Consider the following 452937-nt stretch of genomic DNA (forward strand, 5'->3'; position numbering starts at 1 on the left):
CCCGACGGTGATCCTGCTGGGCCGCCTGTCGGACCCGCAGGTCCTGCCGGATGAGTCGGTCATCAGTGCCGTGACGCTCGCCGAACTCTCCCTCGGTCCGCACGTGGCGCGATCAGAGCGGGAGCGGGTCGCGCGTCAGGCGCACCTCCAGCAGGCGGAGGCGGACTTCGATCCGATCGCCTTCGACGCCACCGCTGCCCGGGCGTTCGGGCGGGTGGCTGCCTCGCTGCGATCGGCTGGTCGGAAACCGGCGGCACGGGCGTACGACGCGCTGATCGCCGCAGCGGCCATCGCCGAGGGCCTTCCGCTCTACACCTGCGACCCGGACGACATCACCGCGATCGACGACCTCGATGTCCGTCCGGTGCCACACCCCGACCGTTCGTCGTCGATGGCCGGGCGGCCCGGCGCACAGCACGGCTCGGATGTCGGTGGTCGGGTCTAGCGTCGGCCCCCACCGCACCAGCCGCTGACCAGCAGGGAGACCGCCGTGAGCACGCTGCTGGACCGTCCGGAGTCCGCCCTCCTCGTCGTCGACGTGCAGAACGGCGTGGTGGACGGCGCACCTCGCCGCGACGAGGTGGTGGCAGCCATCGGCGGGCTCGTCGGCCGGGCCCGGCGCGCGGGCGTGCCGGTCGTCTGGGTGCAGCACTCCGACGACGAGCTGGCGCAGGGGAGTGACGCCTGGCAGCTCGTCCCAGAGCTGTCCCGCCGGGAGTCCGAGCCACTGGTGCACAAGAGCCACGGCGACTCGTTCGAAGGCACCGACCTCGAAGGTGTGCTGGCAGCCCTGGCCGTCGGGCACCTGGTGGTCACCGGCGCCGAGACCGACGCCTGCATCCGGTCGACCATTCACGGCGCGTTCACCCGCGGCTACGACGTCACGCTGGTCGCCGACGCGCACACCGCCGGTGACAAGACCGCGTGGGGAGCGCCGCCGGTCGACCAGGTCATCGCGCACACCAACCTGTACTGGGGCTTCCAGTCGGCGCCAGGACGCACCGCGGACGTCGTGCCCGGCGCGGAGGTGTCGTTCAGCTCCTGAGAGCGGGTCCGCCGTCCACTACTTGACATAATGTCGATTATCGGCGCGACGTTGACCTGGGCGGAGAGGGGTTGCCGACCCGTCGAGACCTGGCACGTCCGCCGACGTCGATCGAGTCGTCCACCCGGCGCCGACCCGTCTCGTCGGGTCGACCGGCCTGGCCGGTCCTCGCGGTCCGACGCCACCCGGCGGCCTGGCGTGTCGGTCCAGCCGTGCCGGTCCAGCTGTGGTGCCGTCCGGCGGACCGGCTGTCGTCATCCGTCGCGAGCCGATCACGATCGCCGGAGTCTCGACCGCTCGGTGATGATCGACATGGGCTCCTCGGCGTCCAACGGCCCCCTGGGGCCACTCCCCTCTGGTCCAGGGCACCACCCGTCATTACGTCAGAGTGACGTAATGACGGGTGGTGCCTCCCGTTCGACGGGCGGTGTGCCGGGTGCGTCCTTAGGCTCGCGTCATGAAGACCCCACGTCCGGTGACCGCACTGTTCCTCGCGTTGACCCTCGCGGCCGGGCCGGCGGTACTGACCGCCTGTGGCAGCAGCGAGGAAGGCGTCCTGGAGACCGGCACGATCGACGACAGCGAGGTGCAGAACACCTCGGGCGCGGACGAGGGCGACGTCGAGCGGGGCGGCGTGCCCGACGTGGACGACTCGGGGACAGGCGAGGGCGACGACTCCGACGACTGATCCTGCGGGGGTGTACCGCTCCCCCGGCGGTGCACTCGGGCGCAGTGAATTACGTCACGGTGACGCTTTCTGACGTGCTGCCGGGGTCGGCCTGGCTCAACCAGCGTTGCGCCCGTTGAGCCAGAGCCGGTCCAGCCGGCCGGTCGAACGGACCAGCTCGGCGAAGGAGCGCTCCATCTCCGCCTTGGTGGGCTTCTCCGTCAGCATCGTCTGCACGTCCTCGATCGCGCAGCGCAGCTGGTACAGCCGATCCTGGAGGGCGTCGAGCTCGGCGCGGGTCACCAGGACCACGTCGTCGGACAGGCCGGCCTTGGCGCTGGCGGAGCGCTGCTCGTAGGCGCGCTGTCGACACGCCTGGCCGCAGTACAACCGGGGCCGCCCGACGGACTCCTGGGTGGGCAGCGGAGTGCGGCACCACCCACAGCGGCGCTCCTCGCCCTCGCGCTGCCGCCGGCGCACCGGACGGCTGCCGACCTGCTGCTCGACCTCCACGACGGCGACGGTAGACGGACGGTCCGACAGCTCCGGGCGGACACGCCCGCCGCCGTGCACCAGTTGGTCGTCCACGAACCGGTCGACCAGCACGCCTCGTCGGGCACCCTGCGCGGAGCCGGCGGGCGACGCCGCTAGCGTGTTGGGGTGCCCGGCCCGCGCTTCGCCTTCCTCGACGGGCCCACTCCCCTCGCGATGGCCCACCGCGGGGGCGCCATCGAGCACGTGGAGAACACCGCCGGGGCCTTCGAGGCCTGCGTGGCGCTGGGTTACCGGTACCTGGAGACCGACGTCCGCGTCACCTCCGACGGCGTCCCCGTCGTCTTCCACGACGCCACCCTGGACCGGGTCACCGACCGCACCGGCCGGGTGGACGCCCTGCGCTGGAGCGAGCTGCGCACGGCGCTGATCGGCGGCCGGGAACCGATCATGGCGCTGGAGGACCTGCTGGGCGCCTGGCCGGACGTCCGCTTCAACCTCGACGTCAAGGCTGCCGGGGTCCTCGCCCCGCTGGTGCGCACCGTGCGCCGGCTGGCCATCGAGGACCGGATCTGCCTCGGCTCCTTCTCCGACGCGCGGATCGCGGCCGCCCGCAGGATGTTCGGGCCCGAGGTGTGCACCTCCCTGGGGCCCAAGGGGGTGGCCGCGCTGCGGCTGTCCTCCTACTCACCGCGCGCCGCGGGGCTCGTGCGCATCGAGGCCGGCTGCGCCCAGGTGCCACTGGCACTGGGTGGGCGGCCGCTGGTCGACGAGCGGTTCATCGAGGCGGCGCACGCCCGGAGCCTCCAGGTGCACGTGTGGACCGTCGACGACGAGGGCGACGCGGCGAAGATGCTCGACCTCGGGGTCGACGGGGTGATGACCGACCGGCCGGCGATGCTCCGGGACGTGCTGGTGAACCGCGGTCAGTGGACCGGCGCGTGATCGGCCGGCTGGGCGCCCGCATCCGTGACTGGCGTCCTGCCCCACCACCGCTGCCGCCGGAGCTCGCCGGGCTGGCCGGCCCGGACGACCCGGACTGGTTCGCCCGGGAGCTGGCCATCGCCGCCGCGCCGCCGTGGTGGTTCTGGTGCGGGCTGCTGCGCACCCTGCACCGGGTCCCGGGCCTGTTCGGCCGTCTGGAGGTCACCGGGGGCATCCCCGAGGAGTGGCTGGACGGTCCGCTGCTGCTGGCGGTCAACCACATCGGCGACTTCGACACCTTCGTCGTCGCCGCCGCGCTGCACCGGGCCGGGGTGACCCCGCGCTTCATGGCGACCCGCGGCATCATGACCGCGCCGGTCGCCGGCGCGCTGCTGGAGCGATCCGGCGGCATCCGGGTCGACCGCGGTACCGACGTCGCCGCGCACGCGCTGCGGGTCACCCGGGTGGCGCTGGCCGCCGGCGGGCACGTCGTCGCCTACCCCGAGGGGCGGGTCGGGCTGACCGCCGACGGCTGGCCGGAGCGCGGGCGCACCGGGCTGGCCCGGATGGCGCTGGCCGCCGACGTGCCGGTGATCCCGGTCAGCCAGTGGGGCGCCCACGAGGTGCTGCAGTACGCCAACGACTGGGGCAAGCTGCGCACCGCGCTACGGGCGCTCTGGCGGCAGCCGGCGCTCCGGGTGCACATCGGTGCCCCGGTGTACTTCGAGGACCTGGCGCCGGGCCGGGTGGGTGACGCCAACCGGGCCCGGGTGCGGATCGCCGCGGCGCTGACCCGGGGTCTGGCCCCGCTCCGGGCCGGGGAGCCGGCCGACCGGATCGCGTTCGCCGACCCCACCCGACCCACCAGCGCGGTGGCCGCCTTCCCGGGCGGCGTCGTGCCGGAGGACATCCCGTGACCGGACATCCCGTGACCGGTCGGTGCTGGACCCGCCCCCCGGCGGCTGACACCCTGCGCCCGTGACCGACGCACCCCCGGCCCCCACCGGGTCCGCCGTCCCCCGTGCCGACCGTGCGCTGCGCCGGGAGCGGGGCGGCTGGTACTCCTACGACTGGGCGATGTCGGTCTTCAACACCTCGGTGACGACCGTCTTCCTCGCCCCGTACTTGACCTCCATCGCCGAGGCGGCCGCCGACGCCGATGGGCGGATCCACCCGCTGGGCATCAGCGTCCCGCCGGGGAGCTGGTTCGGCTACGTGCTGTCGCTGTCGGTGGTGCTGCAGGTGCTGGTGCTGCCGATCACCGGCGCGATCGCCGACCGCAGCGGGCACAAGCGCCAGCTGTTGGCCGGGTTCGCCACCGTCGGGTCGGTGGCCACGATGGCGATGTTCTTCGTCGCTGGTGAGCGCTACCTGCTGGGGGCGGCGCTGTTCGTCGTCGCCAACCTCTGCTTCGGGGCGGCGACCGTCGTCTACTACTCCTGGCTGCCCGACCTGGCCGGCCCCGACGAGCGGGACGCCGTCTCCAGCCGGGGCTGGGCCTTCGGCTACCTCGGCGGGGCGCTGCTGCTGGCGGCGAACCTGGCGCTGTTCACCCAGTACGAGTCCCTGGGGCTCACCGAGGGCGAGGCGGTGCGGATCTGCCTGGCCTCGGCCGGGATCTGGTGGGCCGGGTTCACCGTCGTCAGCGTCTCCTTGCTGCGGAACCGGCCACCGCGGGAGTCCGCCGTCGTCCCGGGCGGCGGGGCGCTGTCGGGGGGCTTCCGGCAGCTGGCCGCCACGCTGCGGGACATGCGCCGCTACCGGCTGACGCTGTGGTTCCTCGGCGCCTACCTGCTCTTCAACGACGGCGTGCAGACCATCATCGGCGTCTCGGCCCAGTACGGCGCGGAGGAGCTGGAGCTCTCCCAGACGACGCTGGTCTCCACCATCCTGCTGGTCCAGGTGGTCGCCTTCTTCGGGGCGATGGGGATGGGCCGCATCGCCGCGGTGATCGGCGCCAAGCGCACCGTGCTCGGCGGCCTGGTCGTCTGGACCGGGGTGCTGGTGGCCGCCTACTTCGTCCAGGCCGGCGCGGCCGTGCAGTTCTACCTGCTCGCCGTCGTCATCGGGTTCGTGCTCGGGGGCACCCAGGCGCTGTCCCGGTCGCTGTTCAGCCAGCTGATCCCGCCGGGCAAGGAGGCGGAGTACTTCGGCTTCTACGAGCTCAGCGACCGCGGTACGAGCTGGCTGGGTCCCTTCCTGTTCGCCCTGACCTACCAGCTGACCGACTCCTACCGGTACGCGATCTTCAGCCTCGTCCTCTTCTTCGTCCTCGGCGGGTTCCTGCTGGCCCGGCTGGACATGCGCCGCGCCATCGTCGAGGCCGGCAACACACCACCGGAGCGCCTGTGACACCCGCCCCCCTGGCCGGCCCCACCGACCTGCTGGAGGTGGTGCCCGTCGCCGGTGACCGGCGTCGGCACCCGGCTCCGGCGCACCTGACGTTCTTCCACGGCCCGATGGACTGCGGGAAGTCGACCCTGGCGCTGCAGGTCGACCACAACCAGAGCCGGCAGGGCCGCCACGGGCTGCTGCTCACCCAGGGCGACCGCTCGGGTGCCGCGCAGATCAGCTCCCGGGTCGGGCTGCGCCAGGCCGCGGTGGAGGTCGACGCCGGCACCGACGTCCGGCTGCTCGTCCGCGACCGGTGGGCGGCCGGTCAGCGGGTCGACTACCTGATCGTGGACGAGGCGCAGTTCCTCACCGGCGAGCAGGTCGAGCAGCTGGCCGAGCTGGTCGACGAGTCGCACGTCGACGTCTTCGCCTTCGGGCTGACCACCGACTTCCGGGCGCGCCTCTTCCCGGGCACGCAGCGGTTGTTCGAGCTCGCCGACGACGTCCAGCGGGTGCAGGTCATGGTGCTGTGCTGGTGCGGGCTGCCGGGGCTGCTCAACGCCCGGGTGGTCGACGGCGAGATGGTCCGCGAGGGCGCCACCGTCGTGGTCGCCGACACCGAGCCCGCCCTCCCGCCGGATGGCGCCGGGAGTGAGCCGGCCGTGCGGTACCAGGTGCTGTGCCGCCGGCACCACGCCAACGGCCAGCTCGGCCCGACGCCGACCGGGCCGGGGCAGCTGGCCCTCCGCTGACCGGCGCCACTCCCCCCGTGGGGGTGGTTGATCGCTGGTTCATCACCCCATGCGATGATGAGCAGTCGAACGACACGGAATCTCTTTCCGTCATCTGTCGTTGACCTCTGCGACACCCCGAGCCGGATGCGTGAGCAGTCGGCCGTCCGGGCAGTCTCAGACCAGACCGAGATCAGCACGAGAGGACGGTGTGCCATGGGCGAGCGTTCCCTGCGCGGAAGCCGACTGGGCAGCGTGAGCTACGAGACCGAGCGCAACACCGCGCCCATCGAGCGGCAGTACGCCGAGTACAAGTGCGCCCAGGGTCACCTGGTCACTGTGCCCTTCGCCGACGACGCGGAGCTCCCCGACACGTGGGAGTGCAAGTACGACGGCTCGGCCGCCAAGCTGGTCGGTGGCTCCGAGCCCGCCCCCAAGAAGGTCAAGCCCCCGCGCACGCACTGGGACATGCTCCTGGAGCGTCGTTCGGTGGACGACCTCGAGGAGGTGCTCGCCGAGCGCCTCGAGGTGCTCCGCGGGCGGCGCACCCGCGCCAGCTGACGCAGCAGCACGACAGCGAACGGCCCCGGTGGGAGATCTCCCACCGGGGCCGTTCGGCGTCCGGGCCCGGTCAGCGCCCGGACGGGCCGTCCTCGACCTCACCCTCGACCACGCGTCCTTCGACCACGCGCCCCTCGATCACCCGGTGCGCCGGGCCCGCGCGGTACACGTCGGTCCCCCGCACGTCGGACGGGGCGTCGGCCACGGTGCCGTCGACGGTGCGGGTGGCCTGCACGCGCACCGGGCCGAGCCAGCGGGCGGGCAGCCGGTGGGCGATCCCCCGGGCGATGAGCGCGCGCGGCAGCGCCCGGGTGCCCGGCAGCAGGCACATCAGGCCCAGGACGTCGCCGATGAAGCCGGGCAGCACCATCAGCAGCCCGCCGAGGGCGACCAGTCCGGCGTCCCCCAGGGCGCGGCCCGGCGCCCGGTGCTCCTCGGCCCGCAGCCGCAGCTCGGTGAGCGCCCGGGTGCCCTGGCGGGCCAGCAGCAGCCCGCCCAGCGCGCTGGTCGCCAGCGCCAGCAGCAGCGTCCAGCCGACGCCGATCCAGCTGGCGACGAGCACGAAGACGACGACCTCGGCCAGTGCGCCCAGTCCCACCGCCGTCCGCCAGCGCGAGGACGCCCGCCGCCGCGGGGTGTGCCCGCCGATCGCGGAGCCCATGGCCATGTGTCTCTCCTCTCCGGCCGCGGAACGGGTGGCCGGCGCTCCTACTGGAGCGCCTGTGTCCGCCCGTCGCGGCTGCGCGCGGGCACCGGACGGGGCACCCGCCCGGGCAGCCGGTCGGCCAGCCGGTCGAGCACGCCCCACCAGGTGACCCGTGCCAACGCCTCTCCAACGATCGAACCGCTCATCTTGCTCCGGCCGACCGTGCGTTCGGTGAACGTGATCGGCACCTCCACCACCCGGGCGCCGGACCGTACCGCCCGCCAGGCCCAGTCGACCTGGAAGCAGTAGCCCTGGCTGGCGACCTGGTCGAAGGGCAGCCGGGCCAGCAGGTCGGCGCGGGCGGCCCGGAAGCCGCCGGTGGCATCGGCCAGCGGCAGCCGCAGGGCCCAGCGGGTGTAGACGTTGCCGATCCGGGAGATGGCCTGCCGCCGGCGGGGCCAGTCGCGCACCTGGCCGCCCGGCACCCACCGCGACCCGAGCGCCAGGTCGGCGTCGGCCAGCGCGGCCAGCAGGGCGGGCAGCCGCTCGGGTGGGTGCGACCCGTCGGCGTCCATCTCCACCACCACGGCGCAGCCGTGCTCGGCGGCCCAGCGGAATCCGGCGACGTAGGCCGGCCCCAGCCCCTGCTTGCCGGCCCGGTGCAGCACGTGCACCCGGTGGTCGGCGGCGGCCCGGGCGTCGGCCAGCTCGCCGGTGCCGTCGGGTGAGGCGTCGTCGACGACCAGCACGTGGGCCGCGGGCACCGCGGCGTGCAGCCGGTCGAGCACCGCGCCGAGGCTCCCCACCTCCTCGTAGGTGGGGATGACCACCAGCACGGAGCCCTCCGGCCCGGCTCCGTCGGTCACCGGGCCCTCCGGCGGGCCCGGCCCGTCGTCAGGGCGGCGAGCACCGCACCGACGCCGATCGCGGTCAGCAGCCACTCGGGCGCGGCGCCGAGCCGCTCGGCCACGGTGCGCTGGTCGCGCTGGGCGATCGGCTCCACGAAGGAGTCGGCGGTGAACAGCTCCGAGCGGTGCACCAGCGTGCCGTCGGGGGCGACGATCGCGCTCACCCCGCTGGTCGCGGCGACCACGACCGTCCGGCCGAACTCGACCGCCCGCAGCCGGCTCATCGCCAGCTGCTGCTCGGTCTCGTCGGTGTAGCCGAACGTGGCGTTGTTGGTCTGCACGACGATCATCCCCGCGCCGTCGTCGACGACGTCGGACACCAGTCCGTCGTAGGCGATCTCGAAGCAGATGACGTCGCCGACCCGCGCTCCCCCGATGTCCAGCGTGCCGACCTCGGTGCCGTGGGCGAAGTCGGTGACCCGGTCGACCAGCGGGCTGAAGAACCGGAAGAACGGCCGCGCCGGCACGTACTCGGCGAGCGGGACCGGGTGCCGCTTGACGTAGGTCTCCCCCGGCCCGGTGACCGGGTCCCACACGATGCCGGTGTTGGAGATGAGCTCGCCGGGCCCCTGGACGACGGCGCCGACCAGGATCGGCGCGTCGATGGCCGCGGCCGCGCGGCTGATCACCCGGGCGGCGTCGGCGTTGGTGTACGGGTCGATGTCGGAGCTGTTCTCCGGCCAGATCACCAGGTCCGGCTGCGCGGCGTCCCCGGCGGCGACGGCGTCGGCCAGCCGGATCGTCTCCGCGGCGTGGTTGTCCAGCACCGCCCGGCGCTGGGCGTTGAAGTCCAGGCCGGCCCGCGGCACGTTGCCCTGGATGACGGCGACGGTCCGGGTCGGGCCGCCCTCGGTGAGCGAGGAGCCGGCCAGTGGCAGCCAGGCCAGCCCACCGACGGCCGGGACGGCGAGGGCGGCGACGAGCGGTACGGCGGCGGCGCGCAGCACGGGCCGGGCGCCCCTCCCCTCCCCCACTGCCCGGGCGCGGACGACGGCCGCGGCCAGCAGCGTCCCGGTCAGCGCCACGGCGAAGCCGACCAGCGGCACGCCGCCGTAGGCGGCGAACGCGGTGAAGGGCCCCTCGGCCTGGCTGAAGCCGAGCCGGCCCCAGGGGAAGCCGCCCAGGGGCCAGCGGCCGCGGAGCGCCTCCTGGGCCACCCACAGCGCGGCGGCCCACACCGGCCACCCCGGCAGCCGGGAGGTGAGCGCCGTCGCGCCGCCGAGGAGGGCGAAGTAGAGCGCCTCGGTCACCGCGAGCGCCAGCCACGGGAAGGACCCGACGTACACCCCGCTCCACGACAGCAGCGGCACCATGGTGACCAGCCCGAGCACCAGGCCCAGCCACAGACCGGCGCGCACCCGCTGACCGCGGACGGCGAGCGCCAAGGCGGCCGGGCCGGCCACCGCGAGGGCGGACAGGTCGTGGGCCGGGAACGCCAGGTAGACCGCCAGTCCGCCGAGGGCGGCGAGCGCGGTGCGCCAGGGCCACCGGACCTGCCGCGCGGGCGTCGGGCGTCCGACCGGGAGCCGGGCCGGGTCGGCCGTTGCCGTGCCGCTCACCGTCACTGCCGGCACCGCCGCCCTCCGCGCAGCCCGGGACGGGAGCCCGGGAGGTCGCCGACCGCGTGGGAACCGGGCCGGGGCCGCCGCACGGGGTGCGGCGGCCGCCCACCAGCATCCCATCCCGGGACGCCGGCTGGTCCGACCCGGCTGGGTCGACCCGGCCGGTCCCCCTGGGGGCTCCGCGCCTTCGGGCCGGTGCAGCGGCGGCTGGGTGCGGCCGTTGCGCCGTTGTCTGGTGACGCGGAGCCCCGGAGGGCGGGACCGGAGTGAGAGCCGGTCTGCCCAGATGGACCGCGCCGAGACTAGGGACCGGCGACGGGCGAGGGAACCACCGGGGGCCCTCCGGTGACGAACGGGTCAGACCGTTACCCGACCGTTACCCGGCTGCGGGCGTGCCGGGTCGACATGGCGACCCGGCGGCGTCGACGAGGCGACATGTCGACACGGGATCAGCTGTCCGCACCCGGCACCACCAGCGTCGCGACCGCTTCGACGACCCGCAGCGGCGGGTCGAGCACCCGCGCCGCCGAGGCGCCGCGGGACGGCTCCGCGCGGGCCACGACATCGGCCCAGCAGCGCAGCTCACGGCTGCGCCGGCCCACCCGCACCACCTCGCAGGAGGCCTCCAGCACGTCCCCGGCCTGCACCGCAGCGAGGAACCGGACCTCCGAGTAGCCGGCCAGCAGGCCCTCGTCGCCGTCGGCCCGGATCGCCACCTCGGTGGCGACGTCGCCGAACAGACCGAGGGTGTACGCGCCGTCGACGAGGTCACCGCCGTAGTGCGCGTGCGCGTGCGGCACGTACCGGCGGTGGGTCACGGTCAGGCCCAGACGTGGGTCGGTCGAGCGTGGGTCGGTCACGACGTCTCCTCCGGGGGTACGAGTGCGTGCACGAGGTAGCTGGCGACCTCGCCGGGCGTCGTCCCCCGGCCGAAGACCTTGTCCACGCCCAGCTCGGCGGCCATCGCCGGGTCGAAGCGCGGGCCGCCCACCACCAGCAGCGGACTGGACTCCCCCATCGCCTCCCGGAACGCCCCGGCGAGCTCGCGGGTGTTGCGCAGGTGGGCGTCCTTCTGGGTGACCACCTGGGAGACCAGGACGGCGTCGGCCTTGCGGGCGCGGGCCGCGCGGACCAGCTCCGGGACGCTGACCTGGGCGCCGAGGTTGGCCACCTGCAGCTCCCGGTAGTACTCCAGCCCCTTCTCCCCCGCGAAGCCCTTGAGGTTGAGGATCGCGTCGATGCCGACGGTGTGCGCGTCGGTGCCGATGCACGCCCCCAGGACGACGAGGCTGCGCCGCAGCCGGGTCTTCACCGCCGCGTTGACCTCGCTGGGCGACAGCAGCGGGTAGGCCCGCTCCTCGACCTCGACGGCGTCGAGGTCGACCAGGTGACGCACGCTGCCGTAGACCACGAAGAAGGTGAAGGCGGCGTCCGCACCTCCCGCCCCGCCCCCGCCACCGATCCCGGTGCTGTGCACCACCATGGCCGGCTCGATGCCCATCTTGGCCGCCAGCTGCAGCGCCGCCCCGTCGGCCCGCGGCCCGGGCGGCACGGGCAGGGTGAACGACGTCTGCACCATCCCGTCGCCGGTGGTGTCCCCGTAGGGCCGGACGATGCCCTCAGGCATGGACGCGCTCCAGCAGCTCGGTGGCCGGGTCGTAGTGGTCGGCGGCCTTGACGACGACGCCGTCCAGGCCCTTGCCGCCGTCCGGGGACCGCCGGGTGATCCCGAACGTGCCGTCGGCGATCGCCTGGATCAGCCCCTGCGGGTGGTCGGCGATCCGCTCCAGCAGGTCGACGGCCTCGGTGAGCACCGTGTGCGCGCGGCGGTCGATGAACCCGCCGGGCTGGGGGTGGAAGTCCTCGTGCAGGTTGCCGGCGGCCTCGAGCACGTAGCGCACGTTGCGCAGCGCGAGGTCGCGGTCGGACAACCAGGGGGTGACCACCGCCTCGGTCATCATCCCGACCAGCAGGATCCCCTGGCCGGTGAGCGCCCCGGCCAGGTTGAAGAAGCCGTCGAGCAGGTAGCCGCGGAAGACGTCGCCGGTCATGTGCTTCGTCGGCGGCATCCACTTCAGCGGCGCGTCGGGGAACAGCTCCCGGGCCAGCAGCGCGTGCGCCAGCTCCAGCCGGAAGGACTCCGGGACCGCCGGGTCGATCTCGAACGCGTGGCCGAGACCCAGCTGCCAGTCGGCGAGCCCGGCCTCCTTCGCCAGCGTCTCGTTGAGCAGCTGGCTGACGGTGACGGTGTGCGCCTCGTCGACGGCGTCGGCGGTGGTGAGGTAGTTGTCCTCGCCGGTGTTGATGACGATCCCGGCGCGGGCGTGCACCATCCGGCTGAACCGCTGGTCGACGAAGGTGCGGCGGGGGTTGATGTCGCGGAAGAGGATCCCGTACATCGCGTCGTTGAGCATCATGTCCAGCCGCTCCAGCCCGGCCAGCACGGCGATCTCCGGCATGCACAGCCCGGACGCGTAGTTGGTCAGCCGGACGTAGCGACCCAGCTCCGCGCTGACGTCGTCCAGCGCGGCGCGCATCAGCCGGAAGTTCTCCTGGGTGGCGTACGTGCCGGCGTAGCCGGTGCGGGTGGCGCCCTCGGGCACGTAGTCCAGCAGCGACTGCCCGGTGGAGCGGATGACGGCGATGACGTCGGCGCCCGCCCGGGCGGCAGCCTGCGCCTGCGGGATGTCCTCGTGGATGTCGCCGGTGGCCACGATCAGGTAGATCCACGGGCGGCGCGGCGGGTCGCCGTGGGTGCCCACCAGCTCGTCGCGGCGGGCCCGGTTGGCGTCGATCCGGGCGATCCCGGCGCCGACGGCCGCGCGGGCGGCCTCGCGGGCACGCTCGGCGGCCGCCCCCTCGGGCACGGTGAACCGGGCGGTCCCGGCGCCCACCTGCTCGGCGAGGGCCTGCAGGTCGCCGTCCCCGGTGGCCAGCGCGTGCCAGACCGGCAGCGCGACGCCGTGCTCGAGGCCCACCTGGTCGCGGACGGCGTCCACCACGCGGTTCACCCACGGCACCCGGTCCTGCTGCTCGGTCCCACCCCCGGTCACCGGGTCGGTCCCGGTCAGCCCGGCAAGCCGCAGCACCGCCCGCTCCACCGAGACCGTGGTGTGCGCCGTGGCCAGGTCGACCACCGGGGCGGCGGCCCGCGCGGCCAGCTCCCGGGCCCGGACGACCAGCGCCGGGTCCAGCGTGAGCTTCCCGCTCATCGGACGATCCGGCTCTCGGCGCCGGGGTGGTGGGTCACGGGGCAGCTCCGATCGGGTGGCCGGCGACGACCAGCTGCCGGCAGGCGGGACGGACGCGGCCGGCGAGCACCGCGGACAGGGTCAGCTCGGTCGCCCACAGCGCCAGGTCCGCCGGCGCGCCCACCGCCAGCGGGCCCTCCGGGTGCTCGGCGCGCGCGGCCACCCAGCCCCCGTGGGTGGCGGCGTCGAAGGCGTCGAAGGGGCGCATCCCCGAGCCCGGGGTGGTGTGGTCGACCGCGGCGTACACCCCACCCCACGGGTCCATCGGGGTCACCGGGGCGTCGCTGCCCAGCGCGACCGGGACGTCGGCGTCGACGAGGTCGGCCAGCGGGTTGGTGGCCACCGCCCGGGCGACCCCGAGCCGCTCGGCGTACATCCCCTCCGCGCCACCCCACAGCGCGTCGAACGCCGACTGCACGCTGGCGACCATGCCCCAGCGGCGCAGCTGGTCGATCGCCTCGGCGTCGACCATCTCCACGTGCTCCAGCCGGTGCCGGCAGGCCCGGACGGCGTCGCGGCCGAGCTCGTCGACGACGGCGCCCACGGCGGTGAGCACCTGGGCCACCGCGGCGTCGCCGATGACGTGGAAACCGGCCTGGACGCCGGCGAGGGTGCAGGCGCGCAGGTGTTCCACGAGCTGACCGGTCTCGAACCGCAGCGCGCCGGTGGTCTCCGGCCGGTCGGTGTACGGGCTGCTCAGCGCGGCGGTGTGCGAGCCGAACGCGCCGTCGCAGAACAGGTCGCCGCCGGCGCCGGCCAGGCCCAGCTCGGTGACGACGTCGAGTCCGCCCCGCTCGAACAGCTCGCCCCAGTACCCGAGCACCCGCAGCCCGGGCTGCTCGGCCGCCAGCTCCAGCAGCCCGGCCAGGTCGTCGGCGCCGGAGACCTCCGGGCCGGCCATCTCGTGCACCGTGCCGATGCCGAGCGCCGCGGCGGCGTCGAGGGTGGCGCGCTGGGCGGTGCGCCGCTGCACCGGGTCGACCGAACCGTAGGCGAGCACCCGGGCGGCGTGGTGGGCGTCCAGACGCAGCCGGCCGTCGGCGGAGAAGCCGGGCAGCTCGGTGACGTCGCGGAGGCGGTCGAGCAGGGCGGTGGAGACGGTGGCCGAGTGCACGTCGATCCGGGCCAGGTACGCCGGCCGGTCCCCCACCGCGGCGTCCAGGTCGTGCCGGGTCAGCCCGCGCCCCTCCGGCCAGGCGGTCTCGTCCCACCCGGTGCCCAGCAGCACGCCGGTCGGCGTCGCCGTGGCGTGCCCGGCGACGCGGGCCAGCGCCGAGCGCAAGCTGTCGGCACCGGCCAGGTCCAGCCCGGTCAGCGCCAGCCCGGTCGCCGTGGCGTGCACGTGGGCGTCGACGAACGCCGGGGTGAGCAGCGCTCCCCCACCGTCCACGACCAGGTCGGCCCGCGGTGCGTCGGCGGCGTCGCCCAGCCAGGCGATCCGGCCGTCGACGACGTGCACCGCCCGGCCGGGGCGGTCGCCCACCGTGACGCCGGTGACCAGCAGGCTCACCGGGCCACCCGCGGGTCGATCAGTGCCCGGACCCCCGGCGTCCGCCGGTACAGGTCCAGTGCCAGGGCTGCGTGCCCCGGCGTGTAGCCGTTGCCGACCAGCATCGTCACGTCCGCCGCCATCCCCTCAGCTCCCAGGGCCGCCGCCGAGAAGGACGTGGCCATGGAGAAGAAGACCACGGTGCCGCCCTCGGCCGTCGCGAGGACCGCCCCGTGCTCGGCGCCGGGCACGTCGACGCAGACCACCGTGACGTCGACCGGCTCCCCGACCGCGGCCGCCACGGCCAGCGGGTCGGTGGCGTCGGCGACGACCACGTCGTCGGCCAGCCCGGCCGCGCGCAGCGCCGTCGCCTCGGTGGCGTCCCGGACGACGCCCACCAGCCGGCCGGCCCGGGCGTCGCGGGCCGCGGCCAGGCTCAGGCAGCCGGACTTGCCCGCCGCGCCCAGGACGGCGACCGACGGGCGGTGCCCGGCCCGGTGCACCACCCGTTCGGTGGCCGCCGGCGCCCCGCAGACGTCGAGGACCGCGAGCGCCACCTGCTGGGGCACGTCATCGGGCAGGACGGCGGCGATGGAGCGGGCGAACAGGATCGCGGTGCCGGAGGTCGGCACCTGCTCACCGCGCCCGTCCCAGCGGGCCAGCCCGTCGGTGATCCGCAGCGGGGTCAGGGTGAGCGACACCAGGGTGGCCACCGGGTCGCCGGGCACCAGGCCCAGCGGCGAGCGGGGGCCGACCTCCTCGACGACGCCGACCAGCATGCCGCCGGAGCCGGTGACCGGGTTGTGCATCTTCCCGCGGCTCTCGACGATGCCGAGCACGGCGGCCCGGACGGCGTCCCCGTCGCCGCCGTGGGCCTCGGACAGCTGGCGGAAGGACGCGGCGTCGAGGTTCAGCCGGGAGACCGCGATGCGGACCTCGTCCGGGCCGATCCGCGGGTCCGGGTCGAGCCGGGTGGCCGCCTGGGGCAGCACGCCGGGCGGTTCGAGCACCCGGTGCACCCCCAGGGTTCGGTGCAGCGCGTCGATCGCCACGGACGCTCGTCCCTCCACTGGTCGGCGCTGACAGGCGGAGAACCTATCGGCAATGTCATCAAAACCCGAAGAACTTCCCGTATGGTCGCCGCACGGTGTCGCCCGGCCGCCCGCCACGGGTGGCCACGGAGGACGGAGCAGCGGTGCTGGAACAGCCCTACGAGTACCTCGCCCGGGAGCTCGTCGAACCGGACTGGCGCCGGCTGCCGGGGTTCGCCGACGTGACCGAGGCCGAGTGGCGCAGCGCCCAGTGGCAGCGCGCGCACTGCGTGAAGAACCTGCGGCAGCTGCGCGGCGTGTACGGGGACCGGCTCGCGGAGTCCTTCTACGCCGACGTCGAGGCCGACCAGGCCGGGCGGGCGACCATGTCGCTGCTGCTGCCGCCGCAGATGCTCAACACCATGGTGCCGGCGGCGGTGCCCACCACCGCCGCGATGCTCGCCGACCCGGTGCGGCGCTACATGCTCCCCGTCGCCTCCGACCGGCTGCCCGGTGACCTGGCCAGCCACCCGCACGCCGCGCGCGACTCGCTGCACGAGCACGAGATGTGGGCGGTCGAGGGGCTGACCCACCGCTACCCCACCAAGGTGCTCGCCGAGCTGCTGTCGACCTGCCCGCAGTACTGCGGCCACTGCACCCGGATGGACCTGGTCGGCAATTCCACCCCCGCCGTCCCCAAGCTCAAGTTCGAGCTCAAGCCGGTCGACCGGCAGGCAGAGATGCTGGCCTACCTGCGCCGCACCCCCGGCGTGCGCGACGTCGTCGTCTCCGGCGGTGACGTGGCGAACCTGCCGTTCAAGAACCTGGAGGCGTTCGTCGCCGGGCTGCTGGAGATCGACTCGGTGCGCGACGTCCGGCTGGCGTCCAAGGCGCTGATGGGGCTGCCGCAGCACTGGCTGGCCGATGACGTCCTCGCCGGCATGACCCGGCTGGCCACCACCGCCCGCGAGCGCGGGGTGGCGCTGGCGGTGCACACGCACGTGAACGCGGCGCAGTCGGTGACCCCGCTGGTCGCCGAGGCGTCCCGGGCACTGCTGGCCGCCGGGGTGCGCGACGTGCGCAACCAGGGCGTGCTGCTCGCCGGGGTCAACGACACCGCGGGGCAGCTGCTGGACCTGTGCTTCGCCCTGCTCGACGGCGCCGGCATCACGCCCTACTACTTCTACATGTGCGACATGATCCCCAGCGCCGAGCACTGGCGGGTCTCCCTCGCGCACGCCCAGACGCTGCAGCACGACCTGATGGGCTACCTGCCCGGCTTCGCCACCCCGCGGATCGTCTGCGACGTGCCCTACGTCGGGAAGCGCTGGGTGCACCAGTTCGCCGAGTACGACCGCGAGCGCGGCGTCAGCTGGTGGACGAAGAACTACCGCACCGGCATCGAGCGCACCGACGCCGGGGCGCTGGACCGGCGGCACGTCTACTACGACCCGGTGCACACCCTGCCGGCGTCCGGGCAGGCGTGGTGGTCCGAGCAGCGCGCCGGGGCCCTGACCCCCGTCGGCTGCTGAAGGACCCCACTGCCCCCCACCACTCGCGGGCTCGCGGCGGGCCCCTGCTGCGGGGCCGGAGGCTGGCGTTTCCGCGGTGGCGGACAGCGGTAGCCAGGACCGGTGGAACTGCTGTGCACCGACCGGCTGCGGCTGCGCGCCTGGACGACGGACGCCGTCGACCTGGCCCGGCTGGCCGACCTGTACAGCCGCGAGGAGGTGACCTGCTGGCTCGGCGGCCCGCCCACGGTGCCACCGGCGGAGCTGGTCGCCCGCTGGGAACTCGTCCACCGGCTGGACGCCCGGCACGGGTGCTGGGCGATCGAGCCCCGGGACGGCGGACCGGTGGCCGGCACCCTGCTGCTCAAGCCGCTGCCCAACGGCGTCGGCGAGGTGGAGGTCGGCTGGCACCTGCACCCGGACAGCTGGGGCGCCGGGTACGCCACCGAGGCCGCCCACGCCGTCGTCGACCGCGCGTTCACCGAGGGGCTGGCCGAGGTGTACGCCGTGGTGCGGCCGGACAACACCCGCTCGCTGGCCGTCTGCGCCCGGCTGGGCATGGCGCCGCTGGGCCGCACCCGCCGCTGGTACGGCACCGAGGTGGAGGCGTTCCGGCTCAGCGCGCCGGAGGAGTGAGCGACGGGTGGACTGGTTCAGCGACCCCGGCGCCTGGCTCAGCCGGCTGGTGCTCACCCGGGGCGTGGCGGTGGTCTACCTGCTCGCCTTCGTCGCGGCGCTCCGGCAGGGGCCGGCGTTGCTGGGCTCCGCCGGGCTGACCCCGGTCCCCCGCTTCCTGCGGCACAGCTCGTTCCGCCGGGCGCCCAGCCTGTTCCACTGGCGCTGGTCGGACCGGCTGTTCGCCGGGGTCTGCTGGACGGGCACCGCGCTCTCGCTCGCCACGCTGGCCGGGCTGGCCGACCGGCTGCCGGTGGCCGGCTGGATGGTGCTGTGGCTCGGCCTCTGGGCGCTGTACCTGTCGATCGTCAACGTCGGCCAGATCTGGTACGGCTTCGGCTGGGAGACGCTGCTGCTGGAAGCGGGCTTCCTGATGGTCTTCCTCGGCCCCGCGCACGTCGCACCCCCGACGCTGGTGCTGTGGCTGGTGGCCTGGCTGCTGTTCCGGCTGGAGTTCGGCGCCGGGCTGATCAAGCTGCGCGGTGACCGGTGCTGGCGGGACCTGACCTGCCTGGACTTCCACCACGAGACCCAGCCGATGCCCGGCCCGCTGAGCTGGTGGTTCCACCGGCTGCCGCGCCGGCTGCACCGGGTGGAGACGGTGGCCAACCACGTCACCCAGCTGGTCGTCGTGTTCGGCCTGCTCGCCCCGCAGCCGGTCGCCGGCGTCGCCGCACTGGTCGTCGTCGTCACCCAGGGCTACCTGGTGGTCAGCGGCAACTTCGCCTGGCTCAACTGGCTGACCCTGGTGCTCGCGCTCGGCGTCGTCGACGGTGGCTGGTACGCCGCCGTGCTACCGGTCGACCCGCCGGCGCAGCTCGACTCCCCCGCCTGGTTCACCGCCGTCTCCATCGGCCTGGCGGTGCTGGTCGCGGTGCTCAGCGTGGCGCCGGTGCGCAACCTGCTCTCCCGGCAGCAGCGGATGAACACCAGCTTCGACCCGCTGCGGCTGGTCAACAGCTACGGCGCCTTCGGCTCGGTCACCCGGGTGCGCCGGGAGCTGGTGGTCGAGGCGACCGACCGGCCCGACCCGGACGCGGTCTGGCGGGAGTACGAGTTCCGCGGCAAGCCCGGCGACGTGCGCCGCCGTCCGCCGCAGTGGGCGCCCTACCACCTGCGGCTGGACTGGCTCATGTGGTTCGTCGCGCTCTCCCCCGCCTACGGCCGCACCTGGCTCAGCGCGTTCCTGGGCAGGCTGCTGGACGCCGACCCGGCCACGCTGCGGCTGCTCCGGTCGGCCCCGTTCGGGGACCGGCCGCCGGCCGCCGTCCGCGTGCTGCTCTACCGGTACCGGTTCACCACCCGCGCGGAGCGGCGGGCGTCCGGTGCCTTCTGGCACCGGACGTTCGAGCGGGAGCTCGTGCCACCGGTCACCCGGGAGGAGCTGGGGTCGATCCGCTGAGTCAGCGGCCGCGGCGGGCGAACCGCCGGCGCAGGCGGGCCACCGGGTGCGGCGTCTCCGGCTCGCCCTTGTGGCCCGTGGCGTGCCCGGTGTCCAGCGCCGTGGCCTGCTCCGGCGTGGGGGCCGTGCCGCCGAGGTGGGCCGGCAGCCACCAGCGGTCGTCGTCGCCGGCGGGCTGGTCGGGGTAGGTGCGCTGCGCCTCGGCCAGCAGCTCCTCCATCGCGGCCCGCGTGCGCCGCAACAGCGCCTGCGCCTTCTCCCCCGGCTCGGGGACGATGGGTTCGCCGACGACCACCGTCACCGCCACCCCGCGCTTGAGCACCACCGGGTGCCCCTTGGTGGCGATCCGCTGCCCGCCCCACACGGCGGCCGGGAGGATCGGCACCCCGGCGTCCAGGGCCATCCGCGCCGCGCCGGCCTTCAGGTCCTTGACGGTGAACGAGCTGCTGATGGTCGCCTCGGGGAAGACGCCGACGACCTGGCCGTCCTTGAGCGAGCGGACCGCGGCGTCGAAGGCGGCAGCGCCGGCCTTGCGGTCGACCGGGATGTGCTGCATGGCCCGCATGAACGGCCCGGCGAACCAGTGGTCGAAGACCGACGCCTTCGCCATGAAGCGGACCAGGCGGTGCTGCGGCAGCGCCGCGAGGCCCAGGAAGGTGAAGTCGAAGTAGCTGACGTGGTTGCTGCACACGATCGCGCCGCCGGAGGTGGGCACGTGCTCGCCCCCGCGGACGTCGAATCGGAAGCCGAAGAGCCGGAACACGACCAGCGCCATCCGGATGACGAACCGGTAGGGCCGGTCACGCTTGTCCGGGCGGGGCCCGAAGAGGTCGCGACGGACGATGTCGCCCCAGCTGGCGGTGTACATGAGCGGACCCTAACCAACGGTTCCGGACGTCGACCCGCTCACCCGACGTGGGACGCGGCGACCGCCTCCCGGACGACGGCGCCGAGGTCCCCGGACCGGGCGAACGCGGCCCGCTGCAACCGGGCCCCGGTGCCACGCCGCCGGATCTCGGCGAGGCCGTCCTCGACCCGCTCGAGGTCGCCGGCGTCGGCCAGCGCCGGCCGGACGTGTCCGAGCAGGGCGTCCAGCACCTCACCGGCCGGCGCGGATCGGCCCGACCGCGGGTCCACGAGGACGTCGTCCAGGCCGGAGCGGCCGGCCCGCCAGGCGGCGACGCGGACCAGTTCGGTCGGCACGTCGGGGGCGGGCACCCCGGCGCGCCAGTCACGGGCGGCGGTCTCGACCAGTGCCCGGACGAGCCCAGCGTGCACGACGGCGTCGCTCACCCGCAGCACGACGTCGGCGACCCGCACCTCGACCGTGGGCCAGGAGGCCGACAGGCGGGCGTCGAAGTAGACCATCCCCTCGTCGAGCACCGTGCCGGTGGCGGTGAAGTCGGAGATCAGCCGGTGGTAGGCCTCGGGTGTGCCGAACCGGCCGGTGGGGCCGGCCGAGGGCCAGCGGTTCCACACCTGGGAGCGGAAGCTGGCATAGCCGGAGTCCCGGCCACCCCAGAACGGGGAGTTGCTGGTCAGCGCGGTCAGCACGGGCAGCCAGACCCGGATGCGGTCGAGGACGGCCACGCCCTCCTCGTCGTCGGCGACCGAGACGTGCACGTGGCAGCCGCAGGTCAGCACTTCCTCGGCCGTGAGGCCGAACGCCTCCGCCATCCGGGCGTACCGGCGCCCCGGGGTGGCGACCGGCTGCACCGGCACCGGTGAGGTGGCGAGGGCCGCCACGCGAGCGCCCACCGATGCGGCGGCGGCATCGGCCCGGGAGCGCCACCAGATCAGCTCCGCGGTCACCTCGTCGAGGTCGCGGCAGACCCGGGTGCCGAGCTCGATCTGCTGCTCCTTCAGCTCCGGCACCAGGTGGGCTCCCGGATCGGGGTCGTCCTCCCCCTCCTCGATGCGGTCGTGCTCCTCGACCGTCTCCCCCTCCCCGCGGCGTGCGGCGGCCTCCAGTGCCTCGGGCCCCAGCGGTACCGGGGTGCCCGACTCGGCCACGACCAGCAGTTCTTCCTCGACTCCCACGGTGCGCACCCCGCCATGATCACCGGTGCGGTCGCCGTTCTGGCGGGTGCGCGGCGGCTGTTCACCGGGTGGGGTCACTGCGCCTGCGGCGCCCGGAGGGTGGCGCGTCGCCTTGTCTGGCAGGTGACCACGAAATGTGTCCGGACTTTTGTTGGGGATAACGGTAGTGTCCGGTCATGTCCGGTCGGTGGCAGCCTCCGCTGCCGCACATGCCTGCCCCACCACCCGAGCGCGCCTGGCAACGGCTGGCGGTGCCCCGGGGGTACGAGGTGCAGTGGCGCCGCCTGGTCGATGCGGCGCTGGAGCTCGACCTGGGGCCCGACGACCTCGCGGCCGGGGGGTTCGCGGAGCTGGCCGCGGCGCGGGAGTGGAAGCCGGCGACCGTGACGCTCTACAGCAAGGTTGGCCGGTACGGCGGGCTGGACCTGCCCCTGCCGCACACGCCCGAGCCGGATCCGCCGGTGCTGGACCTGCGGCCACTCACCGAGATCCGCAGCGACGACCCCGAGCACCTGCGCACGGTGGCGTGGTGCTCACTGGCGCTGCAGTGGCCGGCGACGGTCGGGCAGTTCCGGTCGCTGCGCCGGGACCAGGTCGACGTCTCCGGGGACGCGTTGCGGATCAGCACCGAGGACGGCGCGTGGACGGTTCGCGGCGCCACCGCGGCGTGGAGTGCCTGGGAGGCGACCCGGGACCGGTTCCCGGCGCTGGCCGCCAGCTCCTGGGTGCTGCCGGCGTTGCGCCGGGGTCCGGGCGTGGACAGCCGGATCGGTGGGCGGCTGTCGACCCAGGCGCTGCAGACCACGTTCGCGAAGCACGCGGCCAACACGGGGCGCCACCTGCAGGCGACGGCGCTCCCCCGCCACCGGGAGGCCGCCGACGCCCTGGCCGCGGTGTACCTGACCCTGTCCTACGACTCCTACCGCCGCCTGGCGCTGGCCACCGGCGCTCCGCCGGTCGCCGTCCGGGGCACCGTGCGGGCGCTGCGCAGCGTGCACCGGACGTCCCGGCTGGCCGGCTGACCCGGGGCGGCCCGGCCCGGGTCAGCAGAGCGCCAGCTGTTCGGGCTCCTCGGCCGGCGCCCGAACAGCTGGCGCGCGCACCGGCAGGCTGCCGGCGGGGAAACCGGCCGACTCGTCACCGGGCAGGCCGGTGTCGGAAGCGCCGTCGACGCCGCGGGCGAGGCCGCCGCTCTGCCGGTCCAGGCCGTGGCGGGCGAGCAGCGGGGCGACCCGCTTGGTGAGCCAGGTGCGGTAGTCGGCGGGCACGTAGGCACCCCGGCCGTAGAGGTTGCGGTAGCGCGGCACCAGGGTCGGGTGCTCGCGGGCGAGCCAGGCGGTGAACCACTCCCGCGCGCCGGGGCGCAGGTGCAGCGGCAGGACGGTGACCCCGGTGGCACCCGCGTCGGCGATCGCCCCGATCGCGGCGTCGAGGTGGTCGAGCTGGTCGGTGAGCCCGGGGAGCACCGGGGCGAGGAACACCCCGCACGGCAGCCCGGCATCGGTGATCGCCCGCACCAGGTCCAGCCGCGCCCGCGGGGTGGGGACGCCGGGCTCGAGCGCCTGGTGCAGCTCGTCGTCCCAGATCGCCATCGACACGCCCATCCCGATCGGCACGTCCCGCGCGGCGGCGGCGAGCAGCGGGACGTCGCGGCGGGCCAGTGTGCCCTTGGTGAGCACCGAGAACGGGGTGCCCGAGGTCGCCAGCGCGCTGATGATCCCTGGCATCAGCCGGTAGCGGCCTTCGGCCCGCTGGTAGGGATCCGTGTTGGTGCCCAGCGCGACGTGTTCTCGCCGCCAGGAGGGCCGGGCCAGCTCCCGGCGTAGCACCTCGGCGATGTTGGTCTTGACCACGATCTGCTGGTCGAAGTCGTCGCCGCTGTCCAGCTCCAGCCACTCGTGCGTGCCCCGGGCGAAGCAGTTGTGGCTGACCACGCCGTTGGCGATGAAGTCCCCGGTGCCCGTGGTGATGTCGTACATCGGCATCTCGAGACCGAGGTCCTCGATCCCGGTGACCTGCAGGTCGGCGTTGCTCTTGATGGCGATGCCCTGGACCGAGCACTTGCGGCGGATCGCCGGGTCGACGAGATGGATGAACCGCAGGTGTTCCGACAGCCCACCCCGCAGCCGCACCGTGCGGACGTGGTTCGCCAGGCCGGGGTCTTCGAGCACGCTGTCGAAACCGAGGGCGGTGAATGCCTCCGACGTGCGCGTCAACATCCCGTCGTCCGCGTTGCTGATCCGCAGGACGTGCTGGCTGCGTCCGCCCTCCGCGTCGAAGATCCCTGCGAGGAAACCCCGCCGCCAGGGGTCTGACGGCGTCTCCGGCCACTCGACCAGCTCCATGATCCGGGCGACCGCCGCTGCCGCCGAGGTGCGTATCGCGCTGATCGCCCGCCGCTGCGGTGTGGCCTCGGAGAACTCGAACCAATCCGTCCGGACGCCGGCCAGGGCGAGGTACTGCTGTGTCCGCTGGAGCCCTTCGGCGTCCGCCAGCGCCAACCGGAACCGGTGGAGGTCACCGTGGGCCCGGCCGACCCGTGAGTAGCGGTACGTCTTGAGGTGGCCGTCACCGCGGACCATGCCGGTGAGGTAGCCCCGCCGGTAGTCACCGCACGCCACGGTCGACGGGGCCGTCCGTCCGAAGCCGAGCAGGGAATCGTTCAAGGTGAGATGCGGGCGCTGCTCCCCGCGGCAGCCGGACTCCCGGACGTGCTTCCAGCCGCGGCCGGTCAGGAAGCGGTGGTCGGCACTGGCGACGATCGACGTCCCGTCGGCCAGGGTCACCCGGTGTGCCGGTTTGACGGTCGACCAGTGCGCTCGCACCTCGGTCTGGATGTAGAAGCGGTAGCTGCCGCGCTTCTCCGTGCCGACCACCCGGTCACCGACCTGCACGTCCGCGATGCGCTTCTGCCGCCCGTCGGCCATGAGAACGAGGGTGTTCGGTCCTACGCAGTACACACACGCATGGGAGCAGCCGCGGTAGGGGTTGATGGTGTGGCCGAACGGCATGGCCGACCCCGCCGGGACGGCGTTCAGCGCGCTCTTCGCCCGCACCTCGTGGAAGGTGAGCCCGGGGAACTCCGGCACCTGCACCCGGCGGAGCAGCCCACGCACGGTCGGCAGCCCGGGCAGTGTCGTCGGCTCGTCGAGGTCGAGCTTCTGGGCGTCCCACCGCATGCCGCCCATCCGAACACACGTTCGAAGGACTGTCCAGCGGCGCCCCGGTGTCAGATGGGCGGGCGCTTCTCGTAGGCGGTGGAGAGCACGACCGTCGTCCGGGTGGTCACGTTGGCCACCGCGCGGATCTGCTGCAGCAGCGCCTCCAGCGCGTCGGGTGAGGCCACCCGCACCTTGAGGATGTAGCTCTCCACCCCGGCGACCGAGTGGCACTCCTCGATCGCGTCGAGGTGCGCCAGCCGGGCCGGGGCGTCGTCGGGCTGCGCCGCCTCGATCGGGGTGATCGACACGAACGCGGTCAGCGGCAACCCGAGCAGCTTGGCGTCCAGGTGCGCGCCGTAGCCGGTGATCAGCCCGCGCTGCTCCAGCCGCCGCACCCGCTGATGCACCGCGGAGACCGACAACCCCACCCGCTCGGCCAGGTCGGTGTAGCTGGCCCGCCCGTCCCGGGCCAGCGCCGACAGCAGCGCCCGGTCGACGTCGGGCGCGGGGTCAGCCGGGGAGTTCGACGAGCTCACGGGGGCCCTCGTTCAGCGTGCGGACGCCGTCGTCGGTGCAGACCACGATGTCCTCGATCCGGGCGCCGCAGCGCCCGGCCAGGTAGATGCCGGGCTCGACGGAGAAGGCCATCCCCGGCTCCAGCGGCAGGTCGTTGCCGGCGACGACGTAGGGCGCCTCGTGGGTGTCCAGCCCGATGCCGTGCCCGGTGCGGTGGATGAACTGCTCGCCCCAGCCGGCCTCGGTGATCACCTCGCGCGCCACGGCGTCGATCTGCTCGCAGGTGACACCGGGCCGCACCGCCGCCGTCGCGGCCTCCTGCGCCCGCTGCAGCACGGCGTACCACTCGGCGGTCTCGGCGTCGGCCGAGCCGCCCACGACGTAGGTGCGGGTGCAGTCGGACCGGTAGCCGGTCGCGGTCTCCCCGCCGATGTCGACGACCACCAGGTCACCGGCGGCCACCACCCGGTCGGAGAGCTCGTGGTGGGGGCTGGCGCCGTTCGGGCCCGACCCGACGATCGTGAAGTCGACCCCCACGTGCCCCTCGGCCAGGATCGCCGCGGCGATGTCGGCGCCCACCTCGGCCTCGGTGCGCCCGACCCGCAGCCACTCCCCCATGCGGGCGTGCACCCGGTCGATCGCGGCGCCGGCCAGCGCCAGCTCCTCGACCTCCGCCGGGGTCTTGACCATCCGCAGCCGGTCGACGACCGGGGCGGCGAGCTCCAGCGTCGAACCCGGCAGCGCCCGCTGGATGCCCAGTGCGTGCTCGGCCCAGGTGCGGTTGCCCACCGCCACTCGCTGCGGCGCCGACCCCAGCCGGGCGGTGAGGGCGTCGGCCAGCCGGGCGAACGGGTCGTCGGTCTCGTCCCAGGCCAGCACCTCCAGACCGAGCGCGCCGGCCGGGGACGCCTCGACCATCGGCGCCTCCAGCCGCGGCACGACGAGCAGCGGCTCACCCCGGCGGGGCACGGCCAGCGCGGTCAGCCGCTCCATGGCGTGCGCGTCGTAGCCGCAGAGGTAGCGCAGGTCCGACCCCGGGGTGACCACGACGACGTCGACCCCGACCTCGTCGGCGACCGCGCGGGCGGCGCGCACCCGGTCGATGGACACCAGCGGGGACGAGGGAGCTGCTCCGGACACCACGGCAGCCTAACCACGGGTTCCGACGTGGCCCCCCGTCGTCACCAGGCCGTTACCGTCGCGCCCGTGACGACCATGCTGCTGGACGCCGCCAGCCTCTACTTCCGCGCGTTCTACGGCGTCCCCACGTCGGTGACCTCCCCCGACGGGCGCCCGGTGAACGCGGTGCGCGGGTTCCTGGACATGACCGCGCGGCTGGTGGTGGCCCACCGGCCCCAGCGCCTGGTCGCCTGCTGGGACGACGACTGGCGGCCGGCGTTCCGGGTGGCCGCCGTCCCGTCGTACAAGGCGCACCGGGTGGCCCCCGAGGGCGGGGAGGAGACCCCGGACGAGCTGGCCCCGCAGGTGCCGGTGCTGGTCGAGGTGCTCGCGGCCACCGGCCTGGCCCGGGTGGGCGCGCCCGGCTACGAGGCCGACGACGTCATCGGCACGCTGGCCACCCGCGCCCGCGGCCCGGTCGACGTGGTCACCGGCGACCGGGACCTCTTCCAGCTGGTCGACGACGCCCGCGGGGTGCGGGTGCTATACACCAACCGCGGGATCACCGACCTGGAGTTCGTCGACGAGGCGGCCGTGGCGGCGAGGTACGGCATCCCGGGCCGTGCCTACGCGGACTTCGCGGTGCTCCGCGGCGACCCCAGCGACGGGCTCCCCGGCGTCGTCGGCGTGGGTGAGAAGACCGCCGCCGCGCTGATCAACGAGTTCGGGTCGCTCGCCGGCATCCGGGCGGCCGCCGCCCGCACGGCCGTGCCGAAGGCGCCGCTGACCAAGGGGGTGCTGGCGAAGCTGGCCGCGTCCGCGGACTACCTGGACGCCGCGCCCGAGGTCGTCGCCGTCGTCACCTCGATCGACCTGCCCCCGGTCGACGGCGACCTGCCGGCCCGCCCGGCCGACCCCGAGGCACTGGCGCTGCTCGCCGAACGGCACGGGCTGGAGTCCTCGGTCCGCCGGCTGGGCGCCGCGCTGGGCTGGCCGGACGACGCGCTGGGCTGATCCGCGGTCGGGCTCACTCGTCGGACCAGGTGTAGGCGCCGTCGGCGCTGGTGACCTCGATGGTGACCGTGACCGGGCCCCCGTCGCCGGTGGTGCCCTCGCAGCGGTAGCTGCCGCCCGCCTCGACCGGCATCGGCTCCGCGCAGCGCAGCTCCAGCGGCACGCCACGCAGGTCCTGGTACTGCGCGGCGACGTCCCGCTCGACGGCGTCGGGGTCCAGCCGGGTCGGGCCGAACCCGGGGGTCAGCAGCACCACCAGCGCGAGCAGGACGACGGCCAGGAGCATCAGGCCCACGGCCGGTCCCCGCCGACGGCGGCGGGGAGGCTGGGGCGGGGCCGCCCAGCCGGGCGGGCCGTTCCAGCCGGGACCGGGACGCCACCCGGGCGGTGGCAGCGGCAGGGGTGCCGGCTGCCCCGACGGCGGCCCCCAGCCACCCTGCCCATTCCACGGCTGCCCATCCCACGGCTGCCCACCCCACGGCTGCCCACCCCACGGCTGACCGCCCCAGCCGGGTGCCGGTGGGCGCGGCTGCGGCCCGGACGGGCCCTGCGGGGGGTTGGTCATCGGGCTCCTCGTGGGGACGGCGGGCGGTGCCATTCTGTCCCAGGCCCAGGGCTCAGCCGGTGACGGCGACCGCCACCACGCCCCGCCGCACCCGGCCGACGGCGGAGCGGGCCACCCCGGCCAGCGGCTCGTCGGCGACCTTGGCCAGCTGGTCGAGCAGGTCGACCAGCTGGCGGGCCCAGCGGACGAAGTCCCCGCCGGAGAGCTCGGTGCCGGCCTGCTCGGCGCCGGCGAGCACCCGGTCCAGGGACTGCCCGTCGGCCCACCGGTAGGCGGCCCAGACGAAGCCCAGGTCCAGGTCACGGGTGGTGGGCACGCCGTGCTCGGTCTCCACGTCGAACAGCCGGGTGCGCACCCGGCGCATCTCGGCCAGCGCCCCGGCGACCTTGCCGGCCGGCACCGACGGCGTCGCCGGGCTCTCCCGCCGGGCCTCGAACACCAGCGCCGAGACGCAGGCGGCGAGCTCGGCGGGGGTCAGCCCGCGGAACGCCCCGGCCCGCAGGCACTCGGCGGTGAGCAGGTCGGTCTCGGTCCACAGCCGGGCCAGCTGCCGGCCGGCGTCGGTCACCCGCTCCGCGGCGACGGCGCCTTCCCCTGGGGCCCCGCTGTCCTCGGGCACCAGGTACCCCTGCTCGGTGAGGACGTCGCAGGTCCGGTCGAACTGCCGGATCAGCGAGCCGGTGCGCTCGGCCATCTGCCGGCGCAGCCGCTCGGCGTCGCGCAGCTCGCGCAGCCACCGGTCCGCGGCGCGCACCCGCTCCTCCCGGTCGGGCAGGCCGTGCACGGGGTGCGCGCGCAGCGCGTGCCGCAGGTCGGCGAGCACCGGGTCGTCGTCGGCGGCCGACCGGCCCTTGGTGCGCCGCGCGCCCAGCCCGTTCTCCGCGCGAGCGTTGCGCAGGGTGGAGGCGAGGTCGCGGCGGGCGTGCGGGCTGCGGTGGTTGAAGTTCTTCGGCACCTTGACCCGGGCCAGCGCGCTGACCGGGCTGGGGAAGTCGACCGCGGCGAGCCGGCCGGCCCAGCGGTCCTCGGTGAGCACCAGCGGCCGCGGGTCGGCGAGCTCGGTGATGCCCGGGTCGAGCACCACGGCCAGGCCCTGGCGGCGCCCCGACGGCACCCGGATGACGTCGCCGGTCCGCAGCGCCTCCAGCGACTCTGCGGCTGCCAGCCTGCGGCGCGCCTGGGTGTCGCGGGACAGCGCCTTCTCCCGCTCGGAGATCTCCAGCCGCAGCTTCGCGTAGCCGGCGACGTCGAGGGCGGCGTCGGTGAGCCCGCCGGTCATCTCCTTGCGCAGCCGCGCGGCGTCCTCCTCGTGCCGGGCGGCGGAGCGCGCCAGCCCGACCACCGACCGGTCGGCCTGGAACTGGGCGAAGGAGGAGCCGAGCAGCTCCCGGGCCCGCTCCCGGCCGAGCGTGCCGACCAGGTTGACCGCCATGTTGTAGCTGGGCCGGAACGACGACTTCAGCGGGTAGGTGCGGGTGCTGGCCAGGCCGGCCACCGCCGCCGGGTCGACCCCGGGGGCCCAGACGACGACGGCGTGACCCTCGATGTCGATGCCGCGCCGACCGGCCCGGCCGGTGAGCTGGGTGTACTCCCCCGGCGTGACGTCGACGTGCGCCTCACCGTTCCACTTGACCAACCGCTCGAGGACGACGGTGCGAGCCGGCATGTTGATGCCCAGCGCCAGGGTCTCGGTGGCGAACACCGCCTTCACCAGGCCACGGACGAAGCACTCCTCGATGGTCTCCTTGAACACCGGCACCAGTCCGGCGTGGTGCGCGGCGAAGCCGGCCAGCAGCCCCTCGCGCCACTCCCAGAAGCCGAGGACGTGCAGGTCCTCCTCGGGCAGCGACCCGGTGCGCCGGTCGATGACCTCGGCGATCGCGGCCCGCTCGGTCTCGTCGGTCAGCCGCATCCCCGACGCCAGGCACTGGTGCACGGCGGCGTCGCAGCCGTTGCGACTGAACACGAAGGTGATCGCCGGCAGCAGGCCGGCCCGGTCGAGGCGAGCGACGACGTCGGGCCGCGACGGCGGGCGGAACCGCGGCTTGTGGCTGAACCCGCCCCGGGAGCCGCCGCCACCGCCGGACCAGCTGTCGAAGCGGCGTTCCTGCTCGTGCACGAACCGCACCAGCTCCGGGTCGACGACGGCCCGGCCCCGCTCCCGGGTCGACCGCCCGCGCGGGGTCTGCTCCCACTCCCCCGCGTGCGCGGCGGGGCGCAGCGCGAACAGGTCGAAGACCCGGCCACCGACGAGCATGTGCTGCCACAGCGGGATCGGCCGCACCTCGCTGACCACCACCGCGGTGTCACCCCGGACGCTGACCAGCCAGTCGGCGAACTCCTCCGCGTTGCTCACCGTCGCAGACAGCGACACCAGCCGGACGTGCTCGGGGAGGTGGATGATCACCTCTTCCCACACCGCACCGCGGAACCGGTCGGCGAGGTAGTGCACCTCGTCCATGACCACGTAACCGAGGTCGGTGAGCGCCGGGGAGTCGACGTAGAGCATGTTGCGCAGCACCTCGGTGGTCATCACCACGATCGGTGCATCGCCGTTGACGGCGTTGTCGCCGGTCAGCAGGCCGACCCTGGCGGCGCCGTAGCGGTCGCAGAGGTCGTGGTACTTCTGGTTGGACAGCGCCTTGATCGGCGTCGTGTAGAAGGCCTTGCGGCCCTCCTGCAGCGCCTTGTGGACGGCGAACTCCCCCACCACCGTCTTGCCGGCGCCGGTGGGCGCGCAGACCAGCACGCCGGAGCCGCGCTCGAGGGCCTCGCAGGCCTCCACCTGGAACGGGTCGAGGCTGAAGCCGAGCTCGGCGGTGAAGTCGGCGAGGGTGGGGTGCGCGTTACGCCGGCGCGCAGCCGCGTACCGCTCAGCCGGGCTGGACATGTCCCCACAGTAAGGACCTGCTCGCCCCCCGCCACTCGCACGCGCGCGTCGGGTCCCTGCGGGCAGTCCGCCGGGTCAGCGGCGGTCGAGCGGGTCCGGGTCGTCGAGGCGGCTGGGCTTGGTGTCCAGCGGGTTCGGTGTGGTGTCCAGCGGGTCCGATGCGGTGTCCAGACCGGTGGCCGTGCTGCCCAGGCGACTGGGCGCGGTGTCCAGCGACGACGGGCCGCCGACGAACGGGGACGCCTCGTCGTCGTCCAGCCCGGCCAGTCCGGCCGCGGCCGCCTTCTTCGCCCGGCGCCGGTCGACGAAGCGGGCGATCTGGATGGCGATCTCGAACAGCACGATCATCGGCCCGGCCATCAGCAGCATGGTGAACGGGTCCTGCGTGGGCGTGATGAACGCGGCGAAGACGATCGTCAGGAAGAAGATCCACCGCCGGCCCTTGGACAGCGTCTCGTGGCTCAGGACGCCGACCAGGTTCAGCGCCACGGCCAGCAGCGGCACCTCGAAGCTGACCCCGAAGGCGATGAGCAGCGAGAGCACGAACCCGATGTAGTCCTGCGCGGTCAGCGCGACCACCGTGCCGTCACCGGCCAGGCTGAGCAGCAGCTCGAGTCCCGCGGACAGCGAGATGTAGGCCAGCACGGCACCGAGGGCGAAGAGCGTGGAGGACACGGCCACGAAGCCGACGCCGTAGCGCTTCTCGTTGCGCTTGAGACCGGGGGTGACGAACGCCCACAGCTGGTACAGCCAGACCGGGGCGGCGAGTACGGCTCCGCAGAGGAAGCTGACCTTCAGGCGGATGAAGACGCCGCCGAAGACGTCGGTGATCAGCAGGCCGCACTCACCGGGGCCGTCGCCGAAGCGGAGCTCGGGGTCGAGGCCGCAGTACGGCGCCCGGATGAAGTCGCCGAGCCCGTGGTCGTACCACCAGAACGCCACGGCGGTGCCGATCAGCAGCGCCAGCAGCGCCTTGGCGACCCGGTTGCGGAACTCACGGAGGTGGCCGATCAGGGACATCGTCGCCGCGGCGTCCCGAGGGGGACGCCGCGGGCGGCGGTCACGCGTTCGCCCTGCCAGGGTCACGGGCGGCTGCTCCGGACGTGCGGTGGATCAGCGACCGTCGGCGGCAGCCGACGCGCCGGCCTGCTGGGCGCGGGCCTGCTCGGCGCGGGCGCGCGCCTCGGCGGCGCGGGCGTCGGCGGCGCGGAGCTCGGCCTCGTAGTCGACGGGGGCAGGAGAGGGGGTGACCGGCGCCGGGGGGACGATCTCGCCGCGCACCGGGGTGGTCTTCGCCTCGTCCTTGGTGCGGACGTCGTCGTCCTTCATGCCCTTCATCTCGCTCTTGAAGATGCGCATCGAGCGCCCCATCGAGCGGGAGGCCTCCGGCAGCTTCTTGTAGCCGAAGAGCAGCAGGACGGCCAGGATGATCAGGCCGATCTCCATCGGGCCGAGGTTCATCGGGTCCTCCGAGTCGTCGTGGGTGGGCCGAACTCTACGCCCGGTACTCCGCCGCGTGGACCTTCGCCGAGGGTGTGCAGCCGCCGTCCACCTGTTGTTCAGCGAGCCGTCGGGGCCGGCTCCGGCGTGCCCGCGGCGCGCTGCGCGGCCGCCCGGTCGAGGGTGGCCTGCACCTCGGCGAGGACCGGCCGGACCTCGCCGTCGAGCCGGCGCAGCTCGCCGGTCAGCCGGCCCAGCGCCCCGACCAGGGTGTAGGTGATGCTGCCGAGCACCACGACGGCCAGCACGGCGACGACGATCCAGACGACGAGCAGCACGCGACGACCCTAACGTCCCCGGGGTCGACCGGTCAGTCCGCCGTCGGCCGGTGGTCGTACCGGGCCAGCGCGGCCCGGGCCTCGGCGGCCACCTGGGCGGCCAGCCCGGCCGGTGCGTCGACGACGGCGGCGCCGCCCAGGGAGGCCACCAGGCGCCGGGCCCAGCCCAGGTCCGCCGTCCGCACCGCGATCGCCAGCCCGCCGGGCGGGTCGTCGACCTCGGCCTGCTCCTCCACCGGGTAGTAGTCGGCCACCCAGCGCGCGGCGCGGGCCAGGCGCAGGCGCACCAGCGGCTCGTCGCTGCTGGGCTGGTAGAGACCGGACTCGAGGTCACGCGCCTGCGCCTGCGGCGGCGGGGCGGCCGGGGAGTCGAGCACGGTGACGTCGTCGATGCGGTCCAGCCGGAACAGCCGCACCCCTTCGACGTTGCGGCACCAGGCCTCCAGGTACCAGTGGCCGTCGACCAGCAGCAGGCGCATCGGGTCGACCACCCGGTCGGTGCGCTCGTCGCGGCTGGGCACGTAGTAGCGCAGGTGAAGGGCGCGCCGGCGCTCCAGGCCCTCCCGGACGACGGGCAGTGACTCCTCCCCCGCCCCGACGCTGACCGCGACCGGTGCGGCGACCTCCGCGGGCTGCCCGGCGGCGGTGGCGACCTTGGCCAACGCGCGGCTGACCGCCTCCCCCTCGGCCAGGCCGGGCAGCTCCAGCAGGGTCCGCAGCGCCACGATCAGCGCGACCGCCTCGTCGGTGGTCAGCCGCAGCGGGCGGACCATGCCTGCGGTGAAGGTGACCCGCACCCGGTCGCCCTCGAACGCCAGGTCGATCAGGTCGCCGGGGCCGTGGCCGGGCAGCCCGCAGACCCAGAGCAGGTCCAGGTCCCGGCGCAGCTGGGCCTCCGGGACCCCGAAGTCGGCGGCGGCGTCGGCCAGCCGGACGCCGTCCGGGCGCGACTGCAGGTAGGGCACCAGGGCCAGCAGGCGGGTCATCCGCTCCGCGGTGCTCGGCGCGGTCATGCCCCCTCCGCCAGGCCGGCGAGCCGGGTGAGGCGTTCGACCACCGCGTCGCGCATCCGGGGCGGGGACTCGACGAGCACGTCGGCACCGTAGGCGGCGAGCTCGTCGGCCAGCGCCCACGGCGAGGTCGTGCGCAGCTCCAGCCGGTCGTCCCCGTCGTCGCTCCTACCCAGGACGGTGGCGTGCCGGCGCAGGCCGATCGCCGTCCCCGGGCGGGCCCGGACGACGACGACCTGCTCCTCGCGCTGCTCGGAACGGGCCACCACCGACGCCAGGTCGAGGTCGGCCGGCGGCGCGAAGGCACCGGCCGGGCCGCTGGCCTTCGGGGCGCCGACCACGCGGGAGAGCCGGAAGACCCGCGGGGCCGCCCGGTCCAGGTCGTGGCCCACCAGGTACCAGCGGCCGTGCCAGGCGACCACGCCCCACGGCTGCACCCGGCGGCGGGCGGGCCGCTGCTCGTCGGGCCGGCGGTAGTCGAAGGTCAGCACCCGGCGGTCGCGGGCGGCGGCGTAGCAGGCCTCGAACGCGGGCTCCCCGGCGTCCAGGCGGGGCTGGATCGGCAGCACCCGGCCCGGATCGACGTCCACCCCGGCCGCGCGCAGCTTGACCAGGGCGCTCTGGGCGGCGCCGGCCAGCTGGGCGGACTGCCACAGCCGCAGCGCCAGCCCCAGCGCGGCGGCCTCCTCACCGGTGAGGGTGATGTCGGGCAGCTCGTAGTCGGCGCGGGCGATCCGGTAGCCGTCCTCGGTGTCGAAGACGCTGGTGCGGCCGGTCTCCAGCGGCACGCCGATCTCGCGGAGCTCCGCCTTGTCCCGCTCGAACATCCGCTTGAAGGCCTCGTCGGCGCGATCCGTGCCGTCGTCGGGCTCGTAGCCGGGCACCGTGGCGCGGATCTTGGCCGCCGAGACGTACTGCCGGGTGCCCAGCAGGGCGATGACCAGGTTCACCAGTCGTTCCGCCCGCTTGGCTGCCACGCCGCACAGGTTACGGCTCCGGCTGCCCGCCGCCCGCCCGCTGGTTAGCCTGCGACGGTGACTTCCTCCCCCTCCTCCCCCGCCCCGGCCTCGCGGATCCGCTGGCGTCGTGGGCGGGTCACCGAGCTGGGCCGGTCGTGGCGCGACGCGCAGGAGATGACCGTCAAGGTCTTCGACGACGAGATCCGCGCGCTCGCGCACCCGTCCCTCGTCGGCACGCCCGAGATCGGTGACGAGGTCCTGCTCAACACCACCGCGTGGGCGCAGAAGCTGGGCACCGGCGGGTACGCCCTCGTCGTCGCCGTCCCCGACCGGCTGCCGGCCGACCCGGAAGGGCTGGGCACACCAGGAGCGGGTCACCTGGTCAAGGGGCGGTACACGCCGCTGCAGGTGACGGTGCAGGGCGTCGACGAGCAGGACACCGAGCACCACGAGGCCATCGCCGCCGCCGAGGACCTCGGCGGCATGCCGGTCGTGGTGGCCGACCTGCACTCGGCGCTGCCGGCGGTGCTCGCCGGCGTGCACGTCACCGACCCGGCGCTGCGGGTGGCCTACGTGATGACCGACGGCGGGGCGCTGCCCGCCGCGTTCTCCCGGACGCTGGACGCACTGGACGGGTCGCTGGCCGGGGTGGTCACCGTGGGGCAGGCGTTCGGCGGCGACCTGGAGGCGGTCACCGTGCACACCGGGCTGCTCGCCGCCCGGCACGTGCTGCGCGCCGACGTGACGATCGTGACCCAGGGGCCGGGCAACCTGGGCACCGGGACGCCGTGGGGCTTCTCCGGGGTCGCCGCCGGGGAGGCGTGCAACGCGGTGCACGTGCTCGGCGGGCAGACCATCGGGGCGCTGCGCATCTCCGACGCCGACCCGCGGCCCCGGCACCGCGGCGTCTCGCACCACTCGCTGACCGCGTTCGGGCGGGTGGCGATGGGCGGGGTGACCCTGGTGGCGCCGCGCGGCATCGGGTCGGAGCTGGGCAAGCAGGTCGAGGAGGACCTCGCCGGGCAGCCCGAGCGGAACCTGATCGAGTGGGTGGACACCGAGGGGCTCGACGACGCGCTGGCCGGCTCACCGGTCACGATGTCCACGATGGGCCGGAGCGTCGCCGAGGACCGCGCCTACTTCCTGGCCGCGGCCGCCGCCGGCCGGTTCGCCGCGCAGCTGGCCCTGTTCGGCGCCCTGCCGGCCTGACGGGGCCCCTCCCCCGAGGTCAGCGCCAGCGTCGGAAGCCGCCCTCGGCGTCGATGGTCTGCCCGGTCACCGAGGTGGCGTCCGGGCCGGTGAGCCAGGAGACGACGGCGGCCGCCTCCTCCGGGGTGTTCCAGCGGCCGCGGGGCATGGCCCGGGCGACCGCGTCGGCCAGCTCGGGACCGGCCCACCCGGTGTCGGTGGGCCCGGGGTTCACGCAGGTGACGGTGATCCCGGCGTCGGCGAGCTCGTCGGCCAGCGACAGCGTCATCTGCTGGACCGCCCCCTTGCTCACCGCGTAGGGCAGTTCGTCGGCCATCGGGCCGCGGTGCTGGCCGGAGGTGAACAGCACCACCGAGCCGGGCCCGGCCACGGGCTCGTACTGCGCGGCGAACGCCTGGACCAGCAGCAGGGTGGCGCGGGTGTTCACCGCGAAGGAGAGGTCGAGCTCGGCGGCGGTGACGTCGGCCAGCCGGCCCCGGGCGCTGCGGGCGTGGTTGGCCACGAGGGTGGTGAGCGGCCCGACCGCCTCGCGGGCCGCGGCGACCAGCCGGGCCGGCGCCGCCGGGTCGGCGAGGTCCGCGGGGACGTGCGGCGGGTCGCCCAGCTCGGCCAGGACGGCAGCCAGGTCGTCGGCGCCCCACGGCTGCCCGGCGTCGTGCGGTGCCCACGAGGAGACGACGACCCGGTCGCCCCGGTCGAGGAACCGCCGGGCGAGGGCGAAGCCGATGCCGGCGCGACGGCTGACCCCGGTGACGAGTGCGGTGGACATCCGCGCAGTCTGCGGTCCGGTCGGCCCGCCGTCGACGGGTTTCCCGGATCTCACATGCTGGAGATGAGCTTCTCCACGCGTTCGTCGACGGACTTGAACGGGTCCTTGCACAGCACGGTGCGCTGCGCCTGGTCGTTGAGCTTGAGGTGCACCCAGTCGACGGTGAAGTCGCGGCGCTTCTCCTGCGCCCGCCGGATGAACTCACCGCGCAGCTTGGCGCGGGTGGTCTGCGGCGGCACGTTCTTGGCCTCGAAGATCAGCGGGTCGTGCGCCACCCGCTCGACCTGGCCGGCCCTCTCCAGCAGGTAGTACAGACCGCGGCCGCGCCGGATGTCGTGGTAGGCGAGGTCGAGCTGGGACACCCGCGGGCTGGACAGCGGCAGGTCGTGCTTGGCCCGGTAGCGCTCGATGAGCCGGTACTTGCTGGCCCAGTCGATCTCCCGGTCGATGAGGCCGAGGTCGCCGGTGTCGACCGCCTTGAGGGTGCGCCCCCACAGCTCCAGCATCTGCCGGTGCACGGGGCCGAGGCCCTCCCGGTCGACGAACTCCGCGGCCCGGTCGTGGTACTCGGTCTGGATCTCCAGCGCCGACATCTCGCGGCCGTTGGCCAGCCGGACCTTGCGCCGTCCGGTCATGTCGTGGCTGATCTCGCGGATGGCCCGGATCGGGTTCTCCAGGGTCATGTCCCGAACGACGACGCCCTGCTCGATCATCTTCAGCACCAGGTCGGTGATGGCGACCTTGAGCAGCGTCGTGGTCTCGTTCATGTTCGAGTCGCCGACGATGACGTGCAGCCGGCGGTACTTCTCGGCGTCGGCGTGCGGCTCGTCGCGGGTGTTGATGATCGGCCGGGAGCGGGTGGTGGCGCTGGAGACGCCTTCCCAGATGTGCTCGGCGCGCTGGCTCACGCAGTAGACGGCGCCGCGCGGGGTGTGCAGCACCTTGCCCGCACCGACCACCATCTGCCGGCTGACCAGGAACGGGATGAGGACGTCGGCGAGCCGGCCGAACTCGCCCTGCCGGCCGACCAGGTAGTTCTCGTGGCAGCCGTAGCTGTTGCCCGCGGAGTCGGTGTTGTTCTTGAACAGGTAGATGTCGCCGGTGACGCCCTCTTCCTTGAGGCGCTGCTCGGCGTCGACCATCAGCCCTTCGAGGATCCGCTCGCCGGCCTTGTCGTGGACGACGAGCTCGGTGAGGTCGTCGCACTCGGCGGTGGCGTACTCGGGGTGGCTGCCCACGTCCAGGTAGAGCCGGGACCCGTTGCGCAGGAAGACGTTGGAGCTGCGCCCCCAGGAGACCACCCGGCGGAACAGGTACCGGGCGACCTCGTCCGGGGAGAGGCGGCGCTGCCCCCGGAAGGTGCAGGTGACGCCGTACTCGGTCTCGATGCCGAAGATCCGTCGTTCCACCTCACCGAGCCTATGCCGCCGCGGCGCGCTCGGCTCGTGTGCCGAGCGCGCCGCGCCGCTCACTGCCCGGTCGTGTCGCCGGAGGCCTCGTCCGGCGCGGGCCCGTCGGTGCCGCCGCCGACACCGTCGGTGGTCGCCGGCTGGGCCGACGCCTGCTCGGTGCCGCCGGCCGTGTCGACCGCCGCCGGGTCGCCGAGGCCCGCCGGGGTGCCCGGCGCCGGGGCGCTGGGCGCGTGCACGTGGCCGGCTGCCTCCGCAGGCGCGGCCGGCTCGGGTGCCGGCTCGTTGCTCAGCAGCGCCCGCAGCGCGGCGCCGGTCACCCGGCGGAACGTCCGCTTGGGGCGGCGGCGGTCGAGCACGGCCACCTCCAGCTGCTCGGCGGGCAGCTGGTCGTGGCCCCCGCCGTTGGCGCTGGTGGCCGGGCTGACCGCGGACAGCGCCTGGACGCCGACCCGCAGGGCCTCGGCCAGCCCCAGGCCGGCGGTGAAGTGCTGGCGGAGGTTGGCGGTGACCGCCTCGGCCTGGCCGCCCATCACCACGAAGTCGGGTTCGTCGACGACCGAGCCGTCGAAGGTGAGCCGGTACAGCTGGTCGCTGTCGGCGGTGTCGCCGACCTCGGCGACGCAGAGCTCCACCTCGTAGGGCTTCATCTGCTCGGTGAAGATCGCCCCGAGGGTCTGCGCGTACGCGTTGGCGACGATCCGGCCGGTGACGTCGCGCCGGTTGTAGGAGTAGCCGCGCACGTCGGCCAGCCGGACGCCGGCGACCCGCAGGCTCTCGAACTCCGAGTACCGGCCGACCGCGGCGAACCCGATCCGGTCGTAGATCTCGCCCACCTTGTGCAGCGTGGAGCTGGGGTTCTCGGCGATGAACAGCACGCCGTCGTCGTAGGTGAGGACGGCGACGCTGCGGCCGCGGGAGATGCCCTTGCGGGCGTACTCCGAGCGGTCGCGCATGACCTGCTCGGCGGAGGCGTAGTACGGCATCGTCATGGGTCAGCCCTGCCCGTCCGTGGCCGAGCGCTCCGCGACGAGAGCGGAGGCGACGCTGGAGACCTCGTCGTCGGTGAGCCGGACCGCACCCTCGGCGTCGACCCGGTAGACGATCGGGAACAGCTTGCGGACCATGTCCGGGCCGCCGGTTGCGGAGTCGTCGTCGGCGGCGTCGTAGAGCGCCTCGACGACGGTGCGGGTGGCGGCCTCGGCCGACAGGCCTGGGCGCCAGGTCTTCTTCAGGGAGCTGCGGGCGAACAGCGAGCCGGAGCCCACGGCCGTGTAGCCGTTCTCCTCGTAGTTGCCGCCGGTGACGTCGTAGCTGAAGATCCGGCCCGGGCTCGCGCCCTCGGCGGCGTCGAGGTCGTAGCCGGCGAACAGCGGGACGACGGCGAGGCCCTGGAGCGCGGCGCCGAGGTTGCCGCGGATCATCGCGGCCAGCCGGTTCGCCTTGCCGTCGAGGGACATCGTGACGCCCTCGATCTTCTCGTAGTGCTCCAGCTCCACCTGGTAGAGCCGGACCATCTCGATCGCGATCCCGGCGGCGCCGGCGATGCCGATCACCGACCAGGAGTCGGCCGGGTAGACCTTCTCGATGTCGCGGCTGGAGATGAGGTTGCCCATGGTGGCCCGGCGGTCGCCGCCCATCAGCACGCCGCCGTCGAAGGTGGCCGCCACGATGGTCGTGCCGTGCGGTGCGAGGTCACCCACCGGCGTGCTGGGGAGCGTGCGCCGGCCGGGCAGCAGGTCGGGCGCGGTGCTGCCGAGGAAGTCGGTGAAGGAGGACCCGACCCGGTCCAGGTACGCGGGTGGGAACCCGCTCCGACCGGTTGCGAACTCGCTCACCCATCCGCCTCTCCTGCCGCCGTCCGGCGGCCGTCCGTGCTGGTCCGGCGCGTCTGCCGACCGGCGGTCGAGCCGCGCGGTGGACGCTGCGACGACCCTACCGGCGGGCTCTCGGGGCGGCTGAGCGCTCCGAGGGCACGTCCGTCCGCCGCCTGACCGGCCCGGTGGGCCTCGACGTACCGGGCGGCGGCGCGCAGCAGGGCCGGGTCGTCCCGGAACTGCCCCAGGCCGCCGTTGCAGTTGAAGCAGAGCAGGTCGCGGACGGCGCCGGTCGCGTGGTCGTGATCGACGTGCGCCGCCGGTGCCATCCGGCAGAGCCCGCACAGGCCGCCCTGGTCGGCCAGCATCACGTCAGCCACCTCGGCCGTGATCCCGTACCGCCTCTTCAAATGATAAGTCCGCGAACCGCCAACCCTCTCCTTCGAAGGCTTGCCGCGGATGTTGTGGCACGGTTTGCAGTAGGTGTAGCGCGCCTGGCCCCGGCGCGTGAGTGGAAACTCCTCCACCGGCTTCACGGTGCTGCAGTCAGGACACCACTTGTGACCATCGGGAACGAACACTTGCCTCGGATGTCGGCGCTGTGGGGCACCCCTGCGTGCGTCCTTGGACGCGAGCAAGCGACGGCGCGCGTGGAGCTTGCAGTAGAAGCTGAGGCCATCCACGCGGCGGCGGTCGGAACTGAACTCCGTGACCGGCCTCAACTCACCACAGTCTCTGCAGTACTTGTGAGAATTCATCTACGCCATTCCTCAGAATGGCCCTATTGGCCCCCTTTTTGTACATATGCCCTAACGAATTCCTCTGCATTTTCTTCCAGCACGCCGTCGATCTCGTCGAGAAGAGAATCGACGTCGTCGGTCACTTCCTTGGTGCGCTCGCTCGCCTCGGTGTCGACCGAGGCCTCGACCTCGTCGGTCTCCTCACGCGAACGCGTGGACCGCTGCTGCCCGCCGGTGTCCCTGGTGGCCATGTCACCCTCCCTGAGCTGGTGTGGTGCGCTGCCGCAGAAGCTACCCGCGGCGTGTGACAGTTCGCCGCCGTCGCTACGCCGGACCGAGCGCGTCCGGGTCGGTGCTCGTCCGTGAACGTGGCGGTCTTGCGCGGCTGACCCACCTGACCGTGTGGTCGAGTAGTTGGGGATAACGGTCGTAACGGTGCGAGGGGTCAGGGCTCGGCGGGCCGAGCCGGTCGGCGGGGTCAGCCGCCGGTGATGGTGTCCACGAGCTCCGCGGCGGTCGAGGTCGACTCGAACAGCGCGCCCACGTGCTCGCGGGTGCCCCGCAGCGGCTCCATGGTGGGGATCCGCACGAGGTTGTCCCGGCCCACGTCGAAGACGACCGAGTCCCAGGACGCGGCCGACACCTGGCCCGGGTAGCGGCGCAGGCACTCGCCGCGGAAGTACGCCCGGGTGTCCTCCGGCGGGGTCGTCATCGCCCGGGTGACCTCCTCGTCGGTCACCAGCCGCTGCATCGAGCCCCGGGCCACCAGCCGGTGGTACAGCCCCTTGTCCGGCCGCACGTCGGAGTACTGCAGGTCGACCAGCTTCAGCCGCGCGTCACCCCAGGCCAGGCCGTCGCGCTGGCGGTACCCCTCCAGCAGCCGCAGCTTGGCCGGCCAGTCCAGCTGGTCGGCCAGCCGCATCGGGTCCGCCTCCAGGTCGTCGAGCACCGCCGCCCAGCGGCGCAGCACGTCGGCGGTCTGGGCGTCGTCCGCGCCCTGCGCCCCTCCACCGCCCTGCGCGGCCACGTAGCGCTCCGCCATCGCCAGGTACTCGCGCTGCACCTCGATCGCGGTGAGCCGCCGGCCGTCGCGCATCCGCACCCGGTGGGTCAGCGACGGGTCGTGGCTGATCGCCTGCAGCGCCTCGACCGGCTCGTCGATGGTCAGGTCACGGTCCAGGGCGCGCGCCTCGATCATCGCGAGCACCAGCGCCGCCGTCCCGACCTTGAGGTAGGTGGACAGCTCGGCGAGGTTGGCATCGCCGATGATCACGTGCAGCCGGCGGTACTCGTCGGGGTTGGCGTGCGGCTCGTCGCGGGTGTTGATGATCGGCCGCTTGAGCGTGGTCTCCAGGCCGACCTCGACCTCGAAGAAGTCCGCCCGCTGGGACAGCTGGAAGCCGTCGGTGCGCCCCTCGGTGCCGATGCCGACCCGGCCGGCGCCGGCGAACACCTGGCGGGTGACGAAGAACGGGATGAGGCCCTTGATGATGTCGATGAACGGCGTCCGGCGGTCCATCAGGTAGTTCTCGTGCGCGCCGTAGGAGGCGCCCTTGCCGTCGGTGTTGTTCTTGTACAGCTGGATGGGCTGGGTGCCGGGCACCCGCGCGGCCCGGCGGGCCGCCTCGGCCATGATCCGCTCCCCCGCCTTGTCCCAGAGGACGACGTCACGCGGGTTGGTCACCTCGGGCGTGGAGTACTCGGGGTGGGCGTGGTCGACGTAGAGCCGGGCTCCGTTGGTGAGGATGACGTTGGCCATCCCGGAGTCCTCGTCGGGGTCGTTGTGGTCCAGTGCGGTCGCCGGCGAGAGGTCGAACCCGCGGGCGTCGCGCAGCGGCGACTCCTCCTCGAAGTCCCAGCGCGGCCGCCTCGGCGTCGGGGCCTCGGCGACCGCCCACGCGTTGACCACCTGGCTGGACAGCGTGGTCGGGTTCGCCCCCGGCTGCCCGGGCACCGAGATGCCGTACTCCAGCTCGGTCCCCATGACCCGTCGCACGCTCATGCGACTCAGGTTAGGCGGGCCCTGCCGTCCTCCCGCACCGACGCCGGTGCAGGAGGACGGCGGCCTGGTCAGAGGTACTGGCCGGTGTTGGTCGCGGTGTCGATCGCGCGGCCGCTCTCGGCGCCCTTGCCGGAGATCAGCGTGCGGATGTAGACGATCCGCTCGCCCTTCTTGCCCGAGATCCGTGCCCAGTCGTCGGGGTTGGTCGTGTTCGGGAGGTCCTCGTTCTCCTTGAACTCGTCGACGCAGGCGGCCATCAGGTGACCGACCCGCAGGCCCCCGGTGCCGGTCTCCAGGCGGTCCTTGATCGCCATCTTCTTCGCCCGGTCGACGATGTTCTGCAGCATCGCCCCGGAGTTGAAGTCCTTGAAGTACAGGACCTCCTTGTCACCGTTGGCGTAGGTGACCTCCAGGAAGCGGTTGTCCTCGGTCTCGGAGTACATCCGCTCGACGGTGGACTGGATCATCCCGGCGATGGTCGCCTCGCGGCTGCCGCCGTGCTCGGCCAGGTCGTCGGTGTGGATCGGCAGCGTCGTCGTCAGGTACTTGCTGAAGATGTCCCGGGCGGCCTCGGCGTCCGGCCGCTCGATCTTGATCTTCACGTCGAGCCGGCCGGGTCGCAGGATCGCCGGGTCGATCATGTCCTCGCGGTTGGAGGCACCGATGACGATGACGTTCTCCAGGCCCTCGACGCCGTCGATCTCGCTGAGCAGCTGCGGCACGATCGTCGACTCGACGTCGGAGGAGACGCCCGACCCGCGGGTGCGGAAGATCGAGTCCATCTCGTCGAAGAACACGATCACCGGCGTGCCCTCGCTGGCCTTCTCCCGGGCGCGCTGGAACACCAGCCGGATGTGCCGCTCGGTCTCCCCGACGTACTTGTTCAGCAGCTCGGGGCCCTTGATGTTCAGGAAGAAGGACCGGCCCTGGCTGCGGTCGGCGTCGCCCCGCACCTCGGCGACCTTCTTGGCCAGGGAGTTGGCCACCGCCTTGGCGATCAGCGTCTTCCCGCAGCCGGGCGGGCCGTACAGCAGGATGCCCTTGGGCGGGCGCAGCTCGTACTCGCGGAACAGGTCGGCGTGCAGGAACGGCAGCTCGACGGCGTCCCGGATCTGCTCGATCTGCCGGCTCAGCCCACCGATGTCGGTGTAGTCGATGTCGGGGACCTCTTCGAGGATGAGCTCCTCGACCTCGCTCTTGGGGATCCGCTCGTAGACGTAGCCGGAGCGGTTCTCCAGCAGCAGCGAGTCGCCGCTGCGCAGCGGCTGACCCTCCAGCGAGTCGGCCAGGCGCACCACCCGCTCGTCGTCGGTGTGCCCGATGACCAGCGCCCGCCGCGGCTCGCCGGCCACCGGCTCGAGCAGCTCCTTGAGCGTCACGACGTCACCGGCGCGCTCGAACCCGCGTGCGGCGACGACGTTCATCGCCTCGTTGAGCATGACCTCCTGGCCGTGCAGCAGCTCGCCGACGACGACGTCCGGGGAGACCGACACCCGCAGCTTCCGGCCGCCGGTGAACACGTCGACCGTACCGTCGTCGAACCGCTCCAGGAACACGCCGTACCCCGACGGCGGCTGCCCGAGGCGCTCGATCTCCTCCTTGAGCGTGACCAGCTGCTCGCGCGCCTCGCGCAGCGTGCCGGCCAGCTTGTCGTTGCGCTCGGAGAGGAAGGCCGCGCGGCCCTCCGCCTCGGCGAGCCGCTCCTCCAGCGCACGCACCTGGCGTGGGCTGTCGGTCACCTTCCGGCGCAGGAGGGAGATCTCCTCCTCGAGGTAGGAGATCTGGTTCACCAGGGAGGCGACGTCACGCTCACGCCGCGCTCGGAACTCGTCAGGACCAACGCCCATCGCGCACCTCCGCACACATCTGGGGGAGCCAGGACGCCAATCTATACACGCGGGAGGTGACGGCGCCGCAGCCTCGCGACGGGCGCGCACGGTGGGCCGGGACGTCATCCTCCCGACACGGTCCGCGCCCGCGCCGGCGCCGTCAGGCGAGCTTCTTGCGCCGCTGCCGCATCGGCGCGACGGCTCCCTCGGCGAGCCGGCGGGCGGTGACCAGGAACGCGGTGTGGGCGACCATCCGGTGCTCGGGGCGCACCGCCAGGCCCTCGGCGTGCCAGGGGCGCAGCATGGTCTCCCAGGCGTAGGGCTCGGTCCACAGCCCCTGCGCCCGCAGCGCCTCCACGTAGGTGGACAGCTGGGTGGTGGTGGCGACGTAGCCGATCAGCACGCCCCCGGGGCGCAGCGCCGCGGCGACGGTGGGCAGCACCGCCCACGGCTCGAGCATGTCCAGCACGACGCGGTCGACGGTCTCCTCGGCCGGGTGGTCGGCCAGGTCGCCCAGCCGCAGCGACCAGTTGGCCGGCACCTCGCCGAAGAAGGCCCCGACGTTGCCGCGGGCGACGTCGGCGAAGTCCTCCCGCCGCTCGTAGCTGGTGAGGCTGCCGGTCGAGCCGACGGCCCGGAGCAGCGAGCAGGACAGCGCGCCGGACCCGGCACCGGCCTCCAGCACGCGCATGCCCGGGCCGACGTCGCCGAAGCCGACGATCTGCGCGGCGTCCTTGGGGTAGATGACCTGCGCCCCGCGGGGCATGGAGAGGACGAAGTCGGCCAGCAGCGGCCGCAGCGCCAGGTAGCCGGTGTTCGCCGTCGAGTGCACGACCGAGCCCTCCGGCGCGCCGATGAGGTCGTCGTGGCTGATCGCGCCGCGGTGGGTGTGGAACTGCTTGCCCGGCTCCAGGACGACGGTGTGGTGCCGGCCCTTGGGGTCGGTGAGCTGCACCCGGTCCCCCACCTCGAAGGCGCCCTCCACCGGCTCGGCCGGCCCGGCCGTCTCCGCGACGACCGGCTCCAGCGGGGCCTCGGCGAGCACCTCGCCCACCGCGGAGGCCGCCGGCGGCGCCTCCACCGGGATCTGCGGGGCTGCGTCCTGCGGGTGCTCCTGCTCTGCGCTCACGGGAGGCGAGGGTACGGACGGCGATCGGTGTGACCTGCGGCGCGGACACTCGGAACTGTCGGAGCGGCGACCTAGCCTCGCTGCCATGACCGTGACGGTGGAGACGGACCAGTCCGCGACCGGGCCGGGGCTCGAGGCCCCGGCGGAGCGGACGACGGCGGCCGACGCCACGCCCCGGCGTCCGTCGCTGTCCCCCTCGCGCGCCGCCGACTTCAAGTCCTGCCCGCTGCTCTACCGGTTCCGCACCATCGACCGGCTGCCGGAGAAGAAGTCGAAGGCCGCGGTCCGCGGCACGCTGGTGCACACCGTGCTGGAGCGGCTCTACGACCTGCCGCCCGCGCAGCGCACCCTGGACGCCGCCCGCGAGCTGGTCGCCCCGGCGTGGGACGAGCTGCGCCAGGAGGACGGCATCGCCGAGCTCTTCGCCCCCCATGCCGAGAGCGCCGAGCCGACCGGGGAGGACGGCGTCGAGGCCTGGCTGCGCTCGGCCGGCGCGCTGGTGGAGACCTACTTCTCCCTGGAGGACCCGACCCGCATCCAGCCCGACGGCCGGGAGGAGCTGGTCGAGGTCACCCTGCCCGACGGGCTGCTGCTGCGCGGGTACGTCGACCGGCTGGACGTCGCCCCGACCGGCGCGCTGCGGGTGGTCGACTACAAGACCGGCGGCGTCCCCCGCGAGGCCTTCGAGGCGAAGGCGCTGTTCCAGATGAAGTTCTACGCGCTCGTGCTGTGGCGCACCCGCGGCGTGGTCGCCGCCCAGCTGAAGCTGCTGTACCTCAAGGACGGCGACGCCCTCACCTACGCCCCCGACGAGGCCGAGCTGGTCCGGTTCGAACGCACCCTGCAGGCGATCTGGGCGGCGATCGAGCGGGCGGTGGCCACCGGCGACTTCCGGGCCAACAAGAGCCGGCTCTGCGGCTGGTGCGACCACCAGGCGCTGTGCCCGGCGTTCGGTGGCACTCCCCCGCCGTTTCCCGCCGAGGCCGCAGCGGCCGCCGGCTGGCGCACCACGCTGCCGGTCGCGCCCGTCTGAGCCACCCGGCGACATCGCAGCGGCGACGCCTCGGCACCTCGGGCGCCTGCGTCACGTCCCGTCGGTCTGCGCCAGCAGTCGGCCCACAGCGGCCCGGAGCACCGGGAGGTCGTTCGTCACCGTGCTCGCCACGATCGCGTGGGTGGTGTCGAAGTAGCGGTGTGCCAGGTGATCGCGCATCCGGGCGATCTCGGACCAGGGCAGGTCCGGCTCGGTGGCCAGCAACCGTGGTGGCAGCGCCTTCACCGCCTCGCCGACCTCGATCAGCCGGACCCGGACGGCGTCGAAGACCAGCCCGTCGGCCAGGTCGCCCCGGCTCATGTGCCCCGAGATGGCATCGAGCGCCGCCAGGACGTCCAGCAGCCGCTGACGGTCGTGCCGGCTCACAGCTCGACCAGGTCGGCGGCGATCGCTGACCGCACGCCGGCCTTCAACCCGCTGGCCGGGACGAGGTCGACCGGGACGCCAAGAAGCTCCTCCACGTCCGCACGCACCCGTCCGAGTTCGAAGAGACCAGCAGTAGGCGGGAGGTCGACGAGCAGGTCCACGTCACTGTCCGGGCCGTCCGTGCCCCGGGCGACGCTCCCGAAGACGCCGATCAGCCGGACCCCGCGGGCGGCGAGGGTCGCATGCACCTGCTCCCGGTGCTGCGAGACGCGACGGCCGAGCGGCCCGGCCAAGGGCTGCGGGGACGCAGGGCCGGTGACCTCGCGCGCAGCCGAGACCAGTGTCACGTCGATCAGGTGGCCACTGGCCGCGATCAGGTCGACGAGCACGGGCAGGGAAGGCTGGCGCCGCCCGGACTCGTAGACGCTGATCACGCTCTGCGTCACCCCGGCTCGCTCGGCGATCTCGGCCTGGGTCAGGCCCGCCCGACGCCGGGCGTCCTTGAGCAGGTCACCGGCAGACGCGAGCAGGGGCATGGTCGGCAATATAGCGGATCGTCAATACCGCGGCGACGCACGGGAGGACCACTCACTCGATCGCCTCGCACCGGCCCAGCTCAGACCCGGGCGAGGACCAGCTCGGTCAGGTCCGCGACGGTCAGCCCGGCCAGCGTCTCCCGGACCACCAGCCCGTCCTGTGGTTCCAGTGGCTGCAACGTGGGGACGCCGAGCACGGTGGCGCCCGCGGCCAGGCCGGCGGCGGCACCCGTCCGGGAGTCCTCCACGACGAGGCAGCGCGTCGGGCGGACGCCCAGCGCGGCGGCCGCCTGGAGGTAGGGGGCGGGGTCGGGCTTGGTGGCCGGCACCTCGTCGCCGCACACGGTGACGTCGAACAGGTGGGCCCCGACGTGCCCCAGCACCACATCGGTCAACGACCGCTCGGTGGAGGTGACCAGTGCCGTGGCCAGGCCGGCGGCGCGCGCCGCGGTGAGCAGCTCCCGGGCGCCGGGCCGGTACCGCACGCCGGCCTCGACCTGCGCCCGGGTGGTGGCCACCAGGTACCGCTCGTCGGCCACGTTCTCGGAGTCCGTCCGGGAGACGCCGAGGTCGGCGTACAGCAGCTGCAGCGACGCGGCGACCGAGACGCCGACCATGGCCGGGCGGACGTCGTCGGACATCCGGCCCCCCAGCTGCTCGGCGAGCAGCTCGAGCGAGCGGTCCCACAGGTGCTCGGTCTCCACCAGCGTGCCGTCCATGTCGAACAGCACTGCTTCCAGCGGCTGTAACGAACCGTTCCCCGAGGTCATCAGCACGCCGAACAGCCTAGTGAGCGGCGCGGACGGTCCCGGTCAGGCCGGTTCGGTGCGCACCAGGCTGGCGAAGGCGATGACGTTGTCCTCGTAGCTGCGGGCGGACGAGTCGAAGTCGCCACCGCAGGTGATCAGCCGCAGCTGCGCGTCGTCGGTGTTGCCGTAGACCTCGATGGTCGGGAAGTCGTCCTTGGGGTGGCGCTCGACCCGGTCCACGGCGAACACCGCCACCGATCCGTCGGCGCGGGCCACCTCGACCTCGTCGCCGGGCTGCAGCGCGCCGAGCTCGAAGAAGACCCCGGGGCCGTGCGCGGCCGAGTCCACGTGCCCGAGCAACGCAGCCGGGCCCACGGCGCCGGGAGCCGGTCCCCGCTCGTACCAGCCGGCCTGGTCGTCGGGGCCGAGCGGTGGCACCTCCACGGTGCCGTCGTCGTTGAGCCCCAGCCGCATCAGCTCACTGGTCACGCCGATGGCCGGGATGCTGAGCGAGACCGGCTCGGCCACCGGAGCCGCGGACGGCTCGGGTGCCGGAGAACTCGCCCCCGACGGCGGGGCCGGGACGGCCGGCGAACTGGTGGAGGACGGCGCCCGCTCGGCCGCCGCCGCGGGCTGTGGAGCTCGCTGCTGCCCGGTCACCGCCACGACCACGGCCACGACCGCGACGACGGCGAGCGCGATGGCCAGCGCGATCCAGGTGCGGGGGCCGGGGCGCCGGCTGCTCTGCTCGGTCACGGGAGTCCTTCCGGGGAGGTGCGGAGCGAGGGCCGGGCCGCGCGGGAGGGGGCGTCCCTCCCGCGCGGCCCGGAGGTGGATCAGACCTTCAGGCCGGATCAGACCTGCAGGCCGGATCAGGCCTGGGCGGCCTGACGACGGCGGTAGGCGACCGCACCGGCACCGACGGCACCGGCCGCGGCCAGCGCGCCGACGCCGATGGCGGCGGTGTTCTCGGTGCCGGTCGTGCTGCCGGCACCGGTCTCGGCGCCACCGGCGGGAGCGGCACCCATCTGCGCCACCTCGAGGGCGCCACAGGCGGCCGGGGCGGTGGCCTCCATGGGCAGGCTCGGGTCGAGGTCGCTCATGACGTCGCCGTCGTAGGCGCCCGAGCCGTCCTTGTCGATGCCGTGCACGACCAGGACGGCGGTGCCGTCCTCGAACGCCTGGTGCACGTCGTCGCTGACCTCGAAGGTGCGCTCGTAGCTGATCGAGCCGCCCTCGGCGGTCGGGAAGCGGTCGATCGCCAGGCCGCTGTCCGGGCTGGTGTCGCCGGTGGTGGTCAGCGACGTGCCGATGGCGCCGTAGTACTTGGCCGCCTCGGTGACGCTCACGAAGCCGTCGCCGTCCGCGTCGTCGGACAGGTCGTTGCTCGGGCACTCGCCCAGGGCGCCGATGTGGAAGTGCTGGGCGTGCGGCGAGCCGGCGAGCAGCCCGGTGGCCTCGATCATCACGGTGGCGGTGTTGCCGTCCAGCGTGACCATGCCGGTGCCGGTGACCCCGGACATGTTCACCGAGCCGAGGTCGGCCTGGTAGCTGTGCGCGCCCTCGTGTGCGGAGGCGGCGGAGACGGTCAGCAGCGGGAAGGCCGCGGCGGCGATGGCGACGGCCGGGACTGCGAGTGCCTTGCGCATGGTGTGCTCCTCGTTGTCGGGATGCGGACCCTGGAGGGCCCGCAGGACGGCGGCTGGGAGCCGGTCGCCCGGTGTGCCGGCGGGTGCGTCGGTGCGCCCGCCGTCGAGCAGGTCTGGGTGACCCGGCCGGCGGCGGTTCCCCCCAGCGGGAGGACTCCCCCGCTGCCGCGTCGACCACCTGGGGTTCGGGGCGGGGTGCCGGATCGGTTCACCGGCGGCGGACATCTCTCCCTGAAACGCCGCACAGAACCGGCAGGGCGGTTCCGGACGAACGCCCGGCATGACTCCGTTCGCAGGTCCGCCGTCCGGACGACGCCGCGCCGGCGCACCGTGGGGCCGGCCGGTGCTGCTCGGCCTGCTGACCGTGCTCGCGCTCGGGATGGGGGCCTCTCCCGCGCTCGCCCACGACGGGCTGACCGGCAGCACCCCGGCGGCATCGGCCGCACTCACCGCGGTGCCGTCGGAGGTGCAGCTCGAGTTCAGCGGCGCACCGCAGCAGCTGGGCACCCGGGTGGTGGTGACCGGACCCGGCGGGACGGTGTCCACCGGCGAGCCGGAGATCCGGGGCACCACCGTCGTGCAGGCACTCTCCGCGGACCTGCCGGCGGGCGCCTACCGCGTCCAGTGGCGCGCCACGTCGTCCGACGGGCACCCGATCGAGGGCAACTACGAGTTCTCGGTGTCCCCGGACGCCGCCCCCGCGGCTCCGGTGACGCCGCAGCCGGCCGCGGCCTCGACCGGGACGGGCACGCCGGGCGTGTGGTGGGCCGCGGGGGCGCTGGTGCTGGTCGCCCTCGGCACGGTGGTCGCCGGCCGGCTGCGCAGGCGGGCATGACCCGCGCGGCGCTGGTCGCCCCGGTCGAGTCCGGCCGCCCGTCCGAGCCGGTCCGCCCGCCATGGCTCGTCCCTGCGGTGCTCGGCACCGGGATCGGCGCCGTGGTCCTGCTGCTCGCCGGCCTCGCCGTCGGCGGCGGCAGCACCGGGCCGTCCGCGGGCGGCCCGGTGGTCGCGTGGGGCGAGCCGGTGCTCACCCTCGCCAGCCGGGTGGCGGCGGTCGGCACGGTCGGCACCGCACTGTTCGCCGCCGCCCTCCTGCCCGGGCGGGCGGGAGCTCTGGCCCCGGCCGCCCGGCGGGCGGTGCTCGCGGCGTCGGGCTGGGCCGCGGTGTGGGCGGCGGCCACCGCCCTCGGCGGGCTCCTCACCCTCAGCCGTCTGGTGGACGTGGCGCCGTGGGCGCTGCCCTGGAGCTCGGTGCCGCTGTTCCTGGGCACCACCGGCGCCGGGCAGGCCGTCCTGCTGGGCACCGCCGCCGCCGGCCTGCTGACGGTCACCGCGCGACGCTGCACCCGGGTGGCCGGCGCTCGGCTGCTGCTGGCCGGGGCGCTGGCGGTGCTCCTGCTCCCGGTGCTGCTCACCGGTCACTCGTCGGCCGCTGACGACCACCTGCTCACCGTGGCCACGCTCGGCGTCCACGTCGTCGCGGCGGCCCTCTGGATCGGTGGTCTGCTCGCGCTGCTGGTGCACGGCCGCGCGCCCGGCGCTGCCGCCCCGGCCGTGGCCCGGTTCAGCCGGCTCGCCCTGGTGTGCGCCGTGGTCACCGGCGGGTCGGGGCTGCTCGCCGCCGGCCTGCTGCTGGGCGACGTCCCGGCGGTGCCGGCCGCGCTCGGCACCGGCTACGGGTGGCTGCTGATCGGCAAGACCGCCGGCCTGGCCGCGCTGGTGGTCCTCGGCCACCAGCACCGGCGGCGGACGCTGCCGCGGCTGCGGGAGGGCCGGCCCGGGGCCTTCCGCCGGTTCGCCGCCGTGGAGCTGGTGGTCATGGTCGCCACCGTCGCGCTGGCGGTCGCCCTGGCGGCCTCCCCTCCCCCGGCGACCGCATCGTCGCAACCGGCCGGCACGGCGGCGCCGGCCGCTCCGGTGGCCGGCGCCGACCCGATGGCCGGCCACGACCACGGCGAGCTCTCGGTCGGCGTGCTCGTCGACGCCGAGCGCTTCCACGTCGCCGGGCCGGTCGCTGCGGGGTCACGGGTGACCGTGTCCAACGGCAGCGACCAGCCGGTGACGATCACCGCGGCCGAGGGCGCCTTCGACGTCGACGTGCCCGCCCGCACGCTGCTGACCTTCCTGGCGCCGGAGCAGGCCGGCGAGTACCCGTTCAGCAGCCGTCACTCGTCGGCGTTCACCGACGTCCTGGTGGTCGAGTGACGCCTCATTCGTCCTGGGTGCGGTAGCCGAGGTTCGGGGACAGCCACTTCTCCGCCTCGGCGACCGTCCAGCCCTTGCGCCGGGCATAGTCCTCGACCTGGTCGCGACCGACCCGGCCCAGCACGAAGTACCGCGACTCCGGGTGGGAGAAGTAGAGCCCGCTGACTGAGGCTCCCGGCCACATGGCCATGCTCTCGGTCAGCTGGAGGCCGGTGGTCGCCTCGACGTCGAGCAGCTCCCAGATGGTCTGCTTCTCGGTGTGCTCCGGGCAGGCCGGGTAGCCCGGCGCCGGCCGGATGCCCCGGTACTTCTCGGCGATCAGCGACTCGTTGTCCAGGCCCTCGTCGGGCGCGTAGCCCCAGAACTCGGTGCGCACCCGCTGGTGCAGCCGTTCGGCGAACGCCTCGGCGAGCCGGTCGGCCAGCGCCTCCAGCATGATCGCGTCGTAGTCGTCGTTGGCCGCCTTGAACGCCGCGACCCGGTCCGCCGAGCCCAGCCCGGCGGTGACGGCGAACGCCCCGACGTGGTCGCGCAGCCCGGTGCCGGCGGGTGCGACGAAGTCGGCCAGCGACCGGCGCGGAGCGCCGTCCCGGCCCTCGGTCTGCTGCCGCAGCTGGTGCAGGGTGGCCCGGACGGCGGTACGCGTGTCGTCGGTGTAGACCTCGATGTCCTCGCCGTCGACCTGGTTGGCCGGGAACAGGCCGAACACCCCGCTGGCCCGCAGCCAGCGCTCGGCGACGATCCGGTCGAGCATCTCCTGCGCGTCGGCGTACAGCCGCCGGGCGGCCTCCCCGGTCGTGGGGTTGTGCAGGACGTCGGGGAACCGGCCGCGCATCTCCCAGGCGTTGAAGAACGGCTGCCAGTCGATGTACGGGCGCAGCTCCGCGAGCGGGTAGTCGGCGAAGTGGCGCACGAACTGGGTGGCGTGCCCGGCGGGGTGGTCGCAGGTCGGCCCCGAGCAGACGTCCTTGGCCTGCTGCAGCAGCATCCGCGGCCGGGGCGGCTGGTAGTCGCTCCAGTCGATGGCCGGCGCCTGGGCGCGGGCGGTCGCCAGCGGCAGCAGCGACCGGGTGTCGTTGCGGGCGGCGTGGCGCTCGCGCAGCGCGGCGTAGTCGGCATCGGTCTCGGCCAGCAGCGCGGGACGCTGCTCGTCGGAGAGCAGGGCGGCGACCACCGGCACCGACCGGGAGGCGTCCTTCACCCAGATGACCGGGCCGTGGTAGCGCTCGGCCACCTTGACCGCGGTGTGCGCGCGGGAGGTGGTGGCCCCGCCGATGAGCAGCGGGATCTCGAACCCCTGCCGCTCCATCTCGGTGGCCAGGTTCACCATCTCGTCCAGCGAGGGGGTGATCAGCCCGGAGACGCCGATGACGTCGGCCCCGTGCTCCTTGGCCGCGTCCAGCACCTTCTGCCCGGGCACCATCACCCCGAGGTCGACGACGTCGTAGTTGTTGCACTGCAGGACGACGCCGACGATGTTCTTGCCGATGTCGTGCACGTCGCCCTTCACGGTGGCCATGACGACCTTGCCGTTGCTCCGCTGGACGTCGCCGGGCTGCTTCTCGGCCTCGATGAACGGGACGAGGTGGGCGACGGCCTTCTTCATCACCCGGGCGGACTTCACCACCTGCGGCAGGAACATCTTCCCCTGCCCGAACAGGTCACCGACGACGTTCATGCCGTCCATCAGCGGGCCCTCGATCACCTCGATCGGCCGGCCGCCGCGAGCGGCGATCTCCTGCCGCAGCTCCTCGGTGTCGTCCTCGACGAAGGCGTCGATGCCCTTGACCAGCGCGTGCGTGATCCGCTCGGCGACCGGCAGCGACCGCCACTCCTCCGACGCCACCTCCTTGACCGAGCCGTCGCCGGCGAAGTCCCCGGCGATCTCCAGCAGCCGCTCGGTGCTGTCCGGCCGGCGGTTGAGGACGACGTCCTCGATCCGCTCCCGCAGCACCTCGGGCACCTCGTCGTAGACCTCCAGCTGGCCCGCGTTGACGATCGCCATGTCCAGGCCGGCCCGGATCGCGTGGTAGAGGAAGACGGCGTGGATCGCCTCGCGGACCTTGTTGTTGCCGCGGAAGGAGAACGACACGTTGGAGATCCCGCCGGAGACGAGCGCGCCGGGCAGGTTCTGCTTGATCCAGCGGGTCGCCTCGATGAAGGCCAGCCCGTAGTCGGCGTGCTCCTCGATGCCGGTGGCGACGGCGAAGACGTTCGGGTCGAAGATGACGTCCTCGGCCGGGAAGCCGACCTCGTGCACCAGCAGGTCGTACGCGCGCCGGCAGATCTGCTTGCGGCGCTCCAGGGTGTCGGCCTGGCCGGCCTCGTCGAAGGCCATCACGACGACGGCGGCGCCGTACTTGCGGCACAGCCGGGCCTCGCGGACGAACTCCGCCTCGCCGTTCTTCATCGAGATGGAGTTGACGATCGCCTTGCCCTGGACGTTCTTCAGGCCGGCCTCGATGACCTCCCACTTCGAGGAGTCGATCATCACCGGCACCCGGCAGATGTCCGGCTCGGCGGCGATCAGCTTGGTGAAGCGGTCCATCGCCGCGACCCCGTCGATCATCCCCTCGTCCATGTTCACGTCGATGACCTGTGCACCGGCCTCGACCTGCTGGCGGGCGACGGTGAGCGCGGCCGGGTAGTCGCCGGCCTTGATCAGGTTCCGGAAACGCGCCGAGCCGGTGATGTTGGTGCGCTCGCCGACGTTGACGAACAGCGAGTCCTCGTCGACGGTGACCGGCTCCAGGCCGGACAGCCGCAGCGCGGGGCGGACCTCGACCGGGGTGCGCGGGGCCCGGCCCTCGACGGCCCGGGCGATCGCCGCGATGTGCGCGGGGGTGGTGCCGCAGCAGCCGCCGACCAGGTTCACGAACCCGGCGGTGGCGAACTCCTCGAGGATCGCGGCGGTCTCCTCCGGCGCCTCGTCGTACTCGCCGAAGGCGTTGGGCAGCCCGGCGTTCGGGTAGCAGGAGACGAACGTGTCGGCGACCCGGGCCACCTCGGCGATGTAGGGCCGCATCTCCTTGGCCCCCAGGGCGCAGTTGAGACCGACCAGCAGCGGGTCGACGTGCCGCACCGAGTGCCAGAACGCCTCGGTGACCTGACCGGACAGCGTCCGGCCGGAGGCGTCGGTGATCGTGCCGGACACCATCACCGGCCAGCGGCGGCCGTGCCGCTCGAACAGCGTCTCCAGTGCGAAGACCGCTGCCTTGGCGTTCAGCGTGTCGAAGATCGTCTCGATCAGCAGCACGTCGGAGCCGCCGTCGACCAGTCCCTCGGCCTGCTCCAGGTAGGCCTCGACCAGCTCGTCGTAGGTGACGTTGCGGGCACCCGGGTCGTTCACGTCCGGCGAGATGGACGCCGTCCGGCTGGTCGGGCCGATGGCGCCGACGACGTAGCGGGGCCGGTCCGGCGTCCGCGCCGTCATCTCGTCGCAGACGCCGCGGGCCAGCCGCGCCGACGCGAGGTTCAGCTCGTAGGCGAGGTCGGACATGCCGTAGTCGCCGAGCGAGATGCGGGTCGCGTTGAAGGTGTTGGTCTCGATCAGGTCCGCGCCGGCCTCGAGGTACTCGCGGTGGATACCGGCGATGATCTCCGGTGCGGTGATGCTGAGCAGGTCGTTGTTGCCCTGCACGTCGGTCGGCCAGTCCGCGAACCGCTCGCCGCGGTACCCGGCCTCGTCGGGCCGGTCGCGCTGGATCGCCGTCCCCATCGCGCCGTCCAGGACGACGATGCGCCGCCGCAGGAGCTCGGTGAGCTCGGCGGTGGCGTCGGGGCGGTGCGCGGGCGCGGACAGGGGTGGCTGGAGCACGGGCGGTCCTCGGGGAGCTCGTTCGGTCACGGTCACGAACGCGTCCGGCGCCAGGGCCCTGGCAACTCCGACGGGCGGCGGTGCCTCGTCGTCCTCGAACAGCGCCTCCATGATGACACCTCCGGGCGCCCAGGCGGTGATGTGGGCCACGTGCCGTGTCCTGGGCCCCGCGCCGGTCACCGGGCGGGGCGGCCGCACCGACGTAGGCTGGTCCGAGTGATCGATCCGAAGTCCACCGCAGACGACCTGCCCGAGCTGGACGACCCCGTGGTGGTCGTCGCCTTCGAGGGGTGGAACGACGCCGGGGACGCCGCCACCGGGGCGGTGGAGCACCTGGAGCTGATCTGGGACGCCGATCCGCTGGCCGCCCTGGACCCCGAGGAGTACTACGACTTCCAGGTCAACCGCCCGACCGTCTCCCTCGTCGACGGCGTGAGCCGCCGCCTCGAGTGGCCGACGACCCGCATCTCGGTCGCCAAGCCCGAGGGCAGCGACCGGCACGTGGTGCTCATCCGCGGCATCGAGCCGAACATGCGCTGGCGCAGCTTCTGCGAGGAGCTCATCGAGCTCTGCCACGAGCTGGGCGCACACACCGTGGTCGGACTGGGTGCCCTGCTGGCCGACACGCCGCACACCCGTCCGACGCCGGTGAGCGGGTCGGCCTACGACGCGGAGTCGGCGGAGAAGTGGGGCCTGGAGACCTCCCGGTACGAGGGGCCCACGGGCATCCTCGGGGTGTTCCAGGACGCCTGCGTGCAGGCCGGTCTGCCGGCGATCAGCTTCTGGGCCGCGGTCCCGCACTACGTGTCCCAGCCCCCGTCGCCGCAGGCGACCGTCGCGCTGCTCCGGCGCGTCGAGGAGGTCCTGGAGCTCACCATCCCGCTCGGCACGCTGCCCCAGCAGGCCGAGGAGTGGGTCACCACCGTCTCGGAGATGGCCAGCGAGGACGACGAGGTCGTGGAGTACGTGCGCTCGCTGGAGGAGCGGCAGACCGCGACCGACCTCTCCCAGGCCAACGGCGACCAGATCGCCCGCGAGTTCGAGCGGTACCTGCGCCGGCGGGGCTCCTCGGGCGCCGGCTGAGTACCGAGGAGCGGGGCCCGAAGGGTCCCCGACGAGGTGCTCGACCTCCTGCCCACCGACCGGAGGGCCGAGGAACGAGCGCCCTCCGTGAGGCGGGCGCAGACACGCTCCCTCCGGCAGGGGGACGGCAGGTGGCCGCGATGCGACGCGGCGCGTCGCGGTGTCAGAGCAGCGGGCGCATCCGCAGACCGGCGGTGTCGTCGAAGAGCCGGTCGTGGGTGGCCAGGGCGTACCGGTCGGTCATGCCGGTGACGTAGTCGACGACCTGGGTGAGCACGTCGGCCTCGGTGTCGCGGTAGCTGGCCGGGATGAGCCCGGGGTGGGCCAGGTGGTGGTCGACCAGCCGGCGGATGACGTCGACGGCCAGGTGCTTCTGGCCGGCGGCGGTGTCGGAGCCGTACACCCGCTCGAACATGAAGGTGCGCAGCTCGTGCATCGCCTCGAGCGCGTCGGGGGCCATGACCACGGCCCCGCCGGTGTTCGCCGCGGAGAGGCTGCCCTCGACCACGGCGTCGATCATCGACCCGACCATGGCGCTGCCCGGGTCGCCGAAGACGGCGCGGGCGCGGGCGGGCAGGTCGGTCACCCGGAGCACCCCGGCCCGGACGGCGTCCAGCGCGTCGTGGGAGAGGTAGCCGATCCGGTCGGCGTAGCGCACGCACTCGCCCTCGCGGGTGGCCGGTGGCGGGCTGATCTTCCAGCTGTGCGCCCGGACGCCGTCGCGGACCTCCCAGGTGAGGTTGAGGTCCTCGAGCACCTCGACGATGCGCACGCCCTGGGCGGCGTGGTGCCAGCCGCCCGCGACGTAGGGGTCGAGCGCGTCCTCGCCGATGTGCCCGAACGGTGAGTGGCCGACGTCGTGGGCCAGCGCGATCGCCTCGGCGAGGGTCTCGTTCAGCGACAGCGCCGCCGCCAGGGAGCGGGCCACCTGGGTGACCTGCAGGGTGTGCGTCAGGCGGGTGACGAAGTGGTCGCCGTCCGGGTGCAGGAAGACCTGCGTCTTGTGCTTGAGCCGGCGGAACGCCTTGGCGTGCAGGATCCGGTCGCGGTCCCGCTCGTAGGCGGTGCGCAGCGGGTCCTCCGGCTCGGGGCGCGCCCGGCCGCGGGTGGCCGCCGCGCGGGCTGCGGCCGGCGCGAGCAGCTCCTCGGCGCGCTCCCGCGTCCCCCGGTCGGCCAGCCGGAACGGCGCTCCCCCGGCGTCCGGCAGCGGCTGGCCCACGGTCGTCAGAGCTCGATGCCCAGCAGGGCGTCGACGACGTCGGCGACGACGGCCGGTGCGCCGTCCTCGCCGGCGGCGCGGTCGCTGTCCAGGGTGGCCTCGGCCCAGCGGTCGACGACGGCGATCGCGCCGGGGCTGTCCAGGTCGTCGGTGAGCCGTTCGCGCACCGCCCGGATCACCGGCCCGGCGGGGGCGCCGGTGGACTGGGTGACGGCCCGGCGCCAGGTGACCAGCCGCTCCTCGGCGCGGGTCAGCAGCTCCGCCGTCCACGCGCGGTCGGTGCGGTAGTGGCCGGAGAGCAGCGCGAGCCGGATCGCCATCGGGTCGACGCCCTCGCCGCGCAGCCGGGAGACGAAGACCAGGTTGCCCCGGCTCTTGCTCATCTTCTCGCCGTCCAGGCCGATCATCGCCGCGTGCACGTAGGCCTGGGCGAAGGGCTTGGCGCCGGTGAGCGCCTCGGCGTGCACGGCGGAGTACTCGTGGTGCGGGAACACCAGGTCGCTGCCGCCGCCCTGGACGTCGAAGCCCATGCCGAGGGTGTCCAGGGCGATGGCGGCGCACTCGACGTGCCACCCGGGCCGCCCGGCGACGCCGCGCGGGCCGGGCCAGGACGGCTCGCCCTCGCGGGCGCCGCGCCACAGCAGCGGGTCCAGCGGGGAGCGCTTGCCCGGGCGCTCGGGGTCGCCGCCGCGCTCGGCGGACAGCCGGAGCATCGTCGCCTCGTCGTAGTTCGACTCCGCGCCGAACCCGGGCGCCTGGGAGACGTCGTGGTAGACGTCGCCGGTGCCGTCGTCGAGGGAGTAGGCCAGCCCCGCGTCCCACAGCTCCTCGACCTTGGTGACGATCTGCGGGATCGCCTCGACCGCGCCGACGTAGTCCTCGGGCGGCAGCACGCGCAGGGCGGTCATGTCCTCCCGGAACAGGGCCGTCTCGCGCATGCCGAGCACGATCCAGTCCTCGCCGTCGCGGTCGGCCCGCTCGAACAGCGGGTCGTCGACGTCGGTGACGTTCTGCACGTAGTGGACCCCGTGCCGGGCGTCGCGCCAGACCCGGTTGACCAGGTCGAAGGCGAGGTAGGTGGCGGCGTGGCCGAGGTGGGTGGCGTCGTAGGGGGTGATGCCGCAGACGTACATCCGCGCGACCCGGTCCGGCTGGGTCGTGACGACGTCACCGCGCGCGGTGTCGTAGAGGCGCAGGGCGGGACCGGACCCGGGCAGGGGGGGGAGGAGCGGAGCGGGCCAGGAGAGCACGTCAGGAGGGTAAGACCGGCCACCGACACCGGCGCAGGCCGCCCGGTCCACCGTGGGTCAGGGCCAGGTGGTGGCGTGCCGCTCGAACTCCTCGCCGGTCTGCACGCCGACGACGCAGAACAGCAGGCCGGCGGGGTCCTTCAGCTGCCAGAAACCGCCCATGTCGGCGATCCGGACCGCGCCCAGCGCCTCCAGCCGGGCCATCTCGGCCGGGACGTCGTCGGTCTCGATGTCGACGTGCCAGCGGGGTGCGGTGCCCGGCCCGGTCCGCTGGACCTCGAGGTGGAAGCCGTCGGCGAAGGAGCCGAGGGAGGACCAGACGTCGTCGATCGCGTCGGGCTCGACCGGGTGGCCGGTCGCCGCGGACCAGAACTGCTGCCCCCGGGCGTGCAGCTCCGGGGGCAGGTCGATGAGCAGGACCGCCAGTCGACTCCGATGCGCCACGCACGGCACCCTGCCAGGCAGCGGCACGAGGCGGAAGCAGAAGGTGACCGAGGCAGGGATCAGGACCACCAGGTACGGACACGCCCGCGCAGCGGGCTCGGGTCGCCGAGTGGGGGCCGGAGGCCTCCGCGCAGGCGGGCCGGAAACGGCTCAGCGCAGCAGGGGCACGGCCGTTGGCCGCGGTGTCATCCGGAGGATGACGATCAGCACGGCCGCGGGGTCATCCGGAGGATGACGATGTGCTCAGAACGGCGGCCAGGGCAGCGCGGGCCAGTCGCCGGAGGGCTGCGGGTGCAGCCCGGTGCGCAGCAGCTGGGCGACCCGCTGCTGGGTGCGGTGCACCTCGCGCCGGGTGAGGTGCTGGTGCAGCTGCTCGCCCAGGTCGCCGCGCAGGTCCTCGGCCAACCGCTCCAGCACCTCGAGCAGGGCGATCGGGATGGGCCGGCCGGCCCACTGCCACAGCAGGGTGCGCAGCTTGGGGTCCACGGAGAAGCAGATGCCGTGGTCGACGCCGTACACGTGCCCGTCGGGCATGGGGATGATGTGCCCGCCCTTGCGGTCGGCGTTGTTCACGACCGCGTCGAAGACGGCCATCCGGCGCAGCGCGGGGTCGTCGCGGCGGACGAACTCGGCCAGGTCGATGCCAGGGTCGCCGTCCATCCAGAGCTGGACCATGCCGGTGCCGAACGGGCCGTCGCGCAGCACGGTGGGGGGCACGATCGACCAGCCGGTGGCCTCGCTGACCAGGTGGGCGCTGATCTCCCGGCCGGCCAGGGTGCCGTCGGGGAAGTCCCAGAGCGGGCGCTCCCCGGCGACCGGTTTGTAGACGCAGGTCGCGGCCAGGGTGTCGGTGCGGATGGCGCCGACGAGGGTGACGTTGCTGGCGTCGAGGAGGCGGCCCTCCATGTCCAGCACGCCCTCGCGGAGCAGCACGTCGACCTCGGCCGGCCCGTCGGGGGCGCGTCGGTCGCCGTGGTCGAAGGCGGTGGGGTCCAGGGTCCGGACGTCGCCGTCGTCCCCGTCGCCGTCGTCCCCGTCGAAGTCGTCCCCGCCGAAGTCGTCCCCGCCGAAGTCGTCCCCGTCGTCGTCCTCGAGGTCGGCCTCGACCCACTCGACGACGACGTCGTCGTCGGGCTCGTCCGCGGGGCGCGTCACCGGGGGGACCGCCTGCCGGTCAGCGGCGGTAGCCGTTCTGGCGGGGGCACACGTGCCCGGCCGGGTCCAGCGGCATCGAGCACAGCGGGCAGGAGGGCCGGCCGGCGGCGACCACCCGGCGGGCCCGGGCGACGAACGCCCGGGCGGCGGCGGGGGTGATGGTGACCCGCAGCGCGTCGGGGCCCTCGTCGCTGTCGGAGAGGATCACGTCCTCCTCGACCGGCTCCTCGCCGGCGGCGACCGCCTCGACGACGACGGCCGCGGCCTCGCCGTCCCAGGCCAGGCCCATCGCGGCGACCCGGAACTCCTCGTCGACCGGCGCGGTGAGCGGCTCCAGGTCGTCGACGTCGGCGTCGGGCGGGACGACGACGGTGGCCCGGCTGGAGATCTCGTCGAGCAGCTCGCTCATCCGGTCGGCGAGCACCTGGACCTGCGTCTTCTCCAGCGCCACGCTGACGGTGCGGCCGGCCTCGTCGGAGGCCTGCAGGTAGAAGGTGCGGTCACCGGGCTGGCCCACCGTGCCGGCGACGAACCGGGTGGGACGGTCGAAGAGGAAGACCTGACGTGGCACGGGCATCAGGTTACGCGGCCCGCTCAGGCGGGGGCGCTGCCCGCGCCGCCGCCGACGACCGCGTCGGAGGACGGCTTCCGCCGGCCGCGCTTCTTCTTGGGCGGGATGAGCGCGGAGACGTCGCCGCCGGTGTCGTTGACCCGGGCGACGAACGGCCGGGTGTCGGTGTAGGTGACCACCGAGATCGACGCGGGGTCGACGACGATGCGCTGGAAGGAGTCCAGGTGCATGCCGAAGGCGTCGGCGAGCACGGCCTTGATCACGTCACCGTGGCTGCAGGCCAGCCACACGGCGTCGGGGCCGAGCTTCGCGTTCCACTCCCGGACGGCGGCCACGGCGCGGGCCTGGGTCTGCGCCAGCCCCTCCCCCTCAGGGCCCGGGAAGACCGCGGCCGAGGGGTGCTGCTGGACGACCTTCCACAGCGGGTCCTTGGCGAGCTCCTTGATCGGCCGGCCGGTCCAGTCGCCGTAGCGGGCCTCGCCGAACCGGTCGTCGGTCTGCAGCTCGAGCTCGCGGCCCTCGACGACGGCGCCGGCGGTCTGCTGGCACCGTTCCAGCGGGCTGCTGACGACGGCGGCCAGCGGCACGCCGGTGAGCCGCTCGGCGACCGCCCGGACCTGGGCCTCGCCGGACTCGTCGAGCCGCACGCCGGGGGTCCACCCGGCCAGCACCCCCGAGGCGTTCGCCGTCGTCCGTCCGTGGCGCAGCAGGATGAGGGTGGTCACCGGGCCGAGCGTAGGCGCCGGCGCCGAGCTCAGGTCGGGTCGAGCACCCCGGCGCCGACGAGCGCGAGCACCAGCAGGCCCAGCACGATGCGGTAGACGACGAACGGGGTGAAGCTGCCCCGGTCCAGGTAGCGCAGCAGCCAGGCGATGACCGTCAGCCCCACCCCGAAGGCGATCACGGTGGCCAGGATCGTCGGCCCCCAGGCCACGGCCTCGCCCTCGGTGCCGCCGGTGAGCGCCTCGTAGGTCTGGTAGAAGCCGGCACCCAGCACGGCGGGCACGGCCAGCAGGAACGAGTAGCGCGCCGCGGCCTGCCGGGAGTAGCCGAGGAAGCGCCCGGCGGTGATGGTGCCGCCGGACCGCGAGACGCCGGGGATCAGCGCCATCGCCTGGGCGAACCCGTAGACCAGCCCGTGCTTGACGGTCAGGTCGGTCATCTCCCGCTCGGTGCTGCCGATCCGGTCGGCCACGTACAGCACCAGGGAGAAGGCGACGAGGGCGATCGCGACGATCCGCAGGTCGCGGAAGGTGGTCTCGATCGAGTCCTGGAACAGCAGGCCGAGCACCACGATCGGGATGCTGCCGACGATGATCAGCCAGCCCATCCGGGCGTCGTGGTCACCGCGTGCCTCGCGGTCGTGCAGCGCCCGCACCCAGGCCTTGGTGATCCGCCAGATGTCGTGGCGGAAGTAGAGCAGCACCGCGATCTCGGTGCCGATCTGGGTGATCGCGGTGAAGGCGGCGCCGGGGTCGCCCCAGCCGAAGGCCTCGCCGACCACGCGCAGGTGGGCGCTGGAGGAGATGGGGAGGAACTCGGTGAGCCCCTGCACCAGCCCCAGGACGACGGCCTCGATCCAGCCCACGGTCAGGAACCCCGGGCCGGGCGGGCGGGACGGGGGAAGACGGTCGGGTGCACGGGGGCACACCCTAGGGGCCCCGGCTGTGCCGCCCCGGCCGACCTCCCGGTCTCCCGTCGATCTCGGGCGGCCGGCCGGGGCAACGGTAGGTTGACCGGTCGTGGAACAGCGGGCGCTCGGACGAAGCGGGCTGGTCGTCTCCCGGCTGGGCCTGGGCACCATGACGTGGGGTCGGGACACCGACGAGGACGAGGCGGCGATGCAGCTCACCGCCTTCGTGGACGCCGGCGGCACCCTGGTCGACACCGCCGACGTCTACGCGCAGGGCGACAGCGAGCGCACCCTCGGCCGGCTGCTCGCCGACGTCGTCCCCCGGCACGACGTGCTGGTCGCGACGAAGGCCGTGGGCCGCACCGGCGCCGGCCCGATGGGCCGCGGGGCCTCGCGCGGGCACCTGCTCGCGGCCCTGGACGCCTCGCTGGAGCGGCTCGGGCTGGACCACGTCGACCTGTGGCAGCTGCACGCCTGGGACGACGCCACCCCGCTGGAGGAGACGCTGGCCGCCTGCGACGCCGCGGTGGCCTCCGGGCGCGCCCGCTACGTGGGTGTCAGCAACTTCACCGGCTGGCAGACCGCGCAGGCGGCCACCTGGCAGCGCGCCTGGCCCGGTCGCACCCCGATCGTGAGCACCCAGGTCGAGTACTCGCTGCTGCAGCGGGGCATCGAGCGCGAGGTCGCCCCGGCGGCCGAGGCGCTCGGCCTGGGCATCCTGCCCTGGTCGCCGATGGGCCGTGGCCTGCTGACCGGCAAGTACCGGCACGCCACGCCGGAGGACTCCCGGGGCGCGTCCCCGCAGTGGCAGGGCTTCATCGACCAGCTGCGGTCGGCGCACACCGACCGGGTCGTGGAGGCGGTGATCACCGCGGCCGGCGGGCTCGGCACCACCCCGCTGGGCGTGGCGCTGGCCTGGCTGCGCGACCGCCCCGGCGTCGTCGCCCCGATCGTGGGGGCTCGCACCGCGGCGCAGCTGCAGGAGGTCCTGGACGCCGACGGCGTCCGGCTGCCCCCGGCGATCGTCACGGCGCTGGACGACGTCTCCTCGCCGCACTTCTCCTACCCCGAGCGCCGGCTGGAGCACTGACCGACGTGAGCACCCCCACCTCCACCGCCGGTGACCCGGTCTTCTCGGCCTTCTGCGCCGCCGGGCTGTGGCCCGGACTGGGCAAGCGGACCGCCGCCGAGCTGCCGGCCGCCGGGATCACCCGGCCCGACGACGTCAGCGCCGACCGGCTGCTGAAGCTGCCCCGGGTGGGCCGCCAGCGTGCCGAGCGGCTGTTCTCCTCCTTCCTCGCCTCCGCCCCCACCTACGAGGTGGTGCAGCTGCTGGTCGGCGCCGGGCTGGAGGCGAAGCTCGCCGCAGGTGTCGCCGACACCCTCGGCCCGGACGCCGCCCGGCGGCTGCGGGACGACCCCTGGGCGCTGCTGTCCCTGTCCGGGGTGTCGCTCGGGGACGCCGACCGGCTGGCGATCGCGGTGCTGAAGGGCGCCGACCGGCAGGACGCCCGCCGCGGCCGGGCGATCGTCGGGCTCACCCTGCGCACCGCCACCCGGGACGGGCACACCGTGCTGCCGGCCGACCTGGTGGTCGCCGCGCTGCGCGCCGAGGGCATCGGCGACCCGGCCGCGGCGATCGTCGCGGCGGTGGAGTCCGGCGAGGTGCTCGAGCACGAGCCCCCGGAGCCGGAGCTCCCCGACGACCTGCCCGACGACGCCGAGCTGCCCGAGCCGGACCCGGCGCTGCGCACCCTGTCCCTGGCCCGGTTCGGGATGGCCGAGGAGGCGGTGGCGGAGAACGTGCACCGGCTGATGGCCACCGCCGAGCGGATCGCCGACCCGGCGTCGGTGCGGTCGGTGGCCAAGGGACTGGACCCGGCCCAGCAGGCCGCGGTGGCCCAGGTGCTGGGCGCCGGCTTCTCGCTGCTGACCGGCGGGCCGGGTACCGGCAAGAGCCGCACGGTCGCCTCCCTCGTGCAGCTGCTGCAGGCCAAGGGCACCGAGGTGGCGCTCGCCGCGCCCACCGGCCGGGCGGCGAAGCGGCTGGAGGAGCTCACCGACCACCCGGCGGTGACCGTGCACCGGCTGCTGGGTGCCCAGGGCATGACCGGTGGCTTCTCCCGCAACGAGGAGTGGCCGCTGGACGCCGACGTGGTGGTGGTCGACGAGGCCTCCATGCTCGACGTCGAGCTGACGGCCGCGCTGCTGGAGGCCTGCGCCGACGGCACCCACCTGCTGCTGGTGGGCGACCCGGCGCAGCTGCCCTCGATCGGCCCGGGGCACGTGCTGGGCGACCTGATCGACTCCGGCGTGGTGCCGGTGACCGAGCTGACGACGCTGCACCGGCAGGCCGCCGGTGGCGCGATCGCCCGGCTGGCCACCGGCGTGCGGGCCGGGGAGCTGCCGCAGGTCGACTCCCCCGACCGCGAGGTCGTCATCGTGCCGGCGGTGGGCAGCGCGGAGGCCGCCCGCCGGGTGGTGCAGCTGGTGACCGACTCCATCCCCCGGGCGCTGGGCATCGACCCGGCGACGGTGCAGGTGGTCACCCCGGTGCACCGGGGCCCGGCCGGGACGATCGAGCTGAACAAGGCGCTGAAGGCGCAGCTCAACCCGGGCGACGGCACGGTGTGGGGGTTCGACGTCGGTGACCGGGTGGTGGCCACCGCCAACCACCTGGACCTGGAGCCGATCGGCTTCGCCAACGGCGAGGTGGGCGTGGTCACCGGCACCGGCGAGGGGTCGCTGAACGTCGACTTCAGCTCCGGCCCGGTCACCGTCACCGGCAACGCGCTGCCCGACCTCCGGCACGGGTGGGCGATCACCGTGCACCGGGCGCAGGGGTCGGAGTGGCCCGGCGTCGTCGTCGTGCTGCCGCCGGAGGCCGGCGGGATGTTGTCCCGGCCGCTGGTCTACACCGCGCTCACCCGGGCGCAGAAGCACCTGTCGATCGTGCACGCCAGCGGCGCGGCGCTGGCCCGGGCGGTGCGGGAGGTCGACGTCCGGCCCCGGCGCACCCGGCTGGCGCGGCTCATTGCGGAACTGGGGAGTTGATCACAGCCAGTTTGTCGAGGTGATCCCGAGGGCAACGCAGCGCCCATGATCGGATTCCTCGTCGCCGGCCTCGTCATCGGGGCCCTGGCGCGCCTCATCAAGCCGGGCAAGCAGAACCTCGGCATCCTCGCGACCCTGCTGCTGGGCCTCGTCGGCTCGCTGATCGGCGGCCTCATCGCGCAGCTCTTCGGCACCGGCAGCATCTGGGAGCTCAACGTCCTGGGCTTCATCCTCGCCGTCGTGGCCGCGGTGCTGCTCATCGGCGTCGCCGAGAGCCTCAGCGGCCGCCGCTCCGTCCGGAGCTGACGCCCGGTCCGGGGCGCGGACCGCTGGTCAGTGCCCCGGGCAGCCGCCCCGCGCGGCACACATCAGCCGGTGGATCGCCGGTGCGAGCTCCTCGGCCGAGCCGACCGGCCCGGCGAACGGGATGCGCACGTCCCGGCAGCAGCCGCGGGACCGCTCGATCCGCAGCCGGAAGCCCCAGCGGTCCAGGCCCAGTGGCCGGACGACGTCGCCCCTGCCGAGCCACCGTGCCGGGATGCGCGAGCGCAGCAGCGCCAGCTCCTCGGGGTGCGCTTCGTCCAGGTGCACGAGCGCCTGCTCCTCGACCTCGACCAGTGGGTCGGGCGCGGCGGCCAGGAAGTGCTCCGGTTCGATCTCCGAGACCGCGCCGCTCTCCCCCAGCACCACCTCGGCCAGCTCGAGCACCAGCAGCGTGTTGCCCCGGCCGACGTCCAGCAGCGCCGCGACCGGCTCGACCTCCGCGAAGGCGAGCGCCGCCTCGTGCGCGTCCTCACCGGCCAGTGCGGTCAGCCAGCCGGAGAGCCAGACCTGGGCCCGCACCGGGTCGCGCAGCGGCACCGGCGCATGGTCGGTGACCAGCAGCAGCGCCGCCAGGTCGCCGTCCGCGCAGTGCCGGACCGCGGTGCACACCTCCCCGTCGGTGGGCACGACGAGCAGCACCCGACCGTCGGCGGTGACGGTGTGCGCGAGCACACGGCTGCCGTCGATGCCGGCGGCGCAGACCGCGGCGGCGGGGCGGGCCACCACGGTGCGGGCCCGCTCGGCGGCGGAGGGCCGGACCGGCTCCGCGGCGGGCACCGGGGCGGCAGGGCGGGTGGAACGCGTCATCGGTCACTCCGGGCTCGACCCGATCCGCCGTCGGGGTAAGGTGAGCCTAACCGAACCCGGAGGTCCGTGTGAACCAGTCTCGCCCCAAGGTCCGGCGCAGCCGTGCGCTGGGCATCCCGCTCACCCCCAAGGACGTGCGTTACTTCGAGCGGCGGCCCTACCCGCCGGGTGAGCACGGGCGGAAGCGCAAGAACACCAGCGACTACAAGACCCGGCTGCTGGAGAAGCAGCGGCTGCGCGCCCAGTACGACATCAGCGAGACGCAGCTGCGCCGCGCCTTCGACCGGGCCAAGCGCACCGGCGGCAAGACCGGTGAGGAGCTGATCATCGACCTGGAGTCGCGGCTGGACGCCACCGTGCTCCGGGCCGGCTTCGCCCGCACCATCTACCAGGCCCGCCAGGTGGTCAGCCACCAGCACGTGACGGTCAACGGCCGGCGCGTCGACCGGCCGAGCTACCAGGTCAAGCCCTACGACGTGGTGGAGATCGCCGAGCGCAGCCGGGAGAAGGCGCCGTTCCAGGTGGCTGCGTCCGGCGCGCACGCGGAGGCGCCGAAGTACCTCGAGGTGTCGCTGAGCCGGCTGCGGTGCGTGGTCGCCCGCCGCCCGCAGCGCGCCGAGGTGCCGGTGATCTGCGAGGAGCAGCTGGTCGTGGAGTACTACTCCCGCTGACCGGTCGACGGCGGGCCGCTGTTGCGCTCCAGCGCGCGCTGCGGCCCGCTGCGCGACCGCCAGCCGAACACCGCCCAGCCCACCCAGGCCGCCGCGGTCAGCCAGTTGACGTCGCCCCAGCGCCCTTCGGCGACGGCGAAGACGACGTGGGCCACGACGCCGGCGCCCCAGGCGATGAGCAGCACCGGCAGCCACCGGCCCTCGATCCACCGGGGCTGCGTCGCGCGGGCGTCGAGCCGGTACCGGGCCCACTCGACGGTCGCGGCGCGCAGTCGCGGATCGTCCACCGCCCGGCCCGCATCGACCGCGCTCTCCATCTCGCCGGTCTCCCGGGGGCTGAGCTCGTGCCGGCGGGCGATGTCCCGGCGCACCCGCCACTCCGAGGTGTCCGGCGCGGGAGACGGTCGGAGCCGGGACCACATGCGTCGCCGGCTCACCCACCAGGCCAGCAGCGGCAGCCCGAGGAGGATGACCACCAACGCGACCCAGGCGCTCATCGTTGCGGCACCGACCCGCTGGACGCCGGGCCGCTGTTGAGCCTGATGGCCCGACGAGGTCCGTTGACGGCGCGGGTGAGCGGGACGGACAGGACGACCGGCCAGAAGAGGATGACGGCCAGCTGACCCCAGTCCTGGTCTGCCGCGATCCGGACGAGGCCGCCGATCGCGATGACGAGCCAGACGAGCAGCATGACCCGGCCGACCCACGGCCGACGAGCCGCCCGCGCCCGGGCGCCGGCCTGGAGGGACGTCGCCCAGTCGACGACGGCGACGCGCAGCCGCGGGTCCTGGAGCTCCCGCCCCCAGGTCACCGCCCCCTCGACCTGGGCCGCCTCGGCCGGCCGCAGCGCGTGCCGACGGACCAGCTCCCGGTAGAGGTCCGGCTCGCTGGCGGCCCGCGACCGGCTCCAGAACTGGCGACCGCCCACCCACCAGGCGAGCAGCGGCAGCCCGGCCAGGATCAGCACGATGATCACAGCGGCGGCCACGGTCGATGATCATGGGCCATCGCACCCGCCGACGCACGGCGAGCGGTCGACCGGCGGCTCCTGCACGGCGGAGTCGACGGCGGTCGCGCACCATCGAGTCGTGTCACACCATCGCGTCACCGCCGTCCTGCTCACCGCGATGGTCATCGGGCTGGCCGGCTGCTCCGGTGGCGCCGACTCCTCCGAGGAAGCGCCCGGTGCCGCTGAGCCGGCGGACTCTCCTGTTCTGACCACCGACCCGGCCGGCACCGTCGTCCCGCTCGACCCGGACGCCGAGGGCATGGTGTTCGACCCGGTCACCGGGCTGCTCGCCGTCGCCGTCCGGAACCCGACCAGGCTGGTGCTGACCGACCGCGCCGGCGTCCCGGTGCGGGAGATCCCCCTGCCCGGCCACGCCCGGCACCTGCAGCTGGCTGCACCCGGCGGGCCGCTGCTGGTGCCGGCCGAGGACAGCAACACCCTCGTCGAGGTCGCGCTGCCGGGCGGGGAGACCGTCGCGACGCCGGTCGGTGAGTACCCGCACGACGCCACCCGGCTGGCCGGCGGCCAGGTGCTGGTCGCCGACGAGCTGGGCGGCACGCTGTCGGTGGTCACCGACGGCGAGGTCACCGGGCAGTTCGACAGCCAGACCCAGCCGGGCGGCCTCGCGGGGGTCGGCGGCACGGCCGGCGTCGTCGACGTCGCCGACTTCACGCTGACCACCTACGACGTCCCGGGCGGCGAGCTGGTCGATGTCGTGGACGCCGGTGCGGGCCCGACGCACCTGGTCGCCGACGCCCGGGGCCGGTTCCTGGTGGCCGACACCCGCGGCGACGCCGTCCGCACGTTCACCGCCGAGCCGCTGGAGCTGAGCAGCTCCTTCCCACTGCCGGGCACGCCCTACGGGCTGGCGTTCGACGCCACCGCCGAGGTGCTGTGGGTGACGCTGACGGCGACCAACGAGGTCGTGGGCCTGTCTACGACCGGCGACGAGCTGACCGAGGTGGCCCGGTTCCCCACCGTCCGCCAGCCGAACACCGTGGCGGTGGACCCGGGCAGCGGCCGGGTGTTCGTCGGCAGCCGGGCCACCGGCGAGCTGCAGCTCATCGACCCCTGACGGGGGTCAGCCGCGGATCTCGTCCTCGTCGTCGGGCACCGACTCCTGCTGCTCGAGGACGTCGTACTCGTCGGCCTCGACGGCGCTGCCCCGGTAGGTGGTGCGTCCGCCGGGGACCGCGGCCAGGCGCTGCTCGATCGCGTCGGCCTCCGGGACGCCGTCGCCCACGGGGCCCACCTCGTCGGCGAGCTCGGGGCCACCGGCCCCCACGGTCTGCTCCTGCTCCTGGCGGTCGGCCTCGGTCGCGTTCGGCTCGGTCACGGCCGTCTCCTTCCCGTTCAGGGGAGCCCGGCGCGGTGCCGGGACCCGGGCTCTCCCCTGCCCCCGGCTGCGGGGACTCACACGCGCTCCGGTGGCGCCCACATGACCGCGAGGCGAACGGCAGGCACAATCGGGCGGGTGTCAGCACCCGGCGAGTACGAGTACGCCCCGCTGCGCATCCCGCCGGGCACCTCGCGCTCGGCCGCCGCGCAGCTGATGAGCCTCCAGGCCGACACCGGTGGGTGGGAGCTGGCCAGGCTGCAGCTGCACGCCGACGGCACGCGGAAGATCATCATGCGCCGGCGGATGCGGCTGTCCTACCTCCCCCGCCCCATGGTCTGACAGTGAGGATGCTGTCGGCGTCATCGGGTGCGGCCTGACCCTGGGTTCTGACCGACGCCTGGCTGTCTTGGCTGAGATCTGTCGGCCGTGCCCGGTGGCGCCGTTTCGCACGTCCGGACGGGTGGCCGTGACCTCATAGGAGCCTGTGCGAGAGGCGCCCATCACTGTCTTGTCCGACCGGCCCGCCCGGACGCGCGTCGCCATCACCGGTGCGAGCGGGAGACGACATGACGAGCATGACCAGCACGCGGCGGGTTGTCACCGTCGGCGTGGACACCCACAGCGACACCCATCACGCGGCGGTGATCGACGACGTCGGCAGGCCGCTGGCCGACGCTGGCTTCCCGACGACCCCGGCGGGCTACCGGCAGTTGCTGGCCTGGGCGGGCGAGCACGGGGACGTCGCCGCGTTCGGGGTGGAGGGCACCGGCGCCTACGGTGCGGCCCTGGCCCGGCATCTGCGGGCGGCCGGGCAGACGGTCATCGAGGTCGACCGGCCCGACCGCAGAACCCGCCGCCAGCGGGGCAAGAGCGACCCGATCGACGCTTCCGCTGCCGCGGCCGCCGTGCTCTCCGGTGCCGCGGCCGGTACTCCGAAGACCCGCGACGGGAGGGTCGAGGCCATCCGCACCCTGCGAGTCGCCCGGCGCAGCGCGATAAAGGGCCGCACCCAGGCGATCAACCAGCTCAAGGCAGTGGTGCTCACCGGCCCGGCCGAACTCCGTCAGACGCTGGGCGGGCAGTCCACTCGCCAACTCCTGGCCACCTGCCGGCGGTTGAGGGTGACCGAATGCCTGGTCGAGGCCGCCGATCCGGTCACCGCCGCCACCAAGCTCACTTTGCGCCGGCTGGCCCGGCGCATCGCCGCCCTGACCGAGGAGATCGACGAGCTCGACGCCGACCTGCAGCCGCTGGTCACGGCTACCGCGCCGGCGCTGATGGCCGTCTACGGCGTGGGCACCGAGGTTGCCGCCCAGCTGCTGGTCACCGCCGGGGACAACCCCGACCGACTGCGCTCCGAAGCGGCCTTCGCCCAGCTCTGCGGCACCGCACCACTACCGGCAAGCAGCGGCCGCACCACCCGACACCGGCTCAACCGCGGCGGCGACCGGCACGCCAACTACGCCTTGCACATCATTGCGCTGGTCCGGCTCTCATCTCATCAACCGACACAGGCCTACGCCGCCCGCCGCCGAGCCGAAGGCCTCAGCAACCTCGAGATCATTCGCTGCCTCAAGCGCTACATCGCCCGCGAGATCCACCACGTCATGACCGCTTGACGAGGCATAGGAGCATCTCAGGGCTTCAGCACGACCTTGCCGACGGTGGCGCGGTCGGCGATCGCGGCCATCGCCTGCGGCAGCTCGGCCAGCGGGCGCACGTCGCCGACCAGCGGGGCGATCTCCCCAGCGGTGAACAGCCGGCACAGCTCCTCGTGCACGCTGCCGATCAGCGCGGGGTCGTGCCGGCGGTAGAGGCCCCAGTGCAGCCCGACCACGCTGTAGTTCTTCACCAGCACGTGGCTGGCCGGCACCTCCGGGATGCGGCCGCTGGTGAACCCGACGACCACGATCCGCCCCTCGAAGGCCACGCACCTGCGCGACGCGTCGAAGACGTCGCCGCCCACCGGGTCGTAGACGACGTCGGCGCCGTGACCGCCGGTGATCTCCTTCACCCGGGCGACGACGTCCTCGCTGGTGTAGTCGATGACGTGGTCGGCGCCCAGCCCGCGGCAGACCTCGGTCTTGCGCGCCCCACCGGCGGTGGCGATCACCCGTGCCCCGGCGGCCTTGCCCAGCTGGATCGCCGCGGAGCCGACCCCGCCCGCCCCGGCGTGCACCAGCAGCCACTCCCCCGCCTGCAGGCGCGCCCGGCGGTGCAGCCCGACGTGCCCGGTCTGGTACGTCAGGTGCAGCGCCGCGGCCTGCTCGTCGGACATGCCGTCGGGCACCGGCCAGGCGGCCGCGGCGTCCATCAGGGCGTACTCGGCGAAGGCCCCCGGCCCGCCGGCCGGTCCACCCAGCACCCGCTGCCCGGTGCCCACCACCTCCCCGCACAGCTCGACGCCGGGGACGAAGGGCAGCGGGGGCCGCTCCTGGTACTCCCCCCGGGCCATCAGCACGTCGGGGAAGTTGAGGCCGGCCGCGCGCACCCGGACGAGGAGCTGGCCCTCGCCGGGCACGGGCTGGTCGACGTCGTCGAGGGAGAGGACCTCGGCCGGATCGCCGAGGGTGTGGACTCGCCAGGCACGCATGCCCTGACCTTGCCAGGTGGACAGTGACCGGGGTCACCCGGGTGCCCTGGCTACAGTGCACACCGTTCGCCCCAGATCACGCTGCGTGGCCGCAGATCCCCACGACGAGAGGCACGCCCCGGTGAACCGGCGACCGACGAGACGGCACCTGCTGCCGCTGGGCATCCTGGCGTTCTTCACGCTCGCCCAGTTCGCGCTGGGCCAGGGGCAGATCATCCTCGGACTGGTCTGCATAGCGCCGCTCACCGCGGCCACGATCGTCAGCCGCCGGGCCACCGCGGCCTACGGGGGCGCCGCTCTCGCCGTCGCGCTGCTGCTGGGTCTGCACGAGGACCAGTACCGGCCCGACACGCTGCCCTCGATGCTGGTCCGGCTGGCGGCGGTGGTGGCGTGCAGCCTCCTCGCGATGGGCACCGTGGCCCTGCGGCTGCGCCGTGAGGCGCTGCTCACCCGGCTCAGCGCCGAGGCGGCCGAGTCACGGGCGGCGGTGGAGCTCGCCGAGTCGCTGCAGCGGGCGCTGCTCACCGACCCGCCCCCGGTACCGGGCCTGCAGATCGCCGTCCGGTACCTCCCTGCGGTGAAGAACGCCCAGGTCGGTGGCGACTGGTACGACGCCTTCCCGCTCCCCGACGGTGCGACCATGCTGGTCATCGGCGACGTCGCGGGGCACGACGTGGCGGCGGCGGCCACGATGGCGCAGGCGCGGGGCGTGCTGCGGGGCATTGCGCTCACCGTCCCGAGCGGATCGGGGGACGTCTCCCCCGCCGCGGTGCTGCGCGCCCTGGACGGCGCCCTCGGCCGGCTGGAGCTCGACTCGCTGGTCACGGGCGTGACCGCCACGGCCAGCCCGTCGCCCGGCTCGGCCGGCGCCCTGCTGCGCTGGTCCAACGCCGGCCACCCGGCGCCGGTGCACGTGACCGCGGCTGGGCGCGCCGAGCTGCTGGACCGCCCCGCCGAGCTGCTGCTCGGCATCTCCCCCGCCGCACCCCGTACCGACCACGAGCTGGTGCTGGCACCGGGCGACACCCTCGTCCTCTACACCGACGGCCTCATCGAGCGGCGCGATGCAGCGCTCGACGCGGGCACCGCCTGGCTGGTCGAGCAGCTCGGCCGCCTCGCCGACCAGCCGCTCGAGCAGCTCTGCGACGCCCTGGTCGCCGGCATGTCCGGCCGGCTGGACGACGACGTCGCGGTGCTCGCCGTGCGCGTCAACGGCTGATCCGGGACCTCAGGACCGGGCGGGCGGGCGCAGGCGCCCGGGCAGGGTGGCCGTGCGCCCGTCGGCGGTCTTCGCGCTGGGCACGCCCGGGAAGCGGAACGGGACGGCGCCGACGCCGGGCTGGACGACGTACGCCGCTCCCGGCTGCCGGGCGGTCCAGGCGCCGAGCAGCGCCTGGGCCACCTCATCGGCGCTCAGCACCGGGAAGTCCACGGCCGCGAAAGCCTCCCGGAGCGGGTCGATGATCGCCGTGTCGGCGAAGCCCGGGCAGACCGCGGAGACGGTGATCCCGTCGTCCACCAGGCGGGGTGCCAGCGAGCGGACAAACGCGATCGCCCCGGCCTTGGCGATGCTGTAGCCGGGCTCGGTGGCGTGCGGCGCGAGCCCGGCGAGCGAGGCGGTGACCACGATCGACCCGCCGCCGGCACGGCGGAGCGCGGGCAGGGCCGCCTCGGCGCCGTACACGACGCCGAACAGGTCGACGTCGACGACGTGCAGCAGCTCGTCGACGTCCAGCGCCTGCTGCCCGCTGCCGGCGATGCCGGCGTTGAGGAAGGCGACGTCCAGCCGGCCGTGGTCGGCCTCCACCTGGGCGACGACGGCGGCGTTCGCCGCGCGGTCGGTGACGTCCAGCGGCAGGAAGGCAGCCCCCAGGTCGGCGGCGGTCTGCCGGGCGCGCAGGCTGTCGAGGTCGGCGAGGACGACGGTCACCCCCTGCCGGCGCAGCAGGGCGGCCAGGGCACGGCCCAGGCCGCCCGTCCCGCCGGTGATCAGGGCGACGCTGCCGGGGGTGATCGCGGTCATCCCGGCATCATGCCCGGGCCGGTCAGGCCCCGCGCAGGAACCGGTCGAGCACCCGGATGCCGAACTGCATCGAGTCGATCGAGATCCGCTCGTCGATGCCGTGGAACAGGGCGGCGAAGTCCAGGTCGGCGGGGAGCTTGAGCGGGGAGAAGCCGAAGCAGCGCATGCCGAGGGTCTCGAAGCTCTTGGCGTCGGTGCCGCCGCTCATGGTGAAGGGGACGGCGCGGGCGCCGGGGTCCTCGGCCTGCAGCGCCTGGACCATCAGGTCGACGCTCGGCCCGTCGAAGGTGGTCTCGACCGCCTGGTCGTAGGTGATCCACTCGCGGGTGACGCCCTCGCCGATCAGCTCGTCGAGCTGGGCCTCGAACTCGGCCTCCTGGCCGTAGAGGAAGCGGCCGTCGATGGTGGCGCTCGCGGTGCCGGGGATGACGTTGGTCTTGTAGCCGGCGTCGAGCATCGTGGGGTTGGCGGTGTTGCGCAGCGCCGCGCCGATCATGCGGCTGATGCTGCCCAGCCGGGCGAGGGCGTCGTCCGGGTCGTCCGGGTCGATCTCGATGCCGTAGGCGTCGCCGACCTCGGCGAGGAACTGCTTCATCGGTGGGGTGACCACGGTGGGCAGCCGGCTGGAGCCGATCCGGCTGACGGCCTGGGCGAGCCGGGTGACGGCGTTGTCGTCGTGCACGAAGGAGCCGTGGCCGGGGCGGCCCTGCGCGGTCAGCTTCATCCACGCCAGGCCCTTCTCGGCGGTCTGGACCAGGTACAGGCGCAGGTCGTCGCGGACGGTGATGCTGAACCCGCCGACCTCGCTGATCGCCTCGGTGCAGCCCTCGAAGAGGTCGGCGTGGTGGTCGACCATGTAGTGCGCGCCGTGCTTGCCGCCGGCCTCCTCGTCGGCGACGAAGGCCAGCACGATGTCGCGGTCGGGCTTCACCCCGGTGCGGGCCCAGTCGCGCACCAGGGCGAGGGTCATCGCGTCCATGTCCTTCATGTCGACCGCGCCGCGGCCCCACACGTAGCCGTCGCGCTGCTCGCCGCTGAACGGGTGCACGCTCCACTCGGCCGGGTCGGCGGGGACGACGTCGAGGTGGCCGTGCACCAGCAGCGCCGGGCGGTCGCGGTTGGTGCCCTCGATCCGGGCGACCAGGCTGGCCCGGCCCGGCTCGGACTCGTGGATGACGCTGTCGATGCCGACCTCGTCGAGCTTGCCGGCCACCCACTCGGCGGCCTTCCGCTCCCCCGCACTGGTGGCGGTGGAGCCGGTGTTCGTGGTGTCGATCCGGATGAGGTCGGACAGCAGGTCCGCGACCTCGGCCTGGGCGGTGGCGAGCGGCTGCGGCGTGGTCTCGGACATGCCGACGATGGTGCCACCGGGGCCTGTCCCGGGTCGCTCCCGGGCTCGGTTATGCTTGCCCACGGCGCCCGAGAGGGTGGCCCACCTGTCCGGGTGGCGGAATGGCAGACGCGCTAGCTTGAGGTGCTAGTGCCCTTTGCGGGGCGTGGGGGTTCAAGTCCCCCCTCGGACACCCATCCCGGGGCAATCGCCCCGGTCAGTACGACGGATCATGCGCTGCGTTCACTCAGCGTGCCCGTCCAGGGCAGCACGGGCCTGGCAGTCACTCCCCTACCGGCTTCACGCGATCCGCTCCCGGCTCGGCCGTGCACGTCGAGACGCCTCCGACGGAGGTGGCCGGCACGCAACAGGCTGCCGTACCAGCATCTACCGGGGTCGGTCAGGATCCACGCGGGACCGCGCCGGAACGGATCACCGTGGCGCTGACCGTTCCCCCGGGACGTCGCATGGTCGTCGAGGTGCTGCCTACCGCAACCACAGGTGACGTGGGCCGGACCGACACCTCGACGCTCGATGAGCCAGCCAGCGGCACGGACGCGAGCGGTTGCGCCTGCTCTCTCCGCCCGCCGCGCACCTGCCGGGCGCGGCGAGCGGGCTGGTCGCCGGGGCAGGTACGGCGAGGAAAGCCGTTGCCCGCCCGGAGTCGCCCGATGAGTCCCCGGAGGCCGGCGCGGTCGCCCGGGCCGCCGGAGGCGACGCTGGCGCCGGCAGCCGCACGGCTGGTGTACCTGACTGGGGGCGGTCCAGGGTTGAGTCGATGTCAGCGGCGGAGGCACTCCGAGCCGCCTCCGCGGGCATGCCGCCGCCTGTCGACCTGGTGGTGCAGCCGGTCGTGGACGCGACGTCACCCGCCGTGGCTCCGCGGGGAGAGGTGGGTCTGCGCGCCGGATTCGGGGCAGGTGCGGGGCGGGTGACCGTTCTGACGACGTTCCGGTCGGCCAGCGCACCGGTGGCAGAGGGTCTGGGCACCGCAGCGCTGCAGCTGACGCGTCCTCGCGGCTGCGACAGCCCACCGTCGCGGTACTCGCCGGTGACGACGTGGAGATGCGTGCCCCTGGGATGCCGCGGCAGCCGTTCACCGCGTCCACCGAGCAAGCGACAGCGGGTGCTCCGCCTGCTCTCCCCTGCCTGGACGGGTTGGCTCCCGGCCAGACACATCTCTTCGACGTCCATGTCGAGTCGCACGAGGAGGTCCGGACCGGCAAGCAACGCGTCGGCGTGATGGTGACCGGTGGGCGCGGCGTCCCTGGGGACGGAGCCGGGCCCGCCACCGATGAACTCCCACCGTTCACGGTCATCAGCACGGCGGACGTGGAGCTCAGCGTCTTCGGTCTGGAGGCGTTGTCCCGACTGGGGTTCGGCCACGGGGAGTCGGGCGAGCAGGTCGACCACCCGCTCAGGTACGGCGGCTCACGCGTCAGTGCGCCACGGCCCGGGGCCCCGCCACCGGCGGCGGAGGGCGGAGGCCGCCGCCTTCGGCCTGCGGTCCCTGGTGAAGACGCCCTTCTTGTTGCCGTCGACCCGGATGATCCCGGCCTTGGTGGCGAAGTCGGCGAAGTTCCACACCTGCTCACCGACGACCGCGTCGATCTCGTCGAAGACCCGGTGGTACATCTCCAGGAACTCGACCTGGTACTCCTCGGTCCACGGCTGGGCCAGCGTGGAGTGCAGGCCGGCCAGGGTGTCCGCGCCGTACTCGGTGACGATGATCGGCTTGCCCCGCTTCGCCCACTCCTGCAGTTCCGCCCTCAGCTCCGGCTCCGCCGCGTCGAGCTCACCCGTCTGCCGGTACCACCCGTAGTAGCGGTTGATCATCAGCACATCGGCGTACTGGTCCACCTGGTCCTTGTCCGGCGGGGCCAGCATCTGGTTCACGTACCCGACGGGGCGGGTGGGGTCGAGTTCCCGGGTGAGGGCGAACAGCGGCTCGAAGAACTCGCGAGCGGAGTCGGTGTGGGCCTCGGGCTCGTTCGAGATGCTCCACAGCACGACGCTGGGATGGTTCTTGTCGCGAGCGACGAGCTCCCGGATGGCCTGGGCGTGCACCTCGCGGCCGGTGTCGTCGATCGCCTCGGACGAGAACGTGGGCGGGTAGTCGCGGCCCGTCAGGCCACCGATCATGCCGAGGTTCTGCCCCACCGCGGCGGTCTCGTCGATGACGACGATCCCGTGCCGGTCGGCGTAGTCGAGCACCTCCTCGGCGTACGGGTAGTGGGACGTGCGGAACGAGTTGGCTCCGATCCACTCCAGCAGAGCGAAGTCGTGGACGAGGAAGACGTCGTCGTGCCCCTTCCCGCGCACGGGCAGGTCCTCGTGCTTGCCGAACCCGGTGAAGTAGAAGGGGTTGCCGTTGATCAGGAACTCCGTGCCCCGCACCTCGACGGTGCGGATGCCGACTGCGAGGGTGTAGGCATCCACGACGTCGTCCCCGTCGACCAGTTCCACGAGGAGGTCGTACAGGTACCCCTCCCCGGGCCGCCAGGGGTGCACCTCGGGGACGGAGAGCACGCCCACAGCCCCCGATGCCCGGGCGACCTCGCTGCCCTCGGCATCGATCAGGGCCACTCGCACGTCCGCTCCGTCGGCGCCCGCCGTCTCCACCTGGTAGTCGACGCTGCCGGAGGTCCCGGACAGGCCGGTGACGACGGTGATGTCGCTCAGGTGCGACGGCGGGGTGCTGTACAGCCAGACCGACCGGTGCAGGCCGGCGTAGTTGAAGAAGTCGTGGAAGTAGTTCTGCCGCGGGCCCGCGGCGGTCTCCTCCACGATGCCCGGCGGGACGGAGTGCCAGGTCAGCCGGTTGTCGACGACGGCGGTGATCCGGACCTCCTCGCCCGCCCGCACGTGCGCGGTGACGTCGGCCTCGAAGGGTGTGTAGCCCCCCTCGTGCCGCACGACCTCGATGTCGTCGACCCACACGACGGCGCGGTGGGTGGCCGCATCGAACCGGAGCACGACGCGCTCGCCGTCCCAGCCGCGCGGCACGCGGACGGTCGTCTGGTACCAGACGTCGCCGACGTGGTCGCGCACCGCCGCGTCGACCGGGACATCGTTGTAGCTGGCCGGGACGGGCATGTCGCGGGCCTCCCGCAGCGGCTGCCGCCACCACCCGGCGTCCCTGCCTTCGCTCGCGGGATCGAGTGTGAAGCGCCAGAGCCCGTTCAGGCTCTTGCGCTCGCGGGTGGGTCCATCCTGGGGACGCAGCACTGGGTTCCTCCTCCGACCGGGGTGGTCGTCGTCGATCGGGCAAGCTGGTCGGGCAACGGGCGGGTCGGGCGGAGACGTCGCGGGGGTGGTTCCGCGAGCGGCGCCCCTGGTGCGGTTCAGGCCGCGTGCGACTCGTTGGTCTCGACGCCGGCCAGCTGCTGCCGCACCGCACGTCGCTCGGCCTGCCGGTCCGGGTCGGGTACCGGGCTCGCGAGCAACAGCCGCTGGGTGTACGGGTGATCGGGCACCTCGGTCACGTGCCGGGCGTCGCCCTGCTCCACGATCTCCCCGCGGTGCATCACCGCGACCTGGTGGCTCAGATGCCGCACGACGTCGAGGTCGTGCGAGACGAACAGGTAGGAGACACCGGTGCCCTGCTGGATCCCGAGAAGAAGGTCCAGGACCCGCGCTTGGGTGGTGAGGTCCAGGGCGCTGACGGGCTCGTCGCAGACGATCAGCCGCGGGCGCAGCGCGAGGGCGCGGGCGATGGCGATCCGCTGACGCTGGCCGCCGCTGAACTCCCGCGGCAACCGGCGGAGGACGTCCTGGGGCAGGTGGACGCGGTCCAGGAGCTCCGCGACCCGAGCTCGCGCATCACCGACCGGGACGCCTTGGACCGACAGCGGTTCGGCCAGGATGTCACCCACGGTCATCGCCGGGTTCAGTGAGCTGTAGGGGTCCTGGAAGACCACCTGGAGGTGCCGGCTGAGCGCCTTCCGCTCCCGGCGCGACGCCCGGCTGATGTCGCGACCGTCGAACGTGATGGTCCCGGCCGTGACCGGCGCCAGACCGAGCACCGCCCGCCCCAGGGTCGTCTTGCCCGAGCCGGACTCGCCCACGAGTCCGAGCGTCCGGCCGGGAGGGATCCTGACCGACACCCCCGTGAGGGCCCGGAACGGCTTGGCGAACAGCCCTCGGCCCGGGTACTCCACGACCAGGTCGTCGACCCGGAGGAGGTCGGTCTGCTCCCCGTCCTCGCCGGGCGCGTGTCCCAGGTCGAGCCCGGCGGTCACCGGGAGACCCGCGCGGACGGCGTGGCAGTGAGCAGCGGTGTCATGGGTGTCTTGCCCTCCAGCGTCGAGTCCAGGAGCTCGCGGGTGTAGTCATGGGCCGGCTCCCGCAGGATGGTGCGCACAGGCCCCTCCTCGACCAGTCGGCCGTTGCGCATGACCACGACCCGGTCGCAGATGTCGGCCACGACGCCGAAGTTGTGCGTGACGAGGACGATCCCCAGCTGCAGCCGGTGCTGGAGGTCCCGCAGCACGTCCAGCACCTCCGCCTGCACCGTGACGTCGAGTGCGGTCGTCGGCTCGTCCGCGATGACGAGGTCGGGCTCGCAGCTGATGGCACCGGCGATCAGCACGCGCTGTGCCATACCTCCGGACAGGTGGTGGGGATGGGTCTTGAACGTGCGCGCGGGGTCCGGGATGCCCACGCTGGCGAGCAGGTCGAGAGCGCGTCGGCGGGCCTCGTCCTTGGAGATGCCGAGCAGCTTCACCATGGGCCGGGTGAGCTGGTGGCCCACGGTGAAAGCCGGGTCCAGGTTGCTCATGGGCTCCTGCGGGATGTACCCGATACGCCGCCCCCGAAGGTCACGCAGGCGGGACTGCTCGACCGTCTCGTCGCCCGGTGCCACGGTGTGGGAACCGTCGAACTGGATGGTCCCGCCCGTGATGACTGCGTTGTCCGGCAGCAGGCCGAGGACGGCGAAGGCCGTCTGGGTCTTACCGGACCCCGACTCCCCCACGAGCCCGAGCACCTCGCCGCGGTCCACGTGCAGGGTGACGTCGTCCACGACCTTCTTGATCGAGCCGTCGGACTGGGGGTAGCCGAGTCCCAGACCGGTCACCTTGAGCAGGTGGTGCTCGGTGCCCAGCTCCACCGGCACCGGCTCCTGCGTGCGTCGACGGCGCACCGTCGTCCGCGCCTCCCCGTCACGGCGCCGTCGCTGGGCCGTCACCTTCTCCGCGTCCTCCAGGGAGTCGCGGAGCGCGTTGCCCAGCAGCACGAGGGAGACGACGGTGATGGCGATGGCCAGTGCGGGCCAGAGGAGGTTGAGGGAGTTCTGGTACACGCTCCGGAAGCCGTCGCTGAGCATCGACCCCCAGCTCGGGACGGTGGGATCGCCGAGACCGAGGAAGTCGAGTCCGGACTGGACCGCGATCGCCACTGCGCAGATCAGCGCCGTCTGGATGATGACCGGAGCCCGGACGACGGAGAGGATGTGCCGGGCGATGATGCGGCCGTCACCGAGGCCGGACACCTGGGCGGCGTCGACGTAGAGCTCGTTGCGCACCGACTGGACCGCCGTGCGGGTGAGCCGGTAGTAGCTGGGGCTGATCAGGACGCCGAAGGCGACCATGGCGAGCCAGACGGACGGACCCACCGCAGCGCGCAGGCCCAGCAGCATGACGATGCCCGGCAGGGCCATGACCATGTTGCTGACCCAGTTGGCTGCGGCGTCGAACCGCCCTCCGTAGTAGCCGGCGACCAGGCCCGCGGGCAGACCGAGGGAGATGGCCACTGCGGCGCACAGCACGGCCGAGAGCAGCGTGGTCCGGGCGCCGTACAGGAGCCGGCTCAGGACGTCCCGGCCACCGCTGTCCGTACCGAGCAGGTTGCTCCCGTCCGGTGAGGCGAGGACCTTGCTGATGGTGGAGAAGTTGGGGTCGAACGGCGCCAGCACGGGCGCGAGCACGCCGGCCAGTGCGATGGTGATCAGCACGCCCAGCGCCACCACGCCCAGCGGGTTCCTCAGCAGCTTGCGGAACAGCGAAGCGCGCACGACCGTGCCGCGCCGACGACGCTGGGCAGCGCGCCCTCCATCCCGGCCACCACCACGACCACGTCGGCTTCGTCGAGGACCGGCCGGGTGGCCAGGACGCGGTGCAGCCCGGCCACCCCGACGTCGGTCACGCGGACGACCCCCGCACCGTGCACCCGCAAGGTCATCGCCGCCTCGGTCGCCACCGGCTCGTCAGAGGTCCCGGCGCTGACCACCGCCACGCGCCCGGCCGGGGCTGGCAGCGGACCGACCGCGACGGTGCTGCGCTCCACCAGCAGGTCCGGCCACCGGTCCGCGAGGGCGGACACGGTGTCCGTGGTGGCCCGGGTGACCAGCGCCGGCCGCTCGGGCGCCGCCCCGCGCAGCGTCGCCACGATGGCGACCACCTCGTCGGCGGTCTTGCCGGCGGCGTAGACGACCTCCGGGTCACCGGTGCGAGCGAGCCGGTCGGTGTCGACCCGGGCGAAGCCGAGGTCGACGTACCCGGGGTCGCTCATCGGACCACCGGCGTCAGCGTGAAGGCACGACCGGGCCGGTATGCCTGCTCGTCGAGCGCCGCGGCCCGGATTGCGGGGTCGACGGCACGCATCGCGGCGAGGACGTCGGCGACGACGGCCGGCGTCACGGACTCCCGGTCGCCGTCGCGAACCTCGATGCTCACCTCGTCCTCGCGCAGCCGGCACCGCACGACGGCCGCGCCGGTGTGCGCAACCAGCAGCGCCTCGCCGATCTCGACCGCGTGCAGCCGGGCCGGGGTGACCGGGGTGCCGGTGTAGAGCCGGCTGGCCAGGCACGGCGAGGCAGGCAGGTCGGCGACGTCCAGGTCCAGCTCACGAGCCAGTGCCCGGACGTCGACCTTGCGGGCACCGATCTCGACGTAGGGGTGCCGGACCCCGGCCTCCGCCGCGGCCCGAAGACCCGGCCGGTACTCCCCCAGGTCGTCCACGTTGGCACCGCTGAGCAGCGTGTGCGTCCCCCCGACGGCCCCGACCACGTCGTGCATGGCCTCGTAGAGATGGGACTTGCACACGTAGCAGCGGTCCCGCGGGTTGGCGAGGTACCGCTCGTCCTCGAACTCGCGCGAACGGACCGTCCGCAGGTCCCAGCGCTGCTCCGCAGCCATCCGGAGCACCCGGGCGGTTGCCGCCGCGGGAACGGCCGGGGTGATGCTGTGCACGACGAGCGTCGTGGCGGGTGACGCGCGGTGCGCGAGCGCTGCGAGGGTGAGGCTGTCGACGCCGCCGCTGCAGGCGATCGCCCGGGCAGGTGCACGGGCGAGCCAGTCGAGCAGATGCGACCTCATCTCGGTGCCTCCCCCGGCCCGCCGACGCTGGTGGCCATGCCCCGCATCCCATCTCGGGAACGGTGGACGGGCAATCGATTGCCGGATGTTGCCGAGGCCGCACCGGCCGTCGTGGGTCTGCGTCGAACGGGTGGGCGGGCGGGTGCGTGACACCGATCGCGGCCTTCTCGAGTACGTGGCCGACGGTGAGGCGTCCGGAGTGGCCGCGCAGCGCAGCCAGCGCCCCGCAGGCCGCTACCGGGAACCTGGCGGCTCGGCATGAGATCGCACGCACTGGTCGGTTCTGACCGTCCACCCACGTCCAGCTGGAGCAGTTCCCGCAGCCATGGCTGCGGGAACTGCGGAAGGCACGATGCGCACCACCGGAGTCCACCCAGGAGCCGCGCGACGAGCCGCCGCAGCCAGGGCCCGGTTGACCACGCCGCCCTTCCGGGCGACGACCCGGTTCGGCACGCCGTCGGGCCACTCCACGAGCCGCCGCCGCATGGCATCCCTGGCCCAGGAGGCCGACACGGCTGTCGGCTGCCTCTGATCACAACGGTGGTGCCTGCGCGGCTGACCGCCCCCGCCCGTTGCCGCCACTCGGGGAACGACGTGCCGCAGTCGGCTCACCCCCAGGCGCTGGGGTCCGCCGGGCCGGGCGGCGACATCCGGGCCTTCAGCCGGACGGTGGGCAACGGTGGCGCCGGCAACCGCTGCACCTCCCCGCGGTAGCCCTCGACCTGGCCGAAGCGGTCCGAACCGGCCTCCCACTCGTCGCGGTAGGCGGCGATCTCCTCGTGGCTGCGACCGATGAAGTTCCACCACATCACCACCGGCTCGCCGAACGGCTCCCCGCCCAGCAGCATGACGCGGGCCGGCCGGTCACCGGGGTTGGTCAGGTGCAGCCGTGCCACGCCGGGCGCCACGTAGCCCAGCTCCGCGGGGGCCAGCTCGGTGCCCTGCACCACGACCGGCTCCTGGTCCACGAGCACACCGTGCTCGAAACCCGGGTCGACGTCGAGCGCCAGCTCCCTGCCCGGCTCGAGCACCAGCTCAGCGCCGAGCAGCGGGCTGTGCGTGGGCACCGGCGAGGTGTGCCCGGCGAGCGTGCCGACCAGCACCCGGGCGGTGGCGCCGCCCAGCGGCAACGGCTCGGGGACGTGGTGCACGAACGACCGCGGCAGGTGCCGCGCCGACTCCGGCAGAGCCGTCCACAGCTGGACACCGTGCAGCGTGTCGCACTCGGTGGTGGACACCTCCGAGTGGGCGACCCCGGACCCGCCGGTCATCAGGTTCAGCTCACCGGGTCGGACGACGGCGTGGGCCCCGGTGGTGTCCCGGTGCTCGATCGCGCCGCTGAACAGCCAGCTCACCGTCTGCAGCCCGGTGTGCGGGTGCGGCGGCACGTCCATGCCACCGGTGCGGGACACGTCGTCGGGTCCGTAGTGGTCGGCGAAGCACCAGGCGCCGATCAGCGACCGCGCCCGCTGCGGGAGGGTGCGGCGCACCGTCATCGCGCGCGGGCCGCCGAGCGGCACCTCCCGGCTGGTGATCACCTCGACGTCGCCCACCACACGAGCCTGGCACACGGGCCCGCGCCCCGGGAGCACGGCGCCGCGGGCCCGGCGTCCAGCGATCGAGTGAGCGACGACCCGGCCGGGCGACGAGTGCCCGGGTCAGCCGAGCACGCGACGGGCCGTCACGAGCGGCTGCCGCACGCACCACCGGGCGAGCCGGAGGCCGATGTGCCAGAGGTCGGGCCACTCCGGCGGCCGGGTGGCCCCCGCCGGGGACGGCCGGGGCGCCGGCTCGACGACCTCGTCCGGCCCGGACACCAGGATGTCGACCGCGGACCGCTGCCGCGGGGCCCGCAACGAGGCGAAGGACGGGATCGACGGCGCGGACGGCGACTCCTGGTCGTCGGCAACGATCGACGGGCCGCGGCCGACCGACCCCGGTCCCGTTCCTCCCGCGTCCTGTGCCATGCCCCGCGACGCTAGTCGCCCGGGAACGCCCCGGCCTCCCGGGTGTCCTGGCCCGGGCGGCCGGAACACCGGGAGCGTCGAGCGGTTGAGAGAAGGTGAACGCTCAACTGCACGCCGTCCGGGAGGGCTCGTCCATGACCACGCACACCGACCGGGGCGCACACCGCCGTCCCGACTCCCCCGTCGCCACGCGGGAGGTGGGGGCATGACCACGCTGGGCATCCTCGGCGCCGGCAAGGTGGGCACCGTGCTGGCCCGACTGGCGGTGGCGGCCGGGTACGACGTCCGCATCGCCGGGTCGGGTGATCCGGCGAAGATCGCCCTGACCGTCGAGGTGCTCGTGCCGGGCGCGACCGCCACGACAGCGGCTGCTGCCGCTCGTGAGAGCGATGTCGTCGTCCTCGCCCTGCCGCTGGGCAAGCACCGCGCGCTGCCCGTCGACGCCCTGGCCGGGAAGCTGGTCATCGACGCGATGAACTACTGGTGGGAGGTCGACGGGGTCCGCGACGACCTGACCGATCCACGCACCTCGACCAGTGAGGTGGTGCAGGCGTTCCTGCCGAGCGCCCGGGTGGTGAAGGCGTTCAACCACATGGGCTACCACGACCTCGAGGGCGGCGCCCTCCCCGCCGGGACGCCCGGCCGGAAGGCGATCGCCATCGCCGGGGACGACGCGGCCGACCTCGACGTGGTCACCCGGATCGTCTCCGACCTGGGTTTCGACCCGGTCGTCGCCGGACCGCTCGCGCAGGGCGTTCGCCTGGAACCGGGCACCGAGCCCTTCGGCGCCGACGTCGACGCCGAGCAGCTGCGCGCCATGATCGACCGCTTCGCCAACTCCGACCGCGGCCGGGAGGTCATCGCCGCCCGGCGGTGACGGTCCTCTCCGAGCCGGTCAGGGCGAAGGGGGCCCAGTCCACGGGCCGTCGGAGAGCCGGCGCAGCATGTCGACGAAGGCCGGCCACTGGTCCCTGGGCGCGGCATGACCACGCTCGACGACCTGGTCGCCGCCGCCGAGGCGGGCCGCTCCGCCTGGATAGACGGCGGCCGGCACGTCGTCGACGTCATCCACGTCGACGACCTGGCCGATGCGATCGCGCTGACGCTCACCCGCGGCGAGCCGGGCGGCACCTACTACGTGACCGACGGCGCCCCCTGCCGATCCGCGTGTTCTTCACGCCGCTGCTGGCCAACCGCGGAGTCGATCTGAGCGGCAGCCCCAGCTTCCCGCGGGCGGTCGCCGCACCGCTCGCCGCCGTCATGGACCGCAGCGCGCGCATCCTCCGCCGCCGGACCGCTCCCCCACTGACCAACTGGCTGGTCAGCTTCACCGGACGTGACCGCTCGTACGACAACAGCGCTGCCCGCACCCAGCTCGGCTACCGGCCCCGGGTCGCCCTCGCCGAGGGGCTGGCCGAGCTGCGCGCGCTCCAGGCACCCCGGCCCTCCCGCCGCTGACGTCCCGAGCCTGCCGGGGACGGGCTCGCGTCCCTCGTGCGCACGCTTCGGCCGGCGCTACCGTTCGGGTCGTGACGTCCGAGCCGAGCCCGCCCCGCGGGCGGCTGGCGCGCGGCGCCCGGCTCGCCGCCCTGCCCGCAGCGCTCGCGGGACGCACGGCCGTCGGCCTCGGCAAGCGCGTGGCCGGCCACTCCGCCGAGGCGGTCGCCGCCCAGGTCCAGCAGCGCACCGCCGAGCAGCTGTTCGCCACCCTCGGCCGGCTCAAGGGCGGCGCGATGAAGGTCGGCCAGGCGATGTCGGCCATGGAGGCCGCCCTGCCCGAGCAGCTGGCCGGACCCTACCGGGAGTCGCTGGCACGGCTGCAGGAGTCCGCACCGCCCATGCCCGCGACGCTGGTGCACCAGCGGCTCGACCGCGCCTTCCCCGGCGGCTGGCGGGACGTGCTCCGAGACCTCGACGACCGGCCGGTCGCCGCGGCCAGCGTCGGCCAGGTGCACCGCGCCACCTGGACCGACGGCACCGCGGTGGCGGTCAAGGTCCAGTACCCCGGCGCGGCCGAGGCGCTGCTCACCGACGTCGGCACCCTGTCCGCCCTGGTGCCGGTCATGCGGGCCGCCGCGCCGGGTCTCGACGCCCGGCAACTGGTCACCGAGCTCCGCGACCGGCTGGTCGCCGAGGTCGACTACGAACAGGAGGCCCGGGCGCAGAGCGCCTTCGCCGCGGCCTACCGGGACGACCCGGACATCGCCGTCCCCGACGTGCTCGCCGTCGCGCGGCCCGCGCTGGTCAGCCGGTGGGTCGACGGGACACCGCTGTCGCAGGTCATCGCCGCCGGTCGCGCGGACGAGCGGGACCGCGCCGGCCTGCTGCTGGTCCGCCTGCTCGCCTCCGCCCCGGAGCGCGCTCGCCTCCTGCACGGTGACCCACACCCGGGCAACTTCCGGCTGCTGCCCGACGGCCGGCTCGCCGTCCTCGACTTCGGCGCCACCGAGGCCCTGCCGGGCGGCTGGCCGGCGGGCCTGGGGCCGCTGCTCGCCGCCGGACGGGACGGCGATGCCGCCCGCCTGCACCGGACCGCCGCCGCAGCCGGGCTCCTGCAGGACGGCGTGACGCCGGCCGCCCTCCTCGACCTGCTGGACGACTACTTCGCGCCGCTGCGCAGCCCGGTGTACACCTTCGACCGGGCCTGGTTGCGCGCGCAGACCCAGCGGGTGTCCGACCCGCTGGGCGCCCCCGCGCGCACCCAGCGCCGTCTCTCGGTGCCACCGCGCCACCTGATGCTGCAGCGGGTCGTCGCCGGACTGGTCGGCGTGCTGTGCTCGCTCGGCGCGAGCGTCGCCGTCGACGCAGAGGTCCGGCGCTGGGTCCCGGGGTACCGGCCACTCCCGTCCTAGCCAGCGGTCACCCGACCACGCCGCACCGGCCCGCCGCATCGACGGTCGGCGCCGTGGTGTGAAGCCCGAACTGGTGCGGTGCCTCCCCGGAGATCTCGAACCTGGTCACCGACACCGGTCACCGTCGTGTCCGCGGCGGCCGAGCGCAGCGTCGGACACGACCTCCGGTCCTCGCCACGGCGGTGGAACGGATCGACCACGAGGGTCGACGTGCACCCGGTCGTCCCGACCAGCGCCTCGCAGGCGGCGATCGCACTCGGTGCCGGCCGCGCTACACGGTCCCTCGGGGCAGGACCCACCGGTGCTCGAAGTCGAGCACCTCCGCAGCGGTCTCGAAATCGGTGTCGTAGTGCAGGACCGTCAACCCGTGCTCGGCCGCGAGCACGGCGGTCAGCAGATCCGCGATCCCCACCGATCGGTGCCGCCCGCTGCGAGACAGGACGCGCTGGGCGTCGAACGCACCCGCCCAGTGGATGTCGTCCGTCGGCAGGTACTCGTAGGCAGCGCGCCGATCGGCCCGGACCTGCTCGTACTCAGCGGGGCTCCGAGCGCTGTACAGGGCCTCGGCGTCCAGCGGGGCGCAGGTCGCCACGAGCCCACCCGTGATGAGTGGCTCCAGCCGGTCGGCGACTGCGTCCAGTCCCATCCGGGCGGCCGCGCTGGTGTCGACCAGGTACCGGGCGATCACCGCCACACGTCAGCTCGCTGATCAGGATCCGTCATCGTCTCGAGCCCGCCGTCGCGGAGCCAGGCCACCTGCCGTGCGCGTGCGGCAGCGTTCGCGGCCTGCCGCAAGGCGGCGCGCACCGTGTCCGACACCCCAGTGGTGTTCAGCTCGCGTTGGGCGAGCGCCAACAACTCGTCGTCGAGGTCGATCAAACGCTTCGTCATCAGCATGCCCCTGTCGGCAGATATATGCACTGGACGGCCGGAGTATATACCGCGTGGCCGGCCGGGGCCTTCGTCGTCTCTCTTCCCCCGCCGAGGGGCTGGCCGAGATGTGCGACGTCGGACCACGCCGCTGACGCCCCGCCCCCGTCGGCACGTCTCATCCACCGTCGGAGGCGGCCGGCGTGTCGGGCGGGTCGGCACGTGCGCGGTGCGGGTCGCGCCGCCCGCACCGCCGTCCCGGTCGATGCCGGGGCGGCGGTGCGGCGCGGGCTCAGGGGGCGCCGGCCACCGCAGGCAGCACCACGGGCGGCTCGTGCTCGACGATGCCCGCGTCGTCCGCTGGTTCGAGGTCCTCCCCGTCCAGGTCGAGGTGCGGCAGGACCCGGTCCAGCCAGGCCGGCAGCCACCAGTTCCAGTGGCCCAGCAGCGCCATCGTCGCCGGCACCAGCACCATCCGGACGACGGTGGCGTCGACCAGGATCGCCACCGCCAGGCCGGCGCCGATCTGCGTGAGCACCAGCTCGCCCTCGGTCGCGAAACCGAGGAAGACCGCGACCATGATCGCCGCGGCCGCGGTGATCAGCCGCCCGGTCGTCGCCAGCCCGGAGACGACGCTCGTGCGGGCGTCGCCGGTGCGTCGCCACTCCTCGCGGACCCGGCCCAGCAGGAACACCTCGTAGTCCATCGACAACCCGAACGCGACCGCGAACATCAGGATCGGCAGCCAGCTGGAAACGGGCACGTCCTGGTCCAGGCCGAACAGCTGCCGGCCCCACCCCCAGGAGAAGACTGCCACGACGACGCCGTACGCGGCGCCGATGCTCAGCAGGTTCATCGCGGCCGCCTTGAGCGCCACGATCGGCGCGCGGAACGCCACGGTCAGCACCAGCACCGACACCCCGACGACGAAGCCGATGACCAGCCACAGTCGCCCGGTGAGCAGTGCGTTGATGTCGGCGAACACCGCGGTCTGGCCGGTCACCGACGCCCCGGCCGGGAGCACGTCGGCCCGCAGCCGCTCGAGCAGCTCGGTGGTGCGCGCGTCGGCCGGCGCCGTGGTCGGCTCGACCACCACCAGCGCGGCTCCGCCACCCGGGGCGAGCACCGGGTCGGCGACGGTGGCCACACCGGGCTGCCCGGCCAACCGGTCCCGCAGCGCACCGAGGTCCGCGGCCGGGACCTGGTCGAGGTCCACGGCGACCAGGAACGGCCCGTTGGCCCCCGGCCCGAAGGCGTCGCCGATGAGGTCGTAGGCCTGCCGGGTGGTGCTGTCCTCCGGCTGCGCGCCCACGTCCGCAGGCCAGATCCGCATGTCGAACGCGGGCAGGGCGAGCGCCACCAGCACCAGCAGGGCGCCCAGTGCCCAGGGCAGCGCCCGGGCGCCGATCCGGCCGGCCCACCGCGCCGCCAGCGGCGCGCGGCGTCGGTGCGACCCGCCGGCCCCGGTACGGACCCGACGTGGCAGCACGCGGGTGCCGGCCAGGCCGAGCCCGGCCGGGACGAGCGTGAGCGCGGCGGCCATCACGCTGACCACCGCGATCGCCGTCGCCGTCCCGAAGCTGGCGTAGGTCTGCAGGCCGGCCAGGCCCAGCCCGAGGAGCGAGACGAGCACGGTGGCGCCGGCGAACACGACGGACCGGCCGGCGGTGGTCGTTGCGGTGGCCGCCGCCGCGCGGACGTCGAGACCGGCGCGCAGCCCCTCCACGTGCCGGGTCACCAGCAGCAGCGCGTAGTCGATGCCGACGCCGAGCCCGACCATCGTCGCCACCGTCGGCGCCGACGTGCTCACGCTGCTGACCGCGGCGAGGAGCAGCACCCCCGACGAGCCGACCCCCAACCCGAGCAGCGCGACGAGGATGGGCAGTCCGGCGGCGACGACGGAGCCGAAGGTGAGCACCAGCAGCGCGAGCGCCACGAGCACGCCGACCGCTTCCCCGGTGCCCCCGGCGCTCAACCCGGCGCTGTCGGGCACCTCGCCGCCGAAGGCCACCTGGAGACCGGCGTCGACGGCCGGGCCGGCGGCCTCCTCCAGCGCGGTGGTGTCGCCGAAGAGGTCGGGGTCGGTGACCGGGACGTCGTACCGGACGTCGAGCAGCACCGTCGCGCCGTCCTCGGAGACGCGCGGTCCGAGCACCGAGACGACGTGCGGCAGCCCGGCCAGCCGCGCGGACAGCTCGGTGATCTCGGCGGCGGGCACGGAGTCGCCACCCGGGTCGTGCACGACGACGCGGTCCTGGGCACCGGCGGCGGCGGGGAACTCCGCACGCAGCAGCTCGGTGCCCTCCTGCGCGGGCGTGCCCGGCACGTTCCAGTCGTCCTGCGGGGTGCCGCCCACCGTCGCGGCCAGGCCGAACGCAGCCACCACCACGACCAGCCAGCCGGTCAGCACGCGCCAGGGGTGGGTGGCTGCGCCTGCTCCGAGGCGGTGCAGCAAACGGGTCATCACGGATCTCCTCGTACGGCGGGGGCAGCGGACCTGCCCCCGGTCGCGAGGAGGGTGCCGGGGAGCACTTGTGCACGACTGGAGCCGACTTGCGGGTGACTTGACTCCTGCTCGCTCGGCCCGTGTCCACGACTGCGGTGACGCGCTCCGCGAGCCGGCGGACTGCTGGACGCGCCGCACGGTGCCCCCGGTCTCAGCCCGCAGCGGTGCCCGAGGTGGGGACGTCGTCGGCCTCCCCCGACCTCGCCGCCTCGAGGTCGCCGACGCGGGCGCGGACCGATCGTCCGCGGCGCGGTCTCGAACGCCCGCTCAGGCGGGCTGGACGACGACCTTGCCCTCGATGCGTCCGGCGGCGGCCTCGGCGTGCAGGGCGGGGAGCTCGGTGAGCGGGATGCGGCGGGTGACCTCGACGTGCAGGTCGCCGCTGTCGACCAGGGACACCAGCTCGGTGAGCCGGTCCCGGTTGGGGAGCACGAACACCGTGGCCGCGGTGACGCCGCGGGCCTCGTCACCGGGGGTGGCCATGAACGCGGTGGTGCTGACCACCTTGCCCCCGTCGCGGACCACGGCCACCAGCGCGGCGAACTGCTCGGGGTCGATGGGCGCCAGGTTGACCAGCACGTCCACCGGCTCCTCGACCGCGCCCAGCACGTCGGTGGTCGTGTGGTCGATGACCTCCTCGGCGCCGGCCGCCCGGACGGCGTCGCTGCTGCGCGGGCTCGCGGTCGCCACCACGTGCACCCCGGCCCGCGCGGCCAGCGCGACGGCGTACTTGCCGACCACACCCCCCGCACCGTTGATCAGCACCCGCTGCCCGGCGGCCAGCTCGCCGTCGTCGAACAGCGCCTGCCAGGCCGTCAACGCCACCGACGGCAGCCCCGCCGCATCCGGCAGCGGGATGGTCGTGGGCGCCGGGACCAGCGCCTCGGCCGGGGCGATGACGTACTCCGCCGCTCCCCCGTCGCGCTCCATCGGCAGGAACCCGATCACCGCATCCCCCACCCGCGGACCGCCCACCCCGTCCCCGAGCGCATCCACCGTGCCCGAGACGTCGTAGCCGGGCACGTGCGGCAGCACGACCGGGATCGGCAGGAAACCGGCGCGCATGCCCGCGTCGGCGGCGTTGAACGCCGAGCCCGCCACCCGCACCCGCACCTCACCGGCACCGGGGACGGGCTGGTCGACGTCCTCGTACCGCAGCACCTCGGGACCGCCGACCTCGTGGAAACGCACTGCCTTCATCGCTGGACCTGCTCTCTGTGGGGTGTGCCGTTGCGGACAACACCCAACGTGGCAGGTCCCGGCGCGATCAGCCTGGGCCGGACTGGCCCACCCTGATCACCGCCGGCCCCTCCACCGCGCCGAGGACCTCCCCCAGCCGGGCCGCATCCCGCGACCCCGGCGCCGCGGTCAGCATCACCGCCGCCAGGTCATCACCGGGGATCGCGATCAGGTTCCCGGCCAGCGTGAGGGAGTCCCCGTCGGACTGGACGAACCTCGCACTGCTCTCGTACGCCACCACCGGACGCGGCGCCCGCCACAGCGCGTCGAACCGCCGGCTCCGGGCCCGCATCTCATCCACCATGCCCGCCAGCGCGGCATCACCGGGGTACCGCAGCAACGCGGCCCTCAACTGGGCCACCTGGATCACCTCGTGCGCGGTCGCGTCCGCGTCGGACTGCTGGAAGGCAGCGAACGGGTGGCAGAAGATCCGCCAGGCCACGTTCCAGTCCCACCGCTCCCCGGGCAGGTCCCAGTGCTCCAAGGCCAGGAACCCGCTGTTGACCGCGACCACGTTCATCGCCGCATCCGTGACGATCATCGGGGTGTCGGCGAACCGCTCCAGCAACCGCGTCGCCCCCGGCCCGAGGTCGGTCGGCACCGCCCCGTCCGCGGCCGCGTACCCCGCCAGCGCGCAGAGCCGCTCGTAGTCCGCCCGGCTCGCCCGCAGGGCCCGGGCGATCGCCCGCACCACACCCGCCGAAGGATGACTGCGCCCCTGCTCCAGCCGGCGCACGTAGTCCGCGGACATCCCCGCGAGCTCACCCAGCTCCTCCCGCCGCAACCCGGGCACCCGCCGCCCGCCCACCGGCAACCCGACCGCCCCCGGGTCCGTGCCCTCCCGCAGCTGGCGCACGGCCGCACCGAAGTCCTGACCTGCCACAGCGCCAGTCTGCCCGGGCAGGCGCTGTTCGTCGCCGTCGGACGACCTCACCTGGTCAGCAGGTCTCGGATCGTGCCGACGACGAGCGCGGGGTCCTGCTCGGCCATGAAGTGCCCGGCCGACGCGGTCCGGTGCACCAGGTCCGGCGCCCACGCACCCCACAGCGCCGCGGCATCGAAGCCGAGGGCGCTCCCCCAGTCCTGCTGGAGCACCGCCACCGGCATGGTGAGCCGCCGCCCGGCGTCCCGGTCGGCCCGGTCGTGGTCGACGTCGATGCCGGCGCTGGCCCGGTAGTCGGCCACGATCGAGGGCACCCGTTCGCGGCTGGCCCGCAGGTACTCGGCGCGGACGTCGTCGGGGAACAGACCGCCGGCGCCCCAGGCGTCCAGGAACGAGCCGAAGAACTGGTCGGCGGTGGCCGTGATCATCGCCTCGGGCAGGCCGGGCGGCTGCGCCATCAGGTACAGGTGCCAGGCGACCGCGGCCTGGAGGCCGTGCAGGATGTCCCACGAGTCCAGGGTGGGCAGCACGTCCAGCGAGCCGAGGTGGGTGACGACGTCGGGGTGGTCCAGACCCGCGCGGATCGCGACCAGCGCCCCCCGGTCGTGGCCGACGAGCGCGAACCGCTCGTGGCCGAGCTCGCGGGCCAGGGCCACGACGTCGGCGGCCATCGTGCGGGCGCTGTAGGTGTCGGGGCCGTCCGCGGGCGGGGCGTCGCTGTCGCCGTAGCCGCGCAGGTCGGGGCAGATGACGGTGTGGTCGGTGGCGAGCGCAGGGGCGACGAGCCGCCACATCAGGTGGGTCTGCGGGAAGCCGTGCAGCAGGACGACGGCCGGTCCGCTGCCGAGCACCGCGGCGGAGAGGCGCACGCCGTCGGCGACGGGCACGCGCTGGGTCAGGGAACCGGGGATCTGCGGTGTCATGCGGCCAGCGTCGGACGGCGCGATGAGCAACCGATGAGCGCGCCGTGAGCCTCAGCGTGGGGGTGCTCGGTCCGGTCACCGCCTGGGCCGACGGGGACCCGGTGCACCTCGGCGGGCCGCGGCACCGCGAGCTGCTGGCCCGCCTGGTGGTGGCGCACGGTCGGGTGGTCCCGGTCGACCTGCTGGTCGACGCGCTCTGGGAGTCCCCGCCGGACGGCGCGGTGGCCGCCGTCCGGACGTTCGTGGCCGCGCTGCGCCGCGCGCTGGAGCCGGACCGACCGCCCCGGACGCCGCCACGGGTGCTGGTCACCGAGGGCCGGGGATACGCACTGCGGGTCGCCACCGACGCCGACGCGTTCACCGCCGCCGTCGAGCGGGCTGCCGCGTCTCCCCCGCCGTCGGCGCTGTCGGTGCTGGAGGCCTCGCTGGCGAGCTGGCGCGGCCCGGCCTACGCCGATGCCGGGGACCGGCCGTGGCTGCGCCCGGAGCGCCGGCGGCTCACCGAGCTGCACAGCACCGTCGTCGAGCGGGTCGCGGCCGCGCGCCTCGACCTCGGCCGGCCGGCCGACGCCGTGCCCGACCTGGACGCCCACATCACCGCGCACCCGTGGCGGGAGGAGGGCTGGCGACTGCTGGCGCTGGCCCTGTACCGGTCGGGACGGCGGCCCGACGCGCTGGCCGTGCTGCGCCGGGCCCGCACCCGGCTGGTCGACGAGCTGGGCCTGGACCCCAGCGAGCAGCTGGCCGCGCTGGAGGACGACGTGCTCCGGCAGGCGCCCGCGCTGCAGCCGCCGGACGACCCGTGGGCCCGGGCCACCGCGTCCTGGGGGCGGTCGGCCGGGCCGCGTGCGCGGCTGGAGGCCACGGTGGGTCTGCTGCGCAGCCTCTCCCGCACCGGCGCCGAGGGGCTGACCGCGGTGCGTGAGCAGCGGCTGGCGGCGATCGCCGCCGCCGAGGAGCTCGGCGACCCGCGGCTGACCGCCCGCGTGGTCGGCGACCTCGACGTGCCGGGTGTCTGGACCCGCTCCGACGACCCCGAGCAGGCCGCCGCGCTGGTCGCGGCCGCCGAGCGGGCGCTGCCCGCGGCCGACTCCGACGCCGTCCGGGTGCGGCTGCTGACGACCGTCGCCGTGGAGTCCCGCGGCCTGCCCGGGACCCGGGGCGCTGCGGCGGGCCGCGAGGCCGAGCGGCTGGCCAGGGCCTCGGGCGACCCGGCGCTGCTGGCCGCTGCCCTCGGCGGCCGGACCCTGCAGGTGTTCGACCGCTGCGGCCGGGCGGCCGACCGCGACGCGCTCGGCGCCGAACTGGTCGAGCTGGCCTCCCGGCACGGCCTGACCGACCACCTGGTGCTCGGCCACCTGGTCCGGATGCAGGCCCGCAGTGCCCGGGGCGACCTGACCGGCGCCGGCGCGCACGCCGATCTGCTCGACCGGCTGGCCGTCGCGCACGACCGGCCGCTGGTCGGGGTCTTCACCGGCGGCTGGCGGGCGCTGCGCGCCGCGGTCGACGGGTCCCCCGGCGCCGAGGAGGCCTTCCGGACGGCGGCCCAGCTGCGGCGGCACTCCGGGATGCCCGGCGTCGAGGAGGGGCTGCTGCCGCTGACCCTGGCCTGCCTGCAGGTCTGGCGCGGCGAACCGGTGACGCCCGCGGGCCCGGCCGGGCCCTGGGCGCCCTGGCTGGAGCCCCACCTCCTGCTGGCGGCCGGCCGACCGGCCGCGGCCGTGGTGGCCGCGCTGCCCGATCCGCCACCGGGCCTGCTCATGGAGGCGCTGTGGGTGCTCGCCGGGAGCGCCGCGCTTGCCGTCGACGACGCGGCGGTGCTGGCCCGAGCGCGGGACGCGCTGGCCCCGGCAGCCGGTGAGCTCGCCGGCGCGGGGAGCGGCATGCTCACCGCGGGCCCCGTCGCCGACCACCTCGCGGAGTGGGACCGCCGCCTCGGTGCGGGTGGGCGTGCTGCAGCCGTGCACCGATGACAGCGTGGACCGGCTGGGGCATCGCCTTCGGCGTCTCCAGGGACCGCGTCGTCGCCGGGCACAGCTGATTCGACCCCAGCGCCCCGGCGACCGGACCGGGACTGCTCGTCAGTGGTGGTGCGCGCTGCGGTGCCGGGCCAGCACGTCGAGGCCGAAGTCGGCCTCCGGGTCGCGCCACACCGAGTGGGCGTGGTTGGCGCCGCGCTGGGTGTTGTCCCACTCGATCAGCAGCCGCGGGCCCTGCAGCCGGTAGTAGTGCGGCGCGCCGGGCTCGGTGGGTCCGGCCCAGGCGAAGGAGACCGCGTCCAGCGCCGCGTCGTCGGCGTACCGGCCGAGCGGCGAGACCCCCGCCGGCACCCGGTCGAGGTAGGTGGCCAGCAGGGCGCGGACCAGCTCGCGCTGCCCGGCGTCCAGCTCGGCCGCCGGCACCCCGCGCGGCTCGGCGGAGTACTCCAGCGCGGCGTGCTCGGCCGGGCCGTAGCCGGCCGCCTCGTCGATGGCGTCGCTGAGCGCCTGCAGCTTGGCCTGCTCAACCGGGTCGGGGAACTGCTCGTCCCGCCAGATGGCCGCCAGCGGCAGCGCCCGGTCCCCCGCCGCGACGGTCGTCCGGTTGGCGGTGACCAGGTCCGACGGCGCGCGGTCCAGCAGCACCGCACGGGCGGCCAGGTCGGCCGGCAGCGAGCGGACGAGGTCGCGGGCCAGGTCCTCCACCCGCCCCAGCGGCCGGTTGACCGCGCCGCCGAGCAGGGGTGACGTCGCCGGGTCCGCGCCCAGGAAGCACGGGGTAGTCGCGACCAGCGCGCCGTCGACGACGAGGTTGTTCAACGACACGTGGTGACCGCCGAAGCGCCAGCCCCACGGCGCGGTGCCGCCGGGCTCACCGAACACCCGCAGGTGGTACAGCCCCGGGTCCCGGCCGCGCTCCCGGTCGAAGCGGGTCACGAAGCCCTCGACCTGGTCCAGCACATTCTCCAGGCCGATGATCGTGGCCACCGTGACGTACCCGGGCGTGGACAGCCCCGTGGACACCAGCCGCATCGCGCCCCGCTGCTGGGCCGGCCGCTGCGCGTGGACGGTCAGGCCGCCGTGGTCGGTCGGCGTGTAGAACCACCGCCGGCGCTCGGCATCGGAGGCATCCGAGCTCGGCACCGGCGCGGTGGCCACGCGTCGCTGCTCGGCGTCCAGGGAGTCCAGCCACGCCCCGGCCGCCTCGGCCATCCGCGCGGCCACCTCGCGCGCCGCCCGACCATCCGGGCCGTCCTCGTCCGCCACGGTCCCCGGAGCCGCCATGCCGGCAACGTAGCGCGCGCCGGGCTTTCCGGCGCTCGGAGACACCTCGTAACGTGATGCCCGTCACTCTGCTGTCGATGCCGTCCGAGCGCCTGGAGGAACCCCTGTGCCCACCCCCACCGACGACCGCCGCGACCTCCTCACCGTGATCGCGTCCATGCGGGCCGCGCCCGGCAAGCGGGACGAGCTCCGGGCGGCCCTCGAGGCGCTCGTCGAGCCGACCAGCCGGGAGCAGGGGTACGTCAACTACGACCTGCACCAGGGGGTCGAGGACCCGGACGCGTTCTTCTTCTACGAGAACTGGGAGTCCGGGCAGGACCTGGACGCCCACCTCGCGGCGGAGCACCTGACGGCGTTCGCTGCCCGGATCCCCGAGCTGCTCGACGAGGCCGGGCTGACGGTGAACCGCGTGCGGCGGATCGCCTGACCTCAGGCGGTCCCGTCGGCGGCGGCGCGCTCGTCGAGGACCCCGACGAACGCCGAGGCGACGAGGGCGACCGTGCGGTCGTCGTCCTGGGCCAGCCGCCGCAGCACCTCCTGGCCGGTGGTCCCCGCCAGCTCCACCAGCGCCTGGGCCAGCCGGATCCGCACCGCGCCGTCGGCCGGCGCAGCGGCGAGCTCGTCGACCAGCGCCGCCAGGATCCGGTCCGCGCACCCGGGGTCCTCCGACAGCGCTCCGAGCACCTCCGCGGCGGCCACGTCGTCGGCTCCCTCGACCACCATGCCGACCAGGGTCGGCACGACACTGGTCATGCCCTGCCGGCCCAGCGCGAGGGCCGCGTGCCGGCGCACCGTCCCGTCCGGGTCGTCGAGGGCCGCGACGAGCACCTCCGTGGCCCCCGGCGCCGTCTCGCCCAACTCGGCGATCGCCACCACCGCCCGCCGCCGGACGTCGACGTCGGCCGAGCGCGCCCCGGCCGCCAGCGTCGCCAGGCCCTCGCCCCCCGCGCGGGCCAGTGCCCAGCGCAGGGCGCCCGCGACGTGCGGGTCGGCCTCCGCCAGGACGGAACCGGCCAGCACCTCCGCGGGGATCGGCCCGTCCTCCGGCTGGGTCAGCACGGCCTGCTGCCGGCGTGCCGCGCTGCCCGAGGAGAGCCCCTGGAGCAGGTCGACGACCCGCAGGACCCCGGCCAGTCCTCGGGCGCCGACGCGTCGATCGCACGCAGCCGGTCGAGCAGTTCCCGTTCCCGCTCCAGGCGCTCCTCCGTCCACCGGATGAGGTCGCCGACCAGGGCAGACGGCGTCATGGCCGGGTCGTCCAGCGCGCGGGCCACCTGCCGGAGCGACAGGCCCAGGGACCGCAGGCTCTCCACCCGGAAGATCCGCCGGATGTCCTCGGCCGAGTACTCGCGGTAGCCACCCACGGTGCGGCCGGTCGGGCGCACCAGCCCGAGGGCGTCGTAGTGCCGCAGCATCCGGGCGCTCACCCCGGACCGACGGGCCACCTCACCGATCAGCACCGTCCGGCCTCCGTCGCCTCGACCGCCGCGGCCCGTTCCGGGCCGAGTGCGACGAGCCGCTTCGCCTCGTCGACCGCGGCGTCGAAGCCGGCCTCCGGGTCGTGCCGGAGCCGGTCCGTGGCCCGGGCGTGCGTGGCGACCATCGGGTCCGGGCACCGCGCAGCCTCCGCCAACGCGGTCTCCGCGGCGTCGCCGAGCTCGACCAGGGCCCGGCTGAGGCTGCGCTGCACCTCCCGGTCGCCCCGGCCCAGCTGGGTGACCAGCTCCTCGGCCAGCCCCCGCTCCGCGCCGTCGGGCGCCAGCGCGACGGCGACCCGCCACGCGGTCCGGGCCACCTCGTCGTCCGGGTCGCGCAGCAGGTCGCCGGTGATCCAGGGCCAGGCGCGCCCGTCACCGATCTTGGACAGCGAGTGCAGGGCCTGGGCGCGGGCCCGGGCGTCCTCGGCGGCCAGTTCGCGGCGGATCCGGGGCAGCGTGACCTCCGCCGGGAGTCGGGTGAGCGCCCAGGACAGCATGTCCCGCACGAAGAAGTCCGGCTCGACCGCGCACCGCTGCACCAACGTCTCCAGCAGGTCGCGGTCGGGGCGGGTGCCGGCCGCCAGGGCTGCCCGCAGCCGCACCGAGGCGTTCTCGGCGCGCAGCGCGGCGTGCAGCGTCGTGCCGTCCGTCGTGTCCATGGGGTCCACCTCCGGCACCCAGCGGACACCGTGACACGGTGTCAGGGTCAAGCCGACGCGCGCGGGGTCCGGGGGCGCTGCGCCCCGCCGCGTGGCTCAGCGCGGCACGAGCACCGACCAGGCGTGCGGCTGCACCCGCCACAGCCGGGACCCGACGGCCTCCTCGAGCTCGCCGTCGGCCACGAGGTCGACCGGGCCGCCCGTGACGGCCACCTCACGGCCCCGGACGACGAGGACGTCGTCGCGCTCGACGTGCCGCCCCTCACGCAGCGCCGCGGCGAAGGCCGCGCGCGCCAGCGGCCCGGTCGCGACGGAGACGACGACGTCGACGAGCCCGTCGTCGAGGCGGGCTCCCGGGGCGATCGGTGTCGCACCGCCGATGGTGGGGCCGTTGCAGACGGCCGCCATCAGGACCGGCGTCTCCCCGTCGGCCGCCCATCCGGCGGCCCCGTGCCCGGCGACCCGGCCGTCGACCTCCACGCGCAGGCACCAGCCGTCCGTGCTCACGCCGGCGACGAGCGCCCCCACCGGGTAGGCGACCTTGCCCAGCCGCTCCTTCAGACCCGCCGCCTCGGCCGACGCCCGGGCCCCGGCACCCCCGTGGACGGCGTTGACCACCACGCCCCCGTCGTCGTCGCGCACGAGGTCCAGCCGCCGCGGGATGCCGTCGAGCACGACCGCGGCGCTCCGCGCCGGGTCGAGGGGCAGGTCCAGGGCCTGGCCGAGGTCGTTGCCGGTCCCGAGCGGGATGATCCCCACCGGGTCCTCCGGGTCCAGGCCGCCGGCGGCGTCCAGCGCAGCGACCGCGGCGTGGACGGACCCGTCGCCGCCGACGACCACGAGCCGCCGGCCCTCCCGGTCGGACACCGCCCGCCGGAGCTCGTCGGCGGACGCCGTCGCGGCCACGGTCACGTCGGCACCCGAGCGGAGCGCGGTCAGCACCGTCTGCACCGAGTCGTCGTCGGTGGTCCCGGCGGCACCGTTCACCACGACCAGCAGCCGCTGCACTCGCGCACCCCGTTCCCCCGCGGTGGCGGGTGAGTCGACAAGAAACCGTCCCCCACCCTGCACCATCACCCGCCCCGGCCGCCGCACCCGCGGCGGGACGGTGGGTGACGGCGGCAGCCCGGGACCCTCAGGACCCCGCCGCCAGCCCCCGTCGCAGCTCGTCCAGGGCCTGCGTGAGCCCCACCCGCGGCGTCCAGCCCCAGGCCCGCGCACGGTCGGCGCGCAGCTGCCCGGTCCAGACCGGCTCGTCGGTCCACTCCGGCGCCACGCCCAGCGCATCGGTCACCGTGCCCAGGTAGTCCCGCCACGTCGCGGGCTCCGCGGCGACGACGACCGGTGTCGTGCGCCCGGCCGCGGGTCCCCGCTCCGGGTCGTCGGCGGTGGCGACGGCGCCGGTGGCGACGTCGGCGAGGAAGGCGGCGAGGTCGTCGACGTGCACCCAGGCCCAGGTCTTCGCCGGGTTCGCCCGCCGCTCGCCGTCGTGGACAGCCCGGGGCCGCAGCGTGTTCCAGACCGACGTCTCCCCCGCCCCAACGATCGCCGGCGGGCGGACCAGCACGGTGGTGAGCCCGCCGACCTCGGCCAGTGCGGCATCGGTGGCGTTCTTGGTGTCCGGGTAGTCGCCGCTGCCCTCGGGCAGCAGGGGTCCGTCCTCGGCCAGGTCCCCGACACCGGCCGACCGGTCGTAGACCCCGGCGGTGGACACGTGCACCAGCCGGGCGACGCCGGCGTCGCGGGCGGCCCGGGCGATCACCGGCGTGCCCTCGACGCCGACCCGGTGCTGCACCTCCCGGGGGGAACCCATCGGGTGGACCGTGGTGACGACGGCGTCGGCACCCTGCACCACCGTCCGGGCGAAGGCCTCGTCGGCGAAGTCGCCGACGTGCTCGGTGACCCCGTCGCCGTCCGGGGCGCTGCCCGGGCGCCGGACGACGGCCCGCACCCGCGCCGCCCGTTCGACCAGCGCCCGGCACACCGCGCTGCCCACCAGTCCGTTCGCACCGGTCACCACCACGACGGGAGAGGGAGGGGTCACGCCGTCCACCCTGCCAGCGACCGCACGGCGCCGCGCGGCAGGCGACGCAGGACCACCGCCGGCGGCGTCCCCGCCCGGGGACGACCGGGCGGGGACGCCGTTCGACGAACAGACCTCAGGGGCCCGCTCCGGCCGGCGTCAGCCGGGCAGGAACGACACGTGCGGGTGGTCCATGTGGTTGGCGGTGGGCGACCCACGGTCGGCCATCGCCTGCCACGTGCCGGTGCGGACCTGGTAGATCCGCTGCTGCCAGATCACGTACTCGACGCGGAACCGGGCGGCGTTGTCGATGACGTACTGGGCGACGGCGTCGCCCTTGGCCCGGTCGGTGTGCACCATGAAGTCGGCCGCGAGGTCCTCGGTCGGGCTGTGGCCGGGCCGGGTGACGACCGATCCGACCCCGAACCGCTCGGCGACCTCCTGGACGGCGGGACGGACGTGCGGAGCCCACACGTCGTAGGCACCGGCGGCGGCAGCGGGCGCGGCCCGCTCCGCGCTCCGGCTGGCCGCCCGCTCGGCGACCCGGGGAGCGGCAGCAGCGGGGGCGGGCACGCCGCCGAGGGTGAGCCGCTGACCGACGCGCAGGGTGTTCGGGTCGGCCCCGACGACCCCCCGGTTGAGGGCGTGCAGCTGCTGCCACGTGGTGCCGTGGGCAGCCGCGATCCTGCCGAGCGTGTCGCCCGCGCGGACGACGTACTCCCCGGAGGCCGTGGTGGCGGGAGCCGTGGTCGCGGGCGCCGCGGTGGCACCACCGATGGTGAGCACCTGACCCACGCGCAGCCGGTTCGGGTCGCTGAGGACGCCGCCGTTCTCCGCGTAGATGGTCTGCCACGTGGTGCCGTGCGCCGCCGCCAGGCGGCTGAGGGTGTCGCCGGGAGCGACCGTGTGCTCCGCGGCGTGCGCCGGGGCGGCCACCGCGAGCGGGACCGAAGCTGCGGCCACGACCGCCAGGGCGGGACGGGCCAGAGACGCCACGGTGGGGCGCCGGGTGGGACGGCGGTGCCGTCCCCGGTGTCGCTGTGTCATGGGGATGTGCCTCTCACCGCCTGCGGAGTTAGCTGTCGGGTTCGGGCGAGAGCTGCCCGGCCGCGCATGCGGCTTCACCCCAGGGCCCGAGGGCCCGGTCCTGCGTGTGGGTCCCCCGCGCCTGCCCGTCGTGTCGCTGGTCCGGTGGCGGTGGGCAGGTTCGGCGGTCCGCCAGCCGGGCCCACCGCAGTCGGTGGACGGGCGCACGGTAGGCAGACGGCCACGGGCGGGGGCAATTCCGCCGGGGCCGTCCACCGGGCTCCGGACCGCCCGGATCGGGGGTGTCGGCGGTGCGCCGGCACCCCGCCTCGGACACCGCTGGACGGTCAGGTGTCCGGCGCCTGGCCAGCGCGTTCCGCCGATCTCGGCCGGTGTCCTCCCGGACCGGTCGGCCCCCGCCGGACGGCCGTCCAGCTGCTGAGTTGGTTGTACCCTGAACTCACTCGCGGTCGGGGTGTCGTGACCGTCTGCAGTCGACCGCGCCAGCGCGCCCCGGCGCCGGCAGCCACCGGCCCCCGGGCCCGACGCCATGCCCACCGCCGGTGGCCCACGCGCAGCGGCCGACGCGCTCGCGGCCCTAGGCTGCCGCATCGTGGACCAGCAGGCACTGACCTCGATCGTCCATCGCTACTGGGACGGGCTGTGGAACCGCCGCGATCTCACGGTGATCGACGAGCTCATCGCCGAGCCCTACGTGCGGCACTCCTCCGCCGGGACCCGGTCGCTCACCCGGGCCCAGTTCACCCGGGAGGTCCGCGACTCCTGGCAGCTGCTGCACGACCCCGCGACCACCGTCGACGACCAGGTGACGGCGGAGGACCGGGTCTGGACGCGGGCCACCACCACCGGCCTGAACCTGGACACCGGCCAGACCTCGGTGGTCACCTGGCTGGTGGTGCACCGGGTCGCCGACGGCCGGATCGCCGAGTCCTGGAGCGCCACCCTGCCCGGCGTCGACTGGCGCTGACCGTCCCCGCCACGCGGGGCTCCTCGGTCAGCCCAGGTCGCGCAGCCGCTGCGCGCCGGCCATCCGACGCCGGCTGACCACCGCGTACAGCGCGACGAACGCGAGCACGCCGACCCCCATGCCGAGCAGCGTCCAGCGCAGCCCGATGGCGTCGGCGAGCAGGCCCAGCGGGAGGGCGGCGATGCCGAACGCGCCGAAGCTGAGCATGATCAGCCCCTGCACCCGCCCGTGGTACTCCAGGTCCGAGAGGGCGATGAGCTGCGACTGGTTGGTGGTCTGGAAGGCGAGCATCGACGCGCCCACGGCGAGGAGCACGACCACGGCGACGGCGGCGTTGGGTGCGATCGCCAGCGCGCAGATGGCGATGCCGAAGACCGCGCCGGAGGCCACCAGCACCCGGGTCTGCCGGACCCACGAGCTGCGCCGCCCCAGCAGCAGCCCCGCCGCCACCCCGCCCACCGCGGACGTCGCCGCCAGGACCCCGTAACCGACCGAGCCGAGGCCGAACAGGTCGCTGGAGATGGTCGGCATGAAGGCCAGGTACGGCAGGCCCATCATGGCCACGCCGATGCCGCACCACACCAGGGCGCTCAGCTCGGGGTGCCGCCGGACGTAGCGCACCCCGTCGGCGAGCTCGCCGAGCGGTGACCGGCCGGAGGCCTCGCCCTGCCGCCGCCCGGCGGGCAGGGCGGCGGTGAGGAGGACCCCGACGGCGGCCAGCACCGCGCTGGACAGGAAGACCGCCTCGACGCCCCAGGTGACCGCGCCGATGACCACCCCGGCCAGCGCCGGGCCGACCACCCGGTTCACCTCGGCGTTCACCAGCAGCAGCGAGACCGCCTGCGGCACCGAGCCACGCGGCACCAGCTCGCTCAGGAAGGCCATCCGGGCCGGGTTGAACAGCGCGAACCCCACGGCCTGGAGCACGCCGGCGCCGAGCAGCATCCAGTAGGCGATGACGTCGAGGACGACCGCCAGCCCGATCCAGGCGCTGGACACGGCCAGCAGCAGGACCGAGACCTGCAGCACCAGCCGCTTGGGCAGCCGGTCCGCGGCGACGCCACCCCACGGCGTGGCCACCAGCAGCGCCACCCCGAACGCCAGCAGCACCCCGCCCAGCGCGGCGTTGGACCCGGTGAGCTCGAAGGCCAGCCAGCTGCGGGCGATCGCCTGGGCCATGACGCCGAGGAAGACCGCGGCGGCGTTGAGGTAGAGGACGAGGAAGCCGCCGATGCGGAGCAGCGCCATCGCGCCGAGAGCCGACGGGGCCTCCGGCGTCGCGGGGGGCACCGTGCCGGGAACCGGGACCGCGGGTACCGGCACCTCGGGCGCCGGCACCTGTCCCGCGGCGGCCGGCGACGGTGCGGGCCCGTCGCGCTCCGCGTCGACGTCCTGGACGGCTTCCCCGCTCATGGCTCCCCTCGACCGGCCTCCGCACGGGTCACCGGGCCGGCCGGCACGGCCTCCCGATCGGACGGCGGCACCTGCGACCCTGCCACACCCGGCGCACGACGCAACCAAGCGCAGCCGACCCCGGCCGGCCGGTCAGTGCCGGAGCGCCGCCACCAGCCCCGTCCTGCGGTCACTGGGCGGCACCCCCAGCTCGGCGGCGAGGACGGCCCGGAACTGCTCGAACGCCCGCAGCACCTCATCGACGGTGCCCTCCGCCACGTGCACGCGGCCCACGAGAGCCAGCGACACCGCGCTCCCGGCCGGGTCAGGTGCGGCTGGGCTCCCGCACCCGGTCTGGCTCGGCGACCTGCCCCCGCCCCAGAGCGCTCGGCCACCAGACCCGGTCGCCGAGCAGGTGGACGGCCGCGGGCACGAGCAGCGAGCGGACGACGAAGGTGTCGATCAGCACGCCGACCCCGACCAGGAACCCGAGCTGGATCAGGATGACCAGCGGGAGCACGGTGAGCGCCCCGAAGGTGGCGGCCAGGACGAGCCCGGCGCTGGTGATGACCCCGCCGGTCACGGTCAGGGCCCGGGTCATGCCCGCCCCCGTCCCCTGCTGCAGCGACTCCTCGCGGGCGCGGGTCATCAGGAAGATGCTGTAGTCGATCCCCAGCGCGACGAGGAACACGAACCCGATCAGCAGCACCTGCGGATCGCTGCCCGGGAAGCCGAACAGGTGCTCGAACGCCAGCGCGGCCAGGCCGACCGTGGCGGCGGTGCTCAGCGCCACCGACGCGACCAGCAGCAACGGTGCGACGACCGCCCGCAGCAGCAACGCGAGCACGACGGTGATCACCAGCAGCACCAGGGGCACGATCACCGCGAGGTCGCGGGCGGCGGTCTCCTGGGTGTCCAGGTCCTGCGCGGTCGCACCCCCGACGAGGGTGCCGGGGTCGACCTCGCGCAGCGCCGTCCGCAGCTCCGCGACGGTGGCCTGCGCGGCGGCGCTGTCGGGGGCGTCGGCGAGGGTGGCGTCCAATCGCACCAGCCCGTCGACCTCCACCGGTCCGCCGCCTCCGGCTCCGGGGGCACCTGCCTCGCCGGTGAACGGGACGACCTCGGCCACGCCGTCCACGGCCGCGGCGGCGTCCGCGACGTCCTCCCACCCCCCGGCCGGGGTCAGGATGCTGGCCGGGCTGGGTGCGCCCGCCTCGTAGTGCCGGGCCAGGGCCTCCTGCCCCGCCGCGGACGGCGAGCCGCCGCGCACCGCCTCGGACAGCGGGATGCCCTCGTCGTCGAAGGTGGGCAGGAAGACGGCGAGGGTGGACAACCCCACCAGGGTCCAGACCAGCGCGCGGGCCGGACGGCGGCCGACCGCGGTGGCCACCCGGTCCCAGCCACGCCCCTCGCGCCGCTCGTCGCCGTAGTGCGGCCGGAACGGCCAGAACGCCGCCCGCCCGAACAGGACGAGGACGGCCGGCAGGAAGGTGAGCGCCGCGAGCACGGCGAAGGCGATGCTCACCGCGGAGATCGGCCCGAGGCCGCGGTTGGAGCCGAGGTCGGAGAAGAGCAGGCACAGCACGCCCAGGATCACCGTGCCGCCGCTGGCCACGATCGGCTCCCACGACTGCCGCCACGCCACCCGCATCGCGGCGAAGCGCGACTGCTCGCGCCGCAGCTCCTCGCGGTAGCGGGCCACCAGCAGCAGCCCGTAGTCGGTGGCCGCGCCGACGACGAGGATCGAGGCGATGCCCTGGCTCTGCCCGTTCACGTCGATCCAGCCCCGGTCGGCGAGGAGGTAGGCGACCGCGAGGGAGACCACCAGCGCCATGCCCGCGGTGCCGATGACCAGCAGCGGGAGCAGCGGGCTCCGGTAGACCACCAGGAGGATGAGCAGCACGACGCCGAACGCCGCGACCAGCAGCAGCCCGTCGATGCCGGAGAACCCGTCGGCGAAGTCGGCGAAGACCGCCCCCGGCCCGGTGACGTAGGCGGTGGTGCCCTCGACCGCGGGGAGGTCGCGCAGCTCGGCGATGACCTCGCCGAGCGTGTCGCCCAGGTCGGGGTCGAAGGGGAGGACCGCCTGGACGGCCTGGCCGTCGTCGGCCGGGATCGGCGGGGACGCCTCGCCGGACAGGGCACCCGCCTCGTCGGCCACCGCGACCGCGTCGTCGACCCGCTGGGCCACCTCGGCAAGCGTCGCCTCGTCGAGGGCGCCGTCCTGGCTCTCCCACAGCAGCACCACCGGCAGGGTGCGCTCGCTGCGGAAGCCCTGCTGCAGCTCGGTGACGCGGGTGGACTCCGCGCTGTCGGGCAGGAACGCGGCCGAGTCGTTCTCCGAGACCTCGGCGAGCCGGCCGGCGGAGGACCCCAGCGGGCCGGCGAGCCCGAGCCAGAGCAGGGCGACCAGCGCCGGCAGCAGCCAGCGGAGCACGGTGGTGCGGCGGCGGGGCATCATGATCCGGCGACGTCCTGTTCTCTCGGTCTTCGAGAGAAAACACCTTACGGTGAACACCGTCGCCACGGCGAGAGGAGGTGACGAGTGACCGGCGAGCCGGCCCACACCCCACTGGACATCGGACTCCTGCTCCGCCGCCTCACCGTGGAGCTCGACGCCGTCGGCGGGCGCTTCGCCTCGACGCACGGGCTGAACCGGACCGACGTCCGCGCGCTCGTCGCGATCATGGACGCGGCCCGCAGCGGGCGGCCGATGACCGCCGGCCGGCTGGGTGAGGCGGTGGAGCTCGCCTCGGCGTCGACCACCGCGCTGCTGGACCGGCTGGAGCGGGTGGGACACCTGCGCCGGGTCCGCGACCCGGAGGACGGTCGCCGGGTGGTGCTGGAGATGTCGGAGTCGGCCATGTCCGCGGGCGCCGAGCACTTCGGCGGGCTGCAGCGCGACCTGGCCGCGGCGATGGCGGGCTACACCGACGAGGAGCTGGCGCTCGTCGCCCGGTTCCTGCAGGACGTGATCGAGGTGGCCGGCCGGCACGCGCACGGCACCGACTGACCTCTCTCCCGCGGCCCGCGCCCTCGCCGTGGCGGACCGGCGGCCCCGGGTGCACGATCGACCGCGATGACCGAGATCGAGCAGCCGGGTGTACGGGCGGAGCTGAGCTTCCTGGACCGGGGATCCCGCGTGCTGCGGCAGTTCATCTCCCCGGCCGGCCGGGCGGCCACCGCGGGCACCGAGCCGCACCCGGTGACCGTCCACGACGGCCGCCCGGTCCAGCGCTCCTTCGCCCTCGACGAGCACGGGTTCGCCGTCGTCGACCACCGCAGCGCGGTCACCGACTTCACCGACCGCGCCCAGCTGGAGGACGTGTACGTCCCCGAGGTCTGCCACCTCGTGCAGCAGCAGCTGGGCGCCGACCACGTCCTCTCCCGGGGGTGGGAGCTGCGCCGCTCGGTCGACCCCGCCCAGCACGGCGCGCAGCCGCCGGCCAGCGGAGTGCACGTCGACTACGCCCCGGACCACGTCCCCGGGATGGTGGCCCGGGCGTACGCCCGGCACGTCCCCGACGGCCCCGCGTTCCGGCGGGCCGTGGTCACCAGCACCTGGCGGGTGTTCAGCCCGCCGCCGCAGGACTGGCCGCTGGCGCTGTGCGACTCCCGGACCGTCGCCGCCGACGACGGCGCGGCGGTGGCCACCTACTTCGTCGACGAGCTGCCGGCCGACCCGTTCGGCCCGGTCGACCACCTCACGCCGGTGGGCAGCAGCTGGAAGACCCGCCACTCCCCCGCCCAGCAGTGGTGGTGGTTCCCCGGCATGACCCGGGACGAGGTGCTGCTGATCAAGCTGGGCGACACCGACCCGGGTGCGGCCGGGCCCGCGCCGCACACCGCGTTCCCCGACCCCGCCGCGGTCGGTGCCGCGCCGCGGCACAGCATCGAGTTCCGCACCTTCGCCTACTTCTGCTGACCTCCGCCGGTCACCCCACGATGGCCGGCTCGGTCGCCGGGCGCAGGTGCGCCCCCTGCCGCAGCAGCTCCCGCTGCACCCGCCCGACGTCGACCGCCGCGGCCGTCGTCCCCGTCTGCACGGCCAGCGCGGCGGCGACGCCGGCGGCCTGCCCGGTCATCCAGCACTGCGGGATCTCCCGCATGAACGCCTGGGTGGCGGGGTCGCTCGCGACGTGCCGGCCGGCGGCGAGCACGTTGTCCAGGTCGCGCGCGACGAGCGCCCCGTAGGGCACCGAGATGTTGGCGTACTTCTGCGACGGCGACGGGGAGACGCCGACCTCGTCGGGGTGGACGACACCGTCCATCCACTCGGCCCGGCTCATCCGGTGCAACCCGATCAGCCGCCGGGTGTGCCGGATGCCCAGCTGGGGCGCCGAGAGCATCAGCCACGCCCGCTCGAACCCCGGTGCGTGCGCGCGGAAGAACTCCAGGTGCGCCAGCATCCGCCGCCGCGACTCCAGCTCGACCGCGGTCAGGTCGGCGACCGCCAGCCCGCTGTAGCCGGACAGCCGGGGGCCCAGGAACACCGCGACGTCGTCCCGCCAGCCCACGAAGGGCCGCTCGACGTAGCCCAGCTCCGCCCGGGCGGAGGCCATCAGCGCCGAGTGCCCGGCCGGGTCGGACCGGCGGAACTCCAGCCAGCGGCCGAAGTCGACCCCCGCCCACATCCAGCTGGTGTTCAGGCAGTGCGCCACCGGGCTCTCGGCACTGTCGACGTCGGACTCGAAGGGCACGTCGGCGCCCGCGACGACGTCGAGGTCACCGGTGGTGTCGACGACCACCTTCGCGGTGATCGCGCGCCGCCCCTCCTTGCTCTCGAACAGCACCCCGGTCACGGTCCGCCCCTCCCGGAGGGTGCCGACCACCCAGGAGTGCAGCACCAGGCCCACGCCCTCGGCGTGCACCAGCTCGGCGGAGACGGTCTTGAGCCACTCGGGGTCGATCATCGGCGACCAGGTCACGGTCTCCCGGGCGGCGCCGAGCCGCTCCTGCCAGTACGCGACGTGCGCCGGGTCCGTCGAGCCCCACAGCTCGCGCGGCGCGCCGGCGACGGCCTCGGCCGGGAGGCGGTCGAGGATCTCGCCGGCGAACCCGGAGATGACCGGGAAGCCCGTCCAGTCGGTCATCCGGTCGATCCAGATGACCAGCCCACCGGTGGAGAGGCCACCGAGGTGGTTGTAGCGCTCGACGAGGATCACCCGGGCCCCGGCCCGGCGGGCGGCGATCGCCGCGGCGCAGCCCGCCGGACCACCCCCGACGACGAGGACGTCGGTCTCGGCGTACACCGGCGTCTCCCGGGCGGGCTCGTGCACCGAGCCCAGCCCGCCACTGCCCGACCCCGTCCCGCCCGGTTCCCCGGGACGCAGCTCGCCGTCGGTCGTGTAGCCCTCCTCCCGACCGGGGTGCCACTCCCCCGCGTCGCCGTGCTCGTCCTGCGCGCTGTCGACCGTCATGCGTCCTCGCCTCGTCGCTGAGCTCCGGACCCTCCACACTCGTCGCCGCGTCCACGGTGCGCCAGCGCACTTCCACCGGGTGGCCGGTCCGCCGGGTCCGGTGCCGTCCCCCGGGGCACGGGACGACGAGGACGTCGGACCCGCGGGGAGGGGCCCTCCTGCCGCGGTCGGCGTGCCCGGGCACCGGTCAGGCTCGACGGGCCCGGAGCCGGTGGAGGAGAGCCATGACGACCGACCGCACCCGCACACCCGAGCAGACGCCGCCGCGCACGCGGGCGCGGACCGCCGCCGGGATGCTGCTGCTGGCCGCCGGTGCCGGCGTGCTGCTGGCGATCGTGACCGCCGAGGCGCTCTACCCCGCGGACTACCGCAGCAGCATCAACACCGTCAGCGACCTCGCCGCCATGCGACCGACGGACGTCGTCCGCCAGCCGTCGGCCGCGATCTTCAACGCCGCGATGATCACCGCCGGCCTGGCCATCGGGACGGCGACCGCGCTGCTGTCCCGGGCCGGTGCCCGGCTGTCCGCGGTCCTCCCGTTGGGCGCACTGTCCGTGGGGATGGTCGGGGTGGGCCTCTTCCCGGGCAACACGATCATGGCCGTCCACCAGCTGGTGGCACTGCTGGCCTTCCTGGGGGGCGGGGTGGCAGCGATGCGGACCGCCGGCCTGGTGGCCCGTCCGCTGCGCCCGGTCCTGGTCCTGCTGGGCGCCGTGGCCCTGGCCTTCCTGCTCGGCTACGAGCTGTTCGGTGGGTTCACGGTGTTCGAGGCGCTGGGTGAGGGGGGAGTCGAACGTTGGATCGTGTACCCCGTCGCCCTGGCACTGGTCGTGCTGGGCACGGGGCTGGCCGCGGCACCGCCCCCTCCCACCGCACGCCCCGGAGCAGCTGCGGACCGGTGACCCGGCGGCCGGGCGCCGGGACGGTCCCGTGCGACGGCCTTCACACGGTCACGGTGGTGACCCGGTCCAGGGCCGTCCGGCGGAGCACGGCGACCAGCTGCCGCGGCGAGCCGGCGCAGATCAGGTCCACCCCCTGCCGGCGGGCCTGCCGGTGCACGCGCAGCAGCACACCCACCCCTGCGGCCGCACCCACCCCTGCGGCGTCGAAACGCTGCACCGCGTCGAGGCTCAACCGGAGCCGCTCCGGGACGGCGAGCAGCGCCTCCTCGACCACCGCCCGGATCTCCGCGGTCCGCGCCGCGACGAGATCCGGCCCGAGCGCGACGTCCACCACCGCCGGCCGCACGTCGCCCGCCGACCTGGTCGCCCCGGCCCCGTCCGGGACCACGCGGGCAGCCGGCGCGTCGACCCCGGAGTCCGGTGCCGGACACCCGGTCCCGGCAGGTGACGACCACGTCGGCACGCCGGCGTGCCACCGTCGGCGGGACCCGGAAGGGGCGGTGGCCCCCGGACGCAGCCGACCCTCACCCCCCAGGAGCTGGAGCTGCTCCGTGACCTGCCCGCCCAGTTGACGATGGAGGACATCGCCGCCCGTCACCAGCTGTCGGTCAACACCGTGACGACGCACGTCCGGGCCATCTACCGCACGCTCGACGCTCGGAGCCGCCGGGCGGCCGTCGCGTCCGCACGGCGGCGCGGCCTGCTTCGAGGCCACAGGCCACGCCCCGATCCGCGGCGGACCGCGGTCCGGGCGGCGCGCTCACCGGCCCGCTGCGGCGTGGCAGGAGGGTCATGACGAGCCCGGTCACCGACCGGGACCCGCCTAGGCTCACCCGCGCACCGAACACGGCTCGGACGGCCGGCAGGCCGACGTCGTCGCTCCCGACGCGCACCAGCCAGAGCAGCAGACCGCCCCGACCAGCCGCCGTCCTCGCCTCCCGCACCCGCCACCGGACCCGGCGCGTCACCGCCACCACGAGCTCGAGGACGACCTCGAGCGGCACCGCGGTGAGCACCGGGAGGTCGAGCACCACGACGTCGACCAAGAGGTCCACGATCGCGGCGTTCGCCCACGCTCCCCGCACCAGCGGTCCCGGGGGCGTCCGACCCGGTGGCGGGTCGGTGCGCAGCTCCGGGTGTCGGCCCCCGCGCAGGCCGCGGGGACCGGTCCACGGGCGAGGATCGCGCTACCGTTCGGCGCACGCGCCGGCGCCGGGTGCCGTATCGGCGGCCACCCGGCCGCCCTGCTCCTCAGGAGGTCGCCGTGAACCGCAGCACCGACGGCGCGCCCATCCCGGTCGCGACGGGCGTGGACGACGCCCGGCTGGCCGGCCTGCGCCGCTGGAACCTGGCGCTCACCGTGCTGCACGCCGCCCAGGCCATCGCGGTGCTGCTGCTCGCCAGCAGCTTCGCGATCACCGTGACGTCGTCCTTCCCGGCCGGCCCGCCCGGCACGGCGGTCCCGGCGCCGGAACCGCTGGTCGACGTCGGCGTGGGAGCGGCGATCGCGGTCTTCCTCGGGCTGGCGGCTCTCGACCACCTGCTGACGGGCGCGGTGCTGCGCCGGCGGTACGAGGAGGACCTGCGCGGGGGGATCAACCGCTTCCGCTGGCTGGAGTACTCGCTCAGCTCGACGGTCATGGTGCTGCTGATATGCGCCTACACCGGCATCACCGGGCTGAGCGCGCTGATCGGCATCGCCGGCGCCAACGTCGCGATGATCCTCTTCGGCTGGTTGCAGGAGCAGGCCAACCCGCCCGGCCGCGCACGGACGACGATGCTGCCCTTCTGGTTCGGCTGCGTGGCCGGGGTCGCGCCGTGGGTGGCGATCACCGCAACCATCGTCGGCGCGGAGCAGATCCCGGGCTTCGTCTACGGGATCTTCGTGTCGCTGTTCGTCTTCTTCGCGAGCTTCGCGGTCAACCAGTGGCTGCAGTACCGGGAGGTCGGCCCGTGGCGCAGCTACGCGTTCGGCGAGCAGGCCTACCTCGTGCTGAGCCTGGTCGCCAAGAGCGCGCTCGCCTGGCAGGTGTTCGCCGGCTCGCTGGCCACCTGACCCGGTGCCGCCGGCCGCACCGCGGCGGCCGACGGCACCGGGTCCGCCGGCTCAGGCGGCCCGGCCGGGGGCCGCGACGTCGGTGATGCCCCCGCGGGGCTGGGTGACGTCGGCCGCGAGCGCCTCCTCGTGGTGCTCGTGCTTGCTGACCTTCTGGGCGATGACCGCCAGCAGGATCCCGTAGACGACCTTGGAGACGATGTCGGCCACGGTGTAGGTGATCTGCCGGGCGACCACGCCGTCGGCGGAGTCCCAGATCGCCGGCATGAGGTAAGCGCCGGGGTAGAGCATCCAGGAGCCCAGCAGCAGCCACCAGACCGCCTTGACCAGCGGACGGACCTCCGCGGGCATGCGGCCTACGTTGCCGTACACGGTGCGGTACACCAGCGCCAGGATCACCAGGAAGAAGACCGTGCTGATGGAGCCCCAGACCCAGAACGGCGCACTGCGCTCCACCTCGTGGAACTGGCCGACGTAGCCGGTGTAGATCATCCCGAGCCCGGCGACGGTGAAGACGATCCAGCCGCGGCGGAACGCCGCACCGGTCACCCCGAACACGATCAGCATCTGCAGCAGCAGCACCGGGACGTCGATCGACCAGTTCATGTACCGGTAGCCGTTGGAGAACAGCGTGCCGGCCTGGACGAAGGCCTCGCCGTCCCAGCGGAAGGCGCTGTCCCAGCGCTGGGAGATGACCAGCAGCTCCAGGAACGCCGACAGCATGACGACGCCGGACAGGGTGGAGGACAGCCGGTACCGGGGCAGCGAGTTCCGGCTGGTCAGGACGAAGTACACCAGCCCGGCGGCCATCGCGGCGTAGCCGAGGGTGAACACGTGGGACACGATCGTGTACTGGGAGAAGTCGTAGGTGAAGGTGTTCTCGACGTTCACGTCGCCTCCGATCGAGAGCTGGTCGGGGCCTCTGCTCGACCACCGCCCTGGTCTCTCTTCTCCCGCCCGACGCGCGGTGGATGCACCGACCCGTGCCCTCGGGTCAGGTCGGGACCAGGTCCCACGGCGGGCGGAGGCGAAAGGCCCTGCCCGGGAGCCCGCCCGGGACCGACAGTGGAGTTGCAATCAGCAACCACATGGAGGACCCGTGAGCAGCACCGCCGGACGCAGCCCGGATATCGTCGTCGCCGTGGACGGGTCGCCGTCCGCGCAGGAGGCCCTGCGCTGGGCCGTGGGCCAGGCCGAGGCCACCGGCGGCGAGCTGCACGCGGTCACGGCGTGGCACCAGCCGGAGACCTACGGCTGGGGCGTCGTCGTCGACGGCGTCGACTGGGCGGAGAACGGTCGGGCGGTGCTCGACCAGGCGCTGGCGGCGACGCTCGACCCGGCCGCGGCCGCCGCGGTGCACCGGCACGTCGTCGAGGGCCACGCCGTGCAGGTGCTGCTGGACGCGGCCGCGGACGCGGATCTGCTGGTCGTCGGCAGCCGCGGGCACGGCGGGTTCACCGGCATGCTGCTGGGCTCGGTGAGCCAGCACCTGGTGGCCCACTCCCCCTGCCCAGTCGTCGTCGTCCGGGCCGGCCGCCGCGACGCCGAGACGCAGCCGGCCACGGCCGGCTGACCGCCACCCCCGCCCCCCCTGGACGAGACAGCAGGGACACCCGTGGACACCCCCCGCCCCCAGCACCTCGCCGCGCATGAACTGGACCGCCCGGTCGCAGACATCGCCGGCCTGATCATCGACGACCTGACCTGGCACGAACGGCCGATCCCGGCCGCCGCCGAGCCCTACCTCCACACCATGCTCGGGTTGTCCACCAGCGACCTCCGCGACCGGTACGGGCACGCGCGCGTCGCCGACGTCGTCCGCGGCGCGCTGGACGCCCTCGACGGCTGGACGAGCCCGACGGCCGTGCACGTCCGGCACGAGCTGCGGGCGGCGCTGCTGGCCGCGGACGAGACCACCCCCCACCGGACCTGACCGCCCGACGCCGGGTTGGCGCAGCGATCGGGGCCAGCACCGCACCGGTGCGGGCCCCGACCGCTCAGCGCGCGGACGTGGACGGCAGGCGGTGGACGACCTCGACCAGCAGCGCGCCGGCCGCCCCGACCGCCAGTCCGACGACCAGCGACGGCGCGGTCACCTCGAGCAGGACGATGGACTCCGCGACCGCCGGCACGCCGACGGCCACGACCGCGAGCCCGCCCATCGCGACCAGCAGGCCGACCTTCGCGGCGGTGAGCGGACGGGCCAGGACACCCAGCGTCCACAACGCCATGACCAGCACCGCGACGGTCGCCGTCGTGCGCGCGCCCGCCGTGCCGGCATCGGGCACCAGCCAGCGGCTGAGCGCGTAGCCGGCGTAGGCCGCGGCACCGATCAGCACACCGGTGGGCAGGGAGAAGGCCAGCACCCGGCGGAGGAACCCGGGCAGGTAACGCCGCCGGTTCGGCGCCAGCGCCAGGAAGAAGCCGGGCACCCCGATCGTCAGGGTCGAGATCAGGGTCAGCTGGATCGGCGCGAGCGGGTAGGCGCCCAGGGTCACCACGGTGATCAGCGCCAGCACGAGCGAGTACACGTTCTTGACCAGGAACAGGCTCGCCGCCCGCTCGATGTTGGCGATCACCCGCCGTCCCTCGGCCACCGCCTCCGGCAGGTGCGCGAACCGGCCGTCCAGCAGCACCAGCTGCGCCACGGCGCGGGTGGCCGGTGACCCGTTCCCCATCGCCACCCCGATGTCGGCGTCCTTCAGCGCGAGCGCGTCGTTGACGCCGTCCCCGGTCATCGCGACCACGTGCCCGCGCCGCTGCAGGGCGGCCACCATGGCCCGCTTCTGGTGCGGCGTCACCCGGCCGAAGACGCTGCGCTCCTCCATGACCTGGGCCAGCTCGTCGGCGTCGTCGGGCAGCGTGCGCGCGTCGACGGCGTCGCCCGCGCCGGCCACGCCCGGGACGCCGACCGCGGCCGCCACGGCCCCGACGGTCCTCGGGTTGTCCCCGGAGATCACCGTGAGCGCCACGCCCTGGTCGGTGAAGTACCGGAGCACCTCCGCGGCGTCCTCCCGCAGGTGCTCCGCCAGCACCACCAGCGCGACGGGCACCAGGTCCGGCGGGAGGACCGGCTCCTCGCCGTGCACCGTCCAGGGCGCGGCCGACCGGGCGAGCAGCAGCACCCGCCGCCCCTGGGCCGCCAGGTCGTCGGCCCGGCTCCTCGCCGCCGCCTCGGTGACGGAGTCCGCGGCGGGCAGCACCATCTCCGGCGCCCCCAGCACCCACGACACCGCGTCCGGCGTCCGCACGGCGGACCACTTGCGGGCGGAGGAGAACGGCACGACGTCCAGCGGTCCCGGCCCGGACGTCGGGAAGGCGGTGCCGAGCGCGGCGGCGGTGGCGTTCGCCGGGTCGGCGGCGGCCAGCACCCCGAGGGCCGCGGGTGCCTCGCCGGCAGCGGGGGTGAGCGGGATCAGCTCGTCGACGCGCACGTCCCCGTGGGTGAGCGTGCCGGTCTTGTCCAGGCAGACGACGTCCACCCGGGCCAGCCCCTCGACGGCCGGCAGCTCCTGCACCAGCGTGGCGCGGCGGGCGAGGGACACCGTGGCGACCCCGAAGGCCAGCGTGGTGAGCAGCACGAGCCCCTCGGGGACCATGCCGACCAGGGCGGCGACCGTGCCGGTCACGGCATCCTGCCAGCTGTCGTTGTCCGGCGTGCGGAACTGGCTCCACAGCACGGCCGGGCCGACGACGAGCAGGGTGAGCGAGATCCAGCGCAGCAGCCGGTCGGTCGCGGACACCAGCTCGGAGTGGGTGGTGGTGAAGCGGCGGGCCTCGGTGGCCAGCCGGGCGGCGTAGGAGTCGTCGCCGACCGCGGTCGTCTGCGCCAGCCCACGCCCGGCGACGACGATCGACCCGGACATGACCGGGTCGCCGGCCGCCTTGACCACCGGCTCGGACTCCCCGGTGAGCAGCGACTCGTCGACCGTCAGCCCGGTGCAGTCACGGACCACGCCGTCGGCCGGCACCTGGTCGCCGGCACGCAACGCGAGCAGGTCGTCGAGCACCACCTCGGCCACCGGGAGCTCCCGCTCGGCACCGTCGCGCAGCACCCGGGCACGCGGGGCGTTGAGCACCGCCAGCCGGTCCAGCGTCCGCTTCGCCCGCAGCTCCTGGACGATGCCGACCGCCGCGTTCGCGACGACGACGCCACCGAACAGCGCGTTCTGCCACCGGCCGGTCAGGGCCACGAGCACGAACAACGCGACGAGCAGACCGTTGAAGAAGGTGAGGACGTTGGCCCGGACGATCTCGCCGATCGTCCGGCTCGTCCGCACCGTGGTGGCGTTGGTCTGCCCGGCGGCCACCCGCGTGGCGACGTCGCCGGCGCGGAGGCCGGTGTCCGGTGTCCTGGGTCGCTCCGGCGGGCCGCCGGGCTCCTGCACGTCGATGGCACCCCGGCTGGTCGACCGCACCGCACCCACCCGGTGACCGTGCCAGCGGCCCGGCGTCGCGACCAGGGGCGGAGGTCCTGCGGGAACCGCCTTGCACATACCCCAGGGGGTACCTACTGTGGAGCGGGTGAACATCCCCCAGGGTGAGCTCGCCGACGTGGTCAAGCGCCTGCGGCGCATCGAGGGCCAGATCGGCGGCATCGTGAAGATGATCGAGGACGGCCGGGACTGCTCGGCCGTCGTCACCCAGCTGGCGGCGGCCTCGAAGGCCCTGAGCAAGGCCGGCTTCGCCGTCGTGTCGACCGGGATGCGTCACTGCTCCACGACGGAGGACGCCGAGGCACGTGAGCTGGACCTGCGCGAGCTCGAACGCCTCTTCCTCTCCCTGGCCTGACCTCCCCCGCGACCCTGACCTCCCCTCGGTCCGGCGCCCGTGCCCGACGCACGAAGGAGCTCCCCATGTGCCGTGCGACGACCTGCCGGACCTGCGGCAGGACCACCTGGGCCGGCTGCGGCCAGCACGTCGACCAGGTGATGGCCGCGGTGCCGCCGGCCCAGCGCTGTCCCGGGCACCCACGGCTGGATCGGCCCGCCGGCCGGTTCAGCCGTCTCCTCGGCCGCCGGTGACCTGCCGCATGCGCAGCAGGGCGAGCAGCCCCAGGCAGGCACCCACGACGCCGACGACGAGCACGACCCGCAGCACCGTCTCCCAGGTGTCCGAGACGTCGAACGGGAAGACCTGCCAGACCCGCACCGTCGCCACCAGCCCGACCAGGGTGGTCAGCAGGGAGCCCGCTGCCGTCGGCCAGCCCGGGCTGCGCAGCAGCAGCACGACGTTCACCACGATGCCCACCACCAGCGCGGCGTCCACCACCCCGAGCACCGACCGGGTGTCCGCGGTGAGCACCGGGAACTCCTGCCACCCCGGCCAGACGTGCAGCACCACGAGACCGGCCGCGTTGACCAGCACGGCGACCACGTAGCCGGTCCGGTTCGTCCGCACCTGGGCCACGGCCACCCGTCCGGCCGGCGTCATGACGGCCGCCCCGGGAGCACCGTGGTCACGCCGGCGGTCGCGCCGCCGTCGACGACGAACTCACTGCCGGTGGAGAAGGTGGCCTCCCCGGCGATGAACGCCATCATCCGGGCGACCTCCGCCGGTTCGCCGAAACGCTCGATCGGCTGCCCGGCCACCGTGCCGGCGTCCAGCCCAGCGGTCATCGGCGTACGGATCGAGCCCGGGTGCACCGAGCAGACCCGGATGCCGTCCGGCGCGAACTCCAGCGCCGCCGCCCTCGTCAGCCCGCGGAGGCCCCACTTCGCCGCCACGTAGCCGGTGATCCCCGCGTACCCGGTGAGCCCGGCGGTCGAGGACACGTTCACCACGACCCCGCCTCCGGCCCGACCGCCGACTCGGTGTCCGCCAAGGCGACGCGCGACTCGCCGGGGTCGGTGACGTCCAGGTGGGTGTACCGCGCCGCTGCCCCCAGTACGCCGGCGAGCTGCCCGCCCTCGTCGTCCAGCACATCGGCGACCACCACCTGCGCACCGCGGGCGACGAAGAGCTCGGCGACCGCGGCCCCGATGCCCCGCGCTCCCCCCGTCACCAGGGCGACCTGTCCGCTCAGCTGCTGTCCTGTCTCCACGACTGCTCCTCGGGGTCGGCGGCTCTCCCGTCCAGCCAAGCCCGCACGAGGCCGACGGGCGATGGTCCGAGGAGCCCGGCGGACAGGGCTGGAGGTCCCCGTCCAGCTGAGTGCTCGCTCCTCCAGCGCCTCGTACCCGGCCGGGGAGACGGCCCCGGCGTCGAGCAGCGCCCGCGCGCTGGCGATCTGGTCGGTCGGGCTGGGGTGACCGGTCGGGGCCGGAGGTGCAGTGGAGCACCGACCAACGACTCTCCTCGACGGTCCGTCCCGGCTCGACGATGAGGAGCACTGCCCCGCGGAGCACGAGGAGAGACGATGGGCACGCTGCAGCACCACGCAGATCAGCCGGTCATCCCGACGTCCCCGGTCTCCCGTCTCGGCCCGGCCGCGCGGGTGCACCGGTACGTCGTCGCGGGCCACCCGGCGCCGGCCCTCGTCGCGGCGGCCGAGGACGCCGACCTGCTGGTCGTGGGCAGCCGGGGGCGCGGCGGGTCCACCGGGCTGCTGCTCGGGTCGGTCCGGCCGTGACCCGGCGGGCGCACCGGTCCGGGCCCACGGACAGCCGGACGGCGTTCCTGGTCGATGCCGTGCGCGCCGCACTCCCCGGCGGGGGTCGGGACCGGCGACGTGGCCGGACCCGGTCCGTCCGACGGTGGCGGGACCTCACGCCGCATCAGCAGGCGACCCTGCTGACGCTGGGCTCGGTGCAGCTCTCCCTGGCCACGACCGCCTGGGCCGACCTGGCCACCCGGCCGGCCGACCAGGTGAACGGCAGCAAGGCCCGCTGGGCCGCGGTGATCGCGATCAACTGGGTCGGGCCACTCGCCTGGTTCCGCTGGGGCCGCCGGCCCGGGGCGCCGCGCGGATGACCTGGACCGTCGACGGCGAGGAGGAGACGGCGGAGCTGCCCGTCGCCGCGGACGGCCGGCTGCTGGGGGTGGGCATGCAGCGGTGGGGCACCGCACGTGCGGCCGAGGGCGGGTTCTCCCGCGCGCGGATCACCGGAGCCCGCTTCCGCTGACGCCCGATCAGCCGGCGGGGTCCCGGGGCCGCCGCACCGCCCTGCTGCGGAAGCCGGCCGGCGCCTCGCCGAACTGCCGGGTGAACGCGCGCGAGAAGGCGCTGGGGTCGCGCATGCCCCACCGGGCCGCGATGGCCGACACCGGGACGTCGGCGTTCCAGGGCGCCAGCAGCTCGTCCCGGATCCGCTCGAGCCGCCGGTCGCGGATGTGGGCGGTGACCGTCGTCCCGTGATCGGCGAAGAGCTTGCGGACGTAGCGGGCGGACAGGAAGTGCTCGGCAGCCAGCCTCTCGGTGGAGAGGTCGTCGGGCAGGTGCGCGTCCAGCCAGTCGGCCAGTTCCCCGAAGAGCAGGCTGGACCGCTCCCCCACCGCAGGTCCACGCGACTCGGCGACGATCGCGAGCACGCACGCGAGGATCGCGTCCCCCAGGTGCTGGCCGGCCGCGGGCATCGGGTCCTCGCCCACCTCGACCACCGTGGCCAGCAGCGCACCGAGGGCGGCCGCGCCGACGAAGGCGGACAGGTCGCGGGCCATCAGGGAGTCGCGGTCCTCGGGGCGGAGCCGCACGACCTGGCGCCGGAGATGGGCCACCAGGTAGCGGTGCGGGACTTCCGAGTGGAGGGCGAAGGGCGTCAGGCCGTCGTACAGGCCGACCTGTCCGCGCCGCAGGGTCACCGAGTGCCGGTCCTGGGTGATCTGCATGGAGCCGGCGGCGACGAAGCCCAGCGCGATCCCCCGTTCGTCGGCGCCCGGCCGCGGGACCGCGTTCCGCCGGTAGGGCACGACGTCGACGTCGGCGCCCTCGATCAGGCAGCAGTCGACGTCCCGGAGCCGCCACGAGCGCGCCACGGTGACGTCCGCCTGGCAGCGGACGAGGACGGCGTCCCGGGCCGGCCGAGCGGGGGCGCGGCGGGTGTCGAGATAGCCCTCGAGCACCCGGCTGCGCCGTCGGTCCGCACCCATGGTCGCCGTTGACCTCCGATGGCTTGACCGCGACGGCACTGCTCTCGGCCCCAGCGGCACTGTCCGGCCCGGTGGGGGCAGCCGTCCAGTACCAACACGTGCACCACGCCAGCAGGAACGTAGCGGCTGGGAGGACTCCCAGCCACCACGTGGGCGACACCGCACGGACAACGGATGCGAGTGACCAGTGACCGAACACCAGATCAGCCGCCGGAGCGCCCTCAAGATCGCCGCCAGCGTCGTCGCAGCGACCGGCGTCGCCACGAGCACCGCCACACCTGCCCACGCCCATCCGCGCTCCTGGGGAGCGGACACGGTGGTGGTCAACGGCAAGGTCCTGACCATGGACCGGCGGGGCAGCCGGGCCCAGGCACTCGCCATCGCGGACGGCCGGGTCGTCGCCGTCGGCACCAACCGCGAGATCGGCCGGTTCACCGGGCGCCGGACGGCGGTGGTGGACGCCGGTGGCGGCACGGTCCTACCGGGCATCAACGACGGCCACCTGCACTTCAACGGGTTCGGCTTCGAGGCGAGCAACTTCGGGTTCGAGGGCCCGCGCATTTACAGCTACGACGTCGCGAGGTCGACGGCCGCGGAGATCGCCGCGGTCATCGCGCAGGCCGTCCAGGAGGCCCCGGCACCCGACTCGTGGATCCGGGCCAGCCAGTGGGACGGCACCCGGCTGGACCGCCTCCCGACCCGCGACGTGCTCGACCCCGTGTCGGGCGACCACCCCGTCTACATGTCCGACATCTCGCACCACGCGCTCGCCGTGAACTCCAGGGCACTGCAGCTGGCGGGCATCACCCGGGACACCGTCCCGCCACCGGGCGGCATCATCGAGAAGGACGCCACCGGGGAGCCCACCGGCATCCTCCGCGAGGCCGCGTCCGGGCTCGTGATGGCCGCGATCCCGCCGTACACGCCGGCCGAGGTGTCGGAGGCGATGGACTTCGCTGCCTCGGTGCTGCACTCCCTCGGCATCACCAGCCTCACCGACCCCGGCGTCGGCCTCGACCAGGTGGACCTCTACCGGGGGAAGATCCTCGACGGCTCCCTGGACCTGCGCATCAACCTCATGCTCCGGGCCGGCGGGACCGCCGCCGCGCTCGAGGAGACGCTGGCCGGCCTCGGGCCGATGGGGGACGTCGACCCGCGGATGCTGCGTGTCGGCGAGGTGAAGGTGCTCGCCGACGGCGTCCCCACCGACGCCCAGACCTCGTGGCTGCACGAGCCGTTCCTCGACGGCGGCAACGGTCACCTGCTCACCGCGGGGGCCGACGACGCCGAGCGGCTGGCCGCACTGCACGCCGTCATCGCGCTCGCCGCGCGGAAGGGCTTCCAGGTCGGCACCCACGCCACCGGCGACGCGGCCATCGACGCCGTCGTCTCCGGCTACCTGGCGACGCGGACGAACCAGCTCCGCCACTACGTCATCCACGGGGACCTCACCCCGCCCGGGACCCTGCGGACGATGGCCAGGAACGACGTCGGGGTCAGCTTCAACCCGACCATCAAGCAGGTCTACAGCCGGTTCTTCGACACGACCATCGGACCCGAGCGGGTCGACTACCAGTGGCCCTTCCGCACGGCTCTGGACAACGGTGTCCGGGCGTCGAGCGCGTCCGACGCCGCCGTCGTGACACCCGACTGGCTCATCGGTGTCGCGGGGGCGGTGACGCGGCAGGGTTTCGACGGCAAGGTCGGTGGCATCGAGCAGGCCATCACCATGGAGGAGGCCCTGCGCTCCTACACCGCCACGCCGGCGTGGCAGGACCACGCCGAGGACTGGAAGGGCCAGCTGCGCCGGGGGTACGTCGGTGACGTGACGATCCTCAGCGGGGACGTCCTCCGGGCCCGCACGGCGGAGGAGATCACCGGCCTGGAGGTCATCGGCACGCTGATCGGCGGCCGAGTGGTGTACGACGCCACCACGTCGACCGCACCGGCCGCGCGCGCCGCGACCGGGAAGGTCGCCGCCTACCGGCACCAGTCGGCGGCGGCCTGCAGCACGACGGGCGCCGTCTGCTGCTGCCGGGCCCACGAGGAGGCCAGGACCACCCGGGCCTGACCTCGGTGACCGTGCCGCGCCGCCGTCCGGGTGGCCGGCACGACAGGATGTCGGCGTGTGCACGGTGGTGGTGCGCCGGTCCGCGGGCCGGCCGGCGGCGGTCCTCGCGGTCCGCGACGAGGTGACGACGCGCGGGTTCGACGACCCCGGCCGGTGGTGGCCGCAGTTCCCCGACGTCGTCGGCGGCCGGGACCACGTCGCCGGGGGCACCTGGTGCGCCACCTCCGTCGGCACCGGCCGGACCGCCCTGGTGTTGAACCGGCACCACGACCGGCCGGCCGCGCCCGGGGCACCGAGCCGGGGGATGCTGCCGCTGCTGGGCGCCACCCGCGGTCCGGACTGGACCGCGCACGTCCGGCTCGCCGGCATGGCGGGCTTCCTCCTCGTGCTGGTCGACCCCGACCGGCTCACCAGCTGGGACTTCGACGGGGACCGGCTCGTCCGGACCGAGCACCCCGAGGGCACCCACCTGCTGACCTCCGGCGGCCCCGAGGACCGCAAGGCCGACCGGTGGCTGGCCGACTTCGCGGCGCTGGACTCCCCCGGCGCCTGGCGCGGGCTGCTGCGCGGCCGGCCGCCGGCCGACGATCCCTCGGCGCTCGTGGTCCGGCACGAACGGGACGGCCGGGTCTACGGCACCGTGTTCGCCGAGACCCTCGACGCCCGGCCCGGCCGGCTGGTCGTCGAGCACAGTCGCCGCCCCTGGGCCGACGAGCCCTGGCAGATCGCGGAGTTCGGGGCCGCGGGCTGACCGGCCGGACCTGCGCATCCCACCGGCCGTCTTGACTCGGTCAAGAAGAGCCGGGAAGCTCATGACGTGCCGGACGCCGCCTCCCTCGAACGACTGCTGCGGAGCGCGGGCCTGCGGGTCACCCGGCCCCGGCTGGCGGTCCTCGACGCCGTGCACGCCCACCCCCACGTGGACACCGAGGCGCTGATCGCGGCCGCCCGCGCCAGCCTGGGCGCCGTCTCGCACCAGGCGGTCTACGACGTGCTGCGCGCGCTCACCGACGCCGGTCTCGTCCGCCGGATCCAGCCGCAGGGCTCGGTGGCCCGCTACGAGGCCCGCGTCGGCGACAACCACCACCACCTGGTCTGCCGGGAATGCGGCTCGATCGTCGACGTCGACTGCACGGTCGGCGCCGCACCCTGCCTCACCCCGTCCGACGACGCCGGCTTCGTCGTCGACGAGGCCGAGGTCGTCTTCTGGGGCCGGTGCGGGTCCTGCGCCACCGCACCGGCCCTCCTGCCCACCACCGACCGTCCCGCAGAGAGAGGCAACCCGTGACAGAGCACGACAAGTCCGAGGTCAGCACGGCCGACTACGACCAGACCGAGGTCGCCAAGACGCAGTCGGAGAGCACCAGCGAGAGCGAGAACCCGGCGATCAAGGCGCCGGAGCAGGTGACCAGCGGTCGCCCGCGCAGCACCCGCGACTGGTGGCCCAACCAGGTCGACGTCCAGGTGCTGAACAAGACCTCCCGGGACTCCGACCCGGTCGGCGCCGACTTCGACTACAAGGCCGCCGTGGCCACGCTCGACGTCGAGGCGGTCAAGCGCGACGTCGTCGAGGTCATGCGCACCTCGCAGGACTGGTGGCCGGCGGACTGGGGCCACTACGGCCCGCTGTTCATCCGGATGTCCTGGCACGCCGCGGGCACCTACCGCATCGCCGACGGCCGCGGTGGCGGTGGCGAGGGCGGGCAGCGCTTCGCCCCGTTGAACAGCTGGCCGGACAACGCCAACCTGGACAAGGCCCGCCGGCTGCTCCTGCCGGTCAAGCAGAAGTACGGGCGCAAGCTCTCCTGGGCCGACCTGCTGGTCCTCGCCGGCAACGTCGCGCACGACGACATGGGGCTGAAGACCTTCGGCTTCGCCTTCGGCCGCGCCGACACCTGGCAGCCCCAGGAGGTCTTCTGGGGGCCGGAGGACACCTGGCTCGGCGACGAGCGCTACGCCGACGACGCCCCGCTGGACCTGGACGACGGCCACCTCGCCGCCGTCACCATGGGCCTGATCTACGTCAACCCGGAGGGCCCGCAGGGCAAGCCGGACCCGCTGGCCTCCGCCCACGACATCCGCGTCACCTTCAGCCGGATGGGGATGAACGACGAGGAGACCGTCGCGCTGATCGCCGGCGGCCACACCTTCGGCAAGACGCACGGCGCGGGCAACCCCGAGCTGGTCGGCCCGGAGCCCGAGGGCTGCCCGGTGCACGGCAACGGCATCGGCTGGGTCAGCCAGTACGGCACCGGCAAGGGCGCCGACACGATCACCAGCGGCCTCGAGGGCGCGTGGACGCCCACGCCCACGACGTGGGACAACACCTACTTCGAGATGCTGTTCAGCTACGACTGGGAGCTCACCGAGAGCCCGGCCGGCGCCAAGCAGTGGAAGCCGAAGAACCCCGAGGCGCAGGAGCTCGTGCCGGACGCGCACATCGAGGGCAAGAAGAACGCCCCGATGATGGCGACCACCGACCTCGCCCTCATGGCCGACCCCGGCTTCCGCGAGATCTCCGAGCGGTTCTACAACGACCCGGAGTACTTCGCCGACGCCTACGCCCGGGCGTGGTTCAAGCTGCTGCACCGCGACATGGGCCCGAAGAGCCGCTACGTCGGCCCGGACGTGCCGGCCGAGGACCTCATCTGGCAGGACCCGGTGCCGGCCGTCGACCACGAGCTCGTGGGTGAGGCGGAGATCGCCGACCTCAAGGCGCGCCTGCTCGCCTCCGGGCTGACCGTCTCGCAGCTGGTGCACACCTCCTGGTCGGCGGCGGCGTCCTACCGCGGCACCGACAAGCGCGGTGGGGCCAACGGCGCGCGGCTCCGCCTGGAGCCGCAGATCGGCTGGGCGGCGAACCAGGGCGTCACCGACGTGCTGCCGGTGCTGGAGCAGGTGAAGAGCGACTTCGAGTCGCAGACCGGCAAGCGGGTGTCGCTGGCGGACCTGATCGTGCTCGGTGGCACCGCGGCGGTGGAGAAGGCCGCGGCCGACGCCGGCGTGCAGCTCACCGTGCCGTTCTCCCCGGGTCGCACCGACGCCAGCCAGGAGCAGACGGACGTCGAGAACTTCCGCTGGCTGGAGCCGCGGGCCGACGGCTTCCGCAACTACCTGCAGCCGGGGGCGAAGCTCGAGCCGGAGACGCTGCTGATCGACCGCGCCTACATGCTCGAGCTGACCGCGAAGGAGATGGTCGTGCTCCTGGGCGGCCTGCGGGTGCTCGGGGCCAACACCGGTGGCGTGCAGCACGGCGTCTTCACCGACCGGCCGGGCGTCCTGTCCCAGGACTTCTTCCGCAACCTGCTGGACCTGGGCGTCCAGTGGCGCACCTCGGTGCAGGACGAGGACGTGTACGAGGGCCTGGACGCCGACGGGAACGTCGTCCGCACGGCGACCGCGGTCGACCTGGTGCTCAACTCCAACTCCATCCTGCGGGGCATCGTCGAGGTCTACTCGGGTGACGACATGCAGGAGGAGTTCGCCCGGGACTTCGCCGCCGCCTGGGTCAAGGTCATGGAGCTCGACCGGTACGACCTGCGCTGATCGACCTGCGCTGATCGACCTCGCTGACGCCCCGGTCCGCCACGTGCGGGCCGGGGCGTCCGCGCATCAGCCGCCGCTGCCCGGCCGGACCAGCCCGTTCTCGTAGCCGTACACCACCGCCTGCACCCGGTCCCGCAGGTGCAGCTTCTGCAGCACCTTGCTGACGTGGCTCTTGGTGGTCTGCTCCGCGATGAACAGCGTGGACGCGATCTCGGCGTTGGACCGCCCGGCCGTCATCAGGGCGAGCACCTCCCGTTCCCGGTCGGTCAGGCCGTTCAGCGCCGGGTCCGGTGCGCGGGACGCCGGGCGGGCGTCGACGAACTGCTCGATCAGCCGGCGCGTCACGCCCGGGGCCAGCAGCGCCTCACCGCCGGCGACGACGCGGATCGCCCGCAGCACCTCCTCGGGCTCGCTGTCCTTGAGCAGGAACCCGCTGGCCCCGGCCCGCAGCGACTCGTAGACGTAGTCGTCCAGGTCGAAGGTGGTCAGCACGACGACCTTGGGGCGGTGGCTGCCCGGCTGTGCCGGGTCCAGCATCCGGCGGGTGGCCGCCAGCCCGTCCAGCACGGGCATCCGCACGTCCATCAGGACGACGTCGGGACGGGCGCTGCGGGCTGATGCGACCGCCCGCTCGCCGTTCTCGGCCTCGCCGACGACGGTCATGTCCTCCTGGGCGTCGATGATCGAGCGGATGCCGAGGCGGATCATCGCCTGGTCGTCCACCACCAGCACCCGGATCACCGGGCACCTCCCGCCTCGGCCGGGACGCCGGATCCCGGTGGGTCCGCCGGGGCGGGGCCGGCCGGTGTCCACGGCAGGTGGGCGCCCACCTGCCAGCCGCCGCCGGAAACCGGGCCGGCGCTGGACCAGCCACCCAGCAGCGCCGCGCGCTCGCGGATGCCGATCAGCCCGTGGTGCGCCCGGGCGACGTCCCGCGGGTCGGTCGCCGGGGCGGGGCCGGCCGGCGGCGGGTTGGTGACCGTCAGCTCCAGGGCCGGCCCCTCCGGCGCCAGCCGGACGTCGACGGCCGCCGGCGCCCCCGGGGCGTGCCGGAGCACGTTGCTCAGCGCCTCCTGCACCACCCGGTAGGCCGCGGCCTGCACGATGTCCGGTACTCCTGCGGCCGCCACCGCGGGGTCGACGGCCAGCCGGGCCGCCGTCCCCGCGCGCGCGGTCCCGGCGACCAGCTCCGGCAGCTCGGCCAGCGTGGCGGTCGGGGTGCGCGGAGCGTCGCCCCCGTCGTCCCGCAGCACCCCGAGCAGCTGGCGCATCTCCGCCATGGCCTCCTTCGCGGCCCCGGCGATCTGCTGCAGCTCGGCGGCCGCCGCCGGGTCGAGGTCGGGCAGCCGGAACCGCGCCGTGCTGGCCTGCATGTGCACCACCGACATGGTGTGGGCCACCACGTCGTGCAGCTCGCGGGCGATCCGGGTGCGCTCCTCGACCAGTGCCCGCCGGGCCTGCGCCACCGCCACGTCCCGCTGGGCCGCCGACAGCTCGCCGCTCAGCACGGCCCGTTGCCGCCAGACGGCGCCGGTGACGAGCACCAGCAGCGCGCTGACCGCGTAGACCGCGACGGTGATGTCGCTGGCGGTCTCGCTGCCCCACTCCCCCACCTGGACGCCCATCAGGCAGGCCAGGCCCACGAGCGAGGCACCCCAGACCAGGGCAGCGAGCCGCCAGCCGCGGGAGACCGCCAGCAGTCCGACGTGCGCCACGAGCAGCAGGACACCGGGGACGGTGAGCGGCCAGGCCTGCCCGTCCACGGGGTCGACCGCCAGGGCGGTGGCCGCCGCCGCCACGAACTGGACGGCGGTGGCGAGCAGCGGACGGCGCAACGCCAGCGGGAGCGCGAGGCCCTGCATCAGGTGGATCGGCAGCGCGGCGGCCATCGGCAGCCCGTAGGTGCCCGTGGTGGTGGGCAGCTGCAGGAGCACCAAGAGGGTCCCGGCGATCGCCGTGCCCGCCGTCCAGGACCTCGCCGGGGCGTTGCCGTCCTGCGCCCTCACGTCCACCGTCCCCGCACCCGCCGCTGCTCCGCGGCACCCTGCCGCGCGGCCTGCCGGGAACGCTAGGGCCTCGCCGCGCTGCCGTCGTCCCCCTGGGGAACGGGCAGACCCCCTACCGGAGTAGCGGTCCGAACGGCTCCGCCGGTCGATGTCCGCCCGGCCAGCCCCTTCCTACGGTCTCGCCACCGCCGGACGGTCCGGCGGTGGACCCGCCCCTCCCCCGGGGCGCACCCGGGAGGCGCGGACCCGTGCAGCTCCACCTCACGCTCGCCGCGCTGATGCTGCTGGAGGGGCCGATCACCACGGTGGCCGCCGGCTCGCTGGTCGCCACGGGGGTGCTGTCCCTGGTCCCCGTGTGGGTGCTCGCGGTCTGCGCCGACGTCGTCAGCGACAGCCTGCTGTTCCTGCTCGGCCGGTACGGGCGGCACCCCCGGGTGGCACCGCTGCTGGCCCGGTTCGGTCTCTCCGCGGACCGCGCCGACCGGCTGCGGGACCGCGTCGGCCGCCACCTGCCCCGGGTGGTCGTCGGCGCGAAGCTGGTCGACCTGGGCGCGGTCCCCGCGTTCCTGGCCGCCGGCCTGGCCGGGGTCCGCTACCGCCGCTTCCTGGCCTGGATCGCCCTCACCAGCGCCGTCCGGGCCGCCGTGCTCGTGGCCCTCGGCGTGCTCGCCGGACAGCACGTCGCCGCCCTCGTGGACACCCCCGGCGCCGCCGTCGCAGTCAGCGCGGCCCTGGGCGCCGTCCTGCTCACCGTCTCGCTCGTCGTCAAGAAGACGCTCACCCACCGGACCCGAGGAGCTCTCCCGTGAAGATCCTGATCGCCGCCGACACCTACGCCCCGGACGTCAACGGGGCCTCCTACTTCGCCCAGCGGCTGGCCGCGGGCCTGGCCGCCGAGCACGAGGTGCACGTGCTCGCCCCGTCCCGGAGCCGGCACACGACCTCCGCCCCCGCGCCCGGTGGCCTGACCGAGCACCGGGTGCGCTCGCTGCCGGTGGTGGTCCGCCGGGGCTTCCGGGTGTGCCCGCCCGCCGGGCTGCAGCGCCGGGTGCGTGCAGTGCTGACCACGGTGCGGCCGGACGTCGTGCACGTGCAGAGCCACTTCCTGGTCGGCCGGGCGGCCGTCCGGGCAGCGCGCGAGCTGGGCATCCCGGTGGTGGCCACCAACCACTTCATGCCGGAGAACCTGCTGCACTACCTGCCCGGCGGTGCGGCGGTGCGCCGCCGGGCGCACGGCTGGGCGTGGCGGGACGCCGCCCGGGTGCTGTCCCTCGCCGACGTGGTCACCAGCCCCACCCCGTTCGCCGCGGCGCTGGCCGAGTCGGCGGGCGTGCCCGGCCCGGTGCTGCCGATCTCCTGCGGGCTCGACCTGGACCGCTTCACCCCCGACCGTCCGGGCGGCCGGTTCCGCGCCGCCCACGGCCTGCCCTCCGGCCCGGTGCTGGCGCACGTCGGGCGGCTGGACCCGGAGAAGAACGTGCACGAGCTCGTCGAGGCGCTCGCCCTGGTCCGGGCCCGGTGGGACGTGCACCTCCTCGTCGTGGGCGACGGCCAGGAGCGCGGCCGGCTCGAGGCGCTCGCCGCCCGGCTGGGCGTGGCCGACTCGGTGACGTTCACCGGCCTGCTCGCCGACGCCGAGCTGCCCGAGGCCTATGCGGCCGCGGACGTCCTCGGGATGGCCGGCACCGCGGAGCTGCAGAGCCTGGTGACCCTGGAGGCGATGGCCACGGGGCTGCCGGTCCTGGCCGTGGACGCCGGGGCCCTCCCGCACCTGGTGCGGCACGGGGAGACCGGCTGGCTCTACCGGCACGGCGACGTGCCGGCGCTGGCCGGCCGGCTGGCCGCCCTGCTGGACGACCCGGCGGGCGCCGCGCGGATGGGCCGGCGGGCCCGCGCCGTCGCCGCCGGGCACGACCTGGGTGCCACGCTCGCCGCGTTCACCGGCCTCTACGACGCCTGCCTGCGCAGCCACTCCGCCGGCGACGCCCGGCCCGCGCCCCTGGCCGTGGCGTGACCGGGCCGGCGACGACGGTCGCCTCGCCACCCACTGCGCCGCCAGACGACCGGCTCGGCGCCGGGGTGCGGGCGCCGGCCGGGCTGCCGGTGGTGCACGGCGGCGTCGTCGTGGCCGCGCTGGCCGGGGCGGGCACCTGCGTGGTCGGCGGCGACGTGGTCGACGGGATGCTCAGCGACGCCGTGCACCGCCCGTCCGGCGGCGCGTGGCTCACCCTCTGCCTGGCCGGGCTGGGGCTGGTGGCCCTCGGCACCGCGGTCGCGGCCCGCCGGGCGCTGCCGCCCGGGTCGCCGCGCGCACTGGTCCTCGGGCTGCTCGCCCTGTGGGTCACCGGGCTGGCCGCCGTCGCCGTGTTCCCCACCGACCTCCCCGGGGTCGGCACGACGCCGGCCGGACGGGCGCACCAGGCGGCCGCCGCGATCGCCATGCTGGTGCCGGTGGCGCTCGGGCAGGTCGCGGCCGGGCTCGCGGAGCCGCGTACCGCCCGGGCGCTGCGGAGAGCCATGGCCGCCGTGCTCGGCACCGGCGCGGTCTTCCTGGCGATGCACCTGCCCGTGGTGCTCACCGGCGACACCGCGGTGGCGGGGGTCGGGCTGGTCGAGCGGGTCCTGCTGGTCGCCGTCGTGGGGACGGCGCTGCTGGCCGCCACCGCGCTGTCCGCCCCGGGCTCGCACGGGCGGCCGGCTGCTGCCGCGGCGGTCGAGGGAACACCGCGATGACCTGGCTGGCCGACCTGGTCGAGACCTCGCTGCTGTCGCCCTGGGTCTACCTCGCGGTGTTCGTGTTCACCGCCCTGGACTCCGTCCTGCCGCTGCTGCCCAGCGAGACGCTGGTCATCGGGGCCACCGTGTACGCGGTCACCACCGGCACGCCCCTGCTCTGGCTGGTGACCGTCGCGGCCGCGCTCGGCGCGGTCGTCGGCGACCACCTCGGCTACGGCCTGGGCCGGCTGGTGCTGCGACGACGGATGGCGGCCGACCCCGATCGGCTGCCCCGGGTCCGCCGGGCACTGGACGAACGGGGCGGCCAGCTGATCGTGACCGCGCGCTTCGTCCCCGGTGGCCGGACGGCGGTCACCACCGGCTGCGGAGCTCTCGGCTTCCCGCTGAGCCGGTTCACCCCCGCGACCGTGCTCGCGGCCGTGCTCTGGACCGCCCAGGGCGTGCTCATCGGGCTTCTCGGTGCCGCCACCTTCGCGCACGACCCGCTGATGGGCGTGCTCGTGGGGGTGGGCGTCGCACTGCTGATCACCGCCGTGGGCGAGCTGGTCCGCCTGGTCCGGCGGCGCCGGCGGGCCGCTCCGGCAGGCGCACCGGCGCCCCACGAGCCGCACCCGGCGCCCTCGATGTGACGAGCTCACCCGTCGGCAGCGGGAGCACTGTGCACCCACGGCCCACTCCAGGGGCGGAACGGGCCGTGGGTGCACGGTGCCCGGGCCCACCGGTGGCCGCGGGTGACCGGTCGCACGAAATGCCCGGCCCTCGAACGGGCGCTCTCGGTGTCATGACCGTCAGCAAGGCCGCCGTCACCACCGTCCCCCTGCACCCGCTGCTCGCGGAGCGCTGGAGCCCGCGCGGGTGGGACGCGGGGCACGAGCTCCTCGACGACCAGCTGACCGCGTTGCTCGAAGCCGCCCGGTGGGCACCGAGTGCGAACAACAGCCAACCGTGGCGGTTCGGGGTCGCCCGTCGCGGCACGGCCGCCTTCGCCGCCGTGCGGGAGGCCCTGGCGCGGGGCAACCAGCTGTGGGCGCACGCGGCGTCCGCGCTCGTCGTCGTGGCGGCCGAGACCGTCGGGCCGGACGGCGCGCCCCGGCCGTGGGCGGCCTACGACACCGGTCAGGCGGTCGCGCACCTGACCGTGCAGGCCCAGCACGAGGGCCTCGCCGTCCACCAGCTCGGCGGCTTCGACCGCGACCGGGTCAGCGCGTTGCTGGACCTGCCGGCCACCGTCGTGCCCCTCGTCGTGCTGACGGTGGGCCGTCGGGACTCCGCCGCCGAGCTGCCCGAGGTGCTGGCCGCTCGGGAACAGGCGCCTCGGGACCGGGTCCCGCTCGACGCCCTGCTGCTGCCGGTCCCCGCGGACCCCGCCGGGGAGGCCCTCGCCTGATCGCCGGCGGCGGGCGCCGGGTGCCCGGGCCCGCCGCCGTCCGATCAGTGCGACAGCTCGAACACCGTCGTGCTGTCGTAGGTCTCGCCCGGCTGCAGGACCGTGGAGAGGAAGCCCGGCTGGTTCGGCGAGTCCGGGAAGTGCTGGGTCTCCAGCGCCAGCCCGTCACCCTGCCGGTAGACCGTGCCACCCGTGCCCACCAGCGTGCCGTCGAGGAAGTTGCCCGAGTAGAACTGCAGCCCCGGTTCGGTGGTGGAGATGGTCAGCGTGCGGCCGCTCTCCGGGTCGCGCAGGACGGCGGCCGGCTCCAGCTCGTCCTCGGCGTCCGAGCCCTCCCGCGCGCCGTTCCCGTCCCTGTCCAGCGCCCAGTTGTGGTCGTAGCCCTGCCCGTACAGCAGCTGCTGGTCGGCCTGGCGGATGCGGGCACCGATGGCGGTCGGCTCCCGGAAGTCGAACGGGGTGCCCGCCACCGGGGCGACCTCGCCGGTGGGGATCAGCGTCTCGTCGACGGGGGTGAACCCACTGGCGTCGATCTGCAGCTCGTGGTCGTAGATCGTCCCGGAGCCCTCCCCGGCCAGGTTCCAGTACGTGTGCTGGGTCAGGTTGACCACCGTGGGCGCGTCGGTGGTGGCCGCGTAGTGCACGGTCAGCCGGCCCTCGTCGTCCAGCCGGTAGGTGACCGTCGTGGTGAGGGTGCCCGGGAAGCCCTGGTCGCCGTCGGCGCTGACCAGGTCCAGTTGCAGCGCGGCCGTCTTCCGGTCGGAGACGTCGGTCGCCGTCCAGACCCGGTCGTCGAAGCCGGTGGGCCCGCCGTGCAGGGTGTTCGGGCCGTCGTTGAGGGGCAGCTGGTAGGTCTCCCCGTCGAGGGGGAACGAGCCCCCGGCGATCCGGTTGCCGTACCGGCCGATGAGCGAGCCGAAGTAGGGGTCGTCGTCGCTGGCGTAGCCGGCCACGTCCGGGAAGCCGAGCACGACGTTGTCGACGTGGCCGTGCCGGTCGGGGAACTCCAGGCTCTGGATGACCCCGCCCCAGGTGAGCACCCGCATCGTCAGCTCCCCGTTGCACAGCGTCCAGCGTTCCACCGGGGTGCCGTCGGGTGCGGTGCCGAAGGGCTCGACCGTCGTGCGCGGGTCACGGCAGCCGGCGTTCCCGTGGTGGTGACCGCCACCGCGCCCGTCGTGCTCGCCGCCGGCGGCGGCCACCGCCGGCGCCACGACGCCGGCGACGAGCACGCCGGCGCCGAGCGCGGCCACCAGCGGCAGCCGGGTGCGGCCGGCGCGCCGGCGCGCGCCGGGCGGGGAGGACGACGGGGTCGGAGCAGGACGTCCGGACATGAGGACTCCGTTCTGGGCGGGGACCGCCGGGCGTGCGCCCGGCGGGCGGGACGCCGCAGCCGCCGCGCTGTTCACAACGTTGTGACGCCCCCCACACGTCCTAGTGCGTCACGACGCCGCGGTCGACCGCTGGCCGGCAGGTCCGCGCAGCCGGCCGCAGGGCCGGAACGCTCCGGGACGACCCCGCTACCGACAGTCGCGGGGGTCTCAGCCGACGTCGCCCAGCTGCGGAGCACTGTCGGTGGTCCCGGTGCCGGGCACCGGGTGCACCACGCCGGCGCTGCCGCCACCGCGCCGGTCGGACTCCGCAGCGGCGAGCAGCAGCCCACCGGGCAGGTACTCGATCCCGGTCGCCGCGCCGATCTCCGGGTTCTCGGTGAACGTGTGCCCCAGCGCCGCGAGCTCCTCCCCGTAGGCGGCGAGGAACGCCGGCTCCGCCTGGACCGCCGCGGTGTTGCGCTGGGTCGCGCGCGGGGCGGCGATCGCCTCGGCGAGGTCCATGTTCCGGTCGATCCGGTTGACCAGCGTCTGCAGCACGGTGGTGATGATCGTGCTGCCGCCCGGGGACCCCAGGGCCAGCACCGGCTCTCCGTCGTCCAGCACGATCGTCGGCGCCATGCTGCTGCGCGGCCGCTTGCCGGGGGCGGGCAGGTTCGGCTCGGGCACGGTCGGGTCGGCGGCGGCGAAGGTGAAGTCGGTGAGCTCGTTGTTCAGCAGGAAGCCGCGGCCGGGGACGGTGATCCCGCTGCCGCCGGTCTGCTCGATGGTCAGCGTGTAGCTGGCGATGTTCCCCGCCGCGTCCCCGACGGTGAGGTGCGTGGTGCTCGGCCCCTCGGCACCGCTCTCCCCCGCTCCGGCGTCCTCGGCGGGGCACGGGCCGTACTCGCCGTCGGGCACACCGGCCGGCACCGGCTTGGCCAGCGCGGCCGCCGGGTCGATGACGCAGGCCCGCTCGGCGGCGAACCCCGGGGACAGCAGCTCCGCCAGCGGCACCTGGCTGTAGGCCGGGTCGCCCACGTAGGTGTTGCGGTCGGCGAAGGCCAGCGCGCTCGCCTCGAGGTAGTGGTGCAGCACCGGGACGGCGGGCAGCGAGCCGAGCCGGAACAGGTCGAGGATCCCCAGCGCCTCCCCCACCGTCGACCCGCCGCTGGACGGCGGCGCCATGCCGTAGACCTCCAGCCCCCGGTACTCCGCCCGGGTCGGCTCGCGCCGGGGGGCGTCGTAGCGCGCCAGGTCCTCCTCGGTCAGCAGCCCGGCCCGCACCGGCGCGACGCCGGCAGCCTCCGGTGGGTCCTGCGCCGTCCGGACGACGTCGGCGGCCAGCTCGCCGGTGTACAGCTCGTCGACCCCCTCGTCGGCCAGCAGTCGGTAGGTCTCCGCCAGGTCGGGGTTGCGGAACACCGAGCCGACCTCCGGGGGCGCGCCGCCGGGCAGGAAGAGGTCGGCCGACGCGGCGAACGTGGCGAACTTCTCCTGGTTCTCCGCGGTCTGCTGGCGGAAGGTCTCGTCGACGACGAAGCCGTCCTCGGCGAGCTCCGTCCCACCCCGCAGCGCGTCCGCCAGCGAGAGCGTGCCGAACTCCTCCAGCGCCCGGGCCCACGTCAGCGCGGTGCCGGGGGTGCCGACCGACAGCCCGCTGCGGACCGCCTCGGAGAACGGCAACGGGTCGCCGGCCTCGTCGAGGAACGCGTCGGCCCCCATCGCCAGCGGCGCGGTCTCCCGGCCGTCGATCGAGGTGACCGTGCGGCTGGCCGCGTCGTAGTAGAGGAAGAACCCGCCGCCGCCGATCCCGGCCGAGTAGGGCTCGGTGACACCCAGCGCGGCTGCTGCGGCGACCGCGGCGTCCGCGGCGTTGCCGCCCTCGGCGAGCACCTCCAGGCCGACCCGGGTCGCGTCGGGGTCGACCGTGGCGACGGCGCCGCCGGTGCCCACCGCCAGCGGCTGCCGGTCGGGCACCGGGTCCGCGACCGCGGGGCCGGCGGGGGCGCCGACGACCAGGCCGGCGGTGAGGCCGGTGAGGGCCAGGACGGTGACGCGTCGACGTGGCACGGGAGCTCCTCGGGTCGCAGCGGGCACGGCCACTGGACACCCGACCGCATGACCTGCGCCACCCCTGCGGGCGTGTCCCGGCGTGTCCGCACCGTCCGCCGTCGGGGCAGGCAGGCCGGGTCGCCGTTCGCCGGAGTCCGTCAGGCGCGCACGCGTGACCGCCGGCGGCGGGCGAAGAAGCGCTCCACCCGGCGCCAGCGGTCCGGCGTCTTCTCCGGGTCGAGCGCCTCGGACTCGGCGAGGGACCGGTCGACCGGGTTCAGCTCCGGCGGCTCGAACAGCGCCAGCGACCGGCCGGTGGGCCGGCGCAGCCGCTCGATGCCCTGCACGAGCGAACCGGTCTCGGCGATCGCGGCGGCGACCTCCGCCGGGCTGCGGCCCAGGTGCTCGGCGAGCAGCTGGTCGCGGAACCCGGTGATGACGGCCGCCACCTGCTCCGCGCCCGGCCGGCCCGCGACGGCCTCGACCGCCAGGTCGCACTCGGTGTCCAGGCCCATCGACCGGTTGTTGAGGTTGCTGGACCCCAGGCGCAGCAGGCGGTCGTCGACCACGGTGACCTTGGCGTGGACGTAGACGTCCTCGCGCTGCTCGGTCACCGGCGTGTACAGCCGGAACCGGTCGTGCGCGTCGGCCTCGCGCAGCACCTCCAGGGCCAGGGCGCGCGCGGTGCCCATCGCCTTCTCCGAGAGCCAGCCGTCGGCCACCCGCGGGTTGACCACGACGAACTCCGGCCCGTCGGGCTCGCGCAGCCGCTCGGCGATCGCGGCGGCGATCCGGGGGTTGGCGAAGTACTGGCTCTCCACGTACACCGACCGGCGCGCCGCGGCGATCGTCGCCAGCCACAGCAGCTCGATCTCGTGCACGAGCTCCGTGCCTCCGTGCTCGGGCCGGGTGCGGGAGACCGCGACGTCGACGTCGGTGAACAGCGGCTCGATCGCGGCGGGCCAGCACTCCCGCTCCCCGGTGAGCGGTTCCAGCCGCTCCCCGGTCCCGCTCTCCCACCGCTCGCGGGCCAGCTCGGCGACCGCCCGGGCGGCGGGCCCGGTCATCATGCTCGTCGCGTCGTGCCACGGGCCGGTCGGCCGGCCCTCGCCTCGCCCGGCGGGACGACGGCGGTGCGGGTTCACGTCGGCGTGCTCGGGGGTGTCCCAGCGGTCGGCGGTGACGTCGATGCCGCCCGCGAAGGCCAGGCAGTCGTCGATCACCACGATCTTCTGGTGGTGCGCACCGCCGACCGGGTGGTGGGTGTCGACGGCGAGGGTGAGCCGGTCGGGCGCGCGGCGGTCGAGCAGCACGATCGGCTGCAGCCCGCGGCCGAGCGCCCGCAGCATGCCGAGGTCCCACTGCAGGACCTTGATCTCCAGCTCGGGGTTGGCCTCCACCGCCTGCTCCAGCACGGCCCCCAGCCGGTCGTCCTCGGGCCGGCCGCCGCCGAGGGGGTCCAGCCGGATGCGCGGGTCGAAGTCCCAGCCGATGAACAGCACCCGCCGCTCGGCGCGCAGGACGGCCTGCTTGAGGGTGGCGAAGTAGCCGGCCGCGTCGACGAAGACCGCGAAGCGGGTGGCCCGCTCGAGCCGCCAGCAGGTCTCCCCGGGGATCAGCAGCGGTGCGCCCTGCTCCGCGGGGCCGTCCTCGGAACCGCCTCCCGCGGGGGTGGCGTCGGTCGTGGTCTGGCCGGGGTCCGTCACCCCCGCAGTGTGCCGGTCCGGCCTCGCCCGTGACCATGCGCCTCGCTGCCGCGGCCGGGAGCTCCGGCGAACGCCTGCGCGACGTCCAGCCAGCGGACCGCGTCCGGGCCGACCGCGACGAGCGCCAGCGCCGCGCGGGGACGCCGCTGCACCACGCGCAGGCAGAAGTCCTGCAACGGCCCGCTCACCCGCTGCCCGGCGTCCTCCGGGCCCGCGGTCCAGTGCGTGCCGTCGGCGCGGGTGAGGTCGACCCGGACCGGCGTGTCCGGCGGGGCGAGCCCGTGGACGGCGAACGCGGACGCGCGGGCCCGGACGCCGAGGTGGGCGACGTGGTCCAGTCGGGCCGTCTCCACGATCGGCGTGCCGAGGGCGTCCCGGACGTCCACCCCGTGCGCCCAGGTCTCCATCAGGCGGGCGGTGGTCATGGACGCCACGCTCATCGAGGAGCCGATCCAGGGCACCCGGGCCCCCTCCGGCACGGTGGCGAGGGCGGCGGCGAGGCCCGCTCGGCCGGCCCGCCACCGGTCGAGCAGCGCCGCGGGCGGGTCGGCCGCCCCGCGTGCGGCGGCGACGTCGACGGAGTCGACGGTTTCCCCGGCGGCACGGACGGCGAAGGCCGCCGGGTCCGCCACCGCCGAACGGGCGAGCTCGTCGGTCCAGGCCAGGTGGGCGACCTGGTGGGCGATGGTCCACCCGGCCGCGGGGGTGGGCCGGGCCCAGTCCACGGCCGGCAGGGCCGAGACCAGCTCGTCCAGCGCGGCGCCCTCGGCGGCGAGGTCGGCCAGCAGCTCGCTCCTCACGGCGCCGTCCTCACGGTGCACCGGCCGCGATCCGGCGCAGCTCGGCGCGCTGCACCTTCGCCGAGGCGGTCATCGGCAGGTCGTCCACGACCCGCCACGACCGCGGCACCTTGAACGGCGAGAGCCGTTCCCGGCAGTGCTCGGTCAGCTCCAGCGGACTCGGCCCAGGTCCGCCCGCCGGGACGACGAAGGCGACCACCAGCTCGCCCCACCGCTCGTCCGGCACGCCCACCACGGCGGCCCGGGCGACGCCGGGGTGCTCGACGAGGACCTCCTCCACCTCGCCCGGCGACACGTTCTCGCCCCCGGTCTTGATCATGTCCTTGAGCCGGCCGACGACCCGGCAGGCGCCGCCTGGCTCCATCACGGCCAGGTCACCGGTGTGCAGCCAGCCGTGCGCGTCGATCGCCGCCGCGGTCGCGGCCGGGTCGTCCAGGTAGCCACGGGTGATGCGCGCGCCGCGCGCCCACAGCTCGCCCGGCGTGCCCCGCGGCACCACGTCGCCGTCGGGTCCGGCGATGCGCACCTCGGTGCCGGCCAGTGGGGCTCCGACGGTCCCCCGGCGCACCGGGTCGGGATCGGTCGGCGCGGTCTGGAGCACCGCTCCGCAGGTCTCGGTCATGCCGAAGGTGATCGACAGCCGGGCTCCGAACACCCGCTCCACCCGGTCCACGAAGGCCGGGGTCACCGTCATGCCCCCGGTGAAGAGGACACGCAGGTCGGGCAGCTCACCGGGCCCCTGCTCGGCCAGCAGGTCCAGCAGCGTCGGGGCAGCGGACAGCAGGGTCACCCGGCGGTCGGCCAGGGCCTGCAGCACCGGCCCGGGGGCGAAGGGCAGGACGACGTGCTCGGCCCGCGCCCACAGCGCACCGACCACCCCGAGGACGTTGCCCGCGGTGTGGAACAGCGGCATCGGGTTGCACCAGGTCCGGCCCGCGACCGGGCCCAGCCGGCCGGCGAATGCGTGCCCGGTGACCACCATCGCGCGGTGGGTGATCCGGACGCCCTTGGCCCGGCCGGTGGTGCCCGAGGTGAACTGCACCTGGGCGAGGCTCTCGGGGTCGACGACGGGCAGCTCCCCCGGCGTGGCCGACGGCAGGGCGGCCGACCAGTCGTCACCGACCCGGACGACGTCCACGCCGGGGACTGCTGCGCAGAGGTCGGCCACGGGGTTGCCGGCCACCTCCTCGGCGGCGAAGGCGCAGGCCGCCCCGGAGAGCCGGAGGGCGTGCTCCACCTCCGCGGGCCGTGCTCTCGGGTTGACCGGCACGAGCGTCATCCCGGCCAGGGCGACGCCCAGCTGGAGCAGCACCGGCGCCGGGCCGTTGCCCAGGCAGGTGGCGATCCGGGCGCCGGGTGGCCGGTCCCGCAGCAGCCCGGCGGCGACGGCGCGGGCCGCGGCCAGCAGCTGCGCCGCCGTCCAGGTCTCCCCCGTCCCCGGTGAGCTCAGCAGCAGGTCGCCGGGCCCCTCGCGGGCCGCCCGGGAGAGGACGTCACCGAGCACGCCCTCTCCCGGGTCGGCCGCCGGCGACCGCAGCTCGCTCAGCACTGTCGCCGGCACCGCTCAGCCCCCGTAGGAGAAGGACTCCGCGCTGGGCCCGCTGAACTCCTCCACCGGCGCGAGCCCGGCCGCCGCCTCGGCGTCCACCTTGGAGACGTAGACCGTGGTGGTGGGCGACTGCCCGGGCTGGGAGTAGTCCAGCCCGTCCGGCAGCAGCCCCTCGGTGTCCACCGAGGAGCTCTCCTGCAGGGCCGCGACGACGCCCTCCGGGGTGAGCTCCCCGGACTCGCACGCGCCCTCCAGCGCCTGCCGGAGCAGCTCGCCCTGGACGTAGGCCAGCGGGACCTCCCAGCCCAGGTCACCGTCGGGGGCGACGGAGGTGTACAGCTCGTTGGCGGCCTGCACGCCCGGGGCGTCCGAGGCGTAGGGGGCCACGCTGGTGATGCTGTAGGCGTTCGCCAGCAGCGCGTCCCGGACCGGGCTGCCCAGCAGCGACGGGTTGAACGTCGGGTTCATCCCGACGATCGGGATGTCGGCGCCCTGGGTGGCCAGCACGCCGGCCAGCGAGGCGAGCTGGGTGGGCGCCGCGCCCAGGATGACGCCCTCCACCCCGGCCTGGACCAGCGCCGAGGCCTGGGCGGAGAGGTCCGTGGTCTGCGAGGTGATCTCCTGCGCGACGATCTCCACACCCCGCTCCTCGGCCGCGTGCTCCGCCCCGAGGAGGACGTCGCCGCCGTAGTCGCCGGCGAAGTAGACGACGCCGATGCTGCCGCCCTCGGGGACACCGAGCTCGTCGACCAGGTAGTCGACGGCGTTGGCGGCCTGCACCGCGTAGCTGGCGCCGGGGAGCTGGTTGTTCGCGTACTGCAACGCCGACCCGGCCCACCCGACGCCGCCGACGTACACGTCGTCCTGCTCGGCGAGGGGCAGCACGGCGGCGCTGGTCGGGCCACCGAGGACCTGCTGGAGCGCGATGACGTCGGGAGCCATGCTGCGGTACAGGGTGACGGCGCGCTGCGGGTCGTAGCCGTGGTCCTGCACGTCGACGACGACGTCCCGGTCGCAGACCCCGCCGTCGGCGTTGACCTGGTCCCAGTAGGCGTTGGTCTGGGTGACCTGGACCGCGGCGCCGGCGGCGAAGGGCCCCGAGAGGTCGGTGAGCATGCCGACGGTGATCTCCGAGTCGGTCACCCCACTGCCGGTGTTCACGTCGCCCTCCCCACCGTCGCCACCACCGCCGGACGAACTCGGGTCCGTGGTGCTGCAGGCGGCCAGGGCGAGCATCGCGGCGCCCGCGACGGTGAGCGCACGGGTGCGGGGCAGGTGCTTCATCGGGTGGTCTCCTTCGACCGGGGGTGGGTTGCCGGGGCCGGGTGGCCACCGTCGGGGGTGCTGCCGTCGGGGGTGCTGCCGTCCGGGGCCCGGGGTCGGGGGCGCCGGGTCCGGTGCGGGTGCGCAGCCGGCGGGCGGCGCCCGCGAGCCCGCCGCGGAGGAAGACCAGCACGGCGATGATCGCCAGGCCGTAGACCAGCCGGCTGGCCGTGGACGGGTCGAGCCCGCCGGAGCCGGGCGCCGCGAGGAAGGGCAGCGCCGAGCTGTACTCGGCCAGCACCAGCGGCAGCGCGGTGACGAACACCGCGCCGACGACGGCGCCGGGCACCGAGCCCAGCCCGCCGAGCACGATCATCACCAGGAAGTCGATCGACGCGGTGAGGGAGAAGACGTCGGGGGCGACCCGGCCGTAGGCCAGGGCGAGCATCGCCCCCGCCGTCCCGGCGTAGGCGGAGGAGACGATGAAGGCCGACATCTTGGCGCGGGCCACCCCGATGCCCATCGCCGCGGCCGCGGTCTCGGAGTCGCGCACGTTCGCCCAGGCCCGGCCGGTGCGGCTGGTCCGCAGGTTCGCGCCCAGCCAGCAGGCCACGACCGCGAGCAGCAGGAACAGGTACCAGAGCCGGTGCAGGCCCTCGAACTCCACACCGGCGACGGCGAGGTAGTCGGGGTCGCGGTTGCTGAAGCTGAACCCGCCGAGCGCGAAGGACTCGACCGACCGGCCGGTGAACCCCCCGGTCCAATCGGTGAGGTTGAGCAGCAGGTGCCGCACGACGAAGACCAGCGCCAGGGTGGCCAACCCGAGGTAGATGCCGCGCAGCCGGCCGGCGACGGGCGAGAAGGCAGCGCCCACGCCGGCGGCGACGAGCGCGGCCAGCAGCAGGCCCAGCACCGGGGGCAGGCCCGCGCCGGAGACCGCGGTCGTGGTCTCACCGGTGGACCAGGCGTAGACGTAGGCGCCGATCGCGGCGAAGGCCGCGTGCCCCAGCGACAGCTGCCCGGCGACGCCGACCAGCAGGGTGAGACCGACCGCGCCGATGGCGGCGGCCATCACGAACAGCCCGGTCTGCAGCCAGAAGTCGTCCAGCACGAGCGGCAGCGCGAGGGCGACGACCAGGAGCGCGAGGCCCCCGAGCCGGCGGAGCAGGCCCGACCGCAGGAGCTCAGACACGGACGGCCTCCTTGCTGCCCAGCAGACCCGAGGGCCGCACGAGCAGGACGACGATCATGACCACGTACGGCGCGACCTCGCCGAAGCCGGCGCCGAGGTAGGGCTCGAGGTCGCCCTCGTAGCCGGTGACCAGGGCGCTGGTGAGTCCGATGACCAGGCCGCCGACGACCGCGCCGGGCACCGAGTCGAACCCGCCGAGCACCCACGCCGGGATGGCCGCGAAGGCGCTGAGGGCGATCGTCGGTGCGACGCCCGGCGAGGGGAAGGAGGTGAGGAAGACCCCGGCGACCGCGGCGAGCACCCCGGCGAGCGCCCAGCCGGTGGCCGCGGTGCGGGACAGCCGGATGCCCATGAGCGAGGCGGTCGGGCCGTCGGCGGCCGCGGCCCGCATACCCACGCCCAGGTCGGTGCGGGAGAAGAGGTACCAGAGGGCGGCGAAGGCGACCACGGTCACGCCGGCGGCCACCACCCGGCCGGTGGGCAGCGCGATGTCCCCGAACCGGACCACGGACGCGCCCCACGGTGCACCGACGGGGAGCACCTGGTTGCCGATCCGCCGGGTCAGCTCGGTGAGGAGCACGATGTCCACCCCGAGCATGAGGATGGCCGCCGTCCCGGGGTTCGGGTCGGCGAGGTTGCGCACCAGCAGCGCGTTGATCAGCACTCCGACGACGGCCGCGCCGAACAGCGCCACGAGCAGCGCGGGCCAGAAGCCGATCGTCGGGTGCAGCACCGCGACGAGGTAGGCCCCCAGCAGCACGATCGACCCGTGCGCGAAGTTCAGCACCCCGGTCGAGGTGAAGACGATGGCGAACCCGGCGGCGATCAGGCTCAGCACCAGCCCGTAGGACAGGCCGTTGAGCACCTGGGTGAGGAAGTAGCTCATCTCGGGGTCTCCGCTCCGCTGCCGTGGCCGGTCACGCCGCCGACGCCCCGAGGTAGGCGCGGAGGACCTCCGGGTCGCGCTGGACCTGCGCCGGGGTGCCCTCGGCGATCTTCTTGCCGAAGTCCAGGACGGTGACCTGCTCGGCGAGCCCCATCACGAAGGGCATGTCGTGCTCGACGAGCAGGATCGACAGCCCGAGGTCCCGGCGGACCTGGCGGATCGTCTCGGCCATCTCCTGCGACTCGCCGTGCGTCATCCCGGCGACCGGCTCGTCCAGCAGCAGCAGCGAGGGGCGGGCGGCCAGCGCCCGGCCCATCTCCACCCGCTTGCGGTTGCCGTAGGACAGGCTGTGCACCGGGACGTCCAGCAGCGGGCCGAGCCCGAGCAGGTCGGCGATGTCGCGGACGGTCGCCCGGTGTGCGCGCTCCTCGCGGCGGGCGCCCGGCGTGCGCAGCGCGGTGGCGACCACCCCGGAGCGCATCAGCCGGTGCCGGCCGACCAGCAGGTTGTCCTCGACGGTGTCCTCGAGGGCCAGCGAGATGTTCTGGAAGGTGCGGGCCACCCCGAGCTCGGCGGTGCGGTGCGAGGGCAGGGCGGTCAGCTCCTCGTCCCCGTAGGTCACGCGGCCCTCGGTGGCCCGGTAGGCACCGCCGAGCACGTTGATGCAGGTGGACTTGCCCGCGCCGTTCGGCCCGATCAGCGCGTGCACGGTGCCCGGCTCGACCGCGAAGGAGACCTCGGACAGCGCGGAGATCCCGCCGAAGCGCACCGTGAGGTCCTGGACGGAGAGCCGCCGGGGCGGGTCGGCGTGCGCGATGCCCGGCTCGGTGACGACCACGGGGGCCGGGCGCTCGGTCGCGGTGACGCCCAGGTAGCGCTCCCGGACGTCGTCGCTGGCCGCGAGCTCGTCGGCGCTGCCGGAGGCGGTGACGTGCCCGACCTCCAGCACGTGGGCCCGGTCGGCGACGCGCAGCCCCATCACCGCGTTCTGCTCGATCAGCAGCACGGCGGTGCCCTGGGCGTTGATCGTGGTGATGATCTCGCCGATCTGGTCGACCAGCAGCGGGGCCAGCCCCAGCGAGGGCTCGTCCAGCAGCAGCAGCCGGGGGGAGGTCATCAGCGCCCGGCCCATCGCCAGCATCTGCTGCTGACCACCGGACAGCAGCCCGCCGAGCTGGCCGCGGCGCTCGGCCAGCACCGGGAACAGGTCGAACACCCGGTCCCGGGCCTCGTCCCGGGCCGTGCCGTCGCGGACCGTGAAGCCACCGGCCCGCAGGTTCTCCTCGACGGTGAGGTCCCGGAACACCCGCCGCCCCTCGGGCACCTGCACCAGACCCCGCCGCACGACGGCGGAGGTGTCCAGGCCGGCGAGGTCGACGCCGTCGAAGTGGATCGTCCCGCCGGTGACCGCGCCGCCGTAGGAGCCCAGCGCCCGGGAGACGGCGCGCAGCAGCGACGTCTTGCCGGCACCGTTGGAGCCGAGGACGGCGACGACCTCCCCCTCGGCCACCTCCAGCGAGACGTCGCGCAGCGCCTGGACGGCACCGTCGTAGGAGACGTCGAGGTGCTCGACGCGGAGCAGCGGTTCAGCCATCGCCGTCCTTCCGTGGTGACCTCGGACCGTGCGGGAGCCGACCACACCGATCACCTGCACAGCGTGGTCGCGGTCACAGAAAAGCTAGAGACGCACTCGACGTCCGTCAAGGAGTTGTATAACTTCTCGGTCACAGCTCCGGCTCGGTGGCCGGGCCGGAGGAGGACATGTGGACACGGCGGTCACCCCACCCGAGGCGCCCGGGACGACCGAGTCGGCGCCCGACCGGGCGCACCGGCCGCAGTCCCTGGTGCTGGGCTTCCTCGGCGGCTTCGTGCTGTCGAGCGACCTGCCCCCGCTGCCGTCGGCCGTGCTGCTGGACCTGCTGGGCGAGCTCGGGGTCACCGAGGCGGCCGCCCGGGCGACGCTGCAGCGCATGACCCACCGCGGCCTGCTGGTCCGCTCCCAGGTCGGGCGCACCGCCCGCTACGAACTGACCGACCTGAGCCGGTCGGTGCTGAGCCGGGCGGGGGAACGGGTCGACTCCCCGACCCCCTTCGGCCATCCGGAGGGCAGCTGGACGCTGCTGAGCTACTCGATGCCGGAGAGCCGCCGCGACCTGCGGCACCGGATGCGCTCCCGGCTGGCGTGGGCGGGCTTCGGCGGGCTGCGCGACGGGTTGTGGATCGCTCCCGGCACCGTCGACGTCGCGGCGGTCTTCGCCGAGGCGGGGCTCGAGGACGCCGCCGAGCTGGCCGACTGGTTCGCCGCCCGGCCCATGCCCGGCACCGAGGTCGGCGCGATGGTGCGCCGGGCCTGGGACGTCCCGGCGGTGCTGGCCGCCCACCACGTCTTCCTCACCGCCTGGGCCACCCCTCCGGTGCACCTCAGCGAGCTGGGCCGCGCCACCCTGCTGATCGCCGACTGGCTGCGCCTCCTGCGCACCGACCCCGGGCTCCCCGCCGAGCACCTCGGTCCGGACTGGCCGGCCCAGCGGAGCGCGGAGTGCTACGGGCACACCTCCGCGGCCCTGCGCCCCGGCGCGGTGGCCGAGCTCACCCGGGCGCTGACCGCGGCCGGGGCCCCGTGAACGACCCGCGCGGCGCGTGCGCGCCCTCGGGTCAGCGGCTGCGGTAGAGCCTCGTGGTGACCGGGACGAACGCCGCGGCAAGCGCCACCGCCACCGCGAGGGAGACGCCGATCGCCACGCCGTCGGGCTCGCCGGCCATCAGCGACCGGGAGGCGGTGGCCAGCACCGAGATCGGGTTGACGCCGACGAACGCCTCGAGCGGGCCCGGCAGCGTCGCGGGGTCGACGAAGACGTTGGACAGGAAGGTCAGCGGGAAGATCGCCATGAAGCCCGCGTTCATCACCGCGTTCGGCGACCGCAGCAGCAGCCCGAGCACCGAGAACACCCACGACAGGCCGAAGGAGAAGACGACGACCAGCGCCAGCGCCGCCACGACGCCGCCGACGCCGCCGTCGGGCCGGAAGCCCAGCGCCACGCCGACCACGATGATCACGGTGCCGGCCACCAGGTAGCGGACGCTGTCCCCGAGCAGCGAGCCCACCAGCGGGGCCGGCCGCCAGATGGGCAGCGAGCGGAACCGGTCGACGACCCCCTTGGTCAGGTCGGTGTTCAGCGCGACGCCGGAGTACACGGTGGTGAAGAGCACCGACATGACCAGCAGGCCGGGGAGCGTGTAGTCCAGGTAGGCGCTGGTGGAGCCGGCGATCGCGCCGCCGAACAGGTAGGTGAACATCAGCAGGAACATCACCGGGGTGACGGTGACGTCCAGCAGCTGCTCGGGCACGTGCTTGACCTTGAGCATCCCCCGCCAGCCGAACGTCACCGCGGTCGACAGCGGCCCGGGCCGGGGTGGCCGTGGGGTGGCGGAGATGGCCCGGCGGACCGCGGCGGTGTCCGCGACGCCGGACGTGCCGGTGGTGGTGGTCATGACAGCTGCTCCTGCCGGACGTCGGAGGGGGTGGTGTCGGACGTCGCCTCCTCGGCGGCGTGGCCGGTGAGCGCCAGGAAGACCTCGTCGAGGGTCGGTTGCTGGAGGGCGAAGTGCGCCGGTGGGGTGCCCGCCCGGGCCAGCTCGGCGACGGCGAGCGCCGCGCGCTCGGGGTCGGCCCCGGTCGCCGACAGCGCCGTGGGGTCGCCCGCCAGCACCACCGGCCCGACCACGCGGTCCAGGAGCTCCGCGGCGGCGGCCCGGTGCGCGGGGTCGGCGAGCCGGACGTGCAGCGACCCGGTGCCGACCGATGCCTTGAGGTCCGCGGGCGTGCCCTCGGCGATCACCCGGCCCCGGTCGATGACGGCGATCCCGTCGGCGAGCTGGTCGGCCTCCTCCAGGTACTGGGTGCAGAGCAGGATCGTCGTGCCCTCGGCGACCAGCGCCCGGGCGATCTCCCAGACCTGGTTGCGGGAGCGCGGGTCGAGCCCGGTGGTCGGCTCGTCGAGGAACACCAGCGGCGGCGTGACGACGATGCTCGCCGCGATGTCCAAGCGGCGGCGCATGCCCCCGGAGTAGTGCTTGACCAGCCGGCCGGCGGCCTCGGCGACGTCGAAGGCATCGAGCAGCTCGTCCGCGCGGTCGCGGGCGGCGGCTCGGGAGTACCCGAGCAACCGGCCGAGCAGCACCAGGTTCTCCCGGCCGGTGAGCTCCTCGTCGACGGAGGCGAGCTGCCCGGTGAGGCTGACCAGCCCGCGCACCGTGTCCGCCTCGGCCACGATGTCGTGCCCGAGCACCTGGGCGCTCCCGGTGTCCGGCGGGATCAGCGTGGCCAGCATCCGGATGGTGGTGGTCTTCCCGGCGCCGTTGGGGCCCAGCACCCCGTAGACGGTGCCGGCGGGGACGGCCAGGTCGACCCCGGCGACCGCGCGGGTCCCGCCGAAGGACTTGCCGAGCCCGCTGGCGTCGATGGCGAGCGGGGGTCGGGTGGTGGTCATCGGCTTCCTCACCTCGGGTGACCGTGGGCATCTCGTCAGAGGTGGGACCGAGCGTGGACCCCGGACTCATCGCCGCGCGAGTGGTTTCCCGCCATCCCCGGTGACGCCACCCCCGCCGCCTCCGCGGATGCCGCCGGTCAGGACGCGCGGGGGCCCGCATCGTCGCCAGCAGCCCGGACAGCAGCTGCCGTTCGGCCGCGGTGAGCCGGCCCACGCTGTCGGCCGGGAAGGTGAAGGCCCGCCGGACGGCGCGGTGCTCGCGGCGGCCCGCCGGGGTGATCGACACCCGCTTGACCCGCCGGTCGGCCGGGTCGGGCTCGCGGGTCACCAGCCCGCGGGCCTGCAGCCGGGTGACCAGCTGGGTGACGTTGGAGGCGTCGCACAGCAGCACGGTCGCGAGCTCCCCCATCGTGCTGCTGCCCCCGGTCAGCTGGTCGAGCAGGCAGGCCTGGGCCGCGCTGAGCCCGGCCTGCTGCGCCGCCCGGTCGTAGGCCGCGTCGTAGCCGTAGACGAAGTCCCACAGCTGCTGGTCGAGGTCGGTCACGGTCCCGAGATTACTTGAGTGACTCATGTGTTTGTGCTTGCATGAGCCGAATTACTTCAGTGGCTCAACCAATCGGAGGAGAACACCGTGCCGGCTCCCAGCGCAGCAACCCACCCGACCCGCGTCCTGGTCACCGGCGTCCGTGGCAAGACCGGGAGCCCGCTGGCGGAGCTGCTCGCCGCCCGGGCGGGCGTGGAGGTGCTCGGCGGCAGCGGCGACCCGGCCACGGTCACCGCCGCGGGCGTCCGGCCGACCGCCTTCTCCTGGGACGACCCGGCCGGGTGGCGCGGTGCGGTCCAGGGCGTCGACGCCGTCTACCTCGTCCGGCCCGACCGCCCGGACACCCCGGAGCTGGTCGGTGCCCTGCTCGACCAGGTCCCACCCCGGGCGCACGTCGTCCTGCTGTCCGAGCAGGCCGCGGACGACCCCGACCCGGACGGCTGGGCGGTCCGGGTCGAGCGCGCGGTGGAGGTCAGCGGCCACAGCTGGACCGTGCTGCGGCCGAGCTGGTTCATGCAGGTCTTCACCGACCCACGGTTCTACCGGGACCTGCTCGCCGGTGGCGGGGAGCTGCCGTTCCCCGACGGGGGCGCGGCCATCGCATGGATCGACGCCCGGGACATCGCGGCGGTGGCCGAGCGCGCCCTGCTCGAGCCGGGGCACAGCGGACGGGTCCACGAGCTCACCGGCCCCGAGGCGCTCACCCTGCCGCGCACCGCCGAGTTGCTCTCCGGCGTCGCCGGCGGTCCGGTGGTGCACCGCGAGGTGACCGTCGAGGAGGCCCTCACCGGCACCGAGGGCTTCGACCGAGACCTCCTCGCCCTGACCTACGACCGGGTGCGCCGCGGCAGCTTCACCCCCGTCGCCGGCACCGTCGAGCAGGTGACCGGGCGGCCGGCCCGCACGCTGGCGGCCTTCCTCGCCGAGGTCGGGTCGACCGAGCGGCCCGCAGCCGTCCCGATCCGGAACACCGCCGAAACACCGGTCACCTAGCGTCCGGCCGATGACCGACCCCGTCCTGCAGCCCGGGCCCGTCCTCCAGCCCGGTCACGGCCCGATCCCGGCGGCCACCTACCTGCCCTCGACGCCGGAGCACGTGCTGTGGGGCCGGCTGCCCTGCGCGGCGGACGCCCCGGTGCTCACCGTCGCCCCCGGGACCGACGTCACCGTGGACACGGTGAGCCACGAGGGGATCCTGGAGGACCAGGGGCGCGACCCGGCCCGGTACTTCGCCCGGCACGGCGCGACCGAGGTGCTCGAGGACGCGGTCGCGCTGGCGGCCAGCGAGGCACCGCACCGCTTCGGGGTCGACGGGCCGCACGTGGTGAGCCGGCCGATCGCCGTCGACGGTGCCCGGGTGGGCGACCTGCTGGCGGTGACCGTCCTGGACGCCACCCCGCGGGTGCCCTACGGCGTCATCTCCAACCGGCACGGCCGGGGTGCCCTGGCCGGGGAGTACCCCCGGGACGCCGAGGCCCTGTACAGCGCCTTCGCGACCGTCAGCGCGGACGGCGCGTCGGGCCTGCTGCCACTGACCGAGGGGGGCGAGCGCTCGGTGCGGTTCCCGCTGCGCCCGTTCCTGGGGGTCATGGGCATCGCCGTGCCGGGCCGCGAGCGGCCGCACTCGGTGCCGCCCGGCCCGCACGGCGGCAACATCGACATCGCCCTGCTGACCGCCGGCAGCACCCTCTACCTGCCGGTGCAGGTCGACGGCGCGCTCGCCTACGTCGGCGACCCGCACTTCGCCCAGGGCGACGGCGAGGTCAGCCTGACCGCACTGGAGGGCAGCCTGCGCGCCACGCTGCGCTTCGACGTCGTCGCCCGGGAGGACGCCCTGCGGCAGTTCGGCGAACTGGCCGGTCCGCTGGCCGAGACGGCGGAGTTCCTGGTGCCGACGGGCCTCGACGAGGACCTCGATGCCGCGGTGCAGCACTGCGTGCGCGCGGCGATCGCCCTGCTGCAGGCCCGGTTCGGGATGGACCCGCGGCTGGCCTACGCCTACCTCTCCGCCGCCACCGACTTCCGGATCAGCCAGGTGGTCGACGTCGTCAAGGGCGTGCACGCCACCATCCGCAAGGCCGACTTCGGGTGACCGCCGCTCCCCCGCCCGCCGGTCTGCTCGACGCGGTCGCCGCCTACGAGGCCGCGCTGATGGCCGACGACGTCGCCACCCTCGACCGGCTCTTCGCCCCGGGGCCCGCGACCCTGCGCGCCGACGCCGAGGGCGTCCTGGTCGGGCACGAGGCGATCGCCGCGTTCCGCACCGCCCGCGGCGGCGCCCCGCGGCGCACCGTGGTGCAGACCCACGTCCAGGTCGTCGACGCCGACCACGCCCTCGTCGTGGTGGTCACCGAGCTGGCCCGGGGCGGCCGGGGGCTGATGACCCAGCTCTGGGCCCGCGCCGCCGGGGTGCTCGAGCACGGCGGCTGGCAGGTCACGGCCGCGCACGTCTCCGTGCCGGCCCCGGCGCTGGACAGCCGCGTCTGGCGGGTGGTCGGCGACCCGCTGGTGCCGCCGCCGGGCGTGCACCCCCGCGACGAGGGCCCGCTGGCCGGCCAGACCGTGGCGGTCAAGGACCTGTACGCGGTGGCCGGGCACGCCGTCGGGGCCGGTAACCCGGCCTGGCTGGCCCAGGCGCCGGTCGAGTCCGCGCACGCCGGCGCCGTGGCCCGGCTGCTCGACGCCGGCGCCGCCGTCCGGGGCATCGCGCGCACCGACGAGTTCGCCTACTCGCTGGCCGGCGCGAACGCCCACTCCGGCACCCCGCCGAACGCGGCCGCGCCGTACCGGCTGCCGGGCGGCTCCTCCAGCGGCAGCGCCACCGCCGTCGGCCTGGGGCACGCCACGATCGGCCTGGGCACCGACACCGGCGGGTCGATCCGCGTACCGGCGGCCTACCAGGGGCTGCACGGCATCCGCACCACGCACGGCGCCGTCGACCGCACCGGGCTGCTGCCGCTCGCCCCGGACTTCGACACGGTGGGCTGGCTGACCCGGTCGGCCGACCTGCTGCAGGCGGTGGGCGACGTCCTGCTGCCCCCCGGGTCCCCCGGCGGCGCCGACGACCTGGTGGTCGCCTCCGGCCTGCTCGACCTGGCCGAGCCCGACGTCGCCGCGGCGGTGCGCGCCTGGGCCACGGCCGCCGGCGCCGCCGAGGTGCAGCTCCCGCTGGACCGGCTCGACGACTGGCGCACCGCCTTCCAGACCTGGCAGGCCGCCCAGGCCTGGACGGCCCACGGCCCCTGGCTGGACGGCCGGCTGGACGTGCTCGGCGCCGACGTGCGGTCCCGGTTCGCGCACGCCGCCACCGTCGACGCCGGTACCGCCACCGGCGCTCGCGCGGTGCTGGACGACGCCCGGCTGCGGCTGCGCGAGCTGGTCGGTGACCGGGTGCTGGTGCTGCCCAGCGCGCCCTCGGTGGCACCGCCGGCCGCGACCGGCGCCACCCCGGAGAACCGGACCGCGACGATGCGGCTGACCTGCCTGGCCGGGATCGCCGGGCTGCCCGCGGTGAGCCTGCCGGTCCGCACCGCCGACGGCCTCCCCGCCGGCGTCTGCCTGGTGGCCGCGGCGGGGCGGGACCGCGACCTGCTCGCCCTCGCCGCGGGGCGTCCCGGCCCGGGTTGAGCCGCGCCGGGCAGGGTGGAGCCGCGGGCGCACGCGGCTCCACCCTGCCCGGCGCGGGTCGAGCCGGACGAGGATGCAGGACAACGGGGCACCAGGACACACGACGCTGAAACGAACGCAACGCGGCTGAAACGCCGGTTTCCTACGGTCGTCCGGTGCGCATCGCCGAGTTCGACCAGCTGCCGGTCACCGAGGCCGGGGCGCTGGTCCGGCAGTGCGCCGCCGTGCCCTCCTTCGTGTCGGCGCTGGTCGACGGCCGGCCGCACGGCAGCGTCGAGGCGCTGCTGACCGCGGCGCGCGCGCAGGCGGCCGGCTGGACCGACGCCGAGGTGAGCACCGCCCTGGCCGACCACCCCCGCATCGGTGAGCGGGCGGCCGGTGGCGGCCCGGGCGCTGCGCTGTCCAGCCGCGAGCAGGCCGGGGTGGACCCCGCCGACGCCCACCTGCGGCACCGGCTGGCCGAGGGCAACCGGCGCTACGAGGAGCGCTTCGGCCGCATCTACCTGGTCCGCGCCGCCGGGCGCACCGGTCCCGAGCTGCTCGACCTCCTCGAGCAGCGGCTGACCAACGACCCCGCCACCGAGCTCGCGGTCACCCGCGGCCAGCTGACCGAGATCGCCCTGCTCCGACTGGAAGGCCTCCTCACCCCGTGAGCACGTTCAGCACCCACGTCCTGGACGCCGTCCTCGGCCGGCCCGCGGCCGGCGTCGACGTCGTCCTGACCGGCCCTGACGGCAGCACCACCACCGGCCGCACCGACGACGACGGGCGCTGGCGCCCCGACGGCGAGCTGCCGGCGGGCGACTCCACCCTCCGGTTCGCGACCGGCGCGTGGTTCGCCGCCCAGCAGCGCGAGACCTTCCACCCCGAGGTGACGGTGGCGTTCACCGCCACCCCCGGGGAGCACCACCACGTGGCCCTGCTGCTGAGCCCGTTCGCCTACACCACCTACCGGGGGTCCTGATGAGCAGCAACACCTCCCTGCCCGGCCCCTACGTGCTGGGCCCGAACCAGTACGGCAAGGCCGAGTGCCGGCTGGTCCGGATCGAGCGGGACACCCCGGTGCACGCGATCGCCGACCTGAACGTCAGCACCCAGCTGCGCGGGGACTTCGCCGCCGCCTACGCCGACGGCGACAACGGGCACGTGCACGCCACGGACACCCAGAAGAACACCGTCTACGCGCTCGCCCGGTCCCACGGCGTGGCCTCCCCCGAGGCATTCCTGCTGCTGCTGGCCGACCACTGGCGTGCTCAGCCCTGGGTGACGGGCACCCAGATGTCGGCGGAGCAGTACGCCTGGGAGCGCATCGGCGCCGGCACCGGCGGCGCCGGCCACTCCTTCGCCCGCACCGGCCGGGAGACCCGCACCGCGGTGGTGCAGACCGACGGCGCGGAGACCTTCGTGCTCGGCGGGCTCACCGGCCTGACCGTGCTCAAGAGCACCGGCAGCGAGTTCTCCGGGTTCCCGCGCGACCGGTTCACCACGCTGGCCGAGACCGACGACCGGATCCTGGCCACCAGCGTGACCGCCTGGTGGCGGTACTCCGGCACCGACGTCGACTGGGACGCCGCCCACACCGGCGTGCGGACCGCGCTGGTCGACGCCTTCGCCGGCACGCACAGCCTCGCGCTGCAGCAGACCATGCACGCCATGGGTGCGGCGGCGATGGACGCCGTCCCGGAGGTCGCCGAGGTGCGGATCAGCTGCCCGAACAAGCACCACTTCGAGGTCGACCTGAGCCCGTTCGAGCTGACCAACGGCGGCACGGTGTTCCTCGCCGCCGACCGGCCCTACGGGCTGATCCAGGCCACGTTGCAGCGCGCCGGCGTCCCCGCGGAGCCCCGCGCCTGGACCGCCGTCCCGGCGTTCGCGTGACGGCCAGCCCCACTGCCGTGCGCGCGCGGCGGGTGCTCGTCGGCGACGCGGTCCGCCCGGCCACGGTGCGCATCGCCGACGGCCGGATCAGCGCGATCGACCCCCACGACAGCCCCGCCGACGGCGCCCTGGAGGTGCCGGACACCGCCACCCTGCTGCCCGGCGTCGTCGACACCCACGTGCACGTCAACGAGCCGGGTCGCACGCACTGGGAGGGCTTCGCCACCGCCACCCGGGCCGCCGCGCTGGGCGGGGTCACCACCCTCGTGGACATGCCGCTGAACTCCCTGCCGCCGACCACCACCGTCGGGCACCTGCGCCGCAAGCAGGAGGCCGCCCGCGGCCAGCTCGCCGTCGACGTCGGCTTCTGGGGCGGCGCGGTGCCGGGCAACGCCGGCGAGCTCGAGCCGCTGTGGGACGCCGGGGTCTTCGGCTTCAAGTGCTTCCTCTCCCCCAGCGGCGTCGACGAGTTCCCGCCGCTGGACGGGGCCGGCTTCACGCGCGCGCTGCGCACCGTCGCCGGCTTCGGCGGCCTGGTGATCGTGCACGCCGAGGACGCCGCCGTCCTGGCCTCCGCCCCGGCGCGGCCCAGCCGCGCCTACGCCGACTTCCTGCTCAGCCGCCCCGACGACGCCGAGACCGCCGCCATCCAGCAGGTGGTCGACGGCGCCCGGGAGACCGGCGCCCGGGTGCACGTGCTGCACCTGTCCAGCGCCCGGGCGCTACCGCTGCTGCAGGCCGCCCGCGACGAGGGGCTGCCGGTCACCGTGGAGACCTGCCACCACTACCTGACCTTCACCGCGGAGCAGATCCCCGACGCCGCCCCGCAGTTCAAGTGCTGCCCGCCGATCCGGGACGCCGGCAACCGCGACGAGCTGTGGTCGGCGCTGCGCGCGGGCGTCGTCGACTGCGTGGTGAGCGACCACTCCCCCGCCACGGCCGAGGAGAAGAACCGCGGCGACGGCGACCTGCAGCAGGCCTGGGGCGGGGTCTCCGGCCTCCAGGTCGGGTTCACCGCCCTGGCCGCCGAGGCCGCCCGCCGCGGCATCGACGTCGCCGACGTCAGCCGGTGGACCTCGCAGAACACCGCCGACCTGGTCGGGCTGAGCCGCAAGGGCCGGATCGCGGTCGGGGCCGACGCCGACCTGGTCGTGCACGACACCGCCGCCGCCACCGTCGTCGACGCCGCACGGCTGGCGCACCGCAACCCGGTCTCGGCCTACGACGGGCTGACCCTCCCCGGCCGCGTCACGCACACCCTGGTGCGCGGCCGCCTCGTCGACCCCGATCTGCCCGACCCCGGCTGGGGCACCCAGCTGGAGAGGAGCGCCTGATGGTCCCGCCCGGCGAGCTGAGCGTGCCGCCCCGGCTGCTGATGGGCCCCGGCCCGATCACCGTCGACCCCCGCGTGCTGCGGGCGATGTCGGCCCAGCTGGTCGGCCAGTTCGACCCGTTCATGACCGCGACCATGAACGAGACGATGGCGCTCTACCGGGAGGTGTTCCGCACCGCCAACGAGCAGACCTTCCTGGTCGACGGCACCTCCCGCGCCGGTATCGAGGCGGCGCTGGTCTCGCTGCTGGAGCCGGGTGACCGGGTGCTGGTGCCGGTGTTCGGCCGGTTCGGCGCGCTGCTCACCGAGATCGCCGCCCGCTGCGGCGCCGAGGTGCACACCGTCGAGGTGCCCTGGGGCGAGGTGGTGCGCGCGGAGGCGGTCGAGGAGGCCGTCGTCCGCGTGCGGCCGAAGCTGGTCGCCGTCGTCCAGGGCGACACCTCCACCACCATGTGCCAGCCGCTCGCGGAGCTCGGGGAGATCTGCCGCCGGCACGACGTGCTGCTCTACTGCGACGCCACCGCCTCCCTCGGCGGCAACCCGTTCGAGACCGACGCCTGGGGCATCGACGTCGTCACCGCCGGCCTGCAGAAGTGCCTGGGTGGCCCGTCGGGCAGCGCGCCGATCACCCTGTCGCCGCGCGCGGCCGCGCTGATCGAGGGCCGCACGCACGTCGAGGCCGGCATCCGGGCCGACGACGACGCCGACCGCGGCACCCGGATCGCCTCGAACTACCTCGACCTCGCGCAGATCATGGAGTACTGGGGCCCGCGGCGGCTCAACCACCACACCGAGGCCGCCACCATGCTCTACGCGGCGCGGGAGTGCGCCCGGTTGCTGGTCGAGGAGGGCCTGGACGCCGCCGTCGCCCGGCACGACCTGCACGGGCGGGCGATGCTCGCCGGCGTCGGCGGCCTGGGGCTGCAGGTCTTCGGCGACGTCGCGCACAAGATGACCAACGTCGTCGCGGTGCACATCCCCGACGGGGTGCCCGGCGAGGGGGTCCGCGAGGCGCTGCTGACCGACTTCGGCATCGAGATCGGCACCTCCTTCGGCCCGCTGCACGGGCGGGTGTGGCGGATCGGCACGATGGGCTTCAACGCCCGGCGGGACGCGGTGCTCACCACGCTGGCCGCCCTCGAGCAGGTGCTGCGCAGCTACGGCGTCCGGGTGACCGGCGGCGGCGGCGTCGGCGCCGCGCGCGAGGTCTACGCATCATGACCACACCCCTGACCACGACCGCCGCCGAGGTGCTGGCCCGCTGCGCCGAGCTGGACCGGCTCTCCGCCGACCCGCACCACCTGGCGCGCCTGCACCTCACCCCGGAGCACGCCGCAGCCAACCGGCTCGCCGCCGGCTGGATGCAGCAGGCCGGGCTGCGCACCTGGACCGACGCCGCCGGCAACCAGTGGGGCCGCCGGGAGGGCACCACGCCCGGTCAGCCGGCGCTGGTGCTCGGCTCGCACCTGGACACCGTGCCCGACGCCGGCAGCTTCGACGGGATGCTCGGGGTGGTCATGGCCGTCGCGGTCGCCGAGCGGCTGCGCGGTACCGAGCTGCCCTTCGCGCTGGAGGTGGTCGGGTTCGGCGACGAGGAGGGCGCCCGGTTCGGCAAGGCGCTGCTGGGCAGCCAGGCGGTCGCCGGCACCTGGGACACCTCGTGGGAGGACCTGCGCGACGCGGACGGCGTGACCCTGCGCCAGGCGTTCGCCGACTTCGGGCTGGACCCGGCCCGCGTCGGCGACGCCGCCCGCCGGCCCGACGAGCTGGTCGGCTACCTGGAGGCGCACATCGAGCAGGGGCCGCTGCTGGAGGCCGCCGACCGGTCGCTGGGCTACGTCACCGCCATCGCCGGGGCCCGGCGCTTCCGGCTCACGGTGACCGGCGAGGCCCGGCACGCCGGCGGCACCCCCTGGGAGCGCCGCCGCGACGCGCTGGTCGGGGCGAGCGAGGCGGTGGTCGCGATCGAGCGGCTGGCCCGGGCCAGCGACACCATCGCCACCGTCGGCCGGCTCGAGGTCCGGCCCGGCGCGGTCAACGTCATCCCCGGCCGGGCCGACCTCACCCTCGACCTGCGCGCCGCGACCGACGAGGCGCGCGACGGCATGTGGGCCGCGATGCACGCCGAGATCACCGCGATCTGCGACCGGCGCGGCCTCGGCCTGGAGGTGGTGGAGAACCACCGCGCGCCCGCCGCCGCGTGCGCCGGTTGGCTGCAGCAGGCCGTCGTCGACGGCATCCGCGCCACCGACGACCTCGGCGCCGCCGAGCCGATGGGGCTGTGGAGCCGCGCCGGCCACGACGCCATGGCGCTGGCCGCGGTCACCGACGTCGGCATGCTGTTCCTGCGCTGCGCCGACGGCATCAGCCACTCCCCCGACGAGGACGTCCGCGAGGTCGACGTCGCCCGCGGCCTGGACGCCTTCGAGGCCGCCGTGCGCGCCGTCGCGGCGAGGTGGCAGCCGTGAGCGGACCGAGCACCGGGCTGCGGACCGACGAGCGGATCGACGCGCGGATCGCCCGCCGCCGCCCGGAGCTCACCGCCCAGGAGCGGCGCGCGGCCGAGACGCTGCTGGCCCACCTGGACGACCTGGCCATCTACCGGGCGGCCGAGCTGGCGGCGCTGGCCGGGGTGTCGAAGGCGACGATGAGCCGGTTGTTCCGCTCGCTGGGCTTCACCGGCTTCGACGAGGTCCGAGAGCACCTGCGCGCGCTGCGCAGCGCCGGCGAGCCGGGGCGGGTGCCCGGCCCACCGGACCTCGCCGCGCACGCCGAGGCGGAGGGGGCGGCGGTCGCGGCCGCGATCGGCCCGCCGGCGGTGGCCGACGCCGTCGCGGTGCTCGCCGGGGCGCGGTCGGTGCTCGTCGCCGGCTGGCGCAACAGCCACCCGGTGGCGCTGCACCTGCGCGAGCAGCTGGTCCAGGCCCGCCCCCGGGTCGCGCTCGCGCCACTGCCCGGGCAGGTGGTCGGTGAGGAGCTGGCCGACCTCGGCCCCGGCGACGCGGTGGTCGCCGTCGGCTTCCGCCGCCGGCCGGCCGGTTTCGCCGGGTTCCTGACCGCGGCCGCGGCGACCGGCGCCGACGTGGTGCTGCTCGGTGACCCGACCGCCGCCGGGCACGCGGGTGCCGCCCGGGTCTGGCTGCCCTGCCCCGTCCAGGGCGCGCTGGCCTACGACTCCTACGCCGCCGCCATGAGCCTGGTGGCGGTGCTCGCCGACGGCGTGCTCACCCGCGTGGGCCGCGCCGGGCGCGACCGCATCGCCGCGATCAGCGCCACCTACGACCAGCTCGCGGAGGTGGAGTGATGGACCTCGCCTGGGTGGAGAGCCACCGCAACGCCACCGACCGGGGCAGCCTCGCGCTGGCGCCCGGTGAGCACCTGCTGGCCGGTGGCACCTGGCTGTTCTCGGTGTCCACGCCGGAGGTCACCGGGCTGGTCGACCTCACCACCGCCGGCTGGCCGCCGTGGGAGCCGCTGCCGGACGGCGGGCTGCGGCTGGCCGCCACCTGCACCGTCGCGCAGGCCCGCCAGGCGCCCTGGCCCGACCCGGTGCTGGCCGGGCAGTGCGCCGACGCGCTGCTCATGTCCTCGAAGGTGGCCGCGGCCGCGACGGTGGGCGGGAACATCTGCCTCGGGCTGCCGGCCGGTGCGATGACCGCCCTGACCGCCGCCCTGGACGGCGAGGCCGTGCTCTGGACCCCCGACGGCGGGGAGCGGCGCACGCCGGTCGCCGCGTTCGTGACCGGTGCGCAGACCGTGGACCTGCGACCCGGCGAGGTGCTGCGGGCGGTCGACCTGCCCGGCGCCGCGCTGCGGGCACCGACCGCGTTCGGCCGCGCCTCGCTGACCAGCCACGGCCGCAGCGCCGCCCTGGTGATCGGCCGCCGCGACCCGGACGCCGTGGTGCTCACCCTGACCGCCGCGGTCCCCCGGCCGGTCGTCCTCACCCTGCCGCCGGAGCCCGACGAGCGGGCGGTGCGCGACGCGGTGGCCGACGCCGGCGCCGCGGTCGGCTGGTACGCCGACGTGCACGGCGCCCCCGACTGGCGGGCCGCGCAGACCGCCCGGCTCGCCGTCGAGGTCTGCGCCGAGCTCGCGGGGGTGGCGGCGTGAACCTCGACGGGGCCGACGTCGCCGGCGCGCCCGCGCCCGGTCAGTGCCTGCGCACCTGGATCCGCCAGTGCGGGGGCACCGCGGTGAAGAAGGGGTGCGACACCGGCGACTGCGGCGCGTGCACGGTGCTGCTGGACGGGTCGCCGGTGCACTCCTGCGTCACCCCCGCCGTCCGCGCGTCCGGCCGGTCGGTGACCACCGCCGCCGGGCTGGGCACCCCGGAGCAGCCGTCGCCGGTGCAGCGCCGGTTCGCCGAGGCGGCCGGCTTCCAGTGCGGCTTCTGCACCCCGGGGTGGGTGGTGACCGCGACGGCGCTGGCCGGGCCGGACGGCACCGTCGAGGTCGCCGAGCCGGAGCGGGCCTTCAAGGGCAACCTGTGCCGCTGCACCGGCTACCGGTCCATCCGCGACGCGCTCGCCGGCCGGTGCAACGTGACCACCACGGGCTGCGGCGCGGTCGGCTCGTCGCTCGCCGCCCCCGCCGGACGGCGGGTGGTCACCGGCCGCGAGCCGTACACCCTCGACCTGCCCGACGCCGGGGTGCTGCACGTGCGGCTGGTGCGCGCCGACCAGGCGCACGCCCGCGTCGTCGCCGTCGACACCTCGCGCGCGGCCGCGCTGCCCGGCGTCGAGCTGGTGCTCACCGCCGCCGACGCCCCCGACGTGCTCTACTCCACCGGGCGGCACGAGAACCGGCTCGACGACCCCGACGACACCCGGCTGTTCGACGACGTGGTGCGGTTCCGCGGGCAGCGGGTGGCCGCGGTGGTGGCGGTCTCCGCCGCCCTCGCCGAGCGGGCGGCCACGCTGGTCGCGGTCGAGTACGCGCCGCTGCCGGCGGTGTTCGACCCGGAGGCGGCCCGGGCACCGGGCGCACCGCTGCTGCACGGGGACAAGGACGCCGTCGCCTCCCGGATCGCCGAGCCCGGGCGCAACGTCGTCGCCGCCTCCCACGGCGAGGTCGGCGACGTGCCGGCGGCGCTCGCGTCGGCGGCGCACACCGTCCGGGGCACCTGGACCAGCGCGCGGGTCACCCACGCCGCGCTGGAGACCCACGGCGCCCGGGCCTGGGTCGACGACGACGGCACCCTGGTGGTGCGCACCAGCACGCAGGTGCCCTTCCTCGTCCGCGACGAGCTGGCCCGGGTGCTCGGCCGCGACCCGGGCGGCGTCCGGGTGGTCGCGGCGCGGGTCGGCGGCGGGTTCGGCGGCAAGCAGGAGCTGCTGGTCGAGGACGTGGTCGCGCTGGCGGCGCTGCGGCTGGCCGAGCGCGGCGACCGGCGGCCGGTGCAGCTGGAGCTGACCCGGGAGGAGCAGTTCACCGCCGTGCCGATGCGCCACCCCATGCGGGTCACCGTGGCCGCCGGCGCCGATGCCGACGGCCGGCTCACCGCGCTGCACGTCGACGTGCTCAGCGACACCGGCGCCTACGGCAACCACGGCCCCGGCGTCATGTACCACGGCGTGCACGAGTCGGTGGCGGTCTACCGGTGCCCGAACAAGCGGGTGGACGCCGAGGCCGTCTACACCAACAACCCGCCCAGCGGCGCGTTCCGCGGCTACGGCCTGGGCCAGGTGGTGTTCGCCATCGAGTCCGCGCTGGACGAGCTGGCCCGCGAGGTGGGCATCTCCCCCTTCGACCTGCGCCGGCGCAACGTCGTCGTCCCCGGCGACCCGTTCGTGGTCGACGGCTACCCGAACACCGACCTGGCCTTCGGCAGCTACGGGCTGGACCAGTGCCTGGACCTGGCCGAGCGGGCGCTCGCCGAACGGGCGACCCCGGCGCCGAACGGTGCGGGCTGGGCGGTCGGCGCGGGGATGGCGCTGGCGATGATCGCCACCATCCCGCCGCGCGGGCACCACTCGCACGCCCGGGTCGTGCTCGACCCGGGCGGCACCGCCACCGTCGAGGTGGGGACGGCGGAGTTCGGCAACGGCACGGCGACGGTGCACACCCAGCTGGTCGCCGACGTCCTCGGCGTCTCCCCCGACCGGGTCCGGCTGGTCACCTCCGACACGGCGACCTCCGGCTACGACTCCGGCGCCTTCGGGTCGACCGGGTCGGTGGTCGCCGGCCAGGCGGTGCAGCACGCCGCGGAGGAGGTGCGCCGGCAGCTGGACGCCCTCGGCGGGCCGGCCGCGCTCACCCGGCTGGACGACCCGTTGATCGGCACCGGCCAGAACACCGGCACCGGCCGGTCGGTGGCGTTCAACGTGCACGCCGTCCGGGTCGCGGTGCACCCCGCCAGCGGCGAGGTGCGGCTGCTCGACTCCGTGCAGGCCGTGGACGCCGGGGTGGTGCTCAACCCCGAGCAGCTGCGCGGGCAGGTCGAGGGCGGGGTCGCCCAGGCGATCGGCTCGGCGCTGCAGGAGGAGCTGGTGATCACCGACGGTGAGGTGCTCACCCGCGGCTTCCGCGACTACCGCACCCCGCAGCTGGGCGACGTGCCGCCCACCCGGGTGCTGTTCGCCGACACGTACGACGCGCTGGGCCCGCGCGGCGCCAAGTCGATGAGCGAGGCCCCCTACAACCCGGTGGCCCCGGCCATCGCCAATGCCGTCCGGGACGCCCTCGGCGTCCGGCCGCACGACCTGCCGATGAGCCGCGACCGGGTGTGGCGGCTGACCTCAGGAGGACACCGATGACCGCCTTGACCGTGCCCACCGTCGACATCTCCGCCTACGTCGACCCCGGTGGCTCGGCCGCCCAGCGGCAGGCCGCGGCCCGGGCCTTCGACGAGGCGGCCCGCACCGTCGGCTTCGTCCAGGTCGTCGGCCACGGCGTCGATGCCGACGTCACCGACGCCTTCGCCGCCGCGCTCGACGAGTTCTTCGCCCTGCCGGCCGAGGTGAAGGGCGGCTACCGGACGCCGCCGGAGGTCAACCGCGGCTACACCGCCCCGAAGACCGAGTCGCTGAGCCTGAGCCTCGGGCTCGCGCCGGCCAACCGGATGCACGACTTCTTCGAGGCGTTCAACGTCGGCGCCGCCGTCTCCGACCACCCCGGGCTCGACCTGCCCGTGGCCGACTACCCGGAGAACGTGTGGCCGGCCGAGGCCCCCGGCTTCCGGCCGGCCGTGTCCGCCTGGTTCGCCGAGGCCGGCCGGGTGGCGCGCACGCTCACCACGCTGTTCGCCGACGCCCTCGACCTGCCGCCCGGCTTCTTCGACCGGTACACCGGCCACAGCCTGGACGTGCTGCGGATGAACAACTACGCGCTGCCGCCCGGTGAGGTCACCCTCGACGGCGACCTCACCGGCATGGGCGAGCACACCGACTACGGCATCGTCACCGTGCTCTGGGCCGATCAGGTGCGCGGCCTGCAGGTGCTCGGCCGCGACGGGCACTGGCACGACGTCTCCCCCGCCGACGGCGCGCTGCTGGTCAACCTCGGCGACCTGATGGCCCGCTGGACCAACGAGCGCTGGCTGTCCACGCTGCACCGGGTCAAGCCGCCCGTCGTCGACGGCCGGATCGAGCGCCGCCGCTCGGCGGCGTACTTCCACGACGGCGACGTCGACGCGGTCATCGAGACGCTGCCGACCTGCCGGGACGCCGACGGCGGCACGCCCTTCCCGCCGATCACCGTCGGCGAGCACATCCGGGCCAAGCTGGCCGGCTCCCGCGCGGGCGTGGCCAACCCCGGCGCGGCGCGCGAGGCCGGCCGGGTGCTCGCCGCCCGGCAGCCCTGACCCGGCCCCTGACCCGGCCCCTGACCCCCAGCCGTAACGCGGGCGTCCCCGCAGCGAGACGACCCGCGACCAGGCTGGGTACGACCCACCGCAGCGTCCCGAGGAGCCCCACCGTGACCGTCACCGACCTGACCCCGGACACGCCCGCCGCGGTGTTCGCCGGCCTGCTGGGCGCCGACCGGGTCGTGCCCGGCGGCGCCGAGGCCAGCGCCTACCTGCGGGACTTCTCCTGGTACTCCCCCGTGCTGGAGAACGCGCTGGCCGACACCACCGTCGACGCGGTGCTGCGGCCGGCCACCGTCGAGGAGCTGCGCGCCTGCGTGGCCACCGCCGCCCGGCTGGGCGTGCCGGTCACCCTGCGCGGCGCGGGCACCGGCAACTACGGGCAGTCGCTGCCGCTGCAGAGCGGTGTGGTCATCGACGTCCGCGGCATCGCCGGGGTGCTGGACGTCCAGCCCGGCCGGATCTCGGTGCTGCCCGGCACCGTGGTGAAGGACGCCGAGGACGCCGCGCTGGCCGGTGGCCAGGAGCTCGCCGTCATGCCCAGCACCTACCGGATCTCCACCGCGTCGGGCTTCATCTCCGGCGGGTCGGGCGGTATCGGAGCGGCGGCGAACGGCGACCTGTGGGACGACAACATCCTGGCCGTCGAGCTGCTCACCGTGGAGGAGGAGCCGCGGACCGTACGGCTGGAGGGCGACAACGTGCGCCCGGTGCTGCACACCTACGGCACCATCGGCGTGCTCACCCGGATCGAGATGCGGCTGGTGCCGGCGCACGAGTACACGCCGCTGATCGTCGCCTTCCGCGACTTCCCGGCCCTCACCGCCTTCGCCTTCGACCTGGTCGCCGGGGACCTGCACGTCCGGCTCTGCTCGGTGCACGAGGCCACCGGCGCGGCCATGCTCACCCCGATCGCCGGCCTGTACTCACCGGGTGAGGACGTCGCGCTGCTCTGGGTGGACAGCGGGGACGTCGCGGCGCTGCGGGAACGCGTCACCGCGGCCGGCGGGCGCACGATCGACTGGTCGGCGAAGCCGCACATCAGCCAGTTCCCGTTCAGCCACACCATCCTGTGGGCCCGCAAGGCCGAGCCGACGTCGTCCTGGCTGCAGTGCGAGTACGCCAGCGACCGCGGCGAGTTCCTGGCCCAGGTCGCCGCGCTGCGAGACCGCTACCCCGGGGTGTTCCTGCAGCACGTGGAGTTCGCGACGTCGGCGGGCCGGACCCGGCCGCTGGGCATCACCCCGCTGGTCGGGCTGCCCGACCACGAGGAGTCCCTGGAGGAGCTGATCGCGTTCTGCCGGGAGCTGGGGCTGATCGTGATGAACCCGCACAGCTACGTGGTCGAGGAGGGCGGGTTCGTCGGGGACACCGCCCAGGTGGTCGAGCTGAAGACCACCTGCGACCCGCACGGGCTGCTCAACCCCGGCAAGCTCGGCGACAGCTTCTTCACCGCCCGCGGGCTCACCCCGCCCAGCGCCCGGGCCGCCACCGCCCGCCGCTGACGCACGCTGCTGGCCCGGGTCAACCCGGGCCGGGGAGGGTTGAGCCGCGTGCGCCCGCGGCTCAACCTTCCCGCATGCGGGTCAACCCGCCTCCGGTCAGCCCCGGGGCAGCGCCGGGTCGAAGCGGGCCACCTCGGCCAGCGCCTCCCCCAGGTAGGCCACCATGCCGGCGACCCGCTGCTCGCCGGCCTCGGCGGTCGCGGTGCTGGCGTCACCGATCACCCCGGCCGGCCCGAACTCGTCCGACGTCCAGCCGAAGGAGACCGAGCCGCCGAACCGCACGTGCCGGTACTCCGCCAGGTGCTCGGGCACCCATCGCCGGGCCTGGGACATGTCGACCAGGTCCGGGCGCAGGTGCAGCATCACCGAGGTCTCGTCGTGCCCGCCGTGCACGCCCATCCCGAGCTCCCCGGCCGGGCTCTGCCCGCCCTGGTCGGCCGGCAGCCGCGGGTGCAGCGTGAAGGTGCGCAGCCCGGTCTCCAGCCGGACGTCGCGCGCCACCACCTGCAGCAGCGCCGAGTTGCCGCCGTGCCCGTTGAGGAACGCGAGCCGCCGGGCCGGCGTGCGGGCCAAGCTGCGCCCCAGGTCGTGCAGCACCGCGGTCAGGGTGGCCGCCGACAGCCAGAAGGTGCCGGCCGACCAGGCGTGCTCGTTGGACTTGGTGTAGGCCAGCGGCGGGAGCAGCCACAGGTCCAGCGCGTCGCCGAACTCCGCGACGGCCCGCTCGGCCAGCGCCTGGGCGGTGATCAGGTCGGTGGCCACGGGCAGGTGCGGGCCGTGCTGCTCGATCGCGCCGACGGGCAGCACCAGCACGCTGTCCGGGCCGAGGCGGTCGTGCAGGGCGGGGGCGGAGAGCTCGGTGAGCAGTCGGACGGTCACGGCCGCACGGTAGGCAGGCCGCGTTGCACCGGTGTGTCGGCGCGGCGACAGCTGGAACCTGTTCGGAACACCGGCCTGCCAGGGTCTGCCCGTGCTGAACGTGACTGGTGCGCAGACCGTCTGGACCGGCACCGGCGAGGAGCTCGCCGGAGCGGACGTGCAGTGCGGGGACGACGGGCGCATCCGTTCGTTCGACCGGACCGAGGGGGTCGAGACCCTCGACGCCGCGGGCTGCGTGGTCACCCCCGGGCTGGTGAACGCCCACCACCACCTGCTGCAGACCGCCTTCCGCACCCTGCCCGGCACCCGCGGCGTCCCGATGGCGCAGTGGCTGCCGACCATGGCCGCCGCCTACACCGCGGTCGGCGTCGACGACGAACTCGCGCACGCAGCGGCGTCGGCCGGGCTGGCCGAGGCGCTGCTGTGCGGGGTCACCACGGTCGCCGACCACCACCTCACCTGGCCTCCGCTGACGGACGGGGGCGTGGCGATCGCGTCCGCCACCGCCACCGCCGCCCGCGAGCTGGGCGCCCGGCTGGTGTTCGTCCGCGGCAGTGCCCGGGACGACGCGGAGACCGCCGCCGCCTCCGCCGCGGCCATCGCCGCGGCGCTGGTGCCGCACGGCGGGGTCACCGACGACGGGGTGGTGCAGGTCGCCGTCGGCCCGGCCGGGGTGCACAGCGACTCACCCGACACGTTCCGGCTGATGGCCGAGGTGGCCGCCGCGCACGGGTTGCGCCGCCGCACCCAGGCCAACGAGCAGGTCGACGTGGTCATCGCGGCCGAGCGCCACGGCCGCCGCCCGCTGCAGCTGCTGGCGGAGTGGGGCTGGCTCGCCCCCGACGTCACCCTCGCCCACCTCTGCGACCTCACGCCCGCCGACCTGGCGCTGGTGGTCGAGTCGGGGGTCACCGCGACGCACGCACCGGGCTGCGACCTGCCGATGGGCTGGGGCGTGGCGCCGATGGCGGCGCTGGCCGACGCCGGGGTGACCGTCGGGCTGGGCACCAGTGGCGGCGGCTCCAACGACGCCGGGCACCTGCTCGCCGACGCCCGCCTCGCGCTGCAGGTCGCGCCGCTGGCCGGCCGCCCGGTCAGCGCCCGGGAGGTGCTCGGCTGGGCCACCCGCGGCTCGGCCGACGGGCTGGGCCGGTTCGACCTGGGCCGGCTCGCCGTCGGCGCCCGGGCCGACCTGGTCTGCTGGGACGTCACCGGGGTCGCCGACGCCGGGGTGGCCGACCCGGTGGCCGGGCTGCTGTGGGCCTCCCCCGGCCGGCGACCACGCCACGTCGTCGTCGGTGGCCGGGTGGTGGTCCGCGACGGGGTGCTGCAGACCCGTCCGGAGGCCGACGTCGTCGGCCGGCTGCAGGCGCTGCTCGCCGCCCGGGGCACCCGGTGACCGGCCCGCTGGCCGGCGCGGTGCTGGACCACGTGGGCACCGAGGAGACCGACATCGACGGCCGGGTGGGCTTCCTCGTCGAGGTGCTGGGCTTCCGGGTGCTGCGCTGGGGCACGCACGTGGTCACCGGGATGCGCATCGCGATGCTGGCCGACCCGGCCGGCACGAAGCTGGAGCTGATGGAGGTGGCCGAGCGGACCGGCGAGCTGGAGCACGTGGCCTACCGGGTCGCCGACGTCGACGCCGCGCACGCCCTGCTGCTGGCCGCCGGGTGCACCGAGGAGCGGGCGCCGTTCGACATCCCGCCCGCCGCGGCCCGCTCGTCGCTGGTGCGCGAGGCCGCCGGGCACCGCCTGCAGCTCATCGCCTACCGGCCCGGCTCACCGGACCTGGTGGTGACCTGACCGCAACGGCCCGGCAACACGCGCCGGGGATCGTCCCGGCGTGACCCGTCTCCTCGTGCACAACGCCGTCCTGCTGACCCTGGACCCCCTCCGGCCCGACCCCTTCCGCGGCTGGTTCGCCGTCGGCGACGACGGCCGGCTGACCGATGTCGAGGCGGGTGACCCGCCGGACGGGACGACCGCCGACCAGGTGCTCGACGTCGGCGGCGCGCTGGTCGGGCCGGGCTTCGTGTCCGCGCACAGCCACCTGTTCACCTCCGGCTCCCGCGGGCTGGGCATGGACCAGTCGCTGTACGGCTGGATCGAGGCGATGACCCGGTACACCGAGGTGGCCGACGCCGAGGACATCTACTGGACGACCCGGCACGGCGCGCAGGACTTCCTGCGCAACGGGATCACCACCGCCTACGACTTCACCGACGCCGGGCTGGTGTTCGAGGCCGAGTCCGACGGCGTCGCGCGCTACACCGCGACCGTGCCCGACCCGGAGTACCAGCACGCGCAGGCCCGGGCGAAGGTCGACGCCGGGCTGCGTTCGGTGCACAGCGTGATGCTCGGCCAGGGTCCGGTCGAGACCGGCCCGGCGCTGGCGCACCTGGACGAGGTGGTGCGGCTGGCCGGCACGCTGGACCCGGACCTGCTGCTGCGGGTGGCGATCAGCGGCACCGTGCAGTGGGCGGAGTCGCCGGACGCCGCCGCGCTGGAGGTGACCGCGATGCGCCGCCACGGCCTGCTCAACCAGCCGCACTTCCTGGAGACCCCGCACGAGGTGGCTCTGCAGCAGTCGAAGTTCGGCTGGTACCGCGACGCCGGCGCACTCGGCCCGGACCTGGTGTTCGGCCACTTCATCCAGACCAGCGACGAGATCATCGCCGAGGCCGCGGCCGCCGGCTGCGGGATGAGCTGGCAGCCGATGAGCAACGGCCGGCTCGCCTCCGGGGTGGCGCGGATCCCGGAGATGCGGGCCGCGGGCATGCGGGTGGGCATGGGGCTGGACGACCAGTCGTGCACCGACGTCAGCGACCCGTTCGCGAACATGCGCACCGGGCTGTCGCTGGTCCGTGCCACCCACCACGACCCGGCCGCGCTGCCGGTGCGGGACGTGCTGGCGCTGCACACCCGCGGCTCGGCGGAGGTGCTGGGCATCGACGACCACGTCGGCACCCTGCGGGTGGGCCGGTTCGCCGACTTCTGCGTCGTCGACCCGCGCCGTCCCGACACCGGGCCCGTGTGGGACGCCCACGGCACCTACGTGCTGGCCTGCTCGCTGCGCAACCTGCGCCAGGTGTGGTCCGGTGGCCGGCTGGTCGCCGAGGGCGAGGAGCTGTGCGATCCGCAGGCCGACGAGGTGGAGTCCCAGGTGCACGAGCGGATGGCCCGGCTGCGCGCCCAGGTCGACGGCGCCTGACACCGGCGCCTGACACGCCACGGCGCCGGTGACCGCGAGGTCACCGGCGCCGCCCTGCGGGGGTGTGTCAGCCGACGCTGATGGAGTCGTCGATGAACTCGTTGGTGGCGATGTCCTCCGGGGCGAGCCCGTCGGCCGGCGGGCTGCCCTGCTCGGTGAAGATCGGCGTGGTCTGCTCGATCAGGGTCTGCAGCCGGTCGGTGTCGAAGGTGCCGTGCACCCCGTCGGTGCCGTTGCCGGTCAGCTCCAGCTCCTCCATCGTCTGCGCGGCGTAGTCGGCAACCTCGAGGGAGTACTGCCAACCGGTGTCGTACTCCTCGACCAGCTCGACGATCAGGTCGTTGGCCCCGGACGGGTCGGCGATGTAGTCGACGTCGGCCTGCTGCATCACCGGGATGAGCTCGGACATGCAGCCGGAGAGGTCCTCCAGCTGGTCGGCCCGCACCGACAGCGACGAGGCGTAGACCTCGAAGCCGGCGTCGTGGATCAGCTGGTACTCCACCGGCTTGCCCCAGGCGTCGACCTCGTTCTCGTAGATGAACGGCTCGGCGCTGGCGTAGCCCTGCTGGGCGTCCTGCCCGCCCGCGGCGACGAAGGCTGCCGGCGTGCCGTCGTAGCTGCCGTCGAGCTGGGCCTCGTCGAGGATGCCCGCGCCGGTCAGGTAGTCCATGTAGGCCGAGCCCTCGAAGTAGCGCACGGTCGCGCCTGCCTCACCGAGGTCGGCGATGGTCTCCACGTCCGGGTAGGTCTCCGGGTCCCACATGATCATCTGCGGGGAGATGTCCAGCTGGGCCAGCACGCCGACCGTCGGCTGGCTGTCCGAGAGCTGGATCGCCTCGTCGGTGTCCACGTAGCCGAGGGTGATGTCCGGGTCGGTGTACATCTGAGCGCTGACCGCCTGGAAGCCGATCGCCGGCCCACCGGCCCGGATCTCCACCATCACGCCGGTGCTGTCGCCGTTGCTGTCGACCAGCGTGCCGCGGACGGACTTGGCGCCGGCGTCGATCTCGGCGTCGTCACCGACCAGCTGGTAGATGCCGCCGTGCTCGGCCTCGGGGTTCCAGTCGGTCTGGATGACGACGGTCTCCGGGCACCCGGCTGCAGCCAGGTCCACGCTGCCGACCTCGCCGGTCGGTGCGGCGGCGGCGCTGCCGCCGTCGTCGCTGCCGCAGGCGGTCAGGCCCAGCGCGGTCATGCTGAGGGCGGCGAGCCCGATCGTGGTGCGGATGCTGCGCAATCGATCTCCTCGGGGACGGCGGTGACCCCGTGCGGGGTCGCCGCGGGCCGGCGCCGCGGGGTGCGGCGCCGGGACGACGGGGTGGGCGGGTGGGGTCTAGGCGTCGCGGGTCTGGTCGTACCAGCGGCCGACGGCGAGCTTCCCGAGCCAGCCGAACAGCAGGAAGACCGCGATGCCCAGCGCGGCGGCGGTGAAGATGGCGGCGAACAGCTCCGGGCCCTGCAGCCGGGAGCGGAAGTTGTCCAGCGCGATGCCCAGGCCCGGGGTGCCCTGCTTGAAGAAGATGTCGCCGACGATGGCGCCGACCACCGACAGCCCGGCGGAGATCCGGAACCCGGCGAACACCGCCGGTAGCGCCGCGGGGAACTGCAGCTTCCGCAGCCGGGTGAGCCGGCTCGCGCCGTGCAGGTCGAACAGCTCGTGCATGCCCCGGTCGACCGACTGCAGCCCGAACAGCGTGTTGGAGACGATCGGGAACAGCGCGATCAGCACGCAGACGATGACCCGGGACAGGAACCCGAAGCCGAACCAGAAGCCGATCAGCGGGACCAGGGCGAGGATCGGGATGCACTGCAGCGCGACGGCGTAGGGGAACAGCGAGCGTTCCGCGGCCTTCGCCTGGCTCATCAGCACCGCCCAGGTCATGCCGATCACGATCGCGATCGCCAGCCCGGTGAAGGAGACCACCACGGTCTGCCACAGCGCGGTGCCGATCCGCTCCATCGCCGGCCCGTCGAGGAACGCCTCGGTGACCACGTCCTGCGGCGGCGGCATCAGGAACCGGCGTTCGGGGTCGAGCACCAGGTAGGTGATCGCGTACCAGATGCCCAGCAGCGCGGCGAGCACCGCGAGCGGCAGCAGCGCGTTGCCCACCGTCTTCCGCCGGCGGCGCACCACCGGTGCCGCTCCCCCGCCGCCCGCCGGCGGAACTGTCGACTCCGGTGCCGCGGTCTCGGTCGTGCCGGTCGGCCGGTGCTCCACGGCGGTCACGAGTGACCCGCCCGCAGCGCGTGCGAGACCTGCCCGGAGAGCGCGGCGAACTCCGGGGTGAACCGCAGTTCGGGCGTGCGGTCGGGGCCGAAGGGGACGTCGAAGGAGTCGACGATGCGACCCGGTCGGCCGCTCATCACCAGCACGCGGGTGGAGAGGTACACCGCCTCGCTGACCGAGTGGGTGATGAACAGCGCCCCGAAGCCCTTGCTGGTGAACAGCCGGATCAGCTCGTCGTTCAGCCGCTCCCGGGTGATCTCGTCCAGCGCCCCGAACGGCTCGTCGAAGAGGAACAGGTCGGGGTCGAGGGTGAGCGAGCGGGCCAGCGAGGCGCGCATCTTCATCCCGCCGGACAGCGCCCGGGGCAGCTTCTTCTCGTGCCCCTTGAGGCCGACCAGCTCGAGGGCGTCCCGGGAGGCCTGGTTGGTCGCGGTCGTGCTCATCCCGTGCAGCTCGGCGAGCAGCTGCACGTTCTTCAGCACCGTGCGCCAGGGCAGCAGGGTGGCGTCCTGGAAGACGTAGCCGATCCGCTCGGCGTCCATCTGCACGGTGCCCGAGGTCGCCGGGGAGAGCCCCGAGGCGATCCGCAGCAGGGTGCTCTTGCCGCAGCCCGAGGGGCCGACGACGGTGACGAACTCACCGCGGCGGACGTCGAGGTCGACGCCCTCGAGCGCGACCGTGCCGTCGGGGAAGGCCTTCGCGACGTCGCGGAAGTGCAGCACGCGGGACGCCGTGCGGGCGGCGGGGCGGGTGGTCGCTGGGGCACTCACGGGGGCGGCTCCAGGAGGCGTCGGGACCGGGCGGTGGTCGACGGGCGGGTCGCTGTCACCTTCCGTGCCGTGTGTTTCGGGCGCGTGTGCCGGTCGTGAACGGCGCGCGCCGTCACATCACGAATGGGCCACACCGGCTCCCACCGGTCCCGACACCTGCCGCAGCAGCTGCGCACGGGCGAGCACCCGCTCCCCCGAGAGCACCACCCGGGCGGTCCCGGCGCCCGCCACCGCGGCGTCCAGGCTCTCCGCGGCGACGGCGAGGAACTCCGCGGCCGCGCCCGGCGCCACCGCGGGCACCGGCAGGCCCAGGCAGGACCGCGCGCCGGCGCTCACCGCGTGCCACGCCTCCCGGGTGGACAGGTGCCCCGCGGTCACCAGCAGCGACGCCGCCTCGCACGCGTCGGCCCGGCCCATCGGGTTGAACGGGTCACGCAGGTTGTCCCCGCCCGCGCCGACGGTCGCCCCGGCGGCCAGCAGCGTGCGCACGGCGGTGAGCCCGCGCGGGGGCGCGCTGAGCACGTCGCGGCCCTGCAGGTAGAGGTTGGTCTGCGGCAGGGTGACCACGCCGACGCCGGCCCGGGCCACCGTCTCCGCGGTCTCCCGGGCGACCTCGGGCGGGTGGATGCCCAGGCTCACGCAGTGGCTCGCGGTCGCGCCCCGGTCGAAGCCGGTGGCCAGCACCCGGTCGGCCAGCCGGCGCAGCCCGTCGGCGGTGGGGTCCAGCGTCTCGTCGGTGTGCAGGTCCAGCGGGAGCCCGGCGCGCGCCGCGGCGTCGAAGGAGAGCGCCAGGCCGGCGTCCCGGTCGGCCCACAGGTGCGGCACCCCGCCGACCACGTCCGCGCCGAGGTCGATCGCCTCGGCGAGCAGCCGCGGGGTGGCGGCCGCCTCCGCCGCCGTCCAGGGCGCGGACAGCAGCGCGACCACCTGCACGTCGACCAGCCCGGCCAGGGCATCGCGGACCTGGAGCAGCGCGCGCAGGTGCCGGGTGCCGGCGTGCACCCCGACGTCGGCGTGGGTGCGGATCGCCGTCGTCCCGTTGGCCAGGTACTCCAGCGCGGCCCGGGTGGCCCGCTCGACCAGGTCCTCGTGGGTGAAGCCGGCGGCGATCTGCCGGATGGCGGTGATGGCGCCGGCCAGGTCGCCGGTCGGGTTGGGCACCCGGTGGCTGGTGAGTGCCTTGTCCAGGTGCGCGTGCGGCTCCGCGGGCGCGGGCAGCAGCAGGTGGCCGGCCAGGTCGAGCACGTCGTCACCGGCGAGCGGCGGCAGCGACGGGGCGACGGCGGCGACGGTGCGGCCGTCGATCCGGACGTCGACCCGCCGTCCGTCCGGGTCGGTCACCGACTGCAGCAGGAGCGTCATGCCCGCAGCCTCGCCCGCCCGTGTTGACGCGTCGTTTCGCCGGCGTGACGCGGCCCCACCCCGACCAGGTTTCGGCGCCGAAACCCGGCCAGGTTTCGGCGCCGAAACCCGGCCGGGTTTCGGCGCCGAAACCCGGAGGAGGTGGGGGTGGGGTGGGCGGCGAGCGTGGTGTCAGAGGTCGAGGACGATGCGCGGCCCGGCGGCGCGGGAGACGCAGACCATCATCACCGTGTCCTCGCACCTCTCGGCCGGGGTGAGCACGGAGTCGCGGTGCTCGACCGGCCCCTCGAGCACCGGGGTCTCGCAGGTGCCGCAGGTGCCCACCCGGCAGGAGGAGAGCACCACCGCGCCGGCCTGCGTCACCGCGTCGAGCACCGACTGCCCGGGCTCCACGGTCACCGTCTCGCCGGTGAGCGCGAGCTCGACCTCGAACGGGCCGGGCCACACCGGCTCACCGAACTCCTTGGCCTCGAACCGCTCGACGTGCAGCGCCGACGGCGGCCAGCCGGCCAGCAGCTCCTCGACCGCGTCGACCAGCCCGGCCGGTCCGCAGGCGTAGACCGCGGTGTCCTCCTGCGGCTCGCCGAGCAGCGCGGCCAGGTCGAGCCGGGTGCCCTCGTCGGCGGCGTGCACCCGCACCCGGTCGGGGTGCGCGGCGGCCAGCTCCTCGGCGAACGCCATGGTCGCCCGGGAGCGGCCGGCGTGGTCCAGCGTCCAGTCGGCGCCGGCCTCCTCGGCGGCGGCGACCATCGCCCGCAGCGGGGTGATGCCGATCCCGCCGGCGACGAACCGGTACCGGGTGCCCGGGGTGACGGTGAACTCGAAGTGGTTGCGCGGGCCGCGCACCCGCAGCCGCTGCCCGACCGCCACCTCCTCGTGCAGCGCCGCGGACCCGCCGCGCCCGGCCGGCTCGCGCAGCACGGCCACCCGCCAGCGGGAGCGATCGGCCACGTCGCCGCACAGCGAGTACTGCCGTTCCAGCCCGGGGCGCAGCACCACGTCGACGTGCGATCCCGGGGTCCAGGCGGGCAGGTCGCGGCCGTTGTGCGCCACCAGGTCCAGGGCCACGACGCCGTCGGCCAGCTCGGTGCGGGCGGCGACGACCAGGTCCCGTTCGACGTCGGAGAAGAAGCTCACCGGCCGGATGATGCCCTGCCCGGACGGCCCCGCCGAGCCCGGCCCCGCCAGGTCACACGCCCGTAACCGCAGGTCACACGGACGGAACGAGCAGCAGCTACCAAGGAGGTCGTGACCGCCTCGCTCTCCCCGTCGCCCGCTGCCCCGGCCCCCGAGGCCCTCGCCGCCCTGGAGGCCGAGCTCGTCGAGCTGCTCGGCGCCCGCAACGTCAGCAGCGAGCTGCGCACCCGGGAACGGGCTTCGGTCGACGGCGCCCGGATGAGCCCGATCATCAGCGAGCTGCTGCCGCTGGGGCTGGCCGACCTGGTGGCCCTGCCGACCACCGCCGAGCAGATCGGCCTGGCCGTCGCCGCCGCCGTCCGCCACGGGGTGCCGGTCACCCCGCGCGGCAAGGGCACCGGCAACTACGGCCAGGGCATCCCGATGGCCGGCGGCCTGGTGCTGGACACCTCCCGGGCCCGCGCCGTGGTCGAGGTCGGCGAGGGCTGGGTCACCGCCGAGGCCGGCACCCCGATGGTCACCATCGAGCGCGCCGCCGCCGCCACCGGCCAGCAGCTGTGGATGTACCCCTCGACCGCGCAGTCCTCGCTCGGCGGGTTCCTCGCCGGCGGCTCGGGCGGCACCGGGACGATCGCGCACGGCAGCAACGACATGGGCTTCGTCCTCGCCCTGGACGTCGTGCACGCCACCGGCTCCGCGGAGCTGGTGCACCTGGAGGGCGAGCAGGCGCAGCCGTTCGTGCACAACTACGGCACCGCGGGCGTCATCGCCCGGGCGACCGTGCGGCTGGAGCCGCTGCAGGAGTGGCGCGGCGTCTTCGCCAGCTTCCCGGACTTCCGCGGGGCGCTGTCGGTGCTGCGCGAGCTGGGCCGGCTGGACCCGCTGCCGCGCCTGGTCTCCGCGGACACCCCCGAGGTGACCGCCACCCTGCCCGCCGACCCGGCGTTCCCCGCCGGCCGGGCCAGCCTGCGGATGATCGCCGACGAGCGCACCGTCGCCGCGGCCACGGGCCTGATCGAGGGCGCCGGCGGCCGGGTCGAGGACGTGCGCGAGGGCCCGCAGGTCGTGCTGGGTCTGAGCATGCTCAGCTACAACCACCCCATCGAGTGGCTGCAGAAGAGCGAGCCCGGCGTGTACTTCCACGTCGAGGTGTCCGGCGACGCGCTGGTCGAGCGGATCGACGAGGTGCACGCGGTCTACGAGGGCGGGCAGCTGCACATCGAGGCCGGGCACACCGTGCCGATCGGGATGCTCGCCGGGGTGTACCGGAGCCCCGAGCAGGTGCGCGAGGGCATCGCGGCGCTGAACGCCCTCGGCGTCGGGGTGCACGACCCGCACCAGTGGAACGTCGACTTCGAGCTGCACCGCACCGTCGAGACCGCGCGGACCACCGACCCGAACGGGCTGCTCAACCCCGGCAAGCTGAACCCGGACTACGCCGGCCCCACCAAGGGCGCCATCCGGTGAGCGCGGGGGTGCGCCCGGCCACGGACCTGTTCGACCTGCACGCCGACGGCGAGCCCCCCGCCGACCCGTTCGTCCTCGCCCGGCAGTGGCTGCCCGGCGACGAGGAGCCGGACCGGCCGCGGGTGACCCTGTCGACCATCGGCGAGGACGGGTACCCGGACGCCCGCACCGTGCTGCTCTCGGCCTTCGACGAGACCGGGTTCGCGTTCCACACCGCGGCCGCCAGCCGCAAGGTCGCCGAGCTGGCCGCCGTCCCCCGCGCCGCGCTCACCGTCCTGTGGCCGGACCACCAGCGGCAGCTGCTCGTGCGCGGCGACGTCGTCCCCGACGACGACGCGCGGGCGGCCACGGCGTGGACGGCCCGGACGGCCTACCTGCGGCAGCTGGCCTGGCTGAACACCGATGAGCTCGCCGCGCTGTCCCTGGGGCAGCGCCGGGCCCGGTGGGCCGGCCACCGGCCCGGGCAGCCGGGACCGGCGCCGTCCTGGGTGGGTTTCCGGCTGCGCCCGCGCGAGCTCACCTTCTGGGCCGCGCACCCGGAGACCGCCAGCCGGCGGCTGCAGTACGTGCGCACCGACGACGACTGGCGCTGGGCCCACCGCGCCGGCTGAGGCCCCTAGGGCTCGAGGGCCCCTCCGGTGGCGCGGACGTGCGCGCGCTCCCCCTGCCGGCCGATGAGGCTGAGGAACTCGACGGGGCCGGCGCTGGTGGCGCCGAACCAGTGCGGGGTGCGCGTGTCGAACTCCACGGCCTCCCCGGGCCGGAGCAGCAGGTCGTGCTCGCCGAGCACCAGCCGCAGGGTGCCGTTGAGCACGTAGGCCCAGTCGTGGCCCTCGTGCGTGCGCAGCTCCGGCCGGGCGGCGTCGTCCCCGGCGGGCAGCACGAACTTGTAGGCCTGGATGCCGCCGGGACGGCGGGTCAGGGGCAGCACCACCGCGCCGTTGCCGGCGGCGACGGGCCGCAGGTTGATCCGCGGGTCACCGGTCGGTGGCGCGTCGACGAGCTCGTCGAGGGTGACCCCGTGCGCGCGGGCGAGCGGGAGCAGCTGCTCCAGCGAAGGGCGCCGCAACCCGGCCTCCAGCCGGGACAGGGTGCTGACCGAGATGCCGGTCTCCGCCGCCAGGTCGGTCAGGGTGACCTCGCGGCGCTGGCGGAGCTGCCGGAGCCTCGGCCCGACCGCGTCCAGGGTGCGCTCCCACACGTCGTCCATGCGGCCACTTTTCCATTCGGCAAAGAGCTTTGCCAATCCCCGGTCGGGGCGGCATGGTCCGGGCACCACGACGAGGAGGCCGACATGACCGAGCAGCACGCACACGCCTTCGACCGGGCGTACTGGGAGGAGCACTGGCACCAGCGCGCCGCCGGCGAGGGCTCGACGGGCCCCGCCGCCAGCCCGCACCTCGCTCCCAGCCCCCACCTGGCCCGCGAGCTCGGGGACCTGCCGCCGGGGACGGCGCTCGACGCCGGCTGCGGCGAGGGCGCCGAGGCGCGCTGGCTCGCCGAGCGCGGCTGGCAGGTCACCGCGGTCGACATCTCCGCCACGGCGCTGGAGCGAGCCGCGGCGCGGGCCGGCGGCGAGCGTGTGCAGTGGGTCGAGGCCGACCTCGCGGACTGGGCGCCGGACGGGCAGTTCGACCTGGTCACCACCCACTACGCCCACCCCGCCGGTCCGCAGCTGGACTTCTACGCGCGCATCGCCGAATGGGTGGCCCCCGGCGGGACCCTGCTGATCGTCGGGCACCTGCACGGCCACACCGCGCACGTCGACGGCGAGCACCCGCCCGCCGAGGCGTCGGTCACCGCAGCCGCCGTCACCGCCCGCCTGGACCGCGCCGCGTGGGTGGTCGTCACCGCCACGGAGGGTCCGCGCACCCTCACCGCTCCCAGCGGCCGTGCCGTGACCCTGCACGACGTCGTCGTGCGCGCCACCCGCCGCGGCTGACCGCTCTCCCCCGCTCCTCCCCAGCGCCCGGACGCCGGTCCCGGCGCCGCTTCCCCCTGCCCTCCGGAGAGGACCCCATGAGCACCGACCTCCCTGCCCACCCGGCCGCGGACGCGCCCGTCACCGACCCCCGCCAGCGGCGCGCGATCCTGCTCGCGGCCTGCATCGCGCTGATGGCCGTCATCGCCTCGGTGTCCGGGCTGAACGTCGCCCAGCCCGACCTCGCCGTCGAGTTCGACGCCTCGCAGAGCGCCGTGCTGTGGATGATCAACGCCTACACGATCACCCTGGCGGCGTTGCTGCTCCCGCTCGGCGCGGTCGGCGACCGGTGGGGCCGGCGGCCGGTGCTGCTCACCGGGCTGGCGGTCTTCGGCCTCGCGAACGCCGCTGCCGGGCTCGCGCCCACGGCCGAGGTCGTGGTCGCCGCCCGGGTCCTCAGCGGGGTCGGCGCGGCGATGATCATGCCGGTCACCCTCGCCGTCATCACCGCCACCTTCCCCGAGGGCGAGCGCGCGAAGGGCATCGGCGTGTGGACCGCCGTCGCCGGGGGCGGCGGTATCCTCGGCATGTACCTGTCCGCGGTGCTGGTCGACGTGGAGACCTGGCGGTGGCTGTTCGTCCTGCCGATCGCGCTCGTCCTGGCCGCCGTCGTCCTGGCGCTGCGGTCGGTGCCGAACTCACGCGAGCCCGCCGGGCACCGGTTCGACGTCGTCGGCTCGCTGACCTCGGTGGTCGCCGTGCTCGGGCTCGTCGTCGCGCTGCACGAGGGGCCGGTGCTGGGGTGGACGGCGCCCGGCCCGCTGGTGAGCCTGCTCCTCGGCGTCGCCGCCGCCGTCGGCTTCGTCGGGTGGGAGCTCCGCCGGCCCGCCCCGCTGCTCGACGTCCGGCTCTTCCGCGAGCCCGGCCTGGCCAGCGGCTCGGTGTCGCTGCTGACCGTCTTCGGCGTCCAGGCGGGCATCTTCGTGGTGCTCTTCCCGTTCTTCCAGGCCGTGCTCGGCTGGTCGGCGCTGCGCTCGACCGTGGCGCTGCTGCCGATGGCGCTGCTGATGATGACCGCCTCGACCCTCGCGCCGCGGGTCGCGGCCCGGATCGGGAGCCGCGCGACGATGACCGCCGGGATCCTGCTCGGGGCGGGCGGCCTGGTGTCCATGGCGGCCCTCGTCTCCGTCGACGGCGGCTACCGCTCGGTGCTGGCCGGGTTGCTGACCATGGGCCTGGGCATGGGCCTGTCGATGACGCCGTCCACCGAGGCGATCACCGCGGCGCTGCCCCGCGAGCGGCAGGGCGTGGCCTCCGCCCTCAACGACGTCACCCGCGAGCTCGGGACCGCGCTGGGCGTCGCGCTGCTGGGCGCGGTGCTGTCCGCCGGGTACCGCAGCGCCGTGGGCACCCGGCTCGACGGGCTCACCGACGTCCCCGGCGGCACCGCCGACACGGCCCGTGCGGGGGTGGCCACCGCGCTCGCGGCCGCCGAGCAGGCCGGCCCGCAGGCGCAGGCGCTCGTCCGCGCGGCGCAGGAGTCCTTCGTCGACGGCTGGCAGCAGGCGATGTGGGCGGGCGCCGCCGTGCTGGCCGCCCTCGCCGTCCTGGTGGCGCTGCGCGGCCCGCGGACCGGGGCGCCCCGGCCGGCGGCTGCCCCGCGCTGACCTCCGGGCCGGTCGGCCGGGGAGGTCGGCCTCGGCCGCCCCGCGCGCCGTCCTCGTCGCCGTCGTCACGGTCGTCGCCGCTCCCGCGCTGGACCGGCACCGCGACCGGTCGCAGAGTCCCCTGGGAACCTCCGGCCGCCACGTGCGGCGACGGGCGGTTCGTCGTCCCCACTCCCAGATCTCTCCCTGGACCTCCCAGGAGCCGGCCAGCGCGACCGGCCACGCTCCCGGCCATGACGACGATCGAGGTACGGGGGCTGACCAAGCGGTACGGCCCGCAGACCGTGGTGGACGACCTGACGTTCACCGTCGAGCCCGGGCAGGTGACCGGCTTCCTCGGCCCCAACGGGGCGGGCAAGTCGACGACGATGAAGATGATCATGGGCCTGGTGGCGCCGACCCACGGCGCGGCCACCATCGGCGGCCGCCGCCACGGCGACCTCCGCTCACCGTTGACCGAGGTGGGGGCGCTGCTCGACGCGTCCGCCGTGCACCCCGGCCGGACGGCGTACGACCACCTGCTGGCGCTGGCGGTGAGCAACGGCCTCCCCCGCGACCGGGTCGACCGGGCGCTGTCCCGCACCGGCCTGGAGAGCGTGGCGGGCCGGCGGGCCGGCGGCTTCTCGCTGGGCATGCGCCAGCGGCTGGGCATCGCGGCCACGCTGCTCGGCGACCCGCGCGTGCTGCTGTTCGACGAGCCGGTGAACGGCCTGGACCCCGAGGGCATCCGCTGGATCCGGGAGTTCATGCGCTCGCTGGCCGCCGAGGGCCGCACGGTGCTCGTGTCCAGCCACCTGATGAGCGAGATGGCGCAGACCGCCGACCACCTCGTCGTCGTCGGCCGCGGGCGGCTGATCGCCGACACCGGCATCGGCGACCTCGTGCGCGCCGCCGGCGCGGGCACCGTGCTCGTCCGCACCGACGAGGCCGGCACCTTCGCCCGGCGGCTGACCGCCGCCGGGGCCACCGTGCGTGAGGCGCCCGAGGCCGCGCTGGTCGTCTCCGGCCTGACCGGGGAGGAGATCGGCCGGCTCGCCGCCCGGTCCGGCACCGCGCTCAGCGAGCTCACCCCCCAGGTCCCCTCGCTGGAGGACGCCTTCATGGAGCTGACCCGGGACAGCGTCGAGTACGCAGGGGCGGCGGCGTGAGCGCCCGGGTCGACGCCCCGGCGCCGCGCGCCGGCTTCGCGCACGCCGTCGGCGCGGAGTGGGTCAAGTTCCGCAGCCTGCGCTCCACCTGGGCCACCCTGGCCGGCCTCTTCGCCGTCGCCCTCGGCGTCACCGCGCTGTCGATGGGATCGGCCCGGGAGCTGCACGCCGAGACGCTCGCCGGCGGTGACGTGTGGGATCCGACGAACGTCAGCCTGACCTCCTACCTGGTGGCGCAGCTGGTCATCGGCGTGCTGGGCATCCTGGTCGTCACCTCGGAGTACGCCACCGGGCTGATCCAGACGTCGCTGGCCGCCACGCCCGCCCGCGCCCGGTTGCTCGGCGCCAAGGTCGTGCTGGCGGCCGCCGTGTCCCTCGTGGCCGGGCAGGCGCTCGCGTTCGCCGCCTTCTCCCTGGGCCAGCTGCTGCTGCGCGCGCAGGACGTGCCCAGCGCCTCCCTCGGTGACCCCGGCGTGCTCGCCGCGGTGACCGGTGGCGGCCTCTACCTCGCCGCGATCGCCCTGCTGTCGGTCGGTCTGGGCGCGCTCCTGCGGGCCACGGCCGGCGCGCTCGCCACCCTGGTCGGCATCGTGTTCCTCGTGCCCGCGATGGCCGGGCTCCTCCCCTCCTGGCTGCAGGGCCTGGTCCACTACTGGCCCAGCACGGGCGCGGCAGCGGTCATGGCCGTCGCCCCGGTGCCCGGCGAGCCCGACCCGTGGCTGAACCTGGGCGGGCTGTACCTCGGGGTCGCCGCGGTGCTGGCCGCCGCCGTCGTCGTCTTCCGACGGCGCGACGTGTGAGCCGGCCCGCGCTCGGGTGCCTACCCTGTCCGCCGTGGACCGGGCCGGCGCGGCGATGACGTCCCGCGGCGGCGGGGAGCGGCTGCTCGTGGTGGAGGACGACGCCACCGTCCGGGAGCTGCTCGCCGCCGCCCTGCGCTTCGCCGGCTTCACCGTGGCCTCCGCCGCGACCGGGGCCGAGGCCTTGGCCGCGGGGACCACGGAGCCACCGGACCTGGTGCTGCTGGACGTGATGCTCCCCGACGTGGACGGCTTCGAGGTGGTGCGGCGGCTGCGGGAACTGCGCGTCGACGGCGGCCACGGGCCGGTGCCGGTCCTCTTCCTCACCGCCCGGGACGGGCAGACGGACAAGGTCACCGGCCTCACCCTCGGCGCCGACGACTACGTGACCAAGCCCTTCGACCTCGAGGAGCTCGTCGTCCGGATCCGCGCCGTCCTGCGCCGGACCAACGGGCACCGGAGCGACGTGCTCACCGTGGGCACGCTGGCGCTGGACACCGACGGGCACCAGGTGACCCGGGCCGGCCGGCCGGTGCGCCTGTCCCCGACGGAGTTCCGGCTGCTGCGCCACCTGATGGAGAACGCCGGCCGGGTGGTGACCAAGGCGCAGGTCCTCGACCGGGTCTGGCACTACGACTTCAACGGCGACGCCAGCATCGTCGACACCTACATCTCCTACCTGCGGCGCAAGGTGGACACCGAGGAGCCCCGGCTGATCCAGACCGTGCACGGGGTGGGCTACGTGCTGCGCGAGCCCCGGCGGTGAGGTCCCCGCTCCGCCGGCTGTCACTGCGCGCGCGGTTGCTGCTGGTCACCGCCGGGCTGCTGCTGGCCGGGCTCGCGCTGATCGGCGTCGTCGTCTCCGAGCAGCTGCAGCGGCACCAGCTCGACCGGCTCGACGCCCAGCTCGGGTCGCTGACCGCCCTGGTGGCCCGGGCCGCGCCCACCGGGCCGGTCCCGGACGGCGGCGCCGCACCCCGTGCCGAGCTGCTCGACCCGGCCCTCGAACTCGTCGGTGCGCCGTACGTCGTGTACCTGGACGCCGACGGCGAGGTGGTGGACGGGCTCCTCTCCTCGGGGTTGACCGGCTCGGGGTTGACCGGCTCCGCGTTGACCGGCTCCGCGCTGCCGGCGCCCGCGCGGCTGCGGGAGGTGCCCACCGACGGTTCGGCCGTCGACCTGCCGGCCGCGGACGGGTCGGGGCGCTGGCGGGCCGCCGCCCGGCCCACCGGCGACGGCCGCGGGGTGGTGGTCGCGGCGGCGCCGCTCGCCGAGCTGGACGCCACCGTCGACCGGCTGCGGACCGCCAGCGTCGTCGGCGGGCTGGTGCTGCTCGGGCTGCTGAGCGCGGTCGGCTGGTTCGCGCTCGGCCGGGGGCTGCGGCCGCTGCGGCGGATCGAGACCACGGCGGCGGCGATCGCCGACGGCGACCTCACCCGGCGGGTGCCCGCCCTGGCACCGTCGAGTACCGAGATCGGGCACCTCGGCGGGTCGCTGAACACCATGTTCGGCCAGCTGGAACGGGCCTTCGCCGACCGGGCGGCGGCCGAGGCGCGGATGCGGACCTTCGTCGAGGACGTCAGCCACGAGCTGCGCACCCCGCTGTTCGGCATCAGCGGCACAACGGAGCTGTACCGGATGGGTGCGCTGCCCGAGCGGGCCGACGTCGACCGGGCGATGTCCCGCATCGCCGGGGAGGCCGCCCGGCTCACCGCGCTGACCCAGGACCTGCTGCTCCTCGCCCAGCTCGACCAGACCCTGGAGGCCCAGCTGGACCGGGCACCGATGGACCTGCGCACCCTGGCCACCGAGGCGCGGCTGGAGCTGCACGCCCTCGACCCGGAGCGTTCGGTGCGGCTGACCGGGCCGGGCGGTTCCGGCGCGCCCGGCCCGGCACCGGTCACCGCCGACGAGGCGCGGCTGCGCCAGGTGGTGACCAACCTCGTCGGCAACGCCGCCGCGCACACACCCCCGGGCTCGCCGGTGCGCATCGGCGTGGGCACCGTGGGCGGCCGCGCCGTGCTCGACGTCGTCGACGAGGGCCCGGGGATGACCGCCGAGCAGGCGGCCCAGGCCTTCGACCGCTTCTACCGCGCCGACCCGTCGCGGAGCCGGGCCGGCGGCGCCAGCGCCGGGCTCGGGCTGGCGATCGCCCGGTCCCTGGCCCGGGCCTCCGGGGGCGACGTCGAGCTGGTCACCGCCCCGGGCGCAGGGGCGCGCTTCCGGCTCACCCTGCCGGTGCCGCACCAGCACTGACGCCGGCCCTCCCCGCCCGGTGCGCGACCACCGGTGCAGGGACGTGGGTCACACTGCTGCGGTGACCCAGCCGCCGCCGTCCCGCCCCCCGGCTCCGGCTGCCGGCCTCGACGACGTCGACCGGCGGATCGTGGCGGCCCTGCGGGCGGACGCCCGGCTGTCGGTCCGCGCGCTGGCCGAGCAGGTGCACGCCTCGCGCGCCGCGGTGCACGCCCGCGTCCAGCGGCTGGAGCGCGACGGCGTGCTGACCGGCTGGTCGGCCCGGGTCGACCCCGCGCGGCTCGGGCTGACGGTCACCGCGTTCGTCAACCTGCGCATCGCCCAGCACGCCTGGAAGGACGTCCGGGAGCGGATCGGCGCCATCCCCGAGGTCTGGCACGCCGCGCTGGTCTCCGGTGACCACGACCTGGTGCTGCTGGTGCGCACCTCCGACGCCGGGGCGCTGCGCGACCTGGTGCTGAACACCCTGCAGGCCATCCCCGGGGTGCGTGGCACCGAGACGGTGCTGGTGCTCGACGAACTGGGCGATCCGCTGGCCGGACAACCGGCGCGTCCCCGGGCCTGAGGCCGACCGCGCGTCCGGCCGCGGCGGCCCCGGCAGGCGCCGGGGTCCGCGCGTCCGGGACCTGCCCGCTGCTCTGGACGGGTGATCATCCCGGTCGCAGAGTGTGTGACACAGGTCGCACTTCTCGCGGAGGTCGTCATGGCCGCTCCCCCGGTCCAGCAGTCCCACCCCGACGACCTCGTTCGCGAGCTGGCCGGTCCACCGGGGTGGGACCTGCTGCCCACCGCCGAGCCGCTCCAGCTGGTCGGCCCCACCGGGGAGCAGGTCGGCTCGCAGCTCCGGCTGCCCGCCGACGACGTGCTGCTCGACCTGCACCGGCGCATGGTGCTCGGCCGGCGGTTCGACGCCCAGGCCACCGCGCTCACCCGGCAGGGGCGGCTGGCCGTCTACCCCTCCTCGCGCGGCCAGGAGGCCTGCCAGGTCACCGCCGCCACCGTGCTGCGACCCCAGGACTGGCTGTTCCCCACCTACCGGGACTCGGTCGCCGTCGTGACCCGCGGGGTCGACCCGCTGGAGACCCTGACGCAGTTCCGCGGCGACTGGCACACCGGGTTCGACCCGTACGCGCACCGGGTCGCGCCCCAGTGCACCCCCCTGGCCACCAACACCCTGCACGCCGTGGGCCTGGCGCACGCCGCCCGGCTGCAGGGCCAGGACACCGTCGCGCTGGTGCTGCTCGGGGACGGGGCCACCAGCGAGGGGGACACCGCGGAGGCGCTCACCTGCGCGGGGGTGTGGCGGGCGCCGGTGGTCTTCCTGGTGCAGAACAACGGCTACGCGATCAGCGTGCCGCTGGCCAAGCAGACCGCCGCCCCGTCACTGGCGCACAAGGGGGTCGGGCACGGGGTCCCCGGCGTGCTCGTCGACGGCAACGACGCCGCGGCGCTGCACGCCGTGCTCACCGCCGCGGTGGCCCGCGCGGCGGCCGGGGGCGGGCCGACGCTGGTCGAGGCGCGCACGTACCGGATGGAGGCGCACACCAACGCCGACGACGCCACCCGCTACCGCAGCGCGGAGGAGGTGGCCGCCTGGCGCGACCGCGACCCGATCACCCGGCTGGAGTGCCTGCTCACCGACCGCGGGCTGCTGGACGCCCCCGCGCGCGAGGCCCTGTCCGCCGAGGCCGAGCAGCTCGCCGCGCTGGTGCGCGAGGGGACGACCCAGGAGGCCGAAGCGGACCCGCTGGCCCTGTTCGACCACGTGTACGCCGAGCCCACCGCGCAGCTGCGCGCCCAGCGGCAGCTGCTGGCCGAGGAGCTCGCGGCGCCGGCCGGGGACGACCGGTGACCGCCACCCTCCCGGCGACCGCGGAGGCCACGGCCGCCACCCCGGTGACCATGGCCGGGGCGCTGAACCGGGCGCTGGCCGACGCGCTGGCCGAGGACGAGCGGGTCGTCGTCTTCGGCGAGGACGTCGCAACGCTCGGTGGCGTCTTCCGGGTCACCGACGGCCTGGCCGACCGGTTCGGCGAGCGGCGGGTGTTCGACACCCCGCTGGCCGAGAGCGCGATCGTCGGCACCGCGATCGGCATGGCGATGGCCGGGCTGCGGCCGGTGGTCGAGATGCAGTTCGACGCGTTCGCCTACCCCGCCTTCGAGCAGGTCACCAGCCACCTGGCCAAGCTGCGCAACCGCACCCGCGGGCGGGTGGGCGCGCCGGTGGTGATCCGGGTGCCCTACGGCGGCGGGATCGGCGGGGTGGAGCACCACTCGGACTCCTCCGAGGCGTACTACACCCACACCCCCGGTCTGCGCGTCGTGGCCCCGGGCACCCCGGGCGACGCCTACGACCTGCTGCGGGCCGCCATCGACTGCCCCGACCCGGTGGTGTTCCTGGAGCCCAAGCGCCGGTACTGGAGCAAGGAGACGACCACCCTGGGCGCCGACCCGCTGCCGGTCGACCGGGCCGCCGTCCGCCGCCCCGGCGCGGACGTCACGCTGATCGCCTACGGCGGCATGCTCGCCACCGCGCTGGAGGCGGCCGAGGCCGCCACCGAGGAGGGCTGGGACGTCGAGGTCGTCGACCTCCGGTCGCTGTCGCCGTTCGACGACGAGACGGTCACCGCCTCCGTCCGGCGCACCGGGCGCGCGGTCGTCGTCCACGAGGCGCAGGGCTTCGGGGGCTACGGCGCGGAGGTCGCCGCCCGGGTCACCGAGCAGTGCTTCCACCACCTGGCCGCGCCGGTGCTGCGGGTCACCGGCCTGGACGTGCCCTACCCACCGCCCCGGCTGGAGCAGCACCACCTGCCCAGCGTCGACCGGGTGCTCGACGCCATCGCACGGCTGCAGTGGGACGACGAGGTCGTCCCCGCACGGACGGAGCACTGACGTGCCGGTCTTCCTGCTGCCGGACCTCGGCGAAGGCCTCACCGAGGCGGCGATCGTGACCTGGCTGGTCGAGGAGGGCGACACGGTGGCCGTCGACCAGCCGGTCGTGGAGGTCGAGACGGCGAAGGCCGCCGTCGAGGTGCCGGTCCCCTTCGCCGGCGTGGTCACCCGCCGGCACGGGACACCGGGCGCCACCCTCGCGGTCGGCTCCCCGCTGCTGGAGGTGCAGCCGGCCGGGTTCGACGAGCCCGGCGTCGTGACGCCGGCGCCGACCGCCCAGGCGCCTCGGGGCAGCCGGCAGACAGGCAGCGAGCAGTCAGGCAGCGAGCAAACAGGCAGCGAGGAGGGCTCGGGCAGCGTGCTGATCGGCTACGGGACGTCGGCCGCCCCACCCCGGCGTGCGGGCCGGCGGCGGCACCGGCGGCCGGTGTCCGACCCGGTGACCGCCGGGCGGCCCGCCGCCGCACCCGCCGTCATCTCCCCGATCGTCCGGAAGCTCGCCCGGGCCGGCGGGCTCGACCTGCGCGAGCTGACCGGCAGCGGCTTCGGCGGCACGATCACCCGCCGGGACGTCGAGGGGGCGCTGACCGCCCGCACCGGGCCGCCCGCACCGGAGCCGCCGGTCAGGGACGCGCCCGACGAACCCGGGGTCCGCCGGGTGCCGCTGACCGGCGTCCGGAAGGCCACGGCGGACAAGCTGAGCCGCTCCCGCCGGGAGATCCCCGAGGCGACGGTCTGGGTCGACGTCGACGCCACCGAGCTGCTCGCCGCCCGGGCGAGCCTGACCGCGGCGGCGCCGGACCGGCCGGTGGGGCTGCTGGCCCTGCTCGCCCGCTTCGCCCTGCTGGGGCTGCGCCGGTTCCCCGAGCTCAACGGCCGGGTCGAGGGGGACGAGCTCGTGCTCCCCGACGCCGTCCACCTCGGGTTCGCCGCGCAGACCGACCGCGGGCTGGTGGTGCCCGTGGTGCGGGACGCCCACCGGCTGACCACCCGCGACCTGTCCGCGGCGCTGGCCGACCGCACGGCGCGGGCCCGCGCCGGGCGCCTCGCCCCGGCGGACCTCTCCGGCGGCACGTTCACCGTGAACAACCACGGCGTCTTCGGCCTCGACGGAGCGGCCGCGATCATCAACCACCCGGAGATCGCGATCCTGGGCATCGGGCGGGTCGTCCCCCGGCCGTGGGTGGTCGACGGGGAGCTCGCGGTCCGGTCGGTCGCCCAGCTGGGGCTGGCCTTCGACCACCGGGCCTGCGACGGCGGCACCGCCGGCGGGTTCCTGCGGTTCGTGGCCGACTGCGTGGAGTCGCCGGTGCGCGCGCTCGGGGACCTCTGAGGCCCGCGCTCAGCGGGTGCGCAGCCCCGCGAAGGCGGTCGTGACCACCGCGTCGGCCAGCGCGCCGGCGCTCAGCTCCCCACCGGGGCGGTACCACTCGGTGAGCGAGTTGACGGTGCCGAACAGCAGCCGGCCGGTGACCGCCGGGTCGACGTCGGGCCGGACGTCGCCCTCGGCCACCGCCGCCCGCACCAGCCCGGTGACCACGTGGTCGAACTCCCGGCGCCGCGCCAGCGCCGCGCGCTCGACGTCGGTGTTGCCGCGCACCCGCAGCAGCAGCGTGACGAACGGCAACCGCTCGGTGAGCACCCGCACCGAGCCGCGGACGACGTGCTCGAGCCGGTCGACGGCCGGCCCGCGGGTGGCGCCCGGCTCGCCGGTCACGGCGAACAGGTCGTCCAGCGCCCGGTCCAGTGCCAGCCGCAGCAGCTCGACCTTGCTCGGCACGTGGTGGTAGATCGCGGACTTGGTCACCCCGAGCCGGCCGGCGATCTCGTCCATGGTCGTCGCGTCGTAGCCGCGCTCGATGAAGACCGCGACCGCCACCTCCAGCAGCGAGTCCAGCGAGTGCCCGGGGCGGCCCCGCCGCGCCACCGCACCCGAGCTCACCGCACCCGAGGTCACCGCACCCGAGGTCACGTCCGCCGCCGGTTGTCGGTCATGCGCTGCAGTTTGCCCAACGACCGCGGCAGCGTGTCCGGGTCGACCACCAGCACCTCGATCGTCGAGCCCACGACGTCCTTGACGCCGCGCGTCACCTCCGCCGCCGCGTCCGCACGCCGCCCGGCCGGGCAGTCGGGGCGGGCCTCGACCCGGCAGACCAGGTGGTCCAGCCGGCCCCGGGTGGTCAGCTCCAGGGCGAAGTGCGGCGACAGCCCCGGCGTGCCGAGCACGACCTCCTCGATCTGGGTCGGGAAGAGGTTCACCCCGCGCAGCACGATCATGTCGTCGGTGCGCCCGGTGATCCGGGCCATCCGCCGCATCCCGGGCCGGGCGGTGCCGGGCAGCAAGCGGGTCAGGTCGCGGGTGCGGTAGCGGACCACCGGCATCGCCCGCTTGGTGAGCGAGGTGAACACCAGCTCGCCCTCCTCGCCGTCCGGGAGCACGTCACCGGTGACCGGGTCGATCACCTCGGGCAGGAAGTGGTCCTCCCAGACGTGCAGCCCGTCCTTGGTCTCGACGCACTCCTGGGCCACACCCGGGCCCATCACCTCCGACAGCCCGTAGACGTCGACGGCGTCGATCCCGAGCCGCTCCTCGATCTCCCCGCGCATCTGCTCGGTCCACGGCTCGGCGCCGAGGATGCCGATCTCCGCCGAGCTCGACCGGGGGTCCAGGCCCTGCCGCTCGAACTCGTCGATCACCGTCAGCGCGTAGGACGGCGTCATCATCAGCACCCGCGGGCGGAAGTCGGTGATCAGCTGGACCTGGCGCGGGGTCATGCCGCCGGAGACCGGGACGACGGTGCAGCCCAGCGCCTCCGCCCCGGCGTGCGCGCCCAGCCCGCCGGTGAACAGCCCGTAGCCGTACGCGTTGTGCAGCAGGTCGCCCGGCCGGCCACCGGCCGCCCGGATGGACCGGGCCATCAGCCCCGCCCACGTGGTGAGGTCCTCGGCCGTGTAGCCGACGACGGTGGGCCGGCCGGTGGTGCCCGAGGAGGCGTGCACCCGCCGCACCTGCTCCCGGGGGACGGCGAACATGCCGAACGGGTACTCCTCCCGCAGGTCGGCCTTGCCGGTCAGCGGGAAGCGGGCCAGGTCGGCGGGGTCACGGCAGTCGTCGGGGTGCACGCCGGCCGCGTCGAAGGCCCGCCGGTGGTGCGGCACGTTGTCGTAGGCGTGCCGCAGCGACCAGCGCAGCCGGGTCAGCTGCAGTGCCCGCAGCTCGTCCGCGCCCATCCGCTCGGCCGCGTCCAGGGTGCCCGGGTCCGGTGCCCCGCCCCGCCGTCCCGCACGACCGTCCGCCACCGTCATCCCGGCCTCCGCCTGCCGCTTGTGTGCTGCGTCACTGCGCGGCACACTATTACCGACCGCCCGGTCAGTAAATGGAGGAGCGATGTCCGCGCCGACCCTCTCGACCCGCGAGGCCGACCTGCAGGAGCACTTCGCGGCGACGATCGCCGCCGACCGCCGGATCGAGCCCCGCGACTGGATGCCCGAGGGCTACCGGAAGACGCTCGTGCGGCAGATCGCCCAGCACGCGCACTCGGAGATCATCGGGATGCAGCCGGAGGGTGACTGGCTGCTGGCCGCACCCAGCCTGCGGCGCAAGGCGGTGCTGCTGGCCAAGGTGCAGGACGAGGCCGGCCACGGCCTGTACCTGTACGCCGCCGCCGAGACGCTCGGCGCCGACCGGGCCGACCTCACCGACAAGCTGATCGAGGGCCGGCAGAAGTACAGCTCGATCTTCAACTACCCCACGCTGACCTACGCCGACGTCGGCGTCATCGGCTGGCTGGTCGACGGCGCGGCCATCTGCAACCAGGTGCCGCTGTGCCGCTCCTCCTACGGGCCCTACGCCCGGGCGATGATCCGGGTCTGCAAGGAGGAGTCCTTCCACCAGCGGCAGGGCTACGAGCTGCTGCTGACCATGATGGGCGGCACCGACGAGCAGCGGGCGATGGTGCAGGACGCCGTCGACCGGTGGTGGTGGCCGTCGCTGATGATGTTCGGCCCGCCGGACGCCGACAGCCCGAACTCGGCGCAGTCGATGGCCTGGGGCATCAAGCGACACGGCAACGACGAGCTGCGCCAGCGGTTCGTGGACATGAGCGTGCCGCAGGCCGAGGTGCTGGGCGTGACGCTCCCCGACCCGGACCTGCACTGGGACAGCGAGGCCGGGCACTGGCGGTTCGGCCCGATCGACTGGGAGCACTTCCGCCAGGTGCTCGCCGGCGACGGACCGTGCAACGCCGAGCGGATCGCCCGCCGCCGGGCCGCCCGCGACGACAACGCCTGGGTCACCGAAGCCGCCACGGCGTTCGCGAGCAGGCACGGTGGCTGACCTCACCGCCGAGGGCGGGCACGGCGCGGTCCCCACCGGGCCGCAGGTGCCGGTCCAGCCGCAGCGCGCCACCACCCGCCGCGACTGGCCGCTGTACGAGGTGTTCGTGCGCGGCAAGCGCGGGCTCAACCACGTGCACGTCGGCTCGCTGCACGCTCCCGACGACGAGATGGCCGTCCACGCGGCGCGCGACGTCTACACCCGGCGCAACGAGGGCGTGAGCATCTGGGTGGTGCGGGCGGCGGACATCACCGCGTCCAGCCCCGACGAGAAGGACCCGATGTTCGCCCCCAGCGGCGACAAGGTCTACCGGCACCCGACGTTCTACGAGCTCCCCGACGACGTCCCGCACATCTAGAAGGACCTCCTCCCTCCCGGCGACGCTCGTTCCGCGCATCGCGGGTCCCTGGGAGGGGGCCGCCCTGAGGAGTCACCTTGCACGAGGAGACCGTCTACGACGCACTGGACTCCGCGCACGGCGGTGCAGGCCAGTGGGCGTTCGGCACCGGGTTCGACGAGCCCCTGGCCGGGGTCGACACCCGGGCCCCCGACGGCGTCGACCCCACCGACCTGGGCGGGTACTGCCTGATGCTCGGCGACGACGCCCTGGTGCTCGCCCAGCGGCTCACCGAGTGGATCACCGCTGCACCCGAGCTCGAGGAGGAGGTGGCGATCGGCAACACCGCCCTGGACCTGCTCGGCCAGGCCCGGCTGCTGCTCGCCCGCGCCGGTTCCCTCGGCGTGCTCGGCCGCTCCCGCTCGCTGGCCACCGGCTCGATCCCCGACGAGGACGCGCTGGCCTACTTCCGCGACCCCGACGAGTTCCGCTGCACCGCGCTGGTCGCGGCGGAGAACGGCGACTTCGCGCGGACCACCCTCCGGCTGCTCGTCGCCGCGACCGTCCGGCTGGCGGTGGTCACCCGGCTGCGTGGCTCGCGCGACCCGGTGCTCGCGGCGATCGCCGGCAAGGCCGTGCACGAGCTGACCTACCACCGCGACCACGCCGCCCGCTGGGTCCTGCGCCTGGGCGACGGGACCGCCGAGTCCCACCGGCGCGCCCAGGACGGCGCCGACGCCGTCTGGCCGCTGCTGGCCGACCTGTTCACCGCCACCGACGTCGAGCGGCGGCTGGCCGGCGCCGGCGTGGGCGTCGACCCGGCGGACGTCCGCGACGAGGTGCGCGAGGTGCTGACCACGGTGCTCCGGCAGGCGACGCTGCGGGTGCCCGACTGGCCGGCCGGCACGGCACCCCGCGGCCGGACCGGCGTGCACGGACCGGAGCTGACCGGGCTGCTCGCCACCCTGCAGGGCCTCGCCCGTGCGCACCCGGCGGCGACCTGGTGACCGGCGCCCGGCCCGGCCTCCGGGACGCGCGGGCGGTGGCCGCGACGGTGACCGACCCCGAACTGCCGATGGTCACCCTCGCCGACCTGGGCGTGCTGCGCGACGTCCGCACCGAGCAGGACACGCTGGTCGTCGAGATCACCCCGACGTACACCGGCTGCCCGGCCCTGGGGGTCATGCGCGCCGACCTGCTGCACGCCCTGCACCGGGCCGGCTTCGAGCGGGTCGACGTCCGCACCGTGCTCGCGCCCGCCTGGACCACCGACTGGATCAGCGAGACCGGCCGCCGGGAGCTGGCCGCCGCCGGCATCGCGCCGCCCGGCCCCGCTCCCGCGCGGACCACCGGCCCGGTGCCGCTGCAGCTGCGACCGGTGCGCCGCACCGCCACCTGCCCGCTGTGCGGCTCCCCCGGCGCCGACCAGGTCAGCGAGTTCGGCCCGACCGCCTGCACGGCGCTGTTCCGGTGCCGGTCGTGCGGCGAGCCGTTCGAGAAGGTCAAGGAGGTCTGAGTGGTCCCCCGACGCCGTGCTCGGTTCCACCCGCTCACCGTCGCCTCGGTCGAGCCGCTGACCGACGACGCGGTGGCGGTGACCTTCGCCGTCCCCGACGAGCTCGCCGCGGACTTCCGGTTCCGGCCGGGCCAGGCGCTCACCCTGCGCCGGGTGGACGGCGATCGCGACGAGCGCCGCTCGTACTCGATCTGCGCGCCGGTCGGGTCGCCGCCCCGGGTCGGGGTGCGCGAGGTGCCCGGCGGGTTCTTCTCCTCCTGGCTGGTGCACGACGTGCGGCCCGGCGACCGGATCGAGGTGCTGCCCCCGGCGGGCACGTTCACCGCCGACCTGGACGTCCCGGGCGACCACGTCTTCGTCGTCGCCGGCTCGGGCATCACCCCGGCGGTCGGCCTGGCTGGCACGGTGCTGCGGGACGGCGTCTCGACCGTCACCGTGTTCTACGGCAACCGCCGCACCGACACGGTGATGTTCGCCGACGAGCTCGCCGACCTGAAGGACCGCCACGGCACCCGGCTGCAGCTGGTGCACGTGCTCTCCCGCGAGCGCCGCGACGCCGAGCTGACCAGCGGCCGGCTGGACGGCGACCGGCTGCGGGCGCTGGTGGACGCCTTCGTCGACGCCGGCCGGGTCGACCACTGGTGGCTGTGCGGCCCGCACGGCATGGTCACCGACGCCCGTGCCCTCCTGGGTGAGCTGGGCGTGCCCGCCGAGCGGGTGCACCAGGAGCTGTTCTTCGTCGACGACGCCCCGCCCGAGCCGGTGCGCGGCGACGAGGGGACGGTCACCGGCCCGAGCAGCACGGTGACCGTGGTGCTCGACGGCCGGACGACGACCCTGGCGCTGCCGCGGGACTCCCCCGTGCTCGACTCGGCCCAGCGGGTGCGCGGCGACCTGCCGTTCGCCTGCCGTGGCGGGGTGTGCGGCACCTGCCGGGCCCGGGTGACCGACGGCGAGGTGCGGATGCGGCGCAACCACGCCCTCGAGCCGGCCGAGGTGGCGGCCGGGTTCGTGCTCACCTGCCAGGCGCTGCCGGTGTCCGCGGCCGTGACCGTGGACTTCGACGCATGAGGCCGGTCCCGGCCGGCGCGACCGCCTCGGTCGAGGTGGTGGTGACCCCCGAGATGACCGTCCGGTTCGACGAGCTGGGCCCGGTGCACCCCGTGTACGCCACGTACCGGATGGCCCAGCACTTCGAGGAGGCGTCCCGCAAGCTCCTGCTGCGGTACCTGGAGCCGGGCGAGGACGGCATCGGCCGGTCGGTCACCGTCGAGCACCTGGCGCCCAGCCGGGTCGGCGACCGGGTCCGGGTGACCGCCACCTGCACGGAGCAGCGCGGCAACCGGCTCACCTGCACGTGCACCGCCGCCGGCGTCGACGGGGACGGCGAGGCGCGCGAGCTGGGCCGGGGCGGCACGGTCCAGGCCGCCCTGCCCCGGGCCGCGCTCCGCGCCCGGCTGGCCGGCCCCGCGCCCGGCTGATGCCCCTGCCGGGGGACCCCCCCGGACCACGGTGTGATGACGTTCCTGGGCGGTCCGCCCCACAGGAGGCGGTCGAGGCCGTACAGTCCACGGTGATCGCCGTTGTGCCTCTGCTTCGTTCCCGGACGTCCGCAGTCGTCTCTGCCTGACGTTCCCTCTCGGTCCTGCCGGTCGGTACGGCGATCCCGGCGCGACGACTGTCGGCCGGACAACCCCCACCGGGACGAGGACGACATGACCCAGGGCACCGTGAAGTGGTTCAACAGCGAGAAGGGCTTCGGCTTCATCGAGCAGGACGGTGGCGGCCCCGACGTGTTCTGCCACTTCTCCGCGATCAGCGGTAGCGGCTACAAGTCGCTGGACGAGGCGCAGCGCGTCGAGTTCGACGTCACGCAGGGCCAGAAGGGCCCGCAGGCGGAGAACGTCCGCCCGATCTGAGCCACGTGACGAGGCCCCGGCGTTCCACGCCGGGGCCTCGTCCGTCTCCGGGCCCGGCGCCCGGCGGACGGATCGATCCGGCACCGCCCCGCCCACCCAGGAGGCCCCCCATCGCCACACCCCGGTCCCGCTGCGCCGACGCCCACCTCGGGTGCACCTGCCGCGGCGACGGCGCCGTCCACGCCCAGCGCGCCCGCGAGCGCGACGAGGCCCGCGCCCAGGCAGCCGACGTGGTCCCGTGCCCCGAGTGCGGCCGGCCCACCACGCCCTACCAGCTGGTCACCTGGGGCAACTGCCGCGCCTGCCGCACCGCCCACTCCCGCTCGGTGGAGCCGCTGCGCTGGTGAGCCTGCGCTGGTGAGCCTGCGCTGGTGAGCCTGCGCTGGTGAGCCCGCGCTGGTGAGAAGCCGGCTCGCCGGTGAGCACGGCCCACCGGCGAGCAGCACCGGCCGCCGGTTCAGTCGTCGGCGGGCACCGGCAGCGGCGCGACCGGCACCGGCCGCGCCTCCAGGGCGTCGGTGAGCAACGCCACCAGCGCCTCCAGCTGCACGTCGGCCGACGACTGCACCTCCTCGTCGGAACCGTCCAGCGCCCGGGCGGCCAGCCCCGCCTTGCTGTCGATCAGCTCGGCGATCCGGGCGTCGATGGTCTGCGCGGCGATGATCCGCCAGGCGGTGACCGGCTCGGTCTGCCCGATGCGGTGGCTGCGGTCGATGGCCTGGGTCTGCTCGGCGTCGGTCCACGACAGCTCCGCGAGCACCACGTTGGACGCCACCTGCAGGTTGATCCCCACCCCGGCCGCGGTCAGCGAGCAGACGGCGACGGCGACGCCCGGGTCGTTGACGAAGGCGTCGACGTTGCGCTGCCGCACGCCGGGCGTCTGGTCCCCGCGGATGGAGGAGAACCGCACGCCCTGCTTGGTGAACACCTGCTCGGCGGCGTCCATGACGTCGACGTGCTTGGCGAAGAAGACCACCTTGCCGGCGCTGCGGGCCAGCTGCGCGGCGTAGTCGGCGGCGAGGTCGGCCTTGGCCTGGCCGATCCGGCGCAGCATGCCGAAGACGTTGTCCCCGTTGCTGGAGGTCGTCGCGTCCTTGAGCTCCCAGCGGGCCACCGTGCGGACCAGGTCCGCGTCGATGCCCTCGACCTGCTCACCGGCGCGGCGGTTGGCCAGCGCGGTCTCGTACCGGGCGACCATCCGGCGGGCGAGGTCGCGCTCGGCGGCGCGGATCGAGCGGCCGGCCGCGCCGTCCAGCTCGACCGGCAGGTCCGCGATCCGGCGGGCGGGGATGTCGGCGGCCACCTCGACCTTGCGGCGCCGGACGATGCCCATGTCGATGACGCAGCGCCGGGCGGCGGTGTAGAAGCCCGGGTCGGCCGGGGTCAGGCCGACCTCCTCCAGGGCGTTCATCAGCTCGCCCAGCGGCTTCGCGTCGTCGATCCAGCCGAGGAACTGCCAGATCGCCCGGAAGTCCTCGATGTCGTTGATCAGCGGCGTGCCGGTCAGCGCCATGAGCAGCGGCCGGACGGTGCGGGTGCGCAGCCGCTCGGAGAGCTCGAGGACGTGCTGGGAACGCTGCGAGGTCTTGTTCTTGATGAAGTGCGCCTCGTCGACCACCATGCCGCGGAAGCCGAAGTCGCCGAGCCAGCCCACGTGCCGGTCGAGCACCTCGTAGTTCACAACCACGACGTCGGCGAAGCCGTCGACGGTCTCCCCGTTGCCGTGGATCACGGTGGCCCGGCGGCGCGGCGTCCAGCGGGCGGCCTCGCGGGCCCAGTTGGTCTTGACCACGTTCGGCACGACGACCAGCAGCGGGTAGGCGTCGGCGGCCTCCGCGGCGAGCAGCGCCTGCGCGGTCTTGCCCAGCCCGGGCTCGTCGGCGAGCAGGAAGGTGCGGTGACCGGCGGCCGCGGCGGCCACCAGCTGCGCCTGGTGGGGCATCAGCTCGGCGCCCCCGGGCAGCGGCCGGGCCGACGGTGCGGGCAGCGGCATGCACGCGGCGTCGCCGCCGCCGGCCCGCTCGAAGGAGTTGAGCAGCGGGCCGATCAGCTCCCAGCCGGCGAGCCGGCGCGGCCGGGCCACGGGCGGGGGCGCGGCGGAGAAGTCGGGCGCGAGGAAGGGGTTGGCCAGCTGCCGGGAGATCACCGACTGCGGCACCACCCGGTGCTCGGGCGCCGCGGCCGGCGTGGCCGCGGGCTCCGGCTCGGGCTCCGGCTCGGGTTCGGGCTCGATGCCGACCGACCGCTGCATCTCCTGCTGCAGCGACCGGGCGGCGGAGGTGACGACGGCGTCATCGGCCAGCAGCGCGAGCAACCCGGGGTCGCGCACGGCGGTCTTGGCCAGGATCGTGCCGATCCCGTCGATCTTCTTGAGCTGCTCGGACCGGGCGGCGGAGCTGAGGCTCTCGTCCGCCCGCACGCGGGCGTGCTCCTCGCGCACCATCAGGGCGACGACCTGGAACTTGGTGCGCACCGCCGGGGTGACGCGGCCGGCCTGGACGGCGGCCTCCACCGAGCGGACGGTGCGGGACAGCAGCGTGACGACGTCGCCGGGGACGCGTCGCTGGTTCCGCGGGGCCGCACGTCGCGGCCCGGTCGGGCGCTGGCCTGATCGGCCCACAGATCCTCCTCTGGATGCCGCGCGCGGAGTCGCCCGCGGCATGGTGCTGCGCACCGCCCCGGAGCCGGGCGACGGACGTCGCGGACGGCGGGCCTCCGGTGCCCACCCCGCGCCGGGACCTGGCCGGGCGGACCTCCGTGAGGCCGACGCCTCGGCCCCTGGGACCCCACCCTCGCGGAGGGACCGGAGCCTCCGATCGGCGGCCGGGGCGACACACGGTGAGCCGGACGTCGCCGCCTGACACCCTGCAGGTGCCGGGTGGTCGGTGCTGGTCCGAGGCTACCCGGTGCCGGGCCGGCGGGCAGCGCGCACCGTCCCGCCGTCGTCCGCGGGACCACCGGCGTTCCCGGGAGGACAGCCGGGCCAGCGGGCGCGGCGTCGGCGTGGGAGCCTCCGCTCGTGACGCACCCGGTCCCGTCCGCGCCGTCCGCGCCGCGACTACGTCACTTGTCGCGGTGGGCCCGCGACGCGCGCACGGCCCGGTCCCGTCATCCGGGTGATCCGCCGTGACGCACCTCATTCCTAAGGTGCACTGAGAGACGTGGCCGGTCCACCCCGGCCACCCACCGTCCCAGCGACCCCTGCCAGGAGCCTCCCCCATGAGCCAGATGGTCACCCTCGGCGCCCCGCGTGCGGCAGCGTCCCCGATGCCCGGCACCCGGGACGTCGGCCGCCTGCTGGTGCAGTGCGACGACCGACCCGGCGTCGTCGCCGCGGTCTCGACCTTCCTGGCCGAGCACGGGGCGAACATCATCGAGCTCGGCCAGTACTCCACCGACCCGGAGGGCGGGCGCTTCTTCCAGCGCACCGTGTTCCACCTCGACGGGCTGTCCGCCCAGCAGGAGCGCCTCGAGGCGGAGTTCGCCGACGTCGCCGCCCGGTTCGGGCTGGACTGGTCGCTCACCCGGGCCGACGAGCCGAAGCGGGTGGGCATCATGGTCTCCCGCTACGACCACTGCCTGCTGGACCTGCTGTGGCGGGTCGGCCGCGGTGAGCTGGCGATGAACCCGGTCCTGGTGGTGAGCAACCACGCCGACCTCGCCGACGAGGTGCGCGCCTTCGGCGTCCCGTTCATCCACATCCCGGTCACCAAGGACACCAAGGCCGAGGCGGAGGCCCGCCAGCTGGAGGTGCTGCGGGGCAACGTCGACCTGGTCGTCATGGCCCGCTACATGCAGATCCTCAGCAACACGTTCCTGGAGTCCGTCGGCTGCCCGGTGATCAACATCCACCACTCGTTCCTGCCGGCGTTCATGGGGGCCAACCCCTACGTGCAGGCGAAGTCCCGCGGCGTGAAGCTGATCGGCGCCACGGCGCACTACGCCACCGCGGACCTGGACGAGGGTCCGATCATCGAGCAGGACGTCACCCGGGTGTCGCACGCGCAGACCTCGGCCGAGCTGCAGCGCCGCGGCGCCGACGTCGAGCGCTCGGTGCTGGCCCGCGCGGTCACCTGGCACTGCGAGGACCGGGTGTTCCGGCACGGCAACGCCACCGTGGTGCTCTGATGGACGGCAAGTTCATGGACGGCAAGTTCATGGACGGCAAAGCGCTGGCGAAGCAGGTGCGTGAGCGGACGGCGGCCGAGGTCGCCGAGTTCACCGCCCGCACCGGCCGCCGTCCGGGGCTGGCCACCGTCCTGGTCGGCGACGACCCGGCGTCCGCGGTCTACGTGGCCAGCAAGCGCAAGCAGTGCGTCGCCGCCGGGATGACCGACCACCACCGGCTGCTGCCGGCGACGGCGTCCCAGGACGAGGTGGCCGAGGTGCTCACCGAGCTGGCCGCCGACCCCGAGGTCTCCGGGATCCTGCTGCAGCTGCCGCTGCCGGCCGGTCTGGACGCCGGGGCGCTGGTGCAGCTGATCCCCGCGGCCAAGGACGTCGACGGGCTGACCACGCTCAGCGCCGGACTCCTCGCCCAGGGGCGGCCCGGCCTCCGGCCGTGCACCCCGTCAGGGGTGATCGAGCTGCTCGACGCCCACGACGTGCCGCTCGAGGGCGCCAACGCGGTGGTCATCGGCCGCTCCGAGCTGGTCGGCAAGCCGGTCGCCCAGCTGCTGCTGCAGCGCAACGCGACGGTGACGATCTGCCACTCGCGCACCCGCGACCTCGCCGAGGTCTGCCGCCGCGCCGACGTCGTCGTCGCCGCTGCCGGCCGCGCCGGCCTGGTGCAGGGCGACTGGGTCAAGGAGGGCGCCGTGGTGGTCGACGTGGGCATCCACCGCACCGACGCCGGCCTGGTGGGCGACGTCGACACCGCGGCCGCCGCGGAGCGGGCCGCGCTGATCACCCCGGTACCCGGCGGCGTCGGCCCGATGACCATCGCGATGCTGCTGCACAACACGCTCGTCGCCGCCCGCGCCCAGTTCGACGCCCAGTTCGACGCCCAGTTCGACGCCCAGTTCGACGCCGGGGCCGACGCCGGGACCGGGGCGGGCTGAGGTCGCACGGTGCCCGCCCGCGCGACATTTGACCCGCTCACGGCTGCCACACCCGCCCGCCGCGGAGCCGCCATTGCACTGTGCCGCCGGTCACAGGCCCGTCCCTATGGTGACGGGGGGACGACGGCCACCGGCCGGCCCGCCCCAGCCCCGCCGCCCGCGCCCCGTCCCCGGGTGCGCACCCCACGAGGAAGGGACACGGAGTGAACAGGTCGCTTCCGCGCAACCCCGAGACCCGCGCCGCCCTGCGCCGGACGTTCGAGACGCTCGGCTACGAGGTCATCCCGTTCAAGAAGACCGGGGACGACGTCCAGGAGCACGTGCCCACGGACGTCCGCCTGACCGTCACCGCCTCCCCGGCGAAGGGCATGGGGGCGACCGTCGAGCTGGCCGTCCGGCTGACCCAGGCCGGCTACACCGTGGCCCCGCACTTCAGCGCCCAGCAGATCCACGACCGGGCACACCTGACCGACGTCATCGCCCAGGTCCGCGAGGCCGGCATCACCGAGGTGTTCGTCGTCGGCGGTGACCCGACCGACACCCCCACCGAGTTCAAGGACGCCCACGCGCTGCTGCTGGCGATGAAGGAGATCGGGCACCCGTTCACCGAGGTCGGCATCGGCGGCCACCCCGAGGGCCACCCGTCCGTCTCCGACGACGTGCTCTACGGCGCGCTCGCCGACAAGGCGCCCTTCGCCCAGCACATCACCACCCAGATCTGCTTCGACACCGGCAAGATCCTCGGCTGGGCCCGGGAGCTGCGCCGCCGCGGCGTCGACCTGCCGATCCACATCGGCATCCCGGGCGCGGTGACCCGGCAGAAGCTGCTGCGGGTCTCCAACGGCCTCGGTGTCGGGGAGTCGGCGAAGTTCCTCAAGAAGCAGCAGAACCTGCTGTGGCGCTTCTTCGTGCCCGGCGGCTACAGCCCCGACGGCATCATCCGCGGCCTGGCCCCGGAGATCGGGGCGAGCGACCAGCGGATCGAGAAGTTCCACGTCTTCACCTTCAACGACCTGGCGCCGACCGAGGCGTGGCGGCAGCAGATGCTGTCCCGCCTCGCCGAGCAGTAGGCCGGCACCACCCGCACCAGTAGCACCGCACCAGCCCGCCGCCCTCCTGGGCGGCACCGGGAAGCCAACGACGACGAACGGACCCAGATGAGCGCCAAGAACCTGCAGGAACTGCTGGACCAGAAGGGCAACACCGTCGAGCTGCTGCGCGACTCGCAGATCGGCGCCTACATCTACCCCGTGGTGCCGGCGGAGTTCACCAACTTCCGGCGTGAGGTGAAGTCCTGGCAGAACACCGCCGTGCTGTTCGACCAGTCCCACCACATGTTCAACACCTACGTCCGCGGCGCGGACGCCCTCAAGCTGCTGACCGACACCGGCATCAACAGCACCGCGAACTTCCCGGTCAACAGCGCGAAGCAGTTCGTGCCGGTCTCCCCCGAGGGCGGCGTGATCGGTGACGGCATCCTCTTCCGGCTCGCCGAGGAGGAGTTCGTCTTCGTCGGCCGCGCGCCGGTGGCCAACTGGCTGATGTTCCACGGCAGCAAGGGCTACGACGTCGAGCTGGAGAACGACCCCCGCTCCCCCTCGCGCCCCTACGGCAAGCAGGTGACCCGCAGCGTCTGGCGTTTCCAGATCCAGGGCCCGCGCGCCTGGGACGTCATCGAGAAGCTCAACGGCGGCCCGGTCGAGCAGCTCAAGTTCTTCCGGATGAGCACGATGAACATCGCCGGCCACGAGGTCCGCACCCTGCGCCACGGCATGGCCGGCGCCCCGGGTCTGGAGATCTGGGGCCCGTACGAGACCTACGACCAGACCCGCGAGGCCATCCTCGAGGCCGGGAGCGAGTTCGGCATCGAGCCCTGCGGCTCCCGCGCCTACTCCAGCAACACGCTGGAGTCGGGCTGGATCCCCTCGCCGCTGCCCGCCGTCTACACCAGCGAGGGCCTGCGCGAGTACCGCGAGTGGCTGCCCGCCGACGGCTACGAGGCCACCAACGCCCTCGCCGGCAGCTACGTGTCGGACAGCATCGAGGACTACTACCAGAACCCGTGGGAGCTGGGTTACGGCGGCTTCGTGAAGTTCGACCACGACTTCATCGGCCGCGACGCCCTGGAGGCGGTCGACAAGGAGAGCCAGCGCCGCAAGGTCACGCTGGAGTGGAACGCCGAGGACGTCGCCAAGCTGCTGGCCTCGCCGGTGGACAAGAACGGCCCCGGCTACCAGTTCTTCGACCTGCCCAACGCCAACTACGGCTCGTCGAGCTTCGACCGGGTCGAGGACGCCGACGGCAGCCTGCTGGGCCTGTCGATGTTCACCGGCTACAGCTCCAACGAGCGCGTGGCGCTGTCCCTGGCGACCGTCGACCCGAGCGTCCCGCACGGCGCCGAGGTCCGGGTCATCTGGGGCGAGCCGGACGGCGGCAGCAAGAAGACCACCGTCGAGCCGCACGAGCAGTTCAGCGTGCGCGCCATCGTGAGCCCGGCGCCCTACACCGCCATGGCCCGCGAGAGCTACCAGCCGGGCTGGCGCACCGGCAGCTGACCTCCGGGTCGGTCGCACCAGGGGCCGGGGAGCGCTGCGCACGCAGCGTTCCCCGGCCCCTGGCCGTTTCGCGGGACCGGAGCGGTGATCACCCCGGCACCAGCGGGGTCTCCTCCGCGCTGTGACCCCGCTGGAGCCGGGGTGATCATGAACCGGCGGCGCGTACCTTCCCGGCTTGCCCGCTGTCCCAGTCGGTGCCGGGGGCGGCCTACGTGCACGTCATCGGGGTGGACCCGGCCCACCGTGGGCAGCGGATCGGCCGCTGGCTCCACGAGCAGTTCGCCACCACGGCGTCACGTCGCGGTGCGACCGTGGTGCGCTGCATCACCAGCCCGGGCAACCGGGCCTCCGTCGCCTTCCACACCCGCCTGGGGTTCGAGGTGGAACCGAGCGCAACCCTCGTCGACGGTGTCGCGGTGCAGTCGGACTACGACGGCCCCGGCCTGGACCGGGTCTGCTTTGTCCGCGACCTGTCCCGACAGCCGGGCGTCGGTGCCGGCCGCCCGGGGTCAGTCGCCGGCGACGGCGGCGAGGACGCGTAGCGCGTCGGCGGTGCCGGCCACCTCGTGCACCCGCACACCCCAGGCGCCGGCCTGCGCGGCCAGCACGGTGGTGGCCAGGGTCGCCGGGTCCCGCTGCTCCGCCGTCCGGACGACGCCGCCCTGCTCGGTGAGCACCGCCTGCAGGAACCGCTTGCGCGAGGCGCCCACCAGCAGCGGCAGGCCCAGGTCGACCAGCGCGTCCAGGTGCCGCAGCAGCGCGACGTCGTGCTCGGGCCGCTTGGCGAACCCCAGCCCGGGGTCGAGCACCAGCCGGCCGGCGTCCACGCCCGCGGCGACGGCGGCGTCGGCCCGGGCGGTCAGCTCCGCCCGCACCTCGGCGACGACGTCGGTGTAGCTGGCCGCGGCGTACATGTCCCGGCTGTGGCCGCGCCAGTGCATGAGCACCCAGGGCACCCCGGCGTCGGCGACGACGCGGGCCATCGCCGGGTCGGCCAGCCCGCCGCTGACGTCGTTGACCAGCACCGCCCCCGCGGCGATCGCGGCCTCGGCCACGGCCGCGCGGGTGGTGTCCACGCTGACCGCCACGCCGGCCGCGGTCAGCTCGGCGACCACCGGCACCACCCGGCGCAGCTCCTCGGCGACCGCTACCCGGTCCGCGCCCGGGCGGGTCGACTCCCCGCCCACGTCCACGACGTCGGCGCCGTCGGCGGCCATCGCCAGCCCGTGGGCCACGGCGGCGTCCGGGGTCGCCCACAGCCCGCCGTCGGAGAACGAGTCCGGGGTGACGTTGAGGACGCCGAGCACCGTGCACCGGCCGGTCCGGCGCAGCAGCGGGGAGGCCAGCTGCGGCGCACTGTGCGAGTTCACGACGGTGGCCACGCGGTGCTCCTCGCGACGGGGCGGCGCCGGGTGGCCGCCGATCCGTCGACGCTACGGAGCACCCACCGCCGGCGGATCGGGCCGACGCCCCACCCGGACCGCGACAGATGTCCTGGCCGGCGCCGGCCCCTGACCTGCACGGTTCGTCGGCGCCCTGACCCCGGCACCCCCGGCAGCCGGCGGAGTCGCTGCGCCTCCTGGTGGGGGCCCGCTCCTGGTCAGCGCAGGGTCAGCCGCAGCGGCAGGCTGTCCAGCGCCCGCAGGGTGTTGTTGTGGTGCCGCCGCACCGGGCCGGCGAGCTCGATCGACCGCACCCGGCGGCTCAGCGCGATCAGCACCGCCTCGGCCTCCAGCCGGGCGACGTGCTGCCCCACGCACTGGTGCAGGCCCATGCCGAAGCCCATGTGCCCGGACGGGTCCCGGGTCAGGTCGAACCGGTCGGGGTCGGACCAGCGTCGTGGGTCCCGGTTCGCCGCGGCGTAGGACATGAGCACCTTGCGGCCGGCCGGGACGACGGTGCCGCCGATCGGGACGTCGGTGGTGGTGGTCCGGAAGAACAGCTGCACCGGCGACTCCCAGCGGACCGCCTCGTCGAAGGCGATCCGGGCCAGGGACGGGTCGGCTCGCAGGCGGTCCCACTCCCCGGGGTGCGACGCGAGCCCGTACAGCACCGCGGAGATGCCGTGCACGGTCGTGTCCACCCCGGCGGTGAGCAGCGAGCGCACCATCAGCGGCGCCTGCTGCGGGGTGATCTCACCGCGGTCGGCGGCGGCCCAGATCGCGGCACCGAACCCGTCGCCGGTCAGCGCCTCCCGGGCGCACTGCTCCCCCACCCAGCCGGACAGCTCGGCCACCCGCGGTTCCCCCTTCGCGACCAGGTCGTTGGGCGGCCCGAAGGCGTTGAACGCGTGGTCGCCGTAGGGCAGCAGGTTCTCCCGCCCCTCGGGCCGATCCCCACCGCGTCGGGGAACACCCGCAGCGGGAACACCTGGGCGATGGCGCGGACGGCGTCGAACTCGAGGCCGGCGCCGAGGACCTCGTCGACCAGCTGCTCGGCGTCGGCCACCCACCGCGCGCGCAGCCGGTGCAGCGCCCGCTGCCCCAGCACCCGGCCGAGCACCCGGCGGGGTGCGTCGTGCCGCGGCGGGTCGGCCTCCAGCAGCACGCTGGGCGGCCGCCACGGCTGCTCGGTGCGGTAGTTGGCCAGCCCCACCCCGGCGCCGCTCTCCAGCCGCTGCCAGTCGACCGCCGCGGCGTGCACCTCCTCGTACCGGGCCAGCGCGAGGACGTCGTAGCGGCTGAGCCGGACGACGGGGCCGGCCTCGCGGAGCTCCTGGTGCACGGGGAGCGGGTCCTCGAGCACGTCGTGGGCGAACGGGTCGACGTCGCTGACGGGCAGGTCGGCGAGCGCGGTGGTCGGCGTGGCGGTCATGGTCGGCTCCCGGTCGGTCACAGGTCGAGGACGAGACGGTCGCTGCGGGCGCGGGAGACGCAGGGGTACATGCAGTCCCCCGCCGCCCGGTCCTCGTCGTCCAGCAGGGCGTCGCGGTGGTCGGGGGTGCCGGCGAGCACGACCGTCTCGCAGGTGCCACAGGTCCCCTGGCGGCAGGAGGAGAGGACGTCGACGCCGGCGGCGGCCACCGCCTCCAGGACGGAGATCCCCGGGTCCACGGTCACCGTGCGTCCGCTGCGGTGCAGCTCGACGACGAACGGCGTGGTGCGCACCGGTGCCAGGACGTCGGCACCGGCGAAGCGCTCGGTGCGCAGCGTGCGCGCCGGCCAGTCCGCGCACGCACCCTCCAGCGCGGCCAGCAGCGGCGCCGGGCCGCAGCCGTAGACGCGCACCCCCGGCCGGGGTGCGCCCAGGAAGCCGGCCAGGTCCAGCAGGCCGACCTCGTCCTGCGGGCGGACCAGCACCCGGTCGCCGTGGGCCGCGAGCTCGTCGAGGAACGCCATCGACCCGCGGTGCCGGCCGCCGTAGAGCAGCCGCCAGTCGGCGCCGAGCAGGTCGGCCTGGGCGATCATCGGCAGCAGCGGCGTGATGCCGATGCCGCCGGCGACGAACAGGTAGGAGTCCGCCGGCACCAGCGGGAAGTTGTTCCGCGGCCCGCCCAGCTGCACCTGGTGTCCCGGCTGGAGCTCCCCGTGCACGTAGGCGGACCCACCCCGGCCGGCCGGCTCGAGCAGCACGCCCAGCCGGTAGGCGCGGGGGTCCCACCGGTCCCCGCACAGCGAGTACTGCCGGGTCAGCCCGTTGCCGAAGGTCAGGTCGACGTGCGCACCCGGCGTCCAGTCCGGCAGCCGCCGCCCGTCGGCCGCAGCCAGGGTCACCGCCACCACGCCGTCGGCCACCGGCGTCTTGGCCAGCACGCGCACCATCGGGCGGCCCGCCGTCCTGCGTTGCTGCTCCTCGTCGAGCACACCGACCCCCTCGTCGTCGCTGCGCCGAGGGTGCGACGCGGGTCACTCTGCGGCACAGCCCTTTCTCATTGGCCGAGACGACTGGTGGCAGACTGCGTACGTGGCCCGTTCCGCGACCGGGGAGTCGGTGCTCACCCGCGCCGTGCGGGTGCTCGACGCCTTCTCCGCCGAGGAACCGGCGCTGACGGTCGGCGAGGTGGCCCGGCGCAGCGGCCTGCACGTGGCGACGGCGTCCCGGCTCGTCGCCGAGCTGGTGCGCCACGGGCTGCTGGAGCGCGGCCCCGGCCGGGAGGTGCGGATCGGCGTGCGGCTGTGGGAGCTGGGTGCGCGGGCCTCGCCCACCGTCTCCCTCCGCGACGCGGCGATGCCGTTCGTGGAGGACGTGCACGCCGTGGTCGGGCACCACGTCCAGCTGGGGGTCCGCGACGGCGACGAGGTGCTCTTCGTGGAGCGGCTCAGCGCCCGCGACGCCGTCATCAACTTCACCCGGATCGCCGGCCGCCTCCCGCTGGCCACCTCGTCCTCGGGCCTGGTGCTGCTCGCCTACGCGCCGCTCCCGGTGCAGGAGGGGCTCCTCGCCCAGCCGCTGCAGCCGGTCACGGCCGCCGGGTTCGGCACGTCCGCCCAACTGCGGTCCGCCCTCGCCGACGTCCGGCGGACCCAGGCCGCCGTCCTCCCCGGTCACCAGCACCCGGATGCCACCGGGATCGCCGTGCCGGTCCGCGACGGCGCCGGACAGGTGGTGGCGGCGCTGTCGGTGATCGTCCCCAACGACGGCCGCGCAGCCGAGCTGGTGCCCCTGCTGCTGACGGCCGCCCGCGGCATCGGCCGGTCGCTCGGCCGGTCGGCCGCCTCTGCAGACGGGGCGGGACGCCGAGATCGGACCTGACGGGACACCGCCCCGCACGGCATGCTGAGCCCGCCCGCCCACCGAACCGAGGAGCCGGGATGCCGGTGACCGAGACCGTCGTCCTCCGGCTGCCGTTCGACGGCACCTGGCGGGCGGTGAACAGCCCGGCGCGGCGGGTGCCCAGCCACGGCAGCGACCTGTTCGCCACCACGCACGCCATCGACTTCGTCGCCGTCGCCGGGCAGGAACCGGCCCGGCGCCGCGACTGGCGCACGGCGCTGGCCACCGAGCCGCCGGAGCGGTTCGTCGGGTTCGGCCGGCCGGTGCTCTCCCCCGCCGCCGGCCGGGTGGTGACCGTGCACGACGGCGAGCCCGACCACGCGGCGCGGCGGTCGGTGCCGGCCCGGCTGTCCTACGCGCTCACCCAGGCCTCCCGCGCGCGGGGCGGCGCCGGGGCGCTGGCGGGCAACCACGTCGTCCTGGCCGCCGGCGACGGCGCCTACGTCGTCCTCGCCCACCTGCGCGCCGGATCGATCGGCGTGCGGGTGGGCCAGCACCTCGAGCCGGGTGAGCCGGTCGGCGAGTGCGGCAACTCGGGCAACTCGACCCAGCCGCACGTGCACCTGCAGGCGATGGACGACGCCGACCCGTTCCGCGCCCGCGGGGTGCCGATGGTCTTCGCCGGCCTGCGGGTGTGGCCGGCCGGCGGCGGACCACCGGCCGAGCTGCGGCACGGCATGCCCGGCGAGGGCGACGTCGTCGAGCCGTGGTGAGGCCGTCCGCGCGCGCTCCGGTCCGGCAGGCCAGGATGGGCGGATGCGCCGTGAGCTCCCGCCCCTGCCCACGATGGTCGTCGGCAGCCTGCCGCAGCCCGACTGGCTGATCGACCGCGAGCGGCTGGGCCACCAGTTCCCGCCACGCGTGCGGGCCGCCGAGCTGTGGCGGATCCCCGCCGAGCACCTCGCCGAGGCCCAGGACGACGCCACCCTCGCCGCGATCCGCTCCCAGGAGGAGGCCGGGCTGGACGTGGTCACCGACGGGGAGATCCGCCGGGAGTCCTACTCCAACCACTTCGCCACCGCGCTGGCCGGGCTCGACCTGGACTCCCCCGGGCACGTGCGCAACCGCTCGGGCATCGACATCCCGGTGCCCCGGGTGACCGGCGAACTGCGGCGCCCGGCCCCGGTGCAGGTCGCCGACGTGGAGTTCCTGCGCGCGCACACCGACCGGGCCGTGAAGATCACCGTCCCCGGCCCGTTCACCATGGCCCAGCAGGCGCAGGACGACCACTACGGCGACGACCGGGCCCTGGCGCTGGCCTACGCCGACGTCGTCCGCGCGGAGATCGCCGACCTGTTCGCCGCCGGCGCCGACATCGTGCAGGTCGACGAACCGTGGCTGCAGGCCCGCCCGGAGATCGCCCGCCGGTACGGCGCCGAGGCGCTCACCCGGGCGGTCGAGGGCGCCGCCGGGCCGGTGCACGTGCACCTGTGCTTCGGCTACGCCGCGATGGTCGCCGAGCGCCCGGCCGGCTACTCGTTCCTGCCCGAGCTCGCCGACGTGCCGGTCGCCGCCGTCTCGGTGGAGACCGCCCAGTCGAGCCTGGACCCGGCCACCCTCCGGCCGCTGCGCGGGACGGGCATCGCGCTGGGCGTGCTGGACCTCTCCACCCCGGAGGTGGAGACCCCGCAGGTGATCGCCGACCGGGTGCGCCGCGCGCTGGACTCGGTCGACGTGACGAAGCTGATGCTGTCCAGCGACTGCGGGCTGAAGTACCTGCCGCGCGCGTCGGCGGCGGGCAAGATGCGCGCGCTCGCCGAGGCCGCCGCGCTGCTGCGCACCGAGATCTGAGCGGTGCTCCGCACCGAGCTGTGACCGGTCAGGTGCCGCAGAAGGTCGTATAGGGGCCGAACGTGTCCGGCGCGGGGGCGGCGTAGCGCGCCAGCCCGGGCCGCTCGTCGAACGGGCGCCGGACCACGGCGACCAGCTGCTCGACCGGACCGAGGTCACCGGCGGTGGCCGCGGTCAGTGCGTCCTCGACCAGGTGGTTGCGCGGCACGTACACCGGGTTGGTGCGGTCCATCAGCGCGGCGTCCGGCGCCAGCGCGCGCCAGCGGTCCAGCCAGACGTCGAAGGCGGCCAGGTCCAGCACCAGCCGGCGGGCCGGCTCGGCGTCGCCGCGGGCGGCGGTGCCGAGCGCACGGAAGAACGACGTCCAGTCGACCCGGCTCTCCTGCAGCAGGGGCAGCAGCTCGTCGACGACCGTGGTGACGGCGGCGTCGTCCAGCCCCTCGGGCAGGCCGAGCTTGGCCCGCATCCCCACCGCCCAGGCCGCGTTGTACCCGCGGCGGAAGCGGCCGAGCGCCTCGACCGCGATCGGCACCGCCTGCTCCTGGTCGGTGTGCAGCAGCGGCAGCAGCGCCTCGGCGAGCCGGGCCAGGTCCCACTCGGCGGCCAGCGGCTGGTTGCCGTAGGCGTACCGGCCGCTGCTGTCGATCGAGCTGTACACGGTCGCCTGGTCGTAGCCGTCGAGGAACGCGCAGGGCCCGTAGTCGATCGTCTCGCCGGAGATGGTCACGTTGTCGGTGTTCATCACCCCGTGCACGAAGCCGACCAGCATCCACCGCGCCACCAGCGACGCCTGCGCGGCGACGACCGCCTCGTACAGCGCCAGGTACGGCTGCTCGGCGTCGGCCGCCGCGGGGTGGTGCCGGGCGATGGCGACGTCGGCCAGCCGGCGCAGCAGCTCGACGTCCCCGGTGGCCCGGGCGTACTGGAACGTGCCGACCCGCAGGTGGCTGCTCGCCACCCGGGCGAGCACGGCGCCCGGCAACAGGGTCTCCCGGCGCACGTCCCGACCGGTGGCGGTGACGGCGAGCGAACGGGTGGTCGGGATGCCGAGGGCGTGCATCGCCTCGCTGACGACGTACTCGCGCAGCATCGGCCCGACGGCGGCCAGGCCGTCGCCGCCGCGGGCGAACGGGGTGCGGCCGGAGCCCTTGAGGTGCAGGTCGCGCCGCCGGCCCGCGCCGTCGACGAGCTCGCCGAGCAGCAGCGCCCGCCCGTCGCCGAGGCGGGGCGAGTAGTTGCCGAACTGGTGGCCGGAGTAGGCCTGCGCCACCGGGGAGGCGCCGTCGGGGACGGCGTTGCCGACCAGGAAGCGGACACCCTCGGGGCTGCGCAGCCAGGCGGGGTCCAGCCCGAGCTCGTCGGCCAGCCGGTCGTTGAGGACCAGCAGCGTGGGCGCGGGCGCCTCCTCGGCCTGCCACGGGAGCGCCAGCTCGGGCAGCGCGCGGGCGAACCCGTCGTCGAGACGGACGGTCGGTCCGGGGGCGATGCTCACCCCGACCAGCGTACGAGCGCCCGCGCGGTCCGGCCTCAGCTGCGGCGGGAGATGACCGAGAAGGCGACGGCGCCGACGGCGACCTCGGTGACCAGCAGCAGGAACAGCACCATCTCGGTGAGCGCACCGAGGGCGATGGCGATGGTGGCGACGGCGGTGAGCGGGAAGGCGAGCAGGCCGACGACGGCCAGCGCCCGGGTCAGCACCGCGTCCTCGCGCTCGTCGCCGGTCAGCGTCCAGGCCCGCTCGAACGTCGAGGCGCGGCCCCGGCTCACCCGCCAGATCATCACCCCGGCCAGGACCAGGCCGACGGCCCCGCCCTGCAGCAGGCCGTTGCCCATGTTGCCCGGGCCGTGCTCGCGCAGCAGCAGACCGGTGCCGACGACGGCGGTCAGCGTCACGGCGCCGACCAGCAGGCCGAGCGCGGGGTGCTTGACGAGCTGGTGGTCAGTCGACATGGAACGTCTCCTCGACGGTGCGGTGGAAGTGCCGGGCGATGGCGATGGCCAGGGGCAGCGAGGGGTCGTAGCGCCCGGTCTCGATGGAGTTGACCGTCTGCCGGGAGACGTCGAGGGCCTCGGCCAGCTCCCGCTGGGACAGGCCGGCGGCGAGCCGCAGCTCCCGGACGTCGTTGCGCATCGTCTCCCTCACTGGTCAAGCACCCTTGACATGTCGAGGGTGCCCGGCCACCCGGAAGTCTGTCAAGCACCCTTGTCATCTGGGCCAGGTCACCAGCTGCCGCCGCCACCTCCGCCGGCCGCGCCGCCCACCGACGTCGCACCACCGCCGCTGCTCACCGGCGGGGAGAGCACCGGGTTGTCCGGGGAGGAGAAGGCGACCAGCGACGGCCACACCCCCACGTAGCCGGCCCCGTGGGCCGGCACGTACCAGTCCGCCGCCGGCGCGGGGCCCGCCGCCTCCAGCGCCGCGGCGAACTGGTTCGCGACGCCGAGGGCGACCGCGTGCGGCAGGTACCGGGCCCGGGGGTCGCCGGCCAGGTCGTCGACCCGGCCGGCCGGCACCCGCGCCAGCGCGTCCGACGCGGCCAGGGAGTCGCGGAAGGCCACCACCTGCTGGTGCACCTGCGCCCCCTCCGCGGTGCGCTGCGGCATCCGCCCGGCGAGCCCCAGCACCACCAGCCCGGCGACGACGACGCCCAGACCGGCCAGCGCCCAGGTGCCGACGGCCGCGAGCACGACGGTGAGGACGACGCCGGTGCCGAGCAGCACGGCGCCCCGGGCGTACCAGCGGCGGCGGACGGCGGCCGGGTCGGCGGTGAACCAGCCGAGCTCGACCACGTCGGTGTACAGCGCCGAGCGGACCCGGCCGTCCAGCCCGCCGAACCGCGGCTGCAGCTCCGACAGGGTGACCACGTCGCCCTCGGCGAAGACGCCGTCCAGCAGCAGCTGCTCGTACCCGCGCAGGCCCCGCAGGTCCTTCCCGGTGCGCACCAGCCGCCAGTCGGCCGGGCCATCACTCCCGTCGGCCGCGCGGCCGCCGGTCTCCTCGATCCGCAGGTGGCCGCGGACCGCCAGGTCGAGCAGGGTGGCGGTCACCTCGTGCCGCTGGGCGTGCCCGTCGAGCACCGTGCCCAGCTGGGCGGGGCGCCCGTCCCGCGGCGGGGTGAGCTGCGGCGGGACCGGACCGGACGCCCGCCGCGGCCGGCCGCGGCGGGCCAGCAGCACGACGGGGCCGGCCAGGGCCAGCAGCGCGGCGAGGGCCAGACCGGCGGTGGCCGGGGTGGCCCGGAACGCCCGCGCCGGGCTGAACGTGTCGTCGTAGATCGGCTCGGCCGCGGCGAACGTCCCCGCCGGCCAGCGCCCGGCGACGGTCACCCCCTCCTCGGGGGCCAGGCCCGACGCCTGCGCGTGCAGCTCGCCGCCGGGCTCGACCGTGACGTCGCACGGGGTGCGCGAGCCCTCGGCGCCGACGACGCAGTCCGCCTCCACCGGAGCCGCGCCCGACGGCCCGGCCACCCGGACGTCGACGTCGTCGACGGGCACCGACCAGCCGGTGCCCACGGCGTTCCACCGCAGCTCGTCGGCGTCGGCGACGCCGGCCACCCGGTAGCCGATCTCGTAGGTGTGCCGGCCGCTGACCTCGGTGTCCTCGTCGCCCACCCGGAGGGTGAGCACGCCGTCCTCGCGGAGCAGCTCGGTGTCCACCGGCGCGCCGGAGGGGCTCTCGACGGTGACGTCGCTGACCGGGTGCAGCCGGTCGCGGGTCTGCGCGTAGGGCAGCCGCTCCGGGATCAGCCGCTCGATCCCGTGCCGCTCCTCGTCCCCGAAGTCGTACTCGATCACCTCCTCCACCTGCAGCGACCCGTCGGCGGCGGCCTCGATGCGCACGTCGTAGGAGCGGATCGCCTCCGCCGGCCCGCCACCGGTGCACCCGCCCAGCAGCACCGCCCCGAGGACCAGCCCGCTCGCCACCCCCGCCCGCCGCCTGCCGTCCATGCGTTCCCCCGTTCCTCGTGCGCCCCCTGTGTGGCGAGGCAGCCGACCGAGGATCGCGGCGGCCCGCCCACCGGTCAACGCGACGGGCGGGCACGGGTGCGGTCAGGACGGCTCGTGCAGCGGCTCGTTCGTGCCCACCCGCACGTGCCCGTCGACCGGAGCCCACTGCCACTGCTGGATCTCCGGCCGGTCCTCGCCGTGCGTGCGCACGTACTGCCGGTGCTCGATGATCTTGCCGGCCAGCTGCTCCCGGGCGTGCGCGGAGACGTCGCGGAGCCGCTCGACCCGGTCGATGACGTCGATCGCCAGGTGGTAGCGGTCGATCCGGTTCATCACGCAGATGTCGAACGGCGTGGTCGTGGTGCCCTCCTCCACGTACCCGCGGACGTGGATGTTCCCGTGGTTGGTCTGGCGGTAGGTGAGCCGGTGGATCAGCCAGGGGTAGCCGTGGTAGGCGAAGATCACCGGCTTGTCCCGGGTGAACAGCGCGTCGAAGGCGGTGGCGTCCAGGCCGTGCGGGTGCTCCCGGTCGTCCTGCAGCCGCATCAGGTCGACCACGTTGACCACCCGGATCCGCAGGTCGGGCAGGAGCGCGCGCAGCAGCTGCACCGCGGCGAGGGTCTCCATCGTGGGCACGTCGCCGGCACAGGCCATGACGACGTCGGGCTCGACCCCGGCGTCGTTGCTGGCCCACTCCCAGATGCCGATGCCCTTGGTGCAGTGCACCACCGCGGCGTCCATGTCCAGGTACTGCAGCGCCGGCTGCTTGCCGGCGACGATCACGTTGACGTACTGCCGGGAGCGCAGGCAGTGGTCGGCGACGGAGAGCAGCGTGTTGGCGTCCGGCGGCAGGTAGACCCGGATGACGTCGGCCTTCTTGTTGACCACGTGGTCGATGAAGCCGGGGTCCTGGTGGGAGAAGCCGTTGTGGTCCTGCCGCCACACGTGCGAGGTGAGCAGGTAGTTCAGCGACGCGATCGGCCGCCGCCACGGGATGCCGTTGGTCGTCTTCAGCCACTTGGCGTGCTGGTTGACCATCGAGTCGACCAGGTGGATGAACGCCTCGTAGCAGGAGAAGAGGCCGTGCCGGCCGGTGAGCAGGTAGCCCTCCAGCCAGCCCTGGCAGGTGTGCTCGGAGAGGATCTCCATCACCCGACCGTCGGGCGCCAGGTGGTCGTCGTCGTCGAACCGCTCGGCCATCCAGGCCCGGTCGGTCACCTCCAGCACCGCGCCGAGCCGGTTGGAGTTGTTCTCGTCCGGCGACAGCACCCGGAAGGTGGTGTCGTTGCGGCGCATCACCTCGCGCAGGAAGCCGCCCAGCACCCGGGTGGCCTCCACCGCGCCGGTGCCCGGCGCGGCCACCGGGACGGCGTGGTCGCGGAAGTCGGGCAGCCGCAGGTCGGCCAGCAGCGCGCCGCCGTTGGCGTGCGGGTTCGCGCTCATCCGCCGGTCGCCCCGCGGGTGCAGGTCACGCACCAACGGCACCGGCGCCCCGGACTCGTCGAACAGCTCCTCGGGGCGGTAGCTGCGCAGCCACTGCTCCAGGACGGCGCGGTGCCCGTCGTCGCCGCGGGCGTTGCTGAACGGCACCTGGTGCGAGCGCCACGACCCCTCGACCCGGACCCCGTCGACCTCCCGCGGGCCGGTCCAGCCCTTCGGCGTCCGCAGCACGATCACCGGCCAGCGCGGCCGGCTCAGGTCGCCGCCGAGCCGGGCCCGCCGCTGGATCGCGGCGATCTCGTCCAGGCAGGCGTCCAGGGTGGCGGCGAACGCCTGGTGCATCACCGCCGGGTCGTCGCCCTCGACCAGGTACGGGGTGTGCCCGTAGCCGCGCAGCAGCTCCATCAGCTCGCCGCGCGGGATCCGGTCCAGCACCGTCGGGTTGGCGATCTTGTAGCCGTTGAGGTGCAGGATCGGCAGCACCGCGCCGTCGCGCTGCGGGTCGAGGAACTTGTTGGAGTGCCAGCTGGCGGCCAGCGGGCCGGTCTCGGCCTCGCCGTCACCGACGACGGCGGCGACGACCAGGTCCGGGTTGTCGAAGGCGGCGCCGTAGGCGTGGGAGAGGGAGTAGCCGAGTTCGCCGCCCTCGTGGATCGACCCCGGGGTCTCCGGCGCGACGTGGCTGGGGATGCCGCCCGGGAAGGAGAACTGGGTGAACAGCCGGCGCATCCCCTCGGCGTCCTGGGACACCTCCGGGTAGACCTCGGTGTAGGTGCCCTCCAGCCAGGCGGCGGCGACCGGGCCGGGCCCGCCGTGCCCGGGGCCCATCACGTAGATCATGTCCAGGTCGCGGGCGGTGATCGCCCGGTTGAGGTGCGCGTACAGGAAGTTCAGCCCGGGCGTGGTGCCCCAGTGGCCCAGCAGGCGGGGCTTGACGTGCTCCGGTCGCAGCGGTTCGCGCAGCAGCGGGTTGCCCATCAGGTAGATCTGCCCGACCGAGAGGTAGTTGGCCGCCCGCCACCAGGCGTCCAGCGCGGAGACCTCCTCGTCGCTGAGCACGCTCCGGGTGAGCCCGTCGACGTCGGCGATCCGGTCCTCGACGCTCATGCTCGCCTCTCCCCACTCGTCCCGCGCCCGTCGCGCCGGACCTCCGCGGTCGAGTCTTCGCACCACCGGCCGCGCCGCCCAGCGACCCCGGGCGTCACGCGCCGGGCCCAACGACCCTGGCGCGCCCGGCGCCACGGTGGCGCAGCCACTTCTCCGCCTCGACCAGCAGGTGGACGGCGACGCCGATCGCCGTGGCCCACACCCACCACACCGGTGCGACCGGGGCGGTGTCGAAGAGCTCGTTCATCCACGGGGCGTAGGTGAACAGCAGCTGCAGCCCGAGCATCGCGCCGACCCCGGCCAGCACCCAGCGGTTGCGCCACATCCCGATCCGCCACATGGGGCGCTCCAGCGAGCGGCAGTTGAGCAGGTAGGCCACCTGGACGGCGATGAACACGTTCACCGCCACCGTGCGGGCGACCTCCACCGGCTCCCCCGCGGCCAGCGCCCACCGGAACAGCCCGAACGCGCCGACCAGCATCAGCGCCGACACCAGCACGATCCGCCCGACGACCACACCGGTCAGCAGCGGGCGCGTGGCCGGCACCGGTGGCCGCCGCATGACGCCGTCCTCCAGCGGCTCGAACGCCAGCACCAGCCCGAGGGCCACCGCCGTCGTCAGGTTCACCCACAGCACCTGCACCGGCAGGATCGGCAGCGTCGTCGCCGCCACGACCGCCGTGAGGACGACCAGCCCCTGGCCGAAGCTGGTGGGCAGCATGAAGGTGATGAACTTGCGGAGGTTGTCGAAGACGCCGCGCCCCTCCTCGACCGCGGCCTCGATCGAGGCGAAGTCGTCGTCGGTGAGCACCATGTCGGCGGCCTCCTTGGCCACCTCGGTGCCACCGGCGCCCATCGCCACGCCGATGTCGGCCCGCCGCAGCGCCGGGGCGTCGTTGACCCCGTCGCCGGTCATCGCCACCACGTGCCCCTGGCGCTGCAGGCACTCGACCAGCCGGAGCTTCTGCTCGGGGCTCACCCGGGCGAACACCGCGGTGCGGGCGACCAGCGTCGGGAGGTCCGCTGCCGGGTGGTCGGCGAGCTCGGCGCCGGTGACCACGACCGGGTCGCCCCCCTCGCCCAGACCGAACCGCCGCGCGATCGCCCGGGCGGTGCCGGCGTGGTCGCCGGTGATCATCTTGACCTCGATGCCGGCCCGCTGGCAGGCCGCGACCGCGGTCAGCGCCGCCGGCCGCGGTGGGTCCTGCATCGCCTGCAGGCCGAGCAGCACCAGCCTCCCGTGCAGCGCCTCCTCGGTGAGCTCCGTGGTGCCCGGCGGCAGTTCCAGCGTGCCGATGGCGAGCACCCGCAGCGCCTGCCCGGCGAGCTCATCGGCCCGGGAGTGCACCGCGGCCGCGTCGACCGGCGCGGTGCTGCCGTCGGCCCGCAGCTCGGTGGCGGCCATCGCCAGCAGGCGCTCGACCGCCCCCTTGACGTAGGCGACGACCCGGCCGTCCGGGGCCCGGTGCAGGGTGGCCATCCACCGGCGGTCGGCATCGAACGGGATCGCGGCGACCCGGGGCAGCTCGCTGCGCAGCCGGTGCGGGTCCAGGCCGGCCTTCTCCCCCACCACCACCAGCGCCGCCTCCGTGGGGTCACCGACCACCGCGCGCCGGCCGCCGGTGTCGGTCAGCCGGGCGTCGTTGCAGAGCACGCCGGCCACGAGGCACTCGCGCAGGGCCGGCTCACCGCCCAGCTGCACCACGGCGCCGTCCCGGCGGAGCTCCCCCGCCGCCGCGTAGCCCGTGCCGGTCACCTCGACGGTGCGGCCGCCGACCAGCAGGGTCGTCACCGTCATCGCGTTGGCGGTCAGGGTGCCGGTCTTGTCGGTGCAGATGACCGAGGTGCTGCCGAGGGTCTCCACGGCGGGCAGCCGGCGGATCACCGCCCGCCGGCGGGCCATCCGGGCCACCCCGATGGCCAGGGTGATGGTGACGACCGCGGGCAGCCCCTCGGGGATGGCGCCGACCGCCAGGGCGACGGCGGCGGTGAGCATCTCCGCGGCCGGCTGCCCCCGCAGCAGGCCCAGCCCGAAGGTGAGCGCCGCCAGCAGCAGGATCACCACGGTCAGCAGCTGGCTGAACCGGGTGATCGTGCGGGTCAGCGGGGTCTCCAGCGTCTCGGCCTCGCCGACGAGCCGGTGGATCCGGCCGATCTCGGTGTCCGCGCCGGTGGCGACCACCACCCCGCGGCCCGCACCGCGGCCGACCAGGCTCGAGGAGTACGCCATGTTGGCCCGGTCGGCCAGCGCGGTCTCCACCGGCAGCGCGACGGCCTCCTTGACCACCGGGTCGGACTCACCGGTCAGCGCCGACTCGTCGACGTGCAGCTCGTGCACCTCCACCAGCCGCAGGTCCGCCGGCACCCGGTCCCCCGCGTCCAGGACGACGACGTCACCGGGCACGAGCTCGGCCGACGGCACCCGCCGGCGGACGCCGTCGCGGACCACCGTGGTCTCGGTGCGCACCATGTCCATCAGCGCGTCCAGCGCCTGTTCGGCCCGCGACTCCTGCACGAAGCCGATCACCGCGTTGGCCAGCACCACGGCGAGGATCACCCCGGCGTCCACCACGTCACCGAGCGCGAGGGTGGCGACGGCCGCGGCGAGCAGCACGTAGATCAGCGGGTGGTGGAACTGCAGCAGAAAGCGCAGCCAGGGCCCGCGCCGGTCCAGCCGCGGCAGGACGTTCGCCCCCAGCCGCGCCAGCCGGCCGCCCGCCTCGGCCTCGCTCAGGCCCCGTTCGCGGTCGGCGCCCAGCAGCACGACGACGTCGGCGACCGGCAGCCCGTGCGCAGCACCGACCGACGCGGGCGGCGGGGTGCTGACCAGGTCCTCGGTGGCGCCCATGCCCCGAGCCTCACGGCGAGCACGGGCCGGGGGCAGGGACGAAGGTCCGGCCGGACGCTGCCGGAAGGACCGTGCGTGGAGCCGCGGCCGGCGCGGGATCAGCCCCGGTAGTTCACGTGCACGTGGTCGTAGTGGTTCGCCGTGCCGCTCCCCCGGTCCGCCATGGCCTTCCAGGAGCCCCCGGGCGAGGAGAGCATCCGCTGCTCCCAGATGAGGTAGTCGACACCCAGCTCGGCCCAGTGCGCGCGGTGGTACTCCACGATCGCGTCGCCGAGGGCGGCGTCGGTCATGACCATGTAGTCCAGCGCCAGCCCCGAGGGGTGGCCACCGGGGTCGGCCGCGCTGGCCCGGGTGCCCCCGAGGGTGATGCGACCGGCGCCGGGGACCGCGGAGACCACCGCATCGGCCGCGGCCTGGACCACCGGCTTCACCGAGCCGGTGCTGTTGCTGATCCGAGCCACCCCGCCCGCGGGCGCCGCCGCGGCCGCACCGGTACCGCCACGCTGCGGGGCAGCCTGCTGGGTCTGCTGGGTCTGCTGCTGCGCGGCGGCCGCGGCCTCGGCGGCCGCCTTCGCCGCCGCCTCCTCCTCGGCGGCGGCGCGCTCGGCGGCCGCCGTCGCCTCGGCCTCGGCGGCCAGCCGGTCGACCTCGGCCTGGTCGGCGGCGGCCTGGGCCTGCTGCGCGGCCACCTGGGCGTCCTCGCGGCTGCTGCGGGTGGCCGCCAGCTCCTCCAGCGGCGCCAGGTCGCGGGCCGGGTCGACCGGGCGGGCCGACGCGGTCAGGCCCAGCGCCTCGGCGACGCTCACCGTCCCGGTCGGCGCCGCCTCCGCCTGGGCAGCGGGCTCCGGGCCGGCGAGCACGTGCACCGCGACCGCGCCGGCGGCGGCGACCGCCACGTAGAGCGAGGGGCGGCGCATGCCGGTGGGCGGGGTGCGGCGGGCAGCGGTGGAACGGGGGCGCATGAGCAGGAGGGCTCCGAGACGGCAGGGCGGCAGGGCGGAGGTGCCCGCACGCGGCGATGACGCCCACTCGGACCCCGCCGCTCACGAGCGGGACGGCCGACCGGACCCAGCCACCGTAGGTGCGTTGTGGAGTCGTGACAATCCGCGTCGGGCGATTCGTCGAGTGACGCCCCTCGCGTCCCACGCGTCCCGCAGTCCCGGCGGTCGGGTCAGTGCATGCCGAGCCGGGCGAGCGGCTCGACCAGCTCCCGCTCCTCGTAGGCCAGGTGCGACAGCAGCGTGTCGCTGAGCAGGTCGACGGCGGCCCGCAGCCCGGCCATCCCGTCGGTGACCGTGCCGTCGGAGCCGCCGACGAACTCGACCAGCGCCCGGTCGACGTTCTCCAGCACGTCGTGGATGGCGTGGTGCTCCTGCTCCAGCCGGTCGATCACCGGGCCGAGCCGCGGGTCACCGGCCCGCAGGTGCGGGAACATCGACTGGTCCTCGATGGTGTGGTGCGTGGTCACGATCCGGCAGTAGGCCTCGCAGTACGTGCCCAGCGTCCACTTGTTCTGCCGCATGGTCATCAGGCTGATGTGCGACCGGGCCGTCCCGACGTCCATCGTCCCGGCGGCCACCTGGTCGACCAGCGACTGCACCTGGGCCAGCTCGCTGCGCAGCCCGTCGTGGATAGCGACCAGGTGCTGGCCCTGGGCGAGCTCGGCGTCGGTGTAGTCACGCGCGGGGTCCGGCGCCGGGCCGGTCGGGCGGGTCGACTCGTCCCACACCTGCCGGTCGCTGCGCCGGGCCCCGTCGTCGGGCGTGGGGGCGACGGGGAACGCCGGCGTCCCCGCCGCGGGCCCGGGCGGCGCCGCGACGGCCGTCCTGCCCTCGGCGGCCACCAGCTCGCGGACGGCGGGGGCCACCTCGGCGGCGAAGCGGCGCAGGTCGTCGGGGTCGTCGCTGCCCAGGACGAACGTGCTGATCCGCTCCGCCAACGCCAGTTCGGCCAGTTCCTCGGCCCACTGCTCGGCCGGCCCCTGCAGCGCACCCTGCACCCGGCCCTGCAGCGGGCCCCGCAGCGGGCCATGGCCGGTGGTGGTGAACGTGCCGGTGACGTTGAGCAGCCGGCGCACGTCCGCCGGCGACCGGCCGGCCCCGACCGCGGCCTCGTCGATCAGCGCATTGCCGCGCGCCAGGTCGCCGGGCTGCAGGTAGCTCAGCGACGGCAGCCAGCCGTCGGCCCGGCGGCCGGTCAGGGCGAGCATCCGCGGCTTGTAGGCGCCCAGCCAGATGCCGACGTCGTGCGCCGGCGCCGGGCCGCGCTTCGCGCCGACCACCCGGTGGAACTCCCCCTCGACCCGCACGCCCCCGCGCGCGCCGGCGTCCCAGGTCTGCCGGACGACGTCGATCGCCTCCTCCAGCGCCTGCACCGCCTGCCCTCCGGTGAGCCGCTGCCCGCCCATCGCGGCGATGGCGTCCCAGAAGGCGCCGGCGCCCAGGCCCAGCTCCACCCGGCCACCGCTGAGCAGGTCGAGGGCGGCCACGCTGCGGGCCAGCACCGCCGGCGGCCGCAGCGGCAGGTTGGTCACGTTCGCCGCCAGGTGCACCCTGCTGGTGCGTGCGGCCACGAAGCTCAGCAGCGTCCAGGTGTCCAGGAAGGCCGGCTGGTACGGGTGGTCGGAGAACGTGACCAGGTCCAGCCCCACCTGCTCGGCCAGCACCGCCAGGGCGACGGTGCGGTCGGCGTCGGCGGCGCCGGGGGTCAGGAAGGCGCCGAAGGACAGGGGACGGCCGGGGTCGCTCACCCGCCGACTCTCGCACGGCGGGTGAGCGACCCCGGAGGACCCGGGCGCCCGTCGTCAGCGTCCCGCGGCCGGCCACTCCCCCGCGAGGGCCTGGGCCACCCGCTCGCGCCAGGCCCGGGTCTCCGACTCCGGCACCTGGGTCGAGCTGCGCGCGCTCGCCGCGACGGCGTCGGCGTAGCCGAGCACCTGGTCGTCCACGTCCCGGCCGCGGGCCTGCCAGGCGAACTCCTGCAGCAGTCCGGCCAGCCGGCGCAGCACCGCGGGTTGGCCCTCGGCGAAGTGCAACGGCTCCTCCATGGTCAGCTGGAGCAACGCCGGCAGCGTCCACGGCGGCACGACCACCCGCACGTTCCCGTCCTCGTCGCGGTGCGCCCGCCCGTCGGCCGGGTGCACGGCGAGCTTCCCGAGGATCGCCGAGGCGTGGGACAAGGCGTGCACCGCCGTCGTCGGGTCGTTGATGCCCGGGGAGAGCGCCCGCAGCGCGATGTCGACCACCTTGCGCAGGCCGTAGGCGACGTCGCGGCTGGCCGAGCGCTCGAAGTGCAGCTGGAGCGACTCGTCCAGCCGGTCGGCCAGCGCGTCGACGTCGAGGTCCGCGCCGGGCTCGAGCCGAGCGCGGGCGACCGGCGTGCCCTCGACCACCGAGTCGCCCATCCGCACGCCGAGCTCCACGACCACCCGCGCCTCGGCCGCGGCCGCCGCCGCGGCCCGGGCGTCGATCCCGACGAGGAAGCCGCTGGACCGGGCGGTGAGCAGCACCTCACGCCCGCGGGCGGGGCCGCTGCCCCCCGCCCCTCCCTGGTCGTGGTCGCTGCTGCTGCCGAGCTCGGTGGCGATCGTGGTGGTGGACTCGTCGTGCACGTCGCGGAGCATCGTCTCGACCCGCAGGACCGAGGCCAGGTGGCCGATGAAGAGCACCAGCGCCACGACGCTGCCCAGGGTCAGCAGGTAGGCGACGCTGATCGACAGGCGGGGGACGAACGCCGACTCGCCGACCGTCGCATCGGCCGTCCGCACGGTCCGGAGCACGGTGAGCGCGTAGACGAAGGTGAGCACCAGCTGGGCCAGCGTCAGCTGCACCACCCGGTCGGTGACGAAGGTCTGCAGCAGCCGCGGCGAGTACTGGCTGCTGCTCAACTGCAGGGCCAGCACGGTGAGGGAGAAGACCAGACCGGTCACCGAGATCAGCGAACCCGCGATCGCGTTGAGCAGGTCCCGGGCAGCCGCGGGGCCGCCCCCGAAGGCGAAGGTCAGCGGGTGGTCACCCCAGGCGAGCCAGCCGTCGACCGTGGGCAGCAGGACGCCGAGGCCGACGGCGATCACGATCCCGATGAACGGGATCGGCCACAGTGCCCCGCGCACCCGATCGACCACTGCGCCGAGCGGGCCGTCGCGCAACCCGCTCACCACCGGCACCGCACGGTGGCGCCGCCAGCACGTCCGGTCGCACCCGTGCACCCACCGCTGCCCGCGCCCGGGCGGCGCCGTGCACCACCGAGGTGGGCTCGCTCCCCAGCCATCCGGCCACCGCCTCCCTCCCGACGGCCCAGCGCCGGCACGACCGTGCGGCGCCCGACCTGCGCCGCCGGGACGAGCATGGTCAGCCCGGCTCCCCACGGCAACACGCGGGGCCTGCCGCCACCCCCTGCGGGGCAGCTCCCGGGCAGGTGGTCCGCGCGTATCGTGGCGCGCTCCCGGACGCCGGCACCTCGCTCCGGACCACGACCGGGACCGACGAGGGAGGACGCGCGTGCCCCCGCGGACCCACGTCGTGCTCGGCGGCGGCGCTGCCCTGGGTGCCTTCCAGGCGGGCGCGCTGCAGGGCCTGCTCGGCGCCGGGGTCGTCGTCGACCACCTGCACGGGGCGTCGGTCGGCGCGATCAACGCCGCCTTCCTCGCCGTCCGGCCCGACGCCCGCCGCGCGGACGAGCTCGCCGCCCTGTGGCAGGACCCGGCGCTGACCGGCGTGCTCCGCCCGGGGTGGCGTTCCCGCACCGCCGGGCTGGCGCGCTCGCTGCGCCGGGGCGGCGCGCTGCTGGACGACCGGCCACTGCGCCGGATGATCGCCACCCACGTGCCCGCGCACGACCTGGCCGAGTTGTCGGTGCCGGTCACGGTCACCACCACCTGCCTGGACTGCGGCACCGCCGCCCGGCACGCGACCGGCGCGGTCGGCGACGCCCTGGTGGCCAGCTCGGCGCTGCCCGGGCTGTTCCGCCCGGTTCTGCTGCCCGACGGCCACCGCCACGTCGACGGCGGCATCGTCGACGGCGTCCCGGTGTCCGCGGCGCTCGAGGTGGCCGGCCCGGACGACCGGGTGCTCGTGCTCGACTGCGGGCTGGCCCCGGTCACCGGGCGCGCGGACGTCTGCGCCGCCGCGTCCGACGTCGTCCCGGCGCTGGCCTGCGGCCTGCCGGTGACGGAGGGCCGCGCCGCCTACGTGCCGCCGGTGGAGAGCGGTCCGGGGGCGCTGGACACGGTGCTGCAGTCGTTCACCGTCGCCCGGGCAGCCGCCAACCGCGCCGCCGTCCGCGAGGGGCTGGCCGACCCACGGGTGGAGGTCGTCCCGCACGTCGCCGATGCCTGGGCGGCCGGGCTGCTGGAGACGCTGCCCGCCGGGCCGCGGGACCTGCGCAGCACGGCCGCGCTGCTGCGGGCCGGGCGCGAGGTCGCCGAGCGCTGGCTGGCCGGGCGCCCGGAGAGCAGCTCAACCGCGGTGCAGGACGGCTGAGGCCACCGGCCCACCGAGTTCCCGGGCGTGCCCCAGGGCGTAGGGCAGCCCGTGGCGCACCGCCCACCAGGCCTGCGCGGCGACGGTCGGCCCCCGGCCCGGGTCCGGCTCCCGCAGGGGCGGCAGGTCCCAGCCGGCCGTCCGGAGGACCCCGGCCGCGGCGACCGCCAGCCCCTGGTGGCCGGTGCGGCTCGGGTGCACCCGGTCGACCGCCCACCCCGCACCCGCGGCCAGCGCGGGCACACCCGCCAGGTCGACGACGTGCACCCCGGGCAGCGCGCCGGCGGCGTCGACCGCGGCGTTGACCGCGGCGGTGCGCCGCCGCACCGCCGTCGCGAGCGGGCCGCGCAGCCGCAGCACGGCGGCCGGGTCGTGCAGCCGGCCGACGAGCACCTCGGCCCCGCGGCCCCGCAGCGCGGCGACCACCCCGAACACGCCGGCGCCGACCGAGTCCGCGTCGAAGCCGGAGCGGGCCACGTCGTTGAGCCCGACCAGCAGCGTCGCCAGGTCCGGCCCACCGGCCACCGTCTCGTCCAGCCGGGCCAGCTGCCGGTCCCGGACGTCGGCGACCCGCGCCCCGGCCACCGCCAGCGGCACCAGCTGCGCGCCCGGGAGCGCGGCCGCGACCTGCCCCACCCAGGTGGCGGCCGGCTCGATCCGCAGCCCGACGCCCTCGCCGCAGGTCAGGCTGTCCCCCAGCGCGGCGACGACGGTCATGCCGCCGCCCGCACGGCCGCCTCGTGCACCGCGAGGAAGCCGCGCACGGTGGCGTCCCACGGGAACTGCTCGGCCCGCTCCCGGGCTGCCTCGCGGCGGACCTGTTCCGGGACGGTGAGCAGGTCCTGGACGGCGTCGGCTAGGGCGGCGCCGGTGCCGGCCGCCGACCGTCCGGCCCGCGGCCCGAGCACGCCGGGCAGCGCGGACGCGGACGAGGCGACCACCGGGGTGCCGCACGCCAGCGCCTCCAGCGCCGCGAGCCCGAACGTCTCGATGGGCCCGGGGGCGAGCGCGACGTCGCCGTCGGCGAGCACCCCGGCCAGCCGGTCCCGGCCGCTGACGTAGCCCAGCCACTGGACCGGCAGCCCGCGCGCGGCCGCCTGCAACGGGCGGCGGAGCGGCCCCTCCCCCGCCACGACGAGCCGGGCGTCCACGCCGCGGCGGCGCAGCGCGCGCAGCGTGCTGACCGCGAGGTCGGGGCGCTTCTCCCAGGAGAGCCGGCTGGCCATCACCAGCCGGACGCCCTCGGTGCGGCCGGGCCGCTCGCCGGTGCGCGCGGCGAAGGTTCCGGCGTCCACGCCCAGCGGGACGACCACCAGGTGCTCCGCGCCGATCCGGCGGAACTCCGCCGCGGCCCACTCGGTCGTGCAGACGACGGTGTCGAAGTCGGCGACCAGGCCGGCGTTGACCCGGTCGGCCACCGCGGTGCCGGGCAGCCGGGTGAACTGCCGCACCCACCGGTCGAGGCGTTCGTGGCTGACCGTGAGCGACGGGACGCCGGCGGCACGGGCCCACCGCCCCAGCCAGCGCAGGGTGGTGCGGTCGTGCACCTCCAGCACGTCCGGGGCGAACCGCTCGACCGCCGACCGGACCCGCCGGCGGTCCAGCAGCGCCCGGTAGCCCGGGGCCACGACCAGCGCGGGGCTCCGCAGCACGACCCGGCGGCCCCAGCCGGTGGCCACCACGTCGTCCGCCGGACCCGGTACCAGCTGGACCACCTCGTGGCCGGCCGCGGCGTAGCCCCCGGCGAGGTGGTCGAGGGCGGTGCGCAGCCCGCCCGAGGTGGCCGAGACGAAGTTGGCCGCCTGCAGGACCCTCATCGCGCAGGCTCCCCGCAGGAGGCGTCCGGGGTGGGTGCGCCGGGCATGCCCGCAGCCTGCCCCGCCGCTGGTCGGGCCCCCACCGCGCACCACCCCGACGGCGCTGAAACCCCGGCGAACAGTGCGTGACGTGCCGGCTGCGCACTCAGTCGGCGTCCGCCCAGGACCGGACGACGGCGACGTCGAGCGGGAAGTCGACCGGGAAGTCGCCGAACAGCAGGCGCCCGGCCTCGGCCGCCGACTCCCGGACCGCCGCGGCCACGGCGTCGGCGTGCTGCGCGGGGGTGTGCACCAGCACCTCGTCGTGCAGGAAGAAGACCAGGTGCGGGCGGTCGGTCAGCGCCCCCTCGCCGAGCCGCCACAGCCGGTTGCGCAGATCGGCCAGCCAGCACAGCGCCCACTCGGCACCGGTGCCCTGCACGACGAAGTTCCGGGTGAACCGGCCCCAGGCCCGGCGGTGCCGGTCGCGGTCCTCCGGGGAGAGCGCGCCCTCGGCCGGCTCGACCGCCCGCTCGGCCCACGGGCCCGTGGGCAACGGCGAGCCCCGGCCGAGCAGCGTGTGCACCACCTCGCCGCGTTCACCGGCCCGGGCGGCCTCCTCGACCAGCCCGATCGCCCGCGGGTAGCGGCGGGTCAGCCGCGGCATCATCCGGCCGCTCTCCCCGCGGGTGCCGCCGTACATCGCCCCGAGCATGCCCACCTTCGCCTCGGCCCGGGTGGCGACCGCGCCACTGGTCACCATGCCGGCGTACAGGTCGGCCGAGCGGGCCGCCTCGGCCATCGCGGTGTCCCGGCTCATCCCGGCCAGCACCCGCGGTTCGAGCTGCGCGACGTCGGCGACGACGAAGCGCCAGCCCTCGTCGGCGACCGCCGCCGGCCGGATCAGGGCCGGCACCGACAGCGCGCCGCCTCCGTTGGACGCCCACCGGCCGGTGACCACCCCGCCGGGGACGAAGACCGACCGGAACCGCCCGCCGCGGACCCAGGTGTCCAGCCAGTTCCAGCCGTTCGCCGTCAGCAGCCGGGAGAGCTTCTTGTACTCCAGCAGCGGGGCGACCCCCGGGTGGTCGAGCTGCTCCAGGGTCCACGACCGGGTGTCCTCGACCGGCAGCCCCGCGGTCTGCAGCGCCCGGAGCAGCCCACCGGGTGAGTCCGGGTTCAGCTCCGGCGCGCGCAGCGCAGCCCGGACGTCGGCGGCCAGCCGCTCCAGCACGACGGGCCGGTGCCCGGCCGGCGGGCGCGGGCCGAGCAGGTCGGTGAGCAGCCGCTCGTGCAGGTCGGTGCGCCACGGCAGCCCGGCGTGCGTCATCTCTGCGGCGACGAGGGCGCCGGAGGACTCCGCGGCGAGCAGCAGGCCCAGCCGGTGGCGCTGCGGCGACCCCGCCCGGGCCGCCTGCTGGCGCGCGGCCTCGGCGACCGGGTCGAGCGCGTCGGCGGGGTCGGCGAGCGGGAACAGCGCCGGGTCGGCGGCGACGACCGGCTGGAGGGCGTCCCAGCCCGCGGTGTCCGGGCCGGTCAGCAGCGCCTGCGCGACGAACGGCGAGCGGCGCAGCAGGGCGTGGCACAGCCGCAGGTCCGTGCAGCGCGCCACCCGCACCCCGGCGTCGAGCAGGGCGGGGTACCAGCGCGTCGTGTCGTCCCACACCCAGCGCACCGGCTGCTGCCCGGCGGACTCCCGAGCGGCGACGAAGGCCGGCAGCTGCCCGGCGGGCAGCCGCGTGACCCGCACGTCGTCGCCGTCCTCGAGCCGCGCCTCGACGTCCGGCCCCCGCCGCACCAGCAGGACCCGCTCCACCCGGCCAGTGTCGCCGAGGGGTCGGACGACCTGCGCGACCGTGCGTCAGACCGCGTCGTCCGGGTAGGGCACGGCGATGACCGAGATCGACCCGAGGGACCCCGACACCCTGTACGCCGCGGGTCCGGTGGCCGCCGAGCCGCCGGACGACGACCTGCCCGAGACCTCCCCGGTGCGCGACTCCGGGGGCACGGGACCCGGTCCCGACGACCTGGACCGGCTGCTGTGACCGCCGACCCCGCGGTGCCCGCCGACCCGGAGTACCCGCCGCTGGACCCGGACGCGCCGGTGCCCGATGACCCCGGCCCGCTGCTGCCGGACACCCCCGACGACCTGCCGCCGGCCCCGCCTGAGCCGGACCTGCCGGTCGAGCCGACGATCGACCCCGAGGGGCCGGACGACCCGGACGGCGTGCCCGCCTAGCTCCCGGTCCGGCCGCCGTCAGCGGCGGTGCCAGCGCACCGCACCGGCGGCGGCCAGCGAGAGCACGACCAGGGACAGCCCGGCGCTGCGGTCGGCGACGTCCCGGCCCCGCCGGGCCACCAGCACGGCGGCCGCGTCGAGCAGGGTGAGCAGGAGGGTCACCTCCGTGGTCCGGCGAGCCTGGGGCGCGGGGGTGACCAGCAGCGCCGCGCCCATGGCGATGTTCCGGGCGGCGATCAGCCGCACCAGCAGCGGCAGCGCGACGTCGCCCTGCGCCGCCTGCTCCCGGACGCCGAGCACGGCCGTCATCGCCCGCGGCGCGAACAGCGCCCCGGTGCCCAGCCACATCGACAGCGATCCGATGGTCTTGCGGGTCACGTCCCAGTCGCGAGTCATGACCGGCTGGTGCCCGGTCGGCGGGCCGGCCAACCGGTGCCCACGAGCACGAGCACGAGCGCCAGGAACGGCAGGGTGACGGTGCTCGCCACGAGGTCCGAGACCGTGGCGACGGCGAAGGGGACGACGCCCGGCGAGTCCAGCGGCCCGATCACCCGGTCCAGCCCGAGGGCAGCAACCGACGCCGGGAGGGTGAGCACCGCGGAGACCGCGCCGCCGGCGACCACCGCGGCCAGCACCGTGCCGGGCGCCCGGCGGACCGCGGCCAGCGCCGTCCGGGTGCCCCGGCCGAGCGCGCCCCCCGCCCGCAACCGGCCGCCGTCCGGCAGCCCGGTGAGCGCGCCGGTGACCCAGAGCTGGGCGACCAGCGCGGTGCCGAAGCCGACGACGTCGACGGCCAGGGCTGCGGCGTACCGCGGGTCGTCCCAGACCAGCACGTGGCGGAGCACGTCCGGGACGGTGTTCACCGCCGCGGCGACCAGCGCGGCCAGGTAGGCGGCCCGCCACCGCCGGCCGAGCAGCCGCAGCGCGGCCCGCAGCGTGCCGGTGGGTCCTGCGTCGGGTGGTTTCACGAGCGGGTCGCGACCAGCCCGGTCCAGAGGCCGGCCAGGCGCGTCTCCTGGGCGACGACGGTGAGCCCCGCGTCCCGGCAGGCGTCCGCGATCGCCTCCGGGATGGGGCGGTCGCCGTCGGCCGGGTGCCGGGACACCGCCCGCAGCGGCCGGCTGTCGATGAACCGGGCGGTCATCTCGCAGGAGTAGAACCGCCCGCCCGGGCGCAGCACCCGGGCCGCCTCCCGGACGACCTCGCGCCAGGGGCCGACGTGGTGCAGCACGTGGTACCCGAAGACGGCGTCGACCGAGCTGTCGTCCTGGGGCAGCGCAGTGGCATCGCCCTGGACGACGGTGACCCGGCCACCGAGGTCGTCGAGGGCGAGGCGGGCGTCGGCCACCGAGGCCGGGTAGAGCTCCACGCCGGTGGCCTGCTCGGCGCCGAAGAGCTCCAGCGCCAGCCGCAGGCCGGTGCCGCGCCGGCCGGGGCCGAGCTCGAGCGCCCGGCCGCCGGGCACGTCGCCGCCCAGCCGGTGCAGGATCGGGGCCTCGCCGCGGCGCTGGACGAGCGCGCGGAGCCGGGCGTCGACCCAGAGCCGGGTGCCGTCGACCAGGGTCGGGGGCACTCCCGGGGCGCGTGGCGAGGACGGCGAGCGGGTGTCGGGCACGATCCGGTGGTGCCCGACCAGGCGCGGGCAAAACGGTGTCGTCCACGGTCTGCTGCCACGATGGCCGGCGTGCTGCTCGCCGACGTCGTCGCCGCCTCCGCCGCCGTCGCGGCCACCCGGTCACGCACCGCCAAGGCCACCGCCATCGCCGACCTGCTCGGGCGGGCGGGCGCCGACGAGGTGCCCGCGGTCACCGCCTGGCTGGCCGGCGAACCGGCGGAGACCTCCTCGCTCGCCGTCACCGTCGTGGACGCCGCGCTGACCGAGCTCGCCGGCACGGCCGGCCCCGGGTCGGCGGCCCGTCGGGACGCGGCCCTCTCCGCGCTGCTGGGTGCTTCGACGGCGGTCGAGCAGCAGTTCCTGGTCCGGCTGCTCACCGGCGAGCTGCGGCAGGGCGCGCTGGAGGGCGTCGTGCTGGAGGCGATCGCCGCCGCGGCCGACGTGCCGGCGCCGAGCGTGCGCCGGGCGTTCATGCTGTCCGGCAGCCTGCCCGGTACCGCGGCCACCGCGCTGTCCGGCGGGGTCGCGGCGCTGGACGCCGAACGGCTGCGGGTCGGGCGCCCGGTGCGGCCGATGCTGGCCAGCCCCGGCTCGTCGCTGGACGCCGCGCTGGCCGACCTCGGCAGCGAGGTGACCGTGGAGTTCAAGCTCGACGGCGCCCGCATCCAGGTGCACCGCGACGGCGACGACGTCCGGGTGTGGACCCGCACGCTCCGCGAGGTGACCGACGGGGTGCCCGAACTGGTCGAGCGGATCCGCGCGCTGCCCTGCCAGCGCGCCGTGCTCGACGGGGAGACCCTGGCGCTGGACGACGACGGCCGGCCGCGGGCGTTCCAGGACACGATGAGCCGCTTCGGCAGCGACAGCGCGGACGCCGGCGTGCTGCTCAGCCCGTTCCTCTTCGACCTGCTGCACCTGGACGGCCGGGACCTGCTCGACGCACCGCTGGCCGAGCGGCTGGACGCGCTGGCCGGGCTGCTGGCCTCCCCCGAGCACGCGCCGCTGCGGATGCCCGGGGTGCGCCGGCCCACCGCGGAGCAGGCCGCCGGGGTGCTCGACGAGGCGCTGACCGCCGGGCACGAGGGCGTGGTGGTGAAGGACCTCGACGCCCCGTACGCCGCGGGCCGCCGCGGCCGGGCCTGGCAGAAGGTGAAGCCGGTGCACACCCTGGACCTGGTGGTGCTGGGCGCCGAGTGGGGGTACGGCCGCCGGACCGGCACGCTGTCCAACATCCACCTGGGCGCCCGTGACCCCGACGGCGGCGAGCCGGTGATGGTCGGCAAGACGTTCAAGGGGATGACCGACGAGCTGCTCGCCTGGCAGACGGCGACCTTCCCCGGGCTGGCCGCCGAGCAACCGGGGTGGGGCGTGCGGCTGCGGCCGGAGCTGGTCGTGGAGATCGCCGTCGACGGCGCCCAGCGCAGCACCCGCTACCCGGGCGGCGTGGCGCTGCGCTTCGCCCGGGTGCTGCGGTACCGGCCGGACAAGACCCCGGCCGAGGCCGACACCCTGGACGCCGTCCGAGCCCTCCTCGCCGGCGGCTGAACCGCCGCTCGGGTCGACCCGCGCCAGCGGAGGTCGAGCCACGTCCTGCCGCGGCCCGACGTCCGCCCAGCCGGGGCGCCGCTGGGCCCCGCCGGCTCAGGCGCCGGCGACCCGCGGCGCGACCTCGGTCCCGAGCAGCTCGATGCCGCGCAGCAGGTCGGCGTGCGCCAGCCGCGGGTTGGTCATCTGCAGCGAGATCCGGTCGACCCCGCCGAGCTGCTCGGAGACGCGCACCAGCTTGTCGGCCACGGTCTGCGGGTCGCCCATGAAGAAGGCGCCGTTCGGCCCGCTGGTCGCGTCGAACTGCGCCCGGGTGGGCGGGGCGAAGCCGCGCTCGCGGGAGACCGAGGTGAACATCTGGTGCCACCCCGGGTAGATCGTGTCCGCCGCCGCCTGGGTGCTCTCGGCGACGAAGCCGAAGACGTGCAGGCCCACCTGCAGCTTCTCGGGGGCGTGCCCGGCCTGCGCGCCGGCCCGCCGGTACAGGTCGACCAGCGGGGCGAACTGGCGGGGCTCACCGCCGATGATGGCGATCATCAGCGGCAGGCCGAGCAGCCCGGCCCGGACGAAGGACTCCGGGGTGCCGCCGACGCCGACCCAGATCGGCAGCGGGTCCTGCAGCGGGCGGGGGTAGACGCCCTGCCCGCTCAGCGGCGGGCGGTGCCGGCCGGACCAGGTGACGTGCTCGGAGTCGCGGATCTGCAGCAGCAGGTCGAGCTTCTCGGCGAACAGCGAGTCGTAGTCGGCCAGGCTCAGCCCGAACAGCGGGAACGCCTCGGTGAACGAGCCGCGGCCGACGACCAGGTCGATCCGGCCCTTGGCGATCAGGTCCAGCGTGGCGAACTGCTGGAACACCCGGACCGGGTCGGCGGCGCTGAGCACGGCCACCGCGCTGCCCAGCCGGATCCGCGAGGTGCGCGCCGCGGCGGCGGCCAGGATGACCGGCGGCGCGGAGTCGTAGTACTCGGCGCGGTGGTGCTCGCCGATGCCGAACGAGTACAGCCCCACCTGGTCGGCGAGGGCGATCTCCTCCAGCAGGTGCTCCATCCGCTCCTCGGGGCCGATGAGGCGCTCGGTCGAGGGGTCGGTGACGGCCGAGACGAAGCTGTCGACGCCGAGGTGCACGGGGTCCTCCAGAAGGGTGGCGAGGCGGGACCGATCAAGTTCAACGTTCAACCACAGTGAACCAGACTGAACGCCCCGGGGCAGGCGTCAGCCTCCGGGACGCTCCCCCTCGACCGCCACGCCGGGCGCGAACTGCTGGCGGGCCAGCAGGACCATGGCGGCGATCTCCTCGGACGTCGCGGCGTCCCCGGCGGCGAGGGCCCAGTGCTCGATCGCCGTGGCCGCCGCCTGCTGCACCGCCGGGCTGACCTCCCAGGCCCGGGGGTCGGCGACCTCGTCCCCGGCGAGGTACCCGGCCAGCCCGAGCAGCTGGACGTCCCACCCGGGCCCCAGGAGGAGCGCGGCGTCGCCGGTCTGGAAGACCGTGTGCTCCAGCTCCAGCGACGTGCCCTCCCCGTCGGCGGACAGCCGCACCCGGACGACGCTGGCCGGCCCGCCCCAGGTGACGTCCAGCGCGCGCGGCGGCTCGCACTCGCGCACCGCGCCGATCTCCTCACCCGCCACCCGGAGGACACCGCCCGGCCGGAGCTCACCGGTGACCACGACGTACCAGCGGCCCAGCCGCTCCGGGTCGGTGATCGCGCGCCACACGTCGGTGACGGCCGCGTCGTACCGGCGCCGCAGGCCGACGGCGACCCCGTCGCTCCCCCGCTGCCGCACCTCGCGGTGCACCAGGCCGAGCTCCTCGACCAGATCCCGCACGATCCTCCCTCGGTGTCGGTCGCGACCGTGGCAGAGCGCGGCACGTCACTCCACCGGTTTCCGGGCGGCCGGGTCCGGATCGCGGGACACTGAGGCGTGACCGACGTGGCAGTGCAGTGGGCAGGGATCAACTGGGCCGGCAACTACGAGTACGGCGCGAGGGAGCTGCACCGGCCGGCGAGCGTGGCCGAGCTGCAGGAGCTGGTCGCGCGGACCCCCCGACTGCGGGCGCTCGGTTCCCGGCACTCGTTCACCGCGATCCCCGACTCCGCCGAGCTGGTCAGCCTCGAGGAGCTGACCGGCACCGACGTCGACGTCGCCGCAGACCGGCGGACCGTGACCGTCGACGCGGGCATCCGCTACGGCGAGCTGGCCGCCGCGCTGCACCGCGAGGGGCTGGCGCTGCACAACCTCGCCTCGCTCCCGCACATCTCGGTGGCCGGCGCCGTCGCCACCGCCACGCACGGCTCCGGGGTCGGCAACCGCAACCTGGCCGGCGCCGTCGCCGGGCTGCAACTGGTCACCTCCGACGGCGAGCTGCTGCGGGCCACCCGCGGCGACGCGGACTTCCCCGGCCTGGTCGTCGGCCTCGGCGCGCTCGGCGTCGTCACCCGGGTCACCCTCGACGTCGAGCCGGCCTTCGAGGTGCGGCAGCGGGTCTTCGAGCAGCTGCCCTGGGACACCCTCTTCGAGCGCTTCGACGACGTCGTCTCCGCCGGCTACAGCGTCAGCCTCTTCACCCTGTTCGGCGACGCGCTGGACATGATCTGGGTGAAGTCGCGCACCGACGCCGGCGCGGGCCCGGTGGGCGAGCTGTTCGGCGCCCGCGAGGCCGACGGCGAGCGGCACCCGATCCCCGGCATCGACCCCGCGCCGACCACCGGCCAGCTGGGCGCCCCCGGGTCGTGGTCGGACCGGCTGCCGCACTTCCGGATGGGCTTCACGCCCAGCAACGGCGACGAGATCCAGTCGGAGTTCCTCCTCCCCCGCGACCAGGCCGTCCCCGCGCTGCAGGCGCTGCTCCGGCTGGGCCCGCGCATCCGGCCGCTGCTGCAGACCTGCGAGATCCGCACGATCGCCGCCGACGACCTCTGGATGAGCACCGCGTACGAGCAGGACTCGATCGCGCTGCACTTCACCTGGGTGCAGGACCAGCAGGCGGTCGAGGCGCTGCTGGTCGACCTGGAGGCCGCGCTCGAGCCGTTCGGCCCGCGGCCGCACTGGGGCAAGCTCTTCCTCGCCGACGCCGCGGCGCTCGCCCCGCGCTACCCGCGGCACGCCGACTTCCTCGCCCTGGTCGAGCGGCTGGACCCCCGCGGGGCCTTCCGCAACGACTGGTTCGAGCGGTACGTCACCGGGTCGCGCTGACTGCACCCTCGACGGGCGACCCGCTCAGGGGACGGTGTCGGGCACGATGTGCTGGCTCTCCTTGGGCGGCCGGACGTAGTCCTCCCGCACCTCGGGCCGGGGCGGCAGCTCCGGCGCGGGCGGGGTGAGGTCCTCGTACGGCACCTGGGTCAGCAGGTGGGCCATCACGTTGAGCCGGGCCCGCTTCTTCACCTCGGCCTCCACCACCCACCACGGCGCCTCGGGGATGTCGGTCGCGGCGAACATCGCGTCCTTGGCCCGGGAGAAGTCGACCCAGCGGTTGCGTGCCTCGAGGTCCATCGGACTCAGCTTCCAGCGCTTCGTCGGGTCCTCGAGCCGCTTCTGGAAGCGCTTCTCCTGCTCGGTGTCGCTGACCGAGAACCAGTACTTCACGACCGTGATCCCGCTGCGCACCAGCATCCGCTCGAACTCCGGGCACGAGCGCAGGAACTCCTCGTACTCCTCGTCGGTGCAGAAGCCCATCACCCGCTCGACGCCGGCGCGGTTGTACCAGGACCGGTCGAACAGCACCATCTCCCCCGGGCCGGGCAGGTGCGCCACGTACCGCTGGAAGTACCACTGCCCCTTCTCCCGGTCGGTGGGCGCGGCGAGGGCGACGACGTGCGCGTGCCGGGGGTTGAGGCTCTCGGTGATCCGCTGGATCGCGCCGCCCTTGCCGGCGGCGTCGCGGCCCTCGAAGAGGACGACGACCCGCAGGCCCCGCGCGCGGATGTGCTCCTGCTGCTTCACCAGCTCCGTCTGCAGCCGGGCCAGCTCCCGCTCGTAGTACTTCTTGTCGACCTTGCCGGTGGACTGCGGGGTCTCCTCGACCGACGACGTGGGACCGGGTGCGGTGGCCATGTGACGAGCATCACTGCTCACCGTCCCGCGGGCAACCGGCGTCCGGCCGGCCGCGGGGCCCCGTGGACCCCGCGGCCGGCCAGGTCAGGCCCCGCTGGCGAAGGCGGAGTCGAACACCGCCGCGGGCGGGTCGAACGCGAGCCGGCGGACGAACTCCAGCGCCTCGGGCGCGCCGACCAGCCGGTCCATCCCGGCGTCCTCCCACTCCACCGAGATCGGGCCGGTGTAGCCGATGGTGTTGAGCATCCGGAAGCAGGCCTCCCACGGGACGTCACCGTGCCCGGTGGAGACGAAGTCCCAGCCGCGCCGCGGGTCGGCCCAGGGCAGGTGCGAGCCCATCCGGCCGTTGCGCCCGTTGCCCACCTGCTTCGTCGCGTCCTTGCAGTCGACGTGGTAGATCCGGTCCTTGAAGTCCCAGAGGAACCCGACCGGGTCCAGGTCCTGCCAGACGAAGTGGCTGGGGTCCCAGTTGAGCCCGAAGGCCTCCCGGTGGCCGATCGCCTCCAGGGTGCGCACCGTCGTCCAGTAGTCGTAGGCGATCTCGCTCGGGTGCACCTCGTGCGCGAACTTCACGCCCACCTCGTCGAACACGTCCAGGATCGGGTTCCAACGGGCAGCGAAGTCGGCGTAGCCGTCGTCGATCATCGAGTCGGGCACCGGCGGGAACATGGCCACGGTCTTCCAGATCTTCGACCCGGTGAACCCGACGACGACGTCGACACCCAGCGCCCGGGCCGCCCGCGCCGTCGCCTTCATCTCCTCCGCCGCGCGCTGCCGCACGCCCTCCGGGTCGCCGTCGCCCCACACCCGCGGGTGCACCATGCCGCGGTGCCGCTCGTCGATCGGGTCGTCGCAGACGGCCTGGCCGTTGAGGTGGTTGGAGATGGCGAACACCTGCAGCCCGTGCCGCTCGAGCTGGGCCAGCTTCTCCTTGACGTAGGACGGGTCCTCGGCAGCCCGGACGACGTCGAGGTGGTCGCCCCAGCAGGCGATCTCCAGGCCGTCGTAGCCCCACCCGGAGGCCAGCCGGCACACCTCCTCGAACGGCAGGTCGGCCCACTGGCCGGTGAACAGGGTGACGGGGCGGGGCATCAGTTCTCTCCCTCGGCAGCGGTGGTCCGGATCTCGGTGAAGGCGGAGTTGTCGGCGGCGCTGCGCTCCACGGCGGCGAGCACCCGCTGCACCTGCAGCCCGTCGGCGAAGGACGGCGTGGGCTGCTCCCCGGCGGCCAGCGCGGTGACCAGGTCGACCACCTGGTGGGTGAAGCCGTGCTCGTAGCCCAGCCCGTGCCCGGCCGGCCACCAGGCGCCCACGTAGGGGTGCTCGGGCTCGGTGACCACGATCCGGCGGAAACCCGCGGTCGACGCCGGCTCGGCGCCGTCGTAGAAGTGCAGGACGTTCATGTCCTCGAAGTCGAACGCCAGGCTGCCGGCCGAGCCGTTGACCTCGATCCGGATGGCGTTCTTCCGGCCGAGGGCGAACCGGGTGGCCTCGAAGGTGGCCAGTGCGCCCCCGGTGAACCGGCCGAGGAACACGGCGGCGTCGTCCACGGTGACCTCGCCCATCCCCTCTCCCCCGACCCCGCCGAGCTTCCCGTGGCTGGCCGGCAGCGGCCGCTTCTTCACGAACGTCTCCAGCAGCGCGCTGACGCCGGTGAGGAGCTGCCCGGTGATGAACTGGGTGAGGTCGACGATGTGCGCGCCGATGTCGCCCAGCGCACCGGAGCCGGCCCTGTCCTTCTCCAGCCGCCAGGACATCGGCGCCGCGGGGTCGGCGATCCAGTCCTGCAGGTACTGGGCGCGCACGTGCCGGATCTCCCCCAGCCGCCCGTCGGCGACCAGCTGCCGGGCGAAGGCGATGGCGGGCACCCGGCGGTAGGTGAACCCGACCATCGCGCGGACGCCGGAGGCCGCGGCGCGCTCGGCCGCGGCGGCCATCGCCTCGGCCTCGGCGACCGTGTTGGCCAGCGGCTTCTCGCACAGCACGTGCTTGCCGGCCTCCAGCGCCGCGATCGCCATCTCCGCGTGGGTGTCGCCGGGGGTGCAGATGTCGACCAGGTCGACGTCGTCGCGCTCGAGCAGCCGGCGCCAGTCGGTCTCGGTCGACGACCAGCCGAGCGTGCCGGCGGCCTCGGCGACGCGGGTGGCGTCGCGGCCCACGAGCACGGTCAGCTCGGGGGCGAGCGGCAGGTCGAAGAAGCGGGGCGCGGTGCGCCAGGCGTGGGAGTGGGCGGCGCCCATGAAGGCGTGGCCGATCAGGCCGACGCCGAGGGTGGGGGGCATGGCACCTCCATGTCGGGCCGGGTACCCGGCCGGTGGTCCGTACGACGGTCAGGCCAGCACGCGGTCGAGCTGAGGAGGTGCGAGGACGTGCTCCACGACCATCGCAGCGGCACCCAGCACCCCCGCGCGGTCCCCGGTCTGGCTCAGCTCGACCCGCAGGTCCAGCGCAGCCAGCGGCAGCGTCCGCCGGTAGATGACCTCCCGGACCCCGGCGAGCAGTCCGTCGTTGGCCAGCGCCCCGCCGATGACGATGACCGAGGGGTTCAGCAGGCTGACCACGTCGGCCATGATCTGGCCGATCAGCCGGCCGGAGTCACGCAGCACCGTGACGACCTCGGGTACGCCGGCGCGGCCCAGGCGGGCGACGTCCGCGCTGGTGGACACCTGGACGCCGTCGGCCCGCAGGCGGTGCACCATCGCCCCACCGCCGGCCACGGCCTCCAGGCAGCCGGTGTTGCCGCAGCGGCACACGACCCCCTCCGCCCGCGCGACCTGCACGTGCCCGAGGTCGCCCGCGGCGCCCCGCGCCCCGCGCCGCAGCGCGCCGTCGGAGATGATGCCGCTGCCGATGCCGGTGGACACCTTCACGAACACCAGGTCGTCGGTCGCGGGCCAGACGGCGGACCGCTCACCCAGGGCCATCACGTTCACGTCGTTGTCGACGACCGCCGGGCAGCCCAGCGCCGCCTCGAGCCGGGCGACGACGTCGAACCCGTCCCAGCCGGGCATGATCGGTGGTGACACGGGACGCCCGGTGGCGTGCTCGACGGGCCCGGGGAGACCGATCCCGACGCCCAGCAGGACCTCGCGGGGCTGCCCGACCGAGCTCAGCAGGGCGAGCCCCTGGGTGCACACCCACTCCAGGACCACCTCCGGCCCGGCCGCGATGTCGCAGTCGTCCTCCACGATCGCGAGGACGACGCCGGCCATGTCGGTGAGGGCGAGCCGGGCGGAGGTGACGTCGAGGTCGGCGGCCAGGACGAGCCGGGCGCGCGGGTCGAACGCGAAGCGCGTCGGCGGCCGGCCACCGGTGGACGACGCCTCGCCCACGGCCTGGACCAGGCCGCTGGCCAGCAGCGCGTCGACCCGCTGCGCGACGGTGGACCGGGCCAGACCGGTCGCCTCGACCAGCTCCGGCCGGGTGCGCGGGTTCCCGTCGCGCAGCAGCGCCAGCATCCCGGCCACGCCCACGCCCACGGAGGTGGGCGTGGGCGGGGCCAGGGCAGCGACAACCGCCCCGTCCCCGGAGATCCGCGAGGCGCTGGACACGGTGCGCCCGTCGGCTCCGGACCGGAGCTGACCCGGCCCGGTCGTGTGCTGCGTCACGATCGGGAGTCTAACGACACTTCCGCCGACCGCTAGACACAAGCGGATAACGGCGACATCACTTCTGCTTGACCATCGGCGAAACCCCTGCCACGGTCGCTCCATGCCAGTGACCTCCGTCACCACTGCACCGACGCAGGGTGGCCCCGGAGCCCCGGGAGACGCGCATGCCTGAGGTGAACAGGACGCCGCTCGTCGCGATGACCGGCGTCAGCAAGTCCTTCCTGGGCACCGAGGTGCTGCACTCGGTCGACCTGGACATCCACCCGGGCGAGGTGCACGCCCTGGTCGGGGAGAACGGCGCGGGCAAGTCGACGCTGATGAAGATCCTGGCCGGCGTGCACCCGGCCGACTCCGGCACGATCACGCTCGCGGGCGAGACCGTGCACCTCACCACCCCGCTCCAGGCGCAGGCCGCCGGCATCTCCACGGTGTTCCAGGAGTTCAACCTGCTCCCCGAGCGCACCGTGGCCGAGAACGTCTTCCTGGGCCGCGAGCCGCGCCGCCGGGGCCTGGTCGACGCCGCCCGGATGGACCGGGACACCGAGGCGCTGCTCGCCGACCTCGGGGTCGGGGACATCTCCGCCCGCACCCCCGTCCGCGCGCTGTCGGTCGCCCAGCAGCAGGTCGTGGAGATCGTGAAGGCGATGTCGCACGAGGCCCGGCTCATCTCCATGGACGAGCCGACCGCCGCGCTCGCCGAGCACGAGGTGGCCCTGCTCTACCGGCTGGTGCGGACCCTGCAGGAACGCGGCATCGCGGTGCTGTACGTGTCCCACCGCCTGAAGGAGGTCTTCGACCTCTGCGACCGGATCACGATCCTCAAGGACGGATCGCTGGTCGACACGGTCGCCAGCGCCGACATCACCCCCGACGACCTGGTCCGCCGGATGGTCGGGCGCGAACTGGGTGGCTACTTCCCGGCCAAGGACCCGGCGGTCCTGCCCGGGCCGGTCCGGCTGGCCGTCCGCGGGGGCGGCAACGCCCAGGTCGACGGGATCGACCTGGAGGTCCGTGCTGGTGAGATCGTCGGCCTGGCCGGCCTGCAGGGCAGCGGCCGGACCGAGCTGGCCCAGGCCGTCTTCGGCATCGCCCCGTTCACCCGTGGTGAGGTCCTCGTCGACGGCGCGCCGGTGCGGCCGAGGTCGCCGCGTCAAGCCGTCCGGGCCGGGATCGCCCTGGTCACCGAGGACCGCAAGGCCCAGGGGCTGGTGCTCAACCAGTCGGTGCTCGCCAATGCCCGGCTCGTGCTCGACGCGGTGCTGCGCCGCGGCGGCCAGGAGCGCGCCCGGTCGATCCCCGGCATCCTGTCCTCCCTCGAGCTGACCGCGCGCAGCGGCTCACGCGAGGTCCGCTACCTCTCCGGTGGCAACCAGCAGAAGGTCGTGCTCGCCAAGTGGCTGGTCACCGAACCGGCCGTGATGGTGCTGGACGAGCCGACCCGCGGCATCGACGTGGGGGCCAAGCGGGCCGTCTACGACATGATGCGCGACCTGTCCGCACGCGGGGTCGCCATCCTGATGATCAGCTCCGAGCTGCCCGAGCTGATCGGGATGGCCGACCGCATCGTGGTGCTGCACGACGGCGTCGTCAGCGGGACCGCCCCGGGCGGCACCGACGAGGAGACCGTCATGGCGCTGGCCACGCGCACCGCGCCCGCCGGGAGGGCGGCATGACCGCGACCCGGCAGGCCGAGACCGCCACGCCCGCCGACGAGCCACGCCGGCGGGCGCGGACCCCGCGCCTCGGGACGACCGGCATCATCTACCTCGCCCTGGTCGGCATCGTGGTGCTCGGCGCCCTCCTCGTGGGGCTCACCGGCGAGAGCCTGCTCACCGGCAACAACGTCATCGACATGCTGACCCGCACCAGCGTGCTGGGCTTCATCGCCATCGGTCAGACGTTCGTCGTCCTCTGCCGGTCCCTCGACCTGTCCGTCGGTTACGTCGCCGCGCTCAGCAGCCTGGTGGGCGCGACCACGATGGACGGCGACCCGGACCGGCTCGTTCCGGGCATCGTCGCCGCCCTGCTCGTGGCGGGGGGCGTCGGCCTGGTCAACGGGCTGGTCGTCACCAAGCTCAGGGTGAACCCGTTCATCGCCACCCTCGGCATGTCGCTGATCATCGCCGGCTACCTCGACACCCGGTACCAGGGCCCCGCCGGCGCCGTGCCGGACTCCTTCGAGGCCTTCGGCTACACGCGCATCGGGGTCGTCCCGCTGTCGACCGCCGTGCTCGCCGTGGTAGCGGTCGCCGCCGCCGTCTTCCTGCGCCGGACGCGGACCGGCTACGCGATGTACGCGGTCGGCGGGAACGACGAGGTCGCGCGCCTGTCGGGGATCCGGACCGACCGCACGCTGATCGTCGCGCACGTCCTGTCGGCCGCGGCCGCCGGCGTGGCCGGTCTGCTGCTCGCCGCCCGGTTCAGCACCGGGGTGGCCGCGCAGATCTACAGCGCGGGGTACGAGCTGGAGTCCATCGCGGCCGTCGTGCTCGGCGGCACCCTGCTGATGGGCGGCCGGGGTGGTGTCGCCGGGACGATCGCCGGGGTCCTCATCCTCGCCGTCCTCGACACGGTGTTCCGCATCCTGGAGATCGACCCGTTCTTCCGGGACGTGCTGCGCGGCGTGGTGATCATCGTCGCCGTCGCCGTCTACGCCCGGCGCCAGATCGACCGCCGCGGCAACCTCGCCCGCTTCGGCCCGGGCCTGCGTGGTCCCGGGGCCGCCGAACAGTCCGCGGCCGGTCCCCGGGAGGTCCGATCATGAGCGCGACCACCTCACCGGCACGGCCCTCGGCCCGAGCCTCGTCCGCCGGCTCCTCGTTGCTGCGGCTGTTCGGCGGCGGCAGCGCGACCGTCTTCGCGCTGCTGATCGTCGTGCTCCTGGCGATCACGGTGCTCAACCCGTCGTTCGCGGAGCCGCCGTCCCTGATGGCCTTCCTGCGCAGTGCCGCACCGCTGGTCATCCTGGCCGTCGGCCAGTACTTCGTCATCGTCTCCGGCGAGTTCGACCTGTCCGTGGGCAGCCTGGTGGGCGCCCAGGTCGTCATCGCCGCCAAGCTCATCGACGGCGAGGAGAGCCGGACCTACGGCGTCATCGCGCTGATGTTCGCCTTCGGGCTCCTGGTGGGTCTGGTCAACGGCCTGATCACCACGATCCTGCGGGTGCCGTCGTTCATCACCACGCTGGGCACCCTGCTCATCCTGGCCGGCGCGGTGCGGCTGTGGACCGGCGGCGCCCCGACCGGAGCCCTCTCGGACAGCTTCCGCCAGTGGGGCCGGCAGGGCATCGACCTGCCCGTCCTCCGCCAGCTGCCGTACGCGCTGATCGTGATGGTCGTCCTCGGCATCGGCGCGGTCCTGCTGATGCGCGCCCCCTTCGGCCGGATCCTGATGGCCTCCGGGGACAACGCCGAGGCCGCCGGCTTCTCGGGGGTGCGCGTCTGGCGGACCCGGACGGTGGCGTTCGTGCTGTCCAGCACGCTCGCGACCGTGGCCGCCATCCTGATCGGCGGCTTCGCGGGGGTGACCGCCCAGGTCGGGCAGGGGCTCGAGTTCACCGCGATCACCGCCGTCGTCCTGGGCGGCGTCGTGCTGGGCGGCGGGCGCGGGTGGGTGGTGGCCGCCATGGCCGGCGCGCTCACGTACCAGGCCATCGAGCGGCTGTTCACCCAGCTGGCTCTGCCGTCGACGGCGCGACCGGCGCTGCAGGGCCTCATCATCATCGCCGCCGTCGCGTACGCGGCCAGGAGCGGCGTCCGACGCCCGGCCCGCCCCCCGCTCGACGTCCCGACCGGGGACGACCCGTCCGGTCCGGCGGCGTCACCGGCCGACCCGGACGACGGCCGGGACGGCCGTGCACCCGGACCCGGGACGTCCCCGTGACGGCCGGCGCCCGGCCGCACCCCACCCACCCCGCACCGCCCGCACTGCCAGCGCAGCGTCGCTGGCCCACCCTAGGAGGAACCTTGCGAGGTACCAGGATCACGTTCGCCTGTCTCGCCGTGACCAGCCTGGCACTCACGGCGTGCTCCACCGACCAGCCCGAGGGGGGCGGCACGTCGGCCGGTGAGGAGGCCGTCGGCGGCGAGTCCCCTGCCGAGGGCGAGTTCTTCGTCCGGGCCGACTACGAGCGCCAGCTCGCCCAGCGCGACATCGAACCCACCGGCGACGCCGCCGAGCCGTGGCTGCAGGCCATCGAACCGGAGATGGTCGACACCTCCCAGTACGCGATGGAAGGTCCGGCGACCGTCTGCTTCTCCAACGCCTCGGTCAGCAACCCCTGGCGGGTCACCGGCTTCATCACGATGCAGCAGCAGGTCGAGGTCTTCCAGGAGTCGGGCGAGATCGGCGAGTTCCGCGTCTCGGACGCCGCCGACGACGACAACAAGCAGATCTCCGACATCCAGGCGTTCGTCCGCTCCGGCGACTGCGACGCGATCATCATCTCGCCGTCCACCACCGCCACCCTGACCCCCGCGGTCGAGGCGGCGTGCGAGAGCGGTGCCCCGGTCATCGTCTTCGACCGCGGCGTGAACACCGACTGCCCGGTGACCTTCATCCACCCCATCGGCGGCTACGCCTACGGGGCCGACGGGGCCGAGTTCCTGGTGGAGAACCTGGAGCCGGGTGACACCGTGCTGGCGCTGCGCATCCTCCCCGGCGTCGACGTGCTGGAGAACCGCTGGGCGGCGGCGCAGGAGATCTTCGCCGACAGCGAGCTGGAGGTGCTCGGCGACGAGTTCACCGGGGGCGACGCCGCGCAGATCAAGGACCTGGTCACCCAGTACCTGCAGCGTGGTGACGTGGACGGCATCTGGATGGACGCCGGGGACGGCGCCGTCGCGGCGGTCGAGGCGTTCGAGGACGCCGGGGCCGACTACCCGGTGATGGTCGGCGAGGACGAGCTCAGCTTCCTGCGCAAGTGGCAGGAGACGGACATGACGGCGATCGCGCCGGTGTACTCCAACTTCCAGTGGCGTACGCCGATCCACGCCGCCGTGCGGATCCTGAACGGCGAGGAGGTCCCTGCGGAGTGGGTGCTCCCGCAGGAGCCCATCACCGAGGACGACCTGGACGAGTTCCTCGAGGCCAACGAGGGGCTGCCGAGCCTGCACTACGCCAAGTTCGGCGGCGAGGACCTGCCCGGGTTCCCCGACGCCTGGGTGGACCGCGACTGACCGCACCGTTCGTACCGGCCGCCGGGGGCGAGCTCTCCCCCGGCGGCCGGTACGTCGTCACCCGCACGGATCTGCCACCGAGACGAGGACGCGACATGGACCGCCGCATCGGGGTCAACACGTGGGTCTGGGACTCACCGCTCACCGACCAGGGGCTGGCCGCGCTGGCACCGCGGGTCCGCGACTGGGGCTTCGACGTGCTCGAGCTGCCGGTGGAGGACCTCGGCGACTGGGACCCCGGCCGGGCGAGGACGCTGCTCGACGGACTCGGCCTGGGCGCCACCGTGTGCCTGGTCATGGCACCCGGACGCGACCTCGTCGCCACCGAGCCGGCCGTGGTGCGGGCCACCCAGGACTACCTCCGCGGGGTCGTCGACGTCGCCGTCGAGGTCGGCGCCGACGTCGTCGGCGGGCCGGCCTACGCGGCCACCGGCCGGACCTGGCGGATGACCACCGCGGAGCGCGACGCCGCCTACGGCGAGCTCGCCGCCAACCTGTCGCCCGTCGTGGAGCACGCCCGGCAGGCCGGGCTGCGGATCGCCGTCGAGCCGCTCAACCGGTACGAGACGTCGCTGCTCAACACCGTCGACCAGGCGCTGCAGGCCCTCGAGCCGCTGCCGGTGGAGGGGTGCGGACTGCTGCTGGACGTCTACCACATGAACATCGAGGAGCAGGACGTCGCGGCCGCGATCCGCCGGGCGGGCGAGCGCATCGCGCACGTCCAGGTCTGCGCCAACGACCGGGGCACGCCCGGCGCTGATCACCTCGACTGGCCGGGTCTCCTCGCCGCCCTGGACGACGCGGGGTACGCCGGTCCGCTGTGCATCGAGTCGTTCACCGGCGAGAACGAGAGCATCGCCACCGCCGCGTCGATCTGGCGGCCGCTCGCCGCCACCCAGGACGCGATCGCGGTGGACGGGCTCGCCCACCTGCGCCGGCTCACCACCGGCTGAGCCCCGGGGACGGCCGGCCCGACCCGGCCCGGCGGGGTGCGCGACGACTGCCGTGGTCGCACGCTCCCGACCCCGACGAGCGGCGTACCGGTACACCCGGTCCCGGCAGCCCGGACCCGTGGGCGAGGATCAGCCGACCGCACCGTCCCGGGAGGAGCACCGCCGCCATGACCGCGACCACGCCGGGCGCCCGGTTCGACGACCTGGTCGCCGGCACCGCGCTCCGCTGCCCGCCCCCGGACCGGGTGCTGGTCGCCGAGCGGGCCGACCAGGTGGCCGGCGTGCTGGCCGAGGTGGAGCGGGCCACGGCGGCCGGCAGCTGGGCGTTCGGCTGGCTGGCCTACGAGGCCGCCCCCGGGCTGGACCCGTCGCTGCCGGTGGCCGAACCCGCCGGCGACGGCCCGCCGCTGGCCTGGTTCGGCCTGTGCGGCGCCCCCGAGGACGTCCCACCGGTCGACCCCACCCCCGGGGATCGACCGCCGGTGCACTGGGCGCCGGACTGGACCGACGACGAGCACGCCCGGGCGGTGGCCGCCGTCCGCGAGCACATCGCCGCCGGCGAGACCTACCAGTGCAACCTCACCGACCGGCTGCGCGCCCGCGACGTCGGCGACCCCGCGCGGCTCTACGCCGACCTGGCGCTGGCCCAACGAGGTGCGTACAACGCCCTGCTGGACACCGGCCGGTTCGTGGTGGCCAGCGCCAGCCCGGAGCTGTTCTTCGAGTGGGACGGCGCCCGGCTGCGCACCCGCCCGATGAAGGGCACCGCCGCCCGCGGCCGGAACACCGCCGAGGACGCCACCCGGGCGGCCGCGCTGCGGGCCAGCGCCAAGGAGCAGGCCGAGAACCTGATGATCGTCGACCTGCTGCGCAACGACGTCGCCCGGGTCGCCGAGGTGGGCAGCGTGGCGGTGCCGGAGCTCTTCGCCCTCGAGCGCTACCCGACGGTCTGGCAGCTGACCTCCGAGGTCACCGGCCGCACCCGGGACGACGTCGGGCTGGTCGACGTGCTGCGCGCGCTCTTCCCCTGCGGCTCGATCACCGGGGCGCCCAAGCGGCGGACCATGCAGCTGATCGCCGACCTGGAGCCCCGCCCGCGCGGCGTGTACTGCGGCGCCGTCGGCCTGGTCGCTCCCCCGGGGGCGGCGCCGTTCCGGGCCCGGTTCAACGTCGCCATCCGGACCGTCGTCGTCGACCGGGCCACCGGTGCGGCGGTCTACGGCGTCGGCGGCGGCATCACCTGGGGCTCGGACCCGGGAGCCGAGCGCGCCGAGGTACGGGCCAAGGCCGCGGTGCTGACCGAGCCGGCCGGCGACCACCAGCTGATCGAGACGATGGCCCTCGCCGACGGCAGGGTGCGCGACCTCGACCGGCACCTCGCGCGACTGACCGACTCCGCCGCCTTCCTCGGGTTCACCTGCGACCCGGCCCGGGTGCGGGCCGCGGTGGCCGAGGCCGTGGCGGGGCGGGCCACCGGGGCCCGGGTGCGCCTGCTGCTGGACCGGGACGGCGCGGTCACCGTCGACCTCGCCGACCTGCCGGCGCCGCCGTCGGGGCCGGTCCGGCTGGTCGTCGACCCCGAACCGGTCGACTCCGCGAGCCGGTGGCTGCAGCACAAGACCACCCGGCGCGAGGTCTACACCGCCCGGGCCGCGCGGCACCCGGACGCCGACGACGTGGTGCTGGTCAACGAACGGGGCGAGGTCACCGAGACGACGGTGGCGACGCTCGCCGTGCGGATCGGGGGCACCTGGTGGACCCCGCCGGTCGACTCCGGCTGCCTCCCCGGGGTGGCGCGCGGCCGGCTGCTGGCGGAAGGGGTGCTCCGCGAGCGTGTGCTGCGGGTCGCCGACCTGGCCGCCGCCGAGGAGCTCGCGCTGGTCAGCTCGTTGCGCGGCTGGCGCCCGGCGGTGCTGGCCGAGGGCTGACCAGCGGCCCGCCGGCGCGGGACGTTCGGCCCCTCCGCGGGTGATCACCGCTGGGCAGGCTCGGAGCTGACACCCGCAGACCTCCCCGAACGGAGAGCGCCATGAAGGCCGCCGTCGTCACCGAGCTCGGTTCCCCCCTCCAACTGCAGGACCGCCCCGTACCGCAGCCCGGCCCCGGCCAGCTGCTGGTGCGCATGGAGACCAGCGGGCTCTGCCACACCGACATCCACGCCGCGCGCGGCGACTGGCCGGTGAAGCCCACGCCCCCGTTCGTCCCCGGCCACGAGGGCATCGGCGTGGTCGAGGCGCTGGGCGAGGGCGTGACCGGGCGGGCCGTCGGCGACCGGGTGGCCATCGCCTGGCTGGGCTCGGCGTGCGGCGAGTGCCGGCACTGCATCGGCGGCTGGGAGACCCTCTGCGAGTCCCAGCAGAACTCCGGCTACTCCGTCGACGGCGCGTTCGCCGAGTACGCCCTCGTCACCGCTGCCTACGCCACGCCGGTGCCCGCCGGGGTGTCCAGCACCGACGCCGCCCCGCTGACCTGCGCCGGGGTGACCACGTACAAGGCGGTCAAGGTCGCCGGGGTCGCACCGGCGGAGACCGTGGCCGTCTTCGGCATCGGCGGGCTGGGGCACCTGGCGCTGCAGTACGCCCGGATCGCCGGCGGCTTCGTGGTCGCCGTCGACGTCCAGGACGACAAGCTGGCGATGGCCCGCGAGCTCGGCGCCGACGAGGTGGTCAACGCGGCCACCACCGACCCGGTCGAGGCGATCCAGGCGATGGGCGGCGCCGACGTCGCCATCGCCCTGGCCGCCTCCCCGCAGTCGTTCGACCAGGCCTACCGGTCGCTGCGCCGGGGTGGCCGGCTGGTCTGCGTGGCGCTGCCGGCCGACGGCACGATGCAGCTGCCGATCTTCGACACGGTGCTGGCCGGCAAGACGGTGATCGGGTCGATCGTCGGCACCCGCAACGACCTGGCCGACGTCTTCGCGCTGCACGCCGCCGGCCGCACGAGGGTGATCTCGGTCGACCGCAAGCTCGAGGACGTCAACGAGGCGATGGCCGACGTCCTCTCCGGCGCCATCCCCGCCCGGGTGGTCTTCCAGTTCTGACGTCACGGGATCCGGCGGCGAGAACGGCACCAGCGGGGTCATCCGACACGGGTGGCCCCCCTGGCGCCGTGGTGATCATGCCGTGCGGCAACGCTCCCACCGGTGGCGAGCACCGATGCATGGCGCACGGCCTTGTCGAGAACCGCCGAACTCTGACGCCGATGTTCGTGACCTGAGCCACAGCGGACACGGCGGCGAGCTGCCGATGATCGGGGCATGGCAACTCGGCTCGCAACGGCGCGGACCTCCCGGCAGGCCTTCACCCCGGAGGCGACCACCGACCCGTGGTGGCGCTCGGCGGTGGTCTACCAGGTCTACCTGCGCTCCTTCGCCGACGGCAACGGCGACGGCATCGGTGACCTGGCCGGCCTGCGCGCCCGGCTGCCCTACCTGTCCTGGCTGGGCGTCGACGCGCTGTGGATCAACCCGCACTACCCCTCCGGCGGTGCCGACGGCGGCTACGACATCAGCGACTACCGCGCCGTCGACCCCGACTACGGCGACGTCGCCGACCTGGAGGCGCTCGTCGCCGACGCCCGCGCCCTGGGCCTGCGGGTGGTGCTGGACGTCGTCCCCAACCACACCTCCGACCAGCACCCCTGGTTCCAGGCGGCGCTGGCCGACCCGGAGTCCCCGGAGGCCTCCCGCTACCACTTCGCCCCCGCCTCCGAGCAGCCGCCGAACAACTGGCAGTCGCTGTTCGGCGGGCCGGCGTGGTCGCGCACCCCGGACGGCCGCTGGTACCTGCACCTGTTCGCCCCCGAGCAGCCCGACCTGAACTGGCGCGACCCGGCGGTGGCCGCCGACTTCGAGCAGACCCTGCGCTTCTGGCTGGACCGGGGCGTCAGCGGCTTCCGGGTCGACGTCGCCTACGGCCTGTTCAAGGACGCCGGCCTGCGCGACAACCCCGGCGCCTACTCCCCCACCCTCTTCGGGCACGGGCCGGAGCAGGCGATGACCTGGAACCAGCCCGAGGTGCACGACGTGTGGCGGCGCTGGCGCTCGATCTGCGACGAGTACCCCGAGACCATGCTGGTCGGCGAGGTCTGCCTGGCCGACCTGGAGCAGGTGGCGCTGTACTCCCGCCCCGACGAGATGCACCAGTCCTTCTCCTTCCGGCTGCTGAAGTCGCCGTGGTCCACCGAGGCCTTCGCCGACGGCGTGCGCACCGCGCTGGACGCGTTCGGCGCGGTGGGCGCCCCGGTCTCCTGGGTGCTGGGCAACCACGACAAGGACCGGCAGGTCACCCGGTTCGGCGGCGGCGAGGTGGGCACCGCCCGCGCCCGGGCCGCGGCGCTGCTGATGCTGGCGCTGCCGGGCTCGGCCTACGTCTACGCCGGCGACGAGCTGGGGCTGCCGCAGGCCGTCGTCCCCGACGAGGCCAAGCAGGACCCGATCTTCCACCGCAGTGGCGGGGCCCGGGCCGGCCGGGACGGCTGCCGGGTGCCGATGCCGTGGAACGACACCGCCGGGGTCGGCTTCTCCGGTGAGGCACTGTCCGGCGAGCGTGCTGCCGAGCCGTGGCTGCCGGTGCCGGCGGACTGGGACCGGTTCGCCGTGTCCCGGCAGACCCGGGACGGCGGCTCGATGCTGACCCTCTACCGCCGGGCACTGGCGCTGCGCGACGCGCACCCGGCGCTCGGGTCGGGCGAGGCGACGGTGGACACCCGCGGGGACGTGCTCACCGTGCGCTGCACCGCCGCCGACGGCTCGGTGGTGCGGTGCGTGGTCAACATGGGCGCCGGCACGACGCTGGTGCGCACCCGGGGCACCGTGCTGCTGGCCTCGACCACCCGGGTCCGCCGCTCCGCGGGCAGCATCGCACTGCCCGCCGACAGCGCGGTCTGGCTCACCGAGGACTGAACCCGGCCATCCAGCGGGTGCCGAGGTCGGCGAAGAGCGCGGCGTTGAGCCGGTAGCCCAGCCCGACCTCCTCGACCACCGCCTGCTGCTCCGCCGGGGACCAGGGGGCGGTGTCCAGGCTGGCCCGGTAGGCGTCCTTGAACGGCTTGACCCGGCCGACGTCGTCGAACACGTAGAACCGCAGGCCGTCGAGCTCCAGCCCGTAGGCCCGGCCCACCAGCCGGCGGATCACCTGACCGCCGGAGAGGTCGCCCAGGTAGCGCAGGTAGTGGTGGGCCACCAGCGCCGTCGGGGAGTCGAAGGCGACGTCGCGCAGCCGCTGCACGTACCGGGCGGTGGCCGGCAGCGGCACCAGGTCGGCCCGCCAGCCGGGCCCCAGCAGGTACGCCAGGTCGGCCTCGAGGGCGGGCAGCCGCCGCAGGCCCGGGTGCAGGAAGGGGCGCACCTCGGCGACGTCGGCCTGGGCGGCGACCGCCTGCTCGAGCACGTCGTAGACCAGGTGCGTCTGGGCGAGCAGCCCGGCGTAGGCCGCGCGCGGCAGTCGGCCGTCCAGGAGCGCGCCCACGAACGCGGAGCCCTCCGCGGCGGTGTGGTCGGCCTGGGTCGCTGCCTTGAGGCGGGCGGCGAAGCCGGCGGGGACGGCCCGGTTGGTGGGGACGGCGGCGGCGGTCATCGGGGGGTTCCTCCGGTCGGCTGGAGCAGGTCGGGTGCGGGGGCGGGGTCACGGTGTGCGCCGGCTCCCGCCGCGCACGCTGCCGCCGGCGGAGCCACCACCACCCCAGGAGCAGGAGCAGCACGCCCAGCACCGCCACGCTGGTGGGGCCGACCGCGGTGCCGGACGACGCCGCGGTGACGGGGTCGGCGGGCACGTCGGAGGCGCCGACCGCCGCGGGCACGAGCGCCACCTCGGCGGTCAGCGCGCCCAGTGCCGGCACGTCGGGCACGGTGAGCTCCACCGGCACCGACGCGCCGGCGAGCAGCTCCGGTGTCCGGGCGGGTGCCGTGGTGTGGCTGCCCAGCCCGAACGGGCCGGTGAGTCGGACCACCTGGTCGGCCGCCACGCGGGTGTTGCCGGTGTTGGTCAGGGTGAAGCCGACGACGGCGCTGCCCGGGGCGAAGGGCACCAGCGAGGGCCGGAAGTCGACGGTGAGGTCGCTGACCGCCATCCCGGCGGTGAGCTCACCGCTGACCAGGGCGTGCACCCGCACCCCGAGCCGGCGGTCGACCGAGACGCCGGTCGCGCCGGCGTCGGAGACCAGTGAGGTGACGATCGCCCCGGAGTGGTCACCGGCGGCCGCGTCGGCGGGGACGGTCAGCGTGAAGGGCACCTCCACGCGCTCGCCGGGGGCGAGCTCCACTGCGGAGGTGGCCAGCTGCACCCAGGTGCCCAGGTCGGTGGAGGCCGTACCGGTGGGCAGCACGTCGAGTTCACCGGCGTCGGTGGTGAACCCGTCGGCGGCGTAGAGGCCCAGCGCCAGCGGGGTAGCCCCGAGGTTGGTGACCACGACGGCGTCGTCGACCACCGCACCGGGGTCGAGCACGAAGCCGTAGTTGGGGCGGGCTCCGTCGTCGGTGGCGCGGGGGGCGACCGACCACTGGACGGTCTCCGCGACCGCGGGCGGCGCGGCGGCCAGCAGGGCCGCCAGCGAGCCGGCCAGCAGCACGCATGCGGTCACCAGGCCCCGCAGCGGGGTGCGTCCGGGCGCGGACCGGTGGACGGGGACGGGCATCGGGGGCCTCTCGGTGGGAGGACGGGACAGCGGCTGGGGAACGGGTGCTGCCGGGCATCGCGCCGGTACGGTGGACCAACCCTCGGGGCCCCTCCCATGGGCCCCGAGGGCCGGTCCGCCCGACCGGCCGTCAGCAGGTCAGCTGAGGGCGGTGAGCGTCAGGGTCGCCGCGTAGGTCCCCGCGGCGGTGCCGGTGGGCAGCTCCAGGTCGAGGTCGGCGCCGAGGGTCGCCGTCCCGGGCTCGTGACCGGTGGGTGCCCCACCCAGGGTCGAGGTCTCCGCCAGCCCGCTGCCGGTGAGCCGGCCGGAGGGCACGACCTCCCCGGCGGTGGCCCCACCGCCGGCGGTCACCACCTCCGGCGTCCAGCCGAGGTACTTGCCCGGCAGGGTCGCCGAGCCGGCGGTGAAGTCGCTGACCTGGGCGCTGATCGACCAGGCCGACCGGGTGCTCCGCGTGTCGGTCACGACCACCGGCTTGAGCTGACCGGCGGCGGCCAGGTGGTCGCCCTCGTCGGTGGCGGTGCCGAGGCTGACCACCGAGTCGTCCCCGCTGATCTCCCAGGAGAACGTGCCGGGCTCGGGCTCCACGGCGCCCTCGGCAACGACGACGGTGAGCTGCTGCTCGTTCTCCGCCGGGGTCCCCGGGTCGGGGTCGGTGCCCGGGTCCGGGTCGGTGCCGGGGTCCGGGTCGACCGGTGCGGCGTCGTCGGCGACGACGGTGAAGCTCAGCGGGTCCAGCGCCGTGCCGGCCGAGTAGAAATCGGCGAACGCCGGGGCCCCCGCCTCGGTCATCGTGGCCGGGACGCCGGTCCAGCTGTACCCGTCGGCGGTCGCCACCGGGCTGACCCCGCTCAGGTCCAGCGCGGCGAGCTCGACGTCCGGGTAGGACTCGATGGTGCCGCCGCTGAGGCTCTTGGAGTCGACGTCGGCCACGAGCACCCCGCTGGTGCCGTCGATGTGCACCTCCAGGCCGGCGATGGTCAGGGCGAGCTGCCCGGAGTGACCGGTGAAGTGCACCGACCCGGCGAACGCGGCGTCGACGGTGGTGCCGTCGACCGTGCCGGTGCCCGACGGGAACTGGAACGTGCCGTCGCCCGCGGTGGTGGCACCGCCCGCGGCGGTGACCGAGCCGTGCGCGATCGGCCCGGCGATGTAGCTGCGGAAGGACTGCTTGACGCCCCAGCTGAGCGTGCCGTCGGAGACGGTCTCCGCGGCGGCGGCCGGACCGGCGGCCACCACGACGACTCCGGCGCCGAGCGCGGCGGCACCGGCCACGCCGACGGCGCGGGTCACCCACCGGGGGCGGGTGGAGGTGTGGTTCATGGTTCTCCTCGCGTGGGATGCGCCTGACCTGTTGGTTAGGCAAGCCTCACCTAATAGCTCGATCGGGTGGACTGTCAAGATCAGTTCTCACGCACGGCGACGGACTCGGCCGACCGGCCGGCGGAGCGCCGCCACACCACCAGGGCGGCCAGCAGCAGGCCCGCGCCACCGCCCCACCAGCCGAGGTCGCGCGGACCCGGTACCGGCGCGAACAGCCCGGCCAGGTCGGTGCCCGCACCACCGGCCACGTGCACCGTCCGGGTGCCGGCGAGCAGTTGCTGCTCCCCCACCACGCCCGGCGCCATGGCACCCGACCCCACGGTGGCGGGGGCCGGGGCGGCCCGCGGCGTGGCCGGGCGCGCCGCAGCCGCCGGCGGAGCCGGCGGAGGTGCGCTGCGCCGGGTCGGCGGCGTCGCCACGACGTTCTCGGGTGCCGCAGCCGGAGTGGTGACCGGGGCGGCCGCGGGCGGGGTGACGGGCGCGGCGGCGGAGAAGCTCACCGTCAGCGGCAGCGGCACCTTGAACCGGTCGGTGGGGCCGCCGCTGGAGTACCAGTAGGGGGCCTGCCCGACCCGCACCTGGAAGTCGACGAAGCTCGCCGGGAAGGCCCCCCACGCCGCCCCCTCCCGCCGCTGCGGGGTGACGGTGCTGCCGGCCGGCGGGTCGTAGCGCACCCCGGCGTATCGCGGCGTGACGGTGAAGCCCGCGCCGTCCAGGGGCACCGCACCCAGCTCGGCGAGCACCACCTCGGTCTCCGGCAGCGGCTCCCAGCGGGTCGGGTCGGCCTGGTCGGCGCCGAACCCGCCCAGCGTGGCGGTCACCTGCCCGACCCCGCCGGAGACGGTGAGCACCGGGTCGGCGACGGTGAAGAAGGTCAGCCCGCTGTAGAAGGCGACGGTGAACTCGCCGTCCCAGCGGATCGTGGCGGTGCCGGCCGCCGGGTCGACCGTGCCGGAGCCGCCGTCGATCACCACCTGGTGGTCGCTGAACAGCCCGGCGGTGGCCGACGTCAGCGGCTGACCGGTGGGCGTGGTGGTGAGCCCGGCGTAGGTGGCCGGTGCGTAGGAGCCGTCCGGTTGTCGCTTCTCGATCCGGACCCGGCCACTGCTGGCCGCCCACCGGTCCGCGCCGATCTGCTGGTCCGGGCCGGTGTCGGGCACCCGGCCGGCCGACAGCAGGTTCACCGTGCCGGGTGCGAACGCGGCGTTGCCGGTCTCCTGGTTGACGCCCCAGCGGAACTGCGCGTCGCTCACGACGGTGCCCGTGGCCGGTGGCGCCGGGGCGGGCGCCGGGGCGGGCGTCGGGGTGGGCGTCGGGGTGGGCGTCGGGGTGGGCACAGGCCAGGTGACGCGCAGCGGCAGGGGCAGCTTCGCCGGGTCGGTCGCCGCCCCGGTGGAGTACCAGGCGCCCGCCTGGCCGATCTCCCCGGCGACGGCGACGAGCGACGCAGGGAAGGAGCCCCAGCAGTCACCGGTCCGGTCCTGCGGTGGCGCGCCGTCGGGAGCGTCGTGCGCCACCTCCGGGTACGCCGGGGCCACCTCCAGACCCGTGTCGGTCAGCTCGGCGCCGGGCAGGTCGGCGAGGGTCACCTCCCGCGGGTCGGCGGTCACACCGCCGCCGGAGCCGTGCACCGTGGCGGTCAGCCGGCCGGCACCGTCCTCGACGACCATCCGGGGATCGGTGAGCGTGAGCAGCGCGGCGCCCCCCGCGGAGACGAGGGTGACGCTGCCCCGCCAGGAGAGCTCCGCGCTGCCGCCGGCCGGGTCGACGGTGCCGGCGCCGCCGGTGAGCACCACGACGAGCCCGGACGAGCCGTCAGCCGGGTCGGTGAGCGGGACGCCGCCGGGGGTCGCACGCAGCCCGGCCCAGGTGGCGGGTGCGGTCGAGCCGTCGGGTTGCTGCTGCTCGATCCGGACCGCGCCGTCGGCGGCCGCCCACTCCTCCTCGGCGAACACGCCGTCGTCGCCCGCGGTCACCTCCCCGGCGGAGACCAGGTCGACAGCCCCGGGCACCTCGGCCGCGTTCGACACCTCCGCCGAGATGCCCCAGCGGAGCTCGACGCCGGACACCGGTGCCCCCGTCGCGGCGGCGGTGCCCGGGCTCAGCACCAGAGCGGCGAGGGTGAGGCCGGCGGTGAGCGTGGCGGCCCGCTTCACCGGCCGCCCACCACGGTGACGGCGCGCCGGGCACGTCGGCGGGTCACCGCCGCGGTGAGCACCACGAAGAACACCAGGGCGGCGAGGAAGAAGAAGGCCAGCGCCGCCGGGGCGGGCTGCGTCGGTGTGCTGTCGGCGACCTCGGCGACGGACAACGCCCCGGCGTCGGACTGCACGGAGAAGGTGACGGTGGGCAGCCCGCCGGTGGTGGTCCCGGTCAGCCGGAGCTCGTGGTTGCCGCCGGGCACCGTCTCCGGCAGCTCGAGCAGGCCCGCGACGGTGCCCTGGGCGCTGACCGGCAGCGGGCCGACCGAGGCCAGGCCGTCGTCGAGCGTCGCGAGCACCTGCTCACCGGCGACCAGACCGGTCGCGGTGAAGCTGAGCACCCGCCCGGCGACGGCGGTGGCCGGGTCGATGGTCACCGCCGGCGGACCGCTCGGCGGGGGCGGTGCGGTGCCGGGTGCCGGAGCGGCGGGGGCCGGGGCTGCGCTGGCCGGCGCATCGGCCCCCGGACCGGCGCCGTCCCCACCGCCCCCGCCGGCGGACGGAGCGCCCGCCGGCGCCTCGGTGTACACGTCGGTGAAGGTCACCGGGGTGAACGTCTCGTTGGCCGCGTTCACCACGCCGTGCGCACCGATGGTGAGCACCCCGCAGGTCACCTGGCGGCAGTCGACGGAGACGGTCTGCCCGTCCCGGTCCAGCGAGGAGAAGGTGGGGCCGGGCACGTACATCTGCACCGACCAGCTGCCGTCGGCGGCGAGCACCCCTCCGTTCGCCTCCTCGGCGGTCGCGCTGCCGGGGAAGGCGACGAACCGCTGGAAGCCGGCGTTGTCGGCGGACTCGCTGTCGGGCACGTACCGGTAGTCGGCGCCGGTCTGCCCACCTTGGCTGGGCCGCCAGCCGCCCCCGGGGTCGTCGACCCAGCCGAAGAGCACGTAGATGCCGCCGAATCCACCGGCCACCGACTGGAAGCCGGTGCCGCGCACGGTGATCGGCGTGGAGTAGGTGGTGTCGGCGGCCGCCGCGCCGAACTCGTTGGCCACGGTGACCCGTGCCGCGGCCTGGGCCGGCACAGCGAGGGCGACCGCACCGACGAGCAGCAGGCACGCGGCGAGCAGGGCCGGCAGCAGCCGACGGCGAACGGTCACGAGGAGACCTCCAGGAGAGCGGCGGTGCGCCGGGGCAGCACGAGCGGCGCCCCGGTCACCGGGTGCGGGAGGACGTCGACCGGGTGCCGGTAGACGTCGGAGAGCAGCGGGCCGGTGAGCACGTGCGCCGGGGGGCCCAGCGCCCGGAGCCGGCCCTCGGCCAGCACCGCGACGACGTCGGCGTGCGCGGCGGCGAGGGTGAGGTCGTGCAGCACCGCGACGACGGCGCCACCGGCCCGGGCGACCGCCCGCGCCGAGTCGAGCAGCCGTTCCTGGTGGTGGATGTCGAGCGCCGCGGTGGGCTCGTCGAGCAGCAGCACCGGCACGTCCTGGGCGAGCACGCGGGCGAAGGCGGTCCGGGCCCGCTCCCCGCCGGAGAGCGTCGGGTGCAGCCGGTCGACCAGCGTGGCGACGTCGGCCTCGGCCAGCGCGGCGTCGACCAGCCGCTCGTCGTCGGCGGCACGGTCGGTGCGCCGCCACGGGGTGCGCCCCATCTCGACGACCTGGCGCACCCGGAAGGAGAAGGCGACCCGCTGCTCCTGCAGCAGCACCGCCCGCGCCCGGGCCAGCTGCCCCGGCGGCTCGCCGGCCAGGTCCCGCCCGGCCAGCCGGACCACCCCACCGGTCGGCGACCGGTCCCCGGCGAGCACCCCGAGCAGCGTCGACTTGCCCGCGCCGTTGGGGCCGACCAGTGCCACCAGCTCACCGGCGTGCACCGGCAAGCTCACGTCGTCCAGCAGCCGCCGCCCGCCGACGTCGACGGTGACGCCGACGGCGGTCAGGGCGGGGACGGCGGTCACGCCCAGCCACCGGCGGTGCGGCGGGAGCGGCGGAGCAGCCAGAAGAAGACCGGGCTGCCGACCAGGGCGGTGAGCATGCCGATGGGGAGGTCGGCGTAGGCGACGGCGTTGCGGGCGACCAGGTCGGCGGCGAGCAGCAGCACCGCACCGCCCAGGGCGCTGGCCGGCACGAGCACCCGGTGCCCGGGGCCGCAGACCATCCGCACCAGGTGCGGCACGACCAGGCCGACGAAGGCGATGATCCCGCAGAAGGCCACCGCGGCCGCGGCCAGGAGGGCGACCAGCACGATGCAGACCAACCGCAGCCGCTCGACGTCGACGCCCACGTGCCGGGCCGCCCGGTCGCCCAGTGCCAGCAGGTCCAGCCGGCGGGCGACCAGGAACGCCCCGGCCAGGCCGACCGCCACCAGCGGGGCGACCACGCCCACGTACTGCCAGCGGCTGCCGTTGAGGCTGCCCAGCTGCCAGAAGACGATCTGCTCCCGCGCCTGGGTGTCGCCCAGGAAGGTCAGGAAGCCGAGCCCCGCGCCGGTGAAAGCGTTCAGCGCCACCCCGGTGAGCACCAGGGTGACCACCTCGGTGCGGCCGTCGGCGCGGGCGAGGACGTAGACCAGCAGGGTGGCGACCAGCCCGCCGACGAAGGCCGCGGCCGCCAGCGTCCAGGGGCCCAGCACGGTGATGCCGAAGACGATCGTGGCGCTCGCCGCCAGCGCCGCACCCGAGGAGACACCGACCACCCCGGGTTCGGCCAGCGGGTTGCCGAACACCCCCTGCATGACCGCGCCGGCCGTGGCCAGCGCGGCACCGACCAGCACCGCCATGGCGACCCGGGGGAAGCGGATGCTCCACAGCGCGGCGTCGCCGTTCGGGTGGCTGGGCAGCGGCCCGACGTCCAACCCGATCCGGTGCAGCACCGACCCGACGACCTCGGCCGGCGGCACCGACAGCTGACCGATCCCGGCGGCGAGCACGGCGAGCACGAGCAGCGCCGTCCCGAGGACGGCGAAGGTGAGCGCCGCCCGGCGGCGGTGCCGGACCGGACGGGCCGCGGGCAGGCCGGCCACGGCGGGAGCCGGCGGCGCGACCGTCACCGCGGGACCTCCGTGGGCACGGTGGCGCCCGGGGCGTAGACCGCGGTGGCCAGGGCGTCGAGGACGTCGGCGGTCCGCGGGCCGAAACCCAGCACCTGGCTGTCGGCCATGTCGACGATCCGGTGGCGCTGGCCCGCCGGGGTCTGCGCGAGCGCCGGCACCTGCTCCAGCAGCCCCTCGACGCCGCCGACCGAGCGCAGCCCCTCGGTCATCACCAGGACCAGGTCCGGCTGGGCGGCGACCAGGCCTTCGTCGGTGAGCGGCTTCATCCCCGACCAGCCGATCTCGCCGGCGACGTCCCGGCCGCTCAGCGCGGTGATCAGCGAGTCCGCACCCGAGTCGCGGCCGAACATGTAGTAGACCCCGGCCTGCCCGCGCAGGTAGAGGAAGAGCATCCGCAGCCGGCGCTCCGGTTCCTGTGGCGCCACCGCGGCGATCTCGGCGACCTTGGCGGTGATCTCCGCCGCGGTCGCCTCGGCCAGCTGCTCCCCGGCACCGGGGACGCCCAGCGCCGCGGCGACCTGGCCGATCAGCGTGCCGACGCCGTCGACGGTGCGGTGGGAGTCGACGACGACCACCGGGATGCCGGCGTCGCGGACCTGGAGGACCACGTCCCAGGGCCCGAGCGTGGTGTCGGTGATGAGCACCGTCGGCGCCAGCTCGAGCACGGCCTCCCCGTTGAGCGTGTGCCCACCCTGCGTGACCAGCGGCAGTTCGTCGCTGCCCGGGAACGACGAGGAGGTGTCCCGCCCCACCAGGCGCTCCCCGAGGCCGAGGTCGTAGGTGATCTGGGAGAGGGTGCCGTAGAGGTCCAGGGCGAGCACCCGGCTCACGTCGGTGACGGTCACCTCGGTGCCCTGGACGTCGGTGAGGGTGACCGGCAGCTGCGGTTCGGCGGCGGGCAGCGGGTCGCCGTCCGGCGCGCCGAGCACCGCCGTCGAGGGGCCCACGTAGCTCGCCGGGTCGGCGAGCGGGGTGCTGTCGGCGAGCCGCACGACCGGGGCGTCGGACGCTCCCCCGCCGTCGGGCTGCGCGCCGGCGGCGCAGCCGGCCAGCAGCAGGCCGGTCAGGGCAACCGCGACGACGGCCCCGGCACGGGGGGTCCGGAGTGGGACGGGGACGGGCACCGGGCCTCCGCGGGGCACTGGCCGCGCCGCGGCCGGGGACCGGTGCCGCACGGGCACCGGGGCGATGATGATCACCACCGAACGCACCGTACACAGGGAAGGCTTGCCTAACCAAGGGTCCCCTTACCGAGTCCTCGCCCTGCGCGGCCGGCGGCCGTGGGTGAGGCTGTCCGCTGGCAGTCGCAACGGTGGAGGGACGCAGATGGCACGGGTCGCGGTCACGGGCAGCAGCGGGAAGCTCGGCAGGGTGGTGGTCGACCACCTGGTCGAGCACGGGTGGGACGTGCTCGCCCTGGACCGGGTGCCGAGCCCGCGGGCCGACGTCGAGTCCGCGGTGGTCGACCTGACCGACGCCGGTCAGGCGGTGGAGGCGCTCGGCGGGTTCGACGAGCACCGCCCGGTCGACGCGCTGGTGCACCTGGCCGCCGTCCCGGCGCCGGGGCTGATGCCCAACGCGGCGACGTTCGCCAACAACGTGACGGCGTCGTTCAACGTCTACACCGCGGCGCTGCGCGCGGGCGTGCGCAGCATCGTGTGGGCCTCCAGCGAGACCGTGCTCGGGCTGCCGTTCGACGAGGCGCCGCCGTACCTGCCGGTCGACGAGGAGTACCACCCCCGGCCGAACAGCGCCTACTCCCTGGTGAAGACCCTGGAGGAGGAGATGGCCCGCCAGCTGTGCCGGTGGCACCCCGACCTGTCGATGACCGGGCTGCGGTTCAGCAACGTGATGCACCCCGAGGAGTACGCGGGCTTCCCCGCCTTCGACGCCGACCCGCAGCTGCGCCGGTGGAACCTGTGGGGCTACATCGACGCCCGCGACGGCGCCCAGGCGGTGCGCCGAGCGCTGGAGCAGCGGCTGCCCGGCCCGGAGGTGTTCATCGTCGCCAACGCCGACACGGTCATGTCCCGGCCGACGGCGGAGCTGGCCGCCGAGGTCTTCCCCGACGTCCCGGTGACCCGGGACCTGGGCGAGCACGAGACGCTGCTGTCGATCGACAGGGCCCGCCGGCTGCTCGGCTTCGCGCCCGAGCACTCCTGGCGCGACGCCGTGGGCCGGTGATCACCCGGCTCCTGCTGCTGGGCGCGACCGGCGACCTCGCCGGCCGGTTCCTGCTGCCCGCGCTCGCCGAGCTGACCGCCGCCGGCCAGCTGCCCGAGGGCCTGCAGCTGGTCGGCGCGGCCGAGCCGGACTGGGACGACGCCCGGTTCGCAGAGCACGTCGCGGCCCGGCTGGCCGAGCACGCCGGCGACGTGCCGGCCGCCGCCCGGCAGGCGCTGGTGGCCGGCGCCCGGTACCGGCGGGTCGACCTGGGCGACCCGGCGACCGTGGCGGCCGCGGTCGCCGCCTCCCCCGGTGGCGGTCCGGTGGCCGCCTACCTCGCGCTGCCCCCGTCGCTGTTCCCCGCCGCGGTCCGCGCCCTGGGCGACGCCGGCCTGCCGCCGGGCAGCCGGATCGCGGTGGAGAAGCCGTTCGGCCGGGACCTGGCCGACGCCCGGGCGCTGAACGCGCTGCTGGCGGAGGCGACCGGTGGGGTCGAGGCGGCGGCCTTCCGGGTCGACCACTTCCTGGGCATGCCCGCGGTGGCCGGGCTGCCCGCGCTGCGCGCACCGGGCAGTGCACTGGCCGGGCAGTGGGACGGCGAGCACCTCGCGCAGGTCGACGTCGTGTGGGAGGAGACCCTGGACGTCGGGGGCCGCGCCGGGTTCTACGACCGGACCGGCGCCCTGCGCGACGTGCTGCAGAACCACCTGGTGCAGACGCTGACGCTGCTGGCGATGGAGCTGCCCGCCACCGCGGCCGAGGAGGACCTGCACCGCGAGCGGCTGGCGCTCCTCCGGGCGGTGCGGGTGCCCGCGCCGTCGGCCACCCGCCGGGCGCGGTACACCGCGGGCCCGGCCGGCCGGGCGTACGTCGACGCGGACGGCGTCGACCCCGCCCGGGGCACCGAGACGCTCGCCGAGCTGGTGCTCGAGGTCGGCACGCCCCGCTGGGCCGGCACCCGGTTCGTGCTGCGCACCGGCAAGGCGATGGCGGCCGACCGCAAGCAGGTCGTGCTGCACCTGCGCGCGCCCGCGCCCGACGGGCTCCCACCCGAGGTCGAGCGGGTCGCCGACGACCGGCTGGCGATCGCCCTGGACGCCGCCCAGCAGGCCACCGACGGCGTCCGGGTGCACGCCCCGGGTGAGCGCACCGCCTACGGCGCCGTGCTCGCCGACGTGCTGGCCGGCGGCAGCCGCACCGCCGTCAGCGCCGCCGAGGCGGAGGAGGCCTGGCGCTTCGTCGACCCGGTGCGGCAGGCCTGGTCCGACGGCGAGCCGCCGCTGCTGGAATACCCCGCCGGCTCCCCCGGTCCGGACGCCGACTGACCGGGGCCCGCCGACGCGGCCCGTTCACGGTCTCCTCACAGCACGGCCACGGAGGCGTCCGCCGCCGGCTGTCTCCGCGCGGCACGGTCGGCCGGCCCGATCCACCGCCCGAGCCAGGGAGACCCACCCGTGCGCCGTCCATCCCGCCGTGCCGCCGCGACCCTCACCGCAGCCGGTCTGCTGACCGCCGTCGCCGTGCCAGCCATCGCCGTGCCGGCGCTCGCCGGCCCCGCCCCCACCGCGCCCTCGGGCAACGGCACCCAGCAGGCCGAGCTCGTCGCCCGCTCCGTGCTGCCGTCGGCCACCTTCGGTGAGCAGATCCCCTCCGGCGCGCTGGCCAGCCCGGCCAACGGCGTCACCACGCCGTTCGCCGCCCAGCCGATCCAGGGGTTCTCCGGCCTGCTGAAGGACGGCGACGACTGGCTGGTGCTGGAGGACAACGGCTACGGCACGAAGGCCAACAGCGCCGACTTCCTGCTGCGGGTCATCCGGGTGCACATCGACACCACCACCCAGCGGACGACGGTGCTCGACGGCGGGTTCAGCCTGTCCGACCCCGACCGCAAGCTGCCGTTCCCGCTCACCCGCGCCGACCGCCGGCTCACCGGTGCGGACCTGGACCCCGAGTCGTTCCAGCGGATGCCCGACGGCACGTTCTGGATCGGCGAGGAGTTCGGCCCGAGCGTGGTGCACGTCGACGCGCAGGGCCGGGTGCTGTCCGCGCCGGTCCAGCCCGACGGCGTCCGCTCCCCCGACGCCTGGAACCTCAACGGCGCGGCCCCGACCCTCGGCAGCAGCAAGGGCTTCGAGGGCATGGCGCTGGGCGTCGACGGCAACACGCTGTACCCGATGCTCGAGGGCGCCGTCGCCGGCGACGACCCGGCCACCCGCCGGATCTACTCCTTCGACACCCACCGTGGCGTCTACACCGGCCTGAAGGCCAAGGTGCGGTTCGAGGTGCCGAACAACGCCCTCGGCGACATGGTGGCGCTGGACCAGAACCGCTTCCTGATCCTGGAGCGGGACGGCGGTCAGGGGCCGACGGCGCAGCTCAAGGCCGTGTACCTCGTCGACACCCGGGACGTCGACCGGGACGGCTACGCCGACAAGCGGCTGATCTCGAACCTGATGGCCATCCCGGACCCGCAGGGCGTGGCCGGTACGAAGGGCGGCTACGCCACCTTCCCGTTCGTCACCATCGAGCAGATCGCCGTGCTGGACGACCACCGGATCATCGTCGGCAACGACAACAACTACCCGGGCTCGGCCGGGCGCACCGCCGGCGTGCCCGACGACAACGAGCACGTCGTGATCCAGGTCGACGAGGACCTGCAGGTCGACCCGGCGCTGGCCTCGATCAACGCCCGCGGCGGCCGCGCGCGCTGACCACCACCGGACGTGGCAGGGCCCGCCAGGTGGTCACCTGGCGGGCCCCGTCGTGTGTCACGCGGCCTGGCTGCCCTGGTTCCAGGCGGCGCCCTGCAGCTGGCGGCGGACCTTCGGCCCACCCGTCGTCATCTTGTAGAGCTTGGCCACCTGGGCCGGGGCGTTCGCCGGGGTGGTCTCGGCCAGCCAGCCGTTGGGCAGCGAGAGCCGGAGCACCTTGTGCCACGCCGAGCCGACCTGACGCGGGAGCGACGCGGTGTGGTACCGCAGGCCGTAGCGGGCGAACAGGTCGCGGATCTGCGGCGCGATCTCGGCGTACCGGTTGCTCGGCAGGTCCGGGAACAGGTGGTGCTCGACCTGGTGGGACAGGTTGCCGGTCATGATGTGCATGGCCTTGCTGCCGGAGATGTTGGCCGAGCCGAGCATCTGGCGCAGGTACCACTCGCCGCGGGTCTCCCCGTCGATCGACTTCTTCTCGAAGGTCTGCACGCCCTCCGGGAAGTGCCCGCACATGATCACCGAGTGCGACCACAGGTTGCGCACCACGTTGGCGGTGAAGTTGGCGGCCAGGGTGGGCAGGAACGACGGACCCGACAGCGCCGGGTGCACGACGTAGTCCTTGGTCATCTGCTTGCCGATCTTCTTCAGCACCTGCTTGCCGCGGGCGCGGAAGCCGGGGTCGGCCCGCCGCTCCTTCGTGGCCAGGTTCTTGCCCAGCTCCAGGTCGTAGGCGGCGATGCCGTACTCGAAGAAGCAGGCGTTGACGAAGTTCCACACCGGCTGCGCCAGGTACAGCGGCACCCACTTCTGGTCCTCGTCGACGCGCATGATGCCGTAGCCGAGGTCGTTGTCCTTGCCGATCACGTTCGTGTACGTGTGGTGCAGCACGTTGTGCGAGTGCTTCCACTGCTCGGCCGGGCTGGCCATGTCCCACTCCCACGTCGTGGAGTGGATCTTCGGATCGCGCATCCAGTCCCACTGGCCGTGCAGGATGTTGTGCCCGATCTCCATGTTCTCCAGGATCTTGGCGACCGAGAGCCCGGCGGTGCCCAGCACCCAGGCCGGCGGGAACTTGGAGAACAGCAGCACCGCCCGGCTGGCCAGCTCCAGCTTGCGCTGCACGTCGATGATCCGGCGGATGTAGGCGGCGTCGTCCTCGCCGCGGCTGTCCACCACGGACTGCCGGATGGCGTCGAGCTCGCGGCCGATGGCCTCGATGTCGGCCTCGGAGAGGTGGGCGATCGGGTTGTCGGACTTCTTCTGCAGGACGGTCATGGGCGTGGCTCCTCAGCTCTGGGGTGCGGGGATCAGTGGTCGATGTCGCAGGCGTCGGCGGCGGCGCTGACGCAGGTCTGGATCAGGACGCCGTCACCGGGTGAGGCGGTGGTCAGCTCCCCGTTGCGCAGGTCGCGGACGGCGCCCTCGCGCAGCGGCAGGACGCAGCCGTAGCAGATGCCCATCCGGCAGCCGCTGGGCATGAGCAGCCCGGCCTCCTCGGCGGCGTCGAGGATCGGGGTCGCGCCGTCGACCTCCAGCGTGCGCTCGGACTTCGCGAACGTGACGGTGCCGCCCTCGCCGGTGACCAGCACCCGCGGGCGGAAGCGCTCGGTGTAGAGCCGGTCGGCGATGCCCTGGTCGGCCCAGTGCTCCTCCAGCGCCTCGAGCAGGCCGACCGGGCCGCAGGCCCAGGTGGCCCGCTCGGCCAGGTCGGGCACCAGGTCGGCGATCGCCGGGGCGTCCAGCAGGCCGGCGTCCTTCGTGTGGTGCTCGACCAGCCGGATCCGGCCGGCGGCCGCCAGCTCGCGCAGCTCGGCACCGAAGATGACGTCCTCGACGGTGGGCGCGGAGTGCACCAGGACGACGTCGCACCCGGCGTCCTCGCCCAGGTTGCGCAGGATGCCCATCACCGGGGTGATCCCGGAACCGGCCGTCACGAACAGCGCCTTGGCCGGCCGCGCCTCGGGCAGGACGAAGTCACCGGTCGCCTGGTCCAGCTGCACGACGGTGCCCGGCTTCGCCCGGTGCACCAGGTGGTTGCTGACCGTGCCGTCGGGGATCGCCTTCACGGTGATGCTGAAGCAGCCATCGGCGCGGCCGAGCACCGAGGTGATCGAGTACGCCCGCCACAGCCGGACGCCGTCGATGTCGATGCCGATCCGGACGTACTGGCCCGGGGTGTGCGGCAGCCAGTCGCGGCCGGGGCGGATCACGATGCTCGCCGCGTCCGGGGTCTCGCGGTGCACGGACTCGATCCGGCCGCGCAGCGCGGCACCGGAGCGCAGCGGGTCGACCAGGTCGAGGTAGTCGCTGGGCAGCAGCGGCGTGGTGACGAGTTCGGCCAGCTTCAGCGCGCGGTCACGCAGCGTCGTGAGCAGCGGCCGCGCGGCGACCGGGCGCGGGACGGTGGCGGTCATGTACTGAGTCTTTCCCAGCCTGGCGATCAATCACCTGTGCCCCGGACGTGAATCGGGCGGTACCTTCTGTTCCCTGCGAACAACGGAGGTCACCGGTGGCTGAGCAGCTGCCCCCCAGCATCCCCGCTCCGGCGGCGCCCGCCATCGGGGACCCGATCACGTTCCCGCCGGCGGTCGTCGCGGCCATGCTGGCCGAGCTGCCGGCGGTCGCCGAGCGCACCGTGGCCAGCATCGTGGTCGAGGTGCCCAGCTACGCAGGGGCGTTCGCCGGGGAGATGGGCCGGGCGATCCAGCGCGCGGTCCAGGTCGCCCTGGGCGGGTTCCTGGAGCTGGCCACCGACGGCGGGGGCGTCGACCCCAGCCGGCCGATCGCGCCGGCCCTCGCCGGCGCCTACGCGCTGGGCCGGGGCGAGGCGCGCAGCGGCCGGTCGATGGACGCGCTGCTGTCGGCCTACCGGGTGGGTGCCCGGGTCTCCTGGCGGCACATGAGCGAGACCGCCGTCTCCGCCGGGCTCACCGTCGGCTCCCTGGCCCGCTTCGCCGAGCTGGTGTTCGCCTACATCGACCAGCTGTCCGCCGCCAGCGTCGCCGGCCACGCCGACGAGCTGGCCACCAGCGGGCGGGTGCGCCAGCACCACCTGGAGCGGCTGGGCGCGGTCCTCCTCGCCGGGCGGCCCCTGCACGACCTGACCGCCGCCGCCGAGCGCGCCGACTGGACCCCGCCGCGGACGCTCACCGCCGTCGTGCTGCCGGAGACCCGGGCCCGCAACGCGCTGGCCCTGCTGGACGCCCGCACGCTGCAGGTGACCGAGGAGGCCGCCGGTCCCGGTGGCGAGGAGGAGCGCGCCGTCCTGCTGGTGCCCGACGCCGGGGGCGGGGCGCGGGCCGGTCTGCTCCGCGTGCTGGACGGGCTCGGCGCCGCCGTCGGCCCCGCCCGGCCGTGGCACGACGTCGCCGCCTCGCACCGCCGGGTGCTGCGCGCCCTGCGGCTGGGGCCGGCCCCGGACACCGCTCCCCTGGACACCGCTCCCCTTGACACCGCTCCCCTTGACACCGAGGCCCGGCTCGTCGAGCTGGTGCTGCGCGCCGACGAGGAGGCGCTCACCGATCTGCGCACCGCCGTCCTCGCCCCGCTGGACCAGGTCACCCCCGCCACCCGGGAGAAGCTCACCGCCACGCTGCGCTCCTGGTTGCTGCACCACGGCCGCCGGGAACGGATCGCCGCGGAGCTCTTCGTGCACCCGCAGACCGTCCGCTACCGGATGGGGCAGCTGCGCGACCTGTTCGGCGACCGGCTGGAGGACCCGGCGACGCTGCTGCAACTGACGCTGGCGCTGGGCTGTGCCCCGCGGGAGCCCAGCGCCTGACAGGGTGGGCAGGTGCCCCGCTGGCCCGCCACCCCCGCGCCCGACGCCCTCGGCCCCGTGGTGCTCGGCGTCGTGGTGCACGGCCCGGTGCTGCTGGCGCGCTCCCCCGGCATCGCCGCCGGGCTGCGGTGCGTGTTCGCCCACCCCGGCGGCCTGCACCTGCCGATCGTGGTCCGCGCCACGGGCGTGCAGGCCGAGGCCGCCGGACGGCGCACCTTCCCCCGCCGCGACGGGGAGCCGCAGCCGTGGTCCGGCCTGCTGGTCACCCTCACCGTCGACGGCGTGACCGGGCCCGCCGACCCGGTCGGTCCCACCTCCAGCGGCGGCGCCGACTCGTTCCGCTCGGAGGGGTCCTGGTGGGCCGGTGCGCTGCCGAACGACGGCCGGCTGACCGTCACCGTCGGCTGGCCCGCAGCCGGGCTGGCCGAGGCGACCACGGTGCTGCAGCTCGACCCGCTCGACGACGTCGCCGACCGCGTCGTGCCCCTGCACTGACGGCCGTCGCGGCCCCGCCCCACCCGTGGGCCACCTCGAGTGGCACGGCGCCGCCGGTGCCGACAGAGTGGGCAGGGTCCGGGCCGTGGCGACCTGCCACCGGCCCGGGCGGCGCCGGCTCCGGTCCGGCGTCCGGTGTGTCCGTTCACGGGGGAGGACGGGGGAACTCTGCGATGACGCTCTACGAGCGACTGGGCAACGACGTCGGCATCCGCACCGCGGTCGACGACTTCTACGAGCGGGTGGTGGCCGACCCGGAGCTCACCGGATGGTTCGAGGGCGTGGACATGCCCCAGCTGCGCCGCCACCAGACCGCGCTGCTGGTGCAGGTCACCGGCGGCCCGGTGGAGTACTCCGGCCGTGAGCTGGCCGAGGGCCACGGCGACCTCGCCATCACCGGCGACGCCTTCGACCGGGTGGTCGGCCACCTGGTCGACACCCTCACCGAGCTGGGTGTCTCCGGCGAGGACATCGGCCAGGTCGGTGCCGCGCTCGGCGCGCACCGCGACGAGATCGTCACCGAGCCCGCACCGGCCGGCTGAGCCGGCGCGCCGAGGAGACGCCTGTGGACATCCCCGCGATGCGGGCCAGCTTCGCCAAGGCCGCCGCGCACGGCGACGACGTGCCGCTGTGGTTCTACTCGCACCTGTTCCTGACCCACCCCGAGACCCGGGAGATGTTCCCGGTCTCGATGGCGCACCAGCGCGACCGGCTCTTCGCCGCGCTGGGCGAGGTGGTGGCGCGGGTCGACGACCTGGACTCGCTGGTGCCGATCCTGCAGCAGCTGGGCCGCGACCACCGGAAGTTCGGGGCGGTCGCCGCGCACTACCCGGCGGTCGGCGCGAGCCTGCTGGCCACGCTCGAGCACTTCGACGACGAGTGGGACGAGGCGCTGGCCGCCGACTGGACCGCGGCCTACCAGCTGATCGCGCAGGTGATGCTGGAGGCCGCCGACGAGGCCGACGACCAGCCGCCGTGGTGGGAGGCGGAGGTGGTGGCCCACGAGCGGCGCACCATCGACGTGGCCGTGCTGACCCTGGCCCCGCGCCAGCGGCTGGACTACCTCCCGGGGCAGGCGCTCTCGGTCGAGTCCGACCTGCGGCCCCGGCTGTGGCGGTGGTACTCCCCCGCGAACGCACCACGCCCGGACGGCTCCCTGGAGCTGCACGTCAAGGCGCGGGACGGCGGCCCGCTGAGCACCGCGCTGGTGCGGCTGGCCCGCGTTGGCGAGGTGGTGCGACTGGGGCCGCCGGTGGGACGGCTGAGCCTGGACACCGACTCCGACCGGGACCTGCTGCTGGTGGCCGGGGGCACCGGGCTGGCGCCGCTGAAGGCGGTCGTCGACCAGGTCGCCCGCTCCGGCCCGGCCCGCCGCGTCGACCTGTTCGTCGGTGCCCGCACCGAGGAGGACCTCTACGACCGCGCCGACCTGCACCGGCTGACCCAGGAGAACCCCTGGCTGACGGTGACCGAGGCCGTCTCCCATGACAAGACCTCGACCGTGGAGCACGGTGACGTCGCCGACGTCGTCCTGCGGCACGGCCCGTGGACCGGGCGGGACGCCTACGTGGCGGGCAACCCGCCCATGGTCGAGGACACCGTGACCCGGCTGCACGCCGCGGGTCTGGCGATGGGCCGGATCCGCACCGAGGTCTTCGCCGCCAGCCGACAGAGCCCGACCCTCGACGGGAAGGTGACCGAATGACCACCAGCGAGCAGGCACCCGGGTCCGGTGGCCCCGACCACCGGCTCACGCCGGACGACGTGCGCAGCGCGCGCTTCTCGCACGGCTCCCTGCTGCACCCGGGCTACACCGAGGCGGAGGTCGACGGCTTCGTCGGCCTGGTCGCCGAGGAGGTGGCCCGGCTGAGCGGGGAGAACGACCAGCTGCGCGCCCAGCTCGACCGGCTGGAGGGGCAGCTGACCGAGGCCGCCGACCGGCCCGCCCCCAGCGACCAGGCGGTCGGCATCCTGGCGACCGCCCAGCGCACCGCCGACGCCTACGTCGCCGAGGCGGAGGAGTTCAGCCGGCAGATGACCGCGGAGGCCCGCGCCCAGTACGAGGAGCACCTCGGTCAGGCGCGGGACAAGGCCGGCGCGATCATCCAGGCCGCGCAGGAGGCCGCGACCCGGGTCGTCGGCGAGGCACCCCGCCCGGCCGTGGGGCAGCCGGAGACCGAACAGCTGCAGGAGCAGATCGCCTACCTGCGCGCGTTCGGGCAGGCGACCCGCACCCAGCTGCGGGCCTACCTGGAGGCGCTGCTGGCCGACGTGGAGAAGGAGTGGGGCCACGCCCACCCGGCGGGGCTGCCGCCCGTGCCCCGGCCGTCCGGGGAGGACCGGGCCCCCGGGCAGCCGGCCACCTTCGTGGCCAACGCGGCGGCCACGGCCCCGGGCGAGCGGGACTCCTGAGCCCGAGCGCAGGACCGAGGTAGGGCCCGGGGACGGCCGGTCAGGCGGCCGTCCCCGGGGACTCCGCTCAGCCGCCGGGCCGCCGCGCCTCAGCTGCCGGGCCGCCACGCCGGGATCTGCGCGGGTCAGCCGTGGGTGGCGTGGCCGTGGGCGTGCACCCGCCCGTACTCGTCCGCCACCTCGGGCCCGTCCCCGCCGTCGTCCCCGGGGGCGGCGCCGTCCGGTCGGCGTTCAGCCGCGGCCCGGGCCGCCTCCCGGCCCTCGTCACGCCGGTCGTGCCGCCAGTCCAGGAAGCCGATCACCAGCGCCGCGAGCGACCCGACGACGGCAATGCCCAGCGCCGCGGCCGCCGCGCGCGGGTAGTCCTGCTCCGTGGAGCCGAGCACGAGGTAGAAGAGCCCGGGCAGCGCCGCGGTGCCGATCGCGCCGCCGAAGCGCTGGAAGGTCTGCAGCCCCCCGCCGGCCGAGCCGGCCATCCGGACCGGGACGTCGCGGAGCGTGAGGGTGACGTTCGGCGAGATGACGAAGCCCCCGCCGATGCCGGCCAGCAGCAGCGTCGGGGCGGTCGCCCACCCGCTCATGTCCGACGGTGCCAGCAGCAGCACCGCCGCCGTCCCGGTGAGCCCCACGGCGACGCCGCTGAGCCCGAACACCGTCAGCGCCCGGCCGTAGCGCTCGACCAGGCGGCCGGCGATCACCGCGGCCGACGCCGAGCCGATGGCGAACGGCGTCACCGCCAGTCCCGACTGCAGCGGCGTCCAGCCCAGCCCGGTCTGGAAGAACAGCGCGAAGACAAGCCAGATGCCGCTGAAGCCGACGAAGTAGACCGTGCCCAGCGCGATCCCGGGGCCGTAGCCGCGGGTGGCGGTGACCAGGCGCGGGTCGAAGATCGGCTCACCCGCACCGCGCACCACCCGGCGCTCCCACAGCACGAAGGACACCAGCAGGACCGCCCCGATCGGGAACAGCCACCACAGCCGGGTCAGCCCGCCGGACTCCGCCTCCACCAGCGGCAGCAGCAGGGCGAGCGCACCGGCGCCCAGCAGACCGACGCCGACGACGTCGATCCGGCCGTGCCCGCGGCTGGTCGGGCGGGGCAGCAGCCGGAGGGCGAGCACGAAGGCGACCACGCCGATGGGCACGTTGACGTAGAAGATCCAGCGCCAGCCGCCCGGGCCGGACGCCAGCGCGAGCAGCGCACCGCCGACGACCGGGCCGACGGCGGTGGAGATGCCGACGGTGGCGCCGAAGAACCCGAACGCCCGGCCCCGCTCCGGCCCGCGGAACAGCTGCTGGATGAGCGCGGAGTTCTGCGGTGCGAGGCAGCCGGCGGCCACCCCCTGCAACAGCCGGGCGACGATCAGCAGCTCGATGCCGGGCGCCGCGCCGGCCGCCGCGCTGCACACCACGAAGGCGACCAGGCCGATCAGGAACATCCGGCGTCGGCCGAACGCGTCGCCCAGCCGGCCGGCGGGCACCAGCGCCAGCGCGAAGGTCAGCGCGTAGCCGGAGACGACCCACTGCACGGCGGAGGCGGAGGCGCCCAGGTCCTCCTGCAGGGACGGCAGCGCGACCGAGACGATGCTCACGTCGAGCAGGGTCATGAACCCGACGACGAGGGTCACCCACAGCGCGTGCCAGCGGTTCGGGTCGGCGCCCTCCGGCGGCTCGGCCGGGCGCTGCCCGGCACGGTCGACGGCAGAGTCGGTCACCGGCACTCCTCCACACTTCGGCATGCGGGCGCCGGTCCCGGCCCCATCGGTCCATCGTTGCCCGCCACGTCGTCCCCCGCTCCCCGGGCGACGAGCATCACGGGACGGCCAGCGTCACGGGAGGGCGAGCGTCGTCGTCACCCGGACGACCGCGGGGTCCCGCGGCACCGAGCCGAAGCCGAAGGTCACCGGTGGGTGCACCGGCGCGCGGCCGCCCAGCGGGGCGCCGTCCCAGGACGCCCGGACGGCGCCGAGGGCGCGCAGGTCCTGCACGCCGTACCACTCGGTGCGCCCGTTGCCGGCCGAGCCGGTGGTGCGCAGCCCGGTGAGCACCCGCGCCGGCCGGTCGAGCAGCCCGACCCACGCCGGGGTGCGGGCCAGCGGAGGCGGCACCGCACGCAGCAGCCATCCCAGCGCGGGCCGGCGGCCGGTGCGCAGCTCCAGGTCGAGCGGCCCGGCGCGCACCGCCCACGTGTCCGGGTCCGGGCGGCGCACGGTGACGTCGACCACCCGGACGTCGTCGAAGGTGTACGTGGCGGCGACGACGTCGGCGAGCTCGGCGGTCTGCGCCAGCAGCACCCGATGGCCGTCGGGCCGCTGCACCATGACGTCGGAGACCGGGCCGAGGGGCGAGCGGGGCCAGTGGCCGACCACCAGCCGGGTGCCGGAGGTGGTGCCGGTGCCGAGGATCCAGCCGTCGAACCGCAGCCGCTCGCCGCGTCGGGTGCCCACCGGTCGACGGTGCCCGGTCCGGCGCCGTCCACACCCGCTGTGCTCCCCGTCGCAGGGGGCGAGAGCGAATACCGCGGGCTGACGGGGGTAGAACTGGAGCCGAACAGGGCGGAGAGACACCAGGAGTCAGCCCTCCTCAGGACTGGAGCCCGCCCATGAGCGGCAATGCCACCCACCGGTTCAGCAACACCAGCGTGCTGACGGTGCAGACGGCGGACGCGACCCAGGTGATCACCTCCGACGCGATCGACGAGCAGCTGCTGGACACCTACCAGCGCGTGCGCCTCCGACCCGGGCTGCTCGAGCGCCTGGCCGGGATCACGGAGCGCCGCTGGTGGGCCGACGGCGTCACCTTCGTCGACGGCGCGGCCATGGCCGGCGCCAAGGCGATCAGCGAGAGCGGCGTCGACCCCGCGGCGATCGGGCTGATGGTGAACACCTCGGTCAGCCGCCAGCACCTGGAGCCCTCGACCGCCGTCGCCGTGCACCACGCACTGGACCTGCCCCGGTCGTGCAAGAACTTCGACATCACCAACGCCTGCCTCGGCTTCGTCAACGGCATCGAGCTGGCCGCCGCGATGATCGACTCCGGCTTCATCGAGTACGCGCTGATCGTGAACGGCGAGGACTCGCAGAAGGTGCAGGAGCGCACCATCGCGCGGCTGCAGGGCCCGGGCACCCGCTCCCGCGACGTGATCGACCAGTTCGCCACCCTGACGCTGGGCTCCGGCGCGGCGGCGATGGTGCTGGGCCGCAGCGACCGGCACCCCGAGGGGCACCGGGTGGTCGGCTCGGTGAGCCGGGCGGGCACCGAGCACCACGAGCTGTGCACCGGCGACAACGAGCAGATGGACACCGACCTCAAGGGCCTGCTGGACGCCGGGATCGCGCTGTCGGCCGACATGTGGGAGGAGGCGGCCGGCGAGTTCGACTGGCAGCGCGGCATGGACCGCTACGTGATGCACCAGGTCTCCAAGGTGCACACCCAGGCGATGTGCGACCGGTTCGGCGTCGACCCCGCCCGGGTGCCGCAGACGTTCCCGACCCGCGGCAACCTCGGCCCGGCGTCGGTGCCGTTCACCCTCGCCTCCGACGCCGACTCGCTGGTCGACGGCGACCGCGTGCTGCTGATGGGGATCGGCTCGGGGCTCAACGCCTCGTGCATGGAGATCGCCTGGTGAGCGGTCCGGCCCCGCTGACCACGAACCCTGCTCTCCCGAAGGGCCTGCCCGGGCTGGACCCCGCCTGGTCGCGTCGGTTGACCGTGGCCGACGCCACCGGGGCGAAGCACGAGTGGCACGTGCTGGACAACGGCGTCCGGGAGCCGGTGGGCACCCTGGTGTGCGTCCACGGGAACCCGACCTGGTCCTACCTGTGGCGGCGGCTGCTGGCCGCGGCACCGCCCGGCTGGCGGGTGATCGCCCCCGACCACCTGGGCATGGGCTTCTCCGCACGGCTCACCGCCCCCCGGTCCCTGGCCGAGCGGGTCGCCGACCTCGGCGACCTCACCGCCGCGCTCGGCGTGACCGGGCCGGTGGTCACGGTCGGCCACGACTGGGGCGGCATCCTCTCCCTCGGCTGGGCGCTGGCGCACCGCGACCAGCTGCGCGGCGTGGTGCTCACCAACACCGCGGTCGCCATGCCCGAGGGCGACACCGGGCCGGCGCTGATCCGGGCGGCCGACCTGCCCGGGGTGCGGGGCGCGGTCACCGTCGGGACGCCGCTGTTCGTCCGGGCCACGACGGCGCTGTCCTGGCCGCCGCTGCCGGCCGGGGTGCGGAACGCCTTCGCCGCCCCGTACCGCGGGGCGGGCCGGCGGGGCTCGGTCGGTGACTTCGTCGCCGACATCCCGTTCGCCCCCGACCACCCCTCCCGGCCGGACCAGGAGGCGATCGCGGAGGGCATCCGCGACCTCGACGTCCCGGCGCTGCTGATGTGGGGCCCGCGCGACCCGGTGTTCGGCGAGCGGTACCTGACCGACCTGCGCTCCCGGCTGCCGCATGCGGAGGTGCACCGGTTCGAGGGTGCCTCGCACCTGCTGCCGGAGGACGCACCCCGCTACGCCGCCGCCGTCGCCCAGTTCGTCGCCGACCTCGACGCGCCCCCGGTTCCCGCGCTGCCCCGGCCGGCGGTCCCCGCCGACCGGCGGCCGTGGTCGGCGCTCACCGAACGGGCCGACGACGACTCGCCCGCGGTGGTCACGGTGGGAGGCAACACGGTCGGCGGCGGCACCGTGAGCTGGGCGGCCCTACACCACCGGGTCGAGGCGCTCGCCGCGGGGCTGCGCGCCGCCGGGGTGCAGCCAGGTCATCGCGTCGCACTGCTGGTGGAGCCCTCCGCCGACCTCACCGCATCGGTGTACGCGGTGTGGCGGGCCGGCGGCGCGATCGTCGTCGTCGACCGTGGCCTGGGCGTGGCCGGTATGCGCCGGGCGCTGCGCGGGGCGTCGGTCGATGCCGTCATCGGCACCGCGCGCGGCCTGGCCGCCGCGCGGGCCATGGGCCTGCCCGGGCTGCGGATCGCCGCCGGCCGGCTGCCCGCGACCGCCCGCCGCGCGCTGGGCGTCGACCACGACCTGACGGAGCTGGAGCGGCTCGGCCGCGCCACCGGGCCGGTCCCCGACGAGTCCACCGCCACCGACGACCGGGCGGTGCTGTTCACCTCCGGCGCCACCGGCCCGGCCAAGGGCGTGGTCTACACGCAGGCGCAGGTCGTCGCCCAGATCGCGCTGGTGCGGGAGGCCTACGGGCTGACCGCGGACGACCGCTTCGTCGCCGCCTTCGCGCCGTTCGCCATCCTCGGGCCGGCGCTGGGGATCGCCTCCGCAGTGCCGGACATCGACGTCACCGCGCCGGGCACGCTCACCGCTCCGGCCCTCGCCGACGCCGTCGCCGCTGTGGACGCCACGGTGGTGTTCGCCGCGCCCGCGGCGCTGCGCCGGGTGGTGGCCACCGCCGCCGAGCTCACCGACGCCCAGCGGGGCGCCCTGGGCCGGGTCCGGCTGGTGATGTCGGCGGGTGCCCCGGTGCCGTCCTCGCTGCTGCGCGCGCTGCGGGACGTGCTGCCCGCCGCGGAGGCGCACACGCCCTACGGGATGACCGAGGCGCTGCCGGTCACCGACGTCTCGCTGGCCGGGATCGAGGCCGCCGAGCAGGAAGCGGGCGGGCTGCCGGACGGCGTCTGCGTGGGCCGGCCGCTGCCCGGGGTCGAGGTGCGGGTCAGCCCGCTGGACGCCACCGGTGCGGCCGTCGGCCCGCTGGGCACCGCACCGGGCGTCACCGGCGAGGTCTGCGTGCGGGGCGCGCACGTCAAGGACCGCTACGACGCGCTGTGGATCACCGAGCGGCTCTCCTCCCGCGACGCCGGCTGGCACCGCACCGGCGACGTCGGGCACCTGGACGCCGACGGCCGGCTGTGGATCGAGGGCCGGTTGCCGCACGTGGTCACCACCGCCGCCGGACCGGTCACCCCGGTGGGCGTCGAGCAGCGGGTCGAGCAGCTGCCCGAGGTGGCCGCGGCCGCCGCCGTCGGGATCGGGCCGGCCGGCACCCAGGCGCTCGTCGTCGTGGTGGTGCCCGCCGGGCGGGACGCTCGGCGACCGGCGCTGCAGCTGGCGGACGACGAGCTCACCGAGGCGGTCCGGGAACGGGCGGCGGTGCGGGTGGCCGCGGTGCTCACCGCGCGCCGGCTGCCGGTGGACATCCGGCACCAGTCCAAGGTCGACCGGGCCGAGGTCGCGCGGCAGGCCGCCCGGCTGCTCGCCGGCTCGCGCACCGGCCTGCGCCGTCCCGGGGCGTGATGCCGCGGTGAAGGTGCTGGTCACCGGCGCGAGCGGGATGCTCGGCCGGGCCACCGCCACGGCGCTGGTCGAGCGCGGCGACGAGGTGACCGTGCTGCAGCGCCGCCCGGCCGGGCTGCCGTGCGCGGAGGTGCTCGCCGACGTCGCCGACGCCGACGCGGTGGCCCGCGCCGTCTCCGGGCACGACGCTGTCGTGCACCTGGCCGCCAAGGTCGACGTCGTCGGGCCGTGGGCGGAGTACCAGCGGGCCAACGTCGAAGGCACCCGGTCGGTGGTCGACGCCTGCCAGGCGGCGGGCGTCGGGCGGCTGGTGCACGTCTCCTCGCCGTCGGTGGCGCACGCGGGCGCAGCGCTGGCCGGGGAAGGCGCCGGGCCGGCCGACCCGGTGCGGGCCCGCGGCAGCTACGCCCGCTCGAAGGCGCTGGCCGAGCAGGCGGCCCTCGCGGCGGACTCCGCGTCGCTGGCCGTGCTCGCCGTCCGCCCGCACCTGGTGTGGGGGCCGGGCGACCCGCAGATGGTCGAGCGGATCGTGGCCCGGGCGCGCGCCGGCCGGCTGCCGGTGATCGGCACGGGGGCGGCGCTGATCGACACCACCTACGTCGACAACGCCGCCGCCGCGCTCGTCGCTGCGGTCGACGCGTGCGGGCCGGTGCACGGGGAGGCGCTGGTGGTCTCCAACGGCGAGCCCCGGCCGGTCGCCGAGGTGCTGCACCGGCTGTGCCGGGCCGCCGGGGTCCCGGGCCCGTCCCGGCACGTCCCGTTCCCCCTCGCCTGGGCGGCCGGCGTCGCCGTCGAGGGCGTCTGGCGGTTGACCGGCCGCCGGGACACTCCCCCGCTCACCCGCTTCCTCGCCGAGCAGCTGGCCACCGCGCACTGGTTCGACCAGCGCCGCACCCGCGAGGCGCTGGGCTGGCGGCCCGCGGTGTCGCTGGACGAGGGCTTCGGCCGGCTCGCCGCCGCGGCCGGCTGACCGCTGTCGGAGGAGACGGGGTGGACGGGCAGGACGGGTTCGCGGAGTTCGTCGCCGCGCACCGGCACGACCTGCTCGGCACGGCCCTGCTGCTCACCGGTGACCGGCTCGACGCCGAGGAGCTCGTCCAGGCCGCCCTGGTGCGCACCCGCCGGGCCATGTCGTCGGCGACCGGGCCTCCGGCCGATCCGCTGGGCACCGCCCGCCGGGCGCTGGTCACCCGGGCCACGCGGCGCGACTCCTGGCGGCCGGCCGGCGGGGAGGTCGTCGGAGAGGTGCCCGACCAGCCCGCTGCCGCGGTGGACGACGAGCTGGCCCGGGCGCTGCGGGAGCTGCCGCACCGCACCCGGGCCGCCGTCGTGCTCCGGCACCACGACGGGCTCGACGAGGCGTCGGTCGCGGCCCAGCTGGGCTGCCCGGTGCCGACCGCCGCGGCCGAGGTCGCCCGCGGCGTCGCGCAGCTGCGTCCCGCGGTCCGGCCCGACCCGTACCGGCCGGCGCACCCGGTGTCCGACGAGCAGCGGCTGCACGACGCCCTGGCCCGGCTCGCCACGGCGCCCGGCCGGTGGCGGCTGGACGGGCCGCAGGCCGTCGCGGACGTCGGGTCCCGGCGTGCCGGACGGCGCCGGCGGGCGCTCGGCGCGGTGGTGCTCGCCGGCCTGCTCGTGGCCGGCGTGGTTACGCTGGACCGGCCGGCACCGGTGCCCGCGCCGTCGGCGGACGCGGCCACCGCCGCCGAGCCCGCGGCACCGGCCGACCCACTGCCCCCCGTACCCGTGCTGACCGGCCCGGCCCGCGGCTCCCTCGTCGGCGACCCGGCGTTCCTCGCCGCTGCCCAGCAAGCCGGCTGGGGGTCGATGGAGGCGCCGCGGGTGGCCGACCGGACCGTCGTCTTCGCCGGGGACACCCCGTCCGGCCGGGCGGTGCTGGTCGTCGGCACCGTGCTGGAGGACTTCCGCGGGGTGTGGCTGACCGGCCCGGTCGGCGCGCCGCCGTCGGAGCTGACCCCGCACGTGCCCCGCGGGCTCGGCGAGAGCCGGCCGTTGTCCCTCCTGCTGGGTGGCCCGGGGCCGGCGTCGCTCGTCGTGCTGGCCGGGCGGGAGGACGTCGTGGAGGTGTCCGACCGGCTGCTGGTCGGGCCCCGCGGCACCGTGGGCCGCCGCTACACGCCCGTGGAGACCGTCGACGGGGTGGCGGTCGTGCCGGCCAGCACCACGGAGGACGGGCCGGCCATCAGCGTCCGGGTCACGCGCGAGGGACGGGTGGTGCACCGTTCGGCCGTCGACTGGCCCGGCGACCGGCCGGGCCGCACGGTCCCGTTGCCCGAGCTGACCTCGCTGCGCCCCACCGCCGGCCCGGCCGACGGGCGGGTGCTCGCCGCGGCACTGGTCGGGGTGGCCGTGCCGCTGGGCGTCGAGCCGGCCCAGCTACAGCCGGAGCTGCTGTGGAACGGCGAGCTGCCGCTCAGCACCGGACCCGGATCGGTGGTCGTCGTGCTGGCCCGCAGCCCGGGGGGCTCCCTGGTGGTGACCACCTGGGCCGGGGGCGGCGGTGGCGCGGTCACCTGCGGCACCCAGACGCCCGCGGGCAGCACCGACCCGGCCACGCTGACCATCGTCCGGGTCTGCGACGTCGAGCCGCCCGGACTCCGCTGGGCCGACGGCCTCCAGTGGCTGGTCGTCACCGCACCTGCCGCGGGGACCGTGGCGGAGGTGCTCGACGACGGCGAGCAGGTGCTGACGTCGCTGCCGCTCGCGGGGGGCGGCGCCGTGACCGTGCTGCCGCAGGGCGCCCGGTCGGTGCGGGTGCTCGACGCCACGGGCGCACCGGTCGCCCGTGCCCCCGTCCCGGCCCCGCCGACCCAGCCCTTCGGCGACTTCGGGTCCGGGCTCCAGCGCTGACCGCGCCCTCACGCCCGGGCCCGTTCCGCTGTGCGGTCCACCTTGCCGCCGCGTAACGCGGCGCGCGGCCGGGGGTAACACGCGCTGCCTAGCTTTCCCGCCAGCGGCGGGCCGGCCGGCCCACCGCCGCCCGCGGAGGAGCAGCGTGATCGTGAGCAACCCAGGTCCCCGTCAGCTGGTCGTCGTCGGCGGGGGCATGGTCGCCCACCGCCTGGTGGAGGCGCTGGTGGACCGGGGCGGGGTCGGCCCCGCCGGCTGGCAGGTCACCGTGCTGGCCGAGGAGCCCCGCGCGCCCTACGACCGGGTGGCGCTGACCTCCTACTTCTCCGGCCGCGACCCCGAGGACCTGTCCCTGGGGCAGCCCGAGCTGTGGGAGACGCCGGGCGTCACGCTGCGCCGCGGCGAGCAGGTGACCGCCGTCGACCGGGCCGCGCAGCGGGTCACCACGGCCACGGGGCGGGAGCTGCGCTACGACGCGCTGGTGCTGGCGACCGGCTCGTCGGCGTTCGTGCCGCCGGTCGAGGGCCGGGACCTCGCCGGCTGCTTCGTGTACCGGACCATCGACGACGTCGCGGCGCTGCGCCAGTACGTGACCGACCGGCAGCGGGAGCTGCCCCGCACCGTCACCGGCGCCGTCGTCGGCGGCGGGCTGCTCGGCCTGGAGGCCGCCGGTGCGCTCACCGCCCTCGGCGTCGACACCTCGGTGGTCGAGTTCGCGCCGCGGCTGATGCCGCTGCAGGTCGACGACGGCGGCGGCGAGGCGCTGGCCCGGCTGGTCGGCGCGCTGGGCGTGCGCGTCCACGCGGGGACGGCGACGGCGAAGCTGACCGCGGGCCGCGACGGCCGGGTGGGCCGGATGCACGCCGCGGTGGGGTCGGCGACCGGGCTGGAGCAGCTGGACGTCGACGTGGTGGTCTTCGCCGCCGGCGTGCGCCCGCGCGACGAGCTGGCCCGCACCGCCGGGCTGCCGGTGGGGCCGCGCGGCGGGGTGCTGGTCGACGCGGGCTGCCGCAGCGAGGACCCGGCGGTGTTCGCGATCGGCGAGGTCGCCGCCGTCGACGGGCGGACCTACGGCCTGGTGGCGCCGGGCTACACGATGGCCGAGGTGGTCGCCGACCGGCTGCTCGGCGGCGCCGCGGAGTTCCCGGGCGCGGACCTGTCCACGAAGCTGAAGCTGCTCGGGGTCGACGTCGCGAGCTTCGGTGACGCGTTCGGCACCACCCCGGGGGCGCTGTCGGTGGTCTACGGCGACCCGGTGGCCGGGGTCTACAAGAAGCTGGTGCTCTCCGACGACGCCCGGACGCTGCTCGGCGGGATCCTGGTCGGCGACGCCACGGCCTACGCCGGGCTGCGACCGCTGGTCGGCCGCGAGCTGGGCGGTGACCCGGCGGCCTGGCTGCTGCCGGAGGGCGCGGAGGGCGGGCCGGCCTCGGCCGAGCTGCCCGACGACGCTGCGGTGTGCTCCTGCAACAACGTGTCCGCGGGCACGATCCGGGACGCCGTTCGGTGCGGTGACTGCACCGACCTCGGTGCGGTGAAGGCGTGCACGAGGGCGGGCACCAGCTGCGGGTCGTGCCTGCCGCTGGTGAAGAAGCTGGTCACCGCCGAGCTGGAGGCCGCCGGGGTCAGCGTGAGCCGGGCGCTGTGCGAGCACTTCGACGTGAGCCGGGCGCAGCTGTTCGACATCGTGCGGGTCACCGGGATCACCAGCTTCAGCGCGCTGGTGGCCCGGCACGGCCGCGGGCGGGGGTGCGACATCTGCCGGCCGGTGGTGGCCTCGATCCTGGCGAGCCTGGACGGCCGGCACGTGCTGGACGGCGAGCGGGCCGCGCTGCAGGACACCAACGACCACGTGATGGCCAACATCCAGAAGGACGGCACCTACTCGGTGGTGCCGCGGGTGCCCGGTGGGGAGATCACGCCGGAGGGGCTGATCGCGATCGGCGAGGTCGCCCGTGACTTCGGGCTGTACACGAAGATCACCGGCGGGCAGCGGATCGACCTGTTCGGCGCGCGGATGGAGCTGCTGCCGGCGATCTGGCAGCGCCTGGTGGACGCCGGGTTCGAGTCGGGGCACGCCTACGGGAAGGCGTTGCGCACGGTGAAGTCGTGCGTCGGGTCGACGTGGTGCCGCTACGGGGTGCAGGACTCCGTCGCGCTCGCGGTGGCGCTGGAGCTGCGGTACCGGGGGCTGCGATCGCCGCACAAGATCAAGCTGGGGGTGTCCGGCTGCGCGCGGGAGTGCGCGGAGGCGCGCGGCAAGGACGTCGGGGTGATCGCCACCGACAAGGGGTGGAACGTCTACGTGGGTGGCAACGGCGGGTTCACCCCGCGGCACGCGCAGCTGCTGGCCGAGGACCTGGACACCGAGACGCTGGTGCGGACGATCGACCGGTTCCTCGTCTACTACGTGCGCACCGCCGACCGGCTGCAGCGCACCGCACCGTGGCTGGAGGAGATCGAGGGCGGCCTGGCGCACGTGCGCGCCGTCGTGCTCGAGGACTCCCTGGGCATCGGCGCCGACCTGGACGCGGCGATGACGGCGCACGTCGAGGGCTACACCGACGAGTGGCGGGCGACGCTGGAGGACCCGGAGAAGCTGCGCCGGTTCGCCGCGTTCGTGAACGCGCCCGACTCCCCCGACCCGTCGCTGGCGTACGTGGTCGAGCGCGGGCAGCCGCGCCCGGCGACCGCCGCCGACGCCGACCGCCCCGGTGCCGTGCTGGTGGCCGGCCCCCGCCTGGAGGTGCTCCCCCGATGACCGCCACCCTCGGCAACCCGACCCCCGCCACGACCGGCACCGATGCCCCCACCATTACTGCCACTGCAACAACCGGCACCGCCACCGCGGACGCGTGGACGCCGATCTGCGCGTTCGACGACCTGCTGCCCGAGCGTGGGGTGGCGGCGCTGGTGGACGGCGTCCAGGTCGCGGTGTTCCGGCTGTTCGACGGCAGCCTGCACGCGGTCGGCCACCGTGACCCGTTCAGCGGCGCGTACGTGCTGGCCCGCGGGCTCGTCGGCACCCGCGGGAACGCCCCGACGGTGGCGTCGCCGATGTACAAGCAGGTGTTCGACCTGCGCACCGGCGCCTGCCTGGACGACCCGTCGGTCTCAGTCCCCGTGCACCGGGTGCGCGTGCGAGACGGCCAGGTCGAGGTCGCCCTCGGCTGACTCACCAGCCGTTCGGTCGCTCCCACCGTCGGTCGCCCCACCTCGTCGAGAGGACACGTCGACACGGGCACCGAGCGGGCTCGTCGACATGGCGGCATGGCGACCTCTCCCGGGTCGACTCAGAAGGGTGGCGGGTCGTCGTCGGTGGACCTGGACTCCGCTGGTGGAGGCGGTCCGGCTGTCGGATCGGGTGGTGACTCGGGCGGCGGTGGTGGTTCGGGTTCTCGTGGTCGGAGGCCGGGTGGGCGGGTGCTGCGGGTGACCCCGGACGGGGTGGTGACCTGCAGGGTGCCGTCGGGGGTCATGGCGAACCGCCAGCCGGGGGCGTGGGTCTTGAGCCGGTGATGGGAGCGGCACAGGCAGCAGAGGTTGGCGCAGGCGGTGGCCCCGCCCTGCGAGTGCGGGACGACGTGGTCGAGGTCGGCCCAGCCCACGCGCTGCCCGCAGTTGGGGAACCGGCAGCGCCGATCCCGGGCACCGATGAAGGCTCGCTGCCGCTCGGTGGGCCGGTAGTTCGTGGTCTCTGGCGGCGGCCCGGCTACCGCACACCCGCAGTCGCCCGCGGGGTGCTGCGGGCAGCCACGCTTGGCCAGCCGCTCCAGTTCGGCGGGGGTGAGAGTGGCCAGCAGTTCCCCGTCCGGGCCGGTGACCGCGTAGGCCAGGGACCCGCCGTCGGGGGTGGTGACGCCGAGTGCGGCCAGGCGGGTGAGCAGGTCGCGCAGGTGGGCGGCGGTGATGACCAGGCCGTTGACCTCACCCGGCGTGTTCCCGCCCTCCAACGCGTCCAGCGCGGCGGTGATCCTCAGGTTCGCGGTGACCAGCGGCAGCCCGTTGTCGGCCGGGTGCAGGATCAGCGCGGAGGCCACCAGCGTGCGCAGCAGCCCGATCGGCCGCTCGTCCCCATCGGCCTTCAACATCCGGGCGAGCTGGTCGAACAAGTCCTTCGCCGCAGCGGCCTCCTCGGCCGGCAGGTCCACCGCCAGCACCGCCCGCCCATCAGCAGGTGAGGGGTAGACGTGCACGTCGGCGGTCTTCGCCGCCTCCACCCGCGCCTCCTCCGCCGCCGCGGCGTCCAGCTGCAGCACCAGCTCCGCGGCCCGGGTACCGACCCGGGTCACCGACAGATCCCGCGCCTCACCCAGCAGTCGTTCCTCCACCCGGGCGGCCACGTCGGCGGGGACGTCCTTCACCGCATCAGCCAGCTGCTGCGCCCGCCGCTCATCCAGCTCCCCAGCCCGCAGCGCCGCGAACGTCGCGGGCAGCTTCCGCACCCAGGTCAACGCCCGGGTCAACCGGATCGCCGCCGTCCCCCGCCCGACGTTGAGCACGGCCGCCAGCTCCGCGGTGCAGAACTCACTCACCTCACCGTCACCCGGCTGCGCCGTCCACCCCGCCCGCCGCGCACCCGGATGCTCCGGCGCCGGATCCGCCGCGGCAGGCCGCTGCCCGGCCAACGCCAGGATCAGCTCGGCCTCCTCCGCGGCAGCCTGGGCCCGCCGCCGCTGCAGCCGCTGCAGCCGCGCGGCCAGCAGGTCATCCGGCGATCCCGGCGCCGGTGCGCACGCTGGCCTGGGGGTCAGTGACAGCAGGTCGACCACCGTGGCGAGCGGGACCGACGGCGGGGGCAGGGCCGCGGTCTCCGTCATGCACCCGAACATACGTACGAGGTACGACAGTTCTGGCAGGTCAGCGAGGAGACGGAATGTGGGCCGGCTCGTGTCGCCCGACCCCACGCCGGTCGCGCGGCAAGGCGGGCACGGGTCGCCTCACCCGCCGCCACGAGCATCAACACACCAGCACCACCGTTGTGTACGGTTGTACACATGGACGACGGCCGCAGCATGCGCGAGCGGATGCTCGCCGGCGACCTCTACATCGCCGACGACCCGGAGCTGGCCGCCGAGAGCACCCGCGCGCAGCAGCTCACCCATCGCTACAACACGATGGACCCCACCGACGGCGCCGCCCGCCGTGCGGTGCTGGAGGAGCTGCTGGCGGCGTTCGGCCCGGGCAGCGAGCTGCGCCCGCCGTTCCACTGCGACTACGGCCACCAGACGACGATCGGTGCGCGGACCTTCGCCAACTTCGGCCTGGTCGTGCTCGACGTCGCCCGGGTGACCATCGGCGACGACGCGCAGCTCGGGCCCAACGTCCAGCTGCTCACCGCCACCCACCCCGTCGAGCCCGGCCCCCGGCGCGACAAGTGGGAGAGCGCGGCACCGATCGTGCTCGAGGACAACGTGTGGCTCGGTGGCGGCGTCATCGTCTGCCCGGGCGTGACGATCGGGGCGAACACCGTCGTCGGAGCCGGCGCCGTGGTCACCCGCGACCTGCCCGCGAACGTGGTCGCGGTCGGCAACCCCGCACGCGTCGTCCGCGAGATCGGGTGACCCCCCGCCGCCACGACCCGCAGCGTGCCGACCGGATCGTCGACGCGGCGCTGGACGTCATCGCCGAGCACGGCGTCGCGAACACCACGCACCGGCTCATCGCGGCCGCCGCCGACGTGCCGCTGGGGTCGCTCACCTACCACTTCACCGGCCTCGACGACCTGCTCGCCCAGGCCTTCGCCCGGCACGCCGAGCGCATGGCGGTCACCTACGAGGCGCACTTCGACCAGGTGCGCAGCGCCGACGACGTCGTCACGGCGGTCACCGACCTGGTGCACGCCGACGCCGGCGCCGACGACCGGGACTGGGCGGTCGTCTACGAGCTGTACCTGGCCGCGCTGCGCGAGCCGTCGCTGCGCACGGTCACCGAGTCGTGGATGCGCCGCAGCCGCAGCGTGCTGGAGCGCTTCGTCGACCCGACCACCGCCCGCGGCGTCGACGCCCTCATCGAGGGGCTGGTCATGCACAAGGTGCTGGCCACCACCCCGGTCGACCGGGCCCAGACCACCGAGATCATCGCCCGCGTCGTGCGGGCCGGCACCGCCTCCGAGGAGCACGCATGACCGCCACCACCGACGCGACCGGGCCGTCGGCCGCACAGGTGCAGGCCGCCACCCGGGCGACCTACGTCGCCTTCATCGGGGCCGGCTTCGCCTTCGCCAGCTGGGCCTCGCGCATCCCACAGGTGCGCACCCGGCTGGACCTCGACCCGGCCGCGCTGGGCCTGGTGCTGCTGGCGATCGCCGCCGGGTCGGTGAGCGCGCTGCCGCTGTCCGGGCCGGTGATCGCCCGGCTGGGCTCCCGGCGCACGGTGACCCTGATGGCCGGGCTGCTCACCGTCGCGCTGGTCGTCGTGGCGGTGGCACCGCTGATCGGCGTGCTCCCGCTGGTGGTCGGGCTGTTCGTCATGGGCTTCGCGAACGGCGCCTGGGACGTCGGCATGAACGTGCAGGGCGCCGTGGTGGAGCGGCACCTGCGCCAGGCTGTGATGAGCCGCTTCCACGCCGGTTTCAGCCTCGGCACGGTCATCGGCGCGCTGGGCGGGGCGGCGATGGTCGCCCTCGACGTGTCGGTCACCGCGCACCTGCTCGGCGTCGCCGTCCTGATCGTGGCGGTGGTGCCCGCGGCGGTGCGGGCGTTCGTCGCCGACGTCGAGGAGACCCCGGACGGCGCGCGCCCGCCGGAGGCCGGTGGCGCGCTCGCCCGGTGGAAGGAGCCGCGCACCCTGCTGATCGGCCTGTTCGTGCTGGCCTTCGCCTTCGCCGAGGGGACGGCGAACGACTGGATCAGCATCGCGCTCATCGACGGCTACGGCCTCAGCCCCGCGCTGGGCACCCTGGGCTTCGCGCTGTTCCTCACCGCGATGACCGCGGCCCGCTGGGTCGGTCCGCCGCTGCTCGACCGCTTCGGCCGGGTGCCGCTGGTGCGGGCCCTCGCCGGGCTGGCGGTGGTCGGGCTGCTGCTGTTCGTGTTCGGCCCGAACGCGGGCGTCGCCTTCGCCGGCGCGCTGCTGTGGGGCGCCGGCACCTCGCTGGGCTTCCCGGTCGGCATGAGCGCCGCCGCCGACGACCCGGCGCACGCCGCGACCCGGGTCAGCGTGGTCGCCTCGATCGGCTACTGCGCGTTCCTGGCCGGCCCGCCGCTGATCGGCTTCCTCGGCCACGAGCTGTCGGTGCTGCGCGCGCTGACCGTGGTGGCCGTGCTGCTCGCCGTCGCCACCGCGATCGCCGGCGCCCTGCGGGAGCCCGAGACGGCCGCCGAGCCCGAGACGGCTGCCGAGCCCACCGGGCGCTGAGCAGCGCCGGCGCGGGTCAGTCCGCCAGCAGCTGGTCGCGCACCTGACGGCGCAGCACCTTGCCGATCTGCGAGCGGGGCAGGTCCTCGACCGGCACCAGCCGGCGCGGCACCTTGTAGCCGGCCAGCTGCTCGCGGGCCCGGGCGCGCACGGCATCGAGGTCCAGGTCCGGGTCGTCGAGCACGACGGCGGCGACGACCTCCTCACCGCCGTCCGGGCCGGGCAGCCCGACCACGGCGGCGTCCCGGATGCCGGGCACGGCCCGGAGCACCTCCTCGACCTCCGAGGGGTGCACGTTGAAGCCGCCGGTGATGACCAGTTCCTTGATCCGGTCGACCACGGTGACGAAGCCGTCGTCGTCGGCGACCACGATGTCGCCGGTGCGCAGCCAGCCGTCGGCCAGCAGCACCTCGGCGGTCTCCTCCGGCCGGTTCCAGTAGCCGGAGAACACCTGCGGCCCGCGCACCAGCAGCTCCCCCGCTCCCCCGGTGCCCGCTCGACGGCCGGGTCCTCCGGGTCGACGATCCGCATCTCCGTCGAGGGGAAGGGCAGGCCGACGGTGCCCGGCCGGCGGGACGGGCCGACCGGGTTGCCCAGCACGATCGGTGAGGTCTCGGTCATCCCGTAGCCCTCCACGACCAGCCCGCCGGTGAGCTCCTCCCACCGCTGCGCCGTCGCGGCGGGCAGCGGCATGGCCCCGGACAGGGCGAACCGGGTGCTGGACAGGTCGGCGCCACGTTCGGCGGCGGCGGTGGCCAGCCGGTCGTACACCGGCGGCACCGCCGGCAGGAAGGTGGGCGGCAGCCGGCGGGCCGCGCTCAGCACCTGGTCGATGTCGAACCGCGGGAAGAGCACCAGCGTCGCGCCCAGCCGGACGGCGGCGACCAGGCCCAGCAGCATCCCGTAGGCGTGGAAGAGCGGCAGGACGCCGTAGAAGACCTCCTCCCCCTCCCGCAGCCCCGGCACCCACGCCACCGACTGGGTGACGTTGGCCAGCAGGTTCCGGTGGGTGAGCACCGCGCCCTTCGGGGTGCCGGTGGTGCCGCCGGTGTACTGCAGCAGCGCGACGTCGGTGTGCGCCGGCCCCGGGTGCGCCGGGTCCAGCGCGGGTGCCTCGGCGACGAGGTGCTCCCAGCCCAGCGCACCGGGCGCCGGGCCGGTGATGGCCGACCGGGTGGCCCGGGCCTTCGGCACCGGCAGCCGCAGCGCGAGCCGCTTCGGCCACGGCAGCGCCCGGGTCAGGTCGACGGCGACGACGGTGCGCCGGCCGGGGAGGTCCAGCCCCTGCACCAGCGGGGCGACCTTGTCCCAGACGACCGCGACGGTCGCGCCGTGGTCGGCGAACTGGGTCCGCAGCTCATCGGCGGTGTACAGCGGGTTGTGCTCGACCACCACCGCCCCGAGCCGCAGCGCGGCGTAGAACGCGACGACGTGCTGCGGGCAGTTGGGCAGCACCAGGGCCACCCGGTCGCCGGGGCCGACGCCGAGCCGGCGCAGCGCCTCTGCTGCGCGGGCCACCTGGTCGCGGAGCTCGGCGTAGCTCGTGGCGGCCCCGGAGAAGTCCAGCGCCGCGCGGTCGGGGAAGCGCGCCGCGGCCTCGGTCAGCAGGTCGCCGACGGTCTGCTCGGGCACGTCCACCCGGGCAGGCACCCCGGGGGCGTAGCTGCGGACCCAGTGCGGCACCGGTTCGGTGGTCACCCGGACAGCGAACCACGCACGGCAGGTGGGCCGCAGGTCAGTCCCCGCCGGGCGGCTCGTCCTCGACCGCGACCAGCTCGTACCGGCGTCCGTAGGTCTCGATGACCGCCTGCACCGCGGCGACCACCGGGATCGCCACCAGCGCCCCGACGGCGCCGAAGAGCGCGGCCCCCACGATGACCGCCCCGAGCGCCACCGCCGGGTGCACCTGGACGGTGCGGGCGGTGATCCGCGGGCCGAGCAGGTAGTTCTCGACCTGCTGGTAGACGACGCCGAACGCGACCACCGCGACCGCGTCGGCGGGCTGGCCGGACAGCGCGACCAGGGCGGGCACCCCGATGGCCAGGTAGGTGCCGATGGTCGGCACGAACTGGGAGACCGCACCGGTCCAGATCGCCAGAGGCAGCCAGAACGGCACCCCGAGCAGCCACAGGACGACGCCGGTCAGCAGCGTGCTGATCGCGGCGAGCACCAGCCGGGACACCAGGTAACCGCCGGTCTTCGCCACGGCGATCTCCCACACCGTGGCGATCACCCGCTGGTGCCGCGGCGGGAACCAGCGGGAGACCGTCCGCCGCAGCTGCGGCCCCTGCGCGGACATGTAGAAGGCGAACAGCAGGAAGGTGAGCAGCTGGAACACCAGCCCGACCAGCGAGGAGACGATCCCCACCACGCCCGGGGTCAGCTCCTGGGCGAGCGTCTGCAGCCGCGCGGGGGTGAGCTGGAGCGACTCGACGACGTCCCCGGCGCTGAACTCCGCGTCGAAGGTCCGGTTGACCCACGCCACCCCGTCGCGCACGAAGCCGGGCAGCGCGCTGATCAGCTGACCGAGCTGGTCGACCAGCAGCGCGCCGAAGACGCCCACGAAGGCCGCGATCAGGCCGACCAGGCCGAGCAGCACCAGCCCGGTGGCCGCCCCCCTGCGCAGCCCACGGCGGGCCAGCGCGTCCACCACCGGCTCGACCCCGACGGAGAACAGCCACGCGCAGAACACCAGCCCCAGGAAGCCGCGCAGGTTGCCGAACGCCCACAGCGCGACCTGGAAGACGGCGAGGGAGAGGAAGACCAGCACCACGCCCCGCCGCAACCACGGTGGGGCTTCCCCCGGCAGCCCGGACCGTCCGCTGGGCCCCGCGGCGAGATCCTCGCGGGGGGTCCGGCTGCGGGGCGCCACCGGTTCGGTGAGCGGCGGCGGGTCCACCGGCGGGGAGGTGGCGGGCAGGCCGGCCGGGGCGGGCCGGTGCGCGCGGGGTCGGTGCGCGCGGGGTCGGTGGGGACGGACTGGCCCATCGCCCCTCCTCCCCGGTCCCGGCCGCACTGGTTCGAGCCTGGCGACCCTAGGCGCGTCGGGCGGGTGCGGACCAGGGGCGGCGGGCCCCATCCGCACGTGGAGATCTCGTGACGATCCCGCGCCTGAGGTGCCATCGGGTGTGTCCCCGAGCACACCGATGGCACCACCTCCCCGCCGACCCCAGGAGGCCCGAGATGCCGACCCCCTCGTCCCGACCGTCGGCCCGGCTCTGGCGCGGGGTGGTCCGGGCCAGCCGGCTCGCCGCCCCCGCGCTGTACGTGGGCACCGCCCTGCTGGGCGCCACCGCGACGTCGCTGACGTCCCTGCTGCTGGTCGGGCTGCTCGCCGGTGCGGCCATCGGCGTGACGGTCGCCCTGGCCGACCCGGGCTTCCCGGGTTCGGCGGCCGCCCGCCGCCGGGCGGTCTACGCCGCCGGCATCGGCGTGCTGCTGCTGCCGTTCGCCACCGGCATCGGGATGCTGGGCACCGCGGGCACGCTGGTGGTCCCGCTGCTGCTGGTGCTGTGCGCCGTGACGGCCGCCGGGTGGCTGGCCGAGCTGGACACCAGCGAGGCGCCGCCGGCCCGGCAGGGCGTAGCGACACCCCGGGAGACCGCATCCCGGGAGGCCGGACGCCGAGAGACCGGACGCCGGGAGACGGCGCCTCGAACCGACGTGCCGGACCTGCCGCGCCGCCCGGTCGACCAGCTGACCACCGACCAGCTGTTCGCCACCTGGACGGCCACCGGCGAGCAGCTGCGCCGGCCGGTGTCGCCGGTCACCCGCGTCGAGCTGGCCGACCTGCGGTCGGCGCTGCTGGACGAGCTGCTGCGGCGGGAACCGGAGACCACCGCCCGCTGGCTGGAGCAGGGCGCACCCGCCCACGGCCACCACCGGGACGGCGGCACGCCGGTCTGAGCTGGACCCACCCGTGCGGGCTGCGACCGGCTGACCTGCCGACCCGGGACGTGCGCGTGGGACGGCTGTGGGCCGCCGGTCACCCGGCGGCCCACAGTCGGGTCACGACCGCTGGGTCAGAGCGGCTGGACGTCCTCCGCCTGCAGCCCCCGGTCGCCCGGCCGGGCGGAGAACTCCACCCGCTGGCCCTCGTCCAGGCTGCGGTAGCCGCCCCGGTCGGCGATGGCGGAGAAGTGCACGAACACGTCCTCGCCGCCGTCATCGGGCTCGATGAACCCGAAGCCCTTCTCCGCGTTGAACCACTTCACCGTGCCCTGGCCGCCGCCGCCCCCGCCGCTGCGGCGAGCCGGGCGGGACTCCCGCGCCGGCCGCTCGTCGCGGTAGCGGTCGTCCCGGCCGTAGGAGTCACGGCCACGGGAGTCCCCGTAGGAGTCCCGGCCACCCCGCGACGGCCGTCCGCCGCCGCCGATGGGCTCGACCGAGTCGGCCTGCGGGCCGCGGTCGCCGGGGCTGGCGGTGAAGGAGACCCGCTGCCCCTCGTCCAGGCTGCGGTACCCGCCGTCGTCGGCGATGACGGAGAAGTGCACGAACACGTCCTGCCCGCCGTCATCGGGCTCGATGAAGCCGAAGCCCTTGTCCGCGTTGAACCACTTCACCGTGCCCTCGGACCCGGCACCGCCGCGGCCGCGCGCGGGGCGCTCGTCCCGCCGCCGGTCGTCCCGCCGGTCGTCGCGCCGGTCGAACTGCTCCCGCGCCGGCCCGCGGCCCAGCGCCTCGACCGAGTCGGCCTGCATGCCGCGCTGGCCGGGGCTGGCGGTGAAGGAGACCCGCTGCCCCTCGTCCAGGCTGCGGTACCCGCCGTGGTCGGCGATGGCGGAGAAGTGCACGAACACGTCCTCGCCGCCGTCGTCGGGCTCGATGAACCCGAAGCCCTTGTCCGCGTTGAACCAGCGGACGGTGCCCTCGCTGCCGCCGCCGCCGTGGCGCGGCGCCCGCTCCGGCCGGCGGCCGTACTCCTCGCGGGGCTCGTCCCGCCGGGACTGCTCACGGCCCGACTGCTCACGACCCCGCCGGGGTGCGCCGCCGAGCGGCTGCACCGCGTCGGCCTGCAGGCCGCGCTGACCCGGGCTGGCGGAGAACTCCACCCGCTGTCCCTCGTCCAGGCTGCGGAAACCACCGTCGTCCGCGATGGCGGAGAAGTGCACGAAGACGTCCTCGCCGCCCTCGTCGGATTCGATGAACCCGAATCCCTTCTCCGCGTTGAACCACTTCACCGTGCCCTGGGGCATCCGTCTCTTCCCTGCTCTCGACATCCCCCGGCCCCGTCTCCGGGCCGGTCCATCCACCGGTGCACCTCGCCCGCTCGTCCTCGAGCGCGCGGCACCGGTCCCCCTCCACTGTGACAGGTGGGAGCGCGGACGGCGGAACGGACCGGGAACCGCCGATCCGCCGGGGGCGCCTGCCGGGCTCGGGGACCGGTGGCGGCGGACGGCTGACGCGTCACGTGCACGCTCCTCCTCCGCCCTGGTTCCTGCCGCAGCACGCGCCGGCGCTGGCCTCCGCGCAGGCCGGACGCGCCACCGAGCTCCACGGCTGGTTCACCCGCCAGGTCGCGCGGACCGGCCGCCTGAGTCCGGCCGGCCCCGGGCGGCTGCTCTAGCGTTCCCCGGGTGACCTCCCCGTTCATCGCCGTGCCCGCCCTCCCCGCCGACGCCGACCCGCGGGAGGCCACCGGCCGTCCCGTCCGGTGGGGCGTGGTCGCCACCGGCTCCATCGCCGCCACCGTGACCGCCGACCTCGCGCTGCTCCCCGACGCCGTGCTGCAGGCGGTGAGCTCCCGCGACGCCGGGCGCGCGCAGGCCTTCGCCGAGCAGTTCGGCTTCGCGTCCTGGTACGCCGACGGCGACGGCGGCACCGGCCTGGACCAGCTGCTGGCCGACCCGGAGGTCGAGGCGGTCTACGTCGCCACCCCGCACGCCCAGCACGCCGCGGTGGTGCGGGCGGCGCTGACCGCGGGCAAGCACGTGCTCTGCGAGAAGCCGCTCACCATCAACGCCCGCGAGGCCCGCGAGGTCGCCGAGCTGGCCCGGGACCGGGGGCTGTTCCTGATGGAGGCGGTGTGGACCCGCTTCCTGCCCGCGTTCCAGCGGGCGATGGCCATCGCCGCCTCCGGGGAGATCGGCACCGTGCAGTGGGTGGCCGCCGAGGTCGGCTTCCCCGCCCCCGCCGACCCGACCGCCCGGATCTGGGCCCGGGCCGACGGCGGCGGCTCGCTGCTCGACCTCGCCGTCTACCCGCTGCTGTGGGCGTGGGGCACCCTGGGCCGGCCCGCGGAGGTGACCGCCGTCGGCACGCTCAACGGCGAGGGCGTGGACGCCCAGGCCGCGCTGTCGCTGCAGTGGCCCACCTGTGCGCAGGCCCAGCTGACCACGTCGCTGCTGGCCCGCTCGCCGCACACCGCGCTGGTCTGCGGCACCGACGGCTGGATCCGCACCACCGGCGAGCACGCGGTGTACCGGCCCACCCGGCTGGACGTGCAGGCCGGCGAGGGCCCGCTGCGCACCGAGGAGTTCCCGCTGATCGGCTCGGGCTACCCGTGGGAGCTGCGCGAGGCCACCCGCTGCATCCAGGCCGGGCTCACCGAGAGCCCCACCATGCCGGTGGCCGACACCGTCGCGACGATGGAGCTGCTCGACGGCGTCCGTCGGCAGCTCGGGGTCAGCTACCCCAACGACGAGGTCTGAGCCCCGGGATCAGTGCAGGGCGGCGTCGGCCGGTCCGGTCGCCCACCGGCGGAACCGGACCACCAGGCCCGCCCGGGTCGGGGCGCAGCAGTACGGGCCGGCGCCCACCGGGACGCCGGGCGGGAAGGCGGCCACCCGGACCAGCCGGAACGGCTCGTCGTCGACCCGGGCCCGCACGGTCACCGCGTCGCCGGAGCGGCTGGCCCGCACGGTGACCGTGCGGCCGGCCCACTCCGGCACCGGCGACACCGACCAGTCCGAGCGGCCCAGGGTGACCACGGCGCCCAGCTGCGGGGCCCCGTCGGAGAACTCGACGCCGGCCTTGAGCCAGGTCTCGGCGCCGGCGCGCAGCACCAGCCCGGCCTGGTCGAACTGCTGGTCGTAGTCGACGTCGACGGTCACCTCGACCGCGCCCGGGTCGCCCAGCGGGGCCAGCAGCGCATGGGCGTCGTCGTGCACGAAGCCGTAGGAGGTGTGCCGCCAGGCGTCGCTGCCCTCGACGGCGGTGACGAGCAGGTCCGGGCCGTCGGTGGTCACGGCTGCCGGTGGGGCGGTCCAGCTGCCGGCCGACCAGGGCTGCGGTGTGGTCACCGGGCCAGTCCACCACGCCCGACGAGCCGTCCACCACCCGCACAGGGATGCGTGGGATGGTCGGGGCAGCCAGTGGCACACGCAGAGTCGATGGCCCACGCACAGTCGAGTTGGACGGGGAGCATGCCTGCGAACGACGTTCCACCACGCCGGCGACGGCGCGGACCCCGCGCAGCGATCGGGACGGTGCTGGGCCGGCTGGCGCAACGCCGGATCCGCGCGAAGGGCCTCGACGTCGCCTCGCTGACGTTCCTGCCCGAGGCCGCCCGGCTGCCCCTGCTGCGCACCGGCACCGACCCGGTGCCCGAGCTCGCCGAGCTGCGCGCCCGCTGCCCGGTGGAGCGGCTGGACCTGCCCTTCGGCTTCGCCGTCCACCTGGTGACCGGCTACGACCAGGCGCGCACCGTGCTCGCCGACCGCAGCTCCTACAGCAACGACATCCGGCACCTGTTCGGCGACGCCGGCCCCGGTTCGACCGCGGACGTCGGCGGCCTCGGCTTCACCGACCCGCCGCTGCACACCCGGCTGCGCAAGCTCGTGGCCCCGGAGTTCACCCGGCAGCGGCTGGCCGGGCTGGAGCCGGCGGTCGAGGCCACCGTGGCCCACCGGCTGGACGAGCTGGCCGCCGCGGGGTCGCCGGCCGACCTCGCCGAGCTGGTCTCCTGGCGGGTCCCGATGGACGTGATCTGCGACCTGCTCGGGCTCGACGACGCCGACCACGAGGCGTTCCTCCGGCTGGGCACCCAGCGGTTCGACGCCACCGGGGGCATGTCGGCGGCGCTGGGTGCGGTGTCGGAGCAGAAGCGGATCCTGCTGGACGTGGTGGCCCGGCAGCGCTCCGCGCCGGGCACGGGTCTGATCGGGCGGATCATCCAGGCCGAGGGCGACGCCGTCTCCGACGACGAGCTCGCCGGGCTGGTCGACGGGATCGTGACCGGCGGGTACGAGACCACCGCGAGCTCGATCTCGCTGGGCACCGCGGTGCTGCTGCGCGACCCCGCGCACGCCGCGCTCGCCCGGGACGGCTCACCCGCCGACGTCGACCGGCTGGTCGAGGAGCTGCTGCGCTACCTGTCGGTGGTCCAGGTGGCGTTCCCCCGGTTCGCCACCCGGGACCTGGAGGTGGCCGGGTGCCCCGTCCGCGAGGGCGACGCCGTCGCCGTCTCGCTCAGCGGCGCCGACCGCGACCCGGCCTGGGCGGGCGCCGACCCCGACCGCTTCGACCCGGCGCGCACGGCCACCGGCAGCCACCTCGCCTTCGGCCACGGGGTGCACCGGTGCGTGGGTGCGGAGCTGGCCCGGATGGAGCTGCGCATCCTCTTCCCGGCGCTGTTCCGCCGCTTCCCCGACCTGGCGCTCGCCGTGCCGGAGGAGCAGCTGCGCTGGCGGGAGCTCTCGTTCGTGCACGGCGTCGAGGAGCTGCCGGTCCGCTTCTGACCGGCACCTCGGCTACTGCCGCAGCACCTCGGCCAGCGGGGTGGCCGGGCGGCCCAGCAGGTCCGGGACGGCGGTGCTCACGGCCGCCAGCTCGCCGGCGGCGATCGCCGTGTAGGTGGACACCCAGGCGTCGACGAGCCAGCGGGGCGCGTCGTAGCGGGCCCGGGAGGCGTACGCCTCCTCGACGGTCTCCGGCTCGTAGCGCGCCGCCCGGCCGGTGACCTCGGCGACCGTCGCGGCGACCTCGGTCAGGGTGAGCGCCGCCGGGCCGGTGAGGTCGTAGGTCGCGCCGGCGTGCCGCACCGGGTCCCGCAGCACGGTCACCGCGACGTCGGCGACGTCGCTGATCGCGACCACCGAGGCCCGGCCGTCACCGGCCGGACCGCGGAGCACGCCGTCGTCGCCGACCATCCCGGGCAGGTCGTCGGCGTACAGCCCGTCGCGGAGGAACGTGGTGGTCAGGCCGAGCGACCGGGCGTGCTGCTCGGTGGCCCAGTGGTCGCGGGCCAGCAGGAACGTCGCGTCCGGGGCGGCGCCGAGGAACGAGGTGTAGACCACGTGCCCGACGCCGGCCCCGGCCGCCGCGTCGAGGACGGTGCGGTGCTGGTCGACCCGGTCGGCGGACTCGCTGCCGGACACCATGAAGAGCGTGTCGACGCCGGTCAGCGCCTCCCGGGCCGCCGCCCCGTCGGCGTAGGGGGCGACCGCCACGGTGGCGCCGGCCAGCTGCGGAGCCCGCGCCGGGTCGCGCACCAGGAGGCGCTGCCGGACCCCGGCGTCGGCGAGCAGCCGGGCGACCCGGCCGCCGAGCCGTCCGGTCGACCCGGTCACGGCGAGGGTGGGCGCTGCGGGATCGGTCACCACCCGATCGTCGCCGACGAGCACCGTCCCCGCCCGTCGACGGACCCGGCCGCTACCTGCGCCGGTCGGCGAGGAAGGGGAAACGCTCGCGGGTGGCCGCCACCTCGGCGGCGTCGACGTCGGCCAGCACGATCGTCTCCACGCCGGCCGCGGTGGCCAGCGGCTCCCCGCTGGGGCTGACGACGCAGCTGTCGCCGGCGTGCTCCACGCCGTCACCGGCGGTGCCCACCCGGTTGCACCCGACGACGTAGGCCTGGTTCTCGATCGCCCGGGCCCGCAGCAGCGTCTGCCAGTGGTGCCGGCGGGCGGCAGGCCAGTTGGCCGGCACCAGGTAGACGTCGGTGTCGGGTGCGGCGTCCCAGAAGACGTTCGCGAACCGCAGGTCGTAGCAGATGAACGGGGTGACCCGCAGCCCGCCGACCTCGACGGTGACCGGCCCGGTGCCCGAGCGGAACCGCTCCCGCTCGGTCGCGAACGGGTGCAGCTTGCGGTACCGGTGCGTGCCGCCGTCCGGCCCGGCCAGCACGAAGGTGTTGAACGGCAGCTCGCCGCCGGCGTCGACCTCCGGGCAGGTGCCGGCCACCCACACCCCGTGCTCGGCGGCCTGGGCGGCGAGGAACCGTGCCGACGGACCGCCCTCGGGCTCGCTGATGCCCGGCGTCATCGAGAACCCGGTGGAGAAGGTCTCGGTGAGCAGCACCAGCTCCGCGCCGGCGCCGACGGCGCGGGCCACCTGCGGCGCCAGCCGGTCGTAGTTCGCCGCCCGGTCCTCCCAGACGATGTCGTGCTGCACCGCGGCGATCCTCATGCCATCCCCCGCAACCGCTCGACGGCAGCGCCGAGCACCTCGTCCCGCTTGCAGAAGGCGAAGCGCACCAGGTGCCGGCCCAGGTGCGCGTGCGCCGGGTCGTAGAACACCACACTCGGCACCGCGACCACCCCGGCGCGCTCGGGCAACGACCGGCAGAACGCCACGCCGTCGCCGTCGGGCTGCAGCGGGCGGACGTCGACGGTGGCGAAGTAGGTGGCCTCCGGGCCGAGCACCGGCAGCCCGGCCGCCACCAGCCCGCCGACGAGCAGGTCGCGCTTGCGCTGCAGGTCCGCCGCCGCGCCGGTGAAGTACGTGTCCGGCAGCCGCAGCCCCGCCGCGATGGCCGGCTGCAGCGGCCCGGCGTTGACGAACGTCAGGTACTGCTTCGCGGTGCGGACGGCGGCCACCAGCTCCGCCGGCCCGCACACCCAGCCGACCTTCCAGCCGGTGGTGCGGAAGGTCTTGCCGCCGCTGCTCACCACCAGGGTGCGCTCGCGCATGCCCGGCAGGGTGGCCGGCGAGACGTGCTCCGCGCCGGCGAAGACCAGGTGCTCGTAGACCTCGTCGGTGAGCACCAGCAGGTCCGCGGCGGTGGCGACGTCGGCGAGCAGCGCCAGCTCGGTGCGGGTGAGCACCGTGCCGGTGGGGTTGTGCGGGGTGTTGAGCAGCAGCAGCCGGGTCCGCGGGCCGACCGCCGCGCGCAGCTCCGCCTCGTCGAAGGTCCAGTGGGTGGCCCCGCCGGGCTGCGGGGACCCCGGGCGGAGCGGGACGGGGCGCAGCACTCCCCCGGCCATCGCGACAGCCGCGGCGTAGCTGTCGTATATCGGCTCCAGGACGACGACCTCGTCGCCGGGCTCGACCAGCGCCAGCAGGGCGGCGGTCAGCGCCTCGGTGGCGCCGGCGGTCACCAGCACCTCGGTGCCGGGGTCGTAGGTCAGCCCGGCGAACCGCTGCTGGTGCTCGGCGACCGCCTGCCGCAGGCCGGGCCGGCCGGGCAGCGGCGGGTACTGGTCCAGCTCGGTGCCGATCGCGGCGCGGGCGGCGTCGAGCACCTCGGGCGGGCCCGGCTCGTCGGGGAACCCCTGGCCCAGGTTGATCGCCCCGGTGGCGACCGCCAGCGCGCTCATCTCCGCGAACACCGTCGTCCCGAAGCCGCGCAGCCGCCCGGCCAGCTGCTGCCGTTCCCCTGCCGCCATGCGGGCAGCCTCCCACCGCGGGGGCGGCGGCTCAGCTCCGGGCGGCCTCGCGCAGCTCGCCGTAGAGCCGGGCGAGGTCGGGCAGCTGGTGGTGGGCGTTGAGCCCGCTGGGGTTGGGCGCGACCCGGGTCAGCGCGCCACCCACCCGCTCCGGCTGCGGGCCCAGCTGGGCCTTCGGCCGGTCGAAGGCCACCCGCCAGGCGGTCACGCCCAGCACGGCGAGCACCCGCGGGCGGTACCGGCCGACCAGCGCGGCGAGCTGCTCACCCCCCTCGCGCAGCTCCTCGCGGGTCAGCTCGGCGGCGGTGCGGGTCGGCCGCGCGACGACGTTGGTGACGCCGAGGCCGTACCGCAGCAGCTCCCGGTCCTCCGCCGGCGTCAGCAGCCGGGGGGTGAGCCCGGCCCGGTGCAGCGCCGGCCAGAAGCGGTTGCCCGGACGGGCGAAGTGGTGCCCGACCTCGGCGGAGAGCAGTGAGGGGTTGATCCCGCAGAACAGCACGTCGAGGTCCGGTGCCACCACGTCGCGCAGTGGCTTCCGCGGAGCGGTCACGACTCGTACCGCAGCGCCCGGGCCTCCACGTCGAACAGCACGTCGTCGGCGGCCGCCGGGCTCACCTCGCCTCGTCGCCGGGCCTCGAGCACCGCCTCGCGCTCGGCCTCGCTGGCGCGGCCGAGCAGCTCGCGCAGCGCCTCCCCGATCCGCTCGTCCCGGGTCTCGCCGTCGATGAGCCCCTCCAGCGACCGGCGGTAGCCGAGCCGCCCCTCGTACTGCTGGAGGACCGCGGCGCGCACCTCGGCCGGGACGTCGTCGGCGGCCCGCACCTGCTCCAGCGCCACCTCGGTGATCCGGCGCTGCAGCCGGCGGACGTCGGCCTGCACGTCGGCGTCGCTGGCCACGCCCAGCCGGCGGATGAGCGGGGCGAGGGTGAGCCCCTGCAGGACCAGGGTGACGACGACGACCATCAGCGCGACCAGCACGACCTCCTCCCGGGCCGGGAACGGGCCGCCGCCCTCGACGGTGACCGGCAGCGCCAGCGCGGTGGCCACCGTGACCACCCCGCGCATCCCCGCCCAGGAGACCACCGCGGACTCCCGCCACCCCGACGGCGTGGCCGCGCCGGTGCGCCGGGCCCGGCGGCCGGCCAGCCCGGAGGCGGTGAACATGGCCGCGGCCCGGACCACCACGAGCACGGCGATGACCGCGCCGCCGACCAGCAGCGTCTGGCTGTCGCCCAGCAACGAGGTGGTGCCGAAGACCGTCGTCAGCTCCAGGCCGAGGAAGGCGAACAGCAGGCCGCTGACGGCGAACTCGACGTACTGCCAGACCGAGCGGCCCAGCAGCCAGCCGGCGGAGGTGACCTCGCTGGTGGCGACCGTGCGCAGGTAGAGCGCGGCGAACAGGACGGCGAGCACGCCGGAGGCGCCGATCTCCTCGGCGAGCAGGTAGACGCCGAAGGGCACCGCGAGGGTCACCGTGGTCTCGGTGGCGGCGTCGCGCAGCAGGCCGAGCGCCTTGCGGGCCAGCCAGCCGGCCGCCAGGCCGAGAGCGGCCCCGCCGAGCACCGCGACGAGGAAGCCGACGCCGACCTGGGTCACGGTGACCCCGCCGGCGACGACGGCGGTGACCGCGAGCTGGTAGACGACCAGGGCGGTGGCGTCGTTGAACAGCCCCTCGCCCTCCAGGATCGTGACCAGCCGGGGCGGCAGCTTGAGCCGGCTGGCGACCGCGCTGGCCGCGACCGGGTCGGGCGGGGCGACGATGCCGCCGAGCACGATGGCCACCGCCCAGGGCAGGCCGAGGGCGTGCCCGACGACCGCGACCGCGGCGGCGGTGACCAGGGTCAGCCCCACCGCCAGGCCGAGGATCGGGCGCGCCGCCGAGCGCAGCTCCCGCAGCGAGGTCGCCTGCGTGGTGGCGAACAGCAGCGGCGGCAGCACGATCGGCAGGATCAGCTCCGGCGGCAGGTCCGGGGCGGGGACGAACGGGACGACGCCGAGGGCGAGTCCGTAGATGGTGAGCAGCACCGGCTGCGGCACGCCGATCCGGTCGGCGACCGGGGTGAGGACGACGACGCCGAGCAGCAGCAGCCCGAAGACCGCCAGGGAGTCCACGGCGGTCAGGCCCGGTGGGATGCGGCGCCCGGCACGTCGGCCAGCGCGGAACCGCTGCCCAGCGCCGAGTCGGGCACCACGCTGACGGTGCCGTCGGTCTCCAGCACCACCGCGGCGACCGTCGACAGGTCACCCTGGCCGCTGGCCCGCACCGCCTGACGGACCTCGGCCTCGCTCATCCGCTGCTGCCGGAGCGCGTCCGCCAGCAGCTCCCCGCGGTGCAGCAACAGCGTCGGGTGGGCCGTGACGGCATCGCGCAGGCGGGGCCGTCGGCTGGTGAGCCAGGCGACGACGAACTGCAGCCCGGCGAGGAGCCCGAGGGCCACCGCGCCGTCGGCCCACGCGACGTCGGAGCTGAGGACGATGGTCGCCAGCGTCGACCCCAGGGCCACGGTGATGACCAGGTCGAAGGCGTTGAGCTTGGCCAGCGTCCGTTTCCCCGACAGCCGGAGGACGACGACGAGGGTCACGTAGGCGGAGGCCCCGACGGCGAGGATGCGCCCCAGGTCGGACCAGCTGTCGAACCACATGGTCAGCCCGCTACCCGGGATCGGGCCGGTCGCACCTCCGGTCGCCCACGGGTGTCGATCAGGTCAGCAGGAGACCGACCACTCGTGTCCGCAGGAGCGGCACACCAGGTAGGCGACCCACGAGCGCGGGTCGAAGTCATCCGGGGAGTCGTCGACCTCCGGAGCGGAACAGGTGGGGCAGCAGGACATCCGTGCGAGTGCGCTCTGGTGGGCTCGGCGCTGGCTGGGCGCAGCGAGGACGAGTTCGGCCATGGGACACCCCCGTGGGCTGTGGGCGGGAGACCGGCTCCCGCCTCGTGAGCAGGCAATCTCCCCGCCGGACGCGGTGAGCGCACCCGGACACGGCCGCCGTCGTCGGATCGTCATGTGCGCTCAATCCGGTCGTCCGATGACGGCCGGGGTCAGCCCTCGCCGGCGGCCTGCGCCCGGGGCAGCTCGACCAGGCTGCGCAGGCAGTGCTCCCGCAGCGGCGCGGGGAAGCCCTCGGCCAGCCGGTAGAAGACCACCCGCCCCTCGCGCCGGGTGCTGACGAAGCCGGCGGTGCGCAGCAGCCGCAGCGCGTACCCGACGGCGTCCTCGGTCGCGTCCAGCCCCAGGGCGATGTCGCCGACGCAGAGCTCCTGCACCTGGTCGAGCGCGTAGAGCACCCGGGCGCGGGTCGGGTCGGCGAGCAGGCTGAGCACGGCGGTCAGCTCGGCCGCCTCGTCACGGGAGGGCACCCGCGCTCGCACGGCGGCGACGCGGGCGGGGTCGACAGGATGCGCGTGGTCCACGGCGCGCGGGTTACCCGCGCGGGTGCACGGGTATGCGGCGGCGGTCAGCAACCCGGTCCGACGTCGTGGAGGTGCAGGTGGCCGCCTACCTGAGCGCCGCCCTGATGCTCGGGCTCGCCGTCGGCGGGGCCCTGGTGGCGCACCTGGTGCACCGCCGCACCGCAGTCGCCCCCGGCGCGGTGCCGACGCTGCCGTTCCAGTCGGGCTGGCGCCCCGCCGAGCACGCGCTCTCCCGGTTCGAGGCCCGCTACTACCCGCTGACCCTGCTGTTCCTCGCCTTCGACGTGGAGATGCTGTTCATGTACCCGTGGGCCACGGTCGTCGCCACGGTCGGCACCTCGGCGATCGTGGAGATGTTCGTGCTGCTCGGCGTGCTCATGGCCGGCGTGCTGTGGGCCTGGCGCGAAGGTGCGTTGCGGTGGACCTGATCACCCGGCTCGCCACCCGGCGGACCGCGGTGCTCGTCGTCGAGGTGCCCGGCTGGGCGGCCACCCGCTGGGCCGTGGAGCGGGAGGTGCGCGACCGCGGCTGGCGGCCCGCCCTCTCCCCCGCCGACGCCGACGTGCTGGTGGTCTGCGGCCGACCCGGCGCCCGGCTGGCCACCGCGGTGGACCACGTCTGGACGCAGCTGCCCGGTCCGCGCGCCCGGGCCGCGCTGACCGAGCCGGCGTCCGCCGCGGGCGCCCTCGATGCAGCCCTGACCCAGCTCACCGACCGCGACGCCCAGCGCCGCGACGCCGTCGACCGGCCCGACGAGCCCTCGCCCGGCACCGGCGCCGCCGAGCGGGTCGAGGGAGAGCCGACGCCGTCCGAGCCGCAGGACGACGAACCGCCTGCCTTCGACGACCCCGGTCCCGCCCAGGAGGACGACGGCGACTCGGACGCGGGCGAGCCCGGCGACATGGACCACGGCGACATGGACCACGGCGGCATGGACCACGGCGGCATGGACCACGGCGGCATGGACCACGGCGGCATGTACGACCACGGCGACATGGACATGGACATGCCGATGCCCGGCGGGATCATGCTCGCCGGCGCCGGCGGGAACGACCAGCTGCCCGACCCGGACGGCCTGGACCTCGACGTGCTGCACCTGCCGCTGGGACCGGTGCTGCCGTCCTGGCCCGCCGGCCTGCTGCTGCACACGACGCTGCAGGGCGACCTGGTGGTCGCGGCCGTCCCGGAGGTGCTGCCGGCCGACGGGGCACCCCCGTCGGCGCAGGACGTGCGCCGCTCCCCCGCGGGCCGGTGGGACGCGGTCGCAACCCTGCTCGCCCTGGCCGGGTGGGACGACGCAGCCACGCGGGCCGCCCGGCTGCGGGACGCCGCCCTCGACGGCGAGCTCCACCAGGGGGACGCCGACCGGCTCGCCCGCAGGATCCGGCGTTCCCGGCTGCTGCGCGCGTCGCTGCGCGGGCTGGGCGAGCTGCCCGACGGCGACGCCCACGACCGGCTGCTGCACTGGCTCGACGGCGCGGCGGCGGAGCGGACCACGACCCTGGGCGACGTCGCCGAGCTGGTGACCGGGCTGGACCTGGCCGCCGCCCGGCTGGTGGTGGCCAGCCTCGACCTGGACACCGCACACCGGACCCCGGCGCCGGCGGAGGCCACGTCGTGAGCGTCGACCAGGTCTCCTCCGCGTGGGTGCCGCTGGCGGCGGCGCTGCTGCTGGCCGTCGCGGCCGCGGCGGCGGCGCTGGACGGCGCCCTGGCGGCCCGGTCGCTCGGCCACCACCCGGCGAGCGGGCTGCTGACCCCGGTCGCGGAGACGGCACGGCTGTTCCGGCAGCGCCGCCGCAGCACCCTCGCCGCCGACGTCCCGCTCTGGCGGATCGGCGGCGCCGGCCTGCTCACCGCGGCGCTGCTCATGGTGGTCGTGGTGCCCCTCGGGCGCTGGACGGTGGCCGACCTGGCGGTGGGCGTCGTCTGGTTCAACGCGATGGACGTGCTGCTGTGGGCCGCCGTCTGGCTGGCCGGGTGGGGCCCGAACAGCGCGCACGCCCTGGTCGGTGGCTTCCGGTTCCTGGCCCAGGCGCTGGCCTACGAGCTGCCGCTGATGTTCGCGCTCACCACACCGGCGGTGGCCGCGCAGAGCCTGCGGCTCGGCGACCTGGTGGCCGCGCAGGAGGGGCTGTGGTTCGTCGTCTGGATGCCGGTGGCGTTCGTCGTCTTCTGCGGCGCGGTGCTCGCCTTCTCCGTCTGGGGCCCGTTCGCCGCGGCCACCGGGTCGACGACCGCCGGCGGGGTGCTCGCCGAGACCTCGGGGGTCGACCGCTGGCTCGTCACCGCCGGCCGGTACGCGCTGCTCACCGCCGGGGCGGCGTTCGGCGCCACCGCCTTCCTCGGCGGCGGGCAGGGCCCGCTGCTGCCGGCCTGGCTCTGGACGCTGCTCAAGACCGCCGCACTGCTCGCGGTGCTCGTCGCGCTGCGCCGCCGGTTGCCGGTGCTCCGGCCGGAGCGGCTGGTGGCCCCGGCCTGGCTGGTCGTGCTGCCGCTGACGCTGCTGCAGCTGCTGGTCGTGTCCGTCGTCGTCGTGGTCCGGGGGTGAGGCGGCAGTGCTGAGCGGGATCGTCTTCTGGGTGCTCGCGGTGATCGCGGTCGCCACCGGGGTCGCGGTCTTCCGGGTCGACTCGATGGCCCGGGCCACCTACGCGCTGGCGGCGTCCTTCATCGCCGTCGGGCTGACCCTGCTGCTGTTCGACCTGCAGTTCCTCGGCGTGATCACCGTGCTCATGATGGTGATGGAGATGGCGGTCATGGCCATCTACATGATCATGTTCATGGGGATGAACCCCGCGCTGATGCCGATGAGCATGGTGCACGGGAAGCGCCCGGCCCTGGTGGTCTCGATCGGCACCTTCGTCGTGCTGGCCGGCGGCGCGCTGCTGGTCGACTGGCCCACCCGCCGCGGCGCCCCGGCCGCCGACCTGGTGACGTCGCTGGGCGAGGCGGTCATGGAGTCGAAGATGCTGGTGATGATGACCGTCTCGCCGGTCCTCTTCGCCACCATCGTGGCCGCGCTCGTGCTGGCCCTGCCGCGCAGCCGCTACGACCGGATGGGCGCCGACCTGCGCGGCCGGGACCTCGACCGGGGGGCCGGCCGATGACCCTCGAGACCGTCCTGGTCGTGGCGGCGGCGCTGTTCAGCGTGGGCCTCTACGGCGCCATCTCCCAGCAGGTCGTGGTCATGGTGATGATGGGCCTGGAGCTGATGCTCAACGGCGTCATCCTGGCCGCGGCCGCCTTCTGGTGGTTCCTCTCCCCCTCCCCCGACGGCCAGGTGCTGCTGCTGGTGGTCATCACCGCGATGACGGTGGAGATGGCCATGGGTTTCGCCGTTGCGACGCTGCTGCACCGGGCGAGGCAGTCGGACATGACCGACATGGCCACGGACCTGGCCCGGTGACCGGACTGCTGTGGACGGCGGTCGCGCTGCCGGCCGTCGTCGGGGCGCTGCTCGCCGTGCTCGGTCGCCGGGCGGACCGCGTGGCGCTGCCGGCCGGGGTGACGGCGGCGGCCGGGGTGCTGGGGCTGGCCGTCGCGGTCGCCCTGGGCCGGCCGGCCACCGCCGTCCCCTTCCTCCCGGCGGCGTCGTTCGGGCTGGCGGTCGACGCGCTGGCCGCGGTCGTGCTCCCCGCGGTCGCCGCGGTGGCCCTGCTGGTGCTGGTCTTCGCCGCCGGCGACGCCGGCGCCCCGTTCCAGCGCGCCCGGGCGCGGTTCACCGGGCTGATGCTGCTGTTCCTCGCCGCGGTGGTCGTCACGGTCACGGCGAGCACCCTGCCCGCCCTGCTGGTCGCCTGGGAGGTGATGGGCGCGACCTCCTACGCGCTGATCGGCTTCCGCTGGCAGGAGGAGCACCGGGTCGGCGCGGGCCTGACCGCGTTCCTCACCACGCGCACCGCCGACCTGGGGCTCTACCTCGCCGCCGGCGCCGCGCTGGCCGGCGGCGCCGGGCTGGGGCTGGACGACCTGGCGGCGGCCGACGGCCCGTGGCTGCACGTCGCCGCCGCCGGGATGCTCGTCGCGGCGCTGGGCAAGGCCGCCCAGCTGCCGTTCACCGCGTGGCTCTCCGCCGCGATGCAGGGGCCGAGCCCGGTCAGCGCGCTGCTGCACTCGGCGGCGATGGTCGCCATGGGCGGCTACCTGCTGCTGCGGATGGAACCGCTGCTCGCCGCCACCGGCTGGGCCGGCCCGACCGCGGCGTGGGTCGGCGCGCTGACCGCGCTGCTGCTCGGCGCGGTGGCGATCGCCCAGCGCGACCTCAAGCAGCTCCTCGCCGCCTCCACCGCCGCCCAGCTGGGGTTCGTCGTGCTGGGCGCCGGGGTGGGGTCGGTCGCCGGCGGCACGGCGCACCTGGTCGCGCACGCCGCCACGAAGGCGCTGCTGTTCCTGGTGGCCGGGGCCTGGCTGACCGCGCTGGGCACCAAGCAGCTGACCGCGCTGCGCGGTGCCGCCCGGCGCTGGCCGCTGGTCGGCGTCGGCGCCGGCATCGGTGCGCTGGCGCTGGCCGGCGTCGTCCCGCTCTCGCTGTGGGCGACCAAGGACGAGGTGCTGGCCGGCGCCCGGGAGGAGTCGCTGCCGCTGTACCTGGTGGGGCTGGCGGCCGCCGCACTGTCGGCCGGCTACGCCGGCAAGGTGCTGTGGCTGGTCTGGCGGCCGGCGCCGGCCGACCCCGCCGACGATGGGCTCGACACCGAGGAGGAGGGCACCCGCCGGGTCGGCGGACTGCAGCAGGCGCCGCTGGTGGTGCTCGCCGCCGGCGCCGCCGTCCTCGGCCTGCTCGCCCTCCCGCCGGTGGGCGAGGCGTTGCGCCGCGCCCTCGGCGACACCGCTGCCCCCACGGCCTCGTGGGCGGAAATGGCCATTTCCGCCCTCCTCGCCGCCGTCGGCGTCGTGGTGTCGGGGCGGAAATGGCCATTTTCGCCCTCACTGCGCGGGTGGCTGGCCGGGTGGCTCGGGCTGGCCCGGGCCACCGACGTGCTCGTCGTGCGGCCGGTGCTGCGCGCGGCAGAGCTCTGCGCCCGGTTCGACGACCGGGTGCTCGCCCCCGCGGTGGCCGGGACGGCTCGCTCGGCTCTGCACACCGCCGGGGCGCTGGGCCGGTTCGACGACGGCGCGCTCGCCCCGGCGACCACCGGCACCGGCCGGTCGACCCTGCGGCTGGCCGGCGCGACGGGCCGCGCCGACCTGGCCGGGCCCGACCGGCTCGTCCGGGCCGCGGCCGCCGGCACCCGGCGGCTGGGCGGGCTCGCCCGGCGGGCCCAGACCGGGCTGCTGCACCAGTACTACGTCCAGGCCACCGTGGCGCTCGCCGCCGCGCTGGCCCTCCTCCTGCTGGCCGGAAGGTAACCCCCCGTGCTCACCGTGATCGTGTTCCTGCCGCTGGTCGCCGCGGCGGCGCTGGCCCTGGTGCGGGTGTCCGACCGCACCGCCCGCTGGGCCTGGGTGGCGGCCACCGTCGCCGACCTCGCCCTGGTGACCGCACTGTGCGTCGGGTACGAGACGCCGGCCGACGGCGGCCTCGCCTACGAGGTGCAGGCCCGGTGGATCCCGTCGGTGAACAGCAGCTACCACGTCGGCGTCGACGGGCTGTCGCTGCCGCTGGTGGCGCTGACCGCGATCGTGTTCTGCGCCTGCGCGGTCTACTCGCTGCGGGAGGACCGGCGGCCGCGGCAGCTGGCCGCGCTGTTCCTGGCCCTGCAGGCCACCTGCCTGGGCCTGTTCGTGGCCCAGGACCTCATCCTGTTCTTCCTCTTCTTCGACCTGTCGATCGTCGGGATGTACGCCGCGATCGCCGGCTGGGGACACGGCGAGCAGCGGGGCCGCTCGGCGCTGCAGTTCTTCCTCTACACCTTCCTGGGCAGCCTGGCGCTGCTGCTGGGTTTCATCGGCCTGTACCTGGCCGCCGACCCGCACACCTTCGACATCCCCGAGCTGGTGGCCGCCGCGCCGCTGGCCGACTCCCCGGTCGCCGGCGGGTTCGTGCTGGCCGCACTGCTCGTCGGGCTGGCCATCAAGACCCCGACCGTCCCGTTCCACACCTGGCTGCCGCCGGCGCACACCGACGCCTCGGCCATCGGCTCGGCGGTGCTCGCCGCGGTGCTGCTGAAGATGGGCACCTACGGGTTCGTCCGGATCGCCATGCCGGCGATGCCCGACGCCTGGCAGGGGGCGGCCTGGATCGTGCTCGCGGTGGGCGTCGTCTCGGTGCTGTACGGCGCGCTGGTCGCGCTCGCGCAGACCGACCTCAAGCGGATGATCGCCTACACCTCGATCAACCACATGGGCTACGTGCTGGTCGCCGTCGGCGCGGCCGGGCTGGTCGGCAGCGGGACGGCGGCCCGGGAGCTCGCGGTCACCGGCGCGGTGACCCAGATGGTCAGCCACGGGCTGCTCACCGGGGCGCTGTTCCTGCTCGCCGGGGTGCTGCACCAGCGCACCGGCAGCTACGCCATGGGCGAGTACGGCGGGCTGGCCCGGCCGGCGCCGGTGCTCGCCGGGCTGTTCGCGGTCGCCGCCTTCGGCTCGCTGGGCATCCCGGCCCTCAGCGGGTTCGTCGCGGAGTTCCAGGTCTTCGCCGGCAGCATCGGCGCCACGGCCTGGGCGGCGATCGCCCTGCCGGGCATCCTGCTCACGGCCGCGCTGTTCCTGCGCGCCCTGCAGCGGGTGTTCACCGGGGAGACCCGCGGCCGGTCGGTGGGGTTCGCCGACGTGCGGGCGGTGCAGGCCGGGCCGGTCATCGGGCTGCTCCTGCTCTCCCTGGCCGTCGGCGTCGCCCCGTGGCCGCTGCTGGACGTCATCACCCCGGCCACCTCCCTCGTGGTCGAGCTGGTGAGCCGATGACCGGTGAGCCGCTGACCGGGGTCGCGCCGTGACCGAGATGGCCCCGCTGGCGCTGCTGCCGGAGATCAGCCTGCTCGCCGGCGCCGTCGTCGCCCTGCTGGCCGGCTCGTTCCTGCCCCAGCGGCGGCAGTGGGTGGCCCGGCTGGTGGCGGTCGCCGCCCTCCTGACCGCCGGCATCGCGGCGGCGCTGGCGCTGGGCGACCCGGCGCGCACCGTGTTCGGCGCCTTCGTCGTCGACACCCCCACCGGGATCACCCGGCTGGTGGTCGTCGCCTCCACGCTGCTGGTGATCGGCCTCGGCGTGGAGGAGCTCGCCGGCCAGGTGCGGGAGAGCGAGACCTACGCCCTGCTGCTGCTCGGCTCGCTGGGCGCGGTGGTGCTCGCGGCCACCGACGACCTGCTGGTGCTGGCGGTCGGCTTCCTGCTGTCCAGCATCCCGCTCTACGCGCTCGTCGGGCTGGGCCGCAGCGCCCGGGCCGCCGAGGCCGCGCTCAAGACCTACCTGCTGGGTGCGCTGTCCGGGATCCTGCTGCTGCTCGGCTGCAGCGTGCTGTTCGGCATGGCCGGCAGCACCGCCTACGCCGGGCTGGCCACCGGGCTGGCCGGCGCACCCGAGGCGCCCGTCGCGGTGGGGGCCGTCGGTGTGCTGGGCGGCCTGCTGTTCAAGGCCGGCGGGGTGCCGCTGCACTTCTGGGTGCCCGACGCCACGCAGGGGGCCGGCACCGCCGCGGCGGCCTTCCTCACCACCGTGCCGAAGATCGGGGCGCTGGTCGCGATGATCCGGCTGGTCGACGTGCTGCCCGGGTCGCTGCCGTGGCCACTGCTGCTCGGACTCCTCGCCGCGCTCACCATGACGCTGGGCAACCTCGCCGCGCTCGGCCAGACCGACGCCCGCCGGCTGCTGGGCTGGTCGACGGTCAGCCAGGTCGGGTACCTGCTCATGCCGGTGGCCGTCGTCGGCGCCACCGACGCCGCCGTGCCCGCGCTGCTGACCTACCTCGCCGGCTACGCGGTCACCAACCTCACCGCCTTCGCGGTGCTCGCCGGCGATCCGCGCACGACGGCGCTGACGGACTCCCGGGGCCTGGCCCGGCGGCGCCCGGGCCAGGCCGCCGCGCTGGTCATCAGCCTGCTCAGCCTCGTCGGCACGCCGCCGACGGCCGTCTTCCTCGGCAAGCTCACCGTGTTCACCGCAGCCTGGGACGGCGGGCTGGCGTGGCTGGTGGTGGTCGCCGCGGTGAACACCGTGATCAGCCTCGCCTACTACCTGCGGTGGCTGGTCCCGGCGCTGTCCCGGGAGGGCCGCCCCGCTCACGACGGGGACGAGGACGACGAGCGGGAGCCCGACGACCGCCCGTGGGCCCGGGGCGCCGCGGCCACCGGTGCGGTCGGGGTGCTCGCGGTCGGGCTGGGCGCGGGGGCGGTGACCGCGCTGGTCGCCGGCGCCACCCTGGGCTGACCGACCTCGTCACCCGGACGGGGTGAGTCGCCGACCTGTTGGTTGCATGGCGTGCAAGAATGCACGGCGTGCAAGAACCTGCCGGCCTGCGCGAGGCCAAGAAGGCCGCGACCCGCCGCGCACTGCGCGCCGCCGCCACCACGCTCGCCCTCGAGCACGGGCTCGACGGGGTGACGGTGGACCAGGTCTGCGCCGCCGCCGGCGTCTCGCTGCGCACCTTCTTCAACTACTTCGAGTCCAAGGAGGCGGCGCTCCTCGGCGAGGAGCCGCCCCTCGGGAGCCCCCAGGGGCGCAAGGCCTTCGCCGCCGGCGGCCCCTCCGGTGACCTGCTCGCCGACCTGCTCACGCTGCTCGACCCGTCGGACCTGGTCGAGCAGGAGGGCCGGACGGGTCTGCTGCAGGCGATGCAGCTGGCCCAGCAGGAACCACGGCTGCTGGCCGGCCACATCGCCCGGGAGATCGCCCACGAGCAGGAGGTCGCCGCCCTGGTGGCCACCCGGCGCGGCCTGCCCGAACCCGACCTCGGCTGTGCCGCGCTGGCCACCACCGCCCAGGCGCTGCTCCGGCTCGCCGGCCGCAGCTGGATCGACGCCGAGGACGACTCGTCCCTGCGCGAGCACATCGACGCCACCCGGGCCGCCTACGTGGCCGCGCTCGGGTCCGCGCTGCCCTGACCCACACCACTGACCCACCCGCCCGACCCACCCGCCCGACCCACCCGCCCGACCCTCCCCGAGGAGACCCGTGTCCACCGCGACCCCCGCGCCCGCCGGCGCACCGCCGATCGTCCTGACCCGGCGGCGGATCAACCTGATCTTCTCGGCGCTGGTGGCCGGGATGCTGGTCTCCAGCCTGGACCAGACGATCATCTCCACCGCGATGCCGACGATCGTCGGCGACCTGGGCGGGGTCTCCCAGATGGCGTGGGTGACCACCGCGTACCTGCTGGCCAGCACCCTGGTCATGCCGGTCTACGGCAAGTTCGGCGACCTGTTCGGCCGGCGCACGCTCTTCCTCGTCGCCCTGGGCCTGTTCACGATCGCCAGCGTCGGCGCCGCCCTCTCCCCCAGCTTCGGCGCGTTCGTGTTCTGGCGCGGCGTCCAGGGCCTCGGCGGCGGCGGGATGATGATCCTGTCCCAGGCGATCATCGCCGACATCGTCCCGGCCCGGGAGCGCGGCAAGTACATGGGCCCGCTCGGTGCGGTCTTCGGCCTCTCGGCGGTGGCCGGGCCGCTGGTCGGCGGGTTCTTCACCGACCACCCGAGCCTGGGCTGGCAGTGGTGCTTCTGGATCAACGTGCCCATCTGCCTGGCCGCGCTCGTCGTCGCCTGGTTCGCCCTCGCCCTGCCGCGCAAGCGGAACACCGAGCCGGTCGACGTGCTCGGCGTCGTCACCCTGTCGACGGCCACCGCGTCGCTGATCTTCTTCACCGACCTGGGCGGCAGCGACGGCTGGACCGACCCGCGGACCCTCGGGCTGATGGCGCTGTTCGTCGTCGCCGCGGTCGCGTTCGTGCAGGTCGAGCTGCGCGCCGCGCAGCCGATCATCCCGATGTCGCTGTTCCGCAGCCGCAGCTTCGTGGTGGCCACCGCGCTGGGCGCCGCCGTCGGGCTGGGCATGTTCTCCGCGGTCGCCTTCGTGCCCACCTTCCTGCAGATGGCCTCGGGTACCTCGGCGGCGAACTCCGGCCTGCTGATGCTGCCGATGATGGGCGGCCTGTTCATCACCGCCATCGGGTCGGGCATCGCCACCACCCGCACCGGCCGGTACAAGGTCTTCCCCGTCGTCGGGGTGGCCACGGTCGCCGCCGCGATGGCGTGGATGACCACGCTCAGCGGGCAGACGCCGGTCTGGGTGGTCGGCTCCCAGCTGTTCGTCATGGGGCTGGGCCTGGGCCTGATCATGCAGATCGTGGTGCTGGTCGCGCAGAACGCGGTCTCCGCGCGGGACATCGGCTCGGCCACGGCGACCAACAACTACTTCCGCGAGGTCGGCGCGACCCTCGGCGTGGCGGTCTTCGGCACCATCTTCACCAGCCGGCTGGCCGAGAACCTGGGCGGCGCCCTGGCCGCGAACGCCCAGGAGGCGGCCGCGGCGGGGATCGTCTCCCCGGACACCCTCGTCCCCGCGGCGGTGCAGGCCGCCGGGGAGCCGCTGCGGTCGGCGATCGTCGCCGCCTACGCCGACTCCCTCGCCCCGGTCTTCGGCTACCTGCTCCCCGCGTTCGCCATCGCCTTCGTGCTCGCCCTGCTGATCAAGGAGATCCCGCTGTCCGACGTCGCCGGGATGGTCGCCCGGGGTGAGGCGGTCACCGACGAGGCCGACCTGCCGGCCCCGGCGCGCACCGCCGGGGAGGTCACGTCAGCGCCCGCCGCGCCGGACACCGACGGCGTGGTCGACGACGCCCCGGACGTGGTGGTGACCGGGTCGGCGGACGAGCCGGGCGCTCAGGCGCCGGCGGCCCACTCGTAGGCGCAGGCGCGGCAGCGCAGCCGCGACCACCAGCCCGGGTCGTCGCCGGGGTCGCGGACCTCCTCGGGGTCCGGTGCCCCGCAGCCCGGGCAGCTGTGCCGGGTGCTCACCGCGCACCCACCCCGGCAGGCGGGTGCAGCAGCACCAGCTCCCGGCCGGTGGCCGACATCGCGTCCTGGAGCGAGCGGAGGGCGTGCAGTCCGTCGTCGTCGACGGCCTGCACCCCCTCCAGGTCGAGGACCACCCGCCGGTGCCCGTGCCCCTGCAGCACCAGCACCGCACCGCGCATCAGGTCCGCGCCCTGCACGCTCAGCCGGCCGCCGGCCCGGATCGCTCCGGCCCGGGCGTCGACGAACTGCTGGTAGGCGGTCTCCGGCTGGTGCGCCGACCGGGTCACGCGGCGCTCCGGGGCCGGCGCGGCTCGACGTGCAGCACGTGCTGCAGACCGGTGCGGCGCAGCACGTCCTGCGTGCGCCGGTCGGCGCCGCGCAGCACCACGGCGCCACCGCGGGCGCGGCAGATGCGGTGCGCCCAGAGGAAGCTGGCGAGCGCGGGGCTGGCCAGGTGGGGCACCTCGGTCAGGTCGACGACGATCCGCCGGGCACCGCCGAGGAGGGCCTGGTGCAGCAGCCACCGCACGTCGGCCAGCCCGTCGCAGACGTCGGCCTCGCAGAGCTGGACCAGCCGCTCGTCGCCGCTGCGGTCGTCCGGTCGCACGGACGTCTGCCGGGCTGCGGTGCTGGTGGTCATGCGGTCCTCCTCGGCCGGGCGCCGTTCGGTGCGCCCCTGGGCAACAGTGCCCGTGGGGGGTGACGAACGACCCGTCCGTTCATTTGCGATCCGATGACGACCGCACTGCACCGGCGCTGCCCGCCGGGCCGAATGGCAACATGTCCCGCGTGCCGCCGCGTCTCCTCGTCGTCGAGGACGACGACCACATCCGCACCGCCCTGCGCTGGGCACTCGAGGACGAGGGCTACCTGGTCGAGGAGGCCGTCGACGGCGAGGACGCGGTCCGCCGCGTCGCCGTCGCCGTCCCCGACCTCATGCTCGTCGACCTGATGCTCGGGGCGATGGACGGCTTCGCCGTGATCCGCGAGGTCCGGCGGGACCACGACCTGCCGATCATCGTGGTCAGCGCCCGGGCCGACACCCACGACATCGTGGCCGCGCTGGAGGCCGGCGCCGACGACTACGTGACCAAGCCCTTCCAGCTCAAGGAGGTCACGGCCCGGCTGCGCGCGCTGCGCCGCCGGGTGTCCAGCGGCGCCCCGCGGCCGGGCGCCGCGGAGAACGCCACCCCGGAGGTGGTGCTGGACGCGCACGCCGCAGCGCCGCTGGTGCTGCGCCAGGAACGCGGCACCGTGCACCGGGGCGAGGAGCAGCTGGCCCTGACGCTGACCGAGTTCCGGCTGCTCTGCGAGCTCGCCTCCGTGCCCGGCCGGGTGCTGAGCCGCCAGGAGCTGCTCAGCCGGGTCTGGGAGCACGGGTTCTTCGGCGACGAGCGGATCGTGGACGTCCACGTCCGGCGGCTGCGCACCAAGATCGAGCTCGACGCCGGCAACCCGCAGGTGGTGGTCACCGTCCGCGGGCTGGGGTACCGGCTGGACCTGCAGTGAAGCCGGGTCTGCCGTGAGGTGGAACCAGCGCCCGCGCGGGCTGCGCTCGCGGATCGTGCTCGGGTTCGCCGCCGGCACGCTGCTCGTCTCCGCCGTCCTGGTGGTGACCACCTTCGTGCTGGCCCGCAACTACCTGCTCGACCAGCGGGAGCGCTCCGCCGTCCGGCAGGCCCTCACCGACGCGAGCCTGCTGCGCAGCCGGCTGTCCACCGCCGGCACGGAGGTCGGTGACGCGCTCGGCGAGCTGGTGCCCTCCGGCGGCGGCGACGTGGTCGTGCGCAGCGGGGGCGCCTGGTACTCCTCCAGCCTGGAGGTGGGCGCCCGCGACGTCCCGACGGTGCTGCAGGAGCAGGTCGCCGCCGGTGAGCCGGCCACTGCGCGCACCGACTCCCGGACCGGGCCGCGCGTGGTGGTCGGCACCCGGCTGCCCGGCACCGACGTCGAGTTCTACGAGCTGGCCCCGCTCACCGAACTGGAGCTCTCGCTGCGCACCCTCGGCGCGGTGCTCGCCGCCGGTGCCGGCGCGGCGACCCTGGCCGGCGCGGCGTTCGGCAGCTGGGCCAGCCGCCGTGCGGTGCAACCGCTGGAGCAGGTGGCCGGCGCCGCGACCGCGATCGCGGGGGGCGACCTGGCCACCCGCCTCCCCCCGACCGACGACCCCGACCTGATCGCGATCGTGGGCAGCTTCAACAGCATGGTCGACGCGCTCTCCGCGCGGATCGACCGGGACGCCCGGTTCGTCGGGGACGTCAGCCACGAGCTGCGCAGCCCGCTGACCAGCCTGGTGACCACCGTCGAGGTGCTGGCCGGCCGCCGTGACGACCTCACCCCGCGGGGCCGCGAGGCGCTGGCGCTGGTGCAGTCGGAGCTGGACCGCTTCCGCCGGACCCTGGACGACCTGCTGGAGCTGGCGAAGCTGGACAACTCCCGCGACTCCCCCGGCGCGGACGACGCCTCGCCCGGGACGGCCGCGCCGGCGGTGAGCGTCGCGGCGCTCGTCCGCGAGGTGCTCGAACGCACCGGCCACCCGGTCGACCTGCTGGCCGCCGACGACGAGGAGAGCACCACGGTGCTGGCCCGCAAGCTCCCGCTGGAGCGGGCCGTGCGCAACCTGGTGGAGAACGCCGACCGGCACGCCGGCGGGGTGCGGGCGGTGCAGGTCCAGCGCCTCGGCGACTCCGTCGTGCTGCACGTCGACGACGACGGACCGGGCGTCGCCGCCGAGGACCGGGAGCGGGTGTTCGAGCGGTTCGCCCGCGGCCCGCGCGCGGCCCGCGGGTCGTTGCCCGGCGCCGGGCTGGGGCTGGCCATCGTCGCCGAGACCGCCACGCACCTGGGCGGCGCCGCCTGGTGCGCGCCCGGCCCCGACGGCGGGGCCCGGTTCAGCATCGCGCTGCCCGCGGCGTCGTCCGCTCCCGCGCTGCCGGCGGCGTCGTCGTGAGCCCCCACCGCCGGCTCGCCCCGCTCACGCTCGCCCTGCCCCTCGCGCTCGCGGTGCCCCTCGCGCTCGTCTCCTGCGGGGTGCCCACGGGTGGACCACCGGAGGCGATCCCCAGCTCGGAGGTGCCCTCGGCCCTCGCGTCGCCCAGCACCCCGCCGTCGTCGTCCGTCCCGGCGCAGCCGGGCACCGAGCAGCCGCACGTGTACCTGGTGACCGCCGAGGACGTGCTGGTCCCCCGGCCGCGCGAGGTGCCCGCGGGAGGGACGGCCGATCGGCTGGCCGACCTGCTGCGCGACCTGACCGAGGGGCCGACCCGCGCGGAGCGGGACGACCAGCTCTCCACCGCGTTGCCGCCGGGCACCGAGCTCGCCCTGGCCGACCTCTCCGGGTCGACGGCGACGATCTCCTTCGAGAACGACGTCGACGCGCCGTCCGGACGGGACAGCCGGCGCACGGTCGCCCAGATCGTGCTCACCGCCACCAGCGTGGCGGGGGTGGACGAGGTGCTGCTGAGCCGCGACGGGCTCCCGGTCGAGGCACCACTGCCCTCGGGCGAGCTGAGCTCGGCGCCGCTGACCGCGGCGGACTACGCCGCGCTGCTCACCGCTCCACCGACATGAGCGGGCGCTCCGCGGAGGGGGCGTCGACCTCCGACACCGGGGCCGCACGGGGCAGGCCGCGCTGCTCGCGGTGCGCATAGAGCTCGTCGCGCGGCGGGAGGGGATGGCCCTCCGGGCACTGCAGGGTGCCCACCTCACCGACGTAGACCGGCGTGGGCCGCTCGGCGACGGCGAAGCGCCCGGCCTGCTCGACGAGCCGGCTGTCGCATCGGATGCAGTGCAGGTTGTGCACGCTCTGTACCCAGACGGAGACCATGCGTCCACCCTGAGCGGCCGGACGCCCTCGTGGAAGCCCCGCGTCGCGCATGTGGCGATCCGTCACCGGATCGCAAAGGTGTGCCCGCCGGGACCTGATCGCCTCGCTCGGCTGATGCCCCGGCCCGCGGCTACGGTGTGCCGGTGATCACCGTCGTCGGGGAGCTGGTCGTGGACCTGATCCCGGTCTCGCCCAGCACGCCGGCCGGTAGCCAGGAGGCCGCCGCGCCGGGCACCCGTCCCGCCGCACCGCCCCCGCCGCAGTACACCGCCTTCCCCGGCGGCAACGCGCTGAACGTCGCGGTGGCCGCGGCCCGGCTGGGCGCCCCGACGCACCTGATGGCCCGGGTCGGGGCCGGCCCGTTCGGTGACCTGCTGCGCGACCACGCCGCGCGCAACGGCGTGGCCACCGACGCCATGGTCGCCGCGGAGGAGCCGGTGAGCCTGGCGGTGGTCGCGCTGGCCGGGGACGGGTCGGGCAGCTACTCGTTCCACACCCACGGCGCCGCCGACTGGCAGTGGACGCCCGACGAGCTGGCCCGGGCCTGGCCGGCCGGCACCCGGATCGTGCACGTCGGGTCGATCTCCAGCTGGACACCGCCGGGGTCGGCGGCGATCGCCGCGCAGGTGGCCCGGGTCCGGGAGGAGGGGACGGCGCTGGTCAGCTTCGACCCCAACGTCCGGCCCACGCTCATCGCCGACGCCGACGCCGTCCGGGACCGGGTCGCCGGACTGCGGCGCACCGCGGACGTGGTCAAGGTGAGCGCCGAGGACATGGCCTGGCTGGAGCCCGACGCCGACCTGGACGAGGCCGCCACCCGCTGGGCGGCCGAGGGGCCGGCGCTGGTGCTGGTCACCGACGGCGGCCGGCCGTTGCGCGCGGCCCGCCCCGGCCGGCCACTGCTGCGCCGGGACGTGCCCCCGGTGCAGGTCGTGGACACGGTGGGCGCCGGGGACAGCCTGGCCGCCGGGCTGTTCGCCGGCCTGGTGCGCACCGGCGTGCTCGACCGGACGGCGCTGCTGGAGCTCCCGGAGCCCGACCTCGTCGCGCTGCTGGACGACGCGGCGCTGGTCGCGGCGCTGGCCTGCACCCGGCCGGGCGCCGACCCGCCCACCCGCGCCGAGTTCGAGGCCGCCCGCGGCTGACCCCGCGGCGGTCAGCCGACCGGCCGCCCGCCCACCACGAGGCGGTCGACCCGCAGCTCGCCGAACTCCGCCCGCCGGACCGTCAGCCGGCCGATCCGCAGCAGGCCGATCGCCAGCGCCCCCACCGCCAGGCCGCCCGCGGCGAACGAGCCGACGGCGAGTGCGCCCACCGCCCAGCTCCCCACCGCCAGCGCGCCACTCGCCGTCGCGCCCGAGGCGACCCGGCGGACGGCGACATCGCCGACCACCACGTCCCCGACCTGCCGGGCCTGGCACTCCTCGGTCCGGTCCGGTCGGCACTGGCACTGCTGGTCCTGGGTCATCCCGTTCCTCCCGACCACGGACTCGGCGCTTCCGGCCCGAGCCGCTCATGCTGCCGCCTCGGACCGGCGCCCGGGGCGCCTCAGCTCGCGCCGGCCGCCATCCGCCGGGCGCCGGCCGCCCCGTCGTGCGCGCCGGCCGGGTGCACGACCTGCACCGGGCACGGCGCGTGGACCACGGCGTGCAGGGCCACCGACCCCAGCACCATCCCGGGCAGCCGGCTGCGACTCCGGCTGCCCACCACCAGCAGGGTCGCACCGGCGGCGCGGGTGACCAGCACGTCGGTCGCCCGCCCCTCCTCGGCCAGCACCTGCACCGGCACCGGCGGATCGGCGCCGAGCACGTCGTCGACGACGTCCCGCGCCCGGCGGAGCGCCTCGTCCCGGAACTCGTCCTGGGACTCGACCACCAGCACGGACAGGTCGGTCCACAGCACGGGCAGGTGGAAGGCGGTCACCACCTCCAGCGTGGCGTCGAGCTCCGCGGCGGCCCGGGCGGCCTCGGCCAGGGCGGCGCGCGCAGGTGCGGAGCCGTCGACCCCGACGACCACCCGCGGCGGCCCGGCCGTCGGCGCGGTCGCCGGGTGCACGACCACCACGGGGCAGCGGGCGTGCGCCGAGCAGTGCAGCGCCACCGACCCGAGCAGCGTGCTGCGCAGCCCGCCCCGGCCGCGGCTGCCGACGACGAGCTGCTCGGCCCCCTCCGACAGCCGGACCAGCTGCTCGGCCGGCGCACCCGGGACGGCCAGCACCTCGACCGGCACCGCCGCGACGCCCGCGCTCCGCGGGTCGCGCTGCGCCGCCGTGACGAGCTCGCGGGCGCGGGCCCCGGTGTCCTCGCGCAGCAGGTCGAGCCGCCCCCGGTCGAGCAGGTGGGCGTCGGCCCAGTACAGGTCGACCGGGTACGCGGCGACGACCTGGAGCGCTGCGCCACGCCGGGCGGCGCTCTCCAGCGCCCAGGCCAGGGCCACCCGGGAACCGGGTGAACCGTCCACCCCCACGACGACGCGGGGCCGGTCGGTGTCCTCGACGGTGTGCACAGCAGCCTCCTGGCTCTCGGACGTCCGGTCACCGGACCGGGCGGTGGCGGTGCCGGCGCGTCCCGGCCCGCCCCCACCCTGCTCGGGCGGGAGGCGGGTCACGGCGGGCGCACGTCCCCGCCCCCCGGGACGTTCGACCCCGCCGGTACGGGTCACCGCGGCGGCCGGCCCGTCTCCGGCACCCGGCCCGAGACCTCCGGCCCTTGCGGTCACGCCCGGGCGTGCGCCAGCGTGGGCAGCCCAGCGAGGGAGGGAGACCCCGTGCAGGCCAGGGACCTGATGACCCGGGACGTGGTGACCGTGCCGCCGGGTGCGACGGCGCGGCAGGCCGCCGAGCTCATGGCCCGCAACGGCTGGGCGGCGCTGCCGGTCGTCGACGCGACGGGCGCGGTCGTCGGCATCGTCGCCGAGGCCGACGTGCTGCGCAGTCGACTGCCCCAGGACCCGCGACTGCACATGGTGCGCGAGCCGGAGCACGCCGCGCCACCGATGCAGGTCCAGGGCGTGATGACCTCCCCGGTGGTGACCGTGCCGGCCACCGCCGACGTCGCCGACGTGGCCCGGCTCTTCGTCGACCGGCAGCTGCGCAGTGCCCCGGTCGTCGACGGGGAGCGGCTGGTCGGCATCCTCAGCCGCCGCGACCTGCTGCGCACGCTGGTGCGGCTCGACGAGGACGTCGCTGCCGATGTGCTGCGCCTGGTCGAGGCCTACACGGGCGAACTCGAGGGCTGGTGGGTGACGGCGACCGACGGTGTCGTCGCCGTGGGCCGCACCGACCGCAGCAGGCCGCCCGCCGGTGACGGCACCGGTGACCCTGCGGTGCTGACCCGGGCACTGGCCACCCTGGCGCGGACCGTCCCCGGGGTCGTCGCCGTCAGCGTCGACCTGGGCAGCGCGGACCCCGGCCCCGGCTGAGCCGCCCCGCGTCCGCGGCGCGCTCGGATCGCGTGGTCACCGCCGTCGCCACGGCCAGCGACGCCGTCGCGGGACCGGTGCGGGCGGGTCCACGGTCGTCTCGTCCGCGGCCGGCCGCTCCGCGGCCCGCCGGGCGGGCGTGGCGGCCTCGTGCTCGCCGGTCCGACGGGCGTCCCGGGTCAGCGACTCCGCCCTGTTGTGCTGGGCCCTGTCGTGCTGGGCCACGCGGTGCTGGGCCAGGTAGTGCTGGACGGCGTCCGGCGGGACCCGGTGCCCGCGGGCGGCCACGTCGTGCCGGGCCTCCCACTCCGCGGCCAGCTTCTCCGCCGGCGACATCGCCAGCGGGTCCGGTGCGGGGCGGGTGCGGTTGCGGCCCTCCATCGGACCCGGTGCGTCGGCGATGGTCATGGTGTCCCCTCCTGCTCGCGGAGTCGATCGTGGTGGTGCACGTCACACCGTCCTCGCATGCGGCGGCCGTGGGCGAGGGCGGTACGGCACACCGATCGGGGACCTTCGCCCCCGGGACGGTGCTGGACGACGCCGCACGATCGGGGGGACCGCCGCCCGAGCACTGGAGCAGCCATGCACCCGCAGTCCACCGCACCCGTCGTCGCAGGGGTCGACGGCTCCGTCCCCGCCGCCGAGGCCGCGCGCGCCGCGGCGGCCGAGGCCGGCCGGCGCGGCGCACCCCTGCACCTGGTCCGCGCCTTCAGCTGGCCCGCGACCCAGCCGGCCGGGCTGCCGGCCGGCGTCGACGCACGGGCGGCGGCCCGCCGGTCGGCCGCCGCCGACCTGGAGCGCCTGCGCGCCTCGCTGGGCGGCCGGCTCCCCGGGGACCAGGTGCGCGCGGAACTGGTCGACGGCACCGCCGCCGACGTGCTGCGCGCCGCCTCGGCCTCCGCCTCGCTCGTCGTCGTCGGCGCGGTCGGCCTCACCTGGGGAGCCACCTCGCTCGGGACGTCGCTGGGCACCGTCGCCGAGGAGGTCGTCGCGACGTCCGCGGCACCGGTGCTGGTGCACCGCCGCACCGGCGGCGGGCTGCCCTGCCACGGCGTCGTCGCCGGCGTCGACGGCGAGCCGGGGACGGTGGACGTGCTGGCCGCCGCGGCTCGCGAGGCGATCGACCGCGGTGAGCCGCTGGAGGTGGTGCACGCCTGGCGGCAGCTGACCGACGACGCGGTGCGGTCGCTGCGCTGGCGGCTGGACCCGGACGCCACCGACCGCAGCGAGCGAGCCGGGGTGGAGGCCGCGGTCGCCGAGCTGCGCACCGCGCACCCGGAGCTGGAGGTCGAGGCGGTGGTGGTGCCCGGCCGGGCGGGCCAGGTGCTGGTCGGCCGGTCCCAGGGCGCGAGCCTGGTGGTGATCGGCCGCCCCACCCCGGTCCCGGACACCCTCAACGCCACGGTGCACTCGGTGGTCCACCGGGCGCCCACCGCCGTGCTGGTGGTGCCGGTGCCGGCCGTGCCGCGGGAGGCACGGTCACCGCTGACCGCGGCCGGGAGGTCGCGACAGGGGTGACCGACCTGCCGGCCCGCCGCCGACCGGCCCGGTCAGCGGCGGGCCGGCGACGCGTCGAGGAGCTGGCGGGCGAGGCCGTCGAGCACCGCCTCCTCGTCGACCGGCACGGTCAGCACCCGCACCCCGGCTGCTCCGAGCTGCTCGCTGGGCGCGCCCGGTGCCGCCGCGGCCCCCGGCCGCAGCGGGAGCAGCCGGGCGCAGACCCGCTCCCGGACCTCTGCCGAGCCGGTGCCGATGCCGCCGCTGAACACCACCGTCCGCCAGTCGGTCAGCGTCGTCACGGCCCCGGCGACCGCCATCGCCACGTCCCGGACCCACACCCGCAGCGCCAGGTCGGCGGCGGGGTCGCCGTCGGCCAGCAGTGCGCGCACGTCACTGCGTCCGCCCGAGAGGCCCCGCACCCCGGACTGCTGGTTGAGCAGCGTCCGCACCGCGGCGACGTCGCCGTCGCGGGCCTCGACCAGCTGCAGGACCACCTCGGGGTCGAGGTCCCCGCTGCGGGTCAGCGACGGGACGCCACCGGCGGGGCTCAGCGCCATGGTCGTGTGCCGCGAGCGGCCACCGCTGACGGCCGTGACGCTGCACCCACTGCCCAGGTGCACGACGACGGCGTCCCCGAGGTCGGGCACCGTCTGCACCACGCTCTGCACGGCCAGCCCGTGGAACCCCCAGCGCCGCAGCCCGGTGGCGCGGTCGCCGGCCGGCAGCGGCAGCGCCACCGCCTCGTCGGGCAGGCCGGCGTGGAATCCGCCGTCGGGGCACAGCACCACCACCGCCCGCGGCCAGAGCCGGCGGGCCTCGTCGACCACCGCGAGCTGGCGCGGCAGGTGCAGCGGCGCCCGGCGCACTTCGCCGTGCAGCCGGGCCAGCAGGGCGTCGTCGGCCCGGCGCGGCCGGGTCAGCAGCTGGCTGCCGAGCACGATCCGGTGCACGACCACCGCCGGGTCCAGCCCGCGCCCGGTGAGCGCGTCGGCCACCGCGGGGAGGGCAGCGCGCCATCCGCCGGGCAGGTGCCGGTGTTCCTGCCGGTCCCCCGGGCCCACCGCCGCCAGCTCCCCGCCGGTCTCGTGCAGGTCCCGCACGTGCAGCCGCAGCAGGGCCCGCGGGTCTCGCACCGCCGCCCTGAGCGACGACGACCCCACGTTGAGCGTCAGCACGACGCCGGGTTGCTGCTCCACGGACCCTCCTGCCGGGCGCGCCCAGGGCTGTCCCGGACCGGTGTGCCCAGCCTGCCGCCCCGCCCGTGGCCCGGGCAGGGGGCGAAGGGCCCGCCGTGGAGAACGCCGGTGCCGGGGCGGGCCCTCTGCCCCTGCGTTCCGGGACCACCGGCCCGCGCAGCGGGACCGGCAGCCGGCAGAGGCTGGCAGGGACCGACGGACGGAGACGACGATGCCGACGCAGGCCCCGCGCACCCCCCACCCGGCGCACGGCACGAACGGCGAGGGCAGATCCCGGGTGCTCGTCGCGGTCGCCAGCAGGCACGGGGCGACGGCCGAGATCGCCGAGGAGCTGGCCCGGGTGCTGCGGGCCGCGTCGCCCACCCTGGTCGTGCAGATCCTGCCGGTGGAACGGGCCGGCGACCCGGCCGACCACGACGCGGTGGTGCTCGGCAGCGCGGTCTACGCCGGCCGCTGGCTGGCGCCCGCCCGGGACTACGCCGCCCGGCACGCCGCGGCGCTGCGCGGACGCCCGGTCTGGCTGTTCAGCAGCGGGCCGATCGGGGCGCCGCCGTTCCCGCCGGACGACCCGCACGACGCGGCCCCGCTGCTGCGCTCGCTCACCGCCCGGGAGCACCGGGTGTTCCCGGGCCGCCTCGACCCCGCGCGGCTGGGCCTGGCGGAGCGGGCGGTGGTGACCGCGATGCGGGCTCCCGTCGGTGACTCCCGGGACTGGCCCGCCGTCCGGGCCTGGGCGGAGCAGATCGCCGCCGAGCTCGCCCCGCGGCCCGTCCGCGGCAACGGCTGACCCGGACCGGTGGGCCCGGTGTCCCCCACCGGCGCCGGCCGCGAGCCCGAGGCGCTCCGGGCGCCCGAGTGCCTGCGTCTGCTGGGCACCCGGGACGTCGGGCGCATCGCGTTCACCGCGGGCGCCCTGCCGGTGCTCCAGCCGGTCAGCTACCTGCTGTCCGGGCAGGAGCTCCTCGTGCCGGTGGACGCCCGCAGCGAGCTGGCCGACGCGGCCCGGGCCGCCGTGCTCGCCCTCCAGGTCGACGACGTCGACGCCGACGGTCGGACCGGCTGGGACGTGACGGTGCTCGGCCCGTCGCGCCTGGTGCACGACCCGGACCAGGTCGCCCGGCTGGACCGCTGGGGGGTGCGCCCGTGGTTCCCCGCCACGCGGCACTGCTACGTGATGCTGCGCGCCGCGACCCTGTCCGGCCGACGGCTGCGCACGGGCCCGGCCCCCCGGCCTTCCACCGGAACCACGTCAGTGCCAATCTGGGCGAGATGACCAGCCGCACGCCCCACCCCGACGCCACCGGCCCCGCGCCGGCGGCCCCCTCACCCCTGGCCGGGATGCGACTGACCGAGCTGCTGGGTGAGGTGCAGGAGCGGCTGGCTGCCGTGGCCCGGTCCCAGGAGCGGGTGCAGGACCTGCTCGACGCCTTCCTCAGCGTCTCCAGCGGCCTGGACCTCGACGCCACCCTCCGCCAGATCGTGGAGGCGGCCACCGGGCTGGTCGACGCGCGGTACGGCGCACTGGGGGTGCTGCGACCCGGCGGCGGGCTGGGCGCGTTCATCACCGTCGGCATCGACGCCGAGCTGGCGGCCCGGATGGGCCACCTCCCCGAGGGCAAGGGGGTGCTCGGGCAGCTGATCACCGACTCGCACCCGCTGCGGATCACCGACCTCGGCACCCACCCCGCGTCGGTGGGCATGCCGGCCCACCACCCGCCGATGCGGAGCTTCCTCGGCGTCCCGGTGCTGGTCCGCGGCGAGGTGTTCGGCAACCTCTACATGACCGAGAAGCGCACCCACACGACCGACGAGCGCGAGGGCGCGTTCACCGCCGAGGACGAGGCGGTGCTCACCGCGCTGGCCGGTGCGGCCGGCATCGCCATCGACAACGCCCGCCTCTACGCCGAGGGCGAGGTGCGCCGGCGCTGGCTCACCGCGGTGGCCGACGTGCGCGCCGCCCTGCTCGGCGGGCTCAGCCCCGAGGCGTCCTTCCAGCTGGTGGTCGACCGGGTCGCCGAGCTCACCGACGCCGACGGAACCTGGCTGGTGCGGGCGGCCGACGACGCGGAACGCTTCCGGGTGGAGGCGCAGCGCGGGGCCGAACTGGAGGACCTCACCGGCACCACGCTCGGCGTGGCCGACAGCCCGGTCCTCGCGGCGGTGGCCGGGGCCGACGGGGTGGTCACCCTGGACCTCACCGGGGTCGACTACCGGGGCCCGAACGCGCACGTGGCCTGGGGGCCGTCGCTCGCGGTGCCGCTGCGCGGCGCCGACAGCCAGACCGCCGTGGTGATCGCCTGCCGCCGTGGTGGCCGTGATCCCTTCGACCCGGCCCTGGGCCCGCTGATCAGCTCCTTCGCCGACCAGGTCGCCCTCGCCCTGGACATGGCGGTCCGCCAGCAGGTGGCCCGGCAGCTGGACGTCTACGAGGACCGCGACCGGATCGCGCGGGACCTGCACGACCACGTCATCCAGCGGTTGTTCGCCGCCGGGCTCAGCCTGCAGGCGGCGACCGGCCGGGTCCGGGACGTCGCCGTGCAGCAGCGGCTGCGCGGGGTGATCGACCAGCTGGACGAGACCGTCCGCGACATCCGCACGACCATCTTCGACCTGCACACGACCGACGGCGGGAACCAGCAGGACAGCCTGCGGCGGCGGGTGCTCGACATCGTGACCGCGGGCGCCGGGGACGACCTGCACCCGACCGTGCGGATGTCCGGCGCGGTCGACGCCCTGGTCACCGGGGAGCTGGCGGTCGACGTCGAGGCCGTGGTGCGCGAAGGGGTGAGCAATGCCGCCCGCCACTCCGGAGCGCGGCACGTGACCGTCACCCTCGACGTGGCCGACGACGTGGTGCTGGAGGTGCTCGACGACGGGCGCGGCATCGCCCCCACGGTGGCCCGCAGCGGCCTGCGCAACCTGCAGGAGCGCGCCGGCCGGTGGGGCGGGGACAGCGCCGTCGAGGCGCTGCCGGACGGCGGTACCCGGCTGCGCTGGTGCGCCCCGCTGCCCGTTCCCGGCCGCGGCTGACCACCCCTCCGGCCGGACGGGGACGTCGACGGGCCAGCTCGGGACCTAGGACCCGGGTGCGGCGGTGGTCCGCCGGGCACAGTGGAGCGGTAGACGATTGTGCGCGGCACGATCGGCGTACCGCGCACAGGAGGAACCCCGTGACCGATCGCGTCCTCGAAGAGCTCAGTGACGCGGAGTGCCGGCGTCTGCTGGCGACCGCGGCCATCGGGCGGATCGCCTACACCGAGGGGGCGCTGCCGGCGATCCAGCCGGTGTCCTTCGCCGTCGTCGGAGCGGAGGTCGTCATCCCCACCCGACGTGGCAGCAAGGTCGCCGCGGCGAGCCGGGGTGCGGTCGTCGCCTTCGAGGTCGACGAGCACGACCGCACCGACCGCACGGGCTGGAACGTCACCGTCGTGGGCGCCTCCCGGCTGATCACCGACCCGGTGGAGGTCGCGGCGCTGGACGTGACCGGCGCCCGCGCCTGGGCGCCGGCCGACGAGCCCTGCTACGTGGCGATCGGGATGACCCTGCTGCGCGGCCGCCGCATCTCGCTGGGCACCGCGCGGCCCTCGGCCGACACCGCCGTCAGCGCCTGACCCGCGCGGCCGCGGGTCAGGGCGCTGCGCCGGGGCGGCCGCGGAGCTCGGTGGCGAGGATCGCCGCCTGGGTGCGCCGTTCGAGCCCCAGCTTGGCCAGCAGGTGCGACACGTAGTTCTTGACGGTCTTCTCGGCCAGGAACATCCGCTCACCGATCTGCCGGTTGGTGAGCCCCTCCCCGATCAGCTCCAGCACGGTGCGCTCCTGGTCGCTGAGCTTCGCCAGCGGCCCGGCCGGCTCGGCGGCCCGGCGCATGCGCTCCATCACCGCCGCAGCCGCCGTCGGGTCGAGCAGCGACCCCCCGGCAGCGACCGTGCGCACCCCGGCGACCAGGTCCTGGCCGAGGATCTGCTTGAGCAGGTAGCCGGAGGCGCCGGCCATGATCGCCTCGAAGAGCGCCTCGTCGTCGCTGTAGCTGGTCAGCATGATGACCTTGAGGTCGGGCATCTTGGAGCGGAGCTCGCGGCAGACGCTGACGCCGTCGCCGTCCGGCAGCCGCACGTCGAGCACCGCGACGTCCGGACGCAGCGCCGGCACCCGGGCCAGTGCCTCGGCGGCGTTCTTCGCCTCGCCCACCACGGTGATCCCCGGGTCGGTCTCCAGCACGTCGGCGACGCCGCGCCGGACGATCTCGTGGTCGTCGAGCAGGAACACCCGCACCGGGGTGGTCGCCGCCTCCCCCGTTCCACTGGTCACCAGCTGCCTGCCTCTCCCGCGCCGGTCCCTCCGGGCGTTCCGGCCTCCCACGCTAGAGGCCCCCGACCGCACGGCACACGGGCACTTGGTCCCTCGTCCCGGACCCGCCCGCAGGGGACGCTGGAGCCGGGACCGGCACCACCACCAGGGGGAGACATGACGGGACCGGCCACCGGCAGGTACCGGCTCGAGTCCGACGACCTCGGCGTGACCGCGCTCGACGCGAGCGGCCGCCCGGTGGCGCACGTCGAGGTGCGCGCCGACGACGCGGCGGTGCGACTGGAGTTCTGGCTGGCCCAGGCGGCGCCCCGGCACGTCCGGACGGAGCTGACCCGGTCGGTGTTCCGGCACGCCGCCCTCCGGCCCCGGCGCGCCGTGCTGGCCGCCGTGCCGCACGGGGAACCCGACGTGCTGGCCGAGCTGCGCGCCCACGTCTCCGACACCCGCACGCACGTGGCCGGCGCCACCTGCCTGCTGGAAGGGCGGGTCCGGTGACCCGCATCCCCCCGTGGTCGGAGCTGACGCCCCGTCAGCAGGCGGTCGTCCGCACCCTCGCCTCGGTGCAGCTGTCGCTGGCCGCCACCGCCTGGGCCGACCTCGCGACCCGCCCGGCCGCCGAGGTGAACGGCAGCAAGGCCCGCTGGGCCCTGGTCATCTCCGTGGGCTGGGTCGGGCCGCTGGCCTGGTTCCGCCGGGGACGGCGCGGCTGACCGCTCCTCCCGGACGCGACCGGCCCCCGCCCACCTGACGGTGGACGGGGGCCGGCGTGCTGCGGTGGGCCCGCGGGCCCGGTGCTCACCTGTGGACGGCGATCACTTCCGGACGTCGATGGTGACCGAGGTGGTCGCGGTCACCGGCGCCCCGAGGGCGTCGGTCATCGACAGGGTGCAGTCGAACGACGCCGTCCCGACCTGCGTGGGCTTGCCGCGCAGGGTGAAGTTGGCGTTCTGCCCGGCCGGGTAGTCGCGGTTGCCGACCTGGCGGGCCGACCCGGGGGCCAGCTCCAGGCTCATCGGCGCGCCGGCCGTCTGGGTGCAGGAGTACTGGAAGGTGTCGCCCAGCAGCACGCCCTTCCCCCTGTTGCCGAACTGCACGACCAGCTGGACCGTCTGCTTCGCGTTCGCCCGCACGACCGGCCCGTTGTTGATCTGCTGGTACAGCCGCGTCGTGGTCGCCGGCGGGGTGACCACCACGTCGAACCGGCCCGGGGTGGCGACGTTGCCCGCCCGGTCGGTGGCGGTGCAGGTGACCGTCGTGGTGCCGATCGGGAACAGCGCGCCCGACGGCGTGTCGCAGGTCGGCACGATCGCACCGTCCCGGGTGTCCCCGGTGACCGGCGGGGTGTAGGTCACCTCGGCACCGGTGACGCCGGTGGAGGTGGCCAGCACCGGGTCCTTGGCGGCGATCCGCGGCGGCGAGACGTCCGCCGGGCGGGCCGGCAGCCGGCTCGGGTCGACGATGCCCCAGTAGGCCGGGGTGACCTGCAGGTCGTCGTCGAACGGGGTCGGCTGCTCCCACGGGCGGGCGGCCGGCCACGTGCGCAGCCAGCTGCGCGCGTTGCTGATCCCCCACACGGTCACCGACTCGAGGGAGTCCGAGTGGTCCCGGAACACCTCGAACAGGTCCCGCCAGTAGTAGCCGAGCTCGGCGGCCGCGTCGGCGTCGTCGGCGTAGGCCGGCGAGTGCTGCGGCACGGTGCCGTTGCTGACGTCGGCGCCGTTGTTCTCCTTGGAGTCGCTGACGTCGAGCTCGGTGATCGCCTGCAGCAGCGGGCGGCCGGTCTCGGCGCTGAGCCGCTCCACGCCGGCGAGGGAGTCACCGACCCACTCCACCGGGCGGGCGAAGTCCACGTGCACCTGGTGCCCGACGCCGTCGATCGGCACGTCGCGCTGGATCAGGCTGCGCACCAGGTCCAGGTAGTCGGCGCGCTTCTCCGGCATCTCGGTGTTGTAGTCGTTGATGAACAGCTCGGCCTCGGGGAAGTACCGGTCGGCGAGCCGGAAGGCCTCGTCGACGAACTGCTCGCCGAGCACCTGGAACCAGCGGCTGTCCCGCATGTCGTGCGGGTTGGCGTTGTCGCCGTCGGCGATGACCTCGTTGACCACGTCCCAGGCCCAGATCGGGGAGTCCCCGTCGGGGTAGCGGGCGTCGATGTGGTCGGCGATCCCCTTGATGTGCGCCTCGAGCCGGGCGCGCAGGATCGCCTGGTCGGCCGGGCTGCTGGTCAGGTTGCGGTCGCCGTCCCTGAAGAACCAGGCCGGGGTCTGCGAGTGCCAGGCGAGCACGTGGCCGTAGACGTCGGTCCCGGTGGCGTCGGCGAAGTCCAGCAGGCGGTCGAGGTTGGTGAAGTCGAACGTCCCCTCGGTGGGCTGCACGACCTCGGGCTTGCCGTCGTTCTCCGGGGTGATCGCGCCGTAGTGCTTGGTGACCAGCTGCGCGGCGCGGCCCACGGTCTCGCGGGAGTCGATGGCCACGCCCACGTGCTCGAAGCCCTGGGCGCCGAGCACGTCCTGCAGGGCCGGGACGTCCTGGATCGGGGTCTCGGCGAACGGCGCGACGGTCACGTCGTCGATCAGGAAGCTCTTCCCGGCGTCGCCCTCGACGTAGAGCTGCGCCGAGTCGATCGGCGCGCCGAGGGTGTAGGTGCCCCGCAGCCGGGTCCACTCGGCGTCGGTGACGACCGCGCTGGCGCCGCCGATGTTCTCGTAGTTCGTCTGCGTGCCGCGGTCGCGCTGGATCGACGCACGCAGCGACGCCGACCCCTGGCCGGGCGCCAGCTTGGCCCAGACGGTCACCTGCACGGTCTGGCCGACGGCCAGGTTGCGGGTGACGTCGATGGCCGGGCCCTGCCAGTTCTGCAGCCGGTTGGTGGCCAGCAGGCTGGCGGAGCCGCTGTGCGCGTCGCTGGTGGTGCGCTCGACCAGGGCGTCACCGCGCGGGCCCCAGCCCTGCAGCCCGTCCTCGAAGTCGGTGGCCAGCGGGGCCACGGTGCCCGGCTCCTGCGGCGCCGCCGCCTCGCCGACGATCGTGACGTCGTCGAGGAAGAAGTCCTGGGTGGCGTCGGGGCTCTCGAAGTACGGCTCCAGCTGGCTGACGCCGCCGGCGAACTCGTAGCTGCCGCTGAGCTTGGTCCAGCCGCCGTCGGAGACCGCGACCTGGTAGGCCACGGAGTCGTAGGAGGCGGCACCGCCCTCCGGGGTGCGGGCCACGCTCAGCGACACCTGGTCGCTGCCCGCGCCGGCAGGCAGCTTGACCCAGCCCTCGATCGTGTACTGGCCGGCCGGCATGAACGGCCGGGCGTCGAGGCCGGCGCCGTGCCAGTTCTGGCTGCGGCCGGTGACGGCGAGGCTGGCCTCGCCCGTGCGGGCCTCGTCGGTGCTGACGGCGACGGCCGCGTCACCGCGGCCGAACCAGCCGTCGGTCCCGGTCTCGAAGCCGGTGCTGTGCACCGTGGTGGGTGCTGCGGCAGCCGCGGGCGCGGCGACCACGCCGGCCCCCGCCACCAGGCCGAGCATCGCTGCCCCGCCGACCAGACGTCGTTGTCTCATGTGTTCGTGTTCTCCTCGGGATGGATCGCGCAGCCACTGTGCTTCCGGATGGATCCCGGGCGGTTATCGAAACTTTCCGGTACCGCGCCGACCGAAGTGAAGCTCACCACTTCGGGGGAAGTCAATGGGCGGCACACGACCGATCTTGGGTGAACGCCGCGTGTCCGCGGTGTGTCGCGGCCGTAACGGATGTGACTCCGGACACGACCGAGCCCGGCCCCGCGCAGGCGGGACCGGGCTCGGTCGGAGGGTATGGCCGGGGTCAGGCCGGCTGGAGGGCCCTGCTGTCGGCCTTGTTCTCGAACAGGGCCAGCGCTGCCGCGGTGTTCGACGCCGCCACGAAGTAGGTGTCGTGCACCCGCGTGATGTCGTCGTCCAGCGCACCGCGCATGATCAGCCACATGATCATCTCGATGCCCTCGGAGCCGGCCAGCCGGACGTAGTCCTCCCGGGACAGCGCGGCCAGCTTCGCCGGGTCGGACTGGATCTCCGCCAGGAACCGGCGGTCGAAGTCGGAGTTGATGAACCCCGCCCGCGCCCCCGCGAGCTGGTGGGACATGCCGCCGGTGCCGAGCACCCCGACCGTGATGTCCTCGGGGAAGTTGCGGATGGCCCGGCCGAGCGCCTTGCCCAGCGCGTAGCAGCGCGCGGCGGTCGGCTGCGGGTACTGGATGACGTTGACCAGCAACGGCACGACCGGGCACGGCCAGGCGTCACCGGGCTCCGGCGTCCACACCGACAGCGGCACGGTCAGGCCGTGGTCGACCTCGAGCTCCTGGAAGACGGTGAGGTCGAAGCCGTCGTCGACCAGGTTCTCCAGCAGGTGCAGGGAGAGCTCGGGGTGGCCGACCACCTCGGGCACCGGACGCTGACCGAAGCCCTCGTCGGCCACCGGGTAGCGCTCGGCGGTGCCGATGCCGAACGTCGGCACGATGTCCAGGTCGATGCCGTTCGCGTGGTCGTTGTAGATCACGATCGCGACGTCGGGCTTGTGCTCCGCCAGCCACTCACGGGCCGGCTGGTAGCCGTCGAACAGCGGCTTCCAGTTGTCGTCCTGGGTCTTCTCGCGGTCCATCGCCGCGCCGATGGACGGCACGTGCGACGTCGCCAGCCCCCAGATCACCTCGGCCATCAGGACCGCCCTCCCGCGGCGAGCGCCGCCTTGAACTCGTCCTCGGTCATGCCGGTGAACACACCGCCGAGGTACTGCATGGAGCGCCCGTCCATCATGGCGAGCTTGTAGACGTAGAAGATGCTGCCGCCGAGGTCGATCATCGCCTGCCAGTCGCGCTCGGTGACCGCCGTCGTCTGCTCGGGGGTGAGCCCGAACTCCGCGCAGTAGGCGGGCTCGTCGGACAGGAAGCGGTCCCGGGCCTCCTTGGTGCGCAGGCTCATGAACAGCTTGTTCATCTTGAACCCGCGCCGGCTGGTGGCGCCGTCGAAGATCGGCGTACCCGGCACGTCGATCTTCGGCCGGGGTGGTGCGCTGGTCTGGTCGGTGCTCATGAGGGCCTCCTCGCCCGTCGGCCGTGCTCCCTGCTGCTGTCCCTGCTGCCGTTCAGCTGCGTGCTGCCGTTCACGTGCGTGCTGCCGTTCAGGTGCGCTCTTGGGGGTGGGTGGCCAGCGCCTCGACGTGCACGTCGAGCCAGGGGGCCATGGGCAGCGACATGAGCGCGTCGTGCAGCTCGGCCGGGTCCGCCGCCTCGTAGAGGCCGACGGTGGCGTTGCGGCCGGGCACCCGCCACAGCCGCTTGAGCACCCCCGCCTCGCGCAGCTCGACCGCGCGCGCCCGCTCCCCGGCGCGCAGCTCGGCCCGCCGCTCGGGCGGGAAGTCGGCGGGCAGCCGGTTCTCCGACCGGACCAGGAACTCCATCTGCAGGTCTCCTCCCGCTCAGGCCAGCTCGTGCAGCACGTCGGCCAGCGCCTTCGGCGCCGTGACCATCGCCTCGTGCCCGGTCTCCAGCTCGTGCACCGGCCAGCCGCGCTCCCGCGCCCGGTCGGCCTGCGACTGGAACACCCGCATCCAGCTCACGCACTCGATGAACGCCGCCGGCACCGCGTCGGCGGCCCCGGAGAGTCGGAGCGGGTCGGTGTAGGTCTTCCACGGGTGCGCGGTCAGCCGCGGGGTCAGCCAGTCGACGTCGGCCTGCTCGGTCACCCCGAGCACCGACAGCTTGCGCACCGGGACCAGCCAGCCGAAGCCCTGCTCCGCGGCGGACTCCGCCCAGTGGTGCGCCACCGTCTCCGGCTGCAGCGAGACCGCGGTCTCCCCGTCGGACCCGACGAAGGCGTCGAGGAAGACCCGCCGGCGGATCCGCTCGGGCACCCGGTCGGCGACCATGCTGACCACGTGCCCGGCGTAGCTGTGCCCGACGAGCACGACGTCGGTCAGGTCGAGCACCTCGATCAGCCGGGTGACGTCCTCGGTGTGGGTGTCCAGCCCCACCTGGGGCGACAGCAGGTGGGCCCGCTCGGAGAGCCCGGTCAGCGTCGGCGTGTGCACCTCGTGGCCGGCGGCGCGCAGCAGCGGGGCGACCCGGTCCCAGCACCAGCCGCCGTGCCAGGCGCCGTGCACGAGGACGAACGTGCTCATGCCCGGTCCTCCTGCCCAGCGGCCGGCGCCTCGGTGGCGCGGACGTAGCTGACGCCCAGCGCGGCGAGCTTCTCGCGCATGCCGTAGACGTCGAGCCCGAGCACGCCGGCCTGGAACTGCTCGCGCTTGGCCTGCTCGTTCGCCTCCCGGGCGGTGGCCGCCTCGGCCACCGCGGGCGCGTCCGCACGCGGGACGACGAGCACGCCGTCGTCGTCGGCGACCACCACGTCGCCGGGCTGCACCAGGGCACCGGCGACGACGACCGGCACGTTCACCGAACCGGGCGTGGCCTTCACGGTGCCCTGCGCGGAGACCGCGCGGGACCACACCGGGAAGCCCATCGCGGTCAGGTCGGCGACGTCGCGCACCCCGGCGTCGATGACCAGGCCGAGCACGCCCCGGGTGGCCAGCTGGGTGGCGAACAGCTCGCCGAACATGCCGTCGGTGGACGGCGAGGTGGTGGTGACCACCAGCACGTCACCCGGCCCGCACTGCTCGATGCTCGCGTGGATCATCAGGTTGTCGCCGGGCTGGCTGAGCACCGTGACGGCGCGGCCGGCGATCCGGGCGCCGGGATAGATCGGGCGCAGCACCGGGTGGGTGAGCCCGCGGCGGCCCATCGCCTCGTGCGCCGTGGCGACCCCCGCCTTCCCCAGGACGGCCACGGCGTCGGCGTCCGGGCGTGGGGTGTCGGTGACGATCACGTGCCGGGTCACCACAGCTGGTCCCCCACCGTCGGGAAGGTGCGCTGGAAGGCCTCGGCCTGGGTGACGCCCTTCGGGGCGCCGTTGCGCCGGGCCTGCACGCCGCGCCGGGTGCCGAGCTGGGTGTAGTAGTCGACCAGGTGGCCCTGCCCGCCGCCCATGCACTGCATGGCCTTGCTCTTGAGCTCGAACACCGGCGTGATGTCCAGCAGCAGCTCCGGGACGAACCCGCACACCTCGGGCTGGTGCGGCTCGAACTGCAGCACCTGGGCCGCGCCCAGCGGCGTCGCGCCCGGGTCGTGCCCGTGCGCCTGGGCGACCATCCGGGTGAGCAGGGTGGTCTCGTGCGCCAGGTTGTGGTCGCGGTTGTACGGGTCGTTCGCCACGTGGGTGAGCAGTACGTCGGGCAACCGCTCGCGCATCACCCCGACGATCCGGTCCTGCGCGGCCTCGTCGACCCGCAGCGGGTAGTCGCCGAGGTCGAGGAAGTCGATGCTCGCGCCGAGCAGCCCGGCGGCCTCGGTGGCCTCCGCTCGGCGGGCGTCCTTGACGCCCTGGAGGGTCATCCCCTCCTTCGCCCACAGCCCCTGCGACTCGCCCCGCTCACCGAAGCTGAGGCACAGCACGTGCACCGAGGCGCCGCGCTGCGCCGAGAGCGCGATCGCTCCCCCGGCCCGCCAGACGAAGTCGGCCGAGTGGGCGCTGATCACCAGCACGGACTGGGTGTCGGGCATCGGCTGCGCGCGCTCCTCGGCTCGGGGACTGGTGCTGCAACGGTCGCCGTCGGGAGTGACCGGTGCCACGTCCACGCTATGCCTGCGGGGCACTCCGGGGTATCCGTCGGCGGTCAGCACGTGACCGGGCACTGCGACAGGGGTCGCCTACGTCATCCGTCGCGATAGTCCGGTACAGCCGGGGGCCGGCGGTCAGCTGGGCGGCGGGATGAGCCCGTCGCGGATGGCCAGCAGCGCGGCCTGGGTGCGGGAGGTGAGCTGGAGCTTGGCGAGCACGTTGCTCACATGGGTGCGGGCGGTGCGCTCGCTGATCACCAGCCGGTCGGCGATCTCCCGGTTCGAGTGGCCCTGCGCCACCAGCACCAGGATCTCCCGCTCCCGGGTGGTGAGCGCCGCCAGCCCGACCTGCGGGCCGGACATCCGGCGGGTCAGCTGCCGGGCCACCGCGGAGTCCAGGTGCACCTCCCCCGCCGCCGCGGCCCGCACCGCGGCGACCACCTCGGTCGGCTCGGCGTCCTTGAGCACGTAGCCGGAGGCGCCGGCGGCCAGGGCCGCGTGCACCCGCTCGACCTCGCCGAAGCTGGTCAGCACCACCACCGCGACGCCCGGGTGCACCCGCACGATCGCCTCGGTCGCCTCGATGCCACCCATCCGCGGCATCTGCAGGTCCATCAGGACGACGTCCGGCAGCGGCGCACCGGTGGTCCGCCGCTGGGCCAGCTGGGCCAGCGCGTCCTGCCCGTCACCGGCCTCGGCGATCACCTCCAGGGCGGGGACCGCGTCGACGTAGGCCAGGATGCCGCGCCGCACGACGGCGTGGTCGTCGACGACCATGAGCCGGATCGTCGCCGTCTCCGGGGCACCCGTCTCCGGGGCACCCGCCTCCCCTGCGCCCGCGTTCCGGACACCCGACTCCCGGACACCCGACTCCCGGACACCCGACTCCCGGACACCCTGCTGCTGCTCTGTCACCGGTCCAGCCCTCCCTGGGTCCGCTCTGGTTGCTGCTCGACCAGCGGCAGCGTCAGCTGCACCTGCCAGCCTCCACCCTCGCGCGGTCCGGCGGTGCAGCGCCCGCCCCACCGCTCGGCGCGCTCGCGCATCGACACCAGGCCGAGCGTGGGCCCGGCCGGGGCCTCCCCACCGCCGCACCCGTCGTCGGTCACCGTCACCACCAGGCAGTGCCCGTCGGGTTCGAGTGCGAAGCGGACCTCCACGGTGCGCGCCCGCGCGTGCTTCACCACGTTGTGCAGCGCCTCCTGCACCACCCGGTAGACGTCCTCCTGCACCGTCAGCTCCCAGGCGGGCTCGACGTCGCCGTCGGCGAGCACCTCGACCACCAGGCCGGTGCGGACCTCGACGCTGTCGGCGTGCGCGCGCACCGCCTCGACCAGCCCCCGGTCGGCCAGCTCCAGCGGCCGCAGCTCGAAGACCAGCCCGCGCAGGTCGGCCAGCGCGCTCTGCGCCAGCTCGGCCAGCTCGCCGGCGGCGGCCCGCACCCCGGCCGGCCCGGCCTCCCCGGCGTCCAGCTGGGCGCGCAGCGCGCCGGCCTGCAGGCGCATGCTGAACAGCTGCTGCACCACCGAGTCGTGCAGGTCCCGGGCGAGCCGGCGGCGCTCGTCGGACTCCGCCTCGGACCGGGTGCGGGCCAGCAGCGCCGCGATGTGGATGGCGACCGCGGCCTGGTCGGCCATCGCCTCGAGGAAGGCCAGCGAGCTGGCGCTGGGGTCCTCCCCCGGCTTGTAGTAGGCGTTCATGACGCCGACGGTGCGACCGCCGACCACCAGCGGCACCGAGGCGAAGCTGTCCCAGTCGGGGGTGTCCATCACCGCGTGCAGCGGCGCCCAGCGCGGGTCGGCCATGATCACCGGCTTGCGATGCCGGACGACCACCGGCCGGCCGGTCGCGAAGGCGTCCATGAACCGGACGTGCGCTCCCAGCCGGCGGACCGCCGACAGCCGCTCGGTGAAGTCCGCGGCGTCGCCGAACCCGGCCATGCCCAGCACCCGCACCTCGGCCCGCGGGTCGTCCAGGGCGAAGATCTGCACCGCGCCCAGCTGCGCGGTCCGCACCACCTCCCGCGCCACCGCGTCCAGCGTCGTCCGCAGCGAGCGGACGCCGGCCACCTGGGCCGCGGCGCGGGTGATCGCGGTCAGCCGGTCCTGCTGGCGCAGTTCGTCGGTGACGTCGCTGAACCAGACCGCGGCGTGCCCGTCGGGCAGCGTCGTGAGCCGGTACTCCAGCACCCGCCGGCGGCCGTCGACGGTGGTGACCGTGAGCAGCGCCCCGCTGCCGTCGGGCACCCCGAGCCCGGCCGGTGAGGTGCCGAAGGGGACGAAGTGCGGCGGCAGGTCACCGCCGGCCAGGCCGAGGAGCGCCCGGCCGGCCCGGTTGACCCGCACCAGGTGGCCGTCGGGGTCGAGCACGCCGAGGCCGTCGGCGGAGACCTCGACCAGGGCGACCAGCAGGTCCTGCGCCGTCTGCTCCTGCGCCGTCGCTCCTGCGCTCATCGCCACCCACCCCCAGCTCGGGTCCGGCCGCACCGGTGCGGCCGGACGACCAGAGCGTGGCAGGTCGAGGGTCCGGGCAGGACGGGGTGTCACCCCGGCGGGGTCCGCCACCGCAGGATCACCCGGCGGCGGACGGCGGGCAGGCGGCGCGGACCACGGGTGCGCTCCTCTCGGCGGGGCACCGGGCGAGCGGCCCGGCCGGTCGCCGGACCGGCCGGATCCCGGTGCCGCCATGCAACCCGGTACCACCTGCGCTGTCCCGCGCCCCCGGGCGTGATCCCCCTACGTCATCCGTCCCAGACCCGGCCGCCGCCAGGCCGCCACCCCGCCCGGGACGGACGACCCGACCCGGGCGGCCGCGGGGTGACGATCTGCGGACGACTGTCCGCAACTGCTTCCGTCCCGGCACGGGCCTGCCTACGGTGGGCGGAGAAACACCCCGGGCCGTACGTACCGGCCCTGGTCACCGCCGACCCCCGGGAGCATCCGTGCCGCCCCTCGCAGACCTGCCCGAGATCACCACCGACCTCTTCATCAACGGGGAGGTGCACACCACCGACGACCGGCTCCAGGTCGTCGACCCGGCCGACGGCGTCTCCGTCGTCGGCTACGCCGCGGCCGCCAGCGCCAAGCAGGCCGAGCAGGCCGTCGCCGCCGCCCACCGCGCGTTCCCGGCCTGGGCCGCCCGCACCCCGGCCGAGCGGGCCGAGCTGATCACCGCGGCCCTCGCCCCGCTGGAGGCCGACCGGCCGGCCACCGCCGAGGTGCTCACCCGGGAGAACGGCAAGATCCGGATGGAGTCCTTCATCGACTCCATCGTGTTCGCCCACCGCTTCGGGCTGGCCACCGGGCTGGTCGACGAGGTCGACCGGGCGGTCGAGCTGGCCGGTCCGCCGACCGACCTGCGCATCTCCTACCTGCCGCTGGGCGTCGTCACGATCATCGTGCCGTTCAACTGGCCGCTGGCGATCCTCGCCGCCTCGCTCCCCCAGGCGCTGCTCGCCGGCAACACCGTGGTGGTCAAGCCGCCGCCGTCCTGCCCGCTGGCCACCACCCGCACCGTGCAGCAGGTCGCCGCGCTGCTGCCCCCGGGTGTGCTCAACGTGGTCACCGGCGCCGACGCCGAGATCGGCGGGGCGCTGATCCAGGACGACCGGGTGAAGAAGGTCTGCTTCACCGGCAGCCCGGGCGGCGGCAAGCGGATCATGGCGATGGCCAGCGAGTCCCTGACCCGCGTCGCGCTCGAGCTGGGCGGCAACGACCCGGCCCTGGTGCTGGCCGACGCCGTGCTCGACGACGACGCCTTCCAGAAGCTCTACAGCGGCACGTTCGACTCGACCGGCCAGATCTGCATGGCCGCCAAGCGGATCTACGTGCACCGCTCGCGCTACGACGAGGTCGTCGAGGGCCTGTCGGCGGCGCTGTCCGGCGTGCGCCTGGGCCACGGGCTCGACGAGGGCGTGAACATGGGCCCGCTGCACAGCCCGAAGCAGAAGGAGTACGTGCAGGAGCTGGTGGAGGCCTCCCGCGCCGCGGGCTTCGAGGTGCGCGAGTTCGGCGAGGCGGCCCCGGGGGCGGACACCACCCGCGGCAACTTCCTGCGTCCCTCGCTCGTGCTCGACCCCAGCGACGACGCGCGGATCGTGGTCGAGGAGCAGTTCGGGCCGACCATCCCGATCCTGCCGTTCGACGACGACGAGGACGCCATCGCCCGGGCCAACGACACCTGGTCGGGCCTGTGCTCCTCGGTGTGGACCGCCGACCGCGACCGCGCCGCGGCTGTGGGCGCCCGGCTGCGCACCGGCTACACGTTCGTGAACTCCCACGGCGCCGGCGTGCTCGACGAGCGCGCCCCCTTCGGTGGCTTCGACGGCAGCGGGATGGGCCGCGAGATGGGCATCGAGGGCATCCGCGAGTTCATGGACACCCACTCGGTCGGGCTGCCGCCCCGCTGAGTCGCCGGGGCCCCGCGGGGGCCCCGGCCGCCGTGCTCGGGCGGGTCGGCCCCGCCCGAGCACGGCCGTCAGCCCTTCCCCAGCTCGGCCGTCAGCCCTTCCCCAGCACGGCGGTCAGCGCCGTCCGGAGCCAGTCCGCCGCCTGCCCGGCCGACTCCGGCGCCTCGAGGTGGCGGGCCGCCACGTAGCAGTCCGGCCGCACCAGGAGCACCCCCGCGTCGCCGATCTCGCGCAGCTCCGCCCAGGTGCCGTACGGGTCCTCGAACGGCTCCCCCGGCCCGATCGACACCGGCGTCAGCTCCAGCCCCAGCTCCTCGCCCAGAGCGGCCGCCGCGTCCAGCCACGGCTGCCCGCCGATGCCGGTGACCACGCTGAACCGGCCGTGCCCGACGAGGTCCAGGGTGGAGACCCGGTGACCGTCGCGGGTGACCCAGGTGTGCGGCAGCTTCGCCCCCGGCCAGGTGGTCGGCTGGGCGTAGAGCACCGGGTCGCGCCGGTACTCCGGCATCGGCGTCCCGTCGGGCACCACGGCGCCCGAGGCGTAGCGCTGGTTGTGCTCGACGCCGTGCGCGTCGAACTCGTGCGCCTTGTAGGCGATCGCCTCCCGCAGGGCGGCCCGCACCTTCTCCCCCTCCGGGCCGGGCGCCTTGCGCAGCGCGAGCTGCTGCGCCAGCCGGTCGACGTCGGTGGTGTCGGTCAGGTCCAGCGCCTGCAGGATCCGGCCGGTGTCGGCGATGCTCTGGTTGGCCCGCTCGACGATCTGCCGGGCGATCGGGGCCCGCTCGGCGTCGTAGCTGTCCAGCAGCCGCGGGGACGCCGTGCCGGCGACGACGTGCGCCAGCTTCCAGGCCAGGTTGTAGGAGTCCTGGATGGAGGTGTTGGAGCCCAGCCCGTTCGTCGGCGGGTGGCGGTGCACCGCGTCGCCGGCGCAGAAGACCCGGCCGCGGGAGATGGTGGTGGCGAAGTGGTGGTTGACCGTCCACGGCGAGCGGGAGGTCACCTCCATCTCGAAGTCGTCGGTGCCCACCAGGGCCACGGCGAGCTCCCGGACGACGTCGTCGGTCAGGGTGGGTGGCCCGGCGGCGACCTCGTAGCCCCACATCAGCATCCACTCGGTCCACGGCTTGATCATCCGCAGCACGCCGAGGCCGACGCCCTCCTTCTCCGCGCCCGGCTGCACCATCCAGTAGAGGACCGAGGGCCGGTGCGCGACGAGGTGGGTCAGGTCGGCGTGGAAGACGATGCTCAGCGCGCCGGCCACCGCACCGGGGCCCTCGAAGGGCAGGTCCAGGTCGGCGGCCACGGCGCTGCGCGCCCCGTCGGCCCCGACCAGGTAGCGGGAGCGGATCGTGTACTCGGCCCCGGTGAGCCGGTCGCGCACCGTCGTCGTCACGCCGTCGTCGTCCTGCTCGTGGCGCAGGTACTCGGTGTCGAAGCGCAGCCGGGCGCCGCGCTCCTGGGCGGCCTTGGCCAGCACCGGCTCGGTGATCGTCTGCGGCGCGTCGAGCATCGTGCAGGGGCTCGCCAGTTCGTAGTCGGCGTGCCGCACCGTGTCGGTGCCCCAGGACGGGATCCGGCCCAGCTCCTCACCGGCGAGGCTGGTGCAGAAGGTGGTGTTGCCCATCTGCTCCCAGGGGGTGGCCAGCGCCAGCAGCGTCTCCTCGACGCCCATGTCGCGCATCGTCTCCATCGTGCGCTGGTTGGTGATGTGCGCCCGCGGGGTGTCCGAGAGCCGGCTGTACTTGGTCACCAGCAGGGTGCGGGTGCCGTAGCTGGCCAGGAAGAGCGCGGCGGACGCTCCCGCCGGCCCCGACCCCACCACCAGGACGTCGGTCTCCACGTCGACTCCGCCAGCGGTCATCTGCATCTCCCGGGGGGCTCGAGGGGCGCGTACGGCGGTCCGCGATACGGCCGCCCAAGAGGTACCCAGCTCCCGCTGGTGTGTCAAGGGTCACTCGGTGACCGGTCGGAGCAGGCCCGCGGTCGACCAGCCGGGCGGACGACTGTCCGGACCCGGCGCCCGGGCGGGTGACCGGGCGGGCCGGGGAGGGCGACGGACGGCGCGCCCCGTGCCATCCTGGGCGCGGCCGGACGACCGAAGGGGGCCACCGATGGCAGGGCGCGGCAGCGGGCCGGACTTCGTGGAGGCGCTGGCCCGCGGGCTGGACGTGCTGGCGTGCTTCGGTGCCGACCGGCCGACGATGACCCTCAGCGAGGTGGCCACCGCCGCCGGTCTGGCGCGGCCCACGGCCCGGCGGCTGCTGCTCACCCTCGAGGAGCTCGGCTTCGTCCGCACCGCCGGCAACGGCTTCGCGCTGACCCCCAAGGTGCTGACCCTCGGCATGGCCTACGTCGGCGCCCTGGGCCTGTGGGACATCGCCCGGCCGCACCTGGAGGCGCTGGTCGCCCAGACCGGCGAGTCCTCCTCGATGGCACAGCTCGACGGGTCGGACATCGTCTACGTCGCCCGGGTCGCGGTGCCGAAGCTGATCGCGCTGCGCGTGGAGATCGGCACCCGGTTCCCGGCGGCGCAGACCTCGCAGGGCAAGGTGCTGCTCGCCGCCCTCTCCCCCGCCGAGCTCGACGCCGTGCTCGCCCAGCCCAGCCGGGCCGGGCTGCCGCCCTACACCGGCTCCTCGTCCGGGCAGCTGCACAGCGAGCTGACCGAGGTGCGGGCGCGCGGCTGGGCGCTGGCCGACGAGGAGCTGGCCCCCGGGGTCCGCTCGGTCGCCGTCCCGGTCCGCGACGGCTCGGGCGTCGTCCGGGCCGCGATGAACGTGACCGTGCACGCCGCGGAGACCAGCCGGGAGACGCTGCTGGGCGAGCACCTGCCCCGGCTGCTGCGCACCGCGGGTGACGTCAGCGCGGAGTGGGCGCTGTGGCAGTCCCGCCCGCACGTGGCGCGCCCCCGCAGCACCGCCTGACGGGCAGAAATGGCCATTCTCGCCCATCCGGAGAGGGGCGAAAATGGCCATTTTCGCCCTCAGGCGGGGACCAGGACCTGCCGCACGCCGCCGGCGGCGGTGGCCGCCCACGCCTCGGGGCCGCGGTCCAGCGGGCGCACCTCGTGCTCGACGCCGAGCGCCCCGGCCGCCGCGTGCCCGAGCACCGCGGTCAGCGCGCCGGCCCGCTGCTCCGCGGTGAGCGCGTTGTTGGTGTAGCCGAGCACGTCGGCGGACCGGCTGCGCAGCGCCGCGGAGGAGAACTCGGCGGTGTCCGCGCCCGAGCCGCCGAGGTTCACCAGCCGGCCGCCGGGGCCAGCACCCGGCTGGCCGCGGTGGCCGCCTCGCCGAACACCGGGTCGACGACGACGTCGGCCGCCCCGCCGCAGGCGGCACCGAGCCGTCCGGCGAGGGCGGCGACGTCACCACCGGTGCGCACCACCTCGTCGGCGCCGGCCCGCGCGGCCCGCTCGGCCGCGGCGTCGGACCGGCACAGCGCGACCACCCGGCCGGCGCCGAGCGCCCGGGCGGCGCCGACGGCGACCTGGCCGACCGCTCCGCCGGCGCCGAGCACCAGCACCGTCTCGCCGGACTGCAGCCGGGCGCGCCAGGTCAGCGACATCCAGGCGGCGACGGCGGAGAGCCCGAGCGCGGCCACCGCCGGGTCGGCCACGCCGTCGGGCAGCGGGACGACGTCGGCGTCCGGGACGGCACACCGCTCGGCGAGGCTGCCGTCACCGGGCGCCATCCCCGCGGAGGTGGCGAACCAGACGCGGGTGCCGGCCGGCAGGACGCCGGACTCCTCGACCACGCCGACGCCCTGGACACCGGGGACGTAGGGCACCGCCGGTCGCCCGAAGTAGGAGGTGCCCGAGGCGCACAGCAGGTCCAGCGGGACCACCGGCGCCGCGGTCACCCGCACCGTCGTCCGGTCGGGCCCGGCCGCCGGGTCGGGGTGCTCCCCCACCACCGGCGGCCGACCCGGCTCCCGCACCAGGAGCGCCCGCACCTCAGGTCGCGATGTCCGGGTAGGGCAGCGAGATGTGCTCCATCGCCTTGCCGTAGGCCTTCTGGTACTCCAGCGGCCCGTGGTCGCGCTCGAACATGGCGATGAACAGGGTGAGCGTGAGGAACGGGTGCGCCCCCAGCTGGAAGAGCGCCACGTGGTCGTGCTCGCGCAGCGCCCGCCGCTCCTCGTCGTCGAAGGCCAGCCAGGTGGTGCGCTCGTCGGCGATGCAGTTGAGCAGCGTGTTCGCCATCTCCGCCTCCCACCACTCGACGGTGCCGGTGGGGTCCTCGCGGTACCGCTCGACGAGCTCGGGGTCGCGGTCGACGGTGTAGAGGAACTTGTCGATCAGGTACTTGCTCATCGCTCGCTCCCCGCCGGGACCCCGTTCGGGTACCAGGTGAAGTAGGCCTCCATGGTGTGGAACAGGTCCAGGGTGTCGACGTGGTCGGCCTTCTGGCCCTCGCCGGCGACGCCCATCATCAGCATGAAGTCCATGAACCCGTGGGTGGCGTTCCCCGGGGTGTGCAGCGACTCCAGCGAGACCTCGGCCAGGCAGCCCTCGATGTCGCCGCTGGCGATCCACTCGACGGCCTTGCGGTCGAACTCCGGGTCGGGCCCGTGCTCACCGAACTGGCGCGGCCCGCCCAGCTCCAGCGACAGGTGCCCGGTGCCGATGACGGCGACCCGCTTGTCGCTGTCCCAGCTCTCCACCATCTCCCGGATGGCCCGCCCCAGCTGGACGAAGCGCTTCGGCTGCGGCAGCGGTGGGGCGAAGATGTTGGTGTAGATCGGCACGATCGGCAGGTCGGCCTGCGGCCGGAGCGTGATGATCGGGCAGGTGATGCTGTGGTCGATCCGCAGCTCGTTGCTGAAGGCCAGGTCGAAGTCGCGGTCGAGTCCGTCGCGCAGCAGGTGCGCGGCCAGGTCCTCCTCGCCGCGCAGCGTCATCCGCGGGAGGCCGAACTCGCGCTCCTCGTTGTAGAAGTTGGCGTCGAAGAACGGCGCCTTGCCGACCAGGAACTGCGGCATGTTGTCCAGCCACAGCTGGTGGAAGTGGTCGCTGCCGACCATCACCAGCACGTCGGGCTCGGCCCGGGTCAGCGTCTCCCGGAACGCCTCGATCTTGGCCACCCACTCGTCGGCGAACGGCGGCCGGTCCGCGCCGGTCGACGTGCTGGCCCGGTAGTAGAACGGGTGGTGGGTGGACGCGATGACCGCGGCCAGTTCAGCCATGAGTACCTCCGTTGGTCTCAGCGGACGGGAGAGCGTCGGGCACGTACGGATCGGGGGCGACGGACCGGTTGTTCAGGTCGACGGCGAGGAAGACGTCGTTGGCCACCGGGTGCCGCAGCTCCTCGGCGAGCTGACCGATGAGCCCGGCGGTGCGGGCCAGCAGCGCGAAGCCGCGCAGCAGCTCCAGCGGCAGGCCGAGGTCGGCCAGGGCGGCGCCGCAGACGCCCGCGCCGTTGAGCGGCAGCGTCTTCCCCAGCACCTGGGGGTGGACCCGGCCGATGGCCGCGAACAGCGACAGGTGCGGGCCGTAGAGACCCTCCTCCGCGGCGATCTCGAACAGCCGCGGGGTGCGCGGGTCACCCTGCTTGTGCACGTGGTGGCCGAGCCCCGGGACGAACCGGCGGGCGGTGCGCTGGGCGGTGACGGTCTCCAGCGCGAGGGCGTCCCAGCCGGCGTCGTCGGTGGGCAGCTCGCCGTCCACGCCGGTGAGCACGTCGTGCAGGAAGCGGCCGCAGTCCTCGGTGACGCCGAGGAACCGGGACCCACCGCCGAGCAGCCCGGCGGCCAGCGCGCCCTGCACCGAGTCGGGCGCGGACAGCCAGGTCAGCCGGGTGACGATCGCGGTCGGGGTGAAGCCGTGGTCGGCGAGCGCGGCCAGCACCGACTCGAACACCCGGGTCTCCCCCGGGGTGGGGCGGCGCTGGGTGGCCAGCCAGAACGCCAGCTCACCGAACCCGACCGAGCCCATCACGTCACGGGCGAGGTCGGTGCCGAGCAGGGTGATCGACTCCAGGCTGGAGGCCCCCAGCGCGGTCGGGTACTCGGGGGTGGTCACTGCCCGGCCTCCTCGGGTGCGCTCAGCCAGCGCCGCAGCTCCGCCCCGTGCTCGTCGAGCCCGGGCGGCGGGAGCCGGTAGTCGGCCGGGGTCTCGGAGAAGGTGATCGGGTTGCGCACCGAGGGGACGGCCGAGCCGCCGTCGCCGACGCGGACGACGGGGTCGAGCCCGATCCGCTCGGCGAAGGCGACTCCCTGGTCCACGGTGTTGATGGGACCACACGGGACGCCCGCGGCGATGATGTCGGCGAACCACTCGTCCTTGGTGCGGGTGCGCAGCCGTTCGACCAGCAGCGGGCGCAGCTCGTCGCGGTTCGCCGTGCGGTCCTCGTTGCGGGCGAACCGGGGGTCCTCCGCGAGCTCCGGGACGCCGAGCACCTCGACCAGCTTGCGGAACTGCCCGTTGTTGCCGGCGGTGATGATCAGGTCGCCGTCGGCGCAGGGCAGCGGCTCGTAGGGGAACAGGCTCGGGTGGCTGTTGCCCATCCGGAAGGGCACCACCCCGCCGGCCACCACCGCGCTGGCGTGGTTGACCAGCCCGGACAGCGCCGAGGAGAGCAGGTTCACCTCGACGTGCTGACCGCGGCCGGTCTCGTGCCGGGCGTTGAGCGCGGCGAGCACGCCGATGGTGGCGTGCATCCCGGCCATCACGTCGAACACCGAGATGCCGGCGCGGTAGGGGTCGCCGTCGGGGTCACCGGTGAGGCTCATCAGCCCGGAGATGGCCTGCACGATGAGGTCGTAACCGGGCAGCTCCGCGCCACCGGGCTGGCTGCCGAAGCCGGTGATCGAGGCGTAGACGACGCCGGGGTTGTCCCGGGCGACCGTCTCGTAGTCCAGCCCGAACCGGCCCAGGCCACCGGTCTTGAAGTTCTCGATCAGCACGTCGGCGCGGGTGGCCAGCTCGCGGGCCACGGCGACGTCGTCGGGGTCCTTGAGGTCCAGCGCGATCGACCGCTTGTTGCGGTTGACGCCCAGGTAGTAGGTGGAGAGGCCGTCGCGGACCGGGGGCTGCCAGGTGCGGGTGTCGTCGCCGTTGGGGCCCTCGACCTTGACCACCTCCGCGCCCAGGTCGGCGAGGAGCATGGTGGCGTAGGGGCCGGCCAGGATCCGGGAGAAGTCGGCGACCAGCAGGCCGCTGAGCGGGCCCTGCGGACGGGCGGGGCCGGGCTCGGCGCCGGGCAGCGCGGGGTGCTCGGGCATCAGGTCAGGCACTCCTCGACGGTGAGGGCCGCCATGCGGACGGCCGTCCGGCGGACGTCCGAAGTCTTCGACGCACGGGCTCCGCTGTCAAGCGCCGCGCCGGCCGGCCGCCACCGGCCTGGGCGCCCGCCGACGCGCCGCCGTGGGGCACGGATCGTCGCTCCGGGCTCGGAGAGCGACGATCGGTGCGCAACAGCGCGAGGCGCAGAGGCCGGGAGCGGGCCGCGGGCAGGCTCGCGACGGCGACAGGCCCCCGCGTGCACCCCTTGACATGTGGCGGGCGCCACGCCGACAGTGGTCGCACGTCGTGACCGTTGGACGGACGTCCGTCCGCACGCCTGGATCCCTGGAGGAACCGTGTCCGATCCCGACACCGGAGTCGTGGACCAGCCGGCCGGCCGGCCCGTCGTGCTGCGCGGCGGCACCGTGCTGACCATGGACGATGCGCACACCGTGCTGCACGGGGCCGACGTCCTCGTGGTCGACGACCGCATCGCCGCCGTCGGCCCCGCCCTCGAGGTGCCCGCCGGGACGCTGGAGATCGACGCCGCCGGCGGGATCGTCATGCCCGGCATGATCGACACCCACCGGCACATGTGGCAGACCGCGATGCGCGGCTACGGCGCCGACTGGACCCTGACCCAGTACTTCGTCTGGTACTACCTCGAGCACGGGCGGGCCTTCCGCCCCGAGGACGTGCACGCGGGCAACCTGGTCTCGGCCTGGGACGCGCTGGAGGCCGGCGTCACCACCACCGTCGACTGGTCGCACGGCCTGCAGACCGTCGACCACGCCGAGGCCGCCGCCGACGCGCTGCTCGCCGTCCCCGGCCGGTTCGTGCTCGCCTACGGCAACATCCAGGCCGGCCCCTGGGAGTGGACCGCCGACCCGGCCGTGCAGGCGTTCCTCGCCCGCCGCCGCGACGAGGGGAAGCTCGGCCTGCAGCTGGCCTTCGACGTCACCGGCGACCCGGCGTTCCCGGAGAAGGCGGCCTTCGAGGTGGCCCGCGAGCTCGGCCTGCCGGTGACCACGCACGCCGGCGTGTGGGGCGCCACCAACGACGACGGCATCCGGCTCATGCACGAGAACGGGTTCATGACCCCGGAGACCGTCTACGTGCACGCCGCCACGCTGCAGACCGACTCCTACCACCGGATCGCCGCGACCGGCGGCTCGATCTCGGTGTCCACCGAGTCCGAGCAGAGCGCCGGGCAGGGCTACCCGCCCACCTGGCAGGTGCGCCGGCACGACATCCCGGTGTCGCTGTCGATGGACACCAGCGTGTGGTGGAGCGGTGACCTGTTCTCCGCGATGCGGACGACGCTGGGCGCCGACCGCTCGCGCGAGCACCTGGAGGCGCACGCCAAGGGCGAGACCGTCACCCACGTGCACCTGCGCGCCGAGCAGGTCGTCGACTGGGCCACCCGGGGTGGCGCGAAGGCGCTCGGCCGGGACGACCTGGGCAGCCTCGAGGTGGGCAAGAAGGCCGACGTCGTGCTGATCAAGAACGACGCGTCGCCGGTGTCCTTCCCGCTGCTGAACCCCTACGGCCACGTGGCCTTCCAGGCGCAGCGGGGCGACGTGCACACCGTGCTGGTCGACGGCCGGGTGGTGAAGTCCGGCCACCGCCTGGTCGGGGCGGACCTGGCGGCGGTGCGCCGCACGGTCGAGTCGACGGTGGCGCACCTGCGCTCGACGCTGGGCGAGGATGTCTGGGCCCAGGGCATGAACCCGGACCTGCCCGGCGACGAGGTGCTGGACAACCCGTACACCTACACCGAGTACAAGTCGCACTCCACGCACGGTGCCCGGGGCGACCTCTTCGGCGAGCCGTCGGACGACGTCCACACCCGCCACTGACCACCCTGCCGCCACCGCCGCACGGCGGTGGCGGCAGGCGTGTCACCCGTCCTGCAGCCGGGCGCGCAGCAGGTCGGCGACGTCGGCCAGGCCCACCTCGACCCGGCTGTACACCTCCGGGTCGAGCACCAGCGCGCCGTCGAAGGAGCCGGCCGAGGCGTAGAACGCCACCGGCACGGTGAGCGCCTGGAAGAAGGCGAACAGCGGCCGCAGCTGGTGCTCCAGCACCAGGGCGTGCCGGTCGCTGCCACCGGTGGCCACCAGCAGCACCGGGGTGTTGGCCAGCGCGTACTGGCCGACCAGGTCGAACAGGTGCTTGAACATCCCCGGGTACGACCCGCGGTAGACCGGCACCGCGGGGATCAGCAGGTCGGCGGCCTCGACCGCCCGCAGTGCGGCCTCGACCTCGGCGGTGACGTCGTCGCGGGTGACCGCGCCGGTGAAGCCCGGGCCCAGCCCGTACACGTCGACCCGCTGCACCTCGATCGGCATCAGGTCGGCGAGGGTGTCGGTGACCAGGCCGGCCAGGCCCATCGTCCTGGACCCCTCGGCGCGCGGGCTGCCGTTGACGACGACGACCCGCAGCGGGCGGCTCACGCCCCGGCCGCCGCGGGCACCCGGACCTCCCGGCGCAGCACCGGGGCGACCTCGCTGCCGAACAGCTCGATGGCCGCCAGGTGCTCGCGCTGCGGCACGCCACCGAAGCCCAGCTGCACGTTGGCCCGGGTGACGCCGTACAGCTCCGCGAAGGTGGCGATCTTGTCGATGACCTCCTGCGGGCTCCCGACGACGAGGCCGCCGCCCGGGGTCGCCTGCGCGTCGAAGGCCCGCCGGGGCAGGTCGAAGCCGCGGCCCCGCTGGTGGTTGTTCTCCCGCATGCCGACCGAGAAGTACGGGAACATCGTGTCCCGCGCCGCCTGGCTGGTCCGGCCGACGTAGCCGTGGGTGTTGATGCTGATCGGCAGGGTCGCCGGGTCGTGGCCGGCCTCGGCCGCGGCCTGCCGGTAGTACCCGACGGTCGGCAGGTGCGAGTTCACCGGGCCGAGCAGGATGGCCAGCGCCATCGGCAGCCCGAGCGCCCCGGCGCGGACCGCCGACGACGGCGTGCCCCCGACGCCCACCCAGATCGGCAGCTCGTCCTGCACCGGGCGGGGGGCGACGTCGGCGGCGACCAGCGGAGGGCGGTGCCGGCCGGACCAGGTGACCGGGTTGGCGCCACGGATCGCCAGCAGCAGGTCCAGCTTCTCCGCGAAGAGCTCGGCGTAGTCGGCCAGCGAGTACCCGAACAGCGGGAAGGACTCGGTGTAGGAGCCCCGTCCGGCGATCAGCTCGGCCCGCCCGTCGGAGATCAGGTCGAGGGTGGCGAAGTCCTGGAACACCCGGACCGGGTCGTCGGAGCTGAGCACGGTGACCGCGCTGGTCAGCCGGATCCGCTCGGTGCGCGCCGCGGCGGCGGCCAGCAGCGGCACCGGCGAGGAGGCGATGAAGTCCGACCGGTGGTGCTCGCCCACGCCGAACACGTCCAGCCCGACCTGGTCGGCGAGCACCGCCTGCTCGACCGTCTCCCGCACCCGGGTCTGCGGCGACGGCGTCGTCCCGGTCGACAGGTCCGGGGTCACCTCGCCGAAGGTGATGATGCCCAACTCGAAGGCCATGGGGCTCCCTCTCTCTCGTCCGGGTGGTCGCGCCCCACCGTACGCGGTTTTGCTGACGTGTCAGGTAACTGCGGGATAGGCTGCCCCCGTGGACGACGCCACCTGGCTGGACGAGCGCGAGGAGCGGGTGTGGCGCGCCTTCCTGGCGCTGGGCCGTGCGGTGGACGTCGCGGTCGAGCAGCAGCTCACCGCCGAGGGGCTCTCCACCGCGGAGTACGCGGTGCTCGCCTCGCTGTCCGAGGCACCGCAGGGTGCGGTGCGGGCCCGGGAGCTGGCCCGTGAGATCGGCTGGGACTCCAGCCGGCTGGCCCACCAGCTGCGCCGGATGGAGAAGCGCGGACTGCTCACCCGCGGCCAGTGCCCCGACGACGCGCGCGGGACGATGGTGCACCTGACCACCGAGGGACGGGCGGCCCTCACCCGGGCCGCGCCGGGGCACGTGCGCACCGTCCGCGCACACTTCGTCGACCTGCTCACCGCCGAGGAGCAGACGTCGCTGGCGGCGGTGCTCGAACGGCTCCGGGCGGCGTCCGGCGACGAGGCGCCCGGCCGGCTCCCTGGTTAGCCTGACCGGGTGATCCTGATCGTGGTCAAGTTCCCCGTCCGCCCCGAGTTCGCCGACCGCTGGCCCGAGCTGGTCAGCGAGTTCACCACCGCGGTGCGCGCCGAGCCCGGCAACGTGATGTTCGAGTGGTCGCGCAGCGTCGACGAGCCGGACAGCTACGTGCTGGTCGAGGGGTTCGCCGACGCCGAGGCCGGTGCCACGCACACCTCGTCGGCGCACTTCCGGAAGGCGATCGACGAGATGCCCGACTGGGTCGCCGGCACACCGTCGATCATGTACGTCGACTCCGCCGACCTCGCCGGCTGGGGCCCGATGGCGGAGGTGCAGCCGCGCGGCTGACCGGCACCCGCACACCGGCCGGGAGACCGGCCCCGGCCGGTGTGCGACCGTTCCCGTCATGGTGAACGTGCTCTCCATCCAGTCGCACGTGGCCTACGGCCACGCCGGCAACGCCTCGGCGGTCTTCCCGCTGCAGCGCCTGGGCATCGAGGTCTGGCCGGTGCACACCGTCCAGTTCTCCAACCACACCGGCTACGGCGACTGGACCGGCCGGGTGTTCGACGGCCAGGCCGTCGACGAGGTCGTGCAGGGCATCGAGGACCGGGGCGTCCTCGGCAGCTGCGACGCGGTGCTCTCGGGCTACCTCGGCTCGGCCGACATCGGGCACGCGGTGCTCGGCTCGGTGGCCAAGGTGCGCAGCGCCAACCCGGCAGCCGTCTGGGCCTGCGACCCGGTGATCGGCGACGTCGGGCGCGGGGTGTTCGTGCGGCCCGGCATCCCGGAGTTCATGCGCGAGGTCGCCGTCCCGGCCGCGGACATCGTCACCCCCAACCACTACGAGCTGGACCTGCTGTCGGGCACCGAGACCCGCTCGCTGGCCTCGGTCAAGGACGCGGTCGCCGCCGTCCACGCCCTCGGCCCGCGGGTGGTGCTGACCACCTCGCTGGTCGCCGAGGACACCCCGGACGACGCCGTGGACCTGCTGGCGTCGGAGGGCGGCCGGCACTTCCGGGTGCGCACCCCGCGGCTGGACCTGTCGGTCAACGGCGCCGGTGACGCGATCGCGGCGCTCTTCCTGGCGCACTGGCTGGACACCCGCTCGGCCGCCGAGGCCCTCGGCCGGGCCGCCGCGTCGGTGTTCGGGCTGCTGCGGATGACCGCGGAGGCAGGGTCCCGGGAGATCCTGCTGGTCGCCGCCCAGGACGAGTACGTCGCCCCCACCCAGACCTTCGACGTGACCGAGGTGTGACCGTGACCGACTTCCCCCCGCTGACCGAGCTGGCCGCCCAGGAGCAGGAGCTGCAGTTCCGCTCCTTCACCAACGACGACGCGTGGGAGCTCGGCCTGGCGCTGGTCACCCGGGCCCGCGCCGCGGGCCTGCCGGTGGCCGTCGACGTCAGCCGCAACGGCCACCAGCTGTTCCACGCCTCGCTGCCGGGCACCGCGCCGGACAACGACACCTGGATCCGGCGGAAGGCCGCCGTCGTCGACCGGTTCGGGCACAGCTCCCTCTACGTGGGCCAGCGGGCCCGCGAGGAGGGGACGACGTTCGAGGAGCAGTTCGGCCTGGACCCGGACCGGTACCGGGCCCACGGCGGCGCGTTCCCGGTGCTGGTGCGCGACGTCGGCCCGGTGGGCGTCGTCGTGGTCTCCGGGCTGCCGCAGGTCGCCGACCACGAACTGGTGGTCACCGTGCTGCGCGAGCTGATCGCCCGAGAGCGCGGCTGACCCACCCGGGCCCGGGTGCGGCGGCTCAGTTCCTGCCGTGCGTGAGCTTCTCCATGCCCGACGTGCTCTCGGCGGCGGCCTTCTTGGCGGCGCGCTTCTCCTTGATGCTGCTGGCGGACTTCTTCGAGGCGTGCTTGTCGACCATGACCACTCCCTCACCGGGAGCCGGTCGGCTCCAGGCTGCGGACGCTACGCCGTTGGTGGCCGACCCACCGGGCGTACCGTCGGGCCCACGGTCACCTCGCCGGTCCGGGACACCCGTCCGGGACGGCGATCCCCTCCCGGGGCACCACCGCCGCGCCGTCGGCGGAGTCAGGCCCTCGCCATGACCGCTCCCGCGACGCTGCCCACCGCACCGCCGGCCCTGCCCACCCCCGACGACCGGACCGGGGACGAGGTCGGGTGCCCGGCGTGCGCCCACCCGCTGGCCGGGCACGACCCGATCGGCGTCCGGTTCTGCCGCGCCACCGCCGCCGCGGGCCTCCACCGCGGCTGCGTCTGCCGGGCCGGCTGACCCCGGCCTGACCGGGCCACCGCCGCCCCGGTCGACGAGGCGACGTCGGACCGGCCGCCGGCCGGGGGGTGGGGCCGCCCGCGTCGGGCGGCCCCACCCGGTCAGCCGGCGGGGGTGAACGCGCCGGCGCCGACCCGGACCAGCTGCCCCTGCCCGGGCGGCAGCCCGAGCAGCGCGGCGATGCTCCAGGCCGAGGCGACCAGCCCGCCGCGGTCCACCAGCAGCCCGGTAGGCATCGTCACCTGCGCGGTGCTGCGGTTCCCGGCCCGGTCGATGCGCGTCACCTCGCCCACGCCCGCCGGGTCGAACCCCGGGGCCGGCTCACCCTCCGGGGCACCCGCGACCACGTTCGACACGAAGACCGTGCCCCGCCGGTCGACCGCGACCCCGGTCGGCGAGGTGAGGCCGTCGATGACGTGCACGACGTCCCCGTGCGGGGTGAGCACGTACACCCGTCCCGCCCCGGGCACCTCGGAGCCCAGGGTGCTCACGTAGAGCAGGCCCCGGGGCCCCTCGACGATGCCGGTGGGCACGGAGTCGCAGCCGACGGTGCCCGGGTTGTTCTCCGCCTCGGCGCAGCCCGGCACCTCCTCCGGCGAGACCACCGGCGGCACGAAGAACGTGCTCACCTCCCCGGTGCGCCGGTCGACCGAGAGCACGGCGTTGGCCCCGGCGTCGGCGACCAGCACCCGCTTCCGCTGCGCGAGCACCGCGAAGGGGTTGGACAGCGCGTCGACCGGCTGCCCGTCGACGAACTGCACCTGCCCGTCGGGGTTGGCCGCGAGCTCGTGGGCGAGCAGGTCGATGGTGGTGTGCACCGTGCCGTCGGGGCCGGCGACCAGCAGCGAGCTGGTGGCCGCGCCCTCCGGCAGCGGCGGTGCCGGCACCCCGTCCTGGGGCGGCGGGGGCTCGCCCACCGCGACGAAGAGCTGGCCGCGCGAGACGTCCACGCCCTGCGGCAGCGCGAGGCCGGACAGCAGCGTGCGCACCTCGCCGGTGCGCAGGTCGACCGCGGAGACCTCACCGCTGTCGGACTCGGCGACCACGACGTGGTGCCCCCACACGGCGCTGACCTGACGCGGACCGTCGAGACCGGTCGCCACGGTGACGACCTGGTCGTCGGGCGGGTGCCCCCCGCCGTGGCCTGCCCCGTGGCCTCCCCCGCCGGCGTGCGCCGCCGTGGCCGGGGCCACCACCAGTGCGGCTCCCGCCAGGGCGACCGCGGTCCTCCGGAAACGCTCCATCGCTTTCCTCCTGCGTGGCTGTGTGCGCGCTGTGGACGCGGCGCAGGGTCCGCCGACGGCGCACGCCGCTCAACGCCCTGCCGCCCGGCGGCGCGGACGGGCTCGTTCCCCGGCGTGCGCCGTGACCGGTCGTGTCCGACCCCGCCGGTGCCCGTACCTACGCTCGGGGTCCCCTCCCGGATCGGAGCCCCGAGCCCGTGCCCTCCTCCCCGCCCTCGCCGGACCTGCGCGAGCTGCGCGCCGACCTCCGGGCCGACTGCGACCGTTGCGTGGCGCTGTGCTGCGTCGCGCCGGCGTTCGCCGCCTCGGCCGACTTCGCCTTCGACAAGCCGGCGGGTACGCCCTGCCGGCACCTGCGCACGGCCACCCGGTGCGGCATCCACGCCGAGCTGCGCGACCGGGGCATGCCCGGCTGCGAGGTCTTCGACTGCTTCGGCGCCGGCCAGCGGGTGACCGCGCTGACCGGCGCCGGCCGGGACTGGCGCGCCGACCCGACGACCACGGCCGCCGTGTTCGCCGTCCTGCCGGTGATGCGGCAGCTGACCGAGGTGCTCTGGCACCTGGTGGAGGCCGAGCTGCTCGTACCGGCGGGCGCGCTGCAGGACGAGATCGTCGCCCTGCGCGCGCGGGTCGAGGCGCTGACCACGGCGCCGGGGCTCCCGGACGTCGACGTCCCGGCGCTCCGCGCGACCGCCGGCGCGCTGCTCGGCCAGGTGAGCGAGCAGGCCCGCGCGGGCGTGCCGGGGCGCGGCCGGGACCGGGTGGGCGCCGACCTGCTCGGCCGGGACCTGCGCCGCACCCGGCTGCGCGGCGCGTCGCTGCGGGGGGCGTACCTGATCGGCGCGGACCTGCGCGGGGCGGACCTCCACCGCACCGACCTGCTCGGTGCGGACCTGCGGGCCGCCGACCTGCGCGGCAGCGACCTCACCGGGGCGCTCTTCCTGACCGTGCCGCAGCTGACCGCCGCCCGGGGTGACGCGGCCACCGCGATCCCGGCGGACCTGCCCCGGCCGGCGCACTGGGAGCCCTGACGTTTCAGCGGGCCGCCGGCACGGCACCCTCCTGCGCATGGCCTACACCGCGGACCCGACGCGCTACGACTCGATGACCTACCGCCGCACCGGCGCCAGCGGCCTGGACCTGCCGCCGCTCAGCCTGGGCCTGTGGCACAACTTCGGCGACGACGTGCCGTTCGACCGGCAGCGCGCGATCCTGCGCCGCGCCTTCGACCTGGGCATCACGCACTTCGACCTGGCCAACAACTACGGCCCGCCCTACGGCTCGGCGGAGACCAACGTCGGCCGGCACCTGCGCGACGACTTCCGCGCCCACCGGGACGAGCTGGTCATCTCCACCAAGGCCGGCTGGGACATGTGGCCGGGGCCCTACGGGCAGGGCGGCGGCTCGCGGAAGTACGTGCTGGCCAGCCTGGACCAGTCGCTGCAGCGGATGGGCCTCGACCACGTCGACGTCTTCTACAGCCACCGGCCGGACCCGACCACGCCCCTGGCGGAGACGATGGGTGCGCTGCACACCGCCGTCCAGTCGGGCAAGGCGCTCTACGTCGGCATCTCCTCCTACTCCCCCGAGATGACCCGCCAGGCCGCGGCGATCCTGGCCGACCTCGGCACACCGCTGCTGATCCACCAGCCCTCGTACTCGATGCTCAACCGCTGGATCGAGACCGACGGGCTGCTCGATGCGCTGACCGACGTGGGCGCCGGCTGCATCGGCTTCTCCCCGCTGGCCCAGGGCATGCTCACCGACAAGTACCTGGGCGGGGTGCCCGAGGGGTCGCGGGCCAGCCAGGGCAAGTCGCTGGACCAGGGCATGATCACCGAGGAGTACCTGACCCACGTCCGGGCGCTCAACGCGATCGCCGAGCGGCGCGGGCAGTCGCTGGCGCAGCTCGCGCTGGCCTGGGCGCTGCGCGACGAGCGGGTCACCTCGCTGGTGATCGGGGCGAGCAGCGTCGGCCAGCTGGAGCAGAACGTCGCCGCCCTGGACAACCGGGAGTTCACCGCCGACGAGCTCGCCGAGATCGACCAGCACGCCGTCGACGCCGGGATCGACATCTGGCGCGACGCCCGCGAGGGCACGCTCTGAGACCGGTCACTCGTAGGGCTCGGCCGGAGCCGGGACCTCGCTGACGACGTCGGCGCGCAGCACCGGCGGGCCGCCGGCCTCCCGGCGGCCCGCCGTGCCGACGACCTGCACCCACTGGTCGGCGGCCGGCCCGGGTCGGTCGCCGGCCACCTGCACCCGCAGCGCCGTCGCGTCGGCCGCGCAGCAGTTGATCGAGAAGCGCGCGAGGTCCCAGCCGCCGTCGTCGCGGGGGACGGCGAAGCCGACCAGCCGCACCTGCCGCTCGGCCAGCGCCGACGGGTCGGCCTGGGACCAGATGGTGAACTGCAGCAGCGTCATCGTGCGGTGGTCGGCGCCGGCGTCGTCGGGGCCGATCCCCGCCGCCGGCGCGGTGGTGACCGCCACCGGGGTGGCCGCCAGCCGGTCGACGGAGAAGGCGCCCAGCGCCGGCGGCGCCACGACCACGAGGACGGCGACCGGCGCGGCCAGCAGCCAGCCCACCCCCGGCCCGGGGTGGTCGGCCCGCCGTCCCCGGTCGCGCAGCAGCCCGAGGCCGCCGACGGCGACGAGCAGCACCCCGGCCGCGACGAGGAAGGGCTGGAAGCCGGCCCGGACGTAGGCCAGGTGCTGGTCGGTGAGCGCGACGACCAGCACGACCAGGCCGAGCAGCAGCAGGAGCACCTGCTGGGTGGGCCGGTCCGGGCGCGCGCTCACAGCAGCACCTCCCCGACCCCCAGCGCGACGGCGACCGCGACCAGCAGGGTGGCCGGGGCGAACCGCAGCGCGAACCCGCGGCCGAAGGTGCCCGCCTGCAGCGCGATCAGCTTCACGTCCACGGCCGGGCCGACGACGAGGAAGACCAGCCGCGAGGTGAGCGAGAACGAGGTGAGGCTGGCCGCGACGAACGCGTCGGCCTCCGAGCAGATCGCCAGCACCACCGCCAGCGCGGCGAGCACCAGCACCGACAGCACCGCCGACCCGGCGACCGTCTCCAGCCAGGTCCGCGGCACCAGGGTGTTCAACGTGGCCGCGGTCAGCCCGCCGACGACGAGGAAGCCGCCGGCGTGCACCAGGTCGTGCTGCACCGCGCGGCGGAACGCGTCGCCGCGGTTCCCCGAGGGGTCCGGCGCCGGCACCCGTGGCACGCGCAGCCAGCCGGGACGGGCGAACGCCGTCCACAGCCAGCCCATCAGCACCGCGACCAGCAGCGAGGCGGCGAACCGGGCACCGACCAGCTCCGGCTGACCGGGGAAGGCCACGGCGGTGGCCACCAGCACCACGGGGTTGATCGCCGGCGCGGCCAGCAGGAACGCCAGCGCCGCCGCCTGTGGCACGCCGCGGCCGACCAGGCTGCCGGCCACCGGCACCGAGGCGCACTCGCAACCGGGCAGCACCACCCCCGCCGCCCCGGCCACCGGCACCGCGAGCGCCGGGTGCCGCGGCAGCACCCAGGTGAAGAACGACGCCGGCACCAGCGTGCTGATCGCCGCGGACAGCAGGACGCCGAGCGCCAGGAACGGCAGGGCCTGCAGGCAGACCGCCACGAAGACCGTGCTCCAGGCCAGCAGCGCCGGGGAGCTCAGCAGGCCGGGGGCGGCGAAGTGGCCGACGACCGCGACCAGCACGCCGACGCCCAGCAGGTCCCCGCTGCCGGGGCCCCGCCGCCGGGTGGGCCGGCCGGCGAGCAGCTCGCTGATCTCCGCCTCCCCTGCCGCGCGCACGACAACGGTTCCCGTTAGCGTGTCCGGGTCACCCTCTCACGCCCCACCGTCCCGAGGAGCCCGTCCGTGGCCGAGTCGTCGAAGAACCGCACCGCGGGCGCCGCCCGCCTGCTCCGCAAGGCCGGGGGCACGGTGCTCACCGGCGTGGTCGGCGTCGTCGTCGTCCGTGCCGCCGAGCGCGGGGAGGCCGGCAGCCTGCCGCGCCGGCTGGCGGTCGGGGCGACCAAGCTGGGCATCCGCGGCGCACGCCGGGCCGAGGTGGGCGTGGAGAAGGCCCGGCTGGCCGCCGGTGACGTGCGGGCCCAGGCCTACGCCGACCTCGGCGAGCAGGTGCCGCCGCCGGCCGACCGCTCCGGCGGTCACGACCACCAGCACTGATCGTGGCGACGGCGGCCGGCGACGTCCGGTTGGTCAGTGACGCCGGCGGCCGGCTGCGGCTCGCCGTCCCCGCGCTGACCGGCGCGCCCGCGCGTGCGGTGGCGCTGGAGGACCTGCTGGACGCCGCCCCCGGCGTGCGCACCGCGCACGCCTACCCGGTGACCGGGCACGTGCTGGTCTGGCTGCACCCCGATGCGGGCGCCGACGCACGGACCGAGGTGCTGCGGATGGCCGGCTCGGCGGTGGCCCTGCCGGCGACCGCCGAGGTGGCACGGGCGCCCCGGTCGGCCGACGTCGCGAACGGCGAGCTGGTCCGGATCGCCGTCGGCGGCGTGGCCCTCGCGGCGCTGGGCATCCGCCGGTACGGCCTCGGCCGCCCGCCGGTGCTCACCGGCCGCAGCCGGCTGGTCGCCACCGCGCTGACGATCTTCACCGGCTACCCCTTCGTCAAGGGCGCGGCCGGTGCGCTGGCCGGCAAGCGCAGCGCGGGCACCGACGCGCTGGTCACCGCGGCCACCATCGCCAGCCTGCTGCTGCGCGAGAACGTGGTCGCGCTGACCGTGCTGTGGCTGCTCAACATCGGCGAGTGGCTGCAGTCGGTGACCCTGCGGCGCACGCGCCGGGCGATCTCAGCGCTGCTGGCCGGCACCGAGACCACCGCCTGGGTGATCGTGCCCGGCGGGGCCGGCGAGGTCGACGTCGAGCGGCAGGTCGACCTGGCCCGGCTGCGGGTCGGTGACCTGGTGGTGGTGCACGACCAGGCGACGCTGCCGGTGGACGGCGTGGTCGTCGAGGGCACCGGCGTGGTCGACCAGGCCGCGATCACCGGGGAGCCGCTGCCGGTCCAGGTCACGCCCGGGGCGACGGTGCACGCCGGGTCGGTGAACGTCCGCGGCCGGCTGGTGGTGCGGGCCTCGGCGACCGGGTCGGACACCGCGATCGGGCGGATCATCGCCCGGGTCGAGCAGGCCACCGACGACCGGGCGCCGATCCAGACGGTGGGCGAGAACTTCTCCCGCCGGTTCGTGCCCGCCTCGTTCGCGCTGGCCGGGCTCACCTGGCTGGTCACCCGGGACGTGCGCCGGGCGATGACCATGCTGCTCATCGCCTGCCCGTGTGCCGTCGGGCTGGCCACGCCGACCGCGGTCAGCGCCGCGATCGGCAACGGTGCCTCCCGCGGGCTGCTGATCAAGGGCGGCGCGCACCTCGAGGCCGCCGGCCGGGTGGACGCCGTCGTCTTCGACAAGACCGGCACGCTGACCGTCGGCCGCCCGGTGGTCACCAACGTCGTCTCCTTCTCCGACGACTGGACCCCCGAGCAGGTGCTCGGCTACGCCGCCAGCTCCGAGGTGCACTCCCGGCACCCGCTGGCCCAGGCGGTGATCCGCTCGACCGAGGAGCGGCACGTCTTCATCCCGCCGCACGAGGAGTGCGAGGTGCTGCTCGGGCTGGGCATGCGCACCCAGGCCGACGGACGGGTGCTGCTGCTGGGCAGCGAGCCGCTGATGGCCAGCGAGGGCGTGGCCGTCGGCGACGACGCCCAGGGCTGGCTCGACCGGTTGCGCGCTGCGGCGGAGACCCCGCTGCTGCTGGCCGTCGACGGCGAGCTGGTGGGCCTGGTCAGCCTGCGCGACGAGGTGCGGCCGGAGTCCCGCGAGGTGCTGGAGACGCTGCGGGCCACCGGGGTACGGCGGATCGTGATGCTCACCGGTGACCACGAGAGCACCGCAGCCGCGGTCGCCGCCGAGCTCGGCGTGACCGAGTGGCGGGCCGAGGTGCTGCCCGAGGACAAGCAGGACGTGGTCGCCGCGCTGCAGGCCGAGGGCCACACGGTGGCGATGGTCGGCGACGGCACCAACGACGCGCCGGCGCTCGCCGCGGCCGACATCGGCATCGCGATGGGCGTCTCCGGCACCGACGTCGCGGTGGAGACCGCCGACGTCGCGCTCGTCGGCGACGACCTCCGGCACCTGCTCGACCTGCGCGAGCTGGGCGGGCGGACGCTGGGCGTGGTGCGGCAGAACTACGGCATGTCGATCGCGGTGAACGGGATCGGGCTCGCGGTCGCCGGTGGCGGCGCCCTGTCCCCCGTGCTGGCCGCCGTGCTGCACAACGCCTCGTCGGTCGCGGTGGCGGTCAACTCCGCGCGCCTGGTCCGGCACGGTGGCAGTCGGCCGCCTGTCGACCTGACGACTCGAGGTCGTTTTGACAATGATTGTCGTTAGCGTGACGATCGGGGCATGCCCAGTCCCCGCCGCCGCTCCCCCGCTCTCGCCCTGACGCTCGTCGCCGGGCTCCTGCTGGCCGGGTGCGGTGCACCGGCGGCGGCCGGCGGGGAGGCCGACGCCGAGCTGACGGTCGTCGCCGGCTTCTACCCGCTGGCCTGGCTGAGCCAGCAGGTGGCCGGCGACCTGGCCGAGGTCACCTCCCTCACGCCGGACGGCGCCGAGCCGCACGAGTACGAGCTCACCCCCCGCGACGTCGCCGCCACCGCCGAGGCCGACGTCGTCGTCCACCTGCCGACCGTGCAGCCCGCCGTGGACGCCGCCGTCGCGCAGCAGGCCGCCGACCGTGCCTTCGACGCCGGCGCGCCGGCCGACCTGTCGCTCACCTACGAGGAACACGAGCACGGGCACGAGGGCGAGGGACACGAGGGCGAGGGGCACGAGGGCGAGGGGCACGAGGGCGAGGAGCACGAGGGCGAGGAGCACGGGGGCGAGGAGCACCGGGAGCCGGTCACCGACCCGCACTTCTGGCACGACCCGATGCGGATGGCCGACGTCGGCGACGCGCTCGCCGAGCACCTGGGCTCGATCGACGAGCCCAACGCCGACCGGTACACGGCCAACGCCGCAGACCTGCGGGCCGAACTGGCGGAGCTGGACGGCGAGTTCCGGGCCGGCCTGGCCGACTGCGCCACCCGGGACCTGGTGACCAGCCACTCCGCCTTCGGCTACCTGGCCGACGCCTACGACCTCGAGCAGTTCGGCATCAGCGGGCTGGCGCCCGACGCGGAGCCCTCCACCGACGCGCTGACCGAGGCGACCGAGTTCGTCCGGGAGCACGGCGTGGCGACGATCTACGTCGAGACGCTGGTCGACCCGGCCGTCGCCGAGACCGTCGCACGGGAGACCGGAGCGCAGACCCGCCAGCTGGACCCGATCGAGGGGCTCACCGACTCGTCCCAGGGCAAGGACTACCTGGGGATCATGCGGGCCAACCTGGCCAGCCTCCGCGCGGGCCAGCCGTGCTCCTGAGCGCCCGCGCCGCCGCCCCGGCCGGGCTCCGCTCGCCCGCGTCGGACGCCGTCCTGTCGGTGCGCGGCGGTGCGTTCGGCCACGGCCGGAGACCGGTGCTGACCGGCGTCGACCTGACCGTCACGCCCGGGGAGGTGGTCGCCGTCCGCGGCCCCAACGGGTCGGGCAAGTCGACGCTGGTCCGCGGCCTGCTGGGCCTGTGCGAGGTGCACGCCGGCGAGGTGCGGCTGTTCGACCGGCCGCGCGACCGGTTCCACCACTGGCACCGGGTCGGCTACGTGCCGCAGCGGCACACGGTGGCCGGCGGGGTGCCGGTGACCGTGCGGGAGCTGGTCTCCACCGGGCGGCTGAACCGGCTGCGCCCGTGGCAGCGCTTCGGCGAGGCCGACCGGTGCGCGGTCGACTGCGCCCTGGAGGGCACCGCGCTCGCCGGGTTCGACCACCGGCCGCTCGCCGAGCTCTCCGGCGGCCAACAGCGCCGGGCGCTGGTGGCCCGGGCGCTGGCCGGTGACCCGGAGCTGCTGCTGCTCGACGAGCCGACCGCCGGCGTCGACGCGGACAGCCAGCGGGTGCTCGCCGCCACCCTCGCCGGGCTGGCCGGGACCGGCGCCGCCGTCGTCGTGGTGCTGCACGAGCTGGGCCCGCTGGCCGACGTCGTCACCCGGGTGGTCACGCTCCCGGCCGGGGCCGGGCCGTGCTGAGCTACGAGTTCATGCGGCTGGCGCTGGCGGCCGCCGTCCTGGTCGGCCTGACGGCGCCCACGGTGGGGGTCTACCTGGTGCAGCGCCGGCTGTCGCTGATCGGCGACGGCCTGGGGCACGTCGCCCTGCTCGGGGTGGCGGTCGGCCTGGTCACCCGGTCGGCGCCGGTGCTCACCGCGCTGCTGGCCACCGTGGCCGGCGCGGTGGTGGTCGAGGTGCTGCGCGCCCGGCGGTCGGCGAGCGCCGACGTCGCGCTGGCGGTCATGTTCTACGGCGGCATCGCCGGGGGCGTCGTCGTGGTCACCCGCGCGCCGGCGGGCACGCCGACCAGCCTGGACGGCTACCTCTTCGGCGCTCTCACCACCACCACCCGCACCGACCTGGTGGTGTTCACCGTGCTGGCCGCCGTCGTCCTCGGGGTGACGATCGGGCTGGGCCGGTCGCTGTTCGCCGTCGCCCTCGACGAGGAGCACGCCCGGGCCAGCGGCCTGCCGGTGCTCCCGCTGAACCTGCTGCTGGCCGTGGTCACCGCCGCCACCGTCACGCTGTCGATGCGGGTGCTCGGGCTGCTGCTGATCAGCGGGCTGATGGTGCTGCCCGCCGGCTGCGCCCAGCTGGTCGCCCGCAGCTTCCGGTCCAGCCTGGTCGTCTCGGTGCTGATCGGCGTCTCCGTCGCGGTGAGCGGCACGGTCGTCTCCTGGTACGCCGACACGCCCTCCGGCGGCACCGTCGTGCTGATGGCGGTGGCCGCCTACGCCGTCCTCAGCATCGGGCGGATCGCCCGCCGCCGTCCCCCGGCGCGCCCGGAGCCCCGCACCCCCGCACCCCCGGCGGCCGTGCCGGTGGGACCGGGCGGCTGACGCCTGTTCCGCCGACCCGACCGGCCGGCGGAACAGGCGCGCGCGGAGGCTCAGCGGACGGCGAGCAGCACCCGGTCGTCGTGGTCCTGCCAGACCGTGCCGATCTCGCTGAAGCCGGCCTCGGCGAGCGCTGCCTCGTGCATCCGCAGGCTGGTCAGCCGGGTCCCGGGCTCGTGGTCCTCGGGCCCGCGCTCGGCGGCGTTGCGGCGCTCCCGCTCCGCGACCGCGCCGGCCAGCTCGGGCGCGGCCAGTGCGGCGGACCACCAGGCGTCCCAGTCCGGCACGCCGTCGGCGCCGAACGCCTGCTCCGCCCGGCGCCGCTCGGCCGCCTCGGAGAGCCGGGTCAGCGCGGGCTGCCCGAGGCCGTGGGCCATGTTGTCGGCGTTGGCCAGCACCCCGCCGGCCGGCAGCAGCGCGGCGACCCGCCGGTAGGTGGCGGCCAGCTGCGCGGCGGACAGCCAGTGCAGCGCGGTGGAGCTGACCACGGCGTCCACCTGGGTGACCGGCAGGCGCTGCGGCCAGCCCGGGTCGCGCAGGTCGGCGTCGACCCAGCGCAGCCGCCCGTCGGCGTCGCCGAGGGCGCCGGCCCCGACGGCGACCAGGACCGGGTCCATGTCGACGGCGACGACGGAGGCGGCCGGGAACCGCTCGAGCACCCGGGCGCCGAACGAGCCCGGCCCGCAGGCCAGGTCGAGCACGGTGCCGCCGGCGGCGAGCCGGTCGCCGACCAGCTCGTCGAGCGCGTCCAGCGCGGCGGTGAACCGCTCCTCGCGGTGGCGCAGGTAGCCGCTCTGCTGGCGGTCCCAGTCGTGCAGCAGCCGGCGCCAGTCGGTGGTGGTGAGCTGGTCGGTCACGGGTGGATCTCCTCCAGGGTGGGTGGTGCTGCGCCGCCCCGGTCGGGGCGGGCAGGGTCAGGGGTGTGCGCCAGCGCCGCGAGGACGGCGGGCGTGGGGCCGTGGTCGACCACGGCTCCCCGGTGCAGCACGAGCAGCTCGTCGGTGAGCGCGGCGACCGCGGCGAGGTCGTGCGAGACGACGACCAGCGCGACGCCGTCGGCCCGGACGCTGCGCAGCAGGTCGAGCACGCCGGCGCGGACGACGGCGTCCAGCGCGCTGACCGGTTCGTCGAGCACCAGCAGGTCGGGGCCGGCGGCCAGGGCGCGGGCGATGGCCACGCGCTGCTGCTGCCCGCCCGACAGCTGCCAGGGGCGCCGGTCGGCGAGGTCCGGCGCCAGGCCGACGCGGGCCAGCAGGGCCGGCACGTCGGGGCGGGCGGTCACCCCGCGCCGGGCGGCGAGCCGCAGCGCCTCGCACAGCGCCGAGCCGACCTGCTGGCGGGGGTCCAGCGCGGTCGCCGGGTCCTGGAACACCAGCTGGGCGCGGCCGTCCCCCGCGACGGGGCGGGTGCCGGCCAGCCCGACGCTGCCGGTGGCGGGCCGGTGCAGCCCGGTGAGCACCCGGGCGAGGGTCGTCTTGCCGCTGCCGGACTCCCCCACCACGCCCAGCCCGCCGCCGCGGGGCACGGTGAACGACACCCCCGCGAGCGCCGGGCCGCGGGCGGCCGGGTACCGGACGCCGACGTCCGCGACGCGGAGCAGCGGCTCCCCCGGGGACGCCGCGGTGGGTCCGGCGACCGGGGTGTGGCCGGCGGCGACCAGCGCGCGGGTGACCGGGTGCGCCGGCGCGTCCAGCACCTCGCGCACCGGCCCGGACTCCACGACCCGCCCGGCGTCCAGCACCGCCACCGTGTCGGCGTGCGCGGCCACCAGGCCCAGGTCGTGGCTGACCAGCAGCACGGCGGTGCCGCGCTCGGCCCGCGCCCGGGCCAGCAGCGCCAGCACCTGCCCGGCGGTGCCGGCGTCCAGCGCGCTGGTCGGCTCGTCGGCCACCAGCAGCGCCGGCTCGCCGGCGAGTGCCGCGGCGACCAGCACCCGCTGCCGCATGCCCCCGGACAGCTCTGCCGGCCGGGCGCGCAGCACCCGGTCCACGTCGGGCAGCCCGGCCCACACGAGCAGCTCCCGGGCCACCGCCGCGGCCGCGGCCCGGTCGAGTCCGCGGTGCAGCCGGGCGGCCGCGGCCACCTGCGGCCCGATCCGGCGCAGCGGGTCCAGCGCGGCGCCGACGTCCTGCGGCACCAGCGCCACCTGCCCGCCCCGCACCCGCCGCAGCTCCCGCTCCGGCGTCCCGACCAGCTCGCGCCCGGCCAGCCGCACCGACCCCCCGGCCACCGCCCCGGCGCCCTCGGGCAGCAGGCCGAGCAGCGCCGCCGCGGTCAGCGTCTTGCCCGACCCGCTCGCGCCCACCAGCGCCAGCACCTCGCCCCGGCCGACGCCGAGGTCCACGCCGTCGACCACCCGGCGCCGGCCCGCCGGCCCGGCCAGCTCCACGGTCAGCCCGCGCACCACGAGCACACCGTCGGCAGCCCCGGCCGGCGGTGCGGACGGCGACCGGCGCGGTGCCGGCGCACGAACCGCCGACCGGCCGTGCGTCGTCCAGGCCTGGGCGTGCCGCACGAGCACGAGCACCGCCAGCACGACCAGCGCGAGCACCAGCACCGGCAGCAGGAACAGCCGCGGATCACTGGCCAGGTAGGGGCGGGCCTCGACGATCATCGTGCCCCACTCGGGAGCCGGCGGCCGCACCCCGAGGCCGAGGAAGCTCAGCGTCGACACCGCCAGCACCAGCCCGGCGACGTCGGTGCCGACCAGCACCAGCACCGGCCCGGCGACCGCCGGCAGCAGGTGACCGCCCAGCACCCGGGCCGGCCGCGCCCCCAGCAGCGTGAGGCCCTGCACCACCGCGCCGTGCCGGCGCATCAGCACCTCCATCCGCACCAGCCGGGTGTAGGCCGCCCAGCCGCCGCCGGCCAGCGCCAGCACCAGGCCCGCGACACCCCCGCCGAGCACCCCCGCGAGCACGACCCCGACCAGCAGCGCCGGCACCGCGACGACGACGTCGCTGGCCCGCAGCACCAGCGAGTCCACCCAGCCGCCCCGCCACCCGGCCAGCAGCCCCAGGGCAAGGCCGAGCGGCAGCGCGATCGCCACCGTCAGCAGCACGATGCCCAGCGAGGTGCGGCCGGCCACCAGCAGCCGGGTCAGCTCGTCGCGGCCCAGGTGGTCGGTGCCCAGCCAGTGTTCGGCCGAGGGACGCTGCCGGACGGCGGTGAGGTCGGTGGCGGTCGGTGACCACGGGCTGAGCAGCGGCCCGAGCAGCGTGGCGAGCACGACCAGCGCGAGCAGCGCGGCGGCGGCCAGCGGCACGGCCCGGGGCGCTGCCCTCACGACCGCACCCCCGCCCGGGCGTCGACGACGGCGGCCAGCGACCCCGCCAGCCCGCGGGCGGAGACCGCACCGACGGCGACGAGCAGCACGGCCGCCTGCAGCGGGTACCAGTCGCGGAACTGCAGCGCCCGCACCAGGTAGTCCCCGATCCCCGGCCAGCCGAAGGCGGTCTCCGCGACCACGGTGGCGGCCAGCGCGCTGCCCACCACGTCCCCGACCACCACCAGCAGCGGCGCGGCCGCGTTGGGCAGCGCGGTGGCCAGCAGCACCCGGACCGGCGACGTCCCGCGCGCCCGGGCGGTGGTCACGAACGGCTCGCGCAGCGTGCTGCGCAGCCGCGCCTCGGTGACCTGGGCGAGCACCGCGGCCAGCGGCAGGCCGATCACCGCGGCGGGCAGCACCAGCGACGGCCAGCCGGCGATCCCCTGGGTCGGCAGCAGCCGCCACTGCAGGGCGAACAGCAGCACGCCGAGCTGGGCGAGGGCGAAGGCGGGCACCGACAGCAGCCCGAGGGAGCCCAGCCGGATCGGCAGCCGGACCACCCGTCGCCGGGTGCCCGCCGCCAGCACCCCGGCGCCCAGCCCGAGCACGACGGCGACGACCGCGCCCGCGGTGGCCAGGGTGATCGTCGGCCCGAGCCGGGTGGCGACCTCCCCCGCGACGTCCCGGCCGGTGCGGGCCGAGGCGCCCAGGTCACCGGTGAGCAGGCCGGTGAGCCCGTGCAGGTAGCGGACCGGCGCCGGCAGGTCCAGGCCCAGCTCGGCCCGCACCCGCGCCACCGTCCCGGCGGTGACCGTGCCCTCGCGGGCGAGCACGATGGCGGTCGCGGCGTCCCCGGCGGCCACCGTCAGCAGGCCGAAGGTCAGCAGCGACACCACGAGCAGGACGGCGACGCCCTCACCGGCGCGGCGGCCGGCCGACCGGCCGGCCGCCGCGACCCAGGAGCGCCCCACCGGCATCAGCCGGTGACGGTCACGTCGGTCAGCGGCAGGTCGTACTCGGTGGCGCCGAGCTCGAACCCCCGCACCGTGTCGCGCACCGCCCACTGCCGGGGCAGCTGCACCAGCGGGACGGCGGCGGTCTGCTCCGCCAGCGTCGTCCAGATCGCGTCGAACGCCGCCTGCCGGCTCTCCTCGTCAGCCGCGGCCAGCGCCACCGGGATCTGCTCGTCGAGCTCCGGGGAGGCGAACAGGTGCCCTTCCTGCACGCTGCGGAAGTTCGCCGTCAGCGTGCTGTAGGGGTCGTAGGGCGCCCCGTAGGTGGCGTAGAAGCGCAGGTCGAAGTCGCGCGCGGACACCGCGGTGCCGTAGGCGGTGCTGTCCAGCCGGTCGATCGTCACGCCGATGCCGACCGCGCCCAGCTGGTCGGCGACGACCTGGCTCAGCGCCGTCGCCTGTGGCAGCAGCCCGGGGTCGAGGACCAGGTCCAGCTGCAGCGGGACGCCGTCCTTGCTGCGCACCCCCTCGCCGGTCCAGCCCGCCTGGTCCAGCAGCTCCTCCGCAGCCGCGGTGTCGGCAGCACCCGCCGGCTCGGGGTCGGGGCCGTAGGGGACGTTCGCCGGGAAGACGGTGGTGGCCGCCGTGGCCCGGCCCTCGAACAGCCCCTCGGCGATGCCCGGCCGGTCGAGCGCGAGGTCCATCGCCCGCCGCACCGCCGGGTCGGCGAGCGCGGGGTTGCCGGTGTCGGCGTTGACCGTCAGCAGCAGGTTGGTGGTGGACTCGGCGGTCAGCACCTGCACCCCGTCGGTGGCCTCCAGCGCGGCGGCCTCCTCCAGCGCGAGCGGCGCGGTGTACTCCCCGCCGATCACGTCGACCTCGTCGGCCTGCAGTGCGGCGACCCGGGCGGCGGCGTCGGGGATGACGGCGAACTCCAGCCGGTCCGGCGACGGCGTGCCGCCCCACCAGTCGTCGTTGGGCACCAGGACGATCCGCTGCTCGTCCAGCGACTCGACCTGGTACGGGCCGGTGCCGACCGGTTCACCCTCGGCGGCCGCCGGGCTGGTGAACCGCACCGGCCGGGTGAGCGCCAGCTCGTTGAGTGCGGGGTGGTAGGGCTGGCTCAGCCGCCAGGTGATCGTGGTGTCGTCGGTGGCCTCGATCGACTCGGTGACGCCGGTCAGCCCCAGGAAGCCGTTGTCCGGGTCCTCCACCCAGCGGAGCAGGTCAGCACGGGCGACGTCGGCGTCGAACGGGGTGCCGTCGGTGAAGGTGACGCCCGGCCGCAGCGCGAAGGTCATGGTCAGGCCGTCGTCGCTGATCTCCCAGGACTCGGCCAGCGCCGGGGCGAAGTCGCCGTCGGCGGTGTAGCGGACCAGCGGCTCGAAGACCTGGTCCAGCACGGTGAAGGACGAGGTCGTGTAGTCCTGCACCGACAGCGACGCCTCCGGGTCGGCGAGCGCCACCCGGAGCACCTGCGCGTCGCCGCTGGCCTCGCCGGCGTCGGCGTCGCCGCCGTCGAGGCCGCAGCCGGCGAGCGCGAGCGCCAAGGCTCCGGCGGTGAGGACGGCCCAGGGGCGGGACCGGGACGAGGACATGGTCGTGCCTTCTCTCAACAGGGTCGGGGCCTCGAGGAGCGGTGCTCCCGAGGTGGTGGTGCGGTAGGACGGACGGCGCTCGGCTGCCAGCGGCAGGCCGCGGAGACCGGCCGCAGCGCTCGGAACTCAGCGCTTGGACTGACGGGCGTCCCGGCGGCGCTCGGCGCGGTTGCGCCGGTCGGGCACGGTGCCCGGCGGAGCCACCGGCGGGACCGGGGCGGGGGCGCTGCAGCCCCGCGGCGAACAGCAGTCGGACATGCCCTCACCGCCCCTTCGACGGGTAGGGCAGCAGCGCCATCTCGCGGGCGCTCTTGATCGCCGCCGCCACCGTGCGGTGCTGTTTCGGCGACAGGCCGGTGACCCGGCGGGCGCGGATCTTGCCGCGGTCGGAGATGAACGAGCGCAGCACCTGCACGTCGTGCCAGACGAAGGGCTCGGGCAGCTCCCGCTTCTTCCGCGGCCGGGGGCGGGCCGGCTTCACCAGGAGCTCTTCGTGATGCCGGGCAGCTCGCCGTTGTGCGCCATCTGCCGGAAACGGACCCGGGACAGGCCGAACTTCCGCAGGTGACCGCGCGGCCGGCCGTCGGCGACGTCGCGGTTGCGCAGCCGCGTGGGGCTGGCGTCGCGCGGCAACCGCTGCAGGGCGGCCTGCGCCGCGGCGCGCTCCTCCCCGGTGGCCGCCGTGCGGACGGCGTCCCTCAGCTGGGCACGCCGCTCGGCGTACCGCGCGACGACCTCCCGGCGCTGCCGGTCCTTGGCGATCATGGACTTCTTGGCCATCTCAGCGCTCCTCGCGGAAGTCGACGTGCCGGCGGATCCGCGGGTCGTACTTCTTCAGCACGAGCCGGTCCGGGTCGTTGCGCCGGTTCTTCCGGGTCACGTACGTGTAGCCGGTGCCGGCGGTGGACGTGAGCTTGATGATCGGGCGGACGTCGGTGCCGCGGGCCATCAGGCGTCCCTCCGCCCGGCACCCAGCCGACGGCGGGCATCGGGGTCGGTGGCCCGGATCCGCCCGACGACCGCCTCGATGCCCTGGACGTCGATGGTCTTGATGCCCTTGGTGGAGACGGTGAGCCGGATCCAGCGGTTCTCGCTGGGCAGGAAGAACCGCCTGGACTGCAGGTTCGGGTCGACGCGGCGGCTGGTGCGCCGGTGCGAGTGGCTCACGGTCTTGCCGAAGGCAGGACGGCGGCCGGTCACCTCGCAGTAGGTGGCCACGGAAGGTGCTCCTTGCGTCTGTGGGGAGTCGGATCGCAGACCACCCTAGCTGGGAATGGTTCCCGTTTGCAGCTAGGGTGATCGGCATGACCGCACCCCGCACCTCCCTGGTGCTCGTCACCGGCCTGTCCCGGGAGCTCACCGCCCGGGCCGCCACGCCACTGCTCGACCGGCCCGGCACCGTCGTCGTGCACCACGACGTCTCCGGCCTGGACGGCGGCGTCGTGGTCCGGACCCTGCGCGAGGCCGGGCCCCACGGCGTCACCGAGCACGTCGCCGCCATCGAGCTGGCCCACGGCTGCCTGTCCTGCACCCTCCGGCTGGACCTGCTGCCCCTGCTGCGCACGCTGGGCCGGCGTCCGGACGTGTCCCGCGTCGTGCTGGAGCTGGATCCCGCACTGGAGCCGGAGCACCTGTGCTGGTCGATCGAGAACGTCGTCCTCGACGACCTGCCGGACGACGGGGGGACGGAGACCGCGGGCGACTCGGTGCAGGTCACCGGCGTGCTCGCCGCGCTGGACGCGGGCAGCTGGTTCGACGCCGCCACCGGCGAGGAGGCCATGGCCGACGTCGGGCTGGCGGCCACCGCCGACGACGAGCGCACCCTGGCCCAGGTCGCGATCGGGCAGGTGGAGTCCGCCGACGCGGTGCTGGTGGCCGGCCAGCCGGCGGACGCGTGGTCCGGCGCCCGGCTGACCGCGGTGCTGGACCGGCTGCTGCCCGGGGTGCCCCGGGCCCGCCTGGGCGCCGTCCACCCCGACGCGCTGCTGACCGCGCTCCCCCGTGACGCCCGCCGCGGCCGGGTCTCCTCGCCGCACGACCCGCTGCTGGCCGGGCAGCCGCCGCTGGACGAGGACGCCGGCGTGGGCCTGGTGCGGTTCGCCGCCGACCGCCCGTTCCACCCCGAGCGGCTGCACGACGCCCTCGACGTGCTGCTCGACGGCGTCGTCCGCACCCGGGGCCGGCTCTGGCTGGCCACCCAGCACGACCGCGCGGTCTGGCTGGAGTCCGCCGGCGGCGGACTGCGGGTCGGGGACGCCGGCCCGTGGCTGGACACCCTCGGCGACGACGCGGAGCTGTGGGCGCAGGTCGACCCGCAGCGGGCGGCGGCCGCGGCGCTGCGCTGGGACCCGGTGTTCGGCGACCGCGACGTGCAGCTGGTCGTGCTGACCCACCGCCAGTCGCCGATGGCGATCACCACGACCCTCTTCGCCGCGCTGCTCACCGACGCCGAACTGGCCGCCGGCCCCGACCTGTGGGCCACCTGGCCGGACCCCTTCGGCGAGTGGCACGAGGACCCCTGCGAGGCCTCCACCCCCACGGATCTGCACGTCACCGACCGAGAGGAACACCCCTGATGAAGGACGGGATCCACCCCGGGTACCGCACGGTCGTCTTCCGGGACACCGCCAGCGGGGCGACCTACCGCACCCGCTCCACCGTCGGCAGCGACCAGACCATCGAGCTGGACGGCGAGACGCTGCCCGTGGTCAACGTCGAGATCAGTGCTGCCTCCCACCCGTTCTGGACCGGCAACCAGCGGGTGCTGGACACGGCCGGCCGGGTCGAGCGGTTCAACCAGCGCTACGGCGCCCGGGCGCGCGGCGCCCGCCGGGAGGGCTGAGCCGTGGCCGCCGCCCAGCCGGGTCTCCTGCGGTGACCTCGGACCGCGGCGGCCCCGTGGTCGCGGTCTGCACCGGCCACCGGTGCGCCGGGCTGCGCCGGCTGGCCGGTACCGAGGACAGCGTGCCGCGGCTGGCGGCCGCGGTCCGGGAGACCTCCGGCGCGGTGCTGGTGACCGCGGAGTGCGTCGGCGCCTGCGACCGGGCCGCCGTGGTCGGCGTCGCCCGGCGCGCCCCGGACGCCCGGGCGGCCGGGCCGGCGCTCTGGCTGGCAGAGACGCAGAGCGCCGAGCGCACCGCGGCGCTGGTCGACTGGGTGCGCGACGACGGGGCGGGCGTGCTGCCCGTGTGCCTGCGCGGCGCCGTCGCCGGCGTCGGCGCCCCACCCCGCCCGGCCTGACCGGGCGGACATGGCCATCACCGCCCCCGCTCGGCGGGGTGATGATGGCCATGTCCGCCCCTGGGGGCTACTCCGAGGCGGTGGCGGTGTCGCCCGAGGACTGCTGGTCGCTGCGCGGCCCGACCCAGACGGTCTTGGCGTTCATGAACTCCCGCATGCCCAGCTCGGTGAGCTCCCGGCCGTAGCCGCTCTGCTTCACCCCGCCGAAGGGCAGCTCCGGGTAGCTGGTGGTCATCCCGTTGACGAACGCCATGCCCGCGGCGATGTCCCGGACGAACTCCGCCCGCTCGCCCTCGTCCTCGCTCCACAGGTTGGAGCCCAGTCCGTAGGGGTGGCCGTTGGCGATCTCGATCGCCTCGCCCAGGCTGTCGACGGTGAACAGCGCGGCCACCGGGCCGAACACCTCCTCGTCGTAGACCCGCATCTCCGGGGTGATGCCGGTCAGCAGCGTCGGCGGGTAGAACCAGCCGGGCCGGTCCGGGCGCTGGCCGCCGACGACGACGGTGGCCCCCTTCTCGACCGCGTCGGCGACGTAGGCCTCGACGTCGTCCCGGCCGGACTCGGTGGCCAGCGGCCCGACCTTCGTCGCCGGGTCGCGCGGGTCACCGACCGGCAGCGCGGCGAGCTTCTCGGCGAACAGCCGGGTGAACTCCTCGGCGACGTCGCGGTGCACGAAGAACCGCTTGGCCGCGATGCAGCTCTGCCCGTTGTTCTGGCAGCGCGCGGTGACCGCGACGTCGGCGGCCCGGTCCAGGTCGGCCGAGGGCATCACGATGAACGGGTCGGCGCCGCCGAGCTCCAGCACCGTCTTCTTCAGCACGTCACCGGCGATCGCGGCCACCGACTGCCCGGCGGGGGCGCTGCCGGTGAGGGTGGCCGCGGCGACCCGGTCGTCGCGCAGCACCCGCTCGATGGTGCCCGACCCGATGAGCAGGGTCTGGAACACGTCGTCCGGGAAGCCCGCCTTGCGGAAGAGCTCGGCCAGGTACAGCGCGGTCTGCGGCACGTTGCTGGCGTGCTTGAGCAGGCCGACGTTGCCGGCCATCAGCGCCGGGGCGGCGAAGCGCATCGCCTGCCACAGCGGGAAGTTCCACGGCATGACGGCCAGCACCACGCCGATCGGCTGGTACGTGACGTAGGCCTGCTCGGCACCGACCGCACCGGCGTCCTTGGGCTCCGGCTCCAGCAGGGTGGGGCCGTGCTCGGCGTACCAGCGCAGCGCGGCGGCGCACTTGCCGATCTCGGCCTTCGCCGCCGTGAGCGTCTTGCCCATCTCGGTGGTCATCAGCTCGGCGACGTCGTCGGTGTCGGCGTCCAGGGCGTCGGCCGCCGCGCGCAGCCAGCGCACCCGGTCCTCGACCGGGGTCAGCCGGTAGCTGCGCGCCGCCGCCGCGGCCCGGGCCAGCGCCTCCTCCAGCTGCTCGTCGGTGAGCGGGTCGAAGGTCCTCAGCGTCTGCCCGGTGGTCGGGTCGGTGGTGGCGATGGCCATGGGGGTCTCCCGTCGTCGGCTGGGGGTGCCGGTCCGGACGGCGGCGCTCCGCGGGGGCGCTCGGGCGGTCCGGACGGGCACCGGTGCGCTGTGCACCTGCCCGGCGGTGGCCTGGTGAAACCGCGCCCGGTCAGGCCTTCCGACGGCGCAGCGCACCGACCATGCGCGGCCCGCCGATCCGCCGCTCGACGCGCTGCAGCTCCCGGCGGGCCGGCTGGGCGAGGAAGCTGCCCAGGATCACGCCCGCGGCCAGCGCGAGCCCGATCGAGGTGGCCTGGCTCAGCAGCAGGAAGCCCGTACCGGTGTCCCCGCTGGCCAGGAAGAGCATGCCGCGGTAGATGGTGAGCCCGGGCAGCAGCGGGATGATCCCGGCGGCGACCAGGACGATCGGTGGCACCCGCTGCCGGTGCGCGAAGACGTAGGCGCCGAGCCCGAGGACGACGGCGGCCACCCCGGTGGACAGCGCCGGGTTCAGGTCCAGGTGGTCCAGCCCGCGGAACGCGCCCCAGCCCAGCGCCCCGGCCACCGCGGCCGCGGGGATCGTCCGCCGGGGTGCGTAGTTGCCGGCCGCGGCCGCGGCCGCGGCGACACCGGCGGCGAGGAACTGGGCGGGCAGGTCGGCCAGCCCGGTCTCCGGCGGCTGGTTGACCGCGAGGCTGACCCCGAGCCGGTCGGCGACGGAGAGCACGCCGGCCACCCCGGCGACGATCCCGGCGGCCAGCACGAACACCTCGAAGGCGCGGGCGCTGGCGGTGAGCAGGAAACCGCTGATCGCGTCCTGCACCGAGCCCACCAGGGTGATCCCCGGCAGCAGCAGCACGATCCCGCTGGCCACCACCAGGGAGGGCCGGACGTCGAGCTCGGCGGCGATGAGCCCCATGGCGACGGTGGTCGCGAAGGCCGCGCCCAGCAGGTTGGCGTAGAAGTCGGGCAGCCCGCGCGCCCCCAGCGCACCGGCGATCCGGTCGACCACCACCGTGGTGGCGAAGGCCGCCACGGTGACGAGCGCCCCGCCACCGAGGAGCACCGCGATCGCCGCCGCGAGCGCGGCCCGGGAGGCGGTGACCGCCCAGCGCCGGTAGGGGTGCCGGGCCCGGCGGATCTCCTCCAGCCGGGTCATCGCCTGCTCCGGGGTGACCCGCTGCTGCACCAGGTCGGTGACCAGGTTGTCGACCTCGGTCACCCGGGTGTGGTCGGGGGCACGGACCTGGACCAGCCGCACGCTGGTCACCGGCGCGACGTCCGAGGCCCGCACGTAGGTGAGGGTGATGGAGGTGAACGTGACCTCGCAGACCACCCGGTCCAGCCCGCAGGCGCGCGCCAGGAGCACGAGCGTGGCCGTGACGTCGGCGGCCCCGACCCCGCCGGAGAGGAGCACCTCCCCGGCGCGGAGCGCGAAGTCCAGGACCCGGTAGGCCTCCCGCTCGTCCGGCTCGGGCAGGTGCACCGGCTCCGGTGCCGCCTGCTCCGGACGCCGTCCACCCCGTCGGCGTCCTGCGACCACCGATGACCACCTGCTCCCTGCCGCCCCGGTGCCGACCGGGGACGTTCCACCGCTCCGCACACCCTCCCAGCCCGGACCCGCGCGAGCACGGGAGAGCGGTGTGCGGTCGCCCACGCCCAGCTGTCCCACCTCAACACCCGCCCCGCCCCTACCACCCGCCCCACCCCGACCACCCGCCCCACCCCGAGCACCCACCCCACCCCGAGCACCCGCCCCACCCCGAGCACCCGCCCCGCCCCGGGCCCTCCGGCCCGTGGCGGGCGGGACCGACGTCCCGCCCGTAGCGTCGGCGGCGCCAGCACCCAGGCACCCGCGAGCACGGAGGTCGGATGGACGCCGGACGGATCCGGAACGCTGCACTGGCCCGGAAGGTGGTGCCGGCCGAGGAGGCCGCCGCCGTCATCCGCCCCGGCGACAACGTCGGGATGAGCGGCTTCACCGGCGCCGGCCACCCGAAGGCGGTGCCCGGGGCGCTGGCCCGGCGGATCACCGAGGCGCAGAACGCCGGCGACCCGTTCCAGGTCGACCTCTGGACCGGCGCCTCGACGGCACCCGAGCTGGACGGGGTGCTGGCGGCGGTCGACGGCATCGCGCGGCGGCTGCCCTACCAGTCCGACCCGGTGCTGCGGGAGCGGATCAACCGCGGCGAGGTCGACTACGTCGACGTGCACCTCTCCCACGTGGCGCAGCTGGCCTGGGAAGGCTTCCTCGGGCCGCTGGACGTCGCCGTCGTCGAGGTCAGCGCGATCACCGAGGACGGCCTGCTCGTCCCGTCCTCGTCCGTCGGCAACAACAAGACCTGGCTGGACCTGGCCGAGCGGGTGGTGCTGGAGGTCAACAGCTGGCAACCGGCCGGGCTGGCCGGGATGCACGACGTCTACTACGGCACCGCCCTGCCGCCCAACCGCCGGCCGGTGCAGCTCACCCGCCCCGACGACCGGATCGGGGTGCCGCACCTGCTCGTCGACCCGGACAAGGTGGTCGCGGTCGTCGAGACCGACGCCCCCGACCGGAACACCCCCTTCGCCGCGCCCGACGACACGGCGCGGGCGATCGCCGGGCACCTGATCGAGTACCTCCAGCACGAGGTGTCCCGGGGCCGGCTGCCGGCCGAGCTGCTGCCGCTGCAGTCCGGCGTCGGGAACGTCGCCAACGCGGTGCTGGCGGGCCTGCAGGAGTCCCCGTTCGAGCAGCTGACCGCCTACACCGAGGTCATCCAGGACGGCATGCTGGACCTGTTGCGGTCGGGCACGCTGGCGTCGGCCTCGGCGACGGCGTTCTCGCTGAGCCCCACCGCGATCGCCGACTTCACCGCCCACGTCGACGAGTTCCGCGACCGGATCCTGCTGCGGCCGCAGGAGATCAGCAACCACCCGGAGATCATCCGGCGGCTGGGCGTGCTGGCGATGAACGGGATGATCGAGGCCGACCTGTACGGCAACGTGAACTCCACCCACCTGATGGGCAGCCGGATCCAGAACGGGATCGGCGGCTCGGGCGACTTCGCCCGCAACGCCTACGTGTCCTTCTTCGTCAGCCCGTCGACGGCCAAGGGCGGGGCGATCTCCTCGATCGTGCCGATGGTCTCCCACGTCGACCACACCGAGCACGACGTCGCGGTCGTCGTCACCGAGCAGGGCCTGGCCGACCTGCGCGGGCTCTCCCCTCGTCGCCGCGCCCGGCTGGTCATCGACCGATGCGCCCACCCGGACTACCGGCCGATGCTGACCGACTACCTCGACCGGGCCGAGCACGGCGCCTTCGGCAGGCACACCCCGCACCTGATGACCGAGGCGCTGAGCTGGCACGCCAGGTACGCCTCGACCGGGTCGATGCTGCCGCGCTGACCGTCCCCGGCGACACGCCGGTCGACCGGATCGGCGGCCAGCCGGGCGACGTCCGGTGTTCACCTGGTGACCCTCGGGCGGTTGCCCCGGTCATCGACAGTCCCCGCATGTCCCTCGATGCCCCCCTCTCCCGACGCACCGTCTTCAAGGGCGGTGCCGCCGCGGCGGCCGCCGTCACCCTCGCGAGCCTCACGCCCGAGGCCGCCCGCGCCGCCGTGGCCGAGACCGCCCGCTCCGGCGTCTTCGGCTTCGGTGTCGCCAGCGGCGACCCCACCGCCACCGAACTGCTGATCTGGACCCGGGTCACGCCGACCCCCGAGTCGCTGCCCGGCAGCCGGCGCGGACCGGCCGTCCCGGTCCGCTGGGAGGTCGCCGCCGACGAGGCGTTCACCGAGATCGTGCGCAGCGGGAACGTCGTCGCCGACGTCAGCCGCGACCACACCGTGAAGGTCGTGGTGAACCGGCTGACCCCCTACACCCGCTACTTCTACCGGTTCACCTGCGCCGGGCAGACCTCCCCGGTGGGCCGCACCCAGACCGCGCCGGACGAGCCGGGGCAGACGCACGCGCTGCGCATGGCGTTCGTGTCCTGCAGCAACTACACCGGCGGGTACTTCACCGCCTACCGGGGCATCGCCGCCCGTGACGACCTGGACTTCGTGCTGCACCTGGGCGACTACCTGTACGAGTACGGCAACTCCCCGCGGGTGGCCGGCGCCACCGGCTCCGGTGACCGGTACGGGCCCAACGCCCTGATCGGCATCCGGGACCACGAGCCGGTGCACGAGATGGTGTCGCTGGAGGACTACCGGCTCCGGCACGCGCTGTACAAGACCGACCCGGACCTGCAGCGGGCCCACCAGCAGCACCCGTGGATCGTCATCTTCGACGACCACGAGATCACCAACGACGCCTACGACTTCGGCGCGGAGAACCACGAGCGGGACGACGACCCGGACTCCCCCTACACCGAGCCCGGCAAGCCCGACGGCATCAAGCCCGAGGGCGACTTCCTCTTCCGCCGGGCCAAGGCGTTCCAGGCCTACCTGGAGTGGATGCCGATCCGTGAGCCCGCGATGTGGCAGCCGCTGCCGAGCAAGGGCCGGCAGTTCTTCCGCCGGTTCAGCTTCGGCGACCTGGCCGAGCTGTCGGTGATCGAGACCCGGCAGAACCGCAGCGAGCAGGTGCCGGCCACGGTCGACGGCGCGGTCAACCCCGCGCTGGCCGACCCGCGCCGCCACCTGCCCGAGCCGCCGCAGCTGGACTGGCTGACCACGGGCCTGCGCACCGGGCGGACCGACTGGCACCTGGTCGGCAACCAGACGGTCTTCGCCCGGGTGTTCGCCGTCCCGCGGCCGGGCACCGTGCCCGGCTCGGTGTTCAACGCCGACCAGTGGGACGGCTACCAGGCCGACCAGCGCGCCGTGCTCGACGCGATGGCCGCCGCCGGCACCGACCCGGTCGTGCTCACCGGGGACATCCACTCCTCCTGGGCCAACGACCTCCCCACGGACGTCACTGCGTACCCGGCGAACGGCAACTCCGTCGGCGTGGAGTTCGTCTGCCCATCGGTGACCAGCAACGGCTTCAAGGAGGCCGTCGGCTCCGCGGCCGCGGCGACCGCGACCACGGCCGCGTTCCAGGCGGCCAACCCGTGGGTGCGCTACCTGGAGGGCATCGGCCACGGCTTCGTCGTCCTGGACGTGACGCCGGAGCGGGTGCAGGCCGACTACTGGTTCATCCGCAGCAACGGGGACAAGGGCCTGGCCGTCGACCCGCGGCTGGACCCGCAGGCGACCGTGGGCTACGAGACCTCGTTCGCCTCGGTCAAGGGCTCCCGGAAGATCAGCGGCCCGGTCGGCCAGCTGGGCGCCCGCAGCGACACCCCGCGCAGCGCCCGGGTGCCCGCCACCCGCTGACCCAGCGGCGGCTGACCGCCCCGGTTCCGGCCGGGGCGGTCAGCTCGCGGTCTGCCGGTCGTCGACGAGGTGGACGACCGGCAGACCGCAGGACCTCTCGATCTTCGCCGGCAGGTTGCCGCGCAGCCAGCGGGAGATGCCCAGCGGCAGGGTGGAGACGATCACCTCGTCGGCGGGCGCCCGGCCCAGCGCCAGGCGCAGCGCCTCCATCGCGTCGGGGTCACCGACCTCGCCGTCGGCCTCCCCGCCGAGCTCGCGGATCTCGGTGAGCGCCCGGTCCAGCCGCTGGCTGGCCAGCGCGTAGGCGCGCTCGTCCGACGACGGGCCGCTGCCGGCGGCGCCGGCCTGGTCGTGCACCGGGGTGGCGGGGACGACGACGTGGAACTGGTGCGGCCCGGCCGCGACCCGCTCCTGCACGGCGGCGAGGAGCTTCTCCCCGCCCAGGGTCTGGTTGGCGAGCACCAGGGTGCGTGGCATGGCGTGTTCCCTCCGGCGCTGGTGGGTGACCTGGGTCACGCTAGGCCGCCCCGGGTCCGCGCGGGTGGCCGGCGGACGTCGCGTGGGTGTCCACCGTGCGACGTCCGCCCGAGCCCCGGGTGTCAGTCCTGCGGCATGGTGATGACCGGCTTGACCACCGCGCCGCTGTACGAGGCCTCCATCGCCTCGCCGATCCGCTCCAGCGGGAACCGCTCCACCAGCTTGTCGATCGGGAAGCGGCCACTGGCGTGCAGGGCCATCAGCGCGCCGATGAGCGGCTCGCTGCGGCCGCTGCCGCCCAGGGTGCCGACGATGGTCTTGCCCCAGAGCGTGCTCATGTGGTCGGCGCTGAACTCCGCCCCGGCCGGCGCCCCGCCGATGAGGATCGCCTTCCCGCGCATGCCGACCGAGTCGATGGCCTGCCGGACGACCGGGACGATGCCGGTGCACTCCAGGGCGAAGTCCGCCGGTCCGCCGCAGATGTCGGCGATCGCCTGCACCGGGTCGGTCGTGCCGGCGTCGACCACCTCGGTGGCGCCCAGCTCGCGGGCCAGCCGCAGCCGGGACTCGTGCCGGTCGACGGCGATGATCGTGCTGGCCGCGGAGTTGCGCGCCGCCATGACCGCCGCCAGGCCCACCGTGCCGGCCCCGTAGACCACCAGGGACGCGCCGGGCAGCGGGCGGGCGGTGTGGAAGACCGCGCCGGCGCCGGTGGCCAGGCCGCAGGCCAGCGGCCCCATCAGGTCGACCGGCATGCCGTCGGGCACCGGCACCAGCGAGGTCGCCGTCGCCAGCGCGTGGGTGGCGAACGACGACTGGCCGAAGAACGCCCCGGCCAGCGGGTCGCCCCCAGCGGTCTTCAGGCCCGAGGTGCCGATCGGCCGGTGGCCGCTGAAGGCCAGCTCGCCCAGGTTGAGGCAGTACCGCGGTTCGCCGTCCAGGCAGTTGCGGCAGTGCCCGCACCACGGCCAGCCCATCACCACGGCCTGGCCCTCGCGCACGTTGCTGACCCCGTCGCCGACGGCGACGACCGTCCCGGCGCCCTCGTGGCCCAGCACGCCGGGCAGCGGGAACGGCATCTGCCCCTCCCGGGCCAGCCCGTCGGTGTGGCAGAAACCGGTCGCGGTGACCCGGACCAGCACCTCGCCCGGGCCGGGCTGGTCCAGCTCGAGCTCCCGGACGACGAACGGGGCGTCCGGCTGCTCGACGACCGCGGCGGTGACCTTCATGTGCACTCCCCGCACCGGGTCGGCCGACGGCGGCCGCGCCGGTGCGCCCGCGGACCGTCGCGCCGGCGGCGTCGCTGCCCCGGCGTGCCCGCAGTCTGCCCGCGGCGGGCGGGGAGCCGCTCACCGGATCGAGACGGCACCAGCGCCCGCGACATCCGTCCCGGGCGCACCGTCAGGAGCGGGTCGCGTCCAGCCGGTCGAGCAGGTCCTTCGCCGCGCGGCGGATCTCCTCGTGGTCGTTCTGCGACGCCCGCTGCTCGGCGTGGATCAGCGCCGCCCGGTTGACCTCCTCGAAGTCACCGTAGGGGAACCGGTGACGCCCCTTGGCGCCCTCGCCCTCGTCCGGGTCGACCGCCAGGTGCCACTCGGCGTAGCCCTGCTGACCCTCGTCCTCCCGCTCCTCGTTCTCCTCGCCGGTCGACGGCGCCGCGTCGGACCACGGGGTCTGGTCGTCGTACTGGCCGGCGTCGATCAGCTGCTGGGCGTGGCGGACCCCGGCGTCGTCCACTCGGTAGTTCGGCATGCGGCGCCCCTACCCGCCTCTCCCCCGGTGATCACCCGGAGATGGGCGATCATGGCCCGGTGAACGGCACCGACGACACCTCAGCGACCGTTCCCCTGCCCACCCGCCGGGCGGTCCTGCTGCCGCCGGTGGACCCGGCGACGGCGACCGGGCTGCTGCAGGCCACCGGGTGCGGCGGCTGGCTCGTCCCGGAGCCGGGCGGGGCCACCGTGTTCACCGGCGAGGTGCTCTCGGCCGGGGCGCTGGCCCGCGCGCTGGGGCACGGCGCCGGGAGGCCGGACGGGGTGCTGCTGTGGGCCGACCCGTCCGGGCCGGAGGCGGGCTTCGTGCTGCTGCACCGGGGCGACGTCGTCACCGCGCACAGCTGGACGACGTCCGGCGCCGGTGAGCTGGGTGAGCCGGCCCTCGCGGCGCGGGCCACCGGCCGGCCCGGGGTGGAGCCGGCGCTGCGCGACCTGCTGGCCCGCCCGGCGGCCGACCCGCTGGCCCACCTGCCCGAGCTGGCCGACCTGTTCGGGGTGCCGGCGGCGGTGCTGCCGCTGCTCACCGCGGCCGCGCTGCCCACGGGCTCGGTGCGCGTGCCCGTGGCGCCGCGGCGCCCGGGCCGGCTGCGCAGCCTGCTCGGCGGCGTCCGCCGCCGGTGACCAGGCCGCTCAGCGCAGCGGCGGGATCACCTTCCGGTCCGCCAGCTGCCGGAAGAGCTCGGTGAACCGCTCCTCGGTGTCCAGGCAATCGGCGAACCCGGCCTGCCGCAGCTTGATCGTGGAGCTGACGTTGTCGAAGCCGCTGGTGACGATGAACTGCCCGAACTCCCAGCCGACCAGGTCCTCGTACGGGGTGGGCACCAGGTCGTGCCGGGCCACGAGCCGCTCCCAGACGTCCCGCCGGTCGGCCATCGCCTCGGCCAGCGGCACCGGCTGGGGCTCGGCGGAGTCCATGCCGAACGCGCGGGCGAACGCCGGGAACAGGTGCCGCCAGCGCAACTGGTCGCCGTTGGTCACGTTGTAGACCTCGCCGTCCGCGGCCGGCTCGCCCCCGACCCAGGCGGTGGCCCGGGCGAGCAGCTCCGCGTCGGTGACCTGGTACAGGGCGTCGTAGGCGGCGAGGCTGCCCGGGAAGCGCAGCGGCTGGCCGAGCTCCCGGCTGATCGCGGCGTAGACGGCGATGACCATGAGCAGGTTCATCGGGTTGCCGACGGCGTAGCCGATCACCCCCTCCGGCCGCAGCACGGTGAGCCGGAACCCGCGCTCGGCGGCGACCTCGCGGAGCAGGTCCTCCTGGTCGTAGTAGAAGTTCGGCTGGACGATCCGCGGGTCGGTCTCCTTGGCCGGGGTGTTGAAGAACCCCATGTGCGCGCCGTAGGCCTTGCCGCCCTGGTACAGGGTCACGTGCTCCAGCGGTGCGCCGGCGGTGGCGAGCCCGTCGAGGGTGTGGCGGAGCATCCCGACGTTGACCTCGGACAGCTCCCGGGCGGTCGGCTGCTCGGCGTAGGCGCCGAACACCAGGTGGGTGGTGTCGGCGGCCGCGGCGAGGCCGTCGCGGGCCGCGTCGGCGTCGCGCAGGTCGACGGCCAGGTGCTCCCAGCCGGCCTCCCGCGGCGTGCGACGGCTGACCCCCGCACCCGCCAGCCCGGCCGCCGGGCGTACTCGGCGGCGGCGTGCGCCCCGATCACCCCGCCCGCGCCGGTGACCAGCACGCTGCCCTGCTCGCTCATCCCACTGCCCCTCGGTCCGCCGTCCGTCCGGGGCCTCCATGCCCGCCGACGCGACGGTGAACCGCACAGCCGAAGAGCTCGCCGATCAGCGACTTCTTCTTGCGGGACTTCGAGTAGCCGTGGCCCGAGCCGTGCCCGGAGCTGCTGGCGCGCACCTGGCCGAGCACCTCGCTGACGACGGCGCCCAGCGAGCCCGCCTGCTGCCCCGGGTACTGACCGGACTGGTGCTGGCCGGACTGGTGCTGGCCGGACTGTGGCGCGGAGGCGGGCCGCTGCGGCGCGCCGTCGTGCCAGGCGTTCTCCGCGTCGACCAGCCGCTCGAGCTCACCACGGTCCAGGAAGATGCCGCGGCAGTCGGCGCACTGGTCGACGTGCACGCCGTTGCGCTCGTAGGTGCGCATCGATCCCTGGCACTTCGGGCAGACGAGGTCCATGCGCGGCCAACGGTGGCCAGCACCGCCGGGTTCCCGTGCCAGGGTGACCGGGTGAGCATCGAGCGCACCGTGCGGCTGTCCTTCGGTTCCGCCTCCCGCGAGGCCACCACCCACACCAACCTCTCGGCGGTCCGCAGCGACGGCCCGGTGCTGTGGGTGGCCGGCGACGAGACCGCGACGATCGAGCGGCTGGTGGCCGACGACGCGGCGCACCCCACCGGCTACGGCGAGGAGACGACGTTCCGGCTGGCCGACCTCGTCGACCTGCCCGGGGACGCCGCGGAGGAGGCCGACATCGAGGGGCTGGCCCGCGCCGGGGACTTCCTGTGGGCGGTGGGGTCGCACAGCCTGCGGCGGAAGCGGATCAAGGACAAGCACGAGGGCGACAAGGCGCTGCGCCGCCTCGGGAAGGTGAGCGGGCAGGCCAACCGGCAGGTGATCGTGCGGCTGCCGGTCGCCGACGTCGGCGGCCTCCCGACCCTCGTCCCCGAGCTGACCGTCGACGGCGCCCGGCACGTGGCGGCGGTGTTCGGCGTGACCGGTCCCGACCTCCGCGACCTGCTCGCCGACGACGAGCACCTGGCGCCGTTCCTGCCCATCCCGGGCAAGGACAACGGGCTGGACGTCGAGGGCATCGCGGTGGCCGGTGAGCGCGTGTACCTCGGGCTGCGCGGGCCGGTGCTGCGCGGCTGGGCCGTGGTCCTGGAGCTGCGCCCCGAGCCCGACCCGGCGGAGCCCGGGCGCCTGCTGCTCCAGCCGTTCGCCGATGGCCGCCCGTACCGCAAGCACGTGCTCGACCTCGCCGGGCTGGGCGTCCGCGACCTCTGCCCGCACGGAGACGACCTGCTGGTGCTGGCCGGCCCGACGATGGACCTCGACGGCCCGGTGCACGTGTTCCGCTGGCACCGGGCGCTGACCGCGGAGACCGCGCAGGTGGTCCGGGGTGAGCAGCTCACCCGCGAGGTCGACCTGCCCTTCGGCGTCGGCGACGACCACGCCGAGGGGATCGGGCTGCTGCCTGGCGACGACGCGCGGCTGCTGGTGGTCTACGACAGCCCGGCGCCGTCCCGGCTGGACGACGCCGGGGGCGTCACCGCCGACGTCGTCCGGCTGCCCGCACGCTGACCCCGGGCGCTCAGGCTCCCGACCCGAGCGTGGCGACCGTCGCCCGCACCTCCGCGGCGGTGGCCGGCTCGACCGGCAGCGAGGCGAGCAGGGTCGGCACCTCCTCCGGGAGCAGCCCCTCGGCGAGCAGCAGCTCCAGCAGCCGGTCGGCCTGGGCCGGCGGCACCGGCAGGGTCAGCCCGGACTCCCGGACGGCGGCCTCGGCGAGGAACAGCGCGCCGGCGAGGTCGTCGCGTGCCGGGTCGGGCGCGGGCGGTGCGGGCGCGGCGGCCCGGGTGACCGCCTCCGCGGCCCGCACCAGCGACAGCGGCAGCCCCTCGGCCTCCACCTGCACCAGCGGTGCGCTGCCTATGGCGGCGAGCACGAGGTGCTCGGCGTCGATGCGCAGCGGCGCCTCCCACTCCCCCACGCGGACCACCTCGACCAGGTCCCGGCCGTCCTCGCCGAGCTCGTCGAGCAGCTCCGCCCACGCCGCCGCACGGGTGTCCCGGGCGCGTTCGGCGGCGAGCACGCACGTCTCCAGGGCGAACGGCTCGACCACCTCCCGGTCGAACCGCTCGGCGATGAGCGTGCCGTCGGCGGTCACCGCGTTCAGCGCGTCCTGGAAGCTGCCCGGGCGGGCGTCGCCCAGCTCCAGCCGGCCGTCCTCCTCGCCGGACAGCGGCTGCCCGGTGATCGCGCGGGCGCCGATGGTCAGCCCGGTCGTCACCACCCGGCCGCGGACGCGCAGGTGGTGCGGCTGGTCGGACAGGCCCACCGCCCAGGCGCACGCCTCGGCGATCAGCGCCCCGGCGCGCTCCCGCAGCACCTCGCGCGCGAGCAGGGCCATGAAGTCCGGGCCGAAGGAGGCGGGGCCGAAGGAGGTCGCGTCGAACACGCCCTCCACTGTCCCCCCGGCCGGCGCGGCACGCCCGCGTGCGGCTCAGCCGAGCAGGGCGCTGCGCAGCTCCTCGGCGTCGGTGCGCACCTGGGACAGGATCGGCTGCACGTCCCGCTCCCGCAGCTGCCCGCAGGTCAGCGCGGTGATGTTCTGCTCCTCGTGGTCGTCGTCGGTGAGCCGCGCCCCGACCTCGAAGGCGGCCCGCAGCAGCGCGCCGGCGAACGAGCCGAGGTCGTCGACCTGCTTGAGCGGGGTGACCATGTCCGGCGGGAAGCCCCACTGCTCCAGCGCCACCGAGGTCAGCCGCAGCGCGGAGATGCCGTACTGCTGCACCTCCGCCGTCCGCCGGCCGGTGAACGAGCGGTGGCCCGCCCACAGCTCCGCGTAGCCCTCCGGGTCGTTGTGGTGCAGCAGGGCCACGCCCATCTGGGCCAGCAGCCCCTGGCACAGCGCGTCCTGCGGGCGCTCGGCGAACCGCGGGGCCAGCGTCGAGGCGGCCAGCGCCACGGTGGTGCTCAGCTGCCAGAAGTCCTCGGGCAGCCGCGACTCGTCGTCCAGGTCGGTGAGCGCGACGGTGGCCATGGTGCGCACGGTGGCGAAGCCGATCACGGTGACCGCGAACTGCAGCGAGGTGACCCGGCCGCGCATCCCGTAGAAGGCGGAGTTGGCCAGCTTCATCACCCGCCCGGCCAGCGCGACGTCCGCGCTCAGCACGTGCGACAGCTCCGCGGCGCTGGCCTGCTCGGAGTTCGCCACCGAGACGATCTGCGCCGCCACCGGCCGCTGGGCGGCCATCGTGTCGATGCTGGCCAGCACCCGCTCCAGGTCGAACATCGGCGCGGCGGCGAGGGGGGTGGTCACGAGGGCTCCAGGTCGAGCGGTCGGGGCGGGGCCGGCGGTACGGGGTGAGCGGGTCGTTCGCGAGGCGGTCACCGTTGGCCGGCCGCGGCGAACCAGGCGGTCGCCTCGGCGGCGGCCAGCGGGGCGGCCAGGCTGAACCCCTGCAGGTAGGTGGCGCCGAGCTCGGCGAGCAGGCGGGCCTGCGCCGGGGTCTCCACGCCCTCGGCGACCGTGCACAGCCCCAGGTTGTGCGCCAGCGCGATCACCGCGGAGGTGATCTCGGCGTGCCCGTCGGCGAGCTCGGCGACGAAGGACCGGTCGACCTTGAGGCAGTCGACGGGCAGGTGCCGGAGGTAGGCCAGCGACGAGTAGCCGGTGCCGAAGTCGTCGATGGAGATCTGGCACCCCAGGTCGCGCAGCGCCTGCAGCACCTCCCGGGCGGACGCCGGGTCCTTCATCAGCGCCGACTCGGTGATCTCGATGGAGAGCCGGTCGGCCGAGAGCCGGTGCCGGCGCAGCGCGGAGGCCACGTGGTCGTGCAGGTTGCCGTCCAGCTGGAGGGCGGAGACGTTGACGTGCGCGCGGCGCGGCGCGGCGGCGCCCAGCTCCCGGTCCCACTCGGCGAGCTGCCGGCAGGTCTCGTCCAGGACGAGCAGCCCGAGGGCGGCCACCAGGCCGCTCTCCTCGGCCAGCGGCACGAAGACGCCGGGGCTGATCGAGCCACGCTCGGCGTGCTGCCACCGGGCGAGGGACTCCACCGACGTCGCGGTGCCGACGACGGCGTCGAAGATCGGCTGGTACATCAGGGTGATCTCGCGCCGCTCGATCGCCGACCGCAGCTCGGCGACCAGCCGCAGCTTGTCCCGGGCCTGGGCACGCGCGTCGGAGTCGAGCACGGTGATCCGGCCCTTGCCGCCGGTCTTCGCCTGGTACATGGCGATGTCGCAGTCGCGGATCAGCTCCTCGGCGGCCTGGTGCTCGGCGGTCTGCACGGTCACCCCGACGCTCGCCTGGGGCCGCAGGTCCACCCCGCCCAGGCGGACCGGGCGGCGCAGCTGCGTCCCGATCCGCTCGGCCAGGGCGACGGCGTCGGCCTCGCTGACCTGCTGGCAGACCACCACGAACTCGTCACCACCGAAGCGGGCGACCAGGTCCCCGGGGCGAACGGTGGCCCGCAGCCGGGCGGCCACCTCGACCAGCAGCTCGTCGCCGGCGGCGTGGCCGAGGGAGTCGTTGACGACCTTGAAGTTGTCCAGGTCGAGGAAGATGCAGGCCAGCCCACCGGTGCCCGGCACGAACCAGGTGGTGACGTGGTCGGCCAGCAGGGTGCGGTTGGGCAGCCCGGTCAGCGGGTCGTGGTTGGCCTGGTGCGCCAGCCGGGCCTCGAAGGCCAGCCGCTCGGTGATGTCCTCGATGGTGCCGACGAAGCCCGCGCCGACGCCGGGGGTGAACAGGTGCGCGAAGCGGATGACGGTGGTCAGCTCGGTGCCGTCGGGGCGGACCAGGCGGGCCTGGGCCTCCCCCTCGCTGCCGTCCTCGCCGCCGAGCAGCACCGCGGTGGCCTGCTCGATCACCTCGTCCAGGTCCTCGGGGTGGACGACGTCGAGCCAGCCGGTGCCCAGCAGCTCCTCGGCCTGCTGCCCGGCGAGGGCGCAGAACGCGTCGTTGACGTGAGCCAGCCGCATGCCCTGCTCGGAGAGCAGCGTCGGGACGGGTGAGCGTTCGGTGAGGGTGGCGAAGCGCCGCTCGTGGGCGTCGGCGGTCGCCCGCAGCGCCCGTTCCTGCTCGTTCGAGGTCGCCGCCAGCCGCAGCGTCCAGCGCCGGCCGCCGGGCGCCGGGACGGCGGAGACCGAGCACTCCAGCGACTCGCCGCTGGCGCAGCGCACCGGCAGGGTCATCACGACGGCGCGCTCGCGGCGCAGCAGCAGACGCAGCTCCCCGCCCTGCAGCGCGGGCAGCAGCTGGTCGACCGGGAGGGCCCGCAGGTCCTCCTGCGCGTAGCCGAGGACCGCGACGGCCTTCTCGTTGCTCCAGCCCACCCGCGCGACCCTGCCGGCGCGCTCCACGACCAGGATGGCGCTGGAGGAGCTGACCGACACGCCGTGGAAGACCGCCGCGACCACCTCCGGCGAGGGCTGCTCGCCCACCACCGGTGCTCTGGCTGCCACGACGTCCCCCGATCTGCTCCGGACCCGGTACCGCGCCCTGACCTCACCCTCGTCCTCCGGCCACCGGCTCTCCAGCCGATCCGGGTCCGGTTCCCCCCTTCGGGCGGGGTGGCCCGGCGCCCGCGCACGGGCGGTCACCGCCCCCGGACCCGCGACCGGGCGCCCGGAGGACCCGCGGTTACCGGCCGGTAGCCGGTGTGGGATGTTGGGACCCACGTCACAGACGGCAGAGTCGCCGTCGGGAAGGGGGCCCCATGCGCTTGCACCTGTCACCGGAGGACGCGGCCTTCCGCGACCAGCTGCGCACCTTCTTCACCACCTCGGTGCCGCAGTCGATCCGGGACGCGGTCGCGGCCCACCGGGAGCTGACCAGGGAACAGTTCGTCGAGGCCCAGCAGGTCCTCAACGCGGCCGGCCTCGCCGTGCCGCACTGGCCGGTCGAGTGGGGCGGCCGGGACTGGACCCCGCTGCAGCGCCACATCTGGCGCGAGGAGATGCAGCTGGCCGGCGTGCCGGAGCCGCTCGCCTTCAACACCAGCATGATCGGCCCGGTCATCGCGACCTTCGGCTCGCAGGAGCAGAAGGAGCGCTTCCTGCCCGCCACGGCGAACCTGGACATCTGGTGGTGCCAGGGCTTCTCCGAACCCGACGCGGGCTCCGACCTCGCCTCGCTGCGCACCACCGCCGTCCGCGACGGCGACGACTGGGTGGTCAACGGGCAGAAGACCTGGACGACGCTGGGCCAGCACGCCGACTGGATCTTCTGCCTGGTCCGCACCGACCCGACGGCGGAGAAGAAGCAGCGCGGCATCTCGCTGCTGCTGTTCCCGATGGACACCCCGGGGGTCACCCTGCGGCCGATCGAGCTGCTGGACGGCGGGTTCGAGGTCAACGAGGTCTTCTTCTCCGACGTCCGGGTGCCGCACGAGCTCCTCGTCGGTGAGGAGAACCGGGGCTGGGACTACGCCAAGTTCCTGCTCGGCAACGAGCGGGTCGGCATCGCCCGGATCGGGTCGACCAAGCGGATGCTCGCCGAGGCCAAGGAGCACGCCCGGCAGATCACCGTCGCCGGTGCACCACTGGCGGAGGACCCGTACCTGCGGGCCCGGATCGCCGAGCTGGAGAACGAGCTGCTCGCCCTGGAGCTGACCGCGCTGCGCGTGGTCGCCAACTCCGCCGACGGCAAGCCGCACCCGGCGTCCTCGGTGCTCAAGCTGCGCGGCTCGGAGCTGCAGCAGGCGGCCACCGAGCTGCTGGTCGACGTCGCCGGCCCGCTGTCGGTGGCCTCCTTCGCCGCCGACGGCTCCGACGTGCCGGAGTGGGCGCAGGTGGCCACCCCGTCGTACCTGAACTACCGCAAGGTCTCCATCTACGGGGGCTCCAACGAGGTGCAGCGCACCATCATCGCCGGCTCGATCCTGGGGTTGTGAGGTCACCGTGGAGTTCAGCTACGACGACGAGCAGAACGGTCTGCGCGAGGCGGTGCGCGGGCTGCTGGAGCGCGCCTACGGCGACAGCGAGCAGCGACGCTCGGTGGTCGCCACCGAGCCCGGCTTCGACGAGAAGACCTGGAGCCGGCTGGCCGAGATGGGGGTCCTCGGGCTCCCGTTCGCCGAGGCCGACGGCGGGATGGGCGCCGGCCCGGTGGAGGTGTCGGTCGTCGCCGAGGAGATCGGCCGGGTGCTCGCGCCCGAGCCGTTCGTGGAGGCGGTCGTCCTCGCCGGTGGCCTGGTCGCGGACCTGGGCACCGACGCCCAGCGCACCGAGGTGCTCGGCGGGCTCGCCGAGGGCGTCCTGGTGCCGACCTTCGCGCACGCCGAGATCGGCACCCGCTGGGAGCCGGTCGCCCGGTCGGTGACCGCGACCCGGGACGGCGACGGCTGGACGCTGACCGGCGTCAAGGAGCCGGTGCCGAACGGTGCCCGCGCCGACGTGCTCGTGGTCAGCGCGGTGACCGAGGGGGCCACCCGGCTCTTCCTGGTGCCGGGCGACGCTGCGGGCCTGACCCGTACCGGACACCGCAACCACGACGGCACCCGGTCGGCCCGGGTCGAGTTCGCCGACACCCCCGCCCAGTTGCTCGGCGAGGACACCGGGGACCGGACCGCGACCATCGAGAAGGCGCAGGCCCGGGCCCGGGTGGCCTACGGGCACGAAGCGCTGGGCGCGATGGAGACGGCGCTGACCACGACCGCGGAGTACCTCAAGGCGCGCAAGCAGTTCGGCGTCCCGCTGAGCAGGTTCCAGGCGCTCACCTTCCGCGCGGCCGACATGTACGTCGCCCTGGAGCTGGCCCGCAGCACGGTCATGTGGGCGACGCTGGTGGTCGACGCCGACGGCGACGTGGTCGCCGCCGCCGACCGGGCCCGGCTGCAGGTCAGCCGGGCCGGCCGGCACATCGGCAAGGAGGCGATCCAGCTGCACGGCGGGATCGGGGTGACCGCGGAGTACTCCGTCGGCCACTACACCTCCCGGCTCACCGCCCTGGACCACCTGCTCGGCGACGGCGACTGGGCGCTGTCCCGGCTCGCCGCGTCGGTCGACGCCCACCCGACGGTCGACCCGCTGGCCTGAGCCGCCGACGGACCTGCCGGCCCCGCTCCCCCGGCCGGCAGGTCCACGGCCGGTGGGCCGGCCAGCAGCACCGGCGTCGTCGCCTGGCGGGCCACCTGCTCCGCCACGCTGCCCAGCACCCGCCGGGACAGCCCCCGCCCACGGCGGCCGAGCATCAGCAGGTCGGCGCCCTCGGCCCGGGCGACGTCGACCAGCACCTGGCTCGGCCGGCCACAGCCGATCTCCAGCACCGGATCGGCGTCGGCCCCCAGCCAGCGGGCCCGCTCGGCCAGCAGGTCGTCCGCCGCGGCGCGGACCTCGGCGTCGTCGAACTCGGCGACGTCGGGGTCGACGACGGTGACCAGCACGAAGCGCGTCCCGGACCCGCCCAGCAGCCGGGCGGCGTCCCGCACCGCCTGGTCGGACTCCGCCGACCCGTCCACCGCGACGACGACGGTGCGCGCCACGCCGCCGGGGTCCGGGTCGTCCCCCCGGGCCGTGCGGCGGTCGAGCACGACGACGCCGTGCCGCCCGCGTTCCGCGGCGATCGGCAGGAAGAGCGGCCCGAGGACCACGCCCGGCAGCCACCACCGTGCGGTGCGGTGGCCCTGCCGGCCGAGCAGCACGACGACCGCGGTGACGCCGGCGGAGACCCAGACGGCGAGGACGACGAGCACCCAGAGGAAGGTCGACATCCCTCCACGGTCCCGGCCCGGCCGAGGGTGCGGGGGTGCGAGAGGTCCTCCGCCTGAGGGACCTCCGTCCCGGCTCGAGCGGCAGCCCCGAGCGGGAATGCACCGGGGGGCGGTACGGTTCCACCGGCCAGTAGTTGCACTCTCAACCAGTGCGGCTCAGACGAGAGGGGCACGCCATGCAGTTCGGGGTCTTCACGGTCGGCGACGTCACGCCCGACCCGACGACGGGTCGCACGCCGACCGAGGCCGAGCGGGTGAAGTCGCTGATCGCGATCGCGCTGAAGGCCGAGGAGGTGGGCCTCGACGTGTTCGCCCAGGGCCAGCACCACAACCCGCCCTTCGTCGTCTCCTCCCCCACCACCACGCTGGGCTACATCGCGGCGAAGACCGAGAAGCTCGTGCTGTCGACGTCCACGACGCTGATCACCACCACCGACCCGGTGAAGATCGCCGAGGACTTCGCCACCCTGCAGCACGTCGCCGACGGCCGCGTCGACCTGATGATGGGCCGGGGCAACACCGGTCCGGTCTACCCGTGGTTCGGCAAGGACATCCGCGACGGCATCCCGCTGGCGGTGGAGAACTACCAGCTGCTGCGCCGGCTGTGGCGCGAGGACGTGGTGAACTGGGAGGGCCGGTTCCGCACCCCGTTGCAGGGCTTCACCTCGACCCCCCGCCCGCTGGACGGCGTCCCGCCGTTCGTCTGGCACGGGTCCATCCGCAGCCCGCAGATCGCCGAGCAGGCCGCGTTCTACGGCGACGGCTTCTTCCACAACCACATCTTCTGGCCGGCCGAGCACACCCAGCGGATGGTCGAGTTCTACCGCCGCCGCTTCGAGCACTACGGCCACGGCAGCGCCGACCAGGCGATCGTCGGGCTCGGTGGTCAGGTGTTCATGCGGAAGAACAGCCAGGACGCGGTCGCCGAGTTCCGCCCGTACTTCGACAAGGCCCCGGTCTACGGCGGTGGCCCGTCGCTGGAGGAGTTCAGCAGCCAGACCCCGCTCACCGTCGGCTCCCCCGAGCAGGTGATCGAGCGGACCCTGGGCTTCCGCGACTACGTCGGTGACTACCAGCGCCAGCTGTTCCTCATCGACCACGCGGGGCTGCCGCTGAAGACGGTGCTCGAGCAGCTGGACATCCTGGGCGAGGAGGTCGTGCCGGTGCTCCGGAAGGAGTTCGCCGCGCTCAAGCCGGCGCACGTGCCCGACGCGCCCACCCACGCCAGCCTGGTCGCCGCCGCCGGCGGGGCGCGGATGAGCACCGGGTCCGACACCACCGTGCACGCCACGGACGACGTCACCGGGCGGACGGTCGAGGCAGGAGCCCAGGCATGACCACCCGCACCGGCACCACGAGGACCCTCGCGGTGGTCAGCGCCGGGTTGAGCACCCCCAGCTCGACCCGGCTGCTGGCCGACCGGCTCGCCACCGCCACGGTGGCGGCGCTGCGCGAGCGCGGCGACGACGCCACCGTCGAGGTCGTCGAGCTGCGCGGGCACGCCCGCGACCTGGCCGACCACCTGACCACCGGCTTCGCCAACGCCGAGCTGCAGGCGACGATCGACACCGTCACCGGCGCCGACGGGCTGATCGCGGTCACGCCGGTCTTCAGCGCCAGCTACAGCGGCCTGTTCAAGACGTTCTTCGACGTCCTGGACAAGGACGCGCTGATCGGGACGCCGGTGCTGCTGGGCGCGACCGCCGGCACGGCGCGGCACTCGCTGGTCGTGGAGTACGCCCTGCGGCCGCTGTTCGCCTACCTGCGGGCGGCGCCGGCGCCCACCGGCGTCTTCGCCGCCTCGGCGGACTGGGCCGGGGGCGGCATCGACCGGTCGCTGGCCGACCGGGTCGAGCGGGCCGCGGGCGAGCTGGCCGGGCTGGTCGCCGGGCGGCCGGCCGGCGTCCGCCCCGCCGACCCGTTCGCCGACCCGGCCACCTCCTTCGAGGAGCTGCTCCGGGGGCAGTGAGCCCGCGCTCGTCGCGGCTGGTGCCGTCGGGCAGGATCCGGGGATGACCCCGCCGACGTGGTTCGCCCCGACGTGGTTCAGCCAGGCCCTGGCCGACGTCCCCGAACACCTCGACGTCGTGGTGGCCGGCGCCCGGGTGCACGCGCGTGCATGGGGCCGCCGGGCGCGCCGGGGGTGGTGCTGGTGCACGGCGGCGCCGCCCACTCGGGCTGGTGGGACCACATCGCCCCTCAACTCGCAGCCCCTCAACTCGCGGCTTCTCAACTCGCAGCCCCTCAACTCGCGGCCCCTCGGCTCACCGGGCACCGGGTGGTCGCCCTGGACCTCTCCGGCCACGGCGACAGCGAGCACCGCACCGACTACGACCCGCTGCTGTGGGCCCGCGAGGTGGTGGCGGTCGGCGCGGCCGCCGGCCTGGACCGGCCGGTGGTGATCGGGCACAGCATGGGCGGCTGGGTGGCGGTCACCGCCGCGGTCGAGCACCCGGCCGACGTCGGCGGGGTCGTGGTCATCGACTCCCCGCTCAACGACGCGCCCCCGGACGAGGCCCGGCTGCGCGAGCGGCGCCGTCCGCACCCGGTGCACCCCACGCTGGAGGCGGCGATGGCGCGGTTCCGCACCCTGCCGCCGCAGGAGGTGTACCTGCCCTTCGTCCGGGACCACGTCGCCCGCGGGTCGCTGCGCGCCGTCGACGGCGGGTGGACCTGGGCGTTCGACCCGGACTTCTTCGGCACCCGGCTGCGCCTGCGCGACCTGCTCCCCCGGCTGCACCGGCCGGCCACCCTGCTCCGCTGCGCGCACGGCCTGGTCACCGCCGCGATGGCCACCGAGATGGCCGGGCTCAGCCCGGGCCCGTTGCCGGTGGTCGAGCTGCCCGACGCCGGGCACCACCCCATGCTCGACCAGCCGCTGGCGCTGGTCGCCGCGCTGCGCACCCAGCTCGCGCTGCGTCCCCCGCCCGCGCGCTGACCACGGGCTGCCACGATGGGCCGGTGACGGTGAGCCCCGTGGAGTTCGTCGAGACGCTGCTGCCCGGCGTCGGTGTCCGGTACGAGCTGACCACCCGGGCCGGCCAGCCGGTCGGCATCGTGGTCCGCCGGGAGGGCTCGGTGGAGCTGGTCTTCTACGACCGGCGCGACCCCGACCAGGCCCGCGAGGTGCTGCAGCTGGACGCCGACGAGGTGGCCGCGGTCGCCGAGGTGCTCGGCGCCCCGCGGGTCACCCAGCGCTTCGCCGACCTCTCCCGGGAGGTGCCGGGGCTGGAGTCCACCCGGGTCACCGTGCCCGCCGGGTCGCCGTACGCCGGGCGACCGATGGGCGACACCCGCGCCCGCACGCTGACCGGCTGCTCGATCGTGGCGCTGGTCCGCGGCAGCGACGTGGTCACCGCGCCCGGGCCGGAGCAGCTGCTCCAGGTGGGCGACGTGCTCGTGGTGATCGGCTCCGGCCCCGGCCTCGCCGCGTTCGCCGCGCTGGTCACCGGCCAGTCCTGAGGCCAGGGCAGTGGAGGACGGCGCGGTGGAGCACGTCGCAGCGCTCCTGGTCGAGCTCGGGCTGCTGTTCCTCGGCCTGTCCGCCCTCGGCCTCCTCGCCCGCCGCCTGGGGCTCTCCCCCATCCCGTTCGTGCTGCTGGCCTCGCTCGCGCTCGGTGAGGGCGGGATCGCCCCGCTGAGCACGGCGGAGCCGTTCCTGGAGGCGGCCGCCGAGATCGGCGTGGTCCTGCTGCTGCTCGCGCTCGGGCTGGAGTTCTCGGCCGCCGAGCTGTTCGGGTCGCTGCGCCGCCACGGCCCGTCCGGGCTGGTCGACCTGCTGCTCAACGCACCACCGGGGTTCGTCGCCGGGCTGCTGCTGGGGCTGCCCTGGCAGGGGGCGCTGGCGATGGCCGGCGTCACCTGGATCTCCTCCTCCGGCATCGTCGCGCGCCTGCTCGGCGACCTGGGCCGGCTGGGCAACCGGGAGACCCCCGCCGTCCTCTCGGTGCTGGTGCTGGAGGACGTCGCCATGGCGCTGTTCCTCCCGCTGCTGGTGGTGGCGCTGGCCGGCGGCGGGCCGCTGCAGGCGGCCGCCGGGATCGCGCTCGCCGGTGGGGCCGTGCTGCTCGTGCTGCTGGCCGCGAGCCGGCACGGGCACCGGCTGGGCCGGGTGCTCGACCACCCGGACGACGAGCAGGTGCTGCTGCGGCTGTTCGGCCTGACCCTGCTGGTCGCCGGCCTGGCACAGGCGCTGGGCGCCTCGGCCGCGGTCGGCGCCTTCCTGGTGGGCATCGCCGTCCCCGCTTCGCTGGCCGACCGGGCCCGCGCGGTGCTCTCCCCGCTGCGTGACCTGTTCGCCGCGACGTTCTTCGTCGCCTTCGGGCTCTCCACCGACCCCGGCGCCCTGCCGCCGGTGCTCCCGGCGGTGCTGCTGCTGGCGCTGGTCACCACCGCCACCAAGCTAGGCACCGGCTGGTTCGCCGCCCGCCGGGACGGCGTCGCGGTGCCCGGCCGGCTGCGCGCCGGGGCCGCCCTGGTGGCCCGCGGGGAGTTCTCCGTGGTGATCGCCGGGCTCGCGGTCACCGCCGGGCTGACCGACGTCGGGCCGCTGGCCACCGGGTACGTGCTGGTGCTGGCGGTGGCCGGCCCGCTGCTCGCCCGCTTCGTCGAGCCGCTGTCCGCCCGGTTCCGGCCCGCCTGAGCTCGGCGATCGCCGGTGGCGGCCTGCGGCGCCGCGAGCAGCGGCGTCACAGGCAGCGGTGCAGTGCACGCCAGAAGGCACCCAGGTCGTCGTCCGGGCCGCCGTACCCGCGGGTGGTCAGCAGCACGGCCACCAGGTCGCGCGCGGGATCGGCCCAGCCGGTGGTCCCGGTGCCACCGTCCCACCCCCAGCCGCCGGGCAGGCCGTCGTCCACCCGCACGCCGATCTGCAGCCCCCAGGACACACCGGCGGGCAGGAAGTCACCGGCGGTCTCCCGCTGCCGCCCGGTCAGCGACGGGGTGGTCAACACGGCGACCGAGCCGGGCGTCAGCACCGGCCCCCCACCGTCGGCGAGCGCCGCGAGGAAGGCCAGCACGTCCCCGGCGGTCGCGACCAGCCCGGCGGCCAGGCCCTCGAACACCGGCGGCCGGGCCGCGATCCCGTCGGCGCCGTCCAGCAGGGCCAGGTCTGCCCCGTCGGGGAGGTAGGCGGCGGTCAGCCGCCGGGCGTCGCGGGCCCGGAAGCCGGTGTCGCGCAGCCCGAGGGGGCCGGTGACCCGCTCGGTGAGCACGGTGCCCAGCGGGCGGCCGGCGGCGCGGGCCAGCAGCACGGAGAGGACGTCGGTGCAGGCGTGGTAGAGCCAGCGCTCCCCCGGCTGGGCGGCCAGCGGCAGCCCGGCGAGCCGGGCCAGGTACTCCTCGGGGTCGAGCTGGGGCGAGAACGGCCCGGCCCCGAGGCCGCGCTCGACGGTCGCCACGTCCAGCGGGCTGCCGTCGAACAGGGCGCCGAAGCCCGCGGTGTTGGTCAGCAGGTCGCGCACGGTGATCTCCCGCGCCGCGGGCACGGTGTCGGTCAGCGGCCCGCCGGGGCGGCGAGCACCCGGAAGCCGGCCAGCTCGGGCAGCCACCGGGTCACCGGGTCGGCCAGTGCGAGCACCCCGTCCTCGGCCAGGGCGAGGGTCAGCACGCCGGCGTAGGGCTTGGACAGCGAGGAGAGCCGGAACAACGAGTCCGCGGTGACCGGGTCCCGGCCACCGCGGACCAGGCAGCCGCCGGTGCGCACCTCGGTGGTGCCGCGGTGCCGGACGGCGGCGGCGTACCCGGGCAGCCGGCCGTCGGCCACCCGCTGCTCGAGCACCGACCACACCGTGACGAAGCGGGACAGCGAGCACATGAGCGGCCTCCTCGGCGACCGGGCGGGTCTCCTGCCCACCCAGACCGCCGTGCCACCCGGAACTCATCGCCCGGGCAGGCTCAGCCCCGGCCGCCCCGGTGCCGCGCGGGGACGCTCTCCACCGGCGCGTCGGCGACCTGGTCGACGCCGAGGTACCGCTCGAAGCCGGGCGGGACGACGACGTCGTCGCGGCAGAGGTCGGCGACCGACTCCCGGCCGAGGCCGACCATCGCCGAGCCGAGGCCGTCACGCATCAGGTCGAGCACGTTCTCCACCCCGGCCTGCCCGTTGGCCGCCAGGCCCCACAGGTAGGCGCGACCGATCATCACCGCCTTCGCGCCCAGCGCGAGGGACTTGGCGACGTCGGAGCCCCGCCGGATGCCGCCGTCGAGCAGCACCTCGACCTGGTCACCGACGGCCTCGGCGATCGCCGGCAGCGCCCGGATGGAGGCGGGCGTGCCGTCGAGGTTGTTGCCGCCGTGGTTGGAGACGGAGATGGCGCTGACCCCGGCGTCGACGGCGCGCTTGGCGTCGTCGACCCGCATGACGCCCTTCAGCATGAACGGCTTGTCGGCCCCCCACAGCTCCCGCAGCCAGGCGACGTCCTCCCAGGTCGGCATCGGCGACTGCATCCACATGCCGTAGGCCTCGAAGAAGGTGGGCGCCGGGTCACCGGGGTTCGCCACCATGTTCGGCACGGTGAGGTCGGGCAGCTTCTTGGTCTTCGCGAACTCCCACAGCCAGGCGGGCTTCAGCGCCACCTGCGGGGCGTAGCGCCGCACCGCCTCCAGGTTGATCCGCTCCGGGATGAACGGGCTGCCCCAGTCCCGGCCGTAGGAGAACGACCAGTCCAGCGTGGCGATCAGCCCGGCCGCCCCGGCCCGGCGCGCCCGCTCGACCTTGGCGGCCATCAGGTCGCGGTCACCGACCCAGTAGAGCTGGAAGAAGGTCTGCGGGTTGGCCGCGATGACCTCCTCCATCGGCTTGCTGGCCATCGACGACAGCCCGATCGCGGTGCCCCGGGCCGCCGCGGCACGGGCGACGGCGACCTCGCCGTCGGGGTTGACCGCCTGCACGCCGGTCGGGCTGATCAGCACCGGCAGCGAGATCTGCTGACCCATCACCGTGGTGGCCGTCTGCCGCCCGTTGGCCAGCCCGGCGGTGTGCGGGGCGAACCCCAGTTCGGCGAAGGCGGCCAGGTTGTCGTCGACGGTCACCCCGCGCTCGGAGCCGGCGACCAGCGCCCCGTAGACGCCCTTCGGCAGGCGGCGCTTCGCCCGCCGCTGCGCCTCGGCCACCGTCTCGAACCACGCGTTCGCCATCTGCGCACTCCCCTGCTGCTCGGACCGGGGACGCCGTCGTCCCCGGGTGCCCGGCGGAGGACCACCGGTGGCACTGAGTGCCAGGCTAGCGAGGAACAGTGGTCCGCGACACACCTCTTCCGCGTGCCGGAGGGGACTGAGCGTCAGGCCGTCCGGATCACCGAGACGTCGAACTCCACCTGGATGCGGTCGCTGACCAGCACGCCACCGGTCTCCAGCACGGCGTTCCAGGTGAGGTCCCAGTCGCTGCGCTTGATCGCCAGCGCTCCCTCGAAGCCGACCCGGGTGTTGCCGAACGGGTCCAGCGCCGAGCCGGTGAGGGTGAAGTCGACGTCGACCGAGCGGGTGACGTCCTTGATGGTCAGGTCGCCGGTGACCCGGTAGACCTCGTCGTCGACCTGCTGCACGGCGGTCGAGTCGAAGCGCATCTCCGGGAACTGCTCGACGTCCAGGAAGTCCGCCGAGCGCAGGTGCGCGTCGCGGTCGGGAGCCCCGGTGTCGATGCTGGCGGTGCGGATGCGCAGCGAGACGCTGCTCGCACCCGGGTCGCCGGTGTCGAGGTGCGCGGTGCCGGCGAAGTCGGTGAACGCGCCGCGCACGGTCGTCACCATCGCGTGCCGCGCACGGACGCCGATGCGGGTGTGCGCGGCGTCGACGACGTAGTCGCCGGTCACGTCCGCCAACGCGGCGGTCGCGGCGTCGAAGTCCGAGGCCGCGGGCTCGGGTGCCCGGTGCTTGCCCACGGTTCAGTCCTCCTGGTCGGGGTGGTCCACCCGGTGATCCTGTCCGATGGGGACGACATTCTGGCAGGGCGGTGCCGGACTCGGCACACCAGGAGGGACCGCCCGGTGCGGGCGGCCCCTCCTGGGCGGTGCTGGTTGGTTCAGGAGCAGGTCGAGCGGGAGCAGTCGATCAGGAGCGGGTCGATCAGTACCAGCCGGCGGACTGCGACTGCGACCACGCGCCGCACGGCGAGCCGTAGCGGTTGTTGATGTAGATCAGGCCGGCGTCGATCTGCCGGTAGCCGTCGGAGGTCTTCGCGATCCCGGTGCCCTTCCAGGTGGAGTCCAGGAACTGCGGGATGCCGTAGGCGGTGCTGCGCGGGTTCTGCGCGTTGGGGTTCCAGCCGCTCTCCTTGCCCCACAGCTTCTCCAGGCAGGAGAACTGGCCGGAGTCACCGCCGAGCTTCGACAGCGCGTACTCCTGGTAGGAGCCTGCGGGCGCGGCGGCGGCCGGGGCCGGGGCGGACGAGCCGCCGCCGGAGGACCGGGGGGCGGACTGCGACCGCTGGGCGGCGGCGGCCCGCTCGGCCTTGCGGGCCTCCTCGGCCTGACGCGCCTCCTCGGCCAGCCGCGCCTCCTCGGCCAGCCGGGCCTCCTCGGCGAGCCGGGCCTCCTCGGCCAGCCGGGCCTCCTCGGCCAGCCGGGCCTCCTCGGCGGCCACGGCGGCGGCCTGCACCTGCTGGGCGGCGACCTCGGCCTCCTGCCGCTGGCTGCGGTCGGCCGCCAGCTCGCCGAGCCGGTCACCCACCTCACCCTCGGCGACGACCGTGCTGGCGTGCTCGGCGGTGAGGCCCAGCTGGGTGGCGATGCTCACCGGCTCCGGCGCGGCGGTGGCCTCGGCGTCGGTCTGCCCGCTCACCGCGACGTTCACCAGGACCGCGCCGACCGCAGCGGCGGCCAGGTACATCGCCGGCCGGCGCAGCCCCGTCGGGGGTGCCAGGCGGCGGGAGCTCTTCGCGGCGCCGACGGGCAGGACCGCGGTGGGCAGGCCGTCGTCGGCGGGCACGGCCGCGTCGTCCAGGGCGTCGTCGTGCGGGGTGGTGCGGGGGGACATGGAGGAGGGGGCTCCTGGGCTCTTCCGTGGCCGCCTACCGGGTTAGCTGACGGATTCGGGCGGGAAGACGCCCTACCCGGCCGGGCACGTGCCCGGGCGGGATTCACCCCAGTGCTGCGGTGGGTCCCCGGATCGCTGCGGGCAGCGACTCGGCGGCACCCGGCGCGGGCTCCCCGGATGGGGACGTGACGTCCGGCCGGACCGGCCCAAGGTAAGGCCCGTGACGACCTCGTGACAACGCCAGGCGGCCAGTTCGTCGGGATCTGCCACGACTCCCCTGGTCAGCGCGGTGTGACTCGCCCCGCACGCCCCGCTCGTCACGCGAGCACCGGGCGCCCGGACCTCAGGGCAGCCGCCAGACCGTCGTCCGGCGGACCTCACCGCCGTCGGCGTCCGGGACGTCGTGCACGGCGGCCGGGAGCAGCCCCTCGCGGGGCAGGTAGGCACGGCCGGGGTCACCGAGCAGCACCGTGGCGCCGCGCAGCCAGTGGGCGCCCAGGTAGGGCAGCACCCGGGCGGTCATGTCGCGGTCGTAGCAGACGTCCCCGGCCAGCACGACGTCGACGTCCGGCCCGTCCTCGCCCAGCACGTCACCCACCACCTCGATCCCCCTGACGCCGTTGAGCTCGGCGTTCAGCGCGATCGCGGTGTGGGAGTACGGGTCGACGTCACTCGCGATGACGTGCGCGGCGCCGGCCTTCAGCGCCGCCACGGCGACCAGCCCGCTCCCCGCGCCGAGGTCCAGCACGCGCCGGCCGGCGACGAGCTCCGGGGAGTCCAGGACGTGCCGGGCCAGCGCCTGGCCACCGGGCCAGGCCGCCGCCCAGAACGGCGGGTCCTGGCCGGCGCCGCCGGCCTCGGTCTCCATCGCCTCCCAGAGGGCGACGACGTCGTCGGCGACGTGCAGCTGCACCTCGGGGATCAGGGTCGGCCGCGCCACCCGGGTGTGGGCCTGCAGGAAGGACGGCGGGACGCGGTCGGGGGCGGACACCCCGACAGTGGACACCCGCCCGTCCGCCCGCGGACCACCGGGGTGCGCCCGGTCCGGGCGCTGCGCTCAGTCCTTGCGGTCGCTCCGCACCACGGTGACCGGGCACGGCGCGTGCCGGGTGACCTGGTCGCTGGTCGAGCCCAGCAGCAGCCCGGCGAAACCGCCGCGGCCGCGGGCGCCCACCACCAGCAGGTCCGCGTCCCGGGCGGCGGCGATGAGCGCCTTCACCGGCGCGGTGTGCGCGACGTGGCAGCCGACCCCCGCGGCGCGGTCCCGGCCGAGCGCGGCCACGACGTCGGCCTCCAGGTCGGTCTGGACCGCCTTCTCGTAGTCCTCCATCGGCGGCACGTAGCCCGGCGACCAGCTGGCCGGCTGCGGCGCGGTGGCGATCCGCCAGGCGCGGACGACGTGCAGCGGCCACCCGGCCCGCTCGGCCAGCCCCGCCGCCCACTGGAGCGCCTCCTGGGCACACCCGGAGCCGTCGTGGCCCACGACGACCCCGCCACCGACACCACCGTCGACCGCCGCGGTCGACGCTCCCTCGGAGGTCCCGGCCATGGCCTCGTCGACCTCCGCTGCCAGCGCGTCCCGCGTGCCGCCCTGCTCCGTCACCGTGTCCTCCTGTCCGTGCCCGTCCCGCGCCGCCCCAGGCGGCCGGACCCCCACCCTGGCGCACGGCGCCGCCGCGCGCACAGTGCCGGAGGTCCCGACGGTCCGTGCCCCGCCCGGCTCAGCGCGCGTCCCGGACGACGTGCACCGCGGCCTCCTCCGCCGACGCCCCTCCCCCGTCGACGCCCTCGTCCTCCGCGTACAGCTCGTCCTCCGTGTCGACCACGCCGTCGTCGTCGTCGGCCAGCCGGCCTGCGCGGTCGTCGCCGACCTCGTCGTCGCGCAGCTCCCCGTCGGTGCCGGCGTCGTCGCCCAGCCCGTCCCCCTCGTCGTCGGCCCCCTCGTCGTCGGCCCCGCCGTCCCGGAGCTCGCGGGCCAGCCGGCCGGAGAGGCTCTCGCCGGCCTCCTCGCGCTCGGTGGTGCCCCAGCCGGTCGACACCCACGGCCGGTCCGGCGGTGACCAGCCGGCGGTGTCGTCGTCGGCGTCCGGCTCGAGGGTGTCCGAGACGGCGGCCACGGTCGCCGGGTCGGTGCCGTCGTGGTGGGTGCGCATGGCTGCCTCCGGGGGCTGGGCGGCGCTGACGGCGGCAGCATGCTCCCGCACGGCCGGGTGCACCAGGGCCTCCAGGAGCGGGTCTCGCATCGCGGTGGCCGCCGTCCTGCTCTTGACTGATCACCAGGACCGGCGCGCGCCGGTCAGCAGATCGACCGAACTGGAGGAACGGCGCCCATGGAGCACTTCACCATCGCCACCGTCGCCGAGCAGAGTGCCGACTTCCGCCGCGTGCTGTGGACCGGCGAGCACTCCCAGCTGGTGATCATGACCATCCCGCCGGGTGGGGAGATCGGCGAGGAGGTGCACGAGGACATCGACCAGATCCTCACCTTCGTCAGCGGCACCGGGCAGGCGATCGTCTCCGGCCAGAAGAAGAACGTCGCTCAGGGCGACCTGGTCGTCGTCCCGGCCGGGAAGAAGCACAACTTCGTCAACACCGGGGTCAACCCGCTGGTGCTCTACACCGTCTACGGGCCGCCGGAGCACGCCGACAAGGCGGTGCACAAGACGAAGGAGGAGGCCGACGCGCTCGAGGAGGCCGGCAAGGACGAGCCGCCGACCAGCGACTGACGCGCGCGGGGTGCCAGGTCGGGCAGGCTGGACGACGTGACGTCGCAACCGGGCATCTTCGGCCTCGGCACCCCGGAGCACTGCTACCTGGAGCTGGACCTGGAGCCCGGTCGCACCGCGGAGGAGCTGGTCCGCGGGGTGGCCGGGCTGACCGGTCCGCTGTCCACGACCGGCGGCGTGAACGTGGTCGTCGGCTTCCGCCCGGAGCTGTGGGCCGCCGTGGCGCCGGGCGACGCGCCGGCCGACGCCGCGGGGTTCGACGAGCCGGTCGTCGGCGCCGGGGGCTACCGGATGCCGGCGACCCAGCACGACGCCTGGGTGTGGGTGGCCGGCGGCGACCGGACGGCGGTGTTCGACAACGCCCGCGCGGTGCTGGCGGCCCTCGCCGGCGTGGCCCGGGTGGCCGCGGAGCTCACCGGCTGGCTGTACCGGCACGACCGGGACCTGACCGGCTTCATCGACGGCACCGAGAACCCCGGGCTGCTGCGCGCGCCCGAGGTGGCGGCGGTGCCGGCGGGTGAGCCGGGCGCCGGGGCGAGCGTCGTGCTGTTCCAGGCCTGGCGGCACGACACCGCGACCTGGGAGTCGCTGGGCGAGTACGGCCAGGAACGGATGATGGGCCGGACCAAGGTCGACAGCGTCGAGCTGCCCGACGACGAGCAGCTCCCCAGCGCGCACGTCGTGCGCACCACCGTGGAGGTCGACGGCGAGGAACGGCAGGTGTTCCGACGCAACGTCGCCTACGGCGGGGTCACCGACCACGGGACGGCGTTCGTCGGCTTCGCCCGGGACCGGTGGCGACTGCACGAGATGCTCCGCCGGATGGCCGGGGCGACCGACGGCGTCCGGGACGGGCTGACCGGTTTCCTCACCCCGCTCACCGGCGCGTACTACACCTGCCCGGCAGTGGAGGCGCTGGCGCGCTTCGCACCGCCCGAGGAGGACTGACCGCGCCGTCACGACCGCACCGATCGCCCCGTCTCCACCGTGCCGACGGCGCCGACCGCTCTGTCCCCACCGACCGACCCGACCGCCCTGTCCCCCGCCCTGCCCCCACCGCCCTGCCCCACCGCACACCGAGGAGCACCCGTGGCACATCCGACCGTCGCCGTCCAGCTCGTGCAGATGCTCCGCGCCGCGGGGGTGGAACGGATCTACGGCGTGGTCGGGGACTCGCTGAACCCGGTCGTCGACGCCGTCCGGCACACCGACGGCATCGAGTGGGTGCACGTGGCCAACGAGGAGGGCGGGGCGTTCGCCGCGGCCGCCGAGGCGCAGGTGACCGGGAAGCTGGCGGTCTGCGCGGGCTCCTGCGGGCCGGGCAACACCCACCTGCTGCAGGGGCTGTACGACGCGCACCGCAGCGGGGCACCGGTGCTCGCGATCGCCTCGCACATCCAGTCGCAGGAGATCGGGATGGCCTTCTTCCAGGAGACCCACCCCGAGCGGACGTTCCAGGAGTGCTCGTCCTGGTGCGAGGTGGTCACGCCCAAGCAGATGCCGCACGCGCTGCGGGTGGCGATCCAGACCGCCGTCGGCGAGCAGGGGGTGTCGGTCGTCGTGCTGCCGGGCGACCTGGCCGGCGAGGAGTCCGGCGGGCCGACGGTGGAGTCGGCGATGGTGGCCCGGCCCTCCGCCGTGCGGCCGCCCGCCGAGCAGGTGCAGGCGCTGGCCGACGCGATCAACGCGGCCGAGACGGTGACGCTGTTCTGCGGCGCCGGCTGCCGGGACGCGCACGACGAGGTGGTGCAGCTGGCCGGGCACGTGCTGGCCCCGGTCGGGCACGCGCTCGGCGGCAAGGAGTTCATCCAGTACGACAACCCCTACGACGTCGGCATGAGCGGCCTGCTGGGGTACGGGGCGGCACACGAGGCCACGCACGAGGCCGACCTGCTGGTGCTGCTGGGCACCGACTTCCCGTACCCGGACTTCCTGCCGCAGGCGCGGACTGCGCAGGTCGACGCGGACGCCACGCACCTGGGCCGGCGCAGCCCGCTCGAGGTGGCGGTGCACGGCGACGTCGGGGAGACCATCCGGGCGCTGCTGCCGCTGCTGGAGCGCAAGACCGACCGGCGCTTCCTGGACCGGATGCTGCGCGACCACGCCGACTCCCTGGAGAAGGTGGTCGACGCGTACACGCACCGGGTGGAGGAGATGCGCCCGATCCACCCGGAGTACGTGGCCGCGCAGCTGGACGAGCTCGCCGCCGACGACGCGGTGTTCACCGTGGACACCGGGATGTGCAACGTGTGGGCGGCGCGGTACCTGACTCCGAACGGCCGGCGACGGGTGATCGGGTCGTTCCGGCACGGGTCGATGGCCAACGCGCTGCCGCACGCGATCGGTGCGCAGTTCGCCGCGCCCGGGCGGCAGGTGGTGTCGATGAGCGGGGACGGCGGTCTGGCGATGCTGCTCGGGGAGCTGATCACCGCCCGGCTGCACCGGCTGCCGATCAAGATCGTGCTGTTCAACAACGCGTCGCTCGGCATGGTGAAGCTGGAGATGATGGTCGAGGGCATCCCGGACTTCGAGACCGACCACGAGCCGACGGACTTCGCCGCGATCGCGGCCGCGGTCGGCATCCGGTCGATGCGGGTGGAGGACCCCGGGGAGGTGCGGGACACCCTCACCGCGGGCCTGGCCGATCCGGGGCCGGTGCTCATGGAGTTCGTGACCGACCCGAACGCGCTGTCGATCCCGCCGGCGATCACCGGCGAGCAGGTCCGTGGGTTCGCGACGACCGCGTCGAAGATGATCCTGGGCGGCGGGGTCGGGAAGATGATCGACCTGGCCCGCAGCAACCTGCGGAACGTCCCGCGCCCGTGACCGGGAACGGCCACGGGCGGGTCGGGCCGGCCCGGCCGGCCGGTTGGTCGGCCCCGGGCTCAGGCGGCGTGGCGGCGGGGTTCGCGGACCCCGTACCAGCCGGTGAGCAGATGGCTGCGCACGGCGGCCGGCAGGGCGCCCCACCGGAGCAGTGCGGCGCGGGCGGGTAGTGCGCTGGCGGCAGCGAGCTGACCCAGTTCGAGCACGCGCTCGGGGCGCGGGCAGAAGGGTGTGCGCTCGTGCAGCCCCGAGGCCAGGTGGTGGTCGAAAGCCGCGAGGATGTCGGCCTGGTGCTCGGGGTCGAACCACTGCGGGCTCCGCGGCGAGCCCTGCGGGACGTCCTGACGGATCACGTTGCTCTCATCGGCAGGCGGGGGGCCTGCCGGGACTCGAGTGCCCGACGATCCGCGGCACAGCAACTCCCGGCACACCAGTCACACGGACTGGACGGTGCTGCCACCCAGCGGCCAGCAACCAGCAACCCGCGACCAGCGACTGTCGGCCACCCAGCCTGCTCAGAACGGAGGTGGGTCGTCAGCGGGGTCGTCCGAGGGTGGTCCGCCGGTCGGCTCGGGCGGCGGTGGCTCGGGTTCTCGTGGTCGGAGGCCGGGTGGTCGGGTGGTGCGGGTGACGCCGGACGGGGTGGTGACCTGCAGGGTGCCGTCGCCGGTCATGACGAACCGCCAGCCGGGGGCGTGGACGAAGGACCCCCGTGCCCCCCACCGCTCGCAAGCTCGCGGCGGGTCCCTGCACGGGGGCCGGGGGACGACGTGGTCCAGGTCGTGGGCGCCGACGCGCTGGCCGCAGCCCGGGAAGCGGCAGCGCCGGTCGCGGGCGGTGACGAACGCCCGCTGCCGCTCGGTGGGCCGGTACCGGTCGGTCGTCGGCGGCGGGCCGGCCAGCGCGCAGGAGCAGTCGCCCACCGCGTGCTCGGGGCAGCCGCGCGTCGCCAGCCGCTCCAACTCCGCGGGGGTGAAGGTGGCCAGCAGTTCCCCGTCCGGGCCGGTGACCGCATAGGCCAGTGACCCGCCGTCGGGGGCGGTGACGCCGAGAGCCCCGAGCCGGGCCAGCAGGTCACGCAGGTGCGCGGCGGTGATCACCAGCCCGTTCACCTCACCCGGCGCACACCCGCCCTCCAACGCCTCCAGCGCGGCGGTGATCGTCAGGTTCGCCGCCACCAGCGGCAGCCCGGAGTCAGCGGGGCGCAGGATCAGCGCCGCGGCCACCAGCGTGCGCAGCAGCCCGATCGGCCGCTCGTCCCCATCGGCCTTCAACATCCGCGCCAACTGGTCGAACAGGTCCTTCGCCGCGGCGGCCTCCTCGGCCGGCAGGTCCACCGCCAGCACCGCCCGCCCATCAGCAGGTGAGGGGTAGACGTGCACGTCGGCGGTCTTCGCCGCCTCCACCCGCGCCTCCTCCGCCGCAGCGGCGTCCAGCTGCAGCACCAGCTCCGCGGCCCGGGTACCGACCCGGGTCACCGACAGATCCCGCGCCTCACCCAGCAGCCGTTCCTCCACCCGGGCGGCCACGTCGGCGGGGACGTCCTTCACCGCATCAGCCAGCTGCTGCGCCCGCCGCTCATCCAGCTCCCCATCCCGCAGCGCCGCGAACGTCGCGGGCAGCTTCCGCACCCACGTCAACGCCCGGGTCAACCGGATCGCCGCCGTCCCCCGCCCGACGTTGAGCACGGCCGCCAGCTCCGCGGTGCAGAACTCACTCACCTCACCGTCACCCGGCTGCGCGGTCCACCCCGCCCGCCGGGCACCCGGGTGATCCGGCGCCGGATCCGCCGCGGCGGGCCGCTGCCCGGCCAGCGCCAGGATCAGCTCCGCCTCGTGTGCGGCGTCCTGCCCCCGGCGGCGCTGCACCCGCTGCAGCTCCGCGGCCAGCTGCTCATCGGAGAGCCACTCAGGCGGCAGCCGGGAAGGCTCGACCGGGCGATGGACCACCCAGTCGATGAGCACCCCCTCGACCACGCTCGACCCCGACACCTGCGCCATGCACCCGAACATACGTACGAGGTACGACAGTTCTGCACCCCGCGGCCGGCGCGATGCGCCGACCTGAGGTCACAACCCGCCGGCCACCCGCAGCACGGCGCCGGTGCAGTAGGACGCTTCCGGGGACAGCAGCCAGGCGACCGCCGGGGCGATCTCGTCGGACCGCCCGGCCCGCCCGAGCGGCACCCGGCCGACCACGCGGGCCGGCCGGTCGGGGTCACCGGCACCGGCGTGGATGCCGGTCTCCACCAGCCCGGGCGCGACCGCGTTCACCCGGACGCCGTCGTCCGCGAGTTCCTTCGCCAGGCCGACGACCAGCGCGTCCACCCCGGCCTTCGCGGCGGCGTAGTGCACGTACTCGTGGGGTGAGCCGAGGGTGGCCGCGCTGGAGGAGATCGCGACGATCGCACCGCCGGGTCCCCCGCGCCTCCGCGACATCACCTGGGCCGCGCGGCGCGCGCACAGCAGGACGCCGAGCAGGTTCACGTCGAGGACCTGCCGGACGACGTCCACCGGGGTGTCGGCCAGGTCGCCGAGGTGCGCCGTCAGCCCCGCGTTGGCGACCAGACCGGTCACCGGCCCGAGCCCGGCGGCCGCCGCGGCGAAGAGCGCGTCGACCGCGGCCGGGTCGCTCACCTCGGCCCGGACGGCGATCGCCCGCGCCCCGGCCGCCCGCGCACCGGCGACCACCGCCTCGGCGCTCCCCGCGTCGGCCCGGTAGCCGACGGCGACGTCGTGACCGTCGCGCACCAGCCGCGCGACGACGGCGGCGCCGATGCCGCGCCCTCCGCCGGTGACGACGGTGACCGGGCGGGGCGACGACCCAGCAGAGGTGTCCACGGCGGTGATCCTCGGTCCTGTCACCCCCCGGCGGCAGACTCGGGGTGTGGAGCCCTCCCCCGACACCCCCACACCCGGCGGCCTGACACCGGACGGCGACCCCGAGGACGTCGACCGGCCGCACGCGGTGGTCACCCGGCTGCGTCCGCTGCTCCTCGCCGTGCAGGAGGCGCTCGCGGCCGGCATCGCGGTCAGCCGGCGGATCCACGCCGAGCACGGCTGGCAGCCCTCGGCCGACCGGCACCTGGACCACCAGCTGGTCCGCCGGGAGGCGATGGAGCGGCTGCGTCCCTTCGGCGCGCACCTGGAGGACGGCCCGCTCAGCGGCCAGCTGGACCTGCTCGACCTGGGCACCGACAACCTCGGGCTGCCGATGAGCGGGCTGATCCTGCACACCGACACCGACGTGCTGCGGGTCTGGCACTCCGACGACGGCGAGCTCCCGGCCGCCGACACGCAGGGGCTGCGCGCGTTCTACCGGCAGCGCCCAGTGCTGCAGACGCAGCTGGCACTGGGCGTCCCGGCCGACGCCCCGACGCCCCGGTCGCACCTGGCGCTGCTGTGGGCCGACGGCCGGCTGCCCGGCGGCGGCCCCGGGCTGGTGCGGTTCGACCTGGTCCGCCCCCGCGGCACGATCGGCCGGCGGGTCGACGTCGACTGGCACGTCGGCCTGCTCGACCGGCTGGCCGCCCGCGCCGCGTGAGCTGGTCGACACCCCGGCCCGGCGACACGAGGGACCCCGGGCGGGCCGCTGCCCGACCGAGCCCCCAGAATGGCCCGGTGCACAGAGGCAGGAACGTAGACCCTGGAATCGCCCGCTCGTGGCTGCTGGTCAACGGCGCCCGTACCGAGCTGTTCGACGAGGCGCACGACTCCCGTGCCGACCAGGTCGTGCTCGACATCGAGGACGCGGTCGACCCGGCCCGCAAGCCCGGTGCCCGAGCCGACGTGGCCGAGTACCTCTCCACCGGGGAGAAGCGCGCCTGGGTGCGGATCAACGACCGCTCGACGGCCTTCTGGTCCGACGACGTCGACGCGCTCAAGGGCATGCCCGGCCTCGCCGGCGTCATGCTCGCCAAGACCGAGGCCGCCGAGCACGTCACCGAGACCTACGACCGGCTCGGCGGCGCCACCCCGGTGCTCGCGCTGGTCGAGTCGGCGCTGGGCATCGAGGAGGCGGTGCACATCGCCCGTGCCCGCGGCGCGTTCCGCCTCGCCTTCGGCAGCGGTGACTACCGCCGCGACACCGGCACCAGCGCCGACGACCTGGCGATGGCCTACCCCCGCTCCCGCCTGGTCGTCGCCAGCCGGGTCGGTGGCCTGCCCGGACCCATCGACGGCCCGACCGTCGGCACCAGCCACCCGATCCTGCGCGAGCAGTCGGCGCTGACCGTCTCGCTGGGGCTCACCGGCAAGCTCTGCCTGCAGCTGGACCAGCTGCCGGTGATCAACGAGGTCATCAGCCCGGCTCCCTCCGACGTCGCCTGGGCCCGGGACTTCCTCGCCGACTTCGACGCCCGCGGCCAGGTCATCCGTGACGGCAGCGACCTGCCCCGGCTCGGCCGGGCGCGCAAGATCGAGAAGCTGGCCACCGCGTTCGGCGTCCAGCCCAGCTGAGTCGCGCCACCCCGCGCTCGGCCCGCACCCTCGGGTGCGGGGCCGACTGCGTTCAGGGGCGGGTGCGTCCAGGGGCGGGTGCGTTCAGGGGCGGGTGCCGACGACGACGGTCGCGTCGAGGTCGTCGTCGCGCCGCACGACGGTCTGCAGGCCGCCGGCCGCGACGGCCGTCGCGGTGGCCGGCGCCTGTTCCGCACCGGTCTCGATCAGCAGCGCCCCGCCGACCGACAGCCAGCCGGCCGCGCCGGCCGCGACCCGCCGGTGCACGGCCACCCCGTCCGTGCCGCCGTCCAGGGCCAGCCGCGCCTCGTGCTCCCGCGCCTCCCGCGGCATCAGCTCGACCGCGTCGGTGGGCACGTAGGGGGCGTTGACCACCAGCACGTCGACCTGCCCGTGCAACGACCACGGCAGGGCGTCGAACAGGTCGCCCTCCCCCACCCAGGCGCCCAGCGGTGCCAGGTTGCGGCGGGCGCAGGCGACGGCCGCCGGGTCGAGGTCGGCGGCGTGCAACCGCACCCCACCGACGGCGACCGCGACGGCCATCCCCACCGCCCCGGTCCCGCAGCACAGGTCGACGACGACGCTCCCCCGCCCGGCCCGGGCCACGGCCTCCGCCGCGAGGAACTCGGTGCGCCGCCGCGGCACGAACACCCCCGGCGCCACGGCCACCTGCAGACCGCAGAAGCCGGCCCAGCCCAGCACCTGCTCCAGCGGCTCCCCGGCCACCCGCCGGCTCACCAGCCGCTCCAGGTGGCGCGGCCCGTCCGCGGCCTCGACCAGCAGCGCCGCCTCGTCCTCGGCGAAGACGCACCCGGCCGCGCGCAACCGGGCGACCAGCGTCGCGGGCGGGGCCGGGTCGGGATCGGACATCGGGGATCAGTGTGCCCCGCACGGGCGGAACGGGAACGCACCGTTACGGTGCCGACCAACGACCGGACGGAGGTGTGCGCATGGGCCGACGGGCCGACCAGGTCGCGGCCGTGGTGACGGAGGCCGGACACCGGCTGCGCGGCACCGCGCTGCTGCTCACCGGGGACCGCGGCGAGGCCGAGGAGCTGCTCGTCCGGGCACTCGCCCGCGCCGGCCGGCGCCGGCCGGTCGACCCGGCCGAGGCGCTGACGCAGGCGCGGGCGGAGCTGGTCCGCGAGGTCCTGGACGACCACGACCCGCCGGCCGTCGTGATCGGGACCACCGGCGCCGACGACGTCGCCGAGGACGACCGCGCCTGGCTGAGTGCACTCGCCGACCTGGCGCCCCGCCACCGGGCGGCGGCCGTCCTCCGCCTGCACGAGCAGCTGGACGAGGCCGCCACCGCGGAGCTGCTCGGCTGCTCCCCCGCCGACGTCGCCGACGCGCTCGCCACGGCGCTGGACGCCCTCGGCCCGCTGCTCACCACCCGGCCGGACCCGGCCGGGCCAGTGCCGGCGATGGCCGCAGCGGCAGCACCGGCAGCAGCCGATCCCGCAGACGCCGATCCGGATCCCGACGCCGTCTACCGCCCCGGCGCGCTCGCGACCGCGCTCCTCCGGGACCGCCCCGCGTCCCCGCCCGCCGCAGCTCAGCGCCCCGCGCCCCCGTCCCCGCGCCCCGTCCCCGCGCCCCGTCCCCGCGCCCTCGTGCCCCGCGCCCTCGTCCCCCGCATCCCCGCCCGCCGGCGACGACCCGGACGCGATCTACCGGCGGCCGGCGTGACCTCGCCGCTCGAGCGGGCGGTCGCCGCGCGGCTGACCGAGCTCGCCGCCCTCGCCGAGCAGCCCGACGGCGACGACGCGGCGACCCGCGCACTGGCCCTGGCCCGCTCCCGACGCCGTCGCACCGCCGGCTGGGTCGTCGGCGGGCTCACCGTCGTCCTCCTGGTCGCGGGGGCGGCGCTGACCGGGACGGGCGCGGGCGAACCGCCGGCCGCCGCCCGCCCGTCCCGGGCCCCCACCGTCACGCCCTACGTCGCGCCCCCGCCCATGCTGTACGACCTCCCGGTGCGGGGCTCCCTCGCCGACGACGAGGACTTCGTGGCGGCCGTCGCCGCGCTCGACTGGACGCCGGAGATCGGGCTGGACGGCCTCACCTACGGCGGCGCGGGCACCGTGGAGGACGGCACCCAGCGCGTCGTGTTCGCCGGCGACGTGCCCGGTGGGCGGCGCTGGGCGGTGGTGCTCGCCCAGGCCGGTCGTGAGTGGGCCTGGGCGTGGTTCACCGGCCCGGCGGGCGCCCGGCCCGCCCAGCTCACGCCGGTGGTCACCGGGATGACCATCAGCGGCCAGGAGCGGCTGGCGCTGGTCGACGTCTCGTCGACGACCGGCCCGCTGGTGGTCCTCGCCGAGCCCGAGGTGGCGGCGGAGTACTCGCCCAGCCTGGACCGGGCCCCCGACGGTGCGCTGGTCCGCGACTTCGACCCGCTGCCGATGGACCATGGCGTACCGACCGGGATGGTGACGACACCGATCATCTGGAACGCCGGCGAGGTCCGGCTCGACGGCGGCGCCGGCGACGGCATGCCGCTGCACCCGATGACCGCCGGCCAGCACCCCACCTGGCCGGCCGGCCCGACCGGACCGGTCGACGACGCCCTCGTGGCCCCCTGCCTGGAACAGCTCGGCTTCACCGTCGCCGTCCAGATGGGGGGCCTGAGCTGGAGCGAGGACGACCGGCCGGAGATGAGCACCGACGAGGAAGCTGCGCGGGAGCACGAGATCGCCGCCTGCTTCCGGGGCGGGCAGGGCTGACCGGCTCCCCACGACCGTACGGCGTGCGGCAGGCTCGCCCCGTGGACCTGAACTCCGACCTCGGTGAGGGCTTCGGCCAGTGGACCCTGGGCGACGACGACGCCCTGCTCGGCGTGGTCACCAGCGCGAACGTGGCCTGCGGCTTCCACGCGGGCGACCCCGCGATCATGCGGCGGGTCACCGTCCGGGCCGTCGCGGAGGGCGTGGCGATCGGCGCCCAGGTCGGCTACCGCGACCTGCCCGGTTTCGGCCGCCGGTTCATCGACGTGGAGCCCGAGGCGCTGACCGCGGACGTCGTCTACCAGCTCGGCGCGCTGGAGGGCTTCGCCCGGATCGCCGGCGACCGGGTGCGCTACGTGAAGCCGCACGGGGCGCTCTACAACGCGATCGTCAACCACGAGGAGCAGGCGGCCGCCGTGGTCACCGCCGTCGTCGCCTACGACCGGACCCTCCCGGTGCTCGGTCTGCCCGGCTCGGCCTGGCTGCGGCTGGCGGCCGACGCCGGGCTGACCGTGGTGCCCGAGGCCTTCGCCGACCGCGCGTACACGCCGGAGGGCACGCTGGTCTCCCGGCGGCTGCCCGGCGCGGTGCTGCACGACCCGGCCGAGATCGCCGCCCGGTGCGTGGCGATGGCCGCCGGCGAGCCGATCCGGGACGTCGAAGGCGGCGCGCTGACCCTCACGCCCGGCTCGATCTGCGTGCACGGTGACACCCCCGGCGCCGTCGAGATCGCCCGGCGGGTGCGCACCGCGCTGACCACGGCGGGGGTCGAGCTGGCCCCCTTCGCCGGCTGATGCGCCTGCTCCCCAGCGGCAGCACCGCCCTGCTCGCGGAGGTCGACACCCTCGACGACGTCCTGGGCCTGTACGCCGCGCTCGTCGCCGGGCCACCGATCGGGGTGGTCGACCTCGTCCCGGCCGCCCGCACGGTGCTGCTGGTCATCGACCCGGCGGTCACCACGCTCGCCGCAGTGGCCGACGCGGTGCGGACCACCACCCCGCGGCCGGACGGGCAGGTGACCGGTGACGCCGTCGAGCTGCCGGTGCACTACGCCGGGGCCGACCTGGCCGAGGCCGCCGAGCTGCTCGGCCTCACCCCGGCCGGGCTGGTCCAGCGGCACACCGGCGCCGAGTGGACGGTCGCCTTCTGCGGGTTCGCCCCCGGCTTCGGTTACCTGACCCAGCCCGGGGCGCAGTGGGACGTGCCGCGCCGGTCGACCCCGCGCACCCGGGTGCCACCCGGGTCGGTCGCGCTGGCCGGGGAGTTCAGCGGGGTGTACCCGCGCGAGTCACCGGGCGGCTGGCAGCTCATCGGCCGCACCGACGTCGCGGTGTTCGACCTGGACCGTGAGCCCGCCGCCCTGCTCCGGCCGGGCGCCCGGGTGCGGTTCGTGGCGGTGTCCGGATGAGCCTGACCGTGCTGGCCACCGGGCCGCTGACCACCGTGCAGGACCTCGGCCGGCCGGGCCAGGCCGCGCTGGGCATCGGCCGATCCGGCGTCTGCGACCGGGCCTCGGCCGCGCTGGCCAACCGGCTGGTCGGCAACCCCGCCGACGCCGCGGTGCTCGAGGTGACCCTCGGCGGTCTCGCCGTGCGCGCCGGAGCCGACCTGCTGGTGGTCACCACCGGCGCCCGCTGCCCGGGCGCCCCGCACGCCGCGCCCACCCTGCTGCGCCGCGGTCAGGAGCTGCGGCTGGGCCCGCCGGCCAGCGGGCTGCGCACGTACCTGGCCGTCCGTGGCGGCATCACCGTCGAGCCGGTGCTCGGTTCGCGGGCGACCGATGTGCTGGCCGGCCTCGGCCCGGCGGTGCTCGCGCCCGGTGACGTGCTCCCGGTCGGCACCCCGGCCGACCCCGCACCCGGGGTCGACCTGGCGCCGGTGCCGGACCCGCCGGACGGCGAGCTGACCGTCACCGCGCTGCCCGGCCCGCGGGCCGACTGGTTCGGCGACGCCGGCTGGGCGGCGCTGACCGGGCAGGCGTGGACGGTCACCAGCGAGAGCAACCGGGTGGGCCTGCGGCTGGACGGCGCCCCCCTGGACCGGCTGCGCAGCGGCGAGCTGCCCAGCGAGGGCATGGTCCGCGGCGCGCTGCAGGTGCCGCCGTCCGGGCTGCCGGTGCTCTTCCTGGCCGACCACCCGGTGACCGGCGGCTACCCGGTGATCGGCTACGTGACCGACGCCGACGTCGACCGCTGCGCCCAGCTGCGCCCCGGCCAGCAGCTGCGGCTCCGGCCTGCCGCACACTCCTCGCCGTGAGCGACGAGGAGCCTGTGGAGCTGGGGCGGGCGGCCGCCGCGCACGGCGAGGTGGTGCTGCGCCGGCGGGGTGCGGTGACCGAGCTGATCGTCGACGGCGTCTTCGCCATGGACGACGTCGACACCTCCACCGAGCGCGCGCTGGCCACCGAGACGCTGGCCCGCTGCGCCGGCACCGGCCTGCGGGTGCTGGTCGGCGGGCTGGGGCTGGGCTGGACCGCGGCGACGACGCTGGCCGACCCCCGGGTGGCCCAGGTCGACGTCGCCGAGCTGCAGCCGGCGCTGGTCGGCTGGGCCCGCGACGGCCTGCTGCCCGCCCTGCCCGCCGACCCCCGGCTGCGGCTGCACACCGCCGACGTCGCCGCGCACCTCGCCGACCATCCGGGCGCCTACGACGCGGTGCTGCTCGACGTCGACAACGGACCGGGCTTCCTGGTGCACCAGCGCAACGCCGGCCTGTACGGGACGCCCGGGCTCACCGGCGCGCTGGCCGCGCTGCGGCCCGGCGGCGTGCTCGCCGTCTGGGCGAGCGACCCGGTGCCGGAGCTGGCCGACCGGCTGCGCGGGCTGCCCGACGCGACCGACGTCGAGCACCTGGTGCTGCCGGTGCAGCGGGACGGGCGGGCGTTCGACTACGCCATCGCCCTCGCCCGGCGCACCGGGGACGCTCAGCCCTCGACCGGGGGCTCGTAGGCCGACCGGCCGCGCAGCCGCGCGCCCACCGCGACGTGCAGCGGGGCGATGACCACGCCGTCGCGGGCCAGCCGGGCGCGCAGCGCCTTGCGGTGCCGCAGCACCCCGACCAGCCCGACCGCCCAGAAGACGTACTGCACGGAGAACGCCGCGCGGAAGGCGTCCCGGCTGTAGTCGGTGGTGCCGGCCGGGGTGAGCAGGTCGAGCACCGCCCCGATGGCCAGGATGGTCAGCAGCGAGGCGACGAAGCCGCCCACGTTGACCACCCCGCTGGCGCTGCCCGCCCGCTCGGCCGGGTTCTCGGTGCGGGCGTAGTCGAAACCGATCATGGACCCGGGCCCGTTGGTGCCGAGCACCAGCACCAGCACGACGAGCAGCCACAGCGGCGCCCGCCCGGGCCAGAGCAGCACGACGGTCCAGGTGGTCGCGGTCGCGCCGAGGATGCCGAACACCAGCACCGAGCGGCGCATCGGCCAGCGCCCCACCAGCCGGCCGAGGAACGGGCCGAAGCCCATCCCGATCAGCACCAGCAGGGTGAGCAGCGTCGCCGCCGTCCCGGGGCTCAGGCCCTCGCCGACGGTGAGGAACGGGAAGCCCCACAGCAGCGCGAAGACCGTTCCGGAGAACTGGGTGACCAGGTGGGTGTACATCCCGATCCGGGTGCCCGGCTCCCGCCAGGTGGCCACCAGGTTGGCGCGCACCTGATCCATCCCCGCCGGGCTGGACACCGGCGCGCCCGGCGGGGCGTCGGAGAGCGCGACGAGCACGAGCACCGCGGCGAGCACCCCGACGGCCGACGCACCGAGGAACGTGGCCGGCCAGGAGGTGTCGCGCAGGAGTGCCACCAGCGGGTAGGCGGCGACGATCTGGCCGATCTGCCCGAGGATGCCGGTCAGCTGGGTGACCACCGGCACGGTGCGGCCGGTGAACCACAGCTGCACGACCCGCAGCACGCTGATGAAGGTCATCGCGTCGCCGGCGCCCACCAGCACCCGGGCGGCGACGGCGGTCGGCACGTCGGTGGCCAGGGCGAGCACGGCCTGGCCGGCCGACATGGTCAGCGCGCCGGCGACGATCATCGCCCGGGAACCGAACCGGTCCAGGGCCACGCCCACCGGGACCTGCAGGCCCGCGTAGACGGCCAGCTGCAGCACCAGGAACAGCGAGATCGCCGAGGCGCCGGCGCCGAACCGCTCCTGCGCCTGCACCCCGGCGACGCCGAGCGAGCCGCGGTGGAAGATCGCCACCGCGTAGGCCAGCAGCCCCACGCCCCAGACCAGGTACGCCCGCCGCGGGGTGCGGGCGGCCGGGGCAGCAGCGGTGGTCACGTCGGAGAACGACACCACAGCGGCGTCCGGCGTTCCAACCGGGCGCGGTGAGATGCCCCACCGGGGTCCTTCAGCGACCGGCGAGGACCGCCCAGCCGTGCGGCTCGAGCCGGACGCCGTCCTGCTGCACCTGCCCGGCCCCGGCCAGCAGCGCACCGGCGCCGGGTGCGGGCACCAGCGCGGGGGTGTCGGCGAGGTTGAGCGCCACCACCAGGCGCTCGCCGTCGGCGCCGCTGGCGTAGCTCAGCTGGGTGTTGTCCCGGTGCAGCACCTCGGTGTGCGCGGCGTGCAGCCAGCGGTGCCGGCGGCGCAGCCCGATCAGCTCCTGGTGCAGGTGGAAGGTCGGCTCGCCGAAGGGGGCCAGCTCGGCCGGGCCCGCCGGGAAGGGCGGGCGGACGGCGTCGTCGCCACCGGCCCGGTCCTCCTTCACCCCGGTGAACGCCTGCTCGTCGCCCGCGTACACCGACGGCGTCCCCCCGACCGTGAACAGCACCACCAGCGCGTGCGCCAGGTGCCGGGGGTCGGTCAGCCGGCTGGCGATCCGGGTGACGTCGTGGTTGCCGACGAAGGTGAGCGGCACGAACGACCGCAGGAACTCGTCGTGCCGGCCCAGCGCGTGCGCCAGCTCGTGCAGGTTGCCGTCGTTGAGCGAGCTCCAGATCGCCTTCCACAGCTCGTACTGGGTCACCGAGTCCATCCCGGACTCGCCCACGGTGGCGGCGTAGTCGCCGTGGATGACCTCACCGACGAACCAGGCGTCCGGGTGGCGCTCGCGCACCCGCGGCAGCACGCCGGCCCAGAACGACGGCGGGACGGCGTAGGCGGCGTCCAGCCGCCAGCCGTCGGCGCCGCGGTCCAGCCAGTGCGTCATCGCCTCGGTGACCAGGTCGGCGACGGCCGGCGCGGAGTGGTCCAGCGCGACCAGCTGGCCGTGGCCCTCGAAGGTGTCGTACTCGGGCTCGGCGCCCGGCCCGTGCGGCCAGCGCAGCCGGAACATGCCGGCGGTGGGCGCGTCCGGGCCCTGCTCCAGCACGGCGCGGAACGCCGGGTGCCCGCGGCCGACGTGGTTGAACACCCCGTCCAGCAGCACCCGCAGCCCCCGCTCGCGGCAGGCGGCGACGAGGGTGTCGAAGTCGGCGTCGTCGCCCAGGCGCGGGTCGATCCGCCGGTGGTCCTCGGTGTCGTAGCCGTGCGTGCCGCTGGCGAACACCGGCCCGAGCGCCAGCCCGTTCGCCCCGAGCTCGACGGCGTAGTCCAGCCAGTCGAGCAACCGGGGCAGCCGGTGCCGGACGACGTCGTCGTCGCCACGCTCCTGCTCGGCCCCCACGAAGCCCAGCGGGTAGACGTGCCACCACACCGCGTCCTGCACCCAGCCGGGCATGAGCCCACCTCCCCCTCGTCCCCGTGCCCTGTCACCGCTCACGCTACGGCGGTCGCCTCCGCTGGCCGGAAGGTCCCCGGCCCTCCCCGACCGTGCACGGTTAGCGTGCGGTTCCGTGACGCAACCAGGTGCCGGCACCACGACGACCGCCGCTCCCCCGGCGCTGGTCCCGGTGCTCATCTACCTGGCGATGCTGGTCGCGGTGATCAGCAGCCTGGGGGCGCCGCTGATCCCGGCGATCGCCGAGGCCAACGACGTGTCGGTGACCAGCGCGCAGTGGGCGCTGACGGTGACCCTGGTGGTCGGCGCGGTCGCCAGCCCGGTGATCGGGCGGCTGGGCGACGGCCGGCACCGGCGCACCGTGGTGCTGGTCGTGCTCGGCGTGGTGGTGCTGGGCAGCGTGCTCGCCGCCCTGCCGCTGGGCCTGGGCTGGCTGGTCGCCGGCCGTGCGCTGCAGGGTCTCGGGCTCGCCGTCACCCCGCTGGCGATCGCCACTGCCCGCTCCGCGCTGCCCCCGGACCGGGCCCGGTCGACCGCGGCGGCGCTGTCGGTGACGGTGGCCGCGGGCCTCGGCCTCGGCTACCCGCTGACCGGGCTGATCGCCGAGCTGGGCGGGGTGCACGCGGCGTTCTGGTTCGGCGCCGCCGCCAGCGCGATCGCCCTCGTCGCCGCAGCGGTGGTCTACCCGCGGCCGCCGGCGACGGCCGCCCGCCGCCTGGACCTGCTGGGCGCCGCCCTGCTGGGCATCGGCCTGACCGCCGGGCTGCTCGCGCTCGGCGAGGGTGAGCAGTGGGGCTGGACCTCCCCCGTCGTGGTCGGCCTCGTCGCCCTGTCGCTGGTGTCGCTGGCCGCCTGGGTGGTGTGGCAGCTGCGGGCCGACGCCCCGCTGGTCGACCTGCGGCTGGCCCGCGGGCGCACCGCGGCGACGGCGCACGTCGGCGCCCTGCTGATCGGCCTGGCCAACTACCTGCTGCTCTCCTCCGTCCCCCGGCTGGCGCAGACGCCGGAGTCCACCGGGTACGGCTTCGGCTCCTCGATCGTCGTCGCCGGGCTGATCCTGCTGCCCTTCTCGGTGGCGAGCTTCGCCGCCGGCTGGGTCGCCCGGCCGCTGGACCGGCTGGTCGGCGCCCGCTGGGTGCTGCCGATCGGCGCGCTGGTGCTCGCCGTCGGGGAGCTGCTCGTCGGCTTCGCCCGCACCGACCTGTGGCAGCTGTTCGCGGCCATGGCCGTCGCCGGCCTGGGTGTGGGGACGACGTTCGCCGCGCTGCCCGGGCTCATCGTCACCGCCGTCCCCGCCGGGGAGACCGGCAGCGCGATGGGGCTGAACCAGGTCATGCGGTACATCGGCTTCGCCGTCGGCAGCGCGCTGAGCGCCACCGTGCTGGAGATCGCCACCCCGGCCGGCGCCGGCTACCCGACCACGGGTGGCTACACCGGGATCGCGGTGATCGGCTGCGGCGCCTGCCTGCTGCTGGTCGTGCTCACCCTCGCGCTCAGCCCCCGGCGGACCGCCGCGGCCGCCTGAGGCTCAGGCGGGCTCGAGCTCCCGCTCCGCCGGGCCGGCCGCACGCCGCGCACGCCGGTCGGCCCGCCGCTCCCGGCGGCTCTCCAGCGCCGTGTACAGGACCGGCACCAGCAGCAGGGTGAGCAGCGTGGAGCTGATCAGCCCACCGATGACCACCAGCGCCAGCGGCTGGGAGATGAACACCCCGCCTCCGGTCAGCCCGACCGCCATCGGGGTGAGCGCCAGCACGGTGGCCGCCGCGGTCATCACGATCGGCCGCAGCCGCTTGCGGGCGCCCTCGGTGACCGCCTCGGTCAGCGGCCGCCCCTGCTCGCGGTACTGGTTGACCAGGTCGATCAGCACGATCGCGTTGGTCACCACGATGCCGATGAGCATGAGCACGCCGATCAGCGCGGGCACGCCCAGCGGGGTGCCGGTGACCAGCAGCATCAGCAGCGCACCGGTGGCGGCGAACGGCACCGAGACAAGCAGGATGAACGGCTGGGCCAGGCTGCGGAAGGTCGCCACCATCACCAGGTAGACGATCACGATGGCGATCACCAGGGCCAGGCCCAGGTCGGCGAAGGCCTCCCCCTGGTCGGCGGCGACGCCACCGATGGACACCTCGGCGCCGGCCGGCAGGTCCAGCTCGTCGATCGCCGCCTGCAGCTGCGTGGTCAGCGAACCGAGGTCGGCGTCGGCCGGGGTCGCCGACACGGTCGCGCTGCGCTCGCCGTCGACCCGGCTGATCGAGCTGGGCGCCTGCACCTCCTCGATCGTCGCCACCTGGGTCAGCGGCACCAGGGCGCCGGCCGTCGGCAGCACGACCGCCCGGAGCTGCTCGACGGTCTCCGGGGCCTGCACCGGGTCGAGGTAGACCGGGGTGCTCGCGTCGTCGACGTCGATCTCCCCGAGCGGGACGGCGTTGGTGAGGCCGGCGAGGGTGCGGGTCACCTGCGCCTCGGTCAGCCCGGCGGCCGCGGCCGCGGCGGGGTCGACGTCGACCTGCACCACCGGCAGCCCGGCCGACAGGTCGTTGGTCACGTCGGTGGCCCCGGGCACCCCCGAGACGGCCTGCTGCACCTGGTCGGCGGCCTCGGCCAGCACGTCGGCGTCGGCGGCCTGGACGAGCACGTCGACCGTCGAGCTGCCGAACCCGGAGCCGGCGGCCGCCACGGTGACCTCGCCGACGTCGTCGAGGCCCTCGGCGACGTCGCGGATCTCCGCGCGGGTCTCCTCCGGGTCGCCGTCCCCGGTCAGGGTGAGGGCGAAGGTCGCGGTCGGGGTGCCGCCCCCGCCGCTGAAGGCGGCCAACCCGCCGGCCGAGCCGACCGTGGTCTGCACGGTCTCCACCCCGGCGACCTCACCGAGGGCGCTCTCCAGCGCCCGGGCCCGCTCGTCCTGCGCGGCCAGGCCGGTGCCGGCCGGGTAGGCGGCGGTGACCGTGACGGTGTCCTCGCCGGCGTCGCCGATGAAGTTGGTCTGCAGCAGCGGGGTGAGCGCCAGGGTGCCGACGAGGACGGCCAGTGCACCGGCCACGGTCCAGCGCCGGTGGGCGAGCACGCCGCGCAGCGCCGGGACGTACAGCCGCTGCAACCAGGTGCGCCGCTCCGCGGCCTCGGCCGCCTCGCGCTCCCGGGCCAGCTGCTCGGTGTCCTCCCGGTCGGTCTCCGGCGCCGTGCAGGTCGAGGTGCGCAGGAACGCCGAGGCGATGACCGGGACGATGGTCAGCGAGACGACCAGCGAGGCGATCAGCGCGATCGCCACGGTGAGCGCGAAGGGCCGGAACAGCTCGCCGACCAGGCCCCCGACCAGCGCGATCGGCAGGAACACCGCCGCGGTGGCGATCGTCGAGGAGGTGATCGCGGCGGCCACCTCCCGCACCCCGCCCAGGATCGCCCGGGTGCGCGCCTCCCCGTAGGAGAGGTGCCGCTTGATGTTCTCGATGACCACGATGGAGTCGTCGACCACCCGGCCGATCGAGACGGTCAGCGCGCCCAGGGTGAGGATGTTCAGCGAGAAGCCGGCGAGCTGCAGCCCGATGAACGTGACGCACAGCGACACCGGGATCGACACCGCCGAGATCAGCGTGGAACGCACCGAGGCCAGGAACACCAGGATCACGACCAGGGCGAACAGCAGCCCGAGCCCGCCCTCGGTGGCCAGGCCCTCGATCGACTCCTCGATGAACGGCGCCTGGTCGAAGACGACGGCGACGGTGCTGCCCGCGCCGAGCAGCTCGCGCACCTGCGGCAGCAGCTCCTCGACGGCGTGCGAGATGTCCACGGTGTTGCCATCGGGGGTCTGGGTGAGCCCGACCGAGAGCGCCGGCTGCCCGTCGACCCGGGAGTAGGACGTCGCCGGCGCCTCGCCCAGCTCCACCGCGGCCACCTCGCCGAGCGCGACGACGGACCCGTCGGCGCCGGTGAGCGGGAGGGCGCGCAGCTCCTCGACCGAGGTCAGCCGGTCACCGGCCTGCACCGGGAGGGTCTGCTCGCCCGCGGTCACCGTGCCGGCCGGCAGCACCACACCGTTCTCCTCGAGCACCGTCGTGACGGCGGCTGCCGGGATGCCGGCCGCCGCGAGCGCGGCCGGGTCGAGCGCCACCTGCACCCGGGGTTCGCTGGCTCCGGTGACGGTCACGTCGCGGACGCCCTCGACCTGCTCGAACAGCGGGACGACGGCCGAGTCGATCCGGTCGGAGAGGGCGGCGGTGTCACCCGGCGCGGCGATCGCCAGCTGGACGACGGGCAGGTCGGCCAGCGAACCGGCGAGCACCTGCGGCTCGACGTCGGCCGGCAGCTGGGCCTGCACCCGGCTGACCGCGGTCTGCAGGGCACTGGTGGCCCGGTCCAGGTCCGAGCCGTACTCCAGCTCGACGGTGACGGTGGCCAGCCCGGTGCTGGCGGTCGAGGTCGTGGCGACCACGCCGTCGACGGTGGCGATCGCCTGCTCCAGTGGCTGTACGACCTGACGCTCGACGACGTCGGGCGAGGCGCCGGGCTGGGTGGCGACCACCGCGGCGGCGGGGATCTGCAGCGAGGGGATGAGCTCCTGCCGCAGCGACCCGGCCGAGATCAGCCCGAAGACGAGCACGGCGATGGTCACCAGCGCGACGAGGGCGCGGTTGCGCAGGGAGAGCGCGGCCAGACGGGACAACGGGTTCCTCCACGGCCGGGCGGCCGGCGCCGGGTACTTTGCCCAACGCAAACTACCCGTCCGGACGACGCCGTCCGGGGAGGAGGCCCTCATGTCGCCCGACGGCACCACCCCGTGGCCCGACGACACCACTCAGCGGACCGACGACACCGCCCCGTGGCCGGACGATGCGGCCGGCTGCGCGGACTCCCCCACCTGGGCCGCGCTCTCCGCCGAGGCCCGGGCGGTCGCGCAGCTCGGGGCGGAGATCGGGCTGTACAGCGTCCGCCGCCGGCTGGGGCCGCTGCTGGCCGTGCCGCTCACCGTCCAGCAGCTGCGCTGCCTGACCGTGCTGGTGGTGGAGGGCGCGGCCACCCCGCACCAGCTGTCCGAGCTGCTGGCCGTCACGCCCGCCACCACCACCGGCATCGTCGACCGGCTGGTGCGCGCCGGCATGGCCGACCGCGCGCAGGACACCCGCGACGGCCGGGGCCGGGTGCTCACCCCCACCCGGACGGGCGTTCAGGTGGTGCGCGAGCTGCTCGCCACCGACGTCGAGACCGACGCCCGGGTGCTGGGCGGGCTCACCCCCGACGAGCTGGCCGGGCTGCAGCACGGCCTGTCCGGGGTGCTGCGCGAACTGCGGGCGCTCGGCCGGGACGACGACGCACCAGCGCACCCGGCCGGCTGAACGCGCTCCGGTCAGCCGGCCGGGTGGTCCAGCAGCGCGGCCATCTCCGGGAGCTCGAAGAACTGCGCCGTGGCCCGGGCGCTGGGTCCGCCGGCGTCGGGGTCGGCACCGGCGGCGACCAGCGCGCGCACCGTGTCGGCGGACTGCTTGAACACCGCGGCCGCCAGGGCGGTCTGGCCGCGGTCGTTGGCCCGGTCGGGCTCCGCACCGCGCTCCAGCAGCGCGGCAACTGCCTCCGGGTGGCCGTGGTAGGCCGCCAGGATGAGCAGGGTGTCGCCCTTCTCGTTGGTCAGGTTCACCGGGACGCCCGCGTCCGCGTAGGCCGCGAGCTCCTCGGCCTCCCCGGCCCGGGCCAGGCCGAAGACGCGCTGGGCCAGTTCGATCACGCCGGGGTCGATGGGCTCGCTCATCCCGCCGAGGGTAGGCACCGCGGCGGGACGAGCGGGCAGGTGGTCAGGGTGTGGCGACCCGGTCGGTGAGGGCGAGCACGTGCCGCCACGCGTCGTCGCAGGCCTCGGCCCACTCCCCGAACGCCCGGTCGAAGAACGAGTGCGGCGCGCCCTCGTAGACCACCTCGTCGACGTCGGCGCCCGCGGCGCGCATGGTGGCCGCCAGCTGCCGCTGCTCCTCGACCGGCGTCGCCGAGTCCGCACCGGCGACGATCATCACGACCGGCTTGGCGGCGCGCCGCGCGGCGTCGCCCACCATCGACGGCCGGCCGTAGAACCCCGCCGACCCGGCGATCGGCAGCTCCCCGGCGGACTGCCGCCAGGCGTGACTGCCACCGAAGCAGAAGCCCACCGTGACCACGGGCAGCGCCGGGTCGGTCCGGCTGCGCAGGTAGGCCGCCGCCGCGGCGGTGTCGGCGTCGACGCCCTCGTCGGTGGTCTGCGGGATGTGGCTCTGCCAGTCGAAGTCCTCCTCGCGGCTGCCGGTGGCCACCACCCCCGCGGTGCGACCGAAGTAGTCGATCGCGACCGCGGGCACGCCGGCCTCGGCGAAGCGCTCGGCCAGCGCCACGTAGTAGGGGTGCAGGCCACGGACGTCGGGGAGGATCACCACGCCCGCGCGCGCCGGACCGGCGGGGGCGGCGTAGGCGGCGCTGAGGTCGGTGCCGTCGGCGGCGGTCAGGGTCAGCGAGCCGCGCTCGGCGACGTCCCCGCTGCGCGGTGGGGCGGGCGGGCGGCTGTCGTGGTCGTGGCACATGACTGCGGTTCTACCGTCGCCTGCCGCCCGGCGCAGCGGGAGCTCAGGTCTGGTCGGCCGACTCCGCGCCGCTGTCGTCCCCGCCCCCGCCGTCCCCGTTGCCGTGGTCGGCGGCCGAGTCCGGCGCGTCCGGGTCACCGCCGAAGACCCTCGCCGCGACGTCCCGGCGCACCTCGGTGGCCCAGTCGTGCTGGCGGTTGGCCTGCCGGATCAGCCGGTCGAGCAGGTCGGCGTCGATCCGGCTGTCCACGGTGGCCGCGATGCGCAGCGTCTCGAAGCCGCTGCGCTTGCCGCGCACCGCGGAGGCGAGGAACTCGAACTCGACCAGGTCGCTGGACGGGGAACGGGTGAGCAGGTGCCCGTTCAGCTTCCCCCTGCTCGCCTTCTCCGCGACCCAGGTGGCCACCTGCTTGTAGTGGCGCACCGGGAAGCCCAGCGCCTGCGCGATGCCCGTGATCGCCGTCTTCTCCTCACGGAGCTCGTCGAGCAGCTGACGGAGGGGCTGCTCGAGCTCCGTCCCGCGGTGCACCCCGATCATCCGGGAGACCAGCTCGATCCCCCCGGCGGCCGCAGCGAGGTGGTCGTTGACGTAGACGGCCAGCAGTTCGGGGTGGGTGACACCGCCGGACGGCGCCGGGTTCTCGGACACGGGTTCTCCTCGCAGACGTTGCCGGGGTTCGGCGGGTCCATCATGTCCGTCGCCCCACACCCCGGCATCCGCGGTTTCCCCGCCCGGGTCGCCGGACCACGCACCCGGGTCGATCTCATCTGTGAGATACCGTCTCCGGCGATGACGCTCACCGAGGAAGCCACCGGTCAGTCGCTCCGCCAGATCGGCGCACTCGTGCGCGACGCCCGCCGACACCACGGCCTCACCCAGGCGCAGCTCGCCGAGCGGCTCAACACCAGCCAGAGCGCGATCGCCCGGATCGAGCAGGGCAACCAGAACCTCACCCTGGAGCTGCTCGGCCGGCTGTCCGCGGCGCTGGAGAGCGAGCTGATCACCGTCGGCCGCCCCGGCCCCACCCACCTGCGGGTGCGCGGCGGCACGCCGCTGTCGGGCAGCGTCACGGTGAAGTCGTCGAAGAACGCGGCCGTCGCGCTGCTGTGCGCCTCGCTGCTCAACCGCGGACGGACGACGCTGCGCAACGTCTCCCGGATCGTCGAGGTCGACCGCATCCTCGACGTGCTCACCTCGATCGGCGTCTCCGCCACCTGGGACGAGGCCGGGCGGGACCTGACCCTGGTGGTCCCCGACCAGCTGGACCTGGCGGCCATCGACGCCGACGCCGCCCGGCGGACCCGCAGCATCATCATGTTCCTCGGCCCGCTGCTGCACCGGGCCGAGGTCTTCGAGCTGCCCTATGCCGGCGGCTGCAACCTGGGCACCCGCACCGTGCAGCCGCACATGATCGCGCTGCGCCCCTTCGGGCTGGACGTCGAGGCGCACGCCGGCGAGTACCACGCCAGCGTCACCCGGGTCGGCGGCCGCGACCTGACCATCGTGCTGACCGAGCGCGGGGACACGGTGACGGAGAACGCGCTGCTGGCCGCCGCCCGCCACGACGGCACCACGACGATCCGCAACGCCAGCCCGAACTACATGGTGCAGGACCTGTGCCTGTACCTGGAGAAGCTCGGGGTGCGGATCGCCGGCTTCGGGACGACGACGCTGGTGGTCACCGGCCGGCCGGTGCTGGACGCCGACGTCGACTACACGATCAGCGAGGACCCGGTCGAGGCGATGAGCCTGCTGACCGCCGGCATCGTGACCGGTTCGGAGCTGACCGTGCGGCGGGCGCCGATCGAGTTCCTGGAGATCGAGCTGGCCACCCTGACCGAGATGGGGCTGCGCTACGAGCTGTCCCCGGAGTACCCGGCCGACAACGGCCGCACCCGCCTGGTGGACGTCACCATCCACCCCTCGCAGCTGCGGGCACCGATCGACAAGGTGCACCCGATGCCGTTCCCGGGGCTGAACATCGACAACCTGCCGTTCTTCGCGGTGATCGCCGCGGCCGCGACCGGCGAGACCGTCATCCACGACTGGGTCTACGACAACCGCGCCATCCACCTGTCGGACATGACGCGGCTCGGCGCCGACGTCCGGCTGCTGGACCCGCACCGGGTGCTGGTGTCCGGGCCGACGCGGTGGTCGGGCGCGGAGATCATCTGCCCGCCGGCGCTGCGCCCGGCGGTCTGCATCCTGCTCGCGATGCTGGCGGCGAAGGGGCAGTCGGTGCTGCGGAACGTCGACATCATCGCCCGCGGGTACGAGCAGCTCTACGAGCGACTGGTGGAGATGGGCGCCCAGATCGAGGTCTTCAGCGACTGAGGGAGGACCCCTCGCCCCCCACGCCTCGCCAGCTCGGCGCGGGGCCCTGCGAGGGGGCCGTTCCATCAGGTCCTGAGCAGCACACCGACGCCGACGCAGGCCAGCGCCCACAGCCCGCTGGCCAGGGTGCCGATGATGAACCGCTCCGCCGCGACCGGCGCCTTCACCTCGTGGAACCGGCCCAGCCCCTTCACCGCGACCAGCACGGCCAGGCCCTCCTGCCAGCCGGCGAGCACCGTGCCCGCGATGACCGTGCGCTCCAGGACCCCGATCCAGGCACCTCCGCGCAGCACCTCCGGGTCGGCCACGCTGCGCGGTGCCGGCTTGCCGACGACCGGCTCCACCGCGGGACCGGCGCTGGGCGCAGCGGGCCCGGGAGCGGCTGCCGGCACGTCCCGCTGCGGGTCCGCGGCGCGCAGCACCGCCATCGCCACCGGGCCACCGCCCAGCGCGGCAGCGGCCACGGCGAGCACGACGGCCGCCGCCTCGACGACGTCCCCGGTGCGCCCGGCGCGCCAGGCGAGCCCGGCCGCCGCGGCGAGCAGCGCCACCAGGACGAGGGCACCGACCGGGGTGCGCACCCGCTCCCCCCGCAGGGTGAGGCCCGCCCCGACGGCGGCGACGGCCGCCAGGACGATCAGCGCGGCGGGGATCACCCCGCCGCCCGCGTCAGCAAGCGGGCCGCGGTCGGCCGCAGGTCACGCTCGACCTCCCACAGACCCGCGGCGAGCCGCTGCCCGACGGCCTGGCGGCTGACGCCGAGCTCGGCGGCCGCCTCGGCCTGCGTGCGCCCGCCCTCCACCAGCCGGACCGCCTCCTCGGCCTGGTCGGTGCGCCGCTCCAGCAGCGCGGCCAGCGCCGTCAGCACCGCTTGGGCGTCGGCCGCCGTCTCCGGTACCGGACCGCGCACCGCGATCCGGACCGGACGCCGCTTGGCCGCCTCGACGGCCGCCCGGGCGGCGATGAAGGCCGGACCGGCACCCGCGCGGGTGCTCGGCGGGAGGGGTCGCTGCACCGGCCCGACCCCGATCCCGACGCTCCAGTCCCCCTCGTGCACCAGTCGCCGGACCACGTCGACCACGGCGGCCGGGTCGTCGAGCACCCCCTGGAACTCGTCGCCCGCGGTGCGTTCGAAGCGCAGCAGGACGGGCACACCGGCGAGCACCCGCAGAGCGGCCGGCACGCGATCGGGCGCGCGACGGCTGGCCCGCTGGTCGACGGTCACCACGAACGGCACCGGGCAAGTTCAGCAGCTTGCATCGACAGAAGCAAGGTTCACGCCTTGGCGGGCGTGTCCTGGGACAGCTCCGGCGGGAAACCGCCGGTGGCCACCGGCCCCCAGCGCTCGATCGTGACCCGGAGCAGCACCTTGCCCTGGCGCTGCATCGCGGCCCGGTAGTCGTCCCAGTCGGGGTGCTCACCGCTGATCGACCGGAAGTACTCGACCAGGGGCTCCAGTGCGTCGGGCAGGTCGAGCACCTCGGCCCGGCCGTCGACCTGCACCCACGCCCCGTCGAAGTCGTCGGAGAGCACGCAGAGGGACACCCGCGGGTCACGACGGGCGTTGACCACCTTGGCCCGCTGCGGGTAGCTGGACACCACCACCCGGCCCTCCGGGTCGACCCCGCACGTCACCGGGGACAGCTGCGGGCTCCCGTCGGCCCGGTGGGTCATCAGCAGGGCGTGGTGCCGGGGGCGGAGGAAGGCGACGAGCCCGTCGCGGTCGACACGGTCGGCGGTCGCGGTCTTCGGCATGCGGGGAACCTACGACGCACCTCCGACAGCCCGCCGGACGGGCGGACGCCGGAGAGGTCGATCACGCCGCGCCGACGCGTGCCCGTGGCCGGGGTGTGTTGGGATCGACCCATGCCCGACCAGAGTCCCGCGTCCCGCCCCGAGGCACCGTCCGACGACGGGACACCCGCCGACGGCAGGACGCCGTCCGACGACGGGGCGACCGGCCCGGAGTCCTCCGGGGCGACGTCCCCGGGCGCCGGGTCCACCCCGGGCAAGCCCACCCACGACGACGCCATGGTGCCCACCCGGTCACCGGCCCCGAGCCCGGAGCGGTCGCGCCGCTTCCAGGCCGCCGCACGCGTGCTCGCCATCGGCTCCGGCGAGCTGGTGCTCGTCGTGCTGGCGCTGATCATCATCGGCTACGTCCTCGGCAAGCTCTGGGTGGTGCTGCTGCCGGTCGTGCTGGCGCTGCTGTTCACCACCGTGCTGTGGCCGCTCGCCCGGTTCCTGCGCAAGCACTCCTGGCCACCCGCCCTGGCCGCGCTGGTGACGTTGCTGCTCTTCCTCGCCGCCTTCGGCGGGATCGTCGCCTGGATCGCCCCGCAGGTGGTCAACCAGGTGGAGGACCTCGCCGACCAGTTCAGCGCCGGCCTGCAGGAGGTGCAGAACTGGCTGGCCGGTCCGCCGTTCAACCTCGGCGACGGCCAGGTCGACGACGCCATCGACAGCGTGATCAACCAGGTGCAGTCCAACGCGCAGAACATCGCCGGCTACGCCTACACGACCGCCACCACGATCGGCTCGATCGTCGTCAACCTCGTGCTGGCCCTGGTGCTGACCTTCTTCTACCTCAAGGACGGGCCCCGCTGGGTGCCGTGGCTGGCCGCGCAGACCGGCCCCAAGGCCGCGCCGCACGTCGCCGCGCTGTCGCTGAAGACCTGGAAGACGCTGTCGGAGTTCATCCGCCAGCAGGCGCTGGTCGGCTTCGTGGACGCCTTCTTCATCGGCCTGGGCCTGCTGGTGCTGGGCGTGCCGCTGGTGCTGCCCCTGGCGGTGCTCACGTTCTTCGGCGCCTTCGTGCCGATCATCGGCGCGTTCGTCGCCGGTGCCTTCGCCGTGCTCATCGCCCTGGTGACCAACGGGTTCACCACGGCGCTGATCGTGCTGGCCATCGTCATCGTCGTGCAGCAGATCGAGGGCAACGTGCTGCAGCCGATCCTGCAGGGGCGTGGGCTCAACCTGCACGCGGCCGTGGTCATCCTCGCGGTCACCGCGGGCACCAGCCTGGCCGGGATCATCGGCGCCTTCCTGGCGGTGCCGGTGGCCGCGCTGATCGCGGTGGCCTACCGCTACGGGCGCGACGTCCTCGACGGCATGAGCCCCGAGGTGGAGCCCGACGGCACCCGCCGGGTGCTCTCCGGGGACGTGTCGGGGTCCGAGCTGGTCAGCGAGCACGCGGAAGAGCCGAACCCGCTGCGTTGACCCCGGTGGCGACCCGGGAGGGGGACGGCGGGAATGCCGCCGTCCCTCCCGGGGCTTCACCACTCGACCCGTCGGATCGTCCCCAGGAGGCCACACCGTGCCGCAGCGACCGGAGGACCTCGTCGAGGTGCTCCCCGAGGCAGACCCGTTCCTCGCCCGTGAGGAGCAGGTCGGCTCCCCCGAGGAGCGGCCCGGCCTGGTGCTGGTGCACGACCTGGCCGGGGAGTTCGACGCCGCACACGCCGCCGCCCTCGCCGGCTCGCACCTGCTGGCCACCCTCCCGCACCAGCTGATCGCCCGCTTCGACGTCGACAGCCTGGTCGACTACCGCGGCCACCGGCCGCGGATGACCTTCTCCGGTGACCGCTACGAGTCGATCACCTCCCCGGAGATCAACCTCTACGCGCTCGAGGACGACGGCGGCCGCCCGTTCCTGCTGCTGCACGGCACCGAGCCGGACTTCGCGTGGGAGCGGTTCGTCGCCGCCGTCGCCGGGCTGGTCGAGCGGCTCGGGGTGACGGCCGTCGTCGCGCTGCACGCCATCCCGATGCCGGTGCCGCACACCCGGCCGGTCACCGTGACCGCGCACGCCACGCGGCGGCAGCTGATCGAGTCCTACCCGGTGTACTGGGGCGAGATGCGCATCCCCGGCAGCGTCGGTGCCCTGCTGGAGCTGCGGCTGGGTGAGGCCGGCGTCGACGCGCTGGGGGTGGCCGCACACGTGCCGCACTACCTCGCCCAGGCCACCTACCCCGCGGCCTCGCTGACGCTGCTCGAGCACCTGGAGCAGCTCACCGGGCTGCACGTGCCCACCGAGACGCTGCGCGAGGCGGCCGAGGCCAACCGCACCGAGGTCGACGAGCAGATCGGCCGCTCGGCGGAGAACACCTCCGTGGTGGCCGCGCTGGAGGAGCAGTTCGACTCCTTCACCGCGGCGCGCGAGGACACCGGTCTGCTGGGCACCGCCGGCCAGATGCCCAGCGGCGACGAGCTCGGCGCCGAGCTGGAGCGCTTCCTCGCCGAGCAGGACCGCAAGCGCCCGGGCGACTGAGCACCTCCACCTCGGCGGGGTGTCAGCGGTCGTCCCGGCACACCACGGGCACCGTCGCCCCATCGGGCCCTGCTGTCCAGCCGGCCCGCCCGCTGCGCTCCCGGTGGGCGGTGGCCAGCGCGGCGAACACCCGCACCCCGCGCGCGACGTCCGCGAGCAGCCGGTGCAGTGCGGCGGGCCACCCCGGCTCCGGCTGCTCCGGGGCCGGCGCACCGGCACGACCCATCGCCCGGAAGAACAGCACGACCAGCACCCCGAACACGACGCTCGCCCACACGCTCCGCTCCCCTCGCCGCCGCCGGACGCCCGCCCGGTAGCGCGAGGATGCGCCGGCGAACGGCGGGCGGACGAGTGGCCGGGGCGACCGCGACCGCAACAGAACTGCCAGGATCCCCCGAGCGCCGCGGGTCAGGCCGGGCCGGCCTCGATCGGGCGGCCGACGGTCAGCGCGTCGCGCAACGGCGCGGGCAGCTCCGCGTAATCGCGGTCGGGCTCGGCGCCGACGGCGTCGAGGACGCTGCTGAAGAACATCCGGGCCGCCGCGGCCAGCACGACGTCGAGCACCTCGCCGTCGCCGAGCCCGGCCTCCCGGGCGGCGTCCAGGTCGTCCTCGGTCATCTCCGCCGCTCCACCGGCCACCCGCGCCGCCAGCTCCACCGTGGCGATCTCGGCGGGGTCCAGGCCGGACCGGCGGGGGTCGTGCACCAGGGTGGCCACCGTCCCGGCGTCCAGGTGCCGCTCGGCGAGCACCCAGCCGTGGGCCAGCGAGCAGTAGCTGGACCGCAGCCGGGCGGCCGCACCCAGCGTGGCGAGCTCGTACCGCCGCTCCCCCATCGAGTCCTTGATCGCCGCGCTCAGCGCCCGCCAGGCGGCCAGGACCTCGGGGCGCTGGGCGAAGACCCGGGTGTGGTTCGTGACGTGCCCCAGCGAGTCCCGGTCCGCGGCGTAGACCGCGGCCACCGTCCCCGTCGCCGCGGACTCCTCCGGTGTGGCGATCCAGCTCATCGGCCCGGCTCCCTCCCTGGTGGCGCCGAGGGTAGGGCAGCCCGGCAGTGGGCGGGAGGGGTCAGCTCAGCAGCACGCGGGCGACCGCACCGGCGTGTGGGTCGGTGGGGTCCGCGGCGCGCAGCCAGGCGGCCAGTGGCACGGCCAGCGCGGGGGTGACGGTGGCGATCCACTCCGCCGTCCGGGCCCGGGCCTCGGCGACGTGCTCGGTGCCGCCGTCCGGGCGGTGCGCCACCACCTCGGGCCGGGAGGCGAGCAGACCCTGCACCCGCCACTCGCCCGGCGTCGTCCGGGCGGCCAGCTGCTCGAGCCGGTGGGCGGCGGCCGTCAACTGCTGCGCCGTGTCGTCCACGGGTGCAGTCTGCTCGCACCGACGACGAGGAGCATCGGTGACCGACCAGGCAGGGGCCGACCGGCCACGACCGGCGGAGCCCGAGGGTGGTGACCCGGTGTGCTGGCTGGAGCTGGTCTGCCCCGCGTGCGGCCGGCTGGCCGAGGAGCCCCGGCCCACCAGGTGCCGGCAGTGCGGCGCCGAGCTGCCGACCTGAGCCGCGGGACCTACGCCCCTCGACCCGATGGGAGCCGGCGCCGAGAGTGGTGAGATCCCCCGCGGCACCCCACGTCGGTGCCGCACGCCCTCTCCAGGAACGAGGCACCGTGCTCTCCGATCGCTCCCGCCCGGTCATCGAGGCCACCCTCCCGGTCGTCGCCGAGAACATCGAGGAGATCGCCCGCCGGTTCTACGGCCACATGTTCGGGGCTCACCCGGAGCTGCTGGACGGCACCTTCAACCGCGGCAACCAGGCGGCGGGCACCCAGCAGGTCGCGCTGGCCGGGTCGGTCGCAGTCTTCGCCACCGCCCTGCTGAAGGACCCCGAGCAGGTGCCCGAGCAGCTGCTGTCCCGGATCGCGCACAAGCACGTCTCCCTCGGCATCACGCCGGCGCAGTACGACGTCGTCCACGAGCACCTGTTCTGGGCGATCGTCGACGTGCTGGGCGACGCCGTCACCCCGGAGGTGGCCGCGGCCTGGGACGAGGTCTACTGGCTGATGGCCTACGCGCTGATCAACATGGAGCGCGGCCTGTACAGCTCTCGCGGGGTGCGGCCGGAGACGGTCTGGCGCGAGTGGGAGGTCGCCGAGAAGACCGAGGAGACCGCCGACGTCGTCACCTTCCGGGTCAAGCGGGTCGACGACCGGCTGGTGAAGACGTCGCTGCCCGGCCAGTACGTCTCGGTGAAGGTGGAGATGCCGGACGGCGTCCACCAGCCGCGGCAGTACAGCCTCACCCGCGCCGACGACGGCGAGCACCGCCAGTTCTCGGTCAAGCGGGTGCGCGGCAACGGCACGCCCGACGGCGAGGTGTCGAACCTGCTGTGCGACCGCGCGCAGGTGGGTGACGTGCTCACCCTCTCGCTGCCGTTCGGCGACGTCGTCCTCGACGACTCCGGCCGGCCGGTGGTGTTCGCCAGCGCCGGGATCGGCATCACCCCGATGGCCGGGATGCTCTCGCACCTCACCGCGGCCGGGTCGCACCTGCCGATCACCCTGCTGCACGCCGACGTCGACGAGGAGTCCTTCGCGCTGCGCCGGCAGGTGCTCGACGACGTCCGCGCGCTCCCCGGGGCGGCCGCGCACGTCTGGTACGAGCGCGGCGCCGAGAGCAGCCTGCCCGTCGACGGCGTGCACGCCGGGATGATGGACCTGGACGCGGTCGATCTCCCCGAGGGCGCCGCGTACTACCTGTGCGGTCCGCTGCCGTTCATGCGGGCGGTGCGCAGCTCGCTCATCGACCGGGGCGTGCCGGCGAAGGACATCCAGTACGAGGTGTTCGGCCCCGACCTGTGGGCGGCCGACCTGGCCACCGAGGCCGCCCCGGGCGCCGGGCAGGAGGTTGTGGCGCAGGCCTGACCGGCAGACCACGACGGGCCGCGACCGGAGATCCGGTCGCGGCCCGCGGTGGTGGTGCGGTGGGGCGTCAGCCCCGGTGGGTCACCCGACGTCGATCACTTCGCGAGGACGACGTGCTCGTTCGGCACGCAGTGCGTCATGGTCAGGCCGCTGACGTCGCGCGGGCCGTTCTTGCCCAGGTTGGCCGCGCGCTGCAGCTCGGCCTCGGTGAGCGTCTGGGTCTGCAGCGGCGGCATCCCCCGGACGTCGTCCGCGCTGATGCCCAGGCCGTCACCGACCCGCTGGCCCAGCTCGTCCTCGACCATGAAGAGGTGCCACATCATCCGCTCCTGGATCGGCCGGTCGCACTGCGACAGGTTGGCGATCAGGTTGGCGACGAGGTCGTCCTTCTCCCACTGCTCGGACAGCAGGTAGCGCTGGCCGGCCTGGGTGTAGTCGTCGGTGCGGTCGATCCGCTTGCGGGTCAGCCGGCCGGTGATCTCCGGGCCCTGCTCGTCGTGCGCGGGGCGCTCGGCCTCACGCAGGCCGCCCAGGATGGACGGCTCGTAGTTGACGTGCGGGTTGGTGCCCTCGGCGCGGTCCACGCCGTAGGCCATCGCCCCGTCGCGCTGGTTGGTGGCGACCCGAGCGCCCTTCGGCTGGTTCACCGGCAGCTGCAGGTAGTTCGGGCCCACCCGGTAGCGCTGGGTGTCGGAGTAGGAGAACGTCCGGCCGACCAGCATCTTGTCGTCGGAGAAGTCCAGCCCGTCGACCAGGACACCGGTGCCGAAGGCGATCTGCTCGCTCTCGGTGAAGAAGTCCTGCGGCGTGCGGTTCAGGGTCAGGGTGCCGACCTTGCGCAGCGGGAACTCGTTCTCCGGCCACACCTTGGTGTCGTCCAGCGGGTCGAAGTCCAGCTCCGGGTGGTCGTGGTCGTCCATCAGCTGGACGTGCAGGTCCCAGGAGGGGAACTCGCCGCGCTCGATGGCCTCGTAGAGGTCCTTCGTGTGCACGCCGAGCTCGGTGCCCTGCGCGACCGCGGCGTCGGCCTCGGTCCAGGACTTGACGCCCTGCTTGGGCAGCCAGTGGTACTTGACCAGCTTGGTCTCACCGGCGGCGTTGACCCACTTGTAGGTGTTCACGCCGAAGCCCTGCATGGTGCGGTAGCTCGCCGGCAGGCCACGGGGGCTGAGGACCAGCGTCATCATGTGCAGCGCCTCGGGCGACTGCGACCAGAAGTCGAAGACCCGGTTGGCGACCTGGCGCTCGAAGGTCACCGGGTCCGGCTTCTGCGAGTGGATGAAGTCGGGGAACTTGATGGCGTCCCGGATGAAGAAGACACCCAGGTTGTTGCCGACGAGGTCCCAGTTGCCGTCCTCGGTGTAGAACTTCACCGCGAAGCCGCGCGGGTCACGCGCCGCCTCGGAGGAGTCCCGGCCGCCGGCGACGGTGGAGAAGCGCAGGGCGACCTCGGTCTCCTTGCCCTTCTCGGAGAAGAGCTTGGCCCGGGTGTACTTCTCGATCGGCTCGTCACCGACGGTGCCGTCGGCCACGAAGACGCCGAACGCGGTGGCGCCGCGGGCGTGCACGACCCGCTCCGGGATGCGCTCCCGGTCGAAGTGGCTGATCTTCTCCAGGAACTGGTAGTTCTCCAGCGTGGCCGGGCCACGCGAACCCACCGTGCGCTGGTTCTGGTTGTCGTAGATCGGGTGGCCCTGACGGTTGGTCAGGACGGGCCGGTCTGCCTCGCTGGCGGCGGGGCCCTGCGATGCGACGTCGGTCATGCGCTCACTCCTTCTCCCATTGCACTGTTGGTCCCGTGCACGTGCGTCCTGCGCGCGGCCTGGCAGCCGGCGCAGAGTCCCCAGAAGACGACCTCGGCCTCGTCGACGGCGAAGCCCGCCGCATCGGAGAGCGCCGCGTCGGAGGGCGCCAGGCAGGGCGCCCGGCCCACGACGCAGTCGACGTCGGCGACCAGCCCACACCCCCGGCAGACCAGGTGGTGGTGGTTGTCGCCGACCCGCAGCTCGTAGCGCGCCGGCCCACCGGCCGGCTCGATCCGGCGGGCGAGACCGCTCCCGACCAGCGCCTTGAGCACCCCGTAGACCGCCTGCGGCGAGATCGAGGGGTGCGCGGCGCGGGCGGTGGTGGCGATCGTGTCGGCGTCGACGTGCGGGTGACCGGCGAGGACGTCGAGCACGGCGAGCCGGGGGCGGGTGACCCGCAGCCCTGCTCTCCGCAGCTCGTCGGCCCAGGTCGTCTCCATCGCCGCCGACTCAACCCGCTTATCTTGACTCAGTCAAGACAAGGGCGGGTGAACGTGACGTGTCGCCCGTCTCCCCGACGGCGGTGCGGAGCTCAGCAGGTGACGGTCACCGCGTCGACCACCGCGGTGTCCGCCCAGACGACCGGGACGACCACCGCCAGCAGCACCAGCGCGGCCAGCCGCTGCCGCGCGGCCCGCCACCACCAGCCCACCGTCCCGAACACCAGCCCGGCCGCAACCCCCGCAACCGACCAGACGACCGCGGCCGCCTCGTCGACGGGCAGCAGCTGCACCGCCCGCGCTGCGTGGAAGCCCACGACCAGGAGCAGCTGGGTGGCGACCGCGGCAGCCACCGCGCCGCGCCACCGACGGGCCAGCGCGCCGACCGCGAAGGACGCCAGGCACCACGCCGCCACCGCGTGGCCCCAGTGCGCCCACGACCCGGCCAGCGCGCCCTGGACCCGCTCGGTCAGCACCCCGCCGCCGGCGCCGAGCACCAGCACCAGCACCGGCAGCCACCAGCGGGCGAGTTCCGTGCGCGCCGACGGCGCGGGCCACGACGGCAGGGGCGGCGCGGGCGGCGGCAGGACGGTGGTCACGACCGCCAGCCTGGCCCCCCGGGGACGACAGCACATCGGCCCGAAGTCTGATCCGGCGTCCTCCTCCCGGACGAGCGTCGCGTCCGGTCAGACCCCGGCGCCGCGGACGACGCCGGCCGGGGGGACCGTCACGACGACAGGACGGCGCGGGTCCGCGCGTCGACGTCGAAGAGGTCGCCGTGCTCGGCGACCCGGGCCAGGACGTCGTCGGTGCGGAAGCGCACCGACGCCGGGTCGCCGCCCGCGCGCAGCGCGTCGACCTCGGCCCAGCGCAGCGGGGTGGAGACCGTGGCGAACGGCCGCGCCCGCAGCGAGTACGGGGCGACCGTCGTCTTCGCGGTGTTGTTCTGGCTCCAGTCGACCAGCACCTTGCCCGGCCGCAGCGCCTTCTCCATCCGCCACACCACCTGCTCCGGGGTCTCCCGGCTGAGCCGCTGGGCCAGGCCCTTGGCGTACCGGCTGGGGTGCTCCCGGTCGGCGCACTCGATCGGCGCGTAGACCTGCATCCCCTTGGAGCCCGACGTCTTCACCACCGGGTCGAGCCCGTCGGCGGCCAGCACCTCGCGCAGCCGCTGGGCCACGTGCGCGCACTCGACCACCCCGGTGCCCGGGCCCGGGTCCAGGTCGAGCACCAGCAGGTCGGGCAGCTGCGCGACGCCGTCGTCGTCGACCCGCCACTGCGGCACGTGCACCTCCAGCGCGGCCAGGTTGGCCGACCAGGCCAGGTCGGGGACGGCGGAGAGCAGCACCATGTCCAGCGTCTCCCGGCCGCGCGACGAGCCCGGCGAGGGCACGGTCACCGACTCGACCCACTCCGGGGCGTGCCGGGCGCTGTTCTTCTCGAAGAAGGCCTGCCCGTCCACCCCGGAGGGCCAGCGGGTGAAGGTGACCGGGCGCCGCGCCACGTGCGGCAGCAGCACCGGGGCGATCCGCACGTAGTACTCGATGACCTGCGCCTTGGTGAAGCCGACCTCGGGGAACAGCACCTTGTCCAGGTTGCTGACCTCCAGCTGGCGGCCCTCGATCTGCACCCGCTGTCTCATGCGGGCTCCACCACGACGTCCTGCAGCCGGACGTCGTCGCGCAGCCCCCGCCACGCCGGGTGGCGCAGCCGGCCCTCCCGGGTCCACTCGCCGAACCGGACCTCCCCCACCAGCACCGGCTCGACCCAGCGGGCGTCCCGGGTGACCTCCCGGGGCAGCGGGTCGGCGAACGGCGACGACGCCCGGGCGGTGAGCAGCGGTTCGAGGTCGGCCAGCGCCTTCGCGGTGAACCCGGTGCCGACGTGCCCGGCGAAGACCAACCGGCCGGTGTCGTCGTGCACGCCGACCAGCAGCGACCCGATGCCGCCCGCCCGCCGGCCCTCCCCCGGCCGCCAGCCGCCGACGACGACCGCCTGGGTGCGCAGGTTCTTCACCTTCCGCCAGTCCGGCCCGCGTCCACCCGGCCGGTACGGCGAGTCCAGCCGCTTGGCGACGACGCCCTCCAGCCCGTTGTCCCGGCTGGCCGACTGGATGGCCGGGCCGTTCCCGCGGAACCACGGCGTGGTGACCCAGCGGTCGTTGCCCAGGCCGAGGGCGTCGAGCCGCTCCCGGCGCTCGGTCCACGGCCGGTCGAGCAGGGCCTCGCCGTCCCAGGCCAGCAGGTCGAACACCAGGTAGCTCACCGGAGCCGCCACGGCCAGCCGGGCCACCTCCGGGCCGGTGCGGTGCATGCGGCCCTGCAGCAGGCCGAAGTCCGGGCGGCCGCGGGGGTCCAGCGCCACCACCTCGCCGTCCAGGACGGCGTCGTGCCCGGCCAGCGCCGCCGGCAGCGGGGCGAGCTCGGGGTAGGTGGCGGTCACGTCGTTGCCGCTGCGCGCCCGCAGCCGCAACGCCCCACCGCGGACGTGCGCCAGCACCCGGACGCCGTCCCACTTGAACTCGTAGCCCCACCGCTCGTCCGACGCCGGGGGCAGCTCCCCGAGCGCGGCGAGCATCGGGCGCAGGTCCTCGGGCACCCCGGCCACCGGCGCCGCCGACACCGGGTCGGGGTCGAGCTTGCGCAGGGCCCAGCTGCGGTCGGGCAGCCGGAAGAGCACGTAGCGACCGGTCAGCCGCCCGCCGTCGAAGGCGACGGTCACGTGGTCGTCGGTCCACGTCTCGGTGGCGTAGCGCCCGGCGTCCCAGATGGTCGAGACCCCGCCGCCGTACTCCCCGGCCGGGATCGTGCCGGAGAACGAGGCGTACTCCAGCGGGTGGTCCTCGGTGGGGACGGCGAGCCGGTTGACCCCCGGCTGCGTCGGCGGGCCCTTGGGCACCGCCCAGCTCTTCAGCACCCCGTCGCGCTCCAGGCGCAGGTCCCAGTGCACCCGCTCACCCGTGCGGCCACGGGGCGTGTGGTGCTCGTGGACGACGAACGTGTCGCCGTCGCCTCGCGGCAGCGGCTGCCCGGCCGGTGGGACCGGCTCGGCGGTGCGGCCGGGGTCCCGCTTGGCGCGGTAGGCGGCCAGCGGATCGGGGTCGGCCACCGGTCAGGCGGTCTTGCGCGCCCGCGGGGTGCGCTTGGTGGTCTTCGCCGGGGCGTCCGCGGTGGTCCCGCCGGCCTTCTCCCCCGCCGCGGCCTTCTTCGCCGGCGCCTTCTTCGCGGGAGCCTTGGTGGCGGCCGCCCTCTTCGCCGGGGCCTTCTTCGCCGGGGACGTGGGCGCGGGCTCCTCGGCCGCGCTCTCCGCTGCCGGCGTCGAGCCGCCCGCGCGCTCGACGCTGCGCCGCAGCGCGCTCATCAGGTCGACCACCGCCCCACCGCCGTCGTCGGCGACCTCCGGGGCGGGCCGCACCTCACCGCCGGACTGCTTGGCCTCCAGCAGGGCGGTCATCGCCTCGCGGTAGTCGTCGGTGAACTGGGTCGGGTCGAAGTCCCCGGCCATGGTGGAGATCAGCGACTCGGCCATCGCCAGCTCCTGCGGGCGGACGGCGACGTCCTCGTCGAGGAAGCCGAAGTCGGGCCGGCGGATCTCGTCGGGCCAGCGCATCGTGTGCAGCACCAGCACGCCCTCCCGGACCCGCAGCGCGGCCAGGGACTCCCGCTGGCGGATCGCGATCTTCGTGATCGCCACCTGTCCGGCGTTCTCCAGCGCGGTGCGCAGCAGCACGTACGGCCGCGTCGCGACGCCGTCGGGCTCGAGGTAGTAGGTCTTCTCGAAGTGGATCGGGTCGATCTGCTCCTGGTCGACGAACTGGAGCACCTCGATCTCCCGGGTGGTCACCAGGGGCAGCTCGTCGAAGTCGGCGTCGGTGAGCACCACGAGCTGGCCGTCGGGCAGCTCGTAGCCCTTGGCGATGTCGCCGTACTCGACCTCCTCGCCGTCGACCGAGCAGACCCGGCGGTACTTCACCCGGCCGCCATCGGTCTTGTGCACCTGGTGGAAGCGGATGTCGTGGTCCTCGGTGGCCGAGTACAGCTTGACCCCGATGCTCACCAGCCCGAAGGAGATGGCGCCCCGCCAGATGGACCGCACGACCGACCTCCGCTCCGGGCCGGCGACGCCGGCAGCTCGACGAGATCGAAGGATAGGCAGGTCGGCGCCCGGGCGGCAGGGCGAGACGACTACCCAGCGCAGTCGACCACCCGGGCGGGTGACCCGCCCGGCCCGGACCCGCGCGGTCCGGGCGAGCACCCTGGGTGACGGGCCGGGCTCAGACCATCTGGCCGGTGATGTCCTCGGGCGGCGCCTCCCCGCCGGGCCGCAGCGCGCCGTTCTGGATCGCGTCGTAGGCGAACTGGAGCACGTCGGAGCCGGCGACCATCGTCATCGTCAGCGCGGCCAGCCGGGTGGCCCGGGGCGCGGTGACGTACCCCAGCACGAAGCCGGTGCCGACCCACTGCGCCATGCAGAACGGGCAGGTGAGCAGCTCCCCCACCGCGTGCTTCACCCCACCGTGCTCGCGCACCTCCTCGGCGACCTCGGCCTCGCCCGAGGTGCCCTGGTAGCTCACGAAGGGGGCGCGCACCGGGGCGGTCACCGGGTCCTTGGCGATGCGGCGGGCCAGCCGGAACGTGCCGACGGTGAGCAGGACGGCGTCACCGAGCGGGATCCGGGCGGGCAGCTCCCGCCCCGAGGCGCGGATCGCGGCGGCCGCGGCGCCCACCAGGCCGACGTACACGCCCATCGCGCCGAGGTCGGCACCCAGCGGCCGCTCCTCGCCCCGGGTGTACTCCTGCTTCTGGGTGTGTGCCCAGCGCCGGAGCGGTGCGCCCATGCGCTGTACGTCCTCGGTGATCGCCATGCCGCGCCGGTACCCGTGGCCCGCCGTGGGCATGCCCGGCCCGGGCGGGACCGGGGTCACGCATGCCGCCGGGGTGCGCGGGTAGGGGCCTGCGCACGACGCCGGTCACCCGACCGGTCCCGCCGTCCAGCCGGACGGACGAGCGCGCCCGCCCCGCCGAGGCGCGCAGAACGGAGGCACCACCATGACCGACCCGGACCGCGCCGCCCGCGACTCCACCCTGAACGACGCCGAGTTCCCCGACGACGGCCCGCTGGCCGGGGGCGACGACCTCCGGTCCAACGACCCCGAGGGCCAGACCGCTCGCGACGTCTCCTACGCCGACGACGGGATCCCGGAGATCGCCGACGACTCGCGCCCCGAGGACGCCGCGGCCGAGGACCCGGAGTTCGCCCCGTTGCCCGGCGACCGGCGGCACGAGCCGGTCTCCTTCGGGACGACGGCCGCCGAGCAGTCCGAGGGTGAGTCCCTGGACCAGCGGCTGGCCGAGGAGGTGCCCGACGCCGGGTCCGGCGACCTGTCCGAGGTGCGCGCGGCCGAGCACCACGACCGCACGGTGCCGCAGATCGACCAGAACTCCGACACCGAGCCGGGCGCCTCCTCCGGCAGCGACAGCGTCGGGGACGACGTCGTCGCCTCCGGCGAGGACCCCACCGGCGGTGAGGGGCCGGAGGAGAAGGCCATGCACCTCACCGACGGCTGAGCAGGACGCCCCACCGCACGGCTGCACCCGGCACCGGTCCCCGGGCGGCCGCGACGTCACCGGCGTCGCGGCCGCCCACCCGGTCCGGTGCCGTCTGGATTGGTGCGCCGATCATGGCCCGACTAGGTTGGGCGCCACGGTTGAGCAGCCAGCCGTCGCCTGCCCGGAAACCTCCGGACCAGGTGTCTGGAAGACCCGGTGGCCCAGGCCGCGACGAACGCGGACGGCGTGCAGCAGTACGCTGTCCGGGCGTTCGCGCGTCCTGCGCGCACCGCCGCTGAGAGGAGCTGCAGTCCGTGACCTCATCCGACTCACCCGCCGAAGGCGCGTCGGCCGCGGCTGACGCGAACGAAGCCCCCTTCGACGACGTGATCACGCTGTCGACGTCCACCGACGACGACGGCACCGTCACCGTGACGGTCATCGGCGAGGTGGACACCTTCACCGCACCGGTGCTGCGGGCCTCGCTGGACACCCAGCTGGAGCAGCAGCCCACCGCACTGGTCATCGACCTCTGCGGCGTCCAGTTCCTGGGCTCGGCCGGCCTGGCCGTGCTCGTGGAGACGCAGAAGTCGGCCCGCTCGCGCGACGTCGGCCTCCGTCTGGTGGCCAACACCCGCGCGGTCACCCGACCGCTCGAGGTCACCGGCCTGATCGACCTGTTCACCATCGCCGAGAAGGCCTGACCGCAGGGTCACCGCACCACCTCGCCAGCGACGGCGCCCCGCTCCGGCGGGGCGCCGTCGCTGCGTCCGGGGTCGCTCCTCAGCTGCTGAGCAGGCTGCAGACCGCGGCCTCGAGCGTGCGCTGCGCCGAACGGTCGTCCGGTGCCCCCGCCGCCTCCGCCAGCGCCTCGGCGATCGTCTCGCCGTGCTCGTAGCGGTCGACCACCCGCGGGTCGACGTAGCTGGCCTTCGCCACGGTCGGGGTGTTGCCCAGCTGCTCGGAGACGCGCACGTACGCCTCCCGGACCGCACGCTTGCGCGCGGTCCGGCTGGGCGGCGTCGGCTGCTCCGCGAGCGCGGCCGCCATCATCACCGTCGCGGTCCAGGTGCGGAAGTCCTTCGCGGTGATCTCGGCGCCGCTGATCTCCTTGAGGTAGGCGTTCACCTCGTCGCTGGTGACGTCGTGCCAGCTGCCGTCGGCCAGCCAGTAGCCCAGCAGCTCCTCGCCGGTCTCCCCGGGGCGGTCGAGCAGCTGGCGGACCACCGTCGCGGTGGGCTGGTCGGTCAGCTCGACCTCGCGCTCGATGCCGCCCTTGGCGGTGTAGGAGAAGAAGGTGCGCTCACCGCGGACCCGGACGTGCTCGCGGCGGAGCGTGGCCAGGCCGAAGGTGCCGTTGTCCTCCGCGTACTGCTCGCTGCCCACCCGGAACGCGCCCAGGTCCAGCAGCCGCACCGCGGTGGCGAGCACCCGGTCCCGGGTCAGCCCGCGCTTGCGCAGCGCGGCGACCACCTCGTCGCGGACGTCGGGCAGCTGGTGGGAGATCTCCAGCACCCGCTCGTGCTTGGCGGCGTCCCGTCGGGCCCGCCACTCGTCGTGGTAGCGGTACTGCCGGCGGCCGGCGGCGTCGGTGCCCACCGCCTGGATGTGGCCGTTGGGCCAGGGGCAGATCCAGACGTCCTTCCAGGCCGGCGGGATCACCAGCCCCCGCACCCGGTCCAGCCGTGCGTCGTCCTTGATCAGGGCGCCGGACTCGTCCCGGTAGGAGAAGCCCCGGCCGGCGCGGCGCCGGGTCCAGCCCGGGGCGTGCACGTCGCTGCGGCGGAGTCTCACGGCTGGGAGATGGTCGGCGCCGCGCCGTTCCAAACACAGCCCGTCGCCGGACCACCCGCGCCGGTGACGACGCCGTGCGCACCGTGTTTGCCCGCCGGCCCCGTGGGGCACCTCCCGCAGGCGGTCCGACTACCGTTGGGTCAGCGGGTCCTGCCCGCGCACGCACCCGCGGGGCGACCGTTCGTCGCTCGCGCGCCGGCAACGGCGCCGCGCCCCGGGTGCACCGGATGGACCGCCACGCTCCCGGCCGGGGGCGTGCGGACGACGAAGGAGCAGACGACGCATGGTCGACACGACGGGCGCCGCCACGGGTGAGCGGCGGGCCGAACGGTTGGAACTGCGTGTTCCGACCTCCCCGACGCAGCTGCCCGCGGTGCGCGCGATGACCGGGGACCTGGCGATGCGGATGGACTTCGACCTCGACGCCGTGGAGGACCTGCGGCTGGCCGTCGACGAGGCGTGCGCCACCCTCGCGGCGATCGCACTCGGCGACTCCCCGCTGACGGTGGTCTTCGAGGCCACCCGCGAGCACCTGCGCATCGACGCCTGGGTGCCGACGGCGGCCGGTGTCGACGTCCCGCGGGACGGCTTCGGCTGGGCCGTGCTGCACACGCTGGTCGACACGGTCGACGCCGGGCCGAGCGACCAGGCGACGGTCACCGCCGGCGACGGGGCGTCCACGCCGGCGGCCTGCATCACGATGGTCAAGAAGTTGCGCCGGTACAGCGCGGCGACCCTGGCTGCCGACGTGCTCGGTGACCCGGTCCTCAGCGACGCGAGCCCCACCGACCACGACGTCTCGGTCGCACGGTGACCCGGTCGGCTGCCACGGACCAGCCGGCCACCGATGACGTCCTCGACGCCGGTGCCCCGGCCCGCCCGCGCATCCCGGCCGACGACGCCGCGGTGAGCGACGACGTGACCACCCCCGCCGCCGTCCCGGCCGAGGGCCCCAGCGCCGTCCCGGCCGAGGGCCCCAGCGCCGTCCCGGCCGACGCCCCCAGCGCCGTCCCGGCTGACGGCACCGCGGCCGAGCCCGGCACGGCCGACGCCGCCGGCGCCGAGCTGGCCGCGGACCCGGTGCCCCTCTCGGAGAACCGCAAGCGGGCCGAGCGCACCGCGCCGCTGTTCGCCGAGCTGGCCGGCCTGGAGAAGGACGACCCGCGCCGGGAGCGGCTGCGGGAGATCCTGGTCGAGGAGCACCTGCCGCTGGTCCGGCACTTCGCCCGGCGCTTCAGCAACCGCGGCGAGCCGTTCGACGACCTGCTCCAGGTGGGCACCCTCGGGCTGATCGCCGCGATCGACCGCTTCGATCCCGGCCGGGGTGTGGAGTTCCTCTCCTTCGCGGTGCCCACCATCACCGGGGAGATCAAGCGGCACTTCCGCGACCAGGGCTGGTCGGTGCGCGTGCCGCGACGGCTGCAGGAGCTGCACCTGTCGCTCAACGCCGCGGTCAGCGAGCTGTCCCAGAAGAACGGCCATGCACCGACCCCGTCGGAGCTGGCCGAGCACCTTGGCATCCCGCGGGCCGAGGTCCTCGAGGGGCTCGCGGTCGCCAACGCGTACCGCAGCAGCTCGCTGGACGAACGGCTCTCCGGCGAGGAGGACTCCCCCACCCTGGCGGCGACGCTGGGCGAGGAGGACGCCGCACTGGAGGGCGTCGAGTACCGCGAGTCGCTGCAGCCGCTGCTGGCCACCATCCCGGCCCGCGAGCGCCGGATCCTGATCCTGCGGTTCTTCGGGAACATGACCCAGTCGCAGATCGCCGCGGACATCGGCATCTCGCAGATGCACGTCTCGCGGCTGCTGTCCCAGACGCTGGCCAAGCTCCGCGAGGGCCTCCTCAAGGACTGAGCAAGGGGCACGCAGAACGCCGTGCGAGCGGCTGGCGCCCCGCGGCGCGGGGGTCGGAGACTCCCCGCCACGGGGCGCCGCAACGGCTCAGCGACGCCGGGGCACGCCCCCTGGCCGCGGTGCGGTCCGGCAGGATCGCCGTGTCACGGCAGCTGCGGCGGGTCGTCGTCCGCAGTGCGGTTGCGCGGGTCGGCGGCCGGGCCGCTCTCCTGCACGTCCTGCTTGACCTGGGACAGCGGCGGGGGCTTCGGGATCTGCGGCGTCGTCTCCCCCGCGGTGTCGGCGATGCTCGACAGCGAGATCTTGGCCTCGGGCTGCTCGGCGGCCGGCGGCAGGTTCGAGTCGAACCAGTTGCTGGTGTCCAGGGACGACGCCGGTGGCTGGGTCGCGCCCTGGGCGCCGGAGGACGCGTCGACGTCCAGCCAGCTGCGGGCCCCGTCGCCGTCGTCCGACCCGCCACCCAGCTTGGACAGGCCCTCCAGCGCCTTGCTGAACTCGCTGGGCACGATCCACATCTTGTTGGCGTCGCCCTGGGCGATCTTCGGCAGCGTCTGCAGGTACTGGTAGGCGAGCAGGCCCTGGTCGGGCTTGCCGTCGTGGATGGCCTGGAAGACGGTCTCGATGCTCTTCGCCTGGCCCTGCGCCTGCAGGAACAGCGCCGCGCGCTCACCCTCGGCGCGCAGGATCCGGCTCTGCCGCTCGGCCTCGGCGTCGAGGATCGCGGCCTGCTTCTTGCCCTCCGCCGACAGGATCGCCGCCGCCTTCTGGCCCTCGGCGGTGGTGATCGCCGACTGCCGCTGCCCCTCGGCGGTGAGGATGACCGCGCGCTTGTCGCGGTCGGCGCGCATCTGCTTCTCCATGGAGTCCTGGATGGACGGCGGCGGGTCGATCGCCTTGATCTCGACCCGGGCCACCCGCAGACCCCACGGTCCGGTGGTGCCGTCGAGCACGGTGCGCAGCTGGGAGTTGATCCCGTCCCGGCCGGTGAGCGCGCCCTCGAGGTTCAGCCCGCCGACGACGTTGCGCAGGGTCGTGGTGGTCAGCTGCTCCATGCCGGTGATGTAGTTGGCGATCCCGTACACCGCCAGGCGCGGATCGGTCACCTGGAAGTAGACGACGGTGTCGATGCCCACCTGCAGGTTGTCGGCGGTGATCACCGGCTGCGGTGGGAAGGAGATGACCTGCTCACGCAGGTCGATGGTGGCGCGGACCCGGTCGACGAACGGGACGAGCAGCGCCAGCCCCGGCGACAGCGTGCGGCTGTAACGACCGAGCCGCTCGACCACCTTCGCCTGGGCCTGGGGGACGATCGTGACGCTCTTCGCCACCACGAAGACGACGAGCACGGCGATCACGATCAGGGCGATCAGGGCGGCATCCACGATGGGTGGTGCTCCGTTTCTGGGAGACGGTGCGTAGCAGCGATACTGCCTCGTCCGGCACGGTGGGTCACCCCCCGCCGGGCCGCGTCACCCGATCGCGACCTCAGAGGTGGCTGACGTAGGCGATCGGGCCCTCGATCTGCACGATCCGCACCTCGGCGCCGACCTCGTAGGACTCACCGTCCAGCTGGGTGCGCGCCGTCCACTCGTCGTCGCCGAGCCGGACCCGGCCCGCGGTGTTGTCGACGCGCTGGCTGACCACGGCCTCCCGGCCGACGTAGGTGGCGACCCCGTCGATCTGCTCGGGGGTGCGGTCGACCAGGTGCCGCTTGGCGATCGGGCGGACCACCACGAGCAGCCCGGCGGCCACCACGATGAAGGCCACCAGCTGCAGCCACACCGCCCCGCCCAGCAGGGCCACGGTCATGCCACCCAGGGCACCGCCGGCGAACATCAGCAGCACCAGGTCCAGGCTCGCGACCTCACCGGCCGCGAACAGGCCGGAGGCGATCAACCAGAGCAGCCAGGCGGGCACGTCCGCAGTCTGGCACGCCCCGCTGTGCCCGGTCGCGCGTTGCGCGCCGCGCGCCGCCCGCCCGGGCAGCGGCCACCGGCCGCGTCGTAGCCTCGGTCACCGTGCACGATCTCGCCGCCGGCCGTCTCGCCGTCTGGGCCACCGCCTGGCTCACCGGCCGCTCCTCCTACGACGAAGCGCTGGACGCCGTCACCGGGGACACCGCCCACCGCGTCGCCGGGATGCCCGGCGCCGACGAGGCGGTGCCGCTGGGCTGGGCGCTGAGCGCGCTGCGGGGCCTCGGCGAGCAGCGGTTGCAGCTGGTGCTGCCGGCTCCCGGGGACACCCGGGGAGTTCCCGCGGTGCCGGCGCTGACCGCCCTCGCGCTGGAGTCGGGGCAGGTGGCCGTGGGCGCGCAGGTCGCCCTGGTGCCCGAGCAGCTGGGCACCGAGATGGTCGCCTGGACGGTCGTGCCGCTGGGCGCCGCACCGCCGGCCGCGCCCGCCGCCGAGGGGACGCTGCGCGCGGCGTCGGGAGCGCTGGACCTCGCGGTCGGCGACGCGGCGCGCACGCTGGCCTCCCTCGACCTGGCCCGCTGGCACCCGGAGGTGCCGTCGCTGCTGGCCGGGCTTTCCAAGGGCGTGCGCGCCCCGGGGCTGCCGGCCGACCACGACCCGCTGGCGGTGTCGGTGCTCGGCCGGGCGCAGCGGTTGCGGCAGGTGCTCGACCTGGCGATGGCCGACGCCCCGGGGGCCGCGGTCACCCACGCCCAGGCCGCCGCCCGGGACGAGGCGCTGCGCCCGCTGGCCACCGCCGTCCGCGAGGCGACCGTCGCCGCCTACAACTGGGTGCCGCGGTGACCGGTCAGGGCGAGGGCAGCGGCCGCGCCATGCAGACCGACGTCGCGCTGGCCAGGTAGGGCCCGAACCGCGGCACCTCGGCGAAGCCGTGCCGGCGGTAGAACCGGATCGCGGCCTGCTGGCCGTCGCCGGTCTCCAGTCGCAGCAGGCGCACGCCGTGCGCGCTGGCGTGGTCGACCAGCGCGGCCATCAGTGCGTCGGCGACGCCCGTGCCCCGGTGCGCCGGCAGGACGAAGAACCGCTTCAGCTCGGCCACGCCGTCGTCCTGCAGCTCGACGCCGCCGATGCCGGCGAGCACGCCGTCGGCCCGGGCACCGACCAGGTGGACGCCGGACGCCGCCAACTGCTCCGGCGAGTAGCCGAACGTCTCCTCGGCGAGGTACCCGCCGCCGGCGAGCTCGATCGTCAGCGCCGAGACCAGCGCCAGCACCGCCGGCTCGCCCACCGACACCGCGTCGACGGTCACCGGTGAGCGGCGCCGGCCGGTGATCATGGGCGACTCGCCCGATGACACGCCGACTGCCGGCGTGTCACCGGGCGACGTCCCCATGATCAACCTCAACCCGCGATGTCGAGCGCCGTCAGGCGGCCGGTCGGGCGGGGCGCTGCACGAAGCAGCAGAACGCCGGGCAGTTGGTGCCCAGGCGCGGCTCCCCACCGGCGCGGCGCTCCGCGAGCAGCTCCCGCAGCGACCGGACGAACGCCGCATGGGTGCCCGCCGTCGCCGCCCGGGCGAAGGCCAGGCCGAGCTCCTCGGCGGTCTCCTTGGCCTCGTTGTCCAGGTCCCAGATGACCTCGAGGTGGTCGCTGATGAAGCCCACCGGGAAGACGACGACGGCCTGCTCGCCGTTCTCCGCCAGCGCCCGCAGGTGGTCGTTGACGTCGGGCTCCAGCCACGGCACCGACGGCGGGCCACTGCGGCTCTGCCAGACCAGGTCGAAGGACCGGCCGGGCGCGGCGGCGTCGACGACGAGCTGGGCCGCGCGCTGCAGCTCGGCCTCGTAGGCGTGCCCCTGCGGCCCGGCGACGTCGGCCATCGCGTTCGGGATGCTGTGCGCGGTGGCCACCAGCCGGGCACCGTCGCGGAGCTCGGCGGGCAGCTGCCCCAGTGCGACGGCCAGCGCGTCGGCGTTGGCCTGCACGAAGCCCGGGGCGTCGAAGTAGTGCGGCAGCTTCTCCGCGGTGGGCCCGGCCGGCGCGCCCGGGTCGGACTCCAGCGCGACCCGGGCCCGGGCGACGTCCTCGTGGTACTGCCGGCAGCCGGAGAACGAGGCGTAGGCCGACGTCGCGAGGACGTAGGCGTGCTCGATGCCGTCGTCGGCCATCTGGCGCCAGGCGTCCTCGACGTAGGGCGCCCAGTTGCGGTTGCCCCAGTACACCGGCAGGTCGATGCCGGCGGTCTCGAGCTCGGCCTCCAGGGCCGCGATCAGCGCCTCGTTCTGCTCGTTGATCGGGCTGACGCCGCCGAAGTGGTGGTAGTGCTCGGCGACGGCCTCCAGCCGCTCCCGGGGGATCCCCCGGCCCCGCGTCACGTTCTCCAGGAAGGGCATGACGTCGGCGGGGCCCTCCGGGCCGCCGAAGCCGAGCACCAGCACCGCGTCCCGGCGGCCGGCCGGCGCGGGCGCCGTGGACGGCGCGACACCGCCGTTGTTGCGGACGGCGAGCGAGGGCTCCTCGTTCGGCTGCTGACCGGCCGGGGTGATCGACGCACCCTCCGGCATCGGGTGCGCCGGGCGGGAGAGGTCAGACGCCGACTGCATGGCCATGTCCATCACACGCCTACGGCGTGGAAGCCGCCGTCCACGTGCACGATCTCCCCGGTGGTGGCCGGGAACCAGTCCGACAGCAGGGCGGCGACGGCCTTCCCCGCGGGGTCGGTGTCGGTGACCGACCAGCCCAGCGGGGCGCGCTGCTCCCAGGCCTCCTCGAACTGGTTGCTGCCCGGGATCGACTTCATCGCCATGGTGCGCAGCGGCCCGGCGGCCACCAGGTTCACCCGCACCCCCTCGGGCCCGAGCTCACGCGCCAGGTAGCGGGAGGTCGACTCGAGCGCGGCCTTCGCCGCGCCCATCCAGCCGTAGACCGGCCAGGCGACGGTCGCGTCGAACGTCAGGCCGACGACGGAGGCGGTCTCGCCGAACAGCGGCCGGCAGGCCTGGGTCAGCGAGGCCAGCGACCAGGCGGACACCTGGAAGGCGGTCGCGGCGTGCTCCCAGCCGACCTCGGGGAACCCCTCCCCCATCGCCTCCTGCGGCGCGAAGCCGATGGAGTGGACGACGCCGTCGAGCCGCGCGTCGTCACCGCCCAGGTGCTCCCGCAGCCGCTCGGCCAGGGTGTCCAGGTGCTCGGTGTTCGTCACGTCGAGCTCGACGACCGGCGCCTCCTGCGGCAGCCGCTTGGCGATCCGCTGGCACAGCGAGAACGCCCGCCCGAAGTTCGACAGGACGACGGTCGCGCCCTGCTCCTGCGCGATCCGCGCCGCGGAGAAGGCGATCGACGCCTCCGTCAGCACGCCGGCGATCAGGATCTTCTTGCCCTCAAGGATTCCCATGTCTAGTGACCCATCCCCAGTCCACCGTCGACCGGGACGACCGCCCCGGTGATGTACCCAGCCGCGTCGCTCGCGAGGAAGCGGACGACGCCGGCGATCTCGTCTGCCTCGGCGAGCCGACCCAGCGGCACCTGCCCGAGGATCTCCTGCTGGCGCGCCTCCGGCAGCTCCGCGGTCATGTCGGTGGCGACGAACCCCGGCGCCACCACGTTCGCGGTGATGTTGCGGCTGCCCAGCTCCCGGGCGATCGAGCGGGCGAGCCCGACCAGCCCGGCCTTGCTCGCCGCGTAGTTCACCTGGCCGGCCGAGCCGGACAGGCCGACCACCGAGCTGATGAACACCATCCGGCCGGTGCGCGCGCGCACCATCTTCGACGCCGCGCGCTTGGCCACCCGGTAGGCGGCGGTGAGGTTGGCGTCGACGACGTCGGTGAACGCGTCCTCGCCCATCCGCAGCAGCAGCCCGTCGCGGGTGATGCCGGCGTTGCTGACCAGCACCTCGACCGGGCCCTGGCGCTCCTCGACCTCGGTGAACGCGCGGTCGACCGCCGCGGTGTCGGTGACGTCGCACTCGACGCCGAACAGCCCCTCGGGAGCACCGCTGCCGCGGTGGGTGATCGCCACCGAGTCGCCCTGCTCGGCGAAGGAGCGGGCGATGGCCAGCCCGATCCCCCGGTTCCCCCCGGTGACCAGCACCGACCTGCCCACGTGACCCACCTCGCCGATCGCTGCCTGCACTGCCCTGCGTCCACTCGCCCCGCATCCACGCGACTCGCGTCGGGCTCAACCTAGTCGGTGCTCGGAGACCGGTCCTCGGGGGCCGAGAGCCCAGCGCCGAGGGTTGACCGCCCGCCCCGCCGGGCACGAAGTGCGGATGCCCGCTCAGGAGACCCGCCCGACCGACGTCCGCTCGCCGGACGGCACCCGGCTCTCCGTCACCACCCGGGGAACGGCACACACCCCCCTCGTGGTGCTCGTCCACGGGATGGGCATGTCCACCAGCTCCTGGGGCGAGGTGCCCGAGCGGCTGGCCGGGTCCTGCCGGGTGGTCACCTACGGCCTGCGGGGCCACGGCGACAGCGACCCGGCGCGGGACGGCTCGTACGGGCTGGACGCCCACGCCGCCGACCTGGCCGCGGTCCTCGCCGCCGTCCGGACCGACGGCGAGCCGGTCACCGCCCTGGCGCACAGCTTCGGTGGCGCGATCGTGCTGCGGTACGTCGCCAGGGACGGCGACGACGCGCTGTCCGGCATCGTGTTCGCCGGGTCGGGCGCCTCCGCCGTCACCGTGCCGGGGGTGCCGGCCGCCCGCGGTGCCGGGCTCCTGGCGCGGGTGCTGCGCGGCTGCTGGCTCGGCGTCGCCGGAGCAGCCTTCGTGCTGGCCCGCCGGCTGCGCCGGTGGCCGCGGCTCACCGACCGGCTGACCCGCTGGTACGCCGTGGCCCCCGGCGCACCGGAGCACCAGGTGGCACTGGTGCGGCGGGACTTCCTGGCCACCCGCCCACGCGCGATGGTCCGGACCGTCCTCGCCAGCCTCGGCAACGACGGGCAGCAGCCGGCTCCGGAGGTCTCCGCACCGGTGACGGTGGTGCACGGGTCGCACGACCGCGAGGTCTCCCGCGCCGACGCGGAACGGCTGGTCGAGCGGACACCCCGGGCGGAGCTGGTGGAGGTGCCCGACGGGTCGCACATGCTGCCGCTGACCCACCCGGACGTCGTCGTCGGCGCAGTGCTGGCCCTGGTGCGGCGGACCGCCGGCCCCCACCCGGCCGACGCGTGAGCGCACCGGGCGGGCCGACCGGGGCCCGGGGCGTGGTGCGTCTGCTGAACACCTCGGGCGGGCGGCTGCTGTGCCTGGCCGGGCA

445 protein-coding genes, 1 tRNA gene, 4 pseudogenes and 2 riboswitches (2 of these 452 only partly in view) are annotated in these 452937 nt (G+C 75.2%); of the genes and pseudogenes, 209 read left to right on the forward strand and 241 right to left on the reverse strand.

Annotation, left to right across the window (positions count from 1 at the left end):
- The 4 genes from JD78_RS06560 to JD78_RS06575 all read left to right on the forward strand — a co-directional run.
- Positions 1-54, forward strand: partial view of a type II toxin-antitoxin system Phd/YefM family antitoxin gene (locus JD78_RS06560; RefSeq protein ID WP_208104012.1) — the final stretch only. It extends 186 nt beyond the left edge of the window; the window shows 54 of its 240 coding nt (coding positions 187-240); its start codon lies off the left edge, out of view; it ends in the stop codon at positions 52-54.
- Positions 8-445, forward strand: a complete 438-nt coding sequence (locus tag JD78_RS06565) for a PIN domain-containing protein (protein WP_243730991.1) — start codon at positions 8-10, stop codon at positions 443-445. Before JD78_RS06560 ends, JD78_RS06565 begins: the two co-directional genes overlap by 47 nt.
- Positions 446-490: 45 nt before the next feature.
- Positions 491-1045, forward strand: a complete 555-nt coding sequence (locus tag JD78_RS06570) for a cysteine hydrolase family protein (RefSeq protein WP_166521038.1) — start codon at positions 491-493, stop codon at positions 1043-1045.
- A gap of 457 nt (positions 1046-1502) precedes the next feature.
- The gene (locus tag JD78_RS06575) at positions 1503-1733 is read left to right on the forward strand and encodes a hypothetical protein (protein ID WP_166521039.1); all 231 of its coding nucleotides are present in this window, start codon (positions 1503-1505) and stop codon (positions 1731-1733) included.
- Positions 1734-1829: 96 nt separating this feature from the next.
- Here JD78_RS06575 and JD78_RS06580 read toward each other — a convergent pair whose 3' ends face one another.
- Positions 1830-2225: a hypothetical protein gene (locus JD78_RS06580; protein ID WP_243730992.1), complete on the reverse strand. Its 396-nt coding sequence runs from the start codon at positions 2223-2225 to the stop codon at positions 1830-1832.
- Positions 2226-2372: 147 nt separating this feature from the next.
- Here JD78_RS06580 and JD78_RS06585 point away from each other — a divergent pair, with 147 nt between their 5' ends.
- The 5 genes from JD78_RS06585 to JD78_RS06605 all read left to right on the forward strand — a co-directional run bounded on the left by JD78_RS06585 (position 2373) and on the right by JD78_RS06605 (position 6754).
- The gene (locus JD78_RS06585) at positions 2373-3149 is read left to right on the forward strand and encodes a glycerophosphodiester phosphodiesterase family protein (RefSeq protein WP_153362538.1); all 777 of its coding nucleotides are present in this window, start codon (positions 2373-2375) and stop codon (positions 3147-3149) included.
- Positions 3146-4045 (forward strand): lysophospholipid acyltransferase family protein, encoded by a 900-nt coding sequence (locus tag JD78_RS22535; protein WP_267128586.1) that lies wholly within the window; start codon positions 3146-3148, stop codon positions 4043-4045. Before JD78_RS06585 ends, JD78_RS22535 begins: the two co-directional genes overlap by 4 nt.
- A gap of 61 nt (positions 4046-4106) precedes the next feature.
- Complete coding sequence (locus tag JD78_RS06595) at positions 4107-5480, forward strand: MFS transporter (protein WP_153362537.1); 1374 nt, start codon at positions 4107-4109, stop codon at positions 5478-5480.
- Positions 5477-6214, forward strand: a complete 738-nt coding sequence (locus JD78_RS06600; RefSeq protein ID WP_166521040.1) for a thymidine kinase — start codon at positions 5477-5479, stop codon at positions 6212-6214. The genes JD78_RS06595 and JD78_RS06600 overlap by 4 nt, the downstream gene beginning before the upstream one ends.
- A 195-nt stretch (positions 6215-6409) precedes the next feature.
- Positions 6410-6754 (forward strand): RNA polymerase-binding protein RbpA, encoded by a 345-nt coding sequence (locus JD78_RS06605; protein ID WP_153361160.1) that lies wholly within the window; start codon positions 6410-6412, stop codon positions 6752-6754.
- A 70-nt stretch (positions 6755-6824) separates the two neighbouring features.
- Here JD78_RS06605 and JD78_RS06610 read toward each other — a convergent pair whose 3' ends face one another.
- From JD78_RS06610 to kdd, 8 genes are all read right to left on the reverse strand, one after another.
- A complete protein-coding gene (locus JD78_RS06610; protein ID WP_228395237.1) occupies positions 6825-7421 on the reverse strand; it encodes an FxsA family protein in 597 nt (198 codons plus the stop codon).
- A 41-nt stretch (positions 7422-7462) separates the two neighbouring features.
- Positions 7463-8266 carry a polyprenol monophosphomannose synthase gene (locus JD78_RS06615; protein WP_166521041.1) on the reverse strand — a complete coding sequence of 268 codons (804 nt, stop codon included), beginning with the start codon at positions 8264-8266 and terminating at the stop codon, positions 7463-7465.
- Positions 8263-9867, reverse strand: a complete 1605-nt coding sequence (lnt, locus tag JD78_RS06620) for an apolipoprotein N-acyltransferase (RefSeq protein ID WP_228395236.1) — start codon at positions 9865-9867, stop codon at positions 8263-8265. The genes JD78_RS06615 and lnt overlap by 4 nt, the downstream gene beginning before the upstream one ends.
- A 452-nt stretch (positions 9868-10319) precedes the next feature.
- Positions 10320-10730 carry a 3-aminobutyryl-CoA ammonia lyase gene (gene kal, locus JD78_RS06625; RefSeq protein WP_153361159.1) on the reverse strand — a complete coding sequence of 137 codons (411 nt, stop codon included), beginning with the start codon at positions 10728-10730 and terminating at the stop codon, positions 10320-10322.
- Positions 10727-11497, reverse strand: coding sequence for a lysine 5,6-aminomutase subunit beta (kamE, locus tag JD78_RS06630; RefSeq protein ID WP_153361158.1), 771 nt, complete (start codon positions 11495-11497; stop codon positions 10727-10729). The genes kal and kamE overlap by 4 nt, the downstream gene beginning before the upstream one ends.
- Entirely contained in the window at positions 11490-13082 is a 1593-nt protein-coding gene (gene kamD / locus JD78_RS06635) for a lysine 5,6-aminomutase subunit alpha (protein WP_153361157.1), read from the reverse strand. Before kamD ends, kamE begins: the two co-directional genes overlap by 8 nt.
- A 34-nt stretch (positions 13083-13116) precedes the next feature.
- A complete protein-coding gene (locus JD78_RS06640; RefSeq protein WP_153361156.1) occupies positions 13117-14631 on the reverse strand; it encodes an amidohydrolase in 1515 nt (504 codons plus the stop codon).
- Positions 14628-15662, reverse strand: coding sequence for an L-erythro-3,5-diaminohexanoate dehydrogenase (kdd, locus tag JD78_RS06645; protein WP_228395235.1), 1035 nt, complete (start codon positions 15660-15662; stop codon positions 14628-14630). The genes JD78_RS06640 and kdd overlap by 4 nt, the downstream gene beginning before the upstream one ends.
- Before the next feature lie 143 nt (positions 15663-15805).
- On the opposite strand from kdd, the gene JD78_RS06650 reads away from it, so the two are divergent.
- The 3 genes from JD78_RS06650 (at position 15806) to JD78_RS06660 (ending at position 19229) form a co-directional block, all read left to right on the forward strand.
- Entirely contained in the window at positions 15806-17173 is a 1368-nt protein-coding gene (locus JD78_RS06650; protein ID WP_153361155.1) for a KamA family radical SAM protein, read from the forward strand.
- A gap of 102 nt (positions 17174-17275) precedes the next feature.
- A complete protein-coding gene (locus JD78_RS06655) occupies positions 17276-17788 on the forward strand; it encodes a GNAT family N-acetyltransferase (protein WP_153361154.1) in 513 nt (170 codons plus the stop codon).
- Between the two features lie 7 nt (positions 17789-17795).
- Positions 17796-19229 carry a lipase maturation factor family protein gene (locus tag JD78_RS06660; RefSeq protein WP_153361153.1) on the forward strand — a complete coding sequence of 478 codons (1434 nt, stop codon included), beginning with the start codon at positions 17796-17798 and terminating at the stop codon, positions 19227-19229.
- Between the two features lies 1 nt (position 19230).
- On the opposite strand, the gene JD78_RS06665 is transcribed toward JD78_RS06660, so the two are convergent.
- Both JD78_RS06665 and JD78_RS06670 read right to left on the reverse strand, forming a co-directional pair.
- Positions 19231-20097, reverse strand: a complete 867-nt coding sequence (locus tag JD78_RS06665) for a lysophospholipid acyltransferase family protein (protein WP_153361152.1) — start codon at positions 20095-20097, stop codon at positions 19231-19233.
- 38 nt (positions 20098-20135) lie between these two features.
- Positions 20136-21278: a glutamate--cysteine ligase gene (locus JD78_RS06670; protein WP_153361151.1), complete on the reverse strand. Its 1143-nt coding sequence runs from the start codon at positions 21276-21278 to the stop codon at positions 20136-20138.
- 200 nt (positions 21279-21478) lie between these two features.
- On the opposite strand from JD78_RS06670, the gene JD78_RS06675 reads away from it, so the two are divergent.
- Positions 21479-22291 carry a hypothetical protein gene (locus tag JD78_RS06675; protein WP_228395234.1) on the forward strand — a complete coding sequence of 271 codons (813 nt, stop codon included), beginning with the start codon at positions 21479-21481 and terminating at the stop codon, positions 22289-22291.
- 21 nt (positions 22292-22312) lie between these two features.
- On the opposite strand, the gene JD78_RS06680 is transcribed toward JD78_RS06675, so the two are convergent.
- Genes JD78_RS06680 through JD78_RS06690 form a run of 3 tightly spaced genes read right to left on the reverse strand, consistent with a single transcriptional unit; the run spans position 22313 to position 26086 of the window.
- Complete coding sequence (locus JD78_RS06680; protein ID WP_153361170.1) at positions 22313-24448, reverse strand: intein-containing Rv2578c family radical SAM protein; 2136 nt, start codon at positions 24446-24448, stop codon at positions 22313-22315.
- A 50-nt stretch (positions 24449-24498) separates the two neighbouring features.
- Entirely contained in the window at positions 24499-24966 is a 468-nt protein-coding gene (locus JD78_RS06685; RefSeq protein WP_153361149.1) for an Lrp/AsnC family transcriptional regulator, read from the reverse strand.
- On the reverse strand, positions 24941-26086 hold the full coding sequence (locus tag JD78_RS06690) for a M24 family metallopeptidase (protein ID WP_228395232.1): 1146 nt from the start codon (positions 26084-26086) through the stop codon (positions 24941-24943). The genes JD78_RS06685 and JD78_RS06690 overlap by 26 nt, the downstream gene beginning before the upstream one ends.
- 75 nt (positions 26087-26161) lie before the next feature.
- On the opposite strand from JD78_RS06690, the gene JD78_RS06695 reads away from it, so the two are divergent.
- Positions 26162-27079, forward strand: a complete 918-nt coding sequence (locus JD78_RS06695) for a 5'-3' exonuclease (RefSeq protein ID WP_153361168.1) — start codon at positions 26162-26164, stop codon at positions 27077-27079.
- 13 nt (positions 27080-27092) lie between these two features.
- Here JD78_RS06695 and JD78_RS06700 read toward each other — a convergent pair whose 3' ends face one another.
- From JD78_RS06700 to JD78_RS06730, 7 genes are all read right to left on the reverse strand, one after another.
- Complete coding sequence (locus JD78_RS06700; RefSeq protein ID WP_228395238.1) at positions 27093-27365, reverse strand: DUF4333 domain-containing protein; 273 nt, start codon at positions 27363-27365, stop codon at positions 27093-27095.
- 331 nt (positions 27366-27696) lie between these two features.
- Positions 27697-30534 (reverse strand): DEAD/DEAH box helicase, encoded by a 2838-nt coding sequence (locus JD78_RS06705; RefSeq protein WP_153361147.1) that lies wholly within the window; start codon positions 30532-30534, stop codon positions 27697-27699.
- Positions 30535-30609: 75 nt separating this feature from the next.
- Complete coding sequence (gene tatC / locus JD78_RS06710; protein WP_153361146.1) at positions 30610-31554, reverse strand: twin-arginine translocase subunit TatC; 945 nt, start codon at positions 31552-31554, stop codon at positions 30610-30612.
- 93 nt (positions 31555-31647) lie between these two features.
- Positions 31648-31995, reverse strand: coding sequence for a Sec-independent protein translocase subunit TatA (gene tatA, locus JD78_RS06715; RefSeq protein ID WP_153361145.1), 348 nt, complete (start codon positions 31993-31995; stop codon positions 31648-31650).
- 98 nt (positions 31996-32093) lie between these two features.
- Complete coding sequence (locus JD78_RS06720; protein WP_153361144.1) at positions 32094-32312, reverse strand: hypothetical protein; 219 nt, start codon at positions 32310-32312, stop codon at positions 32094-32096.
- Between the two features lie 32 nt (positions 32313-32344).
- The gene (locus tag JD78_RS06725) at positions 32345-33325 is read right to left on the reverse strand and encodes a helix-turn-helix transcriptional regulator (protein WP_153361143.1); all 981 of its coding nucleotides are present in this window, start codon (positions 33323-33325) and stop codon (positions 32345-32347) included.
- On the reverse strand, positions 33322-34299 hold the full coding sequence (locus JD78_RS06730) for a helix-turn-helix transcriptional regulator (RefSeq protein ID WP_153361142.1): 978 nt from the start codon (positions 34297-34299) through the stop codon (positions 33322-33324). The genes JD78_RS06725 and JD78_RS06730 overlap by 4 nt, the downstream gene beginning before the upstream one ends.
- Positions 34300-34356: 57 nt before the next feature.
- On the opposite strand from JD78_RS06730, the gene JD78_RS06735 reads away from it, so the two are divergent.
- Positions 34357-35490, forward strand: a complete 1134-nt coding sequence (locus JD78_RS06735) for a DUF3866 family protein (RefSeq protein WP_208104013.1) — start codon at positions 34357-34359, stop codon at positions 35488-35490.
- A gap of 19 nt (positions 35491-35509) precedes the next feature.
- Here JD78_RS06735 and JD78_RS06740 read toward each other — a convergent pair whose 3' ends face one another.
- From JD78_RS06740 to JD78_RS06780, 9 genes are all read right to left on the reverse strand, one after another.
- A complete protein-coding gene (locus JD78_RS06740) occupies positions 35510-36259 on the reverse strand; it encodes an SDR family oxidoreductase (RefSeq protein ID WP_153361141.1) in 750 nt (249 codons plus the stop codon).
- Between the two features lie 50 nt (positions 36260-36309).
- Positions 36310-37668, reverse strand: coding sequence for a Pup--protein ligase (gene pafA / locus JD78_RS06745; RefSeq protein ID WP_153361140.1), 1359 nt, complete (start codon positions 37666-37668; stop codon positions 36310-36312).
- Between the two features lie 59 nt (positions 37669-37727).
- Entirely contained in the window at positions 37728-38660 is a 933-nt protein-coding gene (gene prcA, locus JD78_RS06750) for a proteasome subunit alpha (protein ID WP_153361139.1), read from the reverse strand.
- Positions 38661-38663: 3 nt separating this feature from the next.
- On the reverse strand, positions 38664-39506 hold the full coding sequence (gene prcB, locus JD78_RS06755) for a proteasome subunit beta (RefSeq protein WP_153361138.1): 843 nt from the start codon (positions 39504-39506) through the stop codon (positions 38664-38666).
- The gene (locus JD78_RS06760) at positions 39503-40021 is read right to left on the reverse strand and encodes an endonuclease VII domain-containing protein (protein WP_228395231.1); all 519 of its coding nucleotides are present in this window, start codon (positions 40019-40021) and stop codon (positions 39503-39505) included. The genes prcB and JD78_RS06760 overlap by 4 nt, the downstream gene beginning before the upstream one ends.
- Before the next feature lie 245 nt (positions 40022-40266).
- Complete coding sequence (locus JD78_RS06765) at positions 40267-40476, reverse strand: ubiquitin-like protein Pup (protein ID WP_153361136.1); 210 nt, start codon at positions 40474-40476, stop codon at positions 40267-40269.
- A gap of 227 nt (positions 40477-40703) precedes the next feature.
- Positions 40704-42227, reverse strand: coding sequence for a depupylase/deamidase Dop (gene dop / locus JD78_RS06770; protein ID WP_153361135.1), 1524 nt, complete (start codon positions 42225-42227; stop codon positions 40704-40706).
- 68 nt (positions 42228-42295) lie between these two features.
- Positions 42296-44074 carry a proteasome ATPase gene (gene arc / locus JD78_RS06775; protein WP_153361134.1) on the reverse strand — a complete coding sequence of 593 codons (1779 nt, stop codon included), beginning with the start codon at positions 44072-44074 and terminating at the stop codon, positions 42296-42298.
- Positions 44075-44216: 142 nt separating this feature from the next.
- A complete protein-coding gene (locus JD78_RS06780) occupies positions 44217-45185 on the reverse strand; it encodes a tRNA (adenine-N1)-methyltransferase (RefSeq protein ID WP_279526831.1) in 969 nt (322 codons plus the stop codon).
- 85 nt (positions 45186-45270) lie between these two features.
- On the opposite strand from JD78_RS06780, the gene JD78_RS06785 reads away from it, so the two are divergent.
- On the forward strand, positions 45271-46218 hold the full coding sequence (locus tag JD78_RS06785) for a RecB family exonuclease (RefSeq protein WP_153361133.1): 948 nt from the start codon (positions 45271-45273) through the stop codon (positions 46216-46218).
- A 51-nt stretch (positions 46219-46269) separates the two neighbouring features.
- Here the strand turns inward: JD78_RS06785 and JD78_RS06790 are convergent, their stop codons facing one another.
- The 5 genes from JD78_RS06790 to JD78_RS06810 form a co-directional block, all read right to left on the reverse strand.
- The gene (locus JD78_RS06790) at positions 46270-46605 is read right to left on the reverse strand and encodes a HepT-like ribonuclease domain-containing protein (protein ID WP_153361132.1); all 336 of its coding nucleotides are present in this window, start codon (positions 46603-46605) and stop codon (positions 46270-46272) included.
- Positions 46602-47141 (reverse strand): nucleotidyltransferase domain-containing protein, encoded by a 540-nt coding sequence (locus tag JD78_RS06795; protein ID WP_153361131.1) that lies wholly within the window; start codon positions 47139-47141, stop codon positions 46602-46604. The genes JD78_RS06790 and JD78_RS06795 overlap by 4 nt, the downstream gene beginning before the upstream one ends.
- Positions 47142-47221: 80 nt before the next feature.
- Complete coding sequence (locus tag JD78_RS06800; RefSeq protein WP_153361165.1) at positions 47222-47911, reverse strand: HAD family hydrolase; 690 nt, start codon at positions 47909-47911, stop codon at positions 47222-47224.
- 42 nt (positions 47912-47953) lie between these two features.
- On the reverse strand, positions 47954-48646 hold the full coding sequence (locus JD78_RS06805) for a class F sortase (protein WP_228395230.1): 693 nt from the start codon (positions 48644-48646) through the stop codon (positions 47954-47956).
- 116 nt (positions 48647-48762) lie between these two features.
- Positions 48763-49539: a hypothetical protein gene (locus tag JD78_RS06810; RefSeq protein ID WP_153361130.1), complete on the reverse strand. Its 777-nt coding sequence runs from the start codon at positions 49537-49539 to the stop codon at positions 48763-48765.
- Positions 49540-49819: 280 nt separating this feature from the next.
- Here JD78_RS06810 and JD78_RS06815 point away from each other — a divergent pair, with 280 nt between their 5' ends.
- A complete protein-coding gene (locus JD78_RS06815; protein WP_153361129.1) occupies positions 49820-50374 on the forward strand; it encodes a copper resistance CopC family protein in 555 nt (184 codons plus the stop codon).
- Entirely contained in the window at positions 50371-51744 is a 1374-nt protein-coding gene (locus JD78_RS06820) for a copper resistance D family protein (RefSeq protein ID WP_153361128.1), read from the forward strand. The genes JD78_RS06815 and JD78_RS06820 overlap by 4 nt, the downstream gene beginning before the upstream one ends.
- 4 nt (positions 51745-51748) lie before the next feature.
- Here the strand turns inward: JD78_RS06820 and metH are convergent, their stop codons facing one another.
- The gene (gene metH, locus JD78_RS06825) at positions 51749-55561 is read right to left on the reverse strand and encodes a methionine synthase (protein WP_228395229.1); all 3813 of its coding nucleotides are present in this window, start codon (positions 55559-55561) and stop codon (positions 51749-51751) included.
- A gap of 216 nt (positions 55562-55777) precedes the next feature.
- On the opposite strand from metH, the gene JD78_RS06830 reads away from it, so the two are divergent.
- Positions 55778-56644, forward strand: coding sequence for a PAC2 family protein (locus JD78_RS06830; protein ID WP_153361127.1), 867 nt, complete (start codon positions 55778-55780; stop codon positions 56642-56644).
- Between the two features lie 163 nt (positions 56645-56807).
- On the opposite strand, the gene JD78_RS06835 is transcribed toward JD78_RS06830, so the two are convergent.
- The 7 genes from JD78_RS06835 to JD78_RS06865 form a co-directional block, all read right to left on the reverse strand.
- Positions 56808-57863, reverse strand: coding sequence for an HD domain-containing protein (locus tag JD78_RS06835; protein ID WP_228395228.1), 1056 nt, complete (start codon positions 57861-57863; stop codon positions 56808-56810).
- 5 nt (positions 57864-57868) lie between these two features.
- Positions 57869-59113 (reverse strand): cysteine--1-D-myo-inosityl 2-amino-2-deoxy-alpha-D-glucopyranoside ligase, encoded by a 1245-nt coding sequence (gene mshC, locus JD78_RS06840; protein WP_153361126.1) that lies wholly within the window; start codon positions 59111-59113, stop codon positions 57869-57871.
- A gap of 57 nt (positions 59114-59170) precedes the next feature.
- Positions 59171-59557 (reverse strand): VOC family protein, encoded by a 387-nt coding sequence (locus tag JD78_RS06845; protein ID WP_153361125.1) that lies wholly within the window; start codon positions 59555-59557, stop codon positions 59171-59173.
- Positions 59558-59800: 243 nt separating this feature from the next.
- Entirely contained in the window at positions 59801-60712 is a 912-nt protein-coding gene (locus JD78_RS06850; protein WP_153361124.1) for an SCO1664 family protein, read from the reverse strand.
- Positions 60713-60731: 19 nt separating this feature from the next.
- The gene (locus JD78_RS06855) at positions 60732-61283 is read right to left on the reverse strand and encodes a DUF3090 family protein (protein ID WP_153361123.1); all 552 of its coding nucleotides are present in this window, start codon (positions 61281-61283) and stop codon (positions 60732-60734) included.
- Between the two features lie 23 nt (positions 61284-61306).
- Positions 61307-62008, reverse strand: coding sequence for a histidine phosphatase family protein (locus JD78_RS06860; RefSeq protein ID WP_153361122.1), 702 nt, complete (start codon positions 62006-62008; stop codon positions 61307-61309).
- Between the two features lie 29 nt (positions 62009-62037).
- Positions 62038-62871 (reverse strand): undecaprenyl-diphosphate phosphatase, encoded by an 834-nt coding sequence (locus JD78_RS06865; protein WP_153361121.1) that lies wholly within the window; start codon positions 62869-62871, stop codon positions 62038-62040.
- A 154-nt stretch (positions 62872-63025) separates the two neighbouring features.
- Between JD78_RS06865 and JD78_RS06870 the strand changes: the two genes are divergently transcribed.
- Genes JD78_RS06870 through JD78_RS06880 form a run of 3 tightly spaced genes read left to right on the forward strand, consistent with a single transcriptional unit; the run spans position 63026 to position 66276 of the window.
- A complete protein-coding gene (locus tag JD78_RS06870) occupies positions 63026-64006 on the forward strand; it encodes an aldo/keto reductase (RefSeq protein ID WP_153361120.1) in 981 nt (326 codons plus the stop codon).
- A gap of 5 nt (positions 64007-64011) precedes the next feature.
- Positions 64012-65970 carry an AAA family ATPase gene (locus JD78_RS06875; protein ID WP_153361119.1) on the forward strand — a complete coding sequence of 653 codons (1959 nt, stop codon included), beginning with the start codon at positions 64012-64014 and terminating at the stop codon, positions 65968-65970.
- A gap of 45 nt (positions 65971-66015) precedes the next feature.
- Positions 66016-66276, forward strand: coding sequence for a GlsB/YeaQ/YmgE family stress response membrane protein (locus tag JD78_RS06880; protein WP_153361118.1), 261 nt, complete (start codon positions 66016-66018; stop codon positions 66274-66276).
- Positions 66277-66303: 27 nt separating this feature from the next.
- Here JD78_RS06880 and JD78_RS06885 read toward each other — a convergent pair whose 3' ends face one another.
- Positions 66304-67101 carry a DUF2470 domain-containing protein gene (locus tag JD78_RS06885; RefSeq protein WP_153361117.1) on the reverse strand — a complete coding sequence of 266 codons (798 nt, stop codon included), beginning with the start codon at positions 67099-67101 and terminating at the stop codon, positions 66304-66306.
- A 68-nt stretch (positions 67102-67169) separates the two neighbouring features.
- Here JD78_RS06885 and rpsD point away from each other — a divergent pair, with 68 nt between their 5' ends.
- Entirely contained in the window at positions 67170-67772 is a 603-nt protein-coding gene (gene rpsD / locus JD78_RS06890) for a 30S ribosomal protein S4 (protein ID WP_153361116.1), read from the forward strand.
- Here the strand turns inward: rpsD and JD78_RS06895 are convergent.
- Positions 67760-68269, reverse strand: coding sequence for a hypothetical protein (locus JD78_RS06895; protein ID WP_153361115.1), 510 nt, complete (start codon positions 68267-68269; stop codon positions 67760-67762). The genes rpsD and JD78_RS06895 overlap by 13 nt on opposite strands.
- Positions 68266-68760: a hypothetical protein gene (locus JD78_RS06900; protein WP_153361114.1), complete on the reverse strand. Its 495-nt coding sequence runs from the start codon at positions 68758-68760 to the stop codon at positions 68266-68268. Before JD78_RS06900 ends, JD78_RS06895 begins: the two co-directional genes overlap by 4 nt.
- 100 nt (positions 68761-68860) lie before the next feature.
- Here JD78_RS06900 and JD78_RS06905 point away from each other — a divergent pair, with 100 nt between their 5' ends.
- Positions 68861-69856: an NHL repeat-containing protein gene (locus tag JD78_RS06905; RefSeq protein ID WP_153361113.1), complete on the forward strand. Its 996-nt coding sequence runs from the start codon at positions 68861-68863 to the stop codon at positions 69854-69856.
- A 6-nt stretch (positions 69857-69862) separates the two neighbouring features.
- On the opposite strand, the gene JD78_RS06910 is transcribed toward JD78_RS06905, so the two are convergent.
- The gene (locus JD78_RS06910; protein WP_153361112.1) at positions 69863-70117 is read right to left on the reverse strand and encodes a hypothetical protein; all 255 of its coding nucleotides are present in this window, start codon (positions 70115-70117) and stop codon (positions 69863-69865) included.
- Between the two features lie 138 nt (positions 70118-70255).
- On the opposite strand from JD78_RS06910, the gene JD78_RS06915 reads away from it, so the two are divergent.
- On the forward strand, positions 70256-70459 hold the full coding sequence (locus tag JD78_RS06915) for a DUF5703 family protein (protein ID WP_153361111.1): 204 nt from the start codon (positions 70256-70258) through the stop codon (positions 70457-70459).
- A gap of 227 nt (positions 70460-70686) precedes the next feature.
- Positions 70687-71739 carry an IS110 family RNA-guided transposase gene (locus tag JD78_RS06920; RefSeq protein ID WP_166521043.1) on the forward strand — a complete coding sequence of 351 codons (1053 nt, stop codon included), beginning with the start codon at positions 70687-70689 and terminating at the stop codon, positions 71737-71739.
- Between the two features lie 17 nt (positions 71740-71756).
- On the opposite strand, the gene JD78_RS06925 is transcribed toward JD78_RS06920, so the two are convergent.
- Positions 71757-72713: an NADPH:quinone oxidoreductase family protein gene (locus JD78_RS06925; RefSeq protein WP_153362191.1), complete on the reverse strand. Its 957-nt coding sequence runs from the start codon at positions 72711-72713 to the stop codon at positions 71757-71759.
- 121 nt (positions 72714-72834) lie between these two features.
- On the opposite strand from JD78_RS06925, the gene JD78_RS06930 reads away from it, so the two are divergent.
- Positions 72835-73932 (forward strand): PP2C family protein-serine/threonine phosphatase, encoded by a 1098-nt coding sequence (locus JD78_RS06930; RefSeq protein WP_228395404.1) that lies wholly within the window; start codon positions 72835-72837, stop codon positions 73930-73932.
- A 9-nt stretch (positions 73933-73941) separates the two neighbouring features.
- On the opposite strand, the gene JD78_RS06935 is transcribed toward JD78_RS06930, so the two are convergent.
- Together JD78_RS06935 and JD78_RS06940 are read right to left on the reverse strand one after the other, a co-directional pair.
- Positions 73942-74736, reverse strand: a complete 795-nt coding sequence (locus JD78_RS06935) for an SDR family oxidoreductase (protein ID WP_153362190.1) — start codon at positions 74734-74736, stop codon at positions 73942-73944.
- Positions 74737-74758: 22 nt separating this feature from the next.
- Complete coding sequence (locus JD78_RS06940; RefSeq protein WP_153362189.1) at positions 74759-76087, reverse strand: M20/M25/M40 family metallo-hydrolase; 1329 nt, start codon at positions 76085-76087, stop codon at positions 74759-74761.
- An 87-nt stretch (positions 76088-76174) separates the two neighbouring features.
- On the opposite strand from JD78_RS06940, the gene JD78_RS06945 reads away from it, so the two are divergent.
- Positions 76175-76259: transfer RNA gene (locus JD78_RS06945), tRNA-Leu, on the forward strand.
- A gap of 1238 nt (positions 76260-77497) precedes the next feature.
- On the opposite strand, the gene uidA is transcribed toward JD78_RS06945, so the two are convergent.
- The 7 genes from uidA to JD78_RS06980 all read right to left on the reverse strand — a co-directional run bounded on the left by uidA (position 77498) and on the right by JD78_RS06980 (position 85349).
- Positions 77498-79294 carry a beta-glucuronidase gene (gene uidA, locus JD78_RS06950; protein ID WP_153362188.1) on the reverse strand — a complete coding sequence of 599 codons (1797 nt, stop codon included), beginning with the start codon at positions 79292-79294 and terminating at the stop codon, positions 77498-77500.
- Positions 79295-79410: 116 nt separating this feature from the next.
- On the reverse strand, positions 79411-80307 hold the full coding sequence (locus tag JD78_RS06955) for an ATP-binding cassette domain-containing protein (protein ID WP_228395403.1): 897 nt from the start codon (positions 80305-80307) through the stop codon (positions 79411-79413).
- Positions 80304-82079, reverse strand: coding sequence for a dipeptide/oligopeptide/nickel ABC transporter permease/ATP-binding protein (locus tag JD78_RS06960; RefSeq protein ID WP_208104014.1), 1776 nt, complete (start codon positions 82077-82079; stop codon positions 80304-80306). Before JD78_RS06960 ends, JD78_RS06955 begins: the two co-directional genes overlap by 4 nt.
- Positions 82049-82576 carry an AIR carboxylase family protein gene (locus JD78_RS06965; protein ID WP_194290565.1) on the reverse strand — a complete coding sequence of 176 codons (528 nt, stop codon included), beginning with the start codon at positions 82574-82576 and terminating at the stop codon, positions 82049-82051. Before JD78_RS06965 ends, JD78_RS06960 begins: the two co-directional genes overlap by 31 nt.
- Positions 82573-83382 carry an ATP-dependent sacrificial sulfur transferase LarE gene (gene larE / locus JD78_RS06970; protein WP_153362187.1) on the reverse strand — a complete coding sequence of 270 codons (810 nt, stop codon included), beginning with the start codon at positions 83380-83382 and terminating at the stop codon, positions 82573-82575. Before larE ends, JD78_RS06965 begins: the two co-directional genes overlap by 4 nt.
- 608 nt (positions 83383-83990) lie before the next feature.
- Positions 83991-84935 carry a pirin family protein gene (locus tag JD78_RS06975; protein ID WP_208104015.1) on the reverse strand — a complete coding sequence of 315 codons (945 nt, stop codon included), beginning with the start codon at positions 84933-84935 and terminating at the stop codon, positions 83991-83993.
- A 105-nt stretch (positions 84936-85040) separates the two neighbouring features.
- The gene (locus JD78_RS06980; protein WP_153362186.1) at positions 85041-85349 is read right to left on the reverse strand and encodes a hypothetical protein; all 309 of its coding nucleotides are present in this window, start codon (positions 85347-85349) and stop codon (positions 85041-85043) included.
- 205 nt (positions 85350-85554) lie between these two features.
- Here JD78_RS06980 and JD78_RS06985 point away from each other — a divergent pair, with 205 nt between their 5' ends.
- The 4 genes from JD78_RS06985 (at position 85555) to JD78_RS07000 (ending at position 88201) form a co-directional block, all read left to right on the forward strand.
- Positions 85555-86226, forward strand: coding sequence for an NADPH-dependent F420 reductase (locus JD78_RS06985; RefSeq protein ID WP_153362185.1), 672 nt, complete (start codon positions 85555-85557; stop codon positions 86224-86226).
- A 105-nt stretch (positions 86227-86331) separates the two neighbouring features.
- Complete coding sequence (locus JD78_RS06990) at positions 86332-86559, forward strand: hypothetical protein (RefSeq protein ID WP_153362184.1); 228 nt, start codon at positions 86332-86334, stop codon at positions 86557-86559.
- Positions 86517-86807, forward strand: coding sequence for a hypothetical protein (locus JD78_RS06995; RefSeq protein ID WP_166521044.1), 291 nt, complete (start codon positions 86517-86519; stop codon positions 86805-86807). Before JD78_RS06990 ends, JD78_RS06995 begins: the two co-directional genes overlap by 43 nt.
- A 71-nt stretch (positions 86808-86878) precedes the next feature.
- Positions 86879-88201, forward strand: a complete 1323-nt coding sequence (locus tag JD78_RS07000) for an ABC1 kinase family protein (protein WP_153362182.1) — start codon at positions 86879-86881, stop codon at positions 88199-88201.
- Positions 88202-88472: 271 nt separating this feature from the next.
- On the opposite strand, the gene JD78_RS07005 is transcribed toward JD78_RS07000, so the two are convergent.
- From JD78_RS07005 to JD78_RS07030, 6 genes are all read right to left on the reverse strand, one after another.
- A complete protein-coding gene (locus JD78_RS07005; RefSeq protein WP_208104016.1) occupies positions 88473-88889 on the reverse strand; it encodes a PIN domain nuclease in 417 nt (138 codons plus the stop codon).
- Positions 88886-89098 carry a DUF2191 domain-containing protein gene (locus tag JD78_RS07010; protein ID WP_228395402.1) on the reverse strand — a complete coding sequence of 71 codons (213 nt, stop codon included), beginning with the start codon at positions 89096-89098 and terminating at the stop codon, positions 88886-88888. The genes JD78_RS07005 and JD78_RS07010 overlap by 4 nt, the downstream gene beginning before the upstream one ends.
- Before the next feature lie 265 nt (positions 89099-89363).
- On the reverse strand, positions 89364-91535 hold the full coding sequence (locus JD78_RS07015) for an MMPL family transporter (RefSeq protein WP_208104017.1): 2172 nt from the start codon (positions 91533-91535) through the stop codon (positions 89364-89366).
- 309 nt (positions 91536-91844) lie between these two features.
- Entirely contained in the window at positions 91845-92777 is a 933-nt protein-coding gene (locus JD78_RS07020; RefSeq protein WP_166521045.1) for an NADP-dependent oxidoreductase, read from the reverse strand.
- Positions 92778-92844: 67 nt separating this feature from the next.
- Complete coding sequence (locus JD78_RS07025) at positions 92845-93699, reverse strand: helix-turn-helix domain-containing protein (protein ID WP_153362636.1); 855 nt, start codon at positions 93697-93699, stop codon at positions 92845-92847.
- Between the two features lie 47 nt (positions 93700-93746).
- Positions 93747-94622 (reverse strand): alpha/beta fold hydrolase, encoded by an 876-nt coding sequence (locus JD78_RS07030; RefSeq protein ID WP_153360917.1) that lies wholly within the window; start codon positions 94620-94622, stop codon positions 93747-93749.
- Between the two features lie 44 nt (positions 94623-94666).
- On the opposite strand from JD78_RS07030, the gene JD78_RS07035 reads away from it, so the two are divergent.
- Positions 94667-96595, forward strand: coding sequence for an AfsR/SARP family transcriptional regulator (locus tag JD78_RS07035; protein ID WP_153360916.1), 1929 nt, complete (start codon positions 94667-94669; stop codon positions 96593-96595).
- Between the two features lie 108 nt (positions 96596-96703).
- Here JD78_RS07035 and JD78_RS07040 read toward each other — a convergent pair whose 3' ends face one another.
- A complete protein-coding gene (locus JD78_RS07040; protein WP_166521046.1) occupies positions 96704-97885 on the reverse strand; it encodes a DUF3500 domain-containing protein in 1182 nt (393 codons plus the stop codon).
- Positions 97886-97991: 106 nt separating this feature from the next.
- Here JD78_RS07040 and JD78_RS07045 point away from each other — a divergent pair, with 106 nt between their 5' ends.
- Positions 97992-98312, forward strand: a complete 321-nt coding sequence (locus JD78_RS07045) for a putative quinol monooxygenase (RefSeq protein WP_153360915.1) — start codon at positions 97992-97994, stop codon at positions 98310-98312.
- Positions 98313-98314: 2 nt separating this feature from the next.
- On the opposite strand, the gene JD78_RS21690 is transcribed toward JD78_RS07045, so the two are convergent.
- The 6 genes from JD78_RS21690 to JD78_RS21700 all read right to left on the reverse strand — a co-directional run bounded on the left by JD78_RS21690 (position 98315) and on the right by JD78_RS21700 (position 103008).
- A complete protein-coding gene (locus JD78_RS21690; protein ID WP_208104018.1) occupies positions 98315-98944 on the reverse strand; it encodes a HEAT repeat domain-containing protein in 630 nt (209 codons plus the stop codon).
- On the reverse strand, positions 98938-99345 hold the full coding sequence (locus tag JD78_RS21695; protein ID WP_208104019.1) for a MerR family transcriptional regulator: 408 nt from the start codon (positions 99343-99345) through the stop codon (positions 98938-98940). The genes JD78_RS21690 and JD78_RS21695 overlap by 7 nt, the downstream gene beginning before the upstream one ends.
- The gene (locus JD78_RS07055; RefSeq protein WP_166521047.1) at positions 99339-100022 is read right to left on the reverse strand and encodes a HEAT repeat domain-containing protein; all 684 of its coding nucleotides are present in this window, start codon (positions 100020-100022) and stop codon (positions 99339-99341) included. The genes JD78_RS21695 and JD78_RS07055 overlap by 7 nt, the downstream gene beginning before the upstream one ends.
- A 96-nt stretch (positions 100023-100118) precedes the next feature.
- The gene (locus JD78_RS07060) at positions 100119-101030 is read right to left on the reverse strand and encodes a diacylglycerol/lipid kinase family protein (RefSeq protein WP_228395208.1); all 912 of its coding nucleotides are present in this window, start codon (positions 101028-101030) and stop codon (positions 100119-100121) included.
- 127 nt (positions 101031-101157) lie between these two features.
- Complete coding sequence (locus tag JD78_RS07065; RefSeq protein WP_153360912.1) at positions 101158-102066, reverse strand: NAD-dependent epimerase/dehydratase family protein; 909 nt, start codon at positions 102064-102066, stop codon at positions 101158-101160.
- 138 nt (positions 102067-102204) lie between these two features.
- Positions 102205-103008, reverse strand: a complete 804-nt coding sequence (locus tag JD78_RS21700) for a LysM peptidoglycan-binding domain-containing protein (protein ID WP_194290484.1) — start codon at positions 103006-103008, stop codon at positions 102205-102207.
- A gap of 106 nt (positions 103009-103114) precedes the next feature.
- Positions 103115-103211, reverse strand: a riboswitch (cyclic di-AMP (ydaO/yuaA leader).
- 473 nt (positions 103212-103684) lie between these two features.
- On the opposite strand from JD78_RS21700, the gene JD78_RS07075 reads away from it, so the two are divergent.
- Positions 103685-104059 carry an ester cyclase gene (locus tag JD78_RS07075; protein ID WP_166521048.1) on the forward strand — a complete coding sequence of 125 codons (375 nt, stop codon included), beginning with the start codon at positions 103685-103687 and terminating at the stop codon, positions 104057-104059.
- 27 nt (positions 104060-104086) lie between these two features.
- Here the strand turns inward: JD78_RS07075 and JD78_RS07080 are convergent, their stop codons facing one another.
- The 3 genes from JD78_RS07080 to JD78_RS07090 form a co-directional block, all read right to left on the reverse strand.
- Entirely contained in the window at positions 104087-105472 is a 1386-nt protein-coding gene (locus JD78_RS07080) for an MFS transporter (RefSeq protein ID WP_153360909.1), read from the reverse strand.
- Positions 105473-105604: 132 nt separating this feature from the next.
- Positions 105605-105760: a hypothetical protein gene (locus JD78_RS07085; RefSeq protein WP_153360908.1), complete on the reverse strand. Its 156-nt coding sequence runs from the start codon at positions 105758-105760 to the stop codon at positions 105605-105607.
- A 16-nt stretch (positions 105761-105776) separates the two neighbouring features.
- A complete protein-coding gene (locus JD78_RS07090) occupies positions 105777-107912 on the reverse strand; it encodes an MMPL family transporter (RefSeq protein ID WP_228395207.1) in 2136 nt (711 codons plus the stop codon).
- Between the two features lie 84 nt (positions 107913-107996).
- Between JD78_RS07090 and JD78_RS07095 the strand changes: the two genes are divergently transcribed.
- Together JD78_RS07095 and JD78_RS07100 are read left to right on the forward strand one after the other, a co-directional pair.
- A complete protein-coding gene (locus JD78_RS07095) occupies positions 107997-108464 on the forward strand; it encodes a MarR family winged helix-turn-helix transcriptional regulator (RefSeq protein ID WP_153360907.1) in 468 nt (155 codons plus the stop codon).
- Between the two features lie 66 nt (positions 108465-108530).
- Entirely contained in the window at positions 108531-109376 is an 846-nt protein-coding gene (locus JD78_RS07100) for a CmcJ/NvfI family oxidoreductase (RefSeq protein WP_153360906.1), read from the forward strand.
- Positions 109377-109386: 10 nt separating this feature from the next.
- Here the strand turns inward: JD78_RS07100 and JD78_RS07105 are convergent, their stop codons facing one another.
- Entirely contained in the window at positions 109387-110871 is a 1485-nt protein-coding gene (locus JD78_RS07105; RefSeq protein ID WP_153360905.1) for an FAD-dependent oxidoreductase, read from the reverse strand.
- 224 nt (positions 110872-111095) lie between these two features.
- Between JD78_RS07105 and JD78_RS07110 the strand changes: the two genes are divergently transcribed.
- Positions 111096-111773, forward strand: a complete 678-nt coding sequence (locus JD78_RS07110) for a DUF998 domain-containing protein (RefSeq protein ID WP_153360904.1) — start codon at positions 111096-111098, stop codon at positions 111771-111773.
- A gap of 40 nt (positions 111774-111813) precedes the next feature.
- Here JD78_RS07110 and JD78_RS07115 read toward each other — a convergent pair whose 3' ends face one another.
- Positions 111814-112161: an STAS domain-containing protein gene (locus JD78_RS07115; RefSeq protein ID WP_153360903.1), complete on the reverse strand. Its 348-nt coding sequence runs from the start codon at positions 112159-112161 to the stop codon at positions 111814-111816.
- Between the two features lie 81 nt (positions 112162-112242).
- Between JD78_RS07115 and JD78_RS22855 the strand changes: the two genes are divergently transcribed.
- Together JD78_RS22855 and heR are read left to right on the forward strand one after the other, a co-directional pair.
- Positions 112243-112569: a LuxR C-terminal-related transcriptional regulator gene (locus JD78_RS22855; protein WP_153360902.1), complete on the forward strand. Its 327-nt coding sequence runs from the start codon at positions 112243-112245 to the stop codon at positions 112567-112569.
- Positions 112570-113037: 468 nt separating this feature from the next.
- Positions 113038-113829 (forward strand): heliorhodopsin HeR, encoded by a 792-nt coding sequence (gene heR / locus JD78_RS07125; protein WP_153360901.1) that lies wholly within the window; start codon positions 113038-113040, stop codon positions 113827-113829.
- A gap of 51 nt (positions 113830-113880) precedes the next feature.
- Here heR and JD78_RS07130 read toward each other — a convergent pair whose 3' ends face one another.
- Positions 113881-114720: a bacteriorhodopsin gene (locus tag JD78_RS07130; RefSeq protein WP_153360900.1), complete on the reverse strand. Its 840-nt coding sequence runs from the start codon at positions 114718-114720 to the stop codon at positions 113881-113883.
- A 208-nt stretch (positions 114721-114928) separates the two neighbouring features.
- On the opposite strand from JD78_RS07130, the gene JD78_RS07135 reads away from it, so the two are divergent.
- A complete protein-coding gene (locus JD78_RS07135) occupies positions 114929-115402 on the forward strand; it encodes a universal stress protein (protein WP_153360899.1) in 474 nt (157 codons plus the stop codon).
- A 42-nt stretch (positions 115403-115444) separates the two neighbouring features.
- Complete coding sequence (locus JD78_RS07140; protein ID WP_153360898.1) at positions 115445-115762, forward strand: hypothetical protein; 318 nt, start codon at positions 115445-115447, stop codon at positions 115760-115762.
- Positions 115763-115826: 64 nt separating this feature from the next.
- Here JD78_RS07140 and JD78_RS07145 read toward each other — a convergent pair whose 3' ends face one another.
- Complete coding sequence (locus JD78_RS07145; protein WP_208104021.1) at positions 115827-118256, reverse strand: HAD-IC family P-type ATPase; 2430 nt, start codon at positions 118254-118256, stop codon at positions 115827-115829.
- 97 nt (positions 118257-118353) lie between these two features.
- On the opposite strand from JD78_RS07145, the gene JD78_RS07150 reads away from it, so the two are divergent.
- Positions 118354-118620, forward strand: a complete 267-nt coding sequence (locus JD78_RS07150; RefSeq protein ID WP_153360896.1) for a metal-sensitive transcriptional regulator — start codon at positions 118354-118356, stop codon at positions 118618-118620.
- A gap of 207 nt (positions 118621-118827) precedes the next feature.
- On the opposite strand, the gene JD78_RS07155 is transcribed toward JD78_RS07150, so the two are convergent.
- The 3 genes from JD78_RS07155 to JD78_RS21710 are packed head-to-tail and all read right to left on the reverse strand — an operon-like array spanning position 118828 to position 119872.
- The gene (locus JD78_RS07155; RefSeq protein ID WP_153360895.1) at positions 118828-119262 is read right to left on the reverse strand and encodes a hypothetical protein; all 435 of its coding nucleotides are present in this window, start codon (positions 119260-119262) and stop codon (positions 118828-118830) included.
- Positions 119259-119612, reverse strand: a complete 354-nt coding sequence (locus JD78_RS21705; RefSeq protein WP_208104022.1) for an SDR family NAD(P)-dependent oxidoreductase — start codon at positions 119610-119612, stop codon at positions 119259-119261. The genes JD78_RS07155 and JD78_RS21705 overlap by 4 nt, the downstream gene beginning before the upstream one ends.
- Positions 119606-119872 (reverse strand): SDR family NAD(P)-dependent oxidoreductase, encoded by a 267-nt coding sequence (locus tag JD78_RS21710; protein ID WP_208104023.1) that lies wholly within the window; start codon positions 119870-119872, stop codon positions 119606-119608. Before JD78_RS21710 ends, JD78_RS21705 begins: the two co-directional genes overlap by 7 nt.
- A gap of 315 nt (positions 119873-120187) precedes the next feature.
- Here JD78_RS21710 and JD78_RS22540 point away from each other — a divergent pair, with 315 nt between their 5' ends.
- From JD78_RS22540 to JD78_RS07175, 3 genes are all read left to right on the forward strand, one after another.
- On the forward strand, positions 120188-120400 hold the full coding sequence (locus tag JD78_RS22540; RefSeq protein ID WP_153360894.1) for a universal stress protein: 213 nt from the start codon (positions 120188-120190) through the stop codon (positions 120398-120400).
- A 176-nt stretch (positions 120401-120576) separates the two neighbouring features.
- Positions 120577-120741 (forward strand): PLDc N-terminal domain-containing protein, encoded by a 165-nt coding sequence (locus JD78_RS07170; protein ID WP_208104024.1) that lies wholly within the window; start codon positions 120577-120579, stop codon positions 120739-120741.
- Positions 120738-120893 carry a hypothetical protein gene (locus JD78_RS07175; protein WP_153360892.1) on the forward strand — a complete coding sequence of 52 codons (156 nt, stop codon included), beginning with the start codon at positions 120738-120740 and terminating at the stop codon, positions 120891-120893. Before JD78_RS07170 ends, JD78_RS07175 begins: the two co-directional genes overlap by 4 nt.
- 7 nt (positions 120894-120900) lie before the next feature.
- On the opposite strand, the gene JD78_RS07180 is transcribed toward JD78_RS07175, so the two are convergent.
- On the reverse strand, positions 120901-121857 hold the full coding sequence (locus JD78_RS07180; RefSeq protein ID WP_166521049.1) for an AraC family transcriptional regulator: 957 nt from the start codon (positions 121855-121857) through the stop codon (positions 120901-120903).
- A gap of 187 nt (positions 121858-122044) precedes the next feature.
- Here JD78_RS07180 and JD78_RS07185 point away from each other — a divergent pair, with 187 nt between their 5' ends.
- The 4 genes from JD78_RS07185 (at position 122045) to katG (ending at position 127474) form a co-directional block, all read left to right on the forward strand.
- A complete protein-coding gene (locus JD78_RS07185; RefSeq protein ID WP_166521050.1) occupies positions 122045-123928 on the forward strand; it encodes an amidohydrolase in 1884 nt (627 codons plus the stop codon).
- A gap of 55 nt (positions 123929-123983) precedes the next feature.
- Positions 123984-124679 (forward strand): NRDE family protein, encoded by a 696-nt coding sequence (locus JD78_RS07190; protein ID WP_228395206.1) that lies wholly within the window; start codon positions 123984-123986, stop codon positions 124677-124679.
- Between the two features lie 66 nt (positions 124680-124745).
- Positions 124746-125216: a Fur family transcriptional regulator gene (locus JD78_RS07195; RefSeq protein WP_153360889.1), complete on the forward strand. Its 471-nt coding sequence runs from the start codon at positions 124746-124748 to the stop codon at positions 125214-125216.
- Positions 125213-127474: a catalase/peroxidase HPI gene (katG, locus tag JD78_RS07200; protein WP_153360888.1), complete on the forward strand. Its 2262-nt coding sequence runs from the start codon at positions 125213-125215 to the stop codon at positions 127472-127474. The genes JD78_RS07195 and katG overlap by 4 nt, the downstream gene beginning before the upstream one ends.
- A gap of 66 nt (positions 127475-127540) precedes the next feature.
- Here katG and JD78_RS07205 read toward each other — a convergent pair whose 3' ends face one another.
- Positions 127541-128215: a response regulator gene (locus tag JD78_RS07205; protein WP_153360887.1), complete on the reverse strand. Its 675-nt coding sequence runs from the start codon at positions 128213-128215 to the stop codon at positions 127541-127543.
- A complete protein-coding gene (locus tag JD78_RS07210) occupies positions 128212-129480 on the reverse strand; it encodes a sensor histidine kinase (RefSeq protein ID WP_153360886.1) in 1269 nt (422 codons plus the stop codon). The genes JD78_RS07205 and JD78_RS07210 overlap by 4 nt, the downstream gene beginning before the upstream one ends.
- 248 nt (positions 129481-129728) lie before the next feature.
- Here JD78_RS07210 and JD78_RS07215 point away from each other — a divergent pair, with 248 nt between their 5' ends.
- The 5 genes from JD78_RS07215 (at position 129729) to JD78_RS07235 (ending at position 133603) form a co-directional block, all read left to right on the forward strand.
- Positions 129729-130289 carry a DedA family protein gene (locus JD78_RS07215; RefSeq protein ID WP_153360885.1) on the forward strand — a complete coding sequence of 187 codons (561 nt, stop codon included), beginning with the start codon at positions 129729-129731 and terminating at the stop codon, positions 130287-130289.
- Positions 130286-131494, forward strand: coding sequence for a glycosyltransferase (locus tag JD78_RS07220; protein WP_208104025.1), 1209 nt, complete (start codon positions 130286-130288; stop codon positions 131492-131494). The genes JD78_RS07215 and JD78_RS07220 overlap by 4 nt, the downstream gene beginning before the upstream one ends.
- Positions 131491-132213: a DUF998 domain-containing protein gene (locus tag JD78_RS07225; protein ID WP_166521051.1), complete on the forward strand. Its 723-nt coding sequence runs from the start codon at positions 131491-131493 to the stop codon at positions 132211-132213. Before JD78_RS07220 ends, JD78_RS07225 begins: the two co-directional genes overlap by 4 nt.
- Entirely contained in the window at positions 132210-132845 is a 636-nt protein-coding gene (locus JD78_RS07230) for a DedA family protein (RefSeq protein ID WP_153360883.1), read from the forward strand. The genes JD78_RS07225 and JD78_RS07230 overlap by 4 nt, the downstream gene beginning before the upstream one ends.
- Before the next feature lie 152 nt (positions 132846-132997).
- Positions 132998-133603, forward strand: a complete 606-nt coding sequence (locus JD78_RS07235) for a nitroreductase family protein (protein WP_153360882.1) — start codon at positions 132998-133000, stop codon at positions 133601-133603.
- A 44-nt stretch (positions 133604-133647) separates the two neighbouring features.
- On the opposite strand, the gene JD78_RS07240 is transcribed toward JD78_RS07235, so the two are convergent.
- From JD78_RS07240 to JD78_RS22945, 9 genes and pseudogenes are all read right to left on the reverse strand, one after another.
- A complete protein-coding gene (locus tag JD78_RS07240) occupies positions 133648-134937 on the reverse strand; it encodes an aldose epimerase family protein (protein ID WP_153360881.1) in 1290 nt (429 codons plus the stop codon).
- Positions 134938-135144: 207 nt separating this feature from the next.
- Positions 135145-136986: a gamma-glutamyltransferase gene (gene ggt, locus JD78_RS07245; protein ID WP_153360880.1), complete on the reverse strand. Its 1842-nt coding sequence runs from the start codon at positions 136984-136986 to the stop codon at positions 135145-135147.
- Positions 136987-137126: 140 nt separating this feature from the next.
- A complete protein-coding gene (locus JD78_RS07250) occupies positions 137127-138674 on the reverse strand; it encodes a phospholipase D-like domain-containing protein (protein WP_153360879.1) in 1548 nt (515 codons plus the stop codon).
- Positions 138671-139474, reverse strand: a complete 804-nt coding sequence (locus JD78_RS07255) for a TIGR03084 family metal-binding protein (RefSeq protein WP_153360878.1) — start codon at positions 139472-139474, stop codon at positions 138671-138673. Before JD78_RS07255 ends, JD78_RS07250 begins: the two co-directional genes overlap by 4 nt.
- Before the next feature lie 10 nt (positions 139475-139484).
- Positions 139485-141023, reverse strand: coding sequence for a class I adenylate-forming enzyme family protein (locus JD78_RS07260; protein ID WP_228395205.1), 1539 nt, complete (start codon positions 141021-141023; stop codon positions 139485-139487).
- A 15-nt stretch (positions 141024-141038) separates the two neighbouring features.
- Entirely contained in the window at positions 141039-142307 is a 1269-nt protein-coding gene (locus JD78_RS07265) for an ABC transporter substrate-binding protein (protein WP_153360876.1), read from the reverse strand.
- A gap of 226 nt (positions 142308-142533) precedes the next feature.
- Positions 142534-143358 (reverse strand): annotated as a pseudogene (locus tag JD78_RS22860) (branched-chain amino acid ABC transporter permease); the annotation flags it as partial.
- A gap of 112 nt (positions 143359-143470) precedes the next feature.
- Positions 143471-144364, reverse strand: coding sequence for a branched-chain amino acid ABC transporter permease (locus JD78_RS07275; RefSeq protein ID WP_166521052.1), 894 nt, complete (start codon positions 144362-144364; stop codon positions 143471-143473).
- Between the two features lie 31 nt (positions 144365-144395).
- Positions 144396-145958 carry an ATP-binding cassette domain-containing protein gene (locus tag JD78_RS22945; protein WP_153360874.1) on the reverse strand — a complete coding sequence of 521 codons (1563 nt, stop codon included), beginning with the start codon at positions 145956-145958 and terminating at the stop codon, positions 144396-144398.
- 169 nt (positions 145959-146127) lie between these two features.
- Here JD78_RS22945 and JD78_RS07285 point away from each other — a divergent pair, with 169 nt between their 5' ends.
- Entirely contained in the window at positions 146128-146988 is an 861-nt protein-coding gene (locus JD78_RS07285; protein ID WP_153360873.1) for a PaaX family transcriptional regulator, read from the forward strand.
- A 31-nt stretch (positions 146989-147019) separates the two neighbouring features.
- On the opposite strand, the gene JD78_RS07290 is transcribed toward JD78_RS07285, so the two are convergent.
- The 3 genes and pseudogenes from JD78_RS07290 to JD78_RS22865 form a co-directional block, all read right to left on the reverse strand.
- Positions 147020-147856, reverse strand: a complete 837-nt coding sequence (locus JD78_RS07290) for an ABC transporter permease (protein WP_153360872.1) — start codon at positions 147854-147856, stop codon at positions 147020-147022.
- A complete protein-coding gene (locus JD78_RS07295) occupies positions 147853-148854 on the reverse strand; it encodes an ATP-binding cassette domain-containing protein (protein WP_153360871.1) in 1002 nt (333 codons plus the stop codon). Before JD78_RS07295 ends, JD78_RS07290 begins: the two co-directional genes overlap by 4 nt.
- Before the next feature lie 325 nt (positions 148855-149179).
- Positions 149180-149425, reverse strand: a pseudogene (locus JD78_RS22865) (MarR family winged helix-turn-helix transcriptional regulator); the annotation flags it as partial.
- A 60-nt stretch (positions 149426-149485) separates the two neighbouring features.
- Here JD78_RS22865 and JD78_RS07305 point away from each other — a divergent pair.
- The 14 genes from JD78_RS07305 (at position 149486) to JD78_RS07370 (ending at position 165548) form a co-directional block, all read left to right on the forward strand.
- On the forward strand, positions 149486-150391 hold the full coding sequence (locus JD78_RS07305; RefSeq protein ID WP_153360870.1) for an NmrA family NAD(P)-binding protein: 906 nt from the start codon (positions 149486-149488) through the stop codon (positions 150389-150391).
- A gap of 10 nt (positions 150392-150401) precedes the next feature.
- On the forward strand, positions 150402-151490 hold the full coding sequence (locus JD78_RS07310) for an acetamidase/formamidase family protein (RefSeq protein WP_153360869.1): 1089 nt from the start codon (positions 150402-150404) through the stop codon (positions 151488-151490).
- Positions 151487-153025, forward strand: coding sequence for an AtzH-like domain-containing protein (locus JD78_RS07315; protein ID WP_243730995.1), 1539 nt, complete (start codon positions 151487-151489; stop codon positions 153023-153025). The genes JD78_RS07310 and JD78_RS07315 overlap by 4 nt, the downstream gene beginning before the upstream one ends.
- 155 nt (positions 153026-153180) lie before the next feature.
- The gene (gene uraD, locus JD78_RS07320; protein ID WP_153360868.1) at positions 153181-153678 is read left to right on the forward strand and encodes a 2-oxo-4-hydroxy-4-carboxy-5-ureidoimidazoline decarboxylase; all 498 of its coding nucleotides are present in this window, start codon (positions 153181-153183) and stop codon (positions 153676-153678) included.
- A complete protein-coding gene (gene uraH, locus JD78_RS07325; protein ID WP_153360867.1) occupies positions 153675-153989 on the forward strand; it encodes a hydroxyisourate hydrolase in 315 nt (104 codons plus the stop codon). The genes uraD and uraH overlap by 4 nt, the downstream gene beginning before the upstream one ends.
- Positions 153989-154903 carry a factor-independent urate hydroxylase gene (gene pucL / locus JD78_RS07330; RefSeq protein ID WP_153360866.1) on the forward strand — a complete coding sequence of 305 codons (915 nt, stop codon included), beginning with the start codon at positions 153989-153991 and terminating at the stop codon, positions 154901-154903. Before uraH ends, pucL begins: the two co-directional genes overlap by 1 nt.
- Positions 154900-156237, forward strand: coding sequence for an allantoinase AllB (allB, locus tag JD78_RS07335; protein WP_153360865.1), 1338 nt, complete (start codon positions 154900-154902; stop codon positions 156235-156237). The genes pucL and allB overlap by 4 nt, the downstream gene beginning before the upstream one ends.
- A complete protein-coding gene (locus JD78_RS07340) occupies positions 156237-157457 on the forward strand; it encodes a pyridoxal-phosphate-dependent aminotransferase family protein (RefSeq protein ID WP_166521053.1) in 1221 nt (406 codons plus the stop codon). Before allB ends, JD78_RS07340 begins: the two co-directional genes overlap by 1 nt.
- Positions 157454-158704 (forward strand): allantoate amidohydrolase, encoded by a 1251-nt coding sequence (locus tag JD78_RS07345; protein WP_153360864.1) that lies wholly within the window; start codon positions 157454-157456, stop codon positions 158702-158704. Before JD78_RS07340 ends, JD78_RS07345 begins: the two co-directional genes overlap by 4 nt.
- Complete coding sequence (locus JD78_RS07350; protein ID WP_208104026.1) at positions 158701-159540, forward strand: MurR/RpiR family transcriptional regulator; 840 nt, start codon at positions 158701-158703, stop codon at positions 159538-159540. The genes JD78_RS07345 and JD78_RS07350 overlap by 4 nt, the downstream gene beginning before the upstream one ends.
- Positions 159540-160349, forward strand: coding sequence for an FAD binding domain-containing protein (locus tag JD78_RS07355; protein WP_153360863.1), 810 nt, complete (start codon positions 159540-159542; stop codon positions 160347-160349). Before JD78_RS07350 ends, JD78_RS07355 begins: the two co-directional genes overlap by 1 nt.
- Positions 160346-162994 carry a molybdopterin-dependent oxidoreductase gene (locus tag JD78_RS07360; RefSeq protein WP_153360862.1) on the forward strand — a complete coding sequence of 883 codons (2649 nt, stop codon included), beginning with the start codon at positions 160346-160348 and terminating at the stop codon, positions 162992-162994. The genes JD78_RS07355 and JD78_RS07360 overlap by 4 nt, the downstream gene beginning before the upstream one ends.
- Positions 162991-164040 (forward strand): isopenicillin N synthase family dioxygenase, encoded by a 1050-nt coding sequence (locus tag JD78_RS07365; RefSeq protein WP_153360861.1) that lies wholly within the window; start codon positions 162991-162993, stop codon positions 164038-164040. Before JD78_RS07360 ends, JD78_RS07365 begins: the two co-directional genes overlap by 4 nt.
- 113 nt (positions 164041-164153) lie before the next feature.
- The gene (locus tag JD78_RS07370; protein WP_166521054.1) at positions 164154-165548 is read left to right on the forward strand and encodes an FAD-binding oxidoreductase; all 1395 of its coding nucleotides are present in this window, start codon (positions 164154-164156) and stop codon (positions 165546-165548) included.
- 96 nt (positions 165549-165644) lie between these two features.
- Here JD78_RS07370 and JD78_RS07375 read toward each other — a convergent pair whose 3' ends face one another.
- Entirely contained in the window at positions 165645-166427 is a 783-nt protein-coding gene (locus JD78_RS07375) for a creatininase family protein (RefSeq protein WP_166521055.1), read from the reverse strand.
- Positions 166428-166518: 91 nt separating this feature from the next.
- On the opposite strand from JD78_RS07375, the gene JD78_RS07380 reads away from it, so the two are divergent.
- From JD78_RS07380 to JD78_RS07390, 3 genes are read left to right on the forward strand one after another with little or no spacing between them, the layout of a single operon-like run.
- Positions 166519-167826, forward strand: a complete 1308-nt coding sequence (locus JD78_RS07380; RefSeq protein ID WP_153360859.1) for an amidohydrolase family protein — start codon at positions 166519-166521, stop codon at positions 167824-167826.
- A complete protein-coding gene (locus tag JD78_RS07385; RefSeq protein ID WP_153360858.1) occupies positions 167823-168230 on the forward strand; it encodes a VOC family protein in 408 nt (135 codons plus the stop codon). The genes JD78_RS07380 and JD78_RS07385 overlap by 4 nt, the downstream gene beginning before the upstream one ends.
- 40 nt (positions 168231-168270) lie before the next feature.
- On the forward strand, positions 168271-169638 hold the full coding sequence (locus JD78_RS07390; RefSeq protein ID WP_153360857.1) for an amidohydrolase family protein: 1368 nt from the start codon (positions 168271-168273) through the stop codon (positions 169636-169638).
- Between the two features lie 67 nt (positions 169639-169705).
- Here JD78_RS07390 and JD78_RS07395 read toward each other — a convergent pair whose 3' ends face one another.
- From JD78_RS07395 to JD78_RS07415, 5 genes are all read right to left on the reverse strand, one after another.
- On the reverse strand, positions 169706-170875 hold the full coding sequence (locus tag JD78_RS07395; RefSeq protein WP_153360856.1) for an ABC transporter substrate-binding protein: 1170 nt from the start codon (positions 170873-170875) through the stop codon (positions 169706-169708).
- 96 nt (positions 170876-170971) lie between these two features.
- Positions 170972-171865: an ABC transporter permease gene (locus JD78_RS07400; RefSeq protein WP_153361692.1), complete on the reverse strand. Its 894-nt coding sequence runs from the start codon at positions 171863-171865 to the stop codon at positions 170972-170974.
- Positions 171862-172635 (reverse strand): ABC transporter ATP-binding protein, encoded by a 774-nt coding sequence (locus JD78_RS07405; RefSeq protein WP_153361691.1) that lies wholly within the window; start codon positions 172633-172635, stop codon positions 171862-171864. Before JD78_RS07405 ends, JD78_RS07400 begins: the two co-directional genes overlap by 4 nt.
- A 117-nt stretch (positions 172636-172752) precedes the next feature.
- Positions 172753-173997 (reverse strand): amidohydrolase family protein, encoded by a 1245-nt coding sequence (locus JD78_RS07410; protein ID WP_153361690.1) that lies wholly within the window; start codon positions 173995-173997, stop codon positions 172753-172755.
- Between the two features lie 171 nt (positions 173998-174168).
- Positions 174169-175134 (reverse strand): PDR/VanB family oxidoreductase, encoded by a 966-nt coding sequence (locus tag JD78_RS07415; protein ID WP_153361689.1) that lies wholly within the window; start codon positions 175132-175134, stop codon positions 174169-174171.
- 111 nt (positions 175135-175245) lie between these two features.
- On the opposite strand from JD78_RS07415, the gene JD78_RS07420 reads away from it, so the two are divergent.
- Positions 175246-176601, forward strand: coding sequence for an FAD-binding oxidoreductase (locus tag JD78_RS07420; protein WP_153361688.1), 1356 nt, complete (start codon positions 175246-175248; stop codon positions 176599-176601).
- A complete protein-coding gene (locus tag JD78_RS07425; protein WP_153361687.1) occupies positions 176598-177212 on the forward strand; it encodes a pyridoxamine 5'-phosphate oxidase family protein in 615 nt (204 codons plus the stop codon). The genes JD78_RS07420 and JD78_RS07425 overlap by 4 nt, the downstream gene beginning before the upstream one ends.
- Before the next feature lie 5 nt (positions 177213-177217).
- On the opposite strand, the gene JD78_RS07430 is transcribed toward JD78_RS07425, so the two are convergent.
- The gene (locus JD78_RS07430) at positions 177218-177811 is read right to left on the reverse strand and encodes a helix-turn-helix domain-containing protein (RefSeq protein ID WP_153361686.1); all 594 of its coding nucleotides are present in this window, start codon (positions 177809-177811) and stop codon (positions 177218-177220) included.
- Between the two features lie 84 nt (positions 177812-177895).
- Between JD78_RS07430 and JD78_RS07435 the strand changes: the two genes are divergently transcribed.
- The 10 genes from JD78_RS07435 (at position 177896) to JD78_RS07480 (ending at position 188618) form a co-directional block, all read left to right on the forward strand.
- Positions 177896-178543 (forward strand): class I SAM-dependent methyltransferase, encoded by a 648-nt coding sequence (locus JD78_RS07435; protein WP_153361685.1) that lies wholly within the window; start codon positions 177896-177898, stop codon positions 178541-178543.
- A 77-nt stretch (positions 178544-178620) separates the two neighbouring features.
- On the forward strand, positions 178621-180189 hold the full coding sequence (locus JD78_RS07440; RefSeq protein ID WP_153361684.1) for an MFS transporter: 1569 nt from the start codon (positions 178621-178623) through the stop codon (positions 180187-180189).
- Positions 180190-180422: 233 nt separating this feature from the next.
- Complete coding sequence (locus JD78_RS07445; protein ID WP_153361683.1) at positions 180423-181337, forward strand: ATP-binding cassette domain-containing protein; 915 nt, start codon at positions 180423-180425, stop codon at positions 181335-181337.
- On the forward strand, positions 181334-182137 hold the full coding sequence (locus JD78_RS07450) for an ABC transporter permease (protein WP_166521056.1): 804 nt from the start codon (positions 181334-181336) through the stop codon (positions 182135-182137). Before JD78_RS07445 ends, JD78_RS07450 begins: the two co-directional genes overlap by 4 nt.
- Positions 182138-182171: 34 nt before the next feature.
- Entirely contained in the window at positions 182172-182903 is a 732-nt protein-coding gene (locus JD78_RS07455) for a response regulator transcription factor (protein WP_341800129.1), read from the forward strand.
- Entirely contained in the window at positions 182900-184393 is a 1494-nt protein-coding gene (locus JD78_RS07460) for a HAMP domain-containing sensor histidine kinase (RefSeq protein WP_153361682.1), read from the forward strand. Before JD78_RS07455 ends, JD78_RS07460 begins: the two co-directional genes overlap by 4 nt.
- A gap of 61 nt (positions 184394-184454) precedes the next feature.
- Positions 184455-184958: an Lrp/AsnC family transcriptional regulator gene (locus tag JD78_RS07465; RefSeq protein WP_153361681.1), complete on the forward strand. Its 504-nt coding sequence runs from the start codon at positions 184455-184457 to the stop codon at positions 184956-184958.
- 138 nt (positions 184959-185096) lie between these two features.
- Entirely contained in the window at positions 185097-186245 is a 1149-nt protein-coding gene (locus tag JD78_RS07470; protein WP_153361680.1) for a thiamine pyrophosphate-dependent enzyme, read from the forward strand.
- Complete coding sequence (locus JD78_RS07475; protein WP_228395319.1) at positions 186242-187285, forward strand: alpha-ketoacid dehydrogenase subunit beta; 1044 nt, start codon at positions 186242-186244, stop codon at positions 187283-187285. The genes JD78_RS07470 and JD78_RS07475 overlap by 4 nt, the downstream gene beginning before the upstream one ends.
- A 1-nt stretch (position 187286) precedes the next feature.
- Positions 187287-188618: a dihydrolipoamide acetyltransferase family protein gene (locus tag JD78_RS07480; protein WP_153361679.1), complete on the forward strand. Its 1332-nt coding sequence runs from the start codon at positions 187287-187289 to the stop codon at positions 188616-188618.
- Positions 188619-188627: 9 nt separating this feature from the next.
- On the opposite strand, the gene JD78_RS07485 is transcribed toward JD78_RS07480, so the two are convergent.
- Positions 188628-189257, reverse strand: a complete 630-nt coding sequence (locus tag JD78_RS07485) for a TetR/AcrR family transcriptional regulator (protein ID WP_243730996.1) — start codon at positions 189255-189257, stop codon at positions 188628-188630.
- Complete coding sequence (gene paaK, locus JD78_RS07490) at positions 189254-190591, reverse strand: phenylacetate--CoA ligase PaaK (protein WP_153361678.1); 1338 nt, start codon at positions 190589-190591, stop codon at positions 189254-189256. Before paaK ends, JD78_RS07485 begins: the two co-directional genes overlap by 4 nt.
- An 82-nt stretch (positions 190592-190673) precedes the next feature.
- Between paaK and paaA the strand changes: the two genes are divergently transcribed.
- The 7 genes from paaA to JD78_RS07525 all read left to right on the forward strand — a co-directional run bounded on the left by paaA (position 190674) and on the right by JD78_RS07525 (position 195393).
- Entirely contained in the window at positions 190674-191621 is a 948-nt protein-coding gene (gene paaA, locus JD78_RS07495; protein ID WP_153361677.1) for a 1,2-phenylacetyl-CoA epoxidase subunit PaaA, read from the forward strand.
- Complete coding sequence (gene paaB / locus JD78_RS07500) at positions 191614-191979, forward strand: 1,2-phenylacetyl-CoA epoxidase subunit PaaB (RefSeq protein WP_153361676.1); 366 nt, start codon at positions 191614-191616, stop codon at positions 191977-191979. The genes paaA and paaB overlap by 8 nt, the downstream gene beginning before the upstream one ends.
- A 77-nt stretch (positions 191980-192056) precedes the next feature.
- Positions 192057-192965: a 1,2-phenylacetyl-CoA epoxidase subunit PaaC gene (paaC, locus tag JD78_RS07505; protein ID WP_153361675.1), complete on the forward strand. Its 909-nt coding sequence runs from the start codon at positions 192057-192059 to the stop codon at positions 192963-192965.
- A complete protein-coding gene (paaD, locus tag JD78_RS07510; protein WP_228395317.1) occupies positions 192962-193474 on the forward strand; it encodes a 1,2-phenylacetyl-CoA epoxidase subunit PaaD in 513 nt (170 codons plus the stop codon). Before paaC ends, paaD begins: the two co-directional genes overlap by 4 nt.
- On the forward strand, positions 193475-194545 hold the full coding sequence (gene paaE / locus JD78_RS07515) for a 1,2-phenylacetyl-CoA epoxidase subunit PaaE (RefSeq protein WP_153361674.1): 1071 nt from the start codon (positions 193475-193477) through the stop codon (positions 194543-194545). It begins immediately after the preceding gene.
- Positions 194542-194955, forward strand: a complete 414-nt coding sequence (locus JD78_RS07520; RefSeq protein ID WP_153361673.1) for a thioesterase family protein — start codon at positions 194542-194544, stop codon at positions 194953-194955. Before paaE ends, JD78_RS07520 begins: the two co-directional genes overlap by 4 nt.
- A 234-nt stretch (positions 194956-195189) precedes the next feature.
- Positions 195190-195393 (forward strand): cold-shock protein, encoded by a 204-nt coding sequence (locus JD78_RS07525; protein WP_153361672.1) that lies wholly within the window; start codon positions 195190-195192, stop codon positions 195391-195393.
- A gap of 457 nt (positions 195394-195850) precedes the next feature.
- On the opposite strand, the gene JD78_RS07530 is transcribed toward JD78_RS07525, so the two are convergent.
- Complete coding sequence (locus JD78_RS07530; RefSeq protein ID WP_228395316.1) at positions 195851-198013, reverse strand: DEAD/DEAH box helicase; 2163 nt, start codon at positions 198011-198013, stop codon at positions 195851-195853.
- 599 nt (positions 198014-198612) lie between these two features.
- Here JD78_RS07530 and purU point away from each other — a divergent pair.
- From purU to JD78_RS07555, 5 genes are all read left to right on the forward strand, one after another.
- Positions 198613-199521: a formyltetrahydrofolate deformylase gene (gene purU / locus JD78_RS07535; protein WP_153361671.1), complete on the forward strand. Its 909-nt coding sequence runs from the start codon at positions 198613-198615 to the stop codon at positions 199519-199521.
- Entirely contained in the window at positions 199521-200453 is a 933-nt protein-coding gene (gene folD / locus JD78_RS07540) for a bifunctional methylenetetrahydrofolate dehydrogenase/methenyltetrahydrofolate cyclohydrolase FolD (RefSeq protein ID WP_228395315.1), read from the forward strand. The genes purU and folD overlap by 1 nt, the downstream gene beginning before the upstream one ends.
- A gap of 203 nt (positions 200454-200656) precedes the next feature.
- Positions 200657-201523, forward strand: a complete 867-nt coding sequence (locus JD78_RS07545; RefSeq protein ID WP_153361670.1) for a methylenetetrahydrofolate reductase — start codon at positions 200657-200659, stop codon at positions 201521-201523.
- Positions 201524-201610: 87 nt separating this feature from the next.
- The gene (gene ligM / locus JD78_RS07550; RefSeq protein ID WP_153361669.1) at positions 201611-203008 is read left to right on the forward strand and encodes a vanillate/3-O-methylgallate O-demethylase; all 1398 of its coding nucleotides are present in this window, start codon (positions 201611-201613) and stop codon (positions 203006-203008) included.
- A gap of 194 nt (positions 203009-203202) precedes the next feature.
- Complete coding sequence (locus JD78_RS07555) at positions 203203-203550, forward strand: GNAT family N-acetyltransferase (protein ID WP_208104028.1); 348 nt, start codon at positions 203203-203205, stop codon at positions 203548-203550.
- Here the strand turns inward: JD78_RS07555 and folP are convergent.
- From folP to JD78_RS22545, 4 genes and pseudogenes are all read right to left on the reverse strand, one after another.
- Positions 203518-204390, reverse strand: a complete 873-nt coding sequence (gene folP, locus JD78_RS07560; RefSeq protein WP_228395314.1) for a dihydropteroate synthase — start codon at positions 204388-204390, stop codon at positions 203518-203520. The two genes, JD78_RS07555 and folP, sit on opposite strands and share 33 nt — an antisense overlap.
- Positions 204391-204608: 218 nt before the next feature.
- Positions 204609-205244, reverse strand: coding sequence for a cytochrome P450 (locus JD78_RS22090; protein WP_243730997.1), 636 nt, complete (start codon positions 205242-205244; stop codon positions 204609-204611).
- Complete coding sequence (locus JD78_RS22095) at positions 205193-205822, reverse strand: cytochrome P450 family protein (RefSeq protein ID WP_243730998.1); 630 nt, start codon at positions 205820-205822, stop codon at positions 205193-205195. The genes JD78_RS22090 and JD78_RS22095 overlap by 52 nt, the downstream gene beginning before the upstream one ends.
- A 17-nt stretch (positions 205823-205839) precedes the next feature.
- Positions 205840-206763, reverse strand: a pseudogene (locus JD78_RS22545) (PDR/VanB family oxidoreductase); the annotation flags it as partial.
- 148 nt (positions 206764-206911) lie between these two features.
- On the opposite strand from JD78_RS22545, the gene JD78_RS07575 reads away from it, so the two are divergent.
- From JD78_RS07575 to JD78_RS07585, 3 genes are read left to right on the forward strand one after another with little or no spacing between them, the layout of a single operon-like run.
- On the forward strand, positions 206912-207700 hold the full coding sequence (locus JD78_RS07575; protein ID WP_166521057.1) for an IclR family transcriptional regulator: 789 nt from the start codon (positions 206912-206914) through the stop codon (positions 207698-207700).
- A gap of 59 nt (positions 207701-207759) precedes the next feature.
- Positions 207760-208434: a M23 family metallopeptidase gene (locus tag JD78_RS07580; RefSeq protein ID WP_166521058.1), complete on the forward strand. Its 675-nt coding sequence runs from the start codon at positions 207760-207762 to the stop codon at positions 208432-208434.
- A gap of 43 nt (positions 208435-208477) precedes the next feature.
- Positions 208478-209512: a uroporphyrinogen decarboxylase family protein gene (locus tag JD78_RS07585; protein WP_166521059.1), complete on the forward strand. Its 1035-nt coding sequence runs from the start codon at positions 208478-208480 to the stop codon at positions 209510-209512.
- A gap of 28 nt (positions 209513-209540) precedes the next feature.
- Here JD78_RS07585 and JD78_RS07590 read toward each other — a convergent pair whose 3' ends face one another.
- The 9 genes from JD78_RS07590 to JD78_RS07630 form a co-directional block, all read right to left on the reverse strand.
- On the reverse strand, positions 209541-211004 hold the full coding sequence (locus JD78_RS07590) for a protein adenylyltransferase SelO (protein ID WP_166521060.1): 1464 nt from the start codon (positions 211002-211004) through the stop codon (positions 209541-209543).
- Between the two features lie 35 nt (positions 211005-211039).
- Positions 211040-211462, reverse strand: a complete 423-nt coding sequence (locus tag JD78_RS07595; RefSeq protein ID WP_153361028.1) for a hypothetical protein — start codon at positions 211460-211462, stop codon at positions 211040-211042.
- Positions 211452-211655 (reverse strand): helix-turn-helix transcriptional regulator, encoded by a 204-nt coding sequence (locus JD78_RS07600; protein ID WP_243730999.1) that lies wholly within the window; start codon positions 211653-211655, stop codon positions 211452-211454. The genes JD78_RS07595 and JD78_RS07600 overlap by 11 nt, the downstream gene beginning before the upstream one ends.
- 77 nt (positions 211656-211732) lie before the next feature.
- Complete coding sequence (locus tag JD78_RS07605) at positions 211733-213460, reverse strand: DUF2207 domain-containing protein (RefSeq protein WP_153361027.1); 1728 nt, start codon at positions 213458-213460, stop codon at positions 211733-211735.
- Between the two features lie 102 nt (positions 213461-213562).
- Positions 213563-216007 carry a phosphoketolase family protein gene (locus JD78_RS07610; protein WP_153361026.1) on the reverse strand — a complete coding sequence of 815 codons (2445 nt, stop codon included), beginning with the start codon at positions 216005-216007 and terminating at the stop codon, positions 213563-213565.
- A 94-nt stretch (positions 216008-216101) separates the two neighbouring features.
- Positions 216102-218855, reverse strand: coding sequence for an HAD-IC family P-type ATPase (locus JD78_RS07615; RefSeq protein ID WP_153361025.1), 2754 nt, complete (start codon positions 218853-218855; stop codon positions 216102-216104).
- A gap of 98 nt (positions 218856-218953) precedes the next feature.
- Positions 218954-219817 (reverse strand): VldE C-terminal domain-containing protein, encoded by an 864-nt coding sequence (locus JD78_RS07620; RefSeq protein WP_166521061.1) that lies wholly within the window; start codon positions 219815-219817, stop codon positions 218954-218956.
- A 209-nt stretch (positions 219818-220026) separates the two neighbouring features.
- Entirely contained in the window at positions 220027-221604 is a 1578-nt protein-coding gene (locus JD78_RS07625) for an LLM class flavin-dependent oxidoreductase (protein ID WP_153361024.1), read from the reverse strand.
- A 54-nt stretch (positions 221605-221658) separates the two neighbouring features.
- Positions 221659-223011, reverse strand: a complete 1353-nt coding sequence (locus JD78_RS07630) for a DUF2254 domain-containing protein (RefSeq protein ID WP_166521062.1) — start codon at positions 223009-223011, stop codon at positions 221659-221661.
- Positions 223012-223354: 343 nt separating this feature from the next.
- Between JD78_RS07630 and JD78_RS07635 the strand changes: the two genes are divergently transcribed.
- Positions 223355-224335 (forward strand): patatin-like phospholipase family protein, encoded by a 981-nt coding sequence (locus tag JD78_RS07635; RefSeq protein ID WP_166521063.1) that lies wholly within the window; start codon positions 223355-223357, stop codon positions 224333-224335.
- Here the strand turns inward: JD78_RS07635 and JD78_RS07640 are convergent.
- The 3 genes from JD78_RS07640 to JD78_RS07650 form a co-directional block, all read right to left on the reverse strand.
- Positions 224312-225052: a GDSL-type esterase/lipase family protein gene (locus JD78_RS07640; protein WP_153361022.1), complete on the reverse strand. Its 741-nt coding sequence runs from the start codon at positions 225050-225052 to the stop codon at positions 224312-224314. The two genes, JD78_RS07635 and JD78_RS07640, sit on opposite strands and share 24 nt — an antisense overlap.
- A complete protein-coding gene (locus JD78_RS07645) occupies positions 225049-226152 on the reverse strand; it encodes a glycosyltransferase (RefSeq protein WP_153361021.1) in 1104 nt (367 codons plus the stop codon). The genes JD78_RS07640 and JD78_RS07645 overlap by 4 nt, the downstream gene beginning before the upstream one ends.
- 145 nt (positions 226153-226297) lie before the next feature.
- Positions 226298-227947, reverse strand: a complete 1650-nt coding sequence (locus tag JD78_RS07650; protein WP_153361020.1) for a bifunctional 3'-5' exonuclease/DNA polymerase — start codon at positions 227945-227947, stop codon at positions 226298-226300.
- A 76-nt stretch (positions 227948-228023) separates the two neighbouring features.
- On the opposite strand from JD78_RS07650, the gene JD78_RS07655 reads away from it, so the two are divergent.
- Both JD78_RS07655 and JD78_RS07660 read left to right on the forward strand, forming a co-directional pair.
- A complete protein-coding gene (locus tag JD78_RS07655) occupies positions 228024-228176 on the forward strand; it encodes a hypothetical protein (RefSeq protein ID WP_166521064.1) in 153 nt (50 codons plus the stop codon).
- Positions 228173-228370 carry a hypothetical protein gene (locus JD78_RS07660; RefSeq protein ID WP_153361019.1) on the forward strand — a complete coding sequence of 66 codons (198 nt, stop codon included), beginning with the start codon at positions 228173-228175 and terminating at the stop codon, positions 228368-228370. The genes JD78_RS07655 and JD78_RS07660 overlap by 4 nt, the downstream gene beginning before the upstream one ends.
- Positions 228371-228388: 18 nt before the next feature.
- Here JD78_RS07660 and JD78_RS07665 read toward each other — a convergent pair whose 3' ends face one another.
- Genes JD78_RS07665 through JD78_RS07675 form a run of 3 tightly spaced genes read right to left on the reverse strand, consistent with a single transcriptional unit; the run spans position 228389 to position 229985 of the window.
- A complete protein-coding gene (locus JD78_RS07665; protein ID WP_153361018.1) occupies positions 228389-228766 on the reverse strand; it encodes a DUF4267 domain-containing protein in 378 nt (125 codons plus the stop codon).
- Positions 228763-229338 carry a hypothetical protein gene (locus JD78_RS07670; protein ID WP_153361017.1) on the reverse strand — a complete coding sequence of 192 codons (576 nt, stop codon included), beginning with the start codon at positions 229336-229338 and terminating at the stop codon, positions 228763-228765. Before JD78_RS07670 ends, JD78_RS07665 begins: the two co-directional genes overlap by 4 nt.
- The gene (locus JD78_RS07675; RefSeq protein ID WP_228395219.1) at positions 229335-229985 is read right to left on the reverse strand and encodes a class I SAM-dependent methyltransferase; all 651 of its coding nucleotides are present in this window, start codon (positions 229983-229985) and stop codon (positions 229335-229337) included. Before JD78_RS07675 ends, JD78_RS07670 begins: the two co-directional genes overlap by 4 nt.
- 60 nt (positions 229986-230045) lie before the next feature.
- On the opposite strand from JD78_RS07675, the gene JD78_RS07680 reads away from it, so the two are divergent.
- Entirely contained in the window at positions 230046-231530 is a 1485-nt protein-coding gene (locus JD78_RS07680) for an ATP-dependent DNA ligase (protein ID WP_243731000.1), read from the forward strand.
- A gap of 96 nt (positions 231531-231626) precedes the next feature.
- Here JD78_RS07680 and JD78_RS07685 read toward each other — a convergent pair whose 3' ends face one another.
- A complete protein-coding gene (locus JD78_RS07685) occupies positions 231627-232655 on the reverse strand; it encodes an LLM class flavin-dependent oxidoreductase (protein WP_166521065.1) in 1029 nt (342 codons plus the stop codon).
- Between the two features lie 87 nt (positions 232656-232742).
- A complete protein-coding gene (locus JD78_RS07690) occupies positions 232743-233357 on the reverse strand; it encodes an SRPBCC domain-containing protein (RefSeq protein WP_153361016.1) in 615 nt (204 codons plus the stop codon).
- Between the two features lie 96 nt (positions 233358-233453).
- On the opposite strand from JD78_RS07690, the gene JD78_RS07695 reads away from it, so the two are divergent.
- Positions 233454-234725: a D-arabinono-1,4-lactone oxidase gene (locus JD78_RS07695; RefSeq protein ID WP_153361015.1), complete on the forward strand. Its 1272-nt coding sequence runs from the start codon at positions 233454-233456 to the stop codon at positions 234723-234725.
- A 24-nt stretch (positions 234726-234749) separates the two neighbouring features.
- Here JD78_RS07695 and ppk2 read toward each other — a convergent pair whose 3' ends face one another.
- The 4 genes from ppk2 to JD78_RS07715 form a co-directional block, all read right to left on the reverse strand.
- Positions 234750-235586 (reverse strand): polyphosphate kinase 2, encoded by an 837-nt coding sequence (ppk2, locus tag JD78_RS07700; protein ID WP_153361014.1) that lies wholly within the window; start codon positions 235584-235586, stop codon positions 234750-234752.
- 84 nt (positions 235587-235670) lie between these two features.
- The gene (locus tag JD78_RS07705) at positions 235671-236678 is read right to left on the reverse strand and encodes a sugar phosphate isomerase/epimerase family protein (RefSeq protein WP_153361013.1); all 1008 of its coding nucleotides are present in this window, start codon (positions 236676-236678) and stop codon (positions 235671-235673) included.
- Positions 236678-237868, reverse strand: coding sequence for a Gfo/Idh/MocA family protein (locus tag JD78_RS07710; RefSeq protein ID WP_153361012.1), 1191 nt, complete (start codon positions 237866-237868; stop codon positions 236678-236680). Before JD78_RS07710 ends, JD78_RS07705 begins: the two co-directional genes overlap by 1 nt.
- A 48-nt stretch (positions 237869-237916) precedes the next feature.
- Positions 237917-239194: an ROK family transcriptional regulator gene (locus JD78_RS07715; protein WP_208104029.1), complete on the reverse strand. Its 1278-nt coding sequence runs from the start codon at positions 239192-239194 to the stop codon at positions 237917-237919.
- Positions 239195-239361: 167 nt separating this feature from the next.
- Between JD78_RS07715 and JD78_RS07720 the strand changes: the two genes are divergently transcribed.
- From JD78_RS07720 to JD78_RS07755, 8 genes are all read left to right on the forward strand, one after another.
- Positions 239362-240870: a sugar ABC transporter ATP-binding protein gene (locus JD78_RS07720; protein ID WP_208104030.1), complete on the forward strand. Its 1509-nt coding sequence runs from the start codon at positions 239362-239364 to the stop codon at positions 240868-240870.
- Complete coding sequence (locus JD78_RS07725) at positions 240867-241961, forward strand: ABC transporter permease (protein ID WP_194290490.1); 1095 nt, start codon at positions 240867-240869, stop codon at positions 241959-241961. The genes JD78_RS07720 and JD78_RS07725 overlap by 4 nt, the downstream gene beginning before the upstream one ends.
- Positions 241958-243079 (forward strand): ABC transporter permease, encoded by a 1122-nt coding sequence (locus JD78_RS07730; protein WP_153361011.1) that lies wholly within the window; start codon positions 241958-241960, stop codon positions 243077-243079. Before JD78_RS07725 ends, JD78_RS07730 begins: the two co-directional genes overlap by 4 nt.
- A 119-nt stretch (positions 243080-243198) precedes the next feature.
- On the forward strand, positions 243199-244374 hold the full coding sequence (locus JD78_RS07735; protein WP_208104031.1) for a substrate-binding domain-containing protein: 1176 nt from the start codon (positions 243199-243201) through the stop codon (positions 244372-244374).
- A 95-nt stretch (positions 244375-244469) separates the two neighbouring features.
- Positions 244470-245327 carry a sugar phosphate isomerase/epimerase family protein gene (locus tag JD78_RS07740; protein WP_153361010.1) on the forward strand — a complete coding sequence of 286 codons (858 nt, stop codon included), beginning with the start codon at positions 244470-244472 and terminating at the stop codon, positions 245325-245327.
- 167 nt (positions 245328-245494) lie between these two features.
- Positions 245495-247255, forward strand: coding sequence for an aminodeoxychorismate synthase component I (pabB, locus tag JD78_RS07745; RefSeq protein ID WP_153361009.1), 1761 nt, complete (start codon positions 245495-245497; stop codon positions 247253-247255).
- A gap of 101 nt (positions 247256-247356) precedes the next feature.
- Positions 247357-248367, forward strand: coding sequence for a zinc-dependent alcohol dehydrogenase (locus JD78_RS07750; RefSeq protein ID WP_153361008.1), 1011 nt, complete (start codon positions 247357-247359; stop codon positions 248365-248367).
- 216 nt (positions 248368-248583) lie between these two features.
- The gene (locus JD78_RS07755; protein WP_153361007.1) at positions 248584-250230 is read left to right on the forward strand and encodes a glycoside hydrolase family 13 protein; all 1647 of its coding nucleotides are present in this window, start codon (positions 248584-248586) and stop codon (positions 250228-250230) included.
- Here JD78_RS07755 and JD78_RS07760 read toward each other — a convergent pair.
- On the reverse strand, positions 250217-250903 hold the full coding sequence (locus JD78_RS07760) for a biliverdin-producing heme oxygenase (RefSeq protein ID WP_153361006.1): 687 nt from the start codon (positions 250901-250903) through the stop codon (positions 250217-250219). The genes JD78_RS07755 and JD78_RS07760 overlap by 14 nt on opposite strands.
- Before the next feature lie 143 nt (positions 250904-251046).
- Here JD78_RS07760 and JD78_RS07765 point away from each other — a divergent pair, with 143 nt between their 5' ends.
- Positions 251047-251694 carry a hypothetical protein gene (locus JD78_RS07765; protein ID WP_166521066.1) on the forward strand — a complete coding sequence of 216 codons (648 nt, stop codon included), beginning with the start codon at positions 251047-251049 and terminating at the stop codon, positions 251692-251694.
- A 404-nt stretch (positions 251695-252098) separates the two neighbouring features.
- On the opposite strand, the gene JD78_RS07770 is transcribed toward JD78_RS07765, so the two are convergent.
- The 6 genes from JD78_RS07770 to JD78_RS07795 all read right to left on the reverse strand — a co-directional run bounded on the left by JD78_RS07770 (position 252099) and on the right by JD78_RS07795 (position 259605).
- Positions 252099-253283 carry an HtaA domain-containing protein gene (locus JD78_RS07770; RefSeq protein WP_153361004.1) on the reverse strand — a complete coding sequence of 395 codons (1185 nt, stop codon included), beginning with the start codon at positions 253281-253283 and terminating at the stop codon, positions 252099-252101.
- Between the two features lie 80 nt (positions 253284-253363).
- Positions 253364-255439 carry an HtaA domain-containing protein gene (locus JD78_RS07775; RefSeq protein WP_153361003.1) on the reverse strand — a complete coding sequence of 692 codons (2076 nt, stop codon included), beginning with the start codon at positions 255437-255439 and terminating at the stop codon, positions 253364-253366.
- Entirely contained in the window at positions 255436-256587 is a 1152-nt protein-coding gene (locus tag JD78_RS07780) for a hypothetical protein (RefSeq protein ID WP_153361002.1), read from the reverse strand. Before JD78_RS07780 ends, JD78_RS07775 begins: the two co-directional genes overlap by 4 nt.
- Positions 256584-257387: a heme ABC transporter ATP-binding protein gene (locus JD78_RS07785; protein WP_153361001.1), complete on the reverse strand. Its 804-nt coding sequence runs from the start codon at positions 257385-257387 to the stop codon at positions 256584-256586. The genes JD78_RS07780 and JD78_RS07785 overlap by 4 nt, the downstream gene beginning before the upstream one ends.
- The gene (locus tag JD78_RS07790) at positions 257384-258478 is read right to left on the reverse strand and encodes a FecCD family ABC transporter permease (RefSeq protein WP_208104032.1); all 1095 of its coding nucleotides are present in this window, start codon (positions 258476-258478) and stop codon (positions 257384-257386) included. The genes JD78_RS07785 and JD78_RS07790 overlap by 4 nt, the downstream gene beginning before the upstream one ends.
- Positions 258475-259605, reverse strand: a complete 1131-nt coding sequence (locus tag JD78_RS07795; protein ID WP_208104033.1) for a heme/hemin ABC transporter substrate-binding protein — start codon at positions 259603-259605, stop codon at positions 258475-258477. The genes JD78_RS07790 and JD78_RS07795 overlap by 4 nt, the downstream gene beginning before the upstream one ends.
- Positions 259606-259807: 202 nt before the next feature.
- Here JD78_RS07795 and JD78_RS07800 point away from each other — a divergent pair, with 202 nt between their 5' ends.
- The 3 genes from JD78_RS07800 (at position 259808) to JD78_RS07810 (ending at position 263358) form a co-directional block, all read left to right on the forward strand.
- Positions 259808-260665, forward strand: a complete 858-nt coding sequence (locus JD78_RS07800) for an NAD-dependent epimerase/dehydratase family protein (RefSeq protein ID WP_153361000.1) — start codon at positions 259808-259810, stop codon at positions 260663-260665.
- Positions 260662-261972 (forward strand): glucose-6-phosphate dehydrogenase, encoded by a 1311-nt coding sequence (locus tag JD78_RS07805; RefSeq protein WP_153360999.1) that lies wholly within the window; start codon positions 260662-260664, stop codon positions 261970-261972. Before JD78_RS07800 ends, JD78_RS07805 begins: the two co-directional genes overlap by 4 nt.
- A 129-nt stretch (positions 261973-262101) precedes the next feature.
- Positions 262102-263358, forward strand: coding sequence for an esterase-like activity of phytase family protein (locus JD78_RS07810; protein ID WP_153360998.1), 1257 nt, complete (start codon positions 262102-262104; stop codon positions 263356-263358).
- Positions 263359-263415: 57 nt separating this feature from the next.
- On the opposite strand, the gene JD78_RS07815 is transcribed toward JD78_RS07810, so the two are convergent.
- Positions 263416-264633, reverse strand: a complete 1218-nt coding sequence (locus JD78_RS07815) for a fatty acid desaturase family protein (RefSeq protein WP_153360997.1) — start codon at positions 264631-264633, stop codon at positions 263416-263418.
- Positions 264634-264665: 32 nt separating this feature from the next.
- Entirely contained in the window at positions 264666-265772 is a 1107-nt protein-coding gene (locus JD78_RS07820; RefSeq protein WP_153360996.1) for a ferredoxin reductase, read from the reverse strand.
- Positions 265773-265867: 95 nt separating this feature from the next.
- Here JD78_RS07820 and JD78_RS07825 point away from each other — a divergent pair, with 95 nt between their 5' ends.
- The 5 genes from JD78_RS07825 to JD78_RS07845 all read left to right on the forward strand — a co-directional run bounded on the left by JD78_RS07825 (position 265868) and on the right by JD78_RS07845 (position 270046).
- Positions 265868-267139 (forward strand): PucR family transcriptional regulator, encoded by a 1272-nt coding sequence (locus JD78_RS07825; RefSeq protein ID WP_228395218.1) that lies wholly within the window; start codon positions 265868-265870, stop codon positions 267137-267139.
- A 12-nt stretch (positions 267140-267151) separates the two neighbouring features.
- Positions 267152-267634, forward strand: coding sequence for a hypothetical protein (locus tag JD78_RS07830; RefSeq protein WP_153360995.1), 483 nt, complete (start codon positions 267152-267154; stop codon positions 267632-267634).
- A gap of 173 nt (positions 267635-267807) precedes the next feature.
- A complete protein-coding gene (locus JD78_RS07835) occupies positions 267808-268176 on the forward strand; it encodes a group I truncated hemoglobin (protein ID WP_153360994.1) in 369 nt (122 codons plus the stop codon).
- A gap of 23 nt (positions 268177-268199) precedes the next feature.
- Positions 268200-269339, forward strand: coding sequence for a globin domain-containing protein (locus JD78_RS07840; RefSeq protein ID WP_153360993.1), 1140 nt, complete (start codon positions 268200-268202; stop codon positions 269337-269339).
- Positions 269336-270046 carry a DivIVA domain-containing protein gene (locus tag JD78_RS07845; RefSeq protein ID WP_153360992.1) on the forward strand — a complete coding sequence of 237 codons (711 nt, stop codon included), beginning with the start codon at positions 269336-269338 and terminating at the stop codon, positions 270044-270046. The genes JD78_RS07840 and JD78_RS07845 overlap by 4 nt, the downstream gene beginning before the upstream one ends.
- A gap of 125 nt (positions 270047-270171) precedes the next feature.
- Here JD78_RS07845 and JD78_RS07850 read toward each other — a convergent pair whose 3' ends face one another.
- Both JD78_RS07850 and JD78_RS07855 read right to left on the reverse strand, forming a co-directional pair.
- On the reverse strand, positions 270172-271758 hold the full coding sequence (locus tag JD78_RS07850) for an MFS transporter (protein ID WP_228395217.1): 1587 nt from the start codon (positions 271756-271758) through the stop codon (positions 270172-270174).
- 114 nt (positions 271759-271872) lie between these two features.
- Positions 271873-272490 carry a hypothetical protein gene (locus JD78_RS07855; protein WP_153360990.1) on the reverse strand — a complete coding sequence of 206 codons (618 nt, stop codon included), beginning with the start codon at positions 272488-272490 and terminating at the stop codon, positions 271873-271875.
- 155 nt (positions 272491-272645) lie between these two features.
- Between JD78_RS07855 and JD78_RS07860 the strand changes: the two genes are divergently transcribed.
- The 6 genes from JD78_RS07860 (at position 272646) to nirD (ending at position 282334) form a co-directional block, all read left to right on the forward strand.
- Entirely contained in the window at positions 272646-273671 is a 1026-nt protein-coding gene (locus JD78_RS07860) for a 3-oxoacyl-ACP synthase III (RefSeq protein WP_153360989.1), read from the forward strand.
- Positions 273668-276289 (forward strand): alpha/beta fold hydrolase, encoded by a 2622-nt coding sequence (locus JD78_RS07865; protein WP_228395216.1) that lies wholly within the window; start codon positions 273668-273670, stop codon positions 276287-276289. The genes JD78_RS07860 and JD78_RS07865 overlap by 4 nt, the downstream gene beginning before the upstream one ends.
- A gap of 7 nt (positions 276290-276296) precedes the next feature.
- Positions 276297-277259: an NAD-dependent epimerase/dehydratase family protein gene (locus JD78_RS07870; RefSeq protein ID WP_153360988.1), complete on the forward strand. Its 963-nt coding sequence runs from the start codon at positions 276297-276299 to the stop codon at positions 277257-277259.
- 20 nt (positions 277260-277279) lie between these two features.
- Positions 277280-279160, forward strand: a complete 1881-nt coding sequence (locus tag JD78_RS07875) for a sigma factor-like helix-turn-helix DNA-binding protein (protein ID WP_153360987.1) — start codon at positions 277280-277282, stop codon at positions 279158-279160.
- Positions 279161-279311: 151 nt separating this feature from the next.
- Positions 279312-281921, forward strand: a complete 2610-nt coding sequence (nirB, locus tag JD78_RS07880; RefSeq protein ID WP_228395215.1) for a nitrite reductase large subunit NirB — start codon at positions 279312-279314, stop codon at positions 281919-281921.
- Positions 281918-282334: a nitrite reductase small subunit NirD gene (nirD, locus tag JD78_RS07885; protein ID WP_153360986.1), complete on the forward strand. Its 417-nt coding sequence runs from the start codon at positions 281918-281920 to the stop codon at positions 282332-282334. Before nirB ends, nirD begins: the two co-directional genes overlap by 4 nt.
- 119 nt (positions 282335-282453) lie before the next feature.
- Here nirD and JD78_RS07890 read toward each other — a convergent pair whose 3' ends face one another.
- Positions 282454-283980 carry an HNH endonuclease signature motif containing protein gene (locus tag JD78_RS07890; protein ID WP_166521067.1) on the reverse strand — a complete coding sequence of 509 codons (1527 nt, stop codon included), beginning with the start codon at positions 283978-283980 and terminating at the stop codon, positions 282454-282456.
- Positions 283981-284157: 177 nt separating this feature from the next.
- Here JD78_RS07890 and JD78_RS07895 point away from each other — a divergent pair, with 177 nt between their 5' ends.
- The 3 genes from JD78_RS07895 to JD78_RS07905 are packed head-to-tail and all read left to right on the forward strand — an operon-like array spanning position 284158 to position 286519.
- Positions 284158-284724: a sugar O-acetyltransferase gene (locus tag JD78_RS07895; RefSeq protein ID WP_153362092.1), complete on the forward strand. Its 567-nt coding sequence runs from the start codon at positions 284158-284160 to the stop codon at positions 284722-284724.
- Positions 284721-285287, forward strand: a complete 567-nt coding sequence (locus JD78_RS07900; protein ID WP_153362093.1) for a TetR/AcrR family transcriptional regulator — start codon at positions 284721-284723, stop codon at positions 285285-285287. Before JD78_RS07895 ends, JD78_RS07900 begins: the two co-directional genes overlap by 4 nt.
- Positions 285284-286519 (forward strand): MFS transporter, encoded by a 1236-nt coding sequence (locus JD78_RS07905; protein ID WP_153362094.1) that lies wholly within the window; start codon positions 285284-285286, stop codon positions 286517-286519. Before JD78_RS07900 ends, JD78_RS07905 begins: the two co-directional genes overlap by 4 nt.
- A gap of 16 nt (positions 286520-286535) precedes the next feature.
- Here JD78_RS07905 and JD78_RS21715 read toward each other — a convergent pair whose 3' ends face one another.
- The 3 genes and pseudogenes from JD78_RS21715 to JD78_RS07915 form a co-directional block, all read right to left on the reverse strand.
- Complete coding sequence (locus JD78_RS21715; RefSeq protein WP_208104034.1) at positions 286536-286985, reverse strand: AMP-binding enzyme; 450 nt, start codon at positions 286983-286985, stop codon at positions 286536-286538.
- 50 nt (positions 286986-287035) lie between these two features.
- A pseudogene (locus JD78_RS22870) lies at positions 287036-288217 on the reverse strand (AMP-binding protein); the annotation flags it as partial.
- A gap of 37 nt (positions 288218-288254) precedes the next feature.
- The gene (locus JD78_RS07915; protein WP_243731001.1) at positions 288255-289292 is read right to left on the reverse strand and encodes an AI-2E family transporter; all 1038 of its coding nucleotides are present in this window, start codon (positions 289290-289292) and stop codon (positions 288255-288257) included.
- A 410-nt stretch (positions 289293-289702) separates the two neighbouring features.
- Between JD78_RS07915 and JD78_RS07920 the strand changes: the two genes are divergently transcribed.
- On the forward strand, positions 289703-290425 hold the full coding sequence (locus tag JD78_RS07920; RefSeq protein ID WP_153362097.1) for a hypothetical protein: 723 nt from the start codon (positions 289703-289705) through the stop codon (positions 290423-290425).
- Between the two features lie 116 nt (positions 290426-290541).
- On the opposite strand, the gene JD78_RS22950 is transcribed toward JD78_RS07920, so the two are convergent.
- Positions 290542-291714: a cold-shock protein gene (locus JD78_RS22950; protein WP_438861322.1), complete on the reverse strand. Its 1173-nt coding sequence runs from the start codon at positions 291712-291714 to the stop codon at positions 290542-290544.
- A gap of 381 nt (positions 291715-292095) precedes the next feature.
- Between JD78_RS22950 and JD78_RS07940 the strand changes: the two genes are divergently transcribed.
- Complete coding sequence (locus JD78_RS07940) at positions 292096-293169, forward strand: Gfo/Idh/MocA family protein (protein ID WP_153362098.1); 1074 nt, start codon at positions 292096-292098, stop codon at positions 293167-293169.
- Between the two features lie 9 nt (positions 293170-293178).
- Here JD78_RS07940 and JD78_RS07945 read toward each other — a convergent pair whose 3' ends face one another.
- The gene (locus JD78_RS07945) at positions 293179-293760 is read right to left on the reverse strand and encodes a DUF1349 domain-containing protein (RefSeq protein ID WP_153362099.1); all 582 of its coding nucleotides are present in this window, start codon (positions 293758-293760) and stop codon (positions 293179-293181) included.
- A gap of 123 nt (positions 293761-293883) precedes the next feature.
- Between JD78_RS07945 and JD78_RS07950 the strand changes: the two genes are divergently transcribed.
- Positions 293884-295197, forward strand: a complete 1314-nt coding sequence (locus JD78_RS07950; protein WP_153362100.1) for a cytochrome P450 — start codon at positions 293884-293886, stop codon at positions 295195-295197.
- 12 nt (positions 295198-295209) lie between these two features.
- Here JD78_RS07950 and JD78_RS07955 read toward each other — a convergent pair whose 3' ends face one another.
- The 7 genes from JD78_RS07955 to JD78_RS07985 form a co-directional block, all read right to left on the reverse strand.
- Entirely contained in the window at positions 295210-296058 is an 849-nt protein-coding gene (locus JD78_RS07955) for an SDR family oxidoreductase (protein ID WP_153362101.1), read from the reverse strand.
- Between the two features lie 52 nt (positions 296059-296110).
- Complete coding sequence (locus JD78_RS07960) at positions 296111-296866, reverse strand: nitrilase-related carbon-nitrogen hydrolase (protein WP_153362102.1); 756 nt, start codon at positions 296864-296866, stop codon at positions 296111-296113.
- A complete protein-coding gene (locus JD78_RS07965) occupies positions 296863-298065 on the reverse strand; it encodes a pyridoxal phosphate-dependent aminotransferase (RefSeq protein ID WP_153362103.1) in 1203 nt (400 codons plus the stop codon). The genes JD78_RS07960 and JD78_RS07965 overlap by 4 nt, the downstream gene beginning before the upstream one ends.
- A gap of 31 nt (positions 298066-298096) precedes the next feature.
- Positions 298097-298615, reverse strand: a complete 519-nt coding sequence (gene mug / locus JD78_RS07970; RefSeq protein WP_153362104.1) for a G/U mismatch-specific DNA glycosylase — start codon at positions 298613-298615, stop codon at positions 298097-298099.
- The gene (locus tag JD78_RS07975; RefSeq protein WP_166521068.1) at positions 298612-300177 is read right to left on the reverse strand and encodes a Na+/H+ antiporter; all 1566 of its coding nucleotides are present in this window, start codon (positions 300175-300177) and stop codon (positions 298612-298614) included. Before JD78_RS07975 ends, mug begins: the two co-directional genes overlap by 4 nt.
- A 5-nt stretch (positions 300178-300182) precedes the next feature.
- Positions 300183-300707, reverse strand: a complete 525-nt coding sequence (locus JD78_RS07980; protein ID WP_153362106.1) for a DUF421 domain-containing protein — start codon at positions 300705-300707, stop codon at positions 300183-300185.
- 401 nt (positions 300708-301108) lie between these two features.
- Positions 301109-301426 (reverse strand): ArsR/SmtB family transcription factor, encoded by a 318-nt coding sequence (locus JD78_RS07985; RefSeq protein ID WP_228395386.1) that lies wholly within the window; start codon positions 301424-301426, stop codon positions 301109-301111.
- A gap of 131 nt (positions 301427-301557) precedes the next feature.
- On the opposite strand from JD78_RS07985, the gene JD78_RS07990 reads away from it, so the two are divergent.
- From JD78_RS07990 to JD78_RS08035, 10 genes are all read left to right on the forward strand, one after another.
- Entirely contained in the window at positions 301558-301908 is a 351-nt protein-coding gene (locus JD78_RS07990) for an NADH-quinone oxidoreductase subunit A (RefSeq protein WP_228395387.1), read from the forward strand.
- Positions 301899-303101: a hypothetical protein gene (locus tag JD78_RS07995; protein WP_153362108.1), complete on the forward strand. Its 1203-nt coding sequence runs from the start codon at positions 301899-301901 to the stop codon at positions 303099-303101. Before JD78_RS07990 ends, JD78_RS07995 begins: the two co-directional genes overlap by 10 nt.
- On the forward strand, positions 303098-304030 hold the full coding sequence (locus JD78_RS08000) for an NADH-quinone oxidoreductase subunit H (protein WP_153362109.1): 933 nt from the start codon (positions 303098-303100) through the stop codon (positions 304028-304030). The genes JD78_RS07995 and JD78_RS08000 overlap by 4 nt, the downstream gene beginning before the upstream one ends.
- 7 nt (positions 304031-304037) lie before the next feature.
- The gene (locus tag JD78_RS08005; RefSeq protein WP_153362110.1) at positions 304038-304589 is read left to right on the forward strand and encodes an NADH-quinone oxidoreductase subunit J family protein; all 552 of its coding nucleotides are present in this window, start codon (positions 304038-304040) and stop codon (positions 304587-304589) included.
- Entirely contained in the window at positions 304586-304888 is a 303-nt protein-coding gene (locus tag JD78_RS08010; RefSeq protein WP_153362111.1) for an NADH-quinone oxidoreductase subunit NuoK, read from the forward strand. The genes JD78_RS08005 and JD78_RS08010 overlap by 4 nt, the downstream gene beginning before the upstream one ends.
- A complete protein-coding gene (locus JD78_RS08015; protein WP_166521069.1) occupies positions 304885-306831 on the forward strand; it encodes a proton-conducting transporter transmembrane domain-containing protein in 1947 nt (648 codons plus the stop codon). Before JD78_RS08010 ends, JD78_RS08015 begins: the two co-directional genes overlap by 4 nt.
- Positions 306832-306837: 6 nt before the next feature.
- Complete coding sequence (locus JD78_RS08020) at positions 306838-308325, forward strand: complex I subunit 4 family protein (RefSeq protein ID WP_153362113.1); 1488 nt, start codon at positions 306838-306840, stop codon at positions 308323-308325.
- Between the two features lie 37 nt (positions 308326-308362).
- Positions 308363-309784 carry an NADH-quinone oxidoreductase subunit N gene (locus JD78_RS08025; RefSeq protein ID WP_153362117.1) on the forward strand — a complete coding sequence of 474 codons (1422 nt, stop codon included), beginning with the start codon at positions 308363-308365 and terminating at the stop codon, positions 309782-309784.
- 68 nt (positions 309785-309852) lie between these two features.
- Positions 309853-310458, forward strand: coding sequence for a TetR/AcrR family transcriptional regulator (locus JD78_RS08030; protein WP_166521070.1), 606 nt, complete (start codon positions 309853-309855; stop codon positions 310456-310458).
- Positions 310459-310528: 70 nt separating this feature from the next.
- A complete protein-coding gene (locus tag JD78_RS08035) occupies positions 310529-312256 on the forward strand; it encodes an MDR family MFS transporter (RefSeq protein WP_153361175.1) in 1728 nt (575 codons plus the stop codon).
- On the opposite strand, the gene JD78_RS22550 is transcribed toward JD78_RS08035, so the two are convergent.
- Genes JD78_RS22550 through JD78_RS08045 form a run of 3 tightly spaced genes read right to left on the reverse strand, consistent with a single transcriptional unit; the run spans position 312232 to position 313006 of the window.
- Positions 312232-312366, reverse strand: coding sequence for a hypothetical protein (locus JD78_RS22550; RefSeq protein WP_267128569.1), 135 nt, complete (start codon positions 312364-312366; stop codon positions 312232-312234). The two genes, JD78_RS08035 and JD78_RS22550, sit on opposite strands and share 25 nt — an antisense overlap.
- Positions 312363-312653 carry an STAS domain-containing protein gene (locus JD78_RS08040; protein ID WP_153361176.1) on the reverse strand — a complete coding sequence of 97 codons (291 nt, stop codon included), beginning with the start codon at positions 312651-312653 and terminating at the stop codon, positions 312363-312365. Before JD78_RS08040 ends, JD78_RS22550 begins: the two co-directional genes overlap by 4 nt.
- Entirely contained in the window at positions 312650-313006 is a 357-nt protein-coding gene (locus JD78_RS08045; protein WP_153361177.1) for an STAS domain-containing protein, read from the reverse strand. Before JD78_RS08045 ends, JD78_RS08040 begins: the two co-directional genes overlap by 4 nt.
- 140 nt (positions 313007-313146) lie before the next feature.
- On the opposite strand from JD78_RS08045, the gene JD78_RS08050 reads away from it, so the two are divergent.
- The 3 genes from JD78_RS08050 to JD78_RS08060 are packed head-to-tail and all read left to right on the forward strand — an operon-like array spanning position 313147 to position 315936.
- Positions 313147-313875, forward strand: a complete 729-nt coding sequence (locus tag JD78_RS08050; RefSeq protein WP_153361178.1) for a response regulator transcription factor — start codon at positions 313147-313149, stop codon at positions 313873-313875.
- 13 nt (positions 313876-313888) lie between these two features.
- Entirely contained in the window at positions 313889-315316 is a 1428-nt protein-coding gene (locus JD78_RS08055; protein ID WP_228395239.1) for a sensor histidine kinase, read from the forward strand.
- Complete coding sequence (locus JD78_RS08060; RefSeq protein WP_153361179.1) at positions 315313-315936, forward strand: GerMN domain-containing protein; 624 nt, start codon at positions 315313-315315, stop codon at positions 315934-315936. The genes JD78_RS08055 and JD78_RS08060 overlap by 4 nt, the downstream gene beginning before the upstream one ends.
- On the opposite strand, the gene JD78_RS08065 is transcribed toward JD78_RS08060, so the two are convergent.
- Entirely contained in the window at positions 315917-316192 is a 276-nt protein-coding gene (locus JD78_RS08065; RefSeq protein WP_153361180.1) for a hypothetical protein, read from the reverse strand. The genes JD78_RS08060 and JD78_RS08065 overlap by 20 nt on opposite strands.
- Positions 316193-316335: 143 nt before the next feature.
- Between JD78_RS08065 and JD78_RS08070 the strand changes: the two genes are divergently transcribed.
- A complete protein-coding gene (locus JD78_RS08070) occupies positions 316336-317337 on the forward strand; it encodes a PfkB family carbohydrate kinase (RefSeq protein WP_228395240.1) in 1002 nt (333 codons plus the stop codon).
- Positions 317338-317348: 11 nt separating this feature from the next.
- On the opposite strand, the gene JD78_RS08075 is transcribed toward JD78_RS08070, so the two are convergent.
- Together JD78_RS08075 and JD78_RS08080 are read right to left on the reverse strand one after the other, a co-directional pair.
- Positions 317349-317660, reverse strand: a complete 312-nt coding sequence (locus tag JD78_RS08075) for a hypothetical protein (RefSeq protein ID WP_208104040.1) — start codon at positions 317658-317660, stop codon at positions 317349-317351.
- A gap of 80 nt (positions 317661-317740) precedes the next feature.
- Positions 317741-318697, reverse strand: a complete 957-nt coding sequence (locus JD78_RS08080; protein ID WP_166521071.1) for a universal stress protein — start codon at positions 318695-318697, stop codon at positions 317741-317743.
- Between the two features lie 261 nt (positions 318698-318958).
- Here JD78_RS08080 and JD78_RS08085 point away from each other — a divergent pair, with 261 nt between their 5' ends.
- Entirely contained in the window at positions 318959-319612 is a 654-nt protein-coding gene (locus tag JD78_RS08085; protein ID WP_153361183.1) for a CBS domain-containing protein, read from the forward strand.
- A gap of 36 nt (positions 319613-319648) precedes the next feature.
- Here the strand turns inward: JD78_RS08085 and JD78_RS08090 are convergent, their stop codons facing one another.
- Positions 319649-320020 (reverse strand): hypothetical protein, encoded by a 372-nt coding sequence (locus tag JD78_RS08090; RefSeq protein WP_153361184.1) that lies wholly within the window; start codon positions 320018-320020, stop codon positions 319649-319651.
- A 174-nt stretch (positions 320021-320194) separates the two neighbouring features.
- On the opposite strand from JD78_RS08090, the gene JD78_RS08095 reads away from it, so the two are divergent.
- Positions 320195-321130, forward strand: a complete 936-nt coding sequence (locus JD78_RS08095) for a universal stress protein (RefSeq protein ID WP_166521072.1) — start codon at positions 320195-320197, stop codon at positions 321128-321130.
- A 32-nt stretch (positions 321131-321162) separates the two neighbouring features.
- Here JD78_RS08095 and JD78_RS08100 read toward each other — a convergent pair whose 3' ends face one another.
- The gene (locus JD78_RS08100; RefSeq protein ID WP_153361186.1) at positions 321163-322308 is read right to left on the reverse strand and encodes an acetate kinase; all 1146 of its coding nucleotides are present in this window, start codon (positions 322306-322308) and stop codon (positions 321163-321165) included.
- A 211-nt stretch (positions 322309-322519) separates the two neighbouring features.
- Between JD78_RS08100 and JD78_RS08105 the strand changes: the two genes are divergently transcribed.
- The 4 genes from JD78_RS08105 to JD78_RS08120 all read left to right on the forward strand — a co-directional run bounded on the left by JD78_RS08105 (position 322520) and on the right by JD78_RS08120 (position 325919).
- A complete protein-coding gene (locus JD78_RS08105; protein ID WP_166521073.1) occupies positions 322520-323095 on the forward strand; it encodes a flavodoxin domain-containing protein in 576 nt (191 codons plus the stop codon).
- 18 nt (positions 323096-323113) lie between these two features.
- On the forward strand, positions 323114-323581 hold the full coding sequence (locus JD78_RS08110) for a pyridoxamine 5'-phosphate oxidase family protein (RefSeq protein WP_166521074.1): 468 nt from the start codon (positions 323114-323116) through the stop codon (positions 323579-323581).
- Positions 323578-325338 carry a sensor histidine kinase gene (locus tag JD78_RS22555; protein ID WP_166521075.1) on the forward strand — a complete coding sequence of 587 codons (1761 nt, stop codon included), beginning with the start codon at positions 323578-323580 and terminating at the stop codon, positions 325336-325338. Before JD78_RS08110 ends, JD78_RS22555 begins: the two co-directional genes overlap by 4 nt.
- A 140-nt stretch (positions 325339-325478) precedes the next feature.
- On the forward strand, positions 325479-325919 hold the full coding sequence (locus JD78_RS08120) for a pyridoxamine 5'-phosphate oxidase family protein (RefSeq protein WP_153361190.1): 441 nt from the start codon (positions 325479-325481) through the stop codon (positions 325917-325919).
- Positions 325920-325935: 16 nt separating this feature from the next.
- On the opposite strand, the gene JD78_RS08125 is transcribed toward JD78_RS08120, so the two are convergent.
- Positions 325936-326616, reverse strand: a complete 681-nt coding sequence (locus JD78_RS08125) for a response regulator (RefSeq protein ID WP_279526834.1) — start codon at positions 326614-326616, stop codon at positions 325936-325938.
- Positions 326617-326772: 156 nt separating this feature from the next.
- On the opposite strand from JD78_RS08125, the gene JD78_RS08130 reads away from it, so the two are divergent.
- Together JD78_RS08130 and JD78_RS08135 are read left to right on the forward strand one after the other, a co-directional pair.
- Complete coding sequence (locus JD78_RS08130) at positions 326773-327111, forward strand: hypothetical protein (RefSeq protein WP_153361191.1); 339 nt, start codon at positions 326773-326775, stop codon at positions 327109-327111.
- Positions 327108-327326 carry a hypothetical protein gene (locus JD78_RS08135; protein ID WP_153361192.1) on the forward strand — a complete coding sequence of 73 codons (219 nt, stop codon included), beginning with the start codon at positions 327108-327110 and terminating at the stop codon, positions 327324-327326. The genes JD78_RS08130 and JD78_RS08135 overlap by 4 nt, the downstream gene beginning before the upstream one ends.
- A gap of 102 nt (positions 327327-327428) precedes the next feature.
- Here the strand turns inward: JD78_RS08135 and JD78_RS08140 are convergent, their stop codons facing one another.
- From JD78_RS08140 to JD78_RS08180, 9 genes are all read right to left on the reverse strand, one after another.
- A complete protein-coding gene (locus JD78_RS08140) occupies positions 327429-330164 on the reverse strand; it encodes an endo-1,4-beta-xylanase (RefSeq protein ID WP_208104041.1) in 2736 nt (911 codons plus the stop codon).
- Positions 330165-330426: 262 nt separating this feature from the next.
- The gene (locus JD78_RS08145; protein WP_153361193.1) at positions 330427-331296 is read right to left on the reverse strand and encodes a class III extradiol dioxygenase family protein; all 870 of its coding nucleotides are present in this window, start codon (positions 331294-331296) and stop codon (positions 330427-330429) included.
- Entirely contained in the window at positions 331296-331670 is a 375-nt protein-coding gene (ligA, locus tag JD78_RS08150; protein ID WP_153361194.1) for a protocatechuate 4,5-dioxygenase subunit alpha, read from the reverse strand. The genes JD78_RS08145 and ligA overlap by 1 nt, the downstream gene beginning before the upstream one ends.
- Positions 331671-331758: 88 nt before the next feature.
- Positions 331759-332037 (reverse strand): muconolactone Delta-isomerase family protein, encoded by a 279-nt coding sequence (locus JD78_RS08155; RefSeq protein ID WP_153361195.1) that lies wholly within the window; start codon positions 332035-332037, stop codon positions 331759-331761.
- A gap of 18 nt (positions 332038-332055) precedes the next feature.
- On the reverse strand, positions 332056-332757 hold the full coding sequence (locus JD78_RS08160; RefSeq protein ID WP_153361196.1) for an alpha/beta hydrolase: 702 nt from the start codon (positions 332755-332757) through the stop codon (positions 332056-332058).
- Entirely contained in the window at positions 332754-333473 is a 720-nt protein-coding gene (locus tag JD78_RS08165) for a 4-carboxy-4-hydroxy-2-oxoadipate aldolase/oxaloacetate decarboxylase (RefSeq protein ID WP_228395242.1), read from the reverse strand. Before JD78_RS08165 ends, JD78_RS08160 begins: the two co-directional genes overlap by 4 nt.
- Positions 333470-334195, reverse strand: a complete 726-nt coding sequence (locus JD78_RS08170; protein ID WP_153361198.1) for a PIG-L deacetylase family protein — start codon at positions 334193-334195, stop codon at positions 333470-333472. Before JD78_RS08170 ends, JD78_RS08165 begins: the two co-directional genes overlap by 4 nt.
- A gap of 192 nt (positions 334196-334387) precedes the next feature.
- Positions 334388-335167, reverse strand: coding sequence for a response regulator transcription factor (locus tag JD78_RS08175; protein WP_228395243.1), 780 nt, complete (start codon positions 335165-335167; stop codon positions 334388-334390).
- Positions 335164-336705, reverse strand: a complete 1542-nt coding sequence (locus JD78_RS08180) for a sensor histidine kinase (protein ID WP_166521076.1) — start codon at positions 336703-336705, stop codon at positions 335164-335166. Before JD78_RS08180 ends, JD78_RS08175 begins: the two co-directional genes overlap by 4 nt.
- 488 nt (positions 336706-337193) lie before the next feature.
- On the opposite strand from JD78_RS08180, the gene JD78_RS08185 reads away from it, so the two are divergent.
- Positions 337194-338660 carry an aldehyde dehydrogenase family protein gene (locus tag JD78_RS08185; protein WP_208104042.1) on the forward strand — a complete coding sequence of 489 codons (1467 nt, stop codon included), beginning with the start codon at positions 337194-337196 and terminating at the stop codon, positions 338658-338660.
- Between the two features lie 91 nt (positions 338661-338751).
- Here the strand turns inward: JD78_RS08185 and JD78_RS08190 are convergent, their stop codons facing one another.
- On the reverse strand, positions 338752-340521 hold the full coding sequence (locus JD78_RS08190; RefSeq protein WP_153361200.1) for an FAD-dependent oxidoreductase: 1770 nt from the start codon (positions 340519-340521) through the stop codon (positions 338752-338754).
- Positions 340522-340771: 250 nt separating this feature from the next.
- Here JD78_RS08190 and JD78_RS08195 point away from each other — a divergent pair, with 250 nt between their 5' ends.
- The gene (locus JD78_RS08195; RefSeq protein WP_153361201.1) at positions 340772-341584 is read left to right on the forward strand and encodes an IclR family transcriptional regulator domain-containing protein; all 813 of its coding nucleotides are present in this window, start codon (positions 340772-340774) and stop codon (positions 341582-341584) included.
- A 59-nt stretch (positions 341585-341643) separates the two neighbouring features.
- Here JD78_RS08195 and JD78_RS21735 read toward each other — a convergent pair whose 3' ends face one another.
- The 6 genes from JD78_RS21735 to JD78_RS08220 are packed head-to-tail and all read right to left on the reverse strand — an operon-like array spanning position 341644 to position 345881.
- Complete coding sequence (locus JD78_RS21735) at positions 341644-341901, reverse strand: hypothetical protein (protein ID WP_208104043.1); 258 nt, start codon at positions 341899-341901, stop codon at positions 341644-341646.
- Complete coding sequence (locus JD78_RS08200; protein WP_208104044.1) at positions 341898-342596, reverse strand: zinc-binding dehydrogenase; 699 nt, start codon at positions 342594-342596, stop codon at positions 341898-341900. The genes JD78_RS21735 and JD78_RS08200 overlap by 4 nt, the downstream gene beginning before the upstream one ends.
- Before the next feature lie 16 nt (positions 342597-342612).
- Positions 342613-342972 (reverse strand): hypothetical protein, encoded by a 360-nt coding sequence (locus JD78_RS08205; protein WP_153361202.1) that lies wholly within the window; start codon positions 342970-342972, stop codon positions 342613-342615.
- A complete protein-coding gene (locus JD78_RS08210; protein ID WP_153361203.1) occupies positions 342969-343844 on the reverse strand; it encodes a DODA-type extradiol aromatic ring-opening family dioxygenase in 876 nt (291 codons plus the stop codon). Before JD78_RS08210 ends, JD78_RS08205 begins: the two co-directional genes overlap by 4 nt.
- On the reverse strand, positions 343837-344679 hold the full coding sequence (locus tag JD78_RS08215; protein WP_153361204.1) for a citryl-CoA lyase: 843 nt from the start codon (positions 344677-344679) through the stop codon (positions 343837-343839). Before JD78_RS08215 ends, JD78_RS08210 begins: the two co-directional genes overlap by 8 nt.
- Positions 344676-345881 (reverse strand): CaiB/BaiF CoA transferase family protein, encoded by a 1206-nt coding sequence (locus JD78_RS08220; RefSeq protein WP_153361205.1) that lies wholly within the window; start codon positions 345879-345881, stop codon positions 344676-344678. The genes JD78_RS08215 and JD78_RS08220 overlap by 4 nt, the downstream gene beginning before the upstream one ends.
- Before the next feature lie 357 nt (positions 345882-346238).
- On the opposite strand from JD78_RS08220, the gene JD78_RS08225 reads away from it, so the two are divergent.
- Positions 346239-347741, forward strand: coding sequence for an amidohydrolase family protein (locus tag JD78_RS08225; protein WP_208104045.1), 1503 nt, complete (start codon positions 346239-346241; stop codon positions 347739-347741).
- Positions 347742-347783: 42 nt separating this feature from the next.
- Here JD78_RS08225 and JD78_RS08230 read toward each other — a convergent pair whose 3' ends face one another.
- Positions 347784-348338 carry an NAD(P)H-dependent oxidoreductase gene (locus JD78_RS08230; RefSeq protein ID WP_153361206.1) on the reverse strand — a complete coding sequence of 185 codons (555 nt, stop codon included), beginning with the start codon at positions 348336-348338 and terminating at the stop codon, positions 347784-347786.
- Positions 348335-349396: an LLM class flavin-dependent oxidoreductase gene (locus JD78_RS08235; protein ID WP_153361207.1), complete on the reverse strand. Its 1062-nt coding sequence runs from the start codon at positions 349394-349396 to the stop codon at positions 348335-348337. Before JD78_RS08235 ends, JD78_RS08230 begins: the two co-directional genes overlap by 4 nt.
- Before the next feature lie 88 nt (positions 349397-349484).
- Between JD78_RS08235 and JD78_RS08240 the strand changes: the two genes are divergently transcribed.
- From JD78_RS08240 to JD78_RS08260, 5 genes are all read left to right on the forward strand, one after another.
- Complete coding sequence (locus tag JD78_RS08240) at positions 349485-349961, forward strand: MarR family winged helix-turn-helix transcriptional regulator (protein ID WP_153361208.1); 477 nt, start codon at positions 349485-349487, stop codon at positions 349959-349961.
- Positions 349962-349970: 9 nt separating this feature from the next.
- Positions 349971-350300 (forward strand): putative quinol monooxygenase, encoded by a 330-nt coding sequence (locus JD78_RS08245; RefSeq protein ID WP_153361209.1) that lies wholly within the window; start codon positions 349971-349973, stop codon positions 350298-350300.
- Between the two features lie 58 nt (positions 350301-350358).
- Positions 350359-351210, forward strand: a complete 852-nt coding sequence (gene pdxY, locus JD78_RS08250; protein WP_194290501.1) for a pyridoxal kinase PdxY — start codon at positions 350359-350361, stop codon at positions 351208-351210.
- 2 nt (positions 351211-351212) lie between these two features.
- On the forward strand, positions 351213-351689 hold the full coding sequence (locus JD78_RS08255; RefSeq protein WP_153361210.1) for a heme-degrading domain-containing protein: 477 nt from the start codon (positions 351213-351215) through the stop codon (positions 351687-351689).
- A 325-nt stretch (positions 351690-352014) separates the two neighbouring features.
- Positions 352015-352203 carry an RGCVC family protein gene (locus JD78_RS08260; RefSeq protein ID WP_153361211.1) on the forward strand — a complete coding sequence of 63 codons (189 nt, stop codon included), beginning with the start codon at positions 352015-352017 and terminating at the stop codon, positions 352201-352203.
- Positions 352204-352304: 101 nt separating this feature from the next.
- On the opposite strand, the gene JD78_RS08265 is transcribed toward JD78_RS08260, so the two are convergent.
- A complete protein-coding gene (locus JD78_RS08265; protein WP_153361212.1) occupies positions 352305-353447 on the reverse strand; it encodes a ScyD/ScyE family protein in 1143 nt (380 codons plus the stop codon).
- Positions 353448-353644: 197 nt separating this feature from the next.
- Between JD78_RS08265 and JD78_RS08270 the strand changes: the two genes are divergently transcribed.
- Both JD78_RS08270 and mgrA read left to right on the forward strand, forming a co-directional pair.
- Entirely contained in the window at positions 353645-354478 is an 834-nt protein-coding gene (locus tag JD78_RS08270; protein WP_166521077.1) for a pentapeptide repeat-containing protein, read from the forward strand.
- Positions 354479-354515: 37 nt separating this feature from the next.
- A complete protein-coding gene (gene mgrA, locus JD78_RS08275) occupies positions 354516-355553 on the forward strand; it encodes an L-glyceraldehyde 3-phosphate reductase (protein WP_153361213.1) in 1038 nt (345 codons plus the stop codon).
- Between the two features lie 6 nt (positions 355554-355559).
- Here the strand turns inward: mgrA and JD78_RS08280 are convergent, their stop codons facing one another.
- Positions 355560-356246 carry a TIGR03943 family putative permease subunit gene (locus JD78_RS08280; protein WP_166521078.1) on the reverse strand — a complete coding sequence of 229 codons (687 nt, stop codon included), beginning with the start codon at positions 356244-356246 and terminating at the stop codon, positions 355560-355562.
- Positions 356243-357253: a permease gene (locus tag JD78_RS08285; RefSeq protein WP_208104046.1), complete on the reverse strand. Its 1011-nt coding sequence runs from the start codon at positions 357251-357253 to the stop codon at positions 356243-356245. The genes JD78_RS08280 and JD78_RS08285 overlap by 4 nt, the downstream gene beginning before the upstream one ends.
- Before the next feature lie 66 nt (positions 357254-357319).
- Here JD78_RS08285 and JD78_RS08290 point away from each other — a divergent pair, with 66 nt between their 5' ends.
- From JD78_RS08290 to JD78_RS08310, 5 genes are read left to right on the forward strand one after another with little or no spacing between them, the layout of a single operon-like run.
- Entirely contained in the window at positions 357320-357631 is a 312-nt protein-coding gene (locus JD78_RS08290; protein WP_208104047.1) for a DUF1490 family protein, read from the forward strand.
- A 2-nt stretch (positions 357632-357633) separates the two neighbouring features.
- Positions 357634-359856, forward strand: a complete 2223-nt coding sequence (locus JD78_RS08295; RefSeq protein WP_208104048.1) for a heavy metal translocating P-type ATPase — start codon at positions 357634-357636, stop codon at positions 359854-359856.
- A gap of 15 nt (positions 359857-359871) precedes the next feature.
- Positions 359872-360888, forward strand: coding sequence for a metal ABC transporter substrate-binding protein (locus JD78_RS08300; protein ID WP_166521079.1), 1017 nt, complete (start codon positions 359872-359874; stop codon positions 360886-360888).
- Positions 360879-361589 carry a metal ABC transporter ATP-binding protein gene (locus JD78_RS08305; protein ID WP_208104049.1) on the forward strand — a complete coding sequence of 237 codons (711 nt, stop codon included), beginning with the start codon at positions 360879-360881 and terminating at the stop codon, positions 361587-361589. Before JD78_RS08300 ends, JD78_RS08305 begins: the two co-directional genes overlap by 10 nt.
- On the forward strand, positions 361583-362449 hold the full coding sequence (locus tag JD78_RS08310) for a metal ABC transporter permease (RefSeq protein ID WP_228395247.1): 867 nt from the start codon (positions 361583-361585) through the stop codon (positions 362447-362449). Before JD78_RS08305 ends, JD78_RS08310 begins: the two co-directional genes overlap by 7 nt.
- 50 nt (positions 362450-362499) lie before the next feature.
- Here the strand turns inward: JD78_RS08310 and JD78_RS08315 are convergent, their stop codons facing one another.
- From JD78_RS08315 to rpmB, 8 genes are all read right to left on the reverse strand, one after another.
- Entirely contained in the window at positions 362500-363303 is an 804-nt protein-coding gene (locus tag JD78_RS08315) for a class I SAM-dependent methyltransferase (protein WP_153361216.1), read from the reverse strand.
- On the reverse strand, positions 363300-365732 hold the full coding sequence (locus tag JD78_RS08320; RefSeq protein WP_166521080.1) for an ATP-binding cassette domain-containing protein: 2433 nt from the start codon (positions 365730-365732) through the stop codon (positions 363300-363302). The genes JD78_RS08315 and JD78_RS08320 overlap by 4 nt, the downstream gene beginning before the upstream one ends.
- The gene (locus tag JD78_RS08325) at positions 365729-366691 is read right to left on the reverse strand and encodes an ABC transporter permease (protein ID WP_153361218.1); all 963 of its coding nucleotides are present in this window, start codon (positions 366689-366691) and stop codon (positions 365729-365731) included. The genes JD78_RS08320 and JD78_RS08325 overlap by 4 nt, the downstream gene beginning before the upstream one ends.
- A complete protein-coding gene (locus JD78_RS08330) occupies positions 366691-368265 on the reverse strand; it encodes an ABC transporter substrate-binding protein (RefSeq protein WP_153361219.1) in 1575 nt (524 codons plus the stop codon). The genes JD78_RS08325 and JD78_RS08330 overlap by 1 nt, the downstream gene beginning before the upstream one ends.
- A 262-nt stretch (positions 368266-368527) precedes the next feature.
- On the reverse strand, positions 368528-368746 hold the full coding sequence (rpsR, locus tag JD78_RS08335) for a 30S ribosomal protein S18 (protein ID WP_438861318.1): 219 nt from the start codon (positions 368744-368746) through the stop codon (positions 368528-368530).
- The gene (rpsN, locus tag JD78_RS08340) at positions 368743-369045 is read right to left on the reverse strand and encodes a 30S ribosomal protein S14 (RefSeq protein ID WP_153361221.1); all 303 of its coding nucleotides are present in this window, start codon (positions 369043-369045) and stop codon (positions 368743-368745) included. The genes rpsR and rpsN overlap by 4 nt, the downstream gene beginning before the upstream one ends.
- Position 369046: 1 nt before the next feature.
- Complete coding sequence (rpmG, locus tag JD78_RS08345) at positions 369047-369214, reverse strand: 50S ribosomal protein L33 (RefSeq protein ID WP_153361222.1); 168 nt, start codon at positions 369212-369214, stop codon at positions 369047-369049.
- Complete coding sequence (rpmB, locus tag JD78_RS08350) at positions 369214-369483, reverse strand: 50S ribosomal protein L28 (protein ID WP_153361223.1); 270 nt, start codon at positions 369481-369483, stop codon at positions 369214-369216. Before rpmB ends, rpmG begins: the two co-directional genes overlap by 1 nt.
- An 86-nt stretch (positions 369484-369569) precedes the next feature.
- Here rpmB and mrf point away from each other — a divergent pair, with 86 nt between their 5' ends.
- The 3 genes from mrf to JD78_RS08365 are packed head-to-tail and all read left to right on the forward strand — an operon-like array spanning position 369570 to position 371505.
- On the forward strand, positions 369570-370841 hold the full coding sequence (gene mrf, locus JD78_RS08355; protein WP_153361224.1) for a ribosome hibernation factor-recruiting GTPase MRF: 1272 nt from the start codon (positions 369570-369572) through the stop codon (positions 370839-370841).
- Positions 370841-371107, forward strand: a complete 267-nt coding sequence (locus JD78_RS08360; RefSeq protein ID WP_153361225.1) for a type B 50S ribosomal protein L31 — start codon at positions 370841-370843, stop codon at positions 371105-371107. The genes mrf and JD78_RS08360 overlap by 1 nt, the downstream gene beginning before the upstream one ends.
- 32 nt (positions 371108-371139) lie before the next feature.
- The gene (locus tag JD78_RS08365; RefSeq protein ID WP_153361226.1) at positions 371140-371505 is read left to right on the forward strand and encodes a hypothetical protein; all 366 of its coding nucleotides are present in this window, start codon (positions 371140-371142) and stop codon (positions 371503-371505) included.
- Between the two features lie 67 nt (positions 371506-371572).
- Here JD78_RS08365 and JD78_RS08370 read toward each other — a convergent pair whose 3' ends face one another.
- Complete coding sequence (locus JD78_RS08370; protein WP_153361227.1) at positions 371573-372994, reverse strand: NADP-dependent succinic semialdehyde dehydrogenase; 1422 nt, start codon at positions 372992-372994, stop codon at positions 371573-371575.
- 130 nt (positions 372995-373124) lie between these two features.
- Complete coding sequence (locus JD78_RS08375; protein ID WP_194290502.1) at positions 373125-374498, reverse strand: threonine/serine exporter family protein; 1374 nt, start codon at positions 374496-374498, stop codon at positions 373125-373127.
- 329 nt (positions 374499-374827) lie between these two features.
- Here JD78_RS08375 and JD78_RS08380 point away from each other — a divergent pair, with 329 nt between their 5' ends.
- Positions 374828-376345: an acetyl-CoA hydrolase/transferase family protein gene (locus JD78_RS08380; protein ID WP_153362364.1), complete on the forward strand. Its 1518-nt coding sequence runs from the start codon at positions 374828-374830 to the stop codon at positions 376343-376345.
- Between the two features lie 107 nt (positions 376346-376452).
- On the forward strand, positions 376453-378264 hold the full coding sequence (locus tag JD78_RS08385) for an alkaline phosphatase D family protein (protein WP_153362365.1): 1812 nt from the start codon (positions 376453-376455) through the stop codon (positions 378262-378264).
- Between the two features lie 39 nt (positions 378265-378303).
- Here JD78_RS08385 and JD78_RS08390 read toward each other — a convergent pair whose 3' ends face one another.
- The 3 genes from JD78_RS08390 to JD78_RS08400 all read right to left on the reverse strand — a co-directional run bounded on the left by JD78_RS08390 (position 378304) and on the right by JD78_RS08400 (position 380493).
- A complete protein-coding gene (locus tag JD78_RS08390; protein ID WP_153362366.1) occupies positions 378304-378741 on the reverse strand; it encodes a hypothetical protein in 438 nt (145 codons plus the stop codon).
- Between the two features lie 122 nt (positions 378742-378863).
- Entirely contained in the window at positions 378864-379970 is a 1107-nt protein-coding gene (locus tag JD78_RS08395; protein WP_153362367.1) for an NAD(P)-dependent alcohol dehydrogenase, read from the reverse strand.
- Between the two features lie 172 nt (positions 379971-380142).
- Positions 380143-380493: a hypothetical protein gene (locus JD78_RS08400; RefSeq protein ID WP_153362368.1), complete on the reverse strand. Its 351-nt coding sequence runs from the start codon at positions 380491-380493 to the stop codon at positions 380143-380145.
- A 59-nt stretch (positions 380494-380552) separates the two neighbouring features.
- Here JD78_RS08400 and JD78_RS08405 point away from each other — a divergent pair, with 59 nt between their 5' ends.
- The gene (locus tag JD78_RS08405) at positions 380553-381137 is read left to right on the forward strand and encodes a hypothetical protein (protein ID WP_153362369.1); all 585 of its coding nucleotides are present in this window, start codon (positions 380553-380555) and stop codon (positions 381135-381137) included.
- Between the two features lie 9 nt (positions 381138-381146).
- Here the strand turns inward: JD78_RS08405 and JD78_RS08410 are convergent, their stop codons facing one another.
- Both JD78_RS08410 and JD78_RS08415 read right to left on the reverse strand, forming a co-directional pair.
- Positions 381147-382247, reverse strand: a complete 1101-nt coding sequence (locus JD78_RS08410; protein ID WP_208104050.1) for an SDR family oxidoreductase — start codon at positions 382245-382247, stop codon at positions 381147-381149.
- Complete coding sequence (locus JD78_RS08415) at positions 382204-382641, reverse strand: TFIIB-type zinc ribbon-containing protein (RefSeq protein ID WP_166521082.1); 438 nt, start codon at positions 382639-382641, stop codon at positions 382204-382206. The genes JD78_RS08410 and JD78_RS08415 overlap by 44 nt, the downstream gene beginning before the upstream one ends.
- Positions 382642-382692: 51 nt before the next feature.
- On the opposite strand from JD78_RS08415, the gene JD78_RS08420 reads away from it, so the two are divergent.
- Positions 382693-383766, forward strand: a complete 1074-nt coding sequence (locus JD78_RS08420; RefSeq protein ID WP_153362370.1) for a DUF3616 domain-containing protein — start codon at positions 382693-382695, stop codon at positions 383764-383766.
- A gap of 10 nt (positions 383767-383776) precedes the next feature.
- On the opposite strand, the gene JD78_RS08425 is transcribed toward JD78_RS08420, so the two are convergent.
- The 3 genes from JD78_RS08425 to JD78_RS08435 form a co-directional block, all read right to left on the reverse strand.
- Positions 383777-384643 carry a hypothetical protein gene (locus JD78_RS08425; RefSeq protein ID WP_153362371.1) on the reverse strand — a complete coding sequence of 289 codons (867 nt, stop codon included), beginning with the start codon at positions 384641-384643 and terminating at the stop codon, positions 383777-383779.
- Between the two features lie 45 nt (positions 384644-384688).
- Positions 384689-385507: an HDOD domain-containing protein gene (locus JD78_RS08430; protein WP_243731002.1), complete on the reverse strand. Its 819-nt coding sequence runs from the start codon at positions 385505-385507 to the stop codon at positions 384689-384691.
- Between the two features lie 68 nt (positions 385508-385575).
- Entirely contained in the window at positions 385576-387654 is a 2079-nt protein-coding gene (locus JD78_RS08435; RefSeq protein WP_153362554.1) for a putative bifunctional diguanylate cyclase/phosphodiesterase, read from the reverse strand.
- A 254-nt stretch (positions 387655-387908) separates the two neighbouring features.
- Between JD78_RS08435 and JD78_RS08440 the strand changes: the two genes are divergently transcribed.
- Both JD78_RS08440 and JD78_RS08445 read left to right on the forward strand, forming a co-directional pair.
- Entirely contained in the window at positions 387909-389084 is a 1176-nt protein-coding gene (locus JD78_RS08440; protein WP_166521083.1) for an acyl-CoA dehydrogenase family protein, read from the forward strand.
- 7 nt (positions 389085-389091) lie between these two features.
- On the forward strand, positions 389092-390228 hold the full coding sequence (locus JD78_RS08445) for an acyl-CoA dehydrogenase family protein (RefSeq protein ID WP_166521084.1): 1137 nt from the start codon (positions 389092-389094) through the stop codon (positions 390226-390228).
- Here the strand turns inward: JD78_RS08445 and JD78_RS08450 are convergent.
- Complete coding sequence (locus tag JD78_RS08450) at positions 390117-390902, reverse strand: universal stress protein (protein WP_153362472.1); 786 nt, start codon at positions 390900-390902, stop codon at positions 390117-390119. The two genes, JD78_RS08445 and JD78_RS08450, sit on opposite strands and share 112 nt — an antisense overlap.
- 176 nt (positions 390903-391078) lie before the next feature.
- Between JD78_RS08450 and JD78_RS08455 the strand changes: the two genes are divergently transcribed.
- The 5 genes from JD78_RS08455 (at position 391079) to JD78_RS08475 (ending at position 395544) form a co-directional block, all read left to right on the forward strand.
- A complete protein-coding gene (locus JD78_RS08455; protein ID WP_166521085.1) occupies positions 391079-392239 on the forward strand; it encodes an LLM class flavin-dependent oxidoreductase in 1161 nt (386 codons plus the stop codon).
- A complete protein-coding gene (locus tag JD78_RS08460; RefSeq protein ID WP_153362471.1) occupies positions 392236-392871 on the forward strand; it encodes an FMN reductase in 636 nt (211 codons plus the stop codon). Before JD78_RS08455 ends, JD78_RS08460 begins: the two co-directional genes overlap by 4 nt.
- 150 nt (positions 392872-393021) lie before the next feature.
- The gene (locus tag JD78_RS08465) at positions 393022-393840 is read left to right on the forward strand and encodes an alpha/beta fold hydrolase (RefSeq protein ID WP_243731003.1); all 819 of its coding nucleotides are present in this window, start codon (positions 393022-393024) and stop codon (positions 393838-393840) included.
- Between the two features lie 23 nt (positions 393841-393863).
- A complete protein-coding gene (locus JD78_RS08470; protein WP_228395448.1) occupies positions 393864-394364 on the forward strand; it encodes a cation:proton antiporter regulatory subunit in 501 nt (166 codons plus the stop codon).
- A gap of 25 nt (positions 394365-394389) precedes the next feature.
- Positions 394390-395544, forward strand: a complete 1155-nt coding sequence (locus JD78_RS08475) for a cation:proton antiporter (RefSeq protein WP_153362469.1) — start codon at positions 394390-394392, stop codon at positions 395542-395544.
- Positions 395545-395590: 46 nt separating this feature from the next.
- Here JD78_RS08475 and JD78_RS08480 read toward each other — a convergent pair whose 3' ends face one another.
- The 8 genes from JD78_RS08480 to JD78_RS08510 all read right to left on the reverse strand — a co-directional run bounded on the left by JD78_RS08480 (position 395591) and on the right by JD78_RS08510 (position 402118).
- The gene (locus JD78_RS08480; protein ID WP_424991693.1) at positions 395591-396364 is read right to left on the reverse strand and encodes a serine hydrolase domain-containing protein; all 774 of its coding nucleotides are present in this window, start codon (positions 396362-396364) and stop codon (positions 395591-395593) included.
- 32 nt (positions 396365-396396) lie between these two features.
- Positions 396397-396717, reverse strand: a complete 321-nt coding sequence (locus JD78_RS22125) for a serine hydrolase (RefSeq protein ID WP_243731005.1) — start codon at positions 396715-396717, stop codon at positions 396397-396399.
- Positions 396718-396797: 80 nt separating this feature from the next.
- Entirely contained in the window at positions 396798-398039 is a 1242-nt protein-coding gene (gene mftD / locus JD78_RS08485; RefSeq protein ID WP_153362354.1) for a pre-mycofactocin synthase MftD, read from the reverse strand.
- A gap of 143 nt (positions 398040-398182) precedes the next feature.
- Entirely contained in the window at positions 398183-398782 is a 600-nt protein-coding gene (locus tag JD78_RS08490; RefSeq protein WP_153362355.1) for a YceI family protein, read from the reverse strand.
- Between the two features lie 184 nt (positions 398783-398966).
- Entirely contained in the window at positions 398967-399875 is a 909-nt protein-coding gene (locus JD78_RS08495) for an aggregation-promoting factor C-terminal-like domain-containing protein (RefSeq protein WP_228395428.1), read from the reverse strand.
- A 20-nt stretch (positions 399876-399895) separates the two neighbouring features.
- A riboswitch (cyclic di-AMP (ydaO/yuaA leader) is annotated at positions 399896-400030 on the reverse strand.
- 188 nt (positions 400031-400218) lie between these two features.
- On the reverse strand, positions 400219-400866 hold the full coding sequence (locus JD78_RS08500; protein WP_153362356.1) for a class I SAM-dependent methyltransferase: 648 nt from the start codon (positions 400864-400866) through the stop codon (positions 400219-400221).
- A 66-nt stretch (positions 400867-400932) separates the two neighbouring features.
- The gene (locus JD78_RS08505) at positions 400933-401478 is read right to left on the reverse strand and encodes a universal stress protein (protein ID WP_153362357.1); all 546 of its coding nucleotides are present in this window, start codon (positions 401476-401478) and stop codon (positions 400933-400935) included.
- A gap of 118 nt (positions 401479-401596) precedes the next feature.
- Positions 401597-402118 (reverse strand): DUF5709 domain-containing protein, encoded by a 522-nt coding sequence (locus JD78_RS08510; protein ID WP_228395429.1) that lies wholly within the window; start codon positions 402116-402118, stop codon positions 401597-401599.
- Between the two features lie 87 nt (positions 402119-402205).
- Between JD78_RS08510 and JD78_RS08515 the strand changes: the two genes are divergently transcribed.
- The 3 genes from JD78_RS08515 to JD78_RS08525 all read left to right on the forward strand — a co-directional run bounded on the left by JD78_RS08515 (position 402206) and on the right by JD78_RS08525 (position 405427).
- Positions 402206-402601 (forward strand): cupin domain-containing protein, encoded by a 396-nt coding sequence (locus JD78_RS08515; RefSeq protein ID WP_153362358.1) that lies wholly within the window; start codon positions 402206-402208, stop codon positions 402599-402601.
- Between the two features lie 36 nt (positions 402602-402637).
- The gene (locus JD78_RS08520; protein WP_153362359.1) at positions 402638-403549 is read left to right on the forward strand and encodes a Dyp-type peroxidase; all 912 of its coding nucleotides are present in this window, start codon (positions 402638-402640) and stop codon (positions 403547-403549) included.
- A 141-nt stretch (positions 403550-403690) separates the two neighbouring features.
- Complete coding sequence (locus JD78_RS08525) at positions 403691-405427, forward strand: pyruvate dehydrogenase (RefSeq protein ID WP_153362360.1); 1737 nt, start codon at positions 403691-403693, stop codon at positions 405425-405427.
- 59 nt (positions 405428-405486) lie between these two features.
- Here the strand turns inward: JD78_RS08525 and JD78_RS08530 are convergent, their stop codons facing one another.
- From JD78_RS08530 to JD78_RS08540, 3 genes are all read right to left on the reverse strand, one after another.
- Positions 405487-405780: a hypothetical protein gene (locus tag JD78_RS08530; RefSeq protein ID WP_153362361.1), complete on the reverse strand. Its 294-nt coding sequence runs from the start codon at positions 405778-405780 to the stop codon at positions 405487-405489.
- 162 nt (positions 405781-405942) lie between these two features.
- Positions 405943-407427: a DUF222 domain-containing protein gene (locus tag JD78_RS08535; protein WP_166521086.1), complete on the reverse strand. Its 1485-nt coding sequence runs from the start codon at positions 407425-407427 to the stop codon at positions 405943-405945.
- A gap of 69 nt (positions 407428-407496) precedes the next feature.
- Entirely contained in the window at positions 407497-408267 is a 771-nt protein-coding gene (locus JD78_RS08540; RefSeq protein WP_228395456.1) for an SDR family oxidoreductase, read from the reverse strand.
- 46 nt (positions 408268-408313) lie between these two features.
- Between JD78_RS08540 and JD78_RS08545 the strand changes: the two genes are divergently transcribed.
- Positions 408314-408970, forward strand: coding sequence for a hypothetical protein (locus JD78_RS08545; protein ID WP_228395457.1), 657 nt, complete (start codon positions 408314-408316; stop codon positions 408968-408970).
- 77 nt (positions 408971-409047) lie between these two features.
- Positions 409048-409884: an HpcH/HpaI aldolase/citrate lyase family protein gene (locus JD78_RS08550; protein ID WP_153362503.1), complete on the forward strand. Its 837-nt coding sequence runs from the start codon at positions 409048-409050 to the stop codon at positions 409882-409884.
- Positions 409885-409968: 84 nt separating this feature from the next.
- On the opposite strand, the gene JD78_RS08555 is transcribed toward JD78_RS08550, so the two are convergent.
- Positions 409969-410754, reverse strand: coding sequence for a putative protein N(5)-glutamine methyltransferase (locus JD78_RS08555; RefSeq protein ID WP_153362504.1), 786 nt, complete (start codon positions 410752-410754; stop codon positions 409969-409971).
- 80 nt (positions 410755-410834) lie between these two features.
- Here JD78_RS08555 and JD78_RS22560 point away from each other — a divergent pair, with 80 nt between their 5' ends.
- From JD78_RS22560 to JD78_RS08580, 5 genes are read left to right on the forward strand one after another with little or no spacing between them, the layout of a single operon-like run.
- Positions 410835-412607, forward strand: coding sequence for a SigE family RNA polymerase sigma factor (locus JD78_RS22560; protein ID WP_166521087.1), 1773 nt, complete (start codon positions 410835-410837; stop codon positions 412605-412607).
- A gap of 41 nt (positions 412608-412648) precedes the next feature.
- Positions 412649-413401, forward strand: a complete 753-nt coding sequence (locus JD78_RS08565) for a LamB/YcsF family protein (RefSeq protein WP_153358966.1) — start codon at positions 412649-412651, stop codon at positions 413399-413401.
- Positions 413401-414015: a 5-oxoprolinase subunit B family protein gene (locus JD78_RS08570; RefSeq protein ID WP_153358964.1), complete on the forward strand. Its 615-nt coding sequence runs from the start codon at positions 413401-413403 to the stop codon at positions 414013-414015. The genes JD78_RS08565 and JD78_RS08570 overlap by 1 nt, the downstream gene beginning before the upstream one ends.
- Positions 414012-414863, forward strand: a complete 852-nt coding sequence (locus tag JD78_RS08575; protein ID WP_153358962.1) for a 5-oxoprolinase subunit C family protein — start codon at positions 414012-414014, stop codon at positions 414861-414863. The genes JD78_RS08570 and JD78_RS08575 overlap by 4 nt, the downstream gene beginning before the upstream one ends.
- Complete coding sequence (locus tag JD78_RS08580; RefSeq protein ID WP_208104051.1) at positions 414860-415555, forward strand: spermidine synthase; 696 nt, start codon at positions 414860-414862, stop codon at positions 415553-415555. Before JD78_RS08575 ends, JD78_RS08580 begins: the two co-directional genes overlap by 4 nt.
- Here the strand turns inward: JD78_RS08580 and JD78_RS08585 are convergent.
- Both JD78_RS08585 and JD78_RS08590 read right to left on the reverse strand, forming a co-directional pair.
- Positions 415531-416883: an MFS transporter gene (locus JD78_RS08585; RefSeq protein WP_153358990.1), complete on the reverse strand. Its 1353-nt coding sequence runs from the start codon at positions 416881-416883 to the stop codon at positions 415531-415533. The two genes, JD78_RS08580 and JD78_RS08585, sit on opposite strands and share 25 nt — an antisense overlap.
- A 70-nt stretch (positions 416884-416953) precedes the next feature.
- Positions 416954-418264, reverse strand: a complete 1311-nt coding sequence (locus tag JD78_RS08590) for an alpha-amylase family protein (RefSeq protein WP_153358958.1) — start codon at positions 418262-418264, stop codon at positions 416954-416956.
- Between the two features lie 115 nt (positions 418265-418379).
- Here JD78_RS08590 and JD78_RS08595 point away from each other — a divergent pair, with 115 nt between their 5' ends.
- Entirely contained in the window at positions 418380-419789 is a 1410-nt protein-coding gene (locus JD78_RS08595; protein WP_243731007.1) for an MFS transporter, read from the forward strand.
- 3 nt (positions 419790-419792) lie between these two features.
- Here the strand turns inward: JD78_RS08595 and JD78_RS08600 are convergent, their stop codons facing one another.
- Positions 419793-422927 (reverse strand): efflux RND transporter permease subunit, encoded by a 3135-nt coding sequence (locus JD78_RS08600; RefSeq protein WP_166521088.1) that lies wholly within the window; start codon positions 422925-422927, stop codon positions 419793-419795.
- A gap of 91 nt (positions 422928-423018) precedes the next feature.
- On the opposite strand from JD78_RS08600, the gene JD78_RS08605 reads away from it, so the two are divergent.
- Positions 423019-423597, forward strand: a complete 579-nt coding sequence (locus JD78_RS08605) for a MarR family transcriptional regulator (protein WP_166521089.1) — start codon at positions 423019-423021, stop codon at positions 423595-423597.
- Positions 423598-423608: 11 nt separating this feature from the next.
- Here the strand turns inward: JD78_RS08605 and JD78_RS08610 are convergent, their stop codons facing one another.
- From JD78_RS08610 to JD78_RS08620, 3 genes are read right to left on the reverse strand one after another with little or no spacing between them, the layout of a single operon-like run.
- Complete coding sequence (locus JD78_RS08610; protein ID WP_153358954.1) at positions 423609-424007, reverse strand: ankyrin repeat domain-containing protein; 399 nt, start codon at positions 424005-424007, stop codon at positions 423609-423611.
- A gap of 43 nt (positions 424008-424050) precedes the next feature.
- The gene (locus tag JD78_RS08615) at positions 424051-424803 is read right to left on the reverse strand and encodes a dienelactone hydrolase family protein (protein WP_153358952.1); all 753 of its coding nucleotides are present in this window, start codon (positions 424801-424803) and stop codon (positions 424051-424053) included.
- 43 nt (positions 424804-424846) lie between these two features.
- Complete coding sequence (locus JD78_RS08620; RefSeq protein ID WP_228395055.1) at positions 424847-425452, reverse strand: hypothetical protein; 606 nt, start codon at positions 425450-425452, stop codon at positions 424847-424849.
- Between the two features lie 141 nt (positions 425453-425593).
- On the opposite strand from JD78_RS08620, the gene JD78_RS08625 reads away from it, so the two are divergent.
- Positions 425594-427138, forward strand: a complete 1545-nt coding sequence (locus tag JD78_RS08625; protein WP_153358950.1) for a UDP-N-acetylglucosamine 1-carboxyvinyltransferase — start codon at positions 425594-425596, stop codon at positions 427136-427138.
- A gap of 65 nt (positions 427139-427203) precedes the next feature.
- On the opposite strand, the gene JD78_RS08630 is transcribed toward JD78_RS08625, so the two are convergent.
- From JD78_RS08630 to JD78_RS08640, 3 genes are read right to left on the reverse strand one after another with little or no spacing between them, the layout of a single operon-like run.
- Positions 427204-427794 carry a hypothetical protein gene (locus JD78_RS08630; protein WP_153358948.1) on the reverse strand — a complete coding sequence of 197 codons (591 nt, stop codon included), beginning with the start codon at positions 427792-427794 and terminating at the stop codon, positions 427204-427206.
- Positions 427791-428375 (reverse strand): helix-turn-helix domain-containing protein, encoded by a 585-nt coding sequence (locus JD78_RS08635; RefSeq protein WP_153358946.1) that lies wholly within the window; start codon positions 428373-428375, stop codon positions 427791-427793. Before JD78_RS08635 ends, JD78_RS08630 begins: the two co-directional genes overlap by 4 nt.
- A 38-nt stretch (positions 428376-428413) precedes the next feature.
- Entirely contained in the window at positions 428414-428893 is a 480-nt protein-coding gene (locus tag JD78_RS08640; protein ID WP_153358944.1) for a PPOX class F420-dependent oxidoreductase, read from the reverse strand.
- A gap of 111 nt (positions 428894-429004) precedes the next feature.
- On the opposite strand from JD78_RS08640, the gene JD78_RS08645 reads away from it, so the two are divergent.
- On the forward strand, positions 429005-430357 hold the full coding sequence (locus JD78_RS08645) for an AI-2E family transporter (protein ID WP_153358942.1): 1353 nt from the start codon (positions 429005-429007) through the stop codon (positions 430355-430357).
- Between the two features lie 97 nt (positions 430358-430454).
- The gene (locus JD78_RS08650; protein WP_153358940.1) at positions 430455-431408 is read left to right on the forward strand and encodes a proteasome assembly chaperone family protein; all 954 of its coding nucleotides are present in this window, start codon (positions 430455-430457) and stop codon (positions 431406-431408) included.
- Between the two features lie 22 nt (positions 431409-431430).
- Here the strand turns inward: JD78_RS08650 and JD78_RS08655 are convergent, their stop codons facing one another.
- The 3 genes from JD78_RS08655 to JD78_RS08665 all read right to left on the reverse strand — a co-directional run bounded on the left by JD78_RS08655 (position 431431) and on the right by JD78_RS08665 (position 432765).
- The gene (locus JD78_RS08655; RefSeq protein ID WP_153358938.1) at positions 431431-431685 is read right to left on the reverse strand and encodes a hypothetical protein; all 255 of its coding nucleotides are present in this window, start codon (positions 431683-431685) and stop codon (positions 431431-431433) included.
- A gap of 131 nt (positions 431686-431816) precedes the next feature.
- Positions 431817-432413: a carboxymuconolactone decarboxylase family protein gene (locus JD78_RS08660; protein ID WP_153358936.1), complete on the reverse strand. Its 597-nt coding sequence runs from the start codon at positions 432411-432413 to the stop codon at positions 431817-431819.
- Positions 432414-432474: 61 nt separating this feature from the next.
- The gene (locus JD78_RS08665; RefSeq protein ID WP_153358934.1) at positions 432475-432765 is read right to left on the reverse strand and encodes a hypothetical protein; all 291 of its coding nucleotides are present in this window, start codon (positions 432763-432765) and stop codon (positions 432475-432477) included.
- A gap of 37 nt (positions 432766-432802) precedes the next feature.
- Here JD78_RS08665 and JD78_RS08670 point away from each other — a divergent pair, with 37 nt between their 5' ends.
- On the forward strand, positions 432803-432961 hold the full coding sequence (locus JD78_RS08670; protein WP_166521090.1) for a hypothetical protein: 159 nt from the start codon (positions 432803-432805) through the stop codon (positions 432959-432961).
- Positions 432962-433070: 109 nt separating this feature from the next.
- Positions 433071-434324, forward strand: coding sequence for a globin domain-containing protein (locus JD78_RS08675; protein ID WP_153358933.1), 1254 nt, complete (start codon positions 433071-433073; stop codon positions 434322-434324).
- 95 nt (positions 434325-434419) lie between these two features.
- Here JD78_RS08675 and JD78_RS08680 read toward each other — a convergent pair whose 3' ends face one another.
- The 7 genes from JD78_RS08680 to JD78_RS08710 form a co-directional block, all read right to left on the reverse strand.
- Positions 434420-436087, reverse strand: coding sequence for a catalase (locus JD78_RS08680; RefSeq protein WP_153358931.1), 1668 nt, complete (start codon positions 436085-436087; stop codon positions 434420-434422).
- Positions 436084-436569, reverse strand: a complete 486-nt coding sequence (locus tag JD78_RS08685) for a Fur family transcriptional regulator (RefSeq protein WP_153358930.1) — start codon at positions 436567-436569, stop codon at positions 436084-436086. Before JD78_RS08685 ends, JD78_RS08680 begins: the two co-directional genes overlap by 4 nt.
- A gap of 92 nt (positions 436570-436661) precedes the next feature.
- Positions 436662-437168 carry a DUF6518 family protein gene (locus JD78_RS08690; protein ID WP_166521091.1) on the reverse strand — a complete coding sequence of 169 codons (507 nt, stop codon included), beginning with the start codon at positions 437166-437168 and terminating at the stop codon, positions 436662-436664.
- A 128-nt stretch (positions 437169-437296) separates the two neighbouring features.
- Positions 437297-438211: a non-homologous end-joining DNA ligase gene (ligD, locus tag JD78_RS08695; RefSeq protein WP_153358928.1), complete on the reverse strand. Its 915-nt coding sequence runs from the start codon at positions 438209-438211 to the stop codon at positions 437297-437299.
- Positions 438208-439677 carry a non-homologous end-joining DNA ligase gene (ligD, locus tag JD78_RS08700; protein WP_153358926.1) on the reverse strand — a complete coding sequence of 490 codons (1470 nt, stop codon included), beginning with the start codon at positions 439675-439677 and terminating at the stop codon, positions 438208-438210. Before ligD (JD78_RS08700) ends, ligD (JD78_RS08695) begins: the two co-directional genes overlap by 4 nt.
- A gap of 3 nt (positions 439678-439680) precedes the next feature.
- Positions 439681-440664 carry a non-homologous end joining protein Ku gene (gene ku, locus JD78_RS08705; protein ID WP_166521092.1) on the reverse strand — a complete coding sequence of 328 codons (984 nt, stop codon included), beginning with the start codon at positions 440662-440664 and terminating at the stop codon, positions 439681-439683.
- Between the two features lie 178 nt (positions 440665-440842).
- On the reverse strand, positions 440843-441406 hold the full coding sequence (locus JD78_RS08710; RefSeq protein WP_228395052.1) for a DUF1360 domain-containing protein: 564 nt from the start codon (positions 441404-441406) through the stop codon (positions 440843-440845).
- A gap of 211 nt (positions 441407-441617) precedes the next feature.
- On the opposite strand from JD78_RS08710, the gene JD78_RS08715 reads away from it, so the two are divergent.
- Together JD78_RS08715 and JD78_RS08720 are read left to right on the forward strand one after the other, a co-directional pair.
- Positions 441618-442136 (forward strand): hypothetical protein, encoded by a 519-nt coding sequence (locus JD78_RS08715; protein WP_153358922.1) that lies wholly within the window; start codon positions 441618-441620, stop codon positions 442134-442136.
- A gap of 296 nt (positions 442137-442432) precedes the next feature.
- The gene (locus tag JD78_RS08720; RefSeq protein ID WP_153358920.1) at positions 442433-442822 is read left to right on the forward strand and encodes an STAS domain-containing protein; all 390 of its coding nucleotides are present in this window, start codon (positions 442433-442435) and stop codon (positions 442820-442822) included.
- 79 nt (positions 442823-442901) lie between these two features.
- On the opposite strand, the gene JD78_RS08725 is transcribed toward JD78_RS08720, so the two are convergent.
- A complete protein-coding gene (locus JD78_RS08725; protein WP_228395051.1) occupies positions 442902-443912 on the reverse strand; it encodes a DNA topoisomerase IB in 1011 nt (336 codons plus the stop codon).
- A gap of 283 nt (positions 443913-444195) precedes the next feature.
- Here JD78_RS08725 and JD78_RS08730 point away from each other — a divergent pair, with 283 nt between their 5' ends.
- Complete coding sequence (locus JD78_RS08730) at positions 444196-444726, forward strand: ATP-binding protein (RefSeq protein ID WP_153358917.1); 531 nt, start codon at positions 444196-444198, stop codon at positions 444724-444726.
- Entirely contained in the window at positions 444723-445766 is a 1044-nt protein-coding gene (locus JD78_RS08735) for an RNA polymerase sigma factor SigF (RefSeq protein WP_166521093.1), read from the forward strand. The genes JD78_RS08730 and JD78_RS08735 overlap by 4 nt, the downstream gene beginning before the upstream one ends.
- A 143-nt stretch (positions 445767-445909) precedes the next feature.
- Here JD78_RS08735 and JD78_RS08740 read toward each other — a convergent pair whose 3' ends face one another.
- Complete coding sequence (locus tag JD78_RS08740; RefSeq protein ID WP_153358915.1) at positions 445910-447148, reverse strand: SPFH domain-containing protein; 1239 nt, start codon at positions 447146-447148, stop codon at positions 445910-445912.
- A 103-nt stretch (positions 447149-447251) separates the two neighbouring features.
- Entirely contained in the window at positions 447252-447683 is a 432-nt protein-coding gene (locus JD78_RS08745) for an NfeD family protein (protein ID WP_153358913.1), read from the reverse strand.
- A gap of 101 nt (positions 447684-447784) precedes the next feature.
- On the opposite strand from JD78_RS08745, the gene JD78_RS08750 reads away from it, so the two are divergent.
- Positions 447785-448522, forward strand: coding sequence for a hypothetical protein (locus tag JD78_RS08750; protein ID WP_153358911.1), 738 nt, complete (start codon positions 447785-447787; stop codon positions 448520-448522).
- 4 nt (positions 448523-448526) lie between these two features.
- Here JD78_RS08750 and JD78_RS08755 read toward each other — a convergent pair whose 3' ends face one another.
- The 4 genes from JD78_RS08755 to fabG form a co-directional block, all read right to left on the reverse strand.
- Positions 448527-449015, reverse strand: a complete 489-nt coding sequence (locus JD78_RS08755; protein ID WP_208104052.1) for a GNAT family N-acetyltransferase — start codon at positions 449013-449015, stop codon at positions 448527-448529.
- Between the two features lie 88 nt (positions 449016-449103).
- Complete coding sequence (locus tag JD78_RS08760; RefSeq protein WP_228395049.1) at positions 449104-450282, reverse strand: ferrochelatase; 1179 nt, start codon at positions 450280-450282, stop codon at positions 449104-449106.
- Positions 450283-450293: 11 nt separating this feature from the next.
- Entirely contained in the window at positions 450294-451073 is a 780-nt protein-coding gene (fabI, locus tag JD78_RS08765) for an enoyl-ACP reductase FabI (RefSeq protein WP_153358909.1), read from the reverse strand.
- Between the two features lie 2 nt (positions 451074-451075).
- Positions 451076-451780, reverse strand: a complete 705-nt coding sequence (fabG, locus tag JD78_RS08770) for a 3-oxoacyl-ACP reductase FabG (RefSeq protein ID WP_153358907.1) — start codon at positions 451778-451780, stop codon at positions 451076-451078.
- 166 nt (positions 451781-451946) lie between these two features.
- On the opposite strand from fabG, the gene JD78_RS08775 reads away from it, so the two are divergent.
- Together JD78_RS08775 and JD78_RS08780 are read left to right on the forward strand one after the other, a co-directional pair.
- The gene (locus JD78_RS08775) at positions 451947-452852 is read left to right on the forward strand and encodes an alpha/beta fold hydrolase (protein WP_153358905.1); all 906 of its coding nucleotides are present in this window, start codon (positions 451947-451949) and stop codon (positions 452850-452852) included.
- Positions 452849-452937, forward strand: the beginning of a protein-coding gene (locus tag JD78_RS08780; RefSeq protein WP_153358902.1) for a hypothetical protein. The gene runs 226 nt beyond the window's last position; only the first 89 of its 315 coding nucleotides appear in the window; its start codon is at positions 452849-452851; its stop codon lies beyond the right edge, outside the window. The genes JD78_RS08775 and JD78_RS08780 overlap by 4 nt, the downstream gene beginning before the upstream one ends.

This window comes from Modestobacter roseus, from assembly GCF_007994135.1.
GTDB lineage: Bacteria > Actinomycetota > Actinomycetes > Mycobacteriales > Geodermatophilaceae > Modestobacter > Modestobacter roseus.

Excerpts from the sequence above, each read along its gene's own strand:
- JD78_RS06575 (WP_166521039.1), top strand. The coding sequence starts at position 1,503 with ATGAAGACCCCACGTCCGGTGACCGCACTGTTCCTCGCGTTGACCCTC.
- JD78_RS06605 (WP_153361160.1), top strand. The coding sequence starts at position 6,410 with ATGGGCGAGCGTTCCCTGCGCGGAAGCCGACTGGGCAGCGTGAGCTAC.
- JD78_RS06610 (WP_228395237.1), bottom strand. The coding sequence starts at position 7,421 with ATGGCCATGGGCTCCGCGATCGGCGGGCACACCCCGCGGCGGCGGGCG.
- kamE (WP_153361158.1), bottom strand. The coding sequence starts at position 11,497 with ATGCCTGAGGGCATCGTCCGGCCCTACGGGGACACCACCGGCGACGGG.
- kamD (WP_153361157.1), bottom strand. The coding sequence starts at position 13,082 with ATGAGCGGGAAGCTCACGCTGGACCCGGCGCTGGTCGTCCGGGCCCGG.
- JD78_RS06665 (WP_153361152.1), bottom strand. The coding sequence starts at position 20,097 with ATGTACACCGCCAGCTGGGGCGACATCGTCCGTCGCGACCTCTTCGGG.
- JD78_RS06675 (WP_228395234.1), top strand. The coding sequence starts at position 21,479 with ATGCCTGCCCCACCACCCGAGCGCGCCTGGCAACGGCTGGCGGTGCCC.
- JD78_RS06680 (WP_153361170.1), bottom strand. The coding sequence starts at position 24,448 with ATGCGGTGGGACGCCCAGAAGCTCGACCTCGACGAGCCGACGACACTG.
- JD78_RS06695 (WP_153361168.1), top strand. The coding sequence starts at position 26,162 with ATGCTGCTGGACGCCGCCAGCCTCTACTTCCGCGCGTTCTACGGCGTC.
- JD78_RS06700 (WP_228395238.1), bottom strand. The coding sequence starts at position 27,365 with ATGCTCCTGGCCGTCGTCCTGCTCGCGCTGGTGGTGCTGCTGACCCCC.
- JD78_RS06705 (WP_153361147.1), bottom strand. The coding sequence starts at position 30,534 with ATGTCCAGCCCGGCTGAGCGGTACGCGGCTGCGCGCCGGCGTAACGCG.
- tatC (WP_153361146.1), bottom strand. The coding sequence starts at position 31,554 with ATGTCCCTGATCGGCCACCTCCGTGAGTTCCGCAACCGGGTCGCCAAG.
- tatA (WP_153361145.1), bottom strand. The coding sequence starts at position 31,995 with ATGAACCTCGGCCCGATGGAGATCGGCCTGATCATCCTGGCCGTCCTG.
- JD78_RS06725 (WP_153361143.1), bottom strand. The coding sequence starts at position 33,325 with ATGACCGCGCCGAGCACCGCGGAGCGGATGACCCGCCTGCTGGCCCTG.
- JD78_RS06740 (WP_153361141.1), bottom strand. The coding sequence starts at position 36,259 with ATGTCCACCGCACTCGTCACCGGGGTCAGCCGTCGCGCCGGCATCGGC.
- prcA (WP_153361139.1), bottom strand. The coding sequence starts at position 38,660 with ATGACGATGCCGTACTACGCCTCCGCCGAGCAGGTCATGCGCGACCGC.
- JD78_RS06765 (WP_153361136.1), bottom strand. The coding sequence starts at position 40,476 with ATGGCCACCAGGGACACCGGCGGGCAGCAGCGGTCCACGCGTTCGCGT.
- dop (WP_153361135.1), bottom strand. The coding sequence starts at position 42,227 with ATGAGCGTGCGACGGGTCATGGGGACCGAGCTGGAGTACGGCATCTCG.
- arc (WP_153361134.1), bottom strand. The coding sequence starts at position 44,074 with ATGGGCGTTGGTCCTGACGAGTTCCGAGCGCGGCGTGAGCGTGACGTC.
- JD78_RS06785 (WP_153361133.1), top strand. The coding sequence starts at position 45,271 with ATGACCGTGACGGTGGAGACGGACCAGTCCGCGACCGGGCCGGGGCTC.
- JD78_RS06795 (WP_153361131.1), bottom strand. The coding sequence starts at position 47,141 with ATGCCCCTGCTCGCGTCTGCCGGTGACCTGCTCAAGGACGCCCGGCGT.
- JD78_RS06800 (WP_153361165.1), bottom strand. The coding sequence starts at position 47,911 with ATGACCTCGGGGAACGGTTCGTTACAGCCGCTGGAAGCAGTGCTGTTC.
- JD78_RS06810 (WP_153361130.1), bottom strand. The coding sequence starts at position 49,539 with ATGCGCAAGGCACTCGCAGTCCCGGCCGTCGCCATCGCCGCCGCGGCC.
- JD78_RS06815 (WP_153361129.1), top strand. The coding sequence starts at position 49,820 with ATGACTCCGTTCGCAGGTCCGCCGTCCGGACGACGCCGCGCCGGCGCA.
- JD78_RS06820 (WP_153361128.1), top strand. The coding sequence starts at position 50,371 with ATGACCCGCGCGGCGCTGGTCGCCCCGGTCGAGTCCGGCCGCCCGTCC.
- JD78_RS06880 (WP_153361118.1), top strand. The coding sequence starts at position 66,016 with ATGATCGGATTCCTCGTCGCCGGCCTCGTCATCGGGGCCCTGGCGCGC.
- JD78_RS06885 (WP_153361117.1), bottom strand. The coding sequence starts at position 67,101 with ATGACGCGTTCCACCCGCCCTGCCGCCCCGGTGCCCGCCGCGGAGCCG.
- JD78_RS06895 (WP_153361115.1), bottom strand. The coding sequence starts at position 68,269 with ATGAGCGCCTGGGTCGCGTTGGTGGTCATCCTCCTCGGGCTGCCGCTG.
- JD78_RS06920 (WP_166521043.1), top strand. The coding sequence starts at position 70,687 with ATGACGAGCATGACCAGCACGCGGCGGGTTGTCACCGTCGGCGTGGAC.
- JD78_RS06925 (WP_153362191.1), bottom strand. The coding sequence starts at position 72,713 with ATGCGTGCCTGGCGAGTCCACACCCTCGGCGATCCGGCCGAGGTCCTC.
- JD78_RS06935 (WP_153362190.1), bottom strand. The coding sequence starts at position 74,736 with ATGACCGCGATCACCCCCGGCAGCGTCGCCCTGATCACCGGCGGGACG.
- JD78_RS06940 (WP_153362189.1), bottom strand. The coding sequence starts at position 76,087 with ATGTCCGAGACCACGCCGCAGCCGCTCGCCACCGCCCAGGCCGAGGTC.
- JD78_RS06965 (WP_194290565.1), bottom strand. The coding sequence starts at position 82,576 with ATGAGCGACCCCGGGTACGTCGACCTCGGCTTCGCCCGGGTCGACACC.
- larE (WP_153362187.1), bottom strand. The coding sequence starts at position 83,382 with ATGAGGTCGCATCTGCTCGACTGGCTCGCCCGTGCACCTGCCCGGGCG.
- JD78_RS06980 (WP_153362186.1), bottom strand. The coding sequence starts at position 85,349 with ATGGCACAGGACGCGGGAGGAACGGGACCGGGGTCGGTCGGCCGCGGC.
- JD78_RS06985 (WP_153362185.1), top strand. The coding sequence starts at position 85,555 with ATGACCACGCTGGGCATCCTCGGCGCCGGCAAGGTGGGCACCGTGCTG.
- JD78_RS06990 (WP_153362184.1), top strand. The coding sequence starts at position 86,332 with ATGACCACGCTCGACGACCTGGTCGCCGCCGCCGAGGCGGGCCGCTCC.
- JD78_RS07010 (WP_228395402.1), bottom strand. The coding sequence starts at position 89,098 with ATGCTGATGACGAAGCGTTTGATCGACCTCGACGACGAGTTGTTGGCG.
- JD78_RS07015 (WP_208104017.1), bottom strand. The coding sequence starts at position 91,535 with ATGACCCGTTTGCTGCACCGCCTCGGAGCAGGCGCAGCCACCCACCCC.
- JD78_RS07020 (WP_166521045.1), bottom strand. The coding sequence starts at position 92,777 with ATGAAGGCAGTGCGTTTCCACGAGGTCGGCGGTCCCGAGGTGCTGCGG.
- JD78_RS07030 (WP_153360917.1), bottom strand. The coding sequence starts at position 94,622 with ATGACACCGCAGATCCCCGGTTCCCTGACCCAGCGCGTGCCCGTCGCC.
- JD78_RS07040 (WP_166521046.1), bottom strand. The coding sequence starts at position 97,885 with ATGGCGGCTCCGGGGACCGTGGCGGACGAGGACGGCCCGGATGGTCGG.
- JD78_RS07055 (WP_166521047.1), bottom strand. The coding sequence starts at position 100,022 with ATGGACACGACGGACGGCACGACGCTGCACGCCGCGCTGCGCGCCGAG.
- JD78_RS07080 (WP_153360909.1), bottom strand. The coding sequence starts at position 105,472 with ATGAGCGGGGAAGCCGTCCAGGACGTCGACGCGGAGCGCGACGGGCCC.
- JD78_RS07090 (WP_228395207.1), bottom strand. The coding sequence starts at position 107,912 with ATGATGCCCCGCCGCCGCACCACCGTGCTCCGCTGGCTGCTGCCGGCG.
- JD78_RS07100 (WP_153360906.1), top strand. The coding sequence starts at position 108,531 with ATGACCGAGATCGAGCAGCCGGGTGTACGGGCGGAGCTGAGCTTCCTG.
- JD78_RS07105 (WP_153360905.1), bottom strand. The coding sequence starts at position 110,871 with ATGACGGTCGACAGCGCGCAGGACGAGCACGGCGACGCGGGGGAGTGG.
- JD78_RS07110 (WP_153360904.1), top strand. The coding sequence starts at position 111,096 with ATGACGACCGACCGCACCCGCACACCCGAGCAGACGCCGCCGCGCACG.
- JD78_RS07155 (WP_153360895.1), bottom strand. The coding sequence starts at position 119,262 with ATGACGCCGGCCGGACGGGTGGCCGTGGCCCAGGTGCGGACGAACCGG.
- JD78_RS22540 (WP_153360894.1), top strand. The coding sequence starts at position 120,188 with ATGGGCACGCTGCAGCACCACGCAGATCAGCCGGTCATCCCGACGTCC.
- JD78_RS07175 (WP_153360892.1), top strand. The coding sequence starts at position 120,738 with ATGACCTGGACCGTCGACGGCGAGGAGGAGACGGCGGAGCTGCCCGTC.
- JD78_RS07180 (WP_166521049.1), bottom strand. The coding sequence starts at position 121,857 with ATGGGTGCGGACCGACGGCGCAGCCGGGTGCTCGAGGGCTATCTCGAC.
- JD78_RS07230 (WP_153360883.1), top strand. The coding sequence starts at position 132,210 with ATGACCTGGCTGGCCGACCTGGTCGAGACCTCGCTGCTGTCGCCCTGG.
- JD78_RS07235 (WP_153360882.1), top strand. The coding sequence starts at position 132,998 with ATGACCGTCAGCAAGGCCGCCGTCACCACCGTCCCCCTGCACCCGCTG.
- JD78_RS07240 (WP_153360881.1), bottom strand. The coding sequence starts at position 134,937 with ATGTCCGGACGTCCTGCTCCGACCCCGTCGTCCTCCCCGCCCGGCGCG.
- JD78_RS07265 (WP_153360876.1), bottom strand. The coding sequence starts at position 142,307 with ATGAAGCACCTGCCCCGCACCCGTGCGCTCACCGTCGCGGGCGCCGCG.
- JD78_RS07275 (WP_166521052.1), bottom strand. The coding sequence starts at position 144,364 with ATGAGCTACTTCCTCACCCAGGTGCTCAACGGCCTGTCCTACGGGCTG.
- JD78_RS22945 (WP_153360874.1), bottom strand. The coding sequence starts at position 145,958 with ATGGCTGAACCGCTGCTCCGCGTCGAGCACCTCGACGTCTCCTACGAC.
- JD78_RS07290 (WP_153360872.1), bottom strand. The coding sequence starts at position 147,856 with ATGACCACCACCACCGGCACGTCCGGCGTCGCGGACACCGCCGCGGTC.
- JD78_RS07295 (WP_153360871.1), bottom strand. The coding sequence starts at position 148,854 with ATGACCACCACCCGACCCCCGCTCGCCATCGACGCCAGCGGGCTCGGC.
- JD78_RS07310 (WP_153360869.1), top strand. The coding sequence starts at position 150,402 with ATGACCGACCCCGTCCTGCAGCCCGGGCCCGTCCTCCAGCCCGGTCAC.
- pucL (WP_153360866.1), top strand. The coding sequence starts at position 153,989 with ATGAGCAGCAACACCTCCCTGCCCGGCCCCTACGTGCTGGGCCCGAAC.
- JD78_RS07340 (WP_166521053.1), top strand. The coding sequence starts at position 156,237 with ATGGTCCCGCCCGGCGAGCTGAGCGTGCCGCCCCGGCTGCTGATGGGC.
- JD78_RS07345 (WP_153360864.1), top strand. The coding sequence starts at position 157,454 with ATGACCACACCCCTGACCACGACCGCCGCCGAGGTGCTGGCCCGCTGC.
- JD78_RS07355 (WP_153360863.1), top strand. The coding sequence starts at position 159,540 with ATGGACCTCGCCTGGGTGGAGAGCCACCGCAACGCCACCGACCGGGGC.
- JD78_RS07365 (WP_153360861.1), top strand. The coding sequence starts at position 162,991 with ATGACCGCCTTGACCGTGCCCACCGTCGACATCTCCGCCTACGTCGAC.
- JD78_RS07410 (WP_153361690.1), bottom strand. The coding sequence starts at position 173,997 with ATGACGCTCCTGCTGCAGTCGGTGACCGACCCGGACGGACGGCGGGTC.
- JD78_RS07430 (WP_153361686.1), bottom strand. The coding sequence starts at position 177,811 with ATGGACGACGTGTGGGAGCGCACCCTGGACGCGGTCGGGCCGAGGCTC.
- JD78_RS07435 (WP_153361685.1), top strand. The coding sequence starts at position 177,896 with ATGACCGAGCAGCACGCACACGCCTTCGACCGGGCGTACTGGGAGGAG.
- JD78_RS07440 (WP_153361684.1), top strand. The coding sequence starts at position 178,621 with ATGAGCACCGACCTCCCTGCCCACCCGGCCGCGGACGCGCCCGTCACC.
- JD78_RS07445 (WP_153361683.1), top strand. The coding sequence starts at position 180,423 with ATGACGACGATCGAGGTACGGGGGCTGACCAAGCGGTACGGCCCGCAG.
- JD78_RS07470 (WP_153361680.1), top strand. The coding sequence starts at position 185,097 with ATGGCCGCTCCCCCGGTCCAGCAGTCCCACCCCGACGACCTCGTTCGC.
- paaK (WP_153361678.1), bottom strand. The coding sequence starts at position 190,591 with ATGACGGTGGCGGACGGTCGTGCGGGACGGCGGGGCGGGGCACCGGAC.
- paaA (WP_153361677.1), top strand. The coding sequence starts at position 190,674 with ATGTCCGCGCCGACCCTCTCGACCCGCGAGGCCGACCTGCAGGAGCAC.
- JD78_RS07520 (WP_153361673.1), top strand. The coding sequence starts at position 194,542 with ATGAGGCCGGTCCCGGCCGGCGCGACCGCCTCGGTCGAGGTGGTGGTG.
- JD78_RS07525 (WP_153361672.1), top strand. The coding sequence starts at position 195,190 with ATGACCCAGGGCACCGTGAAGTGGTTCAACAGCGAGAAGGGCTTCGGC.
- purU (WP_153361671.1), top strand. The coding sequence starts at position 198,613 with ATGAGCCAGATGGTCACCCTCGGCGCCCCGCGTGCGGCAGCGTCCCCG.
- folD (WP_228395315.1), top strand. The coding sequence starts at position 199,521 with ATGGACGGCAAGTTCATGGACGGCAAGTTCATGGACGGCAAAGCGCTG.
- ligM (WP_153361669.1), top strand. The coding sequence starts at position 201,611 with ATGAGCGCCAAGAACCTGCAGGAACTGCTGGACCAGAAGGGCAACACC.
- JD78_RS22095 (WP_243730998.1), bottom strand. The coding sequence starts at position 205,822 with ATGACCGCCACGCCGACCACCGCGCTCGCCGACCTGCCCGTCAGCGAC.
- JD78_RS07580 (WP_166521058.1), top strand. The coding sequence starts at position 207,760 with ATGCCGGTGACCGAGACCGTCGTCCTCCGGCTGCCGTTCGACGGCACC.
- JD78_RS07585 (WP_166521059.1), top strand. The coding sequence starts at position 208,478 with ATGCGCCGTGAGCTCCCGCCCCTGCCCACGATGGTCGTCGGCAGCCTG.
- JD78_RS07595 (WP_153361028.1), bottom strand. The coding sequence starts at position 211,462 with ATGTCGACTGACCACCAGCTCGTCAAGCACCCCGCGCTCGGCCTGCTG.
- JD78_RS07605 (WP_153361027.1), bottom strand. The coding sequence starts at position 213,460 with ATGGACGGCAGGCGGCGGGCGGGGGTGGCGAGCGGGCTGGTCCTCGGG.
- JD78_RS07610 (WP_153361026.1), bottom strand. The coding sequence starts at position 216,007 with ATGAGCGTCGAGGACCGGATCGCCGACGTCGACGGGCTCACCCGGAGC.
- JD78_RS07615 (WP_153361025.1), bottom strand. The coding sequence starts at position 218,855 with ATGGGCGCCACCGAGGACCTGGTCAGCACCCCGCCGCCCGCGTCGGTC.
- JD78_RS07620 (WP_166521061.1), bottom strand. The coding sequence starts at position 219,817 with ATGCGCCCCCGTTCCACCGCTGCCCGCCGCACCCCGCCCACCGGCATG.
- JD78_RS07640 (WP_153361022.1), bottom strand. The coding sequence starts at position 225,052 with ATGACCGTCGTCGCCGCGCTGGGGGACAGCCTGACCTGCGGCGAGGGC.
- JD78_RS07645 (WP_153361021.1), bottom strand. The coding sequence starts at position 226,152 with ATGAGGGTCCTGCAGGCGGCCAACTTCGTCTCGGCCACCTCGGGCGGG.
- JD78_RS07655 (WP_166521064.1), top strand. The coding sequence starts at position 228,024 with ATGACCGAGATCGACCCGAGGGACCCCGACACCCTGTACGCCGCGGGT.
- JD78_RS07665 (WP_153361018.1), bottom strand. The coding sequence starts at position 228,766 with ATGACTCGCGACTGGGACGTGACCCGCAAGACCATCGGATCGCTGTCG.
- JD78_RS07680 (WP_243731000.1), top strand. The coding sequence starts at position 230,046 with ATGGCCGGCGTGCTGCTCGCCGACGTCGTCGCCGCCTCCGCCGCCGTC.
- ppk2 (WP_153361014.1), bottom strand. The coding sequence starts at position 235,586 with ATGGCCACCGCACCCGGTCCCACGTCGTCGGTCGAGGAGACCCCGCAG.
- JD78_RS07705 (WP_153361013.1), bottom strand. The coding sequence starts at position 236,678 with ATGCCCCGCCCCGTCACCCTGTTCACCGGCCAGTGGGCCGACCTGCCG.
- JD78_RS07710 (WP_153361012.1), bottom strand. The coding sequence starts at position 237,868 with ATGCCCCCCACCCTCGGCGTCGGCCTGATCGGCCACGCCTTCATGGGC.
- JD78_RS07720 (WP_208104030.1), top strand. The coding sequence starts at position 239,362 with ATGCCTGAGGTGAACAGGACGCCGCTCGTCGCGATGACCGGCGTCAGC.
- JD78_RS07725 (WP_194290490.1), top strand. The coding sequence starts at position 240,867 with ATGACCGCGACCCGGCAGGCCGAGACCGCCACGCCCGCCGACGAGCCA.
- JD78_RS07730 (WP_153361011.1), top strand. The coding sequence starts at position 241,958 with ATGAGCGCGACCACCTCACCGGCACGGCCCTCGGCCCGAGCCTCGTCC.
- JD78_RS07740 (WP_153361010.1), top strand. The coding sequence starts at position 244,470 with ATGGACCGCCGCATCGGGGTCAACACGTGGGTCTGGGACTCACCGCTC.
- pabB (WP_153361009.1), top strand. The coding sequence starts at position 245,495 with ATGACCGCGACCACGCCGGGCGCCCGGTTCGACGACCTGGTCGCCGGC.
- JD78_RS07750 (WP_153361008.1), top strand. The coding sequence starts at position 247,357 with ATGAAGGCCGCCGTCGTCACCGAGCTCGGTTCCCCCCTCCAACTGCAG.
- JD78_RS07755 (WP_153361007.1), top strand. The coding sequence starts at position 248,584 with ATGGCAACTCGGCTCGCAACGGCGCGGACCTCCCGGCAGGCCTTCACC.
- JD78_RS07760 (WP_153361006.1), bottom strand. The coding sequence starts at position 250,903 with ATGACCGCCGCCGCCGTCCCCACCAACCGGGCCGTCCCCGCCGGCTTC.
- JD78_RS07770 (WP_153361004.1), bottom strand. The coding sequence starts at position 253,283 with ATGAACCACACCTCCACCCGCCCCCGGTGGGTGACCCGCGCCGTCGGC.
- JD78_RS07800 (WP_153361000.1), top strand. The coding sequence starts at position 259,808 with ATGGCACGGGTCGCGGTCACGGGCAGCAGCGGGAAGCTCGGCAGGGTG.
- JD78_RS07815 (WP_153360997.1), bottom strand. The coding sequence starts at position 264,633 with ATGACCGTCCTGCAGAAGAAGTCCGACAACCCGATCGCCCACCTCTCC.
- JD78_RS07820 (WP_153360996.1), bottom strand. The coding sequence starts at position 265,772 with ATGACCGCCACCGTCCCGCGCCCGGTCGCCGCGCGGCCGCTGCTCACG.
- JD78_RS07835 (WP_153360994.1), top strand. The coding sequence starts at position 267,808 with ATGACGCTCTACGAGCGACTGGGCAACGACGTCGGCATCCGCACCGCG.
- JD78_RS07845 (WP_153360992.1), top strand. The coding sequence starts at position 269,336 with ATGACCACCAGCGAGCAGGCACCCGGGTCCGGTGGCCCCGACCACCGG.
- JD78_RS07860 (WP_153360989.1), top strand. The coding sequence starts at position 272,646 with ATGAGCGGCAATGCCACCCACCGGTTCAGCAACACCAGCGTGCTGACG.
- nirD (WP_153360986.1), top strand. The coding sequence starts at position 281,918 with ATGACCGCCACCCTCGGCAACCCGACCCCCGCCACGACCGGCACCGAT.
- JD78_RS07890 (WP_166521067.1), bottom strand. The coding sequence starts at position 283,980 with ATGACGGAGACCGCGGCCCTGCCCCCGCCGTCGGTCCCGCTCGCCACG.
- JD78_RS07895 (WP_153362092.1), top strand. The coding sequence starts at position 284,158 with ATGGACGACGGCCGCAGCATGCGCGAGCGGATGCTCGCCGGCGACCTC.
- JD78_RS07905 (WP_153362094.1), top strand. The coding sequence starts at position 285,284 with ATGACCGCCACCACCGACGCGACCGGGCCGTCGGCCGCACAGGTGCAG.
- JD78_RS07920 (WP_153362097.1), top strand. The coding sequence starts at position 289,703 with ATGCCGACCCCCTCGTCCCGACCGTCGGCCCGGCTCTGGCGCGGGGTG.
- JD78_RS22950 (WP_438861322.1), bottom strand. The coding sequence starts at position 291,714 with ATGCCCCAGGGCACGGTGAAGTGGTTCAACGCGGAGAAGGGATTCGGG.
- JD78_RS07950 (WP_153362100.1), top strand. The coding sequence starts at position 293,884 with ATGCCTGCGAACGACGTTCCACCACGCCGGCGACGGCGCGGACCCCGC.
- JD78_RS07960 (WP_153362102.1), bottom strand. The coding sequence starts at position 296,866 with ATGAGGATCGCCGCGGTGCAGCACGACATCGTCTGGGAGGACCGGGCG.
- JD78_RS07965 (WP_153362103.1), bottom strand. The coding sequence starts at position 298,065 with ATGGCGGCAGGGGAACGGCAGCAGCTGGCCGGGCGGCTGCGCGGCTTC.
- JD78_RS07980 (WP_153362106.1), bottom strand. The coding sequence starts at position 300,707 with ATGTGGTTCGACAGCTGGTCCGACCTGGGGCGCATCCTCGCCGTCGGG.
- JD78_RS08010 (WP_153362111.1), top strand. The coding sequence starts at position 304,586 with ATGACCCTCGAGACCGTCCTGGTCGTGGCGGCGGCGCTGTTCAGCGTG.
- JD78_RS08025 (WP_153362117.1), top strand. The coding sequence starts at position 308,363 with ATGGCCCCGCTGGCGCTGCTGCCGGAGATCAGCCTGCTCGCCGGCGCC.
- JD78_RS08045 (WP_153361177.1), bottom strand. The coding sequence starts at position 313,006 with ATGACCACCAGCACCGCAGCCCGGCAGACGTCCGTGCGACCGGACGAC.
- JD78_RS08050 (WP_153361178.1), top strand. The coding sequence starts at position 313,147 with ATGTCCCGCGTGCCGCCGCGTCTCCTCGTCGTCGAGGACGACGACCAC.
- JD78_RS08065 (WP_153361180.1), bottom strand. The coding sequence starts at position 316,192 with ATGGTCTCCGTCTGGGTACAGAGCGTGCACAACCTGCACTGCATCCGA.
- JD78_RS08075 (WP_208104040.1), bottom strand. The coding sequence starts at position 317,660 with ATGACCCAGGACCAGCAGTGCCAGTGCCGACCGGACCGGACCGAGGAG.
- JD78_RS08090 (WP_153361184.1), bottom strand. The coding sequence starts at position 320,020 with ATGACCATCGCCGACGCACCGGGTCCGATGGAGGGCCGCAACCGCACC.
- JD78_RS08095 (WP_166521072.1), top strand. The coding sequence starts at position 320,195 with ATGCACCCGCAGTCCACCGCACCCGTCGTCGCAGGGGTCGACGGCTCC.
- JD78_RS08105 (WP_166521073.1), top strand. The coding sequence starts at position 322,520 with ATGCCGACGCAGGCCCCGCGCACCCCCCACCCGGCGCACGGCACGAAC.
- JD78_RS22555 (WP_166521075.1), top strand. The coding sequence starts at position 323,578 with ATGACCAGCCGCACGCCCCACCCCGACGCCACCGGCCCCGCGCCGGCG.
- JD78_RS08130 (WP_153361191.1), top strand. The coding sequence starts at position 326,773 with ATGACGGGACCGGCCACCGGCAGGTACCGGCTCGAGTCCGACGACCTC.
- JD78_RS08140 (WP_208104041.1), bottom strand. The coding sequence starts at position 330,164 with ATGAGACAACGACGTCTGGTCGGCGGGGCAGCGATGCTCGGCCTGGTG.
- JD78_RS08145 (WP_153361193.1), bottom strand. The coding sequence starts at position 331,296 with ATGGCCGAGGTGATCTGGGGGCTGGCGACGTCGCACGTGCCGTCCATC.
- ligA (WP_153361194.1), bottom strand. The coding sequence starts at position 331,670 with ATGAGCACCGACCAGACCAGCGCACCACCCCGGCCGAAGATCGACGTG.
- JD78_RS08155 (WP_153361195.1), bottom strand. The coding sequence starts at position 332,037 with ATGGAGTTCCTGGTCCGGTCGGAGAACCGGCTGCCCGCCGACTTCCCG.
- JD78_RS08160 (WP_153361196.1), bottom strand. The coding sequence starts at position 332,757 with ATGAGCACGTTCGTCCTCGTGCACGGCGCCTGGCACGGCGGCTGGTGC.
- JD78_RS08170 (WP_153361198.1), bottom strand. The coding sequence starts at position 334,195 with ATGCCCGACACCCAGTCCGTGCTGGTGATCAGCGCCCACTCGGCCGAC.
- JD78_RS08180 (WP_166521076.1), bottom strand. The coding sequence starts at position 336,705 with ATGAGCGCAGGAGCGACGGCGCAGGAGCAGACGGCGCAGGACCTGCTG.
- JD78_RS08190 (WP_153361200.1), bottom strand. The coding sequence starts at position 340,521 with ATGACCGCTGGCGGAGTCGACGTGGAGACCGACGTCCTGGTGGTGGGG.
- JD78_RS08195 (WP_153361201.1), top strand. The coding sequence starts at position 340,772 with ATGGCAGGGCGCGGCAGCGGGCCGGACTTCGTGGAGGCGCTGGCCCGC.
- JD78_RS08205 (WP_153361202.1), bottom strand. The coding sequence starts at position 342,972 with ATGAGCAAGTACCTGATCGACAAGTTCCTCTACACCGTCGACCGCGAC.
- JD78_RS08210 (WP_153361203.1), bottom strand. The coding sequence starts at position 343,844 with ATGGCTGAACTGGCCGCGGTCATCGCGTCCACCCACCACCCGTTCTAC.
- JD78_RS08220 (WP_153361205.1), bottom strand. The coding sequence starts at position 345,881 with ATGCCCGAGCACCCCGCGCTGCCCGGCGCCGAGCCCGGCCCCGCCCGT.
- JD78_RS08235 (WP_153361207.1), bottom strand. The coding sequence starts at position 349,396 with ATGGCCTTCGAGTTGGGCATCATCACCTTCGGCGAGGTGACCCCGGAC.
- pdxY (WP_194290501.1), top strand. The coding sequence starts at position 350,359 with ATGGTGAACGTGCTCTCCATCCAGTCGCACGTGGCCTACGGCCACGCC.
- JD78_RS08260 (WP_153361211.1), top strand. The coding sequence starts at position 352,015 with ATGACCGCTCCCGCGACGCTGCCCACCGCACCGCCGGCCCTGCCCACC.
- JD78_RS08265 (WP_153361212.1), bottom strand. The coding sequence starts at position 353,447 with ATGGAGCGTTTCCGGAGGACCGCGGTCGCCCTGGCGGGAGCCGCACTG.
- mgrA (WP_153361213.1), top strand. The coding sequence starts at position 354,516 with ATGGCCTACACCGCGGACCCGACGCGCTACGACTCGATGACCTACCGC.
- JD78_RS08300 (WP_166521079.1), top strand. The coding sequence starts at position 359,872 with ATGCCCAGTCCCCGCCGCCGCTCCCCCGCTCTCGCCCTGACGCTCGTC.
- JD78_RS08325 (WP_153361218.1), bottom strand. The coding sequence starts at position 366,691 with ATGCCGGTGGGGCGCTCCTGGGTCGCGGCGGCCGGCCGGTCGGCCGGC.
- JD78_RS08330 (WP_153361219.1), bottom strand. The coding sequence starts at position 368,265 with ATGTCCTCGTCCCGGTCCCGCCCCTGGGCCGTCCTCACCGCCGGAGCC.
- rpsN (WP_153361221.1), bottom strand. The coding sequence starts at position 369,045 with ATGGCCAAGAAGTCCATGATCGCCAAGGACCGGCAGCGCCGGGAGGTC.
- rpmG (WP_153361222.1), bottom strand. The coding sequence starts at position 369,214 with ATGGCCCGCGGCACCGACGTCCGCCCGATCATCAAGCTCACGTCCACC.
- mrf (WP_153361224.1), top strand. The coding sequence starts at position 369,570 with ATGACCGCACCCCGCACCTCCCTGGTGCTCGTCACCGGCCTGTCCCGG.
- JD78_RS08360 (WP_153361225.1), top strand. The coding sequence starts at position 370,841 with ATGAAGGACGGGATCCACCCCGGGTACCGCACGGTCGTCTTCCGGGAC.
- JD78_RS08370 (WP_153361227.1), bottom strand. The coding sequence starts at position 372,994 with ATGGCCATCGCCACCACCGACCCGACCACCGGGCAGACGCTGAGGACC.
- JD78_RS08380 (WP_153362364.1), top strand. The coding sequence starts at position 374,828 with ATGGACGCCGGACGGATCCGGAACGCTGCACTGGCCCGGAAGGTGGTG.
- JD78_RS08385 (WP_153362365.1), top strand. The coding sequence starts at position 376,453 with ATGTCCCTCGATGCCCCCCTCTCCCGACGCACCGTCTTCAAGGGCGGT.
- JD78_RS08390 (WP_153362366.1), bottom strand. The coding sequence starts at position 378,741 with ATGCCACGCACCCTGGTGCTCGCCAACCAGACCCTGGGCGGGGAGAAG.
- JD78_RS08395 (WP_153362367.1), bottom strand. The coding sequence starts at position 379,970 with ATGAAGGTCACCGCCGCGGTCGTCGAGCAGCCGGACGCCCCGTTCGTC.
- JD78_RS08400 (WP_153362368.1), bottom strand. The coding sequence starts at position 380,493 with ATGCCGAACTACCGAGTGGACGACGCCGGGGTCCGCCACGCCCAGCAG.
- JD78_RS08410 (WP_208104050.1), bottom strand. The coding sequence starts at position 382,247 with ATGGAGGCCCCGGACGGACGGCGGACCGAGGGGCAGTGGGATGAGCGA.
- JD78_RS08415 (WP_166521082.1), bottom strand. The coding sequence starts at position 382,641 with ATGGACCTCGTCTGCCCGAAGTGCCAGGGATCGATGCGCACCTACGAG.
- JD78_RS08440 (WP_166521083.1), top strand. The coding sequence starts at position 387,909 with ATGCGCTTGCACCTGTCACCGGAGGACGCGGCCTTCCGCGACCAGCTG.
- JD78_RS08450 (WP_153362472.1), bottom strand. The coding sequence starts at position 390,902 with ATGTCGACCTTCCTCTGGGTGCTCGTCGTCCTCGCCGTCTGGGTCTCC.
- JD78_RS08455 (WP_166521085.1), top strand. The coding sequence starts at position 391,079 with ATGCAGTTCGGGGTCTTCACGGTCGGCGACGTCACGCCCGACCCGACG.
- JD78_RS08460 (WP_153362471.1), top strand. The coding sequence starts at position 392,236 with ATGACCACCCGCACCGGCACCACGAGGACCCTCGCGGTGGTCAGCGCC.
- JD78_RS08465 (WP_243731003.1), top strand. The coding sequence starts at position 393,022 with ATGGGGCCGCCGGGCGCGCCGGGGGTGGTGCTGGTGCACGGCGGCGCC.
- JD78_RS22125 (WP_243731005.1), bottom strand. The coding sequence starts at position 396,717 with ATGTGCTCGCTGTCCCGCTTCGTCACGGTGTGGTCGGTGCTCGAGCAG.
- mftD (WP_153362354.1), bottom strand. The coding sequence starts at position 398,039 with ATGGCGAACGCGTGGTTCGAGACGGTGGCCGAGGCGCAGCGGCGGGCG.
- JD78_RS08495 (WP_228395428.1), bottom strand. The coding sequence starts at position 399,875 with ATGTCCCCCCGCACCACCCCGCACGACGACGCCCTGGACGACGCGGCC.
- JD78_RS08510 (WP_228395429.1), bottom strand. The coding sequence starts at position 402,118 with ATGCGAGACCCGCTCCTGGAGGCCCTGGTGCACCCGGCCGTGCGGGAG.
- JD78_RS08515 (WP_153362358.1), top strand. The coding sequence starts at position 402,206 with ATGGAGCACTTCACCATCGCCACCGTCGCCGAGCAGAGTGCCGACTTC.
- JD78_RS08535 (WP_166521086.1), bottom strand. The coding sequence starts at position 407,427 with ATGGCGCAGGTGTCGGGGTCGAGCGTGGTCGAGGGGGTGCTCATCGAC.
- JD78_RS08555 (WP_153362504.1), bottom strand. The coding sequence starts at position 410,754 with ATGTCCGATCCCGACCCGGCCCCGCCCGCGACGCTGGTCGCCCGGTTG.
- JD78_RS22560 (WP_166521087.1), top strand. The coding sequence starts at position 410,835 with ATGGGCCGACGGGCCGACCAGGTCGCGGCCGTGGTGACGGAGGCCGGA.
- JD78_RS08570 (WP_153358964.1), top strand. The coding sequence starts at position 413,401 with ATGCGCCTGCTCCCCAGCGGCAGCACCGCCCTGCTCGCGGAGGTCGAC.
- JD78_RS08575 (WP_153358962.1), top strand. The coding sequence starts at position 414,012 with ATGAGCCTGACCGTGCTGGCCACCGGGCCGCTGACCACCGTGCAGGAC.
- JD78_RS08590 (WP_153358958.1), bottom strand. The coding sequence starts at position 418,264 with ATGCCCGGCTGGGTGCAGGACGCGGTGTGGTGGCACGTCTACCCGCTG.
- JD78_RS08605 (WP_166521089.1), top strand. The coding sequence starts at position 423,019 with ATGTCGCCCGACGGCACCACCCCGTGGCCCGACGACACCACTCAGCGG.
- JD78_RS08610 (WP_153358954.1), bottom strand. The coding sequence starts at position 424,007 with ATGAGCGAGCCCATCGACCCCGGCGTGATCGAACTGGCCCAGCGCGTC.
- JD78_RS08615 (WP_153358952.1), bottom strand. The coding sequence starts at position 424,803 with ATGTGCCACGACCACGACAGCCGCCCGCCCGCCCCACCGCGCAGCGGG.
- JD78_RS08625 (WP_153358950.1), top strand. The coding sequence starts at position 425,594 with ATGACGCTCACCGAGGAAGCCACCGGTCAGTCGCTCCGCCAGATCGGC.
- JD78_RS08640 (WP_153358944.1), bottom strand. The coding sequence starts at position 428,893 with ATGCCGAAGACCGCGACCGCCGACCGTGTCGACCGCGACGGGCTCGTC.
- JD78_RS08645 (WP_153358942.1), top strand. The coding sequence starts at position 429,005 with ATGCCCGACCAGAGTCCCGCGTCCCGCCCCGAGGCACCGTCCGACGAC.
- JD78_RS08660 (WP_153358936.1), bottom strand. The coding sequence starts at position 432,413 with ATGAGCTGGATCGCCACACCGGAGGAGTCCGCGGCGACGGGGACGGTG.
- JD78_RS08680 (WP_153358931.1), bottom strand. The coding sequence starts at position 436,087 with ATGACCGACGTCGCATCGCAGGGCCCCGCCGCCAGCGAGGCAGACCGG.
- JD78_RS08685 (WP_153358930.1), bottom strand. The coding sequence starts at position 436,569 with ATGGAGACGACCTGGGCCGACGAGCTGCGGAGAGCAGGGCTGCGGGTC.
- ligD (WP_153358928.1), bottom strand. The coding sequence starts at position 438,211 with ATGAGACAGCGGGTGCAGATCGAGGGCCGCCAGCTGGAGGTCAGCAAC.
- JD78_RS08710 (WP_228395052.1), bottom strand. The coding sequence starts at position 441,406 with ATGGGCGCACCGCTCCGGCGCTGGGCACACACCCAGAAGCAGGAGTAC.
- JD78_RS08715 (WP_153358922.1), top strand. The coding sequence starts at position 441,618 with ATGACCGACCCGGACCGCGCCGCCCGCGACTCCACCCTGAACGACGCC.
- JD78_RS08730 (WP_153358917.1), top strand. The coding sequence starts at position 444,196 with ATGGTCGACACGACGGGCGCCGCCACGGGTGAGCGGCGGGCCGAACGG.
- JD78_RS08755 (WP_208104052.1), bottom strand. The coding sequence starts at position 449,015 with ATGATCACCGGCCGGCGCCGCTCACCGGTGACCGTCGACGCGGTGTCG.
- JD78_RS08760 (WP_228395049.1), bottom strand. The coding sequence starts at position 450,282 with ATGCAGTCGGCGTCTGACCTCTCCCGCCCGGCGCACCCGATGCCGGAG.
- fabI (WP_153358909.1), bottom strand. The coding sequence starts at position 451,073 with ATGGGAATCCTTGAGGGCAAGAAGATCCTGATCGCCGGCGTGCTGACG.
- JD78_RS08775 (WP_153358905.1), top strand. The coding sequence starts at position 451,947 with ATGCCCGCTCAGGAGACCCGCCCGACCGACGTCCGCTCGCCGGACGGC.